At 34.7% G+C, this 461,373-nt stretch carries 390 protein-coding genes, 8 tRNA genes, 7 rRNA genes, 1 other RNA gene, 5 pseudogenes, 4 riboswitches and 2 other annotated features (2 of these 417 only partly in view); of the genes and pseudogenes, 311 read left to right on the top strand and 100 right to left on the bottom strand.

Translation table 11 applies throughout. From position 1 onward, the window contains the following. The 8 genes from MHI00_RS14990 to fghA form a co-directional block, all read left to right on the top strand. Window positions 1–931: the end of a BglG family transcription antiterminator gene (locus MHI00_RS14990; RefSeq protein ID WP_341114638.1), read on the top strand. It extends 935 nt beyond the left edge of the window; only the last 931 of its 1,866 coding nucleotides appear in the window; the start codon falls outside the window, past its left edge; it ends in the stop codon at window positions 929–931. Continuing rightward, the gene (locus tag MHI00_RS14985; protein WP_318589314.1) at window positions 928–1,416 is read left to right on the top strand and encodes a transcriptional regulator GutM; all 489 of its coding nucleotides are present in this window, start codon (window positions 928–930) and stop codon (window positions 1,414–1,416) included. The genes MHI00_RS14990 and MHI00_RS14985 overlap by 4 nt, the downstream gene beginning before the upstream one ends. After that, window positions 1,413–1,964, top strand: a complete 552-nt coding sequence (gene srlA, locus MHI00_RS14980) for a PTS glucitol/sorbitol transporter subunit IIC (RefSeq protein ID WP_317912973.1) — start codon at window positions 1,413–1,415, stop codon at window positions 1,962–1,964. Before MHI00_RS14985 ends, srlA begins: the two co-directional genes overlap by 4 nt. A 30-nt stretch (window positions 1,965–1,994) precedes the next feature. Then, window positions 1,995–2,984 (top strand): PTS glucitol/sorbitol transporter subunit IIB, encoded by a 990-nt coding sequence (gene srlE / locus MHI00_RS14975; protein ID WP_317912972.1) that lies wholly within the window; start codon window positions 1,995–1,997, stop codon window positions 2,982–2,984. 27 nt (window positions 2,985–3,011) lie between these two features. Further along, complete coding sequence (locus tag MHI00_RS14970) at window positions 3,012–3,368, top strand: PTS glucitol/sorbitol transporter subunit IIA (RefSeq protein ID WP_317912971.1); 357 nt, start codon at window positions 3,012–3,014, stop codon at window positions 3,366–3,368. 20 nt (window positions 3,369–3,388) lie between these two features. Continuing rightward, window positions 3,389–4,069: a transaldolase family protein gene (locus MHI00_RS14965; RefSeq protein ID WP_341114630.1), complete on the top strand. Its 681-nt coding sequence runs from the start codon at window positions 3,389–3,391 to the stop codon at window positions 4,067–4,069. A gap of 124 nt (window positions 4,070–4,193) precedes the next feature. Beyond that, complete coding sequence (locus tag MHI00_RS14960; protein ID WP_341114628.1) at window positions 4,194–5,306, top strand: S-(hydroxymethyl)glutathione dehydrogenase/class III alcohol dehydrogenase; 1,113 nt, start codon at window positions 4,194–4,196, stop codon at window positions 5,304–5,306. Between the two features lie 35 nt (window positions 5,307–5,341). Beyond that, the gene (gene fghA / locus MHI00_RS14955; protein WP_341115220.1) at window positions 5,342–6,178 is read left to right on the top strand and encodes an S-formylglutathione hydrolase; all 837 of its coding nucleotides are present in this window, start codon (window positions 5,342–5,344) and stop codon (window positions 6,176–6,178) included. A 48-nt stretch (window positions 6,179–6,226) separates the two neighbouring features. Here the strand turns inward: fghA and MHI00_RS14950 are convergent, their stop codons facing one another. Then, entirely contained in the window at window positions 6,227–6,625 is a 399-nt protein-coding gene (locus tag MHI00_RS14950) for a YxeA family protein (RefSeq protein ID WP_010054920.1), read from the bottom strand. A 228-nt stretch (window positions 6,626–6,853) separates the two neighbouring features. Continuing rightward, window positions 6,854–7,546 carry a DsbA family oxidoreductase gene (locus tag MHI00_RS14945; protein WP_010054922.1) on the bottom strand — a complete coding sequence of 231 codons (693 nt, stop codon included), beginning with the start codon at window positions 7,544–7,546 and terminating at the stop codon, window positions 6,854–6,856. A gap of 192 nt (window positions 7,547–7,738) precedes the next feature. Here MHI00_RS14945 and MHI00_RS14940 point away from each other — a divergent pair, with 192 nt between their 5' ends. The 10 genes from MHI00_RS14940 (at window position 7,739) to MHI00_RS14895 (ending at window position 19,129) form a co-directional block, all read left to right on the top strand. Next, a complete protein-coding gene (locus tag MHI00_RS14940) occupies window positions 7,739–8,140 on the top strand; it encodes a DUF2177 family protein (protein ID WP_010054923.1) in 402 nt (133 codons plus the stop codon). A 22-nt stretch (window positions 8,141–8,162) separates the two neighbouring features. After that, on the top strand, window positions 8,163–9,995 hold the full coding sequence (locus MHI00_RS14935) for a DAK2 domain-containing protein (protein WP_135027111.1): 1,833 nt from the start codon (window positions 8,163–8,165) through the stop codon (window positions 9,993–9,995). Beyond that, complete coding sequence (locus tag MHI00_RS14930) at window positions 9,992–10,771, top strand: DUF1295 domain-containing protein (RefSeq protein WP_056999757.1); 780 nt, start codon at window positions 9,992–9,994, stop codon at window positions 10,769–10,771. The genes MHI00_RS14935 and MHI00_RS14930 overlap by 4 nt, the downstream gene beginning before the upstream one ends. A gap of 299 nt (window positions 10,772–11,070) precedes the next feature. Next, entirely contained in the window at window positions 11,071–11,733 is a 663-nt protein-coding gene (locus MHI00_RS14925) for an MIP family channel protein (protein WP_201733916.1), read from the top strand. 300 nt (window positions 11,734–12,033) lie between these two features. After that, a complete protein-coding gene (locus MHI00_RS14920) occupies window positions 12,034–13,227 on the top strand; it encodes a C40 family peptidase (RefSeq protein WP_317913991.1) in 1,194 nt (397 codons plus the stop codon). Window positions 13,228–13,807: 580 nt separating this feature from the next. Then, window positions 13,808–14,698 (top strand): helix-turn-helix domain-containing protein, encoded by an 891-nt coding sequence (locus tag MHI00_RS14915; RefSeq protein ID WP_010054735.1) that lies wholly within the window; start codon window positions 13,808–13,810, stop codon window positions 14,696–14,698. 342 nt (window positions 14,699–15,040) lie between these two features. Beyond that, window positions 15,041–15,898 (top strand): SAM hydrolase/SAM-dependent halogenase family protein, encoded by an 858-nt coding sequence (locus tag MHI00_RS14910; protein ID WP_010054737.1) that lies wholly within the window; start codon window positions 15,041–15,043, stop codon window positions 15,896–15,898. Between the two features lie 29 nt (window positions 15,899–15,927). Further along, window positions 15,928–16,476, top strand: coding sequence for an ECF-type riboflavin transporter substrate-binding protein (locus MHI00_RS14905; RefSeq protein WP_015075398.1), 549 nt, complete (start codon window positions 15,928–15,930; stop codon window positions 16,474–16,476). Window positions 16,477–16,592: 116 nt separating this feature from the next. Beyond that, window positions 16,593–18,302 carry an ABC transporter ATP-binding protein gene (locus tag MHI00_RS14900; protein WP_341114614.1) on the top strand — a complete coding sequence of 570 codons (1,710 nt, stop codon included), beginning with the start codon at window positions 16,593–16,595 and terminating at the stop codon, window positions 18,300–18,302. Then, window positions 18,299–19,129 carry an energy-coupling factor transporter transmembrane component T family protein gene (locus MHI00_RS14895; protein WP_015075400.1) on the top strand — a complete coding sequence of 277 codons (831 nt, stop codon included), beginning with the start codon at window positions 18,299–18,301 and terminating at the stop codon, window positions 19,127–19,129. The genes MHI00_RS14900 and MHI00_RS14895 overlap by 4 nt, the downstream gene beginning before the upstream one ends. Before the next feature lie 47 nt (window positions 19,130–19,176). On the opposite strand, the gene MHI00_RS14890 is transcribed toward MHI00_RS14895, so the two are convergent. After that, on the bottom strand, window positions 19,177–19,644 hold the full coding sequence (locus MHI00_RS14890; protein WP_010054742.1) for a DUF2798 domain-containing protein: 468 nt from the start codon (window positions 19,642–19,644) through the stop codon (window positions 19,177–19,179). Window positions 19,645–20,060: 416 nt separating this feature from the next. Then, entirely contained in the window at window positions 20,061–20,759 is a 699-nt protein-coding gene (locus MHI00_RS14885; protein WP_341114609.1) for a DsbA family oxidoreductase, read from the bottom strand. A 201-nt stretch (window positions 20,760–20,960) separates the two neighbouring features. Between MHI00_RS14885 and MHI00_RS14880 the strand changes: the two genes are divergently transcribed. From MHI00_RS14880 to ispE, 9 genes are all read left to right on the top strand, one after another. Continuing rightward, a complete protein-coding gene (locus MHI00_RS14880; protein WP_087115179.1) occupies window positions 20,961–23,096 on the top strand; it encodes a cation:proton antiporter domain-containing protein in 2,136 nt (711 codons plus the stop codon). A 219-nt stretch (window positions 23,097–23,315) separates the two neighbouring features. Further along, on the top strand, window positions 23,316–23,858 hold the full coding sequence (locus MHI00_RS14875) for a helix-turn-helix domain-containing protein (protein ID WP_010053910.1): 543 nt from the start codon (window positions 23,316–23,318) through the stop codon (window positions 23,856–23,858). A gap of 18 nt (window positions 23,859–23,876) precedes the next feature. Beyond that, on the top strand, window positions 23,877–24,971 hold the full coding sequence (locus MHI00_RS14870; RefSeq protein ID WP_010053911.1) for an ABC transporter ATP-binding protein: 1,095 nt from the start codon (window positions 23,877–23,879) through the stop codon (window positions 24,969–24,971). A 54-nt stretch (window positions 24,972–25,025) separates the two neighbouring features. Continuing rightward, complete coding sequence (locus tag MHI00_RS14865) at window positions 25,026–25,799, top strand: ABC transporter permease (protein ID WP_050815411.1); 774 nt, start codon at window positions 25,026–25,028, stop codon at window positions 25,797–25,799. Continuing rightward, window positions 25,796–26,623, top strand: a complete 828-nt coding sequence (locus MHI00_RS14860) for an ABC transporter permease (RefSeq protein ID WP_010053913.1) — start codon at window positions 25,796–25,798, stop codon at window positions 26,621–26,623. The genes MHI00_RS14865 and MHI00_RS14860 overlap by 4 nt, the downstream gene beginning before the upstream one ends. After that, window positions 26,620–27,693: an ABC transporter substrate-binding protein gene (locus MHI00_RS14855; protein ID WP_010053915.1), complete on the top strand. Its 1,074-nt coding sequence runs from the start codon at window positions 26,620–26,622 to the stop codon at window positions 27,691–27,693. Before MHI00_RS14860 ends, MHI00_RS14855 begins: the two co-directional genes overlap by 4 nt. A gap of 412 nt (window positions 27,694–28,105) precedes the next feature. Then, window positions 28,106–29,002, top strand: coding sequence for a hypothetical protein (locus MHI00_RS14850; protein WP_341114603.1), 897 nt, complete (start codon window positions 28,106–28,108; stop codon window positions 29,000–29,002). Window positions 29,003–29,102: 100 nt separating this feature from the next. Further along, on the top strand, window positions 29,103–30,011 hold the full coding sequence (gene rarD, locus MHI00_RS14845; protein ID WP_015075405.1) for an EamA family transporter RarD: 909 nt from the start codon (window positions 29,103–29,105) through the stop codon (window positions 30,009–30,011). Window positions 30,012–30,114: 103 nt separating this feature from the next. Continuing rightward, window positions 30,115–30,966, top strand: a complete 852-nt coding sequence (gene ispE, locus MHI00_RS14840) for a 4-(cytidine 5'-diphospho)-2-C-methyl-D-erythritol kinase (RefSeq protein WP_010053918.1) — start codon at window positions 30,115–30,117, stop codon at window positions 30,964–30,966. 54 nt (window positions 30,967–31,020) lie between these two features. Here ispE and nagA read toward each other — a convergent pair whose 3' ends face one another. Together nagA and MHI00_RS14830 are read right to left on the bottom strand one after the other, a co-directional pair. Then, the gene (gene nagA / locus MHI00_RS14835) at window positions 31,021–32,175 is read right to left on the bottom strand and encodes an N-acetylglucosamine-6-phosphate deacetylase (protein ID WP_010053919.1); all 1,155 of its coding nucleotides are present in this window, start codon (window positions 32,173–32,175) and stop codon (window positions 31,021–31,023) included. After that, entirely contained in the window at window positions 32,172–32,948 is a 777-nt protein-coding gene (locus MHI00_RS14830; protein WP_010053920.1) for a DeoR/GlpR family DNA-binding transcription regulator, read from the bottom strand. Before MHI00_RS14830 ends, nagA begins: the two co-directional genes overlap by 4 nt. 191 nt (window positions 32,949–33,139) lie before the next feature. Between MHI00_RS14830 and MHI00_RS14825 the strand changes: the two genes are divergently transcribed. Next, window positions 33,140–34,165, top strand: coding sequence for an alpha/beta hydrolase (locus MHI00_RS14825; RefSeq protein ID WP_057000960.1), 1,026 nt, complete (start codon window positions 33,140–33,142; stop codon window positions 34,163–34,165). Between the two features lie 93 nt (window positions 34,166–34,258). Here the strand turns inward: MHI00_RS14825 and MHI00_RS14820 are convergent, their stop codons facing one another. Further along, on the bottom strand, window positions 34,259–35,227 hold the full coding sequence (locus MHI00_RS14820) for a ketopantoate reductase family protein (protein WP_010053922.1): 969 nt from the start codon (window positions 35,225–35,227) through the stop codon (window positions 34,259–34,261). 248 nt (window positions 35,228–35,475) lie between these two features. Between MHI00_RS14820 and MHI00_RS14815 the strand changes: the two genes are divergently transcribed. The 8 genes and pseudogenes from MHI00_RS14815 to MHI00_RS14780 all read left to right on the top strand — a co-directional run bounded on the left by MHI00_RS14815 (window position 35,476) and on the right by MHI00_RS14780 (window position 46,225). Then, window positions 35,476–36,678: an MFS transporter gene (locus MHI00_RS14815; protein ID WP_010053923.1), complete on the top strand. Its 1,203-nt coding sequence runs from the start codon at window positions 35,476–35,478 to the stop codon at window positions 36,676–36,678. Window positions 36,679–36,928: 250 nt separating this feature from the next. Beyond that, window positions 36,929–37,111, top strand: a riboswitch (Lysine riboswitch). 135 nt (window positions 37,112–37,246) lie between these two features. Continuing rightward, window positions 37,247–38,872: pseudogene (locus tag MHI00_RS14810) on the top strand (ABC transporter permease subunit). 18 nt (window positions 38,873–38,890) lie between these two features. Then, on the top strand, window positions 38,891–39,625 hold the full coding sequence (locus MHI00_RS14805; protein WP_010053926.1) for an amino acid ABC transporter ATP-binding protein: 735 nt from the start codon (window positions 38,891–38,893) through the stop codon (window positions 39,623–39,625). A gap of 220 nt (window positions 39,626–39,845) precedes the next feature. Beyond that, window positions 39,846–40,787 carry a metal ABC transporter substrate-binding protein gene (locus MHI00_RS14800; protein WP_015075416.1) on the top strand — a complete coding sequence of 314 codons (942 nt, stop codon included), beginning with the start codon at window positions 39,846–39,848 and terminating at the stop codon, window positions 40,785–40,787. A gap of 35 nt (window positions 40,788–40,822) precedes the next feature. Further along, the gene (locus tag MHI00_RS14795; protein WP_010053928.1) at window positions 40,823–41,530 is read left to right on the top strand and encodes a metal ABC transporter ATP-binding protein; all 708 of its coding nucleotides are present in this window, start codon (window positions 40,823–40,825) and stop codon (window positions 41,528–41,530) included. Next, the gene (locus MHI00_RS14790) at window positions 41,476–42,306 is read left to right on the top strand and encodes a metal ABC transporter permease (RefSeq protein WP_035064660.1); all 831 of its coding nucleotides are present in this window, start codon (window positions 41,476–41,478) and stop codon (window positions 42,304–42,306) included. Before MHI00_RS14795 ends, MHI00_RS14790 begins: the two co-directional genes overlap by 55 nt. A 179-nt stretch (window positions 42,307–42,485) precedes the next feature. Further along, a complete protein-coding gene (gene purR / locus MHI00_RS14785; RefSeq protein WP_010053930.1) occupies window positions 42,486–43,307 on the top strand; it encodes a pur operon repressor in 822 nt (273 codons plus the stop codon). Between the two features lie 434 nt (window positions 43,308–43,741). After that, window positions 43,742–46,225 carry an L-type lectin-domain containing protein gene (locus MHI00_RS14780; protein ID WP_341114591.1) on the top strand — a complete coding sequence of 828 codons (2,484 nt, stop codon included), beginning with the start codon at window positions 43,742–43,744 and terminating at the stop codon, window positions 46,223–46,225. A 107-nt stretch (window positions 46,226–46,332) separates the two neighbouring features. Here the strand turns inward: MHI00_RS14780 and MHI00_RS14775 are convergent, their stop codons facing one another. After that, window positions 46,333–46,842, bottom strand: coding sequence for a cupin domain-containing protein (locus MHI00_RS14775; protein ID WP_056999772.1), 510 nt, complete (start codon window positions 46,840–46,842; stop codon window positions 46,333–46,335). Window positions 46,843–47,155: 313 nt separating this feature from the next. On the opposite strand from MHI00_RS14775, the gene MHI00_RS14770 reads away from it, so the two are divergent. From MHI00_RS14770 to MHI00_RS14740, 7 genes are all read left to right on the top strand, one after another. After that, entirely contained in the window at window positions 47,156–48,406 is a 1,251-nt protein-coding gene (locus MHI00_RS14770; protein ID WP_010053933.1) for a sugar ABC transporter substrate-binding protein, read from the top strand. Between the two features lie 242 nt (window positions 48,407–48,648). Continuing rightward, window positions 48,649–49,542, top strand: coding sequence for a carbohydrate ABC transporter permease (locus tag MHI00_RS14765; protein ID WP_010053934.1), 894 nt, complete (start codon window positions 48,649–48,651; stop codon window positions 49,540–49,542). Between the two features lie 23 nt (window positions 49,543–49,565). After that, complete coding sequence (locus MHI00_RS14760) at window positions 49,566–50,396, top strand: carbohydrate ABC transporter permease (protein WP_015075419.1); 831 nt, start codon at window positions 49,566–49,568, stop codon at window positions 50,394–50,396. Between the two features lie 40 nt (window positions 50,397–50,436). Beyond that, the gene (locus tag MHI00_RS14755; protein WP_341114584.1) at window positions 50,437–52,665 is read left to right on the top strand and encodes a glycoside hydrolase family 3 N-terminal domain-containing protein; all 2,229 of its coding nucleotides are present in this window, start codon (window positions 50,437–50,439) and stop codon (window positions 52,663–52,665) included. 19 nt (window positions 52,666–52,684) lie between these two features. Beyond that, window positions 52,685–56,029, top strand: a complete 3,345-nt coding sequence (locus MHI00_RS14750) for a GH36-type glycosyl hydrolase domain-containing protein (protein ID WP_341114583.1) — start codon at window positions 52,685–52,687, stop codon at window positions 56,027–56,029. A 107-nt stretch (window positions 56,030–56,136) separates the two neighbouring features. After that, entirely contained in the window at window positions 56,137–57,108 is a 972-nt protein-coding gene (locus MHI00_RS14745) for a LacI family DNA-binding transcriptional regulator (RefSeq protein ID WP_317912959.1), read from the top strand. A gap of 14 nt (window positions 57,109–57,122) precedes the next feature. After that, the gene (locus tag MHI00_RS14740; protein ID WP_341114577.1) at window positions 57,123–57,872 is read left to right on the top strand and encodes an alpha/beta hydrolase; all 750 of its coding nucleotides are present in this window, start codon (window positions 57,123–57,125) and stop codon (window positions 57,870–57,872) included. 550 nt (window positions 57,873–58,422) lie between these two features. On the opposite strand, the gene MHI00_RS14735 is transcribed toward MHI00_RS14740, so the two are convergent. Further along, a complete protein-coding gene (locus MHI00_RS14735) occupies window positions 58,423–59,808 on the bottom strand; it encodes a lytic polysaccharide monooxygenase (protein ID WP_341114573.1) in 1,386 nt (461 codons plus the stop codon). Between the two features lie 544 nt (window positions 59,809–60,352). On the opposite strand from MHI00_RS14735, the gene MHI00_RS14730 reads away from it, so the two are divergent. From MHI00_RS14730 to MHI00_RS14595, 28 genes are all read left to right on the top strand, one after another. Continuing rightward, window positions 60,353–61,162 (top strand): DUF4430 domain-containing protein, encoded by an 810-nt coding sequence (locus MHI00_RS14730; protein ID WP_341114571.1) that lies wholly within the window; start codon window positions 60,353–60,355, stop codon window positions 61,160–61,162. Window positions 61,163–61,364: 202 nt separating this feature from the next. Further along, the gene (locus tag MHI00_RS14725; RefSeq protein ID WP_010053943.1) at window positions 61,365–61,763 is read left to right on the top strand and encodes a DUF4430 domain-containing protein; all 399 of its coding nucleotides are present in this window, start codon (window positions 61,365–61,367) and stop codon (window positions 61,761–61,763) included. Then, entirely contained in the window at window positions 61,753–62,283 is a 531-nt protein-coding gene (locus MHI00_RS14720) for an ECF transporter S component (protein WP_341114568.1), read from the top strand. The genes MHI00_RS14725 and MHI00_RS14720 overlap by 11 nt, the downstream gene beginning before the upstream one ends. Window positions 62,284–62,485: 202 nt before the next feature. Further along, window positions 62,486–62,687, top strand: a riboswitch (cobalamin riboswitch). A gap of 175 nt (window positions 62,688–62,862) precedes the next feature. Beyond that, window positions 62,863–64,242, top strand: a complete 1,380-nt coding sequence (locus MHI00_RS14715) for a cell wall protein (RefSeq protein ID WP_341115209.1) — start codon at window positions 62,863–62,865, stop codon at window positions 64,240–64,242. A 117-nt stretch (window positions 64,243–64,359) separates the two neighbouring features. Continuing rightward, entirely contained in the window at window positions 64,360–65,241 is an 882-nt protein-coding gene (locus tag MHI00_RS14710; protein WP_015075428.1) for an energy-coupling factor transporter transmembrane component T, read from the top strand. Beyond that, window positions 65,220–66,860, top strand: a complete 1,641-nt coding sequence (locus tag MHI00_RS14705; RefSeq protein WP_341114557.1) for an ABC transporter ATP-binding protein — start codon at window positions 65,220–65,222, stop codon at window positions 66,858–66,860. The genes MHI00_RS14710 and MHI00_RS14705 overlap by 22 nt, the downstream gene beginning before the upstream one ends. Next, the gene (locus tag MHI00_RS14700) at window positions 66,847–67,536 is read left to right on the top strand and encodes an ECF transporter S component (RefSeq protein ID WP_056999782.1); all 690 of its coding nucleotides are present in this window, start codon (window positions 66,847–66,849) and stop codon (window positions 67,534–67,536) included. The genes MHI00_RS14705 and MHI00_RS14700 overlap by 14 nt, the downstream gene beginning before the upstream one ends. Window positions 67,537–67,747: 211 nt before the next feature. Continuing rightward, window positions 67,748–68,176, top strand: a complete 429-nt coding sequence (locus MHI00_RS14695) for a EutP/PduV family microcompartment system protein (RefSeq protein ID WP_341114554.1) — start codon at window positions 67,748–67,750, stop codon at window positions 68,174–68,176. A gap of 18 nt (window positions 68,177–68,194) precedes the next feature. Continuing rightward, window positions 68,195–68,770 carry a cob(I)yrinic acid a,c-diamide adenosyltransferase gene (locus tag MHI00_RS14690; RefSeq protein WP_187957981.1) on the top strand — a complete coding sequence of 192 codons (576 nt, stop codon included), beginning with the start codon at window positions 68,195–68,197 and terminating at the stop codon, window positions 68,768–68,770. 55 nt (window positions 68,771–68,825) lie between these two features. Continuing rightward, window positions 68,826–68,973, top strand: a riboswitch (adenosylcobalamin (AdoCbl) riboswitch). A gap of 476 nt (window positions 68,974–69,449) precedes the next feature. Further along, window positions 69,450–70,586 carry a 1-propanol dehydrogenase PduQ gene (locus tag MHI00_RS14685; protein WP_010053955.1) on the top strand — a complete coding sequence of 379 codons (1,137 nt, stop codon included), beginning with the start codon at window positions 69,450–69,452 and terminating at the stop codon, window positions 70,584–70,586. Between the two features lie 207 nt (window positions 70,587–70,793). Then, window positions 70,794–71,138 carry an ethanolamine utilization microcompartment protein EutS gene (eutS, locus tag MHI00_RS14680; RefSeq protein ID WP_010053956.1) on the top strand — a complete coding sequence of 115 codons (345 nt, stop codon included), beginning with the start codon at window positions 70,794–70,796 and terminating at the stop codon, window positions 71,136–71,138. A 102-nt stretch (window positions 71,139–71,240) separates the two neighbouring features. Next, a complete protein-coding gene (locus MHI00_RS14675; protein WP_010053958.1) occupies window positions 71,241–71,813 on the top strand; it encodes an ANTAR domain-containing response regulator in 573 nt (190 codons plus the stop codon). Beyond that, on the top strand, window positions 71,806–73,233 hold the full coding sequence (locus MHI00_RS14670) for a sensor histidine kinase (protein WP_135053815.1): 1,428 nt from the start codon (window positions 71,806–71,808) through the stop codon (window positions 73,231–73,233). The genes MHI00_RS14675 and MHI00_RS14670 overlap by 8 nt, the downstream gene beginning before the upstream one ends. A 228-nt stretch (window positions 73,234–73,461) precedes the next feature. Next, window positions 73,462–74,892, top strand: a complete 1,431-nt coding sequence (gene eutA / locus MHI00_RS14665) for an ethanolamine ammonia-lyase reactivating factor EutA (protein WP_015075437.1) — start codon at window positions 73,462–73,464, stop codon at window positions 74,890–74,892. Between the two features lie 99 nt (window positions 74,893–74,991). Beyond that, a complete protein-coding gene (locus tag MHI00_RS14660; protein ID WP_010053962.1) occupies window positions 74,992–76,359 on the top strand; it encodes an ethanolamine ammonia-lyase subunit EutB in 1,368 nt (455 codons plus the stop codon). A gap of 18 nt (window positions 76,360–76,377) precedes the next feature. Further along, window positions 76,378–77,289, top strand: coding sequence for an ethanolamine ammonia-lyase subunit EutC (gene eutC / locus MHI00_RS14655; protein WP_035064645.1), 912 nt, complete (start codon window positions 76,378–76,380; stop codon window positions 77,287–77,289). Window positions 77,290–77,304: 15 nt separating this feature from the next. Then, window positions 77,305–77,958: an ethanolamine utilization microcompartment protein EutL gene (gene eutL, locus MHI00_RS14650; protein ID WP_010053966.1), complete on the top strand. Its 654-nt coding sequence runs from the start codon at window positions 77,305–77,307 to the stop codon at window positions 77,956–77,958. 20 nt (window positions 77,959–77,978) lie between these two features. Beyond that, on the top strand, window positions 77,979–78,527 hold the full coding sequence (locus MHI00_RS14645) for a BMC domain-containing protein (protein ID WP_341114543.1): 549 nt from the start codon (window positions 77,979–77,981) through the stop codon (window positions 78,525–78,527). Beyond that, window positions 78,527–79,993, top strand: a complete 1,467-nt coding sequence (locus MHI00_RS14640) for an acetaldehyde dehydrogenase (acetylating) (RefSeq protein ID WP_010053971.1) — start codon at window positions 78,527–78,529, stop codon at window positions 79,991–79,993. Before MHI00_RS14645 ends, MHI00_RS14640 begins: the two co-directional genes overlap by 1 nt. Before the next feature lie 57 nt (window positions 79,994–80,050). Continuing rightward, the gene (locus MHI00_RS14635; protein ID WP_010053972.1) at window positions 80,051–80,335 is read left to right on the top strand and encodes a BMC domain-containing protein; all 285 of its coding nucleotides are present in this window, start codon (window positions 80,051–80,053) and stop codon (window positions 80,333–80,335) included. A gap of 131 nt (window positions 80,336–80,466) precedes the next feature. Further along, window positions 80,467–81,201 (top strand): cobalamin adenosyltransferase, encoded by a 735-nt coding sequence (locus MHI00_RS14630; protein ID WP_341114540.1) that lies wholly within the window; start codon window positions 80,467–80,469, stop codon window positions 81,199–81,201. Window positions 81,202–81,211: 10 nt separating this feature from the next. Then, window positions 81,212–81,853, top strand: coding sequence for an ethanolamine utilization phosphate acetyltransferase EutD (gene eutD, locus MHI00_RS14625; protein ID WP_010053974.1), 642 nt, complete (start codon window positions 81,212–81,214; stop codon window positions 81,851–81,853). After that, a complete protein-coding gene (locus MHI00_RS14620) occupies window positions 81,850–82,458 on the top strand; it encodes a hypothetical protein (RefSeq protein ID WP_135053821.1) in 609 nt (202 codons plus the stop codon). The genes eutD and MHI00_RS14620 overlap by 4 nt, the downstream gene beginning before the upstream one ends. Before the next feature lie 49 nt (window positions 82,459–82,507). Continuing rightward, window positions 82,508–82,777, top strand: coding sequence for a EutN/CcmL family microcompartment protein (locus MHI00_RS14615; protein WP_010053976.1), 270 nt, complete (start codon window positions 82,508–82,510; stop codon window positions 82,775–82,777). A 92-nt stretch (window positions 82,778–82,869) separates the two neighbouring features. After that, window positions 82,870–83,973, top strand: a complete 1,104-nt coding sequence (gene eutH / locus MHI00_RS14610) for an ethanolamine utilization protein EutH (protein WP_010053977.1) — start codon at window positions 82,870–82,872, stop codon at window positions 83,971–83,973. A gap of 24 nt (window positions 83,974–83,997) precedes the next feature. Beyond that, window positions 83,998–84,432: a cupin domain-containing protein gene (locus MHI00_RS14605; RefSeq protein ID WP_370799428.1), complete on the top strand. Its 435-nt coding sequence runs from the start codon at window positions 83,998–84,000 to the stop codon at window positions 84,430–84,432. 451 nt (window positions 84,433–84,883) lie between these two features. Further along, window positions 84,884–85,543 carry a DUF4947 domain-containing protein gene (locus MHI00_RS14600; RefSeq protein ID WP_341114536.1) on the top strand — a complete coding sequence of 220 codons (660 nt, stop codon included), beginning with the start codon at window positions 84,884–84,886 and terminating at the stop codon, window positions 85,541–85,543. A gap of 137 nt (window positions 85,544–85,680) precedes the next feature. Then, entirely contained in the window at window positions 85,681–86,700 is a 1,020-nt protein-coding gene (locus tag MHI00_RS14595; protein WP_010053983.1) for a Gfo/Idh/MocA family oxidoreductase, read from the top strand. Between the two features lie 68 nt (window positions 86,701–86,768). Here MHI00_RS14595 and MHI00_RS14590 read toward each other — a convergent pair whose 3' ends face one another. Further along, complete coding sequence (locus MHI00_RS14590; protein ID WP_010053984.1) at window positions 86,769–87,296, bottom strand: helix-turn-helix domain-containing protein; 528 nt, start codon at window positions 87,294–87,296, stop codon at window positions 86,769–86,771. Between the two features lie 411 nt (window positions 87,297–87,707). Here MHI00_RS14590 and glmU point away from each other — a divergent pair, with 411 nt between their 5' ends. The 4 genes from glmU (at window position 87,708) to MHI00_RS14570 (ending at window position 93,867) form a co-directional block, all read left to right on the top strand. Then, the gene (glmU, locus tag MHI00_RS14585; protein ID WP_010053987.1) at window positions 87,708–89,075 is read left to right on the top strand and encodes a bifunctional UDP-N-acetylglucosamine diphosphorylase/glucosamine-1-phosphate N-acetyltransferase GlmU; all 1,368 of its coding nucleotides are present in this window, start codon (window positions 87,708–87,710) and stop codon (window positions 89,073–89,075) included. A gap of 144 nt (window positions 89,076–89,219) precedes the next feature. Continuing rightward, window positions 89,220–90,203, top strand: coding sequence for a ribose-phosphate diphosphokinase (locus MHI00_RS14580; RefSeq protein WP_010053989.1), 984 nt, complete (start codon window positions 89,220–89,222; stop codon window positions 90,201–90,203). Between the two features lie 373 nt (window positions 90,204–90,576). After that, on the top strand, window positions 90,577–92,226 hold the full coding sequence (locus tag MHI00_RS14575; RefSeq protein ID WP_010053990.1) for a peptide ABC transporter substrate-binding protein: 1,650 nt from the start codon (window positions 90,577–90,579) through the stop codon (window positions 92,224–92,226). Window positions 92,227–92,529: 303 nt separating this feature from the next. Further along, on the top strand, window positions 92,530–93,867 hold the full coding sequence (locus MHI00_RS14570) for a M20 family metallopeptidase (RefSeq protein WP_341114532.1): 1,338 nt from the start codon (window positions 92,530–92,532) through the stop codon (window positions 93,865–93,867). Between the two features lie 156 nt (window positions 93,868–94,023). On the opposite strand, the gene MHI00_RS14565 is transcribed toward MHI00_RS14570, so the two are convergent. Both MHI00_RS14565 and MHI00_RS14560 read right to left on the bottom strand, forming a co-directional pair. After that, window positions 94,024–94,686 (bottom strand): O-methyltransferase, encoded by a 663-nt coding sequence (locus MHI00_RS14565; RefSeq protein WP_087114735.1) that lies wholly within the window; start codon window positions 94,684–94,686, stop codon window positions 94,024–94,026. Window positions 94,687–94,757: 71 nt separating this feature from the next. Continuing rightward, complete coding sequence (locus tag MHI00_RS14560) at window positions 94,758–95,645, bottom strand: LysR family transcriptional regulator (RefSeq protein WP_332631415.1); 888 nt, start codon at window positions 95,643–95,645, stop codon at window positions 94,758–94,760. A gap of 114 nt (window positions 95,646–95,759) precedes the next feature. On the opposite strand from MHI00_RS14560, the gene MHI00_RS14555 reads away from it, so the two are divergent. The 3 genes from MHI00_RS14555 to MHI00_RS14545 all read left to right on the top strand — a co-directional run bounded on the left by MHI00_RS14555 (window position 95,760) and on the right by MHI00_RS14545 (window position 98,753). Further along, complete coding sequence (locus tag MHI00_RS14555) at window positions 95,760–96,578, top strand: ankyrin repeat domain-containing protein (RefSeq protein WP_056999791.1); 819 nt, start codon at window positions 95,760–95,762, stop codon at window positions 96,576–96,578. A gap of 16 nt (window positions 96,579–96,594) precedes the next feature. After that, window positions 96,595–97,815, top strand: a complete 1,221-nt coding sequence (locus MHI00_RS14550) for an amidohydrolase (protein ID WP_341114528.1) — start codon at window positions 96,595–96,597, stop codon at window positions 97,813–97,815. Between the two features lie 98 nt (window positions 97,816–97,913). Then, window positions 97,914–98,753 (top strand): hypothetical protein, encoded by an 840-nt coding sequence (locus MHI00_RS14545; RefSeq protein ID WP_187957970.1) that lies wholly within the window; start codon window positions 97,914–97,916, stop codon window positions 98,751–98,753. Between the two features lie 528 nt (window positions 98,754–99,281). Here the strand turns inward: MHI00_RS14545 and MHI00_RS14540 are convergent. Further along, entirely contained in the window at window positions 99,282–100,247 is a 966-nt protein-coding gene (locus tag MHI00_RS14540; protein WP_015075455.1) for an L-lactate dehydrogenase, read from the bottom strand. Between the two features lie 322 nt (window positions 100,248–100,569). Here MHI00_RS14540 and pth point away from each other — a divergent pair, with 322 nt between their 5' ends. The 19 genes from pth to MHI00_RS14445 all read left to right on the top strand — a co-directional run bounded on the left by pth (window position 100,570) and on the right by MHI00_RS14445 (window position 125,586). Further along, window positions 100,570–101,139, top strand: coding sequence for an aminoacyl-tRNA hydrolase (gene pth / locus MHI00_RS14535; protein WP_341114523.1), 570 nt, complete (start codon window positions 100,570–100,572; stop codon window positions 101,137–101,139). Between the two features lie 362 nt (window positions 101,140–101,501). Continuing rightward, entirely contained in the window at window positions 101,502–105,035 is a 3,534-nt protein-coding gene (mfd, locus tag MHI00_RS14530; protein ID WP_201731079.1) for a transcription-repair coupling factor, read from the top strand. Between the two features lie 59 nt (window positions 105,036–105,094). After that, window positions 105,095–106,699, top strand: a complete 1,605-nt coding sequence (locus MHI00_RS14525) for a putative polysaccharide biosynthesis protein (protein ID WP_010054014.1) — start codon at window positions 105,095–105,097, stop codon at window positions 106,697–106,699. A 9-nt stretch (window positions 106,700–106,708) separates the two neighbouring features. Then, window positions 106,709–107,770, top strand: coding sequence for a MazG nucleotide pyrophosphohydrolase domain-containing protein (locus tag MHI00_RS14520; RefSeq protein ID WP_015075457.1), 1,062 nt, complete (start codon window positions 106,709–106,711; stop codon window positions 107,768–107,770). Next, window positions 107,767–108,042 carry an RNA-binding S4 domain-containing protein gene (locus tag MHI00_RS14515; protein ID WP_015075458.1) on the top strand — a complete coding sequence of 92 codons (276 nt, stop codon included), beginning with the start codon at window positions 107,767–107,769 and terminating at the stop codon, window positions 108,040–108,042. Before MHI00_RS14520 ends, MHI00_RS14515 begins: the two co-directional genes overlap by 4 nt. 278 nt (window positions 108,043–108,320) lie before the next feature. Then, entirely contained in the window at window positions 108,321–108,800 is a 480-nt protein-coding gene (locus tag MHI00_RS14510) for an FtsB family cell division protein (protein ID WP_010054017.1), read from the top strand. A gap of 133 nt (window positions 108,801–108,933) precedes the next feature. Beyond that, the gene (locus tag MHI00_RS14505; RefSeq protein ID WP_010054018.1) at window positions 108,934–109,437 is read left to right on the top strand and encodes a S1 domain-containing RNA-binding protein; all 504 of its coding nucleotides are present in this window, start codon (window positions 108,934–108,936) and stop codon (window positions 109,435–109,437) included. A gap of 80 nt (window positions 109,438–109,517) precedes the next feature. After that, window positions 109,518–110,918 carry a tRNA lysidine(34) synthetase TilS gene (gene tilS, locus MHI00_RS14500; RefSeq protein ID WP_010054019.1) on the top strand — a complete coding sequence of 467 codons (1,401 nt, stop codon included), beginning with the start codon at window positions 109,518–109,520 and terminating at the stop codon, window positions 110,916–110,918. A gap of 15 nt (window positions 110,919–110,933) precedes the next feature. Next, window positions 110,934–111,479: a hypoxanthine phosphoribosyltransferase gene (gene hpt, locus MHI00_RS14495; RefSeq protein ID WP_029451846.1), complete on the top strand. Its 546-nt coding sequence runs from the start codon at window positions 110,934–110,936 to the stop codon at window positions 111,477–111,479. Window positions 111,480–111,593: 114 nt separating this feature from the next. Further along, window positions 111,594–113,729: an ATP-dependent zinc metalloprotease FtsH gene (gene ftsH / locus MHI00_RS14490; RefSeq protein ID WP_010054023.1), complete on the top strand. Its 2,136-nt coding sequence runs from the start codon at window positions 111,594–111,596 to the stop codon at window positions 113,727–113,729. A gap of 107 nt (window positions 113,730–113,836) precedes the next feature. Then, complete coding sequence (hslO, locus tag MHI00_RS14485) at window positions 113,837–114,724, top strand: Hsp33 family molecular chaperone HslO (RefSeq protein WP_187957967.1); 888 nt, start codon at window positions 113,837–113,839, stop codon at window positions 114,722–114,724. 304 nt (window positions 114,725–115,028) lie between these two features. Further along, window positions 115,029–115,964, top strand: coding sequence for a cysteine synthase A (gene cysK, locus MHI00_RS14480; RefSeq protein ID WP_010054025.1), 936 nt, complete (start codon window positions 115,029–115,031; stop codon window positions 115,962–115,964). A gap of 194 nt (window positions 115,965–116,158) precedes the next feature. Continuing rightward, window positions 116,159–117,154: a tRNA dihydrouridine synthase DusB gene (gene dusB / locus MHI00_RS14475; protein ID WP_341114508.1), complete on the top strand. Its 996-nt coding sequence runs from the start codon at window positions 116,159–116,161 to the stop codon at window positions 117,152–117,154. 181 nt (window positions 117,155–117,335) lie between these two features. Beyond that, window positions 117,336–118,835, top strand: a complete 1,500-nt coding sequence (gene lysS, locus MHI00_RS14470; RefSeq protein ID WP_010054027.1) for a lysine--tRNA ligase — start codon at window positions 117,336–117,338, stop codon at window positions 118,833–118,835. A 625-nt stretch (window positions 118,836–119,460) separates the two neighbouring features. Further along, window positions 119,461–121,015, top strand: a 16S ribosomal RNA gene (locus tag MHI00_RS14465). A 391-nt stretch (window positions 121,016–121,406) separates the two neighbouring features. Next, window positions 121,407–124,328 (top strand): 23S ribosomal RNA (locus MHI00_RS14460). Window positions 124,329–124,584: 256 nt separating this feature from the next. Then, window positions 124,585–124,700, top strand: a 5S ribosomal RNA gene (gene rrf / locus MHI00_RS14455). Together the 16S, 23S and 5S rRNA genes form the textbook arrangement of a ribosomal RNA operon. 358 nt (window positions 124,701–125,058) lie before the next feature. Beyond that, window positions 125,059–125,304 (top strand): DUF3781 domain-containing protein, encoded by a 246-nt coding sequence (locus tag MHI00_RS14450; RefSeq protein ID WP_157454657.1) that lies wholly within the window; start codon window positions 125,059–125,061, stop codon window positions 125,302–125,304. A gap of 150 nt (window positions 125,305–125,454) precedes the next feature. Further along, entirely contained in the window at window positions 125,455–125,586 is a 132-nt protein-coding gene (locus tag MHI00_RS14445) for a hypothetical protein (RefSeq protein ID WP_015075463.1), read from the top strand. Window positions 125,587–125,605: 19 nt separating this feature from the next. On the opposite strand, the gene MHI00_RS14440 is transcribed toward MHI00_RS14445, so the two are convergent. Beyond that, window positions 125,606–126,157, bottom strand: coding sequence for a hypothetical protein (locus MHI00_RS14440; RefSeq protein WP_315529114.1), 552 nt, complete (start codon window positions 126,155–126,157; stop codon window positions 125,606–125,608). Between the two features lie 411 nt (window positions 126,158–126,568). Here MHI00_RS14440 and MHI00_RS14435 point away from each other — a divergent pair, with 411 nt between their 5' ends. Next, window positions 126,569–126,862: a hypothetical protein gene (locus tag MHI00_RS14435; protein WP_010050198.1), complete on the top strand. Its 294-nt coding sequence runs from the start codon at window positions 126,569–126,571 to the stop codon at window positions 126,860–126,862. Between the two features lie 40 nt (window positions 126,863–126,902). Here MHI00_RS14435 and MHI00_RS14430 read toward each other — a convergent pair whose 3' ends face one another. Beyond that, window positions 126,903–128,180, bottom strand: coding sequence for a chloride channel protein (locus MHI00_RS14430; RefSeq protein ID WP_445662556.1), 1,278 nt, complete (start codon window positions 128,178–128,180; stop codon window positions 126,903–126,905). A gap of 104 nt (window positions 128,181–128,284) precedes the next feature. Then, the gene (locus MHI00_RS14425) at window positions 128,285–129,121 is read right to left on the bottom strand and encodes a helix-turn-helix domain-containing protein (RefSeq protein WP_010050201.1); all 837 of its coding nucleotides are present in this window, start codon (window positions 129,119–129,121) and stop codon (window positions 128,285–128,287) included. Between the two features lie 397 nt (window positions 129,122–129,518). Between MHI00_RS14425 and MHI00_RS14420 the strand changes: the two genes are divergently transcribed. From MHI00_RS14420 to MHI00_RS14405, 4 genes are all read left to right on the top strand, one after another. Beyond that, on the top strand, window positions 129,519–131,273 hold the full coding sequence (locus MHI00_RS14420; RefSeq protein ID WP_341114489.1) for an ABC transporter ATP-binding protein: 1,755 nt from the start codon (window positions 129,519–129,521) through the stop codon (window positions 131,271–131,273). Further along, window positions 131,266–133,047: an ABC transporter ATP-binding protein gene (locus MHI00_RS14415; protein WP_010050204.1), complete on the top strand. Its 1,782-nt coding sequence runs from the start codon at window positions 131,266–131,268 to the stop codon at window positions 133,045–133,047. Before MHI00_RS14420 ends, MHI00_RS14415 begins: the two co-directional genes overlap by 8 nt. Window positions 133,048–133,171: 124 nt before the next feature. Then, window positions 133,172–133,549, top strand: coding sequence for an OsmC family protein (locus MHI00_RS14410; protein ID WP_010050205.1), 378 nt, complete (start codon window positions 133,172–133,174; stop codon window positions 133,547–133,549). Window positions 133,550–133,770: 221 nt separating this feature from the next. Continuing rightward, complete coding sequence (locus tag MHI00_RS14405) at window positions 133,771–133,971, top strand: cold-shock protein (RefSeq protein WP_010050206.1); 201 nt, start codon at window positions 133,771–133,773, stop codon at window positions 133,969–133,971. Window positions 133,972–134,085: 114 nt separating this feature from the next. Here the strand turns inward: MHI00_RS14405 and MHI00_RS14400 are convergent, their stop codons facing one another. Continuing rightward, a complete protein-coding gene (locus tag MHI00_RS14400; RefSeq protein WP_010050049.1) occupies window positions 134,086–134,538 on the bottom strand; it encodes a MarR family winged helix-turn-helix transcriptional regulator in 453 nt (150 codons plus the stop codon). 187 nt (window positions 134,539–134,725) lie between these two features. Here MHI00_RS14400 and MHI00_RS14395 point away from each other — a divergent pair, with 187 nt between their 5' ends. Next, entirely contained in the window at window positions 134,726–136,372 is a 1,647-nt protein-coding gene (locus MHI00_RS14395) for an alpha-keto acid decarboxylase family protein (RefSeq protein WP_341114485.1), read from the top strand. Between the two features lie 38 nt (window positions 136,373–136,410). Here the strand turns inward: MHI00_RS14395 and MHI00_RS14390 are convergent, their stop codons facing one another. Then, window positions 136,411–137,472: a GGDEF domain-containing protein gene (locus MHI00_RS14390; RefSeq protein WP_341114483.1), complete on the bottom strand. Its 1,062-nt coding sequence runs from the start codon at window positions 137,470–137,472 to the stop codon at window positions 136,411–136,413. Between the two features lie 188 nt (window positions 137,473–137,660). On the opposite strand from MHI00_RS14390, the gene MHI00_RS14385 reads away from it, so the two are divergent. The 4 genes from MHI00_RS14385 to MHI00_RS14370 all read left to right on the top strand — a co-directional run bounded on the left by MHI00_RS14385 (window position 137,661) and on the right by MHI00_RS14370 (window position 142,599). Then, a complete protein-coding gene (locus tag MHI00_RS14385; RefSeq protein WP_010050053.1) occupies window positions 137,661–138,410 on the top strand; it encodes an acyl-[acyl-carrier-protein] thioesterase in 750 nt (249 codons plus the stop codon). A 42-nt stretch (window positions 138,411–138,452) separates the two neighbouring features. Further along, a complete protein-coding gene (locus MHI00_RS14380) occupies window positions 138,453–139,430 on the top strand; it encodes a LacI family DNA-binding transcriptional regulator (RefSeq protein WP_317914733.1) in 978 nt (325 codons plus the stop codon). Between the two features lie 208 nt (window positions 139,431–139,638). Continuing rightward, window positions 139,639–141,075 (top strand): sucrose-specific PTS transporter subunit IIBC, encoded by a 1,437-nt coding sequence (locus tag MHI00_RS14375; RefSeq protein WP_341114478.1) that lies wholly within the window; start codon window positions 139,639–139,641, stop codon window positions 141,073–141,075. Window positions 141,076–141,093: 18 nt separating this feature from the next. Further along, window positions 141,094–142,599 (top strand): glycoside hydrolase family 32 protein, encoded by a 1,506-nt coding sequence (locus MHI00_RS14370; protein ID WP_317914735.1) that lies wholly within the window; start codon window positions 141,094–141,096, stop codon window positions 142,597–142,599. A 24-nt stretch (window positions 142,600–142,623) separates the two neighbouring features. Here the strand turns inward: MHI00_RS14370 and MHI00_RS14365 are convergent, their stop codons facing one another. The 3 genes from MHI00_RS14365 to MHI00_RS14355 all read right to left on the bottom strand — a co-directional run bounded on the left by MHI00_RS14365 (window position 142,624) and on the right by MHI00_RS14355 (window position 146,075). Then, entirely contained in the window at window positions 142,624–143,592 is a 969-nt protein-coding gene (locus tag MHI00_RS14365) for an asparaginase (RefSeq protein WP_010050061.1), read from the bottom strand. A 239-nt stretch (window positions 143,593–143,831) separates the two neighbouring features. Further along, window positions 143,832–144,644: a homoserine O-acetyltransferase/O-succinyltransferase family protein gene (locus MHI00_RS14360; RefSeq protein ID WP_057001741.1), complete on the bottom strand. Its 813-nt coding sequence runs from the start codon at window positions 144,642–144,644 to the stop codon at window positions 143,832–143,834. Window positions 144,645–144,785: 141 nt separating this feature from the next. Continuing rightward, entirely contained in the window at window positions 144,786–146,075 is a 1,290-nt protein-coding gene (locus MHI00_RS14355) for an O-acetylhomoserine aminocarboxypropyltransferase/cysteine synthase family protein (protein WP_087114929.1), read from the bottom strand. Window positions 146,076–146,183: 108 nt separating this feature from the next. Further along, window positions 146,184–146,454 (bottom strand) — a binding site (T-box leader). Window positions 146,455–146,650: 196 nt separating this feature from the next. On the opposite strand from MHI00_RS14355, the gene MHI00_RS14350 reads away from it, so the two are divergent. Beyond that, window positions 146,651–148,102: a DEAD/DEAH box helicase gene (locus MHI00_RS14350; protein WP_341114475.1), complete on the top strand. Its 1,452-nt coding sequence runs from the start codon at window positions 146,651–146,653 to the stop codon at window positions 148,100–148,102. Between the two features lie 62 nt (window positions 148,103–148,164). On the opposite strand, the gene MHI00_RS14345 is transcribed toward MHI00_RS14350, so the two are convergent. Continuing rightward, complete coding sequence (locus MHI00_RS14345; RefSeq protein ID WP_010050066.1) at window positions 148,165–149,793, bottom strand: ABC-F family ATP-binding cassette domain-containing protein; 1,629 nt, start codon at window positions 149,791–149,793, stop codon at window positions 148,165–148,167. Window positions 149,794–150,190: 397 nt separating this feature from the next. Here MHI00_RS14345 and MHI00_RS14340 point away from each other — a divergent pair, with 397 nt between their 5' ends. Then, window positions 150,191–151,120 carry a phosphate/phosphite/phosphonate ABC transporter substrate-binding protein gene (locus MHI00_RS14340; RefSeq protein WP_056999414.1) on the top strand — a complete coding sequence of 310 codons (930 nt, stop codon included), beginning with the start codon at window positions 150,191–150,193 and terminating at the stop codon, window positions 151,118–151,120. Window positions 151,121–151,192: 72 nt separating this feature from the next. Next, window positions 151,193–152,689 carry a metallophosphoesterase gene (locus MHI00_RS14335; RefSeq protein ID WP_229252537.1) on the top strand — a complete coding sequence of 499 codons (1,497 nt, stop codon included), beginning with the start codon at window positions 151,193–151,195 and terminating at the stop codon, window positions 152,687–152,689. Between the two features lie 66 nt (window positions 152,690–152,755). On the opposite strand, the gene MHI00_RS14330 is transcribed toward MHI00_RS14335, so the two are convergent. Further along, window positions 152,756–153,790: a hypothetical protein gene (locus tag MHI00_RS14330; protein ID WP_035064615.1), complete on the bottom strand. Its 1,035-nt coding sequence runs from the start codon at window positions 153,788–153,790 to the stop codon at window positions 152,756–152,758. Window positions 153,791–153,984: 194 nt separating this feature from the next. On the opposite strand from MHI00_RS14330, the gene MHI00_RS14325 reads away from it, so the two are divergent. The 5 genes from MHI00_RS14325 to MHI00_RS14305 are packed head-to-tail and all read left to right on the top strand — an operon-like array spanning window position 153,985 to window position 160,318. Further along, window positions 153,985–155,019: an extracellular solute-binding protein gene (locus MHI00_RS14325; RefSeq protein WP_015075485.1), complete on the top strand. Its 1,035-nt coding sequence runs from the start codon at window positions 153,985–153,987 to the stop codon at window positions 155,017–155,019. Window positions 155,020–155,046: 27 nt separating this feature from the next. After that, complete coding sequence (locus MHI00_RS14320; protein WP_010050077.1) at window positions 155,047–156,162, top strand: ABC transporter ATP-binding protein; 1,116 nt, start codon at window positions 155,047–155,049, stop codon at window positions 156,160–156,162. Beyond that, the gene (locus MHI00_RS14315; protein ID WP_341115206.1) at window positions 156,152–157,807 is read left to right on the top strand and encodes an ABC transporter permease; all 1,656 of its coding nucleotides are present in this window, start codon (window positions 156,152–156,154) and stop codon (window positions 157,805–157,807) included. Before MHI00_RS14320 ends, MHI00_RS14315 begins: the two co-directional genes overlap by 11 nt. A gap of 23 nt (window positions 157,808–157,830) precedes the next feature. After that, on the top strand, window positions 157,831–159,525 hold the full coding sequence (locus MHI00_RS14310; protein WP_341114469.1) for a sensor histidine kinase: 1,695 nt from the start codon (window positions 157,831–157,833) through the stop codon (window positions 159,523–159,525). Further along, entirely contained in the window at window positions 159,518–160,318 is an 801-nt protein-coding gene (locus MHI00_RS14305) for a response regulator transcription factor (RefSeq protein ID WP_010050083.1), read from the top strand. Before MHI00_RS14310 ends, MHI00_RS14305 begins: the two co-directional genes overlap by 8 nt. Before the next feature lie 57 nt (window positions 160,319–160,375). Here MHI00_RS14305 and MHI00_RS14300 read toward each other — a convergent pair whose 3' ends face one another. Continuing rightward, on the bottom strand, window positions 160,376–161,812 hold the full coding sequence (locus MHI00_RS14300) for an amino acid permease (protein ID WP_056999419.1): 1,437 nt from the start codon (window positions 161,810–161,812) through the stop codon (window positions 160,376–160,378). Window positions 161,813–162,234: 422 nt separating this feature from the next. Here MHI00_RS14300 and MHI00_RS14295 point away from each other — a divergent pair, with 422 nt between their 5' ends. From MHI00_RS14295 to MHI00_RS14285, 3 genes are all read left to right on the top strand, one after another. Then, window positions 162,235–163,197, top strand: coding sequence for a phosphoglycerate dehydrogenase (locus MHI00_RS14295; RefSeq protein WP_187959126.1), 963 nt, complete (start codon window positions 162,235–162,237; stop codon window positions 163,195–163,197). Window positions 163,198–163,713: 516 nt separating this feature from the next. Further along, window positions 163,714–164,586 (top strand): transporter substrate-binding domain-containing protein, encoded by an 873-nt coding sequence (locus tag MHI00_RS14290; RefSeq protein WP_015075492.1) that lies wholly within the window; start codon window positions 163,714–163,716, stop codon window positions 164,584–164,586. A gap of 11 nt (window positions 164,587–164,597) precedes the next feature. Continuing rightward, the gene (locus MHI00_RS14285) at window positions 164,598–165,278 is read left to right on the top strand and encodes an amino acid ABC transporter permease (protein ID WP_010054423.1); all 681 of its coding nucleotides are present in this window, start codon (window positions 164,598–164,600) and stop codon (window positions 165,276–165,278) included. 76 nt (window positions 165,279–165,354) lie between these two features. Here MHI00_RS14285 and MHI00_RS14280 read toward each other — a convergent pair whose 3' ends face one another. Further along, complete coding sequence (locus MHI00_RS14280; protein WP_341114463.1) at window positions 165,355–166,326, bottom strand: LacI family DNA-binding transcriptional regulator; 972 nt, start codon at window positions 166,324–166,326, stop codon at window positions 165,355–165,357. 203 nt (window positions 166,327–166,529) lie between these two features. Between MHI00_RS14280 and brnQ the strand changes: the two genes are divergently transcribed. Together brnQ and MHI00_RS14270 are read left to right on the top strand one after the other, a co-directional pair. Continuing rightward, window positions 166,530–167,885, top strand: coding sequence for a branched-chain amino acid transport system II carrier protein (gene brnQ, locus MHI00_RS14275; protein ID WP_341114461.1), 1,356 nt, complete (start codon window positions 166,530–166,532; stop codon window positions 167,883–167,885). Between the two features lie 139 nt (window positions 167,886–168,024). Continuing rightward, window positions 168,025–168,783, top strand: coding sequence for a MerR family transcriptional regulator (locus tag MHI00_RS14270; RefSeq protein ID WP_317913106.1), 759 nt, complete (start codon window positions 168,025–168,027; stop codon window positions 168,781–168,783). 71 nt (window positions 168,784–168,854) lie between these two features. On the opposite strand, the gene MHI00_RS14265 is transcribed toward MHI00_RS14270, so the two are convergent. After that, window positions 168,855–169,400: an NADPH-dependent FMN reductase gene (locus MHI00_RS14265; protein ID WP_010054427.1), complete on the bottom strand. Its 546-nt coding sequence runs from the start codon at window positions 169,398–169,400 to the stop codon at window positions 168,855–168,857. 1,207 nt (window positions 169,401–170,607) lie between these two features. On the opposite strand from MHI00_RS14265, the gene MHI00_RS14260 reads away from it, so the two are divergent. After that, window positions 170,608–171,492 carry a helix-turn-helix domain-containing protein gene (locus MHI00_RS14260; RefSeq protein WP_015075497.1) on the top strand — a complete coding sequence of 295 codons (885 nt, stop codon included), beginning with the start codon at window positions 170,608–170,610 and terminating at the stop codon, window positions 171,490–171,492. A 325-nt stretch (window positions 171,493–171,817) separates the two neighbouring features. Here the strand turns inward: MHI00_RS14260 and MHI00_RS14255 are convergent, their stop codons facing one another. Further along, on the bottom strand, window positions 171,818–172,609 hold the full coding sequence (locus MHI00_RS14255) for a hypothetical protein (protein ID WP_015075498.1): 792 nt from the start codon (window positions 172,607–172,609) through the stop codon (window positions 171,818–171,820). 68 nt (window positions 172,610–172,677) lie between these two features. Here MHI00_RS14255 and MHI00_RS14250 point away from each other — a divergent pair, with 68 nt between their 5' ends. Next, the gene (locus MHI00_RS14250) at window positions 172,678–173,037 is read left to right on the top strand and encodes a DUF3139 domain-containing protein (protein WP_015075499.1); all 360 of its coding nucleotides are present in this window, start codon (window positions 172,678–172,680) and stop codon (window positions 173,035–173,037) included. Window positions 173,038–173,716: 679 nt separating this feature from the next. Here MHI00_RS14250 and MHI00_RS14245 read toward each other — a convergent pair. Together MHI00_RS14245 and MHI00_RS14240 are read right to left on the bottom strand one after the other, a co-directional pair. Next, window positions 173,717–175,468 carry an ABC transporter ATP-binding protein gene (locus MHI00_RS14245; protein ID WP_010054432.1) on the bottom strand — a complete coding sequence of 584 codons (1,752 nt, stop codon included), beginning with the start codon at window positions 175,466–175,468 and terminating at the stop codon, window positions 173,717–173,719. Window position 175,469: 1 nt separating this feature from the next. Continuing rightward, window positions 175,470–177,215 (bottom strand): ABC transporter ATP-binding protein, encoded by a 1,746-nt coding sequence (locus MHI00_RS14240; RefSeq protein WP_287431199.1) that lies wholly within the window; start codon window positions 177,213–177,215, stop codon window positions 175,470–175,472. 197 nt (window positions 177,216–177,412) lie between these two features. On the opposite strand from MHI00_RS14240, the gene MHI00_RS14235 reads away from it, so the two are divergent. Continuing rightward, the gene (locus MHI00_RS14235) at window positions 177,413–178,171 is read left to right on the top strand and encodes a putative ABC transporter permease (protein ID WP_135053919.1); all 759 of its coding nucleotides are present in this window, start codon (window positions 177,413–177,415) and stop codon (window positions 178,169–178,171) included. A gap of 193 nt (window positions 178,172–178,364) precedes the next feature. Here MHI00_RS14235 and MHI00_RS14230 read toward each other — a convergent pair whose 3' ends face one another. Beyond that, the gene (locus MHI00_RS14230; protein WP_010054442.1) at window positions 178,365–178,841 is read right to left on the bottom strand and encodes a nucleoside 2-deoxyribosyltransferase; all 477 of its coding nucleotides are present in this window, start codon (window positions 178,839–178,841) and stop codon (window positions 178,365–178,367) included. Window positions 178,842–179,005: 164 nt separating this feature from the next. Between MHI00_RS14230 and MHI00_RS14225 the strand changes: the two genes are divergently transcribed. From MHI00_RS14225 to MHI00_RS14215, 3 genes are all read left to right on the top strand, one after another. After that, window positions 179,006–180,100: a 3D domain-containing protein gene (locus MHI00_RS14225; protein ID WP_341114451.1), complete on the top strand. Its 1,095-nt coding sequence runs from the start codon at window positions 179,006–179,008 to the stop codon at window positions 180,098–180,100. Between the two features lie 28 nt (window positions 180,101–180,128). Continuing rightward, window positions 180,129–180,377 carry a hypothetical protein gene (locus MHI00_RS14220; protein WP_010054444.1) on the top strand — a complete coding sequence of 83 codons (249 nt, stop codon included), beginning with the start codon at window positions 180,129–180,131 and terminating at the stop codon, window positions 180,375–180,377. Window positions 180,378–180,770: 393 nt separating this feature from the next. After that, window positions 180,771–181,742 (top strand): N(5)-(carboxyethyl)ornithine synthase, encoded by a 972-nt coding sequence (locus MHI00_RS14215; RefSeq protein WP_317913109.1) that lies wholly within the window; start codon window positions 180,771–180,773, stop codon window positions 181,740–181,742. Between the two features lie 63 nt (window positions 181,743–181,805). On the opposite strand, the gene MHI00_RS14210 is transcribed toward MHI00_RS14215, so the two are convergent. Beyond that, on the bottom strand, window positions 181,806–183,251 hold the full coding sequence (locus MHI00_RS14210; protein WP_341114449.1) for a 6-phospho-beta-glucosidase: 1,446 nt from the start codon (window positions 183,249–183,251) through the stop codon (window positions 181,806–181,808). A gap of 149 nt (window positions 183,252–183,400) precedes the next feature. Between MHI00_RS14210 and MHI00_RS14205 the strand changes: the two genes are divergently transcribed. The 7 genes from MHI00_RS14205 to MHI00_RS14175 all read left to right on the top strand — a co-directional run bounded on the left by MHI00_RS14205 (window position 183,401) and on the right by MHI00_RS14175 (window position 190,880). Then, window positions 183,401–184,600, top strand: a complete 1,200-nt coding sequence (locus MHI00_RS14205) for a phosphoenolpyruvate hydrolase family protein (RefSeq protein WP_341114447.1) — start codon at window positions 183,401–183,403, stop codon at window positions 184,598–184,600. A gap of 97 nt (window positions 184,601–184,697) precedes the next feature. Then, on the top strand, window positions 184,698–185,912 hold the full coding sequence (locus MHI00_RS14200; RefSeq protein WP_341114444.1) for a Tm-1-like ATP-binding domain-containing protein: 1,215 nt from the start codon (window positions 184,698–184,700) through the stop codon (window positions 185,910–185,912). Window positions 185,913–185,930: 18 nt separating this feature from the next. Next, window positions 185,931–186,758 carry a phosphoenolpyruvate hydrolase family protein gene (locus MHI00_RS14195; protein WP_035064588.1) on the top strand — a complete coding sequence of 276 codons (828 nt, stop codon included), beginning with the start codon at window positions 185,931–185,933 and terminating at the stop codon, window positions 186,756–186,758. 258 nt (window positions 186,759–187,016) lie between these two features. Next, window positions 187,017–187,421, top strand: coding sequence for a cupin domain-containing protein (locus MHI00_RS14190; RefSeq protein ID WP_015075508.1), 405 nt, complete (start codon window positions 187,017–187,019; stop codon window positions 187,419–187,421). 116 nt (window positions 187,422–187,537) lie between these two features. After that, complete coding sequence (locus tag MHI00_RS14185; RefSeq protein WP_015075509.1) at window positions 187,538–188,506, top strand: LacI family DNA-binding transcriptional regulator; 969 nt, start codon at window positions 187,538–187,540, stop codon at window positions 188,504–188,506. A 57-nt stretch (window positions 188,507–188,563) separates the two neighbouring features. Beyond that, complete coding sequence (gene uvrC / locus MHI00_RS14180) at window positions 188,564–190,336, top strand: excinuclease ABC subunit UvrC (protein WP_010054458.1); 1,773 nt, start codon at window positions 188,564–188,566, stop codon at window positions 190,334–190,336. Between the two features lie 145 nt (window positions 190,337–190,481). Beyond that, on the top strand, window positions 190,482–190,880 hold the full coding sequence (locus MHI00_RS14175; protein WP_201730155.1) for a hypothetical protein: 399 nt from the start codon (window positions 190,482–190,484) through the stop codon (window positions 190,878–190,880). A gap of 414 nt (window positions 190,881–191,294) precedes the next feature. On the opposite strand, the gene MHI00_RS14170 is transcribed toward MHI00_RS14175, so the two are convergent. Then, window positions 191,295–192,026 carry an amino acid ABC transporter ATP-binding protein gene (locus tag MHI00_RS14170; RefSeq protein ID WP_010054460.1) on the bottom strand — a complete coding sequence of 244 codons (732 nt, stop codon included), beginning with the start codon at window positions 192,024–192,026 and terminating at the stop codon, window positions 191,295–191,297. Next, complete coding sequence (locus MHI00_RS14165) at window positions 192,019–193,455, bottom strand: amino acid ABC transporter substrate-binding protein/permease (protein WP_010054461.1); 1,437 nt, start codon at window positions 193,453–193,455, stop codon at window positions 192,019–192,021. The genes MHI00_RS14170 and MHI00_RS14165 overlap by 8 nt, the downstream gene beginning before the upstream one ends. 288 nt (window positions 193,456–193,743) lie before the next feature. Between MHI00_RS14165 and MHI00_RS14160 the strand changes: the two genes are divergently transcribed. Together MHI00_RS14160 and MHI00_RS14155 are read left to right on the top strand one after the other, a co-directional pair. Continuing rightward, the gene (locus MHI00_RS14160; RefSeq protein ID WP_010054462.1) at window positions 193,744–194,322 is read left to right on the top strand and encodes a TetR family transcriptional regulator; all 579 of its coding nucleotides are present in this window, start codon (window positions 193,744–193,746) and stop codon (window positions 194,320–194,322) included. Window positions 194,323–194,342: 20 nt separating this feature from the next. Next, a complete protein-coding gene (locus MHI00_RS14155; RefSeq protein WP_010054463.1) occupies window positions 194,343–194,906 on the top strand; it encodes a GNAT family N-acetyltransferase in 564 nt (187 codons plus the stop codon). Between the two features lie 63 nt (window positions 194,907–194,969). Here MHI00_RS14155 and MHI00_RS14150 read toward each other — a convergent pair whose 3' ends face one another. Further along, window positions 194,970–195,479: an LURP-one-related/scramblase family protein gene (locus MHI00_RS14150; protein ID WP_010054464.1), complete on the bottom strand. Its 510-nt coding sequence runs from the start codon at window positions 195,477–195,479 to the stop codon at window positions 194,970–194,972. 147 nt (window positions 195,480–195,626) lie between these two features. Here MHI00_RS14150 and ssrS point away from each other — a divergent pair. Beyond that, window positions 195,627–195,817: non-coding RNA, 6S RNA (ssrS, locus tag MHI00_RS14145), on the top strand. A 109-nt stretch (window positions 195,818–195,926) separates the two neighbouring features. Beyond that, the gene (locus MHI00_RS14140; protein WP_317913113.1) at window positions 195,927–196,670 is read left to right on the top strand and encodes a class I SAM-dependent methyltransferase; all 744 of its coding nucleotides are present in this window, start codon (window positions 195,927–195,929) and stop codon (window positions 196,668–196,670) included. A 188-nt stretch (window positions 196,671–196,858) separates the two neighbouring features. Here the strand turns inward: MHI00_RS14140 and pdxK are convergent, their stop codons facing one another. After that, window positions 196,859–197,683 carry a pyridoxine/pyridoxal/pyridoxamine kinase gene (gene pdxK, locus MHI00_RS14135; protein WP_332630624.1) on the bottom strand — a complete coding sequence of 275 codons (825 nt, stop codon included), beginning with the start codon at window positions 197,681–197,683 and terminating at the stop codon, window positions 196,859–196,861. Window positions 197,684–197,946: 263 nt separating this feature from the next. Beyond that, window positions 197,947–198,816 (bottom strand): Cof-type HAD-IIB family hydrolase, encoded by an 870-nt coding sequence (locus MHI00_RS14130; protein WP_341114423.1) that lies wholly within the window; start codon window positions 198,814–198,816, stop codon window positions 197,947–197,949. A 210-nt stretch (window positions 198,817–199,026) separates the two neighbouring features. Between MHI00_RS14130 and MHI00_RS14125 the strand changes: the two genes are divergently transcribed. Further along, window positions 199,027–199,710, top strand: coding sequence for a FadR/GntR family transcriptional regulator (locus tag MHI00_RS14125; protein ID WP_010054471.1), 684 nt, complete (start codon window positions 199,027–199,029; stop codon window positions 199,708–199,710). Window positions 199,711–199,798: 88 nt separating this feature from the next. On the opposite strand, the gene MHI00_RS14120 is transcribed toward MHI00_RS14125, so the two are convergent. After that, window positions 199,799–201,109 carry a DUF6056 family protein gene (locus MHI00_RS14120; RefSeq protein ID WP_341114422.1) on the bottom strand — a complete coding sequence of 437 codons (1,311 nt, stop codon included), beginning with the start codon at window positions 201,107–201,109 and terminating at the stop codon, window positions 199,799–199,801. Between the two features lie 384 nt (window positions 201,110–201,493). Between MHI00_RS14120 and gnd the strand changes: the two genes are divergently transcribed. From gnd to MHI00_RS14090, 6 genes are all read left to right on the top strand, one after another. Then, window positions 201,494–202,387, top strand: a complete 894-nt coding sequence (gene gnd, locus MHI00_RS14115) for a phosphogluconate dehydrogenase (NAD(+)-dependent, decarboxylating) (protein ID WP_035064575.1) — start codon at window positions 201,494–201,496, stop codon at window positions 202,385–202,387. An 11-nt stretch (window positions 202,388–202,398) separates the two neighbouring features. Further along, window positions 202,399–203,937: a gluconokinase gene (gene gntK / locus MHI00_RS14110; RefSeq protein ID WP_015075513.1), complete on the top strand. Its 1,539-nt coding sequence runs from the start codon at window positions 202,399–202,401 to the stop codon at window positions 203,935–203,937. Between the two features lie 793 nt (window positions 203,938–204,730). Further along, a complete protein-coding gene (locus MHI00_RS14105; protein ID WP_187958182.1) occupies window positions 204,731–206,080 on the top strand; it encodes a gluconate:H+ symporter in 1,350 nt (449 codons plus the stop codon). Between the two features lie 191 nt (window positions 206,081–206,271). Beyond that, the gene (locus MHI00_RS14100) at window positions 206,272–206,952 is read left to right on the top strand and encodes a uracil-DNA glycosylase (protein WP_341114415.1); all 681 of its coding nucleotides are present in this window, start codon (window positions 206,272–206,274) and stop codon (window positions 206,950–206,952) included. A 178-nt stretch (window positions 206,953–207,130) separates the two neighbouring features. After that, window positions 207,131–208,111 carry a phosphate acetyltransferase gene (gene pta, locus MHI00_RS14095; protein WP_010054477.1) on the top strand — a complete coding sequence of 327 codons (981 nt, stop codon included), beginning with the start codon at window positions 207,131–207,133 and terminating at the stop codon, window positions 208,109–208,111. Window positions 208,112–208,252: 141 nt separating this feature from the next. After that, a complete protein-coding gene (locus MHI00_RS14090; protein ID WP_010054478.1) occupies window positions 208,253–208,684 on the top strand; it encodes a hypothetical protein in 432 nt (143 codons plus the stop codon). A gap of 47 nt (window positions 208,685–208,731) precedes the next feature. Here the strand turns inward: MHI00_RS14090 and MHI00_RS14085 are convergent, their stop codons facing one another. Beyond that, entirely contained in the window at window positions 208,732–209,112 is a 381-nt protein-coding gene (locus MHI00_RS14085) for a VOC family protein (protein ID WP_035064561.1), read from the bottom strand. 286 nt (window positions 209,113–209,398) lie between these two features. Between MHI00_RS14085 and MHI00_RS14080 the strand changes: the two genes are divergently transcribed. The 4 genes from MHI00_RS14080 to MHI00_RS14065 all read left to right on the top strand — a co-directional run bounded on the left by MHI00_RS14080 (window position 209,399) and on the right by MHI00_RS14065 (window position 212,979). Further along, window positions 209,399–209,857 (top strand): ASCH domain-containing protein, encoded by a 459-nt coding sequence (locus MHI00_RS14080; protein ID WP_041555002.1) that lies wholly within the window; start codon window positions 209,399–209,401, stop codon window positions 209,855–209,857. 31 nt (window positions 209,858–209,888) lie between these two features. After that, window positions 209,889–210,560, top strand: coding sequence for a ribose-5-phosphate isomerase RpiA (rpiA, locus tag MHI00_RS14075; protein WP_035064555.1), 672 nt, complete (start codon window positions 209,889–209,891; stop codon window positions 210,558–210,560). A gap of 140 nt (window positions 210,561–210,700) precedes the next feature. After that, entirely contained in the window at window positions 210,701–211,192 is a 492-nt protein-coding gene (locus MHI00_RS14070) for an SRPBCC domain-containing protein (RefSeq protein ID WP_015075521.1), read from the top strand. A 110-nt stretch (window positions 211,193–211,302) separates the two neighbouring features. After that, window positions 211,303–212,979, top strand: a complete 1,677-nt coding sequence (locus MHI00_RS14065; RefSeq protein WP_341114403.1) for a hypothetical protein — start codon at window positions 211,303–211,305, stop codon at window positions 212,977–212,979. 111 nt (window positions 212,980–213,090) lie between these two features. Here the strand turns inward: MHI00_RS14065 and MHI00_RS14060 are convergent, their stop codons facing one another. From MHI00_RS14060 to rpmG, 5 genes are read right to left on the bottom strand one after another with little or no spacing between them, the layout of a single operon-like run. Further along, window positions 213,091–213,213 carry a putative metal homeostasis protein gene (locus MHI00_RS14060; RefSeq protein ID WP_010054487.1) on the bottom strand — a complete coding sequence of 41 codons (123 nt, stop codon included), beginning with the start codon at window positions 213,211–213,213 and terminating at the stop codon, window positions 213,091–213,093. A gap of 26 nt (window positions 213,214–213,239) precedes the next feature. Next, window positions 213,240–214,001, bottom strand: coding sequence for a YibE/F family protein (locus tag MHI00_RS14055; protein WP_015075523.1), 762 nt, complete (start codon window positions 213,999–214,001; stop codon window positions 213,240–213,242). Next, on the bottom strand, window positions 213,998–215,101 hold the full coding sequence (locus MHI00_RS14050) for a YibE/F family protein (RefSeq protein WP_057001667.1): 1,104 nt from the start codon (window positions 215,099–215,101) through the stop codon (window positions 213,998–214,000). Before MHI00_RS14050 ends, MHI00_RS14055 begins: the two co-directional genes overlap by 4 nt. A 60-nt stretch (window positions 215,102–215,161) precedes the next feature. After that, complete coding sequence (locus MHI00_RS14045; protein WP_341114399.1) at window positions 215,162–216,466, bottom strand: metal ABC transporter substrate-binding protein; 1,305 nt, start codon at window positions 216,464–216,466, stop codon at window positions 215,162–215,164. A gap of 31 nt (window positions 216,467–216,497) precedes the next feature. After that, window positions 216,498–216,647, bottom strand: a complete 150-nt coding sequence (rpmG, locus tag MHI00_RS14040; protein WP_010054493.1) for a 50S ribosomal protein L33 — start codon at window positions 216,645–216,647, stop codon at window positions 216,498–216,500. Between the two features lie 234 nt (window positions 216,648–216,881). Between rpmG and rpsN the strand changes: the two genes are divergently transcribed. Together rpsN and MHI00_RS14030 are read left to right on the top strand one after the other, a co-directional pair. After that, window positions 216,882–217,151 (top strand): 30S ribosomal protein S14, encoded by a 270-nt coding sequence (gene rpsN / locus MHI00_RS14035; RefSeq protein ID WP_341114396.1) that lies wholly within the window; start codon window positions 216,882–216,884, stop codon window positions 217,149–217,151. Between the two features lie 124 nt (window positions 217,152–217,275). Continuing rightward, the gene (locus MHI00_RS14030; protein ID WP_010054499.1) at window positions 217,276–217,674 is read left to right on the top strand and encodes a hypothetical protein; all 399 of its coding nucleotides are present in this window, start codon (window positions 217,276–217,278) and stop codon (window positions 217,672–217,674) included. A gap of 389 nt (window positions 217,675–218,063) precedes the next feature. On the opposite strand, the gene MHI00_RS14025 is transcribed toward MHI00_RS14030, so the two are convergent. Further along, window positions 218,064–218,723, bottom strand: a complete 660-nt coding sequence (locus MHI00_RS14025) for a VTT domain-containing protein (protein WP_035064540.1) — start codon at window positions 218,721–218,723, stop codon at window positions 218,064–218,066. Between the two features lie 344 nt (window positions 218,724–219,067). Here MHI00_RS14025 and MHI00_RS14020 point away from each other — a divergent pair, with 344 nt between their 5' ends. Continuing rightward, window positions 219,068–219,532: a hypothetical protein gene (locus tag MHI00_RS14020; RefSeq protein ID WP_010054501.1), complete on the top strand. Its 465-nt coding sequence runs from the start codon at window positions 219,068–219,070 to the stop codon at window positions 219,530–219,532. A gap of 234 nt (window positions 219,533–219,766) precedes the next feature. After that, on the top strand, window positions 219,767–220,501 hold the full coding sequence (locus MHI00_RS14015) for a class A sortase (RefSeq protein ID WP_010054502.1): 735 nt from the start codon (window positions 219,767–219,769) through the stop codon (window positions 220,499–220,501). A 90-nt stretch (window positions 220,502–220,591) separates the two neighbouring features. Here MHI00_RS14015 and MHI00_RS14010 read toward each other — a convergent pair whose 3' ends face one another. Beyond that, complete coding sequence (locus MHI00_RS14010) at window positions 220,592–221,362, bottom strand: SMI1/KNR4 family protein (protein ID WP_341114388.1); 771 nt, start codon at window positions 221,360–221,362, stop codon at window positions 220,592–220,594. Window positions 221,363–221,638: 276 nt separating this feature from the next. Here MHI00_RS14010 and MHI00_RS14005 point away from each other — a divergent pair, with 276 nt between their 5' ends. From MHI00_RS14005 to MHI00_RS13935, 15 genes are all read left to right on the top strand, one after another. Next, on the top strand, window positions 221,639–222,112 hold the full coding sequence (locus MHI00_RS14005) for a Dps family protein (RefSeq protein ID WP_010054504.1): 474 nt from the start codon (window positions 221,639–221,641) through the stop codon (window positions 222,110–222,112). Between the two features lie 206 nt (window positions 222,113–222,318). Continuing rightward, window positions 222,319–222,873 (top strand): LemA family protein, encoded by a 555-nt coding sequence (locus MHI00_RS14000; protein ID WP_010054505.1) that lies wholly within the window; start codon window positions 222,319–222,321, stop codon window positions 222,871–222,873. Between the two features lie 221 nt (window positions 222,874–223,094). Then, the gene (gene htpX, locus MHI00_RS13995) at window positions 223,095–223,997 is read left to right on the top strand and encodes a zinc metalloprotease HtpX (RefSeq protein WP_341114382.1); all 903 of its coding nucleotides are present in this window, start codon (window positions 223,095–223,097) and stop codon (window positions 223,995–223,997) included. 140 nt (window positions 223,998–224,137) lie between these two features. Beyond that, window positions 224,138–224,902 (top strand): hypothetical protein, encoded by a 765-nt coding sequence (locus MHI00_RS13990; RefSeq protein ID WP_341114380.1) that lies wholly within the window; start codon window positions 224,138–224,140, stop codon window positions 224,900–224,902. Window positions 224,903–225,109: 207 nt separating this feature from the next. Next, entirely contained in the window at window positions 225,110–225,436 is a 327-nt protein-coding gene (locus MHI00_RS13985) for a DMT family transporter (protein ID WP_010054509.1), read from the top strand. Beyond that, on the top strand, window positions 225,436–225,753 hold the full coding sequence (locus MHI00_RS13980) for a DMT family transporter (RefSeq protein WP_010054510.1): 318 nt from the start codon (window positions 225,436–225,438) through the stop codon (window positions 225,751–225,753). The genes MHI00_RS13985 and MHI00_RS13980 overlap by 1 nt, the downstream gene beginning before the upstream one ends. Before the next feature lie 135 nt (window positions 225,754–225,888). Further along, window positions 225,889–226,968, top strand: coding sequence for a D-alanine--D-alanine ligase (locus MHI00_RS13975; RefSeq protein ID WP_010054511.1), 1,080 nt, complete (start codon window positions 225,889–225,891; stop codon window positions 226,966–226,968). Between the two features lie 449 nt (window positions 226,969–227,417). Next, complete coding sequence (locus MHI00_RS13970) at window positions 227,418–228,794, top strand: UDP-N-acetylmuramoyl-tripeptide--D-alanyl-D-alanine ligase (RefSeq protein WP_010053370.1); 1,377 nt, start codon at window positions 227,418–227,420, stop codon at window positions 228,792–228,794. Between the two features lie 106 nt (window positions 228,795–228,900). Beyond that, entirely contained in the window at window positions 228,901–229,596 is a 696-nt protein-coding gene (locus MHI00_RS13965; RefSeq protein ID WP_015075533.1) for a Bax inhibitor-1/YccA family protein, read from the top strand. A 418-nt stretch (window positions 229,597–230,014) separates the two neighbouring features. Further along, window positions 230,015–231,640, top strand: a complete 1,626-nt coding sequence (locus MHI00_RS13960; RefSeq protein WP_010053373.1) for a DEAD/DEAH box helicase — start codon at window positions 230,015–230,017, stop codon at window positions 231,638–231,640. A 267-nt stretch (window positions 231,641–231,907) separates the two neighbouring features. Beyond that, window positions 231,908–232,258: a holo-ACP synthase gene (gene acpS / locus MHI00_RS13955; RefSeq protein WP_010053374.1), complete on the top strand. Its 351-nt coding sequence runs from the start codon at window positions 231,908–231,910 to the stop codon at window positions 232,256–232,258. A gap of 32 nt (window positions 232,259–232,290) precedes the next feature. Next, window positions 232,291–233,418, top strand: a complete 1,128-nt coding sequence (alr, locus tag MHI00_RS13950; RefSeq protein WP_341114375.1) for an alanine racemase — start codon at window positions 232,291–232,293, stop codon at window positions 233,416–233,418. A 150-nt stretch (window positions 233,419–233,568) separates the two neighbouring features. Then, window positions 233,569–233,820: a hypothetical protein gene (locus MHI00_RS13945; RefSeq protein ID WP_010053379.1), complete on the top strand. Its 252-nt coding sequence runs from the start codon at window positions 233,569–233,571 to the stop codon at window positions 233,818–233,820. Between the two features lie 27 nt (window positions 233,821–233,847). Beyond that, window positions 233,848–234,198 (top strand): type II toxin-antitoxin system PemK/MazF family toxin, encoded by a 351-nt coding sequence (locus MHI00_RS13940; protein WP_010053381.1) that lies wholly within the window; start codon window positions 233,848–233,850, stop codon window positions 234,196–234,198. 482 nt (window positions 234,199–234,680) lie between these two features. Further along, window positions 234,681–234,728: riboswitch (PreQ1 riboswitch) on the top strand. A 4-nt stretch (window positions 234,729–234,732) separates the two neighbouring features. Continuing rightward, window positions 234,733–235,221, top strand: coding sequence for a QueT transporter family protein (locus tag MHI00_RS13935; RefSeq protein WP_015075537.1), 489 nt, complete (start codon window positions 234,733–234,735; stop codon window positions 235,219–235,221). A 46-nt stretch (window positions 235,222–235,267) separates the two neighbouring features. Here the strand turns inward: MHI00_RS13935 and cbpA are convergent, their stop codons facing one another. Beyond that, window positions 235,268–235,912: a cyclic di-AMP binding protein CbpA gene (cbpA, locus tag MHI00_RS13930; RefSeq protein WP_010054116.1), complete on the bottom strand. Its 645-nt coding sequence runs from the start codon at window positions 235,910–235,912 to the stop codon at window positions 235,268–235,270. A 254-nt stretch (window positions 235,913–236,166) separates the two neighbouring features. Here cbpA and MHI00_RS13925 point away from each other — a divergent pair, with 254 nt between their 5' ends. The 8 genes from MHI00_RS13925 to MHI00_RS13890 all read left to right on the top strand — a co-directional run bounded on the left by MHI00_RS13925 (window position 236,167) and on the right by MHI00_RS13890 (window position 243,275). After that, entirely contained in the window at window positions 236,167–236,877 is a 711-nt protein-coding gene (locus tag MHI00_RS13925; protein ID WP_015075538.1) for an O-methyltransferase, read from the top strand. Window positions 236,878–237,293: 416 nt separating this feature from the next. Beyond that, a 16S ribosomal RNA gene (locus MHI00_RS13920) occupies window positions 237,294–238,848 on the top strand. Window positions 238,849–238,937: 89 nt separating this feature from the next. Continuing rightward, window positions 238,938–239,010 (top strand) — tRNA-Ala (locus MHI00_RS13915). Between the two features lie 311 nt (window positions 239,011–239,321). Next, window positions 239,322–242,243, top strand: a 23S ribosomal RNA gene (locus MHI00_RS13910). Window positions 242,244–242,499: 256 nt separating this feature from the next. Further along, window positions 242,500–242,615 (top strand): 5S ribosomal RNA (gene rrf / locus MHI00_RS13905). A 15-nt stretch (window positions 242,616–242,630) separates the two neighbouring features. Continuing rightward, window positions 242,631–242,704, top strand: a tRNA-Asn gene (locus tag MHI00_RS13900). A gap of 43 nt (window positions 242,705–242,747) precedes the next feature. Next, window positions 242,748–242,820 (top strand) — tRNA-Thr (locus tag MHI00_RS13895). A gap of 182 nt (window positions 242,821–243,002) precedes the next feature. Then, the gene (locus MHI00_RS13890; protein WP_010049766.1) at window positions 243,003–243,275 is read left to right on the top strand and encodes a GNAT family N-acetyltransferase; all 273 of its coding nucleotides are present in this window, start codon (window positions 243,003–243,005) and stop codon (window positions 243,273–243,275) included. Window positions 243,276–243,316: 41 nt separating this feature from the next. On the opposite strand, the gene MHI00_RS13885 is transcribed toward MHI00_RS13890, so the two are convergent. Beyond that, window positions 243,317–245,143 (bottom strand): APC family permease, encoded by a 1,827-nt coding sequence (locus MHI00_RS13885; protein WP_341114361.1) that lies wholly within the window; start codon window positions 245,141–245,143, stop codon window positions 243,317–243,319. 299 nt (window positions 245,144–245,442) lie between these two features. Between MHI00_RS13885 and MHI00_RS13880 the strand changes: the two genes are divergently transcribed. Then, window positions 245,443–245,514, top strand: a tRNA-Glu gene (locus MHI00_RS13880). 120 nt (window positions 245,515–245,634) lie between these two features. Here the strand turns inward: MHI00_RS13880 and MHI00_RS13875 are convergent. Continuing rightward, entirely contained in the window at window positions 245,635–246,267 is a 633-nt protein-coding gene (locus MHI00_RS13875) for a hypothetical protein (RefSeq protein WP_317944573.1), read from the bottom strand. A gap of 227 nt (window positions 246,268–246,494) precedes the next feature. Between MHI00_RS13875 and MHI00_RS13870 the strand changes: the two genes are divergently transcribed. From MHI00_RS13870 to MHI00_RS13790, 17 genes are all read left to right on the top strand, one after another. Continuing rightward, window positions 246,495–247,730: an MFS transporter gene (locus MHI00_RS13870; protein ID WP_341114357.1), complete on the top strand. Its 1,236-nt coding sequence runs from the start codon at window positions 246,495–246,497 to the stop codon at window positions 247,728–247,730. After that, complete coding sequence (locus MHI00_RS13865; RefSeq protein WP_015075543.1) at window positions 247,723–248,895, top strand: M20 metallopeptidase family protein; 1,173 nt, start codon at window positions 247,723–247,725, stop codon at window positions 248,893–248,895. Before MHI00_RS13870 ends, MHI00_RS13865 begins: the two co-directional genes overlap by 8 nt. 188 nt (window positions 248,896–249,083) lie before the next feature. Beyond that, entirely contained in the window at window positions 249,084–250,526 is a 1,443-nt protein-coding gene (locus MHI00_RS13860) for a glycoside hydrolase family 1 protein (protein ID WP_341114351.1), read from the top strand. A gap of 422 nt (window positions 250,527–250,948) precedes the next feature. Then, the gene (locus tag MHI00_RS13855; RefSeq protein WP_010049779.1) at window positions 250,949–251,911 is read left to right on the top strand and encodes an L-lactate dehydrogenase; all 963 of its coding nucleotides are present in this window, start codon (window positions 250,949–250,951) and stop codon (window positions 251,909–251,911) included. Window positions 251,912–252,174: 263 nt separating this feature from the next. Continuing rightward, window positions 252,175–252,258: transfer RNA gene (locus tag MHI00_RS13850), tRNA-Tyr, on the top strand. A 4-nt stretch (window positions 252,259–252,262) separates the two neighbouring features. Next, a tRNA-Gln gene (locus tag MHI00_RS13845) sits at window positions 252,263–252,334 on the top strand. 100 nt (window positions 252,335–252,434) lie between these two features. Further along, window positions 252,435–252,550: ribosomal RNA gene (gene rrf, locus MHI00_RS13840) — 5S ribosomal RNA — on the top strand. Window positions 252,551–252,566: 16 nt separating this feature from the next. Next, window positions 252,567–252,639: transfer RNA gene (locus tag MHI00_RS13835), tRNA-Lys, on the top strand. Between the two features lie 517 nt (window positions 252,640–253,156). Then, window positions 253,157–255,754, top strand: a complete 2,598-nt coding sequence (locus MHI00_RS13830; RefSeq protein WP_341114347.1) for a YfhO family protein — start codon at window positions 253,157–253,159, stop codon at window positions 255,752–255,754. Window positions 255,755–255,862: 108 nt separating this feature from the next. After that, window positions 255,863–256,705, top strand: coding sequence for a diadenylate cyclase CdaA (gene cdaA / locus MHI00_RS13825; RefSeq protein ID WP_010049781.1), 843 nt, complete (start codon window positions 255,863–255,865; stop codon window positions 256,703–256,705). Further along, window positions 256,702–257,844, top strand: a complete 1,143-nt coding sequence (locus MHI00_RS13820) for a CdaR family protein (protein WP_015075546.1) — start codon at window positions 256,702–256,704, stop codon at window positions 257,842–257,844. The genes cdaA and MHI00_RS13820 overlap by 4 nt, the downstream gene beginning before the upstream one ends. A 79-nt stretch (window positions 257,845–257,923) precedes the next feature. Beyond that, window positions 257,924–259,282 carry a phosphoglucosamine mutase gene (gene glmM, locus MHI00_RS13815; RefSeq protein ID WP_341114345.1) on the top strand — a complete coding sequence of 453 codons (1,359 nt, stop codon included), beginning with the start codon at window positions 257,924–257,926 and terminating at the stop codon, window positions 259,280–259,282. A gap of 435 nt (window positions 259,283–259,717) precedes the next feature. Next, window positions 259,718–261,526 carry a glutamine--fructose-6-phosphate transaminase (isomerizing) gene (gene glmS, locus MHI00_RS13810; protein ID WP_341114343.1) on the top strand — a complete coding sequence of 603 codons (1,809 nt, stop codon included), beginning with the start codon at window positions 259,718–259,720 and terminating at the stop codon, window positions 261,524–261,526. A gap of 245 nt (window positions 261,527–261,771) precedes the next feature. Beyond that, window positions 261,772–262,899 carry a GGDEF domain-containing protein gene (locus MHI00_RS13805; RefSeq protein ID WP_057001757.1) on the top strand — a complete coding sequence of 376 codons (1,128 nt, stop codon included), beginning with the start codon at window positions 261,772–261,774 and terminating at the stop codon, window positions 262,897–262,899. Window positions 262,900–263,148: 249 nt separating this feature from the next. Next, window positions 263,149–264,540 (top strand): L-cystine transporter, encoded by a 1,392-nt coding sequence (locus MHI00_RS13800; protein WP_010049787.1) that lies wholly within the window; start codon window positions 263,149–263,151, stop codon window positions 264,538–264,540. 869 nt (window positions 264,541–265,409) lie between these two features. After that, window positions 265,410–266,078, top strand: a complete 669-nt coding sequence (locus MHI00_RS13795; protein WP_341114337.1) for an ATP-binding cassette domain-containing protein — start codon at window positions 265,410–265,412, stop codon at window positions 266,076–266,078. Next, window positions 266,075–266,857 carry an ABC transporter gene (locus tag MHI00_RS13790; protein WP_015075552.1) on the top strand — a complete coding sequence of 261 codons (783 nt, stop codon included), beginning with the start codon at window positions 266,075–266,077 and terminating at the stop codon, window positions 266,855–266,857. Before MHI00_RS13795 ends, MHI00_RS13790 begins: the two co-directional genes overlap by 4 nt. Window positions 266,858–267,011: 154 nt before the next feature. On the opposite strand, the gene MHI00_RS13785 is transcribed toward MHI00_RS13790, so the two are convergent. Genes MHI00_RS13785 through MHI00_RS13775 form a run of 3 tightly spaced genes read right to left on the bottom strand, consistent with a single transcriptional unit; the run spans window position 267,012 to window position 269,822 of the window. After that, the gene (locus tag MHI00_RS13785) at window positions 267,012–268,238 is read right to left on the bottom strand and encodes an ABC transporter permease (RefSeq protein ID WP_010049788.1); all 1,227 of its coding nucleotides are present in this window, start codon (window positions 268,236–268,238) and stop codon (window positions 267,012–267,014) included. Window positions 268,239–268,253: 15 nt separating this feature from the next. Further along, on the bottom strand, window positions 268,254–268,946 hold the full coding sequence (locus MHI00_RS13780; protein ID WP_010049790.1) for an ABC transporter ATP-binding protein: 693 nt from the start codon (window positions 268,944–268,946) through the stop codon (window positions 268,254–268,256). 15 nt (window positions 268,947–268,961) lie between these two features. Then, the gene (locus tag MHI00_RS13775) at window positions 268,962–269,822 is read right to left on the bottom strand and encodes an efflux RND transporter periplasmic adaptor subunit (RefSeq protein WP_341114333.1); all 861 of its coding nucleotides are present in this window, start codon (window positions 269,820–269,822) and stop codon (window positions 268,962–268,964) included. A gap of 295 nt (window positions 269,823–270,117) precedes the next feature. Here MHI00_RS13775 and MHI00_RS13770 point away from each other — a divergent pair, with 295 nt between their 5' ends. The 9 genes from MHI00_RS13770 (at window position 270,118) to MHI00_RS13730 (ending at window position 278,370) form a co-directional block, all read left to right on the top strand. After that, a complete protein-coding gene (locus MHI00_RS13770) occupies window positions 270,118–270,852 on the top strand; it encodes a metallophosphoesterase (RefSeq protein WP_010049796.1) in 735 nt (244 codons plus the stop codon). Between the two features lie 104 nt (window positions 270,853–270,956). Next, window positions 270,957–272,117, top strand: coding sequence for a cation:proton antiporter (locus MHI00_RS13765; protein WP_010049799.1), 1,161 nt, complete (start codon window positions 270,957–270,959; stop codon window positions 272,115–272,117). A gap of 155 nt (window positions 272,118–272,272) precedes the next feature. Beyond that, window positions 272,273–274,456 carry a Tex family protein gene (locus MHI00_RS13760; protein ID WP_010049800.1) on the top strand — a complete coding sequence of 728 codons (2,184 nt, stop codon included), beginning with the start codon at window positions 272,273–272,275 and terminating at the stop codon, window positions 274,454–274,456. Window positions 274,457–274,551: 95 nt separating this feature from the next. Further along, a complete protein-coding gene (locus MHI00_RS13755; RefSeq protein WP_341114328.1) occupies window positions 274,552–275,040 on the top strand; it encodes a GyrI-like domain-containing protein in 489 nt (162 codons plus the stop codon). Window positions 275,041–275,155: 115 nt separating this feature from the next. Further along, on the top strand, window positions 275,156–275,620 hold the full coding sequence (locus tag MHI00_RS13750; protein WP_010049803.1) for a SprT family protein: 465 nt from the start codon (window positions 275,156–275,158) through the stop codon (window positions 275,618–275,620). 63 nt (window positions 275,621–275,683) lie between these two features. Then, a tRNA-Leu gene (locus tag MHI00_RS13745) sits at window positions 275,684–275,767 on the top strand. Window positions 275,768–276,112: 345 nt separating this feature from the next. Further along, on the top strand, window positions 276,113–277,057 hold the full coding sequence (locus MHI00_RS13740; RefSeq protein ID WP_317912829.1) for a lysozyme: 945 nt from the start codon (window positions 276,113–276,115) through the stop codon (window positions 277,055–277,057). Window positions 277,058–277,682: 625 nt separating this feature from the next. Further along, entirely contained in the window at window positions 277,683–278,180 is a 498-nt protein-coding gene (gene lepB, locus MHI00_RS13735) for a signal peptidase I (protein WP_015075556.1), read from the top strand. A gap of 25 nt (window positions 278,181–278,205) precedes the next feature. Then, window positions 278,206–278,370 carry a hypothetical protein gene (locus MHI00_RS13730; protein WP_010049889.1) on the top strand — a complete coding sequence of 55 codons (165 nt, stop codon included), beginning with the start codon at window positions 278,206–278,208 and terminating at the stop codon, window positions 278,368–278,370. A 71-nt stretch (window positions 278,371–278,441) separates the two neighbouring features. On the opposite strand, the gene MHI00_RS13725 is transcribed toward MHI00_RS13730, so the two are convergent. Continuing rightward, on the bottom strand, window positions 278,442–280,739 hold the full coding sequence (locus MHI00_RS13725; protein WP_341114324.1) for a family 10 glycosylhydrolase: 2,298 nt from the start codon (window positions 280,737–280,739) through the stop codon (window positions 278,442–278,444). Between the two features lie 328 nt (window positions 280,740–281,067). On the opposite strand from MHI00_RS13725, the gene murQ (MHI00_RS13720) reads away from it, so the two are divergent. The 11 genes from murQ (MHI00_RS13720) to MHI00_RS13670 all read left to right on the top strand — a co-directional run bounded on the left by murQ (MHI00_RS13720) (window position 281,068) and on the right by MHI00_RS13670 (window position 289,736). After that, entirely contained in the window at window positions 281,068–281,967 is a 900-nt protein-coding gene (gene murQ / locus MHI00_RS13720; protein ID WP_010049893.1) for an N-acetylmuramic acid 6-phosphate etherase, read from the top strand. A 31-nt stretch (window positions 281,968–281,998) separates the two neighbouring features. Continuing rightward, window positions 281,999–282,307: a PTS sugar transporter subunit IIB gene (locus MHI00_RS13715; RefSeq protein WP_010049895.1), complete on the top strand. Its 309-nt coding sequence runs from the start codon at window positions 281,999–282,001 to the stop codon at window positions 282,305–282,307. Window positions 282,308–282,430: 123 nt separating this feature from the next. Next, a complete protein-coding gene (locus MHI00_RS13710) occupies window positions 282,431–283,735 on the top strand; it encodes a PTS sugar transporter subunit IIC (protein ID WP_056999864.1) in 1,305 nt (434 codons plus the stop codon). Window positions 283,736–283,822: 87 nt separating this feature from the next. Beyond that, window positions 283,823–284,128 carry a hypothetical protein gene (locus MHI00_RS13705; RefSeq protein ID WP_010049899.1) on the top strand — a complete coding sequence of 102 codons (306 nt, stop codon included), beginning with the start codon at window positions 283,823–283,825 and terminating at the stop codon, window positions 284,126–284,128. A gap of 4 nt (window positions 284,129–284,132) precedes the next feature. Further along, entirely contained in the window at window positions 284,133–285,038 is a 906-nt protein-coding gene (locus MHI00_RS13700; protein ID WP_187958776.1) for an N-acetylglucosamine kinase, read from the top strand. 4 nt (window positions 285,039–285,042) lie between these two features. After that, window positions 285,043–286,131, top strand: coding sequence for a DUF871 domain-containing protein (locus MHI00_RS13695; RefSeq protein ID WP_341114315.1), 1,089 nt, complete (start codon window positions 285,043–285,045; stop codon window positions 286,129–286,131). A 28-nt stretch (window positions 286,132–286,159) separates the two neighbouring features. Beyond that, a complete protein-coding gene (locus MHI00_RS13690; RefSeq protein ID WP_010049903.1) occupies window positions 286,160–286,471 on the top strand; it encodes a PTS lactose/cellobiose transporter subunit IIA in 312 nt (103 codons plus the stop codon). Between the two features lie 19 nt (window positions 286,472–286,490). Continuing rightward, the gene (gene anmK, locus MHI00_RS13685) at window positions 286,491–287,621 is read left to right on the top strand and encodes an anhydro-N-acetylmuramic acid kinase AnmK (RefSeq protein ID WP_010049905.1); all 1,131 of its coding nucleotides are present in this window, start codon (window positions 286,491–286,493) and stop codon (window positions 287,619–287,621) included. 117 nt (window positions 287,622–287,738) lie between these two features. After that, on the top strand, window positions 287,739–288,590 hold the full coding sequence (locus tag MHI00_RS13680; RefSeq protein WP_015075564.1) for a MurR/RpiR family transcriptional regulator: 852 nt from the start codon (window positions 287,739–287,741) through the stop codon (window positions 288,588–288,590). 249 nt (window positions 288,591–288,839) lie between these two features. Then, window positions 288,840–289,196, top strand: coding sequence for a hypothetical protein (locus tag MHI00_RS13675; RefSeq protein WP_341114309.1), 357 nt, complete (start codon window positions 288,840–288,842; stop codon window positions 289,194–289,196). Between the two features lie 24 nt (window positions 289,197–289,220). Continuing rightward, window positions 289,221–289,736, top strand: coding sequence for a DUF4064 domain-containing protein (locus MHI00_RS13670; protein ID WP_010049913.1), 516 nt, complete (start codon window positions 289,221–289,223; stop codon window positions 289,734–289,736). Window positions 289,737–289,826: 90 nt separating this feature from the next. Here the strand turns inward: MHI00_RS13670 and MHI00_RS13665 are convergent, their stop codons facing one another. Continuing rightward, the gene (locus MHI00_RS13665; protein WP_341114307.1) at window positions 289,827–290,630 is read right to left on the bottom strand and encodes a LysR family transcriptional regulator; all 804 of its coding nucleotides are present in this window, start codon (window positions 290,628–290,630) and stop codon (window positions 289,827–289,829) included. Between the two features lie 114 nt (window positions 290,631–290,744). Between MHI00_RS13665 and MHI00_RS13660 the strand changes: the two genes are divergently transcribed. Further along, window positions 290,745–291,260 carry a DUF4865 family protein gene (locus tag MHI00_RS13660; RefSeq protein ID WP_317913703.1) on the top strand — a complete coding sequence of 172 codons (516 nt, stop codon included), beginning with the start codon at window positions 290,745–290,747 and terminating at the stop codon, window positions 291,258–291,260. Window positions 291,261–291,310: 50 nt separating this feature from the next. Here MHI00_RS13660 and MHI00_RS13655 read toward each other — a convergent pair whose 3' ends face one another. Continuing rightward, a complete protein-coding gene (locus MHI00_RS13655; protein WP_341114305.1) occupies window positions 291,311–293,086 on the bottom strand; it encodes a glycerophosphodiester phosphodiesterase in 1,776 nt (591 codons plus the stop codon). A gap of 382 nt (window positions 293,087–293,468) precedes the next feature. Between MHI00_RS13655 and MHI00_RS13650 the strand changes: the two genes are divergently transcribed. Both MHI00_RS13650 and MHI00_RS13645 read left to right on the top strand, forming a co-directional pair. Further along, window positions 293,469–295,169, top strand: a complete 1,701-nt coding sequence (locus MHI00_RS13650) for an ABC transporter ATP-binding protein (RefSeq protein WP_371861324.1) — start codon at window positions 293,469–293,471, stop codon at window positions 295,167–295,169. Beyond that, a complete protein-coding gene (locus MHI00_RS13645) occupies window positions 295,169–296,941 on the top strand; it encodes an ABC transporter ATP-binding protein (RefSeq protein ID WP_035064516.1) in 1,773 nt (590 codons plus the stop codon). The genes MHI00_RS13650 and MHI00_RS13645 overlap by 1 nt, the downstream gene beginning before the upstream one ends. A gap of 74 nt (window positions 296,942–297,015) precedes the next feature. Here the strand turns inward: MHI00_RS13645 and MHI00_RS13640 are convergent, their stop codons facing one another. Together MHI00_RS13640 and MHI00_RS13635 are read right to left on the bottom strand one after the other, a co-directional pair. Continuing rightward, window positions 297,016–297,891: a C40 family peptidase gene (locus MHI00_RS13640; RefSeq protein ID WP_010049921.1), complete on the bottom strand. Its 876-nt coding sequence runs from the start codon at window positions 297,889–297,891 to the stop codon at window positions 297,016–297,018. 22 nt (window positions 297,892–297,913) lie between these two features. Continuing rightward, the gene (locus MHI00_RS13635; RefSeq protein ID WP_015075571.1) at window positions 297,914–298,975 is read right to left on the bottom strand and encodes a glycoside hydrolase family 73 protein; all 1,062 of its coding nucleotides are present in this window, start codon (window positions 298,973–298,975) and stop codon (window positions 297,914–297,916) included. Window positions 298,976–299,872: 897 nt separating this feature from the next. Between MHI00_RS13635 and kdpA the strand changes: the two genes are divergently transcribed. Then, complete coding sequence (gene kdpA / locus MHI00_RS13630; protein ID WP_010049923.1) at window positions 299,873–301,555, top strand: potassium-transporting ATPase subunit KdpA; 1,683 nt, start codon at window positions 299,873–299,875, stop codon at window positions 301,553–301,555. A 31-nt stretch (window positions 301,556–301,586) separates the two neighbouring features. Here the strand turns inward: kdpA and MHI00_RS17740 are convergent, their stop codons facing one another. Next, complete coding sequence (locus MHI00_RS17740; RefSeq protein WP_445662555.1) at window positions 301,587–301,799, bottom strand: hypothetical protein; 213 nt, start codon at window positions 301,797–301,799, stop codon at window positions 301,587–301,589. Window positions 301,800–301,868: 69 nt separating this feature from the next. On the opposite strand from MHI00_RS17740, the gene kdpB reads away from it, so the two are divergent. The 8 genes from kdpB (at window position 301,869) to MHI00_RS13585 (ending at window position 313,816) form a co-directional block, all read left to right on the top strand. Continuing rightward, a complete protein-coding gene (gene kdpB, locus MHI00_RS13620) occupies window positions 301,869–303,926 on the top strand; it encodes a potassium-transporting ATPase subunit KdpB (protein WP_341114296.1) in 2,058 nt (685 codons plus the stop codon). A 22-nt stretch (window positions 303,927–303,948) separates the two neighbouring features. Further along, a complete protein-coding gene (locus tag MHI00_RS13615) occupies window positions 303,949–304,527 on the top strand; it encodes a potassium-transporting ATPase subunit C (protein WP_187959121.1) in 579 nt (192 codons plus the stop codon). A gap of 348 nt (window positions 304,528–304,875) precedes the next feature. Further along, the gene (locus MHI00_RS13610; protein ID WP_010049927.1) at window positions 304,876–307,569 is read left to right on the top strand and encodes a sensor histidine kinase; all 2,694 of its coding nucleotides are present in this window, start codon (window positions 304,876–304,878) and stop codon (window positions 307,567–307,569) included. 49 nt (window positions 307,570–307,618) lie between these two features. Further along, window positions 307,619–308,305: a response regulator gene (locus MHI00_RS13605; RefSeq protein WP_015075579.1), complete on the top strand. Its 687-nt coding sequence runs from the start codon at window positions 307,619–307,621 to the stop codon at window positions 308,303–308,305. A 121-nt stretch (window positions 308,306–308,426) separates the two neighbouring features. Continuing rightward, on the top strand, window positions 308,427–309,020 hold the full coding sequence (locus MHI00_RS13600) for a glycerol-3-phosphate acyltransferase (protein ID WP_010049930.1): 594 nt from the start codon (window positions 308,427–308,429) through the stop codon (window positions 309,018–309,020). A gap of 134 nt (window positions 309,021–309,154) precedes the next feature. Continuing rightward, entirely contained in the window at window positions 309,155–310,393 is a 1,239-nt protein-coding gene (locus MHI00_RS13595) for a serine hydrolase domain-containing protein (RefSeq protein WP_318589061.1), read from the top strand. 203 nt (window positions 310,394–310,596) lie between these two features. Beyond that, the gene (locus tag MHI00_RS13590) at window positions 310,597–311,124 is read left to right on the top strand and encodes an Rrf2 family transcriptional regulator (protein WP_010049933.1); all 528 of its coding nucleotides are present in this window, start codon (window positions 310,597–310,599) and stop codon (window positions 311,122–311,124) included. Continuing rightward, window positions 311,099–313,816: a YhgE/Pip domain-containing protein gene (locus MHI00_RS13585; protein WP_341114289.1), complete on the top strand. Its 2,718-nt coding sequence runs from the start codon at window positions 311,099–311,101 to the stop codon at window positions 313,814–313,816. Before MHI00_RS13590 ends, MHI00_RS13585 begins: the two co-directional genes overlap by 26 nt. 80 nt (window positions 313,817–313,896) lie before the next feature. On the opposite strand, the gene MHI00_RS13580 is transcribed toward MHI00_RS13585, so the two are convergent. The 3 genes from MHI00_RS13580 to MHI00_RS13570 form a co-directional block, all read right to left on the bottom strand. Next, window positions 313,897–315,705, bottom strand: coding sequence for a heavy metal translocating P-type ATPase (locus MHI00_RS13580; RefSeq protein ID WP_341114288.1), 1,809 nt, complete (start codon window positions 315,703–315,705; stop codon window positions 313,897–313,899). 183 nt (window positions 315,706–315,888) lie between these two features. Next, window positions 315,889–316,308, bottom strand: a complete 420-nt coding sequence (locus MHI00_RS13575) for a universal stress protein (RefSeq protein ID WP_341114286.1) — start codon at window positions 316,306–316,308, stop codon at window positions 315,889–315,891. Window positions 316,309–316,323: 15 nt separating this feature from the next. Next, window positions 316,324–317,547 carry an MFS transporter gene (locus tag MHI00_RS13570; RefSeq protein ID WP_157454798.1) on the bottom strand — a complete coding sequence of 408 codons (1,224 nt, stop codon included), beginning with the start codon at window positions 317,545–317,547 and terminating at the stop codon, window positions 316,324–316,326. Between the two features lie 172 nt (window positions 317,548–317,719). On the opposite strand from MHI00_RS13570, the gene MHI00_RS13565 reads away from it, so the two are divergent. Further along, the gene (locus MHI00_RS13565; RefSeq protein WP_015075586.1) at window positions 317,720–318,262 is read left to right on the top strand and encodes a PadR family transcriptional regulator; all 543 of its coding nucleotides are present in this window, start codon (window positions 317,720–317,722) and stop codon (window positions 318,260–318,262) included. A 189-nt stretch (window positions 318,263–318,451) separates the two neighbouring features. Further along, the gene (locus MHI00_RS13560) at window positions 318,452–318,838 is read left to right on the top strand and encodes a VOC family protein (protein ID WP_341114283.1); all 387 of its coding nucleotides are present in this window, start codon (window positions 318,452–318,454) and stop codon (window positions 318,836–318,838) included. 118 nt (window positions 318,839–318,956) lie between these two features. On the opposite strand, the gene MHI00_RS13555 is transcribed toward MHI00_RS13560, so the two are convergent. Continuing rightward, on the bottom strand, window positions 318,957–319,607 hold the full coding sequence (locus tag MHI00_RS13555) for a CatB-related O-acetyltransferase (protein WP_341114280.1): 651 nt from the start codon (window positions 319,605–319,607) through the stop codon (window positions 318,957–318,959). Between the two features lie 481 nt (window positions 319,608–320,088). Here MHI00_RS13555 and MHI00_RS13550 point away from each other — a divergent pair. Next, window positions 320,089–321,491, top strand: a pseudogene (locus MHI00_RS13550) (IS3 family transposase). Window positions 321,492–321,576: 85 nt separating this feature from the next. Here MHI00_RS13550 and MHI00_RS13545 read toward each other — a convergent pair. Then, window positions 321,577–322,452 carry an SPFH domain-containing protein gene (locus tag MHI00_RS13545; protein WP_015075590.1) on the bottom strand — a complete coding sequence of 292 codons (876 nt, stop codon included), beginning with the start codon at window positions 322,450–322,452 and terminating at the stop codon, window positions 321,577–321,579. Window positions 322,453–322,479: 27 nt separating this feature from the next. Next, complete coding sequence (locus tag MHI00_RS13540) at window positions 322,480–322,875, bottom strand: DUF4828 domain-containing protein (protein WP_010053159.1); 396 nt, start codon at window positions 322,873–322,875, stop codon at window positions 322,480–322,482. 248 nt (window positions 322,876–323,123) lie between these two features. On the opposite strand from MHI00_RS13540, the gene MHI00_RS13535 reads away from it, so the two are divergent. After that, on the top strand, window positions 323,124–324,476 hold the full coding sequence (locus tag MHI00_RS13535; RefSeq protein ID WP_010053160.1) for an aspartate kinase: 1,353 nt from the start codon (window positions 323,124–323,126) through the stop codon (window positions 324,474–324,476). 46 nt (window positions 324,477–324,522) lie between these two features. On the opposite strand, the gene MHI00_RS13530 is transcribed toward MHI00_RS13535, so the two are convergent. Together MHI00_RS13530 and MHI00_RS13525 are read right to left on the bottom strand one after the other, a co-directional pair. Then, window positions 324,523–324,846, bottom strand: coding sequence for a hypothetical protein (locus tag MHI00_RS13530; protein ID WP_010053162.1), 324 nt, complete (start codon window positions 324,844–324,846; stop codon window positions 324,523–324,525). 196 nt (window positions 324,847–325,042) lie between these two features. After that, a complete protein-coding gene (locus MHI00_RS13525) occupies window positions 325,043–325,366 on the bottom strand; it encodes an HAAS domain-containing protein (protein ID WP_010053164.1) in 324 nt (107 codons plus the stop codon). A gap of 327 nt (window positions 325,367–325,693) precedes the next feature. On the opposite strand from MHI00_RS13525, the gene MHI00_RS13520 reads away from it, so the two are divergent. Together MHI00_RS13520 and MHI00_RS13515 are read left to right on the top strand one after the other, a co-directional pair. Continuing rightward, entirely contained in the window at window positions 325,694–326,575 is an 882-nt protein-coding gene (locus tag MHI00_RS13520) for a helix-turn-helix domain-containing protein (RefSeq protein WP_057000506.1), read from the top strand. A gap of 197 nt (window positions 326,576–326,772) precedes the next feature. Then, entirely contained in the window at window positions 326,773–327,660 is an 888-nt protein-coding gene (locus tag MHI00_RS13515) for a helix-turn-helix domain-containing protein (protein ID WP_016356322.1), read from the top strand. 55 nt (window positions 327,661–327,715) lie between these two features. Here the strand turns inward: MHI00_RS13515 and MHI00_RS13510 are convergent, their stop codons facing one another. Continuing rightward, window positions 327,716–329,662 (bottom strand): heavy metal translocating P-type ATPase, encoded by a 1,947-nt coding sequence (locus MHI00_RS13510; RefSeq protein ID WP_317913676.1) that lies wholly within the window; start codon window positions 329,660–329,662, stop codon window positions 327,716–327,718. A 438-nt stretch (window positions 329,663–330,100) separates the two neighbouring features. On the opposite strand from MHI00_RS13510, the gene MHI00_RS13505 reads away from it, so the two are divergent. The 6 genes and pseudogenes from MHI00_RS13505 to MHI00_RS13485 form a co-directional block, all read left to right on the top strand. Then, window positions 330,101–331,165, top strand: coding sequence for a DUF871 domain-containing protein (locus tag MHI00_RS13505; protein WP_341114273.1), 1,065 nt, complete (start codon window positions 330,101–330,103; stop codon window positions 331,163–331,165). A gap of 20 nt (window positions 331,166–331,185) precedes the next feature. Then, window positions 331,186–332,073: an N-acetylmuramic acid 6-phosphate etherase gene (gene murQ / locus MHI00_RS13500; protein WP_057000509.1), complete on the top strand. Its 888-nt coding sequence runs from the start codon at window positions 331,186–331,188 to the stop codon at window positions 332,071–332,073. 18 nt (window positions 332,074–332,091) lie between these two features. After that, complete coding sequence (locus tag MHI00_RS13495; protein WP_341114271.1) at window positions 332,092–333,552, top strand: PTS transporter subunit EIIC; 1,461 nt, start codon at window positions 332,092–332,094, stop codon at window positions 333,550–333,552. Window positions 333,553–333,739: 187 nt separating this feature from the next. Further along, the gene (locus MHI00_RS13490; RefSeq protein ID WP_341114269.1) at window positions 333,740–335,146 is read left to right on the top strand and encodes a glutamate decarboxylase; all 1,407 of its coding nucleotides are present in this window, start codon (window positions 333,740–333,742) and stop codon (window positions 335,144–335,146) included. Between the two features lie 21 nt (window positions 335,147–335,167). Further along, window positions 335,168–335,488: pseudogene (locus tag MHI00_RS17735) on the top strand (DDE-type integrase/transposase/recombinase); the annotation flags it as partial. A gap of 199 nt (window positions 335,489–335,687) precedes the next feature. Then, window positions 335,688–335,984 (top strand): annotated as a pseudogene (locus tag MHI00_RS13485) (DDE-type integrase/transposase/recombinase); the annotation flags it as partial. Between the two features lie 128 nt (window positions 335,985–336,112). On the opposite strand, the pseudogene MHI00_RS13480 reads toward MHI00_RS13485, so the two are convergent. After that, window positions 336,113–337,239, bottom strand: a pseudogene (locus tag MHI00_RS13480) (IS3 family transposase). A gap of 372 nt (window positions 337,240–337,611) precedes the next feature. Between MHI00_RS13480 and MHI00_RS13475 the strand changes: the two are divergent. Further along, window positions 337,612–338,058: a DUF2975 domain-containing protein gene (locus MHI00_RS13475; protein ID WP_341114267.1), complete on the top strand. Its 447-nt coding sequence runs from the start codon at window positions 337,612–337,614 to the stop codon at window positions 338,056–338,058. 630 nt (window positions 338,059–338,688) lie between these two features. Here MHI00_RS13475 and MHI00_RS13470 read toward each other — a convergent pair. The 4 genes from MHI00_RS13470 to MHI00_RS13455 all read right to left on the bottom strand — a co-directional run bounded on the left by MHI00_RS13470 (window position 338,689) and on the right by MHI00_RS13455 (window position 341,544). After that, a complete protein-coding gene (locus tag MHI00_RS13470) occupies window positions 338,689–338,922 on the bottom strand; it encodes a DUF2798 domain-containing protein (RefSeq protein WP_341114265.1) in 234 nt (77 codons plus the stop codon). A gap of 4 nt (window positions 338,923–338,926) precedes the next feature. After that, window positions 338,927–339,691 (bottom strand): transposase, encoded by a 765-nt coding sequence (locus MHI00_RS13465; RefSeq protein WP_341114263.1) that lies wholly within the window; start codon window positions 339,689–339,691, stop codon window positions 338,927–338,929. A gap of 33 nt (window positions 339,692–339,724) precedes the next feature. Continuing rightward, a complete protein-coding gene (locus tag MHI00_RS13460) occupies window positions 339,725–340,288 on the bottom strand; it encodes a recombinase family protein (protein WP_341114260.1) in 564 nt (187 codons plus the stop codon). A gap of 230 nt (window positions 340,289–340,518) precedes the next feature. Continuing rightward, window positions 340,519–341,544, bottom strand: coding sequence for an ETX/MTX2 family pore-forming toxin (locus MHI00_RS13455; RefSeq protein ID WP_341114259.1), 1,026 nt, complete (start codon window positions 341,542–341,544; stop codon window positions 340,519–340,521). A gap of 331 nt (window positions 341,545–341,875) precedes the next feature. On the opposite strand from MHI00_RS13455, the gene MHI00_RS13450 reads away from it, so the two are divergent. Beyond that, entirely contained in the window at window positions 341,876–342,565 is a 690-nt protein-coding gene (locus MHI00_RS13450; protein WP_341114257.1) for an IS6 family transposase, read from the top strand. Window positions 342,566–342,746: 181 nt separating this feature from the next. Here MHI00_RS13450 and MHI00_RS13445 read toward each other — a convergent pair whose 3' ends face one another. Next, a complete protein-coding gene (locus MHI00_RS13445; RefSeq protein ID WP_010053176.1) occupies window positions 342,747–343,565 on the bottom strand; it encodes an undecaprenyl-diphosphate phosphatase in 819 nt (272 codons plus the stop codon). Window positions 343,566–343,707: 142 nt separating this feature from the next. Continuing rightward, complete coding sequence (locus MHI00_RS13440) at window positions 343,708–344,688, bottom strand: YeiH family protein (RefSeq protein ID WP_332630113.1); 981 nt, start codon at window positions 344,686–344,688, stop codon at window positions 343,708–343,710. A 670-nt stretch (window positions 344,689–345,358) separates the two neighbouring features. Here MHI00_RS13440 and thrS point away from each other — a divergent pair. Next, a complete protein-coding gene (gene thrS, locus MHI00_RS13435) occupies window positions 345,359–347,290 on the top strand; it encodes a threonine--tRNA ligase (RefSeq protein WP_341115199.1) in 1,932 nt (643 codons plus the stop codon). Window positions 347,291–347,344: 54 nt separating this feature from the next. On the opposite strand, the gene MHI00_RS13430 is transcribed toward thrS, so the two are convergent. Together MHI00_RS13430 and MHI00_RS13425 are read right to left on the bottom strand one after the other, a co-directional pair. Then, window positions 347,345–347,866, bottom strand: a complete 522-nt coding sequence (locus MHI00_RS13430) for an HdeD family acid-resistance protein (protein ID WP_010053181.1) — start codon at window positions 347,864–347,866, stop codon at window positions 347,345–347,347. Window positions 347,867–347,973: 107 nt separating this feature from the next. Then, window positions 347,974–348,885 (bottom strand): helix-turn-helix domain-containing protein, encoded by a 912-nt coding sequence (locus tag MHI00_RS13425; RefSeq protein ID WP_332630111.1) that lies wholly within the window; start codon window positions 348,883–348,885, stop codon window positions 347,974–347,976. 188 nt (window positions 348,886–349,073) lie between these two features. Here MHI00_RS13425 and MHI00_RS13420 point away from each other — a divergent pair, with 188 nt between their 5' ends. The 7 genes from MHI00_RS13420 to MHI00_RS13390 all read left to right on the top strand — a co-directional run bounded on the left by MHI00_RS13420 (window position 349,074) and on the right by MHI00_RS13390 (window position 355,421). Next, window positions 349,074–349,952 carry an AraC family transcriptional regulator gene (locus tag MHI00_RS13420; RefSeq protein ID WP_010053184.1) on the top strand — a complete coding sequence of 293 codons (879 nt, stop codon included), beginning with the start codon at window positions 349,074–349,076 and terminating at the stop codon, window positions 349,950–349,952. 293 nt (window positions 349,953–350,245) lie between these two features. Then, window positions 350,246–351,325, top strand: a complete 1,080-nt coding sequence (locus tag MHI00_RS13415) for a Gfo/Idh/MocA family protein (RefSeq protein ID WP_010053185.1) — start codon at window positions 350,246–350,248, stop codon at window positions 351,323–351,325. Between the two features lie 21 nt (window positions 351,326–351,346). Continuing rightward, on the top strand, window positions 351,347–351,799 hold the full coding sequence (locus MHI00_RS13410; RefSeq protein ID WP_187958378.1) for a GNAT family N-acetyltransferase: 453 nt from the start codon (window positions 351,347–351,349) through the stop codon (window positions 351,797–351,799). 18 nt (window positions 351,800–351,817) lie between these two features. Beyond that, a complete protein-coding gene (locus MHI00_RS13405) occupies window positions 351,818–352,558 on the top strand; it encodes a sugar phosphate isomerase/epimerase family protein (RefSeq protein ID WP_187959118.1) in 741 nt (246 codons plus the stop codon). Between the two features lie 19 nt (window positions 352,559–352,577). Then, on the top strand, window positions 352,578–353,300 hold the full coding sequence (locus MHI00_RS13400; protein ID WP_035064502.1) for a ThuA domain-containing protein: 723 nt from the start codon (window positions 352,578–352,580) through the stop codon (window positions 353,298–353,300). Between the two features lie 35 nt (window positions 353,301–353,335). After that, on the top strand, window positions 353,336–354,304 hold the full coding sequence (locus MHI00_RS13395) for a sugar phosphate isomerase/epimerase family protein (protein WP_015075612.1): 969 nt from the start codon (window positions 353,336–353,338) through the stop codon (window positions 354,302–354,304). A gap of 40 nt (window positions 354,305–354,344) precedes the next feature. After that, window positions 354,345–355,421, top strand: coding sequence for a Gfo/Idh/MocA family protein (locus MHI00_RS13390; protein WP_341114241.1), 1,077 nt, complete (start codon window positions 354,345–354,347; stop codon window positions 355,419–355,421). Window positions 355,422–355,474: 53 nt separating this feature from the next. Here the strand turns inward: MHI00_RS13390 and MHI00_RS13385 are convergent, their stop codons facing one another. After that, window positions 355,475–356,950 (bottom strand): helix-turn-helix domain-containing protein, encoded by a 1,476-nt coding sequence (locus tag MHI00_RS13385; protein ID WP_056999817.1) that lies wholly within the window; start codon window positions 356,948–356,950, stop codon window positions 355,475–355,477. Window positions 356,951–357,396: 446 nt separating this feature from the next. On the opposite strand from MHI00_RS13385, the gene MHI00_RS13380 reads away from it, so the two are divergent. From MHI00_RS13380 to bla, 6 genes are all read left to right on the top strand, one after another. Next, window positions 357,397–357,954 (top strand): DUF5067 domain-containing protein, encoded by a 558-nt coding sequence (locus tag MHI00_RS13380; protein ID WP_057000519.1) that lies wholly within the window; start codon window positions 357,397–357,399, stop codon window positions 357,952–357,954. A 16-nt stretch (window positions 357,955–357,970) separates the two neighbouring features. Then, the gene (locus tag MHI00_RS13375) at window positions 357,971–359,911 is read left to right on the top strand and encodes an immunoglobulin-like domain-containing protein (protein ID WP_341114237.1); all 1,941 of its coding nucleotides are present in this window, start codon (window positions 357,971–357,973) and stop codon (window positions 359,909–359,911) included. Window positions 359,912–359,946: 35 nt separating this feature from the next. Further along, the gene (locus MHI00_RS13370; RefSeq protein ID WP_010053198.1) at window positions 359,947–361,821 is read left to right on the top strand and encodes an immunoglobulin-like domain-containing protein; all 1,875 of its coding nucleotides are present in this window, start codon (window positions 359,947–359,949) and stop codon (window positions 361,819–361,821) included. A gap of 73 nt (window positions 361,822–361,894) precedes the next feature. Continuing rightward, window positions 361,895–367,597 (top strand): MucBP domain-containing protein, encoded by a 5,703-nt coding sequence (locus MHI00_RS13365; protein ID WP_341114234.1) that lies wholly within the window; start codon window positions 361,895–361,897, stop codon window positions 367,595–367,597. A gap of 95 nt (window positions 367,598–367,692) precedes the next feature. Then, on the top strand, window positions 367,693–367,938 hold the full coding sequence (locus MHI00_RS13360) for a hypothetical protein (protein ID WP_341114232.1): 246 nt from the start codon (window positions 367,693–367,695) through the stop codon (window positions 367,936–367,938). A 465-nt stretch (window positions 367,939–368,403) separates the two neighbouring features. Then, entirely contained in the window at window positions 368,404–369,303 is a 900-nt protein-coding gene (bla, locus tag MHI00_RS13355; protein WP_229252000.1) for a class A beta-lactamase, read from the top strand. An 83-nt stretch (window positions 369,304–369,386) separates the two neighbouring features. On the opposite strand, the gene MHI00_RS13350 is transcribed toward bla, so the two are convergent. Then, window positions 369,387–370,289, bottom strand: coding sequence for an ROK family protein (locus MHI00_RS13350; RefSeq protein WP_010053205.1), 903 nt, complete (start codon window positions 370,287–370,289; stop codon window positions 369,387–369,389). Window positions 370,290–370,365: 76 nt separating this feature from the next. Between MHI00_RS13350 and MHI00_RS13345 the strand changes: the two genes are divergently transcribed. Next, on the top strand, window positions 370,366–371,130 hold the full coding sequence (locus tag MHI00_RS13345; protein ID WP_010053207.1) for a MurR/RpiR family transcriptional regulator: 765 nt from the start codon (window positions 370,366–370,368) through the stop codon (window positions 371,128–371,130). A 38-nt stretch (window positions 371,131–371,168) separates the two neighbouring features. Here MHI00_RS13345 and MHI00_RS13340 read toward each other — a convergent pair whose 3' ends face one another. Both MHI00_RS13340 and MHI00_RS13335 read right to left on the bottom strand, forming a co-directional pair. Further along, window positions 371,169–372,509, bottom strand: coding sequence for a PTS sugar transporter subunit IIC (locus tag MHI00_RS13340; protein WP_016356331.1), 1,341 nt, complete (start codon window positions 372,507–372,509; stop codon window positions 371,169–371,171). Between the two features lie 143 nt (window positions 372,510–372,652). Continuing rightward, a complete protein-coding gene (locus MHI00_RS13335; protein ID WP_341114226.1) occupies window positions 372,653–374,098 on the bottom strand; it encodes a glycoside hydrolase family 1 protein in 1,446 nt (481 codons plus the stop codon). Window positions 374,099–374,540: 442 nt separating this feature from the next. On the opposite strand from MHI00_RS13335, the gene MHI00_RS13330 reads away from it, so the two are divergent. From MHI00_RS13330 to MHI00_RS13290, 9 genes are all read left to right on the top strand, one after another. Further along, window positions 374,541–375,194: an HI_0552 family protein gene (locus tag MHI00_RS13330; protein WP_201735082.1), complete on the top strand. Its 654-nt coding sequence runs from the start codon at window positions 374,541–374,543 to the stop codon at window positions 375,192–375,194. Window positions 375,195–375,248: 54 nt separating this feature from the next. Beyond that, the gene (locus MHI00_RS13325) at window positions 375,249–376,229 is read left to right on the top strand and encodes a Gfo/Idh/MocA family protein (protein WP_341114223.1); all 981 of its coding nucleotides are present in this window, start codon (window positions 375,249–375,251) and stop codon (window positions 376,227–376,229) included. A gap of 335 nt (window positions 376,230–376,564) precedes the next feature. Beyond that, the gene (locus MHI00_RS13320; protein WP_341114219.1) at window positions 376,565–378,178 is read left to right on the top strand and encodes an alpha-glucoside-specific PTS transporter subunit IIBC; all 1,614 of its coding nucleotides are present in this window, start codon (window positions 376,565–376,567) and stop codon (window positions 378,176–378,178) included. Then, window positions 378,178–379,509, top strand: coding sequence for a 6-phospho-alpha-glucosidase (locus tag MHI00_RS13315; protein ID WP_010053218.1), 1,332 nt, complete (start codon window positions 378,178–378,180; stop codon window positions 379,507–379,509). Before MHI00_RS13320 ends, MHI00_RS13315 begins: the two co-directional genes overlap by 1 nt. 308 nt (window positions 379,510–379,817) lie before the next feature. Further along, window positions 379,818–380,576, top strand: a complete 759-nt coding sequence (locus tag MHI00_RS13310) for a MurR/RpiR family transcriptional regulator (RefSeq protein ID WP_010053220.1) — start codon at window positions 379,818–379,820, stop codon at window positions 380,574–380,576. A 36-nt stretch (window positions 380,577–380,612) separates the two neighbouring features. After that, entirely contained in the window at window positions 380,613–381,092 is a 480-nt protein-coding gene (locus MHI00_RS13305; RefSeq protein WP_010053221.1) for a hypothetical protein, read from the top strand. Window positions 381,093–381,115: 23 nt separating this feature from the next. After that, on the top strand, window positions 381,116–381,646 hold the full coding sequence (locus MHI00_RS13300; protein ID WP_010053222.1) for a PTS sugar transporter subunit IIA: 531 nt from the start codon (window positions 381,116–381,118) through the stop codon (window positions 381,644–381,646). A 111-nt stretch (window positions 381,647–381,757) separates the two neighbouring features. Beyond that, a complete protein-coding gene (locus tag MHI00_RS13295) occupies window positions 381,758–382,444 on the top strand; it encodes a YjjG family noncanonical pyrimidine nucleotidase (protein WP_010053223.1) in 687 nt (228 codons plus the stop codon). 133 nt (window positions 382,445–382,577) lie between these two features. Next, window positions 382,578–383,993, top strand: coding sequence for a glycoside hydrolase family 55 protein (locus MHI00_RS13290; protein WP_229251995.1), 1,416 nt, complete (start codon window positions 382,578–382,580; stop codon window positions 383,991–383,993). Between the two features lie 62 nt (window positions 383,994–384,055). On the opposite strand, the gene MHI00_RS13285 is transcribed toward MHI00_RS13290, so the two are convergent. Further along, window positions 384,056–384,730 carry an SDR family oxidoreductase gene (locus tag MHI00_RS13285; protein WP_010053227.1) on the bottom strand — a complete coding sequence of 225 codons (675 nt, stop codon included), beginning with the start codon at window positions 384,728–384,730 and terminating at the stop codon, window positions 384,056–384,058. A gap of 224 nt (window positions 384,731–384,954) precedes the next feature. Here MHI00_RS13285 and MHI00_RS13280 point away from each other — a divergent pair, with 224 nt between their 5' ends. From MHI00_RS13280 to hemH, 3 genes are all read left to right on the top strand, one after another. Continuing rightward, the gene (locus MHI00_RS13280; protein ID WP_341114215.1) at window positions 384,955–385,578 is read left to right on the top strand and encodes a pentapeptide repeat-containing protein; all 624 of its coding nucleotides are present in this window, start codon (window positions 384,955–384,957) and stop codon (window positions 385,576–385,578) included. Between the two features lie 104 nt (window positions 385,579–385,682). Then, window positions 385,683–385,897, top strand: a binding site (T-box leader). A gap of 631 nt (window positions 385,898–386,528) precedes the next feature. After that, a complete protein-coding gene (gene nhaC, locus MHI00_RS13275) occupies window positions 386,529–387,929 on the top strand; it encodes a Na+/H+ antiporter NhaC (protein WP_015075639.1) in 1,401 nt (466 codons plus the stop codon). 131 nt (window positions 387,930–388,060) lie between these two features. After that, window positions 388,061–389,014, top strand: coding sequence for a ferrochelatase (gene hemH, locus MHI00_RS13270; protein ID WP_318589038.1), 954 nt, complete (start codon window positions 388,061–388,063; stop codon window positions 389,012–389,014). A gap of 303 nt (window positions 389,015–389,317) precedes the next feature. Here the strand turns inward: hemH and MHI00_RS13265 are convergent, their stop codons facing one another. Continuing rightward, window positions 389,318–390,262, bottom strand: a complete 945-nt coding sequence (locus MHI00_RS13265) for an alpha/beta fold hydrolase (protein WP_341114209.1) — start codon at window positions 390,260–390,262, stop codon at window positions 389,318–389,320. 476 nt (window positions 390,263–390,738) lie between these two features. Here MHI00_RS13265 and MHI00_RS13260 point away from each other — a divergent pair, with 476 nt between their 5' ends. From MHI00_RS13260 to MHI00_RS13250, 3 genes are all read left to right on the top strand, one after another. After that, complete coding sequence (locus tag MHI00_RS13260; protein ID WP_341114206.1) at window positions 390,739–392,169, top strand: DUF92 domain-containing protein; 1,431 nt, start codon at window positions 390,739–390,741, stop codon at window positions 392,167–392,169. A gap of 126 nt (window positions 392,170–392,295) precedes the next feature. Further along, on the top strand, window positions 392,296–393,576 hold the full coding sequence (locus tag MHI00_RS13255) for an alkaline phosphatase family protein (protein ID WP_016356335.1): 1,281 nt from the start codon (window positions 392,296–392,298) through the stop codon (window positions 393,574–393,576). 20 nt (window positions 393,577–393,596) lie between these two features. Further along, window positions 393,597–394,877 carry an MFS transporter gene (locus tag MHI00_RS13250; protein WP_010053239.1) on the top strand — a complete coding sequence of 427 codons (1,281 nt, stop codon included), beginning with the start codon at window positions 393,597–393,599 and terminating at the stop codon, window positions 394,875–394,877. 43 nt (window positions 394,878–394,920) lie between these two features. On the opposite strand, the gene MHI00_RS13245 is transcribed toward MHI00_RS13250, so the two are convergent. Further along, complete coding sequence (locus tag MHI00_RS13245; protein WP_317913652.1) at window positions 394,921–396,099, bottom strand: RtcB family protein; 1,179 nt, start codon at window positions 396,097–396,099, stop codon at window positions 394,921–394,923. A gap of 421 nt (window positions 396,100–396,520) precedes the next feature. Next, a complete protein-coding gene (locus MHI00_RS13240) occupies window positions 396,521–396,658 on the bottom strand; it encodes a hypothetical protein (protein WP_015075646.1) in 138 nt (45 codons plus the stop codon). A gap of 259 nt (window positions 396,659–396,917) precedes the next feature. On the opposite strand from MHI00_RS13240, the gene MHI00_RS13235 reads away from it, so the two are divergent. Then, window positions 396,918–397,550 carry a nitroreductase family protein gene (locus MHI00_RS13235; protein WP_015075647.1) on the top strand — a complete coding sequence of 211 codons (633 nt, stop codon included), beginning with the start codon at window positions 396,918–396,920 and terminating at the stop codon, window positions 397,548–397,550. Between the two features lie 86 nt (window positions 397,551–397,636). Here the strand turns inward: MHI00_RS13235 and MHI00_RS13230 are convergent, their stop codons facing one another. After that, entirely contained in the window at window positions 397,637–398,191 is a 555-nt protein-coding gene (locus MHI00_RS13230) for an ECF transporter S component (protein WP_015075654.1), read from the bottom strand. A gap of 138 nt (window positions 398,192–398,329) precedes the next feature. Next, window positions 398,330–399,169: a pyridoxamine kinase gene (locus MHI00_RS13225; protein ID WP_322808316.1), complete on the bottom strand. Its 840-nt coding sequence runs from the start codon at window positions 399,167–399,169 to the stop codon at window positions 398,330–398,332. A gap of 931 nt (window positions 399,170–400,100) precedes the next feature. Between MHI00_RS13225 and MHI00_RS13220 the strand changes: the two genes are divergently transcribed. The 3 genes from MHI00_RS13220 (at window position 400,101) to MHI00_RS13210 (ending at window position 402,262) form a co-directional block, all read left to right on the top strand. After that, window positions 400,101–401,435: an immunoglobulin-like domain-containing protein gene (locus tag MHI00_RS13220; protein WP_341114192.1), complete on the top strand. Its 1,335-nt coding sequence runs from the start codon at window positions 400,101–400,103 to the stop codon at window positions 401,433–401,435. Window positions 401,436–401,604: 169 nt separating this feature from the next. Next, window positions 401,605–401,928 (top strand): DMT family transporter, encoded by a 324-nt coding sequence (locus MHI00_RS13215; protein ID WP_010053248.1) that lies wholly within the window; start codon window positions 401,605–401,607, stop codon window positions 401,926–401,928. 16 nt (window positions 401,929–401,944) lie between these two features. Further along, window positions 401,945–402,262 carry a DMT family transporter gene (locus tag MHI00_RS13210; protein WP_201729973.1) on the top strand — a complete coding sequence of 106 codons (318 nt, stop codon included), beginning with the start codon at window positions 401,945–401,947 and terminating at the stop codon, window positions 402,260–402,262. Window positions 402,263–402,312: 50 nt separating this feature from the next. Here the strand turns inward: MHI00_RS13210 and MHI00_RS13205 are convergent, their stop codons facing one another. Next, window positions 402,313–404,553: an excinuclease ABC subunit UvrA gene (locus tag MHI00_RS13205; RefSeq protein WP_341114182.1), complete on the bottom strand. Its 2,241-nt coding sequence runs from the start codon at window positions 404,551–404,553 to the stop codon at window positions 402,313–402,315. Between the two features lie 429 nt (window positions 404,554–404,982). Here MHI00_RS13205 and MHI00_RS13200 point away from each other — a divergent pair, with 429 nt between their 5' ends. From MHI00_RS13200 to MHI00_RS13190, 3 genes are all read left to right on the top strand, one after another. Next, a complete protein-coding gene (locus MHI00_RS13200) occupies window positions 404,983–406,722 on the top strand; it encodes an ABC transporter ATP-binding protein (RefSeq protein ID WP_341114179.1) in 1,740 nt (579 codons plus the stop codon). 410 nt (window positions 406,723–407,132) lie between these two features. Next, window positions 407,133–407,957, top strand: coding sequence for an NUDIX domain-containing protein (locus MHI00_RS13195; RefSeq protein ID WP_010054531.1), 825 nt, complete (start codon window positions 407,133–407,135; stop codon window positions 407,955–407,957). 228 nt (window positions 407,958–408,185) lie between these two features. After that, a complete protein-coding gene (locus tag MHI00_RS13190; protein WP_287430377.1) occupies window positions 408,186–408,944 on the top strand; it encodes an EAL domain-containing protein in 759 nt (252 codons plus the stop codon). A gap of 57 nt (window positions 408,945–409,001) precedes the next feature. Here MHI00_RS13190 and MHI00_RS13185 read toward each other — a convergent pair whose 3' ends face one another. The 6 genes from MHI00_RS13185 to MHI00_RS13160 all read right to left on the bottom strand — a co-directional run bounded on the left by MHI00_RS13185 (window position 409,002) and on the right by MHI00_RS13160 (window position 415,762). Next, on the bottom strand, window positions 409,002–409,622 hold the full coding sequence (locus MHI00_RS13185) for a flavin reductase family protein (protein ID WP_332630288.1): 621 nt from the start codon (window positions 409,620–409,622) through the stop codon (window positions 409,002–409,004). Continuing rightward, complete coding sequence (locus MHI00_RS13180; RefSeq protein ID WP_341114172.1) at window positions 409,619–410,239, bottom strand: alpha/beta hydrolase; 621 nt, start codon at window positions 410,237–410,239, stop codon at window positions 409,619–409,621. The genes MHI00_RS13185 and MHI00_RS13180 overlap by 4 nt, the downstream gene beginning before the upstream one ends. Before the next feature lie 3 nt (window positions 410,240–410,242). Further along, a complete protein-coding gene (locus MHI00_RS13175; RefSeq protein ID WP_332630292.1) occupies window positions 410,243–411,199 on the bottom strand; it encodes a ring-cleaving dioxygenase in 957 nt (318 codons plus the stop codon). Beyond that, window positions 411,200–412,087, bottom strand: a complete 888-nt coding sequence (locus MHI00_RS13170) for a VOC family protein (protein WP_332637726.1) — start codon at window positions 412,085–412,087, stop codon at window positions 411,200–411,202. A gap of 382 nt (window positions 412,088–412,469) precedes the next feature. Then, window positions 412,470–413,501, bottom strand: a complete 1,032-nt coding sequence (locus tag MHI00_RS13165) for a lactonase family protein (protein ID WP_010054611.1) — start codon at window positions 413,499–413,501, stop codon at window positions 412,470–412,472. 140 nt (window positions 413,502–413,641) lie between these two features. After that, on the bottom strand, window positions 413,642–415,762 hold the full coding sequence (locus MHI00_RS13160) for a CDP-glycerol glycerophosphotransferase family protein (protein WP_229252272.1): 2,121 nt from the start codon (window positions 415,760–415,762) through the stop codon (window positions 413,642–413,644). 240 nt (window positions 415,763–416,002) lie between these two features. On the opposite strand from MHI00_RS13160, the gene MHI00_RS13155 reads away from it, so the two are divergent. Together MHI00_RS13155 and MHI00_RS13150 are read left to right on the top strand one after the other, a co-directional pair. Further along, window positions 416,003–416,362, top strand: coding sequence for a PTS glucitol/sorbitol transporter subunit IIA (locus MHI00_RS13155; protein WP_010054615.1), 360 nt, complete (start codon window positions 416,003–416,005; stop codon window positions 416,360–416,362). A 290-nt stretch (window positions 416,363–416,652) separates the two neighbouring features. Then, window positions 416,653–417,861, top strand: a complete 1,209-nt coding sequence (locus MHI00_RS13150) for an AI-2E family transporter (RefSeq protein ID WP_015075672.1) — start codon at window positions 416,653–416,655, stop codon at window positions 417,859–417,861. A gap of 51 nt (window positions 417,862–417,912) precedes the next feature. Here MHI00_RS13150 and MHI00_RS13145 read toward each other — a convergent pair whose 3' ends face one another. Beyond that, on the bottom strand, window positions 417,913–418,533 hold the full coding sequence (locus tag MHI00_RS13145; RefSeq protein ID WP_010049465.1) for an FMN-dependent NADH-azoreductase: 621 nt from the start codon (window positions 418,531–418,533) through the stop codon (window positions 417,913–417,915). A 363-nt stretch (window positions 418,534–418,896) separates the two neighbouring features. Between MHI00_RS13145 and MHI00_RS13140 the strand changes: the two genes are divergently transcribed. From MHI00_RS13140 to MHI00_RS13125, 4 genes are all read left to right on the top strand, one after another. After that, entirely contained in the window at window positions 418,897–419,541 is a 645-nt protein-coding gene (locus tag MHI00_RS13140; RefSeq protein ID WP_010049470.1) for a TetR/AcrR family transcriptional regulator, read from the top strand. A 49-nt stretch (window positions 419,542–419,590) separates the two neighbouring features. After that, window positions 419,591–421,312 carry an ABC transporter ATP-binding protein gene (locus MHI00_RS13135; RefSeq protein WP_010049471.1) on the top strand — a complete coding sequence of 574 codons (1,722 nt, stop codon included), beginning with the start codon at window positions 419,591–419,593 and terminating at the stop codon, window positions 421,310–421,312. A 1-nt stretch (window position 421,313) separates the two neighbouring features. Continuing rightward, window positions 421,314–423,212: an ABC transporter ATP-binding protein gene (locus MHI00_RS13130; protein ID WP_187958904.1), complete on the top strand. Its 1,899-nt coding sequence runs from the start codon at window positions 421,314–421,316 to the stop codon at window positions 423,210–423,212. A gap of 148 nt (window positions 423,213–423,360) precedes the next feature. Beyond that, window positions 423,361–424,557 (top strand): GNAT family N-acetyltransferase, encoded by a 1,197-nt coding sequence (locus MHI00_RS13125; RefSeq protein ID WP_341114157.1) that lies wholly within the window; start codon window positions 423,361–423,363, stop codon window positions 424,555–424,557. Between the two features lie 58 nt (window positions 424,558–424,615). On the opposite strand, the gene MHI00_RS13120 is transcribed toward MHI00_RS13125, so the two are convergent. Then, complete coding sequence (locus MHI00_RS13120; RefSeq protein ID WP_029451969.1) at window positions 424,616–425,068, bottom strand: YehR family lipoprotein; 453 nt, start codon at window positions 425,066–425,068, stop codon at window positions 424,616–424,618. A gap of 180 nt (window positions 425,069–425,248) precedes the next feature. On the opposite strand from MHI00_RS13120, the gene MHI00_RS13115 reads away from it, so the two are divergent. Further along, complete coding sequence (locus MHI00_RS13115; RefSeq protein ID WP_341114156.1) at window positions 425,249–426,109, top strand: VOC family protein; 861 nt, start codon at window positions 425,249–425,251, stop codon at window positions 426,107–426,109. Window positions 426,110–426,146: 37 nt separating this feature from the next. Here MHI00_RS13115 and map read toward each other — a convergent pair whose 3' ends face one another. Next, window positions 426,147–426,899, bottom strand: a complete 753-nt coding sequence (gene map, locus MHI00_RS13110; protein ID WP_341114154.1) for a type I methionyl aminopeptidase — start codon at window positions 426,897–426,899, stop codon at window positions 426,147–426,149. 247 nt (window positions 426,900–427,146) lie between these two features. Here map and MHI00_RS13105 point away from each other — a divergent pair, with 247 nt between their 5' ends. The 4 genes from MHI00_RS13105 to MHI00_RS13090 all read left to right on the top strand — a co-directional run bounded on the left by MHI00_RS13105 (window position 427,147) and on the right by MHI00_RS13090 (window position 431,525). After that, entirely contained in the window at window positions 427,147–428,103 is a 957-nt protein-coding gene (locus MHI00_RS13105; protein WP_057000555.1) for a lactate/malate family dehydrogenase, read from the top strand. A 94-nt stretch (window positions 428,104–428,197) separates the two neighbouring features. Further along, the gene (locus MHI00_RS13100) at window positions 428,198–429,232 is read left to right on the top strand and encodes a serine hydrolase domain-containing protein (RefSeq protein WP_341114152.1); all 1,035 of its coding nucleotides are present in this window, start codon (window positions 428,198–428,200) and stop codon (window positions 429,230–429,232) included. A gap of 286 nt (window positions 429,233–429,518) precedes the next feature. Then, window positions 429,519–430,481 (top strand): mannose-6-phosphate isomerase, class I, encoded by a 963-nt coding sequence (manA, locus tag MHI00_RS13095; protein ID WP_010054297.1) that lies wholly within the window; start codon window positions 429,519–429,521, stop codon window positions 430,479–430,481. A gap of 177 nt (window positions 430,482–430,658) precedes the next feature. Continuing rightward, complete coding sequence (locus MHI00_RS13090) at window positions 430,659–431,525, top strand: D-alanyl-D-alanine carboxypeptidase family protein (protein WP_341114150.1); 867 nt, start codon at window positions 430,659–430,661, stop codon at window positions 431,523–431,525. Between the two features lie 50 nt (window positions 431,526–431,575). On the opposite strand, the gene MHI00_RS13085 is transcribed toward MHI00_RS13090, so the two are convergent. Both MHI00_RS13085 and MHI00_RS13080 read right to left on the bottom strand, forming a co-directional pair. Continuing rightward, window positions 431,576–432,235 (bottom strand): type 1 glutamine amidotransferase, encoded by a 660-nt coding sequence (locus MHI00_RS13085; RefSeq protein ID WP_341114148.1) that lies wholly within the window; start codon window positions 432,233–432,235, stop codon window positions 431,576–431,578. A 2-nt stretch (window positions 432,236–432,237) separates the two neighbouring features. Then, window positions 432,238–433,587 carry a Mur ligase family protein gene (locus MHI00_RS13080; protein WP_229252276.1) on the bottom strand — a complete coding sequence of 450 codons (1,350 nt, stop codon included), beginning with the start codon at window positions 433,585–433,587 and terminating at the stop codon, window positions 432,238–432,240. Between the two features lie 326 nt (window positions 433,588–433,913). Here MHI00_RS13080 and MHI00_RS13075 point away from each other — a divergent pair, with 326 nt between their 5' ends. From MHI00_RS13075 to MHI00_RS12965, 23 genes are all read left to right on the top strand, one after another. Then, window positions 433,914–435,719: a hypothetical protein gene (locus MHI00_RS13075; RefSeq protein WP_229252277.1), complete on the top strand. Its 1,806-nt coding sequence runs from the start codon at window positions 433,914–433,916 to the stop codon at window positions 435,717–435,719. A 222-nt stretch (window positions 435,720–435,941) separates the two neighbouring features. Further along, window positions 435,942–436,514 (top strand): thymidine kinase, encoded by a 573-nt coding sequence (locus MHI00_RS13070; RefSeq protein WP_010054304.1) that lies wholly within the window; start codon window positions 435,942–435,944, stop codon window positions 436,512–436,514. 63 nt (window positions 436,515–436,577) lie between these two features. Further along, window positions 436,578–437,654, top strand: coding sequence for a peptide chain release factor 1 (prfA, locus tag MHI00_RS13065; protein WP_010054305.1), 1,077 nt, complete (start codon window positions 436,578–436,580; stop codon window positions 437,652–437,654). Further along, window positions 437,644–438,495 carry a peptide chain release factor N(5)-glutamine methyltransferase gene (gene prmC / locus MHI00_RS13060; protein ID WP_341114144.1) on the top strand — a complete coding sequence of 284 codons (852 nt, stop codon included), beginning with the start codon at window positions 437,644–437,646 and terminating at the stop codon, window positions 438,493–438,495. Before prfA ends, prmC begins: the two co-directional genes overlap by 11 nt. Before the next feature lie 60 nt (window positions 438,496–438,555). Next, on the top strand, window positions 438,556–439,578 hold the full coding sequence (locus MHI00_RS13055; protein ID WP_341114141.1) for an L-threonylcarbamoyladenylate synthase: 1,023 nt from the start codon (window positions 438,556–438,558) through the stop codon (window positions 439,576–439,578). Between the two features lie 82 nt (window positions 439,579–439,660). Continuing rightward, window positions 439,661–440,902: a serine hydroxymethyltransferase gene (glyA, locus tag MHI00_RS13050; RefSeq protein WP_272959743.1), complete on the top strand. Its 1,242-nt coding sequence runs from the start codon at window positions 439,661–439,663 to the stop codon at window positions 440,900–440,902. Window positions 440,903–441,246: 344 nt separating this feature from the next. After that, window positions 441,247–441,876, top strand: coding sequence for a uracil phosphoribosyltransferase (gene upp / locus MHI00_RS13045; RefSeq protein WP_015075690.1), 630 nt, complete (start codon window positions 441,247–441,249; stop codon window positions 441,874–441,876). A gap of 535 nt (window positions 441,877–442,411) precedes the next feature. After that, a complete protein-coding gene (gene atpB, locus MHI00_RS13040; protein WP_010054311.1) occupies window positions 442,412–443,128 on the top strand; it encodes a F0F1 ATP synthase subunit A in 717 nt (238 codons plus the stop codon). A 64-nt stretch (window positions 443,129–443,192) separates the two neighbouring features. Continuing rightward, the gene (gene atpE / locus MHI00_RS13035; RefSeq protein WP_010054312.1) at window positions 443,193–443,405 is read left to right on the top strand and encodes a F0F1 ATP synthase subunit C; all 213 of its coding nucleotides are present in this window, start codon (window positions 443,193–443,195) and stop codon (window positions 443,403–443,405) included. 79 nt (window positions 443,406–443,484) lie between these two features. Next, the gene (gene atpF, locus MHI00_RS13030; protein WP_010054317.1) at window positions 443,485–443,991 is read left to right on the top strand and encodes a F0F1 ATP synthase subunit B; all 507 of its coding nucleotides are present in this window, start codon (window positions 443,485–443,487) and stop codon (window positions 443,989–443,991) included. Continuing rightward, window positions 443,988–444,530, top strand: coding sequence for an ATP synthase F1 subunit delta (gene atpH / locus MHI00_RS13025; protein ID WP_010054319.1), 543 nt, complete (start codon window positions 443,988–443,990; stop codon window positions 444,528–444,530). The genes atpF and atpH overlap by 4 nt, the downstream gene beginning before the upstream one ends. A 29-nt stretch (window positions 444,531–444,559) precedes the next feature. Continuing rightward, entirely contained in the window at window positions 444,560–446,077 is a 1,518-nt protein-coding gene (atpA, locus tag MHI00_RS13020) for a F0F1 ATP synthase subunit alpha (protein ID WP_010054320.1), read from the top strand. Between the two features lie 36 nt (window positions 446,078–446,113). Then, on the top strand, window positions 446,114–447,031 hold the full coding sequence (locus MHI00_RS13015) for a F0F1 ATP synthase subunit gamma (protein ID WP_010054323.1): 918 nt from the start codon (window positions 446,114–446,116) through the stop codon (window positions 447,029–447,031). A gap of 163 nt (window positions 447,032–447,194) precedes the next feature. Then, window positions 447,195–448,622 carry a F0F1 ATP synthase subunit beta gene (gene atpD / locus MHI00_RS13010; RefSeq protein ID WP_010054325.1) on the top strand — a complete coding sequence of 476 codons (1,428 nt, stop codon included), beginning with the start codon at window positions 447,195–447,197 and terminating at the stop codon, window positions 448,620–448,622. Between the two features lie 15 nt (window positions 448,623–448,637). Further along, entirely contained in the window at window positions 448,638–449,060 is a 423-nt protein-coding gene (locus MHI00_RS13005; protein ID WP_010054326.1) for a F0F1 ATP synthase subunit epsilon, read from the top strand. A gap of 247 nt (window positions 449,061–449,307) precedes the next feature. Then, on the top strand, window positions 449,308–449,541 hold the full coding sequence (locus MHI00_RS13000; protein ID WP_010054327.1) for a DUF1146 family protein: 234 nt from the start codon (window positions 449,308–449,310) through the stop codon (window positions 449,539–449,541). Window positions 449,542–449,678: 137 nt separating this feature from the next. Further along, window positions 449,679–450,986, top strand: coding sequence for a UDP-N-acetylglucosamine 1-carboxyvinyltransferase (gene murA, locus MHI00_RS12995; RefSeq protein ID WP_010054328.1), 1,308 nt, complete (start codon window positions 449,679–449,681; stop codon window positions 450,984–450,986). Between the two features lie 308 nt (window positions 450,987–451,294). After that, the gene (locus tag MHI00_RS12990) at window positions 451,295–452,281 is read left to right on the top strand and encodes a rod shape-determining protein (RefSeq protein WP_010054329.1); all 987 of its coding nucleotides are present in this window, start codon (window positions 451,295–451,297) and stop codon (window positions 452,279–452,281) included. Window positions 452,282–452,355: 74 nt separating this feature from the next. Beyond that, window positions 452,356–452,556, top strand: a complete 201-nt coding sequence (locus MHI00_RS12985; protein WP_010054332.1) for a DNA-directed RNA polymerase subunit beta — start codon at window positions 452,356–452,358, stop codon at window positions 452,554–452,556. A gap of 114 nt (window positions 452,557–452,670) precedes the next feature. Continuing rightward, on the top strand, window positions 452,671–453,018 hold the full coding sequence (locus MHI00_RS12980) for a single-stranded DNA-binding protein (protein WP_010054334.1): 348 nt from the start codon (window positions 452,671–452,673) through the stop codon (window positions 453,016–453,018). Window positions 453,019–453,428: 410 nt separating this feature from the next. Further along, on the top strand, window positions 453,429–454,325 hold the full coding sequence (locus tag MHI00_RS12975) for a 3D domain-containing protein (protein WP_157454885.1): 897 nt from the start codon (window positions 453,429–453,431) through the stop codon (window positions 454,323–454,325). Between the two features lie 204 nt (window positions 454,326–454,529). Then, a complete protein-coding gene (locus MHI00_RS12970) occupies window positions 454,530–455,249 on the top strand; it encodes a response regulator transcription factor (protein WP_341114128.1) in 720 nt (239 codons plus the stop codon). Between the two features lie 2 nt (window positions 455,250–455,251). Continuing rightward, window positions 455,252–456,703, top strand: a complete 1,452-nt coding sequence (locus MHI00_RS12965; RefSeq protein WP_057000567.1) for a sensor histidine kinase — start codon at window positions 455,252–455,254, stop codon at window positions 456,701–456,703. Between the two features lie 114 nt (window positions 456,704–456,817). Here MHI00_RS12965 and MHI00_RS12960 read toward each other — a convergent pair whose 3' ends face one another. From MHI00_RS12960 to MHI00_RS12950, 3 genes are all read right to left on the bottom strand, one after another. Beyond that, window positions 456,818–457,366: a hypothetical protein gene (locus MHI00_RS12960; RefSeq protein WP_135054266.1), complete on the bottom strand. Its 549-nt coding sequence runs from the start codon at window positions 457,364–457,366 to the stop codon at window positions 456,818–456,820. A gap of 172 nt (window positions 457,367–457,538) precedes the next feature. Further along, complete coding sequence (locus MHI00_RS12955; RefSeq protein ID WP_010054343.1) at window positions 457,539–458,306, bottom strand: FtsX-like permease family protein; 768 nt, start codon at window positions 458,304–458,306, stop codon at window positions 457,539–457,541. A 168-nt stretch (window positions 458,307–458,474) separates the two neighbouring features. Next, window positions 458,475–460,649, bottom strand: a complete 2,175-nt coding sequence (locus tag MHI00_RS12950; protein WP_341114124.1) for an LTA synthase family protein — start codon at window positions 460,647–460,649, stop codon at window positions 458,475–458,477. A gap of 296 nt (window positions 460,650–460,945) precedes the next feature. Here MHI00_RS12950 and MHI00_RS12945 point away from each other — a divergent pair, with 296 nt between their 5' ends. Next, window positions 460,946–461,373, top strand: partial view of a VanZ family protein gene (locus MHI00_RS12945; RefSeq protein ID WP_010054348.1) — the 5' portion only. The gene runs 223 nt beyond the window's last position; only the first 428 of its 651 coding nucleotides appear in the window; it begins with the start codon at window positions 460,946–460,948; the stop codon falls past the right edge of the window.

The raw sequence follows: 461,373 nt of genomic DNA, 5'->3' as shown, positions 1-461,373 counted from the left end.
ACTATTTATGATGAATAGAATTCTTTTTCATGTGGATTTATTTGACTTATTTATGGATGAAATTCAATTGAAATACCCTTTTTCATATGAACTTGCTAAAGTTGCCATTCATGTAATAGAAGAGGAATTAATGGTAACCGTTAGCACAATAGAGGTGAGTTATTTAGCAATCTATTTTGAATTGGTGTTAAATAAAAAGCAGGAATCCAAAGTTGAACGAAAGGTTGCAATCGTATGTAGTGCTGGACGTGGAACAGCGACCTTAATCCATAGGCAATTAAAAGAGGCGTTAGGAAAAGATATAAAAATTAGTCAATTTTCAGAAACTGACTATCAAGAACTAGACGAAGCAGACTATTTAGCTATTTTTAGCACCATTCCATTATCGGCTATTGCGGGTGTCCCAATTATTCAAATCACGAATCTTTTTGATAACCAGTTGCTTTTGCAAGAATGGAAAAGCATCGGTCTCCAAAGTATACTCACAACAAACACGGTTGATTTTTCATTCCAAGTTTTAGACCTAGAAAAAAGTTATATAGAAAATGTAAGTACTATGATTGAAGAACTTATAAATGAAAAAAAATTAGCTACCGATTTTATGGATTTATGGCAGGCTAGAGAGCAATTACAATCCACAATATTCGATCAAGGAATTGGTTTTCCCCACACAGTAAATAAGGGCGCGAATCAAATTGTTTTTAGAATAGGTGTATTCAAGCAAAAGAAAAGCGAAAAGAATCAATATGTTCAATTAGTTTTTTTAGTGGGAATCCCTGAACTTATAAATCCCAATACTGAAAAAGTTCTGTTGGAAATTTATGACTTAGTTTTTACTATAGGGGCAAACAAAGATTATATTCAAGAAATTTCTAAATTTGAGAGTCAGCAACAAATGTTAGATTTTATAAATAGAGAGGAGATCTTATGATGCCAGTCATTTATATTTTAGGAATAAGCGCAGTTGGAGCATATGTATTTCAAGGAATATTGGGCTTTATACAAATTAAGCATTTTACAAAAATTTATGGAGAAATGAGAAAGCGTGGTCGTGTAGCCATTGGTCGTAAAGCTGGAAAATTTAGAGCTGGCACGATTGTGATGTTTACAATTGACGAAGCAGGAATTATTCTGGCTAGTTATAAAATTCAAGGGACAACTATTTTAGCTAGGTTTAAACCATTAGCAGGCTTTGAAGGAGTAAATATATTGTCTTTAGAAAAAAAATTGCCGTGTGTACGTAAAGAAAATAAGTTGACACAAGCAACAATTATGGACGCTGTTACTATTTATAAGCGAGTTTTGAATGGGGAAATAATTAAGGCAAAAGAGACACCATTTGCTTCACTAGCTACGCGATTAGCTCTAATTAAATATTCAATTCAGCTGAAATTAAGAAAGGGTGTAGAAAAATGAATATGATAACTAAGTTTGCAGAAAGTTTTATGAATCTATTTCAAGAAGGCGCAGATATATTTATTAGTTGGGTTACAGGAATTGTACCAGTCGTTTTAATGTTACTTGTCTTAATGAACACCATCATTGCCATGCTAGGGGAGGAAAGAGTGACGAAAATAGCTCAAGCATCATCAAAAAACATCGTTACAAGGTATTTAATTTTACCATTTATTGCAACCTTTATGTTAGGGAATCCGATGTCGTTTACGCTGGGACGTTTTTTACCAGAATATTATAAACCTAGTTTTTATGCTGTAACAGCTCAAGCCAATCATACAAGCAATGGATTATTTCCGCATATTAATCCAGGCGAATTATTTATTTACCTTGGTGTCGCACAGGGAATTACTAAATTGGGTTTGAATCAAATGGATTTGGCAGTTCGCTATTTATTAGTAGGATTAGTAATGAATTTTATTGGGGGCGTTGTGACAGATTATACCACTAAGTATGTCTGCAAGCAGCAAGGTGTGGAACTGAGTAAAGAAGCTAAAGTCACGAACTAAATCAAATTTTATATGAAGGGGAGAGAAAATATGGATCAATATAGAAGCATTAGTATAAAAAAAGGTTCAGGTGGCTATGGTGGACCACTTACAATTACACCTACGGCAGAAAAGCATAAGTTTATCTATGTAACTGGTGGCGGAGAACGACCAGATATTGTGGATAAAATTGAAGAGTTAACGGGAATGGAATCTGTAAATGGGTTTAAAACATCTATTCCTGATAATGAAATTGCTTTAGCGATTATTGACTGTGGTGGGACACTTCGTTGTGGAGTGTATCCTCAAAAGGGAATTCCAACCGTAAATATTGTCCCAACCGGAAAAAGTGGTCCCTTAGCAAAATATATAAATGAAGAAATATATGTATCAGCAGTTGGTGTGAAACAAATTCAATTAGTAGAAGACAAAGTAGCATCTGATGCAACTCAAACTCCTACACGAGAGTATAAATATAGTACAGATAAGAAAATTACGGAAACAATCGGTAAAAAAAGTATAATTGCTCGTATTGGTATGGGAGCAGGGAAAGTAGTAGCCACCTTTAATCAAGCAGCTCGAGAAGCGATTCAAACGGTTATTACAACAATTTTGCCTTTTATGGCCTTTGTGGCGCTATTAATTGGAATCATTCAAGGTTCAGGTATTGGCGATTTATTTGCAAAGTTGATGGCTCCTTTGGCTGGAAATATTTGGGGATTAATTATTATTGGTTTCATTTGTTCACTGCCATTTCTTTCACCACTACTTGGCCCAGGAGCAGTTATTGGACAAGTAATTGGTACATTGATTGGTGTTGAGATAGGTAAAGGTAATATTCCACCCCAATTAGCGTTACCTGCACTGTTTGCTATTAATACACAAAATGCGTGCGATTTTATCCCAGTTGGTTTGGGATTAGAAGAAGCGGAAGCTGAAACTGTTGAAGTTGGAGTTCCTTCAGTATTGTATTCGCGCTTTTTAAATGGCGTTCCGCGAGTAATTGTAGCTTGGTTAGCTAGTTTTGGACTATATAGCTAAATATAATTAGAAGAATCGAGGTCAAGTATGGTGAAGTATAAAACGATTGTTAGAGGAATTGGCTCAGAAGCAAAGCTTTTTAAAGAAGAAAACATGCTTATTTTATTCGGAATAGACGCACCAGATTCATTGAAAGACTATTGTTACACTATTGAGGTCAACCCAATAGTTGAAGAGATTAGAGCTGGAATGAAGTTACGAATTGATGAAAATTATTTTACTATTACAGCAATCGGGAACGTTGTTAATAAAAATTTAAGTGAATTAGGACATGTAACAATTAAATTTGATGGGGATACACTGTCAGAACTACCTGGTACAATGCATGTGTCACAAAGTGAATACCCAGAAATTAATATTGGAAGCATCCTAGAAATTCATTAGAAAATTAAGGAGGTAAGCCGATGTATATTGACTCAGCGAATGTGAAAGAAATCAAAGAGTGTATTCAATTAGGAATTTTTAAAGGTGTAACGACGAACCCAACCTTATTGCTGAAAGAAAATAAAGATAGAATACTTCAACTAAAAAAGATTGCTAATTTGGAAATTGGACAATTATTTATTCAATTAGAAGGAGCCACCGTAGCTGAATTGCTTGAAGACTTAACTAAAATAAAGCAATCGTTGGACGTCCAACACAGTCAAACGGAAATCATTTATAAAATTGCGATTGATAAATCTGGATTAATGGCAATAAAAGCGATTAAGGAGCATCACCCCAATTTGGCGATTTTAGGAACGGTAATCTACTCTACAGAACAGATCTATTTAGCTAGTCTTGCAGGCTGTTCGTATGTAGCACCTTACATCAATCGCATGGAAAACTTTGGCATCAATCCATATGAAGTTATTTCCGCTGGGCATACGTATTTGAGTGGTAGAAATAGTGCTTGTCAGATTATGGGTGCTAGTTTTAAAAATGTGTTACAAGTGAAAAGTGCCTATAATGCTGGAGCTAGTAGTGTAACGTTACCTAAAGAAATATTGAATAAAATGTTAGAACAAGACAATGTAACCTGTGCTATTAGCCAATTTAATCAAGATGGAAAACAATTAATTAAGCAAGTTAGCAAGGGTGAATGAAAAAGAGTTCTCATTTGAAAATAATTTATCCCTTAAACGTACATTCAAAAAATGGCATTAGTTTTGTATTAATGGTATCCTAATTTAGTCATTAAAAAATGAACTAAAGAAAGGTGATTAAAAAATGAAATCTCGCGCAGCAGTGGCTTTTGGTCCAGGCCAACCACTTAAAATAGTAGAAATTGATGTAGAAGCTCCAAAAAAAGGAGAAGTACTGGTAAAAATTACCGATACAGCAATTTGTCATACAGATGCTTTTACCCTATCAGGAGATGATCCAGAGGGCGTTTTTCCAGCCGTTTTAGGTCATGAAGGTGGTGGGATTGTTATCGAAGTTGGCGAAGGGGTTACTTCTGTCGATGTAGGAGATCACGTAATTCCACTTTATACAGCAGAATGTGGCAAATGTAAATTCTGTCTATCAGGCAAAACGAATTTATGCCAAGCCGTTCGTGAAACCCAAGGGAAAGGTCTAATGCCTGATGGCACAACGCGTTTTTCTTATCAAGGTGAACCAATTTATCACTATATGGGTACAAGTACGTTTAGTGAATATACCGTGATACCGGAAATTTCATTAGCAAAAATTAATCCAGAAGCACCCTTAGAAAAGGCCTGCTTATTAGGTTGTGGGGTGACAACAGGAATCGGTGCGGTTCATAACACAGCCAAGGTTCAAGCGGGAGATACGGTCGCTGTTTTTGGGCTTGGAGCAATCGGATTAGCTGTCATTCAAGGTGCAGTACAAGCAAAAGCTAAACGAATTCTAGTAATTGATACGAATCCAGATAAATTTGAACTAGCAAAAGAGATGGGCGCAACAGACTTCATTAATCCAAAAGACTATCCTCAACCAATCCAAGAAGTAATTGTTGAAATGACAGATGGTGGAGTCGATTTTAGTTTTGAATGTATCGGAAATACAAATGTGATGCGTTCAGCCTTAGAATGTTGCCACAAAGGATGGGGACAAAGTATTATTATCGGAGTTGCCGGAGCTGGTCAAGAAATTAGTACTCGTCCGTTTCAATTAGTCACTGGTCGTGTTTGGAAAGGTTCAGCATTTGGTGGGGTGAAGGGCAGAAGCGAATTGCCAGCCATGGTTGAACAAGCTATGCGTGGCGAAATTCAACTGGATCCATTTATTACCCACACCTTGCCATTTGACCAAATCAATGAAGCCTTTGAATTATTACATGCTGGAAAATCAATCCGAACCGTCTTATCTTACGATTAATCAAAAGGAGCGATTAAATTATGGGAAATGTACAAATAGAAACCATCGAAGAGCATAAAGTATTTGATGGAACACAATATAAATTCCGTCATTATTCAACCCTCTTAAACTGTTCAATGACCTTTAGCCTATTTTTACCAAACAAAGAAATCTTTGCCAATCCACCCCTACTTTGGTGGTTATCAGGCTTGACTTGTACAGATGATAACTTTACCCATAAAGCAGGGGCCCAAAAGGTAGCCGCCAAAAAAGGGTTAGCATTAATTATGCCAGATACTAGTCCTAGAGGCGCAGATGTTCCAAACGATGACGCGTGGGATTTAGGACAAGGTGCAGGTTTTTATCTGAATGCTACCGAAGAACCTTGGCAAACTCATTACAAAATGTATGACTATATAACTGAAGAATTAACCGGGATTTTACGAGATAAATTCAATTTAACAGGTCCAGAAGCAATAGCCGGCCATTCAATGGGCGGACACGGTGCTTTAGTTATCGGTTTGCGTAATCCGAAGCGCTTTAGTTCGATTTCAGCCTTTGCTCCTATTGTAAATCCAAGTGAAGTTCCATGGGGAATCAAGGCCTTTTCTACTTACTTAGGCCAAGATAAAACCACATGGAGCCAATGGGATGCTGTTGAGTTGCTAGCTGCAGCCCCAACTGGAGAGACTAGCCCGATTTTAATTTCTCAAGGGGAAAGTGATCCTTTTTACAAAGAACAATTACAACCTGAAAAACTTCAAACAGTTGCTCAGCGCAAAAAAATACCTTTGACACTCAAATTAGAGCCAGAGTTTGACCATAGTTATTACTTTGTGTCGACTTATATCGAAGAGCATATTGAGTTTCATCTGCAGCATTTAGAAAAATAAAAACAGGGATCAAAAAAGTCGAAAAACTTTTTTGATCCCTATTTTTATTTATTCTTTACTCGTGAAGGCTTCTTTTACTTTCTCAGGTAAATCCTCTTGAGAAACTTCTTCCCAATCATTTATATAGACACCTTTAGCATCCAGTTTTAAATAGGCTCCTTCTCTTAGTTCATCACCTGCATAAAACGAAACTTCGTAATGATTACCGTCAGATTTATAAGCATCTTGAGAATAAATATACCCACCTGGACTTTGTTTTGTACCGTGTTCGCTACTTGTAAGGACATAAACATCTTCTTTGGAAACAAATGGGTTGAAGCGGTCCAGTTGTTGACTCAAATCATCATTTTTTGTTTGTTGTTGCTTAGGGAGTAAGAAACTAGCAAGGCTAAGTAAAAGGACCCCAGATACAAGAATAGTTAAAGCAATTTTGATTGTTTTTTTCATTTTATTTTTCCTCCAATAAGTTGATAAGCTTATTATGTAACAGTTAGGTTTTTCTTTCATCAAGCTATGGGCGTAGTGAAAAATTGACCTAGCGATGTAGAGCACAACAGTATCAACTATTTTAAGTAATAAGAAGGGATAACCTTACATTATTGTTAGGTTATCAGGAAATAAAAAACTAGCATATCCTCAAACTAAAAGAGGAATTATGCTAGCTAAATCAATTCATTAAATTGTACAAGAATCGTCTTTACAATTTGCACCATCTTCTGTAACCAATGTTTGTTGACTCGTTGCATTTTTAGCATCAACTTGTGCTAAAATATTTTCAAAAGCTGAAACTGGTTGTGCACCACTAACGGCATATTGATCATCAATTAAAAAGAAGGGCACGCCCTGAATGCCTAATTCCATGGCTTTTGTTTCATCAACACGTACAGGAGCTAAATATTCTTGAGAGTGAATAATTTCTCGTGTTCGTTTTTCATCCAGGCCAACAGAAGTTGCAATTGCAACTAAGGTTTCCTCATCATTTAAAAAAGCCCCATCTGTAAAGTAGGCATGCATACCAGCTTCAACAAATTCATTGCCTTTGCCGACCTCTTTAGCAAATTGAGCTAAACGATGAATCGTAAAGCTATTTGTATTTTTCATATTATCAAAATCATAAGTTAAACCAGCTGCTGCTGCCGTTTGCCCAATAGAATCATTATTCGCTTTTGATTGTTCATAACTAATCCCATATTTTGTGGCAATCAATTGATGAATATCTTCATCATGTTTAATCGCTCCATTAGGATCCAGCTCAAAACTATGGAAAACCACTTCAACATCCTCACGATCGCCTAGAGCTTCTTCTAAGTGTCGTTTACCAATATAACAAAATGGGCAGACAAAATCAGACCAAATATCAATTTTCATGTTCATGTACCTCTTTCTATAAATCGTTTTATGCTTACTAATTGTAAGCTTTATTCTATAGGTAATGTTCTCAACTGTCAACTATTTGAACTGATATCTACTAACTTGACAAAATAGTAAGCATATCTTTTCATCTATCAGATGATAAATGATATAATTGTTTATCAGATGATAAACGAAAGGGTGGAGAGAATGAATTATTTTGTAAAACTATTTATAGCGAGTGCACTAATTTTTCTTGTTATTGATTTAATTTGGTTGATTGTGATAGCTAGACAAACCTATCAAAATCAGATAGGTAGCTTATTAGGTCCAACCAAGGTTGTTCCAGCAGCTATTTTTTATGTGTTGTATATAATTGGAATTATCTTTTTTGTTCTTCAACCGGCTTTGGATAAAGGCAGTTTATCTTATGCACTAATAGCGGGTGGATTTTTAGGCTTACTTTGTTATGGCACCTATGACTTAACTAATTTAGCGACATTAAAAAATTGGTCGACAGTTGTTACCGTAATTGATTTAGCATGGGGAGCTTTTATTACTGCAACTACCTCAGGTTTAGTTTATGGATTAGCGAAGTATTTTAACTGGTAATAAAAGGGGATAGGGAGACAAGATGATGAGAGAAAGAGGCGGAGATCTAACTAGTGATCATTTAGTAGTGGCCTTTCAAGCGGGCGCCCAGCGAGTTATTCAGCAAAAAAATCATTTAAATGGGATTAATGTTTTTCCTGTTGAAGATGGTGATACAGGTAGTAACTTAGCCTCCTTAATGAGTTCACTGTTAGAAGAGGCGTTACGACAAATGCAGACAACTCAAGAAGTTTTTACGAATATGGCAGATGCAGCCTTAATTGGAGCTCGGGGGAATTCAGGTATTATTTTTGCTCAGTATTTAAATGGATTAGCATCTCGTTTAACAGATTCAACAGAGAAATTTTCTACCAGTGCATTTGCAACCAGTGCAAAATTTGCCGTTGAAGATGCCTATCAAGCTATTGAGAAACCTGTTGAAGGAACGATGATAACGGTTATTCGTGAATGGGCTGAAACCTTGTTCATGCACAAAGAAACTGAAAGAGATATTGAACCGTTACTAGAAAAAGGTCTGGAAGCAGCAAAAAAAGCTTTAAGTGAGACACCTAAGCAATTAAAAATATTAAAAAAGAAATCAGTTGTAGATGCTGGAGCTAAAGGCTTTGTTCTTTTTATAGAAGGATTTACAGAAGCCATTTGTGATTCAAACTTTCAATTGGAAAATAAAGAAGAGGGCACAGAATATGTGACATTAATGCAAAGAGATGGCACCCAACATGAAAGTGATGAAGAACCGATTTTTCGCTACTGTACAGAAGTTTTATTAGCGAAGACCACAGCAACATCAACTGCGATTAAAGAGCAACTTGCAGGTTTAGGTGATTCTTTGATTGTGGCAAATAGTCCGTCAAGAACACGGATTCACATTCATACAAATCAACCGGAAGAAGTCGTACATCGTTTGAGACAAGTGGGTGAAATTCAACAACAAAAAGCGGATGATATGTTGATGCAGTACCAATTGAAAAAGGGACCAAAACATGCTATCGCGTTGGTTACTGATTCGATTGCTGATTTGCCACAAGAATTTATTTTTAACAATCAAATTCAAGTTTTGCCCATGAATTTATTAATTGATTCAGTTAGTTATTTAGATAAAGTAACATTGCAGCCTAGCTATTTTTATAAATTAAATCGATTAGCTAAAGAAAATCCGACGTCAGCACAACCTAATAGCAAAACAGTCGAAAATTTATTCTCATTTTTAGGGAGCCATTATCAAGAAATTATCGTCGTTACTGTCGCTGGTAAATTAAGCGGAACCTATCAGATGATTAAGGAAGTTGCTAAAAAATTTCAAACAAAGAATTTGAAAATTGCAGTGATTGATTCGAAGCAAAACTCAGCTGCAGAAGGATTAGTTGTCATGAATGCAGCAGAATGGATTGCTGAAGGGTTACCGTTCAATCAAGTCGTTGAGAATGTTGAACTAGCAACTCAAACAACAGAAATCCTTGTCAGTGTCAACGAACTAGATGCAATGGTACGCTCTGGACGTTTACCTGGAATTGCAGGCAAAATAGCTAAGTTCATTAATTTAAAACCAATTGTTGGACTAGATCAAGCAGGTGGTGGCAAAATAAATGGCGTCGCTTTTAGTAGAGCTGGCAACGAAAAAAAAATAATGAATAAGATTAAAAAAAGAAAAAAAGCGGGAGAAATTTTACGGTATGCCGTGATTCACGCGAATGATCTAGAACGAGCTACAAAACTTAGTCAAGAATTCACTAAAGAAATTGGTTTTCCACCCACGTATCTGATGGAAATATCGACAGTGGTGGCGATGAGTGCTGGTGAGGGGTGTGTAGCGATTGCTTTATCTTGGACTGAAGGAAGAGGGGAAAAAGGATGAATACGACTTATCTAATTGTAGCAGGTTTGCTACTGTGTTACTTTACACTATTATTTATTATTGCTCAAGTCATTGAAAATAACTCAATTGTTGATTTAGCGTGGGGGCCGGGTTTTATTATTGTTGCAGTCTCAAGTTATTGGTTGATGTCAGAAAAAAGTTTGGCTGCTACTTGGGTAACGATTTTAGTTACTATTTGGGGAACTCGCTTATTTATTCATTTAGCTAAGCGAAATATTGGCAAGCCAGAAGATTATCGCTATGTAAATATGCGCAAGCGCTGGGGCACAAAATTGCCACGTTTAAAAGCTTTTTTAAATGTTTTTGTCTTACAAGGTGTCTTACTGTATATTGTTTCATTGCCAATTTTAATGATTAATACTTCAGATGTAATGAATTTTTATTGGTGGAATTATATTGGAATAGCAGTTTGGCTAATCGGCTTTTTCTTTGAAGTTATCGGTGATTGGCAATTAACGGCTTTTAAAAAAGATAAATCCAATCATGGAAAACTGTTAACAACGGGTCTGTGGTCTTTAACAAGGCATCCTAATTATTTTGGTGAAGCGACAAGTTGGTGGGGGATTTATTTGATTACGTTGACATCACTCTCTGCACTAGCCGGAATCGTTGGTCCCTTAGTTATTACTTTGTTACTTTTGTTTGTTTCAGGTGTCCCATTGTTAGAAAAAAAATATAAAGATCGTCCAGATTTTATTCACTATGCTGAAAAAACAGCTAAATTTTTCCCATTATTAGGGAAAAAAGGTTTGTAATAAAAATATGACAAAATGATTTCATTTTGTCATATTTTTATTTAATTTGCTTGGAAATTTTCACAATCTTTTGATGGTTGAAATTTAAATAACAGAACTTCTTTCATAACAAGCGGACGTGTTTTTTTATTGCGATGGTTATTTATTTTTACATTAAGATGGGGAATAATAAGGAGGATATAATCATTAAAATGAAGGGCGAATAGTATGTTTTTATTAACGATTATGATAAACTAACCTTCTACTAATTTATAGTAGAAAATCTTTATAATAATTTAGTATAGGAGGAATGAAGTTTGTTGAAAAAAGGAATTGCAGAATTTATCGGAACCTTTGTATTAGTTTTATTTGGTACTGGTGCAGCTGTTTTAGGTGGCGGTATTGAAGGAATTGGTACATTAGGGATTGCCATGGCATTTGGTTTATCAATTGTGGCGATGGCTTATAGTATTGGTACAATATCAGGTTGTCATGTGAACCCAGCTGTATCAATCGCGATGTATGTCAATAAACGTTTATCAATCAGTGAGCTAGCTTACTATATTGTTGGACAAGTATTAGGAGCAGTAGTAGCAACAGGTGTATTAAAAATTATTTTATCAACTTCAGATATGGCCGTTACAAACTTAGGTCAAAATAGTTTTGGAGCATTGGGTGCAGGTGGTGCCTTTTTAGTAGAAGCAATTTTAACATTTATATTTATTTTAGTCATTATTGTCGTAACTGGCAAACATGGTTCACCTGAATTTGCAGGTTTAGTTATTGGCTTAACATTGGTATTAATCCATTTATTAGGTATTCCTTTAACTGGAACATCTGTTAATCCAGCTAGAAGTTTTTCACCAGCAATTTTTGCTGGCGGAGAAGCATTAAGTCAGCTTTGGGTCTTTATTGTAGCTCCAATTGTTGGTGGAATTTTAGCAGCTATTACAAGTAAATTATTACTAGATAGCGAAGCTTAATAAGGAGTCTAAAATCCATTTATGGGTTTTAGGCTTTTTCTATATAAATAACAAAAAAATAAGCTTTTTAAATAAAATTTCAACTGTTGTTACATGTTGTTTAGCTGTAGAAAGTTAGTGAAATAAAAAAATAGGACTAAAGTCTGATGTATTCAATATTACAGTTGTGAGTCATCTGTTTAAAATTGGTAGTTTTAGCTTAAATGGTTATGATACAATGTTGTCAGTGCAAAAAATGAAATTGATTATTAAACTTAAATTTGACATATAAACTATTAAACAACTACGGAGGAATTTAGAGTGAAAAAACGTATACTTACTTTAGTACTTGCAGGAACATTATCAATGACCGCTTTAGCAACGCCGCTTACAGCATTGGCAGATGACTATTCAGATAAAATTAACTCACAAAATGAAAAAATTAAAGAGATTGAAACACAAGAAAAAGATGTTACAACTAAATTGGAAGGCGTAACAAAAGAAATTGTTGTAGCAGAAGAAAAAGCTCGTGTTTTAGTTGAACAAAGCCAAGCGACTCACGCTGAAATGGAAAAATTAACTAAAGAAGTAGATAGCTTAAATGCTAAAATTGAAAAAAGAACAGCTCAATTAGAAAAACAAGCTCGTGCAGTTCAAGTAAGTGCAAGTAGTGAAGGCTACGTTGATTTCATTTTATCAGCTGATTCATTATCAGACGTTGTTGGGCGTGTCGATGTAGTTGCTCAAATGGTTTCAGCTAACCGTGAATTAGTAAAAGCACAAGCAGAAGACAAAGCAACAGTTGAAAGTAACAAGAAAAAAACAGAAACAAAATTAACTGAGCAACATGAAGTTGCTGGAGAATTAGAGAAATTAAAAGGTGAACTTGAAGGCAAGAAACTTGAACAAGAATCAGTTGTGGCAACATTAGCAGCATCAAAAGCATCTGCTGAAGGTGAACGTGATGGATTTATTGCTCAAAAAGAAGAAGCAGATCGTAAAGCCGCTGATTTAAAAGCAGCAGAAGAAGCAGCTAAAAAAGCTCCTGTTTTACAAACTTCAACAGAAGATAAAAAAGCACCAGTAACAACAACAAATCAAGAGAGTAATCCTCCAGCTCCTATCGGTGGTGGAACAAGTGGAACTGTAACAGCAGCAGAAGGTCAAGCAATTGTTGCAGAAGCAGCAAACTATTTAGGCACACCATATGTATGGGGCGGAAAATCACCAGGTGGTTTTGATTGTTCAGGTTTTACTGGTTATGTTTATAGCCGTGTCTTAGGTAAGTCAATCGGTGGCTATACTGTTCCTCAAGAATCAGCAGGTGTTGAAGTGTCAATGGGTGCTTTACAAGCGGGAGACTTATTATTCTGGGGTGCTCGTGGAAATACCTATCATGTAGCTATTTATGTTGGCGGAGGAACTTATATCCATGCTCCAACAGAAGGCGACGTTGTTAAATATCAAAGTATGGGTGGATACGCTCCATCATTTGCAGTTCGTGTTGTAAAATAAACGAATGAACTAAGAAGCAGCTTGCAAGGTTATCTTGCAAGCTGCTTTTTTCTAAATTGAAATTTAGTAGTTAATGATAAATAAGTCCATAATAGAATGATATAAATTCAATACATATTTAGTTTAAAATTTAATAAAATTTTTTGAATTAAACAACTGTAGATTTATAAAAGTAAATTCTATTTTGGGTATTAAATTGAGTTTCACTCGAATGGGGAAATTGAATAAAAAGGTAGAATTTCAAGAAAAAAGCAAAAAAGATTTAATTAGGGTGTTTTTTGAAAAAAAGATAAAAAAAGTAAAAAATAGGAAAAAAAGCATATTTTTATTTTATAAATCATTTATTAGTGGCTCTAAAATGTAATGTATATATAGTAAAAGCCTTTGTTGAAAGGTTGGTAAGCGTTTTCCTGCTAGTGGTGAAAAAAATACATCTGTATGCCTTCAAATTAATACGATTATATATGAGATAGATATAAATTAAATTGCTAATTTTTACGAAAAAAAAGAAATATCACTATCTTAATAAAGAAAAATGCGTTACAATAGGTGAATAGGAATAGGGAAAGGAAGTCGACATATGAAAAAATTAGGGGAAAAAATCAAGAATATTAGACGCTCTAAAGGTCTGACACAAAATGAATTAGCTGAGGGAATTTGTACTCAAGCGACAGTCAGTAATTTAGAAAACGGTGCAAGTTTACCATCAGTTACAACATTATTAGCAATTGCTGATCGTTTGAAAATCAATTTTAGTGAGATTTCAGATTATATGCCAACAAATGATAATAGTTTTATTGAAATATTCAATCAAGTTAAAGCTTTATGTAACAAAGGCGAATATAAAAAAGCTCAAACATTATTGAAAAAATCAATCAAACTTGATAAATTAGAACGCGATTATGAAATTAAAGAATATTACTATTATTTAGGTTTAACTAGTTTAGTTGGAGAGGGTAACTATTCTGATGCTCATTATAACTTCAATTTAGCTTTATTCTCAGAAACTGGTAAAAAATTAGATATCATTGATGTTTTAACAACAAATGGAATTGCGGTTGCTTATTTCTTAAATGATGAATTAGATAAAGCACACGTTTATTTCACAAAATCAATTGCACAATTAGAAGAACTTAGAAGTGCTGGAGATCATCTTTTAGATAGTATGGAAGTGATTAAAATTTACTTTAATACGGCTAAATATTATTCAGCAACTGAGAACTATAAAAAAGCAATTGAGTTTTGTACAATTGGTATCAAACTACAACAAAAAGAAGATAAAATGCATGGTTTAGAAAACTTGCTTTACGAAAAAGCGCATAATTTATTTAAACTTGAAAATGTTAAAGAAGCTGAAGATTATTACTTCCACGCTTTGTCTGTTTCAATGCTAAATAAAAATGATGAATTAACTGAAACTTTGAAAAAAGAGTTAGCTAAAAACAAAATTAATTCATATAGCTACAAATAATAAGGAATAAGAAGACAAGCTGAAATCAATATCAGAGGCTCTGATAATTGATTTTAGCTTGTTTTTTTGTTAAAAAGGGTTAAGGGACTGATTCAAATCAGAAGTTATACTCACCCATATGAACGTTTTAAAACTAAAAAACAATAAAGTTCGCTTTTTTATTCAAAAATGGTGTTTTATCTGGATAATTTAATTGACTATTGAAGAAAAGAAAACTAAAATGAGAATTAGTTAAGAAAATAATGAATACAAGAAAAAGTGTTCCATTCATTTAAGAGGAATAGCTAGTTCTAAGCAATTATTTGTTTGATAGGTTTTATAGACAATTTATAGGAGGATGTTATGGGAAAATATTTAGTATTACAGACGGATTTTGGTTTAGGGGACGGTGCAGTGAGTGCTATGTATGGTGTGGCTCACATGGTTAGTGATGAAGTTGTTGTTGAAGATTTGACACATGATATTCCGCCGTATGATATTTGGGTTGCGTCATATCGTTTATTGCAAACAGTCAAGTATTGGCCTAAAGGAACAGTTTTTGTCTCAGTTGTGGATCCAGGAGTAGGCAGTGATCGTAGAAGTATTGTTTGTGAAACTGAATCAGGGCATTATATTTTAACGCCTGATAATGGCTCGCTAACACATATTAGACATTATCAAGGGATTCGTGAAGTTAGAGCGATTGATGAGGTTGTAAGCCGCTTACCACATTCTGAAGAAAGTCATACATTCCATGGTCGTGATATTTATGCTTATAATGGTGCTCGTTTAGCGAGTGGGGAAATTAATTTTTCTGAGTTGGGAGATGTCGTTTCACAAGATAGTTTAACCTATTTAGATTTAATTGATGCAAAAGAGGAAAATGGTATTTTAACAGGGAGTATTGATGTATTAGATATTCGCTTTGGTTCATTATGGAGCAACATTCCATTGGCTTTATTTAAACAAGCTGGAATTGTGCATGGTGACAGTATTCAAGTGACGATTTTCCACCAAGGAAAAAAAGTCTATCAAAATATCATGATGTTTGCCAAATCATTTGCAGATGTTAATATTGGCGAGCCTTTAGTTTATGTGAATTCTCTGGTCAATGTTGGGGTGGCTGTAAATCAGGACTCATTTTCGCGTTTGTATCATATAGGTACTGGGACGGCGTGGACGATTCAGCTACGCAAAGCACCAAAGGTTATTTTTGAGTAAAATGTCTAGAATATAAAAGGAGGAATTTTATGAAGAAGGATTTTTCAGTTAAAACAATTGTCGCTATCGGGATTGGTTCAGCAGTTTTTGTTATTTTAGGACGGTTTGCAGTTATTCCAATCGGGATTCCAAATACAAATTTAGAAACTGCTTACCCATTTTTAGCTTTAATGGGTGTCTTATACGGTCCTTTTGCCGGAGCATTAATTGGCTTGATTGGGCACACACTTAAAGATTTAACCACTTATGGACCATGGTGGAGTTGGATTATTTGTTCTGGAATTATTGGCGCAGTTTATGGTTTTATTGGGAGTAAAATTAATTTATCTGCAGGTGAATTTGGAAAGAAAGCTATTATTCGTTTTAATCTTTATCAAGTCTTAGGTAATGTGATTGTTTGGGGGCTGATTGCTCCTACCTTGGATGTTCTAATTTATAGTGAGCCAGCTTCTAAAGTCTATACACAGGGTGTTGGAGCTGTTATAACGAATAGTTTATCAGTCGGAATACTTGGTACTTTATTAATGGTGGCCTATGCAGCAACACGAACGAAAAAAGGAAGTTTGAAAAAAGACTAGTTTAAATGATAGAATAGAGGAACGGCACTTAGGTATTTTGTCCTAGGTGCCGTGTATGTATCAGAGGAATAACACAATACATACTAGTAAGCAGACTAAATGAAAGGGGCTTGTTCATGAAAAAGCCGCTAATTATATTTGATAATTTTTCATTTCAATACCACAGTCAAGCAGAACCGACTTTATATGATTTGAATTTGACTATTTATGAAGGTGAAAAAATTCTTATTTTAGGTCCAAGTGGGTCTGGTAAATCAACTTTTGCTCAATGTATTAATGGACTGATTCCTCACTCGTATGAAGGCGAAATTACAGGATCTGTTATAGTTAATGGGAAAAATTTACAAGAGACTAGCTTATTTGAGCTATCTTTCGATGTCGGAACAGTTTTACAAGATCCAGATGGTCAATTTATTGGATTAACTGTGGCAGAGGATATTGCTTTTTCATTGGAAAATGATTGCGTCCCGCAAAATGAGATGATTCCTGCAGTTGAAAAATGGGCTAAGGTTGTTGATATTGCCCATCAATTAAGTCAACGTCCACAAGATTTATCTGGTGGTCAAAAACAACGTGTCTCAATGGCGGGTGTTTTAATTGATGAAGTGCCGATTCTGTTATTTGATGAGCCGTTAGCTAATTTAGATCCAGCTGCAGGTAAACAAACAATCGAATTGATTGATCAGATTCATCAACAATCTGAAACGACAGTTTTGATTATTGAACATCGTTTAGAGGATGTTTTACATCGTGAAGTCGACCGTATCTTAGTTTTTGATGAAGGAAGAATTATTTCAGATAGTACGCCTGATGAGTTATTAAAAACAGAAATTTTAAGTGAAACAGGGATTCGTGAACCACTTTATCTAACTGCGATGAAATATGCTGGAGTAGATTTAGAAGAATTAGCTGATTTAGCAGATATTCATAAGGTTGCTGGCCCGCAATTGAAAGAAGCAATGGAGCAGTGGTTAGCTGCCATACCAGAATTCAATACCGTGACTCATAATGAAGAGTTTTTTAAGGTTGAAAATTTAGTCTATCGCTATAATAAAGATCGTCCATTAGTGCTAAACCAAGTTTCAGCTCGTTTTCATAAAGGTGAAATGTTGAGTATTGTAGGGAAAAATGGGGCAGGTAAATCAACGTTGTCTAAAGCAATCTGTGGTTTTATTCAGCCACAATCAGGCACGATGGAGTGGCAAGGAATGGATTTTAGTACACTGTCTATTAAAGAACGGGCAGACAAAATCGGCTATGTCATGCAAAATCCAAATCAAATGATTTCGAAAACACTCTTATTTGATGAAGTTGCTTTAGGTTTGGTTTTAAGAGGTGTTGAAGAAGCTGAAATTAAACAGCGTGTTGAGCATGTTTTAAAAATTTGTGGGTTATACACATTTCGAAACTGGCCAATTTCTGCATTGAGTTTTGGACAGAAAAAACGTGTGACAATCGCATCTATTTTAGTTTTAAATCCTGCTATGATTATTCTAGATGAACCGACAGCAGGACAAGATTTCAAACATTATACTGAAATGATGAGTTTCTTAGAGGAGTTAAATCGTGGCGGTGTGACAGTAGCAATGATTACGCATGATATGCACTTGATGCTAGAATACACAAATCGGGCGTTGGTGATTGCCGATGGTGAAATTTTAGCAGATACCGAGTCTGTTAAAGTCTTAACCAATCAAGAATTAATTAAAGAAGCTTCACTAAAAGAAACATCATTATTTACATTTGCCAAAGCGCTAGGAATGCAAGATCCATTTGCTTTTACCCGGAAATTTATCGCCTATGATCGAGAGGTGCGTTTACGATGAGCCAACAACAACTTTTAGGCTATATACCGAATACAACACCGATTCACCGACTAAATGGAGCCTCGAAATTGATTTGCTTAATTTTACTGTCAGTTGCCTGCATGACGACGTACGATACTCGTTTTTTACTTTTTATGTGTGCTTTTTCAGTCTTATTATTCGCTCTGTCAAAAATTCGTTGGCGTCAAATTTCCTTTGTCGTTAAATTCATTTTAATTTTTTCATTGTTAAATATCCTTGCTGTTTATATATTTGCGCCAGAGTATGGTGTTGAATTATATGGCTCAAGAACAGTTTTGTGGGAGGGGATTGGTCGTTATACAATTACTAGTGAACAGTTATTTTATGAATTTAATCTTATTTTGAAATATATTTGTACAATTCCACTTGCCTTAGTCTTTTTATTAACCACAAATCCTAGTGAATTTGCTTCTAGTCTAAATCGAATTGGCGTAAGCTACAAGATTAGTTATTCGGTGGCCTTAGCGCTACGCTACATTCCCGACATCCAAGAAGACTTTTTCAATATTTCTCAAGCTCAACAAGCAAGAGGGTATGAGATGTCAAAAAAAGGTAAGCTATTTTCACGTTTAAAGGGTACGGCCAGAATTGTCTTGCCATTAATATTTTCTAGTTTAGAGCGGATTGAAGTCATTAGTACTGCTATGGAACTTAGACGTTTTGGGAAAAGTAAAAAACGCACATGGTATGCTGAAAAGCCTTATCACACGAGTGACTATTTTGCAGTAGCTATTGCTTTAATCTTAACGATAATCAGCTTTACATTGATCTATTTAAATGGAAGTCGTTTTTACAATCCCTTTTAAAGGAAAAAGACTCTAAATTTGCATATCTTGCGAATTTAGAGTCTTTTTTATGCAGTTTTTAATTGCTGATTTTGATACATACCTAAAATTTTTCTGGCTAAAGGACCAACAATTAACCATTGTAAGGGCAAGGCCATTACTATATTATTGCGTACCACTACTAAATAATTCATAAAAATATTACCTGAAAAATTGCCTTCAGTCACTAAACCAAAAATTGACATAAATAGGACCATTCCACAAACCATACAACCAGAAATCGCCAAAATTATTTGCCAAGGTTTTTCTTTATTAATCGGTAATTTAAAAGCTAATTTTTTAGCTACAGGTGAAACAATAGCTACATCGATAATTAGAGCTACGATAAAACCAGGAAAAAAACCAAAAGCAACGAGCTTTATTAATTCTGTGCTAATCCCTTCTACCAACGCAATGTTGTAAATTGTCATACCTAAGACCATCATACTACACATGACTACTGTAAAAAATATTCCTTCTTTTTTGTTTGTGGGCATCTATATACCGCTCCATTCCTTTTTAGTTTTGTACACAAGCCATCGTAACATAACAAAAAAAATTTCGTAAGTAAAATTTTCGGAAATTAATCCCACTTGTTTTATAGATGCTTTCGATGAAAAATTATCATAGGATTGAGTTAGTATTTTTTTAGGTTGAATTACATAAATTCTACAAGGTGACAAGTCTGCTAAAAAATAGTAGGCTTTGTTAGGGTAGATAATATCAAATAGGTTAATTTTCTGTAAGTACAAATTAAAAAAAGAGTACTTATTATCTAAGCATTCTTATTTTATTAAGTTTAGTACTAATAAATTCCATGGCAGAAGAAAATAAATGATTATAGCTACTATTAAAATAATAAAAAAGAATCAACGGCTTATTCCTTTTTATCTTTTGGTACAAAGGAAATTATCTAGTCACAATTCCATTTTCCATCTTCGAGATTACAAGATTCACCACCAATATCTTGCAGAACGACTTTAGTGTTTTCTTTCTCTTGAATAATTTTCAAATAATCTTTAATTTTAGCCAACGGTTGTGCTCCACTTATTTCATATTTTCCATTGACGATTAACGTTGGAATGCTTTTAATGGAGTAGTTATTTGCTAAATTGAAGTCTTCTTCGACTTGTTTTTTAGTAGAAGTAGCCTGAAATGCTTCTTCCCACGTATTTAAATTTAGTCCAAGGTTGACGACTTCTTGCTTGATAATATCTGGTGATTCAATATTTTTATTCTCAACAAAAAATGCTTTTTGTAAAGCATCAAAAAGATCCCAACCAGCATTGCTTCCTTCAATAATTTCAGCAGCTTTGACTGCAATTAGTCCATTCATTGAAGTGGGAAACAGAAAAGTTTCTTTTTTCATTCCTTCAATATTAAAACGATGCAAATCATCATTTTGATTGGCATGCTTCCAATGACTCATGATTTCTGCTTTAGCTTGTTCTCTTGAACCAAACATCGCAATAAAATCAGTTGGCGTTTTGACTAAAGCGAAGGAACGATGGACAATTTCAAGCTCAGGCATATCTGCTTTCAATTGTCTTATTCTGTAAGACATTGGGAAACAAAAACTACATATTACGTCATGGAAAAATTCGATTTTCATTGAGTCCTCACCTGTTTCTAAGTTATTTCCTTCATTATACTTATTTTTAGTAAGTAAGTAAAGCAAATTTAATTTGTTACGGCCTCTAAGTAGAAATTATAATTCTGGCCTCCTTATTTAAAGATAACATTCAGCATAAAAAGAGAATAAAAAAATTTTTTAGTGATTTTTATGCTATAATTTAATGTAGGTTTTAAATAAATGTATAAAAAGGAAGTGAATACGCTTTTGCCAATTTTAGAAGGTGCGATAATTTTATTCGTCATGGTTGTTCTATCGAACATCATTAGTCATTATATTGTCTCCATCCCCACGGCTTTAATTCAAATCGGGTTAGGCTTAATTGTTGCGTTAGTCTTCGGCACACAGATTGAATTAGAGACTAGCTGGTTTATGTTACTTTTTGTGGCTCCCTTACTTTATAATGATGGGCGTCACTATCCAAAACGGGATTTATGGAATTTACGAATTCCGATTTTTGGTAATTCAATCTTATTAGTTTTCTTAACCACTGTCATTGGTGGTTATATCATGTATTTTGTGACAGATGGAAAAATGCCATTGCCAGCAGCTTTAGCCTTAGCTGCAATCTTATCTCCAACCGATCCAGTTGCTGTAAATGGGATTGCGGAGCGAGTAAAGCTTCCAACAGGCGTTTTACGTTTAGTTCGAGGCGAAAGTTTAGTCAATGATGCAAGTGGACTAATTGCATTTAAATATGCAATAGCCGCAACTGTAACGGGAGTATTTTCATTAAAAACAGCGACCATTGATTTCTTTTATATGGCAATTGTCGGAGTGTTATTAGGTATTGTTTTACAGCTAGTTTTACTGGCTATCAAAGAATGGTTAAGTGCTCAAGGAATTAAAGATGTGGTCTTGCATACGTTAATCCAAATATTAACACCGTTTATTATCTACATTATTGTTGAGGAACTTTTTCATGCCTCTGGAGTTATCGCGGTTGTAGCCGCAGGTGTTGTAGCGAATAATAAGAAAACAGTCACTGAAAATCGAATGGCTGAAGTTCGAATCGTTACAGAACGAACATGGGATGTCATTATTTATCTATTAAATGGAATGATGTTTTTAATCTTAGGAATTGAATTGCCATTTGCTATGCGAACAGCTTTAGAAAATCCTTTAATGTCTAACTACTTATTATTTGGTTATGTTATCTTATTATGGTTAGTTATTTTAGTATCGCGGATACTATGGACCTATAGCTACATGTGGTTTGGTTTCTCATTTGGTAAAAATAAATCCGGTGTAAAACCTGATTTCAAAATTGCTTTGATGTCTGGTTTAACGGGAGTTCGTGGAGCTGTAACGATGGCGGGGATTCTATCCGTTCCGTATCTCTTAGAATCTGGCGCAGCCTTTCCGCAGCGTTCAGTCATGTTATTTGTGGCATCAGGTGTTATTGTAGCAACCTTGATTGCCGCTACAATTGCATTGCCAATTTTAACAGATTCCAAAAAACGTTTTGAAACATCTGGCGATGAATTGATTGATTTTCCGGAAAATTCTGTTTTAGAAGATCCAAAAGAAGAAGAGCTGAAAGAAGCCCAAGCACGAATTCGGATTATGCAAATTGCCATTCGGACTATTGAGCAAGAAAGCCGACCAGAAAATCGGATGGCCTCTTACGACTTGATCCATGAATACAATCATATGATTCGTCGTTTGCAAATGGAGTATAATAGCAAAGAAAGCATTGCTCAATTTTTAAAAGAAGAGATTGCAATTCGTTTAGTTGCATTGGATGCTGAAGTTGTCAGAGTGAAAGAAATGCGAGATAACGGGGAAGTTGAACGAGAGATTGCTGAGCAATATCTAAAAGCTTTAGCGCGTCGTCGAAATGCGTTAACTAGTGATTGGTCCTCTAAATTCAAACGTTTATGGATTCTAGCACGTCGTTTTTACCGTCGTAATTTAGGATTGTTTTTCACTCTAGGTACAAGAGAAGCTTACCAAGAAGAATACCGCAAACGTTTGGCTTTGGAAAAAGAAGCAGCAAAGAGTGCTATTCGCAGTGTATCTGCCTTTATGAAGAAAGATCGAAAAAAAGGCTCACGAACAGATAAGGCTGTTGCGTATCATTTAATTGTTGAATACCGTAATAAGATTGAACGAATTAAACGTTATGGCGAAGATTATGCTGAAGAGTATGATCAACAGTTACAAGAATTGCGCTTAAAGGCTTTAAATGCTGAGCGAACAGATATTCAAAAAATGTTTGAAAATGGAGATATCAGTCGTGATTTAGCGACACAGTTACGTCGTTTTGTAAATTACACTGAAAGTTCCGTCATGGATATTGGTGAAGAAGAATAAGTAAAAAAAGCTGAACTTGTTGAAAAATAAGTTCAGCTTTTTTTGTTTCTATGTTATTAAATGAGATAGAAACTTTTAAAAAAATAACAGTTTTTGATTGTTTTTTTAGAAAAAAACTGTATAATTAAAAAAGGTTTGAGTAAACTTAATACTTAGTATAAGTAAACAATAGTTGTTTCAAGTTTACCCACAGTAAACTCAAGAAAAGGCGGTGACAAAGTGGAAATTGGCAATCGAATTAAAAATTTGCGCATTCAAAAGAATTTAACGCAAGAAGAGTTGGGAGAACGCACCGATTTGAGTAAAGGATACATATCTCAATTAGAACGTGACTTAAGTTCCCCTTCGTTAGAGACTTTTTTTGATTTACTTGAAGTCTTAGGTTGTAGTCCAAAAGATTTTTTTGACGAAGGACAAGAAGAACAACGTGTTGTTTATACAGAAAATGAAATGACCAATTTTGAAGATGAAGAAAAAGGTTATAAAATTCAATGGTTGGTGCCAGAATCAAATGAAAATGAAATGGAACCAATCCAATTAACATTTAAAGAAAAAGGTGAATTCAAAGAATTTCCCCCTTCCTTAGCCGAAACTTTTGCGTATGTAACAGAAGGTGCTGTTTGTATCGAAATTGGGTTGAAACGTTATTTTGCAAAAAAAGGTGAATCAATCTATTTTCATGCGACCGATCACCATCAAATAAAAAATGAATTTAATGGAATAAGTAATTTGCTAGTAGTCGTGACGAATTCATATTTGTAGAATTGGAGTGGAAAATAAATGACAAAGAACACAATTATAACCTTTGAAAATATCATTAAACAATACGATGATGACGAACCAGTCTTAAAAAGTATTGATTTTGAAATTGAACGTGGCAAATTTTATACCTTGTTAGGGCCATCGGGTTGTGGTAAAACCACGATCTTACGTTTAATTGCTGGTTTTACGGAAGCGACATCTGGGACAATTATGTTAGATGGTCAGCGAGTTAATGATATCCCTGCCAATAAACGCAAAGTAAACACAGTGTTTCAAGATTACGCGCTCTTTCCCCATATGAATGTTTTCGACAATATTGCTTTTGGGTTAACTATCAAAAAAATGAATAAAAAAGTGATTGAAGAAAAAGTCAAAGATGTCCTTAAAATGGTGCAATTGCCTGGCTTTGAAGAAAGAGATATTAGTGAAATGTCTGGTGGTCAACGACAACGTGTTGCAATTGCTAGAGCACTTGTTAACGAGCCAGAAGTGCTTTTATTAGATGAACCTTTATCGGCACTAGATTTAAAATTACGGACAGAAATGCAGTATGAATTGCGTGAGTTACAACGTCGTTTAGGTATTACTTTTGTCTTTGTGACTCATGATCAAGAAGAAGCTTTGGCTATGAGCGATGAAATTTTTGTTATGAATAAAGGCGAAATCGTGCAAAGTGGATCGCCTGTTGATATTTACGATGAGCCAATAGACCGCTTTGTAGCAAACTTCATTGGAGAGAGTAACATTGTAGAAGGCCAAATGGTTGCTGATTATGAAGTCCGCTTTGTGAATCATACCTTTGAATGTGTTGATGCAGGCATGCGTCAAAATGAAAAAGTTGAAATTGTGATTCGTCCAGAAGATCTAACCATCACAACAGTAGAAAAAGGTAAATTAAGTGCAACTGTGGCGACGCAATTATTCCGTGGTGTCCATTATGAAATTGTTTGTAAGGACATGGACGAGAACATCTGGGTAATCCACTCCACTAAAAAAGCTACTGTTGGTGCAGAAGTTGGTATTTTCTTTGAAGCAGAAGACATTCATGTTATGCGTTTTGGTGAAACAGAAGAAGAATTTGATGCACGCTTAGACAGTTATGATGAGGATTAAGGAGGGATATTCGTGGCAAAACAAACAAAACTATTTTACTTTATCCCTTACGTGATGTGGTTGGCATTATTTGTGGTAGCTCCATTAATTTTAATTATTTACCAATCATTTTTTGATGTAAATGGTCAGTTTACATTAGAAAATTATAAAATTTATTTCACATCGGGAACTTATTTAAAAATGACCTTTAATTCCATTTGGTATGCGTCACTGATTACATTTTTCACACTCTTAATCAGCTACCCAACAGCCTACTTTTTAAATAAAACCAAACACAAACAACTATGGTTAATGTTGATTATTTTGCCAACTTGGATTAATTTGTTATTAAAAGCCTATGCATTTATTGGGATTTTCAGTATGAACGGTAGCATTAACCATTTCTTAGAATTTATTGGCATCGGAAAACAGCAAATTTTATTTACGGATTTTAGTTTTATGTTTGTTGCAGCCTATATTGAATTGCCTTTTATGATTTTACCGATTTTTAATGCGATTCAAGAACTGAATCCTTCTTATATTAGCGCTAGTCGTGATTTAGGAGCAAATAACGTCGAAACCTTTCGTCGTGTCATTTTTCCACTGACTTTAAATGGCGTTAAAAGCGGTGTGCAAGCCGTCTTTATTCCTTCACTTTCACTCTTTATGCTAACGCGTTTAATTGGTGGAAATCGAGTAATAACACTAGGTACAGCCATTGAAGAACATTTTCTAGTCACACAAAATTGGGGCATGGGTTCAACCATTGGAGTCGTCCTGATTGTTGCAATGATTATCATTATGTTGGTTACAGGAGAAAAGAAACGGAAAGGAGCGAAACATAAATGAAAAATTTTAAATGGTCCACTATTTATTTAACCTTCGTTTTTCTTTTGCTTTACATTCCAATCTTTTATCTAATTTTCTACTCCTTCAACGCCGGTGGAAATATGAATGAATTTACCGGTTTTACCTGGGAACATTACGCAGAAGTTTTTGCTGATACACGGTTGATTACAATCGTCCTAAATACGTTATTAGTTGCTTTTTTATCCGCTTTAATTGCCACATTAATTGGAACTTTTGGAGCGATGGGGATTTACTATACCAAGCGCCGCCAAGCACGGAATGCCTTGTTGAGTTTCAATAACATTTTGATGGTTTCGCCAGATGTTATTATCGGAGCTAGTTTCCTGATCTTCTTTACCTTCTTAGGACTTGGCTTAGGTTTCGGTTCCGTGTTGCTTTCGCACATTGCCTTCAGCATTCCAATTGTGGTTCTAATGGTCTTACCTAAATTACAAGAAATGAATGACTCCATGAGCATGGCAGCCCGTGACTTAGGAGCAAATACATTTCAGGTAATCAGTAAAATTGTTTTACCAAGTATTACACCAGGAATTTTAGCAGGCTTTTTCATGGCATTCACATACTCGTTAGACGATTTTGCCGTAACCTTTTTTGTAACAGGGAATGGATTTACAACTCTGTCTGTTGAAATCTATTCAAGAGCAAGACAGGGAGTTAGTTTGGAAATTAACGCCTTGAGCGCATTGATGTTTGTCTTTTCATTAATTTTAGTTGCTGGCTATTATTTTATCCAACAACACAGCCAAACTAAAAAACAAAAAAATCGGCATAAACGTCATTTAGAGGCGGTGGAAATTAAATGAAAAAGTTAGTAACCTTCACAGCATTAATTTTAATCTTAAGTAGTGGTTTGTACTTTATGACCAAGCAATTAGAAAAGGCCCAAGGCTTTGCTGGAAATAACGTTCTAACTCTATATAATTGGGGCGACTATATTGATCCAGATTTAATTAAAAAGTTTGAAAAAGAAACGAACTATAAGGTTTCCTACGAGACTTTTGATTCCAATGAAGCGATGTTTACCAAGATAAAGCAAGGTGGAACAGCTTACGATTTAACCATTCCTAGTGAATATATGATTCAAAAAATGATTAAAGAAGAGATGCTAATTCCGCTAGATAAATCAAAAATTAAAGGCTTAGAAAATATAGATTCACGCTTTTTAGACTTAGATTTTGATTTAAATAACAAATTTTCAATCCCTTATTTTTGGGGAACGCTAGGCATTATTTATAACGATAAATTTGTCAAAGAAGAAGAAATGCAACACTGGGACGATTTATGGAATCCTAAGTTAGCGAATAATGTGATGTTAATTGATGGAGCTAGAGAAGTGATAGGCTTATCCCTGAACAGTTTAGGCTATTCATTAAATAGTAAGAATATGCAGCAATTGACAGCAGCTTCAGACAAATTAAGCACCCTGACACCAAATGTAAAAGCGATTGTTGCAGATGAAATAAAAATGTATATGGTTCAAGAAGAAAGTGCAGTAGCAGTAACCTTTTCTGGTGAAGCTTCTGAAATGCTTGATAATAATGAGCATTTACATTACGTTATTCCAAGCGAAGGATCGAATCTATGGTTTGATAATTTTGTCATTCCTAAAACAGCAAAAAATAAAGAAGCAGCCTATGCCTTTATCAATTTTATGTTAGAGCCAAAAAACGCAGCCCAAAATGCTGAATACATTGGGTATTCAACACCAAATAAGGCAGCGATGGCTTATTTACCAAAAGAGCTTGTTGAAGACGAACAGTTCTATCCGTCAGATGAAACAATGTCACATTTAGAAGTCTATGAAGATTTAGGTGCTAAATATTTAGCTATCTATAATGATTTATTTTTAGAGTTTAAGATGTACCGCAAGTAGTGATGAAGCTTATTAGAAAAAGTGATTTAATCAAAAAGAGCAAAGATTAATACTATAAAGCCAACAATGTATCAATTATTGTTGGCTTTTTTCTATTTATTTTTAAGATTTGCAAGCAAAGAGTTTCCCTAAAATCAGAACGTTGTTGCATAAATGCATGTAAAAAGATGTATTTTGTTAAAAAATTCCTTAGGAAGGGAAATAAAAGTATTTAAAAGGGTTGAGGAAAAGGGAATAGAATGCTATGATTTTAGATGAATAACTATAGTTACAGCTAAAGTTATATGAAAATATAATGATTGGTTTGTTCATTATTAATGGATATAAAAATAGAATTTAAACATTTAGCTAAATGAGATCAATAAAAAATATACTCAAGGTTTAGGATTGAATTTGAAGGAGTGGAGCGTTAATGGAGGAGTTGGAATACTATTCATCAAACCAAGTAGCTCGTGAATTAGATATTGAGTTGGCGTTATTGCAAAGACTATCTGGTTTAATCGAAAAAACATTGATGAATACAGATTATTTTTATCGTGATAAACGTAATAGAAGATTATACACACATGCCAATATTAATGAGTTGGAAGCGATCCTAACTATAAAAAAGAAAAATAAATTAACTTATGCCGCCGCGATATTTGGGAATTATGCGAATACTCAACATAATCTAAGCTCTGAAGAGGTAAAAAAAGAGGAACTTTCAGATGTTTTAAAAAAATTGCAAAACCAAGAAGTCGTCTTAAAACAACAGAGTGAAAAAATAGATGTGCTAATGAATACGATTGAAAAATTATTGAATTTAGAAAACCAAAATTACGAAGCCTTGTTAGACTTAAGTGAAAAAATAGACACATACACAAGTCAGAAAAAAACTCGCCCAACAGCAAGTAAAGTTAATGTGAAAGAAAAGGTCAATTCATCATTTGTAAGTGAGAACGAAAGAAATACAAAAAAACAAACACTACAAACAACTACAGCCACAATGGAAATTGCGATTCAAAATCCATCCAACACTAAGACAGGTACAACCATGATTAAAAAAGCTGAATTTTTAGAGTTAAGAAAAAAACTGAAATATCTACCTTTTAAATGGAGTGAGTCTCGCAAAAGTCTAAATTTAAGCAAAAAAGATGCCAAACATTATAGTCAGTATGTGAATGATTCTAAGCAATTTTTAGAAGAAGTCATGAATCCTCGTAAGCTTGGCAATTATTATTTTATCAAAAGAGAACAAAAAGAGTTGTTGAACTCCTATGGAAATTTTTATGATACATTAGAGCTAACAGCTTTTCCAGAAAAAAAATAAGTGCAGGGTGCTGCGCTTATTTTTTTAGTATTATTAAATAAAATCGTGTACTTTATGACAAGAACAGGTATAATCAAAAGGCATGAAAGGAAGTGTTTTTTTGAATCAAGAACAAGTTCAAAATCAAAAAAAAGGGTTGATTTCAGGCTTAATAGCCTATATTTTATGGGGTGTCTTGCCACTTTATTGGAAAAGTGTCGGTGAGGTATCGGCTTTGTCGATTTTATGTTACCGTATTTTTTGGTCATTTATTTTTATGGTGGTTGTTTTAGTTATTTCTGGTAAAACAAAAGCCTTTATAGCGGAAACAAAAGCCTTACTCCAAGATCATAAACGAGTGATTGCCATTATTTTAGCCGCATTACTAGTGAGTGCGAATTGGTTTATCTTTATTTTTTCAATTGGTAGTGGACATGTGGTTGAAGCGAGTCTGGGATATTATATTAATCCGTTAGTTAATGTGGTTTTAGCCACTGTCTTTTTAAAAGAACGCTTAGGTCGTGCTGAATTTATTGCCTGTTTATTGGCGGCAACTGGCGTTTTAGTTTTAGCTATTGAAAGTGGAACGATTCCTTGGGCATCATTAGCAATGGCCTTAACTTTTAGTTTATATGGATTAATCAAGAAAATAGCTCAAGTTAGTTCTTTTACAGGTCTAACGCTAGAAACATTAGTAATGACACCATTTGCAATTATTTATTTACTTTTCTTTTCTAAAGAAGGCTTTATGACGTTTGATCTACCAATTAATCTATTGCTAATTGGTTCGGGGATTGTTACAGCGATTCCGTTGTTTTTATTTGCTGAAGCAGCTAAAAACATTTCATATATCTTATTAGGTTTCTTACAATACATTGCACCAACATTAATGCTAATTTCGGCTGTTTTTTTGTTTAACGAAAGCTTTGAATTGCCACAACTTTTAGCATTTGGTAGTATTTGGATTGGAATTGCAATTTTTACAACGAGCAATATTCTTGCATTAAAACGAAATCGGATGAGAAATTAACTATTATTTTTAGGTTAAAAAATAGCAAAGACTCTTCCCAAACCCTGTAAATTAAGCTACTATATCCTAAGAGTATAAACAAGAGGAAGGGATTGGAGATAAGATGGAAATTATAGAAAAAGCTCCAGCCAAAATTAATTTATCGCTAGATGTTTTATATAAGCGCGAAGATGGATTTCATGAATTAGAAATGGTAATGACAACCGTCGATTTAGCTGACAGAATTGCACTTAAAAGCTTGCCAGAAGATCAAATCGTCATTCGAACGACAAATGGTGTCTTGCCACTGGATCGTCGTAATCATGCCTTTCAAGCAGCTAAGTTAATTAAAGAAACCTTCGCTATTGAGACAGGCGTGGAAATCACGATTGAAAAAAAGATTCCAATTGCAGCCGGATTAGCAGGTGGGAGTAGTGATGCAGCTGCTACCTTACGTGGTTTAAATCGGCTATGGGACTTGAATTTAACACTGGAGGAAGTTGCAGAACTTGGATCCAAAGTTGGTTCGGATGTACCTTATTGTGTTCATGGAGGTACGGCTTTTGTATCTGGCAGAGGTGAAAAAGTTGAACCGATTGGAGAGATGCCGCAGTGTTGGGTGGTTTTAGTCAAACCACGAGTAGGTGTTTCAACGGGTTCTGTGTTTAGTGTTCTTTCTTTCGATACAGTGACTCATCCAGATACAGCTGGAATGGTAGCCGCAATTAAAGCCAAAGATTACGCAAAAATGACACAAAAAGTTGGAAACTTGTTAGAAGAAGTTACGATAGCACGTCATCCTGACATTGAACGTGTGAAAGAAAAAATGCTTAAATTTGGTGCAGATGCAGCTTTAATGAGTGGTAGCGGACCGACAATTTTTGCTTTATGTGATAAATACTCCAGAGCTCAACGAGTCTATAATGGACTAAAAGGCTTTTGTGATGAAGTTTATTTAGTTAGAACGTTAAAATAAATAAAACCGACTATGTTGTTCTATTAAAAGAGCAACATAGTCGGTTTTTTCTCTCTAGCTTACTTTACATATGTTACCTTTAATAAATGTTTTGACTACATCAAATTCACCATCTAATAATACCAAGTCAGCATCATAACCAGGCGCAATTTTTCCAAGTTGAGTTAGATTTAAAATAGTTGCAGGAGTAGTTGATGCCATAGCAATACTATCCGTTAAAGGAATTCCAAAATTAACACTGTATTGCAAGGATTTATTCATTGTAACAGTACTAGAAGCTAGCGTACCGTCCTTCAATCGAGCAATGCCATCTGTTACGGTGACATGATGACCGCCAAATAGATATGAACCATCCCCAACTCCCATAGCTTGCAGAGCATCAGTGGTTAAAACAATTTTATCTGGACCTTTTATTTTATGCATCAAACGAACAATTCCAGGATGTAAATGAACGCCATCAACGATTGCTTGTAGGCTCACTTCATCCTCTTCCAATGCAGCAGTTACTAATCCAGGGGAACGATGATGAATAGTTGGCATCGCATTAAAACAATGAGTAATATGCGATGCTCCGGCTTTAAAAGCTGTTTGAGCTTCTTCGTAAGTCGCATTAGAGTGGGCAATTGCAACGACAACCCCTTTTTGTTTTAAATAGGCAATTAATTCAATCCCACCAGGCAGTTCAGGTGCAATTGTCATCATTTTAATTAAATCTCCCGCTTCTGCAAAAATTCGATCTAATTCATCGAAGTCAGCGTGTCGAAGGAACTTCGGATTTTGCATCCCCTTTTTTTCTACATTTAAATAAGGACCTTCAAGGTGTAGCCCAACAATTTTAGCACCTTCTTCATGCCCGATAACTTTTTTTACACTGTGAATCATTGCTAATAAATCTTCTAAAGAAGAGCTAACTGATGTCACTAAAAAACTTGTACAACCAGTCTCAGCACATTTTTTTGAAACTTCTTGAATACTTTTTGTGGTACCATCCATCATGTCATAATTATTTGCGCCATGAATATGAACATCAATCATACCTGGTATCAGTAGATGACCATGACCATTAATGATGTTATAAGTTGTTTGAGCTTCTTCTTTTAGGGAGTCAAAAGGAGCAATGGCAGTGATTTTTTGATTCTCAATATAGACACTACTTGTTGTTTTATCTCTTTCTTCACCTAAGCGAACATTTGAAATAATGGTTTTCATTTCATTCCACCTTCTTTCTCATAAATAACTTCAATATTGTGTGTGCTAAGAACTTTTTCAATTTCATTAGGAAAAGGAGTTGTCGTAATAATGCAATCAATACCGTTAAAATCTAATTTAAATGAAGACGTTTGATTGACCTTTGAGCTATCTACGAGTAAACAAACCTTTCTAGCATTTTGAATCATTCTTTTTTTCATATAAAGGTCATCTAGTTCAGAATAGAAAATACCTGTTGAATTGATTCCCAGCGCTCCAATAAAGGCGACATCAAATTCAAATTGATCTAATTGTTCAACAATAGAAGGACCAGCTAGCATATGTGAGGCTGGATTAAAAAAGCCACCTAAAAGAAAAATACGATTTTTTTCATTAGTTTGCGAACACGCAAGAGCATTATCAATTGAATGAGTGACAAGTAAGATGTGTTCTTGGCGGATATGTTGTGCAATAAAATTGACAGTTGTTGAAACATCTAACATAATTGTCATGTTATTTTTCATAAAGCGAGTGATTGCTAATTTAGCTAAGCGCTCCTTCTCTGGGGCATGGGTAATTAAACGTTCTGTATATTTTTCTATTTTGGCTTTTGTATAAGGTAGGGTAATCCCACCACGATAACGTTCAACTAAATTACTTTCAGCTAACAACAGAATGTCTCTTCTGGCAGTGTCTTTAGAAATTGAAAAAAATTCGGCAATTTCTATTTGTGATAATTTTTTTTTCTCTTCTAGCAATTCTAAAATTTTAGCTAGTCGTTGTTTTTGATCCATAACCATCACCTCAATACAAATTGTAACATTGTTTAAGTTTTTGTGCAATATTTAGGTTTTATTGTAATTTTTTACAAGTTTTTATATGTATTAGATTTTTATTAAAGAAAGGTTTGAAGGTAACGAAAGCTTTTTAATTGTGCTAAAATAGAGATAGTCAATTAAAAACGATAAAGAAAGATGTGAGCAAAGTGAAACAAGAGAAAAATGAAACAAGAAAAGCGTTGCGCTATGTTGCTCCTTTTTTATTTGCAGCAATAGCGATTCCGACTGTAGTGATGCAGTTTACGCCAACCCCAGTCTCACGATTATTGCGTCGACGTTTTAGCAAAGAGAAAAGTCAGTATATTCCTCAAAATGTTGCTGAAATAGTGGCTAAAACAAAATCAATTAATGATTTAAATTATGAATCAAGCTTAGCTAATGGTTTTTTAGATGTGATTATGCCAAAAGAAGCAGAGAAAAAAAGTCCGTTAATTATTTGGATTCATGGGGGAGCCTATGTTGGTGGTGATAAACGGGATGTGACACATTACGCAGCAACCATTGCGAGTTTTGGTTATGTTGTTGCCAATATTAATTATGCTTTAGCACCAGAGCAACCCTATCCAGGTCCGCTGATTCAATTAACCGAAAGCTATTTATATTTAAAAGAACATGCAGAAGAATTTAATATTGATTTAACTCAAGTGTTTTTTGCTGGTGATTCAGCAGGTGCTCAAATAGTTAGTCAATTTTTTGCCATTCAAACAAATCCTAAATTAGCAGATGCGGTATCTATTCAAGCCGTTGTTCCAAAAGAGACCTTAAAAGGTGGGTTATTATTTTGTGGTCCATTTGATATTCCAAAACTAGGAACAGATAGCAAATCTACCTTGATGAATATTTTAATGAATCAAGTTGCTTGGGCCTATGTAGGCGAAAAAAAATGGCTTTTAGATGAACGTTTAGAACAAGTGTCAATTCAAAATCATATTACAAGTGATTATCCGCCCTGTTTAGTTGCAGATGGAAATACAAATTCTTTTGAAGATCATGGACGTGATTTTGTGGCTTTACTAGAAGCCAATGGGATTGAAGTTGAAGGTATCTTCTTTTCAACAGATGAAAATCGAACAGAGCATGAATACCAATTTATTTTAGATAGCGAAGCAGGTAGGTACACCTTTGAGCGAATGATGGAATTTATTGAAAAGCATGTAACAAAAATTGACTAAAGAGCACGAATAATTTCTGAATACAAATAAGACATAGAAAAAATCGCATAAAATCCATTTTTGCAAATGCTGATTTTATACGATTTTTTATTTTTATTTTTGTAAAACAGCCTCAAGTTTGGGGTGTTGTGAAATATAATCAGCTACATAAGCTTCATATGAACGCCAAGTGGGCATAGGAATCATTAAATCCTCACCAGCTTTTAGTACTTCTTGATAGCCATAAATCCATTCACTTAATCCATTTTGCATATAGTATTCAATTAATTTTGTTGTTTCATTATTTTGGAATAAATGTTTCATAAAAGGAGTAACAATCGCTTTTGGATAATAAAAAATACGTGCTGGTAATAATTTTTTAGTTGCAACACCAGATGCTTCACAGACTTTTAATCCTTCGCGACAAGCGACAATCATTTCTGAAATGGCTTTTGAATTTGTTGAAAAAGCTTCAAATCCACCAGCTTTTAAAATTGCACCAGCTCTAATTGCAAGTTGCAGATAGTGAACTTTTAACCAATCAACTAAATGTTCTTGAATCGTTACATGTAAATCAGCTGCTTCAAATTCTTCCTTATAGTCATAGATAAGTTTTTTTTGTTCAGGTGTTTGAATCCCTAAAATAGTTCCTTCAGTAAATACAACGATATCGAGTTTGTCATCTTGCTTTCCACCACCAACTTGAGATGGAAAGCCTAATAAATACTCTTCTTTAGTAAAATACTTTTCAATTTCAGTCGTGATATCCCAATGATTGAGCATAAATAGTATATTCGCATTTTTTTTATTTGTTTTTAAAATCGGTAAGCTTTTTAAAAGCTGACAGCGATTGACTGTTACAATAATTAAATCATACTCAGCAGTTAAATCAGTTACTAAATTAGGACTGAATTTAAAAGCATAACTTTTTTCTTTTCTTAGATCCTGTGCTGAAATAGAATAGGTTTCGTAAGCGTTTTCTTGTTTTTCTGGTCGAACATAAACTGAAACGTCATGTTTGTCGGATAAAAGCCAGGCATAAGATAGCCCAATAGTACCGGCACCAAAGATTAAAATGCGCATGGTAAGACTCCTTTTTTTTAATAGGTTAAGTGTAAATCACTTGCTCTAGTGTACCACTTTTAGGGAATAAATCCAGTACTTGTTAAAAAAAAATTAAAAAAGAAAATAAACGGCTTTGATTTGTTATTTAACCAGGTGTTTATATAGAAAAATAAATAAAAATAGTGAGAGATAATCGTGAGTTTTATAGGAATTTTTTAGAAGAAATGGTATGATTCAAACAGAATGACTTGGGGGAGTGATGAAGAGTGTTGAAAAAGAGTTTGGCACGACGATTAACGATTCAATATGGGCTCTTGCAAAGCATGTATTGGATGGGTTTTTGTGTTATTATGGGATTTGCAACCGTTTTTCTATTGTACAAAGACTTTGAAGGACAACAAATCGGCGTTATTTTAGCTGTGTCAAATATCTGTGCAGCATTATTGCAACCCGTTATTGCAAGTTTTGCGGATCGTTCAAAGCACGTTATGTTAAAAACAATTATTAGTTTTTTAGCATTTATCGTTATTTTATTAACCATCTTATTAGTATTGATTCCTGTAAACAAAGTAATTATTGCCTTATTATTTATTTTGATTGGAACAGTTGTCTTAACGATTCAGCCTTTATTAAATTCACTTATTTTTGAGTACATTAATAGGGGAATCAAGATCAATTATGGCTTAGCTAGGGGGCTAGGTTCGTTATCTTTTGCTGCAATATCCTTTGTTTTAGGTTTTATTGTTAATCGGTTTAGTCCAGCAGTTTTACCTTATTTATATATACTTTTCTACTCGTTTATTTTATTGATTGCTTATAGCTTTAAAATGCCAAGGGTTTTGAAAGAGGAACCAGATCTGAGTATTTGCAGCTCGCCTAGTAAAAAAACGTTTAAATTAGCTGAACTCACTACTTTTTTTAAACGGTACCATAATTTATATCTGCTTTTAATTTCCGTTTGTTGTTTATTTATTTTTCATAATATTATTAGCACTTATTTGATTCAAATTATGCAAAATGTCGGAGGAAGCGACACTGATTTTGGAATCTCCTTAGCTTTAGCTGCTAGTGTTGAATTGCCAACTATGATGGGTTTTGCTTATTTAGTTCGGAAAATAAAAGGAAGCACATTGTTAAAAGTATCGGCAATTTTTTTTACAGTCAAAGCCTTGGTTTTTCTATTAGCTCCTAGTGTTGGTGTTATCTATTTGGGACAAATTTTACAAGCACTATCCTTTGCATTGTATATTCCTGCATCCGTTTATTATATGAATGAGCTAATGGAACCTACTGACCGAATTAAAGGACAAGCTATTATAATGGTGGCAATGACGCTTGGTGGTGTTTTTGGGAATTTAATTGGTGGGATATTATTAGATAACTTTACTATTTTTGTAATGTTAGTAGCGGGAGTAATTTTTTCATTGATAGGAACGTTATTGCTATGTTACTCGGTGAAAGAAATTTAATCTAGCGAAACTGCATTAAATTGATGAATGAAATAAACAAAGTTTGGTATACTCAGCATGAAAAAGAAACCATGCTTCCTTTTAAATTAGAGCTCTTCAAAAGACGGTAGCTAGTAAATATAATGAGAAATAACCATCTATTCACTGGGTAAATGATTTATGCTAATTTTATTGATATAAAAATCGAAGGTTGACAGCCACGATTCCTTACTGTAAACTTCAAGATATAATTGAATACAACCTCACTTTATTGTGAGGTAGAGGCGCACTTATTTATTAGTCCTATGTTGAGTTTGAGGAAACGATGAAACTGGGAGAAGGAAATAGTGCCGAAATGAATAATAACCTCATTATTATTTGTTGGGTCTGTAGCGAATAACTGCAGAACTGTCTTAATAAGCTACCCAGTTTATTAAGTTGTGCTATCTCGAATGAGAGAAGGGGTTACGTAACGATATTTCAGCGGCCTAAGCTCAAAACTTAGGGCGTTTTTTGTTTTTTTCTGGAGTATTTAAACTGTATTTTGAATGGTAAATAAAGAATCTAATGAAGGAAAGAGGAGATTGAAATGAAAAAAAGAGGTATGTTTGGTTGGTCTATTTTGCTTGTTGCATTAGTAATTATGACAGGTTGTGGCTCAAAAGATAAAGCAGCCGGGGGGAAAGAATCAGAAACTTTTACTGTTGGAATGGAAGCTGGTTATGCACCTTTTAACTGGACTCAAAGTGATGATGCAAATGGTGGCGTGAAAATTGATGGAACGAAAGAATATGCTGGTGGATATGATGTGGCAATTGCGCAAAAAGTCGCAGATGGACTTGGAAAAAAATTAGTGATTGTTAAAACAGAGTGGGATGGTTTAATTCCAGCATTAACATCAGGTAAAATTGATGCCGTGATGGCAGGAATGTCGCCAACTGAAGAACGTAAAAAATCAATTGATTTTTCAGATAGTTACTATAAATCAAATTTAGTTATGGTGGTGAAAAATGGCAGTAAATTTCAGTCTGCAACTTCGATTCAAGATTTTGAAGGAGCAAAAGTTACTGGTCAGTTAAATACATTCCACTATAGTGTAATTGACCAAATCAAAGGTGTTAAAAAAGAAACAGCAATGGATAATTTTTCTGCCATGCGTGTGGCGTTACAATCAGGTGTGATTGACGGTTACGTTTCAGAATTACCAGAAGGAATCAGCGCTCAGTCAGCTAATTCTGATTTCAAATTAGTTGAATTTAAAGATGGGTTTAAAACTTCAGATGAGGATACTGCAATTGCCGTAGGTTTAGTCCAAGGTAGCCCTTTAACTGCTAAAATCAATAAAATTCTGGCTGAAATTTCACCAGAAGAGCAAGCTGAAATTATGGAAGCTGCAATTAAAAATCAACCAGCAGCTAATTTGAAAGACTAGTTCTATAACTAATGGAGGTTTAACATGAGTTTTGAGTGGATTGTAAAAATAATATCAGAAAATGGTCCCATGTTTTTAAGAGGAGCAGGCGTCACCTTACTAATCGCTTTGATTGGAACCGTGCTAGGATCAATTATTGGTTTACTAATTGGGGTAGTTCGGACGATTCCTAAACCAGAGCTAAAAATTAACCGGATTATTCTAAAGATTGTTAATGGTATTTTATCCGTTTATATTGAAATATTCCGTGGAACACCAATGATTGTACAAGCGATGGTTATCTATTATGGATCTGCACTGGCTTTCGGAATTGATATCGACCGCATTGTGGCAGCTATCTTTATCGTGTCTATTAATACCGGCGCCTATATGTCTGAGATTGTTCGCGGTGGAATCGTATCTATCGATAAAGGACAATTTGAAGCGGCACAAGCAATTGGGATGAATCATATCCAAACAATGACCAATGTAGTTTTGCCGCAAGTATTTCGTAACATCTTGCCTGCTACAGGTAACGAGTTTGTGATTAACATCAAAGATACCTCTGTTTTAAATGTTATTTCTGTAACAGAGCTCTTCTTCCAAACAAAATCAATTGCCGGAAATAACTTCCGTTACTTTGAATCGTTTTTTGTAGCCTGCGTGATTTATTTTGTCATGACTTTTACCGTGACAAGAATATTACGTTACGTGGAACGACGTTTAGATGGACCAGATAATTACATTATGTATGCGAACCAAATGCAAGTAGCTAAAATTGAAAATGATAGTCAAAATAACTAACAACAAAGGACGAATCTAATGGAAAAAGTAATAGAAGTACAACATTTAATGAAATCCTTTGGGAATCACGAAGTCTTAAAGGATATTGATTTTACAGTCAACAAAGGGGAAGTTGTATGTGTGATTGGATCATCTGGTTCAGGCAAATCAACCTTGCTACGTTGCATAAACTTACTAGAAAAACTAAGCGGCGGAGACATACTTTATAAAGGGAAAAATATCATGCAAGACACCCATGATATCAACGAATACCGTAAACATTTAGGGATGGTCTTCCAACAATTTAATTTATTTAACAACCATAATGTGCTGAACAACTGTATGGTCGGACAAATAAAAGTCTTGAAGCGGACCAAAGAACAAGCTGAAACCGTCGCTCGTAAAAATCTACAACTTGTAGGAATGGAAGAATACATCAACGCAAAACCTAGTCAACTTTCAGGTGGTCAAAAGCAGCGTGTTGCGATTGCAAGAGCTTTATCGATGGATCCAGACGTTTTACTTTTTGATGAACCAACGTCTGCTTTGGACCCAGAAATGGTTGGAGAAGTGCTAAAAGTCATGAAAGAGCTAGCAGGATTAGGATTAACAATGTTAGTTGTCACCCATGAAATGGATTTTGCTAAAGATGTAGCCGATCGCGTAGTTTTTATGGATAAAGGCGTGATTGTTGAAGAAGGTCCACCAGCAGAAATTTTTAATCATCCAAAAGAAGAACGTACAAAAGAATTTTTAAAACGGACACTAAATTAAGTTTGTTTTACTAATATAAACCGTAAAATAGCAAGGAGTTTTTCTCTTATGCTATTTTGCGGTTTTTTATCTTGACGTAAGTTTCAGATAATGATAAGCTACTTAATGCGAGTCAAATAGTAATCGTTCCGATTTGAAGTTCAAATTAAATTTTACTATTCAAATCTTTCTTTATAGAAGGAACAAAATAATAAGTCTCACCATACTCAAGGAGGTAAGTATGAAATCTTTAAAAAAAGGCAGTTTACTCATTGCGAGTTTAGCCATTCTATTTATAATGGTTGGTTGTGGAAATCAGGAAGCAACTAAAGATAGCACTAAATTACAAATTGTTACAAGTTTTTACCCAATGTATGATTTTACTCAGAATGTAGCTGGTGATAATGCTGAAGTGTCGGTCTTAATGAAGGCTGGTACTGAGCCACATGACTATGAACCGAGTGCAAAAGATATTGCCAAAATTGCAGATTCTGATGTTTTTGTTTACAATAGTAAAGAAATGGAAACTTGGGTCAGCAGTGTGTTAACGAATATTGATACTAAAAAAACTGTAGTCGTGGATGCTAGTCAAGGAATTGATCTTTTAGAGGGAAATCACAGTGATGATGAAACAGAAGCTGAACATGAAGGACATTCTCATGCCCATGATCCACATATTTGGCTAGATCCTGTCTTAGCACAAAAACAAGTTGATACAATCAAAGAGGGCATTATCAAAGCCGATACAAAAAATAAAGAAACCTATGAAAAAAATGCTTTAGCCTATAAAGAAAAATTAGCTGCTTTAAATGAAAAATTTGAAATGGGCTTGAAAAATGCTGAAAATAGAACTTTTGTCACTCAACATGCAGCATTTGCTTATTTGGCTAATCGATACGATTTAGAACAAGTAGCAATAGCAGGTTTATCACCAGATCAAGAGCCTAGCCCAGCTAAATTAGCTGAATTAAACGATTTTATTAAAGAAAACAATATTAAAATTATTTATTTTGCTGAAACGGCATCTCCAAAAATTGCTAAAACTGTAGCCAATGAAACAGGAGCCAAGCTAGAAGTATTAAGCCCGATTGAAGGTATCACGCAAGAAGAGCAGGAAAAAGGTGTTGATTACATCAAGGTAATGGAAAAAAACTTAGAAGCTTTAGAAAAAGCAATTAAATAGAGCAGTGTACCAAAGATGAAAGAAGGGATATATACGTGCATTATATAGAAGTAAAAGACTTAACTTTTTATTATGAACAAGAGCCCGTGCTAGAAAATATTTCTTTTCATGTAGATCCTGGTGAATTTGTGATGTTAACGGGTGAAAATGGAGCGGCAAAATCAACCTTATTACGAAATGTTTTAGGTTTATTAAAGCCAGCTAAGGGAACAGCTACGATTTCTCCAGTTAATGTGAATGGAGAAAAATTAAGTATTGGTTATATTCCCCAACAAATAGCCTCTTTTAATGCAGGTTTTCCAAGTACTGTTTTGGAATTGGTTCGTTCGGGACGTTACCAACAAGGCCGCTGGTTTAAACGCCTAACCCCTGAGGATCATGAACATGTGCGACGAGCTTTGTTATCAGTAGGTATGTGGGAAATGCGTGATAGAAAAGTGGGAGAATTATCTGGTGGTCAAAAGCAGCGTATTTGTTTAGCGCGCATTTTTGCGACAGATCCTGATTTATTTGTACTAGATGAACCAACAACAGGAATGGATATTGAAGCCAGAGCCGATTTTTACAAATTATTGCGTCATAATAGTGAAGTTCATGGAAAAGGAATTCTGATGGTAACCCATGACCACGACGATATTAAAGACTATGCTGATCGTCATATTCAGTTAGTGCGAAAGGAGGATTCGCCATGGAGATGTTTCGCCATGAATTCATGCAACATGCCTTCCAAGCCTCATTCTTAATTGCTGTTATTGCGCCTTTATTGGGACTCTTTTTAGTTTTAAGAAGACAGTCGCTAATGGCAGATACCTTATCGCATATTTCATTAGCTGGGGTAGCGCTAGGTATGTTTGTTAATATTAATCCAACAGTGACAACTTTGATTGTTGTTGTCATTGCAGCAGTTGCGATTGAATATGTTCGTAGTCTATACAAAACGTATTCAGAAGTGTCTATTGCTGTCCTAATGTCAGCAGGTTTATCGATTGCGTTAGTGTTGATGAGTTTAGACCAAGGAAGTGGAACGGCAAGTGTTCAGCAGTATTTATTTGGATCAATTGTAACAATTAGTCGTGAACAAGTTTATTTGTTAGCTGTATTGTTTGCAATTGTTGTGACGCTCTTTTTCTTATTTAGAAAACCAATGTATGTTCTAACATTTGATGAAGATACAGCCTTCACAGCAGGTTTGCCAACTCGTTTAATGTCACTATTATTTAATGTTATTACAGGAGTAACAATTGCTGTGATTATGCCAATTGCTGGTGCTTTATTAGTTTCTGCAATTATGATTTTGCCAGCTGCTATCGCGATGCGACTATCAAAAAGTTTTAACTGGGTTATGTTGATGGGTGTAGTTGTAGGTTTAATTGGTATGTTTGGTGGACTAACCACTTCTTATGAATTTGGAACACCACCTGGGGCTACGATTACACTGATATTTATTGTTATTTTTATTTTCAGTGGTGTGATTGGAAAATTAATAGCGAAGTTTAAGAAAAAAAATACTTCAAACTAAACTTAAAAAGCAAAAAAAGAAGTGAATACGAAAATTCGCTTCTTTTTTTATGAGAAAAAGATAATAAAAACGAACAATTTAGCAAAAATTAAAAGAAATAACTACCTTTTTTCGGTAAAAACCCTTATAATAAGAAAAGTGAAAAATTGCAGATAAAATAGGATAAAGAGGTGACAATTTTGAAGGTAAAAAGAAGTGAGCGTCTAATCGACATGACTCGTTATTTATTAGAAAGACCCCATAAATTAGTTTCTTTGACATACTTTGCGAATCGCTTTGATTCAGCAAAATCTTCTATCAGTGAAGATTTAACAATTGTCAAAAAAACATTTAAAGAGCGTGGTACGGGGACCTTAGAGACTGTTCCTGGAGCGGCAGGCGGAGTTAAATTTATTCCTGAAATTGCTAAAACAGAAGCAGATGAATTCGTCAATGAAATGTGTATCCGTCTATCAGAACCAGATCGTTTATTACCAGGAGGCTACGTCTACCTATCAGATTTATTGGGTGAGCCTAGTATCTTGCGTCAAGTTGGTAAAATTATTGCGACCCAATATTTGGATCAAAAAATTGATGCGGTGATGACTGTTGCTACAAAAGGTGTGCCAATTGCCCAAGCCGTTTCTAGTTACTTAAATGTGCCTTTTGTTATTGTTCGTCGTGATTCAAAAATCACAGAAGGTTCAACTGTTAGCATTAATTATGTTTCTGGGTCTTCTGAGCGTGTTGAGAAAATGGAACTATCAAAACGTAGCTTAAAACGTGGTTCTCGTGTCTTAATCGTGGATGATTTCATGAAAGGTGGCGGAACTGTTAACGGAATGAAGAGCCTGATTGAAGAATTTGAAGCTGAATTAGTCGGTATTACTGTTTTTGCAGAGTCAACTTTTAGTGGCAATCGGATGATCGATGATTACTCTTCTTTACTTTGCGTTGACGAAGTTGATATCCGTGATAAAACGATTCATGTTAGTCCAGGGAATTACTATAAAACAAAATAGAAATTTTAGAAATTAGGATACACTCGCAACTAGAGTGTATCCTAATTTTTTTCGTAAAAATTCGAAACTTTGTCACAATTAGAATTTGAAATTTAAGTATCTCAATTATTAATCTAATGAGGAGATTTGCTAGATTTTGTAAGGAATACTGGATAAATATAATTCCTATTACATATCCGATATGGGGAGATTTTTTGAATATGCATGAACGATTATTTGTATTTGAAATATCATTTTATGTGTTACGTTACGTTAAAATGATAGTAGTTGAACAGTAAGCAGTAGAAAATACTTTGGGGAAGTGAGTAAAAAGCATAATTTAGATAGTATAAAAATTAGATATAAAAACAAGATTACTACTAAACAATAGACAAATCTAAGAAAGTTCTATTTACTGTTTAATGATCAATCTAGAATATAAAGGAGTGGATACTATGAAAAAAAAGCAGATTTTATTAGCCTCTTGGGGTATTATTTTATTGGTATTTTTTTTAAACCCAACAGTAAAAGCAAGCTCATTGCCCCCAAGCAGTGTACCAATCACAAATGTATTTAGGGTACCTTCCGGAGCGAATAGTTATACTGATGGAAATATAACAGTTGTAACGGATGATGATAACTATAAAGTCGGTTCTATTTTTTCAACAGAAACGAATAAAATAGATATGACCAAATCATTCTCCGCAGAGATGTATGTTTATTTAGGCAATAAAACTTCTTTGGCAGCAGATGGTATGGCATTTGTTATGCATGCGGATAAAGGAACTACCGAAAGATTTCAAGCAGGTAAAGGTGATCAACTAGGCGTTTATGCTAAGTATGATAGTCTTATGACCGAGCAAATTAAAAATAGTTTTGCTATAGAATTTGATACGTATTACAATGGGTCTACTTTAGACAAGAATGTTCTTGGGAATCAAAATAAGGGTCATGTTGCCTATTCTTTTCCAGGTAATAGGTCTTCATATGGTACTACAACTATTGGGAAAATTGGTTACTTGGTTCATCAGGGACTTTATTATCCAAGTGATTACCTTTCTAATGGTACGTGGCATCCATTTAGTGTAGATTGGGATCCACAAGGTAAGAGATTAACCTACAATTTTGATAATGCATCAACGGTAAGCGTTCCAATGGATCCTATAAGTGTATTTGGAACCAATTCGGTTTATTGGGGATTTACAGGATCAACAGGAGCACAGTCTCAAGAATCAAAAGTTGCTTTTAAAAAAATTCCAGGTTTAGTAAATATTGACTCAAGTATGAAGATTACTAAAGATGGAAAAGATATTACAAATACAGGAGCGTCTGCTGCAGATGGCAATGTTAAAGTAGAGTATGAAACAACTTATAATGGCGGAAAACAAGATCTTATAAATCCAGTTTTTAGTTTAGAATTAGACGATTATTTATCGTACAATAAAGGATCTTTAGTTATAAATGGTCAATCAGTAGATGATATCATTTCAGGAGGCAAATTAACTTATAAATTACCGCAAAATCTAACAAATGAAAATAATAAATTTATTGTTTCTTTTGAAGTAAGTCCAAAAGTTGTGACCAGTCAAAATGTGAAATCTAAAATTAAGTATTCATTAAATGCTGATAAATATATTGACAATAGTGAAGTGGAAATGCCGATTCAGAAGGTCAAGGTTGTAACGAATGAAGATTTTGAAAACCAAACATGGTTAATTGATGCAATCAATAGTAAATTAGCTCCTAAAAAAATTGGAATAGATATGTTTGAATCTGATTTAGAAAATATATGGATATTAAGTTCTTACGGAAAAAATTATCCAGAAGAGCATATTCCAGCTTCAATTAATAAATTAAAAAAATTAAGAAGCCTTGTTATCGGAAATGTGCAGTTGAAAGGCAGCTTACCAACAGAGTTAGGAGATTTATCCGAACTACGGACGATAAGCATTTTCGGGAACAATTTTGAAGGAGGTATTCCATCCTCATTAGGCAATTTAACTAATTTAGAGGCATTAGTACTTGTTGATAATCAGTTAACTGGATCGATACCTACAAGTCTTGGATTACTAAATAACTTAAAAGACATTAGGGTAAATCAAAATAAATTAAGCGGAAGCTTACCTGATTTTCCTTTGGATATGGATAATATTAGTTTTAATGATAACCAAATAACATATAATTCATCAGATATTCCTGAGTTTTTACAAAATGCAAAAATTAAGTCTTATGATAATACTTTTATTCAGGGGTTGGAATTAACTGGTAATACGAAAATAGCGAGTACTAGCAACGTGATAAAACCATTTAATCCATTGAATAGTGGATATTTCAATTTAAAGGTTCTTCAAGGAAATACAACTCAAGAACTTTATGATGAACATCTATATACAATTAAAAATAGTATTGATGGAACAGTTCTATACAAAGGTAAGAGAGACATACAATTACAGATTCCTTACTACAAAGGAATTTTATATACGGTCAGTGTAGACGATGCCGAAAAAAATCCAAACAGTGTGTTGATTATTTCGGGCAAAGTAGATGAATTTAAATTTGAAGAAACGCCAAAATCAATGTCAATTAAAGCTAAAATAGGTGCTGAAGCACAACCTGTTACACTAGACGGTCAATTGGCCATCTTTGATAATAGAGAAAATGCCAATTGGAAATTGAGCATCACACCTAGTGACTTAAAGCAAGGTACTAAAATTTTACAAGGTGAATATACCTATACAGATAAAGGTGGAGAAATACATTCAATTATGAATGGGCAGAAATATTTACTTGAAAAAGGAAAAAGCGATAGTATAAATGAAGTTATCAATCTATCAAATTCTTGGGGAAACAAACAAGGATTACATTATAAGATGAATAAATCCAATTATGTGGGTGAGTATAAAGGCAGCGTGAACTGGACCTTAGAAGACGCTCCATAATTCCATAAGAAACGTTAATAAAAACACATGAAATCATAATTAAAAATGATTTCGTGTGTTTTTTTATAAAGCGGGAAAATAAGATTGTCTTGCTAAATTTTATTTTTTTAAAGAGTGGGAAGGACTTCATAAGCCAATTTCTCAATAATCTCTTGATGATCAGGATAATCTAAAAGAAGCTCTGCCTGAGTAAATAATTCAAAATCTTTAAAATCGAATCCTGGTGAAACCATACAACTAACTACTGCAAAATCACCATTTCCTTCAATACTTGAGCCGAAAATAACATTCTTAGGAACAACAGCTTGTAAAACTTCTCCGTTTGCCAAATCAAGGCCAAGTTTAATTATTTCATAGTGCCCATCAGGATGCAACAAATGAACAGTTAAAGGCGATCCTGTGTGATAATACCAAATTTCATCAGATTTAAGACGATGAAAATGAGAGGGACTTGCTTGGTTTAATAAAAAATAAATACTAGAATAATGATGGCGTACCCGTTTATCTGTAGTTTCAAATAGTTCTTTTGATTCGAACATTCGCTTGTAGTATCCACCTTCTGGATGGGCTTCAAGCTCCAATTGTTTAATCCAATAAGTCGCATCTTGATTTGTCATGATAAAACATCCTTTCATTTGTTCATACTCTACTCTATCAAAAGTATAACTTTTCTAACCTAAAAAGTACAGATAGAAATAGAGTGGTTGATTAAAAGAAGATACCAGTCTCAATAACCGTAGAAACGTTTCTAGTAAGCGTTTTATAAATTAGGTTTAGTTTGATACATAGTATTCTAGATAGTGAAAAAACGAACTAATGTAGCTGTTTTTAAAAAATAAAATAAATAGCTTGCAAACGATTGCAAAAAAATATATAATAAATCCATCGAAACGTTTCTATAAACTAAAAATTATTTGGAGGTAGGAAGAAATGAAGATGAAGAATAAAATTATTCTTTTAAGTTCTATTGCACTTGTATCAATTGGATTATTAGCTGGTTGTTCCTCAGGTAAAGAAGATAGCAAAAAAGATTCAGCTGAAAAAGTTACTTTTTGGTATATGGGTGATGGTAGTAAAGAAATCCAACCAATTATTGATGACTTTGAAAAAGAAAGCGGTGTAAAAGTTGATCTTCAAAGTATTCCATGGTCTGCTTCACATGATAAATTACTGACAGCAGTAGCTTCTGGCGATGGTCCAGATGTCGTTCAAATGGGAACAACATGGATGGCAGAATTTGTTGATGCAGGTGCCTTAAAAGATATTTCGTCTTACATTGATTCTGAAGATACATTGAAATCAGATAATTTCTTCGATGGTTCAGTTACAACAACAAAATTTGATGATAAATACTATGCAGTTCCTTGGTATACAGAAACCCGTGCATTATACTATCGTACAGATTTATTAAAAGAAGTTGGTTATGATAAAGCACCAGCGACATGGGAAGAGTTACAAGATGCTGCTACAAAATTAGCCGCTCGTGGTAAAGACATGTATGGATTTGGAGCAGATTTAGCTGAACCAACATCTGCATTTATGTTTGCTCGTCAAAACGGTTCTGAGTTATTTGATAAAAGTGGCAAACCATTATTTGATAAGAAACCATTTGTTGAAGCAGTTGATTATTTAGATAGCTTTATTCAAAATGGCAGTGCACCAAAAGCTGATTTAGGTTTAGATGTATCGCAAACATTTGGTAGTACAGGAATTGTGCCGATGTTCATTAGTGGACCATGGATGATTACAGCTATTACAAAAGATGCACCCGATATTGAAGGCAAATGGGCAACAGCAGTGTTACCTAAAAAAGAAAATAATATGTCTAGTACAGGTGGAGCTAACTTAGCTATGTTTGAAAGCAGTAAAAACGAAAAAAATGGCATGAAATTAATTGAGTTTTTAGCTCGTCCAGAAAATCAATTAACGTTCTTCAAAAATTCAAATTCATTACCAACATCACATAAAGCTTGGGAAGATCCAATTCTAGCAGAAGACGAAAAAATTGCTGTCTTCGGAGAACAATTGAAAAATTCTGAACCAATGCCAATGATGAAAGAATGGGAAGAAATTAGCCAAGCTTATTTAAAAGTTTGGGAACAAATTTATGCAAATGGAGCAGACACTCAAAAAGAAATGACAGAATTCAATAAACAAACAGAAACAATTCTAGGTAAATAATTCAAGATGTGAAGAAAGCTATTTTCTTCAGACGACACAGAAGATAAGTACAATCAATTGGGTTTATGGTTGAGGGTAGTTATTGAAGTGAAGTATAGGAAAAGCAAGCTTTCGGAACAAAATTAGAAAAGGTGTGCTAAATGTGAACTCACATTTAGCACAACCTTTTCATAATACTTATTTCTAAATTGAAAAGGATTTAAACACTTTTCAACGAATATTTTAAAAGAAGGGGAAAAGCTATGAAAGCATTCTTGAATAAAAAAATACCTTATTTATTTGTAGGTCCATCATTGATATTATTGGCATTATTTTCATTGATTCCAATTGTAATTGCACTATTTATTAGCTTTACAGATATTAATTTAGCGGGTCTTGCCAACTGGTCTCGAATTAGTTTTATTGGCTTTGATAATTATAAAAACATTGTCAGTGATCCGATTTTTCTGAAATCCATTTTTAATACAGCCTTTTATGTAGTTCTCGGCGTGCCATTAGTGATTGTGTGTTCTTTAGCAATCGCCTTATTAATTAATTTTGGGCAAAACCGATTTTTTTCTTTTATGCGGTTAGTTTTTTACACACCATCAATTACCAACGTAGTAGCAGTGGCAGTTGTATGGACTTATTTATTCAATCCCAGCATTGGATTAATTAACCATATGTTAGCTTACATTAATATTGGCCCTATTCCGTGGTTACAAGATCCAGTTATCGCAAAAGTGTCATTAGTTATCTTGGCTCTATGGCGCTCAATCGGGATTAATATGATTATTTTCCTAGCAGCATTGCAAGGAATTCCGAAAGAATATTATGAAGCTGCTCAGTTAGATGGAGCAAGCTCTTGGAATCAATTACGATTCATAACTGTTCCTATGTTGCGCTTTTCAATCTTTTTCGTAACCATTACAACCATGATTGGTTGGTTGCAATTCTTCGAGGAACCGTTTGTTATGACCAAAGGTGGACCATTAGATAGTACAACCAGTGTTGCACTATTTATTTATCGCAACGGTTTCCAATTAAGTAAATTTGGTTATGCAGCTGCCGGTTCATTTATTCTATTTCTTGCGATTATTGTTATTACACTATTGCAGTTTAGATTACAGAAAAAAGACGCAGATAATCAAATGTAAATTTTTAGATTGGAGAGAAAACTATGGGAAATTTTCAAGCAAGACAAAAAAGACAAAAATTGATTGTTGGATTGTTCTTAGCGGTTTGGGGCTTCATCACGTTTGTGCCGTTTATTTGGATGATTTTATCTTCCTTTAAAACAAATCCAGAAATTATGCAATTAAATCCAAGTATTTTACCGAAAAATTTTACGTTTGACAATTTTATCAAGTTATTCCGTGATATGAATTTTGCGGTTTATCTAAAAAATACGTTAATTATTACTGGCTTTTCTTTCTTTGGACTTTTTTTAAATGCGATGGCAGGGTATGGTTTTGCTAAGTTTAAATTTAAAGGTAAAGAAAAATATTTTATGCTCGTTTTAGCAACAATGATGATTCCGGGACAAGTAACGATGATACCTGTTTACCTATTATTAAATGTAGCAGGGTTAACTAATACTATGGCTGGGATTATCTTACCTGGTTTAGTCGGTGCTTTCGGGATATTCTTATTCCGTCAATTTATGTCTACCATCTCAGATGAAATTATTGAAGCTGCTCGTTTAGATGGAGCCAGTGAGTTTTATATTTTCACCCGAATTATTTTGCCAATTTCTAAACCAATTCTAGCTGTTCAAGGAATTTTAACCTTTATTGGTGGCTGGAACTCATTTATGTGGCCATTAATTATTGCAAATGATGAAAAATTCTATACCCTATCTGTTGGTTTATCATTATTAAAAGGTCAACACGGCAACGATTATGCCTTACAAATGGCGGGATCAACCTTCATGGTTATTCCAATCATTATTATCTTTATGATGTTCCAAAAGTATATTTTACAAGGCTTTAATGTTTCAGGATTGAAATAAGTTTATAATCAGTTAGTTTTTAGTATCAGCATCCTTTTCTATGTCAAAGTTGGGGGAACTAACTCTTTCTTTACAAGAAGAGGGTGCTTTTAAAAATCAAAATTTGGAGGAACCACCCATGCAAACAGCAGAATTAGAAGGTTTATTAAGTCAGATGACTCGAGAAGAAAAAGTGACTCAGTTGTTGCAATTAGCAGCTGGTTTTTATATTGATTTAGATGCAGTGACTGGGCCGATTGAAGAAATGGGCTTAACTGAAAAGATGATTGAAAATGCTGGAACCGTTTTAGGGATTTCTGGCGCAGAAGATGTTATTCGGACGCAAAAAAGTTATTTAGAAAAAAATCGCTTAGGTATTCCGTTAATTTTTATGGCTGATGTGATTCATGGCTATAAAACTATTTTCCCGATTCCGCTAGCTTTAGGGAGTTCTTGGAATACTGAATTAGCAGAAGAAACGGCTCGAATTGCTGCTTTAGAATCAGCAGTATCAGGTTTGCATGTTACTTTTTCACCAATGGTTGATCTAGTACGTGATCCGCGTTGGGGTCGTGTTATGGAGTCCACTGGAGAGGATGCTTTTCTAAATGCTGAATTAGCAAAAGCTTTTGTGCGCGGCTATCAAGGAACGGATTTGAAAAATGATTTTGAACGAGTTGCTGCCTGTGTGAAGCATTTTGCTGCTTATGGCGCACCTATTGCTGGTCGAGAGTACAATACAGTGAATATGTCAGAAAGACAATTGAGAGAATCCTATTTGCCAGGCTACAAAGCCGCTTTAGATGAAGGTGCTAAGTTAGTGATGACGGCATTTAATACAGTGGATGGTGTTCCTGCAACAGCAAATAAATGGTTGATGCGTGATTTATTACGCAACGAGTGGGATTTCAATGGTGTTTTGATCTCTGATTGGGGTGCAGTGAAAGAATTAGTTCCTCATGGAGTCGCAGCAGATGAAAAAGAAGCGGCTATTTTAGCTTTAAATGCCAGTGTTGATATTGAGATGATGACAATGTGTTATATGGATACTTTGGAAGCCTCTATTGAGGCTGGAGAAATTGAAGAAGCTTTAGTCGATGAAGCCGTACTTCGCATTTTGAATTTGAAAAATGATTTAGGATTGTTTGAAAATCCTTATCGTGGGGCAGATGCAGAGAAAGAGAAAGCAGTAGTCTTGAGCGAAGAGCATCGTTCACTTGCTAGAAAAGCAGCTGAAGAATCGATTGTTCTTTTAAAAAATGAAGGTGTTCTACCTTTAAAACAAAATCAAAAAATTGCTTTAATCGGTCCGGGAGCAGAGTCAAAAGATATTCTAGGAGCATGGGCTTGGCAAGGAGAGTCTGAAAAGGCTATTTCATTAGCTGAAGGACTAGCTCAACATGTACCTGCTGAACAACTATTGATTGCAAAAGGCTGTGATATTTTAAGTGGTACTCAAGCCGAAATGGATGCTGCAGTTGTAGTCGCTAAAGAAGCAGATGTAATCGTCTTAGCTTTAGGTGAAAATTCAGATATGAGTGGTGAAGCGGCTAGCCGAAGTGATATCCGTTTACCAAAAATTCAATTAGAACTATTGGCACAACTGAAATCAGTAGGTAAACCGATTATTGTAACGTTATTTAATGGTCGTCCATTAGATATTCATGAATTAGAAGTTGCTGGGATTGTTGAAGCATGGTTCCCGGGAACAGAGGGCGGAGCAGCTTTAGCCAATATCTTAATGGGAGCAGTCAATCCATCGGCTAAACTAAGTATGTCGTTTCCTTACAACGTTGGTCAAGTTCCAGTTTATTATAATCCAGATAATACAGGACGCCCAGAATTAGGTCGATCAGTAGATGAAAAATATGTTTCTAAATATTTAGATAGTCCAAATGAAGCTCTCTATCCATTTGGCTTTGGACTAAGTTATACATCATTTTCATATTCAGATATGACCTTATCAGCTACTGAATTAAAAGATTCTGAGACATTAACAGTTGAAGTAACAGTCAAAAATAGCGGTAAATATACAGGCAAAGAAATTGTGCAACTGTATTTACGAGATATTGTTGGAGAAGTCGTTCGTCCAGTTAAAGAGTTAAAAGGATATCAAAAAATTGAATTGGCTGCAGGTGCTGAAAAAACAGTGAGCTTTACAGTAACAGAAGAACAGTTACGTTATGTACATCAAGACTGCTCATTCAGTAGTGATAGCGGAGTATTTGAAGTAATGGTTGGCCCAAGTAGTGCTGAAGTTCAAAGTGCAAGATTTAAGTTAATCAAGTAATTTAAAAAAGGAGTCCATCATGACAACAACACAAAATTTAATCCAGTTTCAAGCTGGAAAAACAACAGTTCAATTTTTAAAAAGTGGCGATATTTATGAAATTAACCACGCAGGAACAATGTATAATCAGGTCCATACAAATATGATTGATGGCTCACTGAACAATATCTATTTACGAAAATTAGAGAATGGAAAAATTAAGTTCTTTCCTTTAGTCGGTGTTCAATCTCAAAGTGCTCTTTATCAAGGGGATAATCAATTAAAATGGACGGGCATAGCCGGTGGAGTTGAGTATGAAGTTATTTTTAGCTTAACTGAAGATGATTGTTGGTTTTGGGAAGTTCATTTACAAGGAAATCAAGTCGAAGTAGATGTGATTTATGGTCAAGATGTTGGGTTAGCAGGCATTGGAGCTTTGCAATCTAATGAGGCCTATGTTGGCCAATATATTGATCATACCGTTTTTAAAGATGAAGAGACTGGTTTTACCGTTTGTTCAAGACAAAATCAACTTCAATCAGATAACCAATTTCCTTATTTCCAACAAGGAAGCTTAACAAAAAATAATGGATACTCTACTGATGGCTTCCAATTTTATGGTTTGTCCTATAAAGAAACCAACAGCCCATTTGCTTTAACGCAAGAAAATCTAGCAAATGAAATCTATCAATATGAAATGGCTTATACAGCTTTGCAATCAGAACAAGTGGAGCTTAATGGGAAAGCGACATTTGTGTTTTATGGATTTGCTGCGGAAAATCATCCTTTAGCTATCACAAAGGTTGAATATCAAGAAAAAATTCAACAAGCTTGGCAAGAGTTGAAAGAAAAAGATTCTAGCGAGTTTATTTTACAGGAAACAGTTAAAAGAGCAGTTAATTTTGGTGAACCCGTTCAAACAGAATCCTTAACAAAAACTGAGATTACGCATCTTTTTCCGAGTCGTCAAGCAGAGGAATATGATGGGGAACAGCTTTTATCATTCTTTACAGATCGCGAAGCGCATATTGTTCTAAAAGAAAAAGAATTACAAATGGAACGGGCCCATGGTCATATTTTATTAAGCGGAGAGCATTTAACAATCTCTGATGAAATTATTACGACGACTTCCTATATGTATGGTTTATTTAACGCTCAAGTAGTTTTAGGAAATACTTCTATGAATAAATTAATGAGTAATGCTCGAAATGCACTGAATGTTATGAAAACATCTGGGCAGAGGATTTATATTGAATTAAATGGAAGCTATCATTTGTTAACCATGCCTTCTGCATTTGAAATGAGTTTCAATTATGCAAAATGGTATTATAAATTGGCAGATGACATGCTAATTATCACAAATTATACAACCGTAGCAGATGCGGAACTTAAATTAGAAGTAAGAAGTCAGTCAGGTCATGCATATAAATTTATTGTGACGAATCAAATTACAATGAATGAAAATGAATATAATGTGCCTTTTAATATGGAAAAAGATGGAAATACGTTAACTTTTACACCAGATAATCAATCAACAATGGCAAAGAATTATCCTAATTTAGCTTATTATATGCAGATAGACAAGGCTGATTTTATTGTAGCAGATGACCATTTGTTAGTGGAAAGCCAGTTAGATAGCGCATATCCACTTGTCGTAATTGCGCTAGCAGAAACAGCAGAGTTTGATTTAACGATACAAGGGAAAACACAAGGAAATGGGTTTCAATTCGCTCAGCGTGACTTTGCAACAGAAGTGAACAAATATAACCAATATTTTGAAAAAATCATGAATCAATTTAAATTAACTCATGAAAATAAAGACATTCAAACAGAAATGAGTCGCTTAAACACTTTAGCATGGTGGTATACACACAACATGTTGGTCCATTATTTGATGCCTCATGGGTTAGAGCAATACGGTGGAGCGGCTTGGGGGACCAGAGATGTTTCTCAAGGTCCTGTTGAATATTTCTTTGCTACGGATAAGGCCGAAATTGTTCGAGATATTATTCAAACATTATTTGCCAATCAATTTGAAAATGACGGGAATTGGCCACAATGGTTTATGTTTGATAAATATGATCAAATTAAGGCCGAAGAAAGCCACGGTGATGTGATTGTCTGGCCGTTAAAAGTAGTTGGAGATTATTTGAAACGTACGGGTGATTATTCATTACTAGAAAGCCAAATTCCTTATACAGATCGAAATACTTTTAAAAAGACTACTATGACAGTTTCATTACTAGAGCATTTAAGAAAAGAAATCGACTATATTAAAGGCAATTTCTTGGCGGGAACTTATTTATCTTGCTATGGCGATGGTGATTGGGATGATACGCTGCAACCTTACGATAGTCGCTTGAAAAAGAATATGGCAAGTAGCTGGACAGTAGCCTTAACTTATCAAACATTAAAACAATTAACTGAAGTTTTGGCTGGAAAAGCACCAGAATTTTCACTGGAAATTGCTGAATTAGTTACTGGAATTGAAAAAGATTTCAAAAAATATATGCTTCAAACAGACGTAATTCCTGGCTTTGTCTATATGGAAGATCCAGAGCATGTGGAACTAATGATTCATCCAACTGATACGAAAACTGGAATCCAATATCGTTTATTGCCAATGACTCGAAGCATGATTGGTGAGTTGTTAACGCCAGAAGAAGCAGAAGCTCATTATCAATTGATTCGCCAAGAGCTTTATCATCCAGATGGCGTGCGTTTGATGAACCGTCCTGCAACCTATCAAGGTGGTGTAAGCACGAACTTTAAGCGAGCAGAACAAGCTGCAAACTTTGGGCGCGAAGTGGGATTACAATACGTGCATGCGCATATTCGTTTTACTGAAGCGATGGCAAAATTAGGGAAAGCAGATGAAGTTTGGCGTGGCTTTTCTGTTATTAATCCGGTTCAAATTACGGATGTGGTAGCCAATGCTGAAAGACGTCAAAGTAACGCTTATTTCAGTAGTTCTGATGGAAACTTTAAAACGCGTTATGCAGCTCAAGAACACTTTTCGGAATTGAAGACAGGTGATGTCACGGTTAAAGGTGGCTGGAGAATTTATTCTAGTGGACCAGGAATATATATGAATCAATTGATATCAAATGGTTTAGGAATTCGTAAGGAGTCTGACCATCTAATCTTTGATCCTATTCTAACGAAGGAACTAGATGGATTGATCTTTAAGTATGAGTGTTTAGGTGTTCCTGTTGAAATTCACTACCATGTGGGACAACAAGAAGTAAAAGGAATTAAAGTTAATGGTGAGTTGTTACCAAGTGAAATAGAAACGAACCGCTATCGAGATGGTGGGATTAAGGTAGCTAATGATGTGCTTAAAGCTGCTTTGCTGAAAAGTCAAAAAATCGATATTTATTGCTAAGCTAAATAAAGGTCTTTCAGAAAAAGAAACGTTTCGATATTGATTGTTTGATAGTAAAACGGATGGTATAATTGAGTTAAATTAGCCAATAGAAGGTAGGGAACATAGTGGTAGGTATTAAAGATATTGCAAAAAAAGCAGGAGTATCTATTTCAACGGTCTCGTACGCTTTAAATGGCAGTCCGAAGGTTACAGAGGCAACTAGAAATCGTATTAGGGCTATTGCAGATGAGCTGCATTATGTGCCAAATATGGCAGCACGTACGTTAAAGCGTCAACAAACAAATATTATTGGTGTCTATTTAACTAATTATGGTGGGTCTTTTTATGGACAACTATTAGAAGGGGTAATGGATACACTATTTGCTAAAGGTTATGAAATGATTGTTTGCTGTGGCGATAAATCACATTTATTTTTACCAGAGCGGATGATTGATGGCGCAATTATTTTAGATGCTACTTTTTCAGATGAAGAAATAATGCGTTATGCAAAAAGAGGACATCAGATTGTTGTTTTAGATCGTGAGTTGGAGCATCAAAATATTAGACAGGTATTGTTAGATAATAAAGCAGGTGCTACATTGGCGATTGACTGCTTAAAGTATAAAAGTGAGCGTCCATTTTATATTGTGACTGGACCCGTAGATTCCCAAGATAGTCGTGAACGTCTGAAAGCTTGTCAAATTGAATTAGATCGTTCTGCTACACCTTATCAGCTTATTGAAGGTGACTTTACTGAGAAATCCGGTCGTCTAGCAGCTGAAAAAATTCACCGAGAGTACCAAGAGCCAGTAGCGGTCTTTTCTTTAAATGATGAAATGGCGATTGGTATGTACAAATATTTTGCTAAAACTGAATTGAACATTGGTGAGGAAATTGATTTAGTTGGATTTGATAATACAACAGTCAGTGAATATTTGGTTCCTAGTCTAACAACTATTGAATATTCTAAACATAAATGGGGAGCTGTCGCAGCTAGCAAGTTACTTGAACTTATTCAAGGTGAGAAGACTGAAAATGAGTTGATTTATACTAGTTTAATCCGAGGGAATTCTGTCGGAGAAAAATCAGATTTATAAAGGAGCGGGTGGGAATGGCGGTTCTTTCTAGTCGCTTTACGTCCAAAACGTTAGATTTAGCTATGTCTTTTCAAGTGATAATACCGCAAGAATTTAAGGAACCCTTACCAGTTCTTTACCTACTCCATGGACTATCAGATGACGATCACTCATGGATAGATAATACAGCTCTAGTGCGTTATGCATCAGATATGCAGTTAGTTATTGTTATGCCACAAGTCCATAGGAGTTTTTATACAGATATGGTTGAAGGTGGGGCTTATTGGACTTTTCTGACGGAAGAGCTTCCTGATTTAGTGGCAAGATGGTTGCCAATTTCTCTCGAAAAAAACAAGACATTTGTTGCTGGTTTATCTATGGGTGGTTATGGTGCTTTGAAATGGGGCTTAAATTATCCTGATAAATTTGTTGGTATCGCATCTTTGTCTGGTGCAACAGATTTAGTCACAATGTGGAAAGATGATGCAAATCGTGATTTGGAATTTAAACGATTATTTGGTTCGATAGAAAAATTAGAAGGTAGTACAAATGATTTGTCTTATTTAATTAACCAGGTTAAAGGACAAGCTAATGTTCCTGAGATTCTTCAAATTTGTGGGACAGAAGATTTTTTATATGATTATAATCTTAATTTCTCAAAGAGATTACTGGAGTTAGGTTTTAATTATAGTTGGGTTGAAGAAAAAGGTACGCATGACTGGATCTTTTGGGACCAACAGATTCAAACAGTTTTAGACTGGATATCTAAGAAAATAACGAATTAAAAAATAACTATCTAGTTAAATACTAGGTAGTTATTTTTTTGTAGGAATGTTTATTCTTGCCTTAACGAAGCTAGTGATTGACGTACTAAAAAAGACAAAAAAATAACCGTTCATTAACTTTTAGCAGAGTTAAACGGTTATATTCTCTAATTTAATTTCGCTACCGTCTTAAACAGATTTACATTGAGGACGTGTTAACCGCACGTCTTCCTTTTGTATTTTTAAGTATAACATGGTTCCTATTATTCAGTCGATCTAAGGTGTTCTTCCTTTGTCTAAATCGTAATTAAAATAGTTTATGCAACTAATTAGATATTATGAGTATGCTTCGTTTATTTTTGGATTTTGCAACATTCTGTATACTCTAGCTACGGTAAATATACTTATTTGTGGCATCATTAAATTAAGCTTTTTGGAATAGTTGCATATTCAATCACTTTATTCTCAGTAAAAAAAAATTAGTTATTTTAAAATTTATTAGTAGGTACTTCTTCCTTAATATAAATAGTGCTTCCTACTAAGTCTAAGCTAGGAAGCGATTCTACTATCTTTATTTTACTTCTTCAAAAAGGCTATTTGGTATGCCGGGAGCCCAAGTCAAGTCGCCATAATTTACATGTGTGTTTAGAACTTTATAATTTTTTCCTTGGTAAGAAACTAATTCATTGGCAGTGTAACTTACAGGGTTACTGAATGACCCTACTTTCCATTCTCTATGCTCATTCATTTCTTTTGCGGTTGTAACTTTGAATGAATCACTCTTATCTGAAATATTTCCACCAATACTAACTGCTTTGACAGTATAGACATAGTTTGTTTCAGCATTTAATCCTGTATCTAAAAATCTATTTGTTTTAGTCGTTCCAACTTTTTTTCCATCGCGATAAACCGTGTACTCTTTAACTGCAATCGGATGTGTTGATTCTGTCCACATTAAATCGACAGAATTTGAAGTAGTTTTCATTGAATGAACTTTACTTGGAACAGATGGTTTTTCTGTATCTTCTGCTGGTGTTTCTTTTGTTTCTACAGAGACAACTGAACTTTTTTCTGATACTTTACCGTCAAATCCAACAGCCTCTACTTGGTAACCATAAGTAGTTTTTTCTTGCAAATCTATATCAGTAAAAGTTGTTCCGCCGACAGTTCCTACTTTAATAGTATCACGGTAGATATTGTATTCTTTAGCATCTGTATTAGTTGGAGCTGTCCATGACAATTTAATAGACTTGTTTGTAACTTCATCTGATTTTAAATTTTGTGGTTGGTTAGGAGTTTCGCCTTCTTCTCCGGAACCATCATTTTTTAAGTTAACATCAATAACATTATAAAAGGCATTTGGCGTATCAGCAACATCCCAAACTGCAAGAATCACATAATAACCAGTGCGGTCTGTTGGAACATTAATTTTATGCACAGGATTATTTGATGGCATTGAACCATCATGATTAACAGTGCCAATCAATTCGAATTCAGAACGTGTTAAAGGCGCATTAGGGTTCCAACCTTTTTTGGTAATATAATAATGCCATTTTGTTGTTTTATGTTCGGCAGTATATTTCCAAACGAAAGAATTAACTCCACCAGTCATTTCTTGTTTATCCCAACGATTAAGTGATTGTTGATCTAAAACAAAATCGCCTATTTGTCCTAAGCCTCCATCAGCTGAAGCTATTTTACCGTCAGCCGGTCCAGCTTCTGGAAAACCTTTTGGAGATTCTAGCGATTGTGGATTTGTGATAACATTTCCATATTTTTCAAGAGCAGGGCCCCAACCGATAGAATTTTTTGCTAACTCGCCTGCATAACCTCGACTAACAGGCTGCTCTACATAACCATGCGCCGAAGCGAAATTTGTAGAAAAGAAAAGAGCTCCTCCTAAAATTGCTGATGATAAACCTAATTTCATTGCTTTTGATGCTGTCAATTTTTTCATCATAAAACTCCTTTATTAGTTAATAGGTTTTCATCTTAGCATAAGTAATTCATGTATTTATGCATATTTTTTTACATGAATGTAAAGAAAAAAGTTGGTATTTATAACTAAAATATGAAAAAAAGAACTTATTGTTTATGTGATTTAAAAGTGTAAGTTGTTTTTTGAAAATTTGTTTTAAAAATGAAAGTTGTATCATTTTTTTCATATTTAGGTGTAGATTTATCAAAATTAAATACTAAATTCATAAAAAAAGAAGAGCATTATGTCTGAGAGAGAAAGAACAAACTATCAGAAGTGAACACATGAATTATATGTGCAATTTAAAAATTAACTCCTTAACACATTTTTGCTTGATGGTATTTTTCTAGTTGTATTCCATTAAATAGTTCTCTATAATCAAGATGAAACAAAATAAGGAATTTTCCTTATGCTCTATACTCCATGTGAAATAGGAATAAAAATTGATTTGGGGAAATTTTTATGCACTTATTATGGAGTAGAAAGTAATTAAAAGCGGAATATTTTAGTTGGAGGGAATCTTGTGAATAAACGCAAAATTCAAATAGCAGTCATTTCAATCATTGCGGTACTAACATTGGGTGGTGCTTTTTTAAATAATAAATATGCTCACGTGGCAACACCTCAACAGAATAAAACACAAGTAGTCAAAAAAGAAACAAAAAAAGATACAGTGGCTAATTCTAAAAAAACAGCGAAAGAAAAAAAGGAATCGCTTGAATCAGAAAAAAAGAACGAAAGTAGTAAAGAAAGTTCTAAAGAAGCAGATACAGAGAAAAAAATAGCAGATAAGAATGTTGAGAAAGCAACTTCAACGGTCATAGAATCAGCTGATGATGTGCAAGAAGAAGTTGCTAATAGTACGACCAATAACGAAACTAAAAATCCTGTTGTAGAACATAAAGAAGAGCCGAATGCTCCTCCGACAACGCCAAGTCAACCAGAACCAACGCAGCCAACTCCTGAAAATAAACCAACACCAGAACCGAAAAAAGAAGTAACTTTTTCTATTAAAGGAACGGCTACTAACTCAAGTTCTTACTTTATTAGTCCACAAAAAGTTGAAATGAAAGAGGGGCAAAGCGTGATGGATGTCCTTTCAGACTATTGCCGAAATAATGGGATTCAAGTAGGTATTCGTGGGGGCACGTATGTCGCAGGCATTAACAACTTATATGAATTTGCTAAAGGTGCGGAAAGCGGTTGGCTTTACCGAGTGAATGGAGTATTTCCTAGTTATGGTGCTGCTCAATATGCAGTACAAGTTGGGGATACAATTGAATGGATGTATACGGAAAACATGGGGAAAGATGTAGGTGCTCCACAAGTATAGAAAAAAGTAGCACATTTTTGGCATTTACTAAACATGAATAAAAATTGAAACTAGCGATAATGAGCCGTTAGCAGACTAAACGATTTCAATTTTAAGTGGTTTGATTTGCCTTAAATTGTTTAGTTCGCTACAACTAGTTGTAGTGGTGCTCTGGCTTCTTTATACTAATAGCAAGTTTAACAATAAAAATGGAGGTTTTTTTATGAAAAAAATAATACGTTTAGTTTTATCTATAGGGGTTATTGCTTTAATCGTTGGGTGTGGCAATGCAACTGTTACCAAAGAAGATTCATCTAGTTCTAAGACTAAAGATGTGACAGTAACAGTCATATTAAAAGAAAATCACAAAGAGTTTGATCAGAAAAAAATTGAAGTAGCTGAAAAGACAGACTTACAAACAGCTATGGAAAAGAATTTTGACGTAGTAACAGATAAAGGTTTTATCAAAAGTATAGAGGGTAAAGAACAAGATAACGCAGAACAAAATACAAAAGGTAGTTACTGGATGTATGATATCAATGGAGCTCCAGCAACTGTGGGAGCGAGTGACACGAAGCTTAAAGATGGCGATGAAATTGTGTGGGATTTAAGTGGACAATAACACTATTTCATCTAGATTTACTGTTCGTAGGATTGCCTTTTTAGCTTTGATGGTGGCATTGTGCCAAGTTAGTCGTATGATTTTCCAATTTTTACCTAATGTTCAACCTGTAACTGTAATTTTAATTTTGTTGACCTTACATTTAGGTATTTGGGATGGAATTTTTGTAGCAACACTATCTATTTTGACGTCTAATTTGATGTTAGGAATGGGTGTTTGGACGATTGCCCAGATTGTATCTTTTGTTATGATTGTTTTATTAACGGGTCTAGTGATTCGTCCTTACATTCATAAAATTCCCTTTTTAGTAATGGTTTTTTATTGCGGGTTGATGGGATTTTTTTATGGCTTTATTATCTCTTTAGTTCAAGCCCCATTCTTTGGTATTCAAGCTTTTTGGCCCTATTTTTTAGCTGGGGTTCCTTTTGACGCAATGCATGCAATTGGCAATAGTGGCTTCTATTTTATACTTGCTCCAATTTTAACACCACTATTGAAAAAATTTGTTGCTGTTAATTAAATAGAGTGTTTTAAAAAGGTTAGAATTTTTTCTAGCCTTTTTATAGTTGATAAAGTAAATAGCATTATTTTGTTGTGTACGAAAAGATAATCGGAACTGAAAGAGGAATGAAAACGGTATAAACAAAGCTAAACGGTAATTTTTATAAGAACTAAAAAAGAGTAAAAATTTGTGCTTCGCTAAAATTGAACTTGTAACTAGTAAAAAATTTACCTATAATGAGTGCTAGAAAGCACAAAACCGACATGTATTAGGAAGTAGGGAAAGAGGTGTAAATCCTCTACAGCCCCAATCTACTGTAAAAATGACGAAATCTCAAATACCACTGAATAGATTTTTATTCGGGAAGGTGAGAAAGTAGGATGAATTTGAGTCAGGATACCTCTCTTAATACCCATAGTTACTACAATTCTTATTGGAGGAATTGTCTAGTACAATTCATCAGATAAAGCAAAGTTTAACCGCTTCTTTGTGTATCTATTTTTTAGCATGAGTCTGTCTCTAGGCATCCTTTTATAAACATTGGATGTCTATTTTTGTGTTTCTAAATAGAAATTGGAGGAGAAAAAATTGAAAAATATGAAACAAAGATTGATTACGCTGTTGGCAACATTTACTTTAATGATTGGGTTTGTGGCAGTACCAGTAAGTTCGGCTTATGCTGCGGTAACCGTAGACGAAGCAATTGATGGCGCAACGGCTAAAATGTTGGCTGATGGGTTTATATCAAGTGATTGGGAAGCATTAGCTATAGCAAGATCGAATACACCAGCGAGTAAAGAACTACGCCAAGACTATTATGATTCTATTGTTTCTTCTATTAGTCATTCATCTTATTTTTCGGCAACTGACTATGAGCGCACAATTATCGGTTTAGTGTCTATTGGGGCTGATCCGACAAATATTTCTGAAGCAACACAACGTAATAATTTAATTGATGATTTATATCATATGGATGTAGCTAATTCTGGAACGAACGGCATAATCTATGGGATTTTAGCTTTACAAACAAAAGACTATGAAGTGCCAGCAGATGCAGTCTTTTCAATTCAAGATTTGATTGATAAATTAATTAGTTTACAAAAAGTTAGCGGTGGTTGGGCGCTTTTTGGTTCAGCTAGTGATATTGATATTACAGGAATGGCAATGACTGCTTTAGCTAAATATAAAGATATGCCTGAAGTAGCAGCAGCTTTAGACCGAAGTGTCGATTATTTATCGACAGTTCAATTGGAATCAGGTGGGTTCAAAGGATGGTCAAATGAAAATTCAAATTCCCTTTCACAAGCTATAATGGGTCTTACAATGACTGGAAATGACCCTACTGGACCTAGATTTACCAAAAACTTCAATGCCATTGATGCTTTAATGACTTATAGAACAGATGATGGAGGATTTAAATGGTTGTTAACTGATGCCGGAAGCAATTCGATGGCTTTAGATCAAGCAGCTTACACTTTAGCTCAGTATAAAGCCTTTTTAAATGGTGGAGCATCAATTTACGATTTTGTGAACAATCCTGTACCTCAATTAATTGAAACACCTGTTGATCCAGATCCAGAGGTAACAGACCCAGAAGTAACGGATCCAGAAACAACTGATCCAGAAGTAACCGATCCAGAAACAACAGAACCAGAAGTCACAAATCCAGATCCAGGAGTAACAGAGCCAGAAACAACTAATCCAGAAAAAGAGAAGACACCAGATCCTACACCAACAGAGAAACCGACTGTTGTTGAGCCTGTTGCTGTAAAAGAGGCTGATAAACCAGCAAATTTAATCAAAGCACCGATTTCAAATACAGCTGAAAATACGAAATCAGATGAGACAAATAATTTTCCGAAAACAGGTGAATCAAGCGAATTCGGCATATTTACTGCGTTATTAGGAAAGAGTATTGTGCTTATTGGTTTAATCGTTTGGTATGAAAATAAAAAGAAACAAACCGCTAAAGCTTAATTCAATACGCTTATAAATAATGTATATGCTCTGTGCATCAAATAAAATAGATACCTATTTTATTTGATGCTTTTCTATGATAATGAGTCAAGTAGAACAAAGTAAAGGAGTGAAAAAGTGCGCACTGTCTTAAATTCAGTTCATCCATTTACAAGTTTTTGTTATTATATTGGTGTCATTCTTTTAAGTATGATGTTTTTACATCCTATTTTTTTAATTGGGGAATTAATCGTACTAATTATGTTTAATCTTTATCAAAATAATGGCGCAAAAATGAAAAAAATGATTCAAGGCTCGTGGATTTTTATCTTAGCAATTGCTGTTATTAATCCATTACTAAATCATCGAGGAAGTCATTTTTTATTCTATATTGGCCCTAATCCAATTACGTTAGAAGCTGTAGTCTATGGTATTCTGATGGCATTATCCTTTAGTTGTTTACTTATTATTTTTATTTCTTACAATAGCGTTATTTCTAGTCATAAATTCCTCTATTTATTTTCGCGAATATCGCCTCAATTGGCTTTACTAACGATGATAACGATGCGCTTTGTTCCGCTTTTTATTCGTCGATTAACAACAATAACAGCGATTCAAAAAACACGAGGAATTCAAATGGAAACTGGGAAAATAAAAACACGCGCGTATAATGGCATGCATTTAGTTCAAATTTTATTAGTGTGTTCCTTGGAAGAAGCTTTACAGACAGCTGATTCCATGGAAGCACGAGGATATGGAGTGAAAAAACGGACTACTTATCTAAGTTATCAATTAGAAATGCGAGATATTCTTAGTTTGATTTTTGGCGCTTTAATTTTAATTAGTTGTATATATGGTAAGTTAAATGGTTTTGGAAATTTACAAATTTATCCTGAGTTAGGAACCTTGGGTTTATCTATTATTCAGAACCAAGTCTTATTAGTTTTAACTTTGTTATTTGTAAGCTATCCGTTGATTTTGGAAGGGAGGGAATTGTTATGGTGGCGTTGGCAGAAATAAGGAATTTAAGTTTTACCTACCCAGAGGAAAAAAAAGAAGCTTTGGTTATGAATTCTTTAGTCATTGAAGAAGGTGATTTTTTAGTTTTAGCAGGTTCTTCTGGAAGTGGAAAAACGACATTATTACGTCATTTTAAAAAAGAATTATGGCCAATTGGTACACGAACTGGAGCCTTATTTTATAAAAATGAAAACTATCAAGAGTTGTCGGATATTCGGTCAGCAACCGAAATCGGTATGGTTTTTCAAAATCCAGAAAACCAAATTGTGATGGATAATGTCATGGGGGAGTTAGCTTTTGCGCTAGAAAATATTGGTTGTCCACCTAAAATTATTGAGAAACGAATTGCTGAATTAATCAGCTTTTTAGGCTTCCAAGATTTACTTGAGCAGTCGATTCATACTCTTTCTGGTGGTCAAAAACAATTAGTAAATTTAGCATCGGTTCTGATTTTACAACCCAAATTACTAGTTTTAGATGAACCAACAGCACAGCTTGATCCGATTGCTACACGTGATTTTTTAGGATTATTAAAAAGAATCCATGAAGAATTAGGTATTACAATCATTATGAGTGAACATCGACTAGACGAAGTTATCCCTTTAGCTACAAAATTAGTAATGATGGATGCGGGGGAAATTATTGAAAACAGTCCACCGATGATTGCTATTCAAAACTTATGGAAAATAGCTGAAAAGCAGCTATTTATTCCGCAAGTTCCACGTTTATTTTTAGAGATGGGATCCTCCTCGTTACCTTTTTCAGTATTGTCAGGCCAACGAGCATTGCCACCTTTATCTACACCGGAAAATGAACAAAAAAATGAATCAGAAAAAAGGGATGAGAATCGTTTTTTAGTTGCTAAATCAATTGCTTTTCAATACGAAAAAAATGGGCGTTTCATTTTGCGAGAATTAAATTTTTCAATCAAAAAAGGTGAATGGATCGGTATTGTTGGGAAAAATGGAACGGGAAAGTCAACGTTTTTAATGGTTTTAGCAGGTTTATTAAATTGCCGTAGAGGTAAGGTTACGCTAGAAGGGAAAAGACTGGATAAAATTGATTTACAGGAGCGCTATGAACGAATTGGCTATGTTTCTCAAAATCCTGCTTATCATTTTGCTTATGATACTGTATTTGATGAATTTTATCAGCGTAGTATCCAAATCAAGTTGAATAATCCCGATTTGGCGGCAAAAGAAATGCTAATGGAACTAGAAATTGAACATATTTCTGCTAGAAACCCATTAGACTGTAGTGGTGGAGAACAGCAACTCGTTTCTTTAGGATTGGCATTGCTATCTAATCCAGAAATCCTGTTATTAGATGAACCAACGAAAGGGTTAGATCCAGTTAGGAAGCATCATTTAGGTACGCTTCTAAAAAAACTAAAAGAAGAAGGTACCACTATCGTAATGGCGACACATGATATGGAGTTTGCGGCAGCATATGGCACAAGAGCTGCATTGTTATTTGATGGTAAAATTATTTCTGAAGGATTTGTCCAAGATTTCTTTAGTGATAATTTCTTTTATACAACAGCAATTAATCGTTTGGTCCGTAAACAATTACCAAGGGCTTTAACATGGGAGGATGTGATTCCATATGTTAAGAGCTAAAAAGAATTTATGGGGATTGATTCTTTTTTTAATCTTTATGCTAGTACTTTCCGTAGCGATTAGTGATAAGTATTATTTATTAGTCAGTTTTTTATTTTTAATTGCGACAATGGTACCGTTGTATCGTCGCTTTGAAACGAAGAAAATTCGTTCGCGAGAAATTGTTTTTATTGCAGTGCTAGGAGCGATAGCTGCAACGAGTCGTGTGCCGTTTGCTATGATTCCAAGTGTTCAGCCAACGACGTTCGTCATTATCGTTTCAGCAATGGTGTTAGGTAGTGAAAGTGGGTTTGTAGTTGGAGCTACAGCAGCTTTGGTTTCGAATATGTTTTTAGGACAGGGACCATGGACTCCATGGCAAATGTTTTGCTGGGGAATGGTAGGATTTACAGCGGGTTTATTAAAAGATTCTCCCATCCTAAAAGATATGTGGAGTCGCTTGGTTTTTGGCTTCATTTGGGGATTTCTCTTTGGTTGGATTATGAATTTATGGTATGTGGTGGCTTATATTAATCCGTTGAATTGGATTGCATTTGTCCAAGCCTATGCCGCAAGTTTTTATTTTGATTTAGCCCATGCGTTATCGAATGTTTTTTTCCTGTGGCTATTCAGCCCATCATGGCTAAAAATTATTCGACGTTTTCAAAAAAAATACGGACTGATAAATTTAGAATAAAGCCATGCCAAAAAATCAAAGCTTGTGTTTTTCTTTTATTTAGCTTAAATTATAGCCAAGCTATAAAAAATAAAAAAGCTAGCTCTTATGAGCCAACTCCTCGAGAAAAAGATGTAAATCTGAGATGGCAAAAAGCGCCATATCGATTTCCCCTATTTTCTTGCCGGAGCTAAACGTCTCAACGAGCTTTTTATTAAGGAGGAGATAACTTATGAAAAAAGTTATGTTTATTGGCTCAATTGGTTGTGGGAAAACAACCTTGTGTCAAAGAATTAAGGGTGTTGAGTTATCTTATCATAAAACACAAGCTGTTCAATTTCATGCAGATATGATTGATACACCAGGTGAGTTTATTCAACATCGTCAATATTATAGCGCCCTAACAGTTACTGCAGCTGAAGCTGAGGTAGTGGCATTACTAGCCAGTGTTAGTGAAAAAGAACAAGTTTTTGCGCCACTTTTTGCTACCCTTTTTGCAAAACCAACGATTGGGATTGTGACAAAAATTGATTTAGCAGAAAATGAGGCCGATATTCTTGCTGCCGAAAAAAAGCTTTATTTGGCAGGTGCTAAAGTGGTATTTAGAGTTTCATCTTATGAAGATGCTGGGATTAAAGAATTAGTCGATTATTTACAATAGAGAGGGGTTCATTCTATCATGAAAATTTATACAAAAACTGGGGACAAAGGTATGACTCGTTTAGTAGGTGGAGCGCAAGTCAGCAAAGACTCAGCACGAGTAACAGCATATGGAACATTGGATGAATTGAATTCGTTACTTGGCTATATTGTCAGTCAAATGAATGATAGTGAAAATCCAGATATTAAAGCTGAATTAGCAGAAATTCAACAATATTTATTCGATTGTGGAACAGATTTAGCTACACCAGAAGGTATTCGTGATTATCGTATGACAAAAGAGCCAACAAAATGGTTAGAGTCACGCATTGATTTCTATACAGAGTTACCTCCTCAAATTGAGGAATTTATTATTCCTGGTGGTACACCAGTTGCGAGCCAATTGCACATGGCGAGAACGGTTGCTAGGCGAGGAGAACGACATATCGTTAGTGTTGCTTGGACAGCCGAAATAAATAGCCATGTATTGAAATTTACGAATCGCTTATCAGATTACTTTTTTGCAGTTGCTCGAGTCGTAAACTTCCGTGCTAATTGTTCAGATGTTAGCTATAAGCGTAGTGGAAAAGTTTTTCATAATGGTCCGACAAAATAAAGTGTAACGATTGCAAAGAAATTCAAATATGTTATAATAAAGCAGATAAAATATAGCTTGTTCATGCTATTTTAGAAAAATGGAAGTTTGGTGAAAATCCAACGCGGTCCCGCCACTGTAATAAGCAATGATTGCTTTAAGTCAGGTCTTTTCTTCTAAGATACTCTGGTACTGTTGTTTCGAGGCAAAACAATAGGCTTTTGTTCCAGTGCGCACTTGTCTCTGGGACTTTTTTTATTTGTCACACAAAATTGTGTGTAACCAAATCGTCCATTGCTTTTAGTAGGTGCCTTCAAGTGAACAAGTTGTTCTATGTAAAAGTAGAAATTTTATCGAGTTTCCTGTCTTAACTGGCAGGAAACAGCGCCAATTGCACAATGTTGTGCATAAAAAGACAGTGGGCAATAACCTTCTCAACGATGCTGAAGGAATAAGTACAACGACGTGCTTCGATTGCCTATCTTACTATGTAATTTCTAGATTGGTATTGACAGGGTTCTTCAAAAGTAGTAAATTATAAATGAATTGAATAGTTTCTCACAATGGTGTGGGGATAATCTAATATAGCAAAGAAGCTTTAGAAAGATGTGCAGGATGACTGCCTTTTTTCTAAAGCTTCTTTTTTTATTAAATTAAACAAAAATACCTGTAAAAAGGATTGAAAGGGATGTTGATAGATATGGAAAAAATAAGTTTTAAAACGGATTTATTTATTGGAGAAAATGCGTTAGATCGCTTGAAAGAGTATGAGAACAAGAAAATATTTATTGTAACCGATCCATTTATTGTTAGTTCAGGCATGATAGATGCTGTAACTTCAAGAATTAGTGCTAAAAATGAATTTGCAATTTTTAGTGACATTATTCCAGATCCGCCAATTGAAAATGTTGTGGCAGGGATCAGTGCATTAAATGAGTTTGATGGTGATATGATGGTAGCAATTGGTGGTGGATCAGCAATTGATGCAGCCAAAGCTATGAAATTTTTTGGTCAAAAATTAGGAACAGTCAAAGCAATGCCTTTTGTTGTGATTCCTACAACTAGTGGCACAGGTTCAGAAGTAACCAATTTCTCAGTCATTACCAACCAAGAAAAAGCGATGAAATATCCGATTGTAACAGATGCAATTTTGCCAGACGAAGCCATTTTAGATGCAGAATTAGTTCGAACAGTTCCACCAGCAATTACAGCTGATACAGGAATGGATGTTTTAACCCATGCTCTAGAAGCTTACGTGTCAACTAAAGCCAATGATTATTCGGATGCTTTATGTGAAAAAGTCGTGATGCTTGTTTTTGATTATTTAGAACGAGCTTATCGCAATGGAGACGATATGGAAGCACGGGAAAAAATGCACAATGCTTCATGTTTAGCTGGGATGGCTTTTAACATTACGTCATTAGGTTTGAACCATGGAATTGCTCATACCGCTGGTGCGAAATTCCATATTCCACACGGTCGTATGAATACATTACTTTTGCAACATGTTATTCGTTATAACGCTGGAATCACAGACTTCCAAAGTATTCCAACAAGTGAAGCTGCTAAGCGATACACGGCGCTAGCTAAGCTTTTAGGTTTACCGGCTAGTAATACACGCATAGGTGTCCGTAGTTTAATTAATGAAATTAAACAATTACAAAAAAAATTAAATATGCCAACAACGTTAAGTGAATGTGGCATAACTAAAGAAGTGTTCACAAAAGAAAAGCATGCTATTGCTGTTGGAGCACTAAAAGATGGATGTACGGCAACAAATCCAAGAATACCAAAAGAATTAGAGATTGAAGAGATTTTAGAGACAATGTTAGTTTAGAGGATTGACATCGCTTTCCAGCTAGAATATAATAATGACGAGCACAAAGGCGTGCGTAATAAACAATTACTGAGCAATGATGCTCCTTAAAAGAGATTCTGTCTTTTTTTAAGGGGCTTTTTATGTTCTTTTTTCTAACATAAGTATGATATCAACAAGTAATTTTAGGTCGGATTTTCCAATAACATGTAGAAAATAGGTGGAAAAATGGAAGAGAAACAAAGAATGATTCAAGAGTATGTACCAGGAAAACAAGTCACATTAGCGCACATTATCGCTAGTCCAGATCAAACAATCTATGAAAAATTAGGTTTATTGGAAAGTAACTATAATGCGATTGGCATTTTAACAATCACACCTAGTGAAGCAGCCATCATTGCGGTTGATATTGCAACGAAAGCGGCAAACGTTCAGATTGGATTTATTGATCGCTTTAGCGGATCAGTTGTAATTACAGGAGATGTTGCTTCAGTCGAGTCAGCATTATCTGAAGTATTAAGTGGACTTGAAACAATTTTAGGTTTCACTGGTACTAGAATTACAAAAACATAAGTGTCTAACTGTGTAGTGATTGTTTGGATAAGAAGCTTTGAAATTTTCTTAAATGCCTTTGTTAACGTTTTATTTGAATAAAAAAGAATAGGAAGTGACAGAATGAATGGAAGAATTGTAATAGTCGATGATGAACCTATTACAAGGATGGATATTCGTGATATTTTAGAAGCAGGCGGCTACGATGTTGTAGGCGAAGCTTCAGACGGGTTTGAAGCAATAGAACTTTGTAAAAGTCAACATCCCGATTTAGTCATTATGGATATTCAAATGCCTTTATTAGACGGTTTAAAAGCAGGAAAGAAAATTGCTTCTGAGAATTTAGCAGGCGGCATTATTCTATTATCAGCATTTAGCGATCCTACAAATACTGAACGAGCAAAAAATTTCGGTGCTTTAGGCTACTTAGTGAAACCTTTAGATGAGAAATCATTGATTCCGACGGTTGAAATGAGTATTGCTAAAGGCAAAGAAACACAAAAATTAGAAGAACAATTAAACAAGTTAACTAAAAAACTAGAAGAACGAAAAATTATTGAGCGTGCTAAAGGCATCTTAATGATTGAAAACAAAATTACTGAAGAAGATGCTTATCAGATGATTCGAACTCTCAGTATGGATAAACGTTCACCAATGATTGAAATCGCTGAAATGATTGTGATGACAGATGATTAAAGCTCAGATTGCTGAACTATGTAAAAAATATTCTGATTTAACTGAAGAAGATATTGCTGAAATTAGTTTTCAAGCTAGCAAAATAGAAATGAGTCCTATGTATTCTGAGCAAGATGCGTTCATTGATATTATTAACATATATACTAGTGAAGCGGTGGTTATTTATCATAAACCTCCATTAACTATTCCTTCGTTATATAAAGAGACAGTTGTAGGAAAAGCAGCGAAGCGTGAAAATGAACCTGGCGTTTTACGCACTTTTGAAACAGCTCTTAATTCAGAAGGCTTGCTTGCACGTAATCAAGAAGACAAGTTAATCAGACAAAAAGTCTATCCAATTCGAAATCATAAAAGAAATATTGCCGTTTTAATTGTTGAAGAAGATGTTAGTCAAACAATTAAAGAAAGCTTTGAAGTTAGCAATAAATACCAGGATTTTGTTGAAGTTTCCTCCGTTTTGCAGGCGATAGACTCATTTAATGAATCTATTGTTGATAATCTAAATGATGGAATTTTAATTTTTGATGAAGCTGGTTACTTATTACAAAAAAATAAAGCAGCAGATTCTTACTATGAAGCATTTGGCTATATTGGGAATATAATCGGTTTACATTATGATAATCTATCCCTAGACTTATCTACATTTGAACAATTAGTCTACTTGAGATCAATTGGGAAATGGTCAAATTCAGAAATCAAAGAAATTAAATTTGATACTTATTATTTTGCAATGAAGCAAATTTTTGTTGATAAGGAAAATGTTTTTATTATGATGTTACAAGACAAGACTGAAATTAAAAATAAAGAAGCTGAAATTATTTCTAAGTCGGTTGCGATTAGAGAGATTCACCACAGAGTAAAAAATAATTTGCAATCCGTTGTTTCTTTATTACGTATTCAAGCTAGGCGTTGTGAGAGCCAAGAAGCAAAAACAGCTTTGAATGAGAGTGTCAGTCGCATTTTAGCCATTTCAGCTACGCATGAATTACTATCAAAACAAGTTGAAGACGGAATTCAATTAAAAACTGTTTTAGAATCAGTTGTCTATAATATCCAGCGCTGTTTTTTGGATCGAAACCACATTACAGTTGTCAGTGATGTTAGCCCGGATATTGTGATAGATAGTGACCGAACAGTTGCGATTGCCTTAATAGTTAATGAATTACTTCAAAATAGTTATGACCACGCCTTTGGAAATGAACAAGTAGGGTTGATTAAATTAACAGCCCAAGCAGAAGAAAAAGTCATTACGATCTCAGTAATAGATGATGGTACTGGATTTGATGTTAAAAAAGTATCCACAACAAGTTTAGGTTTACAAATTGTAAATAGCTATGTAAAAGATAAATTACGTGGCAAAATAAAAATTAAATCAAAAGAAGAAACTGGTACAAGTACGCGTTTCTTCTTTAAAAACTAAGACTGACAACGATGTCAGTTTCATTAAGCAATGACGCTTTTCCTTGCCTCTTGACGCTTTAGCGCCTTAGAGACAAGGTATGCAGCGGCTCAAAAGCCGACTGTCGTCCTTGCTTTTTATTATGCTTTTTTTAGAAAGTCAGCTTAGTTTTTAAGGGTTAAATTGAATTTTGTATTGTTTTAAATTAGTCACGAAGCCAGTTCATTAGCAAAGGAGGAGCTCAGTACAATGACAGAAAAAATTCTAAGTGTTGGGATTGATTTAGGCACATCCACTACCCAGCTAGTTTTATCCGAACTATTCATTGAAAATATGGCCTCAGCCTTTTCGATTCCACGCATTGTGATTTCTGATAAAAAAGTTATCTATAAAAGTGATATTCGTTTTACACCAATTTTAGCCGATAATTTAATTGACGTTGAAGAAATTAAACAATTTGTTGAGGAACAATATCGAAAAGCGGGTATCCAAAAAGAAGAAATTCAAATGGGTGCAGTCATTATAACTGGCGAAACAGCCCGTAAAGAAAATGCGAGTAAAGTTTTAACGGCTTTAAGTGGATTTGCTGGTGATTTTGTTGTTGCGACTGCAGGTCCTGATTTGGAAAGTATTATTGCTGGTAAAGGTGCTGGTGCTCACACATACTCGAAGGAAAATCGGATGTCCGTTGTGAATTTAGATATTGGTGGCGGAACAACCAACTTAGCTTTGTTTGAAGATGGTGAAGTTAGTGATACAGGTTGCTTGGATATTGGCGGACGCTTAATTAAAGTTGATTCGACAACTAAGAAAATTACGTATATTGCACCAAAATTGCAAGAAATCATTGCCAAGCAAAACCTGCCAATCCAATTAAACCAACCAACAAGTGTTGAACAACTCCAACCAATTATTAAAGAAATGGTGCGCTTGCTAGAAAATAGTGTTGGCTTAGGCATGCAAAGTAATTTTTATGAACGAATTCTAACAAATAAAGGATTGCGCTTAGATCAACGCATCAAAGGTATCTCCTTTTCAGGCGGAGTTGCGGATTGTATTGCTAAAAACTTACCGGAAAATCCATTTAAATATGGTGACATTGGTTTACTCTTAGGGCAAGGAATTGCGAACTCAAGATTAGTTGAAGAGAAAGAAGTCATTCCATCTGTTGAAACAATTCGTGCAACGGTTGTAGGTGCTGGTTCTCATACTGCTGAAGTTAGTGGGAGTACGATTACGTATACAAAGGAAATTTTACCAATTCAAAATATTCCAATCTTAAAATTAGCACTAGCTGATGAAGTTGGAACGAGTCAGGAAATTGCTTCTAAAATTAGTGAAAAGTTGCAATGGTATCAACTAGAAAATGAATTTCAAATGATTGCCCTCGGGCTATCTGGTGAGAAGAGTCCCAGTTTTCAAACTGTTTTAAATTTAGCTGAAGCAATTGTCAAAGGGTTAGATACTTTAATTCAGCGCAAAGATCCATTAATTGTTATGGTGCAAGAAGATATGGCGAAAGCTTTGGGACAAAGCATTCATAGTCTTTTACCAAAAGATTATCCATTTGTCTGTTTAGACAGTGTCCGTGTTGAAAATGGAGATTATATTGATATTGGGAATCCGATTGCCAATGGAACAGTGCTACCCGTAGTTGTGAAGACGTTGGTTTTTAATTAGGTAGTGTCTGAAAACGATGGTTGCAGCTAAAGTTTTCAGAAGCAATTTAATTAAACCACTGATTAATAAATGTTAGAGAAGGACAAGGAGGATTTAGTAATGATTTTAAAAACAATACTATTTGGCAAGACGTATCAATTTAAAACGGTCATGGAAGTCATGGCAAAAGCCAATGAAGTTAAATCTGGTGATAGTTTAGCCGGAATCAGCGCAACATCGGCAGAGGAAAGAGTTGCAGCTAAAGTTGTTTTAGCACAGTTGAAATTGTCAGATTTATTCAACAACCCAGCAGTACCTTATGAAGAGGATGAAGTGACACGAATCATCGTTGATGGTGTCAATAAAAGAACTTATGAGCAAATTAAAAACTGGACAGTTGAAGAATTAAGAGAGTGGTTATTAGACTTAAGAACAACCGATCACGATATCAAAATTCTTGGCCGTGGCTTAACTTCTGAAATGGTTGCTGCGGTAGCTAAATTAATGTCTAATATGGATTTAATTTATGCAGCGAAAAAAATGGTTGTCATGAAGACGGCAAATACAACAATTGGGATGCCCGGTCATTTTTCAGCGCGTCTCCAACCAAATCATCCAACAGATAATATTGATGGTATTATGGCTTCGTTAATGGAAGGTTTATCTTACGGAATTGGTGATGCAGTTATTGGATTAAATCCTGTGGATGATTCAACTGAAAGTGTGAAACGTATCTTACATCGCTTTGAAGACTTCCGTCAAGAGTGGGAAATCCCAACTCAAACTTGTGTCTTAGCTCATGTTAAAACACAAATGGAAGCGATGCGTCAAGGTGCTCCTACTGGATTAGTATTCCAATCAATTGCAGGTTCTGAAAAAGGAAATACAGCCTTTGGTTTCAATGCGACTGACATTGCTGAAGCGAAAAAATTAGCTTTAGAAGTTGGTGCAGCAGCTGGACCAAACGTTATGTACTTTGAAACGGGCCAAGGATCTGAATTATCTTCTGACGCACATTATGGTGTCGATCAAGTTACGATGGAAGCTCGTTGTTATGGATTTGCTAAAAAATTCGATCCATATCTAGTGAATACTGTTGTTGGTTTTATTGGACCTGAATATTTATATGATTCAAAACAAGTTATCCGTGCTGGTTTAGAAGATCACTTTATGGGTAAATTATCAGGTATCTCAATGGGTTGTGATGTTTGTTATACAAACCATATGAAAGCCGATCAAAATGATGCTGAAAACTTAGCAGTGCTTTTAGCAACAGCAGGCTGTAACTTTATTATGGGAATTCCTCATGCAGATGATGTTATGTTAAATTATCAAACAACTGGATACCATGAAACGGCTACATTACGCGATATGTTCAATTTACGTCCAACAACTGAATTTGACCAATGGATGGAAAAAATGGGCTTTAGTATCAATGGTAAATTAACTGAACGTGCTGGCGATGCATCTGTATTTTTGAAAAAGTAAAGGAGGGAGTAGCATAAAATGGTAGATGAAAAAAACTTAAAAACAATTATTGAAAATATTTTGAGTGAAATGGCAGATGGAAACGTTGATTTAAGCAATGATGTTCAATCAGCAATTGCGGTAAAAGTGACTGAAACTGTAGCTCAAAATGACGTTGAAGATGGGTGTATTCCAGATATTACAGAAGTAGATATCAAAAAACAATTTTTAGTTCCACATGCAGAAGACCCAGAAGGTTATCAAAAAATGAAGCAATTCACACCAGCTAGGTTAGGCTTATGGCGCGCGGGGACCCGTTATAAAACTCAATCAACATTACGTTTTAGAGCCGATCATGCCGCTGCTCAAGATGCAGTTTTCTCTTATGTAGATGAAGCATTAGTCAAAGAGATGAATTTTGTTTCGGTTGAAACCCTATGTCACGATAAAGATGAGTATGTAACTAGACCAGATTTAGGTCGTCAGTTTTCTCCAGAAATGTGTGAAATTATTAAAGATAATACAACTCATGGAGCAAAAGTTCAAGTGGTTGTTGGAGATGGATTAAGTTCAGCAGCAATCGGAGCGAACATTAAAGATATTATTCCTTCTATTAAACAAGGGCTAAAAATGTTTAATTTAGACTTTGATTCAGTTGTTTTTGTGAAGCATGCTCGAGTTCCGGCAATGGATAAAATTGGTGAGTTAACAGATGCTGATGTTGTGTGTCTTTTGATTGGTGAACGTCCAGGTTTAGTTACAGCAGAATCAATGAGTGCGTATATTGCTTATAAACCAACAGTTGGAATGCCAGAAGCAAGAAGAACAGTTATTTCAAATATTCACAGTGGTGGAACACCAGCCGTTGAAGCAGGTGCCTATATTGCTGAATTAATTAAAAATATGCTTGATAAGAAGAAATCAGGAATTGATTTAAAAGAAGCTGAATAAGGGAGGAAAATTTGAATGAAAAATGATCGTTTAGGTGCAAGTGTATTAAGCGTTAAAGTCATTTCTAATGTCGATGCGGCAATGGCTAAATCATTAAATTTAGGACCAAATCAACGCAGCTTAGGTTTAATTACTTCTGATTGTGATGATGTGACTTATGTAGCATTAGATGAAGCAACAAAAGCGGCAGAAGTTGATGTTGTGTATGCGAAAAGTTTATATGCTGGAGCAGCCAACGCCTCAACCAAATTAGCTGGAGAAGTGATTGGGATTATTGCTGGTCCAAGTCCAGCTGAGGTTAAAAGTGGTCTAGAAGTTGCAATTCAAGAAATTGAATCGGGTGCTAGCTTTATCAGTAGTAATGAAGATGACTCCATTCCTTATTTTGCTCACTGCGTTTCTAGAACGGGTTCATTTTTATCAAAAGAAGCTAATGTTACAGAAGGTGAAGCTTTAGCTTATCTAATTGCCCCACCGTTAGAAGCAATGTACGCATTAGATGCAGCATTAAAAGCAGCAGATGTTGATATTGCAGCTTTTTATGGCCCACCATCAGAAACAAACTTTGGTGGAGCACTACTAACAGGAAGCCAATCAGCCTGTAAAGCAGCTTGCGATGCTTTTGCTCAAGCTGTTGAAGTTGTAGCTAGCAATCCAACCGCATATTAGAGTTAAGGAGGCATAAGCTATTGAAATATGAAGCGTTAGGTATGATTGAAGTAACAGGATTTTTAGGCGCCATTGAAGCTGCGGATACAGCCTTAAAAGCTGCAAATGTAGAGCTTTTACAGGCAGAAGTTATCAGTGGCGGGTTAACAACAGTTCAAGTAGTTGGAGACGTTGGAGCGGTTCAAGCAGCCGTTGAAGCAGCAGTGTCTGTAACAGAAAAATTAGGTTGTCTAGTTGGAAGCCATGTGATTCCAAGAATGGATGCAGCAACTGCCGAAATGGTCTTTTCCGCAATAGCTAAACAAGCTGTTGCAGAACCAGTTGAAAATGTTGTAAAACAGGCTGAAAACTCAATAGTAAAAGAAGTAAAAGAGAGCTTGAAAAAAGAAATTCAAGAAGTCATTGAAGAAAGCTTAGAGCAAGAATTAGCCCAAATGAAAGTTGTTGATTTACGAAAACTAGCTTATCAAATGGAACTGACATCCCTTTCTAAAAAAGAGATTAAATTTGCGAATAAAAAAGCCTTAATCGATGCGATTCAAGCAGAAAAAGAAAGGAATGATAAATAGTGACAATCCAAGATAAAGATTTAGTCTCCATTCAAGAAGTTCGCGATTTAATTGGACATGCTAAAAAAGCGCAAAAAGAATTAGCGAATATGTCGCAACAACAAATTGATACCATTTGTGAAGCCATCGCAAAAGCGGGTTATGATAATCGCGTTAAATTAGCTAAAATGGCTCACGAAGAAACTGGATTTGGTATCTGGCAAGATAAAGTAGTTAAAAATGCTTTTGGTTCTAAAGGTGTTTTTGAAGCTATCAAAGATATGAAAACAGTTGGTGTTTTAAGTGATGATGAACAAACAAAAGTCATGGAAGTTGCAGTTCCAGTTGGCGTTGTTGCTGGGTTAATTCCTTCAACAAATCCAACTTCAACGGTCATTTATAAAGCGTTGATTTCGATTAAAGCGGGGAATAGTATTGTCTTCTCACCACATCCAAATGCACTTAACAGCATCTTGGAGACAGTTAAAGTGATTGAGGAAGCAGCAGTAGCAGCAGGTTGTCCTGTTGGAGCGATTAGTTCAATGCAAGTTCCAACGATTCAAGGAACGGATCAATTAATGAAACATAAAGATACGTCGTTAATTTTAGCGACAGGTGGTTCAGCAATGGTCAAAGCAGCATACTCATCAGGTACGCCAGCAATCGGAGTTGGTCCAGGAAATGGTCCAGCCTTTATCGAAAGAACAGCCAACATTCCAATGGCCGTTAAACGCATTCTAGATTCTAAGACATTTGATAACGGTACAATTTGTGCATCAGAACAGTCGATCATTGTTGAAGAAATCAATCGCGAAAAAGTCATTAACGAGTTAGAAAAACAAGGGGCTTATTTCTTAAATGCGAAAGAAGCTGAACAGCTTGAGAAGTTCATTATGCGTGCGAATGGTTCAATGAATCCGCAAATCGTTGGGAAATCTGTGCAACGTATTGCTTCATTAACAGGCTTATCGATTCCAGAAGGCGCACGAGTTTTAATTGCTGAAGAGAGTCGTGTTGGTTCTAAAGTTCCTTATTCTCGTGAGAAGTTAGCTCCAATCTTGGCCTTTTATACAGCGCCAAACTGGTCAGCAGCTTGTGAGTTAAGTATGGATATTTTAAATCATGAAGGTGCCGGTCACACAATGATTATTCATTCAGAAGACAAAGCTGTTATTCGCGAGTTTGCTTTGAAAAAACCTGTTTCAAGATTGTTAGTAAATACAGGTGGTTCTTTGGGTGGAATTGGTGCTTCAACCAATTTAATGCCAGCTTTAACTTTAGGCTGTGGTGCAGTTGGTGGCAGCTCAACTTCTGATAATATTGGTCCAGCAAACTTATTCAATATTCGTCGTGTTGCTTATGGCGTGCGCGAATTAGAAGAATTAAGAGGATCAGATGCACCATGTACAACAAGTGTTGGAATGGATGCAAGTAAGGAAGATTTAATTGATGTTTTAGTAGAGAAAGTCTTAGCACAGTTACAATAATATTTGTAATGAATATTAATAAAAATAAATTAAAAACATACTAGGAGGAACAATATTATGGCAAACGCAAATGCATTAGGAATGATCGAAACAAAAGGTTTAGTAGCAGCGGTGGAAGCAGCAGACGCAATGGTGAAAGCAGCTAACGTAACATTAATTGGTAAAGAACAAGTAGGTGGCGGATTAGTAACAGTTATGGTTCGTGGCGATGTTGGAGCTGTAAAAGCAGCAACTGATGCAGGGGCTGCAGCGGCAGAACGTGTTGGACAATTATTATCAGTACACGTTATTCCACGTCCACACTCAGAGGTAGATGCAATTTTACCAAAGGGCGCTTTATAAGATCATTATAAAACCTGAAGATACTTTTTAGGGGAATCTTAGAAAAAAAGGAGCACTCTTATTGCAAGGTGCTCCTTTAATTCTCAAATAGTTCGAGTAAGAGGAACTAGCGGGATAGGAGAAGTGAGTAGATGGCTATTTTAACAGAAGAAACTGTTAGAAGGTTGATTAAAACAACTGAAATACAAGAAACTAAAGTGGTTGAAGTTGAAAAGGGCACGATTATTACTCCTTCTGCACGCAGTTTTTTGTCGGATCATCAAATTAAGCTACAAGAAATTCCTAGCTGTGAGACTAACCGGGAAGATAATCAAAAAAATAAAGCCGAAGTAACTGGAAATCAAGAAGTAAAAATTGTCCAAAATCCTTTTTTATATAAAACATTAGATGGTGGCCAATTCGTTGAAAAACCTGTTCATATGAGTGTTTTAAAAGGAAATATAATTGTACCAAATGATCATCCTGAAATTAAATTGCGTGGACAACTGGACACGTTGCATGGCGAAGTTTTAAAGGTCCAACTGCTAGCAAGTGAAGCAGGTTTTTCTGATCTAATAGAAGAGCTAGAATTAATTGCTAGTTGCAGTCAATTTATGCAGGAAAGTCGTTTACCAAGTAAGCTAGCTTATCCAAGCGAAACAGAAGTCGTTACATTTTCGATTGATTATCAAATGGGTGCTTTAGTTATTGCTTTAAACCAATTGAGATTAATGATTGAACAAACCAGTTTAATGGCTTATGAAAGCTTAAAAGAGGCTGATGGAACAATCAAAGAAGTTGAGTTATTAGAAGTACTAACTAAGTTAGCTCGTTTTTGTTGGAAATTAATGGATAATGTCAACAAAGGAAAATACAAGAAAAGATAGGAGGCTGAGTATGAATCAGGAAGATTTAAACCGCCTAATTGATGAAGTTGTAAAACGTGTGGAAAATCAAAATGGAGTCGAAGTTGAAGCGAGTGGACGCCATATTCATTTAGATCGAGCAACGATAGATGCTCTGTTTGGCCAAGGCTATGAATTGAAAGTAGCTAAGTATTTGTCTCAACCGGGCCAATTTGCTAGTAAAGAACGTGTAACATTGATTGGGCCTAAAGGCGTATTGCATAATGTGATCGTTTTAGGACCAGAAAGAAATCAAGCGCAAGCTGAAATTTCAGCAACGGATGCTTTAGCGATTGGTGTAAAAGTCCCTGTTCGTGAAAGTGGAGATATCGCTGGAACACCAGGAATTTTAGTGATGAATGGCTCTAAATCTGTCCAACTATCGGAAGGTTTAATTGTAGCGAAAAGACACATTCATATGACAGTTGAAGATGCAGTTAAAGCGAATCTTCAACAAGGAGAAATTGTTCAAGTTAAAATTAACGCTGGTAGACCACTGATTTTTGATGATGTTGTTATTCGTGTTAGTTCAAAATTTGCGACAGTTATGCACATTGATTATGATGAAGCGAATGCTTGTGGTTGGAGTAAAGGCACCCGCGCTCAAATTATTAAGAAGAGTAAATCATTATGAGTGGCGTAGATGAGCTTGTTCAAAAAGTGATGGAAGCTGTTTTAGTTAAATTAACTAATGAAACGCAGCCTAAACTGAAACTAATTGGAACTAGTGATTCTAATGTTCTCAATTTAATCGCGAGGCTCCCAAAAGTCTCCATAGCTGACTGCTCGATTGAAGAAGCAGATATTTTATTTATTAGTCAATTATCTGTGGATCAAATGGGTAGAATTGCGAATGCTTGTCCACAAACACTAGAAGAGAGTAGTATTTTAAAACATTTTCTTAAAGGGAAGAAAGTCTTGCTTTTACAAGAAGGAATTGAGTTTTATGCGTATCGCCAATCTGCATCCTACGGCTTACGTCAAAAACTTGAAGAATTTGAGTTGCAATGGCGTCGTTATGGTGCAGAGATAGTCAGTGAAGAAGAAAAAACGTGGCAACTTCCTAGAAGTCAAAACGAGCAACTTGATCAAGGTATGGTTACGAAAAAAGTTTGGACTGAAGCAAAAATCAAAGAATTGAATTTAGTTTCAGGGACAAGCTTTAAACTTGAAAATAATGCATTACTTACAGCGTTAGCAAAAGACTATTTACGAGAAAAAAACATTCACTGGAGCTAGGGAACGACGGAAAAAACCTAGTCAAGTGAAGTGAAATGAGGCCGAGTAGATGATAATTGGAAAAGTTACAGGAAGTCTTTGGGCAACACGAAAAGATGAAAAATTAAACGGATTGAAATTTTTAATTGTTGAAACTGAGACCGATGAACATCAATCTGCGCCTCAATCACTTGTTGCTGCAGACAATGCTGGAGCAGGTTTTGGTGACTTAGTTTTAGTAACGACTGGAGGCGCAGCGCGGTTATCTTTGGATAAAGAAGGCGTTCCAGTTGATGCGGTTATCGTTGGAATTATTGATTCTGTTGAACGAGAAGGATAGAAATAAAAAAAGTACGAGAGTCATTCAAGATGCAAAACGGCATATAGAGAGACTCTCGCCATTTTTCTATTAAAAAATAGGAGGGATTACATTTGAGTATTAATGAAATTATTATGTATATCATGGTTTTCTTTATGATTTTAGGAGCGATTGATAAATGTATTGGCAATAAGTTTGGTTTGGGAGAACAATTTGAAGAAGGTATCATGGCTATGGGTGCTTTGGCGTTATCAATGATCGGAATTATCACCTTAGCTCCAGTTTTAGCAAAGGTACTTAGCCCGGTAGTTGTACCGCTTTATAGTGCACTCGGAGCAGATCCAGCGATGTTTGCGACAACTTTACTAGCAAACGATATGGGTGGTTTTGCATTAGCTCAACAATTAGCAATCGATCCTCAAGCGGGTCTATTTGCTGGGACAATACTAGGTGCAATGATGGGACCAACTTTAGTCTTTACTATTCCAGTAGCATTAGGAATTATTGATAAAAATGACCATAAATTTTTAGCGACAGGTGTTTTATCAGGAATTATTACCATTCCAATTGGTTGTTTAGCCGGTGGTTTAGTAGCTGGTTTCCCAATTCAAATGATTTTAATGAATTTAATTCCAATCGTATTAGTGGCAGCAATCATTATGTTAGGTTTATGGTTTAAGCCAGAAGCGATGATTAAGGGCTTTACTGTTTTTGGAAAATTTGTAGTGATTGTAGCGATTATTGGTTTAGTTGTTGGAGCGATTCAACTATTAGTAGGTGTAACCTTAATTCCAGGAATCGAACCAATTACAAGTGGGATTGAAGTCGTTGGTGGTATTGCTTTAACCTTAGCAGGAGCATTCTGTTTTGTTTTTGTTATTACAAAGGTTTTCAAAACACCATTAATGAAATTAGGTAAAGTGTTAGGTATGAATGAAATTGCTGCAGCAGGTTTAGTTGCAACATTAGCTAATAGTATTCCAATGTTCCAAATGATGAAAGACATGGATGACCGTGGCAAGATTATCAACGTAGCGTTTGCTGTTTCAGCAGCCTTTGTATTAGGCGATCACTTAGGCTTTACAGCTGGTGTAGCGAAAGAAATGATCTTCCCAATGATGGTAGGTAAACTAATCGGTGGAGTCACAGCTATTTTAGTTGCAGTCTTTATGGCTAACCGTATGTTAGGCAAGAAAACAACAGAGGGAGCGAAATAAACGATGGCTGATATAGACAAAAATATGTTAGAGCGCATAGTTCGTGAAGTGATTATGGAACAAATGACCAAAGGAAAAGCTGACACAAAAACAGTGGACCCAAGTGGTGTATTATCGATCAAATTGCCTCAATTAGACGTATCAGAAGAAGATCGTTTAGATACGGGTAAAGCAGGAGACGTTGTGTACTGTAAAGATCTAGTCAATTTATCAGAAAGCCCACGATTAGGTTGTGGGTTAATGGTGATGAAAAATACAACCTTTGATTGGACCTTAGAATATGATGAAGTTGATTACATTATTGAAGGACAATTAGATGTGTTAGTTGAAGGTCGTAAAATCTCTGCTGGACCTGGAGAAATTATTTTAATTCCTAAAGGTAGTGGCATTCAATTCTCAGTTACAGGTGAAGCGAGATTTATTTATGTGACCTACCCAGCTGATTGGCAATCACAGTAATATCAAGGTTTTGGAACCAAATTAAATAAGGTGTGAAAAAAGCTGTTCTGATTTAGTTTAATTAAATTCAAATAGAGAATGGGAGACGATTGTTATTATCGTCTCCCATTCTCTATTTTTTATTAAGGCAAATAAAAAATCAATCGTACCTACCTAATACTTAAAATACAAAAGCCAAGTTGGCAGAATGCTACACAAAAAAGATACATTCAAATAGAGGTTTAGCTATTTTCTTGTCTACTAATACTCCATGCCCCTATTAGAATTATCAAGGAAATAAAGATAGCAACTAAACCACAATGCTCTATAAAAAAACAACTAATATAAAAACGGTTGTGTTTGATTTTATTTGTTGTTAAAATAATTATAAAGAGAAAATTGTTTTTTATAAAAAGATATCAAGTGGGGCAGTTTTTGTATGAATTTATAAAATAGAAAAAGGGAGAATGAAATGAAAAAAATAATTATTGCTTGTAGTTTAGTTCTTTTAATGGCTAGTGGATGTAGTTTAACACAGAAAGATGAATCAAAAAAAATTAAAGAGACTGATTCAGAGCTTGTCCACTCTAGCAAGAAAAAGCGAGATAGAAAAAAGAAATCTACTACTAATGAGAATGAAAAAAAAGATTCCTCTTTTCAAAATCAAAAAGAAGCAGACTCTACACAAATTAGTGAAGTGTTGGGGAATACATTTAGGCCAAATCCTGCAGAGGCTGACGAAGAAGTGATGTATGAATCCGACGGAGAAGGACAAATAAGTGCTATAATTCCTGACTACTCTCATTATACAAAAGAACAAGTTATTGAGTTATTAGGAGAACCAAGTAGTGTTGTGACAGGTAGTTCCGAGATACAAAGTCGGTTAGAAGACAATGAGTGGCAACTAATTAAAGCCGAATTTGAAAAAGGAAAGCTAACAGAAAGCCAAGCAAAAGCCTTTATATTTGCTAGCGCTGATTTAGGGATTGCAGTAGGCTTTAATCGAGATATTGAATTATTAGTCTATGAAGATCAAAATAAACCCAATGTTTATCTAACAAACGGTCAAGTTGATTTTATAACTCCATTAACAGATTATATTGAGTTTAACGGAAAATTACAAATGGATTAAGGTAATTTCATTTAGTTTTAGATTCAAGATTACAGTGCGTTTCTCTATTATCTTAGCTTCAGTTCTATTATAATGTTTAAAAATAGTTTATAATCAAGTGAACAGAAAGTATGACGAGTTTAATTGGAGGAATCACTATGTTAACCATTGCCTATATAGCTAACGGGAAAAGCACAAACCGTTACCATTTGCCTTTTTCTACGAAATTACCGAATCAAATTAAGGTCAAGACTATTTATTCACGGACAGATAAAAATGAATGGGATAAGATTGAAGGAGTGCACTATACAACCAATATTGATGATATCTTTAATGATCCTGAAATTCAATTGGTTGTTGTTACAACACCAAGCTCGCTTCATTATCACTATGGAAAAATGATTTTAGAGCATGGTAAAAATGCTCTAATTGAAAAACCATTTACTGAAACATCCGCTGAAGCCAAGGAGCTATTTGCTTTAGCTAAAGAAAAAAACTTACTGGTACAATGTTACCAAAATCGTCGCTTTGATTCTGATTTTCTAACCGTTCAAAAGGTGATTGAAAGTGGTGTGTTAGGAGAAATTTTAGAGGTAGAAATGCACTACGACTATTTCAGACCAGAAGTGCCTGAAAGTGTAACTAACTATTCTAAGGATACTAGTTATCTGTATGGTCATGGGTGCCACACGATTGATCAAGTATTGTCTTATTTTGGCAATCCAGAAAAAATTCATTATGACGTTCGCCAGCTACTTGGTAAAGGTCGAATGAATGATTATTTCGATTTAGATTTTTATTATGGTGCAATGAAAGTATCTGTTAAATCTAGTTATTTCCGCTTAAAAGAACGTCCTAGTTTTGTGGTTTATGGAAAAAAAGGTAGCTTTGTAAAACAGACAAAAGACCGTCAAGAAGAGCATTTAAAGATGTTTTACATGCCTAACCATGCTGATTTTGGTATTGATTTGCCAGAACATTATGGTACATTAACCTATATTGACGATGAAGGAATCTATCATGAAGAAAAAGTTGTTTCTGAAGTAGGAGATTACAGCCGTGTATACGAAGGTCTGTATGAAACAATCATTAACGGCAAAGAAAAAAGTGTTAAGGACGAAGAAACGATTCGTCAATTAGAAATATTAGAAGAAGGTACTCAATCAATTAGCAACTAAATGAGCAAGAATTTATCGAACTAAAAAAAGGAAAGAATCGTCTATTTAGTAGCTGATTCTTTCCTTTTTTAACGTTTTGAAAAACTTCTAAATTCTTTTGGCGTCATGGCATATTCTTTCTTAAAAATTCTTGAAAAATAGCTTGTTTGATTAAAGCCTAAACTTTTAGCAATCTGACTAATACTTAAATCAGAATGACGTAATAATTCTGTTGCTTGCACCATTTTTTGTTGACTGACATAGGCTACAAAAGTAATTCCTGTTTCAGCTTTAAAAAGCTTACTAAAGTAATAAGGACTTAAAAAGACTTTTTTTGCTGTTTCATCTAATGTGATGGTACGATGCAAATTCATTTTAATGTAGCGTTTTGCATCTGTAATTTCTTTTTTCTCAATTAGTTGTGGGACTTCATTTATAGAGTCAATCGGGTCAGCCGATTGATGATTTAGGTAGTAACTGCTAAGTACGCTTAAAGGGTCAACTTGATTGAAGGCAAAATCTTCTAATTCTTGTGTGATTGGATTTTTTTTGATGGTAGAGCTTTCATTTGATTTTTCTTTTTTTAATTGATAAGTAATTTTAGGTATCTTCGTCATTCCAATTCACCTCTTTAATCAATTTCATACTCTACCTATAGTTTAGCATATTTAGTATGAAATAAGTATTTGATTTTGATGAATAAAATTAAAATTTACTGATTTTATAAAATTGGTCTATTTCATAAAACAGAAATTAAGGACACCTTTATTCGAAGTGCAAAAACAATATTAAAATTGTAAGAGTTAACGAATAAATAGATGATAAAAGCGAAAGTTTTCTTGAAAATAAGCCGTTTTTACGCTATCATATAAGAGTTGAGGTTGTTGACTTTTTAAAAATCGTAAGTTGAATTTTTATAAGCAATCAAGCGTTTAAGTAGTTCTTTACTTTTAAGAGATAGACACTTTAAGAGAAAGACTTTTCCATAGTTAAATAAAATAAAACGAATAGAAATGGAGTTTACTATTATGACACAACGTTATGCGATTATTTTGGCAGCCGGTCAAGGTTCTCGAATGAAATCAAAGTTATACAAAGTCCTTCATCCAGTAGCAGGAAAACCAATGGTAGAACATGTTGTTGGGCAAGTTGAAGCAGCTGGGTCAGATAGAATTGTTACAATTGTTGGTTTTGGTGCTGAGCAAGTCAAAGAACATTTAGGTGACCGTTCAGAATATGCTTTGCAAGCGGAGCAATTAGGTACAGGTCATGCTGTTTTACAAGCTGAAAGTTTGTTAAAAGATAAAGATGGAATCACATTGGTCATTTGTGGGGATACACCACTTCTGACAGCAGAGACGCTAAATGATTTATTTGATTACCATCAAGAAAAAGGTGCTAAGGCCACTATTTTAACGGCTGTTGCGGAAGACCCAACCGGATATGGTCGCGTATTACGTGATGATCTAGGGATTGTGACACGTATCGTTGAACAAAAAGATGCTACTCAAGAAGAAGCTCGTGTACAAGAAATCAATACAGGAACCTATTGTTTTGACAATAAGATGTTGTTTGATGCACTTACAAAAGTTGGTACAGCAAATGCGCAAGGCGAATACTATTTACCAGACGTGATTGAAATTATGAAATCCAAAGGTCAAATTGTAGCGGCTTATCGTATGAAAAAATTAGAAGAAGCACTAGGTGTTAATGATAGAATTGCTTTAGCAGAAGCTGCTGAAACGATGCGTAATCGAATTAACCGTAAGCATATGGAAAATGGAGTAACGTTACTTGATCCAAAAAACACTTATATTGATGTAGATGTTGAAATTGGTCGAGATACAATTATTGAAGCTGGAGTGTCATTAAAAGGCAAAACAGTTATCGGTGAAGATTGTTATATTGGTAGCAACTCAGAAATTTCAGACAGCATTTTAGGGGATCGTATTAAAGTAACTAGCTCAAATATTGAGTCTTCAGAAATGGCAAGTGATAGCAATATTGGACCCTATAGTCACTTACGTCCAGCGAGTAAGATTGGTGAGCGTGTGCACTTAGGTAATTTTGTCGAAGTGAAAAATTCAACAATTGCGAATGATACAAAAGTTGGGCACTTAACTTATGTTGGTGATGCTGATTTAGGCGAAAATATCAATGTTGGTTGTGGGACAATTTTTGTGAATTATGATGGAAAAAATAAACATCGTGCAACTGTTGGAGACAACGTCTTTATTGGTTGTAATGCGAATTTAGTAGCACCAGTAGCGATTGAAAAGGATAGCTATATTGCTGCTGGATCAACCATTACAAGCGATGTTCCAACTGGAAGCTTGGCAATTGCTAGAGCTAGACAAGAGAATAAACCTGATTATTTTGATCGGTTACCTCATTAAAAATATTGCTAAAATAAGTCAAAAAAATTAAATTTTAAATATTATGATTATATGAATGATTTAGCTTGATTTCTTAGTGAAAAATGCATAGTATTAATAGTGAAGAAACAACAACCAAGTTAAAAACAGAAAGTGGAGGCTATTATGTCAGAACATTATTTTGATCCAAAGCTCAAGATTTTTGCATTAAACTCAAACAGACCGTTAGCGGAGAAAATTGCTAACGAGGTGGGGGTAGAATTAGGAAAATTATCTGTGGATCAATTCAGCGATGGAGAAATTCGAATCAACATTGAAGAAAGTATTCGAGGGGACCATGTTTATATTGTTCAATCAACTTCTAGTCCTGTCAATGATAACTTAATGGAGTTATTGATTATGATTGATGCTTTAAAACGAGCAAGTGCTAAAACAATCAATTTAGTTATTCCATATTATGGATATGCTAGACAAGATCGTAAAGCTCGTTCGAGAGAGCCAATCACAGCAAAATTAGTTGCCAACATGATTACAGCTGCTGGAGCAGATCGTATTTTGACATTGGATTTACATGCTTCACAAATTCAAGGATTCTTTGATTTACCAGTCGATCATTTGATGGGCGCACCTTTATTAGCGAACTATTTCTTAAATCATGATATTGCTAATGATGATGTAGTCGTTGTTTCACCTGACCATGGTGGAGTAACTCGTGCTCGTAAGTTAGCAGAATTTTTAAAAGCGCCAATTGCGATTATTGATAAACGTCGTCCAAAAGCCAACGTTGCAGAAGTGATGAATATCATTGGGAATGTTGAAGGTAAAAAATGTATTCTGATTGATGATATGATTGATACTGCCGGTACGATCACATTAGCAGCAGGTGCATTAGCAGAAGCAGGTGCAACAGAGGTTTATGCTTGTTGTACTCATCCAGTGTTATCTGGCCCAGCTTTACAACGCATTCAAGATTCAGCAATTAAACAATTAATTGTTACAGATTCTATCTATTTACCAGAAGATCGTAAATGTGAGAAAATCGTTGAAATTAGCGTGGGTGTTTTAATGGGAGATGCAATCAAACGTATCCATGAAAACAAATCTGTAAGTCCGTTATTTGAAAAGAAATTTAAACGCGACAAAAACTAAATCATTCATTTAGAAGCTAAAAAAGGCATCTAGAACAATTTGTTCTAGATGCCTTTTTTGTCTTATCCATCCTTTTAGAAGTGTTGAAGATTAATTATAAAAAATAAAATGTATAAAAATAGTTGGAAATAAGAAAAATTTGTAAGTTGAAATCAACCTCGTAAATATAAAGTGGATAATATCAGCGATTGATTGAAAAAAATCACTCATAAATAAAATACATATAATATACATTTTTTATGTATAATCAAATGGAAGGTTTTTCTTTTATGAAAGTACTTGTAATCGTTGTAATTGTTGTGTATGATGGTTTAAATAATAAAAAGATTACCTGATAAAGCAATGTTTAATTTTTTTAGGGGGGAATATAAAAATGAAAAAAATGGTTTTTGTTGTATTTTTATCCATTTTAAGTATAACTATGTTAACTGCATGTGGAGGAAATGATAAGGATAACAGTCAATCAAGTAGTAGTGCAGATGAAAAATTAGAAGTATTGAATTTAAGTGTGCCAGCGGAGTTGCCAACAGTGGATCCAGCCTTGGTTCAAGATGCAATCAGTTTTAATGCACTTAATCAAGTTATGGAAGGACTTTATCGACTTGATCAGAAAGGCAATCCAATTCCGGCAGCAGCAGATGGGGAAGCTGAAGTAAGTGAAGATGGGTTAACCTATACATTTAAATTAAAACCTAATTTAGTTTGGTCAAATGGAGATGCTGTTACTGCAGCTGACTTTGAATTTGGATGGAAGAGAGTTGTCGACCCAAAGACAGCAGCCAACTATGCCTTTATTATGAAAGATGTTAAAAATGCACAAAAAATTATGGATGGTACTGTTGCTAGCGAAGAATTAGGAATAAAGGCAATGGATGAGTTAACATTAGAAGTTAAGGTAGAAAAACCTACAGAAAACTTTTTGACAACGATTACTCGAGGAACTTTCTTTCCGCAAAATGAAAAATTTGTAAAAAAAGAAGGTGAACAATTTGGTACGAATAGCGAACGAGCTATTTATAATGGACCTTTTGTGTTGACTGAATGGGATGGCACAGGCTTATCTTGGAATTATGAAAAAAATCCAAGTTATTGGGATAAGAAAAATGTTTCCTTGGATAAAGTGACTAATCAAGTGATTAAAGAAGCAACAACTGGAATTAATTTATATGAAAATGATACGATTGATTTAGTTCGTTTGACTGGGGAACAAGCAAAACAATATATCGATAATCCAGAATTTAAAGCGCCATTGGAAGCTAGATCTGTCTATTTGGAATTGAACCAGATTGATCACCCAGCGTTGAAAAATCAAAAAGTTAGAGAAGCAATTGCCCTAACAATCAATCGTGAGGATTTAGTTAAAATGATTATAGCCAATGGTTCCGAGGCTCTAGGTGGTTTAGTCACGAATGATTTAGCTAAAAATACTGAAACAAAGGAAGACTTCCGAAAAGCATCAGGTTCATATTTAGATTATGATGCAAAAAAAGCAAAAGCATTATGGACTGAAGCTCAAAAAGAGTTAGGTAGTTCAACAGCAGAAATCGAATTAGTCACCGATGATGATGAAACAAGTAAGAAAGTTAGTCAGTTTATTCAAAGCTCAATAGAAGCAGAGTTAGAAGGAATAAAAGTGAAAATAAGAAATGTACCTTTTAAAAATCGAATTGAGTTAGGAGATACCGGGCAATTTGGTTTGCTTTTATCCGGATGGGGAGCAGATTCCAACGATCCAGATGCCTTTTTAAATCTATTTTTATCAGATTCTGTTTTTAATGGTGGGAAGTATAAAAATCAAGAGTACGACAAGCTTGTCATAGCTGCAACGGGAGAAGATAGTAGTGATCCTAATAAGAAATGGGCTGACGATTTGGCTGCAGAGAAATTGCTGATGCAAGATGTTGGTATTGTTCCATTGTATCAAAAAGCTGATTCGATGTTACTGAAAAGTAAAGTAAAAGATTATATTCAGTATCAAATTGGCTCACCCAACTTAAAATATGTCTCTATTCAAGAAGATTAGAGTAAGTATATTATCTACGTTAACCGACTCAACAAACTTTTTATCAAGGCCAGTTCTTATGAGCCAGCTCTTCGGAAAAAAGATGAAATTTCGAGGTGGCAAAAAGCGTCACATCAAATTTCCCTATTTTTCTGCCAGAGCTAATCGGCTCAACAAACTTTTTATCAAGGCTAGTTCTTATGAGCCAACTCTTCGAGAAAAAGATAAAAATTCGAGAGGACAAAAAACGTCCTATCAATTTTTCCTATTTTCTTGCCAGAGCTAACAGGCTCAACAAACTTTTTATTTAGGAGTGAACAATAAATGTCGATTCAATTAACTGAAGAGCAAAAAGAAGCAAGTGTGAAGTCCCTAACTCGTTTAATTAACTGTCCTTCTTTCAATACATCTGATGGGCTGACAAATCCGCCTTTTGGTGCTGGTGTGCAGCTATGTTTGGAAGAGGCGTTAGCTATTTGTGAAAAGCTTGGAATGACAACGTATCTTGACCCAAATGGGTTTTATGCCTATGCAGATTATGGAACAGGAACGGATTTGATTGGTGTTTTGTGTCATTTAGATGTTGTACCTGCGGGAGATTTAACTTTATGGAATACAGATCCTTTTTCAGCAGTTGTAAAAGATGGGATTATATATGGTCGAGGTTCTCAAGATGATAAAGGGCCGACAATTGCTGCTTTATCAGCATTTAAAGCGGTTGTTGATGCAGGTTATACATTTAAGCAAAGAATTCGTTTTGTTTTTGGAGCGGATGAGGAAACCTTATGGCGGTGTATGGCGCAGTACAATAAAAATGAAGAAGCACCAACAATGGGTTTTGTTCCTGACGGAGCATTTCCTCTGATTTACGCAGAAAAAGGCTTGTTACAAGTGACTTTAACGGGTCCAGGTAGCGAAGAATTAGACTTGGATTGTGGCGATGCATTTAATGTGGTTCCTGGAAATGCAACCTATACTGGTAGTGATAGTAAAGCGTTGCTTCCTCATTTTGCGAAACTAGGATTACCTGTTAAGGAATTAGCTGGGACATTAACTGTTGAAGGCAAAGCCGTTCATACTAGTTTAGCAGGGAGTGGAGTTAACGCCATTAACTTGTTGGCTCAAGGCTTAGTAGCTAACTACCCTCATCCAATGATTCATTTTTTAGCTGAACAGGTTGGCAGTCAGACCAATGGTGCCACTATTTTTGGGGAAGTTAAGGATGATGTAAGTGGGGAACTAACTTTTAATGTGGGGATGTTAACCATAAATAAGAACCAATCAGAAATAAAAATTGATATGCGTATACCAGTCACGGCTGATAAAAAACAACTTGTAGATAAGTTACAAGCTACTGCCAAGGAATATAATTTAAAGTATCATGAATTTGATTATGTTCCTTCATTGTATGTACCAAAAGATAGTCAGTTGGTTGAGACTTTACTGGGGGTTTACCGCGAAGCTACAAACGATCTTACTGAACCGATAACGTCTGGTGGAGCAACGTATGCACGAACTATGAAAAATATGGTCGCTTTTGGAGCTCATTTTCCGACATCTGTCGGGTTAGCGCACCAAGCAAATGAAGGTTTAGTTCTTGAAGAATTATATAAAGCTACTGAAATTTATGCTGCAGCAATAAAAAAATTATGCTGTGAGTAAGTAATATGGATAGTGTCAGTTGTAAATAAAATAGAAAAGACCTGTTTAAAGTCCAAAAAAACTTTAAACGGGTCTTTTAAAAGTATATTCATTTTTTGTGAAATTTGTTATGGTAATTTTGATTAGAGACAAGGTCTTTTTAGTAACAAAACGATATTACTCAACAATACTAATCGTAAACCCATCATAGCCCTTAACACCAACAGTCTCAATAGCCGTTGAAGTCAGTTTTTGGTTAGTGGCGAGTTCATCAACAAATTGTCTTACTCCTAAAATACGTCCATCATTACTCTCAGTGCTAAGGACTTCACCATTTCGAACAACATTATCCCCGATAATAATAGTTCCAGATTTTGCTAATTGTTGTGCATATTTCAAGTAAAGAGGATTATTTTCTTTATCAGCATCAATAAAAATTAAGTCAAAAGGCAACGAATTTTCATTAACCAACTGTGCTAATGATTCAGCAGCAGGACCGACTATAATATCAATTTTATCTGAAAAACCAGCTAATTTAGTGTTTTCTTGAGCGACTTTCGCATGAGTTTGATCAAATTCTAGTGAAATAATTTTACCATTCTGAGGAAGAGCCTTAGCAAACCAAATCGTGCTATATCCGCCTAGAGTACCAATTTCTAGAATTCTTTGGGCCTTAGCAATTTTAGATAATAAGTAAAGAAATTTCCCTTGAGAAGGTGAAACATCATGAGGTGGTAATCCGTGTTTTTGATTGTTTGCTAGAACTTGGTCAAAAATAGCCTCTTTCTCAATGAGCTTATCAATAAAATAAGCATCAACAGCTGAAAATAATTCTTCCATTGAAATCACTCCTTTTATATTTTTAGTATATAGAAGTAAGGCTAGTTATTCAATTAAATCAGCCTCCAATCTTAATCGTGAATCCCAACGAATTCAGCTAAGAAATGTTCAGCTACTTTAGTTAAGGTTCGATTTTTCGACCAAATAAGCCCGTAAGAGGAATTAAATAGAGGATCATCTAATAAATGTGCTTCTATTTTTCGACCAGCGTGGAGCTGTAAAACCGATTTTGGTACGATGCTTGTACAAAAACCACTTTCAACTAAATTAAAAAGTAAAGATAAATCAGAACAAGTTGAAATAGAGGTAGGATTTAATTGGAATTTAGCTAAATATTCAATGATTGAATGATAAACTCCAAGGCCTTCTGTGCTAGGCAATAAAAGTTTACTGTTGGCAATACCATAATAATCATTAGGATTTGGCCCAGGTTGAAGCGCGTCTTTTTTGCCATCACAAATAAAGTAAAAAGGTTCCACATTTAAATAGGTGATGTCAAAGCCATGCAATTCCAGAGGGAAGCGGACTAAAGCTAATTCAATAGTATGATTCCGAACCATTTCGGCAAGCAACTTAGATTCATTTTGATGAATTGCATAAGTAACATCCGGAAATTTATTCTGAAAACTTTGCAAACTCGGAGCTAATTCTTCTGCAGACAAGGTATTAACGCCTAAACGTAATTGACCTTTTAATCCTAAACTTGTTTCTTTGACTAATTGTTCTGTTTCTTCCAATTGTTGTAAAATTTTTAAGGCTTCTTGATATAAAACTTCTCCAGCTGTCGTTAAATGAGTTTTCCGTGATGTTCGCTCGATTAGAATTGTACCTAAATTTTCCTCCATTTGCTTAAGTTGTTGACTTAGAGGCGGTTGTGCCATATGCAAGCGGGCTGCAGCTTGAGTAATGTTTTTTTCTTCAGCGATTGCAATAAAATAACGTAATTGACGAATATCCATATTTTCCTCCTAACTATATCTATTTCGTATAGTTTAACAATTATATGGATATTTTTCATCTATAACAGCTCGTGGTATGCTTTAATTAGTCTTATAAATACGGAGGTGCTTCAGATGAAAAAAAATTATGTTCTATTTTTTAGTTTAATCGGAATTGTCTTAATCAGTATTGGTATTTTTAGTGTCACTCTATTGAAAGATTCTTCAACAAGGTCTAAAGATCAGTCAACTTCAGAAAAACAGCCAACTAGTCAAACTAGTGATTCCAAGCAAATTGAATCAAGCCAAGAACTAGAATCAAAGGAGAATGAAGTCATGAAAACAGATAATCCTCAATTGAATCAAGAGTTAATCACAGCAACCGCTAATCAGAATCTATCAGAGATAAAACGATTATTAACAGTTGGAGCAAATGTTGATGCTATGGACGAAAAACAACAAACTGGTTTACTAGTCGCTACGCATAAAAATAATGTAGAGATGGCTGAAATTTTTTTGCTAAATGGTGCGAATGTTAACCAACAAGATGCCATTCAGGATAGTCCTTTTTTATATGCTGGGGCAGAAGGTAGAACGGAGATTTTACAAATGATGTTAGCTTACAATCCAGATACCACATTAACAAATCGTTTTGGTGGAACGGCTTTAATTCCTGCAGCAGAAAAAGGACATTTAGATAATGTGCGCTTATTATTAGAACAAACAGATATTGATGTAAATCATGTAAATCAGCCAGGTTGGACAGCCTTGTTAGAAGCAATCGTATTAACGAATGGTGATACGACTCAACAACAGATTGTTCAAGTCTTGTTAGAACATGGTGCTGATCCAAACTTAGCTGATGCTAATGGAATCAGACCATTAAGGCACGCCAATCAAATGGGATATGGTAAAATAGCCGAAGAATTACGTAATGCTGGTGCATATGAGTAGAGAGGAGCAAGTTGGTATGACTAGAAAGAAATGGTTACAAAATGTTCGAGTAGAAACAGGATATGAGTACGAAGGAGAAACTATTGTAGGAACAAAAACAGAGTTAGTTGATTTATTGATCCAAGAAGGTTTGATTAAGCAAATTTTACCGAGTAATTCAGTTATAAGGGAAGATGCTGAGTATTACGACGCTAAAGGCTTATTGGCATTACCTGGCTTTATTGAAAAGCACAGTCATTTGGATAAATCACGTTTAGGAACGAATTGGCAAGCAGTCACTAAAGTTCCTTCCATTATTCAACGCTTTGAATCGGAAATGGTAGAGCTTGAGAAGTTACCTTTGTCCGTTTCTCAACGAGCAGAAGTTCTATTAAACCGTTATTTAACCAATGGCATTACAAAAATAAGAAGCCATGTAGACGTACATCCAACAGCTGGATTACATTATTTTTCAAGTGTTAAAGAAGTATTAGACAATTATCAAGAAAAGCTTTCTGCTGAAATTGTAGCTTTTCCACAGCATGGATTATTACGAAGTAATAGTATCGAACTAATGCAAGAAGCACTTACAAAGGGAGCGACAATTGTTGGAGGTGTGGATCCAACAGCAGTTGATGGCGATATGAAAAAGTCTTTAGAGGCAACTTTTTCTTTAGCTAATCAAAATGAGGCTGGAATTGATATCCATTTGCATGAACGCGGAGAAATGGGTTTGAAAACGGTTGAGTATTTTTTGAGTTTGGTTGAAAATCATAAGCTTCAAGGAAAAGTTGCTATCAGTCATGCTTTTGCTTTAGGTGATGTTAATGGCAGTCAAAAAGCAGAACTGTTTCAGCGCTTGGCAGAAAATCAAGTTGAAATCATGACTAGCGTTCCAATTACTGGCGTTATACCACCAGTGATGGATTTAAAAGCAGCGGGTGTAAAAGTATCCGTTGGTTGCGACAATATATTTGATAATTGGTCTCCCTATGGAAATGGAGACATTTTAGAGCGAGTTGGACGTTTAGGTGAAGTTTTTGGTCAAGTTACAGAGCAAGAACTTAGTCAAACGCTGGGATTTATTACAGATGGCGTTACCCCTCTTAATCCAAATGGGAAACAAGTCTGGCCTGTAGTAGGTGACAAGGCTGATTTTGTTTTTGTAGAAGCTAGTTGTTCTGCAGAAGCCGTGGCCCGGAACAGTAAAAAGGTCATAGTTATGCATCAAGGAGAACCAACACATGGTTCTTTTTAAGGAGTACATGTTATTAAATATTGCGCTCTTTTTATAGATATGCTAAAGTTTAATTTATCGAGTAAGCAACACAGCATAGCAATTAAATGGAGGTATAAATGGCCTATTGGAGAGCGTTAAGTCTAAAAAATAAGTGTTTGTTTGTAGGTAGTCCGGTGTTTTTAATTAGTGTCTGGTATTTACTGTTCAATCAAGCAAAAATTGTGACCGATATTATTACAGCACCTTTTAATTTATCATGGGTTAACCTCTTTAAATTCTTTTTGAATGAGCAGTGGTTAGATGTATTAATCAAGAATTTTAAAACGATTTTGATTAACTTAAGCATCGTAATTAGCGCTCAATTGTTATTCTTTAGTATTGGAATTGTTCTTATTTTAGTCCTACAGTGGAAAAGCTCTAAAGCTACAAAGTGGTACTTTGGTAACAAGTTGATTTTTGTTGGGTATCTTTTCATGCTAGTTAGTACGATTTCTTTAGCAGGAATACTAGGAAATGTTTCTTATCAGCTAGTGGATACGATTAATAGTTCTTTGCAAAAATTAAGTGTGGCAGAATTAACGAAGCTATCAGATGAAGTGACAGGAGTAGTTAGTCAATTTACATGGTCATTAGACAGTATCATTAGTGATGCAACAACTTTAATGAACACAGTAAAGCACATTATTGCTACAACGAAAGAAATAGCCAATATTCCAGACTTAATTACAGTTTGGTTTGATAATCTAACGATTTATCGTAACTATTTACTGGGGTTTGTTGGTGCAAGTACCGTTGTGATTATTAGTGGACATCTAGTTGAGCTGTATAGAATTTTTGAATTAAACAAGCATTTAATCAGAAGAAATAAAAAAGTTTCAGTAGATGAACGAATTATTACGCTCTTAGAACAACAACAAAAGTTGTTAGAAAAGCTAAGTGAAAAAGAAGAAAGCTAGTTAAATGTTGCTGTAGTCAAGAAACTTTATCTTGAGTACAGCTTTTTTCAATAGAATGAGCTAAATTTTTAACTAGAAAATCTGTAGAAATCTCTAAAATAAGGATATAATCTAGCATTTAGCATAGGAACATGGTAGAATAAAAATGAAAAAGGAACCATGCGTTAACATGATTCCTTTTAGGTAGATCGTTCAAAAGACGATGACAACTGTTGTTCGTTAAAAAAAATAACTACTTAAACCGGTCAAAGTTTAGGAGTAGTTATTTTTTGTTTTTATGATCATAAATTTTTAAAGCCAGAGTTGTGAACGTAAGTGCGAACATCAACGCTTCAAAAACTGACACGTTTAATCCTTTCTAGGAGCAAACACTAAAAACATAGGCATCGCCCCCTTTTTACAACGAGCTAGCCACCATCCATTTAACTTTCTACAAGATAATTATAGCATGTTGCAGAAAAAGGAACTGTTCTTTAATAGAAGAATTAAGTTCCTTATTTGAAAAATAAATCTAATGTTTTAGATATTTTAGTCTAATGCATCAAAAGCATCGTTTAAAATTTGCTTCAAGGTCGAAGCGGAATGAATCATTTTGTCCATTTCTGCATCTGTCAAAGGAATTTCAATTACATGTTGAATACCTTGGCGATTAATCACCGCAGGAGCTCCAATAAAGATATCCTCTTGACCATATTCACCATCTAAATAAACAGATAAAGGTAAAATAGAACTCTCATCATTTAAAATCGCCTTGGTAATACGAGCTAAAGCCACAGCAATTCCATAGAAAGTCGCGCCTTTCTTCTCGATGATTTCATAAGCGGCATCTCTCACTTTGAAAAAGACTTTAACTAAAGCTTCTTCGTCAACTTCTGGATTGTCTTTCACCCACTCATAAATTTGAAGACCGCCAATATTGGCGTGTGACCAAACAGGAAATTCTGTGTCGCCGTGTTCTCCTAAAATATAACCATGAACATTTCGGGCATCAACATGAACTAGGTCAGCAATAGCTTGACGGAAGCGAGCGCTATCTAATGAAGTTCCACTACCGATTACACGACTTTTAGGTAAACCAGAAAATTTCCAAGTAGCGTAAGTTAGGATATCAACGGGATTACTTGCTACCAATAAAATACCGTCAAAGCCACTAGCCATAATATCAGCAATAATTGCTTTGAAAATCTTAAGATTCTTATTGACTAGGTCTAAACGTGTTTCTCCAGGTTTTTGAGCTGCACCAGCAGTTATCACGATCAAATCAGCATCGTGGCAATCTTGATAGGTTGCACTGTATATTTTTTTAGGAGAAGTAAAAGCTAGCGCATGAGATAAATCAATCGCGTCTCCTTCTGTTTTATCTTTATCAATATCAATGATGCCAATTTCTTGCGCAATATTTTGAGTCACTAGTGCAAAAGCATAGCTAGAACCAACCGCTCCATCACCAACAACAATGACTTTTTGATGATCTTTAATTTCAGTTTGTTTCATAAATAGTTCCCCCTTAACTTATTTTCATAGGACAAGAACAGTATATCATGTTTATTTCAGAATGTTGGGTAAAAAGTCTCATTATTCAATGTAGTTTTTCAAGGCAGTAAAATTTACGAAGAAAAAAATGCATATCCTCCTTATCAGATCTAAAATATGGTATACTAATAAAATATGACTATCTGTACATCCGTAAAATAAATGCGCTATAGCAGACCTACACAATAAAAAAGTAAAGAAACCAGAAATAAGCAGACTATCTGTTGATTTTTGGGTTTTTAGGCATTGTAAAAATAACAATCGTAAAATAAGGAGCTAGAAAATGAAGATAATCGTCGGTTTAGGGAATCCCGGTGCAAAATATACCGCAACAAAACATAATATTGGCTTTATCACTATGGATGAAATGGCTTTCCAACATAAGTTGCAGTTTAACAAAAGTAAGTTTGATGCAGTTTATGCAGAAGCTTTTATTGGAACTGAGAAAGTGCTATTAGTCAAACCACAGACCTTTATGAATGATTCAGGACAAGCAGTTAGACAATTAATGGATTATTATGATTTAGGTATTGAAGATTTAGTTGTGGTGTATGACGATTTAGATTTACCAGTTGGGAAAATTAGATTACGCCAAAAAGGTAGTGCAGGTGGGCATAATGGGATTAAAAGTTTAATCCAACATCTAGGTACTTCCGACTTTAATCGAATCAGAATAGGCATTGACAGACCTTTCCCAGGTCAGACAGTTATTAACCATGTGTTAGGTGCGTTTCCAAAAGAGCATCATGAAGACATACTTTTTGCGGTTAAAGATGCTGCCGAGGCTTTAAATTACTGGATTGAAGGCCACACATTTTTAGAAACAATGAATCAGTTTAACCGTAAAAGCTAAATAAATTAAGAATCAAAAAATATAAAAGAGGCACAGAGTAATCTGCGCTTCTTTTACCATTCAAATAAAAAAGTACTTAAAAAAAAACATGCTCGTTGAGCCGCTTAACTCTGGCAGAAAAATAGGGGAATACACCCAAAGTGTCTTTTAACTTTGAGGGGATTTCATCTTTTTTCCGAAGAGTTGGGTCAAAAGAGCTGTCCGAACAAACATGCTCGTTGAGCCGCTTAACTCTGGCAGAAAAATAGGGGAATACACCCAAAGTGTCCTTTAACTTTGAGGGGATTTCATCTTTTTTCCGAAGAGTTGGGTCAAAAGAGCTGTCCGAAAAGAACGATTAAATTGAATTAAGGAGTAAAAACATGGTAGATATCAAACAGTTATTAGCAGATACATCTGACATAGAAAATTTATTAGAATCTCTTGAAGAGAATCAAACACAATTAGTTACAGGTTTATCAGGTTCTGCACGAACATTAGTCATCAGTACGATTTTAGAAAAAAAGAAGAAACCAATCATTTTAGTTGCGCATAATTTATTTCATGCTAGTCAATTAATTGAGGATTTTTCTGGTTTTGTTCCTGAGGATCAGTTGCATTTGTTTCCTGTTGATGAAATGATTCAGGCAGAAATGTCTATTTCTTCACCTGAATACCGAGCAGAGCGAGTAGCTGCGTTGGATTTTTTACTAAGTGGTAAAAAAGGTATTGTGATTATTCCTCTCTCCGGTGTTCGTAAACTAATTACACCAAAAGAAGTTTGGAAAAAAGCACGCTTTAAAATTACCAAAGGTGGCGAACTTGATCCAACTAATTTAGCTCAAGATTTAGTTGATATGGGATATACAAGAGAACACCTGGTTGGAAAACCAGGTGAATTTAGTATGCGTGGTGGGATTGTTGATATTTATCCATTAACGGAAGAATACCCTGTTCGTGTTGAACTATTTGATACTGAAGTGGATTCTCTACGTTATTTTGAAGCAGATACACAGCGTTCGATAGCTTCTATTGATAAGATTACGATACTTCCGGCAACGGATACGATTTATACATCAAGCATGTTAAAAGCTGGCGCGCAAGATTTTAGTGAAGCTGTGGAAAGAAATAGCGATTTGATTCTTGATGCGGCTACAAAAGGCCTATTTATAAAAAATCTGACTCCTATTATTGATGCTTTTGATAAAGGTGAACCAATGGATAGTTTAGCTCTGTATACAGATTTTATTTATCCACAACATACGAGTGTCTTAGATTACATGCATAAAAATAGCTTATTAATTATGGATGAGTATCCACGGATTATGGAAACGGAGCGCCGTTTAATTGAAGAAGAAGCAGAGTGGATTACGAGTAAGCTGGAAGAACGTAAAATTCTACAGCACCAAACATTTGCTAACGATTTGAGAGGCGTGCTTAAAGATGTTCAACAAGGAACACTTTATTTTTCTTTATTCCAAAAAGGGATGGGAAATATTCGTTTTAAACAAATTCATGCGTTTCAGTACCGTAATATGCAGCAATTTTTTGGACAAATGCCCTTATTGAAAACGGAAATGGATCGTTGGGTGAAACAGAAAAATACTGTATTAGTGATTGTATCTGATGAAGATCGAGCGAAAAAAGTCAATCAAACCTTTAAAGACTTTGAAATCCAAAGTAAAATTGTAAAACCTAAGAAAATCGAAACAGGAAAAGTTCAAATCATGATGGGAGCAATTCATAATGGATTTGAGCTTCCAAAAGAAAAAATTGTTATCATTAATGAACGCGAAATGTTCAATAAAGTCACAAAAAAAGTAGCTAGGCGTCAAACTTTATCCAATGCAGAACGTTTAAAAAGTTACACAGAGTTAAACCCAGGTGATTTTGTCGTGCATGTAAATCACGGAATCGGAAAATACACTGGAATGGAAACTTTAGAAATAGGTGGAGTCCATCAAGATTACATGTCCGTTCTCTATAAGGACGATGCAAAACTATTTATTCCTGTGACACAAATCAATTTACTCCAAAAATATGTATCGTCAGATGCCAAAACACCAAAAATAAATAAATTAGGCGGAACAGAGTGGGCTAAAACTAAGAAAAAAGTAGCGGCTAAAATTGAAGATATTGCCGATGATTTAATTGAGCTTTATGCAGCTCGTGAAGCAGAAGTTGGCTTTGCATTTTCACCAGATAGCCCTTACCAACAAGAGTTTGAGAATGCCTTTCCTTATACTGAAACAGATGATCAATTGCGTAGTACTGCTGAAATTAAACATGATATGGAAAGTAAAAAACCTATGGATCGTTTATTGGTTGGGGATGTTGGATACGGGAAAACAGAAGTAGCGATGCGTGCTATTTTCAAGGCAGTTCAAGATGGAAAGCAAGCTGCTTTCTTAGTACCGACAACAATATTAGCCCAACAGCATTACGAAAGTTTAGTGCAGCGTTTCGAAGATTTTCCAGTTGAAATTGGTTTGTTAAGTCGTTTTAGAACAAAAAAACAACAAAATGAAACAATGGACGGATTAAAAAAGGGGTTAGTTGACGTTGTGATTGGAACGCACCGAATTTTATCTAAAGATATTGAGTTTTTAGATTTAGGCTTACTGATTGTTGATGAAGAGCAACGATTTGGTGTGAAGCATAAAGAAAAACTAAAACAATTAAAAGCTCAAGTAGATGTGTTAACATTGACTGCTACTCCGATTCCAAGAACCTTGCATATGTCTATGTTAGGTGTTCGTGACTTATCGGTTATTGAAACACCACCAGCAAATCGTTATCCAGTTCAAACCTATGTTATGGAGCAAAATCCCGGCGCAATTCGAGAAGCAATTGAACGAGAATTAACCCGTGGCGGACAAGTTTTTTATTTATATAACCGTGTTGAAACAATCGGTAAAAAAGTAGAAGAGCTGCAAATGCTTGTACCAGATGCTAAAATAGCTTATGCACATGGCCAAATGACCGAAGCGCAATTAGAAAGCATCTTATATCAATTTGTGGAAGGTGAGTATGATGTTCTGGTGACAACAACCATTATTGAAACTGGGGTAGATATTCCTAATGTAAATACTTTATTTGTTGAAAATGCCGATCATATGGGTTTATCACAATTGTATCAATTGCGAGGACGGGTTGGACGAAGCAACCGCGTAGCTTATGCTTACTTTATGTATCAGCCAGACAAAGTATTGACTGAGGTCAGTGAAAAGAGATTACAAGCAATTAAAGATTTCACTGAATTGGGTTCTGGTTTTAAAATAGCGATGCGCGATCTATCCATTCGTGGTGCAGGTAATTTATTAGGAGCCCAACAACATGGCTTTATTGATTCAGTCGGATTTGATTTATACTCTGAAATGTTAAGTGAGGCAGTCGTACGCAAACGTGGACTTGAGAAGAAAGACGAGAAAACAGTTGTTGAAATCGATTTAGGAATCAATGCTTATTTACCAAGCACCTATATAGAAGATGAACGTCAAAAAATTGAAATTTATAAACGCATTCGTGAGTTAACGGATCGTGATGAGTACACTACTTTACAAGATGACTTAATTGACCGTTTTGGTGTATTCCCAGATGAAGTTGCAGATTTACTAGCCATTGGTGCAATCAAAATGGAAAGCGAGCGGGCTTTATTTGAAACGATTCGTCGTGTAGATGACTGTGTGCATTTAACCTTATCTACATCTGGAACAGCAAGTTTGCCAGCGGAAGAAATTATGAAAGCACTAGGAGATATTCCGTTGCAAGCAACGATGTCTGTGAAAAAAGAAAAATTAGTTGTGACAATGCATCTTAAAGATATCAATGCAAGTTTTGAGTGGTTAGGTTATATAGAGAAATTTGTAGCTAATATAGCTAAATACCGTTCTAAATTGGTCGCAGGCCAACTGTAAGCTACACGAGTCAAAAAGAGCCAAAACAAGTGTAGTTCGACAGAATCTGGAGGTGAATCATGGGAAATAAACAAATGAAGCAAATGATGAAAGGGGCAGTTGTTCTATCTGTTGCCTCTTTGATTGCCAAAGTTCTCAGTGCTGTTTACCGGGTTCCATTCCAAAATATGGTTGGAAATACTGGATTTTATGTTTATCAGCAAGTGTACCCTATTTATGGAATTGGAATGACCTTTGCCTTGTCTGGTTTTCCAATTTTTCTATCTAAATTAATAGCCGAAACAAAACACAATGGAGAACGAAAAATTATTCTCAAACGTGCGTCGCTAATCCTAACTCTTTTCGCCATTGTATTATTTTTGGGAATCTATACCTTTTCAGATGTGATTGCCAATGGTATGGGAGACAGCCAGTTAGCCCCGATTGTTAAAGCCGTATCATGGATGTTTCTCCTTATGCCGGGATTAGTAGTCTGGCGTGGTTATTTTCAAGGAACTGAAAATATGATTCCCACAGCTATTTCACAAGTAGTGGAACAAATTGTTCGGGTTGCGGTTATCCTTATTGCAGCAGCTTTATTTTTAAAATCAGATTGGTCTGAGTATCGTATGGGTACCTATGCCATGAGTAGCGCTTGGATTGCCGGAATTGCAGCCCTATTTGTGATGATGTATTACTACTATTTAAAAGGCGGGAATCAAGCGTTGAAAGAAGTTCCTTCTTTGAATTATGGAGAGGTCACTAATGCGCCTAGCTACTCTAAGTTGTTTCTTCGTTTTCTAACCGAAGGCTCGGCTATTTGTATTTTAAGTGCCTTACTTATTTTGTTACAATTAATTGACTCCTTTACCTTATTTAATGGGCTAATGGATTCAGGTGTACTTGCAGATGAAGCAAAAAATTTAAAGGGAATTTATGATCGTGGTCAGCCATTAGTTCAGCTAGGAATGGTTGTTGGGACAGGGTTTGCGTCAAGCTTAATCCCAATGTTAACCAAACATTTTGTGCACCGCCAAGAAGGTGAGTTTTATCGGACTGCGGTTTCCTTATTGCGTATTACAACAGCATTTGCAATGGTAGCTACAGCTGGAATGCTAACACTTATGCCTTTTATCAATGATTTACTCTTTGGTGATCGAGATGGGAATGCTGTGTTAAGCGTCTATATTTTAGCAATTATTGTTGCTTCCTTAATTGGTGCATATAACACAATCTTGCAAAGCCGTAATCAACATCGAATGGCTATGCTAGCTTTAGTTTTTGGACTTCTTTTAAAATGGGGCTTTAATCAATTCCTAATTGGACCTTTTGGAACTATGGGTGCAAGTATTGCTACAGTCTTTAGTTTAGGTGGAATTTTATTGGTACTTTGGCTCGCTATGCCAACCCGTTTAAAAGGAAGTTTGCTAAAAGGTAGCTTTCTATTAAAATTAGTTATTTGTTGTTGGATTATGACATTTGTCATTACAATAGTCTTCTTATTTTTAGGCCAATGGGCATTTATTGCGACCAGATCAGGTTCCTTAGTAGCAATTATCATTGGTATAAGTATTGGTGTTCCACTGTTTGTGTGGTTGATTTTTAAATTCAAGTTATTTACTATAAGAGAATGGCTTTATATGCCTTTCGGAAAAAGAATAGTACGAATTAGGAATAGAAAGTAGGAAATTCAAATGGGAAAAATTTTAGTTGTCGGTTTAGGACCAGGAGATTTAGCACAGTTACCATTTGGTGTATATCAACTCCTTAAAAAAGGGTTGCCTATTTATTTAAGAACGAAATTGCATCCTGTTGTAGAAAATTTAAAATCAGAAGGGTTAATGTTTGAAGATTTTGATGAAGTCTATGAAGCGAATGAACAATTTGAAACGGTTTATGAAAAAATTGTCGGTGATTTATTAAAAGAAGCTACGATAAGTAAAGAAGACATTATTTATGCTGTACCTGGTCACCCGATGGTTGCTGAAAAATCTGTTCAGCTCTTGTTAGAAAACACAGCTGGAATTGTCGTTGAAATTAAGGGCGGACAAAGCTTTTTAGACGATTTTTTTACTGCTGTAAAAGTTGATCCCGTGGAAGGATTTCAATTGTTAGATGGTCTAGATTTAGATCAAAATGCTGTTCAAATGGGACAACATGTCATTGTAATGCAGATTTTTAATGAATATATTGCAAGCGATGTGAAATTAACACTTCAAGAAATCTACCCAGATGATCATCAAGTTGCGCTAGTTCATAGTGCCGGTAGTGAGGCTGAGCAAATTGACTGGTTGCCTTTATATGAAATGGACCGTATGGAAGGGGTTCATAATTTGACCTCGCTTTATGTGCCGCCACTGGCTTTGGACGATCGGGCAAAGTCTTTTCAAACAGTGCAAACTTATATGGATGAGATTGGTGGAGAGAATGGGGATATTTGGTTGTTAGAGCAAACCCATGAAACGTTGATTCCTTATTTAAAAGAAGAAACAGCTGAGTTGATTTCAGCTATTGAAAATGAAGATATTGACAATATAATTGAAGAATTAGGCGATGTTCTGATGCAAGTTATGTATCAAACGAATTATGGTGAGCGAACAGGCTACTTTAATTTAGAAGATGTTCTTGAAACTCTAAATCATAAATTACGTCGCCGCCATCCGCATGTTTTCGATGGAGTTAAAGTAGAAACAGTAGAAGAATTAGATGCCTTATGGCAAAAAATAAAAGCAGAAGAAAAGAGGAATTTAACATGAGACTAGATAAATTTTTGAAAGTATCTCGAATTATTAAACGTCGAACAATTGCTAAAGAAGTTGCAGATAAAGGCCGAATTGAAGTGAATGGAATCACAGCTAAGTCTTCAACAGATGTAAAAATTGGCGATGAATTATCAATTGCTTTTGGAAACAAGACATTGGTTGTTAAGATTGATCGGATTATTGAAACAACTAAAAAAGATGAAGCTGCTCATATGTATACCATCATTAGCGAAACATATAAAAATGATCCTGAAATGAAAGCATAAAAAAGTACACTATGGAAATTAAAGTTAGGTCTAACCGACCTAGCTTTAATTTTTTTTAAAATTCACGAGAATAACCGGAAATAGCCGTTTTTGACTACTATAAATATTGGACAAATAAAGCGGAATCTTGTATTATAAAGATGCTGAATAAAAAAAATTTAGATAACAAATTACTTTTCAGATAAAATTAAAAATAGTAAGAATTATGAGGCTATTTAGCCAGTTCTGATGATCCAGGCCTACCCGTCTCAACAAACTTTTTAGATAGGAGTGATTGAATGAATAAGAAGCGTGGAGCAATGAATGTCACGAGTTTAGGAAATGAGTATACTCAAGAGAAAAACTTACAGTCACATCGGGAAAAAAAGCATAAACGTCAAACACGTCGTCGCTTATTTGCAATTCTGTTCGTAGGACTCCTAATAATTGGTGGACTGGGATTTAAAATAATGGCAAATCAACAAGCGCTTGCTAAAATGAAATCTGAAGAAGTTCAAGTGGCGAAAGAATTAAAGAAAGCCAATCTTGATCAACGCTTGTTAAATAATCAAATTAAACAATTAAAAGACGATAGCTATATTGAAAAATTAGCTCGAGCTAAGTATGATTTATCTAAAGATAATGAAATTATATTTAATTTATCTGGTGAAGCAACAACGAAATCATTAGAAGAGTCGAAGAAAAAAATTGATGCAGATAAAAAAGCCGAAACACAAGAATCAGGTAAAGAAAATGAAGCTCCAGAGCCAAATAGTTGATTTATCTGACAAGGGAAAGTGCTTAAATAAAAATTATTTGCAAAATTAGTTGAATTTAGACAAATAGTCGTTTTAAGTCTCAGCACAACATGCTATAATAGGCATACAAGTTTTAAGGAGGAACATATTTTTTATGTCAATTGAAGTAGGAAGTAAAATTTCAGGTAAAGTATCAGGTATTACAAATTTTGGTGCGTTTATTGATTTAGGTGAAGGAAAAACAGGATTGGTTCACATTAGTGAAGTATCCGATACCTTCATTAAAGACATTAAAGATGTTTTAAAAGTTGGCGATGAAGTTTTAGTTAAGGTAATGTCAATTGGAGATGATGGAAAGATTGGTCTTTCTATTCGTCGTGCAGTCGATAAACCAGCTTCAGAAACAACACCTCGCCGTGAAAGTACTGGCGGATATCAAGGACGTCGTGAAGGCGGAAGTGGTGGCGGACGCGATAGCAATCGTAGTGGTGGTTACCAAAATCAAAGAAATACACGTAATACTCGTAATGAACCACCTAAAAAAGAGGATTTTGATTCATTAATGAGCTCGTTTATAAAAGATAGTGATGACCGTTTAACTTCATTAAAACGTAATACTGAAGGAAAACGTGGTGGACGCGGCGGACGCCGTAGCTAAAATCAGATGATAAGGATAAGGAAACTTATCCTTTTTTATTGTTTATGGAATTGAAGTTTGATAGCAGGAGGTGATGACAAGTGAGTGTAAAACAAACCTTTCTAAAGGCTTGTCAAAAGGATTGCTATTGGTCGCCTGAATCACGAATTTTATTAGCTGTCTCAGGTGGAGTTGACTCAATGGTTCTATTAGATTTAGTCAGTCATTTACCACCTTCAATTAAACCATGGTTTGCTGTTGTTCATTTCAACCATCAATTACGAGAAGTTTCTGATATAGAAGAACAATTTTTACAGAGCTATTGTCTTGAACGGGAGATTCCTTTCTATAGTAAACGGTGGGAATCAGTAGATCTTCCTCAAAATGGGGTGGAAGCTGCGGCTCGGTCAGCGCGATATACCTATTTTCAATTAATAATGGAACAAGTTGGAGCGACTCACATAGTCACTGCTCACCATGGTGATGATCAAGTTGAAACGATTTTAATGCGTTTAGTTCGAGGGAGTCATTTAATTGGTATTAGTGGCATTAAAACCAAGCGTACTTTTGCAAAAGGCATATTGGTTCGACCTTTGTTAATCGCAACTAAAAAGGAGCTCGTAAGTTATAGCCAGCAGTATGCTGTTCCTTATTACGAAGATGAAAGTAACCAGAATTTAATGTATACACGTAATCGTTATCGAAACGAAATTGTCCCTTTATTAAGAAAGGAAAATACGAATCTTGTTGAACATTTCATGGATTTTTCAGATGACCTAAGCGATATAATAAGTTTAGTTCAACCCTTGATTAATGAAGTTTTTAAGCAAGTGGTAAAAATTAGAAGTCCAGAATACTATGAAGTTGATTTTCCCGAATTAATTACGCATCCTAAAGAAATGCAGCGACAAGTTGTTAGCCAGTTGCTAAGTCAGCTAGCAGACCAGAATCCATTTGAGTATAAAAGAGAGCATATCAATCAAATTGTCGATTTGGCCAATGATTCTAAATCAAATAGTTATTTAACTTTACCAGAAGGATTTATCTGTAGAAAAGGTTATCAGCTCATTGTTATTAGTAAAGAATTAAATGAGCCGAAAAAAGCTATAGATTTCACAGTCATTCTAGAAATGAATCAGTGGCAAAATTTACCAAATGGTGATCGAATAGGTTTATTCAACTCTCATATGCTAGAAGATTCTGTGCCCGGTTTGAAAATTTATCTAGACTGTCACTCAGTTCAACTACCATTGACTGTTCGTCACAGGCAAGATGGTGATCGAATGAGTATAAAAGGACTGAATGGCGGTACGAAAAAAATTAAAGATATTTTAATTGATCAAAAAATTCCAATAGAAGAGCGTAATAGCGCCTATTTGGTGACAGATTTGACAAAAAAAATTATTTGGCTTGTAAAATATAAGGAATCTCAATTGTCTATTGGGAAAGAAACTGATAAAATACAATACATACTCGTTTATCAAAATCATGAGTTGTATTGAAAAGGAGAAAATTAGATTATGCAAAATGATATCGAACGCGTTCTGTTTTCAAGAGAAGATTTAGCAGAAAAAACAGTTGAATTAGGAAAAATTTTGACGGAAGAATATGAAGGTAAGAATCCTTTGGTTATTGGTGTTTTAAAAGGTGCAACTTTCTTTATGTCAGATCTTGTCAAAGAAATTGACACATACTTAGAGATGGATTTTATGGATGTTTCTAGCTATGGTAATGAAATGGTTTCCTCTGGTGAAGTGAAAATCATCAAAGATTTAGATACAAACGTTGCTGGACGCGATCTCTTAATCGTGGAAGATATTATTGATAGTGGTCGAACACTAGCTTATTTGGTTGATTTATTCAAATACCGCCAAGCTAAATCAGTGAAAATTGTGACGTTGCTGGATAAACCAGAAGGACGTGCAGTTAAAATGGAAGCTGATTATGTTGGATATTTAGTTCCAAATGAATTTGTAGTAGGCTATGGTTTAGACTATGCAGAAAGATATCGTAATCTACCTTACATCGGCATTTTAAAACCTGAAATTTATCAAGAGAAATAAATGGTCAATGATGGTCAAATGTGTTATGATTATTGGGAATTAAAAATAATTTAAAGTAACGAGACAAAAAAATACCTTACAATGAGATCACTCATTAGTAGAAGGAGGGCGAATATGAAGAAGAACGGACTCTTTAAAAACGGCATCTTCTATGCAATTGTTTTCTTAGGGATTATTGGGATCGTGTCATGGGCAGGAAATGGCGCGTCAAGCGGACAAAGCAGTGAGATCTCAGCAAGTAAATTCGTAAAACAATTAAAAGAAGATGAAGTTAAAGAATTTAGCATTCAACCAAGTGGTGGGGTATATAAAATCACTGGGGAATATCGTAAAGCACAAAAAGTAGAAGGTAGTACAGGTGGAACAGGATTTAGTTTATTTGGCTCAAATAAAGAGGCAGAATCTAAAAACTTTACAACAGCTGTCTTATCAAATGATTCAACTATCAATCAAATTAATGAAATTGCACAAGAAAATAAAGTGACAATGACTCCTCTTGAGGAAGCAACAATGGGATTCTGGTTAAGTTTATTAATTTCATTTGCTCCAATTCTAATTTTGGTTTTATTATTCTATCTAATGATGGGACAAAGCCAAGGTGGACAAGGTGGCGGCGGACGTGGTGTGATGAACTTTGGTAAATCAAAAGCCAAAGAATCAGACAATAAAGCCAATAAGGTCCGTTTTTCTGATGTAGCCGGTGCTGAAGAAGAAAAGCAAGAATTAGTTGAAGTTGTAGAATTCTTAAAAGATCCAAGACGTTTTATCGCTTTAGGTGCTAGAATTCCAGCAGGTGTTCTATTAGAAGGACCTCCTGGTACTGGTAAAACATTATTAGCTAAAGCTGTAGCTGGTGAAGCTGGCGTACCGTTCTATTCTATTTCCGGTTCTGATTTTGTGGAAATGTTTGTCGGTGTTGGTGCAAGCCGTGTACGTGATTTATTTGAAACAGCGAAGAAAAATGCTCCTGCGATTATCTTTATCGATGAAATCGATGCAGTTGGTCGTCAACGTGGTGCTGGAATGGGTGGCGGACACGACGAACGTGAACAAACCTTGAACCAGTTACTTGTTGAAATGGATGGATTTAGTGGAAACGAAGGCGTAATTATTATTGCTGCGACTAACCGTTCTGACGTTTTAGATCCAGCATTACTTCGTCCAGGTCGTTTTGACCGCCAAATCTTAGTTGGTCGTCCAGATGTTAGAGGACGTGAAGCAATTCTTAAAGTTCATGCTAAAAATAAACCATTAGCTGACGATGTTGATTTAAAAGTTGTAGCACAACAAACACCAGGATTTGCTGGTGCTGATTTAGAGAATGTCTTAAACGAAGCAGCTTTAGTTGCTGCTCGTCGAAATAAAAAGAAAATTGATGCATTAGATGTTGATGAAGCGCAAGATCGTGTGATTGCAGGACCTGCTAAGAAAGATCGTGTAATCAGCAAACGTGAACGTGAAATGGTTGCATACCATGAAGCAGGACATACGATTGTTGGAATGGTCTTAAATGATGCACGTGTTGTTCACAAAGTAACGATTGTACCTCGTGGTAAAGCTGGTGGATATGCCATCATGCTTCCTAAAGAAGATCGCTTCTTAATGACAAAAACTGAAATGTTTGAACAAATTGTTGGACTTTTAGGTGGACGTACAGCTGAGGAAATGATTTTTGATGTTCAATCAACAGGAGCAAGTAATGACTTTGAACAAGCGACTGGTTTAGCTCGTAGTATGGTAACTGAATATGGAATGAGCGATGCATTAGGACCTGTTCAATATGAAGGAAATCACCAAGTCTTTGTTGGTCGTGACTACGGTCAAACAAAAGCTTATTCAGAACAAGTTGCTTACGAAATTGATCAAGAAGTTCGCAAGATTTTAACTGATGCACATAAAGAAGCTCGTCGTATCTTAGAAGAGCACAGAGCTGAGCATAAATTAATTGCTGAAAAACTTCTTGAATTAGAAACATTAGATGAGAAGACAATCAAGAGTCTATTTGAAACTGGCGAAATGCCTCGTGGAAAAGAAGCAAAAGAAGAATATCCACGTGAAGATGGCGCAAGTTTTGAAGAAGCTAAAAAAGCCTTAGAAGCTAAAGAAGCGGAAAAAATGAAAGAAGAAAAAGCAGAATTGGAAGCTCGTAAAAAAGCTGAAGAAGAAGCTACCGTTGAAGAGGAAAAAGGCGCTGAAGAAGCAAGTAAAGAAATTAAATTAGAAAAAAAGGAAGAAGATAGCCACGAATAAAAGTGGTTACTGATTCCAAATAGAAACAAGAAGGGATACAACACTTGCTGTTGTATCCCTTCTTTATCAAAAAACAAATGATGAAAAAGTAAAAAGAGGTGCTTAAAATGTCAGATTATTTATTGAAAAGTGTTTGTTACGATGGTCAAATTAGAGCTTACGCTGTTTGTGCAACTGAAACAGTTGGTGAAGCACAAAAAAGACATGATACATGGAGTGCATCTTCAGCGGCATTAGGTCGGACTATGATTGGTGCTCTTTTATTAGGTGCAACTATGAAAGGTCAAGACAAAATGACCGTTAAAGTTGAAGGGGATGGCCCTGCAGGCACGATTATTGTCGATAGTAACGGAGCTGGCGAAACAAAAGGTTATATTTCCAATCCAAAAGTACACTTGCCGCCAAATGAAGCAGGTAAAATAGATGTTCGTGGTGCAGTTGGAACAGAAGGTACATTAACAGTTATTAAAGATATGGGAATGAAAGAAACTTTCTCAGGTCAAGTACCATTAGTAAGCGGTGAGCTTGGCGAAGATTTCACTTATTATATGGCAAACTCAGAGCAAGTACCATCAGCGATTGGTTTAAGTGTTTTAGTTGATACAGATAATTCAATTAAAGCGGCTGGAGGTTTCATGATTCAAGTCATGCCTGGAGCAACAGATGCAACCTTAGACGCTATTGAAAAAAATATTGCTGAAATTCCTCTAGTTTCAAAACTAATGGACGAAGGTGAAAGTCCAGAAGAAATTCTCTTTCGACTACTAGGTGGGGAAGAAAACGTTAAAATTCTAGAAAAAATGCCAGTAACATTTAAATGTGATTGTTCAAAGGAACGTTTTGCTAATGCGATTATCACATTAGGTCCAACAGAAATTCAAGAAATGATCGATGAAGATCATGGCGCAGAAGCAAATTGTCATTTCTGTGGAAATAGCTACCACTATTCAGAAGAAGATTTAGCTGAACTAAAAATAGAAGCGGCTGGCCTGTAATCAGGACTCGGCTCTAAAATTAAACTAGCTATAAAGGTACGGCTTATTAATGGTTTTTACTTGACAAAAGTAAGTAAGATTTCTAGAATGAGTTTAAGAGTAAACAGGTGTAGGAAAGTCGTGTCTGTTTTTTACTAGGCCTAACCAGCTCAACAAACTTTTTATTAAGGCTAGTTCTTATGAGCTAGTCCTTCGGAAAAAAGATGAAATTTCGAGGTGGCAAAAAACGCCACATCAAATTTCCCTATTTTTCTGCCAGGCCTAACTAGCTCAACAAACTTTATATTCGATAGGAGGAAAAATAATGGTAAAAATTGTATCGTCAGTAACACAGTTAATTGGGGAAACGCCAATTGTTAAATTAAATCGCGTGGTTCCAGAGGATGCAGCGGATGTTTATGTAAAGCTTGAATTTTTTAATGCTGGAGGTAGTGTTAAAGATCGGATTGCTTTAAACATGATTGAAGTTGCTGAAGAGGAAGGTATTTTGAAACCAGGTGATACTATTGTCGAGCCTACTAGTGGAAATACAGGTATCGGTTTAGCCATGGTTGCTGCAGCTAAGGGCTACCAGGCTATTTTAGTAATGACGGATACAATGAGTATTGAAAGACGTAAGATATTACGTGCTTACGGTGCGACCCTTATTTTAACTCCAGGTGCAGAAGGTATGAAGGGAGCAATCGCTAAGGCAACTGAATTGGCAGCTCAGCCAGGTTACTTTATGCCGATGCAATTTGAGAACTTAGCGAATCCAGCAGTTCATGAAGTGACAACTGGTCCAGAGATTCTAGAAGCTTTTGATGGAAAAGGCCCTGATGCTTTTGTAGCAGGTGTAGGAACAGGTGGTACGTTAACTGGAGTAGGACATGTTTTAAAACAAGCTAATCCAGATGTTCTTATTTATGCAGTAGAGCCGGCAGAATCACCTGTTTTAGCTGGTGGTTCACCAAGTCCACACAAAATTCAAGGAATCGGTGCTGGCTTTATCCCAGAAGTATTAGATCGAACAGTTTATGATGGAATTTTAGAAGTAGCCAGTGAAGAAGCTTTACTAATGGGTCGTGAAGTTGCCGCTAAAGAAGGTATTTTAGTAGGGATTTCATCTGGTGCTGCAATTAAAGCCGCTATTGAGGTAGCTAAGAAACTAGGTAAAGGTAAATCTGTTTTGGCCGTCGTTCCAGATAACGGTGAGCGTTACCTTTCAACAGCATTGTATCCAACTGTAGAAGGCGAATAAATGAAATGTACTATAAGAAGCTAGAATGAACCTATTCTTAGCTTCTTTTTTATAGAAAAAATTAAAATAATAAGCAAGAATGTTTTCGTAGTTTGTGAAGTATGATATGATACGAGTTGTAAAATTGATAAAATGCTAATTAAAAACAAGTAAAGTAGAACTTTACATATAAATAGAAAAGAGGAACAAATAATATGTGGAAAATTGGAGATGTTGAGATTCCTAATCGAGTAGTAGTTGCTCCAATGGCCGGAATCAGTAACGCAGCTTTTCGAGTGACAGTCAAAGAATTTGGTGCTGGTCTTGTTGTCTGTGAAATGATTAGTGACAAAGGAATTCAAACTCGTAACAAAAAAACTTTAGATATGTTGCATATTGAAGAAAATGAATATCCATTAAGTGTTCAAATTTTTGGTGGAGATAAAGCGAACTTAGTTGAAGCTGCAAAATTTGTTGAAGCCAATACTCAAGCCGCTATTATTGATATTAATATGGGGTGTCCAGTAAACAAAATAATTAAAGCTGAAGCTGGAGCAAAATGGCTATTAGATCCAAATAAAGTTTATGAAATGGTAGCAGCTGTTGCCGATGCTGTTAAGATCCCTGTGACAGTTAAGATGCGTATTGGCTGGGACTCAGATCATGTCTTTGCTGTTGAAAATGCATTGGCAGCTGAACGTGCAGGAGCAGGAGCGGTAGCGATGCATGGAAGAACGCGTGTCCAAATGTACGAAGGTCAAGCAGATTGGGATGTTTTACGACAAGTGAAGCAAGAGTTAACAATTCCTTTTATGGGGAATGGAGATGTTAGAACTCCGATGGATGCCAAAAGAATGTTGGATGAAGTTGGTGCAGATGGCGTGATGATTGGGCGAGCTGCTTTAGGTAATCCGTGGATGATTTATCAAACTAAACACTATTTAGAGACTGGCATTTTATTACCTGAACCATCGGCAAGAGAAAAGATAAAAACAGCTAAATTACATTTAGAACGTTTGGTAAATTTAAAAGGTGAAGTTATCGCAACCAGAGAATTTCGTCAACATGCTGCATACTACCTAAAAGGCATTTCTCGTGCGGCAAAAACTAAAGTTGCCGTTAATCAAGCAACACATCCAGAAGAAATGGCGCGAATCTTAGATGATTTTGTTGATGCGACCGAAGAACGCGAAATGAAATTAGCGAAATAATTAAAATGTGAGGAATTAATGGAGAAATCCGCTTAATTTCCTTGCTTTTTTTTGATTATATTGGCATTATTAAGAGTAATGAAAGAAAAATGAATCTAACTAAGAAAATTGCGGATAAAGGTTATGTAAAAAATAACTATAAACCCCAGTTCGATAATTAAGTAGAAATGGAGCGGTAAAAATGAGTAACGAAACAAACCAACAAGAAGAATTAAACGATCAATTAAAAGTGCGCCGCGAAAAAATGGAGCAATTACGAGAAAAAAATATTGATCCATTCGGTGAACGCTTTGAAAGAACGCATTTATCAAGCGAATTACATGAGGCTTATGATCGTTTCACTAAAGAAGAGTTAGTGGAACAAAAAGAAACGGCAACAGTTGCAGGTCGGATCATGACAAAACGTGGCAAAGGTAAAGTTGGATTTGCCCATCTCCAAGATCGTAAAGGCCAAATCCAAATATATGTACGTAAAGATGCAGTTGGTGATGATGCTTATGATATTTTTAAAAATGCTGATTTAGGTGATTTTATTGGTGTAACAGGTGAAGTCATGAAAACTGATACTGGTGAAGTGACAATTAAACCAACATCATTGGTTCAGTTATCTAAAGCCTTACGTCCATTACCAGATAAATATCATGGCTTAACAAACGTTGAACAACGTTACCGTCAACGCTATTTAGATTTAATTAGTAATAAAGAAAGTTTTGATCGTTTTACAAAACGTAGTGAGATTATTCGTGAGGTCCGTAATTACCTAAATGAGCAAGATTATTTAGAAGTTGAAACTCCAACATTGCATAACTTAGCTGGTGGAGCAGCAGCTCGTCCATTTATTACACATCATAATGCATTAGATATGGAATTGTATTTACGCATTGCCTTAGAGTTACATTTAAAACGTCTAATTGTTGGTGGTATGGAGAAAGTCTACGAGATTGGTCGAGTATTCCGTAACGAAGGTGTTGATACAACCCATAATCCTGAATTCACCATGTTAGAAGTCTATACAGCATATACAGACTATAAAGATGTAATGGATTTAACGGAAGGTCTTATTAAAACTGTAGCCAACCGTGTGTTAGGTACTGGTGAAATCACTTATGGTGAAGTAACCGTTGATTTAGATACTAAATGGAAACGTCAGCACATGCTAGATGCAATCAAGGAATATTCAGGTGTTGATTTTTGGCCTGTAATGTCAGATGAAGAAGCTCGTGCTTTAGCAAAAGAGAACAATGTTACTATTACAGAGCATATGCAGTATGGTCATGTAGTTAACGAGTTTTTTGAAACATTTGTTGAAGAAAAATTAATTCAGCCAACATTCATTTATGGTCATCCAGTTGAAATTTCTCCATTAGCTAAGAAGAATCCACAAGATGGACGTTTCACAGACCGCTTTGAAGTGTTTATTGTTGGAAATGAATATGGTAATGCCTTTACTGAATTAAATGATCCTATTGATCAAAGAGAACGTTTTGAAGCACAAATGCGTGAACGTGCAGGTGGAAATGACGAAGCGCATCAATTAGATGAAGATTTCTTAGAAGCGCTTGAATATGGAATGCCACCAACTGGCGGTTTAGGAATTGGGATTGATCGATTGGTTATGCTGTTAACAGACGCATCGGCTATTCGTGATGTTTTACTCTTCCCAACAATGCGCAATCACTAAAATAAATAGTTAAAGAATGGAACGTGTTAATCATTTTTGATTAATGGGTTCCATTTTCTTATCTTATATAGAAGAAAGCAGGAAAATATTTTTTTATAAAATGAAAAATGCCACTCCTTTTAGTTAGTTTTTAACTAAAAAAGGAATAAAGTAGCTATTTTTGCGGTGCTTTTAATAAAAATGAATATTCACTCTGAAATGCATAAATATTTAAAAGCATACAAAGAGTAATACCAACTTATTCTTGTTCGGTTTTAAAGGATGTAAGCGTTGTGTAAAATATAAAAAAAACTAGATTTTCAGTTTTAAAAATTAATTTAATTTATTTACCAAAAAGTGTTGACGAAACTTGCTGTAGCTGTTATATTTATACATGTCGCCGGGACGTAACAACGTCTCGACGGAAAACGAAATTAAAAAAAGTTTTAAAAAGTGTTGACAACAAATTAACCATGTGTTAATATTTAGAAGTTGTCAAAACGACAAACGAAACAACTTAGACCTTTGAAAACTGAACAAAGTAAGACGAACCAAATGTGTAGGATGACTCAACAAGGTTGAGTCAAACAAGCAAGAAAGTGAATAATTATTCGCTAGCAAAAACTAATGAGCTTCAAGCATCATTTTATATGAGAGTTTGATCCTGGCTCAGGACGAACGCTGGCGGCGTGCCTAATACATGCAAGTCGAACGCACGAAGTTGAAGAGCTTGCTCTTTAACCAAGTGAGTGGCGGACGGGTGAGTAACACGTGGGTAACCTGCCCATTAGAGGGGGATAACATTCGGAAACGGATGCTAATACCGCATAGTTTCAGGAATCGCATGATTCTTGAAGGAAAGGTGGCTTCGGCTACCACTAATGGATGGACCCGCGGCGTATTAGCTAGTTGGTGAGGTAATGGCTCACCAAGGCAATGATACGTAGCCGACCTGAGAGGGTGATCGGCCACACTGGGACTGAGACACGGCCCAGACTCCTACGGGAGGCAGCAGTAGGGAATCTTCCGCAATGGACGAAAGTCTGACGGAGCAACGCCGCGTGAGTGAAGAAGGTTTTCGGATCGTAAAACTCTGTTGTTAAAGAAGAACAAGGATGAGAGTAACTGCTCATCCCCTGACGGTATTTAACCAGAAAGCCACGGCTAACTACGTGCCAGCAGCCGCGGTAATACGTAGGTGGCAAGCGTTGTCCGGATTTATTGGGCGTAAAGCGAGCGCAGGCGGTTCTTTAAGTCTGATGTGAAAGCCCCCGGCTCAACCGGGGAGGGTCATTGGAAACTGGAGAACTTGAGTGCAGAAGAGGAGAGTGGAATTCCACGTGTAGCGGTGAAATGCGTAGATATGTGGAGGAACACCAGTGGCGAAGGCGACTCTCTGGTCTGTAACTGACGCTGAGGCTCGAAAGCGTGGGGAGCAAACAGGATTAGATACCCTGGTAGTCCACGCCGTAAACGATGAGTGCTAAGTGTTGGAGGGTTTCCGCCCTTCAGTGCTGCAGCTAACGCATTAAGCACTCCGCCTGGGGAGTACGGCCGCAAGGCTGAAACTCAAAGGAATTGACGGGGACCCGCACAAGCGGTGGAGCATGTGGTTTAATTCGAAGCAACGCGAAGAACCTTACCAGGTCTTGACATCCTTTGACCACTCTAGAGATAGAGCTTTCCCTTCGGGGACAAAGTGACAGGTGGTGCATGGTTGTCGTCAGCTCGTGTCGTGAGATGTTGGGTTAAGTCCCGCAACGAGCGCAACCCTTATTACTAGTTGCCAGCATTTAGTTGGGCACTCTAGTGAGACTGCCGGTGACAAACCGGAGGAAGGTGGGGATGACGTCAAATCATCATGCCCCTTATGACCTGGGCTACACACGTGCTACAATGGATGGTACAACGAGTCGCAAGGTCGCGAGGCCAAGCTAATCTCTTAAAGCCATTCTCAGTTCGGATTGTAGGCTGCAACTCGCCTACATGAAGCCGGAATCGCTAGTAATCGCGGATCAGAACGCCGCGGTGAATACGTTCCCGGGTCTTGTACACACCGCCCGTCACACCACGAGAGTTTGTAACACCCGAAGCCGGTGAGGTAACCTTTTAGGAGCCAGCCGTCTAAGGTGGGATAGATAATTGGGGTGAAGTCGTAACAAGGTAGCCGTATCGGAAGGTGCGGCTGGATCACCTCCTTTCTAAGGAATATTACGGAAATCCCACACATTCGTTTTTACTTTGTTCAGTTTTGAGAGGTCTAACTCTCAAAACGATTCATCTCTATTCATTAGAGGTCAATCACATTTTGTTCTTTGAAAACTGGATACTGTTTAAAAAGTAATTAAAGTAAGAAACCGAGAAAACACCGCGTTTTAAATGAGTTTTTTAATTAGTTCTTATCGTAAGATAATGAATAAAATCATTGACTAACATCATGAGATTCCTTCGGGAATACCATCGATAGAAATTTAGTTGTAGTGGTTTCTAATTCGAGGACATGAAGGGTTTGAGAAGCAGAGCGTACTAGCGTACGTGAGCATCGCAGAACACGAAATGGACGAAGAAGTAGGAAGCAATACAGATAAATTAGGTTAAGTTAATAAGGGCGCACGGTGGATGCCTTGGCACTAAGAGCCGATGAAGGACGGGACTAACTCCGATATGCTTTGGGGAGCTGTAAGTAAGCTTTGATCCAAAGATTTCCGAATGGGGGAACCCAGCATTTTTTATAGAATGTTACTGCTAGCTGAATACATAGGCTAGTAGAGGTAGACGCAGAGAACTGAAACATCTAAGTACCTGCAGGAAGAGAAAGAAAATTCGATTCCCTGAGTAGCGGCGAGCGAAACGGGAAGAGCCCAAACCAAAGAGCTTGCTCTTTGGGGTTGTAGGACACGACATTAAGAGTCATAAATGAGTTTTGTAGAAGAAGCGATCTGGAAAGGTCCGCCGAAGAGGGTAAAAGCCCCGTAATCGAAACAAAGTTCACTCTGTTGTGTATCCTGAGTACGGCGGAACACGAGAAATTCCGTCGGAATCCGCGGGGACCATCCCGCAAGGCTAAATACTCCTTAGTGACCGATAGTGAACCAGTACCGTGAGGGAAAGGTGAAAAGAACCCCGGAAGGGGAGTGAAAGAGCTCCTGAAACCGTGTGCTTACAAATAGTTAGAGCCCGTTAATGGGTGATAGCGTGCCTTTTGTAGAATGAACCGGCGAGTTACGATTACATGCGAGGTTAAGTTGATAAGACGGAGCCGTAGCGAAAGCGAGTCTGAATAGGGCGAATGAGTATGTGGTCGTAGACCCGAAACCAAGTGACCTACCCATGTCCAGGTTGAAGGTGCGGTAATACGCACTGGAGGACCGAACCCACGTATGTTGAAAAATGCGGGGATGAGGTGTGGGTAGCGGAGAAATTCCAATCGAACTTGGAGATAGCTGGTTCTCTCCGAAATAGCTTTAGGGCTAGCCTCGGAATTAAGAATCATGGAGGTAGAGCCACTGTTTGGACTAGGGGCCCTTCTAGGGTTACCGAATTCAGATAAACTCCGAATGCCATTGATTTATATCCGGGAGTCAGACTGCGAGTGATAAGATCCGTAGTCGAAAGGGAAACAGCCCAGACCACCAGCTAAGGTCCCAAAGTTACTATTAAGTGGAAAAGGATGTGGGGTTGCTTAGACAACTAGGATGTTGGCTCAGAAGCAGCCATCATTTAAAGAGTGCGTAATAGCTCACTAGTCGAGTGACCCTGCGCCGAAAATTTACCGGGGCTAAATAGTACACCGAAGCTGTGGATAGAACCTTAGGGTTCTATGGTAGGAGAGCGTTCTAAGGGCGTCGAAGCTAGACCGTGAGGACTAGTGGAGCGCTTAGAAGTGAGAATGCCGGTATGAGTAGCGAAAGACGGGTGAGAATCCCGTCCACCGTATGACTAAGGTTTCCTGGGGAAGGCTCGTCCTCCCAGGGTTAGTCGGGACCTAAGCCGAGGCCGATAGGCGTAGGCGATGGACAACAGGTTGATATTCCTGTACCAGTTTCTTTTGTTTGAACAATGGAGGGACGCAGGAGGCTAAGAAATGCGCACTGTTGGATATGTGCGTCTAAGCAATGAGTCTTGAGGTGAGTTAAATGCTTGCTTCTATACGGACAAGTTGTGATGGGGAGGGAAATTACAGTACCGAAGTTTCTGATGTCACACTGCCAAGAAAAGCTTCTAGTTAGAAAGAAATTGCCCGTACCGCAAACCGACACAGGTAGTCGAGGAGAGTATCCTAAGGTGTGCGAGAGAACTCTCGTTAAGGAACTCGGCAAAATGACCCCGTAACTTCGGGAGAAGGGGTGCTGATCGAAAGATCAGCCGCAGTGAATAGGCCCAAGCGACTGTTTATCAAAAACACAGGTCTCTGCAAAATCGAAAGATGACGTATAGGGGCTGACGCCTGCCCGGTGCTGGAAGGTTAAGAGGATTGGTTAGCTTCGGCGAAGCTAAGAATTGAAGCCCCAGTAAACGGCGGCCGTAACTATAACGGTCCTAAGGTAGCGAAATTCCTTGTCGGGTAAGTTCCGACCCGCACGAAAGGCGTAACGATTTGGGCACTGTCTCAACGAGAGACTCGGTGAAATTATAGTACCTGTGAAGATGCAGGTTACCCGCGACAGGACGGAAAGACCCCATGGAGCTTTACTGCAGTTTGATATTGAGTGTTTGTACAGCTTGTACAGGATAGGTAGGAGCCATAGAAGTCAGGACGCCAGTCTTGATGGAGGCATTGGTGGGATACTACCCTTGCTGTATGACCACTCTAACCCTAGCCACTAATCGTGGCTGGAGACAGTGTCAGACGGGCAGTTTGACTGGGGCGGTCGCCTCCTAAAGAGTAACGGAGGCGCCCAAAGGTTCCCTCAGAATGGTTGGAAATCATTCGTAGAGTGTAAAGGCAGAAGGGAGCTTGACTGCGAGACCTACAAGTCGAGCAGGGACGAAAGTCGGGCTTAGTGATCCGGTGGTTCCGCATGGAAGGGCCATCGCTCAACGGATAAAAGCTACCCTGGGGATAACAGGCTTATCTCCCCCAAGAGTCCACATCGACGGGGAGGTTTGGCACCTCGATGTCGGCTCATCGCATCCTGGGGCTGTAGTCGGTCCCAAGGGTTGGGCTGTTCGCCCATTAAAGCGGTACGCGAGCTGGGTTCAGAACGTCGTGAGACAGTTCGGTCCCTATCCGTCGCGGGCGCAGGAAATTTGAGAGGAGCTGTCCTTAGTACGAGAGGACCGGGATGGACACACCGCTGGTGTACCAGTTGTTCTGCCAAGAGCATCGCTGGGTAGCTATGTGTGGAAGGGATAAACGCTGAAAGCATCTAAGCGTGAAGCCCCCCTCGAGATGAGATTTCCCATCACGTAAGTGAGTAAGACCCCTGAGAGATGATCAGGTAGATAGGTTGGAAGTGGAAGTACAGCGATGTATGGAGCGGACCAATACTAATCGGTCGAGGACTTAACCAAGAAATAAACGGTGAAGAACGTTTCCAAAACAATTACTTTTTAAACAGTTCCAGTTTTGAGAGATCAAACTCTCTACAACTAAATAATTGAATCGCAGTTTAGTGTCGATGTAACCATCAACCTAAACAAGCATTTTTTAACAAATTGCAAGCTAATCAAGGATGTAACTGAGCGAACCCCGGAATGCACTAGTGTGCATGAGGAGTGGAGTAAAGGAAACAGACGCAGAGTAGCGCCGCAAGTTGTAAAAAAATTGTGTGGTGGCGATAGCGAAAAGGATACACCTGTTCCCATGCCGAACACAGCAGTTAAGCTTTTCAGCGCCGAGAGTAGTTGGGGGTTTCCCCCTGTGAGGGTAGGACGTTGCCACGCAAAAGATTCAATCGAAAAAAAGGACTATTGAAAAATAGTTCTTTTTTTATACAAAATTTTAAAAATGATCATTATGTAGAATTTCTTATTACTTTTCTCAACTATTCGAATTATGATACAATACTAATTGATAACTATAAGACTATATTTAGTGATTGTAGCAATTTATTTACAAGAAAACTGAGTACTCTGAACACGGCATCCTTACAGCACTGTTTACCGATTGCTTTGGCTGGCAGCTACATCTGAAAAGCATAAAAACCTTGATTTTTATTGAAACTTAAAGTTTTTTGAAGTAATCAATAGAGTTTGACTTATGGTGATATATGAACAGTTTATTAAATAGGAGAAATTATAGATGGAAAAAAATACAATTATAGAAAAAGTTTGTTACACGGATTTAGTTTTTGAGCGAGTAAATAAAAAGCTTAGTAAGACTATGACACAAAATGAAATAAAATTCTTAGTGCTAGCTATTTTAAATGATAACAGAAGTCAATTTGAAAAAATAGGTAAAAATTACTATGTATCTAATATGCCAAAAGGAATAAAATTAGTCATTAACTCTTCAACGTACCGTTTGATAACTGTAGATAAAATTTAACTAATGAGGAGTACTATAAAATTACATATATAAAGAATATAAGTGTTAGTTTACTTGTCTTTGCTTTGTTGTTGAGCTGTCAAAAATCTCTAATGGTAGTAGAACCAACTTTGGTTAGTTAACGGGAGATATCAAATAGGATTGCCTAAAATGATTCAGCTAATGTCGGAAGAAAGCACACTACCTTTTTATGGTGCGAGTGGTTTGTTAACTATTTTAACTGAAACTTGTTATGTCATTGAAGCAATTTCACTTACAAAAAATAAAAGACGTTTCAGTTAATATTAACTGAGGCGTCTTTTTATGCGTATTCTAGTATAAGGGCTTGTTTTTGTAATTGACGCAAATAATTTGAAATTGTTCCAGTATAGATATGAGTAAAAATAGCTAATTCTTGTAAATCTTGAGGTGTAACCATATGTGGCTTTTTGCTAAATTCATAAAGACCACTATCTTCTAAAATAGTCGCTATAAATTCGGAACAAAAGAAGGCTCGATTACGTTGATAATCTATATTTACGGCTAAAGTAATTAAGCCTAATAAATTATACCGCAAGTCTTCTTTATGTTGATGAAAATAGTTTATTTGTTCTTGAATATGTTTGTATTCATCCAAGGTGATTTCACAAGAATAAATTGAGCAACGAGCATTTAAAAAGAAATCATGTGAAATATCTTCTCGAACAAAACCCCCAATAAACGGGTTATTTAAGTCTTTTCGACCAAAACTAGCTAAATCATTCAAAGAAGGCATCAGAGCAATCGAAGCGTGATTGTAGCTAGCTCTAGTATATAATTTAATCGTTTTTGATAATAAACTACTTGTTGCAGTTAAAACTAGGTATAAATGCATGAATAATGGTCATCTCCTGTTCATTCATTAATTAAATACTACTATTTTTTTATTATACAGTAAAACACAGCATATATATATGGCACTTAGGTCTGATTATTAAAAATTGATGTAAATATGAAAAAATAATGAATGAAAGAAAAAGAATTTTTTAGAGATGAGAATAGCGAAAATAAAGAGTTTTCTTATTTTTTTTGATATATGAAGAAATTTTTGATAAATTAAGATAAAAAAAACACAGCGTTTCATTTCTTTTTATGATATATTTGTGTTATCTTAATGGAATAATTGTTTATTTTATTTGTTTTTAATCCTTTAAAATCAAAGGTAATTTGAAACCGATGGAAAAATCATTATTTTAAAAGTGTTATTTAGTGACCGTAAAACAAAAACAGATAGGAGAAACAATATATGAGCCAAATGCAATTAAAATGTTTTATCGAGATTATGCTTAATTTAATTGAAGAGAATGAATGGGAAGATACCTGTGAAATATTAGGTATTGAGGATCAAGATGAGTTTCGTATTATTAATGAAATGCGTCAGGATCAAATGAATATCTTCACTGAAACAGCATCTGCCTATATGGAAGTGTGCATGAAAAAGCATGACGGAATTGATTACGAAGATGAACATTTTAAAGAAATGACTTTGCATGAATGGCTAATTCACAATCGTCCAGAAGTTCCATTCTTATATATTTAAATTTAAAAGAAAAAGCAGCGCCTAATATGGCCTGCTTTTTTTAATTGTCTTCTTCGAAAAGTGTTCCTTTTTTTATTTGAACTAATTGGGAATGATAGATGCCCAGGTTTCCTGAAAATAAATAGCTAATAACACAAATTAAGAATAAATAAGGCAAACTAGCTGTTCCAAAAAGCTCTAAGCCCATGACAAAACATGCAATGGGAGTGTTTGTTGCTCCAGAAAATACACCGATAAATCCTAAACCTGCTAAGAATGATACTGGAAGAGCTAGGAAAGGTGCTAACGTGCTTCCTAGAGTAGCCCCAATGACAAATAGTGGTGTAACCTCTCCTCCTTGAAAACCTGCTCCAAGGGTCACAGATGTGAAAATTAATTTAATTAGAAAAGATAAAGGTGGAAGGTCGCCATTAAATGATTGTTCTAACATCGGTAAACTCAATCCTAGATAAGCACGACTGCCAATAACGATGACTAAGATGATAATTATGATCCCACCAAAAAAACTTTTAAAAATAGGGTTAGGAAACCATTCACTAAATTTTGTTTTTAGATAAGCCGTTAGTCGACTAAAAAGACGTCCAGTTAAGCCGAATAAAATTGCTGCCAAAATTAATTTTAAGATTAGGAGTGGTGTGCTAGTTGGAATTAGTCCCATTTGATAAATGTGATGAGTGGCGCCAAGAGCTAGTGTAACCCAGTTTGCTACTAAAGCAGACCATAAGCTAGGAAATAGTGCTTCTTCGCGGAAATAGCCTAATACGAGCACTTCCATAGCAAATAAAGTTCCAGCTATAGGTGTGCCAAAAACAGAACTAAATCCTGCACTCATTCCACAGATAATGAGAATGCGTCTCTCTTTAGCATTAATTTTAATGATTCGCCCGACAAAATCTGCAGTAGCACCACCCATTTGTACAGCAGTTCCTTCGCGACCAGCAGAACCACCAAAAAGATGCGTGGCTAAGGTTCCTATCAATGTTAAAGGGATTAGGCGTAAAGGGATTTTTTCTTCCCCACCAATCGCTTGCTCAATGACTAAATTATTGCCTTTATGGGCATTCTTTCCAAAGTCTTTATATAAATAACTAATAAAAGCCCCGGCTAAAGGCAGTAAAAAAAGTAACCAAGAGTAATGTACTTGTAAAGCTGTTACTTTTTCTAAAGATTTTAAGAAAAAGGCAGATAAAGCGCCTGTTAAAGTACCAACAAAACCAGCGTAAATAAACCACTTAATCAGGTAAAAGAGAATTTGAGTAAATTCTAACTGTTTAATTTTATGACAAATTGAGTGCACGATAATTCTCCTTCTTTCCATCTAAGTAAATAGAATGAACAAATTCATCTTATTTTACCACAAATTATTCTATTAGTAAGATAAAGTCAAAAAAGACTATTGAAACTAACCAAATAGTCTTTTTATTAACTGGTGCGTTTTAGAAATGCTGAAGGTGGCAAACCATAATATTTTTTAAATAACTTGCTAAAATAATAGGCATCATTATAGCCGACTAAATTTGCCGCTTCTTTAACTGTGATATCTTTTTCATTTTCCATTAATTCTTTTGCACGATTTAATCGTAATTTAATCAGATAATTGATTGGTGATTCTCCAGTTTCTTCTTTAAAGACTCGAGAAATATACGTTGGGCTGATATACAATGTTTGAGATAAAGAGCTTAGGCTAACTTCCTCTGTGTGATGATTTTCTAAATAATGAATAATGTCATTGACGATGGTTTGCTTTTCTTGCTCTTCATAGGAAAGTTTTAGAGCATTGATTTCTAATTGACTAGAGTCGGCATCACGTAAAATATAGATAATCAATTTCATCACCAATGCTTTTAACATCAAGTCATATCCCGCTTCACCTTTGGCTTTTTCCATTAAAATTTCTTGGCATACATCAAAAAATTCTGTTTTAAATTTTGTTAAATGAAGAATAGATGTGTTAAAAGGAAAATGATCACGTGAAAATCCTTGAAGTGCGAAATTGCGAAAACCAATGTGTATTTGTGTACTTTCCATGCCTTTTTGATAACGCTCATGATGATAAACACCAGGATTAAACAAGAGTATTGTTTCTTTTTCTAAAAAAACGGTTTCATCATTGATTACATAATCTACGGCACCATCAATAATAATCGACAATTCGAGAAAGTCATGATGGTGGTGTTGTCCTTCTGAAGGACCATTATTGTAACAATCAAAGATATATAAAATTTCTGGGTTAAATGTTTTTGTATTTAGTTGTAACATCCCCTATTCACCTCTTTCAAGCGCTTTCTATTATACGTTAAAAAATGAGGAACCGCAACAGAACTAGTCTATATATCTAGGTAAATAGAAGGGGATATAACTGAAAATGTCTCGTTTTTTGATGTGAATAGGCAAGCTAAGTCTCTTAAATTGTCCTCTTTTATTTTAGGCAAGAATAAACAAGTTTATCCATCTTAATTAATAAAAATGACCATTCTTTTTTTGAACTATATCCAGTAATCTATAACAATAATAACGAATATGAAAGGTTAGAATTTAGGATAGTTTCACTCGCAAGCCATTCTAGAAAAAGACAAATTCCCAAAAAAGTAAAGAGACATTTTTCTGTCATGGTAACAACTGCGAGTTCAACATATTATAATTAGGAGGAATTTATATGGGAAGCATTAAATGGGTTTGGCAATATGCTAAGGTCTATCGATGGAAGGCAATACTCGCAACTACCTTAGTATTGATTACCTCAATTTTAAGTATTGTGTATCCACTTTTGGGTGGAAGGATAGTGGACGAAGTCATAGATCAAGGGAAATCAGAATTATTACTGCCATTATTAGGTGCCATGATTGGTGTCACATTTATTCGAACAGTATTACGTTATAGCTATCAGATTTTATTTGAAAGGATTGGACAAAATTCACTATTTCAAATTCGTGAAGATTTGTATATGAAATTGCAGGAACTAGATTTTAATTTTTTTAATCAGACGCGTGTTGGAGATATTATGGCGCGAATGACTGGCGATACGGATGCGATTCGTCATTTTGTTTCATGGGTATTTTACAATATTTTAGAAAATTTACTATTATTTATTTGTGCCGTTGTAGTGATGGCTAGAATTGACTGGCGCCTTATGTTAGCTTTAGTTGCAATTACTCCTTTAATTGGTTTTTTAACAATGAGAATGTCTCAAAAAGCACAACCTATTTTCTATGAAATCAGAGAAAGTTTTTCACGCTTGAATTCAATGGTGGAAGAAAATATAAGTGGGAATCGTGTTGTTAAAGCATTTACAAGAGAAGAATTTGAAATCGAAAAATTTAATCACCATAATGATGATTTTAAGCAACGAAATATTGATTCAGCAGAAGTATCAAAACAGTATTTACCAATTTTAGATTCATTAGCAAGCAGTTTGACAATAATTACTTTAGTTTTAGGTGGCTATTTTGTTATTATTGGTCAAATGACGTTAGGGGATTTAGTCGCATTTAATGGTTTTTTGTGGATGTTAAATATGCCAATGCGCATGAGTGGTTGGTTAATTAATGATGTCCAACGATTTATCGCATCCTCCTTTAAAATTCGTGAAATGCTAGGTTCTAAATCTCGGATTCCAATTGTCTCTGAAAAACCTGCAACAGCTTTAAAAGGCTATGTTGAATTTGATGATGTGTCCTTTCATTTTGATGATGACCCAGAAACAGAAGTCCTAAGTCATATTTCTTTGAAAGCTGAACCTGGTCAAACGATTGGTATTCTAGGCGAAACAGGTTCAGGAAAATCGACGTTAGTTAATTTGATTGCACGTTTCTATGATCCTACCTCTGGAACTGTTTTAATTGATGGCGTTGATGCAAAGAAATGGCATGTACGTGAACTACGTGACCATATTGCGATCGTAATGCAAGATATATTCTTATTTTCGGATACGATTGAAGAAAATATTTCATTTGGTGTACCAGGCGCAGATAGCCAAGAAATCGAGCGTATGGCTCGCATAGCAGATGCTAACCATTTTATCGAGAAGATGCCTGACGGGTATGAGACGGTTGTTGGTGAACGTGGTGTCGGATTATCTGGCGGACAGAAGCAAAGAATTTCTTTAGCCAGAGCTTTAATGAAAAATCCGGCTATTTTAATTTTAGATGATACAACTTCAGCTGTTGATATGGAGACGGAGACAAAGATTCAAGGAGAACTAGATCAGATTACTGTCGACAAAACAACATTTATTATTGCACATCGAGTATCTTCTGTTAAGGATGCAGATGAAATTTTGATTATGGATCATGGGAAAATTGTAGAACGAGGAACTCATGAATCGCTCTTGGCATATAAGGGCTACTATTATGAAGTGTATAATAAACAACTTGGAAACTTTGATGTAACGGAGGTGGAACCAAATGGCTAGAAATAAATTTGATGTCGATGAAGAATTAGAACAAGAGTTTAATAAAGAACACTATCAACGCTTATTTCAATATGTAAAACCTTATAAAAAACCAATGCTAACTACATTGTTTGTCATTTTAATTGCAAATATTGCGACAATGCTAGGACCTTATTTTACTAAATTAGTTATTGATGATGTAATTCCAAATAAAAATATGACATTGTTAGGTTGGTTAGCTGTTGCTTTTATAGTCTCAGTATTTGTAACTGGTTGGTGTATGCGGTATCGAATCCAATCCATTACGTTAATCGGTCAAGATATGCTTAAAGATATGCGTTCAGATATTTTTGAACATTTACAAAAATTGCCATTCTCTTATTTTGACAGCCGACCACATGGGAAAATCTTGATCCGAGTAGTGAATTATATTAACACATTAAGTGATTTGCTTTCAAATGGATTAATTAATTTAATTTCAGATGTGATTAGTGTGGTCATTACGTTGATTTTTATGTTTGCGATTGACTTTAAATTAACGCTGTATAGCTTGGCTCTGTTACCAGTTTTATTCATTTTTGTAATGATCATTAAAAATAAACAACGAAAAGCCTATCAAGTTTTAAGCAACAAGCAATCGAATCTAAATGCGTATATTCATGAAAGTATTGCTGGAATTAAAGTAACACAATCATTTTCTAGGGAAGATGAGAATTACAAAATTTTTTCAGAGGTTAGCAATGAATATCGCTCTTCTTGGATGCATGCTGTAAAAGTTCAATTTCTTTTATGGCCGGGGGTTCAAAATATCGCTGTGATTACGACCTGTCTAATTTATTTCGTGGGAATCCGAGGCTTAGGTGTCGAGGTTTCAACCGGTACATTAATCGCTTTCATAGGTTATGTAAATAATTTTTGGAATCCGGTCATTAATATTGGGAATTTTTATAATTCATTAATTACAGCAACAGCCTATTTAGAAAGAATTTTTGAAACATTGGATGTAGAACCAGATATTAAAGATGCACCAGACGCATTTGAATTGCCCCCAATTAAGGGTGACGTCCGTTTTCGTCATGTAACCTTCAGATATGAAGAAGGCAAAGATATTTTAAAAGATATTTCATTTCATGTTTTACCGGGTGAGTCAATTGCTTTAGTTGGGCCGACTGGCGCTGGTAAGACGACCGTCATTAATTTGTTAAGCCGCTTTTATGATATCAACGAAGGCGAAATTTTAATTGATGGTGTGGATATCAGACGAGTGACATTACATTCTTTAAGGAAACAAATGGGTGTTATGCTACAAGACACTTTTATTTTTTCAGGGACTATTCTAGACAATATTCGTTATGGAAAATTAGATGCAACTGAAGAAGAAGTGATTGCCGCTGCCAAGGTTGTTCGGGCTCATGATTTTATTGTTGATTTAAAAGAAGGATACCACACGGCTGTAAAAGAACGCGGTAGTACATTGTCTGCAGGACAAAGACAATTAATTTCTTTTGCACGAGCTTTGTTAGCTGATCCAAAAATATTAATTTTAGATGAAGCGACTTCAAGTATTGATACAAAAACAGAGACATTGTTACAGGATGGTTTAGATAAGTTGCTAGAAGGCCGAACTTCATTTATTATTGCCCATCGCTTATCTACCATTAAAAATAGCTCAAGAATCTTTTATATTGATCAAGGAACGGTTCAAGAGGCAGGTAGTCATGATGAATTAATGGCAGAGAAAGGCTATTATTATCAATTATACCAATCTCAATTTGATTTATTAAAAGAAATATAGATACATGCGCAAAAAGGCTAGCAGACCAGATTTTACGCTAGCCTTTTTGTTATCTAGAGCATTCTAAGTTGCTAATTTAATAAAAATAAGTAAACTAAAGATAGAGAGAAAGGGGTTGGAAAAGTTGGAATTAATTGAAGATGAGAATGGTCTCGAGTTAGTGCATAGAAATGGGAATTGGGTACTAAAGAAAGAAGTGGGGTTTTCACCAGTCCAAACAATGGTAGCAAGTGTGGCAGCATGCAGCACATATGTGTATCAAAGTGTTTTAGAAAATTCCAATATTGCGTACCAACTTCATGGAGTTGAATTTGATTATGAAACTGCATCAGAAGGAACTGTTCATCCAGTGACAAAAATAAATATTCAATTTAAGGTGACGATTGATGAAGGAGCAAGAGAGCGAGCAACTCGCGGTTTGAAATTAATCGCCAAACATTGCCCAGTCATCCAATCCTTGTCTGATTCTGTTGTTGTTGAAGAGATTTTAGTTTTTAGTTAAAAAAAAGACAATAAATGAGTTATTTAGTCGATTTTAAAAAGAATTTGTAAAATAATGAAAGAATAGTAGAGTATTGTTTGCATATTTAAGAAATCCATGTTATAGTTAGTTTATTGATTTTTGTATCGGATTATTTTGGTTTTTGTTGTTTTATGAACTTCTTCCAAGTGCCATTCAAGAACTATAAAAAATTTAGCAACATCACAAGGAGGAAACATATTATGACAAAAGGTAACGTAAAATGGTTTAACGCAGAAAAAGGATTCGGTTTTATTGAAAGTGAAGACGGCGGAGACGTATTCGTACACTTTTCAGCTATCCAAGGAGACGGATTCAAATCTTTAGACGAAGGTCAAGCTGTTGAGTTTGATACTGAAGAAGGCAACCGTGGACCACAAGCTGTAAACGTAACTAAAGCTTAATTTTAATTAATTATGTTTATTCAAAACTTAGACAGAAATGTCTAAGTTTTTTTTATTTGAATTGAACTAAAAAGCTTCACACCTTTTGTAAAAATGGGTGTGAAGCTTTTTTTATTAAATTTGATCAATTAAAGGAATGCCTGTCTCTTTTGCATAAAGTGTCATGACTTTTGTCCAGTTTGTTCCTAATGGGTCACCAGATTCTTTAAATAATAATTTCATCTTGTCATTCTGAGCTTGGCTAATTTGCTGATCAATAGCTAATCCAGATTCAGTAAGGTAAATTTTTTTGCTGCGTTTATCGGTTTCATGAGATTTTTTCTCAATCCATCCTAATTCGGTTAGTTCTTGCATTGGACGATTCAATGCTTGTTTGGATATATCTAATACAATTAAAAGCTCTTTAATTGTTAACCCTGGAAAACGATGAACAAAAAATAAAATTCGGCGGTGTACTTTTGTAATGCCGTATTTTCCGACTAATTCATCAGAAGTTTTACTAAATGCTCGATAGGCAAAATAAAAAAGTGCCAAATTTTTATCAAAATTAATATCTTCTTGCTCCATTGAAATTCCCCCCTATGGCTTTAAAAGTAAAACCGATTATTCATGATGTTAGTATAGCACAATTATTGTTATAAAAAAATAAATAGGTCAATCTTGTTGACTTATTTTCTTGAGAGGTTTATACTACAAAACGTAAAGCAGATAAAGTGAGTTTCAAGGATACAAAATTAGTAGTAGGAGGATTTTTATGTACACTGTTGGAAATTATTTGTTAGACCGATTGACTGAATTAGGAATTAGAGATATTTTTGGAGTTCCTGGGGATTATAATTTGAAATTTTTAGATCATGTAATGACTCATAAAGAACTTAATTGGATCGGAAATGCCAATGAGCTAAATGCGGCTTATGCAGCAGATGGATACGCTCGAACAAAAGGAATAGCAGCGTTAGTGACAACATTTGGAGTTGGCGAATTAAGTGCAGCTAATGGAACAGCAGGGAGTTATGCTGAAAAAGTTCCTGTAGTTCAAATTGTTGGAACTCCTACAACGGCTGTTCAAAATAGTCATAAATTAGTTCATCATACCTTAGGGGATGGTCGTTTTGATCACTTTGAAAAAATGCAGACAGAAATTAATGGAGCGATTGCTCACTTAACAGCTGATAATGCCCTAGCTGAAATTGATCGAGTTTTGCGGATTGCAGTTACTGAAAGATGCCCAGTTTATATTAATTTAGCAATTGATGTAGCTGAGGTAGTAGCTGAAAAACCACTTAAACCTTTAATGGAAGAATCCAAAAAAGTGGAAGAGGAAACAACTTTAGTCTTAAATAAAATTGAAAAAGCGTTACAAGATTCTAAAAATCCAGTAGTTTTAATTGGAAATGAAATTGCAAGTTTTCATCTAGAGAGCGCATTGGCCGATTTTGTCAAAAAATTTAATTTACCTGTGACTGTTTTGCCTTTTGGCAAAGGTGGTTTTGATGAAGAAGATGCGCATTTCATTGGCGTTTATACAGGCGCACCTACGGCTGAAAGCATTAAAGAACGCCTTGAAAAAGCCGATTTAATTTTAATTATAGGAGCGAAATTAACAGATTCAGCTACAGCTGGTTTTAGCTATGATTTTGAAGATAGACAAGTGATCTCTGTGGGCAGCGATGAAGTTTCTTTTTATGGTGAAATAATGAAGCCTGTTGCCTTTGCTCAATTTGTGAATGGGTTAAATTCTTTGAATTATCTAGGTTATACAGGTGAAATTAAACAAGTTGAAAGAGTAGCGGATATAGAAGCAAAAGCTTCAAATTTAACTCAAAATAATTTTTGGAAATTCGTCGAAAAATATTTAAGCAATGGGGATACTTTAGTTGCAGAACAAGGAACCTCTTTTTTTGGAGCATCATTAGTTCCTTTAAAATCTAAAATGAAATTTATTGGTCAACCATTGTGGGGATCGATAGGATATACTTTCCCTGCTATGTTAGGTAGCCAAATTGCCAATCCTGCAAGTCGTCATTTATTGTTTATTGGGGATGGTTCCTTGCAACTGACAATTCAAGAGTTAGGTATGACATTTAGAGAAAAATTAACTCCAATTGTATTTGTAATCAATAATGATGGTTATACAGTTGAACGAGAAATTCATGGTCCTAATGAGCTTTATAATGATATTCCTATGTGGGATTATCAAAATTTACCTTATGTATTTGGTGGAAATAAAGGAAATGTTGCGACCTATAAAGTCACTACTGAAGAAGAATTAGTGGCAGCTATGAGCCAAGCTCGTCAAGATACAACTCGATTACAATGGATTGAAGTTGTTATGGGAAAACAAGATTCACCTGATTTATTAGTTCAGTTAGGGAAAGTCTTTGCTAAACAAAATTCATAATTGGACAAACTATTAAAAAATCAAAAAGTAGCTCGCATTTATGACGAGGTGCTTTTTGATTTTTTATCTATATAGAGTTCAATATCGGCTTGGCGATAAAGCTCATCGATAGTTTGTGAGGGTTTCGATGAACTGCTACCAATTGAAGTTGAAATTCGAAGAACAAATTGATTATCTAATTGGATAGTTAGTTGGCTAATTTGCTGCTTAATTTTAGCTTTTGTTTCTATGATAGCTTTATTTGAAAGTGCTGATGGGATAACAAGTACAAATTCATCTCCGCCAATGCGATAAACTTTATGTTGAGGAAAGGAAGCGTTAAGTAAAGAACTAGATACTTTTTTTAAGATAAGATCGCCAATGTCATGTCCATAAGTATCATTAAAATGTTTAAAATTATTAATGTCTAAAAGAAATATCGTAACTAATTTTTCTTGTTTAAAAAGAGCAGTTAAATCTTTATCAAATGAGTAGCGATTGAATACACTAGTTAAATAATCATATTTTGAAACAGATTCATAATGCAAAAAGGCTTCTTTCTCTGTTTCGATATCTTTTGAAAATTGATAACTAATAAGCATTCCTAATAAATTGTATATAATAAAGACTAGGATAATCGGAGTATTATTCTGGTAAGGTGAGTGAATAAGAAAATTAAGGATAACTAAAACAATGCTACTAGTAAAAATAAATGTGAGACGTAAATAAACTTTTTTATCCTGTACCCAGGAGCTAATAAAATATTGGCTTAACCCGATTAAACAGTAAGTGAGACAGATTCCAATAATCGGTGGTGAAAGTCCATAAAAAAGACGTGAGATTCCAATAATAACTCCAGCAATCAGGGGTGTTATGCCACCGTATGAAAAACTAGCCATTACAAGTGGAACTAAACGGATATCAATTAAGAAACTATCTTGGTAAGAGATTGAAAAATTCATTAGAATGATTCCTGTAATCCCACTCCCAAGTCCCATAACTAATTTATGTATCAAAGGTGATTGATGAGTTAAAAGAGTTTTTGAAATTTTAGATAATAAGTACGCGCTGCTGATTAGGATGGAGAGATTGGCAAGGACTTCTTTAACCATTTGTAACATGTAGATCCTCCTTAATTGATTAACAATGATTTAATAGTAACATAACGATGGTAGTTATTTAAAGCTTGGATGGAACTTATTTTAAAAGTAACTAAAAAAAAGTATTAAATTAGAGAGTAAAAGGCTCTTTTTTGTCAGAATTGTGATACTCTTAAGAGAGCTTAAAATTATGAAAAGAGGTTACTAGTATGAGTGGTTTAATTTACGAACAAAAACATAGAATTAAGTATTACGAGTGTGATGCGACTAAAAAAATTAGTGTACCAATGCTATTAAATATTATGCTCTATGTTTCAGGAAAACAAGGTAAACTTTTAAATGTTGGTGATGATGTGGTTGCACAACATGGTTTATCCTGGATTATTTTGCAGACAGAGATTAATGTAGAGCGTTTGCCAAAGGCTAATGAAGAAATTACTGTGGTCACTCAGCCTCAATCTTACAATAAGTTTTTTACCTATCGTGAATTTAAAGTTTATGATGAAGCGGGAGAGTTATGTGTAACAACTCATTGTACCTTTGCTATGATGGATTTTAATAAACGAAAAATGGTTCGAATTGTAGACGAATTAGTTGCCCCTTATGAGGTAGAAGCAACGAAAAAATTGGTTCGCACGCCGAAGCCAGAAATTGTAGATCAAGAAGCGGCTAAAACAATTGATTATCGCGTACGATATTTAGATATTGATGCGAATCAGCATGTTAATAATGCGAAGTATTTAGATTGGTTCTTAGATTCACTGGGGCTTGAGTTTATTAAAAATCATGAGCTAAAAAGTATTAATGTCAAATATGAAAAAGAAGTGTCTTATGGAAATTGGGTTCAATGTGAAGTGAGTCAAAAAGTACAAGAAGATGGTCGGATTTTGACTGCTCATCAAATTAATAATGATGGAATTCCGTCATGTGAGGCGAGTATGACTTGGCTTCCTCTTTAAGTAGTGGGTTTTTTCTAAAAATATAAAAGGTGCTGACAATCAATGGTTACAATAAATGATATTGCACGATTGGCTGGGGTAGCTAAGAGTACAGTTTCCCGTTATTTGAATGGTGGATCTGTTAGTGCAAAAACAAAGGCTAAGATTGATAAAATTGTAGCAGAGACTGGGTATAAACCAAATACATTTGCTCAAAGCCTCAAAGCTAAGAATACTGCCATGATAGGAACTATTGTTCCTCGTTTAGATTCCTATGCTACGACCCAAGGCTTAAAAGGGATTGATGAACAATTACGTGCTGTAGATTATCAGTTGTTGATTACAAATAGCAATCAAGATATCCAAAGGGAAATTGAAGCTATTTATGCTTACGCAAAGCAAAAAGTAGCGGGAATCATTTTATTTGCAACAGTTATTACAGATGAGCACCGCAAAGCGATTGATTCTAGCAAAGTTCCAGTCATTATCTTAGGTCAACAAGCTGATGGGTATCACAGTATTGTTCATGATGATTATCAAGCAGGTTATATGCTAGGGAAATACGCAGTTAGTTTAGGTCACCGGATTTTTACCTATTTTGGGGTATTTGAAGATGATATTGCTGTTGGACAAAAACGTAAGCAAGGGATCTTAGATGGGATTAAACCTAATGGGAAAATAAAGATTATTGAAACAACCTTTGCAATTGAGGCCGCATACCAAAAAGCGTTAAAAAGTCTTCCTAAGATGGAATCTAGCTATGTAATATGCGCAACAGATAATATTGCACTAGGTGTTTTAAAAGCGGCACATGAATTGAAAATGGTCATACCAGATCAATTTTCGTTATCTGGTTTCGGAGATTATGATGTAACGACAGCGGTTTTCCCAATGATTACAACGATTAAATTTCCTTACTATCAATCAGGTGTAATAGCTGCAGAAAATCTTTATCAACTTATTGAAGGGGAAAAGATTCCAGAAATCATTAAATTAGATAATCAATTAGTTGAACGCGAATCAACAAAAAGACTTAAATAATCCAAAATAGGCTAATTAGGCGGGGCCTCCTAATTAGTCTATTTTAGGTTGAAACAATTAAGAAGAAAAAAATTCTTGACAATGTAAACGAAATCATTTATTCTAAAAATAGAAACCGGTTCCAAATCCAACGTTGATTTGGTTAGGTTAAAAAATTTTTAGAATGAAAAGGAACCGGTTCCTTTAAAATTAAAAGGAGGTATTTAAAGTGAATTATAAAGAAATTGCACAAGATCTTTTAGTTAATCTAGGTGGAAAAGAAAATATTGTAGCAGCAACCCATTGTGCTACCAGATTACGTTTAGTGTTACAGGACGAAACAAAAATAAATCAGATAGAAATTGAGAATAACGCTAGTGTTAAAGGGACTTTTTCCACAGGTGGCCAGTATCAAATTATTTTAGGCAGTGGAGTTGTGGACGAAGTTTATAAGGAGTTTGTGCAGCTAGCGAATATTGAGTCAATGTCTACTCAAGACGTAAAAAACTTAGGAACAAAAAAATTAAACCCAATCCAACAATTTGTTAAAGTGTTATCAGATATTTTTATTCCAATTATTCCAGCGATTGTTGCTTGTGGATTAATGATGGGAATCAATAATGTACTTACAGCTGAAGATTTATTTATCAGTGGCAACTCTTTAATTGGAGCTTATCCACAAATGGCAGGTTTAGCTAGCATGATTAATACATTCTCCAATGCGGCCTATGTCTTTTTGCCTGTTTTAATTGGTTTTTCTGCAGCTCAGAAGTTTGGCGGAAATGCTTATTTAGGAGCAGTGCTAGGAATGTTAATGGTACATCCCGATTTATTAACAGCTTTTAGTTATCCACAAGCGGTAGCAGAAAATAGTGTCCCTTATTGGAATGTATTTGGATTACACATTGCTCAAGTGGGCTATCAAAATACAGTCCTCCCGATTTTAGTTGCAACGTATATTTTGGCAAAAATAGAAAAATTATGTCATAAAGTAATTCCAACAGTTTTAGATAATTTACTAACGCCATTATTCACTTTATTTATAACAGCCTTTTTAACCTTTACAGTTGTGGGTCCGATTACTCGAACAGCTGGAGATATGCTGACTAATGGATTAGTCTGGTTATATGATTCAACTGGTTTTATTGGAGGCGGAATCATAGGGCTATTTTATGCACCGCTTGTGATTACTGGAATGCATCATAGTTTTATTGCAGTAGAAACACAATTATTAGCTGATATTGCAAAAACTGGCGGAACATTTATCTTTCCAATAGCATCCATGTCAAATGTAGCACAAGGGGCAGCCTGTTTAGCAATGATCTTTATTACTAAAAATAGTAAAACAAAAAGTTTGGCAACAGCTTCCTCTATTTCAGCGTATCTAGGCATTACAGAACCTGCTATGTTTGGTGTGAATTTGAAATTAAGGTATCCCTTTTATGCAGCTATGATCGGTTCTGCTATTGGTAGTGCATATGTAACCTTCTTTAAAGTTAAGGCAGTTGCTTTAGGCGCTACAGGGTTACCAGGTATTATCGCCATTACACCTGGCTATATGACTTATTTTATTATAGGGATTATAATGACAACAATTTTAACGTTTGTCCTAACGTATATTTTTAGTATACGTGGAGCCAAATTAACTATAAATCAATCAGAGTAGATAAATAGGAGAAGATAAATGAAGGAATGGACACGAAAAGAAAGATACCGAAAAATTGAAGAAGTATCGCCAGAATATTTGGTAAATTTGGCTAATCAAGTTGAGAAGTCAGTTTATAGGCAGACGTATCATATTCAACCACCAACAGGTTTATTAAATGATCCAAATGGCTTTAGTTACTTTAATGGTCAATGGCATTTATTTTATCAATGGTTTCCTTTAGGTCCTGTTCATGGGTTAAAGTATTGGTATCATGTTGTTTCAGACGATTTAGTTCACTGGGAAAATTGTGGTGTTGGAATTAGTCCTAGCACTAAGTATGATTCTCATGGTGCGTACTCAGGAAGTGGTTTGGTTGACAAAAACCAGTTACACTTAATGTATACAGGAAATACACGATCTAAGAACTGGAGCCGGACACCGCACCAATTAATGGCAATTATGGATAAGAGTGGACAAATAAAAAAAATCAAAGAGCCTGTCATTGAAGGAATTCCAGAGGGTTATACAGATAATTTTAGAGATCCTAAAATGTGGAAACACGAGGGGTATTATTATGCCATTATCGGTGCAGAAAGAAAGAATCATACTGGGACTGCACTTGTGTATCAATCAGAAAATTTAACAGATTGGGTGTTGCTAGGTGAGTTTAATCCTCAGGTCCAAGATTTTGGCTTTATGTGGGAATGTCCAGATTTTTTTGAATTAGATGGTAGTCCTTGTTTTTTATTTTCTCCACAGGGTATAGAGCCTACTGGGGATTCCTATCAAAATATCTATCAAACTGGATATTTTCTGGGGACAAAATTTAATTATGAAACATTGCGACTAGAACATAATGGATTTCATGAACTCGACTTAGGTTTTGATTTCTATGCTGCTCAAACAACAATTGCACCTGATGGGCGTCGTATTTTGATTGCGTGGATGGGATTACCTGAAATTAAGTATCCTAGTGATCAAGATGGTTGGGCACACTGCTTAACGATTCCACGGGAGTTGTCCGTTCTGGAAGGACAATTAATTCAAAGACCAATTACAGAGCTAACCGCACTAAGAGGAGCACATGTAAAACACCAAGACTCACAATACGGAAGAGTACATTTAGGAAATCTATTAGGAACAAGCTACGAAGTGAAAATAAAGCTACGTGTGGAAGAAAAAACAAAATTTGGGCTTTGTTTATTTGAAGATCCGATAACAAATAAAGGGTTGTATTTAGAAGTTGATTTAAATAAAGGGAAATTTAAAGTAGAGCGGAAAGATTGTGGGATTCCTTTTGCTACAGAATACGGAACATCGCGACAAATGAAGTATAATAAAAAAGAAATTAGTCTGCATATATTTGTAGATACAACATCGGTTGAGATTTTTGTGAATGATGGATTAGCTGTATTTACTACAAGAGTTTTTCCAGAAAATCAACAAATTGGAATTGGGTTATTTGTTGAAAAAGGCCTAATGGAATATGAATTAGAAGGATGGAAATTAAATAAAATGGATATAAAAAGTACGGAGAAATAAAACTCCGTACTTTTTCGTTTTTTTTTAGTAAAAGTAGCGTTCCAATTCATCATGCTCATTGGTACTATTTAAGGCGACTAATAATTTAATTCGAGCTTTTGGCCCAGTTAAACCATTAGTAAAAATTACACCCATCTCTCTCAAACGTTTTCCGCCACCTTCATAATCATAGACATCTTGTGCAACACCGTTGAAACAGCGGGAAACTAATACGATTGGGATATTACGTGCAACGAGTTTTGATAAGCCCGAAAGAGTTGCTGGAGGTAAATTACCAGCTCCAAGAGCTTCAACGACCAGTCCATCAGTTGTAGGATTATCAAGTGCATCAAAAATCGTACTATCCATTCCTGCATAAGCTTTTAATAAATAAACATTTTTATCAACAGAAGTTAAATCAAATTTTTCTTCCTCAATTAATTCTTGGAAAAACAAGACTTTATTTTTAGCAATCAAGCCAATTGGGCCAAAAGTTGGTGTGCGAAAAGTAGCAACATTGGTTGTATGAGTTTTGGTTACATAGCGTGCTGTATGAATTTCATCATTCATTACGACTAAGACACCCTTATCTTTAGCCTCATCAGAAGTGGCCACCCAAACCGCACTCTGGAAGTTATAAAGGCCATCTGACCCAATCTCATTGCTAGAACGCATAGCTCCAGTCATAACGATAGGAATATGTTGTTCTAAGGTAATATCTAGGAAATATGCTGTTTCTTCTAACGTATCTGTCCCATGAGTAATGATGACACCATCAATTGCTTCAGAAAGAACCGCCTGTTCAATTCTATTTTTTAACTGTAGCATTTCTGTCGGAGTCATATGTGGAGAAGGACGTTGGAAGATATCTTCAACAATTAAATGAGCTTCCTTTTCAAATAAATGACCTTGAGTTAATAAAGGATTTTCAGAATTTGGAGCAACTTTCCCTGTTGTTTGATCCTCGCTCATTGCGATGGTTCCACCAGTGTGTAAAACTAAAATATTCTTCAAGAAAGTACCTCCTAATAATAAAAAGTTCGTTGAGCTGTTTAGGCCTGGCAGAAAAATAGGGAATTCCAAGAAAAGTGTTAATTTACTTTTTTTTTAAGAATTCATCTATTTTTCGAAGGGCTAGCTCAAAAGAACTAGCCTAGATAAAAAGTTCGTTGAGTCGGCTAAATACTCAATCATCTCGATACTATTTTATCACAAATTAAGGAAGGAATCTCACTTTGAAAAAATATAGTTAGTTAGTTTAGTTTCTTAGTTCGTATGAATTCCATCCAATTTTTAAACAAATTTTTTCCATGCTCATTCCAAGTATTGATAGGTGTATTTAAAGGATTATTTCCTGGGAAATAATATAAGGGTAAAATTGGTTTAGTTAAAGTTTGTACATCACGTAGGTATTCTTTTTCTAAGGTTTCTGTAGCATATTCAGGATGACCAAAAACATAAGTTTCTAAGCCATTATAATTTGTAGCTAAATAGAGACCTGCGGCATCGGATTGAGCTACAGGAATCAATTCAGGATGCTGGCTAACTAGACAGGAATCAACAGTTGTGTTGCGGGAGTGAGGTGCATGAAAATCAGTTTTAGTAGTATTTGCTAACCAGTGTTCAGCTACACAAAAACGATGCTGAAAAATGCCGACTAATTTAGTGGGTAAGTGAATTTTTGGTATTTGATAATACTCATATAAGGCGGCTTGAGCTCCCCAACAAATAAAGAGAGAGTGAGTGTGAGTCGCTTTTAAATAAGTAAAAATAGTCTTCAATTCAAGCCAGTAATCAACGTGTTCAAAAGGCAATTGTTCAACGGGAGCACCAGTAATAATAAAGCCATCAAATAGTTGGTCCCGGACATCATCAAAAGTAAGGTAATTTTCTTGTAAGTCATCGGGAATAGCTTTAGCTTGATAGTGTGTTTTAGGGTAAAGCAAAGTAATTTCAACTTTAAATAGGTTGTTTTGACTTAATAAGGATGCCAATTGAGTAGCGGTTGCTTCTTTAGTCGGCATTAAGTTTAAAATAGCAATGGAAAGAATTGGTTTAGAACTCATATAAATTCCTCCTTAATAAAAAGCTCGTTGAGCCGGTTAGCTCCGGTAAGAAAATAGGAAAAATTGATAGGACGCTTTTTGTCCTCTCGAATTTTTATCTTTTTCTCGAGGAGTTGGTTCATAAGAGCTGGCCTTAATTAGTTAATGAACAGTCTGAAATGCCTGAGCTAAATCCTGAATAATATCATGTGTGTCTTCAATTCCAACCGATAATCGAATTAAATCTTCTGTTACTCCACTCTCAAGTAATTGTTCCGAATTTAATTGGCGATGAGTCGAACTTTCTGGATGTAAAATGGAGGTACGAATATCAGCACAATGAATGACTAATTGAATGAAGTTAAGGTGATTAATAAATTGTTTAGCAGCCGAGGCGCCACCTTTAATTCCGAATGTAACCATCCCACTAGCTCCATTTGGCAAGTACTTTTGTGCTAATGGATAATGGGAATCTGTTTCTAATCCAGGATAGCGAACAAATGAAACGTCTTTTTGTTCTTGAAGCCACTTAGCAACTGCTAGGGCATTTTCTGAATGTTTTTTGGAGCGTAAGACCAAGGTTTCAGAACCAAGATTGCTCAAATAAGCATTGAAAGGACTTTGAATATTGCCTAAGTCGCGTACTAATTGAACTCTGAGCTTTGTTGCATAAGCTGCTTGCCCAAAATCAGCCACATAGCGTACGCCGTGATAGCTATCATCAGGTAAAACTAACTCGTCAAATTTACCATTATCCCAATTGAAATTCCCACCATCAATGACAATGCCTCCCAGTGCAGTAGCATGTCCGTCAATGTATTTCGTTGTAGAATGAACCACAATATTTGCACCATGCTTTAAAGGATTACATAAAGCGGGTCCAGTTAAAGAACTATCGATGATTAATGGCAAATCAAGTATTTTACAAATGGAATGAAATTTTTCAAAATCAAAAACATTTAAGCCCGGATTAGCAATCGTTTCCCCAAAAACTAATTTTGTATTCTGATCAGCTAAAGCAATAATCTCTTCAGGAGACGCATCCTGATCGAAAAAGCGAGTAGTAATCCCAAATTTTGGTAACGTAACAGCAAATAAATTGGTTGTTCCACCATAAATTGTTTTGGAGCTTAAGATATTATCACCAGCTTTAGCGATATTTAGAATGCTGTTAAAAATTGCAGCCATGCCAGAAGAAGTAGCGACAGCTGCAACACCATCCTCTAGTAAAGCAATTTTTTCTTCAAAAACAGCAACAGTTGGATTACTGATACGAGAATATAGATGTCCTTCAGCAGATAAATCAAAAAGAGCAGCGACATCCTCAGCCTGTTCATAAGCAAATGTTGTACTTTGATAAAGTGGTAAAACTCGAGGTTCCCCATTCTTTGGTTGATAAGTCCCTTGTACAGCCAATGTTCCTTTTCCGTATGCTTGTCTTGCTTTTGTCATGTGTAATTCCTCCTTTATGAAATAAAAAGTTTGTTGAGTTGTTTAGCTCCGACAGAAAAAGTAGCAAAAAAAGCACTCGCCCTTTACCAAATCCCAATTAAGGGATTGATAAAGGACGAGCGCGATAGATATCGAGTCGTGTTACCACCTTTTATTTGTTTATTTTTCACAAAATAAACCTCTTCAAGTACCGTGCTTAAGTTAGCAAGAGACTCTATCGCTATAACAGGCGAACCCTGTAGGATTTAAAGACAAAACTAGTCGTTCAATCACTAAAACTCCGAGGCCATGTTCATTAATTTGTGAATTGCCTTTTTACACCAAAACAAGGCTCTCTAAGAATTCATCCATTAATTACTTTTCTCATCACGGTTTTATATTTTCTTTGATTGTTCCTATCATAAATGATAAAAAATAAAAATGCAAGAATTAAATGAAAAAAAACTCATCTAAATTAAATCTAATTCTCATAATAAGGGTTAAGAGGACTAAATTGTTATTTTTATAGTTAAATCAAACTATCAAGGCAGTTATCATGCTATAATGAAGGAATCAAAGAACTGGAAGAGGTTATTATGGGAAAAAAAGAATTTGCAGATTATGGCATTGGCGAAGATGTACTAAAAGCTTTAAATGGTTTAGGTTATTTTCAACCAACAAAAGTTCAAGAGGAAGTAATTCCTGTGGCTTTGGCAGATATGGATGTGATTGTAACTTCACAGACTGGGAGTGGTAAAACGGCTAGTTTTGGTATTCCATTATGTGAAAAAATCCTTTGGGAAGAAAATCGACCACAAGCATTGGTTTTAGTTCCAACGCGTGAATTGGCTTTGCAAGTAAATGAAGATATTGCAAATATTGGACGTTTTCGTCGTATAAAAGCGACATCTGTTTTTGGTAAAGCATCTTTTGAGCGTCAAAAATCAGAGTTAAAACAAAAAAGTCATATTGTTGTAGGAACACCTGGGCGTGTTTTAGATCATTTGAAAAAAGGAACGTTTCCTGTGGATAAACTCGAATATTTAATTCTAGATGAAGCAGATGAAATGTTAAATATGGGCTTTATTGACCAAGTCGAAGAAATAATTGGCTTCTTACCAAAAGAGCGTCAAACCTTACTATTTTCGGCAACTATGCCAGTAGAGGTGGAACGTTTAGCCAGTCACTATATGAAGGACGAAGCAGTATCAATTAAGATTGAAACCACAGAAGATTCAAAACCTAAAATTTTAAAATCATTTTTAATGGTATCTGGGGATAAAAAAATGCCAACCTTGTTAGACTTATTAACAGTGGAAAACCCAGATAGTTGTATTGTTTTCTGTAATCGTCAAGAAACAGTGAATAATGTCTATGAATACCTAAATAAAGCTGGTTTACCTGTGGATAAACTTCATGGAGGTATGATTCAAGAAGATCGTTTTGATGTAATGGATGATTTTAGAAAAGGAAAATTCCGTTATTTAGTGGCTACGGATGTTGCTGCTCGCGGAATTGATGTGGATAACATTACTCATGTAGTCAACTACGATGTACCTGTGGAAAAAGAAAGTTTTGTTCACCGAATTGGTCGAACAGGTCGAGCTGGAAAAACCGGCGTAGCTTTAACTTTAGTTGAGCCTTATGAAAAAGAGCGTTGGGCTGAAATTAAAAGGTACAGTGCTTCAGATGTTAGCGAAATTACGGCGCCAAGTGCACGTTTTGTTTTACGTCATAAACCAGCCTTTGAAAAGAAAATTTCTGAACGTCCGCGTTTAAAAAAAGATAAAGGCACAGTTTTAAGCCAAGATATTACGAAGCTGTATTTTAATGGTGGAAAGAAGAAAAAAATTCGGGCGATTGATTTCGTTGGGACAATTTCTAAAATACCTGGCATTCAGGCTGATGATATTGGGATTATTACAATCGGAGACCAAGGTAGTTATGTTGAAATTTTAAATGGCAAAGGGCCTTTGGTTTTAAATGCAATGAAAACGAAAAATGTTAAGGGGAAAACTCTTAAAGTAAATATCGCACGTCGCAAATAAGTTATATCCAAATAAAAAAAGTGTGGTTTCAAGTTCGTAAACTTGAAACCACACTTTTTAAATTAGTTTGCGTATAATTTTGCTACTTGTTCTTGAACGTTTTTATCTTCCAAGAAATCATCGTAAGTTGTATCAGCACGATCTACTACACCATTAGGTGAAACTTCGATAATGCGATTTGCAATTGTTTGGATAAACTGATGATCATGAGAACCAAATAGTAAAGCACCTTTGAAAGCAATCAAGCCATCATTTAAAGCTGTAATTGACTCTAAGTCTAAATGGTTTGTTGGATCATCAAGAACCAAAACATTTGATTTACTTAACATCATTTTAGAAAGCATACAACGAACTTTTTCTCCACCTGAAAGGACAGATACTTTTTTCATCACATCTTCACCAGAGAATAACATACGGCCTAAGAAACTACGTAAGAAAGTATTGTCACTTTCTTCTTTTGAAGCAAATTGGCGTAACCAATCAACAACGGTTAAGTCGCCTTTTTCAAATTCAGCCGTATTATCTTTTGGTAAATAAGATTGAGTAGTAGTGACACCCCACTTAACGCTACCAGAATCAGGTTCCATTTCGCCCATGATAATTTTAAACAATGTTGTAATCGCAATATCATGTTGGCTGATAAATGCTGTTTTATCTTCACGGTTTAACGAGAAGCTGATATTGTCTAAAATTTTCACGCCATCAATTGTTTTAGAAACATTTTCGACACGAATTAAATCATTTCCAATTTCACGATCAGGTGTAAATCCAACGAATGGATAACGACGAGAAGATGGTTGAATATCATCAAGTGTAATTTTTTCAAGCATTTTTTTACGAGACGTTGCTTGTTTTGATTTAGAGGCATTTGCACTAAATCGCGCAATAAAGTCTTGTAATTCTTTAATTTGTTCTTCTTTTTTAGAATTAGAGTCATTTGCTAAACGTGAAGCTAATTGACTTGATTCTAACCAGAAATCGTAGTTCCCAACGTAAAGTTTGATCTTACCAAAATCAACATCGGCCATATGCGTACACACTTTGTTTAAGAAATGACGGTCATGGGAAACAACAATAACAGTATTAGAGAAATTAATTAAAAATTCTTCTAACCATTCAATTGATTGTTTATCCAATCCATTGGTAGGCTCATCTAGTAGTAATACATCAGGTTTACCGAATAAAGCTTGAGCTAAAAGCACTTTAACTTTTTGACCACCAGTTAATTCGCTCATTGTTTTTTGTTGAAGACTTTCATCAATGCCAAGACCTTGCAGTAAAACAGCCGCTTCTGGTTCAGCTTCCCAACCATCTAATTCAGCAAATTCGCCTTCAAGTTCAGCAGCGCGAATACCATCTTCATCAGTAAATTCTTCTTTCATGTAGATAGCATCTTTTTCTTTCATGATATCGTATAAACGTTTATGGCCCATAATAACCGTTTCTAAAACGCCAAATTCTTCATAATCAAAATGGTTTTGTTTTAAGAAGGTTAAACGCTCACCAGATGACATTGAAATATCACCGGTAGTTGGTTGGATGTCGCCAGATAAAATTTTAAGGAACGTTGATTTACCTGCGCCATTTGCGCCGATAAGTCCATAACAGTTGCCAGGAGTGAATTTGATATTTACATCTTCAAATAAATTTCTATCTGAAAATAACAGACTTACATTACTAACTGTAATCATTTGATTTTTTACCTCTATTCTATAGTATATCTAAATCATTTTAACATAAATTCGGGTTAAATGCGATGTTATAAGTCTTTTTCTGAAAAGAATGTGAGAAAATTGTGGCACTCAGGATAAAGAAAGTAATTGGCAAGATAACGGATTTGGTTGTGTAAGGTTGATTATAAGGTAACAGTACTATCTTTTATTGTTACGGATTGAAGTATTTATAATAAGTTGCGTACTTTCAATTAAGTTACAAATTTCTAATTTGAGCATTAAACCAACAATGTGTTTGCAAAAAGCGGTTTTTGTTCGGTTATTTACCTCTATTTTACATAAATAACGTTGTAAACAAGATGTTATTCTATTATACTAGAATAAGGCACATAAAAAAACTTGGAGGGTACTTAAAATGAAATTTGTTAAAAATGGTTTTTTGCTTGTTTTTGGATTGGTTTTAGTCGTAAGTTTAGCAGCATGTGGATCGAAAAAAGAGTCTGGAGCGAAAGAAGAGAGCTACACTCCAAAAGAATTAACCGTTCAATTTGTTCCAACTATTGAGGCAAACACGATTGAAGCGAAAGCTAAACCGTTAGAAAAGTTGTTATCTGATGAACTCGGAATACCTGTGAAAGTAACTGTATCAACAGATTATAATACAATTATAGAAGCAATGGCTTCAAAACAAACAGATGTAGGGATTATGCCGCCGAATGCATATGTTTTAGGTCATGAGCAAGAAGCAGCTGATGCGATTTTACAAGCACAACGCTTTGCTATTAAACAACCTGGTGGTGAAACGTCAACAGAATTAGCAGATGGCTATCGAGCAATGATTGTTGTGAAAAAGGGTAGTCCGATTAAGAACTTAAAAGATTTAAAAGGGAAGAAAATTGCAGCTCAAGATGTTGTTTCGGCTAGTGGGTATGTTTTTCCTGTAGCTGAAATGCAAAAAGCTGGAATCAATGTTGATAAAGAGATTCAATTTGCAACAGTTAAGGGAATCGATGCTGGCTTAATGGCTGTTTTAGATGGTAGCGTGGATGCAGCATTTAGTTTTGAGGATGGGCGTAATTTATTGAAGAAGGATTTACCAGATGTATTTGATAAATTAGATGCGATGTATTTTACAGAGGCTAAAATACCAAATGATGCGATTGCAGTACGACCAGATTTAAGTGATAAGTGGAAAACAAAAGTTCAAGATGCTTTTGTAGCCATTGGGAAATCTGATAAAGGCCGTGAATTAATCAGTTCGTTATATGCTCATGAAGGTTATGTACCTGCTGACGATAGTAGTTTTGATATTGTTCGTGAATATGCAAAAGAGGTTGGACAATAATAAATAAACGAATTAAGAGAGGCTGAGACCGAGGTCTTAGTCTTTCTCATTTTAGAATGAAAAGGTGACGATATGGAAGTAACTTTACTGGTAACAAGTGATATTCATGGCTATATTCGGGGTACAAATGAGTTGACTGGAGAAGCAACAGCCGATGGTTTTGCTCGTGTTGCAACCTATATAAAGAAGCGCAAAAAAATAGATCCAAACCTAATTCTAATTGAAAATGGCGATTTTTTAGAAGGATCTATGTTAGCTAATACTTTAGCAACGCATCAAGATAAATGGAGTATCCATCCTTTTATCCAGCTAGTGAATCAACTCAATTATGACAGTACTGTACCTGGAAATCATGAATTTAACTATGGAATAAATTATTTGAAAAAGGCTTTAAAGGGATTAAATGCACCTTATTTAGCTGCAAATATTGTTTTAGAGAATGGCGAAACTTGTTGGGAAGCCTATCAAATTGTGGAACGCAAGGGGATTCGAATCGCTATAGTTGGACTAGTAACTTCTTATGTAACGAGATGGGAAAAGGTTGAAAATATTAAAGGACTGCGCTTTTTAGATCCAATTTTAACAGCCAAAAAATGGGTCCCTTTTATTCAAGAGACAGAACAGCCAGACTTAATTGTGCTAGCCTATCATGGAGGATTAGAACGTGATTTAGTGACAGGTGAAGCGACAGAATATATGACTGGAGAAAATGTTGGGTACCGATTAGCTACTGAAATTCCTGGAATAAACGGAGTCATTACTGGGCATCAGCACCGGACCTTAGCCGGAGCAGTAAATGGGGTTCCTTTACTTCAGCCTGGGACACGCGGAGCAAGTATTGGCGAAATGATTTTTGAGCTTCAACAAAAAGAGCAGAAATGGCATGTGAAAAGTGCTAAAGCCCAAACCATTTCGTTGGCTTCTGAAAAAGAAGATACCGCTGTCTTAAAAGAGATTGAAGAATGGGAGCATTTAAGTGCTAATGATCGAAAAAAACCAATTATAAAAGGGTTAGATTCGGTTGAACCAGATGCTTATCAGTTTTTGCACAAAGTTCAAAAAGTTGCCTCAAGACGTAAAATATCAGTTGTCTCCCTTGTGAAAAGTTCAGTTGGTTCAACGGCTTTAACGATGGAGATGATTCTTGAAAATTATACATTTCCTTGTACATTTGCGATTCTCCGTTTTACAGGACAGGAATTAAAACATTTGCTAATTAAAGGAAGAGACTATTACCAATTGAACCAAGCGGGCCGATTATCGCCTTATAAATTAGGGCGAGATGAGCAAACAGAAAATGAATTGATTGATGGATTAACCTATCGTTTCTATTTTGATTCAAAATCGGATTCCTATTTAGTCGAATTAGTTGATGTAGCAGATGATGAGCTGATTGAGTTAAGCTTTAACCATTATTTGGGTGCTCTGAATGGAGAACGTGTGATTGGAATGGAAAAAATCATACAAGAAATAATGATTTATATGCCTGATTTAATTCGTGAGTATCAATTAGAAGAGTGTGTAGCGATTCCGGTCCATGGTCAAGGATTTTATCCGGAGATTAGCTAAATAGACATGAAAAAAGAACGAACTGACTATCCATCCATGATAGTCAGTTCGTTCTTTTTTTTAGACTTAGTGAATCAACTCTGTAAACAAATAAAGTATACAGGCATTATTTGTTAAGACATGTAGTTGATTTCGGTAATATAAGGTTCGATCATAAACGCGCCATTTAGTAAAATCCATCTTTATTTGTAAAATAGGCTGGTCATTTAATTGAGCAGTTAATTTGTGATGCTTTTCTTTTATATAAATTGTATTTAACGAAAAAGGCGGTTGTTGATTAAGCTCAGACAAGGCTGCCTTGACAGTTAATGATTTCGAGCGATACTGCTTTTCTTTTTTTAATTGACGATTTAAAGGATTAAAAGAAAATAAGAGCCCTTCATCAATTAACGGTTTTGTCATTTCTAAAGATAAGGGTAATTCTTCAATGGAAACATGTTCTTTGTAGGTTAATTCATTGGCCGCCTGAACTTTTTCCAAAATAATTTGTTTTTCATGCAAATGAAAGAAACAGATATAGTCAGCTTTTTCCAGATGTGCACCGAATTGAATCAGATCGTTACGACTCCATTCTGAACGGCTAGCATACTGATTTGTTAATTGATAAATAGATGGAGCGACTTCATCTGCTGTATGGTCAGTAAACCGTTTGGTATTATCGTATTCATAAAGACCATTAGCTCCACAAGCTAGTGCCATACGTCCGTTTTTAGCAATATTAATTTGGAGCACAGGCAGATCCCATAATTTTTTTTTAGTGGCTTTTAATTGTGCTAGTGAATAACTGTAAAAGCCGGTTGAATCAGAAAAATAGAGTTGGTGATTAAAGATAGCAGTGTCTATTGGAGCTTCTTCGAAAGCCAAACTCCTTTCTAAATAAGGGGTAAGATCCTTTAAGTCAAACTGCATAGCCTCAGAAGGACGAGGTTCAAAATAGACAGGACGTTCAATTTCATTCAAGGCAAGCATCCAGTTGTTCCAATTATAAATAGCTAGCTGATTGGTTTCTAACCATAAATAAAGTTTTCCACTATATAATTGTGAGTCATAAAAGGTACCATTAATTGTTATTTTAGTTGTAAGTATGTGCTCTTTTTCCATAAGTGTCACCCTTTCCCCACTAAACTTGTTCTTTCCTCTATTTTAGCATTGAATACGTTAAAAGTGGGCTTTTTTATTGTAAAAGAATAAAAAAGGTAGAACTTTTCTAAACTAGACAAATCTGTTCTAAATTAGCATTGAAAGCGCTTTTTATCATGCTATACTGATTTTATTATGAAAGAGGAGGAGTTAAAATGAAAAAGTTTGTCAGTTTAATGGTTGTATTAACAGTTGCTCTAGTAGGATTATCCGCTTGTGGGAGCGGTGAGAAGACAAAAGGAACAAATAAAAAAGAAGAAAATACATTAATTGTCTATTCGCCAAATAGTGAGGATATCGTCAATACATTAATTCCAATGTTTGAAAAAGAAACGGGAATTAAAGTTGAATTGGTTTCAGCAGGTACTGGAGAGTTATTGAAACGAATTTCTTCTGAGAAGGAAAACCCGTATGCTGATGTGATGTTTGGGGGCTTAAATAAATCTAAATTAACTAATGAAGATTTATTTGAAAAATATACGTCTAAAAATGATAAAGATATGATCGAAGGTCATCAAAATATTGCTGGAGTATTAACACCTTATATTACTGATGGCAGTAATATTTTAATTAATACTGATTTAATTGGGGATATAAAAATTGAAGGTTATGAAGATTTATTAAATGCACAACTTAAAGGCAAGATTGCAGCTGCCGATCCAGCCAGTTCTAGTTCTGGTTTTGCACAATTGACGAATATGCTTTTGGCAATGGGTGGCGATTATGAATCAGATAAAGGCTGGGATTATGTGGGTAGTTTAATTAAGAATTTGGATGGAAAAGTTGCAAATGGATCTGGTGCTGTGCACAAAGGAGTTGCAGATGGTGAATTTGTTGTTGGATTAACTTATGAAGATCCATCAGCTAGCTATATCCGTGATGGTGCTCCAGTTAAGATTGTCTATCCTAAAGAAGGTGCTGTTTATCTAGATGCTGCTTTAGCGATTATTAAAGATGCAAAACACAAAGAAAATGCTGAAAAATTTATTGATTTTATGACATCAAAAGAAGCACAAGACATTTTTGGCGAGGAATTGACAAATCGTCCGTTACGAAAAGATGCGGCATTAGGGAATCATATGGTCCCAATGAAAGACATTAAAATCCTTACAGAAGATGAAGATTATGTGCAAAAAAACAAAGATAAAATCGTAAACCAATACACAGATTTATTTACAGAATTACAATAAGAAAATTGTAGGAGGCGAGATGGACAAATGAGTACAACAATTAAAATTAAAAATGTTCTTAAAAAATATGGTGAGAGCGTTGTAATTCCAGATTTATCTGTTGAAATTAAACCCAGTGAATTTTTTACTTTACTGGGTCCATCTGGGTGCGGGAAAACAACTTTATTGCGGATGGTGGCAGGTTTTAACAGTATTGAAGGAGGAGATATTTGTTTTAATGAAACGAAAATTAATCATGTAACTCCACAAAATCGGAATATTGGCATGGTTTTCCAGAATTATGCTATTTTTCCGCATTTAACAGTGAAACAAAATATCGCTTTTGGTTTGCAAAATAGAAAAATAAAAATAGCCAAAGATGAGATTGAGAAGAAAGTTGAAAAAATGATGGATGTCGTTCAAATCCAAAAATTTAAAGACCGCTTACCTGAAAATTTATCAGGAGGTCAACAACAAAGAATTGCATTAGCACGAGCAATTGTTATTGAACCTAGTGTTCTTTTAATGGATGAACCTTTATCGAATTTAGATGCTAAGTTGCGAGTTGATATGCGAAATGCGATTCGAAATATTCAAAAAGAAGTTGGTATCACAACTATTTACGTGACTCATGATCAAGAAGAAGCGATGGCTGTTTCTGATCGAATTGCGGTGATGAATTTAGGGAGTATTCAACATGTTGGGACACCGCAAAATATTTATCATCGTCCGGCCAATGTATTTGTGGCTAATTTTATTGGTCGAACCAATATTATTGAACGTGAACTGAATATGGAAGGAACAGTAGGCTGTTTACATTTAGATCAGGACAATAGTGTACAGATAACGAACTTAGCGGATCCAAAAAATAGACAATCTGGTAAGGTGAAAGTTTCGATTAGACCCGAAGAGTTTATAATTGTCGAAGATGGCTTGGGAATTCGGGCTAAGGTCTTAAATAATATGTTTTTAGGTTTAAATACCCACTATAATGTGGAATTAGCTAGTGGTGAACAAGTTGAAATTATTCAGGAATCAACACTTGAAAAAGTTATTGAACCTGGAACTTGGATTGGCTTACACATTAAAAAAGATAAAATTAACCTTTTTGATAGTCAAACGGAAGTGAATTTGACAAAAGGAGTGGTAAATGATGTTTGGTAAAGGGCAAAAAAAAGATGTTTGGACGTATATTACTATTGGCATCTTCTTACTTTATTTAATTTTATTGGTTCTGCCATTATTTACCTTATTAAAAGCAGGCTTTACAAATCCTGATGGGACCGGATTTTCCGTTGCTTATTTTACTAAATTTTTTGGTAAAAACTATTATTACGATGCTTTATTTAACAGTTTAAAAGTCACGATTTCAGTTACGCTATTAGCCGTGGTTTTAGCAACACCGTTAGCTTATATTATGACAACGGTGAAAATTAAAGGCAAAGTATTTTTGCAAATTCTAATCTTGATTTCTTCAATGGCTCCGCCTTTTATTGGTGCTTACTCTTGGATTTTATTATTAGGCCGAAATGGTGCAATTACAAAATTTATTTCAAGTATGTTTGGTGTGAAGGTCCCTGATATTTATGGGTTTACAGGAATTGTAATTGTGTTAACTCTACAACTAGTTCCATTAATCTATATGTATTTGATGGGAGCACTAAAGAGCATTGATAATTCTATTATTGAAGCGGCTGAAAGCATGGGTTGTACAGGAATTAAAAAAATGGTGAAGGTTATTTTCCCATTAATTATGCCAACTCTTTTAGCCGGGGCGTTATTAGTCTTTATGCGTGCTCTAGCTGATTTTGGAACACCGATGTTAATTGGGGAAGGCTATCGTACAGTGCCAGTTTTAATATTTAATGAGTTTATTAGCGAAATGGGTGGCGATGATGGTTTTGCAGCAGCAATTAGTGTAATTGTCATTGTTTTTGCGATTGCGGTCTTCTTGATTCAAAAATATATTAGCAATCGTAAATCCTTTTCAATGAACGCTTTGCATCCGATGGAAGCTAAAAAAGCAAAAGGAATCCGAAATATTCTTGCTCATACCTATATTTATGGCTTTATTGTGGCGGCGATTGCTCCGCAATTGTATGTGATTTATACAGCTTTTTTGAAAACTTCCGGACGAATATTTATCAAAGGTTATTCGCTAGATAGCTTTAGGTTAGCCTTTGATCGTTCTGGTGACGCGATTAAGAATACTTTTTCATTGGCGATTGCTTCGATTGTGATTGTCGTGTTCTTAGCTATTTTAATTGCGTATGTAACCGTTAGAAGAAAAAATACCTTAACAAATGGGCTCGATATTGTTACAATGATTCCCTACATCGTTCCAGGTTCTGTGATGGGAATTGCTTTGTTATTGACTTTTAATAAACCACCTTTATTATTAAGTGGGACAGCATTGATTTTAATTGTATCGTATGTAATCAGACGTTTGCCTTATACGATTCGTTCAAGCGCTGCGATTGTGCATCAAATTAGCCCTAGTATTGAAGAAGCTTCTGTCAGTTTAGGAGCATCCAATTTAAAAACATTCTTTAGGGTGACTTTTCCAACGATGCTTCCAGGTGTTATTTCAGGTGCTATTTTAAGTTGGGTAACCATTATCACAGAGTTAAGCACAACGATTATTTTGTATACAGCTAAAACACGGACGATGTCTGTGGCTATTTATACAGAAGTTATTCGTGGAAATTATGGAACTGCAGCCGCGTTGTCAACGATTTTAACACTAATTACAGTTAGTTCGTTATTACTATTCTTCAAGTTAACGGGTAAAAAAGAAATTTCAATTTAAATATAGATAATGAGGGATTGATGATGGATAAGAAACAACATAAATTCAAAGAAAAAACCCGACTTCTTTTTTTGAAGTATACGTTTATTCCGATTGTTTTCTTATTCGTTATTTTTGGGATTAGCATATTCTCTTATGCTAGTTGGAAAGTTCGTAATGATACGGTAAAGGCTAGCCAGGAAACAATGCTAGCTTTTAATCGTGTCTTAGCTACATATGAAAAAGAAATGATACGCATGGCGAACAATGAATATGTTTTAGATTATTTAACGCAACAGAAAAAGAGTAATTTAGTTTTTGAAGAATTTTACGGATTTAATTTGCAACAAGAAGTTAAAAGTATTTTTCATCTTGTTGATATGAAAGGGCTTTCTCTGACGTCATCTTCATCTGAGGATTACCTTGCGAATGAAATTCCAAGTTATCGTTTAAAGCGTTGGAAAAATCCGAAGCAGATGGTAATTGATGTTCAAACAAATTATTTTTCTTATAATAAAGTCACTGGATTAACCTTAATCCAACCTGTCGGAAAGGATGGGAAAATTGTTGGCTATTTAATTTATCGTTTGTATGATGAGGATTTTCAAAAACTATTATTTGGAAAGAATGTTGATATTGTTGTGATAGCAGATCAATATGAACGCATTATTGCCACAACGAGTAATCGTGTCAAAGGGCTGATGGGCAAATTCAGTGTAGACGAAAGAGAAGGCAATGAGATCTTGCTTGATAGTAAAAAGTATACTCTGGCAGAAAATCAGGACTCTCTCTATGGAGTTCAGGTGAAAACCTTAATCCAGAAACCGAATTATCAAGAAGTACTTGTTTCTTATTTATTGCTGACGACTATTAGTAGTTTAGTTCTTTATTTTCTAGTCAATTATTTAGCTAAAAAAATGTCAGAGCGCAATAGTCAGTCGGTGAGTGTTTTAATGTCGGGTTTAGATAGTTTAAAAACAGGTGAGTTAACTAATTTTGTTGAAATCAAGACAGGTGATGAATTTGAAGAACTAGCGGATCACTATAATAAAATGCTTAAAAACTTAAATCAATTGTTATTACGAAATGAAGAGCTCACCTATGTTTTACAGCGGGATGAAATAAAATTTTTACAAAGCCAATTTAATCCTCATTTTTTATTTAATATGCTAGAAACGATTCGCTATACGATGGTTTCTGATCAAGATAAGGCACAACGCATCATTTTAACTTTAGCACGTTTGTTGCGTTATAGTATTCACCAAGGTCAAAATTGGGAAATTTTGCAAAAGGATATGGACTATATTTCTGATTATTTAGCTTTGCATCAATACCGTTATAACAATCGATTAACCTATCAAATTGACCTCAATCCAAGTTTGACGAAAGTTGAAATTCCTAAGCTGCTATTACAGCCAATTGTAGAAAATTCGATTAAATATGGGTACCAAAATCAAACTAATTTAACAATTAAAATATCTGTTCAAGCGCAACAAGACAAAATTTGGATTACAGTAGAAGATGATGGACCAGGTATTGCTACTAAACAATTATCCGAAATCGAAGCTAATTTGCGCCAAGAAATAATCAACTTAAGTAGTATAGGGTTATACAATACGGACCGGAAAATTAAACTGATTTATGGCGAAAAATATGGACTGAAAATTAAGAGCAAATTGGGTTTGGGCACAATTGTCCAAATTGAATTGCCGTTAATAAAGGATGATGGGGATGTTTAAAGTATTGATTATTGAAGATGAGGATATTATCCGAGAAGGCTTGAAATTTAGTTTAGACTGGGGAAAAGAAAACTGTCAGATTGTCGGAGAAGCTGCTAATGGAGTAGAAGCACTGGAAAAAATAACTAAATTGAAACCCGATATTTTATTACTAGATTTAAATATGCCGTTAAAAAATGGCTTGATGGTTCTAAAAGAAAGCTATCAAACAGCGTTATACAGCACGATTATTATCTCAGGATATGATGATTTTGAAAAAGCGAAGGAGGCAATTAAGTACGGGGTTACAGAGTATTTATTGAAGCCAGTAGATCATGAAGAACTGATTGTTGCACTGAGAAAAGCGCGAGAAGCAATTGAGTTAAAGCAACAATATCAATTTTTACAAGAGAAATTAAATGGAGTAGAAGATGTAGACATTCTTGATTTTAAGCGAATTACAAATCGTCATAAATTATCAAAAGAAGTTGCACGCTTAATCAGTTTTATTGAAGAAGAGTACAGCCAAAAAATTCGATTACAAGACTTAGTTTTTGAGTTGAATCGTAGTAAAACTTATTTAAATCAAAAGTTTAAGTTAGAAACAGGCTATACATTCAATGAGTATTTAAATCGTTATCGAGTGTATCAAGCTATTTATCTTCTGAAAAATAGTGATGAGAAAATTAGTAGCATCGCGCTTGAGGTAGGTTTTAGCAATTATCGCTATTTTATTGATATATTCAAAAAATATACACAAGTATTGCCTAGCGATTTTGCAAGTTATTCAAAAGGCTATGTGCCAGAAGCATAAAAAAGGAGTCAAAACATGCCAAATAATGACAATGTTTTGACTCTTTTTATTCATTCATTAAGCTTTTTTAGCGACTTCTTTTTTAGCAATCGCTGGTAAAATCATACCTAGTGCAATAAAAATAATCGGTGTGATGATGTTTAAAGTAAATTGGAAAACCCATGCTTTTGGATCTGCAGCATAATCGATTTTCGGCACCATACCTAAGATACAAGCAAAGGCGGTAAAGAGGAAACACCAAGCGCCAATGACATATCCAATTTTATGATTTTTTACAAATTTGTACTCAGAAGAGAAATTTTTATGCAATTTGTTTAACATCATATAGGCAAAGAATACCCATAAATAACGAAGTGGCATCACAACAGCATTTAAATTCAGCAACCATTTATATAAATCATTCATACTACCAATCCCAATAGCAGGCACAATAATTAGAATACTAACTAAAATTCCGGTCATAGCGTAGCCATTGACTGGCGTACCTTTGCTATTTAATTTAGCTAATTTGCGTGGAATATATTCTTCATCAGCATCGCCAAGTAAGATTTTTAGCGGAGCATCGATTGAGAAGGCTAAGGCTGATATTTGAGCCATTGTATTGGCAATCGCATATAAAATCATAAAGAAGTTTCCAACTCCATAATAAGCACCTAATCGTTGAAAGGCGTCATATGCACCATTAGCCATTAAATCATCAGGAATATTGTTACTATCAAATAGCATACCCATTGCAAAGGAACCCAACAAGGCACAAACAGCAACCATCGCTGCTAAAGCTAACATCCCTTTAGGAAATTCTTTAGAAGGATTTTTTGTGTTGTTTACGTAAGGTGAAATTTTTTCAGCTCCACCAACTGCAAAGACTAACATTGATATTGTTGTGAAATAAGCAAAATTAAAAGTCGGTAAATAGGTTTTTATATCGCCCATATTTGGTGTGGCAAAAGATGCACCACGAAGAGCAGGAGCGGTTACGGCTAATAAAATAAATAATAAAGACATGACAAACATTGCCATTCCTGCAATACTACCAATTCTTTTTAAAGTGGTTAAACCCTTTGATGAAACCCATAGAAAGACTAAGAAAATGACTAAACTAATTAGAGATACAGTTAGGGCTGGTGTATCATTCACTAGATTTCCATTTTGTTTAAATGCCCAACCAAGAGCGATTAAAATTCCTTGTGGTTTTTGTGCTAAATAAGGAATATGCACCACCCAGTATGTCCAAGCAGCGTAATAAGCCAGCTTCTTAGTGGTTGTTTCTTTAATCCAGGTACTAACTCCCCCATTGCCATCTTTAAAAGTCGAACCTAATTGACCGACAATTAATGCATATGGAACAAAGTATAAAAGCATAATTAAAATCCATGATGTAATAACTGAAATTCCTTGAGTTGCATAGTTGTTTACAACATTTCCTAGGCCCCAAACCGAAACAAAGGCAATTAAGGCCACGTTATACCAACGTAACTTTTTCTCTTCTTTCATTCAATGAATCGTCCTCTCTGTTTACAATTAAAATGAATCATATAAGTTCAAAGGATATCAAAAGATACCGTTTTTATCATAAACCGATTTATATAAGGAAACAACTATTTTCTTTGGTTTCTAACAGTTTGATTAGTCTTTGATTAAGGGATTGTTATTTAATGAACATGAGTATTAATTAAACAAAATGAGAGTGTTTCTCTTTCGTATTGGGGTTATAAGTGGGATAATGAGAATAAGGCAAAAATAAGCTAGTTTTTCAGAATATTTTATAGAGGATAAATGGGAATTTGGGGAGATAAAATCAATTAATATCGTTTTATCTATCACTATTCTTAATAAAAAGCGCTGATTAGTGTATAGGCTAGCCTTTGTAATTAGAGCTAACCGGCTCAACAAACTTTTTATTTAAGGAGGAAATTATGAAGAATAAAGGAATATGGTTACTTCAAGAAACAACTCCAGAACAATTGCAACGAGTGAAGGATTTAGCGCCGGATTATGAGGTTATTGATGGGTTTTCAGACTCAACTTTAAATTTTCCTGCAGCTGATATCGAAATAGTTTATGGCTGGAGTTCAGCAAAATCTGATTTTTTATTAGAAAATAAGGATAGTCACTTAAAATGGATTCAAGCAAAATCTGCAGGTGTGGATACCATGAATCTGTCTTTACTAAACGAAAAAAATATTATTTTGACGAATGCTAGCGGAATTCATGGTGTTCCTATCGCTGAGTCAGTTTTTGGTATGCTGTTAGCTGATACTAGAGGGATTAAAAAGGCTATCAATCAACAAACAAATAAAGTCTGGTCACAAACAGAAAGTTTAGTAGAGCTAAAGGGCAAAACTATGATGATTATTGGAATGGGCCAGGTTGGAAAAGAAGTTGCTCGTCTAGCGCAGGCTTTTGGATTAAATGTGATTGGTGTTAATCGAAGTGGAAATCCTGTAACAGAAGTCTCTGAAATTATTAAGCAAGATCAAATTCCAAAACATATTAAAAGAGCCGATTTTGTTGTTAATATTTTACCGTTAACTTCAGAAACAACCAATTACTATGATGATTCTTTTTTTACAAGCATGAAAAAAGGTGCTGGTTTTATTAATGTTGGAAGAGGGCCGTCTGTAGATACAGATGCTTTAATTCGCCAGATAAAAAATGGGCAGATTGGTTTTGCCGGTTTAGATGTTTTTAAAGAAGAACCTTTGGCAAAAGATAGTCCATTATGGGATTTACCAGAAGTCTTGATTACGCCCCATATTAGTGGAGTAGCTGAACATTTCAAGAAACGTTTATTTGCTATATTTGAAGAAAATCTTACGGCATATGTTGCCGGAGAAGAGTTGCCCCGGAATGTCATTGATTATAAATACAATTATTGAAAAATCGGTAGTAAAGTAGAACAGAAACTCGTTTTCTGTTCTACTTTTTTATCATGGTTCTTGTTGCTTTAGCAACTTAGAACCATGATACGCATCCATCAAAGATGGACTGTGGTCCTAAAATGTTGGTTTACTGAGGTTCTTGTTGCTTTAGCAACTTAGAACCATGATACGCATCCATCAAAGATGGACTGTGGTCCTAAAATGTTGGTTTACTGAGGTTCTTGTTGCTTTAGCAACTTAGAACCATGATACGCATCCATCAAAGATGGACTGTGATCCTAAAATGTTGGTTTATTTAAATAAATACAATATTGTACATGGCTTCGTGAAGCGTAATGCTTTTAAATAAGGGTTTTAAAGAAATATGCTTCTACTTCATTTGTATTTTTTATCCAGATATAGAGGTTAAATTGACACAGATTTTTTTCGCTGTTATATTTCTAAAAGAGTCTTACTTAATACAACGCAAGGAATGTGTCTAATAGAAAGATAATGAGAAGGAGCAAATAAATAATGAAGAAAAAGAGTAGTTGGTTAGTGATTAGTTTTATTGCATTAAGTTTAGTTGTGGCAGGATGTACTGGAGGAAATAGTGATAAAGCCAGTAGTGCTGATAAGAAAGAAAAAAATGGGTGGGAGCAAATCAAAGAAAAAGGTGTGTTAACTGTAGCAACATCAGGAACCTTATTCCCTACTTCTTATTATGCAAAAGATGAAAAGGAATTAACTGGTTATGAAGTTGAAATCGTTAAGGAAATTGCCAAACGCTTAGATGTAAAAGTTAAATTTGTTGAAATGGGTTTTGATGGCATGTTGTCAGCTATTAATAGTGGGCAGGTCGATACAGCAGCGAATAATATTGATTTATCAGATAAGCGTAAAGAGAAATTCGCTTTTTCTGAGCCTTATAAATATTCATTTGCCAGTATGGTTGTACGTAAATCAGATCAATCTGGGATTCATTCTTTAGAGGATCTGAAAGGTAAAAAATCTGCGGGAGCAGCAACAACCACTTATATGAAAATTGCTGAAAAATTTGGAGCAGAGAGTGTCGTGTATGACAATGTAACTAACGATCAATATTTATTAGATGTAGCAAATGGTCGAACAGATGTCATCTTAAATGATTATTACTTGCAAAAAATGGCGACAGAAGCACTTCCAGAAATTCCAGTCGAAATTAACCCAGGATTATTTTATAATCCTAGTCAAGCTGGCTTAGTAATGAAAAAAGAAAATACTGAACTGAAAACTAAAGTGGATGATGCAATTACTGAAATGAAAAAAGATGGCACTCTAAAAAAATTATCTGAACAGTTTTTTGGTGGAGCAGATGTGTCAAAAGAAGCAGATGTGAAAATTACTAAAGTAGTCGAGGTAGAATAGGAGTCGAGAATATGAGCGGAATTCAATGGCAGTATCTCTTTAATCCGAGTTTAGCGCTAGAAAGCTTACCGTTTATTTTACAAGGTTTGGGTTATACGCTTTGGATTTCAGTAGTAAGTATGACTTTTGGAACAATTTTAGGGTTCTTTTTAGCACTATTTAGATTATCTAAATTTAAAGTATTAAACTTGTTAAGTCGTATATATATTTCCTTTATGCGAGGAACGCCTATGTTGGTTTTCTTATTTATTCTTTATTTTGGCTTTCCTTTTATTGGAATCAAGTTTGACGCTGTTACTGCAGCTGTGCTTGGCTTTAGTTTGCATAGTAGCGCCTATATCGCAGAGATATTACGTGCTTGTTTAAACTCGATTGATAAAGGGCAATGGGAGGCATCATATGCATTAGGTATGCCGTATTTTTTCATTATGCGCAAAATCATCTTACCGCAAGCTTTGCGGACTGCAATTGGACCCTTAAGTAATGTTTTGCTAGATTTGATTAAAGGAACTTCTTTAGCGGCAATGATTACAGTTCCTGAAATATTTCAACAAGCAAAGATTGTTGGTGGTCGAGAATTCGATTATATGACAATGTATATACTAGTGGCCTTGGTCTACTGGGGAATTTGTAGTCTATTCACCATTTTACAAACTATTTTGGAGAAAAAGTTTTCTCTTTATACAAACTGACTAGCTGTTAAAAAGAGTAATTAGTAAAGGTAGCTAAAAGAAAGGACTATGAATTGTTTTTTCATAGTCCTTTCTTCTATCTAGTGGTTTTACGTTTAATTAAATCAAATTCTAAAGGCAATAAAGGTAGGTTTTTATATAATAGTTGATTAAAGATGATTGTAAAGGCATTTTGAGCTTGTTTAGCAATTGGGTAATCAATCGTGGTGATATCCAATAAACGTGAAATTTCAATATTATCAAAACCAACGACTGAAAAATCCGTTGGAATGTTGTAGCCTCGTCGACGAGCTTCTGCGACTAATCCTGCAGCAACAGCATCTGAACTAGTTGCAAAGCCATCTGGTTTGTCAGATTGTTCTGCATACCAATCAAGAATCGCTTCCCCGTCTTCGATGGAGTTTAAGCCTTTAAACTGTTGTTCAAGTTTTGGATCTAATTTATATTTTTGACAAAAGTCAGCGTAAGCTTGCATGCGGCTCTTGGTATTTAATCCTCGTGTACTGCCATATAAATTGGCAATGTTACGGCAACCAGAAGCGTAAAGGTGTTCTAAACCTAACATGTACCCTTGGTAATGGTTCATAAAGACAGAAGGAATGTGCTTTGAATCAACTCGTTGCCAAGTAACAATCGGGCCATATTTTGTGAAAGGTTCAAGTTGATCCCAATCATTTAAACGAATCACTAAAACTAAACCATCTAATTGTTTATGGCGCAGCATTTCAAAGGCATCTAATTCTTTTTGCTTGTCGCCACCAGTAATAAATAAAGTGACGTTATAGCCTTCTTTCTGAGAGGCTAACGTAAAGCTTCTTAGAAACACAGTCAAAGAGTCTGAAAAATCAGGTGCGATAATGCCTAACATTTTAGTCGTACCTGTTTTTAAAAATACAGCATTGCGATTAGGTACATAATCTAATTTTTTGATAACAGCTTCAACTTTAGCTCGAGTGTCATCGCTGACATAACCGTTGCGATTAATTACACGAGAAACAGTTGCTGAAGAAACACCAGCAATTTTAGCAATCTCATTAATATTAGCCATTTTTCACCCATCCCTTCAAACTATCTCTAGTATAGCAAAAAGCGAGCTTCAAATGTAGGGAGTTAGGCAGAATATATGGGAATAAGCCTTTAAATTGTGACAACTTTTTATGAATCTTTCATATAATAATAAAAAATTCTTGCCACAACAAAATAAAACAGCTATCATCTAATAGATATAGTAAAAAGTTAAAGGAGTGCTTTATGGATAAACGTTTGTCATTATCATCTTATATATTTATTGGATCAATGTTATTTGGACTTTTTTTTGGAGCTGGAAATTTAATTTTTCCCGTACATATGGGACAGGAAGCAGGCACAAATATTTTGCCAGCTACACTAGGTTTTCTTGTTACTGGTATCGGCTTACCTTTTTTAGGGGTTGTTGCGATTGGTGTTTCTAAAAGTGACGGGCTGTTTGACTTAGCCAGTCGTGTTCATCCAATCTATGGTATTTTTATGACTGTTGCCCTTTATATGACGATTGGACCATTCTTTGCTTTGCCAAGAACGGGAACTGTTTCGTATGAAATTGGAATTGCACCTTATTTACCAAGCCAATACCAAACAATAGGTTTACTGGTATTTACAGTGATTTTCTTTGCGATTGCGTTAGCTTTCTCAATGAAACCGACTAAAATTTTAATTTGGGTTGGGAAAATTTTGAACCCTCTCTTTCTTGTTTTTCTAGCTATTTTGATTGTTACTGCTTTTCTAAAACCAATGGGCGTAATTTCTGAAGCAGCGGTACATGGCAATTATGTTACCGAGCCATTTATTACAGGATTCACCCAAGGGTATAATACAATGGATGCATTAGCATCATTGGCTTTTGGGATTATTGTTGTTCAAACAATCAAGGGTCTAGGTGTTCGAAATCCTTCTAATATTGCGATTGATACGATTAAATCTGGAATTGTCAGTGTCATTTTAATGGCAGTTATCTACGGTAGTTTAGCTTATATTGGAGCGACTAGTGTAGGTCAATTTGAAGTATCTGAAAATGGTGGAATAGCGTTGGCACAAATTGCCCAACATTATTTTGGTTCGTTTGGTAGCGTATTGTTGGCTATTATTGTAACAGTCGCCTGTTTAAAAACTGCGATTGGACTAATCACCGCTTGTTCAGAAACATTTTGCGAAATGTTTCCCAATTCATTTAGCTACCGGACTTATGTCATTTTATTTACACTGTTAGCTTGTGGAATTGCAAATGTGGGCTTAACTAAGATTATTTCGTTATCAATACCTGTTTTAATGTTCTTATATCCTTTAGCAATTACCTTGATTTTCTTGGCACTATTGTCCCCATTATTTAAAAACCGCCAAGTTGTTTATGTAACGACAACGATATTCACTATTTTTGTCAGTATTGCTGATGGCTTAAATGCTTTGCCAGCTGGTATTAAATCAATTAGTTTTATCGATAATATTCTAGCATTCTACAGTCGCTATTTGCCTTTATTTGATATCGGTATGGGCTGGGTTTTCCCAGCAATTCTTGGTTTAATTATAGGTTGGATTATTAGCTTAGTAAAAAAACAAGAGCTACGTTTTTAATTAGTAAATCAACGTATGGAGTCTACATTTGAGAAAATGGCCTCCATACGTTTTTGATTTTATCCATTTTAATATAAAAAGTCCTTGAGCTTTACGTAACGTATAGGTGTAAGATAAGTTTTATCAGGAGGTGTTGGAGTTGGAATATACAGTTAAAAAATTAAGTGAACTAGCTGGAATCAGTGGTCGGACATTACGCTTTTATGATCAAATTGATTTATTAAAACCCAATAGAATCAATTCATCAGGTTACCGGATTTACGGTGGCAAAGAAGTCGATCGTTTGCAGCAAATTCTTTTTTATCGTAACTTAGGGTTGCCACTTGAAGAAATTAAAGAAGTATTGGATGCACCAAATTTCGATAGTGAAACAGCTTTAACCGCGCATTACCAACAGTTACTAGAACAACAACAGCAACTGAATAAATTAATTGCAACGGTTGAAAAAACGTTACAAGTGAAAAGAGGAATGAGTAGTATGACAGATAAAGAAAAATTTGAAGGCTTTAAAAAAGAGTTGATTGAGAAAAATGAGATGCAATATGGTGATGAAATTCGCGAAAAATATGGCAATAAAGCTGTAGAAGAATCAAATCAAAAAATGGCAAGTATGAGTAAAGAAAAATACGAAGCTTTTGAAAAATTGGGAAATGAATTGTTAGAAGAGCTTGAAGTTGCAATGAACGACCAGAATCCTCAGGGTACAGCAGGACAAAGAGTTGCTGCCTTACACAAGGAATGGTTAAGCTTTACTTGGGGAAGTTATTCTAAAGAAGCACATCGCGGTTTGGCCGAAATGTATGTTTCAGATCCACGATTTACGGCTTACTATGATGAAAAGGCTGGAGACGGCGCGGCTAGTTATTTACGTGATGCAATTGTAGCCTACACGAAATAAAAAAAACAGAGTAGAAAATCTACTCTGTTTTTTTGACTAGATATACCTAAGTCCTTGTGATTACTTTTAAATTAGTTAGAATTTTTATTGATGAAAGCTACAAATGAATCTGCAATAGTTTGTAGGAAGCCAACTGATGCAGGTACTACTTTTCCATCTTCGCCAATTGCTTTAGATGCATCAATATAAAGTTCAGGTTGAGCCATAACTGGACTATCGCCAAACACTAATGATTGACGGATTTGGTGGTTGGCTAATGCACCAGAAATACCTGCTGGAGAAACTGAACCAACAAGAACTGGTTTACCTGGCCAAACACTTTCGCCCCAAGGACGAGAACCAACGTCGATAGCATTTTTCAATGATGCTGGCATACCGCGGTTATATTCTGGAGTTATAAATATATATGCATCTTGCTCTTTCATTTCTTTACGGAAACGATTATAGCTTTCGACACCATCTATTTCTAAATCTTCATTGTATACTGGTAAATCACCAATTTCAATAAAAGATACTGTGTAATCAGCTGGGAATAATTCAGCTAATTGTTTTGCTACAATTTTGTTTAAAGAATCTTTACGTAAACTTCCTACTAAAATCCCGATTTTTTTTGTCATAATTAATTACCTCCGAATGAATTATTTTTGTTTTTATCTTGTAAATGAATTATACCTCGTTTACTTACTTTTTACAAGTGAAATGTTTTAAAATTTTTTCCTTTGGGAATTTCAGACTGATTTAGCGCCTATTTTCTCAAGTTGAGCTTATGTTAGTTGAACTGTCAAAAATTAAAAGAGAACATAAAAATAATCATTAAATGGATGGTTTATTTACAGATGATGAAACAAAAGCTTCTTTTCTAAGATATTAAATCATGCTAATATCATTATTTTTTGTATTGGTAGATGAATTATAATGTCATTTTAGATTGATGGGCGAGTAAAGTTGGTAGAAAGAAGTCCATAAAGAGTTACTTTTTATTTGTTGAAATTCTATACTTTTAAATATAAAATTGGTAAATAGAGGTGATAGTTTTGGTAAATAAATTTAAGTATACGCTTATATGTTTATCTATAGGAGTACTCATTTCGTTATTATTTGTATTTAAGATTGATGAAAAAGGATTTTTAATATCTGTTACAAATGTTTTATCGTTATTGATTTTTAAAACGGATTCTTTGTATAATCTGGTTTTTAGTCAATCAATAGCTGTACAGAATATGATTTATGGAGTGACCAACGTACTCTCTGTAATGATCTTTGGCCTATTAATAGATTTTTTTAGAGACGTAAAAAAAAGATAGAAAAAAGTGGTGAAAATCAATTATCGATTTTCACCACTTTTTTTCTTTTTAATAGGAGCAAATCGCTACATGAGAAGTTCCATTTAAGGATACATTATATAACGCGATGATAATAATATACCCTTCTTGATTGCGAAACAAATCGCAAGCGTATTTCATCAGTTTTAGTTATTATTATCAACACATATATTAATTATATTGTTAGGAGTATTTTTTATAATTCAGATTGAACCTAATTTAGAATGTATTTTATTTGATTAAATGCTCGATCATTGTATAAAAAATAAAAGGCATGCAATGATATCAACTATCAAGCATACCTTTTTCGTGTTTAGATGGTTTAAATCGCTTACCAGTGCCCTGTATTGCCAAATGTAGAAATAGATGGTGGATTAAGAATCAAATCGTCGATATTCATAATATTACCCTCCTTTTTAAATAAAAAAACATTTCTCTTTCCTAATAATAAAACATAAGCTACAATTAGGCAAGGAGATATAAAGAATAAGGGGGAAAAAAATTGAAAAGTTTAGGGGAAGCTATTAAAGCAGGTCGATTGAAAAAAAACATGACGCAACAAGAATTAGCTGAAGGTATTTGTACGCAGGCAACAATCAGTAATATAGAAAAGGCTGGTAAGATTCCAGCAATTACCTTACTTTTAGCGATTGCAGATCGTTTGGATATTGATATTGATGAGCTTTATTATTTAATGGGCGAAAATACAACGAAAAATGGCAAAATAATGAAGAAAGTTAAAGTTTTATGTAGTCAATCAAATCACAAAGAAGCAGCAGCTTTACTTAAAGAAATTAATGAAGCAGAATTAGAAACAATAAATGAAAAAAAGGAATATTACTACTATAAAGGTATTACTAGTTTAGTGGCATTTCATAATTTCTCAGATGCACTTTTTTACTTTAACTTGTCTAATGATACTCAAGGAGAAGGCTACATATCTATTTATGATGTCTTGGGATTGAGTGGCGTTTCAATTGCTTACTCGATGAATGACGAAGATGAAAAAGCCTTGGTATACACAGAAAGAACCTTGAATACTCTTGATGAGTTTGTAGCTGAAGGCTATGAAAAAAGTGATACAAATGATATCGTTAGAACCTATTTTAACTCTGCAAAAATATATTCCAAAATGAAAAACTATGAAAAAGCTGTGAGTTTAAGTTCAATGGGAATTGCTTTGCAGCAATTGGATGATAGTATGAATGGGCTGGAATACTTAATGTATGAGAAGGCTTATAATCTACAACAATTAGAACAAGTTACTGAAGCTGAAAAGTTCTATTTCTTTGCAGCGGCAATGGCTATGATGAATAAAAATAATGAAGTGATAGAAACAGTTAAAAGTGATATGAAACTTTACAATGTCTCCCACTTTATGTATTAGTTTCACTTGTATAATTGTATCGATCATGTACACAAATATATATTGATAGAAACGCTAAAAACACTCCAATTATATCGGCACGTAATTGGAGTGTTTTTTAGTATGCGATTATGTTTGTTATAGATAGGTTTAACTGCTAGCAATAATAATATTGACCCCCAGGATAGCCAAATAAAAATAAGCATGAAATCCATTTTTTAAACTGATGATTTCATGCTATTATTATTTCTATGAAAATTTTTTCCACTTTAAGATGGAGTCTTACTCTGGGCTTATTTTCCTTTATTCAAACTCAATAGATAATGTTTTATATTAATGATGAAATCTAAAAGCTACCAATATAGTCAGGTGTTTGGGTAAAATAGTTACCTAATGATCTTGGGGCAACTAATCCAACTTTAACTGGAGGTTGAGGAACAATAGGCGAGCCCCCAGTACCATAGGCATAAGCTTGATATACTAATTTTGAACAATAGGTTGGGCTAGGCGCTTGTAAATTTTTTGAGCCCTCTATAATAGAATAATCAATTGATCTATTTCGAACTGTTAAACTACCATTACTGTTAAAAGTAGTAGAAAGAGCATACCAACCTGCCATCATATTAACACTTCCTAGTGAAAGTCTCTTTGGTCGATACAGTCGTGAGTTTCCAAATCCATATTTATTCGTAAATTGCTTTATTGTCATAATAACAGTTGCTTGACCTGAACTAGTCCCACCAGGAGAATGAAGTATACTATCCGGACCAACTACAATTCCATTATGGCCAACTAAACCTCCAGCGGAACTTTCCCCTGGAACAATTATATAATCTCCAGACTGTAATGGACTGGCTCTAAGATTTGTATTAATAGGCATGGGAGGATCAACAGGTGCATCTAAACCTTCTTTTAAAGCGATTTCCCAATCGTTGAAGCTTATACCTTGTAATTCTCCAATTTGTATATAGTAGTTATAGGCACTTGTTAAATCTTCATTAGTTAACGAAGATAAGTTTATTTCACCAGAAACTAATTTAGGAACAATGTCTTGTGGAGTAGAAGGGGAATTAGCATAAACGTTCAGGGGGACCATAAAAAACAACAAAAAAGCAAAACCGACAACAATTTTTTTCATTTTAAAAACTCCTTCAAATTTATTTTTGTGTTATACTTATATTATACAAGTATCGAGGAGTTATTACTATGAAAAATAAGATATTAATTTTATTAGCTGTTGTTTTTTGCATTATTATTTATTATTCAATAAACAAACAAGTTAAAACTAAAGTAGCAACAAACCGTATTCACCATTATATGGAAGATAAAGGATTCCCACTAGATTTAATTGAAAAAGAAGATATTCATTACTCTTACTCAACAGATCGTTGGAATTTGAGTGTTATTATGAAAGATGACAAAAACTATCAATACAACTTTGAATATCGTTTTAAAACGAATGATATTCAAGAAGATATAGAATTTTTAACGGATGATTATATGAATAATCCAGCTAAATATAATAAAAACCTGTATGAAGAAAAAATAGAGAAATCTTTAAAATGAATTTATATCCTTGAGTTGTTGTCTTTTTAAATATTTAAGCACATATTTTAATAAAGCATTGTTTCTTTTAAGTACACTTCAAGGATACAATAGGAAGATAAAAATAAACGCTGATTTTTCAGCGTTTATTTTTGTATACTAAGCGTATCCTTAGACATGGTCTTTTGAATTTATAAAAATGGAGGGATTTCGTTATGTAGTTGGCTTATTTAAGAGTGTCCGCTGTAGATCAAAATTTAGCTAGACAAGAAACTGCGATTCAAGCAAGGTAGAATAAATTGAGTTAATTAAATTAATAGAGTCTGAAGTCCTGATTGTTTGGCTTACAAATCAGTAGCGAAAGAAGATAGAGTGAATTTCTTGTTTTTTGAAAAGGGTTTTAAAAAACTATCTTTACGAGAAGTCTAATTATATATGTGTGAGGTTTGCAACGGAACATATTTTCTAACCCCTAGTTTTACTTCTACTAAAATCAAACTATTTTTCAAAAGCAGTTAGTTATATTCGTGATAAATAGTGACAATTTAAAATAACTTGCCTGTCATAATTTATATTAGCAAAGCCTCGATAAGTTTACAAATAAAATGAGCTTCACTACATAAAAAAACAGAGTAGAAAATCTACTCTGTTTTTTAGGATCACTACAAAAACACGACTGTTTTCAATCTTTTTTTGCAGTTTATTCAAATTGTGCAGCATATAAACGATGATAGTAACTATCTATTTTTAGCAACTCGTCATGAGTTCCAGTTTCAACAATCATGCCTTTATCCATCACTAAAATTAAATCTGCTTCACGAATCGTCGACAAACGATGAGCAATGACAAAACTGGTTCGCCCCTTCATTATTCTTAGAAAAGCTGTTTGAATCTGTTGTTCAGTTAAGGTATCAACGGAACTGGTTGCTTCATCTAAAATTAACATTGGCGGATCGCTAAGCATGGTTCTAGCAATGGTTAAAAGTTGACGCTGACCAGAAGAAATAGAAACTCCACCACTGCCAATAATTGTGTCATACCCTTGAGGCATTTTTATAATAAAAGCGTGAGCTAAAGCAGCTTTTGCTGCCTGGATAATTTCCTCTTCACTAGCTGTCGGATGACCATATGCAATATTTTCTTTAATGGATCCTGAAAATAACCAAGTATCTTGCAGCACCATACCAAAGGAACGTCTTAAACTGTCTCGTGTATATTTTTTGATATCTGTACCATCAATTTTAATGCTCCCTTGATCTAACTCATAGAAACGCATCAATAAGTTAACCAATGTCGATTTTCCTGCACCGGTTTGCCCAACAATTGCGATTGTTTCACCTGCAGCAACACTTAGATTTAAGTCTTGGATTAGCGGGCGATCTTGTTGGTAGGAGAAATAAACATGGTCGAATGCCACATTTCCGTCAATTGTTGTTAGAGTTGTGGCATTTGTAGCATCTGGGATTTCTGGAACAGCATCAAGAACTTCAAAAACACGCCTTAATCCTGCAGCAGCTGTTTGAATCTGTGTTGTAATCCCAGATAACTCAATGAAAGGTTTAGAAAATTGAGAAGAGTAAATAATAAAACTTGAGACGACACCAACCGTGATACTACCATTTCCTGTTACAACTAAAATACCACCGATTGTTCCGATTAAAAGATACGCAAGGTGATCGACAAAACGAGCAGAAGGATTGGTGATGGACGAAGTGAATTGTGCTTTACGTCCCCAAGTGTACAAGCGATTATTAATTTGTTCGAAATTACCTTGAACGTAGTCTTCTTGATTAAAAGCTTTGACGACTTTTTGATTGGTAACCATCTCAGATACAAATCCAGAAATTTCGCCCACAATTCGTTGTTGCTGAGTGAAGTTTTTTTGTGAAAGTCGAGCTACAATCCAAGCAATCAGAAAAATTAAAGGCGTTGTCACTAAAACAATTAACGTTAAAAGTGGACTAAGATAAAGCATAAAACCTAGTGAAGCAAAGACCACGATTACCCCAGAAAATAAATTGTTTAAAGTTAGACTAACCGCATCTGAAATACTATCTAAATCATTTGTAAAGCGACTGATAATTGTCCCATGTGGGGTATTATCAAAAAAGCTTAAGGGAAGTTCGTTTAGTTTATCAAAGGTTTTAATACGCAAGTCTTTAATGGCATTATAGGAAACCTGATTAGAAAAATAATTGATCATCCATTGGGTAATTATTGCTAACAAGTAAACGGCAGCCAATAACCAAAGAACATGGAAAAGCTTGCTAAACTCAACTTGACCTTTTCCAACAATCGCGTCGATTCCTTTTCCTGTGTAGTAAGTTGCAGCAACTGTAGCGCTACCTCCGATTAAGCCACAAAATAAAGCAGCGAAAATAGGCATTTTATAATGAGTCATAAAAGGTAAAAGTCGTTTTAAATCACTTGGATTGATTTTTTTATTTTGCATATTAATGAACCTCCTTAACGTCAGTTTCAGTCTCACTTTGAGAGTCATAAATTTGACGATAAATATCTGATTCAGCTAATAATTGCTTATGAGTACCACTATTAGCTAGCTTTCCATCGTTTAGTACAAGGATTTGATCGGCTGTTTGAATCGAACTAATACGTTGCGAAACGATGACAACAGTAGTATTTGTTAAGCGGCTAGCTAGAGCTCTTCTCAAATTTAAATCAGTTTGGTAGTCCAAGGCACTTAAGGAATCATCTAAAATTAGAATATCCGGTTGGCTAACTAATGCTCGGGCAATCGTTAGACGTTGTCGTTGTCCACCAGAAAAGTTTTTACCACCTTCAAAAACAGGAGAGTTTAAGCCGTCTTTTAAGCTTGCAACAAAATCGGCACTTTGAGCAATTTCTAAAGCCATTTGCAATTCTGCTTCTGTCGCATCCGCTTTACCCCATCTTAAGTTTTCAGCAATTGTTCCAGTAAATAAACTACTATTTTGTGGCACATAACCGATTGAGCGGCGCAAACTTTGAAGATCAAACTCATTAACATTGGTTCCGTTAATCAGCAGAGTTCCAGCAGTAACATCATAGAATCGTGGAATTAAATTAATTAGAGTACTTTTCCCACTTCCTGTAGGACCAGTCACGCCTAAAATTTGCCCTTTCGATAAATTAAATTCAATATTTTCTAAGGCATTTGCGCTAGCAGCAGCATATTTAAAGGATACATTCTCAAATTGAATAGCAGTCTGATTTTCGATAGCTGTCAGATAGGTTGGAGATTCATTTTCAACAACACTAACATCAGTATCTAGGACTTCATTGATTCGTGCAGCAGATGCCGCTGATTTAGTAAATATAACAACTAGATTGGCCACAATAATAAGTGCTAATAGCATTTGCATAATATAGTTGATTAAAGCTAAAACTTCACCTTGCATCAAACTACCTGTATTAACTTGGAAACCTCCAACGTAAAGGATTATCAAAATACCCGCATTCATGATTAACGAGGTAGCAGGGGTCATTAAAGCCGAAAGATTTGCTACACGGATATAGGACTTTGCCAACTCATCACTGACATCTTCAGCTCTTTGCTTTTCTTTTTTGCTACGGGCAAAGGCGCGAATCACTCGAACACCACTTAAATTCTCAGAAACAACTTGTGTTAGACGATCAACCTTCGTTTGAACAATTTTATACAGAGGAATGGTTTTTGTCATAATAAAGTAAAGAATTAGACAAAATAGAGGCAATAGAACGGCAAAAACAAGAGCTAATTTAGGACTAACATAAATCGCCATAATCAGAGAACCAATACTTAAAAATGGAGCACGAATCACTAAACGAATTAACATAGCAAGAGCTAGCTGCATTTGGTTAATATCATTAGTTGCTCGCGTAATCAAAGTCGCTGTACCAAAATGGTCAATTTCCTTGTGAGAAAATGTATTGATTTTGCGCATTAAGGCATTCCGAAGTTCAGTCCCAAAACCTTGTGAAGCAATCGAAGCGGAATATTGACAAATAAAAACGGAAATTAAGCCAATAACCGACATTGCCAGCATCAGGCCCCCCATTTTATAAATATAAGCCGTATCTCCTTTGTTTATCCCATTATCAATTAATTTGGCCATTAACAGAGGTAAAAATAACTCGAAAACGGCTTCTACAAATTTAAAGAAAGGACCAATTACCATTTGGAGTCGGTACTTTTTAGCATAACGTAATAAAGAAATCAAATGAATACTCCTTTCTATACTCAAGGGATTTAATTTTTAATTGTATCCCTAAACTTTTTATTCAATAAGTATAACATAAGGGGACAAATTAGTTGATACTAGATTCTCATTAGAATATAAGTTAAAAAGAGTCATCCTTGATAAAAAATGAACAAGCGCGTATGATGAAAATAAAGCAACACGAAAGGAGCAAGGGGATGGAGATTACTTTTGAAAAAATAGTTCTTTTATTCTTTATTTATGCCTTTATAGGTTGGTTATGGGAAACAGTTTATTGTTCAATTAAAGCCAAAAAGTTTGTTTATCGGGGTTTTTTAATTGGCCCATATTGTCCGATTTATGGATTTGGGGTATTAGCAGTTTTATCTTTAATTAGTCCTTATCAACAAAATATCATCCTTTTATATGTATTTTCAGCCTTGGTAGTTACTCTTTTGGAATATGTAACTAGTTATGGTTTAGAGAAATTATTTCATACCACATGGTGGGACTATCATGACGTTCCATTGAATTTGAATGGTCGCATTGCGTTACCAATTTCATTATTTTGGGGAGTCGGGTGTGTTTTTATTGTGAAAGTTGTGCAACCGATTGTCAGTGAGTGGGTTCAATTTTTGATAAATCAATTTGGGATTTTCTTACCTGTCGCAATTGTTGTTTTGATGACAGTTGATTTGATCTACTCTGTATTTACTTTAGCAGCTTTCCAAAAAGAGTTGGCAAAATTAAGTGTTGAAATTGAAGAACGAAAAAATAATTTAGTAGAAAAAATAACGGAAACAAGCCAAACAGTTATGGAAGAATTAAAGCAAAGTACCGAATTAAAAAAAGCTTTTGCCAAATTAAATTTTAATCAAAAGAGAATGTTGCGAGCTTATTCTAAATTAAATATGCCAACAATTAAAAATTTCAAAGAATTAAAAGAGATTCAGGAAAGATTTAGAAAAAAAGGCTGAAAATAAGTGTATTTTGGGATTAAATACTCTATTTAGAAGTGGATGTTGCATTTTCATTTCTTTAACATTACTTTTTGGTTACTAAAAATGAGTTTACAAGTCATTTTGACATAAAACTTTATGAAAATTCTTCTGTTTTCTATAAGATAAAAAAGAATGGAGTGAATCCATTCTTTTTTATTTAGGCAAAGCCTTAGTATTTTCCGATAGCGGTGATTAAATCAGAGCTCGTGCTATAGATAGCACCGTTCAACTTAACTAAACCGACTGTATACAAGTTTACATAGGAAAATTGTGATTCAGCCACTTCTTGCAATGCCGCTAGTTTGTGTGGGTTTGTGGCTCCTTGTTGACGAGAGTCTGTATAGAGACCGAGAATAGGAATACCAGCTTGATAAGCCACTCCGATTTCAGTTGCGACACCAACATCAATTGTCGCACCATCTAAAACAGCAATCATTAATTGACTGTTTAAAAGTGCCTTAGTATCATATTGGGCAATCGCTTTGGAGTCAGCATAGGCGTTTTTATCATTAATTTCCATTTGTTCTTGGGGAACATAAAGCTCCAATTGAGGGTATGCCGCTCTAATTTGTTGTACAAGTTGTTGGTTGTAGCGTAACTCCATTTCAGAAAATAATGGGCTAGCAAAATAACTATTTTTGATCATTTTTTCTCCTCCTAATATCTTTTATTACACTCTTAGTATACCTTTAAAATGCGATTGTAACAAAAAGTAATCTTTGTGAAATATACCAAGGCTGATTATTCGTTATAATGTGGGGAGCAATTAAGTAAGATCGTATTACTAAATGAAGGGTGTTGTCGAAATAAGTGAAATTACGAAAATTGGTTGTAAGCGTGGTTCTTACATTTCTAAGCGTAAATCTAATAGCAAATGTTGGATACGCAGCGTCACTTGACGAAATTAATAAAGAGCAACAAGCAAAACAAGCAAAAATGGCAACTGTAGATAGTGAAATTAGCCAAACTTTAGTTTCATTAAATGATAAAAATAAGGAAATTGAAGCTTTAAACCAACAAGTTTCTGAAAAACAAGAAAGCTTGAAGGATACAGCAGAAAAAATTAAAGCAAAACAAGCAAACGTTGATGAACGTGTTGCTCAAGCTAAAAAAAGATTACAATCGCTTCAAACATCTGAAGCAAACAAAAGTATGGTATTAATGATTCTTGAATCTGAAAGTTTAACAGACTTTTTAAACCGTGCTTATGTTATCAATCGATTGCAATCTGCTGATAACGATAATTTAGAAGAAGCTAAAAAAGATCAAGAAGAACTTACAAATTTAGAAGCTAAATTACGTGAAGATGCAGCAACTTTAGCTGAACAAAAAGAGCAAGTCAACAAAGATACAACTGAGTTAAACACAAAAATGGCTAGCTTACAAAAAACAATGGATGAAAATAAAGATGCTTTAAATGCTTTAGATGAACAAAAACGTACAGAACAAGCTCGTATAGATGATGAAGCAGCGAAGAAAAAAGAAGCTGAAGAGTTAGCTAAAAAAGCAGAAGCTGCTAAAGTTTCAACTGCGGCGGTTGCGCAAAATACAGCTCCAAATGCTGCTGTTGCTCCAGCAGCTCCAAGCAACCCTACTGATCAATCAGGTGCAGGTGGCGCTGGTAAAACAATAATTGTTGAATCGACTGCTTATTCATACGCTGAAAATGGTTCAAGCTTCTTTACAGCTAATGGAACAGATTTACGAGTGAATCCAATGGTTATTGCCGTTGACCCTCGTGTTATTCCAATTGGTTCACGTGTTGAGGTTTCTGGTTATGGTGTTGCGATTGCAGCTGATACAGGTGGTGCAATTAAAGGAAATAAAATTGATGTCCATTTCTCTTCTGTAGCAGAATGTTTACAATGGGGACGTCGTACAGTTACAATTAAAATCTTAGATTAAACATCTAAGATAGAAATAGGTGCAAACGATGGCAGTTGATATTGATTTTTATCATGAAAAAGATGAGCAGGCATTTCTAGATAAATGGGAAGCTGAAAAAGGCTCAATTGAAGATATTGATTTATTTTACTCTGAGTTAGCTGAGGCAGTTGAAGAAGCCTATCAAGCTGGAACAGTAAAACTTGGTAAGAAATTTGTCTATCAAGATGTTGTGGTTGGCTATGTTGATTACAATACATTCAATAATCTATTTTTATTCAGTCTAGCTAAACAATAAATTCTTAACTGACTAGTATGAAACCGGTGATGAACTGGATTTATACTAGTCAGTTTTTTTGTGGATATCTAGGTACTATTTTTGCTCAAAGGTTCTATATGGATGGATATTAATAAAAAAGTTGTTTTCAATAGTTTTTAATTAGCCTTCCCTCTAGTTTAGTTTACCCAGGTTATGACAAGGATAATAAAATTATAAGGTATGGAAACTGAATTTTATACTTCTGGTTTAAGAATTGTTTAAAGAATTTTATCAAAGTATCTAAAGATAATCTTGCCTACTTTATGCCCTTCAAGTTTGAATATCTAAGGGAAGTGTGTCAGAATAAGGCCAGAGGAGGGAAGCTGAATAAGATTTTACATGTGTAAAAATAGTTTATTGGAGGTAGAAAAGATGCGATCTGTTAAGAAGAAGACCATGGGTTTTGTGATAAGCCATAAAGAGAACGAACATCGCCGTGCTTTATTACCAAAAGATATCAAAATTATTCAAAATCCTACTCAATTATTTTTTGAAAAGAACTATGGAAACGTTTTAAATATTGCCGATGAGGAATATTTGGCTTTAGGTTGTCAGATTGTTTCCCGTGAAGTGGCGTTGCAGCAAGATATTATTTGTGAACCTAAGATTGGAGATGCTGAATTTTTACAGAATTTGTTACCAGGACAACTGATATTTGGTTGGGTTCATGCAGTCCAAAATCGAGACATTACAGATCTTTTAATTGAACAAAAAAGTTCTGCTTACGCATGGGAAAAAATGTATTATATGAATCGTCATTCTTATTGGCGCAATAATGAATTAGCAGGAGAAAGTGGAATTGTTCATGCTTATTTACTTAATGGGCGGATGCCCTATGACACAAAAGTGGCTATTTTAGGTAGAGGAAGTACAGCTCAAGGAGCCAATCGTATTTTAACTAAATTGGGAGCAGATGTCTGTATTTACAATCGAAACCAAGAAGCGCTATTTAAAAAAGAATTAGGTGATTATGATGTCATTGTTAACGCAATTCTTTGGGATACAACTCGACATGACCATATCATTTATGAAAAAGATTTAAAACGAATGAAAAAAGGTGCGATGATTATTGATATCAGTTGTGATGAACATGGCGCCATTGAAACAACATCACCAACTACCTTCGAAGACCCTACCTACTATGTTGACGGTATTTTACATTATGCTGTTGATCATACCCCAAGTATTTTTTATCAGACAGCTACTGCTGCAATTTCTGAAGAAACTAGTAAGTATATCGATGATTTAATTGAAGGAAATCCGAATCCTATTTTAAGAGATGCATTAATTATTGAAGATGGAAAAATAATGGATCAAGATATCAACAAGTTCCAAGACCGTTAAATGTAAATAAACGAAAAAAGGACTTTCCCATAAAGAAAGCCTTTTTTCGTTTTATGCATTTATCTAAGCTAAATCACTACCATTTGTATCAATCACTTTTTTATACCAGTTAAATGATTTTTTCTCATAACGGTTGCCAGTTCCTTGGCCATTGTCATCTAAATCAACATAGATAAAACCATAGCGTTTAGACATCTCACCAGTTGAAGCACTAACCAAATCGATACAGCCCCAAGGAGTATACCCCATTAAATCCACACCATCTTCGATTGCTTCGCCCATTGCGCTAATATGACTACGTAAATAATCGATTCTATAATCATCTGCAACATAGTGATTTTCGTCAGGAGTATCATATGCACCTAAACCATTTTCAACAATAAATAATGGTTTTTGATAACGTCCATATAATTCATTTAAAGCTAAACGCAAGCCCAGTGGGTCAATTTGCCAGCCCCACTCTGATGCTTCTAAGAAAGGATTGCTAACACCAGACAATAGATTGCCAGAAGACTGCGCTAATTTGTCAGCATCAGTCGTCACAACAGTTGACATATAATAACTAAAGCCAATGTAATCAACAGGATGTGCTTTTAAAATTTCTAAATCGCCAGGTTGAATATCTAAAGTAACATTATTTTCTTCCCAAATACGTTTTGCGTAATGAGGATATTCCCCTTTAGCTTGAACATCTGCACAATAGAAGTTGAAGTGTTGATTATATTCAAGAGCCTCTAAATGATTGACTGGATTTGAATCGTACGCATAAGTTGTCGCATAAATAATCATACAACCCACCTGTAAATTAGGATCTAACTCATGAGCAATTTTAGTTGCTTTGCTACTTGCCACAAACTGATGATGCAACCCTTGGTAAATCGTTTGTTTATCAGCAGCACCAGATTTCATTGTTAAACCTTGACTCATAACTGGAAAGTGAAGTGCACTATTAATCTCATTAAAAGTCATCCAGTATTTAACCTTTGCATGGTAACGCTCTAAAACCACTTGAGCATAGCGTTCATAAAAATCAATCAATTTGCGATTGCCCCAACCACCATATTCTTTAGCTAAGTGTAAAGGCATTTCATAATGAGAAATAGTTACAACAGGCTCAATGCCATATTTCAAACATTCATCAAAAATTTTATCGTAGAAAGCTAAACCGGCTTCATTAGGTGTAGTTTCATCCCCTTTAGGAAAAATACGAGACCAAGCAATTGATAAACGATAGACTTTAAAGCCCATTTTAGCAAATAAAGCAATATCCTCTTGGTAACGGTGATAATGGTCAATACCGTTGTGATTTGGATAAACATATTTAGTTTCATCAATTTCAAAGTCAAAATCAGGTTGTGCAACAATTTTAAAGCGCTCTTTGCCACCAGGTAGCGCATCCGCGACAGAAAGACCTCTGCCATCTTCTAAGTAGCCACCCTCTAATTGATTCGCTGCAGTTGCTCCTCCCCAAAGGAAGTTTTTAGGAAAAATTGATTTCGTTGTTGTCATAAAAAAAGCACCCCAATTCATTTAATACTGAAAGTATAATTTGTGAGATGCATTCCATGTCAAGCTTTAGTCAAAATTTAACTGGAAAAGGCTATTTTTAGTGCTACACTAGAAATAATATGAAGTGTTAAAAGAGAGGGGAAAGTTTGATGGAAGTTGAAAAAATAACCAAGAAAATTCGCCGAGAATTAATAGCTGGCAACCGTCTTCTGGGTGTTGCAACTGGATCGGGTATGAGCGCTAGTCAGGTGCAAAAAGGTGGAGCAGATTTTATTTTAGCTTTGAACTCTGGGCGTTTTAGGGTACGAGGTAGAAGTTCATTAGCAGGTTTTTTACCATTTGAAAATAGCAATCAAGAGGTTTTAAATTTTGCAACAAAAGAGATTTTACCTTTGTTGCAGCATACACCGATTATTTTTGGTTTAAATGCAACAGATCCCACGATTGATTTAGTTAATTTCATTGGTACGATAAAGGCGAACGGTTTTTCCGGGGTAAATAACTATCCAACTGTCGGTTTGTTAGATGGCCAGTTTAGTGAGGCTTTGGAAGAAAGCGGCTGTTCGTATCAATTAGAAGTTGAGGCAATTAAGTTAGCCCATGATCAGAAGTTATTTACAATTGCTTTTGTCTTTAACCAAGAGCAAGCCCGTCAAATGACAGAAGTTGGTGCAGATGTTATTTGCTTTCACTGTGGACTAACAAGAGGTGGCAAACTAGGAGCTAAAAAAGTATTAAGCTTAGCCAATGTAATTGCCTCTGCTAATGAAATAGTCAAAGTGAGTCGAGAAATACGCCCAAATGTTATTACTATGATTTATGGTGGGCCAGTGAGCAGTTTAATTGATATTCGTTATATTTATAACCAGATTCCGGGGTTAAATGGTTATATCGGTGGTTCCACTTTTGATCGAATAACGCCAGAAGAATTAATTATTCAAAAAGCGAAAGAATTTAAAAGCCCAAAAGATAGCCAAGATACTAGTTTGATGTCTCAAATGTTAGATGGTATCAATAAACATTATGATTATGTAGTTTTTGTAGAAAAATATATAGAACAAAATTACCATGAGGGTATTTATTTAGAGGATTTAGCACAAGTAGCTCATGTGACAAGTAGCTATCTTAGTACATTATTTAAAAAGAAAACGGGAGCAAGTTTTACTGAATACCTAATTAAATTTCGCTTAAATAAAGCGATTGAACTGATGGCTAAACCACAAAGACTTTCTTTCAAAGAAATTGCCTTCTTAGTTGGTTATCCGGATTATGCTCAGTTTAATAAAATATTTAAAAAGTATATGGGAACTTCACCTTCTGAATATAGCAATGCTAGAACAAAGGAGTGAAGATAAACACTAGTTAAACTGTTTTGAAAACGTTTTATTCCTTGGCTGTTACTCTTATAATTTAAAGTGTAATCATTAGGAAAGGAGCTCGTTTATAATGAAAAAAACTGTTGCATTAGTTGGAACACTAGATACAAAAGGGGAAGAATATTTATACGTAAAAAAATTGCTTCAACAAAAAGGTTTGGAAGTTCTAACAGTCCATACAGGTGTCTTTAAAGCACAGTTTAAACCAGATATTGATAATGCGGTGATAGCAGAAGCTGCAGGGGTTACAATTGCTGAATTAGTTGAAAGAAAAGATCGAGCATTTGCGACTGAAAAATTAGCGCAAGGTCTAAAAGAAGTACTTCCAGAATTATACAAGAAAGATAAATTTCAAGGTGTTTTATCATTTGGTGGCTCTGGAGGAACCTCATTAGTGACGCCAGCGATGCAAAAATTACCAATTGGTGTACCAAAGATTATGGTCTCTACGATGGCAGCAGGAGATGTGACCCCATATGTTGGGACTAGTGATATTATTATGATTCCATCAATTGTGGATGTTGCTGGTTTAAATTCAATTTCGACGAAGTTATTTACAAATGCTGTTTACGCGATTAGTGGTATGTTAACGACTAATTTTAAAGAAGAAGTAAGGCATAAACCCTTAATTGCAGCTAGTATGTTTGGCGTAACGACTCCAGCAGTAACAGTAGCTAGAGAATTTTTAGAACAATCAGGTTATGAAGTTTTAGTGTTCCATACGACAGGTACAGGTGGGAAAATAATGGAATCGTTGGTTCAGGATGGCTTTATTGAAGGCGTTTTAGATTTGACGATTACTGAGTGGGCAGATGAATTATTTGGTGGGGTATTAAGTGCGGGTCCAACTCGTTTAGAAGCGGCAGCTTTAACAGGTACTCCTCAAGTAGTTTCAGTTGGTGCTTTAGATATGGTCAATTTTGGACCTATCGAAACTGTGCCAAAAAAATATAAACAACGCAATTTGTATCAACACAATCCGACAATTACATTGATGCGCACGACAAAAGCAGAAAATCAGCAATTAGGTGAAAAAATAGCTGAGAAATTAAATTTAGCTACTGGAAAAACGGTACTTATATTGCCTTTAAAAGGTATCTCTGCTATTGATATAGAGGGTCAGCCTTTTTACGGTCCAATAGAGGATCAACAACTATTTAAATCATTAAAAGAGAATCTAAGAAATCCACTAGTCAAGATTATCCAACGGGATGAAGCAATTAACGATTCTACCTTTGCGCAATATGCAGCAGAACAATTAATAAACCTAATCGAAAATAAATAGAAGGAGTTGTGAAGAAAAATGAACAAGCAAACAAGAAACGAAATCATGAATAGTTTTTATAACAAAAGAAAAAAAGGTGAGTATTTAGTCGGTGTTGGTGCAGGCACAGGAATTACAGCCAAGAGTAGTGAAGCTGGTGGTGCAGATATGTTAATTATCTATAATTCTGGTCGTTATCGGATGGCAGGGCGCGGTTCTCTTGCTGGCTTACTTTCCTATGGTGATGCGAATCAGATTGTAGTGGAAATGGGGCAAGAAGTCTTACCTGTTGTGGAGCACACACCAGTTTTAGCAGGTGTGTGTGGAACGGACCCATTCCGTGTAATGAGTGTTTATTTACAGCAATTACAAGCACAAGGCTTTAACGGAGTGCAAAATTTTCCCACTGTTGGATTAATTGATGGTAACTTTCGCCAGAATTTAGAAGAAACAAATATGGGATACGAACTAGAAGTCGAAATGATTCGTGAAGCTCATCAATTAAATTTACTCACAACGCCCTATGTATTTGATGAAAAGCAAGCACAGGATATGGCTGAGGCAGGTGCTGATATTTTAGTAGCACATATGGGATTAACTACTAAAGGGAGCATTGGGGCTAAAACAGCTTTAACATTAGATGATTGTGTGGAGCGAATCGAAAAAATTATCGCTGCTGGTAAAGCTGTAAATCCTGAAATTTTAGTTATTTGTCATGGCGGACCAATTGCTGAACCGGAAGATGCCCAGTATGTATTAAATAAAACCAAAGATTTAGATGGATTTTTTGGAGCATCAAGTATCGAACGTTTCGCGGCCGAAAAAGGAATTCGTGAGCAAACTGAGAAATTTAAAGCAATTAAGTAGGCTAGCTCTTATGAGCCAACTCCTCGGAAAAAAGATGAATGGTAAAAATGACAAAAAGCGTCATTCCTCCCATTCCCTATTTTTCTACCAGAGCTAACCGGCTCAACAAGCTTTTTATTAGGCTAGCTCTTATGAGCCAACTCCTCGGAAAAAATAGGGAATGGTAAAAATGACAAAAAGCGTCATTCCTCCCATTCCCTGTTTTTCTACCAGGGCTAACCGACTCAACATGCTTTTAAATAATGGAGGTAATGGATAATGAAGTATTTTGTTAAGACTGAAGATGTTGAAACACAAGGTTTTTCATGGGGAACATTACAATGGTTAAATGAACCTCAAGTAACAGGTAGCAAGGTAATGGTAACGGGGGTAGTGAATCTATTTCCAGGTGAAGGGCATCAACGTCACAATCATGAGGGCTGCGAAGAAGTGCTTTATGTTCTAAAAGGAACAGGAGTGCAAAGTTTAGAGTTAGATACAGGTAAAGTAGAAAAAGAAATTGAAGCAGGGGAGTTAATTCGAATTCCAGCGGGTGTTTATCACTCCACTATTAATAATGGCAAAGATCCATTAGAAATTCTAGCTATCTATCACTATTCAGGTCCTGAAATAGCCATGAAAAATGATCCGGATTGCCAAATTACTGCACCTCAAAAAAATTAATTACTAAAAGCCTTAACCTGCCTTTTCTAAGTAGGTGAAGGCTTTTTTTGTTCGTGGTATAATAAGTAAGTAAAGAATAGCTAAAATAAGTATAGGTTAAAAAGGGGGAGACTGTAGTGTCAAATATTAATGAGATTGCGAAATTGGCAGGTGTTTCCCGAGCAACAGTTTCAAGAGTTATTAATAGCAAAGGCTATGTTAAAGAAGAAACACGACAAAAAGTTCAAAAAGTCGTGGATGATCTTGATTATACACCAAATCAAAATGCGATTTACTTGAAAAATGGTGAAACAAAAACAATTGGCCTCGTGTCGCCAGACTTTTCAGATATACTCTCACATTTTTTAAGTAGTTTTGCAACAATTGCTAAAAAATATGGCTATCAGGTTACACTTTTATTAACGGATTATCATCAAGAAAGTGAGATTGAAGCTTTTCAAAAACTAAAACAAAAACAAATTGACGGAATCTTTCAAATTGTACGTTCAAATGAATGGGAAGTCATTGAAAAATATAGCAAGTATGGACCGATTGTAACTTGGCAAAGAGTTACGTCACCCAAAATAGAATCCGTCTTTATGGATCATTATGAAGGCTTTAAACTAGGTTTGGATCATCTCTATGAAAAAGGTCACCGTGAAATCGTCCCTTTTTTTGGCATTGAAAAAAGCTTAAATACTGTTGCTAGATATAAGGCTTGGCAAGATTTTTGTCAAGAAAAAGGGGTAGCGTTACAAGCAGAAAAAAGTCGCTATAATTTGCATACAAGTACCGAGGGACGAGAATTAGCTCGATGGTGGGAAGCTGAAAAAGAAAAACCAACAGCTCTACTTTTCCCGACAGATAATGTTGCTGTTGGTTTTTTAGCAGAGGCACGTGAACGAGGTATTTCAGTTCCTAAAGATGTTGCAGTTGTTGGATTTGATAACTCTTCGATTGCAGAACTATTTAATTTAACGACAATTGATTATCCGATGCACTTACAAGCTGAAAATGCTTTTTTTAAGTTATATAATCAATTAAAGCACAAAAATTTGCCTTTACATCCTTTATCATTTAAACTAATCACTCGCGGAACAACTTAAATTGACAAGCTCTTTTGAATGAATTTTTCGGAAAAAAAGATGAAAAGAGGGAATCCTGTGTCAAAGGAACAATTACGCAATAAATTAACCCTATTACCAGAACTTCCTGGTTGTTATATTATGAAGAATAAAACCGATGATATTATTTATGTTGGGAAAGCCAAAAATTTAAAAAATCGAGTGACTTCTTATTTTCGTGGGACTAAAGACGGAAAAACATTTTTATTAGTAGAAGAAATCGTTGATTTTGAAACCATTATTACGTCAACCGATAAGGAAGCCTTATTGTTAGAAATTACCTTAATTCAAAAACATCATCCTAAGTACAATATTAAACTAAAAGAAGGGTCAAGCTATCCATATATTAAAATAACTGGAGACCGAGACCCACGCCTTATCATTACATCTGATGTTGAAAAGGATGGTGGGCATTATTTTGGACCTTATCCGAATGTTTATGCAGCGACAGAAACAATGCATTTTATTGAAAAAGTTTATCCATTAAAACGGTGTGTTGGTAGACAAAGACGAGCGTGTCTTTATTATCATATGGGACAATGTTTAGGTCCTTGCGATCATGAAGTACCTGTTGAAGTTTATGAGGCACAAATTAAACGTATTAAAGCTTTTTTAAATGGTGATACAGCTAAAGTAAAAGCTGAATTAAAAGAAAAAATGCTGAAAGCTGCAGAAGAACAAGTTTATGAGCGAGCAGCAGAGTACCGTGATCAATTACGCTACATTGAAGCAACTGTGGAAAAACAAAAAATTATTTCAACGGACTACACAACTCGAGATATTTTTAGCTTTTATGTAGATAAAGGCTGGATTTCCATTCAAGTCTTTTTAATTCGCCAAGCGACTTTAATTAAACGTGAAGCCGCATTATTCCCTTGTATTCAGAGTAGTGGTGAAGAAGATTTAGCAACATTTATCTTACAATTTTATAATGAAAAAAATCATTTACTGCCAAAAGAAATTCTAGTTCCAGAAGGTGTTGAAAAAGAGCTAATCAGTGATATTCTATCTGTTGCCGTTCGAGTACCAGTTCGAGGACAAAAGAAAAATTTATTAGATTTAGCCACACAAAATAGCCAAATTTCTTTAAATGAGCGTTTTAATTTAATTGAAATGGATGAGCGTAAAACGATTGGCGCTGCTGAAGAATTAGGCGAAGCACTAGGTTTGCCTTCGCTAAAACGGATCGAGGCTTTTGATCATTCTAATATTCAAGGAACAAGTCCTGTATCGGCGATGGTTGTGTTCGAAAATGGACGTCCTTCAAAAAAGAATTATCGTAAATATAAAATTAAGACAGTGGTGGGGAGTAATGAAGCCGCAACAACTGAAGAAGTTATTCGAAGACGGTATACACGTTTATTAAAAGAAAAACAAGAATTACCAGACTTAATTTTAATGGATGGGGGAATTGTACAGGTTCGCGCTGCTTTAAATGTCCTAGAGAATGAACTAGGATTAACTATCCCTGTAGCTGGAATGGTTAAGGATGACAAGCATCGAACGTCTAATTTATTATTTGGTGAAGAATTAACTGTTGTCCCAATTGATTCAAAAAGTCCAGCATTTTATTTAGTTCAAAGAATTCAGGATGAAGTCCACCGTTTTGCTATTACCTTTCATAGACAAGTAAGAAGCAAGAATAGTTTGTCTTCTTTACTGGATCAAATTCCAGGAGTCGGCCCTAAAACACGAACCAAATTATTAAAACATTTTGGTTCATTAAAAAAATTAAAAGAGGCTGACTTAAAAGATATTCAAGCGCTAGGCGTTTCTAAAAATGTCGCATTATTGATAAAAATAAGACTATAGAAGAACCATTTGCTATTTAGTATAGCAGATGGTTTTTTGATTAGAATTTAAGAGAAATAAAAAGAACCTATTGTCTTTATGGTAGGGGAAGCTTATGATAAAGATACATAGTTTATTTATTTTTATATAGGGAGTGTGTGTACACATGAAAAAATTAGTAGTATTTTGTATAATAGTGCCAGTTTTTTTACTTAGTGGCTGTAGTGAAAATCGAGAAGTAGAGTACGAGAACGAGATCAAGGAATTAAAAACAGAATTGAAAGAGTTGAAAAAAGAAAATGCTGATTTAATGGCAACCTTACGTGAACTAGCTTTAGCGAATACAGAGACGGCTCAAAAAGAAAATGAAGAAAGCCAAGTTAATAATCAAGAAGATGTTCCTAAGCAAGAAACAACAGAAGAAGTAGAGCAGAATATAGATGATAAAAAGCGTGATTTGAAAGAAGAGATTATTGAATTGAAAAAACAATTAGGTGGCGACTTAACAAGAGAACAACGTATGGAAATTAAAAAGAAAATTAAAGAACTTGCAGAACAATTTTAAGTAACAGGGTGTGAATAAAGCTGTTCTGCTTTGTATAAACTGGAGGCAAGAGCCAGCAATCGGCAGTTTCGATTGAAGGATCGTGCTGAAGTTTACTAGAAGCAAGCTTTAGGAACCAAATTATAACAAGGTGTGAATAAAGCTGTTCTAATTCATATCTTAACTATGTAAAAAAGCTGAGAACAAAAGTTCTCAGCTTTTTAGCCTACTTTGGAAGAGCTGACTAGTGCTCTACAACTCTATTTTACACAATTACTTAATTATTTTCAATCACTATTTATATAGCGAACTATTTTTAAATTCCCTAAAAATAGTTATTTTTTGAAAATTAGAATCTATTTCTATTAAAGGGTAGGGCTAAAGGAACAATTAGATACAAAAATACGCCCTAATAGTACTAAGGGCGTATTTTTGTTAAATTAAAACTTTATCTAAGAAATTTTTTGTGCGTTCATTTTTAGGTTGATTAAAGACTTCTTCAGGTTTGCCTTCTTCAACAATTAAGCCACCATCCATAAAGACAACACGATCTGCAACTTCTTTTGCAAAGCCCATTTCATGAGTCACAACAATCATGGTCATGCCTTCTTTTGCTAATTGTTGCATAACAGCTAAGACATCGCCCACCATCTCAGGATCTAAGGCGCTTGTAGGCTCGTCAAACAACATAATGTCAGGAGACATAGCTAAAGCTCTAGCAATTGCGACACGCTGTTTTTGACCACCTGATAAAGAACTTGGGTAAGCATCGGCTTTTTCTCTTAGTCCAACAGTTTCTAATAAGTCAAAAGCCTTTTGACGGGCTTCTTCTTTAGTTAATTTTTTTAATTCGATTGGTGCTAACGTGATATTTTCTAAAATCGTTAAATGTGGAAATAAATTAAAATGTTGAAAAACCATTCCGATATTTTCACGTACTTTATTAATATCTAGGCTCGTATCAGTTAAATCATAGCCATCAATAATAATTGTTCCACCATTAATTTCTTCTAAATGGTTCATGCAACGTAAAAAGGTACTTTTCCCTGAACCAGAAGGTCCGATTAAACAAACGACTTCTCCTTCTTGAACTTCTAAGTTTAAACCTTTTAAAACTTCTAATGAACCATAACTTTTCTTTAACTCTTGAACATTTAATTTAACCATTGTTAACTCTCCTTTCAATCCTATTAGAGATTCTTGTTAAGGCAGTGATAACAACAATGTAAATAAAGGCAATCACAAACCACATATTTGAATCGTACGTTCTAGCAACAACAATTTTACCAGATTGAGTTAATTCAACTAGCCCAATTACAGAAAGAATCGTTGTATCTTTTAAGGTAATGACAAATTGATTAATAAATGAAGGAATCATAATTTTGATCGCTTGCGGTAAAATGATTTTACGCATGGCTTTACTATAAGGTAAACCTAAACTACGAGCGGCTTCAAGTTGACCTTTGTCAACGGCGTTAATTCCTCCACGAACTAACTCAGCAATATAAGCTCCAGCATTTAAACTTAAAACAATTATTGCAGCAATAGTTGCCACCATTTTAATTCCTAGCAGTTGTGGAATCGTAAAGAATACGAAGAAAGCTAAAACCATCATTGGGATACCACGCATGATATCGACATAAACCATTGAGATTCCTCTTAAAATCTTACTAGGAGCGACACTCATTAGGCCAAATAAAATACCTAAGACTGATGCAATTGCTATTGAAACTAGAGTAACAAATAAAGTTGTCCCTAGACCACTTAAAAGTTGTTTGTAATTTTCTTTAACTAAAGCAAAAATACTTTGTTTTTCTGTTTTTTCTTCACCTAGATATTTTTCAGTAATCTCTTTATATTTTCCACTATTTTTTAAATTGGTTAAACCATTGTTAAATTTAGTTAGCAATTCCGGATTTTGTCCCTTATTAACAGCAAAACCATATTGCCCGCCTTTTTCTTTTTCTCCAACTAATTTTAGTGGCGCATTTTGTGTAATCGCGTAGGCCATTACTGGATAATCTTCAAAGGCTGCATCAGCACTTCCAGCTTTAACAGCTTCGTACATATTAGCAGAGTCATCAAAAGTTGAAACTTTAAAACCGTATTTATCTTTGATTGAGTTAGCAAAAGTAGCTCCTTCAGTTCCTGTTTTGATTGCAACTGTTTTCCCTTTTAAATCCTCATAAGATTTAATTGTATCATTGGTATCAGCTACAGCCATAACGACACCACTTTCAAAATAAGGATCAGAAAAATCAAATGTTTGTTTTCGTTCATCTGTAATGCTCATTCCAGCAATGACAGCGTCGACCTGATCTGCTTGTAGAGCTTGAACTGCGGCATTGAAGCCTAGGGGTTTAATCTCAACTTCAAAACCTTGATCTTCAGCAATAGCGTTAAGTAAATCCATATCAATTCCAACGAAATTGTTATTCGCATCTTGGAATTCAAAGGGAGCAAAAGTAACGTCTGTACCAATAATATATTTTTCTTTTGTTTCAGCATGAGCATCAGTAGTTAATGTAAAGTTTAATAAAACACCTAAAGTTAATAATAATGAAAATAGAAATAAGTATGTTTTACGTGTGTTCAATGAAATCTCCTCCTATTCAAGGTTTTATTTTATTGGAAAAGCCAAAAACTTGCAACTAATATGTATACCACTAATGTTACTATTTCTAACATGATGTGTTAGAAGTAAAACGTTTTCTAATTTAAAATCCTTTTTTTAAAACTATGTAAACGTAAAACAAAATAAAAAATAACTGAGTTATTCGAGTGTGTTTATGATTGACATTTAGTGTTTAATAAGATAAAATGAATGATAGTCAGTCATGTTTTTGTGTTAAGAACATGTTTAGTTCAAATTAAGGGGTGCAAAATGAAACTTGATAAGAAAAATAGATTAATTTCAGCCGCCATAGAAGCTTTTAATGAAAAAGGTTTAGAGCAAACTAAAATTGCAGATATCGTTAAAATCGCAGGTGTTGCCCAAGGAACGTACTACTTATATTTCCCTTCAAAATTAGCTATTATGCCAGCTATAGCTGAGGTAGTAGTAGAAAAAAATATTGCGGAGTTGCATCAAGGAATGGATTCAACTTTACCTTATTCAGAACAATTAAATCAATTGATTGAAATTAGTTTTAGTATTACAGAAAAATATGCAGATGTGATTGCGTTAACCTATGCTGGTTTAGCTTCCAGTGAGCATTTAAATGAATGGGAAAAGATTTATGAACCTTACTATCTATATGTGACAGATTTTCTTGAACAAGGCATAGCTAAGGAAGCCATTACAGCTAAGATGAATCCTAAAGCGACAGCCCGTTTATTAATTGGTTTAATCGAAAATGCAGCAGAGCAATTATATTTGTATGCAGAAACAGATGATACTGCCGTAGAAGATCAAAAAGAAGAAGTTTACCAATTTGCTAAAAGAGCATTAGGGATAATTTAAAGATTGGAAGAGTGAAATGAATGATTAGAGAAGCAAGAAAAGAAGATGCAAAAGCATTAGCGCCATTAATTATGGTGATTTTAGAAGATATGGAGCTTGAAGTATTTAAAGAATATTCAAAAGAAACAATTGAAGAATTATTAGTTGAAGGTATTCAAACTGAAACATACCGCTATAGTTACCGCCATGCTCACGTGTGTATGCGTGATGGTGAAATTGCCGGGGTTGTCTTTGGCTATCGTGGTGAAAAAGAACCAGTGATTGATGAACCCTTAATTGATATTTTAGAAGCAAAGGGACTTAACTCTGATAGTAGACTCTTTATTGAAAAGGAGACTTTTGCAGGTGAATGGTACTTAGATTCACTTGTAACGGCAGAAAAATTCCGTGGTCGTGGAGTAGGTACGGAACTATTAGATGCATTAGGAGAGTTTGCTAAAGAAGACGGAGAAGAAATTATCGGCTTAAATTGTGATCAATCTAATGCTGGTGCCCAAAAGTTATATGAAAAAATGGGATTTAAAAAGACTGGTGAAGTTACAATCAGTGGTCACGAATACAATCATATGCAAAAACAAGTTTAAACGATAAAAAAAGTCTTTTCTATTCAGAAATTATGAATAGGAAAGACTTTTATGATTGTGTCATTAATAGGCAGGTAAATTAAGAGGTCCATCTTTAGCTGGTGCGCGTGGGATTACCCAATGATCTAATATAACAGCAAGACAGACGCAGAGAGGTAAATCTTGCTCTCTTTTAATAGAAAGAGCATAAAAATCTCCAGAGGCTAAATAAACTTTATCCATTGTCATGACAGTTTTAGTCAAGTGGAGAATTTTATAATGATGATTTGCAAAATCACCACTAATAATCCAATGAATTCGACTGACACGAAAATAAGGATTGTGAATACCAGGATACTTTGAAACAGAACAAACTTTTTTACCGCTTAAATAGATATCAAATTTCGGCATTAAAGAAAGTTTTGTTTGTTTGACTTCAGCGACTAAAGTGCCGTCTATCTTGTACAAATATAAGCCATCTCCAACATTACCCCATTTGCCTGTGATTAAATAAATATCTTTTCCGGCTTCATCTTTTATAATAATGCGTTCTTTTCTAGCGACATATTGTTCCTTCATATAGATATGAATCATGTCCTTCACCTCTAGTGATAGAGTAGCACAAATTGTAAATAAATTCATTCATTAAATAGGCAGTAATTTATTAAATTAATTTAAAGTCTCCATTTTTTTTGAGCAAAACAGTTGCTAGTTTTTTAGCTGGATGCTATTATATGGGTAAGATATCTGATGTGTACGATATATCCTTTACAGTGGTGACCGAACAAGTAATACCTTTTAGGGATCCAAACTGAAATCAAACTGATAACAAGCCTTTTCACTTGGTAGTTAGAGATGTTTGACAGCGGAGCCCACCTTGCTATAAGCGGGGCAACACATCGGGATGCTGAACCGGCACAATCGGATTTCTTTTAAAAGTAAATTATTTTTAAGATCGTCTAGTCCTCGTGACTAGGCGGTTTTTTTATGTATACTAAACGTTATCTTTATAGGATATAATCAGATAAAGGGGTGAAGAGAATGGATGCTAAAGAAATTAAACGTAGATGGAATAATTTTGCAAACGAATATGCAGCAACGCATGGCGAGTATGGGGACATTCACAAAGAAATAGTATTAAACCCAGCTATTTTTTCACTAATTGGAATGATTGAAAATAAAGAAGTGTTAGATGCAGGCTGTGGAGAAGGTTATTTAAGCCGCCTTTTAGCTAAAGAGAAAGCCCGAGTCACAGGAGTAGATTATTCAACAAGAATGATTGAAATAGCTGAAGAACGAACAAATTCAAATCTAGCAATTAAATATTTTGAAGGTAACTGTGAGAAGCTAGATTTTTTAGCAGATGAAAGCTTTGATTTAGTTATTTCAAATATGGTTATTCAGGATTTACCAGAATACGAATCTGCCTTGAAAGAAATGTATCGTATACTAAAACCAAATGGTGAGTTAGTTTTTTCTATTTTACACCCTTGTTTTGTGACGCCTAATAGTGGCTGGGAGAAGGATGTAAGTGGAGATAAACTTTTTTGGAGGGTTGATAATTATTTTTATGAAGGTGAATATCGACAAAAATTAGGAAAAGAAGCAGATATTCTTTTTTTTCACAGAACTTTAACAACCTATTTAACAACGCTCCTTAAAATTGGTTTTAATTTAGACAGTTTACTTGAACCAAAACCATCTGAGGAAATGCTAGCTAAGTATCCTTCTTTTGAAGAAGATTTAAGATGTGCTGATTTTATTGTATTTAAGTTGAAAAAATAAGTGTTTAGAAATAAAGTGTTTTGTAAGGGGAAGTTGATTTGGATTTTTTTAGGAAGAGGTATCTCCGATTTGATGAGATGGTTAAGGTGGAAAAGAAGAAATAGAACTAATGAAGTTCAGATATGTTTAAGTAAAAAATGAGCTGAAGGGAGGCATAATAGACACTCCTTCTAGCTCATTTAAAAAGATTAAATTTTTTCTTGTTTCGTCAAACGATAACCGCCATGAAAAACAGGACCTACATATTCATTGAAGGCAAAGCCGCTACGAATAGCTTCTGAGACAAATTCTTTAGCCTTTAAGACAGAATCTCTAACTGTAAGTCCGTTTGCTAAACCAGCCGTGATTGCCGCTGCAAATGTGCACCCAGCTCCATGATTATAAGCAGGAGTGATTTTTTGATTTTCCAAGACTAAAAATTCTGAACCGTCGTAAAATAGGTCAATGGCTTTATCACCTGCTAAGGCTTTTCCACCTTTAATGACAACATTTTTAGCACCTAAAAGATGAATTTTTTTAGCGGCAGCTTTCATATCTTCTAAATTTGTTAGTTTTCCTAAACCAGATAAAACACCTGCTTCGAATAAATTAGGTGTTGCAACCGTTGCTAATGGGATTAATTCATCACGTAAAGCCTCAGCGCTATCTGGATTTAAGACTTCATCTTCGCCCTTGCAAACCATTACTGGATCAATAACGATATTTTTAAGTTGTTGTTCTTTGATTGTTTTCGCTACTAGATCAATAATAGAAACACTCCCAAGCATACCAGTTTTCAGAGCAGCAATTTCACCACCAGCTAGAATTGTTTTTAATTGTTCCTCAACAATAGCCACATCAATTGGATGCACCTGATGATGCCAACCGTTGTCTGGATCCATCGTCACGATAGTTGTAAGTGCAGCTAAACCGTAAGTACTATATTCTCCAAATGTTTTCAAATCAGCTTGAATACCAGCGCCACCACTTGAGTCGCTACCAGCAATAGTTAATGTTTTTGGAATTAATGTCATAAAATTTCCTCCTGTGTAATAAAAAGTTTGTTGAGCTGTTTAGGCCTGGCAGAAAAATAGGGAATTCCAATAAAAGTGTCCTTTTACTTTTTTGGGAATTTATCTTTTTTCCGAAGGACTGGTTCAAAAGAACTGGCCTAGATAAAAAGTTTGTTGATCCGTTTAGGCCTATCAAAAGCTTGGCGTTTCTAGTTTAGTTTTACGTTAAATAAGTCTATTTGTCAATTAAGAAAAGCTGAACTCAAGTAAGTTCAGCTACGTTTTTATAAATCTTCATTGATACAACGCATAATAGCCTCAGCAACACCGTTCTCATTATTGCTAGATGTTAGATATTTGGCATGGCTTTTAACTTCTTCTTCAGCATTTTCCATAGCAAAGCTTACACCTGCAACTTTGAGCATCGACACATCATTAAAATTATCACCAATTGCCATTACATTTTCCATAGGAATACCCAGCCTTTTTGCAGTTCTTGCTAAAGCAATTCCTTTTTGTGCATCTTTGTGATTAATTTCAATATTATTAATGAAAGAAGAGGTAATCGCTAAAGAACCTAATGTTTCAAGTTTTTCTTTAATAGGAGCGAGGGTATGTTGACCATCATCACTAAAAGCAATTAATTTCAGGACTTCAATCGAGTGGTCATTCACTAATTCTTTATAGTCATCAATGTAATTAATATTCATTAGCTCCAAACGCGCCGCTGCTAAAACAACGCCCATCTTATAAGTGGTTTCGGGATTTAAATTGACAAGTAAGGACGCAACAGATTCAATCCGTTTGACTTTATTATCAGAATAAATACCTTTAGAAGTGACTACTTCAGCATAAATATTGTGCTCTTTTAATAGTTGTAAAATTGTTCTAACCGTATCTTTTTCGATTCCGATATTATCAATAATTTTACCTTGGTCATCATATACTTGAGCACCGTTTAATGTAATCATTGGGCAATTAATGCCAACCTCTGTTAACAATGGATGAGCTTCAGTGTATCCGCGACCTGTTGAAACCATAAACTTAATACCACGGCGCTCAGCTTCAGCAATTGCCTGAGCATTTGCCTTTGAAATAACCATCTTCTCGTTCAATAACGTTCCGTCCATATCTGATGCAATCAGCTCTATCATTATTTTTCCTCCAATATTTTATGATCCTCTTTAGTTTACCATTAATATGGAAAAATGGTAAAGAAAAGATTTAATAAATCAGAAAACGAAAAAATCTATTTTTATTCTATTGTTTGCAACTTGCTTCATAAGAAAGAGTTGAGTACAATAGAAAGAAGAATTGAAAATTAACGTTACTTAGCGAGATTAAGTTAAAAGGAGACAAAAGCAATGTTGGAGAGTAGTCAACAATCCGGTCAATCTTTGGCCCAGCAAGTAGCTAACAAAATAGAGTCTTTAATTAAAGAGCAACGTTATAAAACTGGAGATAAATTACCAAATGAATTTGAATTGGCAACAGAATTAACTGTTGGAAGAGGTACCATCCGTGAAGCGATAAAATTATTAGCAGCGAGAAATGTCGTTGTAATTCAGCGTGGTAAAGGCACGTTTGTATCTAAAACACCTGGTATAACTGAAGATCCATTAGGGCTAAGCTTTATTAGTGATAAAAAAAGATTGAGTAGCGACTTAATGGATGTCCGTGTGATGATTGAACCAGAAATTGCTAAATTAGCCGCTGAAAATGCAACAAGCGAAGAAGTAGAACAAATGGAAAAAATTTGTGATGAGATTGCAACCTTAATTCATGCAAATGAAAATCATGAAACTAAAGATATTGAGTTGCATTCAGCTATTGCGAAGTCGAGTAAAAACGTTGTCGTACCTAGTTTGATTCCAATTATCCAAACAGCTATATCGTTATTTATTAATTTAACCAATCGCAGTTTAAAAGAAGAAACAATTGAAACTCATCGACAAATTGTAGAGGCAATTAAAAATAAAGATGGCGAAGCTGCAAAAAAAGCGATGCAACGGCATTTAGGTTACAATAAAGAAGAATTAAATCTATAAAAAAGGGTGAAGCAAGCTTGGATTTTGTCTCTAAGCTTGCTTCACCCTTTTATTCTTAATGATAAGCTAAATTAATTTATCAAAAAAGTTAGTTCAATAAAAATGAAAAAAGTGGGAATATGCTTAATAAAAATAAAGAAAAATTAGGGTTGGAATTTTTTTTCTCCATATTTTTTTGAAATAACATAAAACTGATTAGAACTAAAAATAAAACTAGAGCATTGAGTACTCTCGGTCCAGACGCGTATATTGTTGGTGAAAAAAACATTAATACACAGGAAAGTAAGCCAGCTAAATAGCAAAAAAATGTAAAAACAGGATTTCTAGTTACAAGGCATGAACAAAAGATAATATAGATAAGAACAGTGCTCCAAAAAATATAAGGAAATACTCCTATTATAAAATTTCTTGTCAATAAATTTTCAAAACTATCAAATGGAACGAAATTTATTCTATTTAAGTCAGTCAAAAGAGTTGGTTTTACTATTGTTAAGCTTAAGATAATTGTGCCTAATATATAGAATATTTTCTTTAATTTTTCAGATTGTAGAAGATTTATTGTTAGAAGAGAAATTAGTAAGATAAATAATTTAAAATGAGTAATAAGTTGTTCGAATAACCAAAATATACCTGTTTTCATATGTCCTAAAAAGGAAAGCTCATTAAATTCAGGAAACCATCTGACTATTTCAGATTCGAACCTTACTGTATTTCCTGGTGCAAAAGTCATTAGTAGTATCCCTGCGAATACTATCAAGGTTAGAATTATCAAGTAAATAGATGGCTTTTCTTTAATTGTGAATAGGTAGATATGATAAACAAACATGATTCCAAAAGCACAGAGAACTAATTGTTCATTAGAAATAGCAAAAATGCACGTAATAATTACTCTTACTAATTGTTTTAAAGAAAATTCAGTCGTTTTTTTTCTGAAAAATTTGTCAGCAAAAGGAATTAAGACATAAGCACCTAATGCTAATGGCCATAAATAATTAACAGAACCTGTCATCCAAAAAAAGCCGCTATTAATAACGTCAAATGATGAATAACCAAACAAAATAATAACCACCACGACATTGTATATCTTTATTTCCCCTTTAAATATTCGAACAATTGAAGTAGCTAACAAAAATATAAAAGACGTATTTAGCATTCTCCAGAGATTGATTGGGATGTGGAATATATAATATAACATCGTTTCCGGAAAAATTCGGGACGACCATGTATTGTATCTTAAGCTTAAATAATCAGCTAATGAATATTTATCCTTGATTAAAGCGAACCAACTATCATCACTACCTTCGATAAAATTAAATCGAAGTTGATAAAGAAATACGATGAAAATCAAGGTGCACCATAAGAAAATTGTTCTTTGCTTGTGATTGATTTTTAGGTCCATGTCATTTTTCTCCTACCTTTTATAAGTTTTTAATTATCTAGATGATTTATTTTATTAATTATAATATCTAAGTAAATTAAGTAATCTAATCCCCATTTAAGCATAATTATTGTGAAGAGTAAAGACTTTGTCTATATAATACTTAAAATCTAAGTTTAATACAAAATTTCAGTAGCTTTCATTGTATGTTGTTTCAAATTTAAAAGATAAATTAGATTAAAAGTTATTGATAAATGATTAAAAGAACGGATCCCTTGATGTTAAATAATAAATTAAAATAAATAATAATAATTATTGACATCCACTAAAGAAAACGTTATCATGAAACCGTAGTCATAAGACGTATGACGTCCGATGTATTTTAAAATGCTAAGGAGTGGTTAGATGAAAATTGGAATTATTGGTTTAGGTAAAATGGGTTTAAATTTAGCAGAAAACTGCGTAGATGCTGGTCACAAAGTTGTTGGTTTTGATTTGAAACCACCTGTGTTAAATCAAAAGCAAAAAAATATTGCAATCGTTACTGATTTAGTAGAAATGATTAAACAATTACCGAAACCACGTATTATATGGTCAATGGTACCTAGTGGCAAACCAACAGAAGCTATTTTTCAGGAAATGAATGAACTTCTGGATACAAATGATATTTTTATAGATGGCGGAAATTCAAATTATAAAGAGTCGGTTGTTCGTGGCAAGATAATGGAAGCTAAAAAGATTCATTTCTTTGATGTTGGAACCTCAGGCGGTATCGAAGGTGCTAGAGAAGGCGGTTGCTTTATGATAGGAGGAAATCAAGACGTATTTAAACAAATTGAACCTCTTTTTGTAGATATCGCTGTGGAAAATGGCTATTATTATGCAGGTGCTGTTGGGAGCGGACATTACTTAAAGATGGTTCATAATGGTATTGAGTACGGTATGATGCAAGCCATCGGCGAAGGTTTTGATCTTTTGGAGCATGCTCCATATGAATTTGATTATGAAAAAGTTGCAAAAGTTTGGAATAACGGTTCGGTGATTCGCTCGTGGTTGATGGAATTAACGGAATCAGCTTTTAGAAAAGATCAAAAATTAGAAGAGATTCAAGGAATTATGTATTCGTCTGGGGAAGGTAAGTGGACAGTTGAAGAATCATTGGAACAACAAGTGGCAACACCTATTATTACCATGTCGCTAATGATGCGTTATCGTTCATTATATCCAGATACATTTAGTGGGAAAGTGGTAGCAGCTTTGAGAAATGAATTTGGCGGACACGATGTAGAAAAGAAATAGAGGTGAAGGAAATGAAAGATTATTTAATTGGTGTTGATATTGGGACAACTAGTACAAAAGCAGTTTTATATGATGCGAAAGGAAATGTGAAGGGCTACGCGAATAAAGAATATCCTTTGTATCAAGAAGTACCAGATATGGCGGAGCAAGATCCAGATGAGATATTTGAAACGGTTATTGATGTATTAACAGCTGTTGTCCGTAAAAGTGGAGCGGATGTTACTAGAATTGCGGGAGTTTCTTTTTCAAGTGCGATGCATAGTTTGATTTTGTTAGATCAAGAAAAACAATTGCTGACACGTTGCATTACTTGGGCAGATAACAGAGCCTATCATCAAGCGGAAGAATTAAAGAACCATAAGGATGGTTTAGCTATTTATCATCGTACTGGAACGCCGATTCATCCAATGTCACCTTTAAGCAAAATTTTATGGTTGAAAAAAGAGCAGCCTGAACTTATTGCAAAAACAGCTCATTTTATCGGAATTAAAGAATATGTATTTTATAAATTATTTGGCCAATTTAAAGTGGATATCTCAATTGCTTCAGCAACTGGATTATTCAATATTCATCAACTTGATTGGGACCAAGAAGTTTTAGCCCTACTAGATATATCTGTGGACCAGTTATCTCAATTAGTTGAAACAGATTATCAAGTCACGGGCTTAAATGAATCTTATGCAGAGGTCATTGGCTTACCTGTGGAAACGCCATTTATTGTAGGTGCAAGTGATGGATGCCTGTCAAATTTAGGAGTGAACGCCATTGATGGCAAAACGTTAGCTCTAACGATTGGAACAAGTGGCGCTGTTCGAATGGTGACAGATAAACCTGTTACTGACCCAAAAGGACGAACTTTCTGCTATGCTTTAACGAAAGACAAATGGGTCATTGGTGGACCAGTCAATAATGGTGGAATTGTTTTTAGATGGGTTAGAGATCAATTATTCGCTCCAGAAAAGATAACAGCAGAGCAAATGCAAGTAGACAGTTATGAAATTTTAACTCAAATTGCTGAAAAGATACCAGCAGGATCAGATGGATTGCTTTTTCATCCGTATTTAGGTGGAGAGCGAGCTCCACTTTGGGATGCTAATGCTAAAGGCGCTTTTCTAGGTTTGACAACAAGGCATACTCGAGCTCACATGGTTCGCGCATCTCTCGAAGGAATTGTTTTTAACCTGTATTCTGTGATGTTGATTTTAGAAGAACTAGTGGAACGTCCCGAGAGAATTCATGCGACAGGTGGATTTGCTCGCTCAGCATTATGGCGTCAGTTACTGGCAGATATTTTTGAGCAAGAAGTATCTATTCCAGAAAGTTACGAAAGTTCTTGTTTAGGAGCAGCAGTGATAGGAATGGAAAGTTTAGGCTTAATTGATTCGATTGAAGAGGTCTCTAAAATGATAGGTGTAACAAATCAGCATACACCTAATGAAGCTCATTTCCCGGTTTATCGTGAATTACTGCCTATATTTATACGGACAACACGATTATTACAAAATGAATTTCAAGCAATTGCTGACTTTCAGCGGAAATATAGTAAATAGAGCAACTATTATTCTTCATTCGAGCCTGAACGAACTCACCAAGCTTTTTATTAGGCTAGCTCTTATGAGTTAGTCTCTCGGAAGAAAGATGAAATTTCGAGGTGGCAAAAACCGCCACATCAAATTTCCCTATTCTTCATTCGAGCCTGAACGAACTCACCAAGCTTTTTATTAGGCTAGCTCTTATGAGTTAGTCTCTCGGAAGAAAGATGAAATTTCGAGGTGGCAAAAACCGCCACATCAAATTTCCCTATTCTTCATTCGAGCCTGAACGAACTCACCAAGCTTTTTATTAGGCTAGCTCTTATGAGTTAGTCTCTCGGAAGAAAGATGAAATTTCGAGGTGGCAAAAACCGCCACATCAAATTTCCCTATTCTTCATTCGAGCCTGAACGAACTCACCAAGCTTTTTATTAGGCTAGCTCTTATGAGTTAGTCTCTCGGAAGAAAGATGAAATTTCGAGGTGGCAAAAACCGCCACATCAAATTTCCCTATTCTTCATTCGAGCCTGAACGAACTCACCAAGCTTTTTATTAGGCTAGCTCTTATGAGTTAGTCTCTCGGAAGAAAGATGAAATTTCGAGGTGGCAAAAACCGCCACATCAAATTTCCCTATTCTTCATTCGAGCCTGAACGAACTCACCAAGCTTTTTATTAATCTAGTTTTTATGAGCCAACTCCTCAAGAAAAAGATAAAAATTTGAGCTGTCAAAAAGTGTCATCTCAAATTTTTCTTATCTTTCTTGTTGGAGTTAACCGGCGCAACGAACTTTTTATACTAGGAGGAATTTGATGGAATTATTAATAGTAGGTATCGGCGTTTTGATTCTTTTGTTTTTGATTATGAAGGTTAAGTTAAATACGTTTGTTTCTCTGATTATTGTTTCAATTTTGGTTGCTATTGGTTTGGGAATGCCTTTAACTCAAATTATTACTACTGTTGAAGAGGGGGTTGGTAGTCAACTCGGTCATCTTGCTTTGGTTTTTGGGTTTGGAGCAATTTTAGGAAAGTTAGTCTCAGATGCTGGTGGAGCCTATCGTATTTCTACAACATTGATTAATAAATTTGGACGTAAAAAAATTCAAATTGCTGTTTTAATTGCTTCTTTTATCATTGGAATTGCTTTGTTTTTTGAAGTAGGTCTTGTTTTATTAATACCAATCATTTTTACAATTGCTAGTGAACTCGGTATCTCTATTCTATATTTAGGAATTCCCATGGCAGCAGCACTTTCTGTTACACACGGTTTTTTACCGCCACATCCTGCGCCAACAGCCATCGCAGGCATCTACGGTGCAAATATCGGAATGGTATTGTTGTATGGTATTGTCATTGCTGTTCCAACGAGTATTCTGGCAGGTCCTATGTATACTAAAGTAGCTCAGAAAATTGTTCCAGATGCATTTAATCGTGTCGGGAATATAAAAGCATTGGGGGAACAGAAAAAATTTACACTAGAAGATACTCCAGGTTTTGGAATTAGTACACTCACAGCTTTATTTCCAGTTATATTGATGGCGCTTGCAACTTGTTATGAATTGCTAAGTGGTGGGAAAATAACCGATAAATCTCCGTTGTATGAACAAGTCATTGCTTTGATAGGTACACCAGGTATGGCCATGCTATTATCCTTATTATTTGCTATTTATACAATGGGAGTTCGTCGCCAACAAACAATTCCAGCAATTATGAAATCAGCAGAAGAAGCGATTAAACAAATTGCTATGATGTTATTGATTATTGGAGGCGGTGGTGCTTTTAAACAAGTATTACTAGATGGTGGAGTCGGAGATTATGTCGCTCAATTATTTGCGGGTTCAACTTTATCTCCTTTAATTTTAGGTTGGGTAATTGCAGTAGTTTTAAGAGTTTGTTTAGGTTCTGCTACCGTGGCTGCTTTAACAGCTGCTGGACTTGCAGCTCCCTTGATGGCAGCGACAGGAACAGACCCAGCACTAATGGTAATTGCTACAGGAGCAGGTAGTTTGTTTGCCTCTCATGTAAATGATGCGGGTTTCTGGATGTTCAAAGAATATTTCAATTTATCGATTAAAGAAACTTTTGCAACATGGACAGTTTTAGAATCAATTATTTCAGTTGCGGGATTATTAGGAGCCTTAGCTTTGAATTTAATCGTTTAATTTTAAAGTCGGATTTTCTTTATGAAAATCTGACTTTTTCTTTTAAATTAAACCTATCAACTGTTATACTTGAAATGTAAACTATTATTAGTTGGTTACGACATAATAATTAAATATTTAGCTGAATTTAGCTATAATGGAATTTTAGGCTAGGACAACAAAATTTTTATATAAGGAGCGATATGATAATCATGAAAACAATTATTCATAACGATTGGCAAGATATTTTACAAGAAGAATTTGAATCTACTTACTATCAAGAATTAAGAGAATTTTTAAAAACAGAATATGCGGAACAAACTATTTATCCTTCGATGAATCATATTTGGGAAGCCTTTGAATGGACTCCATATGACCAGGTGAAAGTTGTTATATTAGGACAAGATCCTTATCATGGTCCTAATCAGGCACATGGGTTAAGTTTTTCGGTCCAACCAAATGTAAAGGTACCTCCTTCTTTAGTAAATATATATAAAGAATTAGCAGATGACTTAGGCATTACACCAGTTAATCATGGTTATTTAAAATCGTGGGCTGAACAAGGGGTTTTATTGATGAATACAGTCTTAACTGTTCGTGGTGGGTCAGCGAACTCTCATCGTGGGCAAGGCTGGGAGCGATTAACGGATGCCGTCATTAAAAAATTAAATGAACATGAAAAGCCTTTGGTCTTTATTTTATGGGGGAATCCTTCAATAGCCAAAAAACAACTGATTGATACAGAAAAGCATGTTGTTATTACCTCTCCACACCCAAGCCCATTATCTTCTTATCGTGGTTTTTTTGGTTCAAAACCCTTTTCTAAAGCCAATAAGGCTCTAGTTGACTTTGGTCAAACACCTATTGATTGGCAACTGCCAAAACAGGTTTAGAGAATAGTAACAATAAGTTTAGCGATAAACTGTACTAGTCAAATTTTAATAAATTGTTCACAATTACTAATTTTTAAGGATTTTTAAAAGAAAACAGCTGAAAAAACTGTTATTTTTTTGGAAAAGATAGTATGATAGAGAAAGAAAAAAATAATTGTATATCCTGGAGGGAATTTTTGTGGAGTTATTTGATAGCCTAAAATTTAAAATTGTGAGAAAAAAAATTAGAATTGTTTTTCCAGAAGGAACTGAACCTCGTATTCTTGGTGCAGCTGTTCGTTTGGCTTCGGAAGAACTAGTAACCCCTGTTTTAATCGGTAGCGAAGTAGCTGTTAAAGAAGCTGCTAAAAAACGTGGTTTCGTTGTGGATAATATTGAGATTATTGATCCGAATAACTATCCAGCTATGGATGAAATGGTTGCGGCTTTTGTTGAACGTCGTAAAGGCAAAGCAACTGAAGAGCAAGCTAGAGAAATGCTTAAAGATGAAAACTACTTTGGTACAATGTTAACTTACATGGGCTTAACAGATGGTTTAGTTAGTGGTGCTGTTCATTCAACTGGAGACACCGTTCGCCCAGCATTACAAATCATTAAAACAAAACCAGGAGTTTCTCGAACAAGTGGTGCGTTTATTATGTTACGTGGTCGCGATAATGAAAAATATCTATTCTCAGATTGTGCTATTAACGTAAATCCAAATGCACAAGAATTAGCTGAAATTGCGGTAGAAAGTGCTAAAACAGCTGCATTATTTGATATTGATCCTAAAGTTGCAATGTTAAGTTTCTCAACAAAAGGTTCAGCAAATGCTCCAGAAGCTAAAAAAGTTGAAGAAGCAACGAAAATTGCGCAAGAAATGGCTCCTGAAATTCAAATCGATGGTGAATTACAATTTGATGCAGCATATGTTGCTTCTGTTGGTCAACAAAAAGCACCAGATTCTGAAGTCGCTGGTCATGCAACTGTCTTTGTTTTCCCAGAATTACAATCAGGAAATATTGGTTACAAAATTGCACAACGTTTCGGTAACTTTGAAGCAATTGGACCTATTTTACAAGGTTTAAACAAACCTGTTTCTGATTTATCTCGTGGATGTAACGAAGAAGATGTTTATAAATTATCAATCATTACAGCTGCACAAAGCTTAATGAATTAAACTATATATTTAAGGAAACAAGTATTTTCACTATGAATTTAGTGAGAATACTTGTTTTAGTTTACGGAATAAGAGATACAAGGTATAATAAATGTTATAGATTTAGTTAGTTAAACTAAAATACAGTCCTAGGAGAAACGAATGAAAAATAATATTAATTATTACATCCAAGCAGTAAATACAGCCATTACGGATACTGAAGATAATGGTGAGCTTCTTAATGAACATTTTGAAGTAGTAAGAACAGCACTAGATAACGACAAAATCTCTGAAATTTCAATTGAACAATTAACGACAATCAAAGAAAAATTTGCAACTGGTACTGAAAAATACCGTGGGATTAACGCAACTTTAAATGGTTTGAAACCACCTATTAAAGTATTAGGTGTTCATAAACAATTATTAAAGGCATATCAAGACTTTGTTGAAGGCTGTCAAGCAATGACAGATAGTATTGATGCTACGAAGCAAAGTGTTGATGTAGAAGCATTTGAGCGTTCTGAAAAATTACAAGATGAGTCTTCAGATGCTATGATGAAAAACATTCAACGTATCACTAAAATTCTATTTTAATAAGCAAAGAGACTGAGAAATGAAAATTCTCAGTCTCTTTATTAATTTTAGACTTCGCGTACAGCAAAGTAATTTCCTTCACTATCAGCGAAGTTGAAAACTTTCATTTGCGGCATTTCAATTAGGTCACCAACCGTAATACCTTTTTCTTGGAATTCTGCGTAGAGAGTTTCAAGTTTAGATGAAGCGCTAAATAAAATTGAAGGCGTTCCTAAATTTAATTCTGGGTGTAGTTTTTCGACAATCTTACGGTCATGTAAAACAAAGCTAGTATCAGAGGTTTCTTTTGGGGCAATTTCAATTGAAAAAGTACCATCTCCGTTGTCCACCTCAGTAGATTTTGTAAAACCGACTTTTTGCGTCCAAAATTCAGCAGCAGCCTTTTGATCGTTAACGTATAACATTACTTGTCCAACTGATTCAATCATGTTCTTACCTCCGTATTTAAAATGAATTTATGTTCTTGGACTATCAGTATAAACGGTTTAGGTGATAGAATGCAAAAATTAACTTTTAATTGACTGCATACTTGAATAGAATCGTTAAATCTTAAGAAGTATTTCTGTTTATTTGAGTTTTAAATCAATTAAACTATGGTACAATAAAATGGTCTTAAATAAAACTTAATTAATCTAAAAAATAGATAAAGCTTAGTTCAATACAATAGAACTTGTTAGATTTAGTTTTTTTAGAAAACAGTAAGGTGTGAAATAAATGGAAAATGAGTCCGCAATAAAATTATGGAGTAGTTTTCGAATGCAAAATAGCCAAGCACCAGAAACTTGTGAAGCTTGGGCATTTGGTGATTCTAAGGAAATGGCAGATGAACTTAGTGGGCTAGTATTAGAAGGGTTAAAAACAGCAACAAGTAGTGCGTTTGAAGTTTATCAAGTCGAAAATGAGCCTATTCCAACTGAGGGATCTTATTCAATTATATTAGATGGGAATCAAGAGGCGGTAGGAATTATTCAAATTCAAAAAGTGACAACGTGTGCTTTTAACCAAGTTACTGAAGAGCTTGCAATTGCAGAGGGTGAAGGCGATCGAACATTGGAGTATTGGCGCCGTGTTCATGAAGAGTTTTTTAGACGCCATTTAGCAACGTATGGTTTATCTTTTAATGAAGAGATGCTTATTGTTTGTGAACAATTTGAATTAGTTTATGCAGCTTAGGTACAAAATTATTTAGGAGGTAGGAAATCAATTGAATTTAAAACAGATGGTTGGAGAAAAAGCAGCAGAATATGTTAAAGAGGGTATGGTTGTTGGTTTAGGAACAGGTTCAACAGCCTATTATATGGTTGAAGCTGTTGGGAAAATGGTTAAAGAAGGTTTAACTATTACGGGTGTGACTACATCTAACAGAACAGCAGAGCAAGCTAAAGCTTTAGGTATTCCTTTAAAAAGTGTTGATGAAGTTGATCATATTGATATTACTATAGATGGATCAGATGAAATTAGTTCAGATTTTCAAGGTATTAAAGGCGGAGGTGGTGCGTTATTATTTGAAAAAATAGTTGCCACTTATTCTGACAAAGTAATCTGGATTGTAGACGAAAGCAAAATGGTTGAAGAACTAGGAGCATTCCCACTACCGGTTGAAGTAATGGAATACGGTAGTTTACAATTGTTCCGTTTATTTGAAGAAAAAGGCTACAAACCAGCATTTAGGCTAAATGAAGAAGGACAAAAATATGAAACTGATGGTGGTCATTTATTAATTGACTTACATTTGAATGAAATCAAAAAACCTTTTGAATTAGCTGAGTTTTTAGATGGTTTGACGGGTGTTGTAGAACACGGACTATTTTTAGATTGTGTAAATACTATTATAGTTGGCTATACAGATGGTCCTAAGATAATCGAAGCACGTTAAAAATATAGAAAAACTTGTAAAAATGACCACCATTTTTACAAGTTTTTTATACATACAATAAGTTAGAATCTGTCGTCTAGTTATGAAATATGATAGAATAAGTAAACGTTGGAAATAGTTGATCAAAGGGGGACTAGCAAATGAATGAGAAGTTGACTAAACAGGCTAATGGGGAAATTAAAGTATCCTTTGAATTGAATTTAGAAGCTAGTTTAGAAGATGTCTGGAATTTATTAACAACAAATGAAGGGTTAGCTCAATGGTTCCACGAACTTGAGGTTGGTGAATTAGGTGAAGAGGGTTATTTTAATTTCATTATGACGCCAACAGAGCGCATTAAAATGCCCATTCTAAAGTATGTAAAGAAAACAAAAATTGGATTTGAATGGGATCAAGATTCCGTCTTATTTCAACTTGAGCCTTTAGATAATGATAATGTTAAATTGATTTTTAGTGAAGAACTAAAAAATATAACTGAACATACACCTCGGGATATAGCAGGTTGGAACCTGTGTTTGCGTAGAATTCAACTTGTATTGATTAAAAAAATTGAAACACCTGTTAATCAAGATGAATTCGATGAACTAGTTGGAAAATATAAGAGCGAGTTAGTTAAATTAGAGGGAAATTAGGACTCTAAATACAGAAGAATAATGTTTTGAATCATAAAAAAAAGACAGTAGAATGTGCTTCTTATAGACAATTAGTTAATAAATAGAAAGTAAAAGGGTAGAAGAAAGATATGAATTCAATTGAATTAACATTTAAATTATTCAAGGAACAAAAAATATTAGATGCAAAACAAGAGGTCACTTACTTAAAAAATTCTTTCCTACATGATGTTGTTAATCAAGTAGCCAGGGAGTTAGTAGGAAACCAATCAGATAATCATGAATTAAGTGATGTCCACTATCCAGACTGGTTAAATTATCCCAGTGATTTGACTAAACAAGTTTTAGTTGAGTTCAATTTTGATGGAGACGAATCAGATTCAGAAATGATAGCGAAAGTTGCGGATAGCTATGCTCAAAATTTTATGGAAAATAATCCTAGCTTAGTTGTATATCAAATATTTACATTATCAGACAAACATAAAGTTCAACTTTTTTTGAATTTTTTTGTGCAGTTTGGTTATTTAAATAAACGTTTTTTCGCTATTAGTTTGGCTGAAGCTATTGATAAACAAAAGACTAGTCGTAATTTAAGCATTATTGAGTGGAAAAAGAAGGAACTGAGTGAAATAGACTCACTTCTTCACACTGAGGGAACTACACAGGTGATTCAAATTGAGGAAGATGAAGAACAGACTAGAAAGCTACCAACGAGGCAAAAGGTGGCCTTATCTCAACTCCAATTAAAATTAGATGACTTGCTCACTGAAACAGTTGATTCTACTGTTGAAAAACAAGACGATAGCATGGAGAAATCTGGAACTAATAGTCATTACAATGCAAAGTCTAATTCAGGAAGGAATCTTACTCAAACAGTCAATGCCAACGATAATGAATTGTTTATAGCAGATAAAGAACTAATAACAACTTTAAACTTACAAATTCTCCGGTTAGAAGAATTAAATAGCAAACTGGAAAGAAAGCTTATAAAAGCTGAATCAGAAAAAAGCAAAACGGGAAAAATTGTAGACAACAAAGAAAATGATGAAATTGGTTTACAAGATGAATTCCACCAGAAGTTGCTAACTTTACAAACAGAAAATAACCAACTGATTAAGAAAATAGCGCAAATAGAAAATGAAAGATCAGATTACAAACAGGAAATAAAAGTAAAAATCGAAGAATTAATGTTACTGAACAAAAATTATGAAAATCAAATTACTGAATTAGTCCAAACCATAAAAATTAAAGAGGGTCTTTTAGCTGATTTGAAAGAAAAAAATAAAAAATTTAAACAAAAGAAGAAGATAGAAGGTCCTATAACATTAGTTAAACCCTCTCATTTACAGAGCGATGAAGAGAAAATGGAGATGTCATCTTCTATCAGTGAACAGAATGATCTTTTAAATGATTTTCCTGAGCCAGATTTTGAAGATATGACTAAGAAAAAAATTAGTAGCAAAGAGTACAAAGAACTGATAAAAACCGTTGGATATATAGAACATATCTGGTCTATTTATCAAACAAAGCTTAAAAATATGCCAGTTGAAAATATGAAAGAACAGATTGAGCTAGAAGTATTATTCGAGCATATTGACGAGGCTGCAGTTGAAACATTTATTTTTAGCCATGAGTTATCCGAAATTAAAGATCAGGTTATGATTAAAAATTCTGTTTTACTAGGGAGAAGTACAGTAGTTATAAACAATTATGATTTGCAATCTCTCCGTTATATAGAAAAACAATACTATTTAATGAATGAAGCTATTAAAGAATTGAGTAAGGTAGAGGTAAAAGAGAATAATTAATTCATCAAAAAAATTCCTGCTTAAATTTAAGCGAGGAATTTTTTTGATTGTTAAACTGAGTTTAGTAGTTCGAATAAACGGTATGTTTGATAAAAAAGTTAGAGATTCGATCTATTTAATCCCTTTTTTTCTTTTTTTATCATCTAAAATTACTTTTAAAGCTCTTTTTTTTGTTTTAATGTTAGGACTTTTTAAGCGACGTCTAGCACTAGATAAATCAATTTTTTCAGCCATTAATAAACACACCTCCATAATAAATGTTAAGGCTTTTTTTTCTTAGTTAAATAATAAGCCATGATGATTGCTGTGATTGGAATAATTAAAACAGCACTGATTCCGATACAAAAAATAGAAATTGCTTCAGAAGCAAAGACTTTTGAATTGATAATGCGACCAAATGAATACGATAAATCTGTAAACCAAATAATCAATGCTAAATAGCTTCCTAGAAAAGCAAAAAACAATGTATTCGTCGTAGTTCCTAAAATATCTTTGCCAATATTCATACCTGATTTAATGAGTTTTGTTCGGCTAATGTCAGAATTATGCAGAAAGACTTCATTCATAGCAGAAGCTATTGCCATTGCAGTATCCGTTATAGCACCAATCATACCCATAATAATGGCACAGATGCCTATTTGAATAAAGTTAATATCAACATATAAGGAGAAAGCTCCTAGTTCTTCAATTTCTTCCATGCCAAACCCCTGAGTATGGGTATGGTAGCTAGCTAAAAAAACAAAAATTAATGAAAATAGTAAGGTGAGTAAAGTTGCAATAAATGCTGAAATAGTTTTTACTGACCATCCATTAATATAAAATAAATTGATACAACTGATAAGAATACAGGCACCAAATGTAATGAGCAAAGGTGATTGGTTGAGAGTTAATAATAAAATTGTACAAAAAAGAATAGCAAAGTTAAATAGTAACGCGATGAAGGAACGAGTCCCTTTTTCACCTCCAATTAACTTCATTAAAACAAATAATAAAATAGCCAACAGAACTAAAACATTTATCATTTTTTTCGCCCCCTCTCAATAAAAAAGAGTGAGGTATATAAACCAATTGGAATGGTTAGAACAATTCCAATACTGCCAGCTAAAGCCCGAGCGATTTCTAACGAAAGGGTCATTGAAATTGTATAACCCCAAGCAGCACCATTTTTTAAGTACAATAAAATCATAGGAATAGCACCACTAACATAAGCAAAAAAGAGGATGTTGATCATTGTACCCATAATATCCTTACCAATCTCTAGGCCTGACTTAATCAACTTATCGGAAGAAATATCCGGGTCTTTTTCATATAATTCATACATAGATGAAGCCATTGTGATGGCAATATCCATGACTGCGCCTAATGAACCAATTAAAATGCTTGCCAAAAATATTCTTTGTGGTGAGCGAGTAATGAAGGCCATTTCTTCATAACGTAGGCCTTTTTCATTGGTTATATGAAGAACGAAGGCAGCTATTAGAAACGCACTAAAGGTTCCCAATAAAGTCGCAATAATCGCCGTATAGGTTTTGGGATGATTGCCACTAACAAGGAGTAAAGAAATAGGTGTAAATAAAAGAACGAGTAGGGCACAAATTGGTACCAAACTAGAACTATCTAACTGAGTGTAACAATACATAGCTACTAATAGAATTAGAATATTTACAATTAGACTAACTGCTGAAAGCAAGCCTTTTTTTCCTCCAACAGCAACTAATACAAGAATGAAAACACAAGCTAAAAGCGCTACGAATTTATCACGCTTCACCTCTTTAATTATTCCTGTTTTAGAGTCGTTAGTAATGGGTTGTAAAAATACTTCATCCCCAACAGCAAAATGATAATCATTCGCACCAGATAAAGAATAAGTGTTTTCAATGAGCAACTGTTTGTTTTTATAAGTACCATTCATGATTGTTACCGTTAAATCTTGTGAAAATAGTTGTTTCTCATTTCCGTTATTTGAGTCAGAAACAGAGTTGTTATTTTCTTTTATCGCTGTTATTTTCCCAATAGGAGTCGTATAAAACTCATAGTTTGTGTGAACAAATAAAAGTAGAGCTGCACTACAAATTAAGACTAAAAGGACGGTTATTTTTTTAAAATTCATACTAGCTTTCATTTTTTGTCCCTCTTTTTATATAAGACTAGGATAATACATCCTAGTCTCTTTTTTACAATTTTATTTAATTGTCTTTTTTAATGCTTTCAAGTTAGCTTCCATTACTTTAATATAATCAATGCCTTTGTCTTGATCGCTTTGTGAAACACCCTCAATGGGACTAAGCACTTCCAAGACTGCACCAGTTCCACTAGCTAGTGTTTTGGCAATTTTTGGAGAAGCACTATTTTCAAAATAAATAACTGAAATATTGTTTTCTTTAACAAAATCACTTAGTTCCGCCAGTTTAGCAGGACTTGGTTCTAAGTCTGGAGACAAACCTGAAATGGCTACTTGCTCTAAGTTATAACGGTTAGCTAAATAAGCGAAAGCCGTATGTTGAGTCACAAACGTTCTATTTTTAGCATCTTTTAACTCGTTTTCAAAATCTTTATCTAGCTTTTTCAATTTTTCAATATAGCTAGCAGCATTTTTTTCATAACTATTTTTGTTGACATCATCTGCTTTAACGAGGCCGTCTTTAATCGTCTGAACTTGTTGTTGAGCAATTACTGGATCCAACCAAATATGAGGATCAAAAGCATGGCTGTGTCCTTCATGATCATGCTCATTAGTATCAGAACCTTCTTCAGCGTCATGATGATCAGTTAGAATAATCTTGTTGGAGTCAGTTTCTGCTACAACTTTTCCAGAAGCATCAATTAGTTTTGCGCGAATTTCTGTATTAGCTAATTCTTCACTAACCTTTAGAGTGAGTGAAGCTTTGGTTTCATTTTTTATTTCTGTAAATTCAGTTTCAGTTGCCTCTTTTTTAAACCATTGATAATGGTCAAAAGTTAAATTATCAGGAGCATGCCCTTCCAATTCAATCGTGTCACCTGTATGATAATGATCTTTTAATCCGTGGAGATGAAAATGTGGCTCTTCTTCATGCTCATCGGTATCATGATGATGTTCTGAATCTTCTTCCGAATGTTCATCAGAACCAGCTAATAAAGGGATATTTTTACTAGCATCAATGACTGTAGTTTTTTTCGAATCAATATTTTTTAATACACTTGGAACCCACGTCTCCATATATTCACTATTGTAAATAAAAACATCAGCATCAGCAATTTTCGCAATATCTTTAGCGCTAGGTTCGTAATCATGAGGTTCAACGCCAGCTTTCATAAGCATGGTTACATCTGCATGCTCTTTAGTCACATTTCTAGTGAAATCATACATTGGGAAAAAGGTTGTAACAACCTGTAATTTTGTTTTTTCTTGTGGAGCACTCGTTTTTCCTGGTTGAGTACATCCAACCACTACTAAGATAACAACTAATAAAGGTAACAACAATTTTAACTTTCTAGATATTTTCATTTAATAAATTCCTCCTGAATAAATAATTGCTTTATTTTGTTTCTCGATAAAGGGCCTTTTTTCTTAATTTAGGTGAATATTTCATCAACTCGATACGCTCGGGATTCGTGCGTTTATTTTTAGTCGTATGGTAATTGCGTTCACCAGTCTCGACACACTCTAAAATGATTTGAACTCGCATGTATACTCCTCCTTATCTAGTTTAACGATAGCTAACCTGTAGAATCAACTATTCAAAACGTAATGATTACGATTGAGAATTAAATTTAACATAGCTCATTGAATACGTCAAATACTTTTTTTATTTAGTGATGGATTCAGTTAAAGAAATTAAAGTTTTTAAGCTTGCTTTTTTTTAAAAGAAGGTGTATCTTTAAACGTAATCGTTTCGATTTGAGAAGGAGGAGTAAATAATTTGGCAAAAAAATCTAAAATTGCTAAAGCACGCAGACAACAAGCAACTGTGCTTAAATATCAAGATTTATGTGAAGAACTAAAAGCGAGTGGAGATATAGAAGCTCTAAGGAGATTACCTAGAGATTCAAGTCCAACTAGGCTTAGGAATAGAGATTTAATCGATGGAAGACCGAGGGCATATATGCGGAAATTCGGCATGTCACGAATTCATTTTCGTGAACTTGCACATAAAGGCCAGATACCTGGCGTAAAAAAAGCTAGCTGGTAATATAAGAGCAAGGTAGAAAATGGCTTATTTTCTACCTTGCTCTATTTATTTTATACGCAACAATTGCTTATTTAAGTAAATGTGTTAGATTAAAAGTAGTGAAAAGAGAAATGAGGGGAAACCAATGAAGAAAACGAAGAAGGGACCGTTAGTGATTGCTATCTTTTTTTTGCTTGCTTTATATAGTGGGATTTTTTTATCCTACAGGAAGGGGAACTTAAACCAAGCAATTGCAGATTCAACATGGGTTTATCAGACAAGTGAGGGGATACATGGTGAAATAAAATTTTTAAAGAATCAGCGAGCAAAGATAGTAACAAGTGAGGGGACAAATTATTCTGGAACATATCAAGTAAATAACTATAGTAGAGGGATTATAATTAAGACTAAAAAAGGCTTACTTGAACTATCTATTATGGATGAATACAAAGAAAATAAAGGGTTTGTTGGAGCAATTAAAATGGTTAACGAAGAAGAATATACAAGCGTTGATTTTTATAAAGAAAATAGTCAAAATAAATGATGAAGAGAGACGATCAAAATAATTCTTTATTTTTCCTTATAAGAGTTAGAAAAAAATAAGAAAAAAACCATAAAAAAGGCACAGTTACTTGCTAAACTAAGTAGTAAGATTAATTGGATTGTTAACTCAATTGGTAGAGTACGTGGGTTTTAGCTCATAGGGTTACGGGTTCAAATCCCGTACAATCCGTTCTATAAAAAAAGCTGAGAATTTTCGGTCTCAGCTTTTTGTTTCGTTACAGAAATTGCCGATTCACGAAGGGGTATTTCTTGTAGTAAATCATACATGAATTTAATTGAGTTCGCTAGAGATTTAAAATCTACTATTAAATTAGGATAAAATGAATAGTAAAAGAAAAAACACAGACATCACCTTTGTAAAATTGGATGTCATGTGTTTTTTGTGCAGTAAGTGTTCTTTTTTTTGAAAAAGGAGACGAGTATTGGAATAAGGGATAAAAAAATAACAAAAAGTAGGACAATTGAAAAATGTTCTGCTATAAAAGGTACTCTTCCTAAGAAAAATCCAGATAGACAGCAGAGAGAGACCCAAATTAAGCTGCCAATAAAGTTATTAAAAGCAAATATTTTTAAAGACATTTTGCTAGCACCTGCAATAAAAGGTGTAATAGTCCAAACAAAAGGCATTAAACGAGCGAATAAAATTGTTTTACCACCATACTTATAAAAAAAAGCAATAGTATCCTGTACTTGTTGCGGTTTTAAAATATGCCGAAAGAAGGAATTGCTAAGAAAATCCAACCCTAATTTTTTTCCAATAGAGTAGTTGATACTAGCACCTATAAAATTAGCTGCTGAAAATGTAAGAATTAACCATAAAAGATTTAATTCATTAGGTAAAGCTGCGATTGCTCCAGCTGCAAATAATAATGAGTTCCCTGGTAAAAAAGGGAAAATAATAAAACCAGTTTCAATGAAGACGATTAAAAATAAAACTAAGTAGGTCCAAAACCCATAATGATTGACAAAAGTATTCAGATGCTCATCAATCGTGAGAAAAAATTCAATCCAACGAGTCAAAAATTCCATAGTTAATTAAGCTCCTTAAGGTTTTTAGCCCAATTAGAGAGCTTCTTATCCGAATTTTCCTTGTACAAGTTAGTGTAACAAAATTAAGTCAGTAATGATACTCCTATCATTGACTAAAACTTTAAAATAGAATTTTTTGACAAAGTAGTCAGAGGTTAGTTGAAAATAAATAAAAGTAATCTATACGAAACAAGAAAAAAGAAGTATAATAGAGGAGCAATTCAACAGGTTTTAAATAACTGGATGTATAGATAGTTAAATAATTTTTTTATTGCTATAATCATTTTTTTTAGTTATATTACGATTGAAAAATAACGCTTATTTGTATTTTTGGGGGTGGCGACATGGGTGATGGGAAAATTTCAGATAACATTATTACGATAATGTCTAAAAATGTTTTTAGGTTTTCAGAATACTGGTATTCTAATTATATCGTTAAGAGTTTGACTAAAAAAGCAGAAGATAGGACAATTTACATAGAAAAATATCGTGGACCGATTGTTTCCACAATAACGAATGGAATTAAGGCAATTGATAGCAAAAGAATTGATGCAGACTCGTACTTGAAAATGGGAAGAGACCATTTTTATTTAGGATTAAGTTTAGTTGAAATGGAAAAGAATCAAGTCCTAATGGAACAGGCCATCTTTGATTTTTTACAAATTGAGAAAAAACAAAATAATGCTGCTATTACAGACAAGGAAATTAATGAATATTTACTTGAATTTCGGCAATTGAATAATACAGTTACACCCTTAATTATTGAGGGCTATTTGGAAGCAGCTAAGGAAAGTAAATCAGAACGTTGAAATAAGTGAGCGAATAACTTTGATTTTTTCCTTTTTAAAGGTAAATTTAGATAGTTTATTAAAAAATTGTGTCGTTTTTTTGAAGATGCTTATTTTATACTGTTCATCAGTCTGTTTTTTTGAAAAAAAGAGGATGCTTAATCTTATAAATAGAAAAAGAGAAGATAAGAACCTATATTTTTGAAAGAATTTAAGTTATACTAAAATTATTAAATCAATAAAAGGAGAGTTGTAATGACAACAAAAAAACAAAAAAATAAAACTAAAAAAAGCAATATAAAAAATAGAATTATAAATACTGTGGCAGTACTACTTTTAATAATTGGCTTATTTCTGATATTCTTAAATCCAATTAAAGATTGGTTAGTTAAGAATATGTCTAACAATAATAATGTTTCAACTGTAACAGCTGCTCAAATTAAAAAGAACCATACTCGTGATGGAGAATTTGATTTTTCTCAAGTCGTTGATTTGGACGCTGAAAATATTATCCGAGCGCGCTTATATCAAGATGACATGGCGGTAATTGGGGGAATTGCAGTTCCTGATGTAGCTATTAATCTGCCAATTATTAAAGGGATATCTAATTACAATTTAGCTGTCGGTGCTGGAACAATGAAGCCTGATCAAGTTATGGGTGAAGGAAACTACGCTTTAGCAGGTCACAATATGATTGATAAAGGCTTATTATTTAGCCCATTAGATAAACTTGCTATGGGTGATGAAATTTATTTAACCGATTTGGAATATGTGTATGTTTATAAAACTAGCTTTATTGAAACAGTTAATCCTGATCGAGTGGATCTAATCGATGATGTTGAGGGACAAACTTTAGTAACTTTAGTAACTTGTAATCCAGATGGGTCAAAAAGATTAGTTGTCCAAGGTACCTTTGAGAAGAAAGTACCTATGAAAAAAGCAACAAAAGCGATGAAAGCTGCATTTGATATTGAGAAGAATACGTATTAATTTGAAAGACTTAGCCCTATTTGTTAGTGGCTAAGTCTTTTTTTGATTTTTGTAAAGGAAACACGCTGTTTAGTCTCTAAATTAAGCCTATTAAAGCTCTTTTAAAAGAATGGCTAAACGTTCTTGGTCAATCAAGTTTGGATCTAGTTTTTTGAATGAATTAGCAATTGTTAGACTAGTAGGAGGTAAAACTGGATTAAAATAGAGTACTTGCGTTTCAAAAGCAGAAAAAACCGCTTGCTGTACATCCTGATTTTTATGGATCAGTAGTTCCACCAGCCAATTAAAGTACCAGACTTTATCAGGTTCTGTTTCAAAACGAGTAAGCAGTTGGCTAATATCATCGTCAGAGCCTAATAAAAAGCTGTGATTTGCCTCAAGTCGAGACAAAATTTTTTCTTCATTTATATCTGGTGGAGCTACTTGTAGTAAATCTAGAAAAGTAGCAAAATTATCTGCTATGGTTAGCCATTGATCTGTATCCATATCTATATAGCGAATACTAGGTTCGCCATTTGTTACATTTGAATAATCAAATGCCCAAAGTTGGTCATCGTTTACACTGAAAAAAATTAAATATTCAGGTAAAGAAAAAGTTTTATGATAATGCTCTTGGAATAAAATACTGGTTCCAAAATCTTCATGCAGTCCAAATAGGTAATGAATACCAACAGAATCTAATCCATCTCGAGTAGGCTCAGTAGTGGGCACTAAATTAAAAGCCAAATAGCCACCGTTTTGTTCATCTAATAAATTTAAATAAGAAACAGGTAAATCTTGGATGCGGTAATTTTTATAGAAAGACTGACTAGGAATAGAAATAGCAGGAACTGTAAATAAGTTATGCTTAATAAAATACATTCGTATACTCCTTACATTTTAGTAGTTTTAATAAATAAGATGAAGAGTTAGTTGTATTTTAGCATTAAGCTAGAAACGAAAGCAAATCGGTTAAAGGCAAAGGTGTATGATTTGAATTAATAGAGGTAAAAAGGTATACTTGTTAAGTAAGTAACAAATAATAAAAAGTTTTAATTGTCTATAAATAGTTAATTCTAGATGGACAATTGCAATGGTTTAGTTTATAATTATTATAAAGTGATAATTAATTCAATTAAAAACAGGAGGATGATTTATATGCAAAAAACAAATATTGATGTTAAAGGAATCTTAAACAAATTAGTTGCCAACCACGGTGTGTTATACACTAAGTTACATCAACATCACTGGTATGTGCAAGGTGCTAGTTTTTATACATTACATGAGAAGTTTGAAGAATTATTTGGTAGTGTCGATTCCAATAACGATGTGATTGCAGAGCGCCTAATCGCAATCGGTGGTCAACCATTCTCAACTTTATCTGAGTATTTAGAACATGCTTCAATTGAAGAAAAACCGTACACTAAAAAAGTTTCAGCTGAAGACATGGTAGCATCAGTTGTTCATGATTACCGTATCTTACGTGATGAGCTAGTTGAAGGTATTGAGTTGACTGGTGAAGCTGGAGACGATTGCACACAAGATATGTTAATTGGGTATAAAACAGAAATTGATAAAAATATTTGGATGTTACAAGCATTCTTAGGTCAGTCACCATTAGAAGGCGAATAATAATCAATAAAATGTAATTTATGAAGTGTGTTCTTGGAGCTTTGAGAAAAAGTTTTTGAGAACGCACTTTTTTTAATTTTTGACAGAAATGTTTCATTCTTAAAAAAAGGTCAAGAATTATTTAGTTTATAAGAAACTTTACTTTATTTTTGTAGGTTTATTTGATAGGATTAAGAAAGAAAGTACTGTGAAGGAGTGGAATAGTAATGGGATGGATTATCGGAATAGTAGTTATTGTTTTATTAGTCTTATTTTATGCAAGCATTTACAATGGATTAGTTAAGGCAAGAGTATGGGTACAAGAGGCTTGGAGTCAAATCGATGTACAATTAAAGCGTCGGAATGATTTAATTCCTAATTTAGTTGAAACAGTTAAAGGGTATGCAGCTCACGAAAAAGATACCTTAACAAAAGTAGTAGAGATGCGTAATCAATTGACTCAAGTTCCAGCAGGGAACCACGAGGAAGCAATGCAAGTTTCAAATCAAATTAGTGATTCATTAAAAACTATTTTTGCTTTGAGTGAAAGCTATCCAGATTTGAAAGCTAATCAAAATTTCCAACAATTACAAGAAGAGTTAACAGCAACTGAAAATAAAATTGCTTATTCACGTCAATTATATAATTCAAGCGTGGCAACTTATAATATTAAAATTCAAGCATTTCCAAGTAATATAGTTGCTGGAATTCATAAATTCACTGAAGAAAAAATGCTAGAAACGCCAACTGAAGAAAAAGCAGTACCAAAAGTTTCTTTCTAAGCCCTTTGTGAAAATGAATCATAGCAAAGAAACGCCTCTATTTTGTATAGAGGGACACCAGTTTTTGGGGTGGATAAAATAATTTGGAAAGCCCCTTAAAAATTAAAGAGCTTAGTCTCTTTCTTTTCTAAGTGGCTTTTTTAGTCAAAACTAACACGAATTTAATTAATTGTATAGTAGAAAGTATCTACTATATGGGCTTATGAGAAGAGGGATGAATAATGTTACGTCAACAAATTGAACAAAACAAACGGAAAACGATTGTTGTGATGTTTGCGTTTTTTGTATTAGTGGCTTTAATTGGAGCCGCAGTGGGTTATGCGAATTGGAATAATGCTGTATCCGGTGTAGTTTTGGCAGCAGTCTTAGCTTTGATTTATATGGCTATGATGATTTTTAATTCAACAAAAGTAGTGATGGGGCTAAATCGGGGTCGTGAAATCACTAGTAAAGAGCAGTATCCAATGTTGTGGAATGTCGTTGAAGAACTTTCAATAGTTGCGCGTATTCCAATGCCGAAAATTTATATCATTGACGATCCAAGCCCAAATGCTTTTGCTGCTGGAAATTCCCCAGAGAATGCTTCTGTAGCTTGTACAACAGGATTGTTAGACAAATTAAATCGTGAAGAACTAGAAGGCGTGATGGCCCATGAAGTATCTCATATCCGCAATTATGATATCCGCCTATCGACCATCGCTTTGGCTTTAGTTGCTGTTATTGCTTTATTAGCTAGTATTGGTACTCGTATGATGATTTGGGGTGGTGGTGGCCGTAGAAGCAGCAGTAATAATAAAGATAGTGGAGGAGCCATTATGCTGATTCTATCAATTGTTTTCATGATTTTAGCACCGTTGGCTGCAACAATGGTTCAAATGGCCTTGTCACGTAATCGTGAATATCTAGCAGATGCATCTGCAGTGGAGTTAACAAGGAATCCACAGGGTTTAATCTCAGCTTTACGTAAAATTTCAGAGAGTGAACCGATGGAATCTGCTGACCCAAGTAGTGCAGCTTTATACATTGAAAATCCGTTTAAAAAAGAAAAAGATGAAACAAAAGATTCTTTTTTTGCGACACATCCAGAGACAAGCAATCGAATTGAGCGTTTAGAAAAAATGTAAGAATAATTGTCACCATATTGACGCAATAGAGCGTTTACAAAAGAAAATTGTAATAGATATATCATACAATTGATACAGATTAATTGTTCGTTTAGTAGTACAATAGGAGTAAGAAGAAAACTAGGGGGAGGATTTGCATTGTGGCAACAGAATATATTTATGTTCATCTAGACAGTGTTACGAACCATGTGTTGAGTAAAGGTATGGATATTAATCATTTTCAGCAGTCGTTGAGAAAGATACCTAAAAATATTCTGTTATTAGATGCAAAAAAAGGTGTCGGAGAATTTGAGTCACATACAGGCTTTAGAATTATTCGTGGACGTGAAAATGTTCGACGGTATCTGGATGACTGTAGTAAATTCCCTGAAAAAGCACATAAGTGGATTGATTTTGAAAGTATCGAACTTTTGCGTCAACTGACCCCAGTTGAAATTTCAGAACTCCTTTATATTGCTCACGCTCATACACACCTTCATTCACCTTTTTATTATAAATTACAAAATAATTTCATTTATTTAACGTTACCAGATGCGATGTCAAAAGTTTATTACCGTTATTTAGATCAATTTTATGCATTATTGAGTAGGACTTTGACAAGTGCATTGGCAGAAAAGATGAATGAAAAAAGAAGTTTCTTTCAAAAACCGCAACCGATTGAACCTATTCCAACCTGTTTAATAAATGAGCTAGTACCTTATTTAAAAGAAGGGGCTTTATTTTCCTTGAAACAAGTTGAAGTTCGTGATAATCTATATTGTATACCTGTCTTTTTAGTTGAGGATCGGTTAAGAGAAGTGGGAAAACCATTTTCAGATCGTGAACGCTTAGCAACAATTTGCTACGATCGAAAGGATGCTTCATGGTCAGTGGAAGAAGTAGAATCCTTATTAACGAGTATGTAAGAATAAAAATTAAGATACCAAACAAATAAAATAAAGTTAGTAGAGAATTTCGGCCTTAGAATGTGCCATGCATTCTAGGGCCTATTTTTTTACATATAAGTCAAACAAAAATTAATTAAGGAGAGTGGTCTGAATGTTAGACAGTGGATGATTAGCAATTAAAAAGCTAAAGGGTAAGTAAACAAAAAAAGAAAAGAGGATTTTAAAATGGAATGGATATATTTAATAGCTGCAGGGATTTGTGAGATTATTTGGGCGTATTATCTAGATGCTTCTTATGGTTTTTCAAAACTAATTCCTAGTATAATTGCGATTGTCTTTATTGTTATTAGTTTTATTTTTTTAGAAAAAGCTATGAAAAAATTAGGTGTAGGAGTTGCTTACGCAGTCTTCACGGGAATTGGCACAGCTGGTACAGCAATTATGGGAATGCTATTTTTAGGTGAATCCGTAAGTTTGTTGAAAATTACCGCCTTGTCTCTATTATTAGTTGGAATATTAGGTTTGAAATTAAGTGAAGGAGGAGAAGCATAATGGGATTCATTAGTTTGGTTGTGGCTGGTTTTTGTGAGTTGGGTTTTGTAGTCTTATTAAAGAAATCAGAAGGCTTTAGATTGAAATCTTATGGTATTTTATCCATGATTGTTATGGGGATGAGTTTATATTTGTTATCAATTGCTTCTAAAACAATCCCAATTGGTACGGCATATGCTATATGGGCAGGAATTGGTGCCTCAGCGAGTGTCTTGTGGGGGATGATTTTCTTTGGTGAAAGCCGGAGCTTCAAAAAAATTATTTTTGTCACGCTGATTATTATCGGTGTAGTTGGCTTAAAATTGACCTCGCATTAGAATAAAGTAAAGTAAGTTGAGATTGTTTTCTCTGAATGAAATTGTTATTTCATGGATTCGAAAAGTATGTTACAATACGGTTGATTCACTAGGAATTTAAATTAACTTTAAGTAAAACTTGGAGGAACGTATTAGATGAAAATATCTCTAATTTATGGTGGTAAAAGTGCAGAACATGATATTTCAATTTTAACTGCTTTTTCGATTATTAAAGAAGTCTATTATAAATATTATGAAGTTCAACCTATTTACATTACTAAAGCAGGGCAATGGATTAAAGGCCCCGTATTAACTGAACCAGTAACAAATCATGAACAACTAAAATTTAAGTTTAATGACGAAACTACTAATGATCAACAATTAAGTGGTGTTGAAATACAACCAACTTCTTTAAAAGAAGAAGATGCTGTTATTTTCCCAGTTCTTCATGGACCTAATGGTGAAGATGGAACAGTCCAAGGTTTATTTGAAGTAATCAATATGCCTTATGTGGGTACTGGAGTTTTAGCTAGCGCATGTGGAATGGATAAAATAATTAGTAAGTACCTATTTCAGCAAGCAGGAATTCCACAAGTTCCTTATGTAGCAGTTTTAAAAAATGAGTGGTTACGTGATGAAGAGCAGGTATTTATGCGATGTGAAGGAAGTTTGTTGTATCCAATGTTTGTTAAGCCTGCAAATATGGGTTCTAGTGTTGGAATTACCAAAGCTGAAAATCGCTTTGAATTGATTTCGGCAATTAAAACAGCTTTGAAATATGATCGACGAATTGTTGTAGAGCAAGGAATTGAGGCTCGGGAAATAGAAGTAGCTGTGTTAGGGAATGCCGATGTTCATACATCAGTTCCAGGAGAGATTGTAAAATCAGTTGATTTTTATGATTACGATTCTAAATATCTAACCAACGATGTTCAACTTCAAATACCGGCTTTAGTACCTGATTCAGTTTCAGCCCAATTACGCGAGTATGCGGCAGCAGCCTTCGAGGTATTGGATGGTAGCGGATTAAGTCGTTGTGATTTTTTTGTCACAGCTAATGATGAAATATTTATTAATGAAGTGAACACAATGCCAGGTTTTACTCAGTTTAGTATGTATCCTCTTTTGTGGGAAAATACTGGATTAAGCTATGGTGATCTTGTAGAAGAGCTAATTCAGTTAGCTTTACGCCGTTTTGAAGAGCGTCAAGCTTACCAAATGAAAAGCGACGAATAAGAAATAAAAAGCTGAACAGAAATGTTCAGCTTTTTAATAAACTTATTCTATTCTAACTCTCACAATTATATGAACTAGTTCTTCTGAGCCAGTTCTTCGAGAAAAAGATGAAGTTTCGAGGTGTCAAAAAACGCCACATCAAATTTCCCTATTTTCTTGCCAGGCCTAATCAGCTCAACAAACTTTTTCTTCGGCTAGTTCTTTTGAGCCAGTCCTTCGAGAAAAAGATGAAATTTCGAGATGGCAAAAAACGCCACATCAAATTTCCCTATTTTCTTGCCAGGCCTAATCGGCTCAACAAACTTTTTCTTGGGCTAGTTCTTTTGAGCCAGTCCTTCGAGAAAAAGATGAAATTTCGAGGTGGCAAAAAACGCCACATCAAATTTCCCTATTTTCTTGCTAGGCCTAATCGGCTCAACAAACTTTTTATATAAGGAGGATACAAATAAATGGATGTGTTAAGTCTTAAAGAAATTGCATTAGCAGTCGGAGCAACAAATGATTTATCTGATTGGACGACAATTGAAGTCGATAAAGTTGAATTTGATTCAAGAAAACTAGAAAAAGGATCCTTATTTGTGCCTTTAAAAGGTGATAATGATGGTCATGATTATATTCAATCTGCTATTGAAAAAGGGGCTTCTGCTGCTTTTTGGAGTGAAGCAATTGAAAAAGCTCCAGTAGGTTTTCCAGTTTTAGTGGTAGAAGATACCTTAAAAGCCTTACAGGATTTAGCTAAATACTATTTAAAAGTAGTGAATCCTAAGGTAGTTGGTATTACTGGAAGTAACGGAAAAACTACCACTAAAGATATGACCGAAGCAGTGATCCGCAGTAAGTTTAAAGTCCATAAAACTCAAGGGAATTTTAATAACCATATTGGTTTGCCAATGACTATCTTAGAGATGCCTAGTTCAACAGAAGTCATTATTTTAGAAATGGGCATGAACCATGCAGGGGAAATTAAAGTACTATCGGAGTTGGCTGAACCAGATGTAGCAGTCATCACGATGATTGGAGAATCACATATTGAATACTTAGGTTCTCGTAAAGGGATTGCCGCTGCAAAAATGGAAATTGTTGCAGGATTGAAAAAAAATGGAACATTGATTTATCCTGGAGAAGAGGAACTTTTAAGTCCTTTAGTTCAAGAGTTAGAGCCTAAGCAACGAATTACATTTGGAACAGGGAAGACTAATAATATGTATCCAGTCACAATTGAGCCGGGTATGTACCAAACAAAATTCACGACAAATGTTGCACCTGAAATTGAATGTAGTATTCCGGTTCTTGGAACTTATAATGTAACCAATGCAATGGCCGCTTTAATGGTAGGTTTCACATTGGGAATTTCAGTCGAAGTTGCTTCACCAGAGCTGGCAAAATTCAATTTGACTAAAAACAGAACAGAGTGGTTGGCTGGAATTAATGATAGCATGATTTTAAATGATGCATATAATGCAAATCCAACTGCGATGAAAGCTGTTTTAGATAATTTTAGTGAACTAATGAATGAGGGCAGAAAGATTGCTGTTTTGGGAGACATGCTAGAATTAGGTGAAACTTCTTGTGAGTTACATGCTAGTGTGGCTGGACATATTCAGTCGACTAAAATAGACGAAGTCTTTTTATTTGGTCATGAGATGGCAGTTCTATATGAAGCTCTCAAAGAAACGTATCCAGTTGAACAGCTACATTACTTTGAAGACGATAAGTTAACGTTGATTACTAGCTTGAAAAAGATTATAAAAAAAGATGATTTTGTCCTCGTGAAATCGAGTTTAGGAACAGATTTATTAGCAGTGGTAGTAGAACTGACTAAGTAAACATGATAAAATTAAGAGGAATCAGTCTGAAGACGGATAACAAAGTAAAACAATTTTGTTATACTAGTTTTAGTGACTAAAATGTATCCTGAAGGAGAAGATGTCAATGCAAACACAAAGAAAAGAAGTAGCAACGGCAGGTTTGAGTCGTTTTTTTGCAACAGTATATGGGTATATGACTTTGGCTTTAGCTATTAGTGGAATTACTGCTTTTTACGCGGCGCAAAGTCCGTTTATTCTTAATTTAGTTCTTGGAAACCCATTTGGCTTTATTGCCTTGTTCTTAGTAGAAATTTTCCTAGTAATGAAATTAGCTTCAAATGGCAATAAGCTTCGTTCCGTAGGTTCATCAATTGTGGGCTTCATCGCCTTTTCAATTGTTAACGGCATCCTATTGTCTTCTATCTTTATTATTTATCCATTAGGTGACATTGCGGCTGCCTTTATGATTACAGCTGGAACATTTGCTGGTATGAGTATTTTTGGATTTGTAACTAAAAAAGACATGACTGGTTTAGGGGGACATTTACGTAGCGCCTTAATTGGTTTAATTATTGCTACATTAGTAAATGGCTTTATCTTAAGAAGTGGTCCAGGAGAATTGATTTTGTCTTATATTACAGTACTAATTTTTGTCGGTTTAACAGCTTACGATACTCAAAAATTAAAACAAATCTACTTCCACTATTCAGACAGCCAATCATTAGGAGCAATTGCTATTAGTGGGGCTTTAAGTCTGTATCTTGATTTCATCAATATTTTCTTAGCAGTTTTAAGAATTTTCGGTGGCGGACGTAACTAAATTAAATAGTTAAGTAAGGAGACCTGATAACTAAATCAGGTCTTTTTTTTTTAGAGTAACTGTATTTTTCTAGCCATAAATTAATATAACGTAAGTTTAGAAAGATACTTGCCGATAGAAAACGTGTTCATTTACACATTGATGTAAATTGATTGAAAACTTGAGGTATTCATGTTATTATTGTTTAGATAACAGAAAAGTAAAACCGTTGAGGGTTTTGTGAATAGATAAGCAGAAAAAAAGCTTGGAGATTCTCCAAGCTTTTGATATGAAATGAGGGGCCTGGTGCATTACGTTAGTTCGTAAATCAGACACCGGGTTTTTATATGGAGTTACAGCAGCAGGCATTTAAAAAAATAGACCGCCTGTATTTCGCAAAAATCTCTCTTAAAGGTTTTCCAAATTGGGAGGAAAAAATTTGAAATTTTCAGAATTAGGGTTAGACCCTGAATTATTACAATCAGTAGAACGTTTAGGCTTTGAGGAAGCAACACCAATCCAGGAACAAACAATTCCATTGGCACTTGAAGGCAAAGATGTTATTGGACAAGCACAAACTGGTACTGGTAAAACAGCAGCTTTTGGTTTGCCAATGTTACAAAAAATCGATCTTAAAAACCGCGCTGTTCAAGGTTTGGTTATTGCACCAACTCGTGAATTAGCAATCCAAACACAAGAAGAATTATTCCGTTTGAGTCGCGACAAAAAAGTTCGTGTTCAAGTCGTTTATGGTGGAGCTGATATCAGTCGCCAAATTCGTTCATTAAAAGATCAACCACATATTGTTGTTGGTACTCCTGGACGTTTGCTTGATCATATTAACCGTCGCACATTAAAATTAGATCAAGTTGAAACTCTAGTTTTAGATGAAGCAGATGAAATGTTAAACATGGGATTCTTAGAAGATATCGAAAAAATCATTAAAGAAGTTCCAAAAACACGTCAAACATTATTATTCTCAGCAACAATGCCAGATGCAATTAAACGTATCGGTGTTAAATTTATGAACGAACCTGAACATGTGCGCATTCAAGCTACAGCAATGTCTGATAGCTTAATTGATCAATATTATGTTCGTTGTAAAGATTTCGAGAAATTTGATATTATGACTCGTTTATTAGATGTTCAAACACCAGAATTAACAATCGTATTCGGACGTACAAAACGACGCGTTGATGAATTATCAAAAGGATTAGAAATGCGTGGTTACCGCGCTGAAGGAATCCATGGTGATCTTTCGCAACAAAAACGTATGAGTGTTTTAAAATCATTTAAAAAAGGTGATTTAGACATTTTAGTGGCAACAGATGTGGCTGCTCGTGGATTAGATATTTCTGGAGTAACACATGTATACAACTATGATATTCCACAAGATCCAGAAAGCTATGTTCACCGTATCGGTCGTACTGGTCGTGCTGGTAAAGAAGGTATGTCAGTTACATTCATTACACCAAATGAAATGGGCTACCTACGTGTGATTGAAGATTTAACTAAGAAAAAAATGACTACTTTACGCCCACCAACAAATGCTGAAGCGTTTGAAGGTCAAGTAAAAGCAGCTATGGAAACAGCAGAAGAATTAGTTAAAAGTAATGATTTAGAGCGCTATGAAAAAGCAGCTGCTCAATTATTAGAAGACTATGATACAACAGATATTGCAGCTGCATTCTTGAAGAGTATTTCTAAAGATGCCAGTGAAATTCCTGTTAAAATCACTCCAGAACGTCCATTACCAAGCCGTAAAGGTGGAAGTGGTGGAGGTGGTGGAAACCGTGGCGGCGCAAGTCGTGGTAAAGGTGGATACCGTGGTGGAAGTGGCGGCGGAGAACGTCGTGGCGGAGCACAACGTGGTGGAAAAGATAATCGTCGTAGTGGTGGCGGAGCTGGTTCTGGCGGAAGCTGGAATAAAGATGCTAAACGTGGCAGCAATGCTGGTGGTAGCAGCAGTAGCGAAGCTCGCAAAGGCGGACGCGGTAATTCTTCAGACAATCGTCGTAGTGGCGGCGGAGACCGTAACTTCACTATTCGTAACAAAGAAAACTAAAAAAATAAGAAAGCCAATTCTTTTAGTAGAATTGGCTTTCTTTTTATTATTAAAGAAGATTTTTAACGGTGTTTCTTTTTTTTCGAATAAATAACGAAAAAAAGAAATAGCAAAAGTTTTCAAAACAGGGGATATAAGATGACAAAAGCCTAAATATTTGATAAAATTACAGCTAGTAAGTCTTGCAGTAGGTTTTTTTAAAATTTAACAAATAAAAGTCAGAATTAAAAATAGGTTAAAAGGTTACATAAAAAAGAGGGATTAAAAATGATAGTAGGAATTGGTCTAGATATAGCGGATATATCTAGAATTGAAAAGGCCCATATACGTCAAAATACTTTTGCCAAAAGAGTGTTAACAGAAAAAGAATGGGATTGTTTTATGGGGTTTCATGGGAAGCGACAAATAGAGTATCTTGCAGGAAGATTTGCTGCAAAAGAAGCATTTTCGAAAGCATTAGGAACGGGAATCGGTAAAGTAGGTTTTCAAGATATTGAAATTCTAAACTCTAGTAATGGAAAGCCAGAAATAACTAAAAGTCCATTTAAGGGTACTTGTTTTATCTCCCTTACACATACGGATACAATTGTTGCGGCTCAAGTTATTTTAGAAAAGTAAGTAAGATGATAATAATCAAAGGAGGAATACGTTTGGTTTCTGGAAAACATCGAAATACTTATGCGCTCATAGATAGAAATGCTATTTTTAATAACATTAAAAATCAGATGAATCTTCTTGAACCCGATACTGAAGTCTACGCAGTTGTAAAAGCTGATGGATATGGGCATGGTGCTTTAGAAGTAGCAACTATTGCTAGAGAAGCAGGTGTGCAAGGTTTTTGTGTCGCATTGATTGATGAGGCCTTAGAACTCAGACAAGCTGGGTTCAAAGAACCGATTTTAATTATGGGGTTAGTTGAAGCAAAATATGCAAAATTACTTTTAGATCAGAGAATTAGTGTAGCAGTTGGCTATTTAAAGTGGTTAGAAGAAGCTGAATTTTACTTAAAAAGAGAAAAATCATTCTCGGAAAATAGGAAGCTTGATATTCACTTGGCTATAGATACTGGAATGGGAAGAGTTGGATTTCGAACAAGTGCTGAATTGGCTGAAGTTGAAAGTTATTTAACTCATTCAACTTCATTTAATTGCCAGGGAGTGTTTACACATTTTGCAACAGCTGATAGCAAAGATACAAAACAGTTTCATCAACAAGTAGAGAAATTTCAAAAATTAGTTGAAGGAATGACTGTAAAACCAACCTATATTCATTCTGCCAATAGTGCGACTAGTTTATGGCATCAAAAACACCAAAAACGAATTGTCCGTTTAGGAATTGCGATGTATGGTCTAAATCCATCAGGTAGAGAATTAGATTTACCTATTAAATTAGAACCAGCTATGAGTGTCGAGACGACATTGGTTCAAGTGAAACAGATGTCAGCAGGTGAAACAGTTAGCTATGGTGCTACTTATAAAGCTAAAGAAGGGGAGTGGATTGGAACTCTACCAATTGGTTATGCTGATGGTTGGCGCCGAAGCTTACAAGGGCAAACGGTACTTGTGGAGGGTGAAAGATGTGAAATAGTTGGGCGTATCTGTATGGATCAATGTATGATACGGTTAAATAAAGAGGTGGCTATTGGTACAAAAGTTGTATTGATAGGAAAAGATCAAAACGATGAAATCTCAGCTCAAGAAATTGCTGAATACTTGGATACCATTAACTATGAAATTGTTTGTGGATTTACCCAACGGTTACCTAGAGTATATTGCTAATTTGATTTGTGAATAGAATTTAACATTCGCTACATATCAAGTTTTGTTATTTTAATAGTAATGTTTAAATGTTAAGTTTTTCATGGTACCATTAAGTGAAGCTATCGTTTTTAGATTAAAAACGGCAGAATCTTTATGGGGGGTTGGAGTATGGAACCTAAAACTGAAAAATTTATTAAAATCACTTTGGACAATTTGAATTTTCAAAAGGTTCACAGATACTGTATAAAATATGGGATTGATGAAAACGAGTTTGTAAATACCGTAATGAAGCGTTTCTTTAAAGAAAATCAAAAAAAACATGATACCATGATCAAAGGTTATAAAGAGATGTCTGAGATAAATCTTGATATTTGTAATGAATTTGAAGATTCTGAAAAAGATAGTAATTCTCACGTGTAGTCTGGTATGATAGGGAGGAAAGTACCTATGGTAAAACGAGGAGAAGTTTATTTTGCTGATTTATCGCCAGTCATTGGCTCAGAGCAGGGTGGAATGCGTCCGGTTTTAATTATTCAAAATAACGTTGGAAACCATTATAGTCCAACAGTTATTGTGGCAGCAATTACAGCAAAAATCCAAAAAGCAAAAATGCCTACGCATGTAGAAGTTTCAGCAGAAAAGCATGGTTTAGAGCGTGATTCAGTTGTTCTCTTAGAACAAATTAGAACAATAGATAAGCAACGTTTAAAAGATAAAGTTACACAACTAGATTACCAATTAATGCAAAAAGTTGATGAAGCATTAGAAATCAGTGTTGGTTTGTCTGGTAGTGTATAAAATACGTACTTAATTTTAATTTAGTAAACCACCCTGATAATTTTATTGTGGGTGGTTTTTGCTATGGTTCTTGCAGCGTAAGCAGCTTAGAACCATAGTATGCATCGGCCGTAAAGGACGAATGTAATCCGAGAAATGTTGTTTTTCAAGGTTCTTGCTGCGTAAGCAACTTAGAACCATAGTGTGCATCGACCGTAAAGGACGAATGTAATCCGAGAAATGTTGGTTTTTCAAGGTTCTTGCTACGTAAGCAACTTAGAACCATAGTATGCATCGGCCGTAAAGGACGAATGTAATCCGAGAAATGTTGTTTTTCAAGGTTCTTGCTGCGTAAGCAACTTAGAACCATAGTATGCATCGGCCGTAAAGGACGAATGTAATCCGAAAATATAAACGAGTACATAAAATAAATTCTTGTATAAAGAAAATTAATCCTGTAGAATAATGTCTAGTGCAGTTTGCCTATGGTAGGTAGTGCTGCAACTGACGTGGTTCACTAATACCATCCCACGAAAAAAAACTAGGAGGAAAAAAATGAAAACAAAAGCATTATTGATAAATGCTATTATCGCGACAATATATGTAGTTTTAACGCTTTCGCTTGCCTTTATTTCATATGGAGCAGTGCAGTTTAGAGTTGCTGAAATGTTGAATTATTTAGTCGTTTTCAACAAGAAGTATATTCCGGGAATTGTTGGAGGAGTAGTTATTTCCAATTTATGGTCTCCAATGATCCAATATGATATGATTTTTGGTGTAGGACAATCTTTACTATCACTAATCATTGCAGCGTTAATTATAAAAAATATGAAAAATATTTGGTTAAAAATGACGATTGTCTTAATTATTTTTGGTCTTAGTTCAGCTTTAATTGCCTGGGAGTTGTTATTAGCATTTGACTTACCGTTTTGGGCAGGATATGTATCTGTTGCAGTTGGCGAAGTAACTGTACTTTTAATTGGGATGCCGATTATGGTTGCTCTGGATAAAAAGCTTCATTTTAGTGAAAGAATAGAAGGATAAAGAAAAAAAGAAGTTCACCATTTATTTTGGTAAACTTCTTTTGTTTTTATTTTGCCATATGACGTAAATCTTCAATTTCAACAACACGGAAACCGCGTTTATCCAAATGTTCGATAATTTGATCCAATGTTTCTTGGTCAATTCCAGCAGGCAATGTAATCATTGTTCGACGAACTAGTTCATCACGTTCAACATCTAAAGTAATACAACTAGCAATCGTACAATACTTGTTAATTATTTTAGTCATATTACTTAAATCGCCTTTAAGTCCAGATGAAGCAATAGTTAATACATAACTTCCGACATCTACGTTCCAAGATTGTTGTAGCATACTTAAAAGAGAGCTGTGTGTTAAAATACCATAGAAACGATTATTTTCATCAAGTACAGAAATATAAGGCAATTCTTTGATTGTAAAGAAGACTTTAAAGAAAGATGATTCAATTGAAATAAATTTAGTTGCATTCTTCAGTAAATGAGTAACAGGTAAAGTCATATCTCCACCATTAGCTTTATGACGATAAATGTGCATTTTATAAATATTTCCTCGGAAAATAGTTCCTGTTTCGTCCAGTATTGGCACACAACGATAGCCAGAGCTTTCTAGAATTTCAATGGCTTCCTGAAGTGTAACTGTTTCTTTAACGGTTGTTAATTTTTTCTTAGGAATACAAAGTGATTTGATTAACATTAATAAATCCTCCCCATCTTGTGAAAATTTGATACTATACACTTGATGATACCATATAAAATAGTGTATTTACAATGTTTTCATCTGCTACTATCGAGATAATTAATAGAATTTAATAGAATGAGAAAAAATAATTTTAAAGAAAGGCTTGTTTCTTAGTTAAGTGGAATTTATAATAGAACAAGTCTAAAGAATAGTATAGATTAATCTAATTAAAAATAAAAACGACATTTAATAGAAGGAAGTAATCAGACATGGCAATTAATGAAATGATGGATCGCCCAGTAGTAAATAAAGATGTTCTAGAATTTATTCGAAAAAAACAAAAACCTTTAGCTGGGAAACTAGGAGAGATTGAAAGAGGAGCTAATGAACGTGGTGTTCCCATTATCCCACATGAGACAGTGGTTTTTTTAAATCTTTTATTAGGTCAGCTACAACCTAAAAATATATTAGAAATTGGTGCAGCAATTGGATTTTCATCCAGCCTAATGGCACAGCATGTTGGTGATGATGGACACGTAACAACTATCGATCGTTTTGATGTAATGATTGAAAAAGCTAGAGCTAACTATGAAAGTTTGGGCCTAACTGAAAAAGTAACATTATTAGAAGGTCAGGCTGCAGATATATTGCCAACCTTGGACGGGCCGTATGATTTTATTTTTATGGATAGCGCAAAATCTAAATATTACGATTTTTTTCCTGAATGTATGCGCCTTTTACGAGTTGGTGGGATGTTAGTAGTAGATGATGTTTTACAGGGTGGAACAATTTTATTACCTAAGGAAGAGATACCGAAACGTTCTAGAGCCATCCATAAAAAATTGAATGCATTTTTAGATGTTGTAATGGAGCATCCTTCAATAGAAAGTAGTATTATACCTCTTGGAGACGGCTTACTATTAATTGTGAAGCAAGATGAGACTGATTTTTCCTATTTAATAGAAGAGTCAAAAATTTAACATTTTATTATGCGCTGTAAAAAAGAATTTTATTCAGTGATTTTTGAATAAAAATTCTTTTTTACTTTAGTTTAATGGCTATTATAAAAGGGTTTTTTAAACAAAATTAAAAAAAATGGAAAAATGTATAAAATAGTGTTGACGAAATCCAAATATCTTGGTATATTAATACATGTCCTAACGAGGGCAAACGAAACAAGCAACACAATAAAGACAAAAATAAAAATAAAAAGTGTTGACACTGTTAAATATATTTGTTAATATATAGAAGTTGTCAAAACAAACAAATTGACCTTTGAAAACTGAACAAAGTAAGACGAACCAAATGTGTAGGATGACTCAACAAGGTTGAGTCAAACAAGCAAGAAAGTGAATAATTATTCGCTAGCAAAAACTAATGAGCTTCAAGCATCATTTTATATGAGAGTTTGATCCTGGCTCAGGACGAACGCTGGCGGCGTGCCTAATACATGCAAGTCGAACGCACGAAGTTGAAGAGCTTGCTCTTTAACCAAGTGAGTGGCGGACGGGTGAGTAACACGTGGGTAACCTGCCCATTAGAGGGGGATAACATTCGGAAACGGATGCTAATACCGCATAGTTTCAGGAATCGCATGATTCTTGAAGGAAAGGTGGCTTCGGCTACCACTAATGGATGGACCCGCGGCGTATTAGCTAGTTGGTGAGGTAATGGCTCACCAAGGCAATGATACGTAGCCGACCTGAGAGGGTGATCGGCCACACTGGGACTGAGACACGGCCCAGACTCCTACGGGAGGCAGCAGTAGGGAATCTTCCGCAATGGACGAAAGTCTGACGGAGCAACGCCGCGTGAGTGAAGAAGGTTTTCGGATCGTAAAACTCTGTTGTTAAAGAAGAACAAGGATGAGAGTAACTGCTCATCCCCTGACGGTATTTAACCAGAAAGCCACGGCTAACTACGTGCCAGCAGCCGCGGTAATACGTAGGTGGCAAGCGTTGTCCGGATTTATTGGGCGTAAAGCGAGCGCAGGCGGTTCTTTAAGTCTGATGTGAAAGCCCCCGGCTCAACCGGGGAGGGTCATTGGAAACTGGAGAACTTGAGTGCAGAAGAGGAGAGTGGAATTCCACGTGTAGCGGTGAAATGCGTAGATATGTGGAGGAACACCAGTGGCGAAGGCGACTCTCTGGTCTGTAACTGACGCTGAGGCTCGAAAGCGTGGGGAGCAAACAGGATTAGATACCCTGGTAGTCCACGCCGTAAACGATGAGTGCTAAGTGTTGGAGGGTTTCCGCCCTTCAGTGCTGCAGCTAACGCATTAAGCACTCCGCCTGGGGAGTACGGCCGCAAGGCTGAAACTCAAAGGAATTGACGGGGACCCGCACAAGCGGTGGAGCATGTGGTTTAATTCGAAGCAACGCGAAGAACCTTACCAGGTCTTGACATCCTTTGACCACTCTAGAGATAGAGCTTTCCCTTCGGGGACAAAGTGACAGGTGGTGCATGGTTGTCGTCAGCTCGTGTCGTGAGATGTTGGGTTAAGTCCCGCAACGAGCGCAACCCTTATTACTAGTTGCCAGCATTTAGTTGGGCACTCTAGTGAGACTGCCGGTGACAAACCGGAGGAAGGTGGGGATGACGTCAAATCATCATGCCCCTTATGACCTGGGCTACACACGTGCTACAATGGATGGTACAACGAGTCGCAAGGTCGCGAGGCCAAGCTAATCTCTTAAAGCCATTCTCAGTTCGGATTGTAGGCTGCAACTCGCCTACATGAAGCCGGAATCGCTAGTAATCGCGGATCAGAACGCCGCGGTGAATACGTTCCCGGGTCTTGTACACACCGCCCGTCACACCACGAGAGTTTGTAACACCCGAAGCCGGTGAGGTAACCTTTTAGGAGCCAGCCGTCTAAGGTGGGATAGATAATTGGGGTGAAGTCGTAACAAGGTAGCCGTATCGGAAGGTGCGGCTGGATCACCTCCTTTCTAAGGAATATTACGGAAATCCCACACATTCGTTTTTACTTTGTTCAGTTTTGAGAGGTTAATTTTTTTTGAATTAAATACCTTTTAAAGGGGCCTTAGCTCAGCTGGGAGAGCGCCTGCCTTGCACGCAGGAGGTCAGCGGTTCGATCCCGCTAGGCTCCATTGTAATCTGATTGCAGATTACAGAATTTGTTCTTTGAAAACTGGATACTGTTTAAAAAGTAATTAAAGTAAGAAACCGAGAAAACACCGCGTTTTAAATGAGTTTTTTAATTAGTTCTTATCGTAAGATAATGAATAAAATCATTGACTAACATCATGAGATTCCTTCGGGAATACCATCGATAAAATTTTTGTGCTAATGCGAAGCAATTCGAGGAAATGAGTGTTTGAGAAACGGAGCGTACTAGCGTACGTGAGTATCACAAAACACGAAATTAACGAAGAAGTGTGAAGTAGTAGTGCCAAAATTAGGTTAAGTTAATAAGGGCGCACGGTGGATGCCTTGGCACTAAGAGCCGATGAAGGACGGGACTAACTCCGATATGCTTTGGGGAGCTGTAAGTAAGCTTTGATCCAAAGATTTCCGAATGGGGGAACCCAGCATTTTTTATAGAATGTTACTGCTAGCTGAATACATAGGCTAGTAGAGGTAGACGCAGAGAACTGAAACATCTAAGTACCTGCAGGAAGAGAAAGAAAATTCGATTCCCTGAGTAGCGGCGAGCGAAACGGGAAGAGCCCAAACCAAAGAGCTTGCTCTTTGGGGTTGTAGGACACGACATTAAGAGTCATAAATGAGTTTTGTAGAAGAAGCGATCTGGAAAGGTCCGCCGAAGAGGGTAAAAGCCCCGTAATCGAAACAAAGTTCACTCTGTTGTGTATCCTGAGTACGGCGGAACACGAGAAATTCCGTCGGAATCCGCGGGGACCATCCCGCAAGGCTAAATACTCCTTAGTGACCGATAGTGAACCAGTACCGTGAGGGAAAGGTGAAAAGAACCCCGGAAGGGGAGTGAAAGAGCTCCTGAAACCGTGTGCTTACAAATAGTTAGAGCCCGTTAATGGGTGATAGCGTGCCTTTTGTAGAATGAACCGGCGAGTTACGATTACATGCGAGGTTAAGTTGATAAGACGGAGCCGTAGCGAAAGCGAGTCTGAATAGGGCGAATGAGTATGTGGTCGTAGACCCGAAACCAAGTGACCTACCCATGTCCAGGTTGAAGGTGCGGTAATACGCACTGGAGGACCGAACCCACGTATGTTGAAAAATGCGGGGATGAGGTGTGGGTAGCGGAGAAATTCCAATCGAACTTGGAGATAGCTGGTTCTCTCCGAAATAGCTTTAGGGCTAGCCTCGGAATTAAGAATCATGGAGGTAGAGCCACTGTTTGGACTAGGGGCCCTTCTAGGGTTACCGAATTCAGATAAACTCCGAATGCCATTGATTTATATCCGGGAGTCAGACTGCGAGTGATAAGATCCGTAGTCGAAAGGGAAACAGCCCAGACCACCAGCTAAGGTCCCAAAGTTACTATTAAGTGGAAAAGGATGTGGGGTTGCTTAGACAACTAGGATGTTGGCTCAGAAGCAGCCATCATTTAAAGAGTGCGTAATAGCTCACTAGTCGAGTGACCCTGCGCCGAAAATTTACCGGGGCTAAATAGTACACCGAAGCTGTGGATAGAACCTTAGGGTTCTATGGTAGGAGAGCGTTCTAAGGGCGTCGAAGCTAGACCGTGAGGACTAGTGGAGCGCTTAGAAGTGAGAATGCCGGTATGAGTAGCGAAAGACGGGTGAGAATCCCGTCCACCGTATGACTAAGGTTTCCTGGGGAAGGCTCGTCCTCCCAGGGTTAGTCGGGACCTAAGCCGAGGCCGATAGGCGTAGGCGATGGACAACAGGTTGATATTCCTGTACCAGTTTCTTTTGTTTGAACAATGGAGGGACGCAGGAGGCTAAGAAATGCGCACTGTTGGATATGTGCGTCTAAGCAATGAGTCTTGAGGTGAGTTAAATGCTTGCTTCTGTACGGACAAGTTGTGATGGGGAGGGAAATTACAGTACCGAAGTTTCTGATGTCACACTGCCAAGAAAAGCTTCTAGTTAGAAAGAAATTGCCCGTACCGCAAACCGACACAGGTAGTCGAGGAGAGTATCCTAAGGTGTGCGAGAGAACTCTCGTTAAGGAACTCGGCAAAATGACCCCGTAACTTCGGGAGAAGGGGTGCTGATCGAAAGATCAGCCGCAGTGAATAGGCCCAAGCGACTGTTTATCAAAAACACAGGTCTCTGCAAAATCGAAAGATGACGTATAGGGGCTGACGCCTGCCCGGTGCTGGAAGGTTAAGAGGATTGGTTAGCTTCGGCGAAGCTAAGAATTGAAGCCCCAGTAAACGGCGGCCGTAACTATAACGGTCCTAAGGTAGCGAAATTCCTTGTCGGGTAAGTTCCGACCCGCACGAAAGGCGTAACGATTTGGGCACTGTCTCAACGAGAGACTCGGTGAAATTATAGTACCTGTGAAGATGCAGGTTACCCGCGACAGGACGGAAAGACCCCATGGAGCTTTACTGCAGTTTGATATTGAGTGTTTGTACAGCTTGTACAGGATAGGTAGGAGCCATAGAAGTCAGGACGCCAGTCTTGATGGAGGCATTGGTGGGATACTACCCTTGCTGTATGACCACTCTAACCCTAGCCACTAATCGTGGCTGGAGACAGTGTCAGACGGGCAGTTTGACTGGGGCGGTCGCCTCCTAAAGAGTAACGGAGGCGCCCAAAGGTTCCCTCAGAATGGTTGGAAATCATTCGTAGAGTGTAAAGGCAGAAGGGAGCTTGACTGCGAGACCTACAAGTCGAGCAGGGACGAAAGTCGGGCTTAGTGATCCGGTGGTTCCGCATGGAAGGGCCATCGCTCAACGGATAAAAGCTACCCTGGGGATAACAGGCTTATCTCCCCCAAGAGTCCACATCGACGGGGAGGTTTGGCACCTCGATGTCGGCTCATCGCATCCTGGGGCTGTAGTCGGTCCCAAGGGTTGGGCTGTTCGCCCATTAAAGCGGTACGCGAGCTGGGTTCAGAACGTCGTGAGACAGTTCGGTCCCTATCCGTCGCGGGCGCAGGAAATTTGAGAGGAGCTGTCCTTAGTACGAGAGGACCGGGATGGACACACCGCTGGTGTACCAGTTGTTCTGCCAAGAGCATCGCTGGGTAGCTATGTGTGGAAGGGATAAACGCTGAAAGCATCTAAGCGTGAAGCCCCCCTCGAGATGAGATTTCCCATCACGTAAGTGAGTAAGACCCCTGAGAGATGATCAGGTAGATAGGTTGGAAGTGGAAGTACAGCGATGTATGGAGCGGACCAATACTAATCGGTCGAGGACTTAACCAAGAAATAAACGGTGAAGAACGTTTCCAAAACAATTACTTTTTAAACAGTTCCAGTTTTGAGAGATCAAACTCTCTACAACTAAATAATTGAATCGCAGTTTAGTGTCGATGTAACCATCAACCTAAACAAGCATTTTTTAACAAATTGCAAGCTAATCAAGGATGTAACTGAGCGAACCCCGGAATGCACTAGTGTGCATGAGGAGTGGAGTAAAGGAAACAGACGCAGAGTAGCGCCGTAAGTTGTAAAAAAATTGTGTGGTGGCGATAGCGAAAAGGATACACCTGTTCCCATGCCGAACACAGCAGTTAAGCTTTTCAGCGCCGAGAGTAGTTGGGGGTTTCCCCCTGTGAGGGTAGGACGTTGCCACGCAAGATTCAATATTATTCCGCAATAGCTCAGTTGGTAGTAGCGCATGACTGTTAATCATGATGTCGTAGGTTCGAGTCCTACTTGCGGAGTATTTTTTTTGTCTATAATCAAGTATTTATAGGAACGAAATTTGCCGCTTTAGCTCAGTCGGTAGAGCACTTCCATGGTAAGGAAGGGGTCACCAGTTCAAATCTGGTAAGTGGCTTCTGTCAATACAATCCAATTTAAAACTTGAAACAACTTAGAAAATTAATTCTAAGTTGTTTTTTCTTAGCATGAAATCTGCCTAAAGATAAGCTAATTCTATTAAGAAATTCTTAATATGCTGTATAATAGTTAAGTTAATGTTAAAATAAAGAGTAGATATAATAGAAAGGAATGATACTGATGGAATTTGAAAAATCTGAAAATCGTTTTTATAAAAATAATGAAGAAGGTAAAATGATTGCAGAGGTAACTTATGTACCAGCAGGTGATACTAAAGTAATCTTGGACCATACATTTGTAGATCCTTCTTTAAGAGGTCAAGGAATTGCAGGACAACTTGTAAAACGTGTAGTTGATGAAATGAGAGTAGAAGGAAAAAAAATTGTTCCACTATGTCCATTCGCTAAAGCTGAATTTGATCGTAAACCTGAATATAAAGATATTGAAGCTTAAAAGGTCTAGAGTTTAATTTTCTAGACCTTTTTTATTTTAAATTATTTTTTTAAATGATGGCTATAGGTAGCTACAACGATATTTTCTTTTGTAGCCAAAGCAGCTCTTAAGCGTAAACTCGTTTGATTATGGAGAATGTGCTGCCATGCTTTTTTTGGAATGAACTGAGGGATTAAAACAGTTGTTGTATAGCCTTTTTTAGTTGATTGAGCCTCAATCAATTTTACAAAACGTAAAACTGGATGAATAACACTTCGATAAGAAGAGTGAAGGTTAACCAAACGTATCTCTGGGTATTTCATTTTAAAATCATTATCAAATTCAGTTTCTTTATCAGGGTTATCATCAAAAGAAACATGCATAGCAATGACATTATCAGCAATGGTATAGGCGTAATTAAGAGCCTGATTTGTAACGAGAGTAATATTACTAATTAAAACAATAACAGTACTTCCTGTATAAGTTATCGGAACAGAATCTTCAAGTTTTAACTGTAATGCTGTTTTTTTGTAATGATCATGTATTTTATAAAAAATAAGGAGCATAATTGGCATAATTAAGAAGAAAGGCCAAATTTCATTTAAACGGTAGAAGAATAGTATAGCAAAAATAGCAAATGAAATAAGTGCTCCAATAAAATTTGAAATTGATTTAACTAACCAATTTTTAGGTCGCTCACGGTGCCATTTGACTAGCATACCTGTTTGAGATAACGTAAATGGGATAAAGACGCCAACAGCATATAGAGGGATTAAACGAGAGGTTTCACCATTAAATAATGCTATAAGTAGAATTGAACCAAGAGAAAGGGTCATAATTCCATTGGAATAGCCTAATCGATCTCCTTTTGCTAGATACATATGAGGCATATATTTATCTTTTGCTAAATTATAAGCTAAAACTGGAAAAGCTGAAAATCCTGTATTGGCTGCGAGAGCTAGAATAAAAGCAGTTGAAAATTGTAGCAAATAATAAAAGGCTCCATTACCAAAAATTGCTTTCCCAATTTGTGATAAGACAGTAACTTTTTCAGTTGGAATAATTCCATACCAATAATTTAAGAAGGTGATTCCAGCAAAGAAAAAACCTAATATTCCACCCATCAAGGCAAGTGTTGCTGCTGCATTTTTTGCTTGGGGTTTTTTGAAGAATGGAACAGCGTTGCTAATAGCTTCAACACCAGTTAATGAAGAAGATCCAGATGAAAAAGCTCTTAATAAAAGTCCTAAAGTAATACCAGGGACAACAGCTCCAACAGTTGCGGTTGCATGAAAAGGTGCTATTCCAAGAGCAATTTTTAGAAAACCAGTAATAATTAACAAAGTAATTACTGCGACAAACAAATAAACAGGAAACATTAAAAATGAAGCAGATTCTCTTAAGCCACGCAAGTTCATCGCAGTAATTAAAAATACAATTAAAATAGCCAATGGAACTCGTTGATTATATAAAGCAGGAATTGCAGAGGTAATCGCTTCTGTGCCCGCAGAGACGCTGACAGCTACTGTAAGCATATAATCAACTAAGAGTGAGCCACCAGCAATCAATCCTGATGTCTTACCGAGATTTTCACTAGAGACCATGTAAGCTCCACCACCATGCGGGTAAGCATGTATGATTTGTCGATAAGAAATAACAAGAGCTAGTAATAAGATTAAAACAAGGCCTGCTAAAGGTAGGGAATACCAAATTGCTCCAGTTGATAAAGTAACTAAAACTAAAACAATTTGTTCAGTTCCATAAGCGATTGAAGATAGTGCGTCTGAAGAGAGAAGGGCTAAGGCTTTGAAGCGGCCTAATTTTTGGTCACCTTCTTCAGAACTTTTTAATGGTTTACCAATTAAATAACGTTTTAAAACACTCCACATTTTTATTCCTCATTTTCTATAATAAATTTAAGCCACAATTTAAGAATTATATACCTCTTTTAATGCTTTAGCAAGCAGAAATAAGGAACGGATTAAAATGAAATAAGGGAGTAAGAAGAGTAAGAATAATTATATGAAATAAGAATTAAAAAACAACTAGATTGAAATTTTAAGGAAAATAAATGGGGATCACAATAAAGTGATATACGAGTGCTAAATAAAAGTAGAAATTTCAAAAAAAATAACTTTACAAGTAGCCAAATTTTTTATATAATAATTTTTGTGCTTCAAATAAAAATGGCCCGTTGGTCAAGCGGTTAAGACACCGCCCTTTCACGGCGGTATCACGGGTTCGATTCCCGTACGGGTCATAATGAGAATAAAAAAATACCTTAAGCTTAAAGAGCTTAAGGTATTTTTTATTGGAATCTAAGTTTATAAGAAATAAGAACGATCTCACTGCATTTCCATCAGATAGTGAGGTTATTTTTTTATTGATAATTGCGAGTAAACTCCCAAAATTCAGTCCCATCAGTTTTTTCGATAATTAAATGATCATTTTCTGTTAAGCGAACATAAAAAGTAAAATAGTTTGTATCACCTAAAATTAAACCTGCGTCATTTTTTGAATAACGATTTAACCAGCCTACAGGACTATTTTCAAATTTGAAGCCATACTGTGTACCAGTAATAGTTCTACTGCCATCTAAAGATTTCCAATTTCCTTGGTAAGATAAATCAATTACAATGGGATCAGTTTGTGCTGCTGAGGCTTCATCTGCTGTTAATTGGACTGGTATTTTTTCCACTGCAATATCATCTGAATTCTCTGGCATTTTTGTAATAGTTTCAGTATCCGTAGTTGGTTCAAGTATTTCAGGTTCAGGAGTAACGGCGTTCTCAGCTTCTGCAGCTTCTGGTTGAATGATAGTAATTGGACTTGAAGAATCTATAGTCGTTTTGTTTACTGGTGTAATTTCATTTTTTGTTAGGATTTTAGCAGGTTGCGGAGATTTATGTTTAGAAGTTGCCTGATTTTGATTGCTTTGAGAAAAACTTAGATAAATACTTAGTGAACAAATTAATACTCCTATGATTGCTAATGTTTTTACTTGTTTTTTCATTTCTAAACACTCCTTATTGTAAAATAGGTTATTCAATATCTTTAGTATAACAGCTTAAGTTACGAAGTCAATACTTATTTTACATTTGTGTTACAAATGTTTCTTTACTTTTCTATTGTGACAATTCTAAATGATTATTAAGTAAAAAGAATAAAAAATTGTTGTTTTTTTTGGTTTTCTTCAGTATATTAAGTAGTATAACTAAAAAATTAGAAAATGGTGAGATAATGGCGATAAAACAAAGTGAACAGTTGAATCGTAAAAACAATTTAATGATAGCAACTCTTTTTTTAGGTTACATTATGATTTATATTGATAAACTAGGAGTAGGGGTCGCATTAGTGCCTATTGCAAAAGAATTCAGTTTAAGTACTACTCAAACGGGGTGGATTATGAGTTCCTTTTTTGTTGGGTATACTTTAATGCAAATTCCAATGGGGTTATTGAATAATAAAATAGGTTCGCGAAAAATATTAGTTTTTTCTATTTTATTTGTAGCGATTTTTATGCTTCTATTTGGTCTAGGGAAAGGGTTAATTTATTTTATGTTGATTCGATTTTTAACGGGTGCAATTGCGCATTCAGGATACCCAGCTTCTTCTGGAAAAGAAATATCCCTAAATCTACCTTTAAATAAACGAACATTTGCACAAGGAATACTATTAGCTTCTTCTGGAATTGCTGGTATTGTGGGGCCTGTCATGGTTTCTCCCATGATAGAAACTATAGGCTGGCGTAAAGCGTACTTTGTTATGGCGGGCCTTGCCTCGCTCGTTATGCTCGTTTTACTTGTTTTTTTACCAAAAGAAAAACATACGAATGATAAGGTACTTCTTGATACTCCGTCTAAAAATAAAGTTCCATTGCTGAGTATTTGGAAAGATTCGCGTGTCTGGATACTAACGGTATGTGCCTTTTTTATAAACTCACTAGTTTATGGATTTACGAATTGGTTACCAACTTTTTTTACTTCTGCAAAAGGGATGAGTTTAACCGATGCAGCCAAAATTAATTCAATTGCTGGTATTTTTGCGTTAATAGGCGCGCTTGGCGGCAGCTATATTGTTGGGAGGTATTTTGCTGGAAAAGAAAAAATAGTTATTGCTATTTTTTGTATTGTTGGCGGATGTTCTATGCTAGGTGTGTATACATTTGACTCAATTATTTTGATTACGCTATTGCTAGGGATAGCGAATTTTTCTATGCTAGTCGCTTTTGTGACATTGATGAGTATCCCATTAAAGTTATTTATAAATGAACGCTTTTCACCAAGCTATGCTACTATTGGGACAGGTGGTGTCATGGGTGGAATCTTTGCTCCTTTAATAATAGGAGAATTAATTCGAGTATCAAATGGCAACTTCTTATCGACATTTATTTTCTTTATATTAATGGGGATAGGTGCTGCTGGTGCTATTATATTTTTAAAAATGAATCGACAAGGAGGAGCTATAAATGAATAGTCAAACAAATTTACCGATTGAGGATATGGTTAAATGGCGTCGACATCTTCATGAAAATCCGGAGCTTTCTTTTCATGAGGTTGAAACTGCTAAGTATATTTATCAACTATTAAAAACATTTCCTAATCTTGAATTAACAACGCCAACAGAGAACAGTGTAGTGGCAATTTTGAAGGGTGCAAAGCCTGGTAAAACAATTGCTCTACGTGCAGACATTGATGCATTGCCAATTGTTGAAGAAGCAGATGTTGCGTTTCCTTCTCAAAATGAGGGAGTTATGCACGCATGTGGACATGATACTCATACTGCGATGCTTTTAGGGGCTTGTAAAGTATTAACAAGCATGCAAGAAAAAATTGCTGGAACTGTCAAATTTATTTTTCAACCTGCCGAGGAAGTTCCCCCTGGAGGTGCTAAATTTTTAGTCGAAGCAGGAGTTATGAAAGACGTTGATTTAGTTTTTGGAATTCATATATTCCCTAAAATACCTGTAGGCGTTGTGGCAATTCGTACAGGTGCTTTGACAGCTGCAGCTGATATTTTCGAATTAAAAATTCAAGGGGTCGGTTCTCATGGATCAACTCCAGAATTAGCAATTGATCCTATTTTAGTTGGTGTAGAAATTATCACAAATTTAAATAATATTATTTCGCGAAATATTGCTGCTTTTGATAATGCGGTACTTTCAATTGGTGAATTTACTAGTGGAAATAGCGCGAATGTTATTCCTGATACAGCAAAAATTCAAGGCACCGTTCGAACGAATGATCCGGCTGTCCGCACATTGGTGAGAAAGCGTATTGAAGAAATAATTGAACATGTGACTAAAATGTATGGGGCTAGCTATGAATTAAATTATATTATGGGTTATAGTCCAGTTGTAAATGATTCAGAAGCGACTGAATTAGTCCGAAAAGCAGCTTTAAAAGTTGTTGGAGAAAAAGGACTCATCACAGCTCCCCAAATGATGGGAGGCGAAGATTTTTCTGCCTATACAGATGTTGTGCCAGGTTCATTTTTTGTTGTTGGAGGTGGTACAGCTGAGGAAGGCTGTGGTTATATGAATCATCATCCTAAGTTTAAAATTAATGAAGGTGCTTTGGCGGTTGGTGCTGAAATGGAAATCCAATTAATTACAGATTTATTAATCAATGATGAAGAATGAAGTGAAATAAGGTAAAAAGATTAACTACGGTTAGTCTTTTTTTTATGATGTATGTTAATGAGTGTTTGTTTATTTTTTATTGTCTAGTCTTTTGTTGATGTTTTTTAGTAAACTATGCTAAAATGAATGTAATGTTTTTTAAATAGATGCTAAATACGTTAGATAAAGAATAGAGGAGTGAGTCTAAAATGGATTATTCAAAAAAAGTTAGTTTTCCTTCAACTTTTTTATGGGGAAGCGCAAGTGCAGCCTATCAAGTAGAAGGGGCTTGGAATGTAGATGGTAAAGGGAAGTCAGTTTGGGACAACTACGCTAAAGTGCCTGGTGCAACCTTCCAAGGTACAAATGGAGATGTTGCAGTTGATCACTATCATCGATATAAGGAAGATGTTAAGTTAATGGCAGAGCAAGGGCTAAAAGCTTATCGTTTCTCAATTGCTTGGAGCCGTATTTTTCCTGATGGAACTGGGGAAATTAATGAGGCAGGTTTAGCTTTTTACGATCGATTAATTGATGAACTATTGAGCTATAATATTGTTCCTGTCGTGACTTTGTATCACTGGGATATTCCACAAGCCTTAATGGATGCTTATGGTGGATGGGAAAATCGTCAAGTTATTGAAGATTTCAATAACTATGCAGTTACTTTATTTAAACGTTACGGGGATAGAGTGAAGCATTGGGTTAGTTTAAATGAACAAAATATATTTGTTGGTTTTGGCTATCGTTATGGAAGTCATCCTCCGGCAGTTAAAGATGAAAAACGATTTTATGAAGTGAATCATATTGCTAACTTAGCCAATGCAAAGGTTATTCAATCTTTTAAAGCTTTAAATATTCCAGAAGCATTAATAGGACCAAGTTTTGCTTATTCTCCAGTTTATCCAGCAACGCCTAATCCAAATGATGTATTAGCAAGTGAGAATGCAGAAGAGTTGTTGGCACATTTTTGGATGGATGTTTATGTTTGGGGAGAATATCCTAAAGCGACAATGCACTATTTGAGTGAAAACGGAATAGCACCAACCATTTTACCTGGGGATATGGAGTTATTAAAAGCTGGGAAACCTGACTTTATGGGGTTAAATTATTATCAAACGACTACTGTTGAATACAATCCATTAATTGGTGGTGTAGGAGTAGCAGAAATGAACTTTTCTGGGAAAAAAGGGACGTCAAAAGATAGTGGAATTCCAGGAATGTATAAAACGGTGAAAAACCCTTATACTGAAACGACAGATTGGGATTGGACTATTGATCCACAAGGTTTACATGTAGCTTTACGCCGAATTGAAAATCGCTATCATTTGCCCATCCTGATTACAGAGAATGGACTAGGAGCGTTTGATACGTTAGAGTCAGACGATCAGATTAACGATGATTATCGAATTGATTATTTATCTCAACATGTATCGGCAATCCAAGAAGCTTTAACAGATGGTGTGGAAGTTTTAGGGTATTGTACGTGGAGCTATACAGATTTATTAAGTTGGTTGAATGGATATCAAAAACGTTATGGAATGGTTTATATAGACCGTGATGAACATGATGAAAAGACATTGAGACGTATTCCTAAAAAGAGCTATTTTTGGTTTAAAGAGTTGATTGAAAAAAATGGAGAACAAAATTAACAAGGTGTTAAAAAAGTCATTATGTTCCAATTAAAAGAATGATGGAAAAGGGCGTTTAGAGTATCGTAGACTTTACGAATACTTTAAACGTTTTTTATGTACAGTTCAACCACTATCTAAATCACCGACACTATCAAAAAGTTACATAAATATCGAGCTAGATCCATGTGCTGATTAAATAAATTAGAAACGTAAGAAAATATTTTTCAGACTACTAGGCTTAAATCATAGGACATTTTTTCTGTTTTTATCTTATTTATGGGTTTTCTTTAATGGAAGTAGGAATCGAATTTGTTGCCTTACATGTAAAAAAAATGGTATTCTCAACTTGAATTATAGAGTGTTTAATTTTTACTGATTAATAGAAGGTAAAGTCGAATGTAAACGACTATGGGAGCTAGTATATAGAATGGAGGAACAACATGAAACAAGCGGATAAAAATCAAGAAAAAATTATTTTGATTGGTGCGGGTGATGTAGGATCTAGTTACGCATTTGCTTTAGTTGCACAAAATATTGGTCGTGAATTAGGCATTATTGATTTGGACACAGGTAAAAGTGAGGGAGATGCCTTAGATTTATCGGATGGTCTAGCTTTTACATCGCCCAAAAAAATCTATGCAGCAACTTATGCAGATTGTAAAGATGCGGATTTAGTTGTGATTACTGCTGGAGCAGCACAGGCTGAAAATGAAACCCGCTTAGACTTAATTAAAAAGAATTTTAAAATAGCTAAAATCATAGTAGATCAAGTAATGGCTAGTGGATTTGACGGAATCTTTTTAGTAGCTAGTAATCCTGTTGATATTTTAACTTATGCAGTTTGGAAATTTTCTGGATTACCAACTCAAAGAGTTATCGGATCAGGTACGTCCTTAGATAGTGCTCGTTTTAGAGGAGCCTTAGCAGGGATAACTGATGTGGATGCCCGAGATGTGCATGCATATATCATTGGTGAGCATGGCGATACGCAATTTCCTGTATGGTCCCATGCTAATATAGGTGGTTTGCAAATTTACGAGTGGATGAGAGAGCATCCAGAAGTGACTGAGGAAAGTTTAATTAAATTAGTGACAGATGTCAGAGATGCGGCTTATAAGATTATTCAGCGTAAAGGATCAACTCACTATGGGATTGCGATAGCTTTAGCTCGAATTACAAAAGCTATTTTTGATGATGAAAATGCTATTTTACCACTCTCAGTTTATTTGGATGGGGCTTATGGGGAAAAAGATATATATATTGGTTCTCCAGCTGTCGTAAATCGAGAAGGAATTAAGTCTATTATTGAAATTCCATTAAATGATTTAGAAAAGCAAAAAATGCATGAATCTGTTTCGACGATTCGACTTATGCAAGAAGACGCATTTAAAAATCTATTATAAAAAGACGAGGCTAAAGAAATTTATCGGCAGTATTTTGGCCATTTTTCTTTAGCTTTTTAGAACTATTTGGAAAAAAATTGATTATTTGTAAAATAACTCTTGCGAACTACTCGAATCTGTATTATACTAATGGAGTTGTTGCAAATTATGCAGTTTTGAAATAAATATGCATTAAATACTTAAAAAAAGTATTGACAATTTTTCACCAATCCTGTTATAATAACTCTCGTTGAGTAGTATTATAATTTATATTCCTTAATTATGGAGGGGTAGCGAAGTGGCTAAACGCGGCGGACTGTAAATCCGCTCCTTCGGGTTCGGCAGTTCGAATCTGCCCCCCTCCACCATTATTGGGCTATCGCCAAGCGGTAAGGCAACAGACTTTGACTCTGTTATGCGTTGGTTCGAATCCAGCTAGCCCAGTTACTTAAATCTACTGTTTAAGATAGTAGATAGATACGAATAAAAATGCATAATTTTTATGAATATTCTAGTAAGATAAAATCTAAATAAATACAAATTGTCTGGTGGCGATAGCAAGAAGGATACACCTGTTCCCATGCCGAACACAGTAGTTAAGCTTCTTAGCGCCGAGTGTAGTTGAGGGTTTCCCTCCGCAAGAGTAGGACGTTGCCCGTCTTTTGTATATTATTTAGAGTCATTAGCTCAGTTGGTAGAGCATCTGACTTTTAATCAGAGGGTCGTAGGTTCGAATCCTACATGACTCATCACTAAGTGTTTACGACAGAATTGTCGTAGGCGCTTTTTTTTGCTATGGTTCTTGCTGCTTTAGCAGCTTAGAACCATAGTATGCATCGGCCTGAAGGGACGAATGTAATCGAATAATGTTTTGGTTTTTCAAGGTTCTTGCTGCTTTAGCAGCTTAGAACCATAGTATGCATCGGCCTGAGGGGACGAATGTAATCGAATAATGTTTTGGTTTTTCAAGGTTCTTGCTGCTTTAGGAGCTTAGAACCATAGTACGCATCGGAAATAAAGGACGAATATAAACCGGAAAAATGTTTTTATTTTTCATGAGAAGAAGCGTACTTCCCAATTTGTTTTAATAATTCTTTAATTTTAATAGGTTTCTTTAGGAAATATTAAGAGCTAAATGGTATAATTATATTCTGTATCAAACGTCCGTTATTCGATAGTTTAAAAATAAGAGTGAGTGACAATTGGATGAATTAGATAGAATAAAATAAAATTTTAAAGATATTTTATAGAAATTGAGGTTTTTTGATGAATAAAGAAACGAGAAGGAAGCAGATATTGTTTCAGGTAATAAGTTTAATTTTACCTTTGCTGATTTTAGTTCCTGTTTTTCTTAGTATGAAAGTGACGCCGTTTGGAGACTCTAATTTATTAGTCAGTGATTTGGGCACACAATATGTTCCTTTCTTTGCCTATTTTAAAGAAATGATTATTGGGGATGGAAGTCCGCTTTATTCATTTTCTAGTGGAATGGGGGATGATTTTTTACCTTTAGCGGCTTATTACTTAATGAGTCCTTTCAATGTCCTTTTCTTAGTGACTCCAAACGCTTATTTAGCTACAAGTGTTACGATTGTTATTATGCTGAAAATTTGTTTTATTTCAGGAAGCTTATTTTTTTATTTGAGTCAGACGTACCGAAAAGTTGAATGGGCGCAATTATTTTTTGCTTTAGCGTATGCTTTTTGCGGATTTGTAGGTATTTATCTATATAATATTATGTGGTTAGATGCTTTGATTTGGTTACCGATACTCGCCTTAAGTATTCATTATTTAGTTGAACAAAATAAAAAATTGTTTTATTGTTTAAGTTTATTTGCAGTAATTGTGAGTAATTACTATTTAGGCTATATGTCTTGTCTATTTGCATTATGTTACTTTATTTATTGGACAGCAAAAAAGACAGAATTTACTACTATTAAAGAGTATTTTAAGCAAACAAAAGTAAAGTGGCGGAATTTTATTGTTTATTCTGTGATTGGCGCAGGTTTAAGTGGCTTTATTTTAGTTCCAGCAGCGCTTGGTATGCTACAAACTGGAAAGTCCGCTGTTGATTGGCATATTTTTCTGCCCATACCACGTTTTGGTTTGGACTTTTTGGTTCAATTAGGTCTTGAAAATACTGGTTTTAATAGTCGCTTGGATCATCTGCCTACTATTTTCGTTGGTAGCTTTGTATTGATTTTAGCATTGAGTTACTTTTTTATTAAAACTATTTCTCGCAAAGAAAAATGGTTGAGTTTTTCTTTGATTGCTATTTTCTTTTTTAGTTTTTGGTTGCAGAGCTTTAACACTGTTTGGCACATGTTTCAACTAGCTGCAGGCTTCCCATATAGAAATACCTATATGTTAAGTTTTGTCCTTATTTTTCTAGCTTATGAAAGTTGGCAAAAACGATCAGATCTATCGAATAAAACGATTCTAAAAGTTACAGGGAGTTTAGTGGGATTACTAGCTATCGGTTATGGCTATAGCTGGTTAATTTTGCCTTGGTTAGTGAAGAAAAGTCAATTCTTTAAAGACTTACCTTTTCAATCAGCTGTGCCATTACAATTGTCGTTGTTTTTTATTTCAGTAGGTATATTTTTAATAATGGGGCTACTTTTAGTTTGGGTTAGAAATTCGAAAAAACGTCATTGGGTATTATTTTTAGCTTTATTTTTAGAGCTTGGATTTAATTTTTATAATATGTTAGGTGAAACACCGCTAGCTGACGAACCGCGTTTCCGTAGTGATATGACGAATTATAATTATTTAATCGATGAGATGAAGGCAAAAGATTCAGATTTATTTAGAATTGAAAATGCAATTAATGGAGTGGACAATGGCTACAATGAAAGTTTCCTTTATAGCTATAATAGTACACCTTATTATAGTTCTACATTGAATGAAAATTTAAGATTAAGTTTGGCTAGATTAGGTCTATTTAGTCGGAATGAACGGCGGATTAGTGATGTTGGACAGACACCATTTTTAGATTATTTATTTAATACTAGGTATAGCCTTGATGAGCCAAATCCAGAGGAAGCTGAATTCGCGATTGTCAAAAGTGATTTTGGGCAAATTGTGCCTAAAAATCCGAGTATGGCTACAAGTATTGGCTACACAGTTCCACTAGCATTTGCCGATGTAAAATTGAAGGATAACCAGCCATTTGCTAATCAAAATGCATTAGCTGAGAGCATATATGCATTCGACCAGCCACTTTTTGAACCGGCGGAAGTGATGCAGAGTATAGCACCAAATTCTTATTTTGTAACAGCGAAAGCAGATGGTCCGCTTTATTTGTATTTACCAAATAATCGACTAGAAAAAATTCAAGTATTTGTTAATCATGAAAAAATAGTGCCAAGAGTAAATATAAAAAATCAAGCATTGCTCGACTTGGGTGATTTTAAAAAGGGGACACAGATCTTACTTGATTTTTCTAGTTCAAAAACAATAAAAATGACAGGTGAAAATGTTCAGACTATGAATGGTTCCACCTACTATCAAACCATTCGGACTCTTGAGCAAAATCGTTTGATAGTTAGTGATTGGAAAGCTAGCAAAGTAGAAGGTAAGGTAAATGTTCAATCAGATCATGAACTACTTTTTGTTTCAATTCCGTATGATGAAAAGTGGAAAGCTAGCGTAGATGGTGAAAAAGTTAAACTCCAGAAAGTTGCAGGAAATTTTATTGGGATTCCAGTTTCTAAAGGGGAACACCAAATTGAATTAAATTACTCACCAGAAGGATTTCAAATTGGTAGTTTTATTAGCTACGGTGCATTAGCTGGTCTAGTTAGTTTGAGTTTAGTTGATTGGTATCAAAAAAGAAAACGAATAAAAAACAGAGCCAACTAATTAAATTCAGTTGCAATCAGGTTATAAAGTAAGATTTACCATAAGAATCATTGGAAATTATGGTATAATAAAAAATAATGGCACGTAGAATATCATGGAGGTGCATGTATGTCGATAGATTGGACACAACTATTTACGTGGCGAAACTTTTTTAATGTAATAGACATTTTAGTTGTATGGTTTTTTGTGTATAAATTAATCACACTATTAAAAGGGACGAAGGCAATTCAACTTTTAAAAGGAATTGCTGTCATTATTGTAATTAAGATGGTTAGTTTTCTTCTCAATTTAGAAACAGTTGATTGGCTTATGGATCAAGTGATATCTTGGGGAGTTATTGCGACTATTATTGTTTTTCAGCCAGAGGTTCGTCGTGGATTGGAACATCTGGGTAGAGGAGCTATCTTTGGCCGCACAAAACGCCAAGTTGACCCAACAAAACGTTTAATCGAAGCATTAGACAAATCAGTGCAATATATGGCGAAACGTCGTATTGGTGCATTAATCTCAATTGAAATGGAAACTGGTCTAGATGAGTATATTGAAACAGGAATTCCTTTAGATGCTGATATTTCAGGTGAGTTACTCATCAATATCTTTATTCCAAATACTCCGTTACATGATGGTGCAGTGATTATCAAAGACTATAAAATCGCAGCAGCAGCAGGTTATTTACCGCTTTCTGAAAGTTCATTAATTCCTAAAGAATTAGGGACAAGGCATCGCGCTGCTATTGGATTGAGTGAAGTGACCGATGCAGTAACGATTATTGTCTCAGAAGAAACGGGCGGAATCAGTATCACCCGCAATAGCGAGCTTTTAAGAGATTTAACTCAAGAAGAGTTCGTAAATTATTTGATTAAAGAGATTGTTGTGAAGGAAGAAGAGCATAAAAAGAATCCTATCCAAGTTTTCATTGATGGTTTTTCTAAAAAGGAGGACTCTAAATGATTGAAAAAATTTATAATAGTCCTTGGTTTCTTAGAATTGTTGCCTTAGGCTTTTCATTGCTACTTTTTGGATATGTTAATTTTGAAAAAAATGGACTTTTAAATACAAATGATGCTGCAAGTAGCTTAAACCCAAGAGGGAGTGAAGTAATTTCTAACGTTCCTGTGTATGTGGATGTTGATCACGACAAATATTATGTTTCAGGGGTTCCTCAAACGGTTTCTGTGAAATTAGAAGGATTAAAAAGTATTATTAGTCAAACTGTTACTTCCCAAAACTTTAAAGTGGTGGCGAAAAACTTAACTAAATTAGGTGTTGGTGAACATACAATCCAACTGACTCCAGAAGGTTTTAGTGACAAATTAGGGGTTTCCGTTACTCCTAGTGAAGCTAAAATAACAATTGAAAATAAAAAAGTGAAAACATTTGATGTGAACGTTGAATTTAATGATGCACTTTTAGCTAGAGGCTATGAATCAGGTACACCTGTTTTAGATAAAAATACTGTTGAAATTTCAGGTGCTGAATCTGAAGTTGATAAAGTTGCTACTGTTAAAGCTGTCGTTTCAGTTGAAAATGGTGTGAAAAAAGATATCAAAACAAAAGTTGCGGTTCAAGTCGAGGATGCCGATGGTAACAGTTTGGATGTTGTTGTGAATCCAAGTGAAGTGAGTGTAACAATTCCGGTAATAGCCGCTAATAAAGATTTGCCGATTTCTTTAAATCAAACAGGTACACCTGTTGCAGGCAAAACTTATCGTTTAAGTTTGAAAAATGATATTTCTACGATTAATGTTGCAGGGAAAAGTACAGATTTAGATGAATTTACTAATTTCGTAGTGAATGTTGATGTAACAGGAATTACGGAAACAACGACCAAGGAAATTGCTCTTTCTTTACCAAGTGGAATTAGTTCAGTCAGTCCTCAAACCGTTCAAGTAGTGATTACAGTTAGTAATACTTCAAATGGTAGCAGTAGTGGTGGATCAGGCAATAGTCCACCACCAGAATCTGGTAATGGGTCGTCAAGTAGCAGCTCAAGTAGTGAATCGAGTAGTGAGTCTAGTAGTAGTAGTTCTGCTGAGAGTGAGTCAAGCAGCAAAGATTCTAGTCAAGTATCTAGTAAAGAAACCGATTAAGTCCTTTTTCTAACAAATAGAAAAAGTTTCTAGTGGGTTAAACGCAAGCAGATTAAAATGACAAAGGAGAAATTAAAATATGGGAAAATATTTTGGAACTGATGGTGTTAGAGGGGTTGCCAATTCTGAATTAACACCGGAGTTAGCATTTAAATTAGGTCGCTTTGGGGGCTATGTATTGACACAGCATTCAGAAGGGGCAACACATCCGCGCGTTTTGGTTGGTAGAGATACACGAATTTCAGGACAAATGCTAGAATCTGCATTAGTTGCAGGGTTACTTTCAGTAGGGATTGAAGTGATGCAACTAGGCGTAATTTCGACACCTGGAGTGGCATACTTGACTAGAGTTCAAGGTGCAGCAGCTGGAGTTATGATTTCAGCTTCTCATAATCCGGCACCAGATAATGGTATCAAATTTTTCGGATCAGACGGTTTTAAACTATCGGATGAACAAGAGCTTGAAATAGAAGCATTATTAGATCATGAGATAGATGATTTGCCAAGACCAAGTGCAGTTGGATTGGGAACAGTTGATGAGTATTTAGAAGGATCATTAAAATATACTCAATTTTTACAACAAACAATACCAAGTGATTTGGCTGGAATTCAAGTCTGTTTAGATGGTGCAAATGGAGCAACAGCTCCGTTATTAAATCGCTTATTTGCAGACTTGGAAACGGATTTTGATGTGATGGGAGCATCACCAAATGGTATTAATATTAATGATGGTGTTGGATCAACACACCCTGAAAAATTAGCTGAATTTGTTTTAGAAAAAGGCGCAGATGCTGGATTAGCATTTGATGGCGATGGCGATCGAGTAATTGCGGTTGATGAATTAGGACAAATTGTTGATGGCGATAAAATCATGTATATTTGTGGAAAATATTTAATGGAAAAAGGTCGTTTAAAGAAAGATACAATTGTGGCGACTGTTATGAGTAATTTAGGCTTCCATAAAGCGGTTGAATCAGCAGGAATGACAGCTTTACAAACACAAGTTGGTGACCGTTATGTCGTTGAAGAAATGCGCAAAAATGGGTACAATTTTGGTGGAGAACAATCAGGTCATATGGTTTTCTTAGACTATAATACAACTGGAGATGGGATGCTATCAGGAATTCAGTTGTTGAATGTCATGAAACAAACAGGTAAAAAATTATCTGAACTAGCTGCGGAAGTTTCAAACTATCCACAAAAACTAGTTAATATTCGTGTAAGTGATAAAGATGGCGCAATGGATGTGCCAGCAATTAAGGCGATTATTGATGAAGTTGAAAAAGAGATGAATGGTGATGGACGAATTCTAGTTCGTGCAAGTGGAACAGAACCACTTTTACGAGTGATGGGCGAAGCACCAACAGAAGAAAAAGTAAATTTATATGTAGATAAAATTTCGGATGTTGTGAGACAAGAAATTGGTCTAGCAGAATAAAAATTTTATAGAATAAATTGAGAGACGAAGTTTTTATAACTTCGTCTTTTTTTCGCATAAAACAGACTATTTTAAGGACATTTCCATGTAACGTATAATTCGTTTTGAAGGTATACCAATTTTTTTAAGGTGTTGATTATTATTGACAAACAAATCGGTATAGTTTAATATTAATCTTGCTTCTAGTTAGTGATTTTATATAAAGGAGAGTAGTGTACCAATTTTAATAAGGATAGCGCCAGGCCTTTATTTCATGTTAGGAACATTCCACAAGATGAAGGTGACGAGGAGAGAGCTTATCGAAGGATTCGGCGGATGGCTCTAGGCTAATGTAGTCTATAAGAACTAAAAAAAAAGTAAGGCAACTTACTAACAAAAATAGTTCTATGCATCTAGAAGCGAAAAAACAACTAATAGAAAGTAGGATTTTAATTTATGTGTGGGATTGTCGGATTTATTGGAGAGCAAGATACGAAGGAAGTATTGTTGCAGGGGTTAGAAAAATTAGAATATCGAGGATATGATTCAGCTGGGATTTATGTAGTTGATGAAGGTGGAGCAGGTCATTTATTTAAAGAAAAGGGCAGAATTGCTGCATTACGTAAAATTGTTTCAGACGATGTTGCTGGAACGAAAGGCATTGGACATACACGATGGGCTACTCACGGTATTCCTAGTGTTAATAATGCGCATCCTCACCAATCAACTAGTGGTCGATTTACATTAGTGCATAACGGGGTTATTGAGAATTATAGAGAGGTGCGGGACGCTTATTTGACAGATGTTGATTTTGTTAGTGAAACGGATACTGAGGTCATTGTTCAATTAATTGCTTGGTTTGCTGAAAATGAAGGCTTAGCTACGTTAGATGCATTTAAAAAAGCGATTGTTACATTGAAAGGTTCTTATGCTCTAGCTTTAATGGATTTAGAAAATCCAGATGCTATTTATGTTGCTAAAAATAAAAGTCCATTATTAATTGGAGTAGGCGAAAATTTTAACGCCGTATGTAGTGACGCCATGGCAATGATTCAAGTGACGAATCAATTTGTTGAACTGATGGATGGCGAAGTTGTTACGGTGACTAAGAATGATATTTCAATTGAAAATCTGGCTGGAGAAAAGATAGATCGAGCATCTTATACAGCTGAAATTGATTTAAATGATTTAGAAAAAGGGACATATGCTTATTATATGTTGAAAGAAATTGATGAACAGCCTGCAGTTATGCGAAAAATCATTCAACATTATCAAGGAATGGATGGGAAGTTGGCCATTGATTCAACTATTACTCAAACGTTATTAGACAGCGATCGAGTTTATATTGTTGCTTGTGGTACTAGCTATAATGCAGGTTGGGCTGGAAAACAATTAATTGAAAATTTGGCTGGAATTCCAACAGAAGTTCATTTATCAAGTGAGTTTGGGTATAATATGCCTTTACTGACTAAAAAACCATTCTTTATCTTTTTAACACAAAGTGGTGAAACTGCTGATAGCCGTCAAGTACTAGTGAGAATAAATCAAATGGGATATCCAACATTGACTATTACGAATGTGCCTGGATCGACATTATCGAGAGAAGCACAATTTACTTTATTGTTGCATGCTGGTCCAGAAATTGCTGTGGCTTCAACGAAGGCATATACAGCACAGATTGCTGTCTTAGCCATTTTAGCTGATATAGCAGCTAAAGCTAAAGGTTTGTCTCAAACAGTTGATATGGCCCATGAAATTGGGATTGCAGCAGCTGCGATGGAGGCTATTGTCTCGGATAAAGAGCGTTTAGAAGAATTGGCGGCAGATTATTTAAGTATTAGTCGCAATGCTTTCTATATAGGTAGAGGATTAGATTATTATGTTGCTATGGAAGCAGCATTAAAATTAAAAGAAATATCTTACGTTCAAACAGAGGGTTTTGCTGCTGGGGAATTGAAGCATGGTACAATTGCTTTAATTGAGGAAGGAACGCCAGTCATTGCGATTATTACTGAAGAATCGATTGCAGGACATACTCGTGGAAATGTTTCAGAGGTGAACTCTAGAGGTGCTCATAGTTTAGTCATAGCGATGGAAAATGTAGCACATGAAGATGATCAATTTGTTTTACCGCAAGTACACGAATTGTTAACACCGTTAGTGAGCGTTGTTCCAACGCAACTATTAAGTTACTATACGAGCTTACATCGTGGAAATGATGTTGATAAACCAAGAAATCTAGCTAAAAGTGTAACTGTTGAGTAAAGCATAAAAATAAGAACCCTTTTTATTAAAAAGGGTTCTTATTTTTTTCTAGTTAGAGCAATTTAGATTTTTTACACCTTGTTATAATTAGGTTCTAAAAACCTGCTCTGTCTTAAACTTCAACAAGTGCCTTCAGTTTATTCTGAGCAAAACGGATTTTCTTACATCTTGTTATAAACAAGTAATTGTAGAAATGGTACAATAGAGAAAAAATAAAGTTGAAACGAATGTGAGGTGTGTCTTAAATGGAGTTATTAAAAATAATGGAACCTTATATTACCGGGACAACATCAATTTTAGGCATATTTTTTATCCAAGTTATGTGGATAACTATTTTTAGAGTTACTTTGAAAGAAAAAATGACTGAAAAAAAATATCATTATTTGCTTGAGTTGAGCTCTGGGATAATAATGAGTATTTTTTCAATTTATTTGTTGTACATGTCGCAAAAAGAAAATTATTACTATTTATATAGTAATTTACGCTTAGTTATTATTTTGCTTCCAACAATCTTTATTAGCGCTCGTGTTTCTTTTATTTCTGTTTTTCTTGCAGGAGTATTTAGCTTTTTTATTAATGGGATTACACTCGTATCTGTAGCTTATATCGTTACCTTTAGCGTCTTTCTTTTGACCGTTGCTATAACGAAGAAACTAGTTAAGGGGAATCAAATTAAACTCTTTTTTTTAAGTTGTCTTTTTGTAATTCCAATTTGGTTTGCTGTTTATTTTATTAATTTTGATGGTGTTCATGTTTATTCTTTGGATTACATGGTACCCGACTATCTAAATTTTGTTATTATTAGCAGTATTACTTTTTTTAGCGTTCGCTATTTAGCTTATTTATCTGAACACTTTTTTCAAACAATGGCGGATAATTTAACAGATGAACTAACAAAATTAGGAAATTTAAAAGCATTTAATCAACTTTATCCAGTTCTTTTTCAACAGGTTGAAAAAAATAAGTATCAGTGTAATCTGATTCTTTTTGATATTGATCATTTTAAACAAGTAAATGATACGTATGGACATTTAGCAGGTAATTATGTGTTAGTAGAGTTAGCCAATCTGCTAAAACAAATGTCAGTAACACACTATGGAAATCGGGTATTTAGAATTGGAGGGGAAGAATTTGCATTGTTGATTGAAAATGAATCATTAGAAGAAACTTTAAAAATAGCAAATGAAATTTGTGACGCTGTAGCAAACTATCCTTTTTATTATGAAGGTCGAAGAATTAAAGTATCAATTTCATTAGGTGTGGCATGCTCTGTAGGAAAAGAGAATCAAAGAGAATTTTATATGAAAGCGGACAAGGCTCTTTATCAGGCTAAAGAGTTAGGACGTAATCAAGTTAGTTATTGGAAAGAATAGGTACTTATTTAGCTTATAAAGTGAAAAATTTGATTAAAATAGGAGTTATTTTAATCAATTAAAAGAAAGTTAGGCATTTATATTGCGTTACTTACTTTTTTAATGTAAAATTACTGAATCACTAAAAATGTTTTTTTATCCTCATTTTTAGGACAAGCGTTGGAAAAAGCGACTTGTCTGAGACCTTTACTCTTATGATGATAGTCTTTTCCCGTCATAGGAAAAGCAAAACAAAGGGAGGATTTATTTATGACAAATCTTTACATTATTATTATTTTAGCTTTATTTGCAGCGGCTATTTATGGCTTTTATTGGATGCAAAAGAAACATGTGAAATTTTCGACACGTGTTTTCTCAGCGTTAGGAGCAGGGATCGTATTAGGTGCCATAATCCAAGTCATTTTAGGTGCAGAAAGTGAAGTGACGATTGGAGCTATTAGTTGGATTAACATTGTTGGGAATGGATATGTTTCATTGCTACAAATGTTAGTTATGCCACTAATTTTTGTTTCAATTGTAGGTGCATTTACTAAGTTGGGTGTATCGAAGAATTTAGGTAAAATTAGTTTCACCGTGATTGGAACATTATTAGCAACAACAGCAGTAGCAGCACTCATTGGAATTTTAAGTGTGTTTATATTTAATTTGGATGGTGCAACATTTGTCCAAGGCGAGGCTGAAACGGCTAGAATTGAAGCGTTAGGTGAGCGTCAAGAAGCAGTAGAAAATTTAAGTATCCCAGAACAAGTAGTTAGTTTTATTCCAACAAATGTCTTTGCTGATTTATCAGGAAGTCGTTCAACAAGTACGATTGCTGTCGTCATCTTCTCAGCATTTATCGGAATTGCTTATATGGGAGTCAATAAAAAAGATCCAGAGACGGGCGAATTTTTCGCTAAGTTGATTAATAGTTTATATAAAATTGTAATGCGTATTGTTACGTTAGTTTTACGTTTAACACCTTATGGAATTTTAGCATTAATGATTAAAGTAACAGCAACAAGTGATGTACGAGCAATTTGGAATTTAGGTAAGTTTGTTTTGGCTTCGTACTCAGCTTTAGCAGTAGTCTTTATTATGCATTTATTAATTTTGTTGGTAGTTAAAGTTAATCCTTTAAGCTACATTAAAAAAGCTTCAACAGTTTTAGGTTTTGCTTTTACTTCACGCTCAAGTGCTGGAGCAATTCCTTTAAACATTGAAACACAAACAAAAGCTTTAGGTGTTGATGAAGCAAGTGCTAACTTCGCTGCAAGTTTTGGTGCTACCATTGGTCAAAACGGATGTGCTGGTGTTTATCCAGCTATGTTAGCAGCTATTGTTGCTCCAACAGTCGGAATTGATGTGTTCAGTCCGCTGTATATTTTAACTATCATTGCTGTTGTAACGATTAGTTCATTTGGTGTAGCTGGTGTTGGTGGTGGAGCAACTTTTGCTTCATTAATCGTACTGGGTTCATTGAATTTACCAATTGCTATTGTAGGGTTAGTTATTTCAGTAGAGCCGTTAATCGATATGGCAAGAACGCTAGTTAACGTTAGTGACAGCATGATTGCTGGAATTGTAACGTCAAAAAGAATTAAAGAATTTGATGAAACAGTTTTAAATGATGAAGCAGCAGTAATCGAATCTTCAATATAGAATAGAGTATAAAAAGCTCTTTTGAGCTATTAAATTCTGGCAGAAAAATAGGAAAATCCCTGCAAAGTATCTATTTACTTTGTGGGGATTTTCCTATTTTTCAAATGTTTTGAAAAATTTAAGGGCTCTAATAAAATGTATCCAAGATATTTAGTTAAATTTGAAAAAGTTAATTGACAAAATAAAAAGAAGGATTATAATTTAATTAACAGTTGATGGTTTTTTGATTATAAAATGATTTTGTTTATTTAATTATTTTTTGAAATCAAAATGCTATTTTCTATTAGAAATTTCAGATATATTAAATAGACAATAAGAAAGGTGGCTTAATTGAAAAATACAAAATAAATGAGAAAAGAGTCTTTCAATGCCAGTTGTAGATTTTAATTTACCTTTAAATTTTGATTTTTAAATATATGCTACTTCTAAGTTCAATGGAAGAAGAACATAAATATTCCTTTGAAGAAATTTAATCTGTAGATGTTGCAACTCGTAATGATTTAAATATTTTAATTAGAAAAGAGCTGATGATTAAACAATTCAATTATTCTTGAGTTAGAGAATAGTTCAAATAGAGAGTTATTACTTATCAAAAGTAATTACAAAATAATACCATTCAACAGTAAATTGTTCACAATTACGGATGAATATCTAGAACCCTACTATATTTTTATAGTTCTTCTTGCTGAAACATTGTGAATTAATAAACAAATCTAATAGTTGGACTATATTGTTTAGTCACTGAGACTGATGCTTTTAAATATTATCATAAATTTGTCGCATATCTAAATATACTTAATTATGTTGTAATGAAAAAAATATCTACTAGCAGAAATGTATATATACAATCTTTTACCAGAGGAGGATTTATGAAACTAAATATTATTAACTTAACAAAAAGTTTTAGGAAAAATATATTTTTTTATCAACAAAATTTAATGATTGATTTTGATAATCAGCTTATTGCATTTATTACCGGAGAAAATGGTACAGGAAAATCTACCTTAATGAAAATAATTTCTGGAATATTAATGGTAGATTCTGGTGAATTTCAAATTGAGAGTAATGTCAATTATTTTAAGTGGAGTAAAGAAAATTGCTATTACATGCCTGCAACAGAAAGAGGGATGACCTACAAATTGACAGGTAGAGAAAATATTTATTATCTATGTTCATTAAAAGGTTCTAAAAAAGAAGTGATTACAAATAGACTAAAATATTATACTACTTTGTTTGATGCAACAGAAATTTTAGATAAAAGAGTAGAGGAATTATCTACCGGCCAAAAAAGGAAAATTCATTTATTATCAGCCTTTTGTTCAAATTGTAAAGTACTCCTTCTGGATGAACCTTCAGTTGGATTGGACACATACAATTTAGGCCTGTTAGAAGATATTTTAATTAAAATAAATAATGAAAAAAAACAGAAAATTATTCTGGTTTCACATGATCAAGACATCAAAAAAAAATTAATGGGAGAAGAAATATATGTTAACAAAAGCAAAACTATTATAATGAAAGGAGAAGGAAATTTATGAAGTTTCTTTATTCAATTATTGGAACCATGAAAGCAGATGTCATAATTTTATTTCGATACCGAAAAAGTATTATATCAGACATTATTACATTTTTGGCATTGTACCTTGGTATAATAATATTTAATGATGCTTCCAATTTTTCTGATTTCTATAACGTTCAAATTAGTGACGGACCTATATTATTACTCATTGGGTACATTTTTTGGACTGTTTCCAATATAGCCCTCAGCTATTCATCATCAATAATAGTTGGTGATGCTAAATCTGGTATGCTAGAGGTAAAATTACAGGGAATTATTCCTTATCCTGTACTTTCATTTTTTTCTGTTTTAGTTTCTATAATAGAAAGTATTATTGTATTGTTTTTTGCTTGCCTAATCTCATTAGTCATTGGATATATAGAATTTACACATATTCCATTTATTCTTCTTTCAATAGTACTCACAATACCGTCTATCATCGGAATGTACGGTGTTGGGCTAATTCTTGCAGGCTTTGCTTTAAAAGAAAAAAGCATCGGACAATTTGTATCGATTGTTTCTGCAATTTTACTGTTTTTATCAAATACACTTATATTAAATTTACCTAACTATATCTATATAATACCTTTTACTTCAGGGATTGATATAAGTAGAAATTTATTTTCAATAGGGGTATTTGATAGCTATCTATTTATTATTTATATCTGTGTATGTTCATTATGGCTAGTAGTAGGTATATTAATATTTAATATACTTTTGAAAAAAGAAAGAACACAAGGTAGTTTTGATAGCTTTTAGTCAGTTAATAATTTAAAAGTGTTCTATGATCAGATAATATAGTTGCAATGATATCTTTCCAGAGTTTAAGCAAAATTGAAAAATGTACAAATTATCTTTTAAAATAGCAGAAAAGGGTAAGAAGTTAAAAACTTCTTACCCTTTTCTGCTATTTTTATTCATAACGTAAAGCTTCGATTGGATCTAGTTTAGCAGCTTTTCTAGCTGGGTAAATTCCGAAGAATACACCGACAGCACTTGAGAAGAGTAAGACTAGTAAAATGGCACCTGGTGTAATCCTTGGGACAATATTTAATACTCCAGCAACACCATTGGCTAATAGAATACCTAAAATCAATCCGATGATTCCTCCTATTAAGGAAAGAATAACTGATTCCATTAGAAATTGGAAAAGAATAGTATTAGTTGTTGCTCCAAGAGCTTTACGGGTTCCAATTTCCCTAGTTCGTTCTGTAACAGAAACGAGCATGATATTCATAACACCAATTCCACCGACTAATAGTGCTATACCAGCAACAGCAGCGATAAAGTTAATAAATAGTCCTAAGACATTATTGACTTGGTCTAGTGCTTGTAAGAAGTTAGTAGCTGTATATAAGTCTTTTCCAACGGCGTCATGGCGTGTTTCTAGTAAACGAACCATTTGTTTAGAAACCGACTCAATATCGTTTTTATCTGCAACTTGAATTGTTAAACTTGTAAAATTAGTTGCTGAAGAATCTAATTTTGCCATAGTTGTAATTGGCATAGCCAAGTAAACAGGCATGCTAGAAGTATCGAAAGAGCCTTGCATTTTACTGAAAGTTCCTTTGACAACACCGATAACCTTCAAGCTGAGATTTGTTCCGCCTTGAGTGGTTAAGTTGACTGTTTCCCCTACAACATCTTTGCGTCCATTGAAGAGAGCCGCAGCGGTATCTTCACTAATTACAGTAACATTTTTACTATCTTGGTATTCGTTTTGATTAAAGAAACGACCATATACAATTGTTTTATCCATAGCTTGGTTGACATATTGTATATCGGGAGTTCCACCAAAGGCAATGGCCATTCGATTTTCATCACCTGCACTCAAGGTTCCCGTTAGATTTTTATCAGGTGAAATCCGTTCTATTTTAGGGATTCCATTTTTCAATGCTTGAATATCAGCATTTGTTAAATAGTCACCTTTTGTTGCTTTGTTATCAACACTTAATGAAATAGTTGAAGCACCTAAATCATCAAAGGTTCCTGTAATTTCACTTGTTGCTCCATTTCCGACAGCTAAGATGGCAATTACCGAAGCAATCCCAATAATAATTCCTAGCATCGTTAGAAAGGAGCGCATTTTATTGGCAAAAATGCTATCTAAAGCCATTTTAAAATTTTCTTTGATATTCATAAAAGCTCTCCTTTCTTAGACTAGTTTTTGATTTATTTGGGGCTGATCATCTTGAATTTCACCATCTCTAAAGGAGACAATTCGTTTTGTGTAGGCAGCTACTTCGGGCTCATGGGTAACCATTACGATTGTTGTTCCTTCAGCATTCAACTCTTGGAAAATACGCATAATTTCTAGAGTTGTTTTAGAATCTAAGTTTCCTGTTGGTTCGTCAGCCATTAAAACAGCTGGAGTATTTACAATCGCACGAGCAATCGCAACCCGTTGTTTTTGACCACCAGAAATTTCATTTGGACGATGCTTAACCCGGTCACTTAAGCCAACTCGATCTAAAGCTTTCAGTGCTCTTTCTTTGCGTTCTTTAGCTGGAATTCCAGCATAAACCATTGGTAATTCTACATTTTCTAAAATCGTCATACGTGGCATTAGATTAAAAGATTGGAAAACAAAGCCAATTTCTTTATTTCTAACATGAGCACTTTCATTGTCGCTTAAACCAGTTACGTTTTGGCCATTTAAAATATAGGTACCACTATCAAAGCGGTCTAATAAACCAAGAATGTTCATCATCGTCGATTTACCTGAACCACTTGGTCCCATAATAGAAGTGAATTCGCCTTCCGCAATATGCAAAGAGATTTCTTTTAGTGCAACAAGTTCTTCGCCACCGGTACGATAGATTTTAACAATATCTTTTAAATCAATCATTTTGCTCACTCCATTCTATTTTACGGTGACGGCTGTGCCATTTTTCAAACTATCTGCAGGAGAAATAATGACTTTTTGGCCTTTTTCTAAGCCTTTAATAATTTGAACTTTAGTATCGGATTGAATACCTGTTTCAATTTCAACTTTTTTAGCTTTATCATTTTTAACAATGTATACGTAAGGTTTATTTTCTTTATTATATACCAATGTTTCAATCGGCATTGTTAAGGCGTTTTCAGCAGTATTTGTTGTAATATCAGCATCAATCTCAAATCCAGCAAATAAACCTGTTGGCGGAGTATCGAAGGTAATGGTTCCACCTAACGCTGTTGTTGCTCCTGTTGCGCCAGTGGTTGTGGTTGCAACTGGATCTAGTGCACTAACTTTCCCAGTATAAGTTGTATTTCCACTAGTAAGAGTTACTGGTTGGTCAACTTTGACTAAGTTAGCATCAGATTTTGATAATAAAATAGCTACTTTTAAATTGCCTAAATCATCAATTGTGACACTTGGCTGTCCAGTTTGAGTATTTAAATCAACTTGATCTTTTTTTACATTTAAAGCTGTAATCGTTCCGTCAATTGTTGCTGTGATTGTGGTTCCATCAAGGTAACGAACAATGACATCATCTTTTACAACTTTATCGCCAACAGCAAAATTAACTTCACTAACTAAACCAGTTCCGAAGCCATTTTGTGTGGCATTGGGTTGTAAAGTTCCAGTTGTCGAAAGTGCTTCAACAATGTTTTCCTCTTTGACAGTGGTGGTTTCTACTGTCGGTGCTTTTGCTTTCTCTTTTGGTCCAAAAACACTAAATCCAATAAATCCTAAGGCAGCAAGAGCAATTAACCACCCAATTATTTTTTTCCAGTTCATATGATTCATCCTTCCTTTAACTAAATTCTACTTTCGCATTATAACATGTATCATCTTAGTACTTAAGGGACTTTAGTCTGATTTAAAGACTCTTATATAGTTAGATAATGACAGTCTGTCATGTTTCATATTATAGCTGTTTTGATAAAATGTGTCTAGTATATGTGCTTGTTTTCACAGAATAAATAGTGAGTAAGAAAACAATTTTTTTTAATAATGTTAGAAAAAGGAGTATACTAGTAAATGAGGGAATGGCAACGATGGTTTTAAAATATAGTATAGGGGAGTGCGGGCTATGAAAAAAGAAGTGTTTGCGATTGGAGATATCCATGGGCAAATTCAATTATTTGAAAAAATGCTGACTAATTGGAATCCTGAAAAACAACAATTAGTTTTAATTGGTGACTTAGGGGACCGTGGTGAAAATCCAAAAGCGTGCTTTTTATTAGGAAAAAAATTAGTTGAAGAACATGGGGCAATTTACTTAAAAGGGAATCATGAAGACTTATTGTTACGTTTTTTGGAAAATCCTGAGGAAAGATATGAAAACTATTGCTTAAATGGTGGGATGCGAACACTAGAAAGTCTACTACATCCTGGGCTAAATGGGGATTATTCTCCAACTGAAATGAGTATGATGGTCAAAAGTCATTATCCCGATTTAATTGCATTTTTAGAAAATTTACCCTTGTATTTTGAATGGGAGGACTATTTATTTGTTCATGCTGGAGTAGATTTGTCTAAGAAAGAGTGGCGAAATACGAGCGATCATGATTTTATGTGGATTCGCGAACCCTTCCATATAGCACCAAATAAAACGGGAAAAATAATTGTATTCGGCCATACGATTACACCATCTTTAAATGGGGATAATGTTACAACGGATTTGTGGATAAAAGATCACAAAATAGGGATTGATGGTGGAGCCGTTTATGGCGGTGTTTTACATGGTGTTTTATTTAGTTCAGATAAGTTAGAAGAAGATATCATTCTTGAAAATACTGGTTACGTTTGGGATGGATTAGTCTAACTATCTCTGGGTAAACTTTGACTCTCTAGGAGAGCTATACTATACTTTTAAAGTACAGTAATAAAGATAATTAAGTAAATTGAAGAAAAGAAAGAAGGAGTAAAATGGCTTTTTTAGGTTCGTTGTGTTTGATATTAGTTTTCACTAAATTTGCTGGACATTTTTGTAATCGGATTGGCGTCCCAGCGGTAATAGGAGAACTCTTAGTTGGTATTATTCTTGGTCCAGCATTATTAGGTTGGATTCAACCAGATGAATTTATTCATTATTTTTCAGAAATAGGTGTGGTCATCTTAATGTTTATTGCTGGTCTGGAAAGTGATTTGAATTTACTGAAAAAATATTGGAAACCAGCTTTATCAGTAGCTTTATTAGGTATTATTTTCCCAGCTACTTTTGGTTTTCTGACTGGGAGTTTATTTCAGTTAGGTTTTCAAAGTTCGGTTTTTTTAGGCGTTCTATTCAGTGCAACGTCAGTTAGTATTTCAGTTCAAGTGTTAAAAGATTTGAAAAAAGTTGATACAAAAGAAGGCGCAACAATTTTAGGTGCAGCAGTTGTTGATGATATTGTTGTCGTAATTTTACTAGGAATTTTAGTGAGTCTCTTCCATACAAATGGTGGAACTGATGAACCTTTAGGGGAAAGTTTAATCCGAAAAGTAATCTTTTTCATAGTTGTATTTGCACTATCTAAGTGGATAGTCCCAACCTTAATGAAGATTTCAAGCAAATTATTGATGATTGAGTCAGTAGTGACAATGGCGTTAATTATTTGTTTATCTTTCTCTTATTTCGCCGACTTGATGGGAATGGGCAGTATCATTGGTGCCTTTTTTGCAGGAATTGCGTTATCTCAAACGAAATATAAACATACAATTGAAGAGAAAATTGAACCGATCGGCTATGCAGTATTCATTCCAGTCTTTTTCGTGAGTATTGGATTGAATATGGATTTCAGCGGTATTGGCAAACAATGGCTATTTATTTTAGTATTGACGGCTATTGCTGTTTTAACTAAATTGGTTGGTGGAGCAATTGGTGCTAAAATAACTGGCTTTAATTGGAAGTCTGCTGCAGTCATTGGTGCTGGAATGGTATCACGAGGTGAAATGGCTTTGATTATTGGCAAAATAGGCTTAGAATCTAATTTGTTATCAGAAACCTATTATTCTTCCGTAATTGTTGTAGTGATAGCAACTACGGTGATTGCCCCATTCTTACTGAAATATACGATTGTTAAGCAAGATGAAAGTTTACGATTGTAAAAAAATAGGAAACGACTTGAACTTACTTATTTTGTTCAAGTCGTTTTTTAATTGAAGGAAGAAAAAATAAAAGACTAGGATAGTGAGAGATTACAAAAACCAAGTATCTGTGCTAAAATAGAGGATGTAGCTTGAATTCAGAGAGGAAGAAAACGATGGCTGAAAATAATGATGCAACAATTTTACAACTATTAAAGAAAGAATTAAAAATTTATAGTGATAAACAATTAAAAACCGTTTTAGACTTGTTAGCGGAAGGGAACACAGTCCCTTTTATTGCGCGTTATCGAAAAGAAATGACGGGAACCTTGGATGAAGTCCAAATTCGTGAGATTGAAGATCGCTATACGTATTTACAAAATTTAGAAAAACGTAAAGGCGAAGTATTACGCATTATTGAAGAGCAAGGTAAATTAACTCCTGAGTTGCAAAAATCGATTGAAACAGCGGATAAAATGCAGTTGGTGGAAGATTTATATCGTCCATACAAACAAAAACGCCGTACAAAAGCGACGATTGCTAAAGAAAAAGGGCTAGAACCGTTGGCGAAATGGTTGCTGACTTTTCCAATGAATGTTGATGTGGAAAAAGAAGCGCAAAACTATTTAGATGCTGAAAAAGAAGTTACAACAGTAGAAGAAGCTTTGGCTGGCGCTCATGAAATTTTAGCAGAAAGTATAAGTGATGAGCCTAAGTATCGGATTTGGATTAGAGAATTTACGATGCGAAATGGTATTGTGACGAGTGCAGTTAAAGATGCCGAAAAAGATGAAAAAGGCGTTTATGAAATGTACTATGAGTTTAGTGAACCTGTTGCCAAGCTAGTTTCTCATCGTATTCTAGCTCTAAATCGTGGTGAAAAAGAAGATATCTTGAAAGTGTCTGTTTTAGTGGATGAAGAAAGAATCGGTAAATACTTTGCACGAGAGCTAATCAAAAATGAAGATTCACCAGCAACACCGTATATTGTGGGAGCTTATGAAGATAGTTATAAACGTTTTATCGGCCCAGCAATTGAACGTGAAATCCGTGGCGAATTAACAGAAAAAGCAGATGAACAAGCAATCAATATCTTTGGCGAGAATTTGCGTAATCTGTTATTACAAGCCCCTTTAAAAGGGAAAATGGTCTTGGGATTAGATCCAGCTTACCGTACAGGGTGTAAGTTAGCAGTTATAGACCCAACAGGAAAAGTCACTGATATTGATGTGATTTACCCCCATAAACCTGCTGGAGCTAGTGCGCGCAGTGAAGCAGCAACGAAGTTTAAAAAAATTGTTAAAGACTTTGGGATTGAAATGATCGCGATTGGAAACGGTACAGCTAGTCGTGAATCTGAGCAATTTGTTGTGGATAATTTAAAAGAAATTGATCAAGAAGTTTATTATGTGATTGTGAACGAGGCTGGCGCCTCTGTTTATTCTGCTAGTGATTTAGCTCGTAAAGAGTTTCCTGATTTGCAGGTTGAGCAAAGAAGTGCTGTAAGTATCGCTCGTCGTTTGCAAGATCCGTTAGCTGAATTAGTTAAAATTGATCCAAAGGCAGTTGGAGTTGGTCAATATCAACATGATGTTTCACAAAAACGACTAGAAGAACGTTTAGAGTTTGTTGTGGAAACAGCGGTTAACCAAGTTGGCGTTAATGTTAATACAGCTAGTGCGCCTTTGTTGCAACATGTAGCAGGCTTAAATAAAACAACTGCAACGAATGTTGTAGCTTATCGAGATGAAAATGGTCGTTTTGAAAGTCGGGCAGCGTTGAAAAAAGTTCCTCGTCTAGGACCTAAAGCATACGAGCAAGCGGTTGGATTTATGCGAATTGTAGATGGGAAAAATATTTTAGATAATACTGGAATTCATCCAGAAACGTATAAAGAGGCAAAAGAAATTCTAGCAATGGCAGAGTTGGATTTAAAAGATGTCGGCAGTACTACGGCTAAAGAGGCTTTAGCTAAATTGAATTTCCAACAAGTTGCAGACCAAACTGGCTTAGGGAAAGAAACCGTTAAAGATATGATTGAAGCTTTATCTAGACCAGGGCGCGATTTGCGTGATGAATTACCAGCTCCATTATTGCGCAAAGATGTTTTAACAATGGAAGACCTAAAAGCCGGTATGGAATTACAAGGTACGGTTCGAAATGTCGTCGATTTTGGTGCATTTGTGGATATTGGTGTGAAGCAAGATGGTATGGTGCATATTTCTAAATTAAGCAATGGCTATGTGAAACATCCAACTGATGTCGTAGCTGTTGGAGATGTTGTAACAGTGTGGGTGGATTCAATTGATCTGAAAAAAGGTCGAATTGCCTTAACAATGTTAAATCAAGAACAAAAATAAGTTAGTAGTGGAAAAAGTTGTGAAATGTAAATTTCATGACTTTTTTTCTAAATAAAATAAAGAAAATTTGGCGATTGGGATAGGAGGTTCATTAGGTGAATGTTCGAATTGAGGAACGTCCAACATTTAAAGTAGTAGGAGTTAAAGAAGAAATTAGTTTGAAAGATGGGGAAAATTTGTGGGAAATTCCTAAGTTTTGGGAACGAGTGAATCTAGATGGAACAGCTAATAAAATCAGTGATTTAAGCCATGGCGAACTCGGTGGCTTAGTAGGGATTTGTACAAATATGAGGGACCAAAGGATGGATTATTGGATTGGGGTTGCAACAACAGAAGCGACTCCCTTAGAATTTGAAGAAGTCGTGATTGAGGCTCAGATTTGGGCAGTTTTTGAGGTTGTCGGTCCTTTGCCAACGGCGATTCAAGCAGCTTGGAAATTTGTTTTTTCAGAGTGGTTGCCACATTCAGATTATCTTCATGCAGAAGGACCAGAAGTTGAATGGTATTCAATAGGAAATCCCACTGCTGAAAACTATGTAAGTGAAATTTGGATTCCAATTATGATGAAAGAGGCTACTAATTAAGTGGTCTCTTTTTTATAATTTGAATGCAATGGTTTAAACTTAGGTTGTTTTTTTCCCTAATATTTGATACATTATGTGATAGTATTTAAAAAGAAAAAGGAATGGATGAAGCTAGATGGAGCAAAAGGTGTTACAGCAATTAGTTGAACAGATTTCATTAGAATTTTTTGATAGGCCTTTTAAACATCAAGCAACATTTAATCCACGTTTAAGGACAACAGGTGGTCGTTATCATTTAAGGAGTCATGATTTAGATTTTAATTTGCAAGTGTTAGAGACTTTTGGTATGTCGGAGTTTATCGGTGTAATTAAGCATGAACTGTGTCATTATCATTTGCACTTGGCTAATCGCGGTTACCAGCATAAGGATGCTGATTTTAAAAGACTATTAAAAAAAGTGGGTGGTAGTCGATTTGTTCAATCGCTTCGTCAACCTGATAAGAAGAAAAAATTGTGGGTATATTGCTGTCAAAATTGTCAAAAAAATGTATATCGACAACGACGTTTTGATACAAAAAAGTATGTTTGTGGTGGCTGTCAAGGTAAATTAATTTTGCTGGAAAAACGGATTGAAGTTTAAGCAAGGCTGATTCTCTAATTGACAAAAAAATAAGAAGCTACTATACTTAAGAAGTTAGTTTCTGCGGTCATGGCGGAACGGCAGACGCGCCAGCTTGAGGGGCTGGTAGGGAATCTCCCTGTGTGGGTTCAAATCCCATTGACCGCATTTGTTTTCTAGGTTGCCTCAAATTTGGGTTGAATAGCAAAACTTAAATTTTCATTGGTGCACCATTTGTTTGATTATGATTATTTTAAATCCATCGCTTAACATAGACTATTTGCCTTTTTAAATAATAAAGAATAAAAGCTTCTTATACCAATTTAGGTATAAGAAGCTTTTATTCTTTGCTTATATATAGAATCAAAATATGTAAGCAATTTGTAATTAAGCGAGAATCTTTTTAATAAGTGTAGTTGGTAAAATATATTTATCACTTACTTAGTTGTAATAGTGATAAAGACATATGTCTACCATGGGCGCATGGATAAAAAGAAAAAGGAGAAGAGAAAAATGGCAAATGAGAACATGAAAATATCTCAAAATGGAAGAAATTTAATTAAAGAATTCGAAGGTATGGTATTAACAGCTTACCAAGATTCTGTTGGTGTATGGACAATTGGTTATGGACATACAAAAGGAGTCTATCCTGGAATGCAAATTTCAGAGCAACAAGCAAATGCGTTTCTTGATGAAGACATCAAGACGCATGCTGTAGGAATTTTCAATTTTGTTACGGTTCAATTGAATCAGAATCAATTTGATGCATTGGTTAGCTTTCATTTTAATTTAGGTCCATATATTTTACAAGGCTCAACACTGTTAACTTATATTAATAATAAAAATTGGCAAGTAGCTGCGAATGAGATGATGGCTTATGTGCATGCTGGGGGTCAAGTTTTACCTGGACTCGTTCGTAGACGGAAAGCTGAATCAGAATTATTTTTAAAAGCCGATATAGCAAAAAAAGTCACTAAATATTTCTGTGGAATAAATGTCGGTGCAGACTTCAAACAGGTTCAGGCGTATCGGGTTGCAATTAATAACCAATGGAAAATTGACTATTTGGATATTTATTATTATCAAGAAGGTAGTAATTGGTTTATTGGAATCAAAAACTTGAATTTTACTGGAGATGGAGGAGTACAAGCCTACCGAATGGCATTTAATAGTGTATTTGCAATTCCTTTTGATAAAATCACCTATTACTCGTATGAGGAACAAGCTTGGGAAGTGGGATACTTCGGAGTTTCTCTAACAGAGTATCAGCATTTACGTTTAAGAATGATGGCCAAAGGACTCCAGTTACGTGAAATCCAAACTGGAAAAAACCCAGATCGATATGATGTAGTCGCAATTAATTTATCTTTCAGAGATATCCAACATTATCGCTTGCAATTTATGAGTGAATTTGCTGATATCATTGTTGGAACACGTGTAACATATAAAGAAATGTAAAATAATATTTTAGTTTCTTTTAATAGTATATTTACGAAAAAGATTTCTCATTCTTAACCAAGTTTGAGAGGTCTTTTTTTCAAATTTGATCTATAAGTTTAGCCATAAATATAAATTATAAGCAGTAGAATAGCTTAATTATATGATGGTAACGCTTGCATTTTTCGTGAAATATGGTATATTATAAGTGTAAGGAGTTAGTAAATTCCCTACAAAAAGGACAGTTAGAAGAAACCTTGAGTGAGGTGGCTGTCGAAAAAAGTGCAATGTAAAAAGCCTAAGATAGGGGTATTTGCACAAAAAAAGAAAAGGAAGTGGGAGTTTGAGTACTCTTTACAAAATGAATACGGTCTAGCAAGTTTAAACGATTCGTGTGGACATAAGAACCACGAAGTAAGTGTTTGAAACAAACTTGCTAGGCTGTATTTGTTTATATACATAAATAAATTGTTTATATTAATCGTTTCCTTTCAATCTGATGAAATTTTATATAAAAAGAAAGAATATAGGTATAAGATTTTAAGGAGAACCTTTAAAAATCATTCTGTAAAAGATAAATTTTTGAAAATAATAGAATAGGTGTTATAATGTAAGAATCAAGAAATGAGAGTGTAGGAGGAATACTGTGAAGAAATTTTTAGCAAATAATAAATATTTTATTTTAGTTCTAGTCTGTATTGTATTAGTTCGTATTTTTTGGATTACTGGGGTCCGTGTTTCAGGTGAGTCAATGGAGCCAACGTTCCATAATAATAATCGCGTATTTATTAATAAACTAAGTAAACTTGAACGATTTGATGTGGTGGTATTAGATGCTCCAGATGCAGAATCAAAAGAATACATCAAGCGAATTATCGGAATGCCTGGCGATGATGTTCGTTTTGAAGACAATCAACTCTATATTAATGATAAGCCTGTTGCAGAGCCTTTTTTAAAGGGCACGAATATTGTCACTGAAGGATTTCAACTAAAAGAAAAAGTTCCAGCAAATTCTTATTTTGTGATGGGTGACAATCGTGGGAATTCTAATGATAGCCGCTTTTTTGGTTTTGTTAGTGAAGATGAAATGCAAGGTGAAGTCTTCTTTAGATATTGGCCAGTCACGCAATTGAAAGGTTTTTAGGTCTAAATAGAGGAGGAAGTCACTGATGAAAAATGAGACTGTAAAACAAACAGTAAAAACAGGTGTATCTTTTGGCTCAGTACTTGCGATTGTTATTTCTTATGTTCACTGGCAATCTATTTTTTGGGCAATTATTCACGGTGTATTCGGTTGGTTTTATGTCATTTATTATATTTTATTTTATGGTTAAGCAAAAATAAAACTAAGGGAGAGTTAGGTTTACAAAATCTAATTCTCCCTTAGTTTTTAATTTAGTTCATTTTAGTTGGTTTTCTGATATTTTCTTTTAAAAAACCAATAAAGTGTCCCTAGTGTTACTATGAATCCTAGGAATGATCGAGTAATTAGTTCAGCTTCACCAGTGCTAGGAAGATCTGCTTGCTCTTTAGTTGCTTGTTTTTCTTTAGGAATAAAGTTGGTTTTATCAGGGATGACGTTAGCTACGTCTTGCTTTTCTTCTGGCACTGGAACTGCTGGTTTTATTTCAGGCTCAATAATAGTTATAGCTGTATCTTTTTTATACTGGTAGATAACAGTTTGTTCAGTCTCTGTAAAAATACCGCTATTGTTAGTTGGTTGCTTTAAAAGTGTATATCCAGTTACTTCTTTGGCGACAGAGTTATATTCAGTATTAAGAATCCCAGTTAGTTGCTCTTTTTCTGCAATTTCAGATTGCTTTTCATCTAAATAAAGAACCGTGACTGGAGCTCCTTGCTGTGGTTCAACAATGATTTCAGGAGCTGTTAATAATGTTGGTTCAGATTCATTTCCTGCGGCATCAATAGCAGAAACATAGTATTCTTCAGTGGCATCATATTTTGTCATACGAGTGTCTGTATAGGAAAAAGTGGTTTCACTTGCAGTACGCCAAATTTTAGCTACGATAGAAGCGGGGGTTGAAGTTATTTCAACAGCACTTCCTATGCCACGATAGAGTACATAATAACGTGCAGGATTTGTTTCAGAATCTTGCCATGTTAGAGTGGGAGCATCTGGATTGTCCATATTTTTATTCATAGAAGTTGGAGCAGAAAGAGTTCCCTGTGCCAACCATGGTTTAGCTGGGACTAAAGCAGGTAAGTTAAAGTAAGTTGTTTTCAATTGTTCAATGGAAGCATTTTTAGCTTTATGGCGCTCTTGTTGATCAGATGGAAGTGATTCTACATTAGATAATGAAATATCATTGTAACTAAATAAGGAACTCCCTAAAATATTTGGCAAAGTTTGATTAAAACGCATTTGATTAGGGATTTCTTCTGGGTTCATCCAAGCGGCGTCCCAACCACCATTGCTAACATGTTTATAATTAGCATGACCAATGTAAATTTGTGTCTTGCTGCCTTCTGAGACATCATTCCACCACTTTGTTAGTTCTCCATAAGGCGCAGCAGATTGGTCAAAGCTCCAATAGATTTGAGGAATGACATAATCTAGTGTCTCCTCTTTAATCCATTTATAAGTGTCGGCATAAATGCTGGTGGAATAAGATTGGGAAGAACCCGTTGGTGTATTTGATCCACGATCGTCATTGGCTTTATGTTCCCAAATCCCAAATGGGCTAATCCCAAATTGGACAGCTTTTTGATTTTGCTGATTATGAACATCAATTACGTGCTTAATTCCTTCAACTAAGCTAGTAATATTATCACGACGCCAATCATCAATTGAATCATAGCCCATTCCAAATTCAGCAAAAGTTGCATCATCTTCTCCTTTTTCGCCAAATAAGACATTCACACCATCAACAGTAATGCGATAAGGATAAAAATAGTCATCAAAGTGAATCGCATCGACATCATAATTTTGAACAACTTCAGCAATGGATGCGATAACGTAATCTCGGACCGCCGGGATTCCTGGATTTAGAAAAAGTTTTTCATCAAAAATTAAGACGTTTTCTGGATGTTGAACGGCATAATTTGTAGAAGCTAAGATTCCAGCATTGTGTAAGGCAGCAATTTGCTCAGGAATAGATAAGCTTAAAATTTCTTCTTTAGTTAAACCTGTTTTGGTTAAAATAGCTTGTGTCGATAATTTGGTATTTGTGACACGGTAAGGGTTAAACCAAGCATGGTACTCCATTCCTGCTTGGTGGGTTGTTTCAATCATCCAAGCTAGTGGATCATAACCAGGATTGTCTCCTTGAGTCCCGCTTAAAAATTCAGACCAAGGGTTTAATTCTGATGGATAATAAGCGTCTAAGAGCGGTCGAACTTGAAAAATCATCGCGTTCATATTCCAATCAGAAAAATCAGATAAAATTTTTGTATAATTTGCCTTAAAGTCTGTTTCGGAACTTGGTTTAGCAATATTCAAGTTATTAATTGTTGCCACCCAAGAGCTTCTGAATTGGTTTTTAGGTTGCTGATATTCAGTTGGAATTTGGATGAGTTCGCTTGATCCGCTATATAGGGGGACTGGTAGAGATTGGTTATAGCCATAAGAAACATCTGGATTTTTTATATATTTATAAAGTGGTTGATTTTCTGCTAAGACCGGACTTGGAAATAAAATAAAACATAGAAAGCCTAAGATAATTAGTTGGAAAATTTTTTTCAAAAGTATTCCTCCATTCATTTTAAGTGTGCTTTTTTTAGTTAATGATAGCGCTATTATTTTTTTGAAGCGTTTGCAGCATGCTACAAGCAATATACCATTATAGTTTTTTTATTTCCAGTGTTTTTTATAAAATGTGAAATAAAATTCAATGACGATATTGATTTATAGGGTTGTTAAAGCTTGCTATATCAACACTAAATCGTCTTTAAGTTGAACGAGAAAAAGAATTTAAATTTCTTTTTTTAAAATTATAACTTGAAATAAAATTTCTTTAAGGCTATAATTGTCTTGTGTAAGGGATTGCAAAAAAAGGAAAGGAGGAGAAAAAATGTTAGACGCTTTAACTACTGAAAAAAGAAATAAAACGACAATGAATCTTGATACGTATTCAGTTAAAGAGATTATCAATAAAATGAATCAAGAAGATGAACAGGTGGCTAAAGCGGTTAAAAGTGAATTAGATAGTATCACTGAACTTGTCGAGGCAGTTATTCAATCACAAAAAAAAGGCGGTCGTTTATTTTATATCGGCGCTGGAACGAGTGGTAGATTAGGTGTGTTAGATGCTGCTGAATGTATCCCCACATTTAATACGAAACCAGAAATGGTACAAGGAATAATTGCTGGTGGCATTAAAGCAATGACAGTGGCTGTTGAAGGTGCTGAAGATTCATTAGACTTGGCTGAAATCGACTTAAAAGAACGTGATTTAAATGAAACCGATTTCGTTTTAGGTATCGCTGCAAGTGGACGTACGCCCTATGTTATTGGCGGTTTAGACTATGCGAATAAAATTGGTGCGACTACTGGAGCACTTTCATGTAATCGAGGAGCTATTATAAGTCAACACGCTAGCTATACAATTGAAGTTCCTGTAGGACCAGAGATATTAACAGGTTCAACAAGATTGAAATCTGGAACTGCTCAAAAATTTGTGTTAAATATGATTTCGACGGCAACGATGATCAGACTTGGGAAAGTCTATCAAAATTTAATGGTTGATGTTCAACCTACGAATGAGAAATTAGTCGAACGCTCAAAGAAAATTATTATGGAAGCAACGGATTGTACTTACGAAGAGGCAGATTTTTATTTTAATGACTCGAATAAGCAACCTAAATTAGCGATTGTTCGATTGTTATCAGGTTTGGATAAAGAGCAAGCTCAGCAGTTATTAATCAAGAATGCTGGTTTTGTTGGAAAAGCAATTGAAGCTAGTAAAAAATAATAGTTAAACTAACTAAAATGGAGGTAATAGAATGAAAGTTGTAATGGTTTGTTCAGGTGGAATGTCAAGTGCAATTGTGGTGAAAGCCATTTTGAAAGAAGCAGAGAAACAAAATTTTGATTTAGACATGATTGCAGTCGGATCTGGTGAAATTGAGGATATATTAAAAACAGGTGGCTATGAATTACTTTTAGTTGCTCCCCAAGTAAAACATCAATACGCTACTTTTGAAGGCTATGCAAATAATGCGGGCGTTCCAATTGATAAAGTTGAACCTATGGGCTACACACCAATTGGTGCGCCAAAAACATTGCTACAAATCAAAAAATACAGCAAATAATAACTGGTTGTTTAATAGCCTCAGACAAGTTAGTCCTCAGTTTATTTAATGAGAACGCTTAACAAAATGATTGAGGAAATTAGGGTAGAGTCAAACAATATAAGTAAAAAGGAGAAATAAAAAATGACAAATTTTTTAAATTGGATTGAAACTAAGTTTATGCCGCCTATGGCTAAATTAGCTGAACAAAAGCATTTAAAAGCAATCCGTGATGGAGTTATCTCAACGCTCTCATTAATTCTAGTTGGAAGTTTCTTTTTAATTATCGCTAATCCTCCAATTCCATCATGGGCAGAAGCTATTGCACCGTATACAGCTAATATTGTGATTCCGTTCCGTATCACGATGGGGCTAATGAGTATTTATGCCGCTTATGGAATGGGTTATAGTTTGGCTAAATCGTATAAATTAGATGGCGTAACTGGTGGGGTTTTATCACTAGCGACATTTCTAATGTTAACGGTTCCGGTCAATGTTGATGCTCTATTACCTGAAGGTCAAGGCATTGGTTGGGTTTTACCAATGAACAACCTTGGTGGAGCAGGTATGTTTTCAGCTATTTTAGCTATGATCTTTGCCGTTGAATCATTGCGATTCTTTAAAAGTAGAAACTTAATGATTAAGATGCCTGAACAAGTACCTAGTTCAGTTGCTCGCAGTTTTGAAGCATTAATTCCAGGCGCATTTGTGATTACTGTTGTTTGGATTATTCGTGTGTTACTTGATTTTGATTTAAATCAATTTATCCTGTCAATTTTCTCACCAATTAATGATATTTTAGGGAATAATTTACTTGGCGTTTTAGTACCAGTTCTGTTTATTACACTATTATGGGCAGCTGGTGTTCATGGTATGAGTGTTATCGGATCAATCGCACGTCCAATGTGGTTAGTTATGTTAGATGCTAACGGACAAGCTTTAGCAGATGGTACTGCACCTAATGCATTGCCATACATCGCTCCAGAACAATTTTATCAATGGTTGGTTTGGGTTGGTGGAGCTGGTTCAACATTAGCGTTATGTATTATTTTACTATTTTGTAAATCTGTTTATTTAAAACAAGTTGGACGTTTTTCAATTGTTCCATCTATCTTCAATATTAACGAACCTCTGATTTTTGGGGTACCATTAGTAATGAACCCAATTTTAGCGATTCCTTTTGTAATTGCACCTGTGGTCACAACGACTCTTAGTTATTTTGCAGTTAAACTAGGTGTGATTAATGGCTTTGTTAGTAACGTGCCTTGGACATTGCCAGCACCAATTGGAGCCTTTTTATCGGCTAGTAATGATTGGAAGGCAGCAATTTTAGTTTTAATCAATATTGCTATTGCTGGATTAATCTATTATCCATTTGTTAAAGTGTATGATAAAAAATTACTTGAAGAAGAATTGAATCAAGTTAGTGAAGAACAAGCAATTTTATAAGATTTAATAGTAGTAAGTGGTAAGGAAGAATGGCTTACAGGCCATCTTCCTTGTCATCATTTAAAATAGGGAAGGATCAGTGAGGATATGTTGCAAATTATTGGGTTGATTGTTTTTTTCATTGTTTTGGTTTTATCAGGGGTATCTTTTGTCCATTTACTACGCAAAAAAGGTATTTTTATTAATCGCTGGTATTTTGGATTTGGAGCGTTTTTGATTATTTTGATTCCTAGTTTCTTTTTTCAACAAGTATACTCGGTGATTTCAATTGTTTTTTATTTGATTTCATCTATTTTAGCCATTATGTTTTTTGAAACCACACGATTGAAATTAGAGAACAACGAGTTTAGAGGTGTAGTTAGAAGTGAGCAATACCCAAGTAAGAAGGATTGAAAAAATGAACTATATGATTGGTATTGATAGTGGTGGTACAAAGACGGAAGCTATTGCATATGATTTAAACGGTAGTGAATTAGCACGCTGTCAAACGGGTTTTGGAAATTTATTAATTGATAAAAAAAGAGGTTTAGCAAATCTTGAAGAAGCAATGAAAATATTATTCGATAAATTAGATGAAAAATATTGTCAAATAGTCGTTGTGGGTTTAGCCGGTTTAGATGGTGGGAACTTTAAAGCAGAATTAGCTACTTATTTTAGTCATTATCAACCAGATATTGTTTTTATAAATGATGCATGGTTATCTTATTATGCCTTAGTCAAAGAAAAAGACGGTTGTCTCGTTATTTCGGGTACGGGCTCCATTTGTATAGGTCAAAAAGGGCAAGAAACTGCTCGTGTAGGTGGTTGGGGAAATCTTTTAGGTGATGAAGGATCAGGTTATTGGATTGCTAAAAAAATGATTCAGCAGCTTCTTAAAGAAGAGGACCGTAGTGAAGGCTACTCTTCTTTATCAAAAAAATTAATGTCTGCTTTAGAGGCGAAAAATATTTTTGATGTAGTGAGTTATACTTACACTCATGAAAAAGACCAAATTGCCCAATTAGCAACATTGGTTGCTGAAAGTGCGATAGCTGAAGATCCATGGGCAATTGAATTGCTGGAAGCGGCTGGTAGGGAATTAGCTAACCAAATAAAGTTACTTATTGCCAAATTAGGTTTTACTCAGCAAGTCACCATTGGTCTATCAGGTAGTGTATTAGAAAAGAATCCAATTGTATATCAAAGCTTTTCAGAAGTATTAGCCCAACTACCAATAGAAATTTGTTTGATAACAGAAGCAAAATCGAATGCTAGTGGCGGATATTATTATTACAAAAATAAAGTTGTCGGAAATGAGGAATAATAAAGTGAGAAGATTAGGTATTTCAGTTTATCCAAATCACAGTGAATTAAATGAAATTAAAGAATACATCGTGTTGGCTGCAAAATATAATTTTAAGCGAATTTTCACGTGCTTATTGTCAGTGGAAGAAGGCAAAGAAAAAATAGTTGCTGAATTTACAGAGATCATTGAATTTGCTAAAGAAAATGGGATGGAAGTTATTGCGGATGTTAGCCCAAAGGTCTTTGGTGAGTTAGTAATCAGTTACAAAGATTTATCTTTCTTTAAAGAAATTGGAGCGGATGGGATTCGTTTAGATATGGGATTTACAGGCAATGAAGAATCCATCATGACTTTTAATCCCCAAGATTTAAAAATTGAACTAAACATCAGCAGTGGTACGAAGTATTTAGAAAATATTTTAAGTTATCAAGCAAATGTGGATAACTTATTAGGTTGCCATAACTTTTATCCGCATCGGTACACAGGTTTGAGTTATGCGCATTTTATTGAAACAACTAAACAATATAAAGATAAAGGCTTAACAACTGCTGCTTTTATCAGTTCTCCGACAGCTAAAGTAGGTCCTTGGCCAGTTAGTGAAGGATTATGTACGTTAGAAATGCATCGCGAGCTACCGATTGTCGTTCAAGCGAAACATTTATGGGCGACTGAATTGATTGATGATGTGATTATTGCAAATTCTTTTGCTTCTGAAGCAGAATTAAAAGCTTTAAGTGAAATTGATGCGTATCAGTTAACGTTAAACTGTGAACTAGTTCCATCTATTCCAGAAACAGAAAAGAAAATTGTTTTGGAAGAATTTCACTTTAATCGTGGAGATGTATCTGATTATGTGATTCGTTCGACTCAAAGCCGAGTGAAATATAAAGGGCACGAATTTCCACCTTTCCATACGCCAAATATGAAACGCGGAGCTATTATTGTTGAAACCTCTCTATATGCTCACTATGCAGGCGAGTTACAGTTGGCTCTATTAGAAATGGAAAATTCAGGTAAAACCAATGTTGTCGGATATGTAGTAGAAGAAGAGCAGATGCTTTTAGATTATATTAAACCATGGCAAAAATTTAAATTTAAAGAAGTAAACTAATTAAATTGGATTGAAGAGGTGCTAGAAAATGGAAGAACGTATTTTTGAAATTATTATTCACGGTGGAAATGCACGAGGAATGGCTTATGAGGCTTTAGAAAAAGCACGAGCAGGGGAATATGAAGAAGTTGAAAGATTATTGGCAGAATGTAAATCTGAAATGACATTGGCTCATAATACCCAAACGAAATTGGTTCAAGATGAAATTCGTGGCGATGAAATTAAAATTAGTTTACTGTTAATTCATGCGCAAGATCAATTAATGACAGCTATGGCCGAGCAGACTCTAATTTTACAAATGATTGACATGCAAAAAGAAATAAATCTGTTAAAAAAATAAGCGAGGGATTGATGACTGAATGGGATATGCAGTTGGATTAATGTCAGGCACGTCACTAGACGGAGTAGATGCTGCTTTAGTGGACATTTCAGGAGAAAACGAAAAGACGAAGGTTCAATTAGTTGCTTTTGAAACGTATTCGATTCCAGCAGAAACGTTGAAACGAATCAATCAAGTTTTATCTATTGAGGAATCAAATGTCGAACGAATCTGCAGCTTAAATGTTGAGTTGGGTTATTTATTTTCAGATGCCGTGAAGCAGATTTGTCAAAAGGCTGAGATTGAGACTGAAGAACTAGAATTTGTTGCAAGCCATGGACAGACTATTTATCATTTGCCTAATCCTGGGCACCAGCAATTTTCTTCGACCCTACAAATAGGGGAGTCTGCTGTTATTTGTGAAGAAACAAAAACAACGGTAGTTTCTAACTTTCGTGAACGAGACATGGCGAATGGCGGACAAGGGGCCCCGATTGTTCCATATTCTGAATATGTTCTTTATCGTGATGAAAAAAGAACACGTTTATTGCAAAATATTGGTGGAATTGGGAATGTAACGGTTATCCCAAAAAATGCGAATCTTAACCAGTTGATTGCTTTTGATACAGGTCCTGGTAATATGATTATTGATGAATTATGTCGGTATTTCTATCAAAAAGAATACGATCATGGTGGTGCTTATGCAGCTTTAGGTACAGTTAACCAAGAATTGCTAGCTGAGTTAATGGCACATCCTTTCATTTCTAAATCGTATCCTAAAACGACAGGAAGAGAAGATTTTGGAAATGAATTTACAAAGCAACTACTTGCGAAATGGCCAATGGCTGCAAATGATTTAATTGCCACAGTGACTGAGTTTACCGCAGCTTCTATAGCGGAGAATTTAAAACCATTCATTGATTCAGAGACAGATTTAATTGTGGCTGGTGGTGGAAGTTACAATGGAACGTTGATTCAGATGCTTAAAGCTCAATTGCCAGATATTCATGTAGTCATTCAAGAAGATATTGGGTATTCATCAGAAGCAAAAGAAGCAATTGCTATGACGATTTTAGGAAATCAAACCCTGCACCACAAACCAAGTAATGTCCCTAGTGCAACAGGAGCAAAAAATCCTGTTATTTTAGGAAAGATAACGTATTATAATTAAGTCTAAAAAATGGCATTTACTTGAAAAGTTAAACAATCATCGAAAAAAAGATGATTGTTTTTTTCTTTCATGAGATAATAGAGTGAGTTTAAAAATAGAGCCAAGGAGGCTGGCGGAATGATTGGCGAAAATGTACAAGGTCGAATTCGAAGCATTATTAATGAATTGTCAAATTCTGAAAGGAAAATTGGGGAACTAATTTTAGAGATTCCTTCTGAAGCTATTAATATGACGGCTATAGAGTTGTCTACTCGCGCGGGAACAAGTCCTGCTACGGTTATTCGCTTTTGTAAAAGTATTGATATTCCAAGTTTTACACAATTGAAAGTCAAATTAGCAGCAGAAATTGAAAGCCCAGTCCCAGAAGGATACTCAGATATTACTGCTAATGAACCTGTTCATGAAATTAAGTCGAAGCTATTGGGAAATGCTTATCAGTCAATGAAGGAGACTATAGAGCAATTAAATGACCAACGTGTCGAAGAAGTTGTCGAAGTTCTTTTAGAAGCGCCTATTATTTATGTGTATGGAATCGGTGCCTCACATTTAGTCGCTGAGGATATTGCGCAAAAATGGAATCGTATTGGTAAGCCAACAATCTGTGCATCTGATCCACATATCTTAATTTCAATTTTAGTAGCTGCTCCAAAAGAAGCTGTTTTTATCGGGATTTCTAACTCTGGGGAAACGAAAGAAGTCTTAAAACTCGTTGAAGTTGCCAAGAGCCAAGGAATCAAATCAATTGGTTTAACTCAATTTGGTACGAATCCAGTTGCTAGCAAAGTAGATTATTCAATTCAAACAGTTCGATCAAACGAAGCTGAATTAAGAAGTGCTGCAACAAGTTCATTACACACGCAGTTTATTGCAGTAGACGTAATTTTTTATACCTATGCTTCTAAGCAATATGATCAAAATATTGCTATGATTCATGATTCAAAAGCAGAAATAAAAAAATATATGCGTTAAAGTCAATTTTTATATTTTGTCATTCAGTGAGAAAAAAAAGGAAGAGCTTAATGGGAAAGCTATTCTTTTTTGAAAATGCGCTAAATCAAGTGTACTTAGGTTTTTATAAAGAATATAAGCAACAAACTAAGTACACCAAATTGAATCATTCCTAAAATTAAGCATGACGGATGTTGCAAAAGATAGTATAATGAAAAGGTTATTGATAGTATGAGTTACTAAACGTACATACAGAAGGGTGGTATTATAATGGAAGAAGCAGCTTATTTATTTTCTGGTTTCTTTTTTATCTTTATTTTCATTTTCTATATGGCACTCATTGTTGGAGATATTTTTCTTTGGTATTTTGTTATTAAAAAAGCAATTGTTAAAGGGATTGAACAATCTGTTTTAAATAAAGATCAAAGCCAATATGAACGAGAGCTTTACTTATTAAAACTTGAATTGAATCAATTGAAATCTTTAGTTAAGTCTGAAGATTTGGTCGATCAAGCTCAGCAAGAAATTGCAGAATCTGGAAAAATCACGTTAGAAAAAGAGCAGGTAACTCAGTCAGAAGAATTTAATGAATTAGTGACTTCTGAATTTGACGAAAAAAAAGAATAGGAAGTTAACGGAGGAAATTGGAAAATGGAAAGAAAAACCGAATTTATTTTAACGTTGATTGGAGCGATTTTGAGTGGGCTCTTTTCACTTTTAATGATAGGTATAACCTTTTTGATTGGGATTGGAATTTCAGCGACTAGCTATACAGCCAGTGATGATTATTATTATGATAGCTATAATTATTCAGACAGTCTAAGTGCTAGCGAAGCGAGCATTATTATTGGAGCTTTTGCAGTTATTAGCGCAATTTTTATTGCAACAGCTATTTTTGGTTTTATTGCAGCTTTCAAAGTAAAAAAAGACAGTCGTGGATGGGGTATTGCTGTATTTATTTGTGGGATTCTATCAATTAGTACGTTACACGGTATTTTATGGTTAATTGCAGGGATTATGATGTTAGCTAGAAAAGCACCTAAACAAGAACCTATGACTTCCCATACTTTAAAAGAAGATATGGAAAAACTAAGCTCGTTACATGATCAAGGTGTATTGAGTGATGAAGAATATGAAGCTAAGAAAAATGAGTGGTTGGATTTTTAATTAAAAATAAGCAGAATCCCCGTTAAAACCAAGTTAGATTTGGTTTTAACGGGGGATTTTTTTTAGTTGAATTTCTATATAAAAAGATAATTACTCTATCGTTAAGATTTGATCTAGGTTAATAAGCTGATTCGTTGTGACTAAAGTATACCCTAGTATTTTTATTGGACTCAATTCATTTGTGGTGTTTACTTTTTTTAATTTGTCATTATTTTTCAGTATTTTTTTCGGTAAAATTGAACTGACGTTTTCTTTTTCAAGCATAGATATGAGGACATCTAGCGTATCAACTTGAATTAGTCTAGTTGATTCCATCTGGTTTGCCTTAATATAAGCTAAGGTAGCTTTTCTATAAGGGCATTCGCTATCTCTATTGATTACAATAGGGTGATTCTCAATTTTAAATTCACTTTCTTTTGATTGTACCCAGCAAATTTCTTCATTAAAAGAAAAATTTTCTTTCAATGAATCATCATCTATTTCTCTATTAATAATGAGTAAGTCAATAACAGACTGTTTTAGAAAAGAAATTAAATCAGGAATTGGTTTTGTATAAACGGAACTAGTTTCTGAAATAAGGGCTGAAGATAAATAATGATGGGATATATTTTGAGTAGCGCCAATCTTAAGTATTTTACTATTCATAGAGAAACTAGCGTTAACTCTAGTCATAATTGTTAGGATTTCATTACAGTAAGTCAGAAATAATTCACCTTCAGGTAACAATTTCATGCCTTTATTTGTTCTAATAAATAATTTGCAATTTAGCTCATGTTCTATTTTTTCAATTCGTTTGCTAATATTTGATTGGACATAGCCTAATTTAGTTGCTGTTTTAGAAACAGAAGATGAGTGTGCTACTTCTATAAAAATTTTCATATCGTTGGTTTCCATCACTAGTGCCTCCTAGTTATTCTAAATTGGAATGGTCATGAGTAGTTATAATCATTATACAGCAGCAAAACTTCTTTGTATAATAGCATTATTAAAAGAAAGAAGGCGAAGGCTATGATTGGCATGCAATATAAAATTACATTACCAAATGATTATGATATGGAAATTATTAAAAACCGAGTGAAAACAAACGGTAGCAAAACAGATGGATTTGAGGGTTTATTATTTAAAGCTTATTTAGTTGTTAATTCTCCAACTAAAAAACAGTATGCGCCTTTATATATCTGGAAGAATTCTGAAGGGATGAATCGTTTTATTTTTGATGGGTTTTATAAAAATATTTTAAATTCATTTGGTTGGCAAACGATTAATATAGGGGTTTCTTCTTATATCGATTTATCAGATCAATTCGATAAATCTCAATTTGTTTTAGAAATTGAGCATGAAATTAAGGAGACACAGAATATAGCAACACCCGAATTAACTTTTTCTGATGAGCCAAGTTTAGGAAAAGTAATAATCTATAATCCTGATAAATGGAAATATACAGAATTTTATTTTTATGAAGAAAATCCCGTAGAAAAAAGCGAAAGAGGTTCTATTTATGAAATAGCCCATCTATCATTGTAAAAAAGAAACCCTTTAGAAGTAACTTTTATAGTTATTTCTAAAGGGCTTTATTAGTTGAGTAAGTCTTCGATACGTTCGACAAAGGTTTTATTTTCATCAAAAGAATCTCGAATCCCGATTGCATCACTAGGATAGTTGGTAATTAATCCATCCACATCTAAGGCTAGATAACGACGCATTAAGTCTTCATCGTTAACAGTCCAAACAAAAACCATTTTATCTTGTTGACGAGCTTGTTCTAACAAGCGGGTATTAAAAGAAAATTCTTCTAAGACCAGAAAATCAGCCGAAATTTGAGGAAGATTTCCAATATTTAAAGCGACAAGATAGCCTGTTTTTATAACAGGGTCCAATTTTTTTACTTTTTTAATTGTGGCTTCATCTAAGGATTGAACCAAATAAGTTTCGGTAACTTTTTCTTTCTGTAAGAGTGCTACTAAATTTTTCTCCATATCTTTTGACTCACGACCGTGTAGTTTGATTTCAACGAGCAATTTGATATTATCTTTTTTAGCGGCGGCAATATAGTCTTCAAAGGATGGAATTTTATCAGTAAAGCCACCGCTAGAAACATCAATTTTTTGCAATTCTGCTAAAGTTAGGTCGCTAATTCGTTCGGAACGATTAGAAAGTCGGCTTAGAGTACTATCGTGAAAAACAACAAACTGATGGTCTTTTGTTTCTTGAATATCCATTTCTACATAATCTGCTCCAATACGAGCCGCCGCATCTAATGAACTGATTGTATTTTCAACTCCTTCAGCTGTATATCCTCTATGAGCAATAATAGCAGTAGTTGGTTGATAGATTACTTTAGAGACAGAGAAAGTATTCACAATGCTCATACCTAAAAAAGCAGCAAAAACACCCCAGTACATAAAACGTTTAGGTTTAAATAAAAAGGCTGGGTTTTGTTCTCTGTTGATTTCAAAATGAGAAGATTCAGCAATTGGATAAGCGAGATGGGTTAAGGCATCTGCTAACAGGGCTTGAAGTAAACCATAAAATATAAAAAGAAACCACTGGATAAAGGTTAAAGTAATTCCTGCAATTACGGGTGCAGCTCCATTTAGGATTTTTTCAATCACTATTAATGGTAAAAATGAAATAAAGAGAACGAAAGCAACTATTAAACTATGAATCAAAATAAGTAGTCCCAGAGTGAATAAAGCTTTAAACAGTTTCAAACGTGAATAGTTCCAGCTTTTTTTTATTGCTTGCCAAATAGTTAAGTTGGTTTCAATCACAAAAAAAGGAACCGTATAAATTAAGCGCATGCTTAAGTAAAATAATACGACTAAAACGCCTAGATATAAAAGCATCCCACTTGTCGATTTAGCTAATTCATCTGTAATAAAATTAGGAATTCTTAAATTCTCTGTCAAGGCAGCGTTTAAACCAATAGAAGCTATTGGTAAAATTAAAATAAAATAAAAAAAGAAAAACAGTAGTTGAAAACTGATAAAGTATTTAGCCTTTTGATTTAATTTTTTGATAATGTCTCTAAAGCGATAATTTTCCTTTGTTTGCTGAAAATGAGCTAAGAGAAAATAGTAGCCTAATTCATAATAAATAAAAAATAGTGAGACGAGAGCTAATAACAAAAGAAAAAATAATGCCCAGGGGTGCTTAAAAATAGTATAAATAGTTGTTTCTGTAATACCATTTAGACTAGAAGCAGCTAAAATGCGATAAAATAAAAAAGTAATTAAAGGCAAGGCTACGATTAAGCGAATGCTTTGTAAAAAAAGAATACTTTTAATGTATTCAGTTGGATGATACCAAATCGTTTTTAGACTTGTTTTGATAATTTTTAGTGGTTTCATGTTCTTCTCCTAATTCTTTAGTAGGTTATGTTTCCTTATTTTAACGGATATTTGTCAATTAGAGAAGAGGAAGTGTCTAAATCAGCAAAAAAAGTTGATTTGAGTAAGTTTTAATCCTTATTGAGTTAATTTTTTTAGTTTAAGTAGATAGTTGTTTTTTTTCTTACTTTTTGGAAAAAAAGAATGCACTATCTAACATAAAAGGCTTGCTTCGAACGTATGTTTATTATAAACTATAGGTTCGTGTTAGTTGCTTTTATTTCTAAGTTGTGTCTTTAGTAAATATAAATAACGAGCTAGATAAATTAAGTCCATTACACTTAATTTAATTATGAAAAACCCCAAAGGAGGGAACTAGTTAATGGGAATTTTGTTCCAACAAATGAAGAAGTTTAAATTACACACCTTACTATCTGTGTTTTTCACGGCTATTATGGTCCTTTCACAGCTATGGCAACCCAAATTATTACAACAAGTACTAGAAGCAATCATGAAAGATGACATGGACAATATCAATTCGATAGGTGTTATGTTAATTAGTGTGGCAGGAATTGGCTTAGTTGCTGGAATCTTAAACACAATTACATCTGCAAAAGTTGCACAAGAAGTTGGAGCGAATTTACGAGAAGAAAGCTTCCGTAAAATCCAAACTTTTTCTTTCAGTAATATTGAACGTTTTTCAACTGGGAATTTAGTTGTACGTTTAACCAATGATGTGACTCAAGTTCAAAACTTAGTGATGTTAGCTTTACAATCATTAGTCCGCATCCCGCTATTATTTATTGGAAGCTTTATTTTAGCGTTATACACGCTACCTAAATTATGGTGGATTATTATTGTATTAGTTATTTTAGTATTTTTAATTGTGATGTTTTCATTTGGTAGCATGGGCAAACATTTTGGTAAAATCCAAGGATATTTAGATAAGGTAAATGGAATTGCGAAAGAAAACTTAGGCGGTATGCGTGTTGTAAAATCTTTCGTGCAAGAAGATAACGAATTGAAGCGTTTTACGACGGTCAGTGACCTTTTAACCAAACATACTATAATTGTAGGAACTATTTTTTCAGTGATGATTCCGGCCTTTATGTTAGTATCAAATTTAACCATTGTGGCAGCTATTTATTTAGTTGGAGACATGGTAAAAGATGATCCAGCTGTTATTGGAGCAATTGCTTCATTTATGAGTTATTTAATGCAGATTATGATGGCAATTATTATTGGCGGTATGTTAATGATGATGGCATCTCGTGCTTTTATTTCATTAAAACGAATCAGTGAAATTTTAGATACAGAACCAGATATTACCTATGAGAATACCTCAGGTGATGAAGTTTTAGCTGGAAGTGTTGAGTTTAAACATGTTAGTTTTCAATATGATGGAGACGATCAACCAACCTTAAAGGATATTTCCTTCAAAGCAGAACCAGGTGAACTGGTTGGGATTGTTGGTGCAACAGGTTCTGGTAAATCAACTTTAGCTCAATTAATTCCACGTTTGTATGATCCAACTGAAGGTGAAATTTTAATTGGAAATGAATCCTTGAAAAAAGTTAGTAAAAAAAGCTTACGCAAGACAGTAGCTTTAGTTTCGCAACGAGCGATTTTATTCTCGGGAACAATTGCCGAAAATTTACGCCAAGGAAAGAAAGATGCAACTTTACCAGAGATGGAAAAAGCGTCAGCAATTGCTCAAGCAAAAGAATTTATTGAAAAACAGGCAGAACGTTATGATTCAATGGTTGAAGAACGTGGATTAAACTATTCTGGTGGTCAAAAGCAACGTCTATCTATTACACGAGGCATTATTGGAGATCCAAAAGTCTTAATTTTAGATGATAGTACTAGTGCACTTGATGCACGTTCTGAAAAGTTAGTTAAAGAAGCTTTAGAACGTGATTTAAAAGATACAACGACTTTTATTATTGCCCAAAAAATCTCATCAGTCATCCATGCTGATAAAATTTTAGTTTTAGATGAAGGAAAGTTAGTTGATGTTGGAAGTCATAAAGAATTAGTTCAAGAGAGTGCGGTTTACCGTGAAATTTATGAAACTCAAAAAGGAAAAGAGGTGGCTGAATAATGGCAGAATTTAAACGAATCACTCGTTTCTTTTGGGACTATCTAGGACAGTTCAAATGGAAATTAAGTGTGATTATCCTTGCAATTATCGGTTCAACCTATCTACAGGTTAAAGCACCTAAATATATAGGTGAGGCTATACAAGAGTTAGCCAATTACGCAACTCGTTATTTTACAACAGGTGTAGATGACAAAACGGATTTCATTCATATTATTTGGTTGTTAGTCATGTTTTATGTGCTATTAGCCGTTGGAACCTTTATCCAAAGTATTTTAATGACTGGAGTAGCAGGTAAATCAACGAATAATATGCGTTTAGATTTATTTAAGCGGATGGAAAATCTATCAATTCGTTTCTTTGATAGCCATCGTGATGGTGAAATGTTAAGCCGCTTTACCAGTGATTTAGATAATATTTCAAATACGTTAAATCAAGCATTAACCCAAGTTTTGTCTAATTTAGCCCTGATGATCGGGGTTGTTATTATGATGTTCCAACAAAATGTAATGCTGTCTTGGATTACTTTAGCAGCTTCACCAGTTGCAGTGATTGCAGCAACTTTAGTCATTCGTAAAGCGCGTAAATATGTCAATATGCAACAAGATTATATTGGCGATTTAAATGGCTATATTGACGAGAAAATTTCTGGTCAAAAAATTGTGATTACAAATGGTTTAGAAGAGGAAACCATTGAAGGCTTTATTGAACACAACGAAGCTGTTAAAAAAGTTTCCTATAAAGGTCAAGTTTATTCAGGTTTACTTTTCCCAATGATGCAAGGTATTTCACTATTCAACACTGCTATCGTGATTTTCTTTGGTGGTTATATGGCTTTAAACGGTCAGATTGAACGTAGTGTAGCTTTGGGGTTAATTGTGATGTTTGTCCAATATTCACAACAATTCTACATGCCTTTGACACAAATTTCATCACAATATAGTATGTTACAATTAGCGATTACTGGTGCGCGTCGTGTGAGTGAAATTTTCGAAGAGAAACCAGAAACGGAACGTCCAGATGTTAAGTTAATAGATGGTGTTCATGAAGAAGTTCGTTTAGATCATGTTGATTTCTCATATGTTCCAGACAAACCAATTTTAAAAGATGTTAATATTACTGCTAAAAAAGGTCAAATGGTCGCTTTAGTTGGTCCAACTGGATCAGGTAAAACAACGATTATGAACTTGTTGAATCGTTTTTATAATGTAGATTCTGGTGGGATTTATATTGATGGAGTAGATATTCGAGATATCCAATTAGCATCGTTGAGAAAACAAGTTGGAATCGTATTGCAAGATTCTGTTCTATTTTCAGGAACAATTCGAGACAATATTGTCTTTGGGAAACCAGAAGCGACAGATGCAGAAGTAGAAGATGCTGCTAAGCAGGCGCATATTCATGAATTTATTATGGGCTTAGAAAAAGGGTATCAAACTGAAATTAGTGATGAACATAGTGTCTTTAGTGTCGGTCAAAAACAATTGATTAGTATTGCTAGAACGATTATTACGGATCCGTCATTATTGATTTTGGATGAAGCCACAAGTAATGTTGATACGGTAACGGAAAGTAAAATTCAAAAAGCGATGGAAAACATTATTGCTGGCCGAACAAGCTTTGTAATTGCGCATCGTTTAAAAACAATTTTAAATGCTGATTATATTGTTGTCCTGAAAGAAGGCGAAGTGATTGAAGAAGGAACTCATGAATCCCTACTACGTCAAAAAGGTTTTTATTCAGAGTTGTATCATAATCAATTTGTTTTAGAATAACCCTAAAAAATAAGTTATTCAGAGATGTAGATATTCTCTGGATAACTTATTTAAAATTACATAGGAATAGTATACTACTTTCCATTACCAAACTGTGTATATTGTTTTGGCACATATTCATTTGAACCAACTAGATACATAATTTTATCATTGATTATTTCAAAACCAAAAGTTTGGAAACTAGTACCAGTTGATAAATATTTTCCAGTCCAAGAGCCGTCTTTCCTATAGGACTTGATACCATAATCTGGAATATAGTTGATGGTAATAACGGATGCATCTAAATTAGTATATCTCCTTGGTAAATAATAATCTGTCCCAATTGAAAACATTTCTTCTCCATTAATCATTTTTGAGCCAAACGTTTTCCACTGAGTCCCATGCTTTAAGTTTAAATTTGAATCAGGAATATTTTCTCCATTACTTCGGAATCCAAAAACACCATAACCCGGAATATATGCAACAGTTGCGATAGATTCATCAATAGCAGGGTGAGGATAGTCGATATCATCTGTTAGGATTCTTACTGCAAAACTTGGTGTATACCATTTTATATTAGTTATTTTCACATTCTGTCCAGGTTGCGGTGCATGAATAAAATCACCATTTCCTATTGCTATAGCATCGTGAGTTGTATTACCCTTATTTCCAAAAAAATATAAGTCACCAGGTTTAGCTTCTGAAACGGGAATTATTATTCCTGCATTCTCTTGTTGAGTAGTTACGCGAGGTAGATTATAACCATTTAGTTTAAAGACGTACTGTACTAAGCCAGAGCAATCAAACCCACTAGGAGTTGTTCCTCCAGTGACATAAGGAACACCTAAATAATTTTTTGCAGTACGAACAATATCATCTCGATTTCCAGTTGCTTTAACTTCATTTGTATAAAAAAAGAAACTAGAAATAATAACAAGTGAGAATATAGTGAGTTTTCCGATTCTTTTCATAAGTCAATTCTCCTTTAAATTATTATTTTCCATTGCCAAATTGTGTATATTGCTTTGGTACATACTCATTTGATCCAACAAGATACATGATTTTATCATTAATTATTTCAAAACCAAAAGTTTGAAAGCTAGTTCCAGTTGTTAAATAGTTACCAGTCCAAGAGCCATCTTTTCGATAGGACTTGACCCCATATCCGGGACTATAGTTGATCGTAATAATAGAAGCATCTAGGTTAGTATATCTTCTTGGTAAATAATAATCTGTACCAATTGAAAACATTTCTTCGCCATTAATCATTTTTGATCCATACGTTTTCCATTGAGTTCCATGTTTTAAGTTTAAATTTGAGTCTAGAATAGTTTCTCCATTGCTTCGAAATCCAAAGACACCATAGCCAGGTATATAATTAACGACTGCGATAGATTCATCAATGGCAACGTGAGGATAGTCAGATTGCTTGAATGCCTCAGAATCCCAACTAGCTAAGTTATTTGATTCAATCAATGATATTAATTTAGCTGGGTATTCAGGATCTGTAGCATATCCATCCTGCTTCAATAAATTAGCAACTTGTTTATAGTCTTTTATACCAATTAAGTTCGAATATCTAGAATTATCATGAAAAAATTTCCCATGATCTTCGACGCTTGCAGACCAATTTGGATATTTTCTGAATTCTGCATTTACTACAATCCATTGACCATTTATATATTCTTGTGTAGGGAGAAGAATATATTGTCCATTGTATCTACCTTTTATTCCGAATAAATTATTTGCAGATTGAGATAATGAGGAGTTTCCCCAACCACTCTCTAATATTGCTTGTGCTGCGGTTATTGAAGGTAAAATTTGATAATTCTTCCACCCATCAATAGCTCCTTGTTTTATTTGATTTAAAAAGATATCAGGAGTCGCTCGAATCGTTCTATTAGAGAAAGATTTAGAATAGTATCCAGGGCCAATCTCTGTATTTTGAGCCACTGGAGATTCGTCAGAAGTAGCAGAAGAGGTAGTTGGAAATAATAACATAGTGAACAAACAGATAAATAATAATAATGAGGAATTCTTTTTTTGAGTAGTCATAGTAGTTCTCCTTTTAATTTTTGTATAGGTGTTTGAAAAATAGATTAAATTATAACCAATTATTTCAAAAATCTATTTATTTCTATTTTTAAATATAAATAAAGTGTATCATATTGTTTTTGTTAAGTAAACGCTTTCTATTGAAGGTTTTTTTGGAACGTTATTCTAATTGAAATTCATCAGGCTGTTTTTAAACAATCTAAATACTTCGAGACTATTCAGAGTTGTATCATAATCAATTTGTTTTAGAATAACAAATTGAAGTAATATACTAAATAAAACTAAAAATGGTGGGTGACTAGTTTTTATAGTTGTCCACCATTTTTGACGTTATTACTCAATTCTATCCGTATAATAATTCTATTCTTTTTACTGAATGATAAATAATAAACGATTGCTTTAAACTATTATAAGTAAGACTCATATCCTCAAGTTCAGTTAACCTCAAAAATACTAGATGATCTTGATCAACCGACTGTGTATAAGGTCGCAGTTAATCAAGATATGTATACATTTGTGGGCGAGTAAATTAAAGTAAATTCAGTTAAGATCACTGTTCTGATTTTAACTGGATTTTTTTGTTGGTCATTAAAACATAACTAGACTTTGAGAATTATATGGTTGTACTAAAAAATAGCAGTACAAAAACGGTGTGAAAGAACAGATTTTTGACTATTTAATTGAATGAACTATAGAAACAAACTTGTTTTTTATCTTTACACTATCTTAACACCATAGGACTTTTCCTTAACACTATCTTTAGATGAAATCTAGTAAACTTAACCTATCTTAAATAAAGGAGTTAACCATAATGACACTGATTTATTTAGTTGTTGGTTTAGTCGGTTTAGTTTTATTAGGCTATTTATTTTATATATTGTTTTGGGGGGATCATAAGTGAGTGCAATCGTGGTAAATCAAATTCTTTTTTTAGTTATTTTAATTGGATTGGGCATTCCATTAGGTATTTATAGCTACCGAGTGATGAGTGGCAAAAAAGTTTTTTTAAGTAGAGTTATTGAACCTATTGAAAATCAAGTATATAAGTTCATTGGAAAGCCAGCTAAATTAGAAATGACAGCAAAAAAATATGCTTTAGCAATTGTTTCCTTTAGTTTATTTAGCTTTTTAGCTGTTTTTCTATTGATGCTAGGTCAAGGCTTTTTACCTGCCAACCCAAATGGTTTTTCAGGAACAAGTATTGGATTAGCTTTTAATACAGCCATGAGTTTTGTGACGAACACAAACTGGCAAGCTTATTCAGGAGAGGTAACATTATCTCCCTTTACACAAATGGTCGCATTAACGGTTCAAAATTTTGTTTCCGCAGGTGTGGGAATTGCGGTTCTTTTTGCTTTACTACGTGGATTTATTGCACGTAATAAAGAAACTTTAGGAAATTTTTGGCAAGATTTAACGAAAGCTGTTTTATATATATTAGTTCCGGTATCATTCGTGATTGCCTTGCTGTTAGTATCTCAAGGAGTTGTACAATCTTTTAGCGCTGATGTGCCAGTATTTAGTTTAGAAACTGGGCAAAAGATTTTGATTCCGTTAGGTGCAGCAGCAAGTCAAATTGCGATTAAACAATTAGGGACAAATGGTGGTGGATATTTTGGGGCTAACTCAGCCTTTCCATTTGAAAATCCAACTGTCTTTAGTAACTTTATCGAAAATTTAGCGATTTTATTAATTCCAGTAGCTTTAATTGTCGCCTTTGGCTTATTTGTAAAAAATGCGAAACAAGGAAGAACTATTTTCATTGTATCATTGGTACTTTTAGGTCTGGCTTTAGTGGGCGTAACCATGAGCGAAAGTTATACTGGACCTAGTTATCCAGGAGTTGTTGAAAGTGGGAGTTTAGAAGGGAAAGAAACCCGTTTTGGTGTTGGATGGACGAGTCTTTGGGCCGTTAGCACTACAGCAGCTTCTAATGGATCGGTGAATGGCATGCATGATAGTTTAACACCATTAGGTGGTATGATTCCGATGTTCTTAATGCAACTTGGTGAGATTGTCTTCGGAGGTGCAGGTAGTGGATTATATGGCATGATTGCCTTTGTCATCTTAACTGTATTTATTGCAGGGTTATTAGTTGGACGAACTCCTGAGTATTTAGGGAAGAAAATTGATCCTTTTGATATGAAAATGGTGTGTCTACTAATTTTAACTCCACCACTTTTAGTATTATTAGGTACAATGAGTTTCGTCATGTTGCCAAATGGAATGGAGTGGCTAACAAATTCGGGTCCACATGGTTTTTCAGAAGTATTATATGCCTTTTCTTCCCTAGCTAATAATAATGGGAGTGCTTTTGCAGGCTTAACCTCAGATACGCCATTCTTAAATGTCGTTGGTGGAGTGATTATGTTAGTTGTACGCTTTGTTCCAATGTTTGCAGCTTTATTTTTAGGTGGTAATTTAGCGAAGAAAAAAATGGTCGCTGTTAGTGATGGGACGTTATCAACAACCAATGGAACGTTTGTCGGAATGTTGATTGGGGTTATCTTGTTGATTGGAGCATTGAGCTTCTTACCAGCCATGGCACTAGGACCAATTGCAGAGTATTTTATGCATTAAAATGAGTATCTGCTGATTATTTAGTTGAGAGCTAAAGCAGCTCAACAAACTTTTTATTAGGCCAGTTCTTATGAGCCAGTCCTTCGGAAAAAAGATAAAATTTCGAGGCGGCAAAAAGCGCCACATCAAATTTTCCTATTTTTCTGCCAGGTCTAACCGGCTCAACAAACTTTTTATTAGGCCAGTTCTTATGAGCCATTCCTTCGGAAAAAAGATGAAATTTCGAGGTGGCAAAAAGCGCCACATCAAATTTCCCTATTTTTCTGCCAGGCCTAACGGGCTCAACAAACTTTTTATATAGGAGTGAATGGAGATGCAAGAGGAACAATCTAGAAAAATGGTTTTTCAAGATGCTTTTAAGCAATCTTTTGTTAAATTAGCACCAATGATTCAACTTAAAAACCCAGTTATGTTTGTTGTTTATTTAGGAGCAGTTTTGACGACGTGTTTGTATTTTCTATCGTTTGCTGGAATTAATGACGCACCTGCTGGCTTTATCTTAGCAATTGCTTTAATTTTATGGGTGACAATTTTATTTGCAAACTTTGCTGAAGCTATCGCGGAAGGTCGCGGTCGTGCACAAGCGGATAGTCTGAAAAGTGCTCGTAAGGAAGTTATGGCTAAAAAATTAAAATCAATTAAGGCTATTGATCAGTTTACGGAAGTTGTTTCTTCAGATTTAAAACGTGGGGATATTGTTTATGTTGCCACTGGTGAACAGATTCCAATGGATGGCGATGTGGTTGATGGTGCGGCTTCTGTAGATGAGAGTGCTATTACAGGTGAATCTGCTCCTGTGATTCGAGAATCTGGTGGTGATCGAAGCGCAGTTACTGGTGGAACAACCGTCGTTTCAGATTTTTTAGTGATTCAAGTAACCGCTGAAAGTGGCGAAAGTTTCTTAGATAAGATGATTGCTATGGTAGAAGGTTCTGCTCGTAAAAAGACACCCAATGAAATTTCATTGCAAATTCTATTGGTGACTTTGACCATTATCTTTTTAGTTGTTTCAGCGACATTGCTGCCTTTTACAGAATTTTCGAGTCAATTGGCTGGAAATGGATCAGCACTTTCTTTGACAACTATTATTGCTTTATTAGTTTGTTTAGCTCCAACAACGATTGGTGCGTTGCTTTCTTCAATTGGAATTGCAGGTATGAGTCGTTTAAATAAAGCAAATGTCTTAGCTATGAGTGGTCGTGCTATTGAGGCGGCTGGGGACGTCGATATTTTAATGTTGGATAAAACTGGAACCATTACACTGGGAAATCGTAAAGCTAGTGAATTTTTACCAGTTACTGGAGTTGAGGAATTTGAATTGGCAGATGCAGCTCAATTGTCTTCTTTGGCAGATGAAACTGCTGAAGGACGTAGTATTGTTATCTTAGCTAAAGAACGGTTTGAGATTCGTGGACGTGATTTTCAAGAGTTAAATGCAACTTTTATTGATTTCTCTGCGAAAACACGGATGAGTGGGATTGATTATCAAGACAACGAGATTCGTAAAGGTGCTGCAGATACCGTTAAACAGTTTGTGGTAGCTGCAGGGGAAGTATATCCTGAAGAATGTGATCAAATTGTAGCGAAAATTGCAGGTCTAGGTGGAACTCCTTTGGTTGTTGTTAAGAATAAAAAAGTTCTTGGTGTCGTTTATTTGAAAGATATTGTCAAAAATGGTGTCAAAGAACGTTTTGATGATTTACGTAAAATGGGCATCAAAACAATTATGATTACTGGGGATAATCCAATGACTGCAGCCGCAATTGCAGCTGAGGCGGGTGTGGATGATTTTCTAGCAGAAGCGACTCCAGAAGCTAAATTAGAGTTGATTCGTCAGTACCAAGAAGAAGGGCATTTAGTTGCGATGACTGGCGATGGAACCAATGATGCTCCTGCATTAGCGCAAGCCGATGTAGCGGTGGCAATGAATACTGGAACTCAAGCTGCTAAAGAAGCTGGGAATATGATTGATTTAGATTCTAGTCCAACAAAATTAATTGATATTGTTCAAATTGGGAAACAACTGTTAATGACTCGAGGTGCATTGACGACATTTAGTATTGCTAATGATGTAGCAAAATATTTTGCGATTATTCCAGTGCTATTTTATGGAATCTATCCTCAACTAAATGCCTTAAACATCATGCATTTAACAAGCCCAACAAGTGCGATTTTATCGGCGATTATCTATAATGCCGTGATTATTATTGCGCTAATTCCTTTGTCATTAAAGGGTGTAGCCTATAAAGAGTTACCAGCCAGTCAAATCTTACGTCACAATTTATTTGTTTATGGTTTAGGTGGCTTAATTGCACCATTTATCGCAATTAAATTAATTGATATGGCGTTAACAGTAGTTGGTTTAGTTTAATTTTAGGAAGGCGGAATAGTAAATGAAAACTTTTAAAGCGGCTTTAATGCCCGGTTTTAAAATGTTAATGGTGATGACGGTGATATGTGGTTTTGCTTATACATTACTTGTGACGGGAATTGCCCAATTGTTTTTCCCTGAGGAAGCAAATGGAAGTATTGTAACGGTTGCTTTAGCTGAAGGAGGCGAAAAGCAAATTGGTTCTAAATTGATTGGACAAGGATTTACTGAACCTAAATATTTACTTGGTCGTCCAAATACAGGTGCTAGTGCTAGCCAACTTTCACCAGTTAGTTCTGAACAAAAAGAATTGGTTTTAGAGCGGATTGCAAATTTAGAAAAAATTGATCCTATGAATAAAGCTGAAATTCCAATGGAACTTGTAACGGCTTCTGGTAGTGGAGTTGACCCAGAAATTTCTTTGGCAACTGCTTTGTATCAAGTTGATCGAATAGCAAATGAACGAGGAATTTCAGAAAAAGAAGTTGAGAAAGTAATCAAAAACAATACAATCGGAACAATCTTTGGTAAAATAGGGGAACCAAGAGTAAATGTTTTAGGCGTGAATATGCAGTTAGATGGTTTGAAAATAGCTAAATAGGAAGTAGTTGGAATGAGGGAGTTGATAAAACTGTTTTCTCTCATTCCTTATTTTTCATTCGAGCCTGAACAAGTTCAACAAACTTTTTATTAGGCTAGTTCTTATGAGCCAGTCCTTCGGAAAAAAGATAAATTCCCAAAAAAGTAAAGAATCACTTTTCTTGAAATTTCCTATTTTTCTGCCAGGCCTAACCGGCTCAACAAACTTTTTATTAAGGCTAGTTCTTATGAGCCAACTCCTCGAGAAAAAGATAAAAAGTCGAGAGGACAAAAAACGTCCTATCAATTTTTCCTATTTTCTTGCCGGAGCTAACCGGCTCAACAAACTTTTTATTAAAGGAGTGATTTTATGCAGGAAGAGGATATGCGGCCAGATCCAGATCAATTGTTACTACAAGTTGGGCAGGATGAGGAAACTACAATGGGGAAATTGCGCGTTTTTTTTGGGTATGCTGCTGGAGTAGGGAAAACTTACGGGATGCTGAAGGAAGCAATTGAACAACAAGAAACCGGTAAAGTCGTTTTAGCTGGTTATGTAGAACCTCATGCACGTCCTGAAACAATGGCTTTATTAGATCATTTAAATCAACTGCCTTCTAAAAAGATACCGTATAAAAATATGATGCTAGAGGAATTTGATTTGGATGAAGCACTTAGGCTACAGCCAGAAATAATTTTAGTTGATGAATTAGCACATACTAATGCTCTAGGCTCTAGAAATAAAAAAAGATACCAAGATATTGAAGAGCTATTACAAGCTGGTATAGATGTTTACACAACTGTAAATGTCCAACATATTGAAAGTTTAAATGATATTGTCGAGGATATCACGCATGTTCGTGTGCATGAAACTGTGCCAGATTCATTTTTTGATGAGGCTCTTATTAAATTAATTGATGTAGAACCTGATGAATTATTGGGTCGTTTAAAAGAAGGTAAAATCTATCGTCCTGAGCATGCTAAGAAAGCTATGAATCACTTTTTTACAAAAGAAAATCTTAAATTACTTCGTGAAATTGCGATTCGTCGCGCTGCGGATCATATTGGAATGGATAATCGGATTGAAGAGGCTTATACAGAAAAACGGGCTCATGTTAAATTATTGACTTGTATTGATAGCGAACATCAAACAGGTGCTGAAAAATGTATTCGTTGGACGGCTCGGTTAGCCAATGCTTTTCGCGCAGAGTGGGTTGTTCTTCATGTGGATGAAAGTGGAGATAATGAGAAAAGTGAAGCAGAATTGGCTTTGTTAAAACGAAATAATGAACTGGCTGAGCGCTTAGGAGCAGAAGTTGTCACGTTATCCGGTCATAATCCAGTGACGACAATTGCTCAATATGCCAAATTGACAGGCGTAACAGATATTATTATCGGAAAGCATCGTCGTAAATTGGATTATCAACGTCTGCTAAAGGATGATATTGAAGATCGCTTGATTAAACATTTAAGTAATGTTGAGTTGCATATTGTGCCGTTTATTGAAAAATATCCACGAATTAAGAATCGCTTCTTTTCGAAAGAACGTTTAATTCCTAAAAATTTAACAATAGCAGATAGTCTTAAAACGATGGTGTTATTATTAATGGCGACATTGCTATCAGAAATTTTTTCTTTTCTAGGAATTGGCGATCAAAATGTTATCGTGGTGTATTTGCTCTTTATTTTGATTATTTCACAAGTAACAACAGGCTATTTTTATGGAGTTTTATCTTCTATTATAAGCGTTATATTTTTTAATTGGTTTTTTGTAGATCCACTGTTTTCTTTGACCGTTTATAAAGCTGGTTACCCAATTACGTTATTAATCATGTTAATGGTTGCCTTATTTACGAGCAATATGATGATTCGTGTCAAAAGTCAAGCACGTGAATCAATAAAAAAAGAGCATCAAATGGGCGTTTTATACGATTTTAACAAAAAATTATTAGCTACTCGAAATCTAAATGGTATTATAAATTTAACCAATGATTACCTTGTAAGCACCATGAATCATAGTGTCATATTTTACACGGAGCAAGGGAAAAATTTACTGAATCACAAAGCTTTAGCCTTCGAAAACAAGCAGGATATTGAGGTTTTAACGGGATCTGATGAAGAAGCTGTTGCTAATTGGGTTTTTAATAATCAAAAGGTTGCAGGTTACGGAACTGATACATTAATGGGTGCGAAGGGTTTTTATTTACCCGTCCTTTCTCAAGGGCGAGTTTTGGCTGTTATTGGTGTCTTGTTATCAAAAGAAAATCCATTGACACATGAGAATTTAAACTTTTTAAAATTAATTGCATCTCAACTTTCTTTAGCTTTAGAAAGACAATATTTAGTTACAGAGCAACAACAAATCATGTTGGAAACTGAAAAAGAGAAAATGCGAAGTAATTTATTAAGAGCTATTTCTCATGATTTACGCACACCTTTGACAGGAATACTAGGAGCTAGCTCAGCTATTCTTGAAAATAAAGATAAATTTGATGAGGAATTAAAACTGAGTTTAATTAAAGATATTAAAGAAGATTCAGAATGGCTTATCCGCATGGTAGAAAATCTATTGTCTGTTACCCGAATTGATGAAGGAACGATGAAAGTTAAAAAAATGCCGGAAGCTGTTGAAGAAATTGTTGCTGGTGCTGTGCGCCGCATTCGCAAACGATTTAAGGAACAAGAATTAATAGTTAAAGTTCCAGATGAATTTTTATTGGTTCCGATGGATGGAACGTTGATTGAACAAGTTTTAATTAATTTAATGGAGAATGCGATTAAGCATTCTGGTTCAAAAGGCGCGATATCTGTCATTGTGAAGCGAAATCGGAACAAAGCTATTTTTGAAGTGACAGATAATGGTATTGGTATTCCAGAAAAAAAATTAGCTTCGTTGTTTGATCAATTTGGAAAAGAAAGTGACACACCAATTGATGCAACCCGAGGAATGGGAATTGGATTGTCTATTTGTAAAACCATTGTTGCCGCTCATAGTGGTACAATAGAAGTGACGAACAAGCAACAAGGTGGAGCTGTCTTTAGATTTACTTTACCAATAGATTAAGTCTTTTATGGGTCTGTATTAGGGCTACTAGATGGGAGGAGGAGTATCAATGAGTATAAAAACAGTTTTGGTGATTGAAGATGACCCGGCAATTTCTAATTTTATGACAGCTATTTTAACTGGAAATGATTATAAAGTCTTGACTGCTGATACTGGAAAACTGGGAATTAGTATGTGTGCTACATGGTCACCAGACGTGGTGATTTTAGATTTAGGTTTACCAGATATTGATGGTATTGAGGTGTTGCAAACAATTCGAGGCTGGTCTGAAATTCCAATTTTGATTGTTTCTGCTCGTGGGAATGAAGTCGAGAAAGTGTCGGCTTTAGACGAAGGTGCTGATGATTATATTACTAAACCTTTTGGAACTTCTGAATTATTGGCAAGAATTCGAACGGCTTTACGTCATTCAACAAAAAAAGATTCAGAAAATAGTCAATTAATTAACGGTGAGTTAACTATTGATTTTGAAAAAAGACAAGTTGAAATTGCTGGAGAAAAAATTCATTTAACACCAAATGAGTACAAAATTATTCAATTATTGGCAATCAATATTGGAAAAGTCTTAACTCATGACTTTATTTCTAAACATGTCTGGGGACCTTATGTTTCAGAAAATCAAGCATTACGTGTGAATATGTCCAATATCCGTCGAAAAATAGAGGTAAATCCAGCAGAACCACATTTTATTTTAACTGAAATAGGGATTGGGTATCGGATGGTAGAATTAACTTAGTCTGGAAAATGACTTTATTCAACTTAAAATAAATCAAAAGCTTGAAAAATTATCAGGCTTTTTTTTTAATTTTTTGCTATAATAAATAAAGAAAAGTCTTTATTATAAGGGAGTTGGCTTGATGCCAAAAGAAATACAGCTAAGTTTAATTCTTTTACTTGGTTATTTAGTAGGAACAATTAATGGTGGCTATTTATTAGTTAAATTTCGGAAAAAACAAGATATTAGGGAACAATTTTCAGGTAATGCGGGGGCTCGTAATGTCTATCGTGTGATGGGGAAATATGGCTTTATTGGCACGATACTTATCGATGGATTGAAAACGATTGGAATATATTTAGTGATAAACTATTATTTTCCTGATTGGACGATGGCCAAAATCATTGTTTTTATAGGTGTCTTTTTAGGACACTGTTTTCCAGTCTTTTTAGGTTTTCGTGGGGGAATGGGTGTTGTCGTATACTTAGCATCGACTTTATTAATACTTCCATTCGCTATCGTTATTCTAGTAGCAGTCACTTTGCTTGTCTACGCTATTTTTAGAAATAAGACACTGGCGGGATTGCTAGGAATGGCTTGCATTCCAGTGACTAGTTTTTATAGTCCTCTATCTATTAGTTGGACGTATTACTTTGCGGGGATTTTATTAGCTATTTTAGCTTTTTATGTGATTCCTAGAAATAAGAAAAAAGAAGGAACTGATTTTGTTGAATAAATCAGTTCCTTTTTTTGTTGAAAAAAACATTATGAAAATCTTCACACTTTCTTTATTTAAACTGACTTAAAAATAGAGTAGAATTGAAAAGAAAATAGCATATTTAATTTTATTCGATGAGTGGGGGAAAGGCAATGAAGAAAAAAATACGGACGATACTAGCCCTAATGCTACTGTTAATCTGTGTAGGAGCTGTTGGATTTTTTTCAGCAAAATATAGCACCTCCTTGTTTAATCAACCTGATTCAAAAAATATAAAAAAAGTACTGGCAACCAGTGAAGAAAATAGTAAAGAAAGTTCCAATGAAGCTTCCTCCGAGAGTAGTCAAGAGCCAGGAAATCCAGTAGTTCCAGATACACAGGGAGCAGAAATGATGGCTAACCTAGACGTACCTAATGATGGAAGTCAGTATCCTGAATTAACTCAAGAAATTGAAAAGGCACTAAATAAAGATACTTTTATTGGTTCGGTATTAGTCGTGAAAGATGGCAAAGTTATGCTAAATAAAGGCTATGGATTTGCAGATAAGAGTCAAAATATTGGGAATTCATTTCAATCTTTATTTTACATTGGATCCGTACAGAAAAGTGTCACAGCAGTTGGGATTATGAAACTAGTAGATGAGGGGAAATTAAAGGTTGATGATCCTGTTAGCAACTTCTATCCCAATTTAAAAGGTGGGGCAGGTATCACAGTTCGTCAGTTATTGACACATATGTCTGGTATACAGGGACGGAAAAAACCAACTGTAGCTATGACGCATCAACAAGTTGTGGAGGATATTGTGAATCAAACTGTTTTAAAAGACAGTGGTCAATGGCATTATTCTAATGATAATTACAGCTTGTTAGCGGGGATTATTGAACAGGTTTCAGGAAAAGGATATTCAGAATTTATTCGTGATACGATTCTAGCGCCAGCAGGACTTTCCCATACTGGTTTTTATGATACATTTAATTCAGCTTTATTTCATGCTAATCCCTATCAAAAGGCGAATACAGATCTCTATCAACTGGCTAGCATCTCTGACGCAAGTCTTTCACAAGAATTCGGCGCTGGAAATATGTATATGACACCAGGTGATTTATACAAATTCAATCAAGCCTTGATTACTGGTAAGTTAGTTAGTACTGAGAGTCTCGCGGAGATTCAAACACCTGGAAATTCTAAAAATGGTTATGGTTTTGGAATGTATATGAGCAATGATACGAAATATAGTCATGGTGTTTTAGGTAGCTACAATGTATTAGTTTTAACTTCTTTGGATGCAAAAGATGCTGTTATTATTATGGCTAATGAAAAACCAGAATTTGATATTTTAAAAGTAGCTGGATCGATTTATGAAGCAGCTAAGAAAATGGAGAACTCTTAATTGAGTTCTTTTTTTTGCTTAAAATGTTAATGTAACAAGCTTTTGAAAATTTCATGAAAACTTTTTGCTGAAAATGAAAACTTTTACTTGCATTTTTTCTAAAATAGGAGTAAATTTAGTCGTGGATAAAGAAAGTCTCTAATGGATACGAGATGTATCTTATACGAGTTTCTTTACGAAGCAAACGGAAAAGAGGCGAAATCATGAAACTAACGAAAGGATTAGAACAAGCTGTTTGTATTATTACGTTACTGGCGACACAAGAAAAAGAAATACCAGTTTCTTCATTTATTATCAATCAACGATTGCAAGGCTCACCGACATACATCAAAAAATTGATGCGGAAATTGGTAGTCAACGACTTAGTCAATTCGGTATCAGGAATTAATGGTGGTTTTACATTGGCAAAAAGGCCACAAAATATCACCTTACTAGATATCATTGAAGCGTTGGAGGGACCGATTGTAACCTATCCAAATACAGGATTGATTAATATGGTTTTTCAAGATATGCAACCAGTTGCTACGCAAGGCGATTTAGTGTTGACGGATGTTTTTCAAAAAGCAGATACGTATTATACGAAATACCTTAACCAGCAAACAGTGGAAGATTTAATTCAAGAAACGTTAGGACTTCATGAAATTCCAGTTTTAAATTGGAATGATTTAGCCGAGAAAAAAGGTTTATTACGAAAGGTGTTGAATAATGTCAATGGAAATGATGAAAAATGAATGGAAAAAATTAGTCAATAATAAGATTTTATTAATCTCATTTATTGTAATCCTATTTATTCCAATCCTATACGCAGCGTTCTTCTTAAAATCAGTGTGGGATCCATATGGTAAAACCGGCGAGTTGCCAGTTGCAGTTGTCAATATGGATAAATCAGTTGATTATGAAGGTAAAACATTAGATGTGGGGGATCAGTTGGTCGAGAATTTGAAAAAAAATGAACTCTTAGACTGGCACTTCGTCTCTCAAAAACAAGCAGAACAAGGAATGAAAGATAAAAAATATTATATGGTTGTGACATTGCCAGAGAACTTTTCTAAAAATGCTTCAACACTTTTAGATAAAAATCCTAAAAAAATGAATATTACCTATGAAACAAATGGTTCATTAAATTATATTGGTGAGGTTATTGGTGAAACAGCCGCGAAACAATTACAAAGTGAAGTTTCTGCGAATGTAACCAAAGCTTATGCAGAATCCATTTTTGCTCAAATTGAAAAAGTCGGTGATGGCTTTACACAAGCAGCAGACGGTTCAAAAAAATTGCAAGAGGGTTCTACAAAATTAAACGATGGAAATAAAACCATCACTGAAAACTTACAAAAATTAGCGACAAGTACCATTACATTTAGTGACGGAGCTAATAAATTAGAAGTTGGTTTAGATCAATATACAGATGGTGTAACACAATTGAATGATGGCGCAACGAAATTAAATGACGGTATTGGTCAATTAGCTTCAAATGTTGGTCCATTACAAGCCGGTGTTGGTCAATTAAGTGATGGTTCACAAACACTAGCAAATGGAGTTGGTGCTTATACTGCCGGTGTGTCACAATTAACCGATGGTAGTAATCAACTTGTTGCTAAAAATGATGAGCTAACTGGTGGAGTAAATGAATTAAGTAAAAATCTTGCTATAGCTCAACAAACTGTTGAAAAACTGATATTACCAGGAGTTCAACAAATGAGTAATGGTATAACAGCGTCACCGGAAGACTTGACTAAATTATCTGTTGGTCTAACAACAATAGGAGCTAATATAAATCAGTTAGCATTAGAAGTTAATGATTCTACCAAATCAGATACAATTACAGCAGCAATTACTGCTAATATGAAGGCTATTCAAAGTAGCCTTGAAACAAATGGTGCAGAGTTACAAACATTAGCTGAAAAAGCAACTGAGAATCCAGACAAAGCTCTCAATGCTTTGAAAGCGACAAATGCTTATCAAGGGTTGGACCCAGACGAAAAAATAGAGATAGAAACTGCTTTACAAAATGAATTAAATAAGCAAAAAGATGAGGAATTAGCTTCTATAGCAAGTATAGGAGAAAATACTACTAAAATTGGTGCAAGTTTGCAAGATATCCAAACTCAATTAGGCAATTTAGCTCAATTGTCTGCCGCTTTAAAAACGGGAGTAAATGCTTTAAATGATGGAACTAAAGAGCCTTTAGCTCAAGCTTCTAAAGCCGTTCAAGGTCTTGGAACAGTTAAAGCAGGAATTGATGCACCTGAAAAAGGTTTATTAGCTGGAGTAACTCAATTGAATTCTGGTTTAAAACGTTTATCTGAGGGTAGTGCAACTATTAACACAGGAGTACAACAATATACAAAAGGTGTTTCTCAATTACAATCAGGAGCTAGTCAATTAACAGATAATTCAGGTGCCTTAAATGCAGGTGCTACTGCCTTAAATGGTGGGATTGGTCAAATTTCAGGGAAATTACCAGAATTAATCAGTGGTGTGACACAATTAAATGATGGTTCTAGTCAATTAGCAGCTGGAACAGGTAAATTAACCGAAAATTCTCCTCAATTAAAGGATGGAATCGGTCAATTAGCTAGTGGAGCAACACAAATTCAATCTGGTTCAGGTCAGTTAGCAGATGGTTCTAAAACATTAGGCGATGGACTTGGAACGTTGAATTCAGGAACCAAAGAATTAAGTACGAAATTAGGCGATGGTGCTAAAGAAGTTAATGGCATTAAAGCAACAGATAAAACTTTTGATATGTTAGCAAGTCCAGATAAATTAACTCATAAAGAATTTAGTCATGTGGACAACTATGGCGCTGCACTAGCTCCTTATGTTATGTCACTAGCTTTATATGTTGGTTCACTTGTCTTCAACTTTATTTTCCCAATTCGTAAAATTTCAATGGAAGGTCAATCAAGCCGTGCTTGGTGGTTAAGTAAATTTTCAATTGGTACTGTTGTAGCAATCGCTATGGCCGTAATTGAAGTTGGAATTATGTTAGTACTAGGTTTAAATGTTCAATCTGTTGGACAAATGTTTACAATGGCAATCGTGACTTCACTAGCCTATATGTTTATCATTATGTTCTTAGCAATGACGTTTGATAATCCAGGTCGATTTGTGGCAATGGTACTTCTAATTGTTCAATTAGGTGGTGCTGGTGGAACATTCCCAATGCCATTAACAAATGGATTCTTCAATGCAATTCATCCATTCTTACCAATGTCTCACTCAATCTATGGATTCAGAGAAGCTATTTCTGGTGGATTAGGTCAAGGAACATTTAATCAAAGTGTCTTCATCTTAGTGGCAATTTTTGTAGTCTTTAGTGGTTTATTAATGGTATCAATGAACTGGTTACAAAAAAGACATTTAGATGATGTTTCACAATTAGATAATAATCAAAAATTACAAGCAGTCGAAGAGTAATAAAATAAAAGCAACAGCTAAGCAGAAAATTTTGCTTAGCTGTTGCTTTTTTGTGTACTAAATCTAAGCTTTAAAATTAGTTACTTCAAGTGAATGACTTCCTTACTTTTTCTGGCTCTTAGAGATGAAAAAATAGAAACAACATCAACAACTTCTTGTAAAGCAGCACCTAATAGTGCGGGAATCACGCCAGTACTCGCAATCAGCATCAAAAGGATACAAATAATAATCCCGATTAAAACAGATTGCTTGGCAATCCTCATAGTATCTTTTGAAATTTGAATAGATGTACTAACCTTGCTTAAATCATCCGTTAAGATAACGACATCAGCCGACTCACTAGCAGCGGTTGAACCATGAGCACCCATTGCAATTCCAATATCGGAAACTGCTAGTGAAGGGGCATCGTTGACTCCGTCGCCTACCATAATAACTGGACGAGCATCCTCGGTAATATTTTTCAATACATTAATTTTATCTTCTGGTAAACAATCTGATTTGATATCCACAATTCCAACTTGATTTGCAATCGTAGAGGCAATGTCGTTGTTATCTCCTGTTACCATCATAACGTGCTCTAAGCCTTGTTTTTTTAGTTGAGAAATAGTTTGTTTAGCTTCAGGCCTAACTGTATCTGTAAAGGTAATATAGCCAACATAGTTGTTGTCGATAGTGATAAAGAGGGCAGTTTGATTTAATGGTAGGATTTCTTTGTTAGGAGCGACAAAGGCGTATTTTCCTACCTTGACTATTTTTCCGTTCACTTCACCTTGAATGCCATTTCCAATCGTTTCTTTGCTAGCTGTAACAGGTAATAAGTGTTCTGTTCCGACATGTGCTACAAGTGATTTTGCTAAGATATGACTAGACTGTTGTTCGACACTTGCCGCTAAAATAGCTAACTCTTCTTTAGAAAATGTAGCGGTTGAATGGATGGTATCAACAGCTAAAATACCATTGGTTAAGGTTCCAGTTTTATCAAAAGCAATTGATTTTGCACTTGCTAATTTTTCAATAATTGTTCCTGTTTTGATAATAATTCCATTGCGACTGGACCGGCTCATACCTGAGACCATCGCGATTGGGGCCGCTAAAATAAGTGGACAAGGAGAGGCGACTACCAGTACCTCAGCAAAGCGTTTTGGATCTTTTGACACATACCAAGCAATTCCAGCAATCAAATAAGCAATAATCGTAAAAGGGACAGCGTAACGGTCAGCTAAACGGACAAAATGAGCCGGTTGCTCTTCGGATTCTTTCACTAGGCGAATAATATTTTGAAATTGACTATCCTTAGCTAACTTTTCAACAGTCATTGTGATAGATCCATCTCCATTAATTGTTCCAGACATTAATTTATCCCCAACTTCTTTATTAACAGGCTTTGATTCTCCAGTTAGAGAAGCTTCATCAAATAAAGATTGACCAGCTAAAATGGATCCATCAACTGGCACGACTTCACCGGGTTTAACAACCAAAATATCATTTATTTTAACATCCTCTACTTTGATATCGGTCAGTTTATTGCCTTCTGATTTATGGGCAATTTGAGGAGAATTGTCTAATAGAGCTTTAAGTTCACTACGCGCTTTTTTTGCGGCATAATCCTCAAGTGCATCGCCACCGGTTAACATAATCAGTATAATCAAGCTAGCCCAATACTCTCCGACGGCTAATGTGGCAATAATGGCTGTAATGGCTAAGATATCAACGCCGTAATTTCCGGAACGAATCGTTTTGACCATTCCAACAAACATAGTGCTTGAAACAAAAATTCCTGAAACTGTGATTAAAATTTGTGCGTACAAATCTTGCTTTAAAATAAACTGTAAAATTAGGGCCAATAAGGCAATCCCAAAGGTTAAAAATAATTTCTTTTCATTTTTCATAGTGCACCTCTTTAGTAATTAATTGCTGTAAATGATTTTTATTATAGTCAATAATTTCTATAATAAGCATAGCACTGTTAAGCTAAAATTACTAAAAAATAGGGTTAAATGAGAGTGTTTCTTGATTAGCAAAAAAAAGCCAATTCTAAATGTATAGAATTAGCTTTTTTACCATTCATTTTCTTATTTAACAACAACTACAGGGCAAATAGCATCATGAATTACTTTTTTTGAAACACTACCAACAACCAATCGATCGAAACCTATTCGATTGTGATGACCAATAACAATTAAGTCAATAGCGTGCTCTTTTTCATAATCTAAAATTTTTGTTGCGATAAATCCTTCTAAAATAACAACTTCTACAAGAATATTCTTTTTTTCGACAATTGCTTTTATTTTGGCTAGATAATCACGAGCTTCAGCCAGAAGTTTTGTTTCTAAATTTTCAACAGAATCAACTACAGGAGCACTTAGCTCACTATTAACAACATGTAAAATAGTTATTTTTCCTGTTTCTTTAAATTTTTCAGTTAGCAAAATGGCTTCTTTTAAAGCTGATTTTGATGTTTTATCCAGATCCATAGGTACTAATAAATGCATATAATTTCCTCCAATCTATTCAATTTGTTCCAGATGAGCTTTTCCAATAAATAAAACCAAAGCTCCACAGGCTACTGCAACTGCAGCAAACCAAAATGTGACATGTGGGTTATACCAGTCTGCTAACTTTCCAGCAAGCCAAGGAGCTAAAGCTCCACCAGTAAAACGAATAAAACTGTAGGCCGAAGAAGCAATTGAGCGATCAACAGGTGAAACTTCCATAACAGCTGTCGTGATCAAGGTATTGTTAATCCCCTGAAAAAGTCCCGCAATAATGATACAAATAGAAATAATGGTGCTATTATTTGCCCCAAAACCCATAATCATTAAATCAAGTGCAAATAATAATAAAGCTGCATACATCATATTTTTGGTTCCGAATTTTTCTTGCAACTTAGGTGCTAGAAAAACAGAAGAAATAGCTAAGCAAAGTCCCCAACCAAAGAAAACAAATCCAACTTGCATCGCGCTATAACTTTCCATTCTAAATGGTGAATAAGCCAATAGTGTAAAGAAGCCAAAGTTATAAAATAATGCTGTAATCCCCATAATAAGTAAGCCTTTATGTTTTAATGCACGTAATCCATCCCAAAAAGCTACTTTTTTAGTAGGTTTAGGGATTTTTTCTAATAGAATTGTGACTGAAATAAAGGCGACTGCCATTAAGGTTGCTACACCAAAGAATGGAGCACGCCATGAAATGCTCCCTAATAATCCGCCGAGTAAAGGCCCAACCGACATACCTAACCCCATAGCCGCTTCGTACATAATAATTGATTGTTCGGTTCCTCCAACGCTAACACCAACAATAGCGGATAAAGCTGTTGAAATAAATAAGGCATTACCTAAACCCCAACCAGCACGAAAGCCAACAAGTTCTCCGACTGAATTAGAAAATCCACCTAAAACAGCAAAAATAATGATAATCACAAGTCCATATAAGATTGTTTTTTTTGCACCAATGCGACTTGAAATGTAACCAGAAAAAAGCATGACAATTCCTGTCACTAACATATAACTTGTAAATAATAGCGATGTTTCAGCAGGCGTTGCATGTAATTGTTCTGAAATTGATTTTAAAATAGGATCAACTAAGCCGATTCCCATAAAGGCAATCACACAAGCAAAGGCAACTGCCCAAGCTGGTTTAGGTTGTTTTAACAAACCTTTTAAAATACTTTCCTGTTTTTGGTCAGGCAGTGAATCTAGTTCTTCTACAAAATCTGGCTTTATTTCCAACTTTTTTCCTCTTTTCAACTTAAAAATTTGTTCAAATATCTCGTAAGTTAGTATAAAAGACTTTCACCTGTATGTCAATATTTATATATATAAATATTGACATACAGGTACAGATTTCATAAAAGCGTGGTATACTAGAAAAAGTAGAAAAAACAAATTAGAGGAGGCTATTATGAATTCATTAGGTTATACCTTACTTAGTATGTTAGTCCGTAAACCCTGCTCAGGTTATGAATTAAAAGGCTACTTAGAATTATTTTGGCAAGCCCATCATAGTCAGATTTACCCATTACTCACGAAATTAGAAGCATCAGGTTATGTTGTCTATATTTCAGAAAATGATCCTGTTCACAAAAAAATATATTCAATCACAGATGAAGGAAAAGCTTTTTTACAAGAATGGATTGAAGGAAAGACTGCGAAGCCGATTACGAGAGATGAATTTTTAGGCAAGCTATATGCCGTTTCAATTATTGATTCAAATCGAGTGAAAGAATTGTTTGAAGAGCGGAAAAGCTATTTTCAAAAATTAGCTGAAATTCATAAAAAGACCTTAACTGAAATTGAAACTCAATTTGGTCCAGATTTAGATGGAGAAGGTTGGGAATCTTCTTTTGGGCGCTACCTCATTTGTAAACGTCGTTATGATATGGATCTTTCGGAGTTAGAATGGTGTGAATGGGCAGAAAATTTATATGAGAAAAAATTTAAGTAACGAACTAAAAATTTAGTAAGTCTAGAGCAGCTACTCTAGGATTCTTTTGCTGTGATTCTTGTTGTTTTAGCAACTTAGAAGTCCAGTATGTATCGATCAAAAAGGGACGATGTAATCCTAAAATTTTGGTCTATTCTATTAAATAACGTATACTGTCAGTAAGAATACGGAAATTAGGGGGAGATAGGCATGCTACATCATATTGATATTTATGTGAAAGATTTAGAAAAACAATCTAATTTTTGGAGTTGGTTTTTAGGAGAATTAGGTTACCAAGAATTTCAAAAATGGGAAACAGGAATTAGTTGGAAAAAAGCTGATTTTTATTATGTACTCTCAATTGGAGATCAAGGATTGATTCAAGCTCCTTATCAAAAAGGGGGAATTGGTCTAAATCATATTGCTTTTGGAACAGAAAAACGAGCAACAGTTGATCGTTTGAAAGAGGAAATTCAGGCACATGGTGGCAAAGTTTTATATGTAGAGGACTATCCTTATGCAGGTGGCCCAGACCATTATGCTCTTTATTTTAATGATCCAGAAGGCATGAAAATGGAGTTGGTTGCTACTGAATAAAAATTAATAGACAGTAAGGGCTGAAAAAATATATCTTAATAGATATCCTTTACTAAAAAACCTCTTGGAGCAACTCAGTTTTTAGAACTGGATTGCTTCAAGAGATTTCTATTTTACTCTAATTTAAAATATTTTCCTGATAATACTCATACAATTTATTAATCGACTGACTCATCAAAATAGGTTCAGCATTTTTTATTTCATCCGCCGTCCAATCGAACCAACGTATTGTTAAAAGCTGTTTAATTTCTTCATCAGTAAATCTTTTTTTAATTGCTTTAGCAGGATTGCCCCCAACCATGGTATAAGGTGGAACATCCCCAACAACGATTGAACCCGAAGCCACAATCGCACCTTCACCAATTGTTACACCAGGCATAATCATAGCATTCATTCCAATCCATGCATCACTTTTAATAACCGTATCTCCCTTCGGAGCATAGGATTCTTTGATGTGCCCTGCAAAAGGGTACACCGTAATCCAATCAGGATGATGGTTATGATTCCCACCCATTAAAATAGTGGCACCGCCAGCAATACAGACATAATTTCCAATAATAAGTTTATCCATTTTCCAACCAAAATCTTCGATTGGATTAAATAAATCCTTTGTTTTTTCATCACCCCAAAGATAACGAACACAGCCATCTTCAAAGTTTTGGTTTCCGTAATAGCCAGAATAATATGAACCCTCTCCCACCTCAATCAGTGGATTTGTGATTAGTTCCTTTAATTGTTTCGTATCTGACCAGTTAGTAAATTCTTTCATAGTAATTCCTCGCTTCTAAGTTTAATTGTATTTATAGACTTAGAAGCTGAATACCGTAGCGACATTTCTTAATTTCTTCAATCGACGAACCATTGAGATACCTCCTGTAAATAAAAAGTTTGTAGAGTCGTTTAGCTTTGGCAGAAAAATAGGAAATTCCAAGAAAAGTGTCTCTTAACTTTTTTGTGGATTTATCTTTTTTCCGAAGAGTTGGCTCAAAAGAACTAGCCTTAATAAAAAGTTTGTTGAGTTGGTTAGCTCAGCTAACTGCTTATTATTTTAGCATAAAATCGAACAAGCAATGTACGTATATAAAATTTTACTATATTTTCTATTAGAATTGGCACATACTTAAATTGAGGATCTGACAGTATAAAAGAATAGTAAAAGTCTAAACACTAAAAACGACTAAGTACTTTCCAGTATGTACCGACCCCCAAAAGTTAGACCTAAAAATCTAATTTTTTGGGGGTCTTTTTGTATGACAAAATATAGTGTAGAATTTAAAATGAACATTGTACAAGATTATTTAAACGGTGAGGGAGGAACCCCCTATCTAGCTAAAAAATATGGATTTAAGGGGGATTCCCAGGTGCGTAACTGGATAAATGCGTATAAAGAATTTGGTAAGGAAGGCCTACTTCATAGTCGTCGAAATAAAACTTATTCTGTTCAATTCAAGCTAGATGCGATAGAGTTATATTTAACAACAGAGATGTCCTATCGAGAAGTTGCCAATCAGTTTGGAGTAAGCACTTTTTCGACAATTGCCAATTGGTATATAACCTACCAGAAAAATGGCGTAGATGGACTCTCACAACCGAAAGGACGTCCATCTAAAATGCCTAAAAAAAAGAATAAATTACCAGTTAGTGATTCTTCAAAAACAGAGTTAACCTATTTAGAAGAGCTTGAAAAAGAAAATCGACGATTAAAAATTGAACTCGCCTATTTAAAAGAATTAAGGAGGTTGCGTTTGAAGGAACAACAGAACAACAAGCGCTAATCATTCATAACCTCCGAGAAAAATTCAGACTAATCGATATTCTTGAAACCCTTGGGTTTCCTAAGTCAACCTATATGTATTGGCAACAGCGTTTTAATCGTAAAAATCCAGATAAACAAATTGAAGAAGAGATGATAAAGATTCATCAAGAACATAAGGATTATGGGTATCGTCGGATGAACCAAGAACTTAGACATCGTGGAATCCTTGTGAATAAAAAGAAGGTTCAACGTTTAATGAAAAAAATAGGAATACTAGTACGCTCATTTACACGGAAATCCCGTAAATACAATTCCTACAAAGGGACTGTTGGAAGAGTGGCAAAAAATCGGATTCACCGACGTTTTTATACAAGTATTGTTCATCAAAAAATGACAACAGATACAACTGAATTTAAGTATTATGAAAAAGATCACTCGGGTAGTTTACGTATTAAGAAACTCTATCTAAACCCGTTTATGGACATGTATAATAGTGAGATCATCTCTTATACAATTTCAGAGAAGCCAACAGCTCATGCGATTATGAGTGCATTGAAAGAAGCGATTGAGAAAACAAGCGATTGCACTTATCGTCGAACGTTCCATTCAGATCAAGGATGGGGATACCAAATGAAGGCCTATAACCATGAATTAAAAAAGCATCAGATTTACCAAAGCATGTCTCGCAAAGGAAACTGCTTGGACAATTCTCCTATGGAGAATTTCTTTAGTATCCTCAAACAAGAACTTTACCATGGCGTTATCTACAAAAGCTACCAAGAATTAAAACAAGCGATTGAACATTATATAAAGTACTATAATCATTCTCGAATAAAAGAAAAATTAGGCTGGCAAAGTCCAGTTCAATTTAGAAAGAAGATGAGTTTCACTGCGTAAAAAAACAGAGTAGAAAAATCTACTCTGTAAAAAGTCTAACTTTTGGGGGTCACTACAGTATTCTGAAAAATACTTAGTCGTTTTATTAACTCACATCGCCAGTATTAATCACAGGCTGAGTGCCTTTATCGGTAATAATCGATACTAATAAATTATTCACCAACTGCAAGCGGCGTTCGTCATCTAATTTCAGGACGCCTTCTTCTTCTAATTGAGCAATGGCCAATTGAGTCATACCAACGGCACCTTCAACAATAATCTGGCGAGCACTTAAAATCGCTTTTGCTTGTTGACGTTGCAACATCGCACTGGCAATTTCAGTTGAATAAGCCAAATGGGTTAAGCGAGCCTCAATGATTTCGACACCAGCAACCTCCAAACGACGTTGTAGCTCTTCTGTCAACTCCTGTGAGACTTCAGCTGAATTCCCACGTAAAGTTACATCGGTATCTTGAAAAGAGTCATAGGGGTATTTAGTGGCAACATGTCGAATCGCTGTTTCACTTTGGATTTCAATAAAGTCTTCATAAAAATCAACATCAAAAGCAGCTTTCGCCGTATCAATCACGCGGAATACGACTACAGCAGCAATTTCAATCGGATTGCCATCCACATCATTAACTTTTAGTTTTGAACTATTAAAATTACGCACGCGTAAAGAAATATGCAATTTATTTGTAAATGGAACGGTGATAAACATCCCGTTGTTGCGAATCGTTCCTAAATAGCGACCAAATAAAACAATAATTTTGGCCTGATTTGGTGCAACAATTGTAACGGTACTAGCAAAAATACCTGATAAAATTAACAATACTCCTCCAGAAACTAACAAAGGCACACTTACTGAGCCACCAAGTGATCCGGTTCCTGAAATAAACAACCAAACTCCCAATAGGGCCATAAGAATTAAAATAATAATGCCAATATAGCCATTAATAGCCAACGTTTTTTTCTCTTTCATTAAACACAACTCCTTTTAGTCTTCGTTTTAATCAGAGAATTCTTCTGAATCAACTATTTTTTCTAAGAAATAATCTTGTTCCTCTGCATCATCATAAAGGGTTAATTCCCCAGGGGCTGTCAGCTCTAAAACAAGTTGATAACCAAATGAATCTTCAAAAACAAGTTTTTGATCTGTAGCATGAATGATTTTTCCAGCCAATTCCTTTTGATTTAGAAAGAATTCACCTTCACTTGAAATGGATAGGAAAATTAATTGTGTGTCAGCGTCATCTTTTTTACGCCATTGACCTTGAAAATGTTCAAACACGGGTTTACCAATACGCACCCGTTTTCTTTGTTGTTTCTTAAATAAAACAGATCCTGTTACCCCGGCGAGCATTGAAAGCCCCACTAATACTTTTAAGCCATTTTTTTTACCCATTCAATTAATCTCCCTTCTAAAGATTTAGCAGAATTTTCTACTAAAATCATTAGTCATTTTACTTAGTTAATTTTACCCTATAAAGGGAATCTTGAAGTCGTTTTAGACAATTCTTTAAGGTTTCTTAAAGAAAAAGAGATGAAATTTGGTTTTTTTAGAAAAAAGTGCAAAAAAAGATTGCTTCTTGACCGGAAAAAGGCGAAAATGGAAAGTATATTAAAAAAAAATGAGAAAAAGGATGTGACACAATGAAAGTCGTTAAATTTGGTGGAAGCTCATTAGCTTCAGGAGTCCAATTAAAGAAAGTATTTCAAATTGTAAAAGAGGATCCAACACGCAAGTTTGTCGTTGTTTCAGCGCCAGGCAAACGATCAAAAGCGGATGAAAAAGTCACAGACTTGCTAATTGATTGTGCCACCAAATCATTAATAAATGAAGATGTTCAACCTATTCTAGAAAAAATAATCGCTCGATATGCCAGTATTGCAGAAGAATTAGACTTAGGTTCTGAGATTATTACAGAAATTAAACAGAATTTAACAGAGTTAATTGCTGGAGATAAGACTCAACCAGAGTACTATTTAGATGCATTTAAAGCTAGCGGCGAAAATAATAATGCAAAATTAATTGCTACTTATTTTAATCGTGAAGGATTAAAAGCTAGTTATGTCAATCCTTTAGAAGCCGGATTGTTTGTAACGGATGAGCCAGGAAATGCACAGGTTCTGCCAGAAGCTTACACGAATTTATATAACTTACGTGAAAAAGACGGAATTGTTATTATTCCAGGATTCTTTGGGTATACAAAATCAGGTAAAATCAGTACGTTTTCTCGTGGGGGCTCAGATATTACTGGAGCTATTGTTGCAAATGGAGTTAAGGCAGATCTGTATGAAAACTTTACGGATGTGGATGCAATCTATGCGGCCAATCCTAATGTTGTTAAAGATCCAGCAGAAATCGTGAATTTAACTTATAAAGAAATGCGTGAGCTATCCTATGCGGGTTTTTCAGTTTTTCATGATGAAGCTCTTTATCCTGCCTTTCGTGGTGGAATTCCAGTTCAAATAAAAAATACCAATAACCCAACTGCTGAAGGAACAAGAATTACGCCAGAACGTAAACAAACCAATCAAGCTGTTGTTGGTATTGCTAGTTCAAATGGATTCAGTAGTATTTATATTGAGAAATATTTAATGAACCGTGAAATTGGTTTTGGGCGAAAAGTTTTAGAGATATTAGAGTTAGATGGTTTAAGTTATGAACACACGCCATCAGGAATCGACGATTTGACAGTCATTTTACGTAGTGATCAATTAACGAAAGAAAAAGAAGCGAAGCTAGTCAGTCAATTAAAGAATGAATTAGGAGCCGATATTGTCACAATTCAACATCATATTGCTTTGATGATGGTTGTGGGGGAAGATATGCGCTGCAATATTGGAACGATGAGTAAAGCTTCAGAGGCTTTATCAAAAAATAATATTAATATTGAAATGATTAACCAAGGTTCTTCTGAGGTTAGTATGATGTTTGGTGTTTCAGAAGCAGATGAAGAAAAAGCATTAACGGCTTTGTATGAAGCATTTTTTACTAAATAGGAAAAACCGTCACTAAATTAGTGGCGGTTTTATTTATCGTTACTCTTTAATAATAGAGGAATTTTATCGTATAGAGAATGTAATCTTTAGTTAATTTAATTAGTTTAGTCGTATATTTTGCAACTATAGGAACTAAAAGCATAGCTAGTGCATAAAATAACGTTCCAATAATTAGGTTTTCCATACTAAAAGGGAGATAATGCAATACATCTGCAATAATAACTAAAAAAGGCGAAACGGTTAAAGTAAAAATACTTACCCACAAAATAGCCGCAATACTGTAGAAAAAAAGCACAATTAGGCTTGCGATAAGCAGATTAAATAAAATAATCCCAACCAAATTTTTCCAATTAATTTTTTTATGTCCCATAGTGTAACCCTCCAAAGCAACTTTCTATAAATTAATAATAACGGAGTAGGGCAACTTTATCCTCCTGCTAAAGGCTGAATTTTTTCTCCAACTTATTGCGGACAAGGGTTAATGATAACAAAAAAAACAACTGGAAAAGTATTTTTCCAGCTGTTTAAATGGGTTAGTTTTCTGATTTATTCTGTGATAGTCACATTTAGGAATAAAACATTTTTTTACTCAAATTTAGGTATTGTTTTGTTAAGTTAATGAGATGGTGTGTTAATTTTAGTGTGATGGGTGCTAATTCAACTCCGCCACTACAGACTAAGACTGAAATAAAAATTCGAATTGCAGTGACTGTTTGTAAATGAATCACTCCAGCAAAAATCATTATTGCTGGACAAGCGATACATAACAATGTAATTACCCAAAGGCAAGCGAGAATAGCGTACAGTACTATCAAGGCTCCAAGTCCAATACTAGAATTGAATCCAACAACTCCAATGAAGGCACCTTTATTTATTTTTTTATTTTTCATACTTCTTTTTCTTCCTCTTCATTTGAAATTCTTCATTCTATAGTATAACAGAATTTTATCAGATGCACATAAAATAAAGAAAAATTCAGAGTTTGAATTTTAATTAGAAGCGAAATGACAGCTGTTTCAGGTACTTAATTTTTATTTTTTACTTTATTTTAGGAATAATAAAACATGTTTTTATATTTATTTTATTTTGATATTAGTTATAATAAAAATAGTTCGTAATTTAAAAAAATTAAAATAGAATAGAATTTTAGTGTAGCATTTTTTAGAACTTATTTTGGATAAATTTGTAAATAAAAACTAGAAAGAAGGGCTTTTATAGTGGAACATTTTGGTCAAAAAGTTAAGGAAACAAGAATAGTTAAAGGCGTTACCCAAAAAGGTCTAGCTGAAGGAATTTGTACCCAAGCTACTATTAGTAACTTGGAAAATGGTTCTAGTTTTCCAGGACTCGGAACCTTACTTGCCATTGCAAGTCGCTTAGATATTGATTTTAGTGAAATATATGAGCACACAGAATTAAATGGCAACGGGTATAGCGAAGTGTTTAAGCAAATAAAAATGCTTTGTGGAAAGGAAAAATATAAGGAAGCATACAAAAGTTTAACTACTGAAATTAAAGTTGAAAACTTAGAAACAAATAGTGAAATAAAGCACTATTATTATTATTTAGGAATTACAAGCTTACTCGCTAAGAATAATTTTTCGGATGCGTTTTATAACTTGAATTTAGCGTTATTTACTGAAACAGGTAAACATATTACAAGTATTGATGTATTAATATCCACTGGAATAGGCCTAGCTTACCAGTTAAATTCAGAAGAAAGTAAAGCAAAAACGTATTTTGAAAGAGGCCTTAATCAATTGGATAGCTTAAAAAATCAACATCAGGATAATGTTGAAATGATAACTATTTACTGTAGAGTAGCCAAATTTTATCGGAAAATTGAAGAATACAAAAAGGCTTTAAACCTAATTAATTTAGGGATTGCGATTCAAAAAAATGAGCAAGTTTTCTTTTGTCTAGATACTCTAATTTATGAAAAAGGAAGTAGTTTAGCTGCATTAGGCAAGAAAAAAGAAGCAGAACAACAATTTTTCTATGCAGCAGCAATGGCTGAGTTTAATCAAAATACAACATTGGTTAAGTTGATTAAAGAACAAGTAGGGAATTATCAGCTTGAAGGGTATCGCTATTGGTGAAAAAATTATAATTAATAAATAGAGTAAATTAATGAGGCTGCAATGCTTATTGTAGTCTTATTTTACTGCAGTAAAATTCGTTAGCAATTAAAATGCCAAGTGTGATATAATTGTTGTAATATGAATTAGAGTTTTGGTAATATTCTTGTGGCTATATTTAGAAAAACTATAATTAAATAGGTAGGAGTGGAATAAAGATGAAAAGAATCGGTCTGAGAGTGAAAAAAAGCAGGTTAGCTAATGGTTTGACTCAAAAAGAGTTGGCAAAAGGAATTTGTGCCCAAGCAACCATTAGCCACTTAGAAAAGGGGAATTCACAACCTTCGTTAGCATTAATTGTAGCTATCTATAAACGGTTAGGTTTAAAAGTAGATAATCTGTATGAAGGGATTACAACAAAAGCGCGTTATACTAAGATATATGCTCATGTCAGAACTTTGATTAGCCAACAGCACTATCAGGAAAGCTTAGCCTTTTTAACAGAAAAGATTAAAATCGATCAATTAGAAAATCCAAGTGAGATTAAGCAATACCATTATTATTATGGTGTAAATACTTTATTAGGATATCATACTTATTCAGATGCCTTTTATCATTTTAGTTTAACTTTGTTAACTAAAACAACGAATCAGGCTGATCACTTAGATTTATTGGCTACTAATGGCATGGGAGTTGCCTATTTATTAAACTCCGAGCCTCGTAAAGCCCATACTTATTTTAAAAAATCAGAACAGTTAGTTAAGCAGTCCTTAAAGACGGTATCTACGTTGCAAGCTAGTAGCGAAATAGCCAAAATTTATTATACGTTGGCGAAGTACTATTCAAGGGATAAAGAGTATACAAAAGCTGTCGAATTTTGTGAAAAAGGCATAAAATTACAAAACAAACACCAATTAAAGGATTATCTAGGTATCTTATATTATGAAAAAGGCTTTAATTTAAAAAAGTTAAATCGATTAAGTGAAGCAGAAGATTATTTAGTCAATGCTTTTTATGCAGCTAAGGAGAGTAAAAATCAGTGTTTAATGGATGTACTTAAGAATAACCAAAAAAATGATAGTCTGGATGATTATCCTTATTGGTAATCATAAAAAAAGATCAGCTGATATTTTTGTCATTCAGCTGATCTTTTCTGTTTTTTTATTTAGTTGAACTGTTAGTTAGGAAGGTCTCTTTACTAGAATGCTTTCTCGTTTTTGAACGAGTGGGATGAGATTTCATTGGTCGCAACAATCGTAGACCATTAAGGATAACGAGAATGGTACTTCCTTCGTGACCAATAACACCCAGAGGTAAATTAATGAGTTGAAAAAGATTTGATAAGATCAATACACTGATGATTGTGATAGAGAAAATCATATTTTGGATGGTAATTTTCTTTAATTTTTTTGAAAGTTCATAACTATAATTTAATTTACTAAGTTCATTTTTCATTAATACAACATCTGCGACATCCATGGCAATATCTGTACCTGCCCCCATTGCAATCCCAATTGCAGCGGATGCTAAAGCCGGAGCATCATTGATTCCATCTCCTACCATTGCAATCATTCCGTACTCTTCTTTTAAATCCGCTATGATAGTCGTTTTTGTTTCTGGTAAACAATTTGCATAAATTTTATCTAAACCAAGTTGTTTACCGATAGTTTGACCAGTAGCTTCGTTGTCACCGGTAATCATAATTGTTTGGATGTTCTGCTTTTTAAAGAAGGCAATCATTTCCTTTGCATCGCTTTTTGGAACATCTAATAATCCTAAATAGCCAACTGTTTGAGCATTTCTAGTAATATAAACCACAGTTTTTCCCTGTTTTTGTAAAAGTTCAGCCTCTTGAAATAAAACTGAATTACCCTGGATGTCTGCCCCAATATATTCTTTTTTCCCAATTTTCCACTGATCGCCATAAGCCTGACATGCTAAACCATGACCGGTATGATCTTTTATGAACTGTAAATCAATTGACTCAGTCATTTTAGGTTCAAGGAAATTGACAATGGCTTTAGCTAAAGGATGGGTAGATGTTTTTTCCATCGCAATAACGGCATTGATTGTTTCAGCTATAGTGCACTCAGGAGTAAAATACGAATCTGTGACAACGGGCATGCCTTGGGTTAAGGTTCCTGTTTTATCAAAGGCTATCGCCTTAATTTGGCTGAAATTTTCTAAGTGAGCACCACCTTTAAATAAAATACCGTGCTTCGCTCCATTTGAAATGGCAGCTAAAGTCGCGGGAGTAGCGGAAGCGACTAATGCGCAAGGCGAGGCGACAACTAAAAGTACCATCCCACGATAAAAGGATTCATTCCAACCCCAATGTAAACCAAAATAAAAAATAGCAATCATAATGGGAACAAAAGTTAATACAATTTTTACATATGTGCTTTCAATTTTTTTAATCAGTGTGGCTGTTTTCGAAGGGGTGTTTTGGGCTTCTTCTACCAGTCGAATGATTTTAGAAAATAAAGTGTCCTGTACATCCTTGCTGACGGTAAAGGTCAGACCTTCATAAAGATTGATAGTACCACCAAATATAGGATCTCCAACTGATTTCTCAACAGGTAATGGTTCACCAGAAATAGCTGCTTCATCAATGATTCCATTCCCTTTTTCAATAATTCCATCAATAGGAATGCTCGCTCCTTTTGGTACAAAGATTGAATCACCAATAGCTAATGATTTAATTGAAACTTCTTTAGTGCTACCATCTTTCTGGATTTTTAAAGCTGTTTCAGGTTGCATATGCATTAGGCTAGCAATAGCTTCAGTGCTTTTATTTGTTGCATATTCTTCTAATGAACCGCTCAAAGAAAAGATAAAAATTAAAAGTGCACCTTCCATCCAATATCCGATAATAGAAGCCCCGATAGCCGCTAGTACCATTAAAATATCTACGTTTAAATTTTTATTTTGATAGGTATCAATAAAGCCTTCCTTTGCTTGCTTAAATCCACCAATAATAAAAGATGTCAAAAAAATAAAAGTAGCAATCGTTTCTTGTGCATTTAATTTTAAAATCCAACCTAAAAGAATCAATAGGCCACTAATTAATGTAGCAATCATTGCAGGATTATTTTTCAATAATTTCATCAGTATCTCCTCCGTTTTGTTTTTCATCTGACATAAGCATAACAAATAAACTTTCTAAATGATAATGATTATAATCAGTTGATAGTGATAATTACTCTCAGTATCCATATTTAGGACATAGTGTTGTGAAAACAGAATGTTGTTAGTGATAACGATTCTCAATTAAAGGGTGATAGTAGGTAAATAAGTTCTAAATTCGCTAGTGTTTAGTAAATAACTGTCATTTCGAAATTTTATTTCATTATCTTCTATAACAAAAAAATATAAAGTCCTTTAAAAACAGGGTTTTAAGCTTTTTTACAAACGTGAAAGAAATAAAATTACGTTAATTTAGATAAAATAGTTGAAATTTTATTTCTTTAGATGTATGATGAGTTTATTAAAAGTACTCAATTAAAATTTAATTCTGAAAGAATTCAATGGGTAAAGGAGACTATTATGTTAGGAATATCAGTTTTTCTTGGAGAAGATTTAAGCAATGAAACAAAGGCATTTATTCGTGAAATGAATGAGAACGGATTCACTGGTGTTTTTTCTTCACTTCACATTCCTGAAGATGATGTTAAGCAATATCTGCAGCGTTTAGAAGATTTAGGGAGTTTTACTAAAAAACTTGGAATGGATTTAATGGTGGATATTTCAGGAGCAGCATTAAGTAAAATTGGGTTATCTTTTAAGCGACCTAGCGAGATTTTAGCAACTGGAATTACAGGATTACGGATGGACTATGCGATTGAAAATAAAATCATGGCAGAATTAAGTCAACATATGAAAGTTGCTTTAAATGCCAGTACCATTACTAAAAAGGATGTAGCTGAATTACAAGAGTTTAATGCCAATTTCGATAATATGGAAGCCTGGCACAACTATTATCCTCGTCCAGAAACAGGTTTAGGAAAAGAAGTATTTGTAGCTAAGAATCAATGGCTTAAAGAATTAGGTTTCAGAGTAATGGCTTTTGTTCCAGGGAATAAGAAGTTGCGAGGACCTTTATTTTCCGGGCTACCTACTTTAGAAAAACATCGCTTTAGTAATCCGTTAAGTGGAATGATTGAGTTGAAAGAAGAGTGTCACGTTGATGATATTTATCTAGGAGATCCAGAAATTGACTCAGAAACAATGAATCAGTTTAACTTATATCAATCAGAGAAACGGATTTTATTACATGCCATTCCGACAGAATCAAAAAGTTATCTGGAATTGATTGAAGGAGACCATCAAAATCGTTTTGATCCAGCTAGAGATGTCATTCGCAGTGCAGACGCTCGTTTTAAAAAGATAAAGAAGGTAGAAGTACAACAAACAGTCCCGAGAAAAATAGGGAGTATCACGATTGATAATCAAAATTATGGACGTTATATGGGGGAAATTCAAATTTCATTAGTAGATTTACCCAGTGATGAAAAAGTAAATGTTGTAGCTGTTGTAGTTCCAGAAGATATTGATTTATTAAAACAATGCAGTCAAGCAGGACAACTATTTAGAATACAAATACAAAGTTAGTAATGAAAGAGGTACAGGTTATGCAATTAGAGAAATTAACAACAGAAGCGAGAAACAAAGATACGATGGGATTGGATCAATTATCAACAAATGAAATGCTGATTTTAATGAACAATGAAGATAAAAAAGTTGCCAATGCTGTCGAAAAAGAATTAAAAAGTATTCATGCAGTCGTTGACCAAATTATTGCCGCATTTAAGCAAAATGGGCGTTTGATTTATCTAGGTGCTGGAACTAGTGGACGTTTAGGCGTATTAGATGCAGCTGAATGTGTACCGACATTTGGTGTAGACCCAAGTATGGTTCAAGGTTTAATTGCTGGTGGAATGAAGGCTATGACGATTGCAGTTGAAGGTGCTGAAGATTCGAAAGAGTTAGGGATAGCAGATTTAAAAGAAATTCAGTTAACTAAAAATGACGTTGTTGTGGGAATTGCAGCCAGTGGTAGAACCCCTTATGTAATTGGTGGATTAGAGTATGCCAATCAAATTGGAGCAACAACAGCAACCATTTCTTGTAATAAAGACGCTGAAATCAGTCAATTTGCGACGTTTCCAATAGAGGTAAATGTAGGTCCAGAAATTTTAACAGGTTCCACACGTTTGAAATCAGGAACTGCGCAAAAGCTCATCTTGAACATGTTATCGACAGTTTCTATGATTGGTATTGGCAAAGTCTATCAAAATTTAATGGTTGATGTAAAACCGACAAATGAAAAATTAGAAGAGCGGTCGAAGCGAATTATTATGGAAGCGACAGAATGTAGCTATGAGTTAGCCAGTCAAAAATTCGATGAGGCTGAACAGCAAGTCAAATTAGCAATTGTCATGATTTTGACTGAAAGCTCTAAATCTGAGGCAGAAAAAAAATTAGCTAAGGCAAATGGTTTTATTCGAGATACTTTATAAAAGAATGGGGGAATAAAAATGGTAGAGTTAAAAGAGGATCGCTTAGCAAGAGAAATTTATGAAAAAGTTGGTGGCACTGGAAATGTCAGCAAGGTTATTCACTGTATGACTCGTGTTCGGATGGATATTCGAGACGATTCGTTGGTTCAAATGGAAAATTTGAAGGCTATTGATGGGGTTATGGGTGTTGTTGAAGATGATAATTTGCAAGTTATTGTCGGACCTGGCACAGTTAATAAAGTAGCGAATAAAATGGTTGAAATGGTTGGAGTTAAGTTAGGTGATCCAATTCCAGTTGACTCTAATCGTTCCGAGACAGCGAAAGGGAATTCTGGTTTAGAAGAAGCTGAACGAGTTGCTGCAGCTACTAAAGCAGCACAAAAAAAGAAGAATAATACACCTGTTAAACGAGCTTTAAAATCAATTGCGAATATATTTGTACCGATGATTCCAGCCTTTGTTGGGGCAGGGATTATTGGTGGGATAGCGGCTATTATTTCTAATTTATTATTGGCTGGGAATATTAGTGGAGATAACTGGGTAACAATTGTAACCGTTCTAAATATTATAAAAAATGGGTTGTTTGTCTATTTACAAATTTATGTTGGGATTAATGCGGCAAAAGAATTTGGTGCAACTGAGGCCTTAGGTGGAATTGTCGGTGGGATTGTATATTTAGCAGGGATGACTCCAGAAATGCCCTTACCTAACATTTTTACAGGTGGCGATTTAGTAGCTGGTCAAGGTGGAATCATTGGTGTGATTTTTGCTGTATGGTTGATTGCAATCGTTGAAAAACGTCTGCATAAAGTGATTCCAGAAGCGATTGATATTATTATTACCCCAACTATTTCTTTATTAGTGATAGGGATGTTAACAATTTTCTTAATTATGCCGGTTGCAGGATTAATTTCAGGTGGGTTAGTAGGAGCTATTAACTGGGTGCTGAATGTTGGAGGGGCTTTTGCTGGCTTCGTATTAGGAGCAGCATTCCTACCAATGGTGATGTTTGGACTACATCAAGTTTTAACTCCGATTCATATTGAAATGATTACAACAACAGGCATGACCTTATTGTTACCAATTTTAGCAATGGCTGGAGCTGGACAAGTAGGAGCCGCGATTGCTTTATGGATGAAGTGTCAAAAAAATAAAAAATTAACAAACATGATTAAAGGTGCTTTGCCTGTAGGAATCTTGGGTATTGGTGAACCATTGATTTATGGTGTTACATTACCATTAGGTCGTCCTTTCGTGACTGCTTGTATTGGCGGCGGTATCGGTGGGGCAGTGATTGGTGCTTTCGGAGGAATTGGAGCTATTGCAATTGGACCAAGTGGAGTAGCCTTATTACCGTTGATTGCAAATGGTAAATGGTTGGGCTATCTAATTGGATTATTGGCAGCTTATCTTGGTGGTTTCTTAGCAACTTACTTCTTTGGAGTACCGAAGGAAGCAATGGAAGCAACTGAGTTGTAAACTAATAGAATAAATTGAGTGCGACTCCAAAAAAGTGGATTGAAAAATCTAGCTTTTAGGAGTCGTTTTTTATAGATGAGAATAGTGCAGGCTTCAATTTGAAAAAAGGGTATTCCTTTCGTTTTATGTGAAAGTTTTGTATGCTATGGAGGAAGGCTTTTAAATCAGATTAGCGGAGGGGAAAGCGATGTTGTACGGCAAAGAAAATCAAGCGAAAAAGAATGATTATTTAGAACCTATTTTTGGAACAGGAGCAGAGGAACAAGAAATTCCTAAGTATAAATTAGGGAAAAACCCAATTGAACCTCGAGTAGCCTATCGTTTAGTTAAAGATGAATTTTTAGATGAAGGGAATGCTAGACAAAATTTGGCTACATTTTGCCAAACTTATATGGAGGATGAAGCGGCTCTATTAATGGCTGAAACTTTAGAGAAAAATGCAATCGATAAATCAGAATATCCTCGGACAGCAGAATTAGAAAATCGTTGTGTCAATATTTTGGCAGATTTGTGGAATGCACCTAAAGAGAAAAGTTATACAGGAACCTCAACAGTCGGTTCTTCAGAAGCTTGTATGTTAGCAGGGATGGCAATGAAGTTTAGATGGCGTAACCAAGCTAAAAAATTAGGCTTGAATATACAGGCTGCAAGCCCAAATTTAGTTATTTCATCAGGGTATCAAGTTTGTTGGGAGAAGTTTTGCGTATATTGGGATATTGAGATGCGGACTGTACCTATGGACGAAAAGCATATGAGTATGGATATGGATAAATTGATGGATTATGTTGATGAATATACAATTGGTATTGTAGGGATATTAGGGATCACTTATACAGGTAAATATGATGATATTAAAGCTTTAGATGCTTTGGTTGAAACTTACAATTCTCAAACAGACTATAAAATTTCTATTCATGTTGATGGTGCTTCTGGCGCGATGTTTGCTCCTTTTATTGAGCCGGAATTGCAGTGGGATTTCCGCTTGAAAAATGTAGCTTCAATTAATACTTCTGGGCATAAATACGGCTTAGTCTATCCTGGAATTGGTTGGGTGTTGTGGCGTGATAAAGCCTATTTACCAGAAGAGCTGGTTTTTAATGTGAGCTATTTAGGTGGGAAAATGCCAACGATGGCAATTAATTTCTCTAGAAGTGCAAGCCAAATTATTGGGCAATATTATAATTTTTTACGTTTTGGTTTTGAAGGCTATCGCGCGATTCATCAAAGAACTAAAGATGTGGCAATGTATTTAGCGGCGGAAGTTGAAAAAACAGGTTTATTTAAAATGTATAATGATGGTGTTAATTTGCCAATTGTTTGCTACGCTCTAAAGGTAGAGACTGAGGTTGAATGGACATTGTATGATTTAGCTGATCGTCTATTAATGAAAGGGTGGCAAGTACCTGCTTATCCATTACCAGCAGATTTAGAAGATGTACTTGTTCAACGTTATGTAGTTCGCGCCGATTTTGGGATGAATACCGCAGTTGATTTTATGGAAGATTTTAATGAAGCTGTAAAAGATCTAAATCAGGTTCCGTTGCAAACTTCAACTGGCTCATTTTTCATACATACTGTAAGCATGACTTACTAAAGAAAGTAACATTATCTTTATCGCGCCATTGATTTTCATGGAAATAACCTTGATATGTGTCTGCGAAAATATCGAGATACAAACGCAGCTTATGCCTTTATAAAACGACTAATCCGACGCTATGGAGAACAAAGATCACTGGTTACAGATAAATCGATTGTAGCTGTCAATAAACTGAAAAACGAAGGATTTCTAAAATCTGTAGACTATCGTTTATCTGAATATCTGAAGAATGAAATTGAACAAGATCATCATCAGATAAAGAAACACTTTTCGAAATCCTTAGGATTTCAATCAATGACATCGGCTGCTGAGCTGCTGCTATTCAAGGAGTTTAAGTAGTTAACGTTTTAAATAAAAAAATCGAAGAACAATGGGTCTCTTCGACTTTTCTGAAAGGGATGAAATTGGATATTTGTTAGAAATCGCATAGAAGGGTGCTAAATTCCAAAGCTACATATGCTTTTTTTTTCAAAAAAACTTTGCAACGCAATCATAAATACTGCCTTTGAAAAAACACCGTACAGCAGTAGATCTCTGAAGAATGGATGAAACCTATATTAAAGTAAAGGAAAATGGCACTATTTGTATCGACCCACTGATTCTTCAGACTTGATGCTTGATATCTTATTAAGTAAAAAAAGAGATGGTCAAGCAGCCTATACATTCTTCAAACAATCGGAAAATCAAAAAAATACATAAAATATACCAATCCATAAGGACCACTTCCGTTATAATTAAAGGAATAGAAAGAATTCACGCCTTGTTCAAAAAAAACCGAAAAGAAAGAAATCTCTTCGGGTTTTCCGTAACTCTTGAAATGAATCAATTACTATGAATTAGTAATTAAAATTAGATTCTACATAGATTATTTCTTTAAATTTTAAACTCTGCAACAGACCTGGATATTTTTGGTATGGCAACCCTTTTTCGAACAATTTTTTTAAGGTATCCATTTTATAACTGTTATTTCAGACAACCTTCAGGTTGCCTATTCAATCGGTAGCTGATTGGGGTTTGATAGCGTAACGTTCCGTGAACTCTTAAACAGTTCCACCAATGAACATAATCAGAAAGTTCAGTACTCAGTTGCTGTTAGGAATTAAATTTATTTGGATAGACAAACTCTACTTTTAATGCCTTATAGGTACTCTCTGCTACAGCGTTATCGTAAGGACAACCTTTAGCACTTAATGAACGTTGAATACCAAATTTTACTAATAGCTGATCAATTATTCGATTATCAAACTCATTTCCACGATCTGTATGAAATAAGCATATTTTAGATAGCGGGCGCTGAATCGTTGAAAAAGCTTGTTTAACTAAAGCGGCATTTTTATGTGGTCCAGAACTATGGCCAATGATTTCTCGATTAAATAAATCAACAATCAAACAAATATAATGCCACTTGGAACCTACACGAACATAGGCTAAATTAGTAATCACAACTTTTAACGGCTGTTCTTGATTGAATTTCCGATTTAATACATTTGAAGTAAGAGAAGAATTAACAGCTGAGCGTTTTTTCTTATAGTGAGCTTTTGTGTAATTTGAAATCAAATTGAATTTTTTCATCATTCGAGAGATACGCTTGCGAGAAATAGCAAAACCTAAAGGTTTCAGAACAGCTTTTAATTTTCTTGTACCATAGTTTTTGCGACTACTATAAAATTCATTTATAACTGCCATTTCAAGCGCAGCTTCAGATGAGCGTTCCTTTGCTTCATAATAATAAGTGCTTCGAGAAATGTTTAAGGTACGGCACATCGCTGATACTGCATATTTGTGACGGTTCATATAGATCACTTGGACTTTCGTCCGAATATCAGCGCCGCTTGCTTTAAAATATCATTCTCCATTTCTAGTTGTTTATTTTGTTTACGGAGTTCTTTCAGTTCTACTTGTTCAGGTGTTAAATTGTCTTTTTCTTTAAAAGAATCTGAGGTTCGTTGTTGTAAAAGCCATTTATCAAAAGAAGAAGGAGTCAATTCGTACTCATGGATTAGTTCTTGCCTTGATTTTCCAGCAAGATATAAGTCAACCATTTGTTTTTTAAAAGCTTCCGAATAAGTTCTACGTTTTCGTTTAGACATATAATTTTCCTCCAGTGTGATTGTTATTTACTAGTTTACACACCTTAATTTTTTTGTCCAGTTAAGTATAGCCTATCCAAACTTTGTAGAATTATTACGCTTAATTAAATTCCCTAACTCTTAACATTCAAAAAATATACTTAAAGATAATGACTAAACGCTGAAAAATCAGATTTTATTTTAACTTCTTACTATTTCATTAAAATGTGCTTAAAAGAAACACTACTTTTCAAATATCAGTATTTGACTAGTTCAAATTTTCTATATCTTAATTATAGTAAGTTTTAATATTTTTAAAAGAATACCCAAAAACTAAGCTTGTCCAATCTCATCTATGATATAATTATTATTAGAATGAGGTGCACGCAAATTATGAATAAAAAAAATATCTTTAGATTTAAAATAGTCATTACAACTATGATAATAGCAGCTGTAACTATTTTTGTTTCCCCGATTGTAGTAAATTTAGCTAATCAATTTTTCCCAAAGTATCCTTTTTTTGCTTTTATTTTAATGGTTATGTTACTAACTTGTTTATGTAGTATTATTTTTATCATGAAGCAGACGTTTCATTTGTTACTATCTACTAAAAAAGACAGATTAACCTCAGATAACATTGTAGAAAAAATGAATCAAATCAAGCATACTAGTATTTTTTTAAGCACTCTGTATACTATGTTGTTGCCGTTAAGTTATATACTTGCAGAGAAAGATGATGCACCAGGATTGATTTTAATCTTTTTAGTTCTTCTATTATTATCTCTTTATATAATTAAGATAACTTTAAAGAAACTTAAAAGGAATCAAGTAGTTGATTAAATAAACGCACAAAGTAAAAGTAATAAATTGAGAGTAGATAGTCTGTGCTATTGTCTCTTTTTTAATTTCTGCTGTGCATAATCATACGTTTTTATAGTACCTCCTAAATAATTTGTATTTACTAACACATATTCAAAATACATTATAAGTCTATCTCTAGTGAATTTAATAATAATACTGGGGTGTACAAAAGCTGGATATATACAAGTTAGTTTTATCAGGAAATACGATTAAATTTTATTGGTAATTATCATTTCAAAAACGCATAAGAAAAAGTTATCTCGGCAAGCAAGTATACTTCAATTAAAAAACCGCCTGATATTTTATAATGTTCGTGCTTATAAAAACACACCATAAATTTCTGCAAATATTTCCCATCGATCTCGTGGTTTCCAAAAGAAAACACATTGGAAACTATATTATTATATAGAAAAATCATTGAATAATTTGTGGATAAGCTGATTTTTTTAATTTTGTACATATTTACAATGGAAAATACCTTACGAAGTCTTTTATAACAAAGTTTTTTTGATTTGACAATATTTATCAACTCCTTGTTTCCTAACTTTATAATCATCTTGAAGCAAGCTTGGAAACTTAAATAATTACACAAATAGCCAACTTTTACAATTATTCATCTTCTTTCCCAATCAGCATACTAACTGTATCTGATATTATTTTTGGCAAAAAAGAGGAAAGTAAAAGAATCACACAAAAAGCAATGAACCAAGATCTTAACCAAGAAAATAGAAAAAACTCATTGCCTTTATAATTAACTAGCGTTAAAGTTAAAGAAATTATTGCCGTTGTCAGGACTAAATTGATGGATTTACTTAAAAAAATATGTTTTTGTTTGCTTGTCAAATTACTATCTCCTTATATTTATATTTGTGGGTAGCTCCCACAAAAGCTCTAAGTTATTTATTATACTTAGGTTAGCGCTGTGGATTAGTACTTCCTCCAATGGCATCCTTATTGCTTGATGTAACGTCAAAGCTGTTTGTATTGCTGAAGGAGCTTGGAAAGTCAAATAATATCCAGCTATTGCTCGACTGTAGTCATCCATAATAATGGTTAGCCATGGACGTTCCTCTTGTCCTTTTTCATTTAGGAAAAGAATATCTAGCAATGTATGATCAGCTTGCCACTGCTCATTTGGATATTTTGCTTCTCTTATCAAAATAATGTCATAGTGGTTTTGATAATTCTTTTTTCCTTGATGGATTAATGTTTTCAAACTAGGAGATAGCTTTTTAGAAATAACTGAAACTTGGGAATAACTGGGTTTTTGTAAGTTGTTTATGTCACAAAATTGACTTACTTTTCTGTGAATGGAATGAATAGAATTCTTTTTGTACGTAAGAATCAACCGTTCTATTTCTGATTGAACCTGGCCGGTTACCTTAGTAGAGCCACTATCTTTTCTCTTTTTACGCATTAATCCACGTAAATCGTATTGCTCATAATGGCTCACCCAATAGTGTAATGTACGTCTTGAAATAGCCGTTTCTTCTGAAATTGATTGTAACGTTTGAGTATTCCTAAGATAGGGAATAAGGAGTTTGTATTTTTCCATAGCAGCTTGTCGTTGTTCTTCAGAATAAGCAGTAAGTGGTAAATAATCTCTTTCCATAAACGTACCCCTTTCAAAAACTCAAGAAATAAGTTAGGCAAGCTCTTTAGACGTATTTTTTTTAATATAACGATAAAGAGTCGCTCGGCTAATACCTGTCATTTCAACAATTTCTTTAATACTGTATTCTTCGCTTTTGTATAAGTTCAAGGCTTTCGTAATATCCCGATTACTAACAGTCGGTCGTCCGCCTTTTCTGCCTCGAGCACGTGCACTAACTAAACCTTTTTTTGTTCGTTCCACAATCAGATCTCGTTCAAATTGACTAAATGCTTGAAAAACGCTCATCATTAAAATTCCTTGCGGAGTCGTCGTATCAAAATTTTCTTTTATACTAATGAGCTTCACTTTTTTTGCTTCAAAAAAACTAACTAAATCAATTAAATCTTTTGTACTTCTGCCGAGTCTGGAAAAACTTTCTACTACGACAATATCTCCAGCTCTTAATTTATCTTTCAATCGATTTAACTCTGGCCGATTCGATTTCGTTCCAGTCACTATTTCAGTACATTTATATTTTTCTAACAAATCAAGTTGTCGAGTTAATTCTTGTTGTTGGGTGCTGACTCTTGCATAACCGTAAATATAGTATTCCATAAAAAATAACCACCTTTTCATGACATGTTATATCATAAAAAGTGGTTTATAAGAATTAGTTTTTGAGCAATCTTTTGAGATTGAGCAAACCCAATAGAATTAAGATTCGTAAAATTTGAAAATGAGACTAAGGTTAGATAATCTTATCAGGAAAAAACAAAAGAAATATATAATTTTTAACTAAACTTTTTTACTCTCGTATGCTTGATTCCCTATGAACGGGATCATATTTAGTCAACAATTACTGGAGTAACATTCATTGGAATTTCCTGTACTTCGACTGGGGCATTAGGATTTGTCACATCAGTAATTTTCATTATTAGCTCCGTTCCGAGCTGCGCTCTATATCGTGAAGTCCCCCATGTACGTAAAGCATTCGTGTTACTAATACGCTCCCAGTCATTACGTGCACCCCATCTGTATTGAGTAGACGGCATAGCAGCTACTAGTCTATCTTGCTCAGCTATAGCATCACCAATTAACCACACCTGTAAGAAAGGCGGCTGCATTTTATATGGTATATTTGCGTTGATAGAGCTGGTAAGATTAGTAGTTCCTGTAGCAACACCTGTATTCAATATCCAATTAATGTCATAGCGATGACCTGCTGGAACTAGAATATGCTGTGAAGGAACCATCCACTCTTTCTCTACCGTTGATTCAACTGAATTAGTAGTTCCAAAATCATATTCGACAGTCATGGACATTGAACCAGAAACAAAAGGAAACCTCATTTCTGCGCTTGTAGTCATTGAAACTCCTGTTGATTGAGTTGTTGAGGTCGTAACACTATCAGTCTGAGTGTAAACGAAACTTGCTGTACTCATTGTTTGCTGGGTTTCTGTTTGGTTAGAGAGTGATGCATTATGTGCCGCAAGGGTCTCGCCATTTTGTAAGACCATATCATTATTCACTCTAGCAAAAGGTGTATCTGCTAGTTCCAAAGGAGATAGTTTATGGTGTAAGCTTATTAATCCAGAAGAGCTAATATCACCATTCTGAAATGCGTTCCTATTAAGATTAAATGAGAGATCTCTAAGCTCATGCCGTAATCGATTTGTAACAGTAGTGTTTCTTTCATTCGCATTAACTGGCAGCTTTTCTAAGGGTAAATCGCCATTTTCTAGATTAGGAATTACCGAATTGCTTTTTTCATTATCAGAAGCATTTGCAGCTATTCCATCCTCTGATAAATAAACTAAACTAAATAATGATAATCCAACAACTAAAAGCTTAACACCAAAATTTTTCTTCATATATTACCTCCATAGATATTTTATTAAGCGTGCACGCCTATAAAACAATTCTATCTTATGAATACTATAACAATCAAGCAATAACTTGTTCAAAATCGAACAAGTTATCATTATTTAATCAAAATACAATCGAAATTTAATTAACTTATTAAATGATTGTTATTTATGATTTTAATTATAAATACTATTCGTAAATAATATTTTCATACAAATTAAACCTTTGATTCAACAATAGTGCAAAATAACGCTAAAAAAATGGGTTCTGTTGCAAACTTCAATCGGTTCATTTTTTCATGTATACTGTAAGCATGACGGACTAAGGAAGTGTTCCATGAGAAATGTATTTAAAGGAAAACAATTTGATAAACGTATAATCATTGAAGCCGTCGGCTTGTACTGTCGTTTTTCTTTAAGCTATCGAGACGTTTCTGAAATTTTAAGGCATCGAGGGATCCAGATAAATCCTACAACCATTATGCGGTGGGTTCATCAATATGGTAAGCTGCTATTTGTCATTTGGAAAAAGAAAAATAAACCTACTTCAACAGCTTGGAGAATGGACGAAACCTATATAAAAATAAAAGGAAAGCAACATTATCTTTATCGTGCCATTGATTCTCATGGAAATACTCTTGATATGTGTCTGCGAAAACATCGAGATACAAACGCTGCTTATGCCTTTATGAAACGATTAATCCGACGTTATGGAGAACCAAGAGCACTGGTTACAGATAAATGTGCAGCTACGATTGCAGCCGTCAATAAACTGAAAAACGAAGGATTTTTAAAATCTGTAGACTATCGTTTATCTAAATATCTGAACAATGTAATTGAACAAGATCATCGTCAGATAAAGAAACGCTTTTCGAAATCCTTAGGATTTCAATCGATGACATCGGCTGCTACTACTATTCAAGGAATTGAAGTAGTTAACGCTTTATATAAAAAAAGTCGAAGAATAATGAGTCTCTTCGACTTTTCTGTATGGGATGAAATTAGATATTTGTTAGAAATAGCATAGAATTGAGCTAGATACCAAAGCTGAATAGGCTTTTTTATTTTTCAAAAAAACTTTGCAACGCAACCCTAAATCAAGCACATGTCCTTTTCCATAGTAAAGAAGAACATGGTGCACAAGGGTTCACCCACTAATAAAAAAGCTCGCAACCAAATCAATTCATTTGGTTGCGAGCTTTTAAGTTTTACTTAATAAAAAATAGATAGCCTAGTAAAATAATTCCTAAGATAATGCGATAGTACCCAAAGGCTTTAAAGTCATTATTTTTAATATAGCCAAGTAAGAATTTAATCGCTATAATCGAAACGATAAAAGCAGTAATCATACCTGTAAATAAGATTGCATATTCCATACCTGTAAAGACAAAGCCAAATTTAACTAATTTTAGTAAACTAGCTCCAAACATCACTGGGATAGATAAGAAAAATGAAAATTCAGTAGCAACAAAACGAGATGTTCCTAAAAGAATTGCGCCAAGAATTGTAGCGCCAGAACGAGATGTTCCAGGGATTAAAGCTAAGACTTGGAAGAAGCCAATAAACAGGGCCATTTTATAGCTTAGTTCATTAAAGTTAGTAATTGAAGGCTTGCGATCTTTATTCCAAGTTTCAATCACAATAAATAGTACCCCGTAGATAATTAAAGTTGCTGCTACTGTTTGAAAATTATAGAATTTTTCATCTAAATAATCATCGAATAGGAAACCAAGTACAGCAGCAGGTAAAACAGCTACGATTACCTTAAACCAAAGACTAAAAGTATCTTGATTCTCCTGTTTTGTTTTCTTCGGTGAAAAAGGATTTAACTTGTGGAAATATAGGACAACCACGGCCAAAATGGCACCAAGTTGAATCACAACTAGAAACATTTTCATAAATTCAGCCGAAACATTTAATTTTAAAAATTCATCAACTAAAATCATATGCCCCGTACTACTAATTGGTAGCCATTCCGTTATACCTTCAATAATGCCTAACAAGATAGCTTTTAAAATATCAATCATACGTATTATTTCTTCCTTTCAATGCAGTTATTTTCCAGTTAAGGATTTTATCTCACAACTTTCAGTATAAGCTTTTTTTCATTAATTGCCTAATGTTTTAGGCAATTTTTAGCTTTTTTTAAGAAAAATTTAGATAGTTCGGTTACCATTGTTTTTCTATAATTTGGATTAATAGGCTACTACCTGCGACAAAGAACCAAGTAATTAAACCCAATAAAATTGGTTTTGGCCCAGTTTTTAGCATATCTTTTAGGTTTGCTGATAAACCAATAGCAGCTAAGGCCATAGCAATCATAAATTTAGCAAGCCAACTTGTTGTCGCAATAAAAGTGGCAGGTAAAATTCCCGTGGAACTAATGATTGAAGCGATTAAGAAATATAAAATAAACCAAGGGAAAATTTGTTTTAGGGCGACTTTTTTTGCCGTTTTCTTTTTCTGATAAAAGGTTATACCGGCAATGATTAAGGAAATTGGAATAATTAGTGTGGCACGTGTTAACTTCACAATTGTGGCAAAATCGCCAGCAGGTTGGCTAAAGCTGTAACCAGCAGCAACAACAGAAGACGTATCATTAATGGCTGTACCAGCCCAAAGTCCAAATCCAGCATCAGTCATTTGAAAGTAATGACCTAAGAATGGGAATAAAAAAACGGCAATGATATTGAATAGAAAAATAGTTGAAATTGAAAGTGCAATTTCATCATCATCGGCTTCAATAATTGGAGAGACGGCAGCAATAGCTGAACCTCCGCAAATAGCTGTTCCGACTCCAATTAAAACTTGCATTTTATTTGGAACTTTTAACCATTTTCCGACAAGAAAAGCGATGATAAAAGCAACTACGATAGTTACCAGTGTCACCTTTAAAGAAGATAACCCTGTTTTCCCAATATCTTGAATCGATAGGCTAAATCCTAGTAACACAATTGAAGCCTGTAAAATTTTTTTTGATGAAAAAGCAATCCCAGGTTTAAATTCCGGGGCAACATCGACGGTATTTTTTATTAAGATACCAAAAATAATAGCAAAAACAGCACTGCCTATAATTGGAAAAAGGCTACCCAACCAAGTTGCAACTAAAGCAATGAATAAGACTAATGTAAGTCCTTTTATAATTTTCATAAAACACCTCCATAAAATGTTGAGAGTACAGTCCTTGTCATGGAAGGAAAATAGTAAATTCAAGGGGAATTTTTTTGCCTCTTTGCGGAATTCACCTTTTTCCCGAATGGTTTGCACATGAAACAGGTCTATATATAATCTAATTAAGTATACCATATGGAAGATTTAAGCGAGAAAATGTTTTTATGAATTTTATTTATTATAAAAAAGTTATTACGGAAAGCTGATAGATAATGAAAATTAAGGTCAAGTCCGTTCAGATTATTCAATTGTTTAGCAGAGAAACTTGTTATTTTAATTTGTTCATAGAAAAAAACTGATTTATTGGTAGGTTGCTTTTGATTTAATTCTATGTTAAATTTGTTTTTAATAGTTTGAATGTTGGCTGATAAAAAGAGCCTAGATGAAGACAACTTAGTTAGCGCTAGTAATTTACCAGAGAAGGAAAAATGCTGAGATTTCCTATTTTACTGTTAACTTTGACCACTTCTGAATGTTTAATTGAAATTAAACCGACTTATTCTCGTTACGAATATTGAGTAATGGATAGCTATTCTATGCATTAAATAATTAGGTGGAACCGTGATTAAATTCGCCCTAATACTTCTTATCATTAGAAGTATTAGGGCTTTTTTTTTATAAAAAAAATAGGAGGAACAGTAAAATGAAAATGATTAAACTAACTTTTCAGGATAATAGTAGCAAAGAATTTGAGGCTGGCATAACAACGAGACAAATAGTCGCAGAAATCTATCCTAAACTAGTAAAAAAAGCTTTAGCTGGTAAATTTAATCAGCAGTTAATTGAAATGAATCAAAAAATAAGTGAAGATGGATCATTGATTATTGTGACCTCCGAAGCGGAAGATGCTCCGATAGTTTTAAAAAATTCTGCTATTTTGATGTTAGGAATGGCTTTAATTAAATTATACCCAGAAATAAAGCTTGCTTCTTACGGAATGGATGAAATTGGTTTTTACTATGATTTTGAAAATAGTGAGGCCGTTATTGAAGAACGATTAAGTGATGTTGAAAATGAGATGAAAGAATTAGTTAAAGCGAATGAGAAGATTAATGGGGAAGTTATGACCCAGAAAGAAGCAATAGAACAATTTAAAGAAAATCCATATAAATTAGAATTGATAAAGGGTTCAATAAATCAAGAGAGCTATAGTTTAGCTAAAATAGGAGAGCATATCGACCTAGTTTCAGGACCGCAACTACAAACTACTGGGCGCAATCAGAATTTTAAATTATTGACAGTATCAGGAGCTTATTGGCAAGGTAACTCTAAAAATAAAATGTTGCAACGGATCTACGGAGTTGCCTTTTTTAGTAAAAAAGAATTAAAAGACTATTTACAAAAACGCGAAGAAGCCAAAGAGCGTGATCATAGAAAAATTGGTAAAGAATTGAATTTATTTATGACGTCTCAAGAAGTTGGGTTAGGGTTACCTTTTTGGTTGCCTAAAGGTGCAACGATTAGAAGAATCATTGAGCGTTATATTGTGGATAAAGAAATTAGTTTAGGGTATCAACATGTATATACTCCGATAATGGCAAATACTGAAATATATAAAACTTCTGGGCATTGGGAGCATTATCACGAGGATATGTTTCCACCAATGGATATTGGAGATGGTGAACTTTTAGTATTGCGTCCGATGAATTGTCCTCATCATATGATGTTGTATAAAAATGATGTGCATAGCTATCGAGAGCTACCGATTCGAATTGCTGAATTAGGTATGATGCATCGCTATGAAAAAAGTGGCGCAGTGTCAGGTTTACAACGGGTTCGTGAGATGACATTAAACGATGGACATACTTTTGTCCGACCTGATCAAGTGTTAGCAGAATTCAAGCGAACTATTGCTTTAATGGTGGCTGTGTATGAAGATTTCAACATCACAGAGTATCGCTTTAGACTAAGCTTACCTGACTTATTGAATACAGAAAAATATCATGGCGATCAAAAAGTTTGGAGTGAAACAGCCGATTTATTACGAAAAGCTTTAAAGGATTTAAATTTAACTTATTTTGAAGCAGAAGGAGAAGCTGCTTTTTATGGTCCTAAGTTGGATGTTCAAGTGAAAACAGCGATGGGAATGGAGGAGACATTATCCACTATTCAATTAGACCGATTTCTACCTGAAAAATTTGACTTAACTTATGTAGGTGAAGATGGTGAAAAACATCGAGCTATTGTTATTCATCGTGGTATTGTATCAACAATGGAGCGTTTTGTAGCCTATTTAACTGAAATTTATAAAGGAGCTTTTCCCACTTGGTTAGCTCCAGTTCAAGTGATGATACTGCCTGTAAGTGTTGCGCATCACGCTGAGTACGCAGAAACTTTAAAAGAATCAATGCTAGAAAAAGGAATTCGAGTTGAGGTTGATTATCGCAATGAAAAATTGGGGTATAAAATTCGATCTGCTCAGATGAATAAAGTGCCATTCCAAGTAGTTGTTGGGGAAGAGGAAATGCTGAACAACACACTGACAGTTCGTAGATATCAAAGTAAAGAAAATAGAACTATGGCCAAGAATGATTTTATTCAAATGCTAATAAGCGAAATTAATCAATATAGCCGAGGTTAAAATATAAAAACTCCCTCTATACTAGTGAGTCTAGTATAGAGGGAGTTTAATTCGTTAAGATTTATTTCTAACCATCAAATAAATCATTAAAATATTGAAGCCTTGGATAATAAAGAAAAATCCTAGTATGAAACCTAGTACAATTCCGACAAGAATTGGAGTGAAGAACGAGAATATCGCGAATAAAATAGCGATAATTCCTAATGTTAACAGCCAAGTCCAACCTGGGAAATCTTTAATTGAAATAGCGGTTAACAAGCGCATAACGCCTGAGAACAATACCCAAATAGCAAAGGCAATGATAAGTGTACTTTGGGCAATTCCTGGATTGAATAAAATAAAAATCCCGGCAATTAGAGAAGCAAATCCATCAAACAAGATCCATTTAGAAATATTCCAAACTTTGCGTTCTTGCAAGAAAGAGAAAATTTCGACTAATCCGTTTCCTCCTAGAAGCAACCCAATTAAAATCGTTGTTGTTTTTAGCGAAGCTGTTGGATTGAAAATAAACCAAAAACCCATCGCCATCATTAAAATAGCACTAATCAATAATAAATACTTAAAAACGTTTTTCATGTTTCTCACCTCATTAAATCTAATTTTTGTTACACTATTAGTTTACTACAAAATAGTAGGGAATGCAGTTTAAAACTCTTGCTCTAAGGATAAAAATCAGAAGCAAGTCATTCCCAATAGGTGTAGACTTTTAAATCAAACTCTTTCATATTCTTTTTAATCACCTCTAAAATAAGGTCATGATTGTCCATCTTAGCTAAGGCAGCCGCATAGTAATAGAACTCTTCTGCTTCTTTTTTTCTACCTAATTTATATAAATTAAACCCTTTTTCATAGTAAAGCTTGTCTAATTCAAAGTTCATATTTTGTTGCTTTTGTAAGGCAATACCAAGGGAACATAATTCAATAGCCTTTTGATATTCTTTAACGCTAGAATGAAATTTAGCAGTATTGTAGTAAATTTTAATGATTTCAAGACTTTCTTGATTTAAATTTAGATAGTCCATTAATTGATTTAATTGTAGCAATGCTTTATCAAAATAAGTACGGGCCTTATCGGTTTCAGAATCTAAAAAATAAGTCATAGCTATACCATTTGTTGAAAGGACATCAAATAAATCAAGTTCTCTTTGTTCACCAGTAGATAAAGCAAGGTTAAAATTAAAATGAGCATCGGCAAAATTGTCTTTAGCTAATAAACTTGTAATTCCTTTGTAATAATAATACTGTCTAAATTCAAAACGATCTTTTAACTCATCAAATTTTAGTTCATTCAGAAGTAAATCATAAGCTTCTTGATATTTTAATTTGCTACAAAGCATTCTTAAACGATTTAAGACTTTGGTGTTCCATTTTTCTTCCTTTTTTATATAATCAGAGATATTTATGATTTCAGAAAGCTCACTTATCTCAATACTCAATCTTTTTGCAATTGCTAATAATATATTTAAAGTAGGGACATTACCATTACTTTCTAAATTACTGATAGTCGCTTGGGTACAAATTTCATAAGCTAATTCAGCTTGAGTTAAATTTTTTAGTAACCGTTTATTTTTTATTTTAATACCTAAATAATTCATTGGATAACCCTCCTTGTTTAATTGATTAACTCTAGTATAGCTTGAAGAAACTTATTAGTATATAGATTTATTTTTATTTTATTTAATAATAAAAAAACTTTGGCAATTCGTAGGTGAACACTATCACGCATCATCCATTTAAGGTAGAATAAAAGTAGACGTAAAATCAAGATAGTGGGGGTGTGACTGTGGGAGTGTATTTAGAAATTCCAGAATTAAATGAACATTTTTTATTTCGTAGTTTTGTCAATGAAGGGGATATTTTAGTGTATCCTCATTGGCATAAGGAAATTGAAATTATTTATGTGAAAGAAGGCAATGTCAATATTGGTGTAAATGATGTGCCGATTCAATTAAAGCGTAATGATATTTATTTTATTAATGGCGGAGATGTTCATTATTTTTTAGCCTCTCCAGAAAGCGAGCGGATTGTGATTCAATTTGATCTCAGCTTTTTTCAAGATATTTCATCACTTGAAAAAACGAATAAAGAAATGCGAAATCTATTTTCAAGTATTGTTCAAGCAAGTAGTTTGTGGTCCCAAGAAGTAGCAGATCAAATGCGCCAACTATTAATGACGGTACATGAAGAAAATAATGAACGCAAAAGTGGCTATCGTTATGTGATTAAAGCTAAAATGTTTGAAATGCTAGCTATCCTCAGTCGAGAAGTTCCCCAAAATGAAAATTGGAACGATCAAGTTCGTGAAGAAATCTCAAGTACAAAACAAATGGAAAATTTAGAGCGCTTAGATAAAATATTTATGTATATTGAAGCGCATTATCAAGATACAATTACTTTGAATGATATTTCTGCATATATGGGATTTAGTAGCTTTTATTTTACTAAATTCTTTAAGAAAAATACTGGGACAACCTTTATCCAATTTTTAACGGAGTATCGCTTAAATAAAGCCAAATGGATTTTATTAAATGAAGATGCAACTGTAACCGAAGTTGCTGAAAGAACAGGATTTAGTAGCGTTAAAACTTTTCATCATCAATTTAAAGATTTGATGGGCATTTCTCCTTTAAAATATAAAAAGACAATATCCGGGAATAATTAAGCAAAAAACTGGGTAGAAAGCCTTTTCTTTTTTCTTTATAGTTAGGTTATAAAGAAAAAAGAAAAGGCTTGATTTTTTAGTTCTGCATTGTATCAAAGCTGAGCGAAATCAACAAGCTTTTGATAGAGCTAAACGGCTCAACAAACTTTTTATCAAGGCTAGTTCTTATGAGCTAGTCTCTCGGAAAAAAGATGAAATTTCGAGGTGGCCAAAAACGCCACATCAAATTTCCCTATTTTTCGGCCGAGCCTAACCAGCTCAACAAACTTTTTATCATAGGAGGAAATAGTAAAATGACATTAAAAATTGGAATTATCGGGTGTGGCGGAATCGCTAACGGGAAACATATGCCAAGTTTGAAAGCGGTTGAAGAAGGTGAAATGGTAGCTTTTTGTGACATTATTGAAGAGCGTGCTTTAAAGGCTAAGGAAGAATTCGGAACAGGCGATGCAAAAGTTTATACCGATTATAAAGAAATGCTGAAAGATCCTACAATCGATGTGATTCATGTATGTACTCCAAATAGTTCACATTCTGTGATTTCAATTGCAGCAATGGAAGCTGATAAACATGTTATGTGTGAAAAACCAATGGCGAAAACAACGGCTGAAGCTGAAGCAATGTTGGAAGCTGCTAAAAAAACTGGAAAAAAATTAACAATCGGTTATCAAAATCGTTTTAGAAAAGATTCTAGCTACTTGCATACTGTTTGTGAAAATAACGAATTAGGTGACATTTACTATGCGAAAGCACATGCAATTCGTAGACGTGCAGTGCCAACTTGGGGTGTCTTCTTAGATGAGGAAGCACAAGGTGGTGGACCTTTAATTGATATTGGTACTCATGCTTTGGATTTAACTTTATGGATGATGGACAATTACAAACCAAAATATGTTGTTGGAAATAGCTATCACAAATTATCACAAAAAGAAAATGCAGCCAACGCTTGGGGCCCTTGGGATCCAACTAAATTTACTGTGGAAGATTCTGCATTTGGATTTATTACAATGGAAAATGGCGCAACAATTGCTCTTGAAGCTAGTTGGGCACTGAATTCATTAGATGTCCGAGAAGCTCAAACAACTTTATGCGGAACTGAGGGTGGTGCTGATATGCAGGATGGCTTGCGTATCAACGGTGAAGCTCACGGTCAAATGTATACGAAAAAGATTGAGTTAGAAGCAGGTGGGGTTGATTTTTATGATGGTGCTGGAGATGATCCTGCTGTATTAGAAGCGCGTCAATGGTTACAAGCGATTTTAAATGATACGGAACCCGTTGTAAAACCTGAACAAGCGTTAGTTGTCACTCAAATTTTAGAAGCTATCTATCAATCAAGTCAAACAGGTGAACCTGTTTTCTTTACTAAATAAACGAGAAAGTTTGATCAAAGAATGGAAATAAAAAAAGTAACACCTGCTGAGTATCCGATGGATTTACTTTATCTAGCTGATCCTTCTAAGGAGATGCTAGACAAGTATCTCGGCAATAGCCAAGTTTATGGTTTAATCAAAAATAACCAAATAATTGGAGTCTGTGTTGTTCAAATAAAAACGTCAAAAAAAGCAGAAATAATGAATATCGCAATTAACGAAAAGAATCAAAATCAAGGGTTAGGTCGTTATTTGCTAGAACAGATTTTAATTGAAATGAAACAGCAAGGAATTCAGCAAGTAGAAATTGCCACGGGAAATTCGAGTGTAGGTCAACTACATTTGTATCAATCATTAGGTTTTAAAATTTTTAAGAGACAAGAAAATTACTTTATCGAGCATTATTCAGAGCCAATTTTTGAAAATGGTATTCAATGTATAGATCAAATTTGGCTTGAAAAAATAATCACTTAACTGATGAGGAGCATAAAAATGACAAAACCAATTGCGTTACAATTATGGAGTGTCCAAGATGAAACTGAAAAAGATTTCTTTGGAACATTAGAAAAAGTAGCTGAGATGGGTTATGATGGCGTTGAATTTGCTGGTTACTATGGAAAAACAGCGGATGAAATTCAAGTGAAGTTAGCAGAATTAGGACTAAAAGCAGCTGGTTCTCATATTCAGTATGAGCAGTTTTTAACTAATTTGGATGAGGTTTTGGCATTTGAAAAAGTTTTGGGGAATAAAAATTTAATTGTTCCTTGGGCAGCTTTCGATACTGTCGAAGAATGGCAATTATTTGCAGATAATATGAAAACTATTGCTGAAAAAGTTACTGCTGCAGGTTTTAATTTTAGCTATCACAATCATAATCATGAATTTGAAGAGATAAATGGACAACCTATTTTGACATGGCTGCTTCAAGAAGTTCCCACCTTAAACGTTGAATTAGATACCTATTGGGTTCAGTTTGCTGGTGTAGATGCGGTGGAGTACATGGCAAACTATGCAGGAAGAATGAAATTAGTTCATTTAAAGGATCAAAAAGAAAATCCAATTGAAAGCACGGAAATTGGAAATGGTGTTCTCGATATTGCAAGTTATGTTAAGCAAGCAGAAGAAAATGGAGTTGACTGGTTTGTTATAGAGCAAGAAGCTTTTACACAACCCACTCTAAAAAGTGTTGAAATTGGGTTAATAAACTTAAAACGAATTATCGCAGAAGGTTAATTTAGAAAGGACGGTTTTTATGGTTAAAGTAACTGTTTGGAATGAATATCGCCATGAAAAAAAGGACGAGGCTGTTGCTAAGGTTTATCCAAAAGGCATCCATAGTCAAATTGCTAGTTTTTTAACAGAAGCTGGAATTGATACTACGACAGCAACATTAGATGAACCAGAGCATGGTTTGACTGAAGCAGTTTTAGCAGAAACAGATGTGCTGATTTGGTGGGGGCATATTGCGCACCAAGAAGTGAGTGATGAAATTGTGAATCGGGTTCAAAAACGTGTTCTAGAAGGTATGGGACTGATTGTTTTACACTCAGGACACATGTCGAAAATATTTATGAAGTTAATGGGAACAAGTTGTGATTTGAAATGGCGCGAAGCTGAAGAGAAAGAAAGACTTTGGGTCATTGATCCAAGTCACCCGATTGCTGATGGAATTGGGGAATATATTGATTTAGATGTAGAAGAGATGTATGGAGAGCATTTTGATGTGCCAAATCCAGATGAATTAATTTTTGTTGGTTGGTACGAAGGTGGCAATGTTTTTCGGAGTGGGATGACCTATAAACGTGGTAGTGGTAAGATATTCTATTTCCAACCAGGTCATGAAACTTATCCAACTTACTATAATAAAGACATTCAAAAAGTGATTATTAATGGTGTGAAATGGGCCGAGCCAACGAAGCGGAATTATCCAGTTTATGGCCATTCAAAGGCATTAGAAGAGATTAAACCAAAATAAATCAAAAAGACTAGCGAAAATGGAGGATTTTAATCATGAAATTAGGTGTATTTACGCCGTTATTTGCGGATTTAAGTTTTGAAGAGATGCTAGATCGAGCTAAAAGTGCTGGTTTAGATGCAGTAGAAATTGGAACAGGAGGAAATCCTGGAAATCACCATTGCCCAACAGATGAACTATTAGCTAGCCCGGAAAAACGCCAAGCTTATTTAGCTGAATTGGAAAAACGTGGTTTAACGATTAGTGCTTTTAGTTGTCACAGTAATCCAATTTCACCAGATGCTACAGAGGCTCGTGAAAGTGACGAAATTCTACGTAAAAGCATTCAACTAGCAGCATTAATGGGTGTTCCGGTCGTGAATACTTTTTCGGGAACAGCTGGAGATAGTGAGGATGCGAAAGCGCCCAATTGGCCTGTGATTCCTTGGCCAACGGTTTATTCAGATATTAAGACGTGGCAGTGGGAAAATAAATTAATTCCTTATTGGAAGGAAATTGGTGAATTTGCTACAGAGCATGGCATTAAAATTGGTATTGAACTTCACGGTGGATTTTTATGTCACACCCCTTACACTATTTTAAAATTACGTGAAGAAACGTGCGATGCAATTGGGGTCAATTTAGATCCAAGCCATTTATGGTGGCAAGGAATTGATCCAGTTGGGGCCATTAAAATTTTAGGTAAAGCTGGCGCTATTCATCATTTCCATGCAAAAGATACCTATTTAGATCAAGAAAATATCAATATGTATGGTGTCTTAGATATGCAACCATATGGTGATGTTCAAACACGTGCTTGGACTTTCCGCTCAGTTGGTTGTGGTCACAGTATGTCAGAATGGTCTGATATGATGAGTGCTTTAAGAACATATGGATATGACTATGTAGTTAGTATTGAACATGAAGATCCTTTAATGTCAATTGATGAAGGGTTCAATCGAGCTGTTACAAATTTACAATCTATTTTAATTAAAGATGCGCCCTTAGATATGTGGTGGGCATAAGTATAGGATCAAAATTGCTTAAATGAAAGGATTATCTAAGATGAAGCAAGATAAATTAATCGTTGTGATTGTTGGGTTTGGCGGAATGGGCCATTACCACAGTACGTTAATCGAAAAAGACCAAAATTTAAAAGTTAAAGGGATTTTTGATACTAAACAAGATCGTTTAGATTATGGAACTAGTTTAGGTTATGAGGCGTATCCTGATTATTCCGCTGTTTTAAATGATCCAGAGGTAGATATTGTTTTAATTGCTACACCAAATGATGTTCATAAGGAATTAGCAATTGCTGCTTTGAAGGCTAGAAAACATGTGATTTGTGAAAAGCCTGTTACATTATCTAGTCAAGATTTTATTGAAATTGATGCAGTTGCTAAAGAAAATGCAAAGGTCTTTATGACGCACCAAAATCGCCGTTGGGATGAAGATTTCTTGATTGTTAAAGAAATGGTTGATCAACAAACAATTGGGGATGTTTTTCAACTTGAGTCACGCGTTCACGGAGCCAATGGGATTCCAGGCGATTGGCGACATGAGTTGGCACATGGTGGCGGAATGTTACTAGATTGGGGCGTACATTTGTTAGACCAAATGCTTTATATGGTTGATAGTAAAGTGACAAGCGTTTCTGCTCAATTAAGTTTTATTCTTGGTAATGAAGTCGACGATGGTTTTATTAGTACGTTGCAATTTGAAAATGGTGTCACAGCGATTGTCGAGGTAGGAACGACAAATTATATTCCTTTACCTCGTTGGTACGTAAAAGGCACGAAAGGTACGGCTTTAATTGAAGATTGGTCGTTGAAAGGCAAGATTGTTAAGCGAAACGAAGCAGTCGAAAAGGTTGAGCCAAAACCGATTCAAGCAGGCGTTGGGCTAACAAAAACAATGGCACCACCTTCAGAAGAGGCAACTATTATCGCTGAATTACCTGAAGCGCAAAAAAATCCACAAAGTTTTTATGAAAATTTTGCAGCTGTTGTGGCTGGAACAGCTGAGCCAATTGTTAAAAATTCAGAAGTTCTACGTAATTTACGTTTAATTGAAGCGATTTTTGAAGCAGCTCATACAAATCAAGTAGTAACTGATTTTGATCAGTACTCGAAAACTAAATAAAGTAAAAAAAGTGTCAGAACTTGAGAAATTCAAGATCTGATACTTTTTTTATTTTAGATTGCTAGATATTTAGTTGTGATTTTATTTTTAGATGATAGTAGTCTATTAATTGATTTTTTTATATTTTTCCAATCATGCTTCGTTGGAATTGAATTGATACTGATTAAAGGGATATTTAGTGAATAGGAGTTATTTGAAATAATTAAATCATATTTTTCTTCTAAGTTTAATGATTCTGGTGCTGTGTTGGGTTCAATAATTGTAAGGAGCACGTTTTTATGAAAATGGTAGTTAATTAAATCACAAATAAATAGAGTATGAGAATAGTCAAAAGTACTAAAAATACCAATAGATATTGGAGTCTGTGTATTTCCTAGCCCCTCCAATAGATTAGGCCAGTAGATAATTAGCGTATAAATAAATTCATTAAAATAGCGACTATTTGAAGTTAAATAATCTGGCAGTTCATTAAGCAAGAGTTCAATTAAAAAAGGGTATTCTGTTTTAATAAATGTAGAGAAATGCTGCCTTTTGTCATACAAAATGAAATTAATATCTAATGAATGAAATTGAACTTTATATAAACGGTTTACTAGTTCCTCTTTGTTATTTAAGTTAACTCCAATTTTTTTTTGAAAGGCAGTTAAAAAAGTAGTTAAATCATTTATTTTTTTCTTTTCCGAGCATGCAACAATTTTTTCTGGGAGAAAATTAGTTGCATGAAGATAGTCATTTTTATAATAAAGATAAAACAATTGCGAAAGAATGAGAGGTGTTAATTTAAAGCCAATTGTTTTTTGAAAATCAGTCATAAACAGGCTATTAGTCATAATTTTATTTTCTAAGTCTTTTCCCAAGAAAGGCAAAGGTTCACTTTCTAGTAAGTTTCCATGGGATAAACGTGTTAAGCACACCATCGAAAGGTAGGTTAAATGTTTTATATTTAAATGCGTACTTTTATTTTTAAAAGGTTGAGGCACAAAATTCAGAAGCTCTAAAAAAATGGATTCATGTTTTTTAGAATAAGGGAAATCAGTAGCTAAGTACTTTTCTGAAAAGTAAGCAACATAAAAATTTTGAATTTGAATTTCATTTCCGGTGATTCGGTAGGGAGAAGACTGGATTTTAATAGCCAATGGAGCAAAAAAATCTGCACATTTTTTTATTAAGCGGCTCACTGTAGGAGTGCTGACATATAAGTATTCTTCTAAGTCTCTCTTCTTTAAATGTTCATTGAAAAAAATCAATTCTAAAAAATTGAATTCAAGACTGTTACTTAGTATGACCGAATAAATATAATCAAATGTAAAATTTTCAGGATACGAAAGTTGTAGTCCTCTTTTTACAGATGTTGAAATACTAAATGGTGCAAAAATTTCATTGATTGCTCTAAGATCATTTCTGAGACTTTTTGCAGAACAATTTAATTGAGTTGCCAGCTCGTTAAGCGTCAACCATTCGTCTGTATCAAAAAGTAATTTTAAAAACTCTAAGCGTCTTAAATCAGTAGAATTTAATAGATGTTTCATAAGTATGTTCCTTTCTACTAAAGCTAATTTATTGATAGATATGTAAGCTATCTATGACTTAGCATAGCGTATAAACTATTAAGGAATAACAATTGTGCATATATTAGAATAGTGAAAATAGTAAATCTACATAATTAACTTTCATAGTAACCGAACTATTTTTTATTATAAAAAATAGTTTGGTTATTTAATTAGGCTGGGAAATGAATGTGAAAAAGGCTTTATTACTTTTAGAGATATTTTTATGTTATTTAATAAGTTTCGAGAACAAATTGAATTAGTTTTAAAAAGATTTTATTTTTATTTTTCACATCATTTGTTCCTTCAGGAGGAAAAAAATGAGATTTTAATAAATGATAAGGTTTGTTATTCTGAAAATAAGTTTTGGGGAAAACTAGTATTAGATAGTTTTTTTTAAAGCTGTAAAAAAATGAAAGGAGTTTTTTATGAAAAAAAGGATTGTCTATAGTGTTTTGGTAAGTTTAGCTTTTGTGTTAACAAGTTGTGGAACGCCTGAAAAAAAGAAAACAGCAGAAACAAAAACGGCTGAAGCAAATGAATCAAGTCAAATACGAATAGATACCCCTTATTTACCAAAACCGGGTTCAATTAAAGTTTCTGGAGAAAATGTAGCAATTGGAGACATCGATTTTTCAATCAAAAAAGTTTCGAAATTGGACGGCGTAAATGGAACGAAATTAGCATTTATTCAGTACAAAGTAACAAATAATACGCAACAGAAAAACAGACCCAGTGAATTTTGGTACAGGTATGTACGAGTAACTCAAGACAGCAATATTCCTTTAACTGTAGGAGCACTTCCGTTTGAAGAAAAAGAAAATAAAAACGGGAAATTAGTCAAAAAAGCGAATCGATTTTTAGAAAAAGAGCAAACGACAGATGGTGCTGTTTTATATGTACTAGAGAATGATTCAGATGTAAAAATAACGTATTTAGATACGGACTATCAAGAGATTAGTAGTCAAAATTATTCGTTGGATTAATTAGGAGGAACTAGAAATGAAGAAAAGAATGAAATTTATTGGAATGAGTGCAGCTGTTTTGTTAGCTCTATCACCAGTAGTAATGCCAGCAATTGGCGCAACTTCAACAGTTGTTTATGCAGATGAAAGCTATGATGGGATTTTAAAGAATGCTATTCAATCTAATTATACAGTAGAAGATTGGACAGCAGAACGTATTTTAGGATTGAAAACACTTGTTAACTCAGGCGCTACCAATCAATTGTACACAGGTTCAATAACGAATAACTCTTTTTATACAGATATTTTAAGCTCGAAAATTTTTAATAATCAAACGTTAAATCAAATTTTAGGAGTTGCTGGTGCCAGCGCTAAAGCTCAAATTCTTGTTGATGGGAAATCACAAGTAACAGAGGCTGATTTGTCAAAAGCGCAACTGACACTAACCGTAAAAATCTTTGCTACTAACGGGAAAACAGCAGAAGCAGAAGTCCTTTTGAAAACCAATGCTCCTGAATTAGCTGTTAATGATGAGATGCTTTCGTTGACTCAAGCTTTTGGAGCAGATTATGTTGACTTTGAATTAAATCCAGAGTTATTAACAGTAGCCAACAATGATAGTAATGGTTCTTGGTCAGTTGATACAGTTGTTTCAGTGACTCCAACAAAAGAGAGACTAGTTAGGGATGGTATCCTAGATTCAGAAGGGCGTTATATTAAAGCTGGTGAATATACTCAAACAATTACAGCAAGTTTAATAAATACGACAGGTACTGAAGTTTTACGAACTATAGATGTTACTATTTCAGTATTGGCTCCCAATGCTGCTGATTTGAAATTTATCGCGAAAACGGCTGATGCAAAAGAATATGCGAATGGATCAACTGTGCTTCAAACAGCTATTGAGAATATGGATGCGACCGTTGCGGCCACAAGTCCTTATAAATTCGAAGACAACTTAATTCTAAATAGTCCAGTTTTCTTTAATTTTGATACTAAGGTAACTAATTATGGCGAGTTAGATGAAGTTCTAAAAAACCGTTTTATTGAATTATTCCAAGTATCAAATGAAATTAGTGGCACAGTTGCAACATTGCCTATTCAGATTGATAAGTTAACGGTGGACTCAACCAGTATTGATTTTTCAAAAGCTGGGATTGCGACAGTTCCCTTTAAGTATACGACTCCTAATGGGCAAGAAATGACCTTATCCTTACAATTGAAAATGAAAAATCCAGGCAACCCAGTCTTTGAATTTAGTCAAAATCAAGATATCACTATTTCAATTGGAAATGCTTTTAATTTATATGACTTTAAAGTATATCCCAATACAAATGATTTGAATAATGGAAATGCTGCTGGGAATGAAGGTATTGGTTTATTAGGCGGAGTCACTATTAATGGCAGCGTAAATACTTCTAAAGTGGGAGTTTATAAGATAACTTATACAGCAACTAATTTAAACCATTTAACGACGACCTTAGTTCGCACAATCAATGTGATTGATCCAAATGAAGGAAATGAAAAACCTGAAATTACAAACTTTAAATCGGTTGGCTATGTTGATTATATTACGGGGTATGGTATTCGCGTTTGGGGTACACCTAAAGGCAACGGAAGTAGTCAATTCTTGCCTCATGCTACTGCATGGAAAATTGATCAAAAAGCGACATTTAAAAATGGCGATATTTGGTATCGTGTTGGAAAAGATCAATGGGTTGATGGAAGCTACATTAAATTTAGTCCCGTTGCAAATGATCCAGGAATGAATGAATTAAAAGGCGTTGGAACCATTAATTACGTACCAGGTTATAGCATTAACGTTTATAAAGGTGCTGAAGCTAGTTCAGCAAATTGGACAGGGAAACAGTTAGAGCATGGAACTAAATGGCGCGTTTATGGCGAAAAAAATGGTTTTTATAATTTAGGCGGCAATCAATGGGTTGCAAGTAACTATGTAACATTCATAAAAGATTAAAATGAAGTTAATAACAAAGGAGACGATTGATTAAAATGAATAAAGTTAAATTTATTACACTGAATGCTGTGTTGGTACTAGGTCTATTACCAATTGGAACAACATTAGCCTCAGTTGAAACCGTTCATGCAGAAGAGATAAGTCAAAGAGCAGGAGTAGGGAGCTTACTAGACGATAAATTAAAGCAAACCAGTTCAATCGGAGTTGACGTGTTAGCCCAACATGCGGATGCTTTAGCGGCTATTGTCAATCAACAAGCGAATGAAGGTATATTAACGAATTACTCTGCTGAACCTGAAAGAAAAGCAGCTATGGAAAGTTTATATAAAACGATTTTAATTAGTGAAGATGGCACGTTTACGTTACATTCATTAACGAATCAAATTAGTAGCGCTCAGTTAATTATTAATGGAAAAACATCGATTACAGCGAATGAAATTAAAGAGGCTCAAAGTTTAACAATCGAATTTAAATTATTTGAATTCAACTTACCTGATCCATCAACTAGCCAGATGGTGACTGTAAATGTGAATCCTTATTCAGTAAAAAGTACAACAATTAATACAAAAATAGAATCAAGCTATCAAGCTGAAACAGGAATCAGTGTCAAAACACCAGCTGGAATCCCTGTTGAAAGTGACGATATTGAAGTTAAACATAGTGGTGGTCCAGTCAATGCGAATGGCATTCCTCTTGATTTAATTGAAGCAGGAATAGCAGATGCAACAGGTAACTTTATTAACGTTGGAAGCTACAATGAGGAATTAGAAGTAAAAGTAGCTGGGACCGTTGTTGCATCAAATCTTAAGCGTACGATTATTGTGGGAATTGGTGAATTTCAACCTTCTTTTAGAGGTGAAGCAGGACAAGGTACCAGATATGACCATGGTTCAACTGTGGCAAATTCAATCGATTTTCTAGCAATTGAAGGAGATCAAGTAACAGCTGAGCAATTGGAACAAAAAATTAAATCTGATGTAATTACTAATTTCCATATTTCAGATAAAAATGCTATTGCCTCAACCAGTTACCAAGAATTGACGAATCCAGCTGCGCTAAGTGTGGATACGTCTTCAATTAACTTATTTAAATCTGGTACGTACCAAATTCCAGTAACATATTCAAAACCTGGTAGTAAAATTGTTTCAACAATAACTGTTCCAACTAAAGTAACTGCAGTATCTCCGCCAGTTATCCGTTTTTCTGAGGGACAAAATCTAACGATTAAAGTTGGTGAAAGTTTTGATATGACAAAAAACTTAAATGTTTTTGAAAATCAAGCAGCAGCAGCTAATCCAACCAACTCAGGGAAAAATGTAACCTGGTCTATTGAAGGAAATATTGATACAAACAAAGAAGGTGTCTACACATTACGTTATATTGCGACAAATATTAAAGGGGCTAAAACGGAATTAACACGTATCATCACTGTTGAGAAAAGTTCTGAAACGCCTAAAGTCGAAAATTATACCACTGTTGGATATGTGAATTATGTGCCAGGTTATGGAATTCGCGTTTGGGAAGCGCCTAACCAAACAGCAACAGATTATTTCTTGCCTCATGCCTCCGCTTGGAAAATTGATCAAAAAGCAACCTTTAAAGACGGTAGTGTCTGGTATCGAGTTGGGAAAAACCAATGGGTAGATGGCAAGTACATCTCGTTATCACCAGTTACATCAGGCGAAGAAGTAAGTGTTGATGGGATAGCAACAATTAACTATGTGGCTGGCTATAGTGTGAACGTTTATTCATCTCCTCTAAGTTCAGAGGCTTCATGGACAGGTAAGCAATTAAAACATGGAACTAGATGGAGAACGTTTAAAAAGACGACCTTGAATGGAACAACTTTTTATAACTTAGGTGGTAACCAATGGGTAGATAGCCAATATATTATTTTTTCAGAAAACTAAATAACTTAAATACTGACGATTGAGGAGTTACCATTCTCGGTCGTTGGTTCAATTGAATAGGAGAATGGTGTGAATGATGAAAAAAAGCAAGTGGCAACTAGCCCTTCTTATTCTGATTAGCTCGATTTTTGGCTTTTCAGGAGCAAAGTTGGCGGTAGCAGATACCGTTGCAAGGGAGGGATTGATTGATGTTGGAGAAGATTTACAACTTTCCTATTATTTTGGAAATAAGCCAGGAAATGTAGAGATTACTCCGAATCGTGTGCAAGTAGCTAATGTGAATTTTTTAACTAAAGGGAAACGAGTGGAACACCTATATTCAAACGGAGGTAATAAAGGAACGATTTCGATGGGATTTAACGGGGCTAATAGTTATGTAGATCCGACTAATATTACTGTCAGCTCAATTACTGGAGGTGGAATTAATTCAGCTGTTACGGCAACTTATACTGCTGATTATGCTGGAAATCTGTTTGAAATCACTTCAACCTTAGCGCCAAGAGGAAATAATATTATCGTTTCAGATACTATTAAAAATATTTCTGGTAAGGACTTAGAAAATGTCTGGATTGCTAGAAGCTATGACACGAAGTTGAATGGCAATGATGCTGTACCTGTAAAATATTTAGGATCAAATAATGGTCTTTATATTGCTCAGGATGATTTTAAATTGTCTTATAATTTTCATATGCCAATCGGACCAGAAGGTTGGGCGGCAGATCAATATAATAAACAAATTGTTCCAGTTGTCTTTAGTAACCCAACAAACCTTGGTCAAGCTTCTTTAAATAAACCAGAGGGTGATATTGCCTTTAGTAATGGAGATTCTGGAATCTTTATGAAGTGGTCTCCTAAAGATTTTCCTAAAGATAGTTCTAGAGAAATCGGGTATATTGTAGGAGTGACACCAGAAAATATTGACGCACCAGAAGTGACAGTTGAACAAGAAGAAGTTGAATATCGTGGGGGAGATTTAGCTTTAAATGGGACAGTTTTATCAAAAGATCCTTCAGTAACAAATTTGGATCTTTATTATCAAGTAGATGGTAATACAGCAAAAAAATTTAAAACACTTCCAAATAATCCCGTAAATACGGCTTTTCCTTGGGAATTAACACTACCAGCAGAAGAATTAACAGGAGCAATGCCGAAGCAAATTAGTATTTATGCGATTGATTCAAATGGCTACTATTCGGATTCCGTTTCTGTTGATTTAGTTCTCCCAAAGAGTCAGCCAGTAACGATTGAATATAAAAATCAAGAAGGTGCAACCTTAAAAGCCTCTGCTAAGATAGAAAAAAAATATGGGGAAGAGTATGATGTTGAAACAGATAATGGGGGAACTTTATTACCTAATTTTGACTATTACACTATCGAAGCTTTACCAGGCAATAAAAGCGGTACAGTAACAGATGAACCTCAAACAGTAGTCATTAAGTATTTAGGTGATTTAGTTGGTGAAACTACGGGTAAAGTCACGGCTCAATACATTAATCAGGCACAGGATGAGTTAACTACTGAAATTCCAGCAACCGGAAATGGCCGTTATGGAAGTCCTTATTCTACAGTACAAAAAGATTTTTCTCATTATGATTTTGTTGAAGTTGATCCAACAGGTGCGACTCAAAATGGAACCTATTCAAATACGCCGCAAACGGTTAAATTTAAGTATAAAGGTCACCCTGTGGGCGATGATGGGAAAGTACATGTTACCTATATTAACCAAGAAGGCGTAGCCATAGCTGATGAAGTTGAGGCAATTGGAGATGAATTAGTTGGTAGTCATTTTACTACGGTCAAACCCGAGATAGAAAATTATGAGTTTAAATCAGCAGAACTAGATGGACAGGCTGTAACAGAGATTCCTGTCAGTGGAATCTATACAATGGATCCACAATTTGTCACGTATCACTATCAAGGTCAACAGGTTGGTGAAAATAAAGGACAAGTAAAAGTTCGTTATGTAAATCAAGAAGGTGTTGATATTTCACCAGAAGTATCTGCGACGGGAAATGGTTTATTTGGTAGCCCATATACAACCGAGGAAAAAGAAATTGATCATTATCAATTTATCGATGTTGATCCAGATGGAGCCTCAGCGACGGGTTTCTATACTGCAACTCAACAAATAGTTACGTATCGTTATCAAGGTGAAGACGTAGGCGAAGCGGGTAAAATTACAGTCAATTATAAAAATCAAGCAGGAACAATGTTAGCAACGGAGTCATTCACAGGAATATATGGTCAGACATACAATCTTTCAACCGATAATAATGGAGTATTGTTAAAAGAGTTTGAGCATTATACACGCAATGAATTACCTGGGAATGCAGTTGGAACGATTACGGATGTGCCACAAACAATCACTCTGACGTATACTGGTGATCAAGTTGGGAATAATATTGGGAGAGTAACGGCTAAGTACCTTAATCAAGAAGGTGTTGTGATTTCACCTGAAGTAGAGGCAAATGGTGATGGCCTCTTTGGTAGTCCCTATACAACTGAACAAAAAGTGATTGAGAACTATGAATTTGTCGATAACGATGTAGAAAATGCTCCACCTACAGGGTTTTATAAAGAAACGCCGCAAACGGTTATCTATCGATATCAAGGGCGAGATGTTAGTGAAGAAGGCAAAATAACGATAGAATATCGAAATCAAATTGGTAAATTATTGGATAAAGCCTATATTACAGGACATTATGGTCAAACTTACAATCTAGAAACAGACCAAAATGGGAGTTTATTAAAGACTTTTGAGCATTATACGCGAGATACTTTACCAGAAAATGCTAGTGGAACAATTTCCGATACTCCGCAAACTATTATTGTAACTTACACGGGGAATCAAGTTGGAAATGAATTAGGTCGAGTAACGGTTCGTTATGTGAATCAAGAAGGGGCTACAATTGCTCCTGAGGTTGATGCAGAAGGGGATGGTTTATACGGAAGCCCCTATACAACAAAAAATAAAACAATTGCTAATTACGATTTGGAATCAGTAGATGTTAATGGAGTGGTAACAACTGAGATTCCTGCAAAAGGATACTATTCTGCAGAACCTCAAGTAGTTACCTACACCTATAAAGGGCAAGAAGTTGGTGAAAGTCGAGGAAAAGTTATAGCCAAATATATCAATCAAGAAGGCGTAACGATTTCACCAGAAAACCCTGCAAGTGGTAATGGTTTGTATGGAAGTCCTTATACAACAGAACAAAAAGATATTCCTCATTATGAATTTGTCGATATTGATCCGTCTGGTTCACCAGCTACAGGTTTATATAGTGATAAACCTCAAACGGTTATTTATCGTTATAAAGGGGAAGAAGTTGGAGAAGCAGGGAAAATTACGATTGAGTATCGCAATCAAGCAGGCACTTTGTTAGATACTGCTTATATTACGGGGATTTATGGTCAACCTTATAATGTAGCAACAGATAACAATGGTGAATTATTAAAAGATTTTGACCATTACACTAGAAATGAATTGCCAGGAAATTCAGTTGGTACTGTGACAGATATGCCACAAACAGTGGTAATTACGTATACAGGTGAGTTAGTTGGGAATGAAGCTGGGGCTGTAGTAGCACGATATATCAATCAAGAAGGCGTAGCAATTGCGGAAGAAAAAGCTGCAGATGGTGATAAATTATATGGCAGCCCGTATACAACGGAGCAAAAAACAATTCCTAATTATGATTTTGTTAAATTAGCAGAAAATGGGGCTCCAGCTACGGGTTTTTATACAGATGAACCACAAACGGTTATTTATCAATATAAAGGGAATAAGATTGGTACTGTAACAGTTACCTATAAAAATCAAGCAGGAGATGATTTAGCTGCACCAATCACACTAAAAGGTGATTTCGGTTCAAACTATACAGCTGAACTAAAAACATTTGATCATTACCAAATAGACTCACTGCCAGGCAATGAAACGGGAACGTTCTTGACAACACCTCAAACCGTTGCATTAACCTACACAGGTGAGGATGTCACTGGTACAGGTGATGTAACTGTTCGTTATGTAGATCAAAACGGCATACAGTTAACAAATGATACGATTACAGAACCAATCAAATTAACAGGTAGATATGGGGATCATTTTAGAACAACTGAAGAAGTCTTTCCAGATTATAATTTCTCACAAGCTACAATGAATGGAGAAACAACGAGTTCGCCGGTTACTGGTAGACTAAACGACCAACCACAAGAGGTTATTTATAAATATAAAGGTCAACTTGCGGGCAAATTGACCATTGAATATCAAAACCAAATCGGAAAAATATTGAAAACAGAAGAAATAACAGGTTCTGTGGGAGATGAAGTTACTTTAACTCCTCCAACAGAAGGTATATTCCAAAACTATACGCTTAATCCCAATCAAAATTTAACGTTCTCTCTAGAAAAACAACCACAAACCAAAGTCATTTATTATACGGGTAAAGTTGCTAAGCCAGTATTAGAAAAACATATTGGCGCTGATGGAACTATTTTTAAAGAAGAGTATAAACGGGGAGCGTTTGGTGATGCCTATGAATTTTTACCACTATTAGCCACAGAGACAGTTGGTTATACATTTGATCGACTTATTGGATCAAAGGTAGGCTTCTTAACGAATGAAGAAAAAACAGTTACCTTTATTTACAAAAAAGATAAAGTAGAAAAAGGTTTAATTAAGGTAACTTACCAAGATGAATTTGGAAAACAATTAGCTTTGCCTGTAACAGTTAAAGGGAATGTTGGAACAGAGTATACTGCAAAAGCTAAAAAGATTAAAGGCTATGTAGCAAATGCAGAAAGTCAAACGGCTACTTATACAAATGAAGAAACAGTTATCTCCTTTGTATATACCCGTGAACCGGTAGCTGGAGCAAATGTTCAAGTGAAATTTGTAAAAGAAACTGGTGAAGCACTAGCAGGATTGAGTCCATTGACGTTGAGTGGAAATCTAGGTGTTGGATATGATGCAACAAGTGGAAATAATGAAGAGGTTCAAACCGAAATTGAAAAAGCAGCTGCGTTAGGGTATTCAGTCAAAGAAATTCCAGCTAACGTAACTGGAACTTTTACAAATAAAAAGCAAATTGTTGTTTATGTATTTGAAAAAGGTGAAATTCCGGCAGGCGCTGTAACAGTCAACTATGTAGATAAAGATGATGCATCGTTAATTGCTGACTCGGTTAGCCTAACTGGGACGATTGGTGCTCATTACCAATCAGAAGCAAAAATAATTCCAGGTTATCGACTTGTAGAAATGCCAAGCAATGCAAGTGGAAGCTTTACAAATGAAGATCAATCGGTGAATTATCAGTATGAGAAAGCAACTGGTGGAGAAGTGACCATTCGCTTTGTAAATGAAGATGGTGTTGAATTAGCTGAGCCAGAAAAACGAACAGGGTTAGTAGGAGATTCGATTTGGCCTGAAAATAATGCTAAAGAAATTCTGGGCTATACTGTGATTGGCAACAGCCTTCAAGAGCTTAAAGGACAAATATTTACTGAAAACAATCAAACTCTTGATTTAACCTATAAATTTAATTCAACAAATCCAGACATAAAACCAGTTAAAGTCGTTTGTATTGATTTATATGGAAATATCTTGAAATCGAATTTAAAAGTAGTTCAATCAGGTCAAACATTGACAGTCTTAGCCCCAGTAATTGAGAAATACACCTTATTGGGAACTGTAAGTAAAGTAACAGTAAATTGGAGTTTAGGCGATAAAGATCCTGAAACAATTTACTTTACCTATAGAGGAATTGGCAGCAAATAAAAAATTAGTCTAATTCTGAGTACTTAGTTAACTAAGTACTCAGAATTTTTAGATAGTAGGGTGCTGAAAAAATGTATTAAAGAAGGTGAAAAGAAATGAAATTTGAAGAAAAATGGCTAGACGTTGAAATTATAAATATTGAATTTCTCAGCTTCGAAAAAAAACGACACAATCGAGTTTTCATTATTCCTGTAGGCTTAACAAAGAAAGAAATTGTGACTTTTTTACAAAAAGAATTTTATTTAGTCGAAGAATACTTGCATATTGATTTTATTGAAGAAGGTTTTTACTATAAAGGTAACTATTTCTCAACAATAAACCAAGAAAAAAAGATGATATAGGAACATGAATGTTTTAGTTAGATGTTGGAAAAACAATGAGTCGGATTTAAGGCTAGAAGAAAATTGAGTTTTGCAGTATACTAGATATGAAAAGAGAGACATGCGCTAACATGTCCCTCAAATGCTGAGTTTAGATTTACTAGGCTCAATGATTCTAGTTTTGTATTGTAACTCTAACCACATCTTGCCTGAACAGCTTGAGATGTGATCTTTTTTTTACTCTTAATTATTGGTAGCGTGCTTTATTCAGCAGGAATATTCGTTAGCCAATTAATTCTATTTGTAACTACATTTGTTAGAAAAAGATAAATAAGAGCCAGTTCTTGTTAGTTTATTATAAGCTAATGAAGAAGGGCTTTTTTTGCTTGCCAAGATATATTTAAAAGTTCCTTAATTGAATATTAACTATGAATTGATAAACTACTGTTGAACAAAGTAAATGCAATTAAGAGAGGGAAGATGAAAATGAATTATAAAAGTTATGCTTTAGTAGGTGTATGTTTAGCAGTAGTTGGAGGCTATTTATTGAGCCAGAAACCAGTAGGAGCCCATGTGAAAACCGGTCAAAAAATCTCAAATAAAGCGATAGATTCAGACTTAAAGAAATTAGAAAAGGAATATGAAGCTACACTTGGAGTTTATGCAATTGATACAGAAACGAATAAAACCATTAATTATAATGGAGAACAACGTTTTGCATTTGCTTCTACGTACAAAGCCTTGGCAGGTGGGTTAGTACTAGATAAATTTAATTGGGATGAGCTGAATCAGACAATTATGATTAATCAAGAAGATTTAGTTGATTATTCCCCAATTACAGAAAAATATGTTGGGATAGGTATGCCCTTAAAAGATATTATTGGTGCGGCGATGGAATACAGTGATAACACAGCAGGAAATATTCTTTTTGATCAATTAGGCGGACCAGCAGGATTTCAAAAAGAGTTGGAAAAATTAGGTGACCATACAACAGAATCGGTTCGCTATGAACCAGAGTTAAATGAAGCAATACCAGGTGATTGTCGCGATACAAGCACTCCAAAAGCGATTGCGCTGGATTTAAAAAAATTGACTGCAGACAAGACTCTAGCTCCTGATAAATTAACTTTTTATAAAAAGCAGTTAGTTGAGAATAAAACAGGCGGAAATTTGATTCGAGCTGGGATTCCGACAGATATACTTGTTGGCGATAAATCAGGTGCCGCTTCATATGGGACGAGAAATGATATTGCTGTCTTATACCCACCAGACAGAAAACCGATAGTCTTAGTTATCTTTTCAAATAAAACCAACAAGGATGACGCTTATCAAGATGAATTAATTGCAAAATCTGCTAAACTAGTAGGTGATTATTTTAAATTATAGTCGTTAATATTTAGAAATAGTAGATATAGTGAATAAAAAAAAGTCAGCCATTTAGTTTAACTAAATGGCTGACTTTTTTTATGTTAACTATTTAACTCAGTTTGAATAAAATAATTCTTTAGAGCACCTAATAAATTAGCGTGATTTCCTAGTGTTGATTGACAAACAGTTGGACGAACAATCGGATATGGGACTTTTTTAAGATAGCTATCTAAGTAATAGTCAATTAATTCAAATAAGCGTCCTTGTTTACTAATACCTCCACCAATAGTAATCACTTCCGGATCTAGAATGGTTTGTAAATTCATAATTTGCTGTGTCAAAGACTGGCAGTAATCTTCTAGGAGCTTAACTGCTAAAGGTTCTTCATCGTCAACGGCTTTAAAGAAAATCTTTCCATCCATATCTTTCAGAGGAATATCTTTTTCTTCGGCATAGTTTTTTACCAGCATGGGTACACTGTTTCTGTAAGCAAAAAGATCTTTTAATTCGCCAAAATCTTGAGAGGTTTGAATGAAAGAAAATTCACCAGCAGATAAATGGGCTCCTTTTAATAACTGATCATTAACGATAATTCCGCCGCCAATACCTGTACCTAAAACTAAAGCAACTCCATTTGAATGTCCGGCTAAACGACCTTGCCAATACTCGCCCAATGCGGCACATTTTCCGTCATTTTCGATATGAATAGTTGTTTGACAAGCTTCGGTTAAGATATCCCGAATATTGCAATCACGAATAAAAGTTAAAGCTCCACCATGAACTGCATGACCTGTACTAGAGTCAATTAACCCCGGCATGCTTAGAGCAATACCAACAATTGGAAGAGAAGAGAATTCATTTTGAATGTTTTTTAGGCAAGTAATTAATGCTTCAAGGGTTTTCGGACTTTGTTTTTTCCCGGCTTGCGTAATGGTTCCTTTTTCATCCAATAACGCATATTTTACTGCAGTTCCGCCAATGTCGATTCCAATGTAATTTGTCAAATGAATAACCGCCTTTACGAGTAAATTTTTTTAAGCTAGAATAAAGTTAATGATACTACAAAGGAGTGATTTTTGCATGTTCGATTTATTTGATACAGAAACCTATACTGACCTAGATCAACTTTTAATTAAATATATCAATGGGAATTTAGAGCAAGTGGCTTTTATGCGTATTCGAGAATTGGCTGAAGCTGTACATGTATCGCCGGCAACCGTCATGCGCTTTTCCCAAAAAGCTGGATTTGCTAGTTTCCCAGAAATGAAAGTAGCAATTAAAAATTATGTGGAGCAACAAAAAAGCATTTTAAAGAATGAAGAAAGGCGCCGAGGAATTTTGCCATTGGATGTTTTTTCTAATGACTTAGAAGAACAAATTGATCTTATTACAGCAAAATTAATCGAAGCTCCCTTAATTTATTGCTTAGGTATGGGTTCATCTGGCGTTATGGCAGAGTATGCAGCGAAGCAATTTACCACAATTGGTTTGCGTAGTTTTCATGCAACGTCCCTTTATTTACCTTATTTAAAAGAAAGTCAGAAGCACAGTCCAAAGGATGTTACGTTACTTTTTTCTGTTTCCGGTGAAACGTTCGAGATACTTCATATTGCAAATCTTTTAAAAGAGGCAGAGGCATTCTCGGTAAGTATTACCAATCATATTGAGAATCATCTTGCCGGTCTAACGAGTATTAATTTGTCCTATGATACTTCTTATGATCGTTTACAGTATAATGTGGATATTTCTTCTCAATTGCCTGTTGTTTTTATAATTGAGACGTTAGTTAAAAAATTATATTTATTAATGCATTCTGGTAAAAAAGAAGAACTGAATCAGAAATAAAGTTTTTCTGATTCAGTCAATCAACGAATAAATTTAAGTTAGTTTGATTCTGCGAAAGCTTTCTCCTCATCGACTGCACGATTGTCAGCGATACGGAAAAATGGGAACCAAATAATTAAATTTAAGATAAAGACAACAGCGAAAATAATTAAATATTTCCAACCACCTTGTAATCCCATTAAAATTGGAGCAGGAGTGGTCCAAGGTAAGGAAATAAGTGGATTTAATTCGGTAAAGTTTAATAATTTTACTAAAATCCAAGCCGTACTTCCCATAATTAAAGGTGTGATAGCCATTGGAATAAAAAAGATAGGATTTAACATTAATGGAGCTCCAAAAACAAGAGGTTCATTTACATTAAAAATACTTGGTGGCCCAGCTAATTTTAAGAGTTGTTTATACCGTTCAGATTTTGCTGTAAACATAGCAACTACTAAGCCATACGTACTTCCTTGTCCACCAAAGCCATTTCCACATACTTGAGCGATTACTGTGGCTAATAAGAATGGTAATGGTTGACCTTCACGAAAAGCGTTCATATTGGCAACGCTATTAGCAAGCAACATAGGCATCACTACTCCATATACCATGTTGGGATGAATCCCAAAGAACCAAAGCATATTAGCTATAGTAAAGATGATAATAATAGTAATTGGGGATCCTGTTAATGCTTGTAAAGGAGCTTGAATCGAGCCAAAGACAAAAGCAAAAACACTGCCAAAAGGTGTAAAGCTAAATAACAAGCGAATAATAAAGAAGAAAATAAAAATCGCACCTGCTAAAAGAGAAGGACTTAGAGATTCCGCAACATTAGGTGGGACACTGTCCGGCATTTTAACGACTAGATTTTTTTTATTTAAAAAGACATACAAACGCGCAACGATATATCCAACAATAATAGCAACTAACAATCCTGTTCCGCCAGTGTATAAAGTTTGAAAAGCCTCAACATTTGTCGTGCCAGTAACAATTCCTTGTGAAGGGAATTTAGTGACTGCAGTTTCAAGAGTAGGAACTGCAACTTGTTGCGGCATTAAAATAAAGAAACTACCAACTGCTAGTAAACCAGCAGAAAGTGGATTGTAATTTTCTTTTTTAGCATAAACATAAGCAAAGTTAAATACGATAAAAATTGAAATAGCATTGAGAGTAGCACCGATAACTGAATCAAAATGAACCTTTAAGCCAGAACTTTCTACAAATGCAACCCAAGCAGGTATCGGGAAATTTCCGATAATCATTAAGACCGCTGCACCGAGAGTGACGGGTGTCGTCCGCATAAAAGCTTCAGATAGGGCACTAAAAAATTTGCTTTTATTCATCCAATTGGCAATAGGACCTAAAAATTTATTTAAAAAAATTTCTAATTTATCCATCATAATAAAACAACTCCTTATATAGTATATTTAGCCCGCAGTGTAGGCGCGACTAGAAAATAGAAAATTTCAGGAAAAGTGTCTATTTACATTTTTGTCATTTATCTTTTTCTTCAAGAGGCTTGCGAGATGAAATTAGCCTGAATCTATTCTGAAAGACTTGCTCCATTTGTTCGAATGACATCACGATACCAATTAAAACTATCTTTTTTATAGCGTTTTAACTCTTTTTCATTCGTTTCATCGCGATCTACATAGACAAAACCATAGCGTTTTTGATAACCATTTAACCAGCTTAATAAATCGGTAAAACTCCATGTACAATAGCCAAGGACTTCAACGCCATCTGTTATGGCTTCTTGGATAGCTAGACAATGGGTTTTTAAGTAATCAATCCGAGGTTGATCATGAACCTGACCATCTGCTTCTAGCGTATCAAAATCACCTAAGCCATTTTCAGTAATTAAAATAGGTAAATCATAGCGGCTTGAAATGCGACGTAAACTAATTCTTAAACCTGCTGGATCAATTGTCCAGTCCCAATTTGTTTTTTCTAAATAAGGATTTGATACAATTTTATACATGCCAGGCTGGCCTGCTTCTTTTGTTGTTCCTTTTTTACCAGAATAGTTTGCTTCACCAGTCATGGTCACACCATCTAATGGATTACTGGCAATGGTCATAGATTGGTAATAATTCACACCCATAAAATCAGGTTTTCCAGCTTTTAATAAGTCTTCATCACCTGCTTCAAAAACAGGAGCCAGTCCATTTTTTGCTAGATTTTTTAAAGCGACCTTAGGATAGCGACCATAGACGTAAACATCCATCCAAAAATTAGTGAATAAATCCAACATATTTTCGGTAGCGATTACATTTTTCGGCTGACAATCGACAGCATAAGCAGGGCTCATAGCAAAACTAGGACCGATTTTTCCAGGGTATTTTCCATCTCTAAAAGCTTTAATAACAGAAGCGTTAGCAAGATTAGCAATATGATTTGCTGCATACATACGTTTAGGATCTGTTACAGCGGGTGGATGAGAGGCCATTAAAAAGCCGTGCATCATAAAGACATTTTGTTCATTTAGTGAGACCCAATAGTTAACCCGATCAGAGTAGGCATCAAATAAAATTTTTGCATAGTTAGTAAAATCTTGAATAACTTGACGAGATTCCCAACCACCATAAGCATCCTCTAAAGCTTGTGGCAAATCCCAATGATAAAGAGTAACAATCGGTTCAATTCCGTACTTTAAAAGCTCGTTAATTAGGTCGCTATAAAAATCTAACCCTTTTTGATTGATTTCTCCTCGTCCACCAGGTAAAATTCGTGTCCAAGCAATTGAGAAGCGATAGGTTTTTAACCCCTGTTCAGCCATCAAAGCGATATCTTCTTTAAAGCGATGGTAGTGGTCAACGGCTACATCTCCATTACTGCCTTTAAATGTTTTATTTGGAATTCGAACAAATTCATCCCAAACAGATTTTCCTTTTCCATCGAGATTCCATGCTCCTTCGACTTGATAGGCGGCTGAAGCTGAACCCCATAAAAAGTCTTTCGGAAACGGGTCTAATTTTGTGTGTATCATAGTTAGGCTCCTTTAAATAGTAGTCAGATAGAATGTTCCTATCAGCAATTTAATCATAGTATTTCAAAATGAGTATGTAAACCTTTTCAAAAAAGTAGGTAGTTTTATCAGTAATGAAACACCACGTTTCATTAACAAAATTAAGTAGTAAAGAAAAAAGTTGAAAACGTTTGCTTTTTATATTTATTGTGATATAATTTACTTAAGGATTAGTAATCCCATAATAAATGCTAGATTAACGAAAGCCAAGTTAATCGTTCAAAAGCAATCAGAAAGAGGTTGGGATTTTGTATAATCCTTGTCAATTTAATAGAGACTAACAAGCATCCATTATACTATTCTAGTTGTAAGTAAGATAGAATCGTATTCTTATGAAAAATAGGAGCTTGTTAGTCTTTATTTGTATTTAGATTTTAAATTTACATAGAAATGAGCAGAAAAAATGAATTTAGTTGAAAAAGATTTTCGTCTATTTAATCGAGAAGTTGTCCTATTTGTTAAACTAAAGCAACAGTTTGATTATGATGAAATAGAATGGATTAAACAACAATATAAAGAACTTTGGCAAAAATGGAAAAGTTTGAATCTTAAAGCGTATGAAAAGAGTATCCGTTATATCCCTTATAATAAACCAAAAATTGAAAGTTGGACAAATGGTTGGCAAATTAGAAAGCATTATTGGGCTTCTTATCGTATGGAAGGTAGAGAATCTGAAGCAACTTGTATCGGCGTTTTACTGAATAGACAAAATTTCAGGATAACGATTATGTGGCAAAAATATAAAAAAAATCAATCAACTGTGTCTGCTAGTCAATACAATCGGAATTTAAAACAAATAGGTGAGTGGGCTGCTAAAATTAATCAAGATAATTATTTTATTTGGACAACCAAAAGTGATGAGTATGATTCTTATTATAGTTTATCAGATTACTTAACAAATTCTGAGATTCAAGCTACAATAAAAGCTGAGATTGATAAGGACGAAACGTTTCAAATTGGCTACATCCTCAAGCGACAGCCTGAAATTAAAAATGTTGAAGAAGTAGTGACTGAAAAATTAATTGAACTTGGAGAATTATATCAAATTTTCCAATAAGCACACCAAATTGCTAAAATAAAAACTAAATATATGATTTGAGGAGCTAAAAATATGAAGAAAATCAATTATGGCATTTTAAGCACAGCATCGATTGTGCCACGATTTGTTGCTGGTGTGAATGCAAGCCAACATGGTTTTGTTAAAGGCATTGCTTCGCGTTCCATAGAGAAAGCTGAATTGCTAGCCAAGGAGTTAGCTATTCCGAATGTATATGGAAGTTATGAAGCAATTTGCCAAGATCCAGAAATTGAGATTATTTATGTTGCTACATACAATAAGGCTCATTATTCAGCTGCTATGCTAGCTTTAAAAAATGGAAAACATGTCTTACTGGAAAAACCCTTTTGTTTAACTGTAAAAGAAGCTAAGGAATTATTTGCCTATGCAAAAGAGCATAATTTGTTTATTATGGAAGCTCAGAAGGCTGTCTTTTTACCTGCAACTCTTAAAGTAAAGGAGCTCATTGAGACTGGCATAATTGGTAAAATCCGATACGTAAATGCAAGTAGTAGTCATTTAGGTGTTGAACGAATTAAGTGGTTTGATTCTTTGGAATCAGGCGGTGGTGCATTGTTTGGGAGTGGAACGTATCCGTTAGAATATCTACAATTTGTCTTAGGAAATCAATTTTCAAGTTGGACGGGAACTTGCTTAGGAAAACCTAATCAATCTGATTCACAGTGTACATTATCTTTAAAGTTAGGTGAAGATACTCTTGCAACAATTTTTATTACAACCTTAGTCGATGCTCCTAGTGCCTTGACTATCTATGGTGAGAAGGGCTCGATTACTATTCCAAATTATTGGAAGGCAACAGAGTTAACAGTAACTATTAATGGGGAAGAATCAGAAATTTTTAAATTTCCAATGCTAAGCGAGTTTGCTTATGAGGTAGATCATGTAAATAACTGTTTAGAAAAAGGTTTCATTCAAAGCCCGTGGATGTCAGAATCTGTAACTGTTTCGACAATTACGATCATTGAGACAATGTATCAAGAGTGGCTCGGAAATGGATTATTAACAATAAAATAATAGGCGGTGAAGAGACTTATTTTTTGTTAAGTCTCTTTATTTATGTTTTCTGGGAAACTTCCCGTGTTTTGAGAAATAGTCCATATTAAGTAAGCGCTTCCCTTAAGTCTGATAAAGGATTGTATCAAGTTTTTTTAGATGGTATAACTATATTAGGCCTACTAAAACAAACCGGTTTAGTAAACTTTTTTATCATTTTAGTTCTTATGAGCCAGCTCCTCGGAAAAAAGATGAATTCCCCTCAAAGTAAAAAGATACTTTGTGTGTGTTTTCCTATTTTTTCTGTCGGAGTTACCCGTCTCAACAAACTTTTTATTACAAAGGAGATTGCATTTATGATGGAAAAAATTCAGCGCTTTGGTGGCGCGATGTTTACACCCGTATTACTTTTTTCTTTTTCAGGAATTATGCTGGCTTTAACTATCATCTTTAAAAATCCAATGCTCGTTGGCAGTATTGCGAATGAAGGCACTTTTTGGTACAACGCATGGTCTGTTGTTGAAAGTGGAGCTTGGACTGTTTTTAATCAAATGGAATTATTATTTGTAATTGGCTTGCCGATTGGTTTAGCTAAAAAGGCGAATGCTAGAGCAGCGATGGAAGCTGTTGTCACATATTTAACTTTCAATTACTTTGTTGGAAGTATATTAGAACATTTTGGGAAAACGTTTGGTGTTGATTATGCTGGTAGTGCTGATAGTGGCACTGGTCTTAAGATGATAGCAGGAATCAAAACATTAGATACAGGTATTGTTGGAGCTATCTTAATTTCAGCGATAGTCGTTTGGATTCATAATCGTTATTTTGATGTGAAATTACCAGAATTTTTAGGTATTTTTCAAGGATCTTCATTGGTTGTCATTATTGGATTCTTTATGATGTTACCAATCGCTATTTTAACAGCCTGGATTTGGCCTAAAATTCAATTAGGTATTGGATCTATGCAAGGATTCTTAGCAGCCTCAGGTGTTTTTGGTGTTTGGCTCTATACTTTCTTAGAACGAATTCTGATACCAACAGGTCTGCATCATTTCATCTATACACCATTTATTTTTGGTCCAGCGGTTGTTGAAGGTGGGATTACCAGATACTGGATGGATCATCTAAATGAATTTTCTAGATCAACTGAACCTTTAAAGAAACTTTTTCCAGAAGGTGGATTTGCTCTTCATGGAAATTCAAAAATATTTGCAGCACCAGGGATTGCGGCAGCCTTTTATGCCACTGCTAAACCTGAAAAACGTAAAAAAGTGCTGGCTATCTTGATCCCTGTTACACTAACAGCTGTCTTAGCCGGAATTACTGAACCTTTAGAATTTACATTCTTATTTATTGCGCCAGTACTATTTGTTGTTCATGCATTATTGGCAGCAACAATGGCAGCAACCATGTATGCTTTTGGTGTCGTTGGTGATATGGGTGGTGGATTTATTGACTTATTGGCGAAAAATTGGATTCCATTAGGAGCAAATCATTGGCAAACTTATGCGATTCAATTAGTCATTGGTTTAGCTTTTACAGCAATCTATTTCTTAGTTTTCCGCTTTTTAATTTTAAAATTCAATTTTGCAACACCGGGACGAGAAGCAGATACGGCGGATGTTAAATTATATAGCAAGAAAGAATACAAAGAAAAAATGGCAGGTGCTGGTGGCCCAGTAATAGAGGGGGCAAATCAATATACAGAAGCGGCAGCAATCTATTTGGAAGGACTTGGCGGTTCGGATAATATTGCTAATATGAACAACTGTGCTACTCGTTTGCGTATTGGAGTACATGATGAAACACTTGTTCAACCGGATGAAGTCTTTAGAGAAGGCGGTGCCCACGGTGTCGTACGCAATGGTAATGCTTTTCAAATAATCGTAGGTTTATCTGTTCCACAAGTTCGTGAACAATTTGAAAATTTACTAAAATTCAATCAAAATCTTGAAGGAGATGGACAATAATGAAAAAACATTCAATCGTAGTCGCAGGAGGCGGTAGTACCTTTACCCCAGGAATTGTCTTAATGCTATTAGCAAATTTGGAAAAGTTACCGATTCGTCAAATTAAGTTTTTTGATAATGATCCAGCAAGACAAAAACAAATAGCAGATGCCTGTGCGGTCATTATTAAGGAACAAGCACCGGATATCAAATTTGTAGCAACTAGTGACCCAGAAACAGCCTTTACAGATGTTGATTTTGTGATGGCTCACATTCGAGTTGGAAAATATGCGATGCGCGAAAAAGACGAAAAAATTCCTTTGAAATATGGTGTTGTTGGTCAGGAAACTTGTGGACCTGGTGGAATTGCTTATGGCATGCGTTCAATTGGTGGTGTGCTAGAATTAGTTGATTTTATGGAAAAATATTCTCCAGATGCTTGGATGCTAAATTATTCAAATCCGGCAGCCATTGTAGCCGAGGCAACTAGAAAACTTCGTCCAACTGCAAAAATATTAAATATTTGTGATATGCCTATCGGGATTGAAGAACGTATGGCTCATAGCATCGGTTTGAAATCTCGCAAAGAAATGGTTGTGCGTTACTACGGATTGAACCATTTTGGTTGGTGGACCGACATTAGAGACCTAAAAGGTAATGACTTAATGCCACAAATTAAAGCACATGTTGCCGAACATGGTTATGCCTTAAAAGAAGAAGTTGAAGCCTCTCAGCATACGGATGCTAGCTGGATGCACACGTTTAGTAAGGCTAAAGACATTTATGCTCTTGATCCAGAAACATTACCTAATACGTATTTAAAATACTATTTATACGCTAGTGATGAAGTAGCTCATGCTAATCCTGAATACACGCGTGCCAATGAAGTGATGGCTGGACGAGAAAAGCATGTTTTTAGCGAATGTAACCGAATTGCAGAATTAGGTTCAACTGAAGGCTCGACTTTAGAAATAGATGAACATGCTTCTTATATTGTCGATTTAGCGCGTGCTATTGCTTATAATACCCATGAACGGATGCTATTGATTGTCGAAAATAATGGCGCAATTGTAAACTTTGAAGAAACCGCTATGGTAGAAGTACCATGTATCGTTGGAACAAATGGTCCAGAACCACTTGTCCAAGGCAAAATTCCACGCTTCCAAAAAGGTCTGATGGAACAACAAGTTGCAGTTGAAAAATTAGTTGTTGAAGCGTGGGCAGAAAAATCTTACCAAAAATTATGGCAAGCAATAACAATGTCTAAAATTGTCCCAAATGCAACTGTTGCAAAACAAATTTTGGATGAATTGGTTGAAGTCAATCAAGAATTTTGGCCAGAATTAAGTTAAATTAAATTTCTAGCAATCAGGAAGATACTGTGATGGTATATTCCTGATTTCGCTATAATTAAATAAAGCAATGATGGAGATATTCAGCGATTATAGAAAAACAACCTTTCTTTTTTTTAGAGTCTTAACTTAATGGTATACTGAGTATAAAGACTTGTAGTCGTATTAATGATGTTCTTGGATGAGCAAATTACTCAGTAAAAAGATGGGTATATTTGGTGAATGACACATACCTAATTTCCCGATAGTGAGTAAACTCAGCGAGTATTTTTATCATTTAAACGACTTATATAAAGGGGAGATTTAAAATGGAACTAGAAGCGCTGGTAAACCAGTACCACGACAAATTAAACGAAAATGATTTAGCTATTATTTCTTATGTATTAATGCATAAAACACAATGTGAAACGTTGAGTATTGTTGATTTAGCAAAACTTTGTCATACATCTAAATCATCTATTTTAAGATTAACACAAAAATTAGGATTTTCTGGTTTTAGTGAATTCAAATACAGTTTAAAAAAAGCAAGCAAAGAAAAAGCTCCTAAGTTGAATTTATTAGATTTACAAAGAGAAGATATGGAAGCTACATTAAAATTGATGCAGCAAACAGATGTTGCAACGATTGTTCAAAAAATGCATCAAGCAGATCGGATTATTGGTTACGGAACAGGTTGGGGACAGCAAAATGCAGTTAAAGAGCTAAATCGGAATTTTATGGGGTGCGGTAAATATATGTTATCTATTCCCGCGAAAACTGAATTTGATTTGAATATGCCAATCATTACTAAAAATGATTTCGTCGTAATCATCTCATTAAGTGGAGATGCGAAAGATTTGGAACAAAATATTCAAACATTAAATTTACGTGGAGTGCCAATTTTATCTATTACCACCTTTAAAAATAATTATTTAGCCTCACTAGCACCATTCAATCTCTACTATCAAGTCTCTCCTATGCATCAAACAGAAAGGAACGAGATGGTCTCTTTTATCACCTTAAATTTAGTTTGTGATGCGTTATTTAGAGAGTATGCTTCCTATCTAATTGAGAGTGGAGAACTGTAACCAAAAAAATAATCAGAAAAGAGGACAGATGATAAGATGAATGAGAAAAATCAGGTCATTACAAAAGTCAGAAAGATGTCATTTTATTCAAGTTTAATTGCTTATTGGCTGATTTTGCCAATTCTATTCAGTTTCTATTTAGCCATGAAAATGTTGATGATGGGAATTGATTTTCAAACACTGTTAACTCAAAATTTAACTGTAACAGTCTTATTACTGATAGCTCTTTTGAATCCATTTTCAGCTTATTTTCTATTAAATACTACGGAAAAAGATAGGAAACGTAATCAACCAGTTGGTTTTTATTTGAAAGCGATGTTGGTTCAGCAACTATTAGTGGGGAATTTAGTCGGAGCTGTTTTAGTTTTTTTTAGTTTTCGAGAAATGCCCTATTCGCAAGATGGAGTAGATTCACAAATGAAAATGACTAGCGTTTATATACTAGTTGGTATACAATATATACTATCATTAGTTGCTATTTTTGCACTATGGATGATGGTTAAAAATGGTAGTTAAATTTTTGGAAAGTAGGGATAGCAATGTTTGGATTTTTTAAGAAAAAAGAAGCTAAAAAAGAAGAGACTAAAACTCCAGTTACATCAGTTAGTATAGAAGGAACGTTATTTTCACCAGCAAATGGAAAAGTTATTGCCATTGGCGAAGTTTCAGATCCAGTTTTTGGCGAAAAAATGATGGGAGACGGTTATGCTGTTGTACCCACTGACGGAAAAATTTATGCACCAGTAAATGGAAAAGTGACAAGCGTATTTCCAACTAAACATGCCATTGGTTTATTGATGGATAATGGTACAGAAGTATTGTTGCACATGGGATTAGACACAGTTGAATTAAAAGGCGCTCCATTTGAAATAGCTGTTACAGAAGGGCAAGTTGTCACACCTGAAACATTAGTAGCAACTGTTGATTTAGATGCACTAGCTACAGCTGGAAAAGATAACGCAATGGTTGTCGTAATTACAAATATGGATAAAATTGCAAGTTTTGCAGTAACTGAATTAGGGGAAACAACTGCTAGTAAAGCAATTGGGACTTTTACAACAAAAGGATAATTAGCAAGAAGGTTGAAGACTTAAAAAGTTTTTAGCCTTTTTGTTTATAGAGTAGATCTTCTAGTGTTATTCTTGAGGCTACTGATTAAAAGAAAAACTGGAGGACTAAGAATGAAAAACTATCAAACTTTACTATTTGATGTAGATGATACATTATTAGATTTTGGAGCAGCAGAAGACAATGCCTTACGTTTATTATTTGAGGAACAAAAAGTTTCCTTAACTGTTGAAATTGAAAATTATTACAAAAAGATGAATAAAGGTATGTGGCAAGAATTTGAATTGGGGAAATTAGATCGTGACGAACTAGTGAATACACGATTTTCAAAATTATTTAAAGCTTTTGGTCAAGAGGTTGATGGGGTTTTATTGGAACAAAAGTATCGTGGTTACCTAGAAGAAGGACATGAGTTAATTGATGGAGCGCAGTCACTGATTCAAAACTTAAAAAAAGAGTATGATTTATATATTGTAACAAACGGTGTTTCTAAAACACAATACAAACGTTTACAGGATTCTGGGCTACATTCAGCATTTAAAGATGTCTTTGTCTCTGAAGATACTGGTTATCAGAAACCGATGAAAGAATATTTTGATTATGTTTTTGCACGAATTCCTAACTTTAAGCGAGAAAATAGTTTAATCATTGGAGATACTTTAGGTTCTGATATTTTAGGTGGCAAGAATGTCGGTATGGATACATGCTGGTTCAATCCTACGAATAAAAGCAATACAAGTGAAATTGTCCCTACTTACCAAATTGCAGAATTAGAAAAACTATACGATATTCTAAATTAAGTAGTAAAAAATAAAATTGAGGCTAGAGACAGGATTGTCTTTAGTCTTTTTCTTATGTAGTTCTTTATTTAATGTCGAAAGAAAATAAAATGGTATAATTATAAAAGAAATAAAATTAAGTGGAGGTGAGTAAATGAATTTAATTCAAGAAAATCAGCGGACCTTAGAACATATTTTTCCAAGCTATCAAACCAGTGAAGGGAAAGCGCAGGTTCTTAAAGAAACTGAAGAATTATTTACTCAATTTAAGCAACAACATTTTCTATATCCAATCCGCTATCAACTTAAAAAAAATACTTTCCATATCAAATTAAAACGTGATTATTCAATTGCGCCTAGTCTGGAAGTTACGTCAATTAATGAAGTAGTTCCAGTGTGGAAATATAAGTTAGATCAAGAATTAATGAAATTAGAGAAACGAACAAAAAAAGTATTTTTAAGTGATTTTGGTGGTATTGCAGATGGAAAAACAGATTGCACAAAAGCCTTTAAACGGGCGTTTTCTGTTGGCTATCGTCATGTCATTCTCTCCTCTGGAACCTATCTTACGAGAGGTCTTAAAATTCCATCTAATGTAATTTTAGCTGGGGAAGGATCAGCAGAAACTTGCTTGAAACTACATCCAGAAGCACCAAAGTCGGAACAATTGCTGACAAATAAATCTCATTTTAAAGGCAATCATCATATACAAATAAAAGGGATATCACTGGATTGGAATGTTGAGCGTTTGACCAAAGGAGAAACAACAGCAACAGGAGGAATCGCTTCAAGCGGAATTACCTTAGCTCATGTTAAATACGCACGAATTGTTGATGTAGTAGTTAAAAATCCTGGTTTACATGGGGTGGACATTACGTCGCCTGCCTATAGTTATGCTGGCGACGGGACACGTTCTAGACTAGGTAGTCAGTTTATTTGGGTGGATCAGATTGAGGCCTTTGGCTTTGGTGATGATGGCATCACAACTCATCACAGTAAAAATATTTTGATTTCTAATTGTTATTTACACCATCCAAGTGGTTTAGCACATCGAACAGGTTTTTCAAATTCAAATGGGATTGAGATTGATGATGGATCGGAACATATCAGTTTAGTAGGTAACCGAACAGCTTATTGTTTTGGTGGAGTTGAAATAAAAGCCCATGAAACTAGTTCTGCAGCTTCAGATACACAAATTTTCGGACATTTTTCGTATCGCGACAATCGTTCTTATAATTTTAGACATATCGGTCATCATAAAGATCAAGACTTATTATCTCAGTCAGCATACGGCATTCGAGCTAGTTTTTTAGCTGCGTATTATCCACAAAAAACAGATTTATATAAAGCCTCTGAACCAAGAGGCATAGTAGTATCTGCTTATCAGCGAGTAGTGGTTAATCAATTTATTGCTCGAGAAGAACCTACTACTAATCACGAAAAAGTAGCGATTGCTATCCAATATCGAGCACGAGACGTTCGGATTGTGAATAGCCAGTTGAAAAATTACTATGGAGCGAAGCAGCCAATTAAAATTAGTAAAGACACAAGTGACATATATATAATCTAGATTTTAATAAAATAAAAATACGGTTACACCAAGAAGATTATTCTTTGGTGTAACCGTATTTTCTAATCTGCTAAATTATCTAAATCATCAACAGCTAATACCCTAGTCGTTAAGGGTTCAGGTGATAAAAGAATAGCAAGAATTTTTTTGGCAATTGTATCAACAGAGATAGGTTTAATTTGCGTGACAAAGACAGACAAAAGTGGGATTTTCAACAAAAATTCTAAAGCCCATTTAGCTCGGATAGACGAGGGTCTTCCCGCGCCTACTATTAATCCCGGTCTGATAATAGTTAAAGGTAAAGGCATTGAAATCAAACTCTGTTCTGCTTGACGTTTTGCTTCGATATATTTAGTAGGACCAGCATTAGCAGATAAAAAAATAAAATGTTGTAATCGATCATTATCTGAAGCAACTGTTCCAATTATTTTTGCTGAGTCGGCAATCATTTTTTGATAAGTAATTCCTTCTTTTGGACGTTCTTTAATAATACCAACTAAATCAATAATAGCAAAGGCGTGAAGTAAGTGAGCTTGCCAATCTTGTGAAGTGAAAATATCTGCTTGAACCCATTCAATTGGTGCATCCCTTAAGCTTTTCAGCAGTTTATTTGAAGGGGGGCGCCCATGTTTTGAAATACTTACAATTGTCCAATTTTCAGTTAAAGCAGTCTGACAAATAACTTGTCCTAAAAAACCACTACCACCAATAATCACTAATTTTTTTAGTTGTATCATACTCTCCCTCATTTCTTTTATAACTCTATATTCATACTATACCAAATAAGTTCAGTTTTTTTTAAGAAAAGGCTTTGAAAGATTAGGAATTTAGTAAATTTTTAACTGTTGTATTGTAATTAGACGAAAGAGCGCTTGACAAATGCTAGCAACCTCGCTAAGTTTTTTACTGAATAGAAGTGTGGTAGAGTAGGAGCAGTCACCAACAGAAAGGATGATTTAAAATGAAAATAGTTAAACCAAAACAAACAATAACGGCTTTAGTAGAAGATCAAATTGTAAAAATTGAAGAGGTTGAGTCACATACACATTATAAAAAATGTCAAATTACGAGTAATTTTGGTATAAAGAAAATAAATGAAGTCATTTTTGAAAATTGTACCTTTGACCGATTAGATTTTAAGCAAATGGAGTTTTTAGATGTTACTTTTGACAACTGTAATTTAGCAAGTGGCGATTTTAGTGAAAGTTTAATTTACCGAAGTGAGTTTAAGAATTGTCAATTAAGTGGAGCAAATTTTATTGATAGTAAGCAAAAAAATGTTAAATGGCAAGGTTGTTTGTTAAGTTATGCAAATTATTCTAGTAGCAATATGGAAAGTGTTCATTTTATTGAAGGGCGAATTACAGAGAGTTATTTTCAAGATTCTCAGTTGAAAAATGTGATCTTTGAAGAGATTAATGCGAACGGAGTAGATTTAGTAGGTTCTAAGTTGATAGGTTTAGATATTTCAAAGGCTCATTTTGATTTTTTAAATTTGGATATTTCCTTAGCAAAAGGCTTGAAAATTGGATATGATCAAGCGTATAAATTGATTACATTGAGTGGAATTGAAATTGTCGGATAAAAAAACGAATGCAAAAGAAAATGAGAATTTTATCATAATAAGTTAAACTCATTGACCCAATAAAAAAAGCGTGTTAAGATTCTAAACATCAAACACATTAATACTTTAACGCGTTGAAGAGTCAAAGTAGATTAACTATCTTAGTTTCAGAAAATTGGTGGGAGCTGCGAACCAATCGAGATAATTAATTGAATTACGGGCTTGGAGCATCTTTACTTAAAAAATAAAGACGGAACTGGGCCGTTATTCCAATTGAGAGAGAAATAAGTAATTATTTCTAATTAGGGTGGTACCGCGAAATAATAAATTCGTCCCTGTTGTAGTTCGCTACAGCAGGGATTTTTGCTGTGGTTCTTGCTGCTTCAGCAGCTTAGAACCACAGTATGCATCGACCTGAAGGGGCGGATGTAATCCGAAAATGTTGGTTTTTATGGTTCTTGCTGCTTTGTCATGGTTCTTGTTGCTTTAGCAACTTAGAAACATGATACACATCCATCAAAGATGGACTGTGTTCAATTTTTAGAACCACAGTATGCATCGGCCTGAAGGGGCGGATGTAATCCGAAGAAAGACAAGACAGATGTCAAAGAGATTTGTGAATGTTGCACTTGCAAAGCCCAAATCGAAATAGCAATGAAATTTCGAGGTGACAAAAAGCGTAACATCAAATTTCCCTATTTTCTTGCCAGAGCTACCCGGCTCAATAAACTTTTTATCAAGGCTAGTTTTTATGAGCCAGTCCTTCGGAAAAAAGATAAATTCCCAAAAAAGTAAAAAAACACTTTTCTTGGAATTTTCTATTTTTCTGCCAGGCCTAAACGGCTCAACAAACTTTTTATTTAGGAGATGGAATGGAAAATGTTGAAGTTAAACAGTACAGCAGGAGGAATTATTGGATATCGTTGCTCAAACTAAATCAACTTAAAAATTAGTTAGGAGAGATGATAGATATGGAAAAGCAACAGTCATTTAAAGAAGCGTTAGGTATATTAATCTTATTATTAGTCGTTATTGGCGTAAGTGTCATTAAATTTGGAGTTGCTCCACAAACACCTTTAATTATTGCCATTGGTTTATTAATATTATGGGGGAGATTTAGAAAGAAATCGTGGGATTCAATTCATAAAGGGATTCAGGAGGGGATTTCAACTGGATTAGTTCCAATGATTATTTTTATCTTAATTGGAGCCTTAATTGGTATTTGGATTGCCGCAGGGATCATCCCATCTATGATGGTATTTGGTTTTAAAATTTTAAATCCGGGTATTTTTGTACCCTCAGTTTTTATTATTTGTGCGATTGTTGGGACTTCAATTGGGAGTGCTTTTACAACAGTTTCAACTGTTGGAATCGCTTTGTTAGGTATGGGAACATCAATGGGCTTTAATCCTGCTTTGGTTGCAGGTGCAATTGTATCGGGAGCAGTTTTTGGTGATAAAATGTCGCCTTTATCAGATAGTACAAATTTGTCAGCAGCTGTATCAGGCGTCGACTTGTTCCGTCACATTAAAAACTTGATGTGGACAACAGTTCCTGCATTGATCATTTCATTAATTTTATTTTTTATTTTAGGTAACGGTGAAACACATGCAAGTACAAGCAATATTGATGAATTAGTCAAAACATTAACCGCTAATTTTTCAGTCAATATATTTGCGATTATTCCAATAGTTGTCATGTTTGCCTGTTCTTGGAAAAAAATTCCTGCAATTCCGACTTTATTATTAAGTATTATTGTAGCACTTGTGATGTTGGTGATTGAACATTCAGGACTTAACTTTACCGAAATTTCAAGTATTATTCAAGATGGATTTATTGCACAAACAGGAGATAAAAATATTGATGCATTACTATCTCGCGGTGGTGTTCAAAGTATGATGTGGTCAATTTCATTAATTATTTTAGCATTAGCATTAGGGGGATTGTTGGTTGAATTTAAGATTATTGATTCAGTCATGGCCCCAATTTCTAATTCACTTAACTCTACTGGCAAATTAATTTTAGCGACAGCATTATCTTGTATAGGGGTTAATTTATTAGTAGGAGAACAATACTTATCCATTATTTTACCTGGTAAAGCCTTCAAAAATTCTTTTGACAAGGCTGGTTTACATCCTTTGGCGATGTCTCGTGTGTTAGAAGATGCAGGGGCAGTTGTGAATTCGTTAGTTCCTTGGAGTGTCAGTGGTGTGTTTATTGCAGGTGCTTTAAGTATTCCAACAATTGATTACTTACCGTTTGCTTTCTTTTGTTTACTTTGTCCAGTCATTACAGTATTTTGTGGTTTTACAGGTATTGGAATTCAAAAGAAAAAAGAATCAAGTATTGCAAAAGAATTACGAGAAGTATAATAAGTTAATCCCAAAAAGGCTAAGATTTTTCTTAGTCTTTTTCCTTTTCTTAAAGTATCAGCTAGAATAATTAGGAGAAAGTGTGTAGAATAAATGAGTAAGACAATTTAGGAAAAGTAGGTGTTCAGTGAATGAAGCAAAAAAAAGGCATTTTATTAGCCAATCTTGGAACTCCAGATAAGCCTGAAAAGAAAGAAGTTCGAGCATTCCTTAAATTATTTTTAGCAGATAAGCGTGTCATTGATACGCCTCGGTATATTTGGTTACCAATTTTACACGGCATTATTTTAAACACACGTCCTAAAAAATCTGCTAAACTTTATAAAGAAATATGGCGCACAGAAGGTTCACCATTATTGATTTATACGAAAGAACAAACGCGCCAATTACAAGATCGTTTTCCAGATGTAGTGGTTCGCTTCGGCATGTCTTATAGTCACCCTTCAATTGTGACATCCTTAACAGAGATGGATGATTTAGGCGTAACGGACTTAACTATTATTCCATTATATCCACAATATTCTACAACGACAACAGCGTCTATCTACGATGCTGTCGCAACTTATTATTTAAAAAAAGAAAATATACCTAGCTTACATTTTATTCGAGAATTCACAGAACACCGTCTATACATTGATTTATTAGTAGATCAAATAAAAACTGAACTTGCTAAACATCCAGTTGATCATTTGCTGTTTTCTTATCATGGAATTCCAGTTTCATATGCAGAAAAAGGGGATCCTTATCCAGAACAATGTGCAGCAACGACCAAAGCCGTTATGGCTAAACTCAAACAAAAGATAGCTTATTCAGAAACCTATCAATCAAAATTTGGTCCAGCTGAATGGTTAACACCAGCAACGGATGCGACTCTAAAAAGGTTGCCTATAGATGAAGGCGTGAAAAAAATCATGGTGATTACACCAGGTTTTGTATCAGATTGTTTAGAGACAATCGAGGAAATTGAATCTGAAAATCGTGGGTACTTTATGGAAAACGGTGGTGAAGAATTTTATTACATTCATCCTTTTAATGAGGATCCGCGATTCGTTGATTTATTGGCCCAACTAGTTAGTGATAAATAAATACAACTAAAATTGAGGAAATGAAAAAGAAAGCTTGCGACTTATTCTTAGGCATGGTATAGTACTTACATGCGATGAGTTGACTCAACCAGGTAACTTCGGTTATTCCGCTGCGGCGGCTAGTGGTTGAACAAAGGCAGGGCGTTGGTACTTCGAGTACAACTACAGGATGTAGATGCTTAGCTCCCTCTGTATTGTGGAATTCATGGAGTTTGTTTATGCAAATAAATACTGCCGGAAAAAGCACTGACATTTATGTCAGTGCTTTTTTCTTTGTTTTTTAATTAATGAAAGAGCTAATAGTTATTTAATTGAAGGTGCGTTTTTTATAAAATTACGATAGCTTTCTACCATTTCTTTTGACTTAGTATAGTGTAAATAATGTTCACCTTCAAAAATTTCTACTTTCCCGTAGTTTAATCCTTTAATTTGCTCTTCATGTTTTGGCTCCCATCCCTCGGTATCCTTAATACTTGCTTCTGCTAAGAAAAAAAGAACAGGTAGTTCTTTAGGAAAGTTCATATTTTTAGCAGTATTAAAATTACCTTCCATTTGTTCGCCTTCACTAAGAATGGCTACATTCATAGTGTTTTTTAATGAAATTAATCTAATTTGTTCTTTTGTTTTGGAATCTACATCAGGAGCCATCAAGGAATCGGGTTTTAGCAGCAATCTAAAAACGCCTAAATCACGTAATAATTTATAGCTGCTAGCAGGAAAAGGGTCAACTGATTGAGTAGGAAAGCTTGTATCAATTCCAACAAAAGCAGTAACTTCATCAGGGTAAGTTCGGCTATAGTCTAAACCATAAATCCCAGCAATTGAATGTCCCATAAGTGTATAAGATGTAATGTCTAATTTTTGCAAAGTTTCATGAATTTCAGAAACAATATTTTTAGTTGAACGTTCTGAAGTTGGAAGGTCACTTAATCCATACCCAAGAGGTTCTACGACGACGACTTTATAGTAGGCTTTTAGTTCATTTACTAAAGGTGTGAAATCTAAAGCAGGAGCAGCAGTGCCAAAACCAGGAAGTAAAACAATGGTTTCTTGACCATTGCCATGAATACTCACATTTATTTTTTTATCATCAACAGAAATTTTTTGTCCATAATCTGTAATTTTTTTATCATCTAATCGATTTAAAATTTTATTTGTCACAAACATTCCTGCAACTATAATGATAACTACTAGTAAAAAACTGATTATTATTTTTAATGAAATTCGTCCTATTTTTTTGATCAACATAGTACCATCCCTTTTCAATTTAATTTGTTTAAATGAGCATTTAGTTCAACTTTCAAATTATTTCCCAGGTAATAATTTCTTTTCTCTGGGATACATTTATTCTACTAGAAAAGGTAAGATTCGTTTTATATTAAGCGTGAATGGTAGAAAAATGACGATGAAATGTAACTATAGCTTGCAAAAAAGTGTTTTTTCTTTTCATTAGTTGCTATAATGGCAGAAGTTGCGGTTTTCATGTAATTATTTTTATAGAGTAAACGCATACTGAAGTGGAAATTTTTTTCATTTATTTTCCTACTTTTTTTGCCGAGCCTAAACAGCTCAACAAACTTTTTATTCAGGCTAGTTCTTATGAGCTAGTCTCTCGGAAAAAAGATGGAATTTCGAGGTGACAAAAAGCGTCACATCAAATTCCCCTATTTTTCTGCCGAGCCTAAATAGCTCATCAAACTTTTTATTAAAGGAGATTCAAGTTAATGAACACCAATATAATCGGGATCGTGTTATCTTTTAGTTTTATTTTTATCGTGTTAGCGCTTGTAACAGTTAGTCAAAAGAAAGCTAATTTAAGTGAGGAATTTTCTAGGAAAGCCATTCATATAGCTGTCGGAAATTGGATTTTAATTGCTGTTTATTTTTTTGATTCAATTTTATGGGCCGCTTTTGTTCCACTGTGTTTTATTGTCTTAAATTATATTTCATATAGGAAGCAATTATTCAAAGCGATGGAACGCAGTGCAGATGATTCTTTAGGGACTGTTTGGTATGCTGTATCTTTATTTGTTTTAACTGTAGTGGCTTTTTATTTAAATATGCCTTTTATCGCTATTGGTGGTATTTTATCAATGGCTTATGGTGATGGATTTGCTGCTGTTATAGGAAGTAAATGGGGGAATTTAACCTACCCAGAAAAATTCGGAAAAAAATCATTAGAAGGCGCAGTGACGGTCTTTATCTTTATTTTTTTAATTACTAGTATTCTTGCTTATCTTTATTTGCCAGTGAATAGCCTTTTAGTAGGCTTAGTTTGTGGCTCAATCGGGACGATTTTAGAATTGTTGACGCCTAATGGCTTTGATAATTTGTCAGTTCCATTGAGTATTGGAGCACTCCTTTATTTGTTTACAATTGGTTCAACGATGACAGGGTTGATTCTAAATACGACACTGACAATCTGCATTTTATTTTTAGCTTGGGTTGTCGGAGCGTTAACAGCTAAATCTTGTGTGACATCATTTATCTTAGGAATGTCCCTTTATTTATTAGGAGGTTGGCTCGTTTATGCTGGCTTAATTGTCTTTGCTATTTTAGGCAGTGGAATTAGTAAAATAGGGCGCCAAAAAAAGCTTGATGCAGCTGCATTACATGAGCGGGAAGGAACTAGAGGCTCAGTTCAAGTATTAGCCAATGGCTTACCAGCATTATTCTTTGCAATTATTTATTTTGTTACCCAAGTTGAGGCTTTTCAACTTGCAGCGCTGACGACTTTTGCAGCAGCAAATGCAGATACGTTTTCTTCGGAAATTGGTATGCTTAGTCAGAAAAATCCAATCTCTATTTTAACATTTAAACGCTTGGCTAAAGGTTTATCTGGTGGGGTTAGTTTTTTAGGTCTCGTTAGTGGCTTGATTGGTGCGTTATTGATTGGTAGTTTAGCGCTAGGGAGTTATCCGATTAGGATTATTTTATTGATTAGTTTAATCGGTTTTTGTGGTACGTTAATTGATAGTATTCTAGGCAGTACTTTGCAAGCCAAATATCAAATTGGCAAGAAAATCACAGAACAGACAACTGAAAATGGACAGAAGTTAAAGCGAATATCAGGATACTCAGTTATCAATAATGATGTCGTCAACTTTATTAGTGTGCTATTAACAGGTATTTTGGCTTGTTTCGTGTTTAATTGAAGTGTTATTTTAAAAGAATAAGTCCAGTAAGAAATCAAAAATTTACAAAAAAAATACATTGAATTGCTTTACTTCCATAAAACCTATGTAATAATGAGAGTAAGATTAAGAAAGGACTATCATCATATGCCTAAACAACGCCTTTACATTATTTCTTTGGATGCTTTTGGTAGCCAAGATTTAGAGTATGCAAAAAACTTACCTAATTTTAAACGATTATTAGCTCGTAGTGCACTTGTTTCAGAAGTTGAAACAGTTTATCCGTCATTAACTTATATGGCCCATACATCAATTGTGACTGGGGTTTATCCCAATAAACATGGCATCATTAATAATACCTATTTGCAACCACATTTAGATTCGCCAGATTGGCACTGGTACGCAAAGGATATCAAAGTTCCCACTTTGTTTGATGTTGCTCATCAAGCTGGATATAAAATTGCAAGTTTGCTTTGGCCAGTTACAGGACGAAGTAAATCTATTCATTGGAATTTTGTTGAAATATTTCCAAATCGTAAATGGAAAACTCAAATAGGAGTTTCTTTATGGTCTTCAAGTCCTAAGTATATCTTCGATTTAAATAACAAATTTGGAAAATTGCGCAATGGAATTCAACAACCTCAATTGGATGAATTTATTACTGCATCAATGGTTGATACGATAAGAACAAAAAATCCAGATTTATTTGCAGTTCATTTAGTTGATTTAGATAGTACACGCCATAAATATGGTGTAAATACGCCAGAAACTCAGGCTGCTATTCAGCGGATGGATCAGCATCTTGGCCAGATGATTGTGGCTATGGAAGAAAAAGGTATTTTTGATGATACGGTTATTGCAATTCTAGGTGATCATTATCAAATTGACGTCCATACGGTCATTCGCTTAAATCAATTATTTAAGGAGCAAGGATGGATAACCTTAAATAAAGATGGAAAAATTAAAGACTGGCAAGTTATTGCAAAAGGAGCAGATGGTTCTTGTTATATTTACACTCAACCACATATTGATTTATCCGAAGTTAAAGCTGCTTTAGGTAAACTAGAAAAAGAAATTGATCATATTTATACTGGTGAAGAAGCGGCTGCTATGGGAGCTGATTCAGCTTGTCAATTTTTAATCGAAGCAAAAAGTGGCTATTATTTTGAAAGCGGGATAAACGGACCTTTAGTTGAAAAAACAGCAGAAAATCCTACTTTACTCAAAGGCACTCATGGATTTAGTCCTAAAAAAGAAAATTATACTACAACTTTATTTATTAGTGGTCCAGGAATCAATTCAGCAGCTAAAATTCCATACGCACATTTAATAGACGAGGGACCAACTTTTCTACATGCAATCGGATTGAGTTACCCTCAACCAGTTGATGGGCGAATTTTAATCGAATTATTTAATGAAGTCAATTAAACTGAAATGGATGTGAAGGAATGGAGCAAATTAAACAAAGTGAGAACGATCGCTTTCGTTACACTAAATTAGAGCGTAGTTGGATTATGCAAGATTGGGCCAACTCAGCATACTCAGTAATGATTACAACGGTCGTATTCCCTTTATTTTTTAAGGTAGTTTCTGAAAATGGTGGCTTAAGTGATGCCACTTCAACAGCATATTGGGGCTATGCAAATTCTTTAGCCACTTTAGTTGTATCTCTTTTAGCTCCGTTGTTAGGTGCAATTGCCGACTATAAAGGCTATCGTAATCCTTTATTTACTCTTGCAACAGGATTGGGTGTCGTGGCAACACTAAGTTTTGCTTTTGTTCCTGATGAGAATTGGCAACTATTATTATTTCTTTATGTATTATCTGCAATTGGCTTCTCTGCTTCTAATATTTTTTATGATGCCTCTTTAATGGATGTTACCTCGAATAAGCGGATGGATCGTGTTTCAAGCGCTGGATTTGGTTGGGGATATATCGGAAGTACCATTCCATTTTTACTTTTTATCGTTTTACAATTAACTGAAATTTTACCAATTTCTACAGGAACTTTAATTAAAGGTTCCTTTATTATGACGGCGCTGTGGTGGTTCATTTTTACTATTCCTTATTGGAAAAATGTGAAGCAAACGACTTATATTGAAAAACAACCTAAGATAGTTGCTAAAAGCTTTAGTCGTTTATGGCAAACAATCAAACATATTCGCCAGCATCGCAATGTTTTTCTATTTTTAGCTGCTTACTTCTTCTATATTGATGGAGTAGGGACGATTATAACGATGGCAATGACCTTTGGAACAGATGTTGGTTTAAGTGCGAATAACCTTGTAGTCATTATGTTAGTTGTTCAAATTGTGGCTTTTCCGTGCTCAATCTTATATGGTGTTTTAGCAAAGCGCGTTGGAAATAAAGAAATGATTTTCTTTGGTATTTTAACGTATATAGGAATTTGTATTTTTGCGATTCAGCTCGATAGTTTACTTAAATTTATCGTGTTAGCTATCTTGGTTGGAACTGCCCAAGGTGGAATTCAATCCTTGAGCCGTTCTTTATTTGCCCAATTAATACCAGTTGAAAGAGCCAATGAATTTTTTGGATTTTACAATATATTTGGCAAATTTGCTGCCGTCATTGGTCCTGTATTAGTCGCAGTGACGACACAAATTACCGGACATGCTAAAGATGGTGTATTTTCTTTAATTATTTTATTTGTCGTCGGAGGAATTTTACTTTATTTTGTTAAAGTAGACCATGAAATTGAGAATCTATAAATATAAAAAAACGAGTTGAGAATTTCTCAGCTCGCTTTTTTGGTCAACCTTTAAAATTATATAAGGGTTTAATAATTTCTTGAATCTTCATAGTACCCGTCACATCTTTTTGTAACTGTTTACTTGGTTTATAGGCGCTAGGTGCTTCGTCTAAGGTATGTTTAGAAACGGAAGTACTCCAAATATGCCGCATTGTTTTTTGATAGCTGTCTAGGCTGATTTGAGCTTTAGCTTTGGAACGACTTAAAATCCGACCAGCTCCATGAGGGGCAGAATAATTCCAGGCTGGATTGCCTAACCCAGTCGCAAGAATACTCCCATCACGCATATTTAATGGAACAATAAGTGCTTCCCCTTTTTGAGCTGAGGTAGCGCCCTTTCGAAGCATTAAGTTTTCAGTATCGATATAGTTATGAGCGCAATCAAAAGTACTGATGACAAAGTTGTCCCATTTCATCCCTTTTAAAATCGTTTCAGCCATCAATTTACGATTTAAGGCAGCGTAAGCTTGGGCGATTTTCATATCATTCAAATAGTTTTCAAAATTGCTTCCTTCTACATAAGAAAGCTCATACGGAATCTTAATTGTTTCACGAAGGGTTGCTAGTCTATTGGCCTCTGCAATCAAACCTTTTTTCATTTGGTGCTTCAATGCTATTTTTAACTCTTTTCGTCTAGTAGCTAATGTTTGATAGGCCATTTCTTGATGGTATTCTGCGACTTCTTTGCCGAGACTGCGGCTACCACTATGAATGACCAAATAGATGCCATCTGCACCTTGGTTCACTTCAATAAAATGGTTGCCTCCACCAAGTGTCGCGATACTACGCATAGCCCAGCCCTCATGGACGGGTGCATGTAGTTTTGTGAAATCAAATTGGTGCATTGCGGTATCATGGTTGCTTTGCCCACTAGGAATTCGATTGCGAATCAATTGGTCTAACTTATCAAAATTTAATTTTAAACGTCCAGGTTTTAACTTTACAACATAAAGTCCACAACCAATATCGACTCCAACAAGATTTGGTACGACTTGGTTTGTGATGGTCATACTAGTTCCAATCACACAACCTTTGCCACTATGAGTATCAGGCATAATTCGAATTTGACTATCCTTAGCAAATTCTTGATTACAAAGTGAAATAATTTGACTGATCGTATGATCATCAAGCATATCCGTATAAACAACAGCTTCATTATATTTTCCTTTTAATGTTAACATTTCAAATCCTCAACTTTTCTATAGAGTTTAGGAGAAATGAAGAGATTCGATTTCTCCTATTGCTGGATAAATCCTCTTAGTTGGTTCAATTTATTACTCATTGCTTCGTCCTCCCTTAGAATGTTCGTTGAGCCGTTCAGGCCTGGCAGAAAAATAGCGAATTCCAAGAAAAGTGTCTTTTTCCTTTTTTGGGAATTTATCTTTTTTCCGAAGGCTTGGCTCAAAAGAACTGGCCTAAATAGAATGTTCGTTGAGCCGTTCAGGCCATAAAAATAGTTAGAATGGTAAACTTGGAGCTTTAGGTTCAGAACTCCCTTACTCTTAGTTCATCTATTTAAAAAAAGAATTACTTTAAAAACGCAAAAAAACAGTTCATCAACCAAGAGATTGACGAACTGTTTCTAAAAATTAAGACTAGCATCTATTTGTTAAGAGCATTGACAACAGAGGGAAAACTATTGCCACTCAAACAAATAAGTGGGGCTTTAAATTCAAAACATAAATCAAATCTTGCTTGTTTCGTAATAACTATCTGTAATTGAGTAACTGCATTTTTCATGATGTCTGCTCCTTTCCGTTTAGTTTTGGTAACTCGAGAAGAAGTATAACATGACATTTTTTTATTAGCAAGAGAATCTTTCATCTTTTTTATTTCTGGCTTTTCTTAAATAATCTAAAATTTAGGCAGAGACAAGTGTGAAAATCAGAAAAAGTATGGTATCATTTGGTCATTCACAGAATTTAGTAAAGAAAGAATTTATGTCAGCTTTAAGCTGATTTTAGTGATATATATAGTAATGGAAAGAGGTTTATTTAGAATGGGAATGGTCAGCAATGATTTTCATAAAATTATGATGGAACGTCGCTCAATTCGAGCCTATGATGAGGCCGTTAAAATTCAGCAAGAAGAAATGGCTCAAATTTTAACTGAAGCAACATCTGCTCCATCATCTGTAAATATGCAGCCGTGGCGTTTTGTTGTCGTTGAGAGTAGCGAAGGAAAAGCAAAGCTACGCCCACTAGTTGGTTCAAATGTGCTACAAAATGATACATCTGCAGCGATGATTCTTTTATTTGGTGATCGCAATTGTTTTGCTTACTCAGCTGATATTTATGGGGTAGCAGTTGAACGAGGTCTGATGCCAAAAGAAGTGGAAGAAAGACAACTAAAAAATTTAAAACATCATTATGAAACCATTTCTCCTGATCACTTAAAAGAGACGTTATTAATTGATGGAGGATTAGTAGCGATGCAATTAATGTTAGTGGCTAGAGAACATGGGTATGATACGAATGCAATCGGTGGTTTTAAAAAAGAATTATTGGCAGAGGCTTTTAATATGGATGCCGCTCGCTATGTTCCAATTATGATTGTTTCCATTGGAAAAGCGGTTGAAGCAGGTTTCCCATCTGTACGCTTACCTATTGAAAAAATTACCGAGTGGGTTTAAAATTTAATTAGTCAAAAAGACTCCATTTCAATCAGAGGAAATTCTGATTGTAATGGAGTCTTTTTGATTAATAGTTTACACATCAATTAATGACTATTTTTAAGCATGATTTTTTTCAATGGATAATATAAAAGAGAGACTAAAATTACAGTTGAAATCGAATTAATCACAGTTGCATATAAACTTACAAATGAGGCAATTGAGGCAACTTGTAAAGTCGTACCCGCAATTAAAGAAACAATCACACCCTGTACATAAGACTCAATAATTTTTGTTATTCCAGCTGCAATTGCAATCAGTAAAATTACATAAAATTTAGAATCATCATGTTTAAATAAGCGGAAAATAGTTGCAACAACTGCGGCTACAATAATGGCTTCAATCATTGTGAATACTGCAAAACTAGCATATCCGTTTAATAAATCAAAAATCCCAAGACCGATTGCACCAGCGGCAGCTCCATATTTGAAACCTAAAAGTAGCACAGAAAGAACAACAAGTGCATTTCCAAAATGAATAAATGGGGCCCCTACTGCAGCTGGTAAAGGAATTCTAAAAACTTGGACGCCTAGAAATGTAATCGCAGCGAATAGCCCTGTTAACACAATCATATATGTTTTGTTTTTGTTTGAATTTAGCATAAAATTCCTCCTTTAATCGATAAAAAACTCGTTGAGACGGTCAGCTCCGGCAGAAAAATAGAGAATTGCAAGAAAAGTGTCAGTTTCTTTTTTTGGAAATTCATCTTTTTTCCGAGGAGTTGGCTCAAAAGAGCTAGCCTAGTTAATTATTTTTAGTAGTTTGGGTAATTCCGTTTCAAAACAAACACCAAATTTAGGATCTTGTTTTTGCTGAAGAGTTTTTGAAATGGCATCGTGAATAAAACGAACAGCAATTTCGCTTGCTGCATGAATGTCTTTACCAGATAATACCGAGCCAGTTACTATACTAGCAAAAATATCCCCAGTTCCAAAATAATGTCCAATCATCTTTTTATCTAAAGCATAATTGATTCTATTTGTTTCAACATCAAAAGAAGCAGCTCCAATTTCAAATTCGTCAAAATAAACGCCAGTTAAAATAATTTTTTTTGGACCTAGTTGTCCCAAACGTTTTAATAAATCTTCAATATAGTCTTTTGTGTAAGGACCTGTTTGAAAAGGTTCTTCTAAAAGTAATGCAGCTTCAGTCAAATTTGGGATAATGACTGTGGCTTTTTCACATAATTTACGCATTTTTGCTGGATAATCTGGTTGAAAGCCACGATAAAGTTTACCTGAATCAGCCATAACAGGATCAATGATGACAGGACATTGTGAGGCTGTCATCGTATCAATAGTATCTATCACAAGATCAATCTGTTTCGGGTTGCCTAAGTAACCTGTATAAATAGCATCAAATTTTAAATCTAAAGATTTCCAATGGGCAATGATTTTTTTCATTTCTTCTGTTAAATCTAAGTAAGTATTAGCTCCAAGCCCTCCAGTGTGAGTTGAAAGTAACGCAGTTGGCAAGACGCAAGATTCAAACCCTAAAGTAGCAAGAATCGGCAAAGTGACAGTTAGGGCAACCTTTCCGACTCCAGATAAATCATGAACAACTAAAACTTTTTTTTGCATGTATATCTCTCCTCGTATAAAAAGTTTGTTGAGCCGTATAGGCCTGGCAGAAAAATAGGGAAATTTGATATGGCGTTTTTTGCCATCTCGAAATTTCATCTTTTTTCCGAAGGACTGGCTCAAAAGAACTGGCCTAATAAAAAGTTTGTTGAGCCGTTTAGCTCTGGCAAGAAAATAGGGAAATTTGATGTGACGTTTTTTGTCACCTCGGAATTTCATCTTTTTCTCGAAGAGCTGGTTCAAAAGAACTAGCCTTGATAAAAAGTTTGTTGAGCCATTTAGCTCTGGCAAGAAAATAGGGAAATTTGATGTGACGTTTTTTGTCACCTCGGAATTTCATCTTTTTCTCGAAGAGCTGGTTCAAAAGAATTAGTTTTAAGACTTATAAAATTAAAAAAGTGGCTAAAAATAAAATGCAGTATAAAAATCCAATCATTAAGCCCCAATTATAGCATGAGTAGCAATAAACTATAAAGCTTTTAACTATTATTTTACTCATTATATTTTCTCTCGTTCTAATTAACGGGTTGGTGATTCTTTTAAAATTAAAAAATAACTTCTAATCCTATTATGCTTGATAGAATTTTTTTGAGATAACTAATAAAATGAAAACTATTTTTTTGTTATTTATTTTTATTGTTATTAAGTTGCTCATTAGTTTTTTTTTTCACTTACAAAAAAACTTTATTCAAAGATAGTTGCATCATATAGGTGTTAATCATTGTGAAAAATTAATTTTCACAATGTTATTTTAGTTGAAAAAAAAGTCTATAAATAAGTTGTGTATCTTTTGTTTTTTGTTATTTTATTGTATGATTTGGTTGAGAAATTAAGATGTTATTTATTCATGTTATTCATGAGTGTGAAAAGGTCTTTTATTCTTTTTAATAACCGATTAATACCAATATAATTAAGGAAGTAGGGGATTGAAATGCGGTCTGGAAATGTCTTGTTTTTAACTATTATTGGAACCATTATTATTGGAGCGGGAACGGCAATTTTAGTGCAAGCAAAAGAAGAAGAAATTGTTATTAAACCCATTGAAATACCTTATGGAAAAAACATCAATGCAGCAGTCATTGAAAAACAATTAGAAAAGCAAGGAATTAAAGATGTTAAAATTATTAAAGGTAAAATTGAACCTGAAAAAATTGGTGAATACTCTCTAACTTTGCAATTAACTAAAGAGGATAATGAAATTTTTGAAAAAGTCGTTAAAATTGATGTTACAGATGAAGTCCCTCCAGAAATAACAGTGAAAAAGGTCGAGATTGAGGCAGGATCTATTTTTAATCTAACGGATTATGTGGATGTAATTGATAATGCTGATGGTGATTTAACCGGAATTATCACGTATAAACCAGTTGATACCAAAGATCTAGGAGAACAAAAGTTAGAAATAGCTAGTACGGACTATTCTGGAAATAAAACCAATAAAAAAATTATTCTATCTGTTATAGACACAACAAAACCAACTCTGAATGTAACAGATGAAAAAATCAATTTTGGAGCAAAATTTAATGCAATGGAAAATAGTAGTGCTACGGACTTGATTGATGGAAATTTAACTTCTGAAATGCAAGTTACCGGTACAGTTGACCCTAATACAGCTGGAACTTATACCTTACTATATACGGTCTCTGATAAATCAGGTAACAAAGTAGAAAAAGAACGGAATGTCATTGTGGAACCTGCTCCAGTCGCAGATAATGTTGAGCCAGAAGCAACCAATGAAAATGCAAATGAAACTAATCCAGAGGCTGATACTTCTAGTGATGTGAATTCTGAAGCAGAAGCTGTAACGCCTGCACCTATTTCAAATCCAGATCCAGTAGCCCAACCACAAGCACCAAGTTACGCTCCAATGACTATCTATGTTGGAGGCTCTGCTATCCCTTATCAAAATGGCGGTCAAGGAACTGGACAGTCAATCATCGATAACGCTCCAGTTGCTTCAACTTGGGGAGGTGCGGCTATTCAATCAGGAAGCGATGGTTTAAATACTCATATTATCGGTCATAATCCTGGTGTCTTTAGCGCTCTATTTAATGTTGGAATTGGTAGCCAAGTAACGATTACAGATGGAAATGGAACACCAACAAACTATACAATTAATCGAATCTATGAAGTCAATGATAATGCTGTCGGTGTTCGGGATGGTGTTGATTATTGGGATCAAATGATTGGTACTGGCGGAGGTGAACGGGTGACCTTCCAAACATGTGAAAATGACAATGTGAATTGGGTCTATGAAGCAGTAAGCTAATGTTAGTTTGGAACCGAAAAGAAAATACTAGTCTATTAAGAGTTAACTCTTAATTGACTAGTATTTTTTTAATTAAAATCCGCTGAAAACGGGCTTACAATAAAAAATACTTATGTTAAAATAAACAAGGACTTTAAAAAGTAATCATGATTGAGTAAGGAAGTGTAGAATGAACAGAAGTTGGGTATATGTCATTATAGGCGCTATTTTAGAAGTTGCTTGGGTAACTGGTTTGGCTCATTCAACCACAATCTGGCAATGGATAGCGACGATTATTAGTGTGACGATTAGTTATGGTTTGTTTACGTTAGCTGCCAAAAATCTGCCAGTGGGAACACTATATGCAGTCTATACAGGATTAGGAACAGTTGGAACGATACTTGTAGGTATTTGGTTGTTTAATGAATCCATTTATCCATTGAAAGCTTTTTTAATGATGACTTTATTAATCGGAATTATCGGATTAAAGCTAGTAGAAGCAAAAGGCAAGTAAAAAAGGAGGACATTGAATGACGTTAGCATGGGGTGCATTATTCGTAGCAGGTTTAATTGAAATTATTGGTGTCATGAATATTAAACGCTTGGCAGATGGAAAAAAGAGCGCTCTTTTTTTTGCCATTCTTTTAATGGGAATTAGTTTGTTGTTACTTTCTTTTGCGTTACAGTCAATCCCAATGGGCACAGGATATGGCATTTGGACCGGAATTGGCACGGTAGGTACGACAATTGTCGGTATAGTAGTCTACAAAGATTCAAAAAGTTGGCCAAGGTTATTTTTTATTGCTTTAATTTTATTTTCAACAATTGGTTTGAAACTACTAAGTTAGACCAACAAAAAAACTTGCAAGTAGAATTAGTCTACTTGCAAGTTTTTTATTTATACATATTTGCCAGTTACAGAGTTGGCTTGTTCTTTGATTTGTGCAGGTGGACCAGAATAAATTAGTTGTCCGCCTTTACTTCCGCCAGCAGGACCAAGATCAATAATCCAATCCGCACTTCTAATAATATCTAAATTATGCTCGATAACAATTACCGTGTTGCCTTTTTCAACAAGGGTATTCATGATATCAATAATTTTTTCAATATCAGACATGTGTAAACCTGTTGATGGTTCATCCATAATATAAATACTGCCTTTTTTATGCAACTCATTAGCTAGTTTTAACCGTTGGCATTCTCCACCAGAAAGAGTATTAAGCGACTGTCCCAGTGTTAAATAACCAATTCCAACTTCTTCAAGCGCTTGTAATTTCTTAGTTATCTTTGGAGTAGTAAAGAAATCTAAGGCTTCAGTAACCGTCATTTCTAAAACATCACTAATTGACTTTCCTTGTAAATGGTAGGTTAGAACCGTTTCTTGAAATCTTTTCCCTTGGCATGTTTCACATACCGTACGAATAGAATCCATAAAAGCTAAATCCATAGTTGTAAAACCTAAACCTTTACAATCTTCACAAGCTCCTTTTGAATTGAAGCTGAATAGAGAAGGGCTAACTTGATTAGCAGTTCCAAATTCTTTACGAATCGTATCCATAATCCCGCAATAAGTAGCAGGGTTTGAGCGACTACTAGCATGGGCAGCCGATTGGTCAATGACAATACTATCTGGATGTTCTTTTAAGAAAATATCTTCAATTAGCGTACTTTTACCAGAACCAGCTACCCCAGTTACAACAGTTAAAATACCTTTTGGAATTGTGACATCAATATTCTTAAGATTATGGAGATTGGCATGTGCAACTGAAAATCCACCAGTAGCTTTACGCGGATTACTTTTTAGTGCGAGATTTTTTTGCAAATAGTTCCCTGTTAATGTATCAGAAGTTAATAAATCAGCATAACTACCTTCAAACATAATTTCGCCACCTTTTTTACCAGCTAAAGGTCCAACATCAACGATATGATCTGCAATTTTAATGACGTCAGGATCATGTTCCACCACTAAAACGGTATTGCCTTTGTCTCGTAATTTAACAAGTAGTTCGTTTAAACGGTGAACATCTTTAGGATGCAGACCCACACTAGGTTCATCAAAAATATAAAGTAAATCCGTTAAGCTACTACTTAAGTGACGGACCATTTTAACACGTTGAGATTCTCCACCAGATAGAGTGGTAGTTTCACGATCTAAGCTGACATAATCTAAACCGATATCAACCAGATGTTGAATGCGTTCTAGTAAGCTAGTAATTAAAGGTTTAGCAATAGGATCGGTAATTTCTGCCAGTGCGTTTAATAGTTCATCCATTTGCATTGCCAGATAATCAGCAATCGAATAGTTATTGATGCGGCAGTTTAAGGTCGCTTGAGAAAATCGGGCTCCATGGCACAATGTACAATCAGCTTCATGAGTAAAAGGAGCGACTCTTTTTTTAGTTGATTCAGCCATTTCGCCTTCTTTTTTTAAATACAGGCGATTGAATTTTTCAACTAAACCTTCATAATTTGAGTTTAACGCACCAAAATCACTACCGAGCGTTATTTTTATATCTTTTCCATAAAGTAGCAGATCTAATTCTTCAGCTGTATAGTCGTTGATTGGTTTGTCATTGTCAAAAAATCCTGAAAGAGCATAGATTTTCCAATACCAAGAATCAACAGAAAATGTTGGAAACAGAATAGCTCCATCATTCAATGATTTCGTACGATCTAATAATTTATCGAGATTAACGGTAATCTGTTTGCCGACACCTTGGCACTCTGGACACATACCTTGTGGATCATTAAATGAAAAATAATTGGCAGTTCCAACGTAAGGGCTTCCGACTCGAGAAAATAAAAGTCTTAATAGAGGATTAATATCAGTAATTGTTCCTAATGTAGAACGGGAGTTTCCACCTAGCCGTTTTTGATCAATAATAACGGAAGTTGAAAGATTTTCAATCGAATCAGCATCAGGTTGTTGGTATTTTGGTAAAAAATTTCGTAAATAAGCACTGTAGGTTTCATTTAATTGGCGTTGAGATTCTGTTGCAATAGTCCCAAAGACGATTGATGATTTTCCAGATCCAGAAACACCAGTAAAGATGGTGATTTTTCGCTTAGGAATAGCTAAAGAGATATTTTTTAAATTATTTTCTCTAGCCCCATTTAAATAAATGTATTCTTGTGTCAATTAAACTCCCCCAATACTTTTTTTAGTAACTATATCTTTCTTTCAAATAAAAAAATAGGCATATGAAGACACAGTAAATAGGCTGTTGAGGTAAGTAAAGGGTCTAATAGACGAGCAGATTGTTCAAAAAGAACGCGTAAGTGCTTTTAAAATCTATTGAACCTGAATTACAGCACTAAGTTAATGAGGCTTAGCAACAGCATGTTCACGAGCAAATTTTTTATTTTTAGAAAGAGCTTAAAGTCACGAACTAAAATAATAACAAATTGTTAAAATGAAGTCAAGGAATATAGCTAGCTAGTTTCATAATTTAAAACGAAAGTTATCCAACTAAGACTTAAGGATGATTTATGGTCAAAATAGTAGTGAAAAAAATAAAAACAAGCTATAATCAAGAGCAGCTTTTATTTGGAGGGGGAGAATAATAGGATGGAAGAACGTGCTACGCCCAAAATAGGTTCATGGAAAAATTTCTTTACTTTACTGAATGACACGAAGCCTAGAAAAATATTGATTTTCTTTGGTTTATTCTTTAGTTTGATTACAACATTGATTGGTCTGGTTGTACCACTATTTACTAAAAATTTAATTGATAATTTTTCGATAGAATCTCTAAGTTGGATGGTTATTGTTGGAATCGTATTAGCTTTTATTTTTCAGGCGATTACAGATGGTGTTTCAATGTATATGCTAAGCTACATGGGACAACAAATGGTTGCTCGCTTACGTGAAAAAGTGTGGAAGAAGCTTGTCCATCTGCCAGTTTCTTATTTTGATGAAACCAAAACAGGAGAGATTGTCAGTCGCTTAATTAACGACACAACCTTAGTTAAAGATTTAATTACGCAGCATTTCCCACAGTTTGTCAGTGGAATCATTTCTATTATTGGTGCAGTCACTATTTTAATGATTATGGATTGGAAAATGACGTTAATGATGTTAATCGCAATTCCGATAACAGCGCTATTTATCACACCATTAGGATCGAAAATGGCAAAAATATCCAAAGCAACTCAAAATGAAACAGCTGATTTCACTGGAATTGTTAGTCAAACATTGGCTGAAATTCGTTTGATGAAATCATCAAACGGTGAAGAAACTGAAATTAAAAATGGTGAAGCTGGAATTCATCGCTTATTTAAATTTGGATTAAAAGAAGCCAAGCTATTTTCAATTATTGGTCCAATCATATTTTTAGTTATGATGGCGATTATTGTTGCGATTATTGTCTATGGCGGGATTAGAGTTCAAGAAGGTACACTAACAACAGGAACATTAATTGCTTTCTTACTCTATTTATTTCAAATTATTTTCCCTGTAACTTCATTTGTAACTTTCTTTACCCAATTGCAAAAAGCCAAAGGTGCAACTGAGCGAATTACTGAGATTTTAAGTATGGAAAGTGAAGACTTAGAAAAAGGCTTGGATTTTGATGTAGCTGGAAAAATGATTCAAATGAAGGATGTTTCATTTGAGTACAATCCAAATGAACCGATTTTAGCCGATATCAATTTCGAAACGAATCCTGGGGAAGTTATTGCCTTTGCAGGACCTAGTGGGTCTGGAAAAACGACTTTATTTTCTTTACTAGAAAGGTACTACTCTGTTAAAGAAGGCAGTATTGAAGTTGGGTCGACACCATTAGAATCAATTTCATTACATTCTTGGCGTCGTCAGATTGGTTATGTTTCGCAAGAAAGTGCGATGTTATCTGGCAGCATTCGAGATAATTTAACCTATGGATTGGAACAAGAATTTTCTGAAGATGAGCTTTGGAAAGTCGCTAAACTAGCATATGCCGAAACCTTCATTCGCGAGTTACCTAAGGGGTTAGACACAGAGGTTGGCGAACGAGGAATGAAATTATCTGGGGGGCAACGGCAACGAATTTCAATTGCCAGAGCTTTCTTACGTGATCCTAAAATATTAATGCTAGATGAAGCGACTGCAAGTTTGGATAGTCAATCGGAAGGTGTTGTTCAACAGGCCTTAAGCAATCTGATGGAGGGCAGAACAACATTCGTCATTGCCCATCGCTTATCGACGATAGTTCATGCAGATAAAATTATTTTTATTGAATATGGTCGCATTACAGGTATGGGAACTCATAGTGAGCTGGTGGCAAATCACGAATTGTATCGTAGCTTTGTGGAGCACCAATTAACTTAATGGATAGTTGTATCATGTTGTGTCATGGTTTTTGTTGCTTTATCATGGTTCTTGTTGCTTTAGCAACTTAGAACCATGATACACATCCATCGAAGATGGACTGTGATCCTAAAATATTGGTTTTTTGAGGTTCTTGTTGCTTTAGCAACTTAGAACCATGATACACATCCATCGAAGATGGACTGTGATCCTTGAATGTTGGTTTACAGAGGTTCTTGTTGCTTTAGCAACTTAGAACCATGATACACATCCATCAAAGATGGACTGTGATCCATAAATGTTGGTTTGCTTATGTGTAGCATCTTTATATCTAAGCCTCTTTACATTTTTCTTATTTCTTATAAAATAGAAATAAGAAAGCATTTTTAATGAAACGAAAAATAAAATTTAAAATTGAAGAGGTGAACTTAATGAAATTTGAAAATAAAAAAGAAGAGAAAAAATATTATGAAACCGTTGCGAGTGAAGAAGAATTTTTAAAATGGTATAAGGCTCAAGATTTGCCTAAATACGAAACGCCATCTGTAACTGTTGACAACGTAATGTTTTGTTATAATCGCGAAGAAGATCAACTTAAAATGTTGTTAATCAAACGTAAAGCGCATCCATTTAAAGATTCTTGGGCTTTGCCAGGAGGTTTTGTCAATCCTACAGAATCAACAAATGAAAGTTGTTTAAGAGAAACTCAAGAAGAAACCGGCGTCAAGCTAACCGAGTTAAATATTGAACAATTATATACTTTTAGTACGCCTAATCGTGATCCACGAGGATGGGTGATTACAACGAGCTATATTGCTTTTTTAAATCAAGAAGTACTGACAGCGGGGGACGATGCTAGCGATGTTAAATGGTTTAATATTGATATTGAAGGTGATCTAGTCACGCTAACTGAAGGGGATATTGTGATTCAATTAGATATCCAAAAAGAAGCAACTCTTGTCTCTAGTCAAGAACGTTTGGCTTTTGATCACGGAGAAATTATTAGTACAGCCTTTAAACGCATACGTGGAAAAATGTACTCCCAGCCTCGTGTATTAACGATTTTAGGTGAGAGTTTTACAATTACAGAGGCTAGAAAAGTCTTTGCTAAATTTTTAGGTCTAGATTATAAAAAGATCGACCATTCTAATTTTAAAAAAGATTTATTGAAATTTGTCAAAGAAGTGGATGAAAGACCGACTGGAGTTGGACGCCCATCTAAATTTTATGCTGTAGATAGTCCTTATTTGACTTAAATACAATCAAAGCCTATGGGAAATCAGAGGCTTTTTACATAGTTAGAAATTTTAAATTGTTATTTAAATCGATTTTATTAGTTATTAATAGATGTGTCTATATTTTGTTAAAAATAGATAGAAATATTTTTTTGCTCAAGGTTTTTGTTCTTTTTAAATAAGCTATATGTTATTATAGAAACATTATAAGGCTAGTAAAAGATAGAAGGCGAGAGGAGAGCGTTTTTTGTGAAAGAAGCAGACATTCGTGTAGCGATAACTGCACAAAATTATGAACTCTATTATCAGCCCAAATTTGAAAGTGTAGAGAAGAAATTAATTGGTGCTGAAGCACTTATGCGATTAAAAGTTAATGAAAAAGTGTTAGGACCAGATGACTTTATGCCAATTGTCAATGAAATGGAACAAATGGAAACGATGCAAAATTTTTTAATTCATGAAGTTGTAACGAAATTAAATTCAGAAGAGTTAGTCAATTATGATTTTTCAATTTCACTTAATATGAACTCTAGCGAATTTGTGCATAAAGAACATATGGATGAAGTTTTATTGTTTTTTAAAAATGAGTTAATAAACCCCAATAAACTAGAAATTGAGATTACGGAAAGAAGAGAATTTCCTGATTTTGATTTAGCCGTTAGCTATTTAGAAAAACTAAAAGAAACTGGGATTAAGGTCAGCTTAGATGATTTTGGTAGAGGGTTTAATTCGTTAGCCTATTTACGCATGTTGCCTATAGATGTCTTGAAAATTGATCGTGCCTTTATGAATGAAGTATTAACGGATAAGAAAGTTCAAATGATTGTTAAAGCAGTGATTCAATTAGCCCATGACTTAGACATTTTAGTATTGGCGGAAGGTATGGAAACAAAGCAACAAGTTGAGTTTATGGATCAAATGGGTTGTGACACTTATCAAGGATTCTATTTTGGTTCTCCAGTTCCGTACGCTGTATTTCAAGAAACGTGGTTGCCATTCCTTCAATAATAAATGTTTGAGAATAAAAAAGTGAAATCCTCATTGAATCAAGAGGATTTCACTTTTTTATTTAGGACGTTTTACGGTATATTCATCAGCTAAAGTCGCATATTTATTACCAGCTAGTCGAGCGACAGGTAATAGTTTTTCTGTTAAAATATAGTCATTTTTTTGATCAAAGACAGATTCAGAAAAATGAAAATCACTAACGGCTAAAATAAATAAATCAGTAACTACTTGATCTTGCTGATTTTTTATTGGAACATACTGGTGTAATGTGGTTTCAAAACGAATTTTTGCTTCTGAAATACCAGGTACTTGAACAGAAAGGCTTGGTTCAAGTGTTAAGTTTGTTAGCTCTACTTCACTTTGGTCAGGAGCTAAAGAACGAGAGGTTTGGTTCATAGGATGAATCAAACTTTCATCAACAATATGAATGACAGCTTCTTTTGTTGCAAGAAGATTTCGAGCAGAATCTTTCATTTCACCATTTTGACGTAAAATGGCAATAGAAAGTAATGGAAGTTCGTTTGAGACTCCGCTAAAAAAACTAAAAGGTGCTAAATTAACTGTTTTACCATCAGCCGTTAATGTTGTAATCCAGGCAATTGGCCTAGGAATGATGCTACCACTTAAAAACTTATATTGTTGCTTTTTTGATAGTTTATCACTTGTAAAATGAATCATACGAATTCATCCTTAGGAAATTCTTTTTTTAACCATTCTTTTGCTTTTTCTAACTCTGGATAAGTGAGTTGATGACCGGCATTTGTCCAGACCATATCAACATTTCCATCACGTTGGAGAAAGCTATCCCTTAATGTTTCAGAAGCTGACTTTGGTACAATTGGATCATTTATACCAGCTGAAAGCCAAATACTGCTAGTACTTAAATCAAATGTTGCTTCATGTTTGCCTAAGGACATTGCATGAAATAAAACCCCTCTTTTAAAACTATTTTCTCGTTCTAAAAGCAGATGACCGGCAATATTGGCCCCGTTTGAATACCCAACAAGGACCCACTGATCAAAAGAAATCTGATATTTTTTTGAAAGTTCTGTAACCGTAGCTAGTAGTTCATCTGTTTTTAACTCCAAATTTTCTAAATCAAACTGTCCTTCAGCAAAGCGTTTAAAAAAGCGATTAGCTCCTTGTTCAGAAACAGTTCCTCTTAAAGAAAGGATAGTGGAATTTGGTGATAACTCTTCTGCGATTTTAAGCAATGAGTGTTCATCTCCACCAGTACCATGTAAAAGTAATAAAGGTGGGGCAGTAGTTAAGCCAGCTTTAAAATAATGTTCCATCAATTATTCACTCCTTTTTGTATTAAAAGGTCGGACAGCACTTTCTATATACTCGCGTTGTTCTTCCAAGAATGGCGGAAGTGATAAAGATTCACCAACTGTTTCATAAGGTTCATCTTGCATAAATCCAGGACCATCAGTTGCAAATTCAAACAAAATTGGGCCTACTCGAACATATAAAGATTCAAAATAAAAACGATTCACATAGCCTGATTGAGGCAAGCCAAAACTATGAATGCGTTCAATCCATTCGTCTAAAACTCGACGATTTTCAACTCTGAAGGCAACGTGGTGAACATTTCCAAACCCTTCTCTAGCAGGTAATAAATCAGTTCGCTCTTCAACAATAACTTGAGCACCATTTCCTCCTTCACCAACTTCAAATAAATGGAAGCCAGCCTCTGTTTCAATTTGTTTAAATCCCATAACTTCTTCAAGCATTAATTTCATTGGCTCTAAATCAGCAACTGTTAAGAAAATTGGACCTAAACCAACAATCGCAAACTCGTAAGGGACAGGACCTTTTTGCCATGGAATACCAGCTGGAACTCCATGATTGAATTCATCTGAAATCAGTTGATAATGTTGATCATCGAAATCAGAAAAGGTTAAGATTTTTTTACCAAATTTAGTCTCAATTTCGCCATGTTCAACAGAAAATTCTTCAAAGCGTTTCAACCAAAAATCAATAGCGGCATCAGTTGGGACACGGAATGAAGTTCGAGAAATAGAATTTGTTCCTTTGATCCCTTTTTGAATATTCGGGAAGTCAAAGAATGTCATATCAGTACCAGCACTGCCTTTATCATCTGCAAAAAAAGTGTGGTAAGTTTGAATATCATCTTGATTGACTGTTTTTTTGACTAAGCGCATTCCTAATACTTCAGTGAAAAATTGATAATTACGTTCTGCACTACTTGTCATTGCTGTTACATGGTGTATTCCTTTTAAATTATTCATTTATAGTTCCTCCAATGTTTTTGTAATAGTTGTTCGTTTTGTTTCTAAAAAAGCAGGTAGAGCTAAATTTTCACCTAATGTGGCGAGATCTTCATCAATCAGAAAACCAGGTAGTTCAGTAGCAATTTCAATGCGAAGGCCATTTGGCTCTTTAACATATAAGCTTTTGAAATAGCCACGATCAACATACTCCTCAATCTTAAATTGATTTGCTAAAGCCGTTTGATAAAGTTCCTCTAAATCAGCAGCTGTTGCGGTACTATAGGCAATATGATCAATAGATCCACGGCCAATTCTTGACTTGGCCAACTCAGAACTTTTTTTGACAATCGTAAAGCTAGTCCTATTATTTAGTGGAAGGGTCTCAGTTGACTTAATCCCTAAATAAGTGTGTAAAAACTGATTTGTTAAAGTGGGATTTTCTACGACTAAACTAGTTCCAGCAATTCGAATAATTTGATAGTGAGCAGGAACTGTAGAGTGCTGAGTAGCTTTTTCAGGTTGGATTTGTTCGTCAGTTTCAATTAATTTAAGTTTAAAATCATCAAAATCTGTAAATTCAAGACCTTCATCATCCTGATGACTCTCAACATTAAATTGAAGCAAGCGTTCCTTCCAAAACTGTAAACTACCTTTCGGGATAGCTAAATAGTTTGTTGAAAAAAAATTGTTAAAATCCCTTCGTTGCCCCAATTTTGAAATTTCAAAAAAAGTGAGTAGAGTTCCAGGAGTACCCTGGTAATCTCCAAAAAACAAGTGACGCATTTTTGTATTTTCCTGATTAACAGTATTTTTAACCAAACGTAAACCTAAAATTTCTGTATAAAAATAGATAGACTCTTTAGCAGATTTTGTAAAACCTGAGATATGATGGATATTGTGAACCATGAATACACCTCCTAATATGAAAACTAGCCTAAATAAAAAGTTTGTTGAGCCGTTTAGCTCCGGCAAGAAAATAGGGGAAATTGATGTGGCGTTTTTTGCCACGTCAAATTTTCATCTTTTTCTCGAGGAGTTGGCCCATAAAAACTAGCCTGATGAAAAGTTTGTTGAGCCTTTTTTAAATCAATTTTTTATTTCATGATACTAAATAATTTAGTAACTTTATGAAATTATAATACTTTCTAAATAGAAGCAACTTTGTTAAAGTAAGTATATCATCAATTGAATTATTTAGCAAGGGGGACTCTAATCTAACATAAAAAAGTCCAAATCGTTTATCAAAAAACGATTTGGACTTTTTATAGAGTAGTATATTATTACCTTTTTATCGCAATACACAGACACATTCTGGTGCATAAACATCTTTTTGAATCATATTTAGCAAGCCTGTTTCACGATCTCTTGAAAAAAGAGTTAAATTATCTGAATCTTGGTGTGCAACAATCACAAAATCTTCTGTTGAATCTAGATTGAAATCACGGGGAATTTGACCTTCCGAAGCAATTAATTGAATTTGTTCAAGTGTTTTTCCTTCATTTGAAATCGAGTAAACAACAATTGAATCATGACCACGATTTGAAGCATATAAAAATTTACCATCTGATGAAACACGAATAGCTGCTCCTCCATTAAAATCAGTAAAGTCATTTGGAATTGTTGAAATGGTTTGGATTTCAGTAAAAGCACCAGTCGTTGCATCATATCCTAAAACAATGACAACACTAGATAGCTCGCCAAATAAATAAGCAATTTTTCCATTTGGATTAAAAACAAGATGACGTGGACCAGTACCAGGTGCTGCATTATAACGACTTACTTCTGTTAATTTGCCTTCAGCTGAAACAGAATAAGAATAAACACTGTCTGTTCCTAAATCACATGCGACTACATAGTTATGATCTGGTGTTAAATCAGAATAATGAGCATGTGGGCTCGTTTGATTTTCATGAACGCTAGAACCTGTATGAGTTACAGTGTCAACTAATGTTAATGTTCCATCTTCTGCAACTTTTAAGACGCCAATTTCACCCTTATGGTAGTTTGCTGTATAAAGGAACCCTCTAGCATCATCAACACCTACATAACATGGTGGAGCACCAGCGGCAGTAACAGAGTTCACTAATTGATAAGTACCAGAAGCATCTTTTTTATAAGAAGACATGCCACCATCACCATCAACTTTAGCTACAGCATATAAAAAATCTTGATTTTTTGATAAGCCAAGATAAGTTGGACTGTCAACTTTAGCAATCAAAGTTAAGTTATCCAATTGTTTTTTTTCTGTATCTAATGTAATTGTGTAAACCCCTTCACTTTCACGTTTTGTATAGGTTCCTAAAAATAATGTTTCTTTCATTGTTGTTTTCCCCCTTATGTTTGCGTATTCAATTCACTATTTAGTATACCATAAAAGTTAAGAAGGATAATAAAATAATCGGTCATTTAAAAAAACAATCAGGTTCAATTACCTGATTGTTTTGAATTGAATTTAGTTTATTAGCTTTTAGTAAAACGAGTAACAGTTTCAAAAATCCGTTGACATGCGTTTGTATCGCGATATTCAATTAAAGAATTCGCTTTTTGTTTGTTTTGTTTACTAATTTCAAAATGGGTTATTTGTGCAACTTCCAATAAATGCATTAAACTATCTGCATCTGTCGCGATTTCACCAGGTAATTCATTTTGGTAGCTATGATGCAAGTGAACAGCTTCATCCGAATCGACTTGTTGAAACTGTGCTTCTATTTGATAGAATAAAACAGGTTTATCTAAAAAGCTAAAATCAAAAGCCTCAGAGGCGTAATCTGTAATCATAATTTTACTCGCTTTTAACAACTCAATTAAATTCCCATCCTCTTGATAAACAAGCTTTGTAGCCAGTTTTTGAAATTCTGTGGCATACTTATTAAAGGCTGGAGGCAAAGCAATGACTAAATTTAACTGGTTCTGTTTCAAATACTCAGTAAAATCTGAGCTAGCTAGGAATGTTAAATAATTAGCAGCTAAAATATCAATAAATTCTGTTTGAAAGTGTAAACCCGTTTCATGATCCACCGGGAAAAATAGTAATTGGTTTTCGATAATCATCGGTTTAGCAGGGTCAAATAGTTCGTCAAAGCGCGCCAACCCAGTAATAGCAACTTGTTCTTTAGCATAGTGTAAAACATCAGTAACTAGACGTAGTTCATTTTTTGAACTAACTAAAAATAAATCAGTTTCAAACTGCAAAGAAGAATGTCCTAAAGTTTCGATTTCGTTTTGTAAGCCGATCACTTCATTTTGTAAATAGATCTTTTTCCCACGAATAAAATTCAATAATTGCTGTGTGCGAGTTGGATAGATTTCATGCGGATGATAGGCGGTTAAAATGACTCTTGCCATAAATAAGTGCCAAATATGTTTTTTAGATTTAAAAGGTAAAATATGATCAGAACCGTATTTTTCTAATTTTTGATAATCAGGTGAAGCAGGATCAATAACATAAAAAACATTACGTTCGGGATGGTTTTCACGCATGTAACGATAAAAAGCAAAGCCATTATTATTAGCAGTATGAGGTTTTTCACCAATTACCCAAATTTTATTTTTTAAGTAAAAAGGTCGGATAAACCAAAACAACACCAACATTTCTCTAAAATAAGAAAAAACAGCTTTTTCAAAACGTGTCACACAAATAGACAAGCTTTGAGATTGAGACGTAAAGTTTGGCGCAAACGTATAACTAGTTGTTGCGTAAGAATAAAAAGCATTTTTATAGATTCCTTTTGATTTTAACGCTTTTGGATTTCCAACTCGAACAACGGTGGGTTCAAACAGCCCGTTTAAATAGACTTCAAAATACAAATCAAAATCATCATCTGGAAATTCAATTAATAGTAGTTCTTGCGCAAAATCTTTTGTATCAATTAAAATATGGTAGTCATAGTGGTATAAATGTGTACCAGATTCTAAATTATCTAACATAATATTTGAATGAATGGTCCGTTTTAGCCCAGATCGTTTACCAACCATAATGGTATCAATTCGATTAATCGCAATTGCTTTTGAACTGATTTTTCCATGGATATTTATTTTTTGTTGTTTGGTTTTTATATCTGTGATATAGCTCCCTTTAATGTAGCGTAGGCTACGAACTGGAACGTTTACAGTAAAACAAAAACCATTTGTTTTACGGCTGAAGTAGGGATAAATATCGTCTTCTCGATCTTTAAATTGGGTTAACCCGTATGAATCAAAGTGCTCAAATAAATCTAAAGAAAGAGGTTCTTCCTTATCTACCCATTGGTTATCAACAAAGTAACTGATTCCAAAATAAAATTCAAAATGTTCACGGCCACCTTGAGGAACAATCTGATGAATAAAATCAGTTAGATTAAATTGAAAAGAAAAGTTTGTTGGATCAATTTCAGTTGTAGAAAAATCGTATTTTTCTCCGGTTTCACGATGCAAAATAAAGAAGCCTTTAAAGTAAACAGGATGATCTTTGTTCAAAGTTACAGTTGTAACAATTTGATCGCCTTGTGTACGGATTGAAAAGCTTGGATGTTTCAAAATTAATTCAGTTTTGTGTCGATTTAAAAATAAATGAGAATCTTTAATAGATGATCTCAATGACATAATAGTTTCCTCCGATAGATAGCTCTTAGTAGAATAACTCAAACTTATCATAGCAGTCGCATGATAGCGTTGCAATGAATTGCTACATTTGTAAAGGAATTGTAATCTAAAAAAGACGAATAGTTGTTACTCTTTTAGTTGAACTTATGTAGAATAGTGAGTTCTACTAACAAATGGAAATCATTCTATGATAAAATAGGAAATGAAACAAATAGGCAGGAGAAAGAGGGTAAGCACGAAATGACAATTGGAACAGTAACAAGTATTGGACCACAAGCAATCAGTGAACAAGATCCAATCATTATTTTATTTGGTGAAGAAGCAACAGAGGATATCCGTCAGGTTTCTGTCATCCAAGCTTTTGAGGATGGAAGAGAAATGATTGAATTAAAAAAAGGGCAAACCATTAAGTTTGATAATCAGTCTTATACAATTGAAGCGGTAGGTTCTTTGGCCGTAGATAATTTAAATAGCATCGGGCATATTACGTTAAGTTTTACTGAAGTTCCAGCAGAGGATATGTTAGGGAATGGAATTTACCTGAGTCCACAAGAACTTCCAACGATTTCAGTTGGTACAAAAATCAGTTACGAAGCGTAAACTACTTTTGCGAATCAATAAACTTTTTATCAAGGCCAGTTCTTATGAGCCAGTCCTTCGGAAAAAAGATAAATTCCCAAAAAAGTAAAAAGCCACTTTTCTTGGAATTTTCTATTTTTCTGCCAGGCCTAAACGGCTCAATAAACTTTTTATTAGGCCAGTTCTTATGAGCCAACTCTTCGAGAAAAAGATAAAAATTCGAGAGGACAAAAAGCGTCCTATCAATTTTTCCTATTTTCTTGCCAGAGCTAACCGGCTCAACAAACTTTTTATTCAAGGAGGAGTTTAAGATGGAAGATTTAGATCAGAAGACTGAAAAACGCAAGAACTTCTCTTGGTTTTGGCGTTGGTTTTTAAATAATAAATTTGTTACAGTTCTGTTAGTAAATTTATTAATTCTATTAAATATTTTTGTTTTATCCAAAATGGGTTATCTATTTCAACCAATCGGTAGTTTTTTTAGTGTGATTGGGTTGCCCATTATTATGGCTGGAATATTGTATTATTTGATTAATCCATTGGTTGACTGGCTCGAAAGCAAAAAAATTCCTAGAGTTTTTGGAATCACGATTGTCTTTATTATTATCTTAGGTTTAATTGTTTGGGGAGTAGCTATTTTAATTCCATTGATGCAAAAACAAACCATGAGTTTTATTACAAACTGGCCCTCATACTGGGAAAGAGCCAATAGCGAACTTGATAACTTGCTGAGAAGTGACTTGTTTTCTCAGTTGCAAGATCAATTATCTAGCACAAATGGAGACATTGTTAAGTCTGTAACTGGACAATTAAATTCAATGCTTAATTCAACTGTAAATGGTTTAGGTAGTGTGGTAGGTGCTGTTACTAACGTTGTTATTGCCGTGGTTACAATGCCATTTATTTTATTTTATCTTTTAAAAGATGGGAAGAACTTGCCTCATCATTTAATGAAATTTGTTCCTACTAAATTACGTGATACAACATTTAGATTATTGACAGATATGAATACTCAAATTAGCCAATATATTCGTGGTCAATTAATTGTTGCTTTTTTTGTAGCAATTATGTTCATGGCTGGATATGCTATTGTTGGTTTAGAGTATGCAGTGACATTAGGTATTTTAGCTGGATTCTTAAATCTAGTTCCTTATTTAGGTTCATTTTTAGCAATGGTTCCAGCTGTGATTATTGCCTTAGTCGATTCACCAGAAATGCTGATTAAAGTCATGATTATTTTTGTTATTGAACAAACGATAGAAGGTCGAGTTATTTCACCGCAAGTCCTAGGAAGCAACTTAGAGGTTCATCCAGTTACGATTATTATCGTTTTACTAACAGCTGGAAAACTATTTGGAATTCCTGGAGTTATTCTAGGTATACCAGGTTATGCTGTCTTGAAAGTGTTGTTAACCTATATTTTCAACTGGTATAAAGAAGTTTCTGGATTGTATCACCATGATTATAACCCCGCCCCATTGCCTGACAGTGGAGTCAAAAATGAAAAATCTGAAAGTTAAATAAAAAAATGAACGGTTCACTATATTGTGAGCCGTTCATTTTTTTATTTATTAGAATGTTTGAGCTAGATCTTTCGCTGCTGCGAAACCTTCAGCCATAATAGCTGGTGCATGTTCTGGATCATGATCCATTCCCTCAACAGCAAGTTGGTGATAGTCAGTAACTCCAATAAAGTTGAAAATCATTTTTAAATATTGGCTAGCAGGATCTTGGCCTTTATAAACACCGCCACTTGATTGGATGTGTAAGACTTTTTTATCCGTCACTAAGCCAACAGGGCCTTCAGCAGTATATTTGAAAGTTTTTCCTGCTACATTGACAGTGTCAATCCAGGCTTTCAAACGAGTTGGAACATTTAAATTCCATAGTGGATTAGCAATAATGACTTTATCAGCGTCTAAGAATAATTCAGTAAGTTCATTAAAACGTGAAACTTTATCTTGTTGTTCTTGAGACAACGTTTCAAATTCAGTACCTGTACGTAATGCATCCCAAGCTGCTAGTATGTCTAAATCAATTTCTGGAATGAATGATGTATACAAATTGATTTCATTGATGTGGTCAAAGTGATTTTTTTCTTTATAAGCTGTGATGAATGTATCAACAACTTGCATAGAACGTGACACTTCTCCAGTTAATGGATGTGCTTTAATAACTAATACTTTACTCATTTTATAAAAACCTCTTTCATATTTTAAATAATTACAAGAACTATCTTACCAAAAGTAAGTATTGAAAACAAGATTAAATCTAAAAAAATAAATTATTTTACTGAGCTATCTAAAAAAATGTAATAGTTTTCATTCGCTTTATACAGCTAATCGTTAAAAACAGGTGCTTTTTTTCTAGAAATCAGGTGAAAAATATGTTGTTTTTCTCTTGCAAAGTGACAGAGCGTCATATATAATGACAAAGTGTCATATGACGGAGTGTCACTTATGGAGAAAGCATGGTACTCTAGTCATTTCCAATCTTTAAATAGAAACTTATAGATTGAATAACTTAAAAGATTAACAATGAAAGGAGAACGTAAGATGCCAACTCAAACATTTTTTAACTTACCCATTGATAAGCAAAAGCGATTACTAGATGCAGCGTCAACAGAATTTTCTAGAGTTCCATTAACAGAAGCATCAATTAACAATATTATTAAGCTAGCAGAGATTTCGAGAGGCAGCTTTTATCAATATTTTAAAGATAAAGAAGATTTGTATTATTATTTTTTTGCGACTTTAAAACAAGACAGTAAAAAAATGTTGGAAGACTGTTTAAAAGAAGCTAATGGTGACTTGTTTTTAGGATACCAAAATTATTTTCCTAAGATGCTAACGATGATTACTGAAGACAAACAAGCGTCATTTTTTAAACATATGTTTTTGCATATGGACTATCGGACAAGTCGTGAAGTTACGCCTGAAGCTATGAAGAAAAGAGAGTGCGAACACAAAAAAGATCGTCATCATAATCATTTTGCTGATTTTGTTAATGCGGATTTACTGAAAATTGATTCAGATGAAGATTTTCATTCACTGTTTAAAGTGATGATGACCTTTTTATTTCAAACAATTGGCGATGCTTTTGCAAAAGAATTACCAAGGGATGAAGTAATTGCTAGTTTTAATAAAAAATTGTTTTGGTTACGTGATGGTGTCTACGTAAAAAGCGAGGGAGAGAAGTAGAAATTTAAATGAATAATGAAGATGAACAAGAAAGAAAGGAATGAAAAAAATGTTAAAATTAGCCAAACGAATGTCTTTCTGGGCAGTAGCTGGGGCCGTTGTATTTATGATTATTCAAGTGGTTAGTGATTTGTACTTACCAACCTTAACGGCAGATATTATTAATAATGGAGTTGCTAAAGGAGATACAGATTATATTTGGTCTGTTGGTTTTAAAATGCTTGGTTTCTCATTAATTAGTATTGCTGCCGCAACTGGGAATGTATTTTTAGCTGCCAGACAATCACAAAAATTAGGGAAAACATTACGAAGCGAAATTTATACTAAAGTAACAAATTTTTCAAATGATGAAATTGACGAAATTGGAACAGCTTCTTTAATTACTCGGACAACCAATGATGTCATTCAAATCCAAAATGTAGTCATGATGTTTTTACGCATGATGATTATGGCACCAATTATGTTAATAGGAGCTAGTTTTTTAGCTTACAGTAAAGATGGTCAATTAACACAAATTTTCTTATATGTTTTACCAATCTTAGCTATTTTTATTGGTGTGGTAATGTTCTTTGCTGTACCACTGTTTAAAGCAATTCAAAAGAAAACCGATAAACTAAACTTGGTTTTCCGTGAAGGTTTGACAGGTATTCGAGTGATTCGTGCGTTTAATCGCAGTAAATCTGAAACTGAGCGCTTTGCAGAAGCCAATAAAGATTTTATGGATACATCAATTAAAGTAAATACAATTATGAGTCTGATGTTACCAGTTATGACCTTTATCATGAGTGGGACTAATATTGCCATCATTTGGTTTGGTGGTCAATATATTGGAAATGGGACCTTAGAGGTTGGTAATTTACTTGCCTTTATGACCTACGCAATGCAAATTTTAATGAGCTTTATGATGTTGTCAATGGTATTTATCTTTATTCCAAGAGGACAAGCTTCAGCAGTACGGATTAATGAAGTCTTAAATATGGATAGTAAAATTAAAGATCCTGAAAATCCAGCTAAATTACCAGCTGAAAAACAAGGTACATTAGACTTTAATCATGTTGATTTCAGATATACAGGTGCTGAAAATCTAGCTTTGAAAGATATTGATTTTCATGGCAAGAACGGACAAACTATTGCCATTATTGGTGGAACTGGATCAGGAAAATCAACATTGTCTAATTTACTAGGTCGTTTCTATGATGTTGAAAATGGATCCATTGAGATTAATGGCGTCGATATTCGTCAAATGAAACAACAGGACTTAAGAGATGCTGTCGGATATGTACCTCAAAAAGCGATGCTTTTCACTGGAACAATTCGTGAAAACTTAAAATACGGAAACCCAGATGCTACTGATGAAGAACTATGGCATGCATTAGAAATTGCGCAATCGAAAAATTTTGTTGCTGCGATGCCTGAAGGTTTAGATTCATATGTAGAACAGGGTGGAGGCAACTTTTCCGGTGGACAAAAACAACGTCTTTGTATCGCTAGAGCATTAGTCAAAAAAGCCGATATTTATGTCTTTGATGATTCATTCTCAGCGTTAGATTTCAAGACTGATGCAGCTTTAAGAAAAGCATTAAAACCAGAAACTAGAGAATCTGTGGTTGTTTTAGTTGCACAACGAATTAGTACTGTAATTGATGCGGACATTATTTTAGTATTAGATGAGGGCCAATTAGTTGGACAAGGAACTCATGAAGATTTAAAAGCTACAAATGAAACCTATCAAGAGATTATTAATTCTCAATTGAGAGGGGAGGAAATCTAAGATGAGTGATAAAAATGTAAGTCAACCAAAAGGCGGACAAGGAAGAGGTCCAATGGGCGGCGGACCAGGTGCGCGAATGCCAGTTCAAAAAGCTAAGAATTTTTGGCCTACCATTAAACGTTTATTCGGTTATATGTCGAAACGCTCCATTGCGATTATTGCTGTTTTCGTCTTAGCTATTACCGCAACTGTTTTTCAAATTAGAACACCTAAAATCTTAGGTGAAGCAACAACTTTAATTTTTGAAGGAGTTCAAAAAGGATTTGTCCAACGCCAAGCAGGGATAGAAGTGGATAAATTACCGATTAACTATGATAAAATTGCTTCGATTCTTTTAGTTGTTGGGATTATGTATGTAGCATCAGCTCTCTTCAGCTTTTTGCAACAATTTATAATGACTCGTGTCTCACAAAGAACAGTTTATGAGTTGCGTCGTGATTTAAAAGGCAAAATGAATACTGTACCAATGGAATATTTTGACACTCATTCTAACGGAGATGTAATGTCTCGTGCGGTTAATGATATGGATAATATTTCCAATACACTGCAACAAAGTTTGACCCAGTTAGTAACAAGTATTGTCACCTTTTTCGGTGTTTTATATATGATGTTAACGATTAGTTGGCAGTTAACATTAGTTGCTGTGGCAACTGTTCCATTAAGCTTAATTGTGGTTGGAATTGTCGCACCAAAATCACAACGATTCTTTGCTTCACAACAAAAAAGCTTAGGTTTGTTAAATAATCAAATTGAAGAAACCTATAGTGGCCATGTTGTCGTGAAAAGTTTTAATCGTGAAGCAGCATCTATTGAAACTTTTGAAAAAGAAAATGAAGTATTATTCAAATCTTCTTGGAAAGCCCAATTTATTTCAGGTTTAATCATGCCTTTAATGAATTTTATCAAAAATTTAGGTTATATTTTTGTTGCTGTTCTTGGTGGGATTAAGGTAGCTGATGGTTCAATGACCTTAGGGAATGTACAAGCGTTCCTACAATATACCAATCAATTTTCACAACCAATTACACAATTAGCGAACTTAATGAATACAATTCAATCAACAGTGGCTTCGGCTGAACGTGTTTTTGAAGTCTTAGATGAAAAAGATATGGACAATTCTCCTTCTGGTATTGAACCAATTCCAAATTCACCTTATAAAATCAGTTTTGATCATGTTCAATTTGGTTATGGTGAAGGTACGGATGATTTATTAATGAAAGATTTCAATTTAGATGTGAAAGAAGGTCAAATGGTTGCGATTGTTGGACCAACTGGAGCCGGAAAATCAACATTAATTAATTTATTGGAACGTTTTTATGATGTTAAGGGCGGAAGTATTAAATTTAATGGGATAGATACCCGTGATTTTTCAAGAGAAGAGTTACGTAGCCATTTTGCCATGGTATTACAAGATACTTGGCTATTTAATGGATCCATTTATGACAATATTAAATATGGTAATGAGAAAAAAGAAGCAGATGATTTTGTTGTAGAAGCTGCTGTGGCAGCCCATGTAGATGATTTTGTTCGTAAATTACCACATGGTTACGATACAATTTTAAATGAAGATGCAAGTAATATTTCTCAAGGTCAACGTCAATTAATTACAATTGCTAGAGCATTCTTAGTTGATCCAGAAGTATTAATTTTAGATGAAGCGACTTCAAGTGTCGATACTCGGACTGAAGTGTTGATTCAAAAAGCAATGCGTAAGTTATTACAAGGACGCACAAGTTTTGTGGTCGCTCATCGCTTATCTACCATACGTGATGCAGATAATATCATTGTGATGGATAAAGGTTCCGTTGTTGAAACAGGAACCCACGATGAACTAATGGAAAAAGCCGGTTTCTATGCTGACTTATATAATAGTCAATTTTCAGAAGAAGCCGTTAGTTAAGTAAATAGAAAGCTAGTTAGAATGGACATTCATTCTAGCTAGCTTTTTTAGGTTGTGCTAAAATAAGGAATATAGGAAAGGCTAGTTTTGTGAGACAGGCCTAACCGGCTCAACAAACTTTTTTTTTAAGTAGAGGAGGAATAAATAAATGACAGAGTACCGAATAATTACACCTGAATATAAAGATGAAATGTTTGAATTAGCTAAATATGCATTTAACATCCCCATTACAGAGAACTTAAAAAATCAATTTAATTTGATTTTTGACAATTCCATTTCAGTTGGCGCATTTCAAGAGACTGGCACTTTAAGTGGACAAGTGATGATTACGGCTTATGAAGTTTATTTTCACAAGCAAGTTTATAAAATGGGAGGTATTGGTTTAGTGGCCAACTACCCAGAATATCGTGGAGATGGGGATATTGCTTCTCTAATGAAGCTCGCTTTAAAAACTATGAATGAAAAAGAAGATGATCTTTCTTATTTAGCTCCATTTTTATATAGTTTTTACCGTAAATATGGCTATGAACATGCCTTTGACCAAGTAAAATTAACTTTAACACCAGATGAATTGCCCAAAGCTCATAAACAAAAAGGAACAATGAAGCGAGTGGATTGGAAAACTGGGAGTTATGAGTTGAAAAAACTATATCAAATGTACCAGAAAGATTCTATCGGACCAGTTCGCAGAGCAGATTGGTGGTGGAGCTATAATTATGACTATAATCAAGAGCTTAAAATAGCTATTTATTATAATCCAGAAAATCAGCCTTATGGTTATTTAACTTACGAAACAGATGGTCAAAACAAAACCTTTAGAATCAAAGAATTAGTTTATTTAGATTACCATGCTTATGATGCTTTATGGGGATTTATAGCGTCACATAACGGGAGCTTTAGCTATTTTGAGTACAGTGCTGGGATTAATCAAAATCAATCCTATTTGTTAAGTAATCCACGTATTAAACAAGAAATTATCCCTTCTATGATGGCGAGAATTGTTAATATGAAACGATTTATTGAGAAATTTAACTTTATATCTGAGATAGACAGCCCACTTTATTTAAAAGTAAAAGATGAAGTTGCTTCTTGGAATGATGGGTTATGGAAATTAGAAATAAAATCGGGACAAACTAGTTTAACAGAAGTTGCAAATGAACCTGAAGAAGGCTTAGAAAATCAGCTATTAACCGGTGATATTGGTGCTTGGACTCAAGTATTTATGAATTATCGTTCTTTAAATGAATTGCATTTCTTTAATCGGATTGAAGGGTCTGAAGCTGCAGTTCAAACGTTAGCTGCTCAATTACCTGATGGAAGTCCAACCTTATATGACTATTTTTAATGAACTGAAAAATAGAATAAAAAAAGAATCGTTGAAAAACGATTCTTTTTTTTACTCATTATTTTTTCTCTTTGAAATTCATTTTTTCTAACATTTCTTGTGTTTTTTTCATGCTAATACCATTTTTTGATGTATCCGAAAAATTCATTCCAGGAATAGCTGATAACTCTTTAAGGTCAGCTTTTTCGTAGTCAACTTCAACTTTTTCAATCGCATGATCTTCTTTAAAGTCCATCGTTTCTTTTAGTCCTTTAACACCTTGATATTGTTCTTCAATAGCTTTAGTGACTGCTTGTGCTTCTTCTTTAGTAGAAACCCCTAATGAGCTATAAGGAATTTTACTAGTTGCAGTTTGTTTTGATACGATATCACCTTTATAAGTATACGTTAAGGACATTTCAACTCCATTTTCATTCGTTTCAAATGTTTTTGTTTCCTCTTTGTTTCCTCCACATCCAACCAAAATAAATAATGAACAAACTACTGCCAACAACGGTAAGACTTTTTTCATTTTTCCCAACTTACTTCCTCCTAAAATTTAATTACACAATATATATAATAACTGTATTTAAAAGATAAGTCAATAATAATTTTATACAAAACTTCCTTAAAGTAAGTATATTACTTGAAGTAATTAAAATAATGTGATTTAATAGTTATATATAAAGTAAAGATAAAGGGAGTCTTATAAATGAAAAAAATGAATAGTGAAACAAGCATTGGAAAAGTAGTCTTAAATGTTGAAAATCTGGAAGCGATGAAAACTTTCTATCAAGACAAAATCGGACTTGAAATAAAAAGTGAAACTGAAAATGAAGTTTCTTTAGGCGCAGTAGATGAAAGTCAAACCACATTGTTACAATTAAAACGAGTACCGATTACAGCAAAAGTTGGACGTAGAACAGGATTGTATCATACTGCTTTTCTATTACCGAGTCGAAGTGCTTTAGGTGATGTTCTCTATCATTTAGTTAAAACAGAGTATCCTATTACTGGTGCAAGTGATCATGGCTACAGTGAGGCTATTTATTTAGATGACCCTGAAGGAAATGGTATTGAAATTTATCACGATAAAGCAAGAGAAGTTTGGGATATTAATCCAGATGGTACGATTAATGGAATCACAATTGCGATGGATGCAGAAGGTGTTTTGGGAGCTGCGACTGGGAGCTTTACAGGATTACCAAAAGGAACAACTGTTGGACATATTCATCTGACAGTGGCTGATTTAGACGCAACTGAAAAATTTTATATTGATACATTAAAAATGAATTTACAGACAGATTTTCCTGACCAAGCTAAATTTATTGCAGCTGGAAATTATCATCATCATATTGGGACAAATGTATGGTCGGGAAGAAATATCCCACCAATGGAAAAAGATACAAAAGGTTTGGCTTACTTTACAATGGAAGTTCCATCATTAGAGGCATTGTTAGAAGTTAAAGCTAATTTAGATGAAAAGAGCTACCCTTACACATATGGAAAAGAGCTTTCACTACTACAAATAGTTGATCCAAATGGCATTAATTTAGAGATAACTGTAAAATAAAGTAAATAGAAAAACAAGAGAGTTAGAGAAATTTTCTCTAACTCTCTTGTTTTGTCAAAATAACGGGTCCTTCTTTTGTAATTGCGAGAGAATGCTCATATTGAGCACAATAGCTTCCATCAATTGTTCGAGCAGTCCAGCCATTTGAATCTATGTCCATCTTCCATGTTCCTGTAGTAATCATAGGCTCAATGGTAATCGTCATACCTTCTTTTAAACGCACGCCTTTACCCGCTTGACCATAGTGTGAAAAGAAAGGTTCTTCATGAATTGTTGGACCAATACCATGAGCAAGAAAGTCTCGAACGACACCATATCCTTTAGATTCCGCATAACTTTGAATGGCATGGCTAATGTCACCGACGCGATTACCAATTTTGGCTTGCTCAATCCCTAATCTCAAAGCTTCTTGAGTCACTGCCATTAATTCTAGGTGTTCGTTTGATAATTCCCCGACAGCATATGTCCAACAACTGTCAGAAATAGCGCCTAATAGATCAACGCAAAAATCAACCTTGACAAGATCACCAGATTTCAGGACATAATCAGAAGGAAAACCGTGGCAAATTTCATCATTTACACTAATACATGTCGCATATTCATAATTTTCAAAACCAATTTGTGCTGCTATTGCTCCTTTATCTTCAATTTTATTTTGAACAAATTGATTGATTTGATTTGTTGTAATACCAGGTTTGATAAAGGTTCTTAATTGTTGATGAATACCGGCTAAAATTTTTCCAGATTCCTTCATTTGTTCAATTTCTCTTTGAGATTTTAATGTAACCATTTTGACACTCCTTAAAAGTTAATGTACTTATATCTGTATATTGAAAAGCGTTTAAAGTATAGAGTAATGTATCTGACTCATAAAAGAAGTATTTGCTTAAATCATAAAACAACTGCATATTATTATACCATACGATTTAGCGTACCTATACTCGTAAACCTTAATTTAGGTGATTCTTTTTTACTGAACTTTTGTTGATTTAAGACTAATTAGTGGTAAGATAGAAAGTAAAATTGGAGGGATATGAATGAACCAAAATAAGTTAGTTATCATTGGAGTCGGACATGTAGGCTCGCAAGTTTTGACAGAAGTTTTACATTTGCAACTTTTTGCTAAAATTGCTTTAATTGATAGCCAAGACAAAGTAGCAGAAGGCGAAGCGTTGGATCATCGACATGCAGCAGCGTTTCATTCACAAGCAAATCCAGAAATCTATGCTGGCAGTTATGAGGATTGTCAAGATGCAACCGTTATTATCTGTGCGGCTGGACCGAGTATTGTACCAAATACTGGCGAATTGATGCCTGATCGTAGCCAATTGGCTATGCAAAATGCAACTGTTTTAAGAGAGATTATGACGCGAGTTACCGAGTATACAAAAGAAGCTGTACTCATACTTATCACTAATCCTTTAGATTCAATGGTATATTTAGCTGAAAACGAATTCAACTATGCTAAAGGTCGGATTTTTGGAACAGGTACGATGCTTGATTCTGCTCGTTTTAGACAAATACTTGCTGAAAATTATCAAGTGGATCCAAAAAGTATATCCGGAATCATGATGGGCGAGCATGGTTTAACAGCCTTTCCAGTTTTAAGTCGCGTATCAATTGAAGGCTTTAAAGCTGATGAACTTGCGTTTAAAGGGAGTAATTCATTAAGTTATAAAAATATTCAAGGGGCAGTTGTTAAAACAGCTTATGATGTTCTAAACGCTAAAGGTTGGACAAATGCAGGGATTGCTCAAGCTACAGTTGCATTAGTGCGAGCTGTAGTATTAAACGAACGAAGTATTTATCCAGTTTCTACAACCGTTACTAATGCATACGGGTATCAAGGAGATGTTGCCTTTAGTTTGCCTTGCATAATAGGGAAAAATGGGATTGAAGAACAATTAGAATTGCCGCTAGATAAAATTGAAACAGAAGCTTTAAAGCATTCTGTTGCTGCGATAAAAGAGACTATGAAAAACTGTGGAATTTAACAAATAATTAACCAATAAATGACTGGAAAAATGTTGGAAAGAACAAAAATTTTGGTATACTAATTAAGATAGAATAGAAAGAGAGTGTAGTCTTATGTATCCAAAAACACAAGCCTTAATTTCTGAGTTTATTCAGGAAGAAATATTTCCAGGAGCAAGTTTTGCTTTTATAAACCCAATAGAAAAAAATAGTTATCGAACTGGAAATGTAGCTGTTTATCCTGTGAAAGAACAAATTAGAGACAATCAACTTTATGATTTAGCTTCAGTGACCAAGGTGTTGATGACAACAACGCTAATTTTACAATTATGGGAAGCTGGAAAATTAAACTTAACAGATAGCGTCTCTTTGTATTTGCCAGCCTTTAGTGAACCAAGTGTAACAATTCAACATTTATTAACTCATACCTCTGCCTTAAATGGGTTTATTGAAAATCGAGATCAGTTAACAGCGGGAGAATTAAAAGAGGCTATGTTACATCTATCCATTGGTCCTGATTTTGGAAAGAAAGTTGTTTATACAGATACAAGTATGATTTTATTAGGTTTTATTGTTGAAGAATGTACAAAAAAAAATTTAGCTTTAGTATTTCAAGAAAGAGTTTCGGGGCCATTAAAATTGAACAATACGGTTTTTGAGCCTATAGATCCCCTAAGCTGTGCTCCGACCGAGAACCATCTAACTCGTGGAATAATTCGAGGTGTTGTTCATGATCCTAAAGCTTTTACTCTTCGTCCTAACTGTGGGAGTGCAGGACTTTTTTCAACTATTGAAGATGTTAGTCGCTTTAGCCAAATGCTATTAAATGACGGAGAATTAGATGGAGTCAGATTACTAAAAAAAGAGACCGTCGAGAAATTAAAGCAAGATTGGACTCCAACAGGTAACTTGAATCGTTCATTGGGCTGGGATTTCCTTAGCTCAGGTGATAAAAGTCATCCTAAACGTTATTTATTTCATAGTGGTTTTACAGGAACATTTATCTTTTTGGATATGATCAAAAAAGAAGGTTTTGTTTTTTTATCTAACCGATTGCATTTGCAAAATGATACTCCGCACTATTTGAAACGTAGAAACGAGTTATTAGATGTCTATATTCGAGAGCTAGAAGAAGGACAAACTAATTAAAAATAAGACAAATTATAGTTTTTTTGTTTTTTTGCGTGAATCGCTTTCAGATATGGTAAAATAGATAGCGTGTTAGAGGAAAGCTGAACATGCGAATTTTAATGAAGGCAATGAGCTTTTGATAGAATTAGGTGACTCAACAAACTTTTTATCAGGCTAGTTCTTATGAGTCAACTCCTCGATAAAAAGATGAAAATTCGAGGTGGCAAAAAGCGCCACATCAATTTTCCCTATTTTCTTGCCGGAGCTACCCGACTCAACAAACTTTTTATTTAGGAGGAAAACAATGACTGAACCGTTATTTTTAGAAGCAGTTTTACAAGAAAAAATCTGGGGTGGAACAAAATTAAAGGATGTTTTTGGCTACGCAATACCAAGTGATAAGGTGGGGGAATGTTGGGCAATTAGTGCTCATCCTAATGGTCCTAGCGTAGTTAAAAATGGTCCTTTAAAAGGTCTGACATTGGCTGAGGTCTGGGAACAGCATCGTGAAGTTTTTGGAAATGTTACAGGTGATGTATTTCCTCTTTTAACTAAAATTTTAGATGCTGCCGATGATTTGTCTGTTCAAGTGCATCCCGATGATGCTTATGGACTAGCTCATGAGGGAGAATTAGGTAAAACGGAATGTTGGTATGTGATTGAAGCTGATGAAGGTGCTGAGATTATTTATGGTCATCATGCGAAAACAAAAGCAGAATTGGAAACAATGATTCGTGAGGGTCAGTGGGATCATTTATTACGTCGTATTAAAGTCAATAAAGGCGACTTTTTCCATGTACCAAGTGGAACGATTCATGCAATTGGTGCTGGTATTATGATTTTAGAAACTCAGCAAAGTAGTGATACAACCTACCGAGTTTATGATTATGATCGTAAAGATGATAGTGGTCAACCTCGTGAACTTCATATTCAACAATCTGTTGATGTTACAACAGTACCACATATTGATCCAGTACTACATGTTGAAACAATCAATAAAGGCAATGTGGAGATTACAACATATGTTGAAACGGATTTCTTTGATGTGTATCAATGGGATATTAAAGGTAGAGCTGAATTTATGGCGACGGCTCCGTATACTTTGGTAAGTGTTTTAGAAGGCAATGGTTTTCTAAATCTAGCTGATGGCGCAAGTTATGAAATTAATAAAGGAACTCATTTTATTTTGCCAAATGATATTAAAGCTTGGGAAATTGATGGTCATTTACAAATTATTGCATCAACTCCAGGTAAAGCGAATCGCTAAATTAAATTAACTAATAAATAGCTGAAAATCAAGAGGCAAGTGTCTTAGATTTTTAGCTATTTTTAATTTGGAAAAACTGATTATTAAGAAAAAAAATCGTTTTATAACTTGTTTTATTAAGAAAGGATGTTCTTAAAGTTCAGATAATTGCGTTAAGCTATGTCTGAGGTGAAGGAATTGATAAAAAATAAGAAACGAATTCTGTATGTGTTAGCTATATTAGTCGCAATTATTAGTTTGAGTTTTTATTTACTAGGTATATATGGAAAACAATTAAATCAAGGAAGTAAAACCAAAATAGGAGAAACCAGTGAACTTTTAGTTGACCTTAATAATCAAAAAGTTTTATATCAAAAAAATCCAAATAAAGCTAGACCTTTAGCTAGTTTAACTAAGTTAATGACGATTTATTTAACGTATGAAGCGCTAGAAAATAATCAGTTAAATTCATCAGAGGAATTGGAATTGCCTTACTTAAACGATAGCCAGGCTGTTAGCTTACGAAGTATAACAGCTGATGAAAAGAGTCAATGGTCAGTCGCTGACTTAATGGCTGCTGCAATGGTTATGTCAGCTAACGATGCAGCAGAGGCCTTAGGAAATCGTTTGGGAGGAGGAAATGAATTCATTCAACAAATGAACCAAAAAGCCCAAGAGTTAAAACTTTCAAAGAAAACTAATTTTACTAGTGCTAGCGGTCTGCCGACTGAAAAAGGAGAATCCCTGGCAACAGCAAAAGATTTGGCTATTTTAGCAGAAGCGCTAGTGACAGATTATCCACAGGTTTTAGAGCAGACTCGCGCGGCAAGTTGGACTTTAAGTACAGGAGGAATAATTGATTCAACGAATGGTTTGCTAACTAGCAACCAGCATGATTTTGAAGTTGATGGTCTTAAAACAGGCTATACAGAAGATGCAGGCTACTGTTATATAGGAACGGCCAGTAAAGGTGAGCAACGCTTACTAGTCATTGTCTTAGGCACCAATAATTCTGAAGAACGATTTTTAAAAGCGGATAAATTGCTACAAAAATACTTTGATTAATTCTGAAATAAAAAGCCAGACATTGAATTTACTCAATGTCTGGTTTTTTGTTAATTTTTTTGTTTTTTTCGATCCATTGCTGCATATAACAAACGATCAGCTAAAATCGTATTTTTTACAAGTAAAGGACCATGGAAGTATGAACAGTAGGTTTGTTTATAGATAGCACCCTCTGTTTTATCTTCACCATTATTGCCTTTTCCTTGTTGAACAATCCCTAAAGGTTTTTCGCCTTTACCTAAAAAGGTCATGCCATTATGGTTTTCAAATCCAACATAAGTTTCGCCAAACTCTTCATTCTTAATAATGATATCGCCAATAAAGCGACTGTTATCTTGGCTTAGTGTATAGTGATCTAGGGCGCCGATTCCATCAATTTTATTGCCACTAGCGTCCATATAATAGTGACCTAACAATTGGTAACCACCACAAATTGCTAAAGTAACTCCACCAGCTTCAATATACTCAGTTAAAGCTGCTTTTTTTGATTGAATATCACGAGAGACAATTAGTTGCTCGTAATCTTGACCTCCACCGAAGAAGACAAGATCGTATTTTTTCGGATCAAAATCATCCTTCAAACTAATAATTTCAGTATTTAAATGAATGCCCATTTGTTTGGCACGATGATTTAACATTAATAAGTTGCCATTATCACCATATGTGTTTAATAAATTACCATAAAGATGGCAAACTGCTAATTCTTCCATCGTTACATTCCCTCCTTAACGTAGCCTGCAGCTGCTAACTCTTTACGCAGTTGTAGGACGGCGGTATAAGTTGCCAACACGTATATATGCTCAGTTGGAGCTTTTTCAAAGCTTTTAATGACATCACTTAAATTAGGCAAAACTTGTAATTCATCTTTTGGTACACCCGCTACTTCCAAACGCGTAGCGATATCGTTGACGCGTTCACCACTAACTGTAAATTGTTTAATATCCATTTCCATTATTTTTTCATAATTTGCATCCCAAATCCAACTAACATCAATTCCATCAGCATAATTTGCATTTAAAATAGAAACAAGTGAAAAAGGTCTTGGATCTAAAGCAATCATTTCTAAAATTTGGTTCAATCCAACTGGGTTTTTGACTAAATTAATAGTAATTTCTTTTTTGCCAATTTTAATTACCTCTTGGCGTCCAAATACTTTTTCAGCTAAATTAAAACCAGCTCTAATTTCAGCAGGGGAAACATCAAATAGGCGTCCAATTGAATAGGCCGATAGTGCATTATAAACATTATATAACCCTCCAACATTAATTTGAAAAGCTTCGCCATCAATTTCAAATTTAGAACTTTGGTGATCCATTTTCAGCATTTTTGTTAAGCGATAAGTTAACTCAGGTCGTTTGAAATCGCAATTAGGACAGTAATATTTCCCTAAATTACTATACGTAATAAATTTATAATGAAGAATATTTTGACAGTGTGGGCATAAAATTCCATCAGTATTATAATGGGCCATCAATTCTCCATCAGGTTGGTCGTCAAAGCCAAAGTAAATACGTTCATTAACAGTGTCTAATGAATTAAAAATAGGGGCATCACCATTGCTAATAATTTTAGCAGTTGGTGCTAAAGCTGCGCCATCGACCATCATTTGATAGATCGTATAAATTTCTCCGAAACGATCCATTTGGTCTCGGAAAACATTTGTAAAAAGAATCGCTTTAGGTTTAATATACTTAGTCACATGAACTAAACTAGCTTCATCAACTTCTAGTACAGCAATTTTTTTCTGATCCTTTTGATTCGCTGAATCATGCATTAAAAAGGTTGAAATAATCCCTTGTTGCATATTTGCACCAGTTGGATTTGTAATAATGTTTGGATATTTTTGCTTTAAAACTTGAAAGGTTAGTGCTGTTGTTAAAGTCTTTCCGTTTGTCCCAGTAACAATAACAACTTCATAATCTTTAGCTAAGGCCCCCAAAACATTAGGATCTATTTTTTGAGTAATCATACCAGGCAAACTGCTGCCACCTTTAAAAAAAGTATGAAGCCACCATCTTGTCGTTTTACCAACCATAATTGCAAATGAACTACGTATACTCACACTGTCTACCTCCAAATTAAATTCAAATAGAATACTATAATCTAAAAAATTGTCTCTCACATCATAGCATAAATTTTTTGAAAATTAATTAAAAAAGGTTAACTAAATGCTAAATTTAACTAAAAATCAAAAATTAGTGTCGGTTAATCTTAAAAATTTCTTTTTGTGTGGAAAAAATAGAAAAAAACAACCATTGTTTTTGAAGTAAAATAGATAGGGTTATATAGAATAGCATTTTGTTAGTGGTTGAAATAGAGCTACATAAAAAATATGTACCAAATAAGTATTTTAAAAATTAGGGTAATTATAGAAGGAGCCAAAATAAATTGGAAGCAATAAATATTCAAATAAAAGTATTTAGCCAGGAAAAAATTAAAGTAAACGCGGAAGATAAAAATGTTTATTTTTATAAAAATAATTTTTTACCAGAAGTAATTTTAGAATTAGCACCAGAAGTGAAAAATAAAAGTTTTTTTGGAAAAAGTAAGTTAGGTCGTAATTCTGAATGGGTATCAAGTATAAATGATTTAGTGAAACAAATAGTCATTGAATGTCATCCATTACCCAATAAATTGTCATTAATGAAAGTCTTAGATGATTACAGCCGAACATTTAATGAAGAAAATCCTGAATTAATTGTCTATCAAATATTTTTAAAGGAAGAAGTCGATAAAGTAGTCTTAGTTTTAAACTTTGTGACTCGCTTTATTTATCAAGATGGAGAGTTTTTAGACAGTGGTATTCGGAAAGCGTTGATGCAACAAAATGTGGATCAAAAAGGGAATATATTAATCAATTGGAAGAACAGTGAAATAAAAAAAATTACAAAAAAACTGCTACAACTTCAAGAATTAAGTGAGATGACTATCCCTGTTGTAGATCAAGAAAGTTCCATAAAATTAGCTGAAACGGTTGTTAATATTGATCAAGAAATACGTCAATTAGCGGATTCTTTACCAAGTGTTTCGAAATTAGAAGAAAGAGTGAATACTTGTCAATCTGAAGTGGATCAAGTCAGTGAGCAATTAACCAATGCTAAAGATAAAAAAATAAAATTAGATAAGCAATCTAAAGAGATTGCTAGTTTTTTGAGTAGTCTAGAGCAACAAGTCGAATTATTAAAGGTAAAAATGGAGCAGCTCTTACCAAATATGGAACTTCAAAATGAAAAAAGTAATCAAGTGAAACAACAAGAAGAGCAAAATGAACTGCAAGAATTAAGGGAGAAAATAACAAAGTTGGAAAAAGCAAATGAAGAAGTTGACCAATTAGTTACAGACTCTATTGCAAGGATAGCGAAACAGACACAAATAGAATCGCCATTGAAAAAAGAGCTTGTAGAAATGAATAAGCGTTTGATAGGGATAACTGAAAATGAAACGACATTAAAGCAACAAGTCAAAAAATTAAACTTAGTCATTTCACAACAAAATCAAAAACATGAAGCAGAGCGCCAACGTTTAGAAGGGACAATTCGTCAATTAGAGTTAGCTAAATTGGATAATACTAAAAAAATAAGCAACGAAATGGTTGATGAGAGTCCATCAAAAGAACTAAATTTATTAACTATCAAAGTTAATGAAAATAATGAATCTAAAGCAGTACAAGAAAAAACAGAATTAGGACATGGAAACAATGACATAGTGGAATTTGTGAATACAAATGAGGGACAGTTAGTTGAGAATGAAAGCCTAGAAACAGAACTAAATTTACTGGAAAAGCAGTCAAAAAAAACTTCCAATTGGCTTAAAACAAAAAAAATGGAAGCAGCTGAATTTAACGAACAATTTCGTAAAGTTCAGTACTTGGAACATGCTTGGATGATTAATAGGGACCTATCAAAAAAAATAAACCAAGAAAATCAAGATTTTGACGAAAACCAAGAACAAGAAATGATTGAAGAAAAGCTAAAAAATGAAATTAATCAAGTTGAGATTGAGAACTTTATTTTAAATGGTGAGGCAGCTAATCTTCGAGAACGAGTTACCTTTAAAAATAATCGACCATTTGCGAAAGATCGTGTGATTTTAAGTAATGCTGATTATGAGTTATTAGAAAAAAAAGCGAGACAGTATGAATTAATAGATTACATGAATAAACAAATGACGGTAAAAGCTAGAGAGCAAGCTTAAAAGACTTAAAGGAGAGGCATGTGTTCACATGTCTCTTCTTCGAGTATCATTTAAAGTTGAGCCTAACAATAGTCCAAAATTCAGATAAGTTTTAACTTAGCCCTATTTTAAAGACAGAAAAGGCTAGATAAATCGTATTTTAGTAAAAAATAGGTGAAAAGTTCTGTATTTTAAAGTATAATTCTAGTTGGATTCCTATAGAAAGAAAAGGTGAATTTCAGCATGGCACAACTTTTTTTTAAGTATGGCGCAATGAATAGTGGTAAAACAATTGAAATCTTAAAAGTTGCTCATAACTATGAAGAGCAAAATAAACCTGTTGTCATTATGACTAGCGGGATTGATGATCGAGATGAAGTTGGCTTTGTTTCTAGTCGTATCGGATTACGGCGTGAAGCGGTACCTGTATTTGATGAAACCAATATTTATCATATAATTGACGAAATGGCCATTAAGCCAGCGTGTATTTTAATTGATGAATCACAATTTTTAACAAAAGAACATGTCTATCAGTTGGCACATATTGTAGACGATTTAGATATTCCAGTGATGGCATTTGGCTTGAAAAATGATTTCAGAAATGAATTATTTGAAGGTTCACATTATTTATTGATTTATGCAGATAAAATTGAAGAAATGAAAACCATTTGTTGGTACTGTCATAAAAAAGCGATTATGAATATGCGCTTAGTAGACGGTCAACCTGTTTATACCGGAGAACAAATTCAGATTGGTGGAAATGAGTCTTATTTGCCTGTTTGTCGTAAACACTACCATCATCCTCCACATCATTAGCTTTTTTGCTATGGAGTATTGGACAGGAAGGTAACTAAAAAAACAAAGGAGTGAATAAGCTAAATGTATGATAAATTACAAGGCGTTGAAGGCCGATATGAAGAATTAGGAGAGCTACTTAGCGATCCGGAAGTTATTAGTGATACGAAGCGTTTAATGGCTTTGACGAAAGAAGAGGCTAATTTAAGAGAGACGGTTAGTGTCTATCGTCGGTATAAAGTTGTTGTAGATGATATTGCCGATACGGAAGAAATGCTAGGGGAAAATTTAGATTCTGATATGGCAGAAATGGCTAAAGAAGAACTTTCAGCATTGAAAAAAGAAAAAGAAGCGCTTGAAGAAACAATTAAAATCTTGCTTCTTCCTAAGGATGAAAATGATGATAAGAATATCATTATGGAAATTCGGGGAGCTGCTGGTGGCGATGAGGCAGCTTTATTTGCTGGCGATTTATTTGGTATGTATCAGAAATATGCAGAAGGCCAAGGCTGGAAGACTGAAGTATTAGAAGCAAATATTACTGGGATTGGTGGTTATAAAGAAATTATCTTTATGATTACTGGGAATAATGTTTTCTCAAAACTAAAATACGAAAGTGGCGCTCACCGTGTTCAACGCGTTCCGTCAACTGAATCACAAGGACGTATCCACACTTCAACTGCAACAGTTGTTGTAATGCCAGAAGCAGAAGAAGTTGAAATTAACATTGCAGATAAAGATATTCGTACGGATATCTATCATGCCAGTGGAGCTGGTGGACAGCACGTTAATAAGACTGCATCTGCTGTTCGTTTAACCCATTTACCAACTGGAATTGCTGTTGCGATGCAAGATGAACGTTCTCAAATTAAAAATAGAGAGAAAGCAATGAAAATTTTACGCGCGCGTGTCTATGATCAAATTCGCAATGAAGCTCAAAGTGAGTACGATGCAAACCGTAAATCAGCTATCGGGACTGGTGATCGTTCTGAACGCATTAGAACGTATAACTTTCCGCAAAACCGCGTGACGGATCACCGAATTGGTTTAACCATCCAAAAGTTAGATCAGATTTTAGCTGGTAAATTAGATGAGATTGTCGATGCATTAATCGTATACGATCAAACCGAAAAATTGGAGCAAATGAAAAATGGCAACTAATTCATCTTATAAGGAAGTCCTTAACTGGGCTTCCTCTTTTTTAGAGAGTCATGGACTAGAAGGATATGCAGCTGAACGTTTTTTATTAGAGCGGATGGAGTGGACGAAAACAGATTTAATCCTAAATTTAGCTACTGAAATCCCGGAAAAGGTCAAAGAACAATTGGAATCAGATGTAATCGAACATAGTAAAGGAAAACCTGTGCAACACATTTTAGGCTACGAATGGTTTTATGATCGCCCATTTAAAGTTACGGCAGATACCTTAATTCCGCGTCCTGAAACAGAGGAAATTGTAGCAAAATTTTTGACGAGAAATGGGCAGAAACAAGATGGTTTGACTGTGTTAGATGTTGGTACAGGAACTGGGGCAATTGCGATTACAGTAAAAAAAGAACGTCCGATGGATCTAGTGACAGCTATCGATATTTCATCAGAAGCTTTGAGTGTTGCCAAGGAAAATGCACTAAAATTAGATGCAGATATTCGTTTTTTAGAAGGGGATCTATCTGCACCTGTTAGTCATGAGAAATTTGATGTAGTGCTATCAAATCCACCTTATATTTCTGAAGCAGAGCGTCCATTAGTTGATGATATCGTCTTTTTCAATGAACCCCATCTAGCTTTATTTGCTAAACATGACGGCTTGTTTATCTACGAACGATTAGCTAAAGAGTTACCATATTTAATGAAACCAGCCGGTCAAATTATTTTGGAAATTGGTTTTCAACAGGGAATAGCTGTAAAAAAACTATTTACGACGGCCTTTCCATTCGCTAAAGTTACAGTAGAAAAAGATATGTCTGGCTTAGACAGAATGATATACGTTCAGTTACCTTAATGAAGAAATAAAGCTAGCTCTGGTTAGCTGGCTAAGATTTTAAGAAAGAAGGAACATGTAATGGAAACAAGCTTTTTTAAAGAAAACAATTTATCTGAGGCGGCGAAACTCATTCAAGCTGGAGAGCTAGTGGCTTTCCCCACAGAAACAGTCTATGGCTTAGGTGCAGATGCGTTGAATGAAGAGGCTGTAAAAAAAGTTTACGCGGCAAAGGGGCGCCCTAGTGACAATCCTTTAATTGTTCATATTGCCAGACGTGAAGAGCTTGAATCTCTAGTTGCTGAAATTCCAGCTATTGCAGAACCATTAATCAAAAAATTCTGGCCGGGGCCATTAACCTTAATCTTTAAGGCGAAACCAGGTGTTTTTTCAACAAGTGTTACTGCTGGCTTAGAGAGTGTCGCCATTCGTATGCCGGATAACAGTTTGACATTAAAGCTAATTCAATTGGCGGAGAGACCTTTAGTTGGACCAAGTGCGAATACATCAGGCCGCCCAAGCCCGACTTCAGCTGAACATGTGTATCATGACTTAGAAGGCAAAATTGCGGGAATTATTGATGGAGGTGCAACTGGCATTGGATTAGAGTCAACGGTTTTAGACCTGACTTCCCCCGAGAATCCACTTATATTAAGACCTGGAGCAATTACTCAACAAGACTTAAAAGAAGTACTTGGTAAAGATGTTACGTACGATCACCATTTAATTGGAAAAGAGGAAGCACCTAAAGCACCTGGGATGAAGTACACACATTATGCACCAGAAGAGCCTGTTATTCTAGTTAAAGGCACTGACTATAATCTTTGGCGAAAAGCAATAACTCATTACTTGGAGCAAGGTGAAACCATCGGAATTTTAGCAAATGAAGAAATTATTTCGAAAGTTAAGTCTGAAGTTGAAGATGTTTTTTCTTTAGGGTTAAAAGCGAACATTAATGAGGCTTCTCATTCTTTATATGCGGGTTTACGTTTTTTTGAAAATACAAAAGTAACATTGATTTTAGCAGAAGCTTATGAAATCAATGATAACACACGAGCATATATGAATAGATTAGAAAAATCTGCTGGTGGAAAATATTTTTAACGAACTTTCTAAGCAAAAAGGAAGAAATTTAGTTGAAATAATGCTATACTAAATTCATTAAATGGAGAATGGAGTGTTGAATTTGACTTTTAAAGATTTTGATCCAGAATTATGGGCAGCAATTGACCAAGAAAAAGAGCGCCAGGAGCACAATATTGAATTAATTGCTTCAGAAAACTTTGTATCTAAAGCAGTACGTGAAGCACAAGGCAGTATCCTAACAAACAAATATGCAGAAGGGTACCCTGGAAAAAGATATTACGGTGGCTGTGAATACATAGATATCGTTGAGAATCTTGCTATTGATCGGGTTAAAGAGTTATTCGGAGCAGAATATGCCAACGTTCAACCACATTCAGGTTCACAAGCCAACATGGCTGCTTTTAATGCTTTAATTGAACCAGGTGATACTGTTCTCGGAATGGACTTAACACATGGTGGTCATTTAACTCATGGTTCACCAGTGAATTTTAGTGGGAAAACATATAACTTTATTGCTTATGGTGTTGATCCAACAACAGAGAAGATTGATTATGATGAAGTTCGTCGCATTGCGATTGAAGGTCAACCTAAATTAATTATTGCTGGAGCTAGTGCATATTCACGCGCAATTGATTTTGCTAAATTTAAAGAAATTGCCGATGAAGTTGGTGCCTACTTCTTAGTAGATATGGCTCACATTGCTGGTTTAGTAGCTGCAGGAGCACATCAAAATCCAGTTTTATATGCAGACATTGTAACATCAACGACTCATAAAACATTACGTGGTCCTCGTGGAGGGTTAATTTTAGCGAAAGAAAAATATGGAAAAGCATTAAATAGTGCTATTTTCCCTGGAATCCAAGGTGGTCCATTAGAGCATGTCATTGCTGGAAAAGCTGTGGCTTTTAAAGAAGCAATGACACCAGAATTTAAAACCTATTCTGAACAAGTCATAAAAAATGCACAAGCAATGCAATCAGTTTTCAATGAGTCTGTCGGTCATTTGATTAGCGAAGGAACAGACAACCATTTACTTCTATTAGATGTAACAAATTTTGGTTTAAATGGTAAAGAAGCAGAAGCTATTTTAGATAGCGTTGGGATTACAGTTAATAAAAATACAATTCCATTTGAAAAACTTAGCCCATTTAAAACGAGTGGTATTCGAATTGGTACTCCAGCGATTACAACTCGAGGATTTAAAGAAGAAGATGCAGAAGAAGTTGCTAGACTAATTGTTGCAGCGTTAACAGCCAAAGATGATGCTGAACAGTTGAAATCAATTAGCAAAGAAGTTCGTGCTTTAACAATTAAACATCCACTTTATGATGAAAATGACTAATCAGTTATTTTGATTATATAAATAAAACGCAGCAAAAACTGAAGGAATAGTCCTTCTAGTTTTTGCTGTATTTTTATTTGTCTTGTTTGAACGACATAAGTATAGAAGTCTGGGTAGGTTTAGCAACGAAAAAAATCATTTGTCAGCATTTTATTAGCACGCTTCATGAGAAAAAAATTAAATAGAGAAATGGATTCTGATACTATAACTAGTTATAGTTATACCTCTATTCATCTAAATTGGTTTATTTTAAAAAAAATCAAGTAATCACTAGCCATTTGTTCTATTTTCCTTTACAATGGAATTGTTTAGGAAAAATTTTATAGAAAATGAGGGCTGAAATAATGGGTAAATTTCAAGTATTAGATCATCCGTTAATCCAACACAAATTAACAATGATTCGCGAGTCAAAATGTGGGACAAAGGTTTTTAGAGAAGTTGTTAATGAAATCGCTATGTTGATGGCTTATGAAGTCTCAAGAGACATGCCACTAGAAGATGTTGAGATTGAAACGCCTTTAGTTAAAACAGTACAAAAACAATTATCTGGGAAAAAAGTAGCAATTGTTCCAATCTTGAGAGCAGGTTTAGGAATGGTTGATGGAATGTTAGAAATGATTCCAGCTGCTAAAGTTGGACACATCGGGTTGTACCGTGATCATGAATCACTAGAACCAGTTGAATATTTTGTTAAATTACCAAGTGATATTCAAGAACGTCAAATGTTTGTTGTTGATCCAATGTTAGCAACAGGTGGTTCGGCAATTATGGCGATTGACGCTTTAAAACGCCGTGGCGCAACAACAATTAAATTTGTTTGTTTAGTAGCAGCTCCAGAAGGAGTTCAAGCATTGCAAGATGCTCACCCTGATGTAGATATTTATGTTGCAGCACTTGATGAAAAATTAGATGAAAATGGCTATATCGTTCCAGGTCTTGGCGATGCAGGAGACCGTTTATTCGGAACTAAATAAGTAAAAAAGTATTTTCCTATTGAAATAGGAAAATACTTTTTTTGTTTATTTTTTAAAGCGCTTTAAATTTTAAAAGCATTTCTTTATGAAAAAATTATGAAAAACAGTTAAATGTGAAAAAAAAAATTAGTGGCTTTTTCTTCAGTTAAGCGGGGATTTTGCCATTATATAAAGCGATGATTGCCATTAATTATCGATATGTAAACCCTATTTTATAGTCTTTTTTTGAAAAATAGAACTGTTTTTCAAAAAGCTTTTGTATTTTTGAATAAATGGTGGTATGATATCAAATGTTAAAGAGTGAGCTTGAAAAAAATAATGTTTTGATAAGATTCAGTTTATCTTTCTTCGGATATCTAAAAAGGTGATTTAGATAGGAAATGCTAGGTCATTTGTGTTAGAATATAAAGGTATCAACGAATGGATTCGAAAGATTAAATAAGTAATGTCATCATTTTGTTCTTTCAGATCACTCAGTTTAATTTTACCTGACTTCGTTGAATGAAAGTTCAATTTTAGAAAAGAGGTGAAAGTTGTGGATCATGAAGCTCCAATAATTCATTTATTTGGCCTAGCGTTTAATGTAGCTAATATGATTACGGTTGTAGCAGCATGCTTAATTGTCTTTTTAGTCACTTTTTTCTGTACTAGAAAGTTACAAATTAAACCAACAGGCGGTCAAAACTTTATTGAATGGGTTGTTGATTTTGTGCGGACCATTATTTCTGGACCAATGTCTTGGAAAGAAGGCCAACAGTTTCATTTATTAGGTTTTACATTATTATTATTTGTGTTTGTATCTAATATGATGGGATTGCCACTGGTTATTACAATCGGAGGAAAAGGGTACTGGAAGAGTCCAACTGCGGACCCAGTAGTGTGTTTAGCTTTAGCATTAATGGTTATTTTACTTACTCATTATTTTGGAGTACGTGAACAAGGGTTTAAAAACTATTTTATGAATAGCTATATTAGACCAGTTTCGTTTTTATTGCCAATTAAATTATTAGAAGAATTTACAAATGCTTTAACGTTAGCTTTACGTTTGTATGGTAACGTTTATGCAGGGGAAATTTTGCTAGGTTTGATTGCAAGTTTAGGACTTAGTCACGGACCATGGACCTGGATCGTAGGTCTCCCATTGGAAATGGTTTGGCAAGGATTCTCAATCTTTATCGGAAGTATTCAAGCTTTTGTATTTACCACATTAACGATGGTATACATGGCGCACAAAGTACAGGTAGAACACTAAAAGAACTTGTACAAAAATGATTTAAAAGTAATTATTATCAAGGAGGAAATTTATTATGAACGGAATGGGTTTAATCGGAGCAGCAATCGCAGTAGCAGGCGCAGCAATCGGAGCATCATTAGGAAATGGGAAAGTTATTTCAAAAACAATTGAGTCAGTGGCACGTCAACCTGAGCTACAAAGCAGACTACAAATGATGATGTTTATCGGAGTAGGTTTGATTGAAGCTGTTCCAATTATGGCTGTAGTAATTGCCTTTATTTTAGTGTTTAAATAATAAAATTTTGGCAGAGATTGCCTCTGCCTTTTTGCTTAGGTAAATGAAGTTTAAAAGTGATTTAGAAGGAGTGTCGGAAATGTACGGTTTAGTATTAGGAGAATCCACCAGTGCTGGAGATACAATTTTTGTCTTAGTGTCCTTCTTATTGCTATTGTTAGTTCTAAAGAAATTTGCTTGGAAACCTTTGATGAATATTATGGAAGATCGTGAAAAGCAAATTGCAAAAAATATCGACAGTGCAGAAAATTCTCGGATTGAGGCCAATCGTTTAGCCGTTGAAAGTAAAGATAGTCTTGAAGCGACAAGAATCGAAGCGTCAGCTATTATTGCGAAAGCTCGTGAAAATGGTGAAAATATTCAGGATGAGATGCTAGTAAAAGCGAAAGCAGAAGCTGAGCGTATCATAGTAGATGCTAAAAAAGATATTGAATTAGAAAAACAAAAAGCAATTGAGAGTGTCAAAAATGATGTCAGTCATTTATCAATTGACATTGCCACTAAACTGATTGGAAAAGAATTAACAAGTGAGGATCATGCCGCTTTAATCGATAAGTATATTGAAGGGTTGGCTGATGACGAATGAAATTAGACAAACATACAGTAGCTAGTCGTTATGCAAAAGCATATTACAAGTTAGCCGAAGAACATGATACCGTTGAAGAAGCCTTTGACAACATGATGGATATTCGTCAAATATTTGCTGATAACCCAGGTCTTGGCTTGGTGTTGTCAGATGCTCGCTTAACATTAAATCAAAAACGTCCAATCGTTGAAAATTTAATGAAAAACTTTCCAGAACTGATGCAAAATTTTGTTCAAATGATTTTTGATTATGATCGTATGAATGATATGGAATTAATTGTTGATGAATTTGAAAAACTTTATGATTACAAAAATCGGACGATTCTAGCGAAAGTAACGACAGCAGTTCCTTTAACAGACGTACAAAAAGAACGTTTGGCTGTTTCTTTTGCTAAAAAAATGGACGGTAAAAAAGTCATGTTTGAAGAAGTAGTTGATTCAGCTATTTTAGGTGGCGTGATTATTGAAGCAGAACATCAAATCTTCGATGGTAGTATTCGTTTGAATTTAGAAACATTGAAAAAACAAATCATGAAATAAATTGAAATGGTTGAAGAGGTGAAGGTGTAATGGGCATTAAAGCTGAAGAAATCAGTGCTCTAATTAAGCAACAAGTAGAAGGGTACCGTAACGAGCTACTCATCGATGAAGTTGGAACTGTAACTTATATCGGAGACGGGATTGCTCGTGCATACGGACTAGAAAATGCCATGTCGGGAGAGTTATTAGAATTTTCTAATGGTGTTTTTGGAATGGCTCAAAATTTAGAATCAAATGATGTAGGTATTATTATTTTAGGACCTTTCGAAGAAATTCGTGAAGGCGATAAAGTGAGAAGAACTGGTCGTATTATGGAAGTTCCTGTTGGGGAAGCCTTAATTGGTCGAGTAGTAAACTCACTTGGACAACCAGTTGATGGTTTAGGCGAAATCGTAACAACTAAAACACGTCCAGTTGAAACTTTAGCACCAGGCGTTATGCAACGTCAATCAGTAGGAGAACCTTTACAAACAGGCTTAAAAGCTATTGATGCATTGGTACCAATTGGTCGAGGTCAACGCGAACTTGTTATTGGAGATCGTAAAACCGGTAAAACAAGTATTGCCATTGATACAATTATCAATCAAAAAGATCAAGATATGATTTGTATTTATGTTGCAATTGGACAAAAAGAATCAACTGTACGAAATCAAGTTGAAACCCTAAAACGTTATGGCGCAATGGATTATACTATTGTTGTTACAGCGAGTGCCTCTCAACCGGCCCCAATGTTATTTATTGCACCGTATGCGGGAACGGCTATGGGTGAGGAATTTATGTACAATGGCAAACATGTCTTGATTGTCTTCGATGATTTATCAAAACAAGCAGCTGCTTATCGTGAAATATCCTTATTACTTCGTCGTCCGCCAGGTCGTGAAGCGTACCCAGGAGATGTTTTCTATTTGCACTCACGTTTATTAGAACGTGCTGCTAAATTGAACCAAGAATTAGGTGGCGGTTCTATGACTGCTTTGCCATTTGTTGAAACACAAGCTGGGGACATCTCAGCATATATTCCAACAAATGTCATCTCTATCACTGATGGTCAAATCTTCTTAGAGAGTGATTTATTTTATGGCGGAACTAGACCAGCTGTGGCTGCAGGATTATCTGTATCACGGGTTGGTGGTGCAGCACAAATTAAAGCCATGAAAAAAGTTGCTGGAACTTTACGTTTAGATTTAGCTAGTTTCCGTGAATTAGAAGCCTTTACGCAATTTGGTTCAGATTTAGATGCAGCAACACAAGCTAAATTAAATCGTGGTCGTAGAACAGTTGAAATCTTAAAACAAGATTTACATTCGCCATTACCAGTTGCGAAACAAGTTATGATTTTATATGCTCTTACACATGGTTTCTTAGATAGTGTTCCAGTTGATGAAATTTTAAGATTTGAAGGAGAATTCTTTGATTATTTAGATAGCCAAAGACCAGAAATTTTAAAAACCATTGTTGAGACGAAAGATTTACCAGATTCTGAAGAGTTAGATGCAGCAATAACTAATTTCAAAGAAATGTTTATTCCTGTGAAATCATCAATCTAGCATAAATAGAGAAACAAACTAAAGGCGGTGAGCTGAATGGGTGGCTCTTTAATTGATATTAAAAAAAGAATTGCTTCAACCAAAAAAACAAGTCAAATTACTAGTGCCATGCAAATGGTTGCTGGGGCAAAATTAGGAAAAGCCGAAGCGACAGCTAAGAATTTCCAAATTTACGCATCAAAAGTTAGAGGAGTAGTAACGCATATTGCGGCTACTCAACTAGCTTTAATAGAAGATGGGAATTTGATAGGTACAAATTCACCATCTAACGTTGATTTTCACGATATGCTAATTGAAAGACCGGTTAAAAAAACGGGCTATATTGTCATTAGTTCTGATAAGGGATTGGCAGGTAATTACAATAGTTCAGTGATTAAATCGACCGTTGATATGATTACCCGTGACCATAAATCATCCGATGAGTATGTATTTATGGCTGTTGGTTCGTCAGCTGCTAACTTTTTTAAAAGTCGAGGCATGAATTTAGCCTATGAACTACGAGGAATTAGTGACCAACCTTCATTTGAAGAAATTCGTGAAATTGCTAGAACGGCAACAGAAATGTATAAAAATGAAGTTTTTGATGAGCTATACGTTTGCTATAATCACCATGTTAACTCACTTTCATTCCAATATCGGGCTGAAAAAATGTTGCCTTTAAGTGATTTAGATGCAAGTGAATCAGTTGACTATGAAGTTGAGTATCTATTTGAACCTTCGAAAGAAGCTATTCTAGATATTTTATTACCACAGTATGCTGAAAGCTTAATTTATGGAGCTATTTTAGATGCTAAAGCAGCAGAATTTGCAGCTAGAATGAGTGCTATGAAAAGTGCAACAGATAATGCTCACTCAATTATTGATGATTTAACAATCCACTATAATCGAGCACGTCAAGCTGCAATTACGCAAGAAATCACTGAAATTGTCGGTGGTGCTTCAGCACTTGAATAACCTATTAATCTTGAATAGTTTATTCAGGCTAGTTTTTATGAGTCAGCCTCTCGGAAAAAGATGGAATTTCGAGGTGACAAAAAACGTCACATCAAATTCCGCTATTTTTCTGCCGAGCCTGAACAAGCTCAACAAACTTTTTATTAAATGGGAGGGAAAATGAATGAGTATAGGTCAAATTGTTCAAGTAATTGGACCCGTTGTTGATGTGGAATTCCCATTAGATGGATCGTTACCTGATATTAACAATGCCCTCATTGTCAAAAAAATTAAAAACAAAAACAAAGATACAAATGAAGTTCCAGAAACAGTTGTGCTGGAAGTTGCTTTAGAATTAGGCGACGGAATTATTCGTACAATCGCAATGGAATCAACTGATGGTTTACAACGTGGTATGGATGTTGAAGATACAGGTAAAGCTATTTCAGTACCTGTTGGTTCAGAAACATTAGGCCGTGTATTTAATGTTTTAGGTGAAACAATTGATTTAAAAGAACCTTTTCCAGCAGATGCAAGACGCGATGTAATTCATAGAGCAGCTCCAACTTTTGATGAATTAAGCAGTAGTACAGAAATTTTAGAAACTGGTATTAAAGTAATCGATTTATTAGCGCCTTATTTAAAAGGTGGTAAAATTGGTCTATTTGGTGGTGCCGGTGTTGGTAAAACTGTTCTTATTCAAGAATTAATCCATAATATTGCTGAAGAGCATGGTGGAATCTCTGTCTTTACAGGTGTTGGTGAACGAACTCGTGAAGGAAATGATTTGTACTTCGAAATGAAGGAATCTGGTGTTATTGAGAAGACGGCAATGGTGTTCGGACAAATGAATGAACCACCAGGTGCCCGTATGCGTGTTGCGTTAACAGGTTTAACAATTGCGGAGTATTTCCGTGATGATGAAGGCCAAGATGTGCTTTTATTTATTGATAATATTTTCCGTTTCACTCAAGCGGGTTCTGAGGTTTCAGCCTTACTAGGACGTATGCCTTCTGCGGTTGGGTATCAACCAACATTAGCTACCGAAATGGGTCAGTTACAAGAACGGATTACTTCAACTAGAAAAGGTTCAATTACATCAATCCAAGCGATTTATGTACCAGCCGATGATTATACGGATCCAGCTCCAGCAACTGCCTTTGCCCATTTAGATGCAACGACAAACTTAGAGCGTAAATTAACGGAACAAGGGATTTATCCTGCAGTTGATCCGTTGGCTTCATCTTCAAGTGCGTTAGCACCTGAAATTGTTGGAAAAGAGCATTATAAAGTTGCGATGGAAGTCCAACAAACATTACAACGTTACCGTGAATTGCAAGATATTATTGCGATTTTAGGAATGGATGAGTTGTCAGATAGCGAGAAGATTCTTGTCTCTCGAGCTCGTCGAATTCAATTTTTCCTATCACAAAATTTCCATGTGGCAGAAGCCTTTACTGGACAACCAGGTTCATATGTTCCTGTAAAAGAAACGATTCGTGGATTCAAAGACATTTTAGATGGTAAATACGACGATCTTCCAGAAGACGCCTTTAGAAGTGTTGGACGAATTGAAGAAGTTGTAGCAAAAGCAGAAGCACAAGGATACTAATCGAGGAGGGTACTCATGTCTGTTTTAAGAGTCAATATCGTAACACCAAATGGTCTTGTTTATGATCACAATGCTAATATGGTAGTTGCTAAAACACTTGATGGTGAAATTGGGATTCTACCTCAGCATGCTCCCATTATTGTGCCTTTACAAATTAATGAAGTTCGTGTGAAACGAACAGATAACCCAGAGCATGAAGATGCTGTTGCCGTTAATGGTGGCGTGATGGAAGTCCGCGATAATATCTGTACAATTATTGCAGATAGTGCTGAAAGAGAGCGAGATATCGATTTAAGTCGTGCTGAACGTGCGAAAGAACGTGCAGAGAAACGAATTGAAGAAGCGAAAGAGCATGAAGATCGTGATGAAATCGACCGCGCTACTGTTGCTTTACACAAAGCAATTAACCGGATATCTGTTTCAAGACATGGTAGATAAAAAGTTCGTTGAGCCGTTTAGCTCCGATAAGAAAATAGGAAAAATTGATAGGACGCTATTTGTCCTCTCGAATTTTTATCTTTTTCTCGAGGAGCTGGTTCAAAAGAGCTAGCCTAGATAAAAATAAATCCTCAGGAAATTTCTGAGGATTTTTACATACTCATTCTTTTAGAGTGAGATTTGTTTATTTATTTATAAAATTATGTTAGCATTAAAAATATAATCCATAAAAAAGGAGACCAGATATATGTCATTTTTAGGCGTACAATCTTTATTAGGAATCGTGTCACATATCATTTTTATCATGATGTCTTTTTGGGCTCTTCGTGGAATTCGCATTGAGAATTGGATCAAAAAAGGGTATGAAAGGCAAGCAAGAGTTTTGTATATTTTTTTATCAATAGTCATTGGTTATACAGTAAGTAGCTTCTTTTTAGAATTTATCAGTCTTTCTAAGAGTTTGCCTTATTTGTTAAAATAAGATGAAAAAGCGGTAATTTTTTCAGAAAACAGGTGAAATGATTGTTTCATGAAATCATTTCATGCTATAATGCTAGAAGCGGTCATTGGTTAGTAAATATCCAATGAAGCACTTAAGAGTTTCGGAGGGGTTTAAACATGGAAAAAATAATTGTTCGTGGCGGCAAACGTCTGGAAGGAACAGTTAAAGTAGAAGGTGCTAAAAATGCAGTATTACCAATTTTAGCAGCAACTATCTTAGCAAGTGTTGGGGAAAGTAAATTAACAAATGTACCAACATTGTCTGATGTATTTACAATCAATGAAGTGTTACACCATTTAAACTTAGATATTAACTTTAGTGAAAAAAATAAAGAGGTTGTTGTCAATGCAACCCATGAATTGAATTTTGAAGCACCTTTTGAATACGTAAGTAAAATGCGTGCGTCAATTGTTGTAATGGGTCCATTATTGGCTCGTTTAGGTCATGCTAAAGTTGCGCTTCCAGGTGGTTGTGCAATCGGAACAAGACCAATTGATTTACATTTAAAAGGCTTTGAAGCGATGGGTGCGAGAGTACATATCGAAAATGGCTTTATAGAAGCGTTCGCTGATGAATTAAAAGGCGCAAGAATTTACCTTGACTTCCCTAGCGTAGGTGCAACACAAAATATTATGATGGCTGCAACGTTAGCTAAAGGTACAACAGTCATTGAAAACGTAGCCCGTGAACCTGAAATTGTCGATTTAGCTAACTTTTTAAATCGCATGGGTGCAAAAGTTATTGGAGCAGGAACTGAGACAATTCGAATCGAAGGTGTCGAAGTTTTAACTGGTACAGAACATGGTATTATTCCTGATAGAATTGAAGCGGGCACGTTTATGGTCGCTGCAGCAATGACTAAGGGAAATATTTTTATTGAAGATGCTGTTGCAGAACATAATAAACCTTTAATTTCAAAATTAAAAGAAATGAATGTTTCAATTACTGAAGAAGAAAATGGCATGCGTGTTATTGGACCTGAAAAGTTGAAAGCAACTGATGTAAAAACGATGCCACATCCCGGTTTCCCAACGGATATGCAAGCACAAATGACTGCTGTTCAATTATTAGCAGAAGGTACTAGCACAATGACTGAGACCGTTTTTGAGAATCGCTATATGCATATGGAAGAATTACGTCGTATGAATGCGAATTTCAAAGTTGAAGGTCCATCATTAGTTATGTATGGTCCAACTAAACTGCAAGGTGCTGAAGTTGCCGCTACAGATCTTAGAGCTGCTGCTGCCCTTATTTTAAGTGGATTATGCGCAGAAGGTTATACTCGTGTGACGCATTTAGAATATTTAGATCGTGGGTACTTTGAATTCCATAAAAAACTGCAAGCACTTGGTGCGGATGTTGAACGTGTGAATGAAGAAGAAAATCAGCTAACTGAAGCAGAATTAGAAAAAATGTTTAACTAAAAATCAACCTAGGTGCTGATCGAAACTTTTAATAGTTTTGATCGGCACTTTTTGATTTAAGTCATAGAAGTAGGTAATAGCAGCGACCTACCAAATTTACCTCTTCTTTATTCAATCCTGAGCAAAGCCAAACAGCTTTTTAATGAGTTAAGGACTCAACTATCAAAAAACAATCATTTTTTATTAAATTTTTAAGAAAATCTCGGTTTCGGATTAAGGTTAGTTATGCTATAATAGAAAATTAGATGGCTATGTTTATTTATGTAGCCTAAAATTGAACGAAGAGCTTTGAGAGGAGAACAATAATAATGGCGAAAGATATAGGTATCGATTTAGGTACAGCAAATGTATTAATTCATGTAAAAGGAAAAGGGATTGTTTTAAATGAGCCTGCGGTAGTAGCTATTGACACAACAAATGGTCAAGTATTGGCAGTAGGAGAAGAAGCTTATCGAATGGTAGGGCGTACTCCAGGAAATATCCGGGCAATTCGTCCTTTAGAGGATGGTGTTATTGCTGATTTTGATATTACGGAAGCTATGCTTTCTTATTTCATTAATAAGTTGAATGTGAAAGGATTCTTGTCAAAACCGAATATTTTAATTTGCTGTCCAACAAATATTACCTCTATTGAGCAAAAAGCCATTATTCAAGCTGCTGAAAAAAGTGGTGGGAAAAACGTCTATCTCGAAGAAGAACCAAAAGTTGCCGCAATTGGTGCTGGAATGGATATTTTTCAACCAAGTGGAAACATGGTAATTGATATAGGTGGAGGAACTAGTGATATCGCTGTTTTATCAATGGGAGATATCGTAACTAGTCGTTCATTAAAATTAGCTGGTGACAAATTAGATAGTGAAATCACACAGTATGTGAAGAAAAAATATAAATTATTGATTGGTGAAAGAACTGCTGAATCAATTAAAATTGAAATTGGAACAGTTTTCCCTAAAAATCGTTCTGATTCAATGGATGTTCGTGGTCGCGATATGGTCAGTGGTTTACCAAGAACAATTACGATTACTTCTGATGAAGTTCAAGAAGCACTAAATGAATCAATGATGCTAATTGTACAACAAGCAAAAGATGTTTTAGAACAAACTCCACCAGAATTATCAGCGGATATTATTGATCGCGGGATTATTTTAACAGGTGGTGGTGCCTTGTTAGATGGAATTGATCAATTATTTGCGGAAGAACTAAAAGTTCCAGTTTTTGTTGCGGAGCGTCCATTAGATGCAGTCGCATTAGGTACAGGTATCTTATTGGAAAATATTAGCAAAAAACGTCGTTAATTATTTTATCTCTGATAGCGACTTATATCCTATATATAGGAATAATGCTTAGTTAATTGAATGAGGTGGAAATAATGCCAAATAAGAAAGAAAAAATGGGAGCAATTCCAACACCTCTCAAGGTATTAATTGTCATTGTTGTGATTATTCTAACGTTTTTAATTGGAGCAATGATTGGATTTGGACTATTAGGTGATGGCAATCCTTTTGCTGTTTTTAGCCAAAATACTTGGGAACATATCTTTAGCTTTTTTACAAAAGGACCAAAAAATTAAAAAAAGTGCTAAATTAGTTTATCTAATTTAGCACTTTTTTTGTATAGTATAGTTAAAATAAAAATTAAAGAGTTGTTTTTGCATAGAGTCTACTATAGAAAGGTGTGAGAATAAATGAATCAAGTTACTTTGGTTGGCCGTTTAGTTAGAGAGATTCAATTACAAGAGGTAGGGGAAAGTAAGTCAGTTGTTAATAATACAATTGCTGTACAACGTATTTTTAAAACCGAACAACAACAGCAAGCTGATTTTATTCCACTTGTTGCTTGGGGGAAAGTTGCAAAATTATTAGATTTATATTGCGAGAAAGGGGATTTAATTGGTATTAATGGAAAGATGCAATCACGAAGCTACATCAATAGTGAAAATATTACTATATTTGTTGTAGAAATGCGTGTTGAAGAAATTCAATTTTTACAAAATAAACGAACGGAAGAGACAATAGCGATAGTTGAACCTTAAAAAGCTCTGCCTTACTTGTTAACGAACTGTAATAGAGACAGGTTCTGGCTTTTTCTTTTCTTATTTATAAATAAAATAACGTTATAATTTGTGATGATTACTAAAAAAATGTAATATTAAAAAGGGTTTTTTTGACGTATAAAAATAATTAGAAAACAAAATGTGAAATTTTTTGAAAAATAATAGATAACAAAAAAAGTGATAGAATTAGGAATGGTTTCGATTTCAAATTTTAGTTTCAAAAAAACTAAAATAAATTAAAAAAAATGAATTGTCAGAAAATTTACAAGTATAACGGGTTTTTCTTTGAATAGGGGTGGGCCGTCACATAGGCTTAATCAATGAGTAACCTAGGGCTTAGATAGAAATGGTATTATTTTCTTCATAGCGAACAGGAGGAAAATAAACATATGAAAAAAAGAATTCTATCGATTGCTATAGCATCTACATTATTTGTAGGTATAGCAGGAGTATCTTCTGCCTTAGCAGCAACATTAGATGATAACTCAGAACAGGTGGTACCTAAAAATGTAGCAACACTATCTGGACAAACTGTGTTAGCTAACTTAACTACTCAAAAAAACTCTAATAATGATTCAAAGACTATTGTACAAGAGCTATTAGCAGCTCAAACTTTAAAAGATCAAACACCAAGTATGTCAAAAGTAACTAAAGTAGAAAAAACACCTACAGTTGCAAATTATACTGTAGAAGCAGGAGACACTATTGAAAATATTGCTAAAGCATTTGAAGTTTCATTAGAAGATTTAATGAAATGGAATGCTGGATTAACGATTGATTCAATCATTCAAGTTGGTCAAACAATAAAAATTCAAACTGAAAAAGATCCAACTACTATTGAAACTTCAAAATTATCTTGGGAAGCACCAGCACCAGTTGTTGAAGTAGCACCAGAACCAGCAGTAGTTGCAGAAGCACCTGTTACTCAACCAGTAGAGGCAGTTGCAGAAGTAGCACCAGCACCAACTGTTGAAACAACTCCAACTGCAGCGGCACCAAGTGGGCGTGTCGTAACTGTTTCAGCTACAGCATATAGCACAAGCGAACCAGGAATGTCCTCGTTTACAGCACTTGGCATTGATTTAAGACAAACGTCAAATGTAATTGCTGTTGACCCTAATGTAATTCCATTAGGAAGTCGTGTATTCGTAGAAGGATACGGTGAAGCCATTGCTGGTGATACAGGTGGAGCGATTGTTGGAAATAAAATTGATGTTCATTTTGCAACAGTTGATGCATGTTATCAGTGGGGTGTACGTTCAGTCCAAGTTACTATTTTAGATTAAATAATCAAAGCTGTACCCAAATAAAAGGGTGCAGCTTTTTATTTTGCTATGAAATAGTAGTAGGTGCCGTATAGCAAAGTCATTTGCTGGATATGAATACTTTATGAAGAAAACTTGATTCTTTAACGAGTTACTTTGTTTCAACCGATAAAAATAGTATAATGAAAAGTGTGAAGGTGAATCGAATCGAAAAGAGGGATAGCAATGAAAATATTAATGATAGAAGATAACCAATCTGTTTGTGAAATGATGGAAATGTTTTTTTTGAAGGAAAATTGGGATGCTACGTTTAAACAAGACGGAAAAGAGGGCTTAGATACTTTTTTAGAGCAGCCAGATTCTTGGGATATTGTGACACTAGATTTAAACTTACCAACAATGGATGGAATTCAAATCTGCCGTGAAATTCGTAAAGTATCGGAGACCGTGCCGATTATCATGTTAACAGCTAAAGATTCAGAGAGCGATCAAGTGATTGGCTTGGAAATGGGCGCAGATGACTATGTAACGAAGCCTTTTAGTCCACTAACACTAATTGCCAGACTGAAGGCGTTACACCGTAGAGCAGATTTAACTAGCCATGAAGAAGTACCAAAGCATAAGTTGGATGAAGATTTTGAAGTGGCAACAGATCATTTGAAAATTAACACAAAAACACGAGAAGCTTTCTTATTTGAAAAGCCGATTGAAGGATTAACACCAAAAGAATTTGAATTGCTTTATACATTAGCTAAAAGTCCAAAGCAAGTTTTTTCTCGAGAGCAGTTACTAACATTAGTTTGGGATTATCAATATTATGGGGATGAACGAACAGTTGATGCTCATATTAAAAAATTACGCCAAAAAATTGAAAAAACAGGTCCGCAAGTGATTCAAACAGTTTGGGGAGTGGGCTATAAATTTGACGACAGCGGAGTTGAATAGCTATGAAATATCTTTATCAGCAAATGTTAGCCTTTTTTGCAGTAATCATGACGGTCTTAGTTATTTTAGGGTTTTCTTTTCTTAAATTTACAACAGATACTGTTCAAGAAAATTTGGAGAGTCAGTTAAGTAGTTATGCCAACACTATTATTGAAAATCGTTTAGTTGAGAATGCCGAATGGGCGGAATTATTATTACACAACCAAGGTGTTAGGATTTATGTTACGGACACTAATAAGCAAATTATTTCGCCAAAGCGAGATAAAGGCAAATATTTAAATATATCAGATGCAGATTTGAAGGAATTAACTAAAGGGAACGAAGTTAGCTCAAAAGGTGATTCTCCGATTGATTTATTAGGAAATAAAAATAAGCAATTATGGGTTTTAGTGCCCTTTGTCTATACCGAGACGCAAGAATTTGCGGGGATTGTGTATGTGGATGCGCCCATGAGCAATATTAAGGGAAGTATATCCGAGCTGAAAAAAAATCTTTATTTTGCGTTAGTTATTTCAACGATCTGTGCGTTAATACTCAGCTTTGTTTTAGCACAATATCAAGTCAAACGGATTAATCGCTTGCGTAGTGCAACGCACCGAATTTCAAAAGGTGATTTTGATGTCCATTTAGAAAGTAAAGATCGTGATGAATTTGATGATTTAGCAGAAGATTTCAATACGATGGCTAGCTCATTAAAAGAATCAAATGAAGAAATAGAGCGTCAGGAGAACCGGAGAAGGCAGTTTATGGCAGATGCGGCTCATGAGATGAGAACGCCGTTAACAACCATTAACGGGCTTTTAGAGGGTCTAGAATACGACGTTTTTCCAGAAGAGCAAAAAAAGCGCAGTATTACATTGATGCAAAATGAAACTAGACGCCTCATTCGTTTAGTTAATGAAAATTTAGATTATGAAAAAATTCGTTCCAATCAAATCACTTTAAGCCGTTATACATTTAACGTCCATGATGCCTTGGAAAGCATCGTCCAACAATTGAGCGGAAAGGCTGAAGAATCAGGTAACAAACTTACACTTGATTGTCCTCGAGAATTGACTGTGTACGCTGATTATGACCGTTTCGTTCAAGTGATAGTGAATATTGTCCAAAATGCGATTCAATTTACAAAGGATGGTCAAATTTCAGTTATGGGATTAGCAGGTTTAAAAGAAACTGTGATTGAAATTACAGATACAGGGATTGGAATGACTGCTGAGGAAGTCAAAAATATCTGGGAACGTTACTATAAAGCAGATGTTTCTAGAAAGAACACAAAATTTGGTGAGTCTGGTTTAGGCTTGGCTATCGTGCAACAATTAATGAATTTGCATGATGGGAAAGTAACAGTTGAAAGTGTTCCAGATCAAGGTACTACATTTAGATTAAGTTTTCCAAAAGAAGTGATTGATGAAGGAACTACTGAAAAATTAGAGAATCCTGATTTAAAAGCTTAAGTAAGAGTGCATTTGGTAGTTAAATTTTTATAGATATAGAAAAATCCGATTAAATATAGGAGAATTTCTCCTATATTTAATCGGATTTTATTCATTTTAACAGGTAATAACTAATTAAAGATCTGCTGGAGATAGTTGGATATCACCAAGATTAGCAATATTATCATCCGATGTAAGAACAATAATTGAGAGACCTTTTTGTTTAATTAAGCTTTTAAAAATCATAATCCAATTTTTTAATTGAGTTCCATTTTCATTCTTTAGCCAATCATCAACTAAAATTATTTTTTTTTCAGCACATAAACTTGCAATTAATTGAACTTCCTTTTTTTGTTCATCTGTTAGAGAATCGATTTTTTTATTTGCTAAGTCAGGAGAGATATAACTTTCTTCCAAAGCATCTAATATAAGCAATTCAGGAGAACGGAGTTTAGGTTTCGCTAATTTTACAGTTAATAAAATATTCTGTAAAATCGTAAAGTAATGAATAAACGCAGGTTCTTTTAGAATATATCCAATCTTTTCCCGTTCAGAAGAACTGAATAACCTAGTTAACGATTGAATCACTTTTTTTTCTTGTTTATCATTTCCAATAGCAATGGTATAAAGAGACTGTTCAGTAAATGGAAAAGCAGTGTTCTTTGATTTTAAATGAGTCATCATGATTTAACGTAACCTCCTGTATGAAAATAAAAAGTTTGTTGGACTGGTTAGGCTTGGCAAGAAAATAGGAAAATCTGATAGGACGCTTTTTGTCCTCTCTAGATTTTATCTTTTTCTCGAGGAGTTGGCAGAAAAGAGCTGGTCTGATAAAAAGCTCTTTAAGTATGCATGGTCATCCGTATTTCAAAGGATTTCGATTAAGAAACCATAAGGCTGCTGGTGACATACACAATAGTGTGAATAAATTCATTCCTAAGGCAAACTGAACGAACCTCTGAGGGTTTGTTCCAATAGTTTGGTTAGCATCTGTTAAGGTGACTGTATTAAACTTTGAGACACCTTCTTTATAGGGTTGCGGATTCTCACTTGGTAATTTATCATCCTGCGTAGCAGATATAATAGTTGAATTCGTTTGAATAAGGAAATGTTTTTCAGTCTTTCCAACAAAATTTTGCTCAATTTGATTGAGTTGTTGTGCCACAGGTTGCCGGAAAAAGACGCTTGTAACAAATAAAAACAATAAAAAAACATTTAATAAAATTAGATTTTCTAGCACGAGTTGAAAAAAGATTTTTCTTTTCTTTTCGCCAATTAAACGAAAATTTAGAAGCTCTTTTCTTCTAAAGAAAAGTAATAGTCCATGGAGAGCAGTAAAGCCAATTGCACCAAATACAATGGTAAATAAAAGGAGTTGGCCGACTATATCTTGTTTATGCTTAATTGTTTCAGCTAATGACTGAAAAAAATCTGTATTAATTGTTAAATCGCTTTGCTTTAAATTTAAGGTTTCATTTATAGTATCTAAAGAAAAATTAAGTTGAGTTAACATTGAGAATAAGAAAACTAAAATTAAACTGAACGCAACATACAGAAAGAAAACAAGAATGCTTCTCATAGGCGTATGTCGAATACGTAAAACAGCCCGTTCGAAAATAGTCATTGTGTATATTCCTCCCTCATTGTTAGTCTATTATCTAAGTATAATAAAAGAGTATGAAAAAAGTGTGAACAGTTAATGCATTTTTAGCATTTATTTAAGAAAAATAAAAGACAAAAAAAGAAGGTAAACCAGGTGATGTATCAACCCGTTTACCTTCTTTTAAACTAGTTATTTTGTAGCGTCTTCCTTTGCAGCTTCTGCAGCGGAATCTGCAGCAGCTTTAGCTGCTTTTTCAGCATCGGTCATTAATTCAGGAGCATCTGTTTTATAAAGTTCAACAGTAGATTGTCCATCTTTTTGATTGATTAAGCTAGTATTTTCATCGCCAAGTTTTTTAGCAGCTTCTTTCAATTGATCAACTTGATTTTTATAATTAAAGACAGTTGGATCAACAGGAGTGAAGTTAGCAGGGGTGTAATAACGTAATAAATCACTATTGATAATACTATCTGAGAGATTTAATTGTTTTTCGACTCCAGTTCGTAATACTTCGACTTCAGCTAAAACTTCTTCGCTAGGATCAGTGATTAAAGCTCCTGTTTTAGTATCGTAAATTTTAGTTCCCATAACCGTATATTTTGGTGTAACAAAGCTTCCGTTACGGAAAGCGACAGTTTGATCATGTTCAGGAGAAGTTAAATCTGTCCCAAACTGGATAAATCCATCTTCATTTGTCGTATCAACACCTAATAAATGTAATAGGGTAGGCAAGACATCAATTTGTCCACCAAATTCACTTTTAATACCACCGTTTGTTTGACCAGGGATATGGTACATAAATGGTACACGTTGGACTAAAGCATTGTCATAATCTGTCCATTCTTCAGAAGTTTTCCCAAGTAGGGGTGCTAATGAAGGATTTCTTGAATTAGAAATACCATAATGATCTCCATAAAGGACAATCATTGAATTATCATATAAGCCTGAAGCTTTTAAATAATCAAAGAATTCTTTAACGGATTGATCTAAATAATGAGCAGTGGCAAAATAGCCATCAATAGTGCTATCACCCGTAGTTGCTCTTGGAAACTCAACATTATCATCATCTAGTGGATACGGGAAATGATTCGTTACAGTTAAGAATTTAGCATAGAAAGGTTGCGGCAACTGTTCTAAATACTGAGTAGATTCTTGGAATAATAATTTATCTTTTAATCCATACTCCAATGTGTTCCCGTCAGAAACATCATAATAACTTGCATCAAAGAAGTAATTAAATCCAAAAGATTTGTATGTGTTATCACGATTCCAGAAAGAGCCGACATTTCCATGGAAAACAGCACTTGTATAGTTGCCGTTATCACGTAAAATTTGTGGAGCAGCTTGGAACACATTACTTGAACCAGCTTGAGTAAATGCTGAACCTTGAGGCAATCCAAATAATGAATTTTCTAATAGTGTTTCTGCATCACTCGTTTTACCTTGCCCAACTTGATGGAAAAAGTTCTCGTAAGATGTAGTACTTTGATCATGGTATAAGCTGTTTAAGAAAGGTGTAACTTCATGTTCAACACCATTTTCATCTTTTAATTTATAATCAATTAAAAATTGTTGGAAACTCTCTAAATGGATATAAATTACATTTTTTCCTTTTGCTGAACCAAAAGTAGCGGGGTTAGCAGCTGCGCGATGTTCATTTAGATATGAGATAACTTCATCCATATCTGAACTATCAGCATTTGCTTTCACCTGATTGGCTTGAGCGGTTTTGATTCCGTCATAAACAGTAAAGACATTTAAACCTAGATATTTGACAATATAGTTACGGTCAAAAGTACGAGTTAATAGTTGTGGACGATTGCTTTCAGCAATGCTAAGATTTGCTCCAAAAATAGCAACAGATAAAACTGTCATAGCAAATGCATAGCGTTTTTTGAATGGGCGAGGGTCCATTTTCACTTGTTTAGATAAAAGTAATCCTAATAAGATAATAAAATCTAGGATGTAAAAAATATCAGCAAATGAAGTTAAGGCAAAAGCACTTGTATTTAAGCCACCAGCAACACTTTTAGCCCCTAACATGGTATTTACAGTTAAAAAGTCTGTAAACTCACGATAGTAAATTACGTTTGAGTAAAGTAAGGCTGTTGCTAATAAGTACAAAACAAACAGTGCAATATAGGCCCGACGTGTTTTTTTGAAATACAACGCAATTGAAAAAATGAACAATGTGGTTGCAACTGGATTAATGAACAAAATAAATTGTTGTAAGGGTCCAGTCACCCCTAATGAGAAGGCTGTTTGATAGCTATAATAAGTTTTAGCCCAAAATAGTAAAACAGCGAGTGTGAAAAATCCTAATCTTGTATTCAGTATAGCTTGTGTTTTCTTTATCAATTTCAATTCTAGCGTCCTCCTTAGAAAGTAGACAAGTTTGTAGGTTACATTAAAAAAAGAAGTTCCATGTCTAAATAGTCACGTCTTCTTTCTAACTGTCAATAAATATATCACTTTATATTTTACCTTTTTGACCAGAGAAAGTCAATTTTTCTATCTGATTAACAAGAGAATGAAAGGCTGTTTTAAAAGCTTTTTAAAGGGTGTTTTCATTTTAAAGAAATCTTAACCTTCATTTTTATCTTTTTTTATCAAATTCAGTTATAATAGTGGTAACAAAAAAGAAGGAGGTTCCCAAAAATATGTTTTTTTTACAAAATTTATATGAGTTTACAGAGTCAAATTTTGGGGACACTATTAATCACTTTCCTTTAATTAAACTTATTTTCTATAGTGTTGATCGTACACTTCGTTATTTTTTAGTCTGGCTTTTAATTAGAGGTATTTACCTACTATACAAACATCTGAAGGGAACTAAAATCAGAGTTGCAAGAGAATTTGTTGTTCAGTTTTTCGTGTTCTATGTAATTTTGTTATTTCAACTAACTGTGTTTCGTGGGGAATATAGTATTACAAATGTCTATATTGAACTACGCCCCTTAAGTGAAGTGAATTGGCAACCATTTACCGAAACATTTAAACTAACACAAGGAACATCTTTGTTTGATTTTTACTATAATTTATATGGAAATATCTTTTGGTTTATTCCGTTAGGTTTCTGTGTGGCTTA

The sequence above is a fragment of the Carnobacterium sp. FSL E2-0243 genome (genome assembly GCF_038003605.1).
In the GTDB taxonomy this organism is placed as follows: domain Bacteria; phylum Bacillota; class Bacilli; order Lactobacillales; family Carnobacteriaceae; genus Carnobacterium; species Carnobacterium maltaromaticum.
The sequence above is the reverse complement of the archived record's forward strand: the minus strand, read 5'-3'. Positions and strand labels throughout refer to the sequence as shown.

Bases quoted from the DNA above. Each gene is read 5' to 3' on its own strand.
- MHI00_RS14520 (WP_015075457.1), top strand. From the start codon at position 106,709: ATGGGAAAAATTTTAGTTGTCGGTTTAGGACCAGGAGATTTAGCACAG.
- MHI00_RS14550 (WP_341114528.1), top strand. From the start codon at position 96,595: ATGACTAGAAAGAAATGGTTACAAAATGTTCGAGTAGAAACAGGATAT.
- MHI00_RS14700 (WP_056999782.1), top strand. From the start codon at position 66,847: ATGTTAAGAGCTAAAAAGAATTTATGGGGATTGATTCTTTTTTTAATC.
- MHI00_RS14070 (WP_015075521.1), top strand. From the start codon at position 210,701: ATGAATGAGAAGTTGACTAAACAGGCTAATGGGGAAATTAAAGTATCC.
- MHI00_RS13565 (WP_015075586.1), top strand. From the start codon at position 317,720: ATGAATTCATTAGGTTATACCTTACTTAGTATGTTAGTCCGTAAACCC.
- MHI00_RS14265 (WP_010054427.1), bottom strand. From the start codon at position 169,400: ATGACAAAAAAAATCGGGATTTTAGTAGGAAGTTTACGTAAAGATTCT.
- anmK (WP_010049905.1), top strand. From the start codon at position 286,491: ATGGGATATGCAGTTGGATTAATGTCAGGCACGTCACTAGACGGAGTA.
- MHI00_RS13450 (WP_341114257.1), top strand. From the start codon at position 341,876: ATGAGAAATGTATTTAAAGGAAAACAATTTGATAAACGTATAATCATT.
- MHI00_RS13440 (WP_332630113.1), bottom strand. From the start codon at position 344,688: ATGAAAATTATAAAAGGACTTACATTAGTCTTATTCATTGCTTTAGTT.
- MHI00_RS13155 (WP_010054615.1), top strand. From the start codon at position 416,003: ATGACAATTGGAACAGTAACAAGTATTGGACCACAAGCAATCAGTGAA.
- MHI00_RS14910 (WP_010054737.1), top strand. From the start codon at position 15,041: ATGGGAAAATATTTAGTATTACAGACGGATTTTGGTTTAGGGGACGGT.
- MHI00_RS14255 (WP_015075498.1), bottom strand. From the start codon at position 172,609: ATGAAAAAAATTGTTGTCGGTTTTGCTTTTTTGTTGTTTTTTATGGTC.
- MHI00_RS12975 (WP_157454885.1), top strand. From the start codon at position 453,429: ATGAAAAAAAGAATTCTATCGATTGCTATAGCATCTACATTATTTGTA.
- MHI00_RS13365 (WP_341114234.1), top strand. From the start codon at position 361,895: ATGATGAAAAAAAGCAAGTGGCAACTAGCCCTTCTTATTCTGATTAGC.
- MHI00_RS14435 (WP_010050198.1), top strand. From the start codon at position 126,569: ATGAGCCAAATGCAATTAAAATGTTTTATCGAGATTATGCTTAATTTA.
- MHI00_RS14575 (WP_010053990.1), top strand. From the start codon at position 90,577: ATGAAAAAAATGGTTTTTGTTGTATTTTTATCCATTTTAAGTATAACT.
- MHI00_RS14020 (WP_010054501.1), top strand. From the start codon at position 219,068: ATGGGTGATGGGAAAATTTCAGATAACATTATTACGATAATGTCTAAA.
- MHI00_RS13340 (WP_016356331.1), bottom strand. From the start codon at position 372,509: ATGATGGATAAATTAGAAATTTTTTTAAATAAATTTTTAGGTCCTATT.
- MHI00_RS13115 (WP_341114156.1), top strand. From the start codon at position 425,249: ATGAAAAAAATGAATAGTGAAACAAGCATTGGAAAAGTAGTCTTAAAT.
- MHI00_RS13430 (WP_010053181.1), bottom strand. From the start codon at position 347,866: ATGAAAAACGTTTTTAAGTATTTATTATTGATTAGTGCTATTTTAATG.
- MHI00_RS13285 (WP_010053227.1), bottom strand. From the start codon at position 384,730: ATGATACAACTAAAAAAATTAGTGATTATTGGTGGTAGTGGTTTTTTA.
- MHI00_RS14570 (WP_341114532.1), top strand. From the start codon at position 92,530: ATGTCGATTCAATTAACTGAAGAGCAAAAAGAAGCAAGTGTGAAGTCC.
- murQ (WP_010049893.1), top strand. From the start codon at position 281,068: ATGTTAGACGCTTTAACTACTGAAAAAAGAAATAAAACGACAATGAAT.
- manA (WP_010054297.1), top strand. From the start codon at position 429,519: ATGACTGAACCGTTATTTTTAGAAGCAGTTTTACAAGAAAAAATCTGG.
- MHI00_RS14310 (WP_341114469.1), top strand. From the start codon at position 157,831: ATGGATAAGAAACAACATAAATTCAAAGAAAAAACCCGACTTCTTTTT.
- MHI00_RS14740 (WP_341114577.1), top strand. From the start codon at position 57,123: ATGGCGGTTCTTTCTAGTCGCTTTACGTCCAAAACGTTAGATTTAGCT.
- glmM (WP_341114345.1), top strand. From the start codon at position 257,924: ATGGGAAAATATTTTGGAACTGATGGTGTTAGAGGGGTTGCCAATTCT.
- MHI00_RS13335 (WP_341114226.1), bottom strand. From the start codon at position 374,098: ATGATACACACAAAATTAGACCCGTTTCCGAAAGACTTTTTATGGGGT.
- MHI00_RS13250 (WP_010053239.1), top strand. From the start codon at position 393,597: ATGGAGCAAATTAAACAAAGTGAGAACGATCGCTTTCGTTACACTAAA.
- MHI00_RS13600 (WP_010049930.1), top strand. From the start codon at position 308,427: ATGCCAAAAGAAATACAGCTAAGTTTAATTCTTTTACTTGGTTATTTA.
- MHI00_RS14865 (WP_050815411.1), top strand. From the start codon at position 25,026: ATGTGGTTGGCATTATTTGTGGTAGCTCCATTAATTTTAATTATTTAC.
- MHI00_RS14765 (WP_010053934.1), top strand. From the start codon at position 48,649: ATGAAAGCATTCTTGAATAAAAAAATACCTTATTTATTTGTAGGTCCA.
- MHI00_RS13940 (WP_010053381.1), top strand. From the start codon at position 233,848: ATGGTAAAACGAGGAGAAGTTTATTTTGCTGATTTATCGCCAGTCATT.
- MHI00_RS14915 (WP_010054735.1), top strand. From the start codon at position 13,808: ATGAAAAAATTAGGGGAAAAAATCAAGAATATTAGACGCTCTAAAGGT.
- MHI00_RS13400 (WP_035064502.1), top strand. From the start codon at position 352,578: ATGGTTAAAGTAACTGTTTGGAATGAATATCGCCATGAAAAAAAGGAC.
- MHI00_RS14630 (WP_341114540.1), top strand. From the start codon at position 80,467: ATGGCTATTTTAACAGAAGAAACTGTTAGAAGGTTGATTAAAACAACT.
- MHI00_RS13650 (WP_371861324.1), top strand. From the start codon at position 293,469: ATGAAGAAGTTTAAATTACACACCTTACTATCTGTGTTTTTCACGGCT.
- MHI00_RS13170 (WP_332637726.1), bottom strand. From the start codon at position 412,087: ATGGTTCACAATATCCATCATATCTCAGGTTTTACAAAATCTGCTAAA.
- MHI00_RS14760 (WP_015075419.1), top strand. From the start codon at position 49,566: ATGGGAAATTTTCAAGCAAGACAAAAAAGACAAAAATTGATTGTTGGA.
- MHI00_RS14895 (WP_015075400.1), top strand. From the start codon at position 18,299: ATGAGCCAACAACAACTTTTAGGCTATATACCGAATACAACACCGATT.
- atpD (WP_010054325.1), top strand. From the start codon at position 447,195: ATGAGTATAGGTCAAATTGTTCAAGTAATTGGACCCGTTGTTGATGTG.
- MHI00_RS14950 (WP_010054920.1), bottom strand. From the start codon at position 6,625: ATGAAAAAAACAATCAAAATTGCTTTAACTATTCTTGTATCTGGGGTC.
- MHI00_RS13100 (WP_341114152.1), top strand. From the start codon at position 428,198: ATGTATCCAAAAACACAAGCCTTAATTTCTGAGTTTATTCAGGAAGAA.
- MHI00_RS13370 (WP_010053198.1), top strand. From the start codon at position 359,947: ATGAATAAAGTTAAATTTATTACACTGAATGCTGTGTTGGTACTAGGT.
- MHI00_RS13385 (WP_056999817.1), bottom strand. From the start codon at position 356,950: ATGAAACATCTATTAAATTCTACTGATTTAAGACGCTTAGAGTTTTTA.
- glmU (WP_010053987.1), top strand. From the start codon at position 87,708: ATGACACAACGTTATGCGATTATTTTGGCAGCCGGTCAAGGTTCTCGA.
- MHI00_RS14450 (WP_157454657.1), top strand. From the start codon at position 125,059: ATGGAAAAAAATACAATTATAGAAAAAGTTTGTTACACGGATTTAGTT.
- MHI00_RS14330 (WP_035064615.1), bottom strand. From the start codon at position 153,790: ATGGAAAAAGAGCACATACTTACAACTAAAATAACAATTAATGGTACC.
- MHI00_RS14790 (WP_035064660.1), top strand. From the start codon at position 41,476: ATGGAGATGTTTCGCCATGAATTCATGCAACATGCCTTCCAAGCCTCA.
- MHI00_RS14200 (WP_341114444.1), top strand. From the start codon at position 184,698: ATGAAAAAAACTGTTGCATTAGTTGGAACACTAGATACAAAAGGGGAA.
- MHI00_RS13245 (WP_317913652.1), bottom strand. From the start codon at position 396,099: ATGTTAACATTAAAAGGAAAATATAATGAAGCTGTTGTTTATACGGAT.
- MHI00_RS14930 (WP_056999757.1), top strand. From the start codon at position 9,992: ATGAATACGACTTATCTAATTGTAGCAGGTTTGCTACTGTGTTACTTT.
- MHI00_RS14860 (WP_010053913.1), top strand. From the start codon at position 25,796: ATGAAAAATTTTAAATGGTCCACTATTTATTTAACCTTCGTTTTTCTT.
- MHI00_RS13675 (WP_341114309.1), top strand. From the start codon at position 288,840: ATGGAAGAAGCAGCTTATTTATTTTCTGGTTTCTTTTTTATCTTTATT.
- MHI00_RS14175 (WP_201730155.1), top strand. From the start codon at position 190,482: ATGAAAAAATTAGTAGTATTTTGTATAATAGTGCCAGTTTTTTTACTT.
- MHI00_RS14725 (WP_010053943.1), top strand. From the start codon at position 61,365: ATGAAAAAAATAATACGTTTAGTTTTATCTATAGGGGTTATTGCTTTA.
- MHI00_RS14170 (WP_010054460.1), bottom strand. From the start codon at position 192,026: ATGGTTAAATTAAATGTTCAAGAGTTAAAGAAAAGTTATGGTTCATTA.
- MHI00_RS12965 (WP_057000567.1), top strand. From the start codon at position 455,252: ATGAAATATCTTTATCAGCAAATGTTAGCCTTTTTTGCAGTAATCATG.
- MHI00_RS14540 (WP_015075455.1), bottom strand. From the start codon at position 100,247: ATGAAACAAACTGAAATTAAAGATCATCAAAAAGTCATTGTTGTTGGT.
- MHI00_RS13975 (WP_010054511.1), top strand. From the start codon at position 225,889: ATGAAAATATCTCTAATTTATGGTGGTAAAAGTGCAGAACATGATATT.
- MHI00_RS13135 (WP_010049471.1), top strand. From the start codon at position 419,591: ATGTTAAAATTAGCCAAACGAATGTCTTTCTGGGCAGTAGCTGGGGCC.
- MHI00_RS14945 (WP_010054922.1), bottom strand. From the start codon at position 7,546: ATGAAAATTGATATTTGGTCTGATTTTGTCTGCCCATTTTGTTATATT.
- MHI00_RS14850 (WP_341114603.1), top strand. From the start codon at position 28,106: ATGGAGGAGTTGGAATACTATTCATCAAACCAAGTAGCTCGTGAATTA.
- MHI00_RS13405 (WP_187959118.1), top strand. From the start codon at position 351,818: ATGACAAAACCAATTGCGTTACAATTATGGAGTGTCCAAGATGAAACT.
- lysS (WP_010054027.1), top strand. From the start codon at position 117,336: ATGAGTAACGAAACAAACCAACAAGAAGAATTAAACGATCAATTAAAA.
- nagA (WP_010053919.1), bottom strand. From the start codon at position 32,175: ATGAAAACCATTATTTCAAATGTTCGCTTAGGTGAAGAAAGAGATAAA.
- bla (WP_229252000.1), top strand. From the start codon at position 368,404: ATGAATTATAAAAGTTATGCTTTAGTAGGTGTATGTTTAGCAGTAGTT.
- MHI00_RS13475 (WP_341114267.1), top strand. From the start codon at position 337,612: ATGAATAAAAAAAATATCTTTAGATTTAAAATAGTCATTACAACTATG.
- MHI00_RS14705 (WP_341114557.1), top strand. From the start codon at position 65,220: ATGGTGGCGTTGGCAGAAATAAGGAATTTAAGTTTTACCTACCCAGAG.
- MHI00_RS13130 (WP_187958904.1), top strand. From the start codon at position 421,314: ATGAGTGATAAAAATGTAAGTCAACCAAAAGGCGGACAAGGAAGAGGT.
- MHI00_RS14750 (WP_341114583.1), top strand. From the start codon at position 52,685: ATGACAACAACACAAAATTTAATCCAGTTTCAAGCTGGAAAAACAACA.
- MHI00_RS14160 (WP_010054462.1), top strand. From the start codon at position 193,744: ATGAAACTTGATAAGAAAAATAGATTAATTTCAGCCGCCATAGAAGCT.
- MHI00_RS12980 (WP_010054334.1), top strand. From the start codon at position 452,671: ATGAATCAAGTTACTTTGGTTGGCCGTTTAGTTAGAGAGATTCAATTA.
- MHI00_RS14360 (WP_057001741.1), bottom strand. From the start codon at position 144,644: ATGAGTTCTAAACCAATTCTTTCCATTGCTATTTTAAACTTAATGCCG.
- MHI00_RS14685 (WP_010053955.1), top strand. From the start codon at position 69,450: ATGGAAAAAATAAGTTTTAAAACGGATTTATTTATTGGAGAAAATGCG.
- MHI00_RS13870 (WP_341114357.1), top strand. From the start codon at position 246,495: ATGGCGATAAAACAAAGTGAACAGTTGAATCGTAAAAACAATTTAATG.
- MHI00_RS14230 (WP_010054442.1), bottom strand. From the start codon at position 178,841: ATGATCAAAAATAGTTATTTTGCTAGCCCATTATTTTCTGAAATGGAG.
- MHI00_RS14300 (WP_056999419.1), bottom strand. From the start codon at position 161,812: ATGAAAGAAGAGAAAAAGTTACGTTGGTATAACGTGGCCTTAATTGCC.
- MHI00_RS13775 (WP_341114333.1), bottom strand. From the start codon at position 269,822: ATGAACTGGAAAAAAATAATTGGGTGGTTAATTGCTCTTGCTGCCTTA.
- MHI00_RS13150 (WP_015075672.1), top strand. From the start codon at position 416,653: ATGGAAGATTTAGATCAGAAGACTGAAAAACGCAAGAACTTCTCTTGG.
- atpA (WP_010054320.1), top strand. From the start codon at position 444,560: ATGGGCATTAAAGCTGAAGAAATCAGTGCTCTAATTAAGCAACAAGTA.
- MHI00_RS13305 (WP_010053221.1), top strand. From the start codon at position 380,613: ATGAATGAGAAAAATCAGGTCATTACAAAAGTCAGAAAGATGTCATTT.
- MHI00_RS14830 (WP_010053920.1), bottom strand. From the start codon at position 32,948: ATGGATCAAAAACAACGACTAGCTAAAATTTTAGAATTGCTAGAAGAG.
- MHI00_RS14590 (WP_010053984.1), bottom strand. From the start codon at position 87,296: ATGACGAAGATACCTAAAATTACTTATCAATTAAAAAAAGAAAAATCA.
- MHI00_RS13935 (WP_015075537.1), top strand. From the start codon at position 234,733: ATGAAAACAAAAGCATTATTGATAAATGCTATTATCGCGACAATATAT.
- MHI00_RS13215 (WP_010053248.1), top strand. From the start codon at position 401,605: ATGAACAGAAGTTGGGTATATGTCATTATAGGCGCTATTTTAGAAGTT.
- MHI00_RS12955 (WP_010054343.1), bottom strand. From the start codon at position 458,306: ATGACTATTTTCGAACGGGCTGTTTTACGTATTCGACATACGCCTATG.
- MHI00_RS13865 (WP_015075543.1), top strand. From the start codon at position 247,723: ATGAATAGTCAAACAAATTTACCGATTGAGGATATGGTTAAATGGCGT.
- MHI00_RS13535 (WP_010053160.1), top strand. From the start codon at position 323,124: ATGAAAGTCGTTAAATTTGGTGGAAGCTCATTAGCTTCAGGAGTCCAA.
- MHI00_RS14105 (WP_187958182.1), top strand. From the start codon at position 204,731: ATGGAATTATTAATAGTAGGTATCGGCGTTTTGATTCTTTTGTTTTTG.
- MHI00_RS14355 (WP_087114929.1), bottom strand. From the start codon at position 146,075: ATGACAAAAGCAAGACAAGCATACGGAAAAGGAACATTGGCTGTACAA.
- murA (WP_010054328.1), top strand. From the start codon at position 449,679: ATGGAAAAAATAATTGTTCGTGGCGGCAAACGTCTGGAAGGAACAGTT.
- MHI00_RS14940 (WP_010054923.1), top strand. From the start codon at position 7,739: ATGAATTATTTTGTAAAACTATTTATAGCGAGTGCACTAATTTTTCTT.
- eutD (WP_010053974.1), top strand. From the start codon at position 81,212: ATGAATCAGGAAGATTTAAACCGCCTAATTGATGAAGTTGTAAAACGT.
- MHI00_RS13610 (WP_010049927.1), top strand. From the start codon at position 304,876: ATGCAGGAAGAGGATATGCGGCCAGATCCAGATCAATTGTTACTACAA.
- MHI00_RS13645 (WP_035064516.1), top strand. From the start codon at position 295,169: ATGGCAGAATTTAAACGAATCACTCGTTTCTTTTGGGACTATCTAGGA.
- MHI00_RS13705 (WP_010049899.1), top strand. From the start codon at position 283,823: ATGTTGCAAATTATTGGGTTGATTGTTTTTTTCATTGTTTTGGTTTTA.
- MHI00_RS14090 (WP_010054478.1), top strand. From the start codon at position 208,253: ATGAAAAATAATATTAATTATTACATCCAAGCAGTAAATACAGCCATT.
- MHI00_RS13770 (WP_010049796.1), top strand. From the start codon at position 270,118: ATGAAAAAAGAAGTGTTTGCGATTGGAGATATCCATGGGCAAATTCAA.
- prfA (WP_010054305.1), top strand. From the start codon at position 436,578: ATGTATGATAAATTACAAGGCGTTGAAGGCCGATATGAAGAATTAGGA.
- MHI00_RS13740 (WP_317912829.1), top strand. From the start codon at position 276,113: ATGGCAAATGAGAACATGAAAATATCTCAAAATGGAAGAAATTTAATT.
- MHI00_RS13670 (WP_010049913.1), top strand. From the start codon at position 289,221: ATGGAAAGAAAAACCGAATTTATTTTAACGTTGATTGGAGCGATTTTG.
- MHI00_RS13210 (WP_201729973.1), top strand. From the start codon at position 401,945: ATGACGTTAGCATGGGGTGCATTATTCGTAGCAGGTTTAATTGAAATT.
- MHI00_RS13300 (WP_010053222.1), top strand. From the start codon at position 381,116: ATGTTTGGATTTTTTAAGAAAAAAGAAGCTAAAAAAGAAGAGACTAAA.
- atpH (WP_010054319.1), top strand. From the start codon at position 443,988: ATGAAATTAGACAAACATACAGTAGCTAGTCGTTATGCAAAAGCATAT.
- MHI00_RS14605 (WP_370799428.1), top strand. From the start codon at position 83,998: ATGTTAGAGCGCATAGTTCGTGAAGTGATTATGGAACAAATGACCAAA.
- MHI00_RS13180 (WP_341114172.1), bottom strand. From the start codon at position 410,239: ATGGAACATTATTTTAAAGCTGGCTTAACTACTGCCCCACCTTTATTA.
- MHI00_RS13255 (WP_016356335.1), top strand. From the start codon at position 392,296: ATGCCTAAACAACGCCTTTACATTATTTCTTTGGATGCTTTTGGTAGC.
- MHI00_RS14250 (WP_015075499.1), top strand. From the start codon at position 172,678: ATGAAAAATAAGATATTAATTTTATTAGCTGTTGTTTTTTGCATTATT.
- MHI00_RS13070 (WP_010054304.1), top strand. From the start codon at position 435,942: ATGGCACAACTTTTTTTTAAGTATGGCGCAATGAATAGTGGTAAAACA.
- eutC (WP_035064645.1), top strand. From the start codon at position 76,378: ATGGTAGATGAAAAAAACTTAAAAACAATTATTGAAAATATTTTGAGT.
- gnd (WP_035064575.1), top strand. From the start codon at position 201,494: ATGAAAATTGGAATTATTGGTTTAGGTAAAATGGGTTTAAATTTAGCA.
- MHI00_RS14055 (WP_015075523.1), bottom strand. From the start codon at position 214,001: ATGATAAATGTTTTAGTTCTGTTGGCTATTTTATTATTTGTTTTAATG.
- MHI00_RS13175 (WP_332630292.1), bottom strand. From the start codon at position 411,199: ATGAATAATTTAAAAGGAATACACCATGTAACAGCAATGACAAGTAGT.
- MHI00_RS13710 (WP_056999864.1), top strand. From the start codon at position 282,431: ATGACAAATTTTTTAAATTGGATTGAAACTAAGTTTATGCCGCCTATG.
- MHI00_RS13125 (WP_341114157.1), top strand. From the start codon at position 423,361: ATGACAGAGTACCGAATAATTACACCTGAATATAAAGATGAAATGTTT.
- MHI00_RS14445 (WP_015075463.1), top strand. From the start codon at position 125,455: ATGATTCAGCTAATGTCGGAAGAAAGCACACTACCTTTTTATGGTGCG.
- MHI00_RS14345 (WP_010050066.1), bottom strand. From the start codon at position 149,793: ATGATTACAGTTAGTAATGTAAGTCTGTTATTTTCAGATAGAAATTTA.
- eutA (WP_015075437.1), top strand. From the start codon at position 73,462: ATGACAGAAAAAATTCTAAGTGTTGGGATTGATTTAGGCACATCCACT.
- MHI00_RS13660 (WP_317913703.1), top strand. From the start codon at position 290,745: ATGATTGGCATGCAATATAAAATTACATTACCAAATGATTATGATATG.
- MHI00_RS13635 (WP_015075571.1), bottom strand. From the start codon at position 298,975: ATGACTACTCAAAAAAAGAATTCCTCATTATTATTATTTATCTGTTTG.
- MHI00_RS13560 (WP_341114283.1), top strand. From the start codon at position 318,452: ATGCTACATCATATTGATATTTATGTGAAAGATTTAGAAAAACAATCT.
- MHI00_RS13085 (WP_341114148.1), bottom strand. From the start codon at position 432,235: ATGGAAGAATTAGCAGTTTGCCATCTTTATGGTAATTTATTAAACACA.
- MHI00_RS13640 (WP_010049921.1), bottom strand. From the start codon at position 297,891: ATGAAAAGAATCGGAAAACTCACTATATTCTCACTTGTTATTATTTCT.
- MHI00_RS13325 (WP_341114223.1), top strand. From the start codon at position 375,249: ATGAAGAAAATCAATTATGGCATTTTAAGCACAGCATCGATTGTGCCA.
- htpX (WP_341114382.1), top strand. From the start codon at position 223,095: ATGTTACGTCAACAAATTGAACAAAACAAACGGAAAACGATTGTTGTG.
- MHI00_RS13160 (WP_229252272.1), bottom strand. From the start codon at position 415,762: ATGTCATTGAGATCATCTATTAAAGATTCTCATTTATTTTTAAATCGA.
- MHI00_RS14385 (WP_010050053.1), top strand. From the start codon at position 137,661: ATGAGTGGTTTAATTTACGAACAAAAACATAGAATTAAGTATTACGAG.
- MHI00_RS13375 (WP_341114237.1), top strand. From the start codon at position 357,971: ATGAAGAAAAGAATGAAATTTATTGGAATGAGTGCAGCTGTTTTGTTA.
- MHI00_RS14380 (WP_317914733.1), top strand. From the start codon at position 138,453: ATGGTTACAATAAATGATATTGCACGATTGGCTGGGGTAGCTAAGAGT.
- MHI00_RS13665 (WP_341114307.1), bottom strand. From the start codon at position 290,630: ATGGAAACCAACGATATGAAAATTTTTATAGAAGTAGCACACTCATCT.
- ftsH (WP_010054023.1), top strand. From the start codon at position 111,594: ATGAAGAAGAACGGACTCTTTAAAAACGGCATCTTCTATGCAATTGTT.
- MHI00_RS14080 (WP_041555002.1), top strand. From the start codon at position 209,399: ATGGAAAATGAGTCCGCAATAAAATTATGGAGTAGTTTTCGAATGCAA.
- MHI00_RS14155 (WP_010054463.1), top strand. From the start codon at position 194,343: ATGATTAGAGAAGCAAGAAAAGAAGATGCAAAAGCATTAGCGCCATTA.
- eutL (WP_010053966.1), top strand. From the start codon at position 77,305: ATGAAAAATGATCGTTTAGGTGCAAGTGTATTAAGCGTTAAAGTCATT.
- MHI00_RS13310 (WP_010053220.1), top strand. From the start codon at position 379,818: ATGGAACTAGAAGCGCTGGTAAACCAGTACCACGACAAATTAAACGAA.
- ispE (WP_010053918.1), top strand. From the start codon at position 30,115: ATGGAAATTATAGAAAAAGCTCCAGCCAAAATTAATTTATCGCTAGAT.
- MHI00_RS14305 (WP_010050083.1), top strand. From the start codon at position 159,518: ATGTTTAAAGTATTGATTATTGAAGATGAGGATATTATCCGAGAAGGC.
- MHI00_RS13760 (WP_010049800.1), top strand. From the start codon at position 272,273: ATGGCTGAAAATAATGATGCAACAATTTTACAACTATTAAAGAAAGAA.
- MHI00_RS14415 (WP_010050204.1), top strand. From the start codon at position 131,266: ATGGCTAGAAATAAATTTGATGTCGATGAAGAATTAGAACAAGAGTTT.
- MHI00_RS13515 (WP_016356322.1), top strand. From the start codon at position 326,773: ATGAAAAGAATCGGTCTGAGAGTGAAAAAAAGCAGGTTAGCTAATGGT.
- MHI00_RS13690 (WP_010049903.1), top strand. From the start codon at position 286,160: ATGGAAGAACGTATTTTTGAAATTATTATTCACGGTGGAAATGCACGA.
- atpF (WP_010054317.1), top strand. From the start codon at position 443,485: ATGTACGGTTTAGTATTAGGAGAATCCACCAGTGCTGGAGATACAATT.
- MHI00_RS14100 (WP_341114415.1), top strand. From the start codon at position 206,272: ATGAAAACAATTATTCATAACGATTGGCAAGATATTTTACAAGAAGAA.
- kdpB (WP_341114296.1), top strand. From the start codon at position 301,869: ATGCAAGAGGAACAATCTAGAAAAATGGTTTTTCAAGATGCTTTTAAG.
- MHI00_RS13445 (WP_010053176.1), bottom strand. From the start codon at position 343,565: ATGATTGATATTTTAAAAGCTATCTTGTTAGGCATTATTGAAGGTATA.
- MHI00_RS14510 (WP_010054017.1), top strand. From the start codon at position 108,321: ATGAATAAGAAGCGTGGAGCAATGAATGTCACGAGTTTAGGAAATGAG.
- MHI00_RS13795 (WP_341114337.1), top strand. From the start codon at position 265,410: ATGAAACTAAATATTATTAACTTAACAAAAAGTTTTAGGAAAAATATA.
- MHI00_RS13140 (WP_010049470.1), top strand. From the start codon at position 418,897: ATGCCAACTCAAACATTTTTTAACTTACCCATTGATAAGCAAAAGCGA.
- MHI00_RS13885 (WP_341114361.1), bottom strand. From the start codon at position 245,143: ATGTGGAGTGTTTTAAAACGTTATTTAATTGGTAAACCATTAAAAAGT.
- MHI00_RS14880 (WP_087115179.1), top strand. From the start codon at position 20,961: ATGTATAAAAAGGAAGTGAATACGCTTTTGCCAATTTTAGAAGGTGCG.
- MHI00_RS13295 (WP_010053223.1), top strand. From the start codon at position 381,758: ATGAAAAACTATCAAACTTTACTATTTGATGTAGATGATACATTATTA.
- MHI00_RS14395 (WP_341114485.1), top strand. From the start codon at position 134,726: ATGTACACTGTTGGAAATTATTTGTTAGACCGATTGACTGAATTAGGA.
- MHI00_RS14295 (WP_187959126.1), top strand. From the start codon at position 162,235: ATGAAGAATAAAGGAATATGGTTACTTCAAGAAACAACTCCAGAACAA.
- MHI00_RS13230 (WP_015075654.1), bottom strand. From the start codon at position 398,191: ATGCTAAATTCAAACAAAAACAAAACATATATGATTGTGTTAACAGGG.
- MHI00_RS14000 (WP_010054505.1), top strand. From the start codon at position 222,319: ATGGGATGGATTATCGGAATAGTAGTTATTGTTTTATTAGTCTTATTT.
- MHI00_RS13540 (WP_010053159.1), bottom strand. From the start codon at position 322,875: ATGGGTAAAAAAAATGGCTTAAAAGTATTAGTGGGGCTTTCAATGCTC.
- MHI00_RS13860 (WP_341114351.1), top strand. From the start codon at position 249,084: ATGGATTATTCAAAAAAAGTTAGTTTTCCTTCAACTTTTTTATGGGGA.
- MHI00_RS14425 (WP_010050201.1), bottom strand. From the start codon at position 129,121: ATGTTACAACTAAATACAAAAACATTTAACCCAGAAATTTTATATATC.
- MHI00_RS13615 (WP_187959121.1), top strand. From the start codon at position 303,949: ATGAAAACTTTTAAAGCGGCTTTAATGCCCGGTTTTAAAATGTTAATG.
- MHI00_RS13780 (WP_010049790.1), bottom strand. From the start codon at position 268,946: ATGATTGATTTAAAAGATATTGTTAAAATCTATCGTACCGGTGGCGAA.
- MHI00_RS14545 (WP_187957970.1), top strand. From the start codon at position 97,914: ATGGCCTATTGGAGAGCGTTAAGTCTAAAAAATAAGTGTTTGTTTGTA.
- MHI00_RS13790 (WP_015075552.1), top strand. From the start codon at position 266,075: ATGAAGTTTCTTTATTCAATTATTGGAACCATGAAAGCAGATGTCATA.
- MHI00_RS14125 (WP_010054471.1), top strand. From the start codon at position 199,027: ATGTTGGAGAGTAGTCAACAATCCGGTCAATCTTTGGCCCAGCAAGTA.
- MHI00_RS14220 (WP_010054444.1), top strand. From the start codon at position 180,129: ATGGCAGTTGATATTGATTTTTATCATGAAAAAGATGAGCAGGCATTT.
- MHI00_RS14970 (WP_317912971.1), top strand. From the start codon at position 3,012: ATGGTGAAGTATAAAACGATTGTTAGAGGAATTGGCTCAGAAGCAAAG.
- MHI00_RS14505 (WP_010054018.1), top strand. From the start codon at position 108,934: ATGTCAATTGAAGTAGGAAGTAAAATTTCAGGTAAAGTATCAGGTATT.
- MHI00_RS14960 (WP_341114628.1), top strand. From the start codon at position 4,194: ATGAAATCTCGCGCAGCAGTGGCTTTTGGTCCAGGCCAACCACTTAAA.
- MHI00_RS13460 (WP_341114260.1), bottom strand. From the start codon at position 340,288: ATGGAATACTATATTTACGGTTATGCAAGAGTCAGCACCCAACAACAA.
- MHI00_RS14130 (WP_341114423.1), bottom strand. From the start codon at position 198,816: ATGATAGAGCTGATTGCATCAGATATGGACGGAACGTTATTGAACGAG.
- MHI00_RS13715 (WP_010049895.1), top strand. From the start codon at position 281,999: ATGAAAGTTGTAATGGTTTGTTCAGGTGGAATGTCAAGTGCAATTGTG.
- MHI00_RS14015 (WP_010054502.1), top strand. From the start codon at position 219,767: ATGACAACAAAAAAACAAAAAAATAAAACTAAAAAAAGCAATATAAAA.
- MHI00_RS14370 (WP_317914735.1), top strand. From the start codon at position 141,094: ATGAAGGAATGGACACGAAAAGAAAGATACCGAAAAATTGAAGAAGTA.
- MHI00_RS14420 (WP_341114489.1), top strand. From the start codon at position 129,519: ATGGGAAGCATTAAATGGGTTTGGCAATATGCTAAGGTCTATCGATGG.
- MHI00_RS14440 (WP_315529114.1), bottom strand. From the start codon at position 126,157: ATGCATTTATACCTAGTTTTAACTGCAACAAGTAGTTTATTATCAAAA.
- MHI00_RS13925 (WP_015075538.1), top strand. From the start codon at position 236,167: ATGGCAATTAATGAAATGATGGATCGCCCAGTAGTAAATAAAGATGTT.
- MHI00_RS14885 (WP_341114609.1), bottom strand. From the start codon at position 20,759: ATGAAAATCGAATTTTTCCATGACGTAATATGTAGTTTTTGTTTCCCA.
- MHI00_RS12970 (WP_341114128.1), top strand. From the start codon at position 454,530: ATGAAAATATTAATGATAGAAGATAACCAATCTGTTTGTGAAATGATG.
- MHI00_RS13410 (WP_187958378.1), top strand. From the start codon at position 351,347: ATGGAAATAAAAAAAGTAACACCTGCTGAGTATCCGATGGATTTACTT.
- murQ (WP_057000509.1), top strand. From the start codon at position 331,186: ATGCAATTAGAGAAATTAACAACAGAAGCGAGAAACAAAGATACGATG.
- MHI00_RS14615 (WP_010053976.1), top strand. From the start codon at position 82,508: ATGATAATTGGAAAAGTTACAGGAAGTCTTTGGGCAACACGAAAAGAT.
- MHI00_RS13595 (WP_318589061.1), top strand. From the start codon at position 309,155: ATGAAGAAAAAAATACGGACGATACTAGCCCTAATGCTACTGTTAATC.
- MHI00_RS13320 (WP_341114219.1), top strand. From the start codon at position 376,565: ATGATGGAAAAAATTCAGCGCTTTGGTGGCGCGATGTTTACACCCGTA.
- MHI00_RS13980 (WP_010054510.1), top strand. From the start codon at position 225,436: ATGGGATTCATTAGTTTGGTTGTGGCTGGTTTTTGTGAGTTGGGTTTT.
- MHI00_RS14855 (WP_010053915.1), top strand. From the start codon at position 26,620: ATGAAAAAGTTAGTAACCTTCACAGCATTAATTTTAATCTTAAGTAGT.
- upp (WP_015075690.1), top strand. From the start codon at position 441,247: ATGGGTAAATTTCAAGTATTAGATCATCCGTTAATCCAACACAAATTA.
- nhaC (WP_015075639.1), top strand. From the start codon at position 386,529: ATGGAAAAGCAACAGTCATTTAAAGAAGCGTTAGGTATATTAATCTTA.
- MHI00_RS13380 (WP_057000519.1), top strand. From the start codon at position 357,397: ATGAAAAAAAGGATTGTCTATAGTGTTTTGGTAAGTTTAGCTTTTGTG.
- MHI00_RS14005 (WP_010054504.1), top strand. From the start codon at position 221,639: ATGCAAAAAACAAATATTGATGTTAAAGGAATCTTAAACAAATTAGTT.
- MHI00_RS14325 (WP_015075485.1), top strand. From the start codon at position 153,985: ATGAAAAAGTTTGTCAGTTTAATGGTTGTATTAACAGTTGCTCTAGTA.
- MHI00_RS14565 (WP_087114735.1), bottom strand. From the start codon at position 94,686: ATGGAAGAATTATTTTCAGCTGTTGATGCTTATTTTATTGATAAGCTC.
- MHI00_RS12985 (WP_010054332.1), top strand. From the start codon at position 452,356: ATGCCAAATAAGAAAGAAAAAATGGGAGCAATTCCAACACCTCTCAAG.
- MHI00_RS14965 (WP_341114630.1), top strand. From the start codon at position 3,389: ATGTATATTGACTCAGCGAATGTGAAAGAAATCAAAGAGTGTATTCAA.
- MHI00_RS14290 (WP_015075492.1), top strand. From the start codon at position 163,714: ATGAAGAAAAAGAGTAGTTGGTTAGTGATTAGTTTTATTGCATTAAGT.
- MHI00_RS13875 (WP_317944573.1), bottom strand. From the start codon at position 246,267: ATGAAAAAACAAGTAAAAACATTAGCAATCATAGGAGTATTAATTTGT.
- MHI00_RS13425 (WP_332630111.1), bottom strand. From the start codon at position 348,885: ATGAATTATTTAGGTATTAAAATAAAAAATAAACGGTTACTAAAAAAT.
- MHI00_RS14205 (WP_341114447.1), top strand. From the start codon at position 183,401: ATGGAAGTTGAAAAAATAACCAAGAAAATTCGCCGAGAATTAATAGCT.
- MHI00_RS14085 (WP_035064561.1), bottom strand. From the start codon at position 209,112: ATGATTGAATCAGTTGGACAAGTAATGTTATACGTTAACGATCAAAAG.
- MHI00_RS13330 (WP_201735082.1), top strand. From the start codon at position 374,541: ATGAATTTAGTTGAAAAAGATTTTCGTCTATTTAATCGAGAAGTTGTC.
- MHI00_RS14430 (WP_445662556.1), bottom strand. From the start codon at position 128,180: ATGGAAAGAAGGAGAATTATCGTGCACTCAATTTGTCATAAAATTAAA.
- MHI00_RS14245 (WP_010054432.1), bottom strand. From the start codon at position 175,468: ATGCAAAATAAAAAAATCAATCCAAGTGATTTAAAACGACTTTTACCT.
- MHI00_RS13395 (WP_015075612.1), top strand. From the start codon at position 353,336: ATGAAATTAGGTGTATTTACGCCGTTATTTGCGGATTTAAGTTTTGAA.
- MHI00_RS14140 (WP_317913113.1), top strand. From the start codon at position 195,927: ATGGATGCTAAAGAAATTAAACGTAGATGGAATAATTTTGCAAACGAA.
- gntK (WP_015075513.1), top strand. From the start codon at position 202,399: ATGAAAGATTATTTAATTGGTGTTGATATTGGGACAACTAGTACAAAA.
- MHI00_RS13360 (WP_341114232.1), top strand. From the start codon at position 367,693: ATGAAATTTGAAGAAAAATGGCTAGACGTTGAAATTATAAATATTGAA.
- MHI00_RS14600 (WP_341114536.1), top strand. From the start codon at position 84,884: ATGAAAAAAATAATTATTGCTTGTAGTTTAGTTCTTTTAATGGCTAGT.
- MHI00_RS13235 (WP_015075647.1), top strand. From the start codon at position 396,918: ATGGGAATGGTCAGCAATGATTTTCATAAAATTATGATGGAACGTCGC.
- MHI00_RS14670 (WP_135053815.1), top strand. From the start codon at position 71,806: ATGATTAAAGCTCAGATTGCTGAACTATGTAAAAAATATTCTGATTTA.
- MHI00_RS13055 (WP_341114141.1), top strand. From the start codon at position 438,556: ATGGAAACAAGCTTTTTTAAAGAAAACAATTTATCTGAGGCGGCGAAA.
- MHI00_RS14235 (WP_135053919.1), top strand. From the start codon at position 177,413: ATGGAGATTACTTTTGAAAAAATAGTTCTTTTATTCTTTATTTATGCC.
- cysK (WP_010054025.1), top strand. From the start codon at position 115,029: ATGGTAAAAATTGTATCGTCAGTAACACAGTTAATTGGGGAAACGCCA.
- MHI00_RS13970 (WP_010053370.1), top strand. From the start codon at position 227,418: ATGGATGTGTTAAGTCTTAAAGAAATTGCATTAGCAGTCGGAGCAACA.
- MHI00_RS13820 (WP_015075546.1), top strand. From the start codon at position 256,702: ATGATTGAAAAAATTTATAATAGTCCTTGGTTTCTTAGAATTGTTGCC.
- MHI00_RS13465 (WP_341114263.1), bottom strand. From the start codon at position 339,691: ATGGAAAGAGATTATTTACCACTTACTGCTTATTCTGAAGAACAACGA.
- MHI00_RS13495 (WP_341114271.1), top strand. From the start codon at position 332,092: ATGGTAGAGTTAAAAGAGGATCGCTTAGCAAGAGAAATTTATGAAAAA.
- MHI00_RS14120 (WP_341114422.1), bottom strand. From the start codon at position 201,109: ATGGACCTAAAAATCAATCACAAGCAAAGAACAATTTTCTTATGGTGC.
- MHI00_RS14060 (WP_010054487.1), bottom strand. From the start codon at position 213,213: ATGGCTGAAAAAATTGATTTATCTAGTGCTAGACGTCGCTTAAAAAGT.
- MHI00_RS14985 (WP_318589314.1), top strand. From the start codon at position 928: ATGATGCCAGTCATTTATATTTTAGGAATAAGCGCAGTTGGAGCATAT.
- MHI00_RS14890 (WP_010054742.1), bottom strand. From the start codon at position 19,644: ATGCCCACAAACAAAAAAGAAGGAATATTTTTTACAGTAGTCATGTGT.
- MHI00_RS13415 (WP_010053185.1), top strand. From the start codon at position 350,246: ATGACATTAAAAATTGGAATTATCGGGTGTGGCGGAATCGCTAACGGG.
- MHI00_RS13800 (WP_010049787.1), top strand. From the start codon at position 263,149: ATGACAAATCTTTACATTATTATTATTTTAGCTTTATTTGCAGCGGCT.
- hslO (WP_187957967.1), top strand. From the start codon at position 113,837: ATGTCAGATTATTTATTGAAAAGTGTTTGTTACGATGGTCAAATTAGA.
- MHI00_RS13390 (WP_341114241.1), top strand. From the start codon at position 354,345: ATGAAGCAAGATAAATTAATCGTTGTGATTGTTGGGTTTGGCGGAATG.
- MHI00_RS13575 (WP_341114286.1), bottom strand. From the start codon at position 316,308: ATGCATTTATTAGTACCTATGGATCTGGATAAAACATCAAAATCAGCT.
- MHI00_RS14935 (WP_135027111.1), top strand. From the start codon at position 8,163: ATGATGAGAGAAAGAGGCGGAGATCTAACTAGTGATCATTTAGTAGTG.
- MHI00_RS13185 (WP_332630288.1), bottom strand. From the start codon at position 409,622: ATGATTCATTTTACAAGTGATAAACTATCAAAAAAGCAACAATATAAG.
- pdxK (WP_332630624.1), bottom strand. From the start codon at position 197,683: ATGACATTAATTCCAAAAACATTAACTATTGCTGGTAGCGACTCAAGT.
- MHI00_RS14805 (WP_010053926.1), top strand. From the start codon at position 38,891: ATGGAAAAAGTAATAGAAGTACAACATTTAATGAAATCCTTTGGGAAT.
- MHI00_RS14195 (WP_035064588.1), top strand. From the start codon at position 185,931: ATGAACAAGCAAACAAGAAACGAAATCATGAATAGTTTTTATAACAAA.
- MHI00_RS14675 (WP_010053958.1), top strand. From the start codon at position 71,241: ATGAATGGAAGAATTGTAATAGTCGATGATGAACCTATTACAAGGATG.
- MHI00_RS13120 (WP_029451969.1), bottom strand. From the start codon at position 425,068: ATGAAAAAAGTCTTACCGTTGTTGGCAGTAGTTTGTTCATTATTTATT.
- dusB (WP_341114508.1), top strand. From the start codon at position 116,159: ATGTGGAAAATTGGAGATGTTGAGATTCCTAATCGAGTAGTAGTTGCT.
- acpS (WP_010053374.1), top strand. From the start codon at position 231,908: ATGATAGTAGGAATTGGTCTAGATATAGCGGATATATCTAGAATTGAA.
- MHI00_RS13785 (WP_010049788.1), bottom strand. From the start codon at position 268,238: ATGAATATCAAAGAAAATTTTAAAATGGCTTTAGATAGCATTTTTGCC.
- srlE (WP_317912972.1), top strand. From the start codon at position 1,995: ATGGATCAATATAGAAGCATTAGTATAAAAAAAGGTTCAGGTGGCTAT.
- MHI00_RS13855 (WP_010049779.1), top strand. From the start codon at position 250,949: ATGAAACAAGCGGATAAAAATCAAGAAAAAATTATTTTGATTGGTGCG.
- MHI00_RS13240 (WP_015075646.1), bottom strand. From the start codon at position 396,658: ATGAAAAATGCAGTTACTCAATTACAGATAGTTATTACGAAACAAGCA.
- MHI00_RS13730 (WP_010049889.1), top strand. From the start codon at position 278,206: ATGAAAAATGAGACTGTAAAACAAACAGTAAAAACAGGTGTATCTTTT.
- mfd (WP_201731079.1), top strand. From the start codon at position 101,502: ATGGTAGATATCAAACAGTTATTAGCAGATACATCTGACATAGAAAAT.
- MHI00_RS13985 (WP_010054509.1), top strand. From the start codon at position 225,110: ATGGAATGGATATATTTAATAGCTGCAGGGATTTGTGAGATTATTTGG.
- MHI00_RS14285 (WP_010054423.1), top strand. From the start codon at position 164,598: ATGAGCGGAATTCAATGGCAGTATCTCTTTAATCCGAGTTTAGCGCTA.
- MHI00_RS14350 (WP_341114475.1), top strand. From the start codon at position 146,651: ATGGGAAAAAAAGAATTTGCAGATTATGGCATTGGCGAAGATGTACTA.
- MHI00_RS14050 (WP_057001667.1), bottom strand. From the start codon at position 215,101: ATGAAAGCTAGTATGAATTTTAAAAAAATAACCGTCCTTTTAGTCTTA.
- MHI00_RS13200 (WP_341114179.1), top strand. From the start codon at position 404,983: ATGGAAGAACGTGCTACGCCCAAAATAGGTTCATGGAAAAATTTCTTT.
- MHI00_RS14690 (WP_187957981.1), top strand. From the start codon at position 68,195: ATGAAAATTTATACAAAAACTGGGGACAAAGGTATGACTCGTTTAGTA.
- MHI00_RS14770 (WP_010053933.1), top strand. From the start codon at position 47,156: ATGAAGATGAAGAATAAAATTATTCTTTTAAGTTCTATTGCACTTGTA.
- MHI00_RS14010 (WP_341114388.1), bottom strand. From the start codon at position 221,362: ATGTATTTTATTAAGCATAACTTATTTACAGTTCCTGCTATTTCTATT.
- srlA (WP_317912973.1), top strand. From the start codon at position 1,413: ATGAATATGATAACTAAGTTTGCAGAAAGTTTTATGAATCTATTTCAA.
- eutS (WP_010053956.1), top strand. From the start codon at position 70,794: ATGGAAGAGAAACAAAGAATGATTCAAGAGTATGTACCAGGAAAACAA.
- MHI00_RS14190 (WP_015075508.1), top strand. From the start codon at position 187,017: ATGAAGTATTTTGTTAAGACTGAAGATGTTGAAACACAAGGTTTTTCA.
- MHI00_RS13265 (WP_341114209.1), bottom strand. From the start codon at position 390,262: ATGTTGATCAAAAAAATAGGACGAATTTCATTAAAAATAATAATCAGT.
- MHI00_RS13890 (WP_010049766.1), top strand. From the start codon at position 243,003: ATGGAATTTGAAAAATCTGAAAATCGTTTTTATAAAAATAATGAAGAA.
- MHI00_RS14280 (WP_341114463.1), bottom strand. From the start codon at position 166,326: ATGGCTAATATTAATGAGATTGCTAAAATTGCTGGTGTTTCTTCAGCA.
- MHI00_RS13605 (WP_015075579.1), top strand. From the start codon at position 307,619: ATGAGTATAAAAACAGTTTTGGTGATTGAAGATGACCCGGCAATTTCT.
- MHI00_RS14635 (WP_010053972.1), top strand. From the start codon at position 80,051: ATGGCAAACGCAAATGCATTAGGAATGATCGAAACAAAAGGTTTAGTA.
- MHI00_RS14030 (WP_010054499.1), top strand. From the start codon at position 217,276: ATGAAGAAAACGAAGAAGGGACCGTTAGTGATTGCTATCTTTTTTTTG.
- MHI00_RS12990 (WP_010054329.1), top strand. From the start codon at position 451,295: ATGGCGAAAGATATAGGTATCGATTTAGGTACAGCAAATGTATTAATT.
- MHI00_RS14560 (WP_332631415.1), bottom strand. From the start codon at position 95,645: ATGGATATTCGTCAATTACGTTATTTTATTGCAATCGCTGAAGAAAAA.
- MHI00_RS14400 (WP_010050049.1), bottom strand. From the start codon at position 134,538: ATGGAGCAAGAAGATATTAATTTTGATAAAAATTTGGCACTTTTTTAT.
- MHI00_RS13510 (WP_317913676.1), bottom strand. From the start codon at position 329,662: ATGAAATTATTGAAAAATAATCCTGCAATGATTGCTACATTAATTAGT.
- MHI00_RS13525 (WP_010053164.1), bottom strand. From the start codon at position 325,366: ATGAAAAATAAAAAAATAAATAAAGGTGCCTTCATTGGAGTTGTTGGA.
- MHI00_RS13165 (WP_010054611.1), bottom strand. From the start codon at position 413,501: ATGAAAGAAACATTATTTTTAGGAACCTATACAAAACGTGAAAGTGAA.
- MHI00_RS14150 (WP_010054464.1), bottom strand. From the start codon at position 195,479: ATGATTCATATCTATATGAAGGAACAATATGTCGCTAGAAAAGAACGC.
- rpmG (WP_010054493.1), bottom strand. From the start codon at position 216,647: ATGCGAGTTCAAATCATTTTAGAGTGTGTCGAGACTGGTGAACGCAAT.
- MHI00_RS14405 (WP_010050206.1), top strand. From the start codon at position 133,771: ATGACAAAAGGTAACGTAAAATGGTTTAACGCAGAAAAAGGATTCGGT.
- MHI00_RS14525 (WP_010054014.1), top strand. From the start codon at position 105,095: ATGGGAAATAAACAAATGAAGCAAATGATGAAAGGGGCAGTTGTTCTA.
- MHI00_RS14775 (WP_056999772.1), bottom strand. From the start codon at position 46,842: ATGACAAATCAAGATGCGACTTATTGGATTAAACAATTGGAGCTTGAA.
- atpE (WP_010054312.1), top strand. From the start codon at position 443,193: ATGGGTTTAATCGGAGCAGCAATCGCAGTAGCAGGCGCAGCAATCGGA.
- MHI00_RS13345 (WP_010053207.1), top strand. From the start codon at position 370,366: ATGTTCGATTTATTTGATACAGAAACCTATACTGACCTAGATCAACTT.
- MHI00_RS14870 (WP_010053911.1), top strand. From the start codon at position 23,877: ATGACAAAGAACACAATTATAACCTTTGAAAATATCATTAAACAATAC.
- MHI00_RS13965 (WP_015075533.1), top strand. From the start codon at position 228,901: ATGCAAACACAAAGAAAAGAAGTAGCAACGGCAGGTTTGAGTCGTTTT.
- cdaA (WP_010049781.1), top strand. From the start codon at position 255,863: ATGTCGATAGATTGGACACAACTATTTACGTGGCGAAACTTTTTTAAT.
- MHI00_RS14580 (WP_010053989.1), top strand. From the start codon at position 89,220: ATGTCAGAACATTATTTTGATCCAAAGCTCAAGATTTTTGCATTAAAC.
- MHI00_RS13700 (WP_187958776.1), top strand. From the start codon at position 284,133: ATGAACTATATGATTGGTATTGATAGTGGTGGTACAAAGACGGAAGCT.
- MHI00_RS13015 (WP_010054323.1), top strand. From the start codon at position 446,114: ATGGGTGGCTCTTTAATTGATATTAAAAAAAGAATTGCTTCAACCAAA.
- MHI00_RS13585 (WP_341114289.1), top strand. From the start codon at position 311,099: ATGTCAATGGAAATGATGAAAAATGAATGGAAAAAATTAGTCAATAAT.
- MHI00_RS14715 (WP_341115209.1), top strand. From the start codon at position 62,863: ATGAAACAAAGATTGATTACGCTGTTGGCAACATTTACTTTAATGATT.
- MHI00_RS14315 (WP_341115206.1), top strand. From the start codon at position 156,152: ATGTTTGGTAAAGGGCAAAAAAAAGATGTTTGGACGTATATTACTATT.
- MHI00_RS14515 (WP_015075458.1), top strand. From the start codon at position 107,767: ATGAGACTAGATAAATTTTTGAAAGTATCTCGAATTATTAAACGTCGA.
- MHI00_RS14595 (WP_010053983.1), top strand. From the start codon at position 85,681: ATGTTAACCATTGCCTATATAGCTAACGGGAAAAGCACAAACCGTTAC.
- glmS (WP_341114343.1), top strand. From the start codon at position 259,718: ATGTGTGGGATTGTCGGATTTATTGGAGAGCAAGATACGAAGGAAGTA.
- MHI00_RS14045 (WP_341114399.1), bottom strand. From the start codon at position 216,466: ATGAAAATATCTAGAAAGTTAAAATTGTTGTTACCTTTATTAGTTGTT.
- MHI00_RS13280 (WP_341114215.1), top strand. From the start codon at position 384,955: ATGAAAATAGTTAAACCAAAACAAACAATAACGGCTTTAGTAGAAGAT.
- MHI00_RS14335 (WP_229252537.1), top strand. From the start codon at position 151,193: ATGGAAGTAACTTTACTGGTAACAAGTGATATTCATGGCTATATTCGG.
- MHI00_RS14215 (WP_317913109.1), top strand. From the start codon at position 180,771: ATGCGATCTGTTAAGAAGAAGACCATGGGTTTTGTGATAAGCCATAAA.
- MHI00_RS13750 (WP_010049803.1), top strand. From the start codon at position 275,156: ATGGAGCAAAAGGTGTTACAGCAATTAGTTGAACAGATTTCATTAGAA.
- MHI00_RS13490 (WP_341114269.1), top strand. From the start codon at position 333,740: ATGTTGTACGGCAAAGAAAATCAAGCGAAAAAGAATGATTATTTAGAA.
- MHI00_RS14620 (WP_135053821.1), top strand. From the start codon at position 81,850: ATGAGTGGCGTAGATGAGCTTGTTCAAAAAGTGATGGAAGCTGTTTTA.
- MHI00_RS14555 (WP_056999791.1), top strand. From the start codon at position 95,760: ATGAAAAAAAATTATGTTCTATTTTTTAGTTTAATCGGAATTGTCTTA.
- MHI00_RS14340 (WP_056999414.1), top strand. From the start codon at position 150,191: ATGAAATTTGTTAAAAATGGTTTTTTGCTTGTTTTTGGATTGGTTTTA.
- MHI00_RS13530 (WP_010053162.1), bottom strand. From the start codon at position 324,846: ATGGGACATAAAAAAATTAATTGGAAAAATTTGGTTGGGATTATTTTA.
- MHI00_RS14695 (WP_341114554.1), top strand. From the start codon at position 67,748: ATGAAAAAAGTTATGTTTATTGGCTCAATTGGTTGTGGGAAAACAACC.
- prmC (WP_341114144.1), top strand. From the start codon at position 437,644: ATGGCAACTAATTCATCTTATAAGGAAGTCCTTAACTGGGCTTCCTCT.
- MHI00_RS14390 (WP_341114483.1), bottom strand. From the start codon at position 137,472: ATGTTACAAATGGTTAAAGAAGTCCTTGCCAATCTCTCCATCCTAATC.
- MHI00_RS13455 (WP_341114259.1), bottom strand. From the start codon at position 341,544: ATGAAGAAAAATTTTGGTGTTAAGCTTTTAGTTGTTGGATTATCATTA.
- MHI00_RS13765 (WP_010049799.1), top strand. From the start codon at position 270,957: ATGGCTTTTTTAGGTTCGTTGTGTTTGATATTAGTTTTCACTAAATTT.
- MHI00_RS13315 (WP_010053218.1), top strand. From the start codon at position 378,178: ATGAAAAAACATTCAATCGTAGTCGCAGGAGGCGGTAGTACCTTTACC.
- cbpA (WP_010054116.1), bottom strand. From the start codon at position 235,912: ATGTTAATCAAATCACTTTGTATTCCTAAGAAAAAATTAACAACCGTT.
- MHI00_RS13545 (WP_015075590.1), bottom strand. From the start codon at position 322,452: ATGAAAGAGAAAAAAACGTTGGCTATTAATGGCTATATTGGCATTATT.
- MHI00_RS14065 (WP_341114403.1), top strand. From the start codon at position 211,303: ATGAATTCAATTGAATTAACATTTAAATTATTCAAGGAACAAAAAATA.
- MHI00_RS14320 (WP_010050077.1), top strand. From the start codon at position 155,047: ATGAGTACAACAATTAAAATTAAAAATGTTCTTAAAAAATATGGTGAG.
- MHI00_RS14755 (WP_341114584.1), top strand. From the start codon at position 50,437: ATGTCAAAGTTGGGGGAACTAACTCTTTCTTTACAAGAAGAGGGTGCT.
- pth (WP_341114523.1), top strand. From the start codon at position 100,570: ATGAAGATAATCGTCGGTTTAGGGAATCCCGGTGCAAAATATACCGCA.
- MHI00_RS13195 (WP_010054531.1), top strand. From the start codon at position 407,133: ATGAAATTTGAAAATAAAAAAGAAGAGAAAAAATATTATGAAACCGTT.
- MHI00_RS14820 (WP_010053922.1), bottom strand. From the start codon at position 35,227: ATGCGCATTTTAATCTTTGGTGCCGGTACTATTGGGCTATCTTATGCC.
- MHI00_RS14735 (WP_341114573.1), bottom strand. From the start codon at position 59,808: ATGAAAAAATTGACAGCATCAAAAGCAATGAAATTAGGTTTATCATCA.
- MHI00_RS13005 (WP_010054326.1), top strand. From the start codon at position 448,638: ATGTCTGTTTTAAGAGTCAATATCGTAACACCAAATGGTCTTGTTTAT.
- MHI00_RS13580 (WP_341114288.1), bottom strand. From the start codon at position 315,705: ATGAAAAATGAAAAGAAATTATTTTTAACCTTTGGGATTGCCTTATTG.
- MHI00_RS14025 (WP_035064540.1), bottom strand. From the start codon at position 218,723: ATGGAATTTTTGACTCGTTGGATTGAATTTTTTCTCACGATTGATGAG.
- MHI00_RS14905 (WP_015075398.1), top strand. From the start codon at position 15,928: ATGAAGAAGGATTTTTCAGTTAAAACAATTGTCGCTATCGGGATTGGT.
- MHI00_RS13220 (WP_341114192.1), top strand. From the start codon at position 400,101: ATGCGGTCTGGAAATGTCTTGTTTTTAACTATTATTGGAACCATTATT.
- MHI00_RS14210 (WP_341114449.1), bottom strand. From the start codon at position 183,251: ATGACAACAACGAAATCAATTTTTCCTAAAAACTTCCTTTGGGGAGGA.
- MHI00_RS13260 (WP_341114206.1), top strand. From the start codon at position 390,739: ATGAACACCAATATAATCGGGATCGTGTTATCTTTTAGTTTTATTTTT.
- MHI00_RS13655 (WP_341114305.1), bottom strand. From the start codon at position 293,086: ATGAAACCACTAAAAATTATCAAAACAAGTCTAAAAACGATTTGGTAT.
- MHI00_RS12960 (WP_135054266.1), bottom strand. From the start codon at position 457,366: ATGATGACTCATTTAAAATCAAAGAACACTGCTTTTCCATTTACTGAA.
- MHI00_RS13805 (WP_057001757.1), top strand. From the start codon at position 261,772: ATGGAGTTATTAAAAATAATGGAACCTTATATTACCGGGACAACATCA.
- MHI00_RS13105 (WP_057000555.1), top strand. From the start codon at position 427,147: ATGAACCAAAATAAGTTAGTTATCATTGGAGTCGGACATGTAGGCTCG.
- MHI00_RS14900 (WP_341114614.1), top strand. From the start codon at position 16,593: ATGAAAAAGCCGCTAATTATATTTGATAATTTTTCATTTCAATACCAC.
- MHI00_RS13590 (WP_010049933.1), top strand. From the start codon at position 310,597: ATGAAACTAACGAAAGGATTAGAACAAGCTGTTTGTATTATTACGTTA.
- MHI00_RS13225 (WP_322808316.1), bottom strand. From the start codon at position 399,169: ATGCAAAAAAAAGTTTTAGTTGTTCATGATTTATCTGGAGTCGGAAAG.
- MHI00_RS13000 (WP_010054327.1), top strand. From the start codon at position 449,308: ATGTCATTTTTAGGCGTACAATCTTTATTAGGAATCGTGTCACATATC.
- MHI00_RS14780 (WP_341114591.1), top strand. From the start codon at position 43,742: ATGAAAAAAAAGCAGATTTTATTAGCCTCTTGGGGTATTATTTTATTG.
- brnQ (WP_341114461.1), top strand. From the start codon at position 166,530: ATGGATAAACGTTTGTCATTATCATCTTATATATTTATTGGATCAATG.
- MHI00_RS13505 (WP_341114273.1), top strand. From the start codon at position 330,101: ATGTTAGGAATATCAGTTTTTCTTGGAGAAGATTTAAGCAATGAAACA.
- MHI00_RS13555 (WP_341114280.1), bottom strand. From the start codon at position 319,607: ATGAAAGAATTTACTAACTGGTCAGATACGAAACAATTAAAGGAACTA.
- hemH (WP_318589038.1), top strand. From the start codon at position 388,061: ATGAAGCAAAAAAAAGGCATTTTATTAGCCAATCTTGGAACTCCAGAT.
- map (WP_341114154.1), bottom strand. From the start codon at position 426,899: ATGGTTACATTAAAATCTCAAAGAGAAATTGAACAAATGAAGGAATCT.
- MHI00_RS13290 (WP_229251995.1), top strand. From the start codon at position 382,578: ATGAATTTAATTCAAGAAAATCAGCGGACCTTAGAACATATTTTTCCA.
- MHI00_RS13830 (WP_341114347.1), top strand. From the start codon at position 253,157: ATGAATAAAGAAACGAGAAGGAAGCAGATATTGTTTCAGGTAATAAGT.
- MHI00_RS14660 (WP_010053962.1), top strand. From the start codon at position 74,992: ATGATTTTAAAAACAATACTATTTGGCAAGACGTATCAATTTAAAACG.
- MHI00_RS13145 (WP_010049465.1), bottom strand. From the start codon at position 418,533: ATGAGTAAAGTATTAGTTATTAAAGCACATCCATTAACTGGAGAAGTG.
- thrS (WP_341115199.1), top strand. From the start codon at position 345,359: ATGATTAAACTAACTTTTCAGGATAATAGTAGCAAAGAATTTGAGGCT.
- MHI00_RS13680 (WP_015075564.1), top strand. From the start codon at position 287,739: ATGATTGGCGAAAATGTACAAGGTCGAATTCGAAGCATTATTAATGAA.
- MHI00_RS14800 (WP_015075416.1), top strand. From the start codon at position 39,846: ATGAAATCTTTAAAAAAAGGCAGTTTACTCATTGCGAGTTTAGCCATT.
- MHI00_RS13945 (WP_010053379.1), top strand. From the start codon at position 233,569: ATGGAACCTAAAACTGAAAAATTTATTAAAATCACTTTGGACAATTTG.